General features: G+C 64.3%; 418 protein-coding genes, 2 tRNA genes, 3 pseudogenes and 1 riboswitch (2 of these 424 cut by a window edge). Of the genes and pseudogenes, 212 read left to right on the top strand and 211 right to left on the bottom strand.

All coding sequences use genetic code 11. The features are described 5' to 3' along the window. Positions 1-877, top strand: partial view of an SPFH domain-containing protein gene (locus EJ069_RS23710; RefSeq protein WP_126063372.1) — the 3' portion only. Its footprint begins 107 nt before the window's first position; only the last 877 of its 984 coding nucleotides appear in the window; its start codon lies beyond the left edge, outside the window; its stop codon occupies positions 875-877. Between the two features lie 10 nt (positions 878-887). Continuing rightward, positions 888-1,784, top strand: coding sequence for an NAD(+)/NADH kinase (locus EJ069_RS23705; RefSeq protein ID WP_126063371.1), 897 nt, complete (start codon positions 888-890; stop codon positions 1,782-1,784). A gap of 27 nt (positions 1,785-1,811) precedes the next feature. Here EJ069_RS23705 and EJ069_RS23700 read toward each other — a convergent pair whose 3' ends face one another. From EJ069_RS23700 to EJ069_RS23605, 18 genes are all read right to left on the bottom strand, one after another. Next, positions 1,812-2,360 (bottom strand): NADH-quinone oxidoreductase subunit B family protein, encoded by a 549-nt coding sequence (locus EJ069_RS23700; protein ID WP_126063370.1) that lies wholly within the window; start codon positions 2,358-2,360, stop codon positions 1,812-1,814. Between the two features lie 4 nt (positions 2,361-2,364). Then, the gene (locus EJ069_RS23695; protein ID WP_126064858.1) at positions 2,365-3,876 is read right to left on the bottom strand and encodes an NADH-quinone oxidoreductase subunit C; all 1,512 of its coding nucleotides are present in this window, start codon (positions 3,874-3,876) and stop codon (positions 2,365-2,367) included. A 19-nt stretch (positions 3,877-3,895) separates the two neighbouring features. Beyond that, positions 3,896-5,347 (bottom strand): hydrogenase 4 subunit F, encoded by a 1,452-nt coding sequence (locus tag EJ069_RS23690; protein WP_126063369.1) that lies wholly within the window; start codon positions 5,345-5,347, stop codon positions 3,896-3,898. Further along, positions 5,344-6,006, bottom strand: coding sequence for a hydrogenase-4 component E (locus EJ069_RS23685; protein WP_095819077.1), 663 nt, complete (start codon positions 6,004-6,006; stop codon positions 5,344-5,346). The genes EJ069_RS23690 and EJ069_RS23685 overlap by 4 nt, the downstream gene beginning before the upstream one ends. Continuing rightward, entirely contained in the window at positions 6,006-6,962 is a 957-nt protein-coding gene (locus tag EJ069_RS23680) for an NADH-quinone oxidoreductase subunit H (RefSeq protein ID WP_126063368.1), read from the bottom strand. Before EJ069_RS23680 ends, EJ069_RS23685 begins: the two co-directional genes overlap by 1 nt. Continuing rightward, positions 6,953-8,968: a hydrogenase 4 subunit B gene (gene hyfB, locus EJ069_RS23675; RefSeq protein ID WP_126063367.1), complete on the bottom strand. Its 2,016-nt coding sequence runs from the start codon at positions 8,966-8,968 to the stop codon at positions 6,953-6,955. The genes EJ069_RS23680 and hyfB overlap by 10 nt, the downstream gene beginning before the upstream one ends. Next, positions 8,965-9,276 carry a helix-turn-helix transcriptional regulator gene (locus EJ069_RS23670; RefSeq protein ID WP_126063366.1) on the bottom strand — a complete coding sequence of 104 codons (312 nt, stop codon included), beginning with the start codon at positions 9,274-9,276 and terminating at the stop codon, positions 8,965-8,967. The genes hyfB and EJ069_RS23670 overlap by 4 nt, the downstream gene beginning before the upstream one ends. Positions 9,277-9,479: 203 nt before the next feature. Then, the gene (locus tag EJ069_RS23665; RefSeq protein WP_245456259.1) at positions 9,480-10,139 is read right to left on the bottom strand and encodes a 4'-phosphopantetheinyl transferase superfamily protein; all 660 of its coding nucleotides are present in this window, start codon (positions 10,137-10,139) and stop codon (positions 9,480-9,482) included. Positions 10,140-10,143: 4 nt separating this feature from the next. Continuing rightward, complete coding sequence (locus tag EJ069_RS23660) at positions 10,144-10,614, bottom strand: GNAT family N-acetyltransferase (protein ID WP_126063365.1); 471 nt, start codon at positions 10,612-10,614, stop codon at positions 10,144-10,146. Further along, positions 10,611-14,681: a Pls/PosA family non-ribosomal peptide synthetase gene (locus EJ069_RS23655; RefSeq protein WP_245456257.1), complete on the bottom strand. Its 4,071-nt coding sequence runs from the start codon at positions 14,679-14,681 to the stop codon at positions 10,611-10,613. Before EJ069_RS23655 ends, EJ069_RS23660 begins: the two co-directional genes overlap by 4 nt. A 228-nt stretch (positions 14,682-14,909) precedes the next feature. Beyond that, positions 14,910-15,797, bottom strand: coding sequence for an RNA polymerase sigma factor (locus EJ069_RS23650; protein ID WP_126063363.1), 888 nt, complete (start codon positions 15,795-15,797; stop codon positions 14,910-14,912). 31 nt (positions 15,798-15,828) lie between these two features. Continuing rightward, positions 15,829-16,149 (bottom strand): hypothetical protein, encoded by a 321-nt coding sequence (locus EJ069_RS23645; protein WP_245456255.1) that lies wholly within the window; start codon positions 16,147-16,149, stop codon positions 15,829-15,831. A gap of 310 nt (positions 16,150-16,459) precedes the next feature. Next, positions 16,460-17,656: a caspase domain-containing protein gene (locus EJ069_RS23635; protein ID WP_126063362.1), complete on the bottom strand. Its 1,197-nt coding sequence runs from the start codon at positions 17,654-17,656 to the stop codon at positions 16,460-16,462. Positions 17,657-17,882: 226 nt separating this feature from the next. Further along, positions 17,883-19,538 carry an FAD-binding dehydrogenase gene (locus EJ069_RS23630; RefSeq protein ID WP_126063361.1) on the bottom strand — a complete coding sequence of 552 codons (1,656 nt, stop codon included), beginning with the start codon at positions 19,536-19,538 and terminating at the stop codon, positions 17,883-17,885. Between the two features lie 100 nt (positions 19,539-19,638). Next, on the bottom strand, positions 19,639-20,625 hold the full coding sequence (locus EJ069_RS23625) for a Gfo/Idh/MocA family oxidoreductase (RefSeq protein WP_126063360.1): 987 nt from the start codon (positions 20,623-20,625) through the stop codon (positions 19,639-19,641). A gap of 284 nt (positions 20,626-20,909) precedes the next feature. Continuing rightward, on the bottom strand, positions 20,910-21,485 hold the full coding sequence (locus EJ069_RS23620) for a YceI family protein (protein ID WP_126063359.1): 576 nt from the start codon (positions 21,483-21,485) through the stop codon (positions 20,910-20,912). A 67-nt stretch (positions 21,486-21,552) separates the two neighbouring features. Further along, positions 21,553-22,122, bottom strand: coding sequence for a cytochrome b (locus EJ069_RS23615; protein ID WP_126063358.1), 570 nt, complete (start codon positions 22,120-22,122; stop codon positions 21,553-21,555). Positions 22,123-22,427: 305 nt separating this feature from the next. Continuing rightward, a complete protein-coding gene (locus tag EJ069_RS23605; protein WP_126063357.1) occupies positions 22,428-23,318 on the bottom strand; it encodes a LysR family transcriptional regulator in 891 nt (296 codons plus the stop codon). Positions 23,319-23,414: 96 nt separating this feature from the next. On the opposite strand from EJ069_RS23605, the gene EJ069_RS23600 reads away from it, so the two are divergent. Further along, on the top strand, positions 23,415-24,410 hold the full coding sequence (locus tag EJ069_RS23600; RefSeq protein WP_126063356.1) for an aldo/keto reductase: 996 nt from the start codon (positions 23,415-23,417) through the stop codon (positions 24,408-24,410). A 232-nt stretch (positions 24,411-24,642) separates the two neighbouring features. Here EJ069_RS23600 and EJ069_RS23590 read toward each other — a convergent pair whose 3' ends face one another. From EJ069_RS23590 to infC, 8 genes are all read right to left on the bottom strand, one after another. Next, complete coding sequence (locus EJ069_RS23590) at positions 24,643-25,245, bottom strand: nucleotidyltransferase family protein (RefSeq protein ID WP_126063355.1); 603 nt, start codon at positions 25,243-25,245, stop codon at positions 24,643-24,645. A gap of 39 nt (positions 25,246-25,284) precedes the next feature. Continuing rightward, complete coding sequence (pheT, locus tag EJ069_RS23585; protein WP_126063354.1) at positions 25,285-27,693, bottom strand: phenylalanine--tRNA ligase subunit beta; 2,409 nt, start codon at positions 27,691-27,693, stop codon at positions 25,285-25,287. After that, the gene (locus EJ069_RS23580) at positions 27,690-28,127 is read right to left on the bottom strand and encodes a GFA family protein (protein ID WP_126063353.1); all 438 of its coding nucleotides are present in this window, start codon (positions 28,125-28,127) and stop codon (positions 27,690-27,692) included. Before EJ069_RS23580 ends, pheT begins: the two co-directional genes overlap by 4 nt. After that, positions 28,124-29,257 (bottom strand): phenylalanine--tRNA ligase subunit alpha, encoded by a 1,134-nt coding sequence (gene pheS / locus EJ069_RS23575; RefSeq protein ID WP_126063352.1) that lies wholly within the window; start codon positions 29,255-29,257, stop codon positions 28,124-28,126. The genes EJ069_RS23580 and pheS overlap by 4 nt, the downstream gene beginning before the upstream one ends. Positions 29,258-29,362: 105 nt before the next feature. Continuing rightward, positions 29,363-29,764, bottom strand: a complete 402-nt coding sequence (gene rplT, locus EJ069_RS23570; protein WP_040968947.1) for a 50S ribosomal protein L20 — start codon at positions 29,762-29,764, stop codon at positions 29,363-29,365. 37 nt (positions 29,765-29,801) lie between these two features. After that, the gene (gene rpmI, locus EJ069_RS23565; protein ID WP_027166935.1) at positions 29,802-30,005 is read right to left on the bottom strand and encodes a 50S ribosomal protein L35; all 204 of its coding nucleotides are present in this window, start codon (positions 30,003-30,005) and stop codon (positions 29,802-29,804) included. 182 nt (positions 30,006-30,187) lie between these two features. Next, entirely contained in the window at positions 30,188-30,835 is a 648-nt protein-coding gene (locus EJ069_RS23560) for an isoprenylcysteine carboxylmethyltransferase family protein (protein ID WP_126063351.1), read from the bottom strand. A 235-nt stretch (positions 30,836-31,070) separates the two neighbouring features. Next, positions 31,071-31,607, bottom strand: coding sequence for a translation initiation factor IF-3 (gene infC, locus EJ069_RS23555; protein ID WP_010912915.1), 537 nt, complete (start codon positions 31,605-31,607; stop codon positions 31,071-31,073). A 213-nt stretch (positions 31,608-31,820) separates the two neighbouring features. Here infC and EJ069_RS23550 point away from each other — a divergent pair, with 213 nt between their 5' ends. The 4 genes from EJ069_RS23550 (at position 31,821) to EJ069_RS23535 (ending at position 35,312) form a co-directional block, all read left to right on the top strand. Beyond that, positions 31,821-32,591 carry an alpha/beta hydrolase gene (locus tag EJ069_RS23550; protein WP_126063350.1) on the top strand — a complete coding sequence of 257 codons (771 nt, stop codon included), beginning with the start codon at positions 31,821-31,823 and terminating at the stop codon, positions 32,589-32,591. 2 nt (positions 32,592-32,593) lie between these two features. Next, positions 32,594-33,736, top strand: a complete 1,143-nt coding sequence (locus EJ069_RS23545; protein WP_126063349.1) for a benzoate/H(+) symporter BenE family transporter — start codon at positions 32,594-32,596, stop codon at positions 33,734-33,736. Positions 33,737-33,851: 115 nt separating this feature from the next. Continuing rightward, positions 33,852-34,331 (top strand): DUF2852 domain-containing protein, encoded by a 480-nt coding sequence (locus EJ069_RS23540; protein WP_126063348.1) that lies wholly within the window; start codon positions 33,852-33,854, stop codon positions 34,329-34,331. Between the two features lie 222 nt (positions 34,332-34,553). Continuing rightward, positions 34,554-35,312 carry a M48 family metallopeptidase gene (locus EJ069_RS23535; RefSeq protein WP_126063347.1) on the top strand — a complete coding sequence of 253 codons (759 nt, stop codon included), beginning with the start codon at positions 34,554-34,556 and terminating at the stop codon, positions 35,310-35,312. A 297-nt stretch (positions 35,313-35,609) separates the two neighbouring features. On the opposite strand, the gene EJ069_RS23530 is transcribed toward EJ069_RS23535, so the two are convergent. Continuing rightward, positions 35,610-35,825 carry a hypothetical protein gene (locus EJ069_RS23530; protein ID WP_126063346.1) on the bottom strand — a complete coding sequence of 72 codons (216 nt, stop codon included), beginning with the start codon at positions 35,823-35,825 and terminating at the stop codon, positions 35,610-35,612. Between the two features lie 110 nt (positions 35,826-35,935). Between EJ069_RS23530 and EJ069_RS23525 the strand changes: the two genes are divergently transcribed. The 6 genes from EJ069_RS23525 (at position 35,936) to EJ069_RS23500 (ending at position 41,702) form a co-directional block, all read left to right on the top strand. Beyond that, complete coding sequence (locus EJ069_RS23525) at positions 35,936-36,595, top strand: phosphoribosylanthranilate isomerase (protein ID WP_126064855.1); 660 nt, start codon at positions 35,936-35,938, stop codon at positions 36,593-36,595. An 86-nt stretch (positions 36,596-36,681) separates the two neighbouring features. Continuing rightward, entirely contained in the window at positions 36,682-37,902 is a 1,221-nt protein-coding gene (trpB, locus tag EJ069_RS23520; RefSeq protein WP_126063345.1) for a tryptophan synthase subunit beta, read from the top strand. A 2-nt stretch (positions 37,903-37,904) separates the two neighbouring features. Further along, on the top strand, positions 37,905-38,744 hold the full coding sequence (trpA, locus tag EJ069_RS23515) for a tryptophan synthase subunit alpha (RefSeq protein WP_126063344.1): 840 nt from the start codon (positions 37,905-37,907) through the stop codon (positions 38,742-38,744). Positions 38,745-38,839: 95 nt separating this feature from the next. Continuing rightward, a complete protein-coding gene (gene accD, locus EJ069_RS23510) occupies positions 38,840-39,766 on the top strand; it encodes an acetyl-CoA carboxylase, carboxyltransferase subunit beta (protein WP_126063343.1) in 927 nt (308 codons plus the stop codon). A 137-nt stretch (positions 39,767-39,903) separates the two neighbouring features. Beyond that, on the top strand, positions 39,904-41,229 hold the full coding sequence (locus EJ069_RS23505) for a folylpolyglutamate synthase/dihydrofolate synthase family protein (RefSeq protein ID WP_126063342.1): 1,326 nt from the start codon (positions 39,904-39,906) through the stop codon (positions 41,227-41,229). Positions 41,230-41,282: 53 nt separating this feature from the next. Then, complete coding sequence (locus EJ069_RS23500; protein ID WP_126063341.1) at positions 41,283-41,702, top strand: VOC family protein; 420 nt, start codon at positions 41,283-41,285, stop codon at positions 41,700-41,702. Between the two features lie 348 nt (positions 41,703-42,050). On the opposite strand, the gene EJ069_RS23495 is transcribed toward EJ069_RS23500, so the two are convergent. The 13 genes from EJ069_RS23495 to EJ069_RS23430 form a co-directional block, all read right to left on the bottom strand. Further along, positions 42,051-42,332: a cupin domain-containing protein gene (locus tag EJ069_RS23495; RefSeq protein WP_040987071.1), complete on the bottom strand. Its 282-nt coding sequence runs from the start codon at positions 42,330-42,332 to the stop codon at positions 42,051-42,053. 128 nt (positions 42,333-42,460) lie between these two features. Further along, positions 42,461-42,784 (bottom strand): thioredoxin, encoded by a 324-nt coding sequence (gene trxA, locus EJ069_RS23490; protein ID WP_042637583.1) that lies wholly within the window; start codon positions 42,782-42,784, stop codon positions 42,461-42,463. Positions 42,785-42,858: 74 nt separating this feature from the next. After that, positions 42,859-46,371: a double-strand break repair helicase AddA gene (gene addA, locus EJ069_RS23485; protein WP_126063340.1), complete on the bottom strand. Its 3,513-nt coding sequence runs from the start codon at positions 46,369-46,371 to the stop codon at positions 42,859-42,861. Next, positions 46,368-49,487, bottom strand: a complete 3,120-nt coding sequence (addB, locus tag EJ069_RS23480; protein WP_126063339.1) for a double-strand break repair protein AddB — start codon at positions 49,485-49,487, stop codon at positions 46,368-46,370. Before addB ends, addA begins: the two co-directional genes overlap by 4 nt. Continuing rightward, positions 49,484-50,206: a nucleotidyltransferase family protein gene (locus tag EJ069_RS23475; RefSeq protein WP_126063338.1), complete on the bottom strand. Its 723-nt coding sequence runs from the start codon at positions 50,204-50,206 to the stop codon at positions 49,484-49,486. Before EJ069_RS23475 ends, addB begins: the two co-directional genes overlap by 4 nt. After that, on the bottom strand, positions 50,203-51,714 hold the full coding sequence (gene tsaE, locus EJ069_RS23470; RefSeq protein ID WP_126063337.1) for a tRNA (adenosine(37)-N6)-threonylcarbamoyltransferase complex ATPase subunit type 1 TsaE: 1,512 nt from the start codon (positions 51,712-51,714) through the stop codon (positions 50,203-50,205). The genes EJ069_RS23475 and tsaE overlap by 4 nt, the downstream gene beginning before the upstream one ends. Positions 51,715-51,724: 10 nt before the next feature. Next, positions 51,725-54,304 carry a PAS domain-containing sensor histidine kinase gene (locus EJ069_RS23465; RefSeq protein ID WP_126063336.1) on the bottom strand — a complete coding sequence of 860 codons (2,580 nt, stop codon included), beginning with the start codon at positions 54,302-54,304 and terminating at the stop codon, positions 51,725-51,727. 190 nt (positions 54,305-54,494) lie between these two features. Next, positions 54,495-55,895, bottom strand: coding sequence for an adenosylhomocysteinase (gene ahcY, locus EJ069_RS23460; RefSeq protein WP_126063335.1), 1,401 nt, complete (start codon positions 55,893-55,895; stop codon positions 54,495-54,497). A 165-nt stretch (positions 55,896-56,060) separates the two neighbouring features. Next, entirely contained in the window at positions 56,061-56,357 is a 297-nt protein-coding gene (locus EJ069_RS23455) for an HPr family phosphocarrier protein (protein ID WP_095819113.1), read from the bottom strand. After that, complete coding sequence (locus EJ069_RS23450) at positions 56,354-56,755, bottom strand: PTS sugar transporter subunit IIA (protein WP_027166957.1); 402 nt, start codon at positions 56,753-56,755, stop codon at positions 56,354-56,356. Before EJ069_RS23450 ends, EJ069_RS23455 begins: the two co-directional genes overlap by 4 nt. Positions 56,756-56,919: 164 nt before the next feature. Then, a complete protein-coding gene (locus EJ069_RS23440) occupies positions 56,920-57,381 on the bottom strand; it encodes an HPr kinase/phosphorylase (RefSeq protein WP_126063333.1) in 462 nt (153 codons plus the stop codon). Positions 57,382-57,393: 12 nt separating this feature from the next. Beyond that, entirely contained in the window at positions 57,394-59,178 is a 1,785-nt protein-coding gene (locus tag EJ069_RS23435) for a sensor histidine kinase (protein ID WP_126063332.1), read from the bottom strand. 129 nt (positions 59,179-59,307) lie between these two features. Next, complete coding sequence (locus EJ069_RS23430) at positions 59,308-60,009, bottom strand: response regulator transcription factor (protein WP_126063331.1); 702 nt, start codon at positions 60,007-60,009, stop codon at positions 59,308-59,310. Positions 60,010-60,349: 340 nt separating this feature from the next. Here EJ069_RS23430 and EJ069_RS23425 point away from each other — a divergent pair, with 340 nt between their 5' ends. The 4 genes from EJ069_RS23425 to EJ069_RS23410 all read left to right on the top strand — a co-directional run bounded on the left by EJ069_RS23425 (position 60,350) and on the right by EJ069_RS23410 (position 64,568). Then, positions 60,350-61,960 carry a phosphoenolpyruvate carboxykinase gene (locus EJ069_RS23425; RefSeq protein WP_126063330.1) on the top strand — a complete coding sequence of 537 codons (1,611 nt, stop codon included), beginning with the start codon at positions 60,350-60,352 and terminating at the stop codon, positions 61,958-61,960. 183 nt (positions 61,961-62,143) lie between these two features. Further along, the gene (gene arfB / locus EJ069_RS23420; protein ID WP_126063329.1) at positions 62,144-62,581 is read left to right on the top strand and encodes an alternative ribosome rescue aminoacyl-tRNA hydrolase ArfB; all 438 of its coding nucleotides are present in this window, start codon (positions 62,144-62,146) and stop codon (positions 62,579-62,581) included. An 80-nt stretch (positions 62,582-62,661) separates the two neighbouring features. Continuing rightward, positions 62,662-63,279 (top strand): alpha-ketoglutarate-dependent dioxygenase AlkB, encoded by a 618-nt coding sequence (locus EJ069_RS23415; RefSeq protein ID WP_126063328.1) that lies wholly within the window; start codon positions 62,662-62,664, stop codon positions 63,277-63,279. A 113-nt stretch (positions 63,280-63,392) separates the two neighbouring features. Continuing rightward, complete coding sequence (locus tag EJ069_RS23410; RefSeq protein ID WP_245456253.1) at positions 63,393-64,568, top strand: glycosyltransferase family 87 protein; 1,176 nt, start codon at positions 63,393-63,395, stop codon at positions 64,566-64,568. A gap of 44 nt (positions 64,569-64,612) precedes the next feature. Here EJ069_RS23410 and EJ069_RS23405 read toward each other — a convergent pair whose 3' ends face one another. The 11 genes from EJ069_RS23405 to hisB all read right to left on the bottom strand — a co-directional run bounded on the left by EJ069_RS23405 (position 64,613) and on the right by hisB (position 71,690). Continuing rightward, the gene (locus tag EJ069_RS23405) at positions 64,613-65,062 is read right to left on the bottom strand and encodes a hypothetical protein (RefSeq protein ID WP_126063327.1); all 450 of its coding nucleotides are present in this window, start codon (positions 65,060-65,062) and stop codon (positions 64,613-64,615) included. Beyond that, the gene (locus EJ069_RS23400; RefSeq protein WP_126063326.1) at positions 65,059-65,820 is read right to left on the bottom strand and encodes a glycosyltransferase family 87 protein; all 762 of its coding nucleotides are present in this window, start codon (positions 65,818-65,820) and stop codon (positions 65,059-65,061) included. The genes EJ069_RS23405 and EJ069_RS23400 overlap by 4 nt, the downstream gene beginning before the upstream one ends. 84 nt (positions 65,821-65,904) lie before the next feature. Then, positions 65,905-66,864 carry a type I pantothenate kinase gene (coaA, locus tag EJ069_RS23395; protein ID WP_126063325.1) on the bottom strand — a complete coding sequence of 320 codons (960 nt, stop codon included), beginning with the start codon at positions 66,862-66,864 and terminating at the stop codon, positions 65,905-65,907. 35 nt (positions 66,865-66,899) lie between these two features. Beyond that, the gene (locus tag EJ069_RS23390) at positions 66,900-67,223 is read right to left on the bottom strand and encodes a phosphoribosyl-ATP diphosphatase (RefSeq protein ID WP_126063324.1); all 324 of its coding nucleotides are present in this window, start codon (positions 67,221-67,223) and stop codon (positions 66,900-66,902) included. Between the two features lie 71 nt (positions 67,224-67,294). Continuing rightward, entirely contained in the window at positions 67,295-68,089 is a 795-nt protein-coding gene (hisF, locus tag EJ069_RS23385; RefSeq protein ID WP_189475948.1) for an imidazole glycerol phosphate synthase subunit HisF, read from the bottom strand. Beyond that, complete coding sequence (locus EJ069_RS23380) at positions 68,086-68,925, bottom strand: arginase family protein (protein WP_126063322.1); 840 nt, start codon at positions 68,923-68,925, stop codon at positions 68,086-68,088. Before EJ069_RS23380 ends, hisF begins: the two co-directional genes overlap by 4 nt. Next, positions 68,925-69,668 carry a 1-(5-phosphoribosyl)-5-[(5-phosphoribosylamino)methylideneamino]imidazole-4-carboxamide isomerase gene (hisA, locus tag EJ069_RS23375; protein ID WP_126063321.1) on the bottom strand — a complete coding sequence of 248 codons (744 nt, stop codon included), beginning with the start codon at positions 69,666-69,668 and terminating at the stop codon, positions 68,925-68,927. The genes EJ069_RS23380 and hisA overlap by 1 nt, the downstream gene beginning before the upstream one ends. Before the next feature lie 3 nt (positions 69,669-69,671). Continuing rightward, the gene (locus EJ069_RS23370; protein WP_126063320.1) at positions 69,672-69,962 is read right to left on the bottom strand and encodes a DUF1330 domain-containing protein; all 291 of its coding nucleotides are present in this window, start codon (positions 69,960-69,962) and stop codon (positions 69,672-69,674) included. A gap of 2 nt (positions 69,963-69,964) precedes the next feature. Next, entirely contained in the window at positions 69,965-70,615 is a 651-nt protein-coding gene (gene hisH, locus EJ069_RS23365; protein WP_126063319.1) for an imidazole glycerol phosphate synthase subunit HisH, read from the bottom strand. 1 nt (position 70,616) lies between these two features. Next, a complete protein-coding gene (locus tag EJ069_RS23360) occupies positions 70,617-71,090 on the bottom strand; it encodes a DUF2628 domain-containing protein (RefSeq protein WP_126063318.1) in 474 nt (157 codons plus the stop codon). Between the two features lie 3 nt (positions 71,091-71,093). Continuing rightward, complete coding sequence (hisB, locus tag EJ069_RS23355; protein ID WP_126063317.1) at positions 71,094-71,690, bottom strand: imidazoleglycerol-phosphate dehydratase HisB; 597 nt, start codon at positions 71,688-71,690, stop codon at positions 71,094-71,096. Between the two features lie 214 nt (positions 71,691-71,904). Between hisB and hslV the strand changes: the two genes are divergently transcribed. From hslV to EJ069_RS23320, 7 genes are all read left to right on the top strand, one after another. After that, positions 71,905-72,456, top strand: coding sequence for an ATP-dependent protease subunit HslV (hslV, locus tag EJ069_RS23350; RefSeq protein WP_040986886.1), 552 nt, complete (start codon positions 71,905-71,907; stop codon positions 72,454-72,456). 23 nt (positions 72,457-72,479) lie between these two features. Next, positions 72,480-73,007: a GNAT family N-acetyltransferase gene (locus tag EJ069_RS23345; protein WP_126063316.1), complete on the top strand. Its 528-nt coding sequence runs from the start codon at positions 72,480-72,482 to the stop codon at positions 73,005-73,007. A 4-nt stretch (positions 73,008-73,011) separates the two neighbouring features. After that, entirely contained in the window at positions 73,012-73,608 is a 597-nt protein-coding gene (locus EJ069_RS23340) for a DUF2585 domain-containing protein (protein ID WP_126063315.1), read from the top strand. Between the two features lie 5 nt (positions 73,609-73,613). Next, complete coding sequence (hslU, locus tag EJ069_RS23335; protein ID WP_126063314.1) at positions 73,614-74,924, top strand: ATP-dependent protease ATPase subunit HslU; 1,311 nt, start codon at positions 73,614-73,616, stop codon at positions 74,922-74,924. Positions 74,925-75,058: 134 nt separating this feature from the next. Further along, a complete protein-coding gene (locus EJ069_RS23330) occupies positions 75,059-75,298 on the top strand; it encodes a hypothetical protein (RefSeq protein WP_126063313.1) in 240 nt (79 codons plus the stop codon). Next, complete coding sequence (locus EJ069_RS23325; protein ID WP_126063312.1) at positions 75,295-75,738, top strand: type II toxin-antitoxin system VapC family toxin; 444 nt, start codon at positions 75,295-75,297, stop codon at positions 75,736-75,738. Before EJ069_RS23330 ends, EJ069_RS23325 begins: the two co-directional genes overlap by 4 nt. Before the next feature lie 196 nt (positions 75,739-75,934). Beyond that, entirely contained in the window at positions 75,935-76,894 is a 960-nt protein-coding gene (locus tag EJ069_RS23320) for a DUF1402 family protein (RefSeq protein ID WP_126063311.1), read from the top strand. 7 nt (positions 76,895-76,901) lie between these two features. Here the strand turns inward: EJ069_RS23320 and EJ069_RS23315 are convergent, their stop codons facing one another. The 3 genes from EJ069_RS23315 to EJ069_RS23305 are packed head-to-tail and all read right to left on the bottom strand — an operon-like array spanning position 76,902 to position 79,577. Then, entirely contained in the window at positions 76,902-78,134 is a 1,233-nt protein-coding gene (locus tag EJ069_RS23315; RefSeq protein ID WP_126063310.1) for an FAD-dependent oxidoreductase, read from the bottom strand. Then, the gene (locus tag EJ069_RS23310; RefSeq protein WP_126063309.1) at positions 78,131-78,445 is read right to left on the bottom strand and encodes a MocE family 2Fe-2S type ferredoxin; all 315 of its coding nucleotides are present in this window, start codon (positions 78,443-78,445) and stop codon (positions 78,131-78,133) included. The genes EJ069_RS23315 and EJ069_RS23310 overlap by 4 nt, the downstream gene beginning before the upstream one ends. A gap of 37 nt (positions 78,446-78,482) precedes the next feature. After that, on the bottom strand, positions 78,483-79,577 hold the full coding sequence (locus EJ069_RS23305; RefSeq protein ID WP_126064853.1) for a fatty acid desaturase family protein: 1,095 nt from the start codon (positions 79,575-79,577) through the stop codon (positions 78,483-78,485). 198 nt (positions 79,578-79,775) lie between these two features. On the opposite strand from EJ069_RS23305, the gene EJ069_RS23300 reads away from it, so the two are divergent. The 8 genes from EJ069_RS23300 (at position 79,776) to EJ069_RS23265 (ending at position 87,594) form a co-directional block, all read left to right on the top strand. Beyond that, positions 79,776-80,807, top strand: a complete 1,032-nt coding sequence (locus EJ069_RS23300; RefSeq protein ID WP_126063308.1) for a LacI family DNA-binding transcriptional regulator — start codon at positions 79,776-79,778, stop codon at positions 80,805-80,807. Between the two features lie 354 nt (positions 80,808-81,161). Further along, a complete protein-coding gene (locus EJ069_RS23295) occupies positions 81,162-82,103 on the top strand; it encodes a sugar ABC transporter substrate-binding protein (RefSeq protein WP_126063307.1) in 942 nt (313 codons plus the stop codon). Positions 82,104-82,212: 109 nt separating this feature from the next. Beyond that, complete coding sequence (locus tag EJ069_RS23290; protein ID WP_126063306.1) at positions 82,213-83,289, top strand: ABC transporter permease; 1,077 nt, start codon at positions 82,213-82,215, stop codon at positions 83,287-83,289. A gap of 2 nt (positions 83,290-83,291) precedes the next feature. Then, positions 83,292-84,062 carry an ATP-binding cassette domain-containing protein gene (locus tag EJ069_RS23285; RefSeq protein ID WP_126063305.1) on the top strand — a complete coding sequence of 257 codons (771 nt, stop codon included), beginning with the start codon at positions 83,292-83,294 and terminating at the stop codon, positions 84,060-84,062. A 74-nt stretch (positions 84,063-84,136) separates the two neighbouring features. Next, positions 84,137-85,129 carry an inositol 2-dehydrogenase gene (iolG, locus tag EJ069_RS23280; protein WP_126063304.1) on the top strand — a complete coding sequence of 331 codons (993 nt, stop codon included), beginning with the start codon at positions 84,137-84,139 and terminating at the stop codon, positions 85,127-85,129. Between the two features lie 21 nt (positions 85,130-85,150). Beyond that, positions 85,151-85,945, top strand: coding sequence for an SDR family oxidoreductase (locus EJ069_RS23275; protein ID WP_126063303.1), 795 nt, complete (start codon positions 85,151-85,153; stop codon positions 85,943-85,945). A 92-nt stretch (positions 85,946-86,037) separates the two neighbouring features. Continuing rightward, positions 86,038-86,277, top strand: a complete 240-nt coding sequence (locus EJ069_RS23270) for a hypothetical protein (RefSeq protein WP_126063302.1) — start codon at positions 86,038-86,040, stop codon at positions 86,275-86,277. 225 nt (positions 86,278-86,502) lie between these two features. Then, entirely contained in the window at positions 86,503-87,594 is a 1,092-nt protein-coding gene (locus EJ069_RS23265) for a 3-deoxy-7-phosphoheptulonate synthase (protein WP_126063301.1), read from the top strand. 102 nt (positions 87,595-87,696) lie between these two features. On the opposite strand, the gene EJ069_RS23260 is transcribed toward EJ069_RS23265, so the two are convergent. Then, positions 87,697-88,332, bottom strand: a complete 636-nt coding sequence (locus EJ069_RS23260) for a LysE family translocator (RefSeq protein WP_126063300.1) — start codon at positions 88,330-88,332, stop codon at positions 87,697-87,699. A gap of 126 nt (positions 88,333-88,458) precedes the next feature. Here EJ069_RS23260 and EJ069_RS23255 point away from each other — a divergent pair, with 126 nt between their 5' ends. After that, on the top strand, positions 88,459-89,160 hold the full coding sequence (locus EJ069_RS23255) for a YafY family protein (RefSeq protein WP_126063299.1): 702 nt from the start codon (positions 88,459-88,461) through the stop codon (positions 89,158-89,160). A gap of 14 nt (positions 89,161-89,174) precedes the next feature. Here EJ069_RS23255 and EJ069_RS23250 read toward each other — a convergent pair whose 3' ends face one another. Both EJ069_RS23250 and EJ069_RS23245 read right to left on the bottom strand, forming a co-directional pair. Continuing rightward, positions 89,175-89,975, bottom strand: a complete 801-nt coding sequence (locus EJ069_RS23250) for a class I SAM-dependent methyltransferase (protein WP_126063298.1) — start codon at positions 89,973-89,975, stop codon at positions 89,175-89,177. A gap of 111 nt (positions 89,976-90,086) precedes the next feature. Then, positions 90,087-91,199 (bottom strand): LacI family DNA-binding transcriptional regulator, encoded by a 1,113-nt coding sequence (locus EJ069_RS23245; protein WP_189475945.1) that lies wholly within the window; start codon positions 91,197-91,199, stop codon positions 90,087-90,089. Between the two features lie 623 nt (positions 91,200-91,822). Here EJ069_RS23245 and EJ069_RS23240 point away from each other — a divergent pair. From EJ069_RS23240 to EJ069_RS23205, 8 genes are all read left to right on the top strand, one after another. Beyond that, positions 91,823-92,785: a sugar-binding protein gene (locus EJ069_RS23240; RefSeq protein WP_042637531.1), complete on the top strand. Its 963-nt coding sequence runs from the start codon at positions 91,823-91,825 to the stop codon at positions 92,783-92,785. Positions 92,786-92,891: 106 nt separating this feature from the next. After that, a complete protein-coding gene (locus tag EJ069_RS23235) occupies positions 92,892-94,457 on the top strand; it encodes a sugar ABC transporter ATP-binding protein (protein ID WP_126063297.1) in 1,566 nt (521 codons plus the stop codon). Then, complete coding sequence (locus EJ069_RS23230) at positions 94,454-95,449, top strand: ABC transporter permease (protein ID WP_095819149.1); 996 nt, start codon at positions 94,454-94,456, stop codon at positions 95,447-95,449. The genes EJ069_RS23235 and EJ069_RS23230 overlap by 4 nt, the downstream gene beginning before the upstream one ends. Positions 95,450-95,631: 182 nt before the next feature. After that, the gene (locus EJ069_RS23225; protein WP_210211307.1) at positions 95,632-96,474 is read left to right on the top strand and encodes a transporter substrate-binding domain-containing protein; all 843 of its coding nucleotides are present in this window, start codon (positions 95,632-95,634) and stop codon (positions 96,472-96,474) included. Positions 96,475-96,550: 76 nt separating this feature from the next. Continuing rightward, positions 96,551-97,297: an ABC transporter permease subunit gene (locus EJ069_RS23220; RefSeq protein WP_245456251.1), complete on the top strand. Its 747-nt coding sequence runs from the start codon at positions 96,551-96,553 to the stop codon at positions 97,295-97,297. Between the two features lie 7 nt (positions 97,298-97,304). Further along, positions 97,305-98,036, top strand: a complete 732-nt coding sequence (locus EJ069_RS23215) for an ABC transporter permease (protein ID WP_245456249.1) — start codon at positions 97,305-97,307, stop codon at positions 98,034-98,036. After that, the gene (locus EJ069_RS23210) at positions 98,036-98,851 is read left to right on the top strand and encodes an ATP-binding cassette domain-containing protein (RefSeq protein ID WP_126063295.1); all 816 of its coding nucleotides are present in this window, start codon (positions 98,036-98,038) and stop codon (positions 98,849-98,851) included. Before EJ069_RS23215 ends, EJ069_RS23210 begins: the two co-directional genes overlap by 1 nt. Before the next feature lie 373 nt (positions 98,852-99,224). After that, the gene (locus EJ069_RS23205) at positions 99,225-100,187 is read left to right on the top strand and encodes an IS110 family transposase (protein ID WP_126060767.1); all 963 of its coding nucleotides are present in this window, start codon (positions 99,225-99,227) and stop codon (positions 100,185-100,187) included. Between the two features lie 43 nt (positions 100,188-100,230). Here EJ069_RS23205 and phnN read toward each other — a convergent pair whose 3' ends face one another. The 9 genes from phnN to EJ069_RS23160 all read right to left on the bottom strand — a co-directional run bounded on the left by phnN (position 100,231) and on the right by EJ069_RS23160 (position 110,188). After that, a complete protein-coding gene (gene phnN / locus EJ069_RS23200; RefSeq protein ID WP_189475942.1) occupies positions 100,231-100,857 on the bottom strand; it encodes a phosphonate metabolism protein/1,5-bisphosphokinase (PRPP-forming) PhnN in 627 nt (208 codons plus the stop codon). Continuing rightward, entirely contained in the window at positions 100,854-101,993 is a 1,140-nt protein-coding gene (locus EJ069_RS23195; protein ID WP_126063294.1) for an alpha-D-ribose 1-methylphosphonate 5-triphosphate diphosphatase, read from the bottom strand. The genes phnN and EJ069_RS23195 overlap by 4 nt, the downstream gene beginning before the upstream one ends. Before the next feature lie 129 nt (positions 101,994-102,122). Next, on the bottom strand, positions 102,123-102,830 hold the full coding sequence (locus EJ069_RS23190) for a DUF1045 domain-containing protein (protein WP_126063293.1): 708 nt from the start codon (positions 102,828-102,830) through the stop codon (positions 102,123-102,125). A gap of 231 nt (positions 102,831-103,061) precedes the next feature. Further along, complete coding sequence (gene iolB / locus EJ069_RS23185) at positions 103,062-103,874, bottom strand: 5-deoxy-glucuronate isomerase (protein WP_126063292.1); 813 nt, start codon at positions 103,872-103,874, stop codon at positions 103,062-103,064. Positions 103,875-104,127: 253 nt separating this feature from the next. After that, positions 104,128-104,340, bottom strand: a complete 213-nt coding sequence (locus EJ069_RS23180) for a DUF3329 domain-containing protein (RefSeq protein WP_126063291.1) — start codon at positions 104,338-104,340, stop codon at positions 104,128-104,130. Positions 104,341-104,404: 64 nt separating this feature from the next. Beyond that, a complete protein-coding gene (gene iolE, locus EJ069_RS23175) occupies positions 104,405-105,319 on the bottom strand; it encodes a myo-inosose-2 dehydratase (RefSeq protein WP_126063290.1) in 915 nt (304 codons plus the stop codon). A gap of 37 nt (positions 105,320-105,356) precedes the next feature. Beyond that, positions 105,357-107,201 carry a 3D-(3,5/4)-trihydroxycyclohexane-1,2-dione acylhydrolase (decyclizing) gene (iolD, locus tag EJ069_RS23170; protein ID WP_126063289.1) on the bottom strand — a complete coding sequence of 615 codons (1,845 nt, stop codon included), beginning with the start codon at positions 107,199-107,201 and terminating at the stop codon, positions 105,357-105,359. 52 nt (positions 107,202-107,253) lie between these two features. Beyond that, the gene (gene iolC / locus EJ069_RS23165) at positions 107,254-109,188 is read right to left on the bottom strand and encodes a 5-dehydro-2-deoxygluconokinase (RefSeq protein WP_126063288.1); all 1,935 of its coding nucleotides are present in this window, start codon (positions 109,186-109,188) and stop codon (positions 107,254-107,256) included. A gap of 154 nt (positions 109,189-109,342) precedes the next feature. After that, positions 109,343-110,188, bottom strand: a complete 846-nt coding sequence (locus tag EJ069_RS23160; RefSeq protein ID WP_189475939.1) for a MurR/RpiR family transcriptional regulator — start codon at positions 110,186-110,188, stop codon at positions 109,343-109,345. A gap of 157 nt (positions 110,189-110,345) precedes the next feature. On the opposite strand from EJ069_RS23160, the gene EJ069_RS23155 reads away from it, so the two are divergent. Then, positions 110,346-111,455, top strand: a complete 1,110-nt coding sequence (locus EJ069_RS23155) for a Gfo/Idh/MocA family oxidoreductase (protein WP_126063286.1) — start codon at positions 110,346-110,348, stop codon at positions 111,453-111,455. Positions 111,456-111,523: 68 nt separating this feature from the next. Here the strand turns inward: EJ069_RS23155 and EJ069_RS23150 are convergent, their stop codons facing one another. The 7 genes from EJ069_RS23150 to iolE (EJ069_RS23120) are packed head-to-tail and all read right to left on the bottom strand — an operon-like array spanning position 111,524 to position 118,616. Then, positions 111,524-112,462, bottom strand: a complete 939-nt coding sequence (locus EJ069_RS23150) for a sugar phosphate isomerase/epimerase (protein WP_126063285.1) — start codon at positions 112,460-112,462, stop codon at positions 111,524-111,526. 34 nt (positions 112,463-112,496) lie between these two features. Then, on the bottom strand, positions 112,497-113,489 hold the full coding sequence (gene iolG, locus EJ069_RS23145) for an inositol 2-dehydrogenase (protein WP_126063284.1): 993 nt from the start codon (positions 113,487-113,489) through the stop codon (positions 112,497-112,499). A gap of 60 nt (positions 113,490-113,549) precedes the next feature. Beyond that, positions 113,550-114,368, bottom strand: coding sequence for a carbohydrate ABC transporter permease (locus EJ069_RS23140; protein WP_126063283.1), 819 nt, complete (start codon positions 114,366-114,368; stop codon positions 113,550-113,552). Further along, a complete protein-coding gene (locus EJ069_RS23135) occupies positions 114,365-115,258 on the bottom strand; it encodes a sugar ABC transporter permease (RefSeq protein WP_189341607.1) in 894 nt (297 codons plus the stop codon). Before EJ069_RS23135 ends, EJ069_RS23140 begins: the two co-directional genes overlap by 4 nt. A gap of 11 nt (positions 115,259-115,269) precedes the next feature. Next, a complete protein-coding gene (locus tag EJ069_RS23130) occupies positions 115,270-116,583 on the bottom strand; it encodes an extracellular solute-binding protein (RefSeq protein WP_126063282.1) in 1,314 nt (437 codons plus the stop codon). After that, complete coding sequence (locus EJ069_RS23125) at positions 116,580-117,677, bottom strand: ABC transporter ATP-binding protein (protein ID WP_126063281.1); 1,098 nt, start codon at positions 117,675-117,677, stop codon at positions 116,580-116,582. The genes EJ069_RS23130 and EJ069_RS23125 overlap by 4 nt, the downstream gene beginning before the upstream one ends. 27 nt (positions 117,678-117,704) lie before the next feature. Then, positions 117,705-118,616, bottom strand: coding sequence for a myo-inosose-2 dehydratase (gene iolE / locus EJ069_RS23120; RefSeq protein WP_126063280.1), 912 nt, complete (start codon positions 118,614-118,616; stop codon positions 117,705-117,707). Positions 118,617-119,252: 636 nt separating this feature from the next. Between iolE (EJ069_RS23120) and EJ069_RS23115 the strand changes: the two genes are divergently transcribed. Next, entirely contained in the window at positions 119,253-120,725 is a 1,473-nt protein-coding gene (locus EJ069_RS23115) for a PLP-dependent aminotransferase family protein (RefSeq protein WP_126063279.1), read from the top strand. 146 nt (positions 120,726-120,871) lie between these two features. On the opposite strand, the gene EJ069_RS23110 is transcribed toward EJ069_RS23115, so the two are convergent. Beyond that, a complete protein-coding gene (locus EJ069_RS23110) occupies positions 120,872-121,867 on the bottom strand; it encodes a glycosyltransferase family 2 protein (protein WP_126063278.1) in 996 nt (331 codons plus the stop codon). Between the two features lie 11 nt (positions 121,868-121,878). Next, a complete protein-coding gene (locus tag EJ069_RS23105; RefSeq protein ID WP_126063277.1) occupies positions 121,879-123,921 on the bottom strand; it encodes a hypothetical protein in 2,043 nt (680 codons plus the stop codon). A gap of 89 nt (positions 123,922-124,010) precedes the next feature. Between EJ069_RS23105 and EJ069_RS23100 the strand changes: the two genes are divergently transcribed. The 3 genes from EJ069_RS23100 (at position 124,011) to EJ069_RS23090 (ending at position 127,091) form a co-directional block, all read left to right on the top strand. Beyond that, the gene (locus EJ069_RS23100; RefSeq protein WP_126063276.1) at positions 124,011-124,712 is read left to right on the top strand and encodes a class I SAM-dependent methyltransferase; all 702 of its coding nucleotides are present in this window, start codon (positions 124,011-124,013) and stop codon (positions 124,710-124,712) included. Beyond that, the gene (locus tag EJ069_RS23095; RefSeq protein WP_126063275.1) at positions 124,712-125,107 is read left to right on the top strand and encodes a GtrA family protein; all 396 of its coding nucleotides are present in this window, start codon (positions 124,712-124,714) and stop codon (positions 125,105-125,107) included. The genes EJ069_RS23100 and EJ069_RS23095 overlap by 1 nt, the downstream gene beginning before the upstream one ends. 649 nt (positions 125,108-125,756) lie before the next feature. Next, complete coding sequence (locus tag EJ069_RS23090) at positions 125,757-127,091, top strand: site-specific integrase (protein WP_126063274.1); 1,335 nt, start codon at positions 125,757-125,759, stop codon at positions 127,089-127,091. A 10-nt stretch (positions 127,092-127,101) separates the two neighbouring features. Here the strand turns inward: EJ069_RS23090 and EJ069_RS23085 are convergent, their stop codons facing one another. The 3 genes from EJ069_RS23085 to EJ069_RS23075 form a co-directional block, all read right to left on the bottom strand. Further along, entirely contained in the window at positions 127,102-127,752 is a 651-nt protein-coding gene (locus tag EJ069_RS23085; protein ID WP_126063273.1) for a hypothetical protein, read from the bottom strand. A 159-nt stretch (positions 127,753-127,911) separates the two neighbouring features. Then, positions 127,912-129,576 (bottom strand): hypothetical protein, encoded by a 1,665-nt coding sequence (locus EJ069_RS23080; RefSeq protein ID WP_126063272.1) that lies wholly within the window; start codon positions 129,574-129,576, stop codon positions 127,912-127,914. Further along, positions 129,573-130,379, bottom strand: coding sequence for a UPF0489 family protein (locus EJ069_RS23075; protein WP_126063271.1), 807 nt, complete (start codon positions 130,377-130,379; stop codon positions 129,573-129,575). The genes EJ069_RS23080 and EJ069_RS23075 overlap by 4 nt, the downstream gene beginning before the upstream one ends. 135 nt (positions 130,380-130,514) lie before the next feature. Between EJ069_RS23075 and EJ069_RS23070 the strand changes: the two genes are divergently transcribed. Beyond that, entirely contained in the window at positions 130,515-131,594 is a 1,080-nt protein-coding gene (locus EJ069_RS23070; RefSeq protein WP_126063270.1) for an ATP-binding protein, read from the top strand. A 51-nt stretch (positions 131,595-131,645) separates the two neighbouring features. On the opposite strand, the gene EJ069_RS23065 is transcribed toward EJ069_RS23070, so the two are convergent. The 4 genes from EJ069_RS23065 to EJ069_RS23050 form a co-directional block, all read right to left on the bottom strand. Continuing rightward, positions 131,646-131,954 (bottom strand): hypothetical protein, encoded by a 309-nt coding sequence (locus EJ069_RS23065; RefSeq protein WP_126063269.1) that lies wholly within the window; start codon positions 131,952-131,954, stop codon positions 131,646-131,648. A gap of 88 nt (positions 131,955-132,042) precedes the next feature. Next, positions 132,043-132,312, bottom strand: a complete 270-nt coding sequence (locus EJ069_RS23060; RefSeq protein WP_126063268.1) for a hypothetical protein — start codon at positions 132,310-132,312, stop codon at positions 132,043-132,045. Between the two features lie 247 nt (positions 132,313-132,559). Continuing rightward, positions 132,560-132,808 carry a conjugal transfer protein TraD gene (locus tag EJ069_RS23055; RefSeq protein ID WP_126063267.1) on the bottom strand — a complete coding sequence of 83 codons (249 nt, stop codon included), beginning with the start codon at positions 132,806-132,808 and terminating at the stop codon, positions 132,560-132,562. A 1-nt stretch (position 132,809) separates the two neighbouring features. After that, positions 132,810-133,136 carry a conjugal transfer protein TraD gene (locus tag EJ069_RS23050; protein ID WP_126063266.1) on the bottom strand — a complete coding sequence of 109 codons (327 nt, stop codon included), beginning with the start codon at positions 133,134-133,136 and terminating at the stop codon, positions 132,810-132,812. 172 nt (positions 133,137-133,308) lie between these two features. Between EJ069_RS23050 and traA the strand changes: the two genes are divergently transcribed. Further along, complete coding sequence (gene traA, locus EJ069_RS23045; RefSeq protein WP_126063265.1) at positions 133,309-136,344, top strand: Ti-type conjugative transfer relaxase TraA; 3,036 nt, start codon at positions 133,309-133,311, stop codon at positions 136,342-136,344. A 128-nt stretch (positions 136,345-136,472) separates the two neighbouring features. Next, positions 136,473-136,673: an AlpA family transcriptional regulator gene (locus tag EJ069_RS23040; protein WP_126063264.1), complete on the top strand. Its 201-nt coding sequence runs from the start codon at positions 136,473-136,475 to the stop codon at positions 136,671-136,673. Here EJ069_RS23040 and EJ069_RS23035 read toward each other — a convergent pair. Beyond that, positions 136,667-136,894: a helix-turn-helix transcriptional regulator gene (locus EJ069_RS23035; protein ID WP_210211306.1), complete on the bottom strand. Its 228-nt coding sequence runs from the start codon at positions 136,892-136,894 to the stop codon at positions 136,667-136,669. The genes EJ069_RS23040 and EJ069_RS23035 overlap by 7 nt on opposite strands. A gap of 154 nt (positions 136,895-137,048) precedes the next feature. Between EJ069_RS23035 and EJ069_RS23030 the strand changes: the two genes are divergently transcribed. Then, on the top strand, positions 137,049-137,639 hold the full coding sequence (locus EJ069_RS23030) for a hypothetical protein (protein WP_126063263.1): 591 nt from the start codon (positions 137,049-137,051) through the stop codon (positions 137,637-137,639). Positions 137,640-137,715: 76 nt separating this feature from the next. On the opposite strand, the gene EJ069_RS33030 is transcribed toward EJ069_RS23030, so the two are convergent. The 7 genes from EJ069_RS33030 to EJ069_RS23000 all read right to left on the bottom strand — a co-directional run bounded on the left by EJ069_RS33030 (position 137,716) and on the right by EJ069_RS23000 (position 147,024). After that, positions 137,716-138,345 carry a hypothetical protein gene (locus EJ069_RS33030; protein WP_210211305.1) on the bottom strand — a complete coding sequence of 210 codons (630 nt, stop codon included), beginning with the start codon at positions 138,343-138,345 and terminating at the stop codon, positions 137,716-137,718. After that, entirely contained in the window at positions 138,288-140,840 is a 2,553-nt protein-coding gene (locus tag EJ069_RS23025; protein ID WP_210211304.1) for a hypothetical protein, read from the bottom strand. Before EJ069_RS23025 ends, EJ069_RS33030 begins: the two co-directional genes overlap by 58 nt. A gap of 92 nt (positions 140,841-140,932) precedes the next feature. Then, on the bottom strand, positions 140,933-143,011 hold the full coding sequence (locus EJ069_RS23020) for a nuclease-related domain-containing protein (protein ID WP_210211303.1): 2,079 nt from the start codon (positions 143,009-143,011) through the stop codon (positions 140,933-140,935). 53 nt (positions 143,012-143,064) lie between these two features. Then, positions 143,065-144,306: a hypothetical protein gene (locus EJ069_RS23015; protein WP_126063262.1), complete on the bottom strand. Its 1,242-nt coding sequence runs from the start codon at positions 144,304-144,306 to the stop codon at positions 143,065-143,067. Next, on the bottom strand, positions 144,290-145,405 hold the full coding sequence (locus tag EJ069_RS23010; protein WP_126063261.1) for a Fic family protein: 1,116 nt from the start codon (positions 145,403-145,405) through the stop codon (positions 144,290-144,292). The genes EJ069_RS23015 and EJ069_RS23010 overlap by 17 nt, the downstream gene beginning before the upstream one ends. Before the next feature lie 376 nt (positions 145,406-145,781). Then, a tRNA-Arg gene (locus EJ069_RS23005) sits at positions 145,782-145,858 on the bottom strand. Positions 145,859-146,082: 224 nt separating this feature from the next. Beyond that, complete coding sequence (locus EJ069_RS23000; protein WP_126063260.1) at positions 146,083-147,024, bottom strand: DUF1003 domain-containing protein; 942 nt, start codon at positions 147,022-147,024, stop codon at positions 146,083-146,085. 501 nt (positions 147,025-147,525) lie between these two features. Between EJ069_RS23000 and EJ069_RS22990 the strand changes: the two genes are divergently transcribed. Further along, positions 147,526-147,975 (top strand): universal stress protein, encoded by a 450-nt coding sequence (locus tag EJ069_RS22990; RefSeq protein ID WP_126063259.1) that lies wholly within the window; start codon positions 147,526-147,528, stop codon positions 147,973-147,975. Between the two features lie 525 nt (positions 147,976-148,500). On the opposite strand, the pseudogene EJ069_RS22985 reads toward EJ069_RS22990, so the two are convergent. Further along, positions 148,501-149,241 (bottom strand): annotated as a pseudogene (locus EJ069_RS22985) (D-alanyl-D-alanine carboxypeptidase family protein); the annotation flags it as partial. Between the two features lie 445 nt (positions 149,242-149,686). On the opposite strand from EJ069_RS22985, the gene EJ069_RS22980 reads away from it, so the two are divergent. The 4 genes from EJ069_RS22980 to EJ069_RS22965 all read left to right on the top strand — a co-directional run bounded on the left by EJ069_RS22980 (position 149,687) and on the right by EJ069_RS22965 (position 154,391). After that, the gene (locus EJ069_RS22980; protein WP_126063257.1) at positions 149,687-151,600 is read left to right on the top strand and encodes a methyl-accepting chemotaxis protein; all 1,914 of its coding nucleotides are present in this window, start codon (positions 149,687-149,689) and stop codon (positions 151,598-151,600) included. 232 nt (positions 151,601-151,832) lie between these two features. Continuing rightward, positions 151,833-152,939 carry a hypothetical protein gene (locus tag EJ069_RS22975; protein WP_126063256.1) on the top strand — a complete coding sequence of 369 codons (1,107 nt, stop codon included), beginning with the start codon at positions 151,833-151,835 and terminating at the stop codon, positions 152,937-152,939. Between the two features lie 322 nt (positions 152,940-153,261). Continuing rightward, positions 153,262-153,876 (top strand): nucleoside triphosphate hydrolase, encoded by a 615-nt coding sequence (locus EJ069_RS22970; RefSeq protein ID WP_126063255.1) that lies wholly within the window; start codon positions 153,262-153,264, stop codon positions 153,874-153,876. 212 nt (positions 153,877-154,088) lie between these two features. Beyond that, positions 154,089-154,391 carry a hypothetical protein gene (locus EJ069_RS22965; RefSeq protein WP_348639335.1) on the top strand — a complete coding sequence of 101 codons (303 nt, stop codon included), beginning with the start codon at positions 154,089-154,091 and terminating at the stop codon, positions 154,389-154,391. Between the two features lie 386 nt (positions 154,392-154,777). On the opposite strand, the gene EJ069_RS22960 is transcribed toward EJ069_RS22965, so the two are convergent. The 3 genes from EJ069_RS22960 to EJ069_RS22950 all read right to left on the bottom strand — a co-directional run bounded on the left by EJ069_RS22960 (position 154,778) and on the right by EJ069_RS22950 (position 157,102). Further along, entirely contained in the window at positions 154,778-155,482 is a 705-nt protein-coding gene (locus EJ069_RS22960; protein ID WP_126063253.1) for a glutathione S-transferase N-terminal domain-containing protein, read from the bottom strand. Positions 155,483-155,634: 152 nt separating this feature from the next. After that, positions 155,635-156,843, bottom strand: a complete 1,209-nt coding sequence (locus EJ069_RS22955; protein WP_126063252.1) for a beta-ketoacyl-[acyl-carrier-protein] synthase family protein — start codon at positions 156,841-156,843, stop codon at positions 155,635-155,637. Between the two features lie 4 nt (positions 156,844-156,847). Beyond that, on the bottom strand, positions 156,848-157,102 hold the full coding sequence (locus EJ069_RS22950; protein WP_126063251.1) for an acyl carrier protein: 255 nt from the start codon (positions 157,100-157,102) through the stop codon (positions 156,848-156,850). Positions 157,103-157,353: 251 nt separating this feature from the next. Between EJ069_RS22950 and EJ069_RS22945 the strand changes: the two genes are divergently transcribed. The 5 genes from EJ069_RS22945 to EJ069_RS22925 are packed head-to-tail and all read left to right on the top strand — an operon-like array spanning position 157,354 to position 159,714. After that, positions 157,354-158,175, top strand: a complete 822-nt coding sequence (locus EJ069_RS22945) for an urease accessory protein UreD (protein WP_245456698.1) — start codon at positions 157,354-157,356, stop codon at positions 158,173-158,175. Between the two features lie 21 nt (positions 158,176-158,196). Next, a complete protein-coding gene (locus tag EJ069_RS22940; RefSeq protein ID WP_126063250.1) occupies positions 158,197-158,499 on the top strand; it encodes an urease subunit gamma in 303 nt (100 codons plus the stop codon). Between the two features lie 27 nt (positions 158,500-158,526). Next, the gene (locus EJ069_RS22935) at positions 158,527-158,781 is read left to right on the top strand and encodes a DUF1272 domain-containing protein (protein ID WP_126063249.1); all 255 of its coding nucleotides are present in this window, start codon (positions 158,527-158,529) and stop codon (positions 158,779-158,781) included. 26 nt (positions 158,782-158,807) lie between these two features. Beyond that, positions 158,808-159,401 (top strand): HupE/UreJ family protein, encoded by a 594-nt coding sequence (locus EJ069_RS22930; protein WP_126063248.1) that lies wholly within the window; start codon positions 158,808-158,810, stop codon positions 159,399-159,401. Positions 159,402-159,408: 7 nt separating this feature from the next. Then, on the top strand, positions 159,409-159,714 hold the full coding sequence (locus EJ069_RS22925; RefSeq protein WP_126063247.1) for an urease subunit beta: 306 nt from the start codon (positions 159,409-159,411) through the stop codon (positions 159,712-159,714). 35 nt (positions 159,715-159,749) lie between these two features. On the opposite strand, the gene EJ069_RS22920 is transcribed toward EJ069_RS22925, so the two are convergent. Further along, positions 159,750-160,226 carry a hypothetical protein gene (locus tag EJ069_RS22920; RefSeq protein WP_126063246.1) on the bottom strand — a complete coding sequence of 159 codons (477 nt, stop codon included), beginning with the start codon at positions 160,224-160,226 and terminating at the stop codon, positions 159,750-159,752. Between the two features lie 201 nt (positions 160,227-160,427). Further along, positions 160,428-160,805 (bottom strand): hypothetical protein, encoded by a 378-nt coding sequence (locus tag EJ069_RS22915; RefSeq protein WP_126063245.1) that lies wholly within the window; start codon positions 160,803-160,805, stop codon positions 160,428-160,430. Positions 160,806-160,969: 164 nt separating this feature from the next. Between EJ069_RS22915 and ureC the strand changes: the two genes are divergently transcribed. From ureC to EJ069_RS22870, 9 genes are all read left to right on the top strand, one after another. Continuing rightward, positions 160,970-162,685 carry an urease subunit alpha gene (gene ureC / locus EJ069_RS22910; RefSeq protein WP_189476547.1) on the top strand — a complete coding sequence of 572 codons (1,716 nt, stop codon included), beginning with the start codon at positions 160,970-160,972 and terminating at the stop codon, positions 162,683-162,685. A 58-nt stretch (positions 162,686-162,743) separates the two neighbouring features. Beyond that, complete coding sequence (locus EJ069_RS22905) at positions 162,744-163,232, top strand: DUF29 domain-containing protein (protein WP_126063243.1); 489 nt, start codon at positions 162,744-162,746, stop codon at positions 163,230-163,232. A gap of 35 nt (positions 163,233-163,267) precedes the next feature. Continuing rightward, entirely contained in the window at positions 163,268-163,861 is a 594-nt protein-coding gene (locus EJ069_RS22900; RefSeq protein ID WP_126063242.1) for a hypothetical protein, read from the top strand. Positions 163,862-163,906: 45 nt separating this feature from the next. Further along, a complete protein-coding gene (locus EJ069_RS22895) occupies positions 163,907-164,512 on the top strand; it encodes a glutathione S-transferase family protein (RefSeq protein WP_126063241.1) in 606 nt (201 codons plus the stop codon). After that, a complete protein-coding gene (locus tag EJ069_RS22890; protein ID WP_126063240.1) occupies positions 164,509-165,087 on the top strand; it encodes an urease accessory protein UreE in 579 nt (192 codons plus the stop codon). Before EJ069_RS22895 ends, EJ069_RS22890 begins: the two co-directional genes overlap by 4 nt. Continuing rightward, complete coding sequence (locus tag EJ069_RS22885; RefSeq protein WP_245456696.1) at positions 165,008-165,751, top strand: urease accessory protein UreF; 744 nt, start codon at positions 165,008-165,010, stop codon at positions 165,749-165,751. Before EJ069_RS22890 ends, EJ069_RS22885 begins: the two co-directional genes overlap by 80 nt. Continuing rightward, entirely contained in the window at positions 165,748-166,188 is a 441-nt protein-coding gene (locus EJ069_RS22880; RefSeq protein WP_126063239.1) for a DUF3995 domain-containing protein, read from the top strand. The genes EJ069_RS22885 and EJ069_RS22880 overlap by 4 nt, the downstream gene beginning before the upstream one ends. Further along, positions 166,185-166,817, top strand: a complete 633-nt coding sequence (gene ureG / locus EJ069_RS22875; RefSeq protein WP_042637471.1) for an urease accessory protein UreG — start codon at positions 166,185-166,187, stop codon at positions 166,815-166,817. The genes EJ069_RS22880 and ureG overlap by 4 nt, the downstream gene beginning before the upstream one ends. A gap of 74 nt (positions 166,818-166,891) precedes the next feature. After that, on the top strand, positions 166,892-167,659 hold the full coding sequence (locus tag EJ069_RS22870; RefSeq protein ID WP_040986987.1) for a class II aldolase and adducin N-terminal domain-containing protein: 768 nt from the start codon (positions 166,892-166,894) through the stop codon (positions 167,657-167,659). A 78-nt stretch (positions 167,660-167,737) separates the two neighbouring features. On the opposite strand, the gene EJ069_RS22865 is transcribed toward EJ069_RS22870, so the two are convergent. Further along, on the bottom strand, positions 167,738-168,370 hold the full coding sequence (locus tag EJ069_RS22865) for an HAD family phosphatase (protein WP_126063238.1): 633 nt from the start codon (positions 168,368-168,370) through the stop codon (positions 167,738-167,740). Positions 168,371-168,577: 207 nt separating this feature from the next. On the opposite strand from EJ069_RS22865, the gene EJ069_RS22860 reads away from it, so the two are divergent. Then, entirely contained in the window at positions 168,578-169,534 is a 957-nt protein-coding gene (locus EJ069_RS22860) for a sugar-binding transcriptional regulator (RefSeq protein ID WP_126063237.1), read from the top strand. A 19-nt stretch (positions 169,535-169,553) separates the two neighbouring features. Here EJ069_RS22860 and EJ069_RS22855 read toward each other — a convergent pair whose 3' ends face one another. Beyond that, complete coding sequence (locus tag EJ069_RS22855) at positions 169,554-169,739, bottom strand: hypothetical protein (protein ID WP_040986994.1); 186 nt, start codon at positions 169,737-169,739, stop codon at positions 169,554-169,556. A gap of 100 nt (positions 169,740-169,839) precedes the next feature. Between EJ069_RS22855 and EJ069_RS22850 the strand changes: the two genes are divergently transcribed. From EJ069_RS22850 to EJ069_RS22810, 9 genes are all read left to right on the top strand, one after another. Continuing rightward, the gene (locus tag EJ069_RS22850) at positions 169,840-170,748 is read left to right on the top strand and encodes a LysR substrate-binding domain-containing protein (protein ID WP_126063236.1); all 909 of its coding nucleotides are present in this window, start codon (positions 169,840-169,842) and stop codon (positions 170,746-170,748) included. 172 nt (positions 170,749-170,920) lie between these two features. Continuing rightward, positions 170,921-172,231 (top strand): sugar ABC transporter substrate-binding protein, encoded by a 1,311-nt coding sequence (locus EJ069_RS22845; RefSeq protein WP_042637462.1) that lies wholly within the window; start codon positions 170,921-170,923, stop codon positions 172,229-172,231. Positions 172,232-172,375: 144 nt separating this feature from the next. Further along, positions 172,376-173,248, top strand: a complete 873-nt coding sequence (locus EJ069_RS22840; RefSeq protein WP_042637461.1) for a sugar ABC transporter permease — start codon at positions 172,376-172,378, stop codon at positions 173,246-173,248. A gap of 13 nt (positions 173,249-173,261) precedes the next feature. After that, the gene (locus EJ069_RS22835; protein WP_042637460.1) at positions 173,262-174,086 is read left to right on the top strand and encodes a carbohydrate ABC transporter permease; all 825 of its coding nucleotides are present in this window, start codon (positions 173,262-173,264) and stop codon (positions 174,084-174,086) included. 45 nt (positions 174,087-174,131) lie between these two features. Next, positions 174,132-175,136, top strand: coding sequence for an ABC transporter ATP-binding protein (locus EJ069_RS22830; protein WP_126063235.1), 1,005 nt, complete (start codon positions 174,132-174,134; stop codon positions 175,134-175,136). Positions 175,137-175,146: 10 nt separating this feature from the next. Next, positions 175,147-175,917: an L-iditol 2-dehydrogenase gene (locus EJ069_RS22825; protein ID WP_126063234.1), complete on the top strand. Its 771-nt coding sequence runs from the start codon at positions 175,147-175,149 to the stop codon at positions 175,915-175,917. Positions 175,918-176,084: 167 nt separating this feature from the next. Then, positions 176,085-177,563: a mannitol dehydrogenase family protein gene (locus tag EJ069_RS22820; RefSeq protein WP_126063233.1), complete on the top strand. Its 1,479-nt coding sequence runs from the start codon at positions 176,085-176,087 to the stop codon at positions 177,561-177,563. 121 nt (positions 177,564-177,684) lie between these two features. Then, positions 177,685-178,368 (top strand): HAD family hydrolase, encoded by a 684-nt coding sequence (locus tag EJ069_RS22815; RefSeq protein ID WP_126063232.1) that lies wholly within the window; start codon positions 177,685-177,687, stop codon positions 178,366-178,368. Beyond that, complete coding sequence (locus EJ069_RS22810) at positions 178,365-179,951, top strand: FGGY-family carbohydrate kinase (RefSeq protein ID WP_126063231.1); 1,587 nt, start codon at positions 178,365-178,367, stop codon at positions 179,949-179,951. The genes EJ069_RS22815 and EJ069_RS22810 overlap by 4 nt, the downstream gene beginning before the upstream one ends. On the opposite strand, the gene ugpC (EJ069_RS22805) is transcribed toward EJ069_RS22810, so the two are convergent. The 6 genes from ugpC (EJ069_RS22805) to EJ069_RS22780 all read right to left on the bottom strand — a co-directional run bounded on the left by ugpC (EJ069_RS22805) (position 179,948) and on the right by EJ069_RS22780 (position 186,326). Further along, the gene (gene ugpC / locus EJ069_RS22805; RefSeq protein ID WP_126063230.1) at positions 179,948-181,039 is read right to left on the bottom strand and encodes a sn-glycerol-3-phosphate ABC transporter ATP-binding protein UgpC; all 1,092 of its coding nucleotides are present in this window, start codon (positions 181,037-181,039) and stop codon (positions 179,948-179,950) included. The two genes, EJ069_RS22810 and ugpC (EJ069_RS22805), sit on opposite strands and share 4 nt — an antisense overlap. Before the next feature lie 3 nt (positions 181,040-181,042). After that, the gene (locus EJ069_RS22800; RefSeq protein WP_126063229.1) at positions 181,043-182,089 is read right to left on the bottom strand and encodes an NAD(P)-dependent alcohol dehydrogenase; all 1,047 of its coding nucleotides are present in this window, start codon (positions 182,087-182,089) and stop codon (positions 181,043-181,045) included. Positions 182,090-182,103: 14 nt separating this feature from the next. Next, positions 182,104-182,916: a carbohydrate ABC transporter permease gene (locus tag EJ069_RS22795; protein ID WP_126064844.1), complete on the bottom strand. Its 813-nt coding sequence runs from the start codon at positions 182,914-182,916 to the stop codon at positions 182,104-182,106. Between the two features lie 11 nt (positions 182,917-182,927). Beyond that, entirely contained in the window at positions 182,928-183,794 is an 867-nt protein-coding gene (locus EJ069_RS22790; protein ID WP_126063228.1) for a sugar ABC transporter permease, read from the bottom strand. Between the two features lie 101 nt (positions 183,795-183,895). Next, positions 183,896-185,170 (bottom strand): extracellular solute-binding protein, encoded by a 1,275-nt coding sequence (locus EJ069_RS22785; protein WP_126063227.1) that lies wholly within the window; start codon positions 185,168-185,170, stop codon positions 183,896-183,898. A 238-nt stretch (positions 185,171-185,408) separates the two neighbouring features. Then, positions 185,409-186,326: an AraC family transcriptional regulator gene (locus EJ069_RS22780; RefSeq protein ID WP_126063226.1), complete on the bottom strand. Its 918-nt coding sequence runs from the start codon at positions 186,324-186,326 to the stop codon at positions 185,409-185,411. Between the two features lie 246 nt (positions 186,327-186,572). Here EJ069_RS22780 and EJ069_RS22775 point away from each other — a divergent pair, with 246 nt between their 5' ends. Then, on the top strand, positions 186,573-187,976 hold the full coding sequence (locus tag EJ069_RS22775) for an MATE family efflux transporter (RefSeq protein ID WP_126063225.1): 1,404 nt from the start codon (positions 186,573-186,575) through the stop codon (positions 187,974-187,976). Positions 187,977-188,016: 40 nt separating this feature from the next. Here the strand turns inward: EJ069_RS22775 and EJ069_RS22770 are convergent, their stop codons facing one another. From EJ069_RS22770 to speB, 4 genes are all read right to left on the bottom strand, one after another. Further along, positions 188,017-188,661, bottom strand: a complete 645-nt coding sequence (locus EJ069_RS22770) for an amino acid ABC transporter permease (RefSeq protein WP_126063224.1) — start codon at positions 188,659-188,661, stop codon at positions 188,017-188,019. After that, positions 188,658-189,326 (bottom strand): amino acid ABC transporter permease, encoded by a 669-nt coding sequence (locus tag EJ069_RS22765; protein WP_126063223.1) that lies wholly within the window; start codon positions 189,324-189,326, stop codon positions 188,658-188,660. The genes EJ069_RS22770 and EJ069_RS22765 overlap by 4 nt, the downstream gene beginning before the upstream one ends. Positions 189,327-189,462: 136 nt before the next feature. Further along, positions 189,463-190,263 (bottom strand): transporter substrate-binding domain-containing protein, encoded by an 801-nt coding sequence (locus EJ069_RS22760; protein ID WP_126063222.1) that lies wholly within the window; start codon positions 190,261-190,263, stop codon positions 189,463-189,465. 155 nt (positions 190,264-190,418) lie between these two features. Continuing rightward, a complete protein-coding gene (gene speB / locus EJ069_RS22755) occupies positions 190,419-191,474 on the bottom strand; it encodes an agmatinase (protein ID WP_126063221.1) in 1,056 nt (351 codons plus the stop codon). Between the two features lie 216 nt (positions 191,475-191,690). Between speB and gcvA the strand changes: the two genes are divergently transcribed. The 8 genes from gcvA (at position 191,691) to EJ069_RS22715 (ending at position 200,867) form a co-directional block, all read left to right on the top strand. Beyond that, positions 191,691-192,674, top strand: a complete 984-nt coding sequence (gcvA, locus tag EJ069_RS22750; protein WP_126063220.1) for a transcriptional regulator GcvA — start codon at positions 191,691-191,693, stop codon at positions 192,672-192,674. A gap of 292 nt (positions 192,675-192,966) precedes the next feature. Then, positions 192,967-194,271 (top strand): nicotinate phosphoribosyltransferase, encoded by a 1,305-nt coding sequence (gene pncB, locus EJ069_RS22745; protein ID WP_126063219.1) that lies wholly within the window; start codon positions 192,967-192,969, stop codon positions 194,269-194,271. A gap of 195 nt (positions 194,272-194,466) precedes the next feature. Further along, positions 194,467-195,906 carry a hypothetical protein gene (locus EJ069_RS22740; RefSeq protein ID WP_126063218.1) on the top strand — a complete coding sequence of 480 codons (1,440 nt, stop codon included), beginning with the start codon at positions 194,467-194,469 and terminating at the stop codon, positions 195,904-195,906. A gap of 155 nt (positions 195,907-196,061) precedes the next feature. Then, positions 196,062-197,366, top strand: coding sequence for an ABC transporter substrate-binding protein (locus EJ069_RS22735; RefSeq protein ID WP_126063217.1), 1,305 nt, complete (start codon positions 196,062-196,064; stop codon positions 197,364-197,366). A 214-nt stretch (positions 197,367-197,580) separates the two neighbouring features. Then, positions 197,581-198,462, top strand: coding sequence for a branched-chain amino acid ABC transporter permease (locus EJ069_RS22730; RefSeq protein ID WP_126063216.1), 882 nt, complete (start codon positions 197,581-197,583; stop codon positions 198,460-198,462). Continuing rightward, a complete protein-coding gene (locus EJ069_RS22725) occupies positions 198,459-199,421 on the top strand; it encodes a branched-chain amino acid ABC transporter permease (protein WP_126063215.1) in 963 nt (320 codons plus the stop codon). The genes EJ069_RS22730 and EJ069_RS22725 overlap by 4 nt, the downstream gene beginning before the upstream one ends. Then, positions 199,418-200,146 carry an ABC transporter ATP-binding protein gene (locus EJ069_RS22720; RefSeq protein WP_126063214.1) on the top strand — a complete coding sequence of 243 codons (729 nt, stop codon included), beginning with the start codon at positions 199,418-199,420 and terminating at the stop codon, positions 200,144-200,146. Before EJ069_RS22725 ends, EJ069_RS22720 begins: the two co-directional genes overlap by 4 nt. Beyond that, positions 200,139-200,867, top strand: a complete 729-nt coding sequence (locus EJ069_RS22715; RefSeq protein ID WP_126063213.1) for an ABC transporter ATP-binding protein — start codon at positions 200,139-200,141, stop codon at positions 200,865-200,867. Before EJ069_RS22720 ends, EJ069_RS22715 begins: the two co-directional genes overlap by 8 nt. 218 nt (positions 200,868-201,085) lie before the next feature. Here the strand turns inward: EJ069_RS22715 and EJ069_RS22710 are convergent, their stop codons facing one another. Together EJ069_RS22710 and pncA are read right to left on the bottom strand one after the other, a co-directional pair. After that, positions 201,086-202,432, bottom strand: coding sequence for a sodium:proton antiporter (locus tag EJ069_RS22710; RefSeq protein ID WP_126063212.1), 1,347 nt, complete (start codon positions 202,430-202,432; stop codon positions 201,086-201,088). Between the two features lie 280 nt (positions 202,433-202,712). Further along, positions 202,713-203,327 (bottom strand): bifunctional nicotinamidase/pyrazinamidase, encoded by a 615-nt coding sequence (gene pncA, locus EJ069_RS22705; RefSeq protein WP_126063211.1) that lies wholly within the window; start codon positions 203,325-203,327, stop codon positions 202,713-202,715. Positions 203,328-203,627: 300 nt separating this feature from the next. Here pncA and EJ069_RS22700 point away from each other — a divergent pair, with 300 nt between their 5' ends. The 6 genes from EJ069_RS22700 to EJ069_RS22675 are packed head-to-tail and all read left to right on the top strand — an operon-like array spanning position 203,628 to position 210,737. Further along, a complete protein-coding gene (locus EJ069_RS22700) occupies positions 203,628-204,485 on the top strand; it encodes a xanthine dehydrogenase family protein subunit M (RefSeq protein ID WP_126063210.1) in 858 nt (285 codons plus the stop codon). Continuing rightward, positions 204,482-207,280, top strand: a complete 2,799-nt coding sequence (locus EJ069_RS22695; RefSeq protein WP_126063209.1) for a molybdopterin-dependent oxidoreductase — start codon at positions 204,482-204,484, stop codon at positions 207,278-207,280. The genes EJ069_RS22700 and EJ069_RS22695 overlap by 4 nt, the downstream gene beginning before the upstream one ends. Next, complete coding sequence (locus tag EJ069_RS22690; protein ID WP_126063208.1) at positions 207,277-208,818, top strand: 6-hydroxynicotinate reductase; 1,542 nt, start codon at positions 207,277-207,279, stop codon at positions 208,816-208,818. The genes EJ069_RS22695 and EJ069_RS22690 overlap by 4 nt, the downstream gene beginning before the upstream one ends. Next, on the top strand, positions 208,818-209,702 hold the full coding sequence (locus EJ069_RS22685) for a UPF0280 family protein (RefSeq protein WP_126063207.1): 885 nt from the start codon (positions 208,818-208,820) through the stop codon (positions 209,700-209,702). The genes EJ069_RS22690 and EJ069_RS22685 overlap by 1 nt, the downstream gene beginning before the upstream one ends. Next, positions 209,695-210,279 carry an amino acid synthesis family protein gene (locus EJ069_RS22680; RefSeq protein ID WP_126063206.1) on the top strand — a complete coding sequence of 195 codons (585 nt, stop codon included), beginning with the start codon at positions 209,695-209,697 and terminating at the stop codon, positions 210,277-210,279. The genes EJ069_RS22685 and EJ069_RS22680 overlap by 8 nt, the downstream gene beginning before the upstream one ends. Continuing rightward, positions 210,276-210,737: a MarR family transcriptional regulator gene (locus tag EJ069_RS22675; RefSeq protein ID WP_095820801.1), complete on the top strand. Its 462-nt coding sequence runs from the start codon at positions 210,276-210,278 to the stop codon at positions 210,735-210,737. The genes EJ069_RS22680 and EJ069_RS22675 overlap by 4 nt, the downstream gene beginning before the upstream one ends. Positions 210,738-210,990: 253 nt before the next feature. Here EJ069_RS22675 and EJ069_RS22670 read toward each other — a convergent pair whose 3' ends face one another. Then, the gene (locus EJ069_RS22670) at positions 210,991-212,679 is read right to left on the bottom strand and encodes a hydantoinase B/oxoprolinase family protein (protein ID WP_126063205.1); all 1,689 of its coding nucleotides are present in this window, start codon (positions 212,677-212,679) and stop codon (positions 210,991-210,993) included. 1 nt (position 212,680) lies between these two features. Continuing rightward, positions 212,681-214,753: a hydantoinase/oxoprolinase family protein gene (locus EJ069_RS22665; RefSeq protein ID WP_126063204.1), complete on the bottom strand. Its 2,073-nt coding sequence runs from the start codon at positions 214,751-214,753 to the stop codon at positions 212,681-212,683. A 220-nt stretch (positions 214,754-214,973) separates the two neighbouring features. On the opposite strand from EJ069_RS22665, the gene EJ069_RS22660 reads away from it, so the two are divergent. The 5 genes from EJ069_RS22660 (at position 214,974) to EJ069_RS22640 (ending at position 221,689) form a co-directional block, all read left to right on the top strand. Then, positions 214,974-215,801 (top strand): ferredoxin--NADP reductase, encoded by an 828-nt coding sequence (locus EJ069_RS22660; RefSeq protein WP_126063203.1) that lies wholly within the window; start codon positions 214,974-214,976, stop codon positions 215,799-215,801. Positions 215,802-216,130: 329 nt separating this feature from the next. Then, complete coding sequence (gene deoC / locus EJ069_RS22655; protein ID WP_126063202.1) at positions 216,131-217,177, top strand: deoxyribose-phosphate aldolase; 1,047 nt, start codon at positions 216,131-216,133, stop codon at positions 217,175-217,177. Positions 217,178-217,344: 167 nt separating this feature from the next. Further along, on the top strand, positions 217,345-219,720 hold the full coding sequence (locus EJ069_RS22650) for an aldehyde dehydrogenase family protein (protein WP_126063201.1): 2,376 nt from the start codon (positions 217,345-217,347) through the stop codon (positions 219,718-219,720). Between the two features lie 218 nt (positions 219,721-219,938). Further along, entirely contained in the window at positions 219,939-220,670 is a 732-nt protein-coding gene (locus EJ069_RS22645) for an SDR family oxidoreductase (RefSeq protein ID WP_126063200.1), read from the top strand. 173 nt (positions 220,671-220,843) lie between these two features. Further along, positions 220,844-221,689, top strand: a complete 846-nt coding sequence (locus EJ069_RS22640; RefSeq protein ID WP_126063199.1) for a fumarylacetoacetate hydrolase family protein — start codon at positions 220,844-220,846, stop codon at positions 221,687-221,689. Positions 221,690-221,894: 205 nt separating this feature from the next. Here EJ069_RS22640 and EJ069_RS22635 read toward each other — a convergent pair whose 3' ends face one another. From EJ069_RS22635 to EJ069_RS22610, 6 genes are all read right to left on the bottom strand, one after another. Beyond that, positions 221,895-222,893: an ABC transporter ATP-binding protein gene (locus EJ069_RS22635; RefSeq protein ID WP_126063198.1), complete on the bottom strand. Its 999-nt coding sequence runs from the start codon at positions 222,891-222,893 to the stop codon at positions 221,895-221,897. Between the two features lie 15 nt (positions 222,894-222,908). Continuing rightward, positions 222,909-223,970, bottom strand: a complete 1,062-nt coding sequence (locus EJ069_RS22630) for a Gfo/Idh/MocA family oxidoreductase (protein ID WP_126063197.1) — start codon at positions 223,968-223,970, stop codon at positions 222,909-222,911. Then, positions 223,967-224,806 carry a carbohydrate ABC transporter permease gene (locus EJ069_RS22625; RefSeq protein WP_126063196.1) on the bottom strand — a complete coding sequence of 280 codons (840 nt, stop codon included), beginning with the start codon at positions 224,804-224,806 and terminating at the stop codon, positions 223,967-223,969. Before EJ069_RS22625 ends, EJ069_RS22630 begins: the two co-directional genes overlap by 4 nt. Positions 224,807-224,814: 8 nt before the next feature. Then, positions 224,815-225,801 (bottom strand): sugar ABC transporter permease, encoded by a 987-nt coding sequence (locus EJ069_RS22620; RefSeq protein WP_126064843.1) that lies wholly within the window; start codon positions 225,799-225,801, stop codon positions 224,815-224,817. Positions 225,802-226,043: 242 nt separating this feature from the next. Next, positions 226,044-227,303, bottom strand: a complete 1,260-nt coding sequence (locus EJ069_RS22615) for an ABC transporter substrate-binding protein (RefSeq protein WP_126063195.1) — start codon at positions 227,301-227,303, stop codon at positions 226,044-226,046. A 53-nt stretch (positions 227,304-227,356) separates the two neighbouring features. Continuing rightward, a complete protein-coding gene (locus EJ069_RS22610) occupies positions 227,357-228,265 on the bottom strand; it encodes an N-acetylmuramic acid 6-phosphate etherase (protein WP_126063194.1) in 909 nt (302 codons plus the stop codon). A gap of 201 nt (positions 228,266-228,466) precedes the next feature. Here EJ069_RS22610 and EJ069_RS22605 point away from each other — a divergent pair, with 201 nt between their 5' ends. Genes EJ069_RS22605 through nagA form a run of 4 tightly spaced genes read left to right on the top strand, consistent with a single transcriptional unit; the run spans position 228,467 to position 232,309 of the window. Continuing rightward, positions 228,467-229,348: an N-acetylglucosamine kinase gene (locus EJ069_RS22605; protein ID WP_126063193.1), complete on the top strand. Its 882-nt coding sequence runs from the start codon at positions 228,467-228,469 to the stop codon at positions 229,346-229,348. Then, complete coding sequence (locus EJ069_RS22600) at positions 229,345-230,124, top strand: GntR family transcriptional regulator (RefSeq protein WP_126063192.1); 780 nt, start codon at positions 229,345-229,347, stop codon at positions 230,122-230,124. The genes EJ069_RS22605 and EJ069_RS22600 overlap by 4 nt, the downstream gene beginning before the upstream one ends. Next, positions 230,121-231,152 carry an SIS domain-containing protein gene (locus EJ069_RS22595; RefSeq protein ID WP_042637388.1) on the top strand — a complete coding sequence of 344 codons (1,032 nt, stop codon included), beginning with the start codon at positions 230,121-230,123 and terminating at the stop codon, positions 231,150-231,152. The genes EJ069_RS22600 and EJ069_RS22595 overlap by 4 nt, the downstream gene beginning before the upstream one ends. Further along, positions 231,149-232,309: an N-acetylglucosamine-6-phosphate deacetylase gene (gene nagA / locus EJ069_RS22590; RefSeq protein WP_126063191.1), complete on the top strand. Its 1,161-nt coding sequence runs from the start codon at positions 231,149-231,151 to the stop codon at positions 232,307-232,309. The genes EJ069_RS22595 and nagA overlap by 4 nt, the downstream gene beginning before the upstream one ends. 274 nt (positions 232,310-232,583) lie before the next feature. Here the strand turns inward: nagA and EJ069_RS22585 are convergent, their stop codons facing one another. The 12 genes from EJ069_RS22585 to EJ069_RS22525 form a co-directional block, all read right to left on the bottom strand. Further along, a complete protein-coding gene (locus EJ069_RS22585) occupies positions 232,584-234,107 on the bottom strand; it encodes a malonyl-CoA synthase (protein ID WP_126063190.1) in 1,524 nt (507 codons plus the stop codon). Between the two features lie 106 nt (positions 234,108-234,213). After that, a complete protein-coding gene (locus EJ069_RS22580; RefSeq protein ID WP_126063189.1) occupies positions 234,214-234,951 on the bottom strand; it encodes a GntR family transcriptional regulator in 738 nt (245 codons plus the stop codon). A 262-nt stretch (positions 234,952-235,213) separates the two neighbouring features. Then, complete coding sequence (gene rpe, locus EJ069_RS22575; protein ID WP_126063188.1) at positions 235,214-235,891, bottom strand: ribulose-phosphate 3-epimerase; 678 nt, start codon at positions 235,889-235,891, stop codon at positions 235,214-235,216. 189 nt (positions 235,892-236,080) lie between these two features. Beyond that, positions 236,081-239,944 (bottom strand): hypothetical protein, encoded by a 3,864-nt coding sequence (locus EJ069_RS22570; protein ID WP_126063187.1) that lies wholly within the window; start codon positions 239,942-239,944, stop codon positions 236,081-236,083. Continuing rightward, on the bottom strand, positions 239,941-241,929 hold the full coding sequence (locus tag EJ069_RS22565) for a hypothetical protein (protein WP_126063186.1): 1,989 nt from the start codon (positions 241,927-241,929) through the stop codon (positions 239,941-239,943). The genes EJ069_RS22570 and EJ069_RS22565 overlap by 4 nt, the downstream gene beginning before the upstream one ends. Positions 241,930-242,285: 356 nt before the next feature. Further along, the gene (locus tag EJ069_RS22560; RefSeq protein WP_126063185.1) at positions 242,286-243,227 is read right to left on the bottom strand and encodes an alpha/beta hydrolase; all 942 of its coding nucleotides are present in this window, start codon (positions 243,225-243,227) and stop codon (positions 242,286-242,288) included. Positions 243,228-243,442: 215 nt separating this feature from the next. Beyond that, positions 243,443-244,225 (bottom strand): carnitinyl-CoA dehydratase, encoded by a 783-nt coding sequence (locus EJ069_RS22550; protein WP_126063184.1) that lies wholly within the window; start codon positions 244,223-244,225, stop codon positions 243,443-243,445. After that, complete coding sequence (locus EJ069_RS22545; RefSeq protein ID WP_126064842.1) at positions 244,218-246,296, bottom strand: acetate--CoA ligase family protein; 2,079 nt, start codon at positions 246,294-246,296, stop codon at positions 244,218-244,220. Before EJ069_RS22545 ends, EJ069_RS22550 begins: the two co-directional genes overlap by 8 nt. A 64-nt stretch (positions 246,297-246,360) precedes the next feature. Further along, the gene (locus EJ069_RS22540) at positions 246,361-247,524 is read right to left on the bottom strand and encodes an acyl-CoA dehydrogenase (protein ID WP_126063183.1); all 1,164 of its coding nucleotides are present in this window, start codon (positions 247,522-247,524) and stop codon (positions 246,361-246,363) included. A 4-nt stretch (positions 247,525-247,528) separates the two neighbouring features. After that, positions 247,529-248,656: a carnitine 3-dehydrogenase gene (locus tag EJ069_RS22535; RefSeq protein ID WP_126063182.1), complete on the bottom strand. Its 1,128-nt coding sequence runs from the start codon at positions 248,654-248,656 to the stop codon at positions 247,529-247,531. 2 nt (positions 248,657-248,658) lie between these two features. Further along, a complete protein-coding gene (locus EJ069_RS22530; RefSeq protein ID WP_126063181.1) occupies positions 248,659-249,285 on the bottom strand; it encodes an HD domain-containing protein in 627 nt (208 codons plus the stop codon). A 15-nt stretch (positions 249,286-249,300) separates the two neighbouring features. Beyond that, positions 249,301-250,224, bottom strand: coding sequence for a 3-keto-5-aminohexanoate cleavage protein (locus EJ069_RS22525; RefSeq protein ID WP_042637376.1), 924 nt, complete (start codon positions 250,222-250,224; stop codon positions 249,301-249,303). Between the two features lie 124 nt (positions 250,225-250,348). Here EJ069_RS22525 and EJ069_RS22520 point away from each other — a divergent pair, with 124 nt between their 5' ends. After that, positions 250,349-251,329, top strand: coding sequence for a GlxA family transcriptional regulator (locus EJ069_RS22520; protein WP_126063180.1), 981 nt, complete (start codon positions 250,349-250,351; stop codon positions 251,327-251,329). 45 nt (positions 251,330-251,374) lie between these two features. Here the strand turns inward: EJ069_RS22520 and EJ069_RS22515 are convergent, their stop codons facing one another. Further along, a complete protein-coding gene (locus EJ069_RS22515; RefSeq protein ID WP_126063179.1) occupies positions 251,375-251,578 on the bottom strand; it encodes a hypothetical protein in 204 nt (67 codons plus the stop codon). A gap of 199 nt (positions 251,579-251,777) precedes the next feature. Next, the gene (gene xylA, locus EJ069_RS22510) at positions 251,778-253,103 is read right to left on the bottom strand and encodes a xylose isomerase (protein ID WP_126063178.1); all 1,326 of its coding nucleotides are present in this window, start codon (positions 253,101-253,103) and stop codon (positions 251,778-251,780) included. A gap of 113 nt (positions 253,104-253,216) precedes the next feature. Here xylA and EJ069_RS22505 point away from each other — a divergent pair, with 113 nt between their 5' ends. Beyond that, the gene (locus EJ069_RS22505; RefSeq protein ID WP_126063177.1) at positions 253,217-253,579 is read left to right on the top strand and encodes a nuclear transport factor 2 family protein; all 363 of its coding nucleotides are present in this window, start codon (positions 253,217-253,219) and stop codon (positions 253,577-253,579) included. A gap of 227 nt (positions 253,580-253,806) precedes the next feature. Here EJ069_RS22505 and xylB read toward each other — a convergent pair whose 3' ends face one another. Together xylB and EJ069_RS22495 are read right to left on the bottom strand one after the other, a co-directional pair. Next, positions 253,807-255,261, bottom strand: a complete 1,455-nt coding sequence (xylB, locus tag EJ069_RS22500) for a xylulokinase (protein ID WP_126063176.1) — start codon at positions 255,259-255,261, stop codon at positions 253,807-253,809. Between the two features lie 82 nt (positions 255,262-255,343). Next, entirely contained in the window at positions 255,344-256,666 is a 1,323-nt protein-coding gene (locus tag EJ069_RS22495; RefSeq protein WP_126063175.1) for a tetratricopeptide repeat protein, read from the bottom strand. Between the two features lie 323 nt (positions 256,667-256,989). Here EJ069_RS22495 and EJ069_RS22490 point away from each other — a divergent pair, with 323 nt between their 5' ends. Beyond that, entirely contained in the window at positions 256,990-259,680 is a 2,691-nt protein-coding gene (locus EJ069_RS22490; RefSeq protein WP_245456247.1) for an autotransporter outer membrane beta-barrel domain-containing protein, read from the top strand. 94 nt (positions 259,681-259,774) lie between these two features. On the opposite strand, the gene EJ069_RS22485 is transcribed toward EJ069_RS22490, so the two are convergent. Beyond that, a complete protein-coding gene (locus tag EJ069_RS22485; protein WP_126063173.1) occupies positions 259,775-260,398 on the bottom strand; it encodes a LysE family translocator in 624 nt (207 codons plus the stop codon). A 243-nt stretch (positions 260,399-260,641) separates the two neighbouring features. On the opposite strand from EJ069_RS22485, the gene EJ069_RS22480 reads away from it, so the two are divergent. The 6 genes from EJ069_RS22480 (at position 260,642) to EJ069_RS22455 (ending at position 266,670) form a co-directional block, all read left to right on the top strand. Beyond that, positions 260,642-261,403, top strand: coding sequence for a L,D-transpeptidase (locus EJ069_RS22480; protein WP_126063172.1), 762 nt, complete (start codon positions 260,642-260,644; stop codon positions 261,401-261,403). A gap of 113 nt (positions 261,404-261,516) precedes the next feature. After that, positions 261,517-262,683 carry a diphosphate--fructose-6-phosphate 1-phosphotransferase gene (locus tag EJ069_RS22475; protein ID WP_126063171.1) on the top strand — a complete coding sequence of 389 codons (1,167 nt, stop codon included), beginning with the start codon at positions 261,517-261,519 and terminating at the stop codon, positions 262,681-262,683. An 11-nt stretch (positions 262,684-262,694) separates the two neighbouring features. Then, positions 262,695-263,441: an MBL fold metallo-hydrolase gene (locus EJ069_RS22470; protein WP_126063170.1), complete on the top strand. Its 747-nt coding sequence runs from the start codon at positions 262,695-262,697 to the stop codon at positions 263,439-263,441. Positions 263,442-263,626: 185 nt separating this feature from the next. Continuing rightward, positions 263,627-265,168 (top strand): DegQ family serine endoprotease, encoded by a 1,542-nt coding sequence (locus EJ069_RS22465; RefSeq protein WP_126063169.1) that lies wholly within the window; start codon positions 263,627-263,629, stop codon positions 265,166-265,168. 119 nt (positions 265,169-265,287) lie between these two features. Next, positions 265,288-265,899, top strand: a complete 612-nt coding sequence (locus EJ069_RS22460) for a sulfite oxidase-like oxidoreductase (RefSeq protein WP_042637400.1) — start codon at positions 265,288-265,290, stop codon at positions 265,897-265,899. A 24-nt stretch (positions 265,900-265,923) separates the two neighbouring features. Continuing rightward, the gene (locus EJ069_RS22455) at positions 265,924-266,670 is read left to right on the top strand and encodes a ferredoxin reductase (RefSeq protein WP_126063168.1); all 747 of its coding nucleotides are present in this window, start codon (positions 265,924-265,926) and stop codon (positions 266,668-266,670) included. Between the two features lie 57 nt (positions 266,671-266,727). On the opposite strand, the gene EJ069_RS22450 is transcribed toward EJ069_RS22455, so the two are convergent. Both EJ069_RS22450 and EJ069_RS22445 read right to left on the bottom strand, forming a co-directional pair. Beyond that, complete coding sequence (locus EJ069_RS22450) at positions 266,728-267,828, bottom strand: hybrid-cluster NAD(P)-dependent oxidoreductase (protein WP_126063167.1); 1,101 nt, start codon at positions 267,826-267,828, stop codon at positions 266,728-266,730. A 20-nt stretch (positions 267,829-267,848) separates the two neighbouring features. After that, a complete protein-coding gene (locus EJ069_RS22445; RefSeq protein WP_126063166.1) occupies positions 267,849-269,096 on the bottom strand; it encodes an aromatic ring-hydroxylating dioxygenase subunit alpha in 1,248 nt (415 codons plus the stop codon). 108 nt (positions 269,097-269,204) lie between these two features. Next, positions 269,205-269,407, bottom strand: a riboswitch (cobalamin riboswitch). Between the two features lie 493 nt (positions 269,408-269,900). On the opposite strand from EJ069_RS22445, the gene EJ069_RS22440 reads away from it, so the two are divergent. Further along, on the top strand, positions 269,901-270,107 hold the full coding sequence (locus EJ069_RS22440) for a DUF680 domain-containing protein (RefSeq protein WP_126063165.1): 207 nt from the start codon (positions 269,901-269,903) through the stop codon (positions 270,105-270,107). A 69-nt stretch (positions 270,108-270,176) separates the two neighbouring features. Continuing rightward, entirely contained in the window at positions 270,177-270,410 is a 234-nt protein-coding gene (locus tag EJ069_RS22435; RefSeq protein WP_042637361.1) for a DUF680 domain-containing protein, read from the top strand. 75 nt (positions 270,411-270,485) lie between these two features. Here EJ069_RS22435 and ugpC (EJ069_RS22430) read toward each other — a convergent pair whose 3' ends face one another. The 5 genes from ugpC (EJ069_RS22430) to EJ069_RS22410 all read right to left on the bottom strand — a co-directional run bounded on the left by ugpC (EJ069_RS22430) (position 270,486) and on the right by EJ069_RS22410 (position 277,018). Further along, complete coding sequence (ugpC, locus tag EJ069_RS22430; protein ID WP_126063164.1) at positions 270,486-271,598, bottom strand: sn-glycerol-3-phosphate ABC transporter ATP-binding protein UgpC; 1,113 nt, start codon at positions 271,596-271,598, stop codon at positions 270,486-270,488. A 34-nt stretch (positions 271,599-271,632) separates the two neighbouring features. Next, positions 271,633-273,297: an alpha-glucosidase gene (locus EJ069_RS22425; protein WP_126063163.1), complete on the bottom strand. Its 1,665-nt coding sequence runs from the start codon at positions 273,295-273,297 to the stop codon at positions 271,633-271,635. A gap of 4 nt (positions 273,298-273,301) precedes the next feature. After that, the gene (locus EJ069_RS22420) at positions 273,302-274,456 is read right to left on the bottom strand and encodes a carbohydrate ABC transporter permease (protein WP_042637358.1); all 1,155 of its coding nucleotides are present in this window, start codon (positions 274,454-274,456) and stop codon (positions 273,302-273,304) included. 1 nt (position 274,457) lies between these two features. Beyond that, on the bottom strand, positions 274,458-275,471 hold the full coding sequence (locus tag EJ069_RS22415; RefSeq protein WP_126063162.1) for a sugar ABC transporter permease: 1,014 nt from the start codon (positions 275,469-275,471) through the stop codon (positions 274,458-274,460). 191 nt (positions 275,472-275,662) lie between these two features. Further along, the gene (locus EJ069_RS22410) at positions 275,663-277,018 is read right to left on the bottom strand and encodes an ABC transporter substrate-binding protein (RefSeq protein WP_126063161.1); all 1,356 of its coding nucleotides are present in this window, start codon (positions 277,016-277,018) and stop codon (positions 275,663-275,665) included. Positions 277,019-277,376: 358 nt separating this feature from the next. Between EJ069_RS22410 and EJ069_RS22405 the strand changes: the two genes are divergently transcribed. After that, positions 277,377-278,399, top strand: coding sequence for a substrate-binding domain-containing protein (locus EJ069_RS22405; protein ID WP_126063160.1), 1,023 nt, complete (start codon positions 277,377-277,379; stop codon positions 278,397-278,399). Between the two features lie 49 nt (positions 278,400-278,448). On the opposite strand, the gene EJ069_RS22400 is transcribed toward EJ069_RS22405, so the two are convergent. Beyond that, positions 278,449-278,988: a GNAT family protein gene (locus EJ069_RS22400; RefSeq protein ID WP_126063159.1), complete on the bottom strand. Its 540-nt coding sequence runs from the start codon at positions 278,986-278,988 to the stop codon at positions 278,449-278,451. 243 nt (positions 278,989-279,231) lie between these two features. On the opposite strand from EJ069_RS22400, the gene EJ069_RS22395 reads away from it, so the two are divergent. Then, complete coding sequence (locus EJ069_RS22395) at positions 279,232-280,578, top strand: FAD-binding oxidoreductase (protein ID WP_126063158.1); 1,347 nt, start codon at positions 279,232-279,234, stop codon at positions 280,576-280,578. A 42-nt stretch (positions 280,579-280,620) separates the two neighbouring features. Here EJ069_RS22395 and EJ069_RS22390 read toward each other — a convergent pair whose 3' ends face one another. The 13 genes from EJ069_RS22390 to puuE form a co-directional block, all read right to left on the bottom strand. Beyond that, positions 280,621-282,117 (bottom strand): S8 family serine peptidase, encoded by a 1,497-nt coding sequence (locus tag EJ069_RS22390; protein ID WP_245456244.1) that lies wholly within the window; start codon positions 282,115-282,117, stop codon positions 280,621-280,623. Further along, complete coding sequence (locus EJ069_RS22385) at positions 282,107-282,772, bottom strand: anti-sigma factor (RefSeq protein WP_126063157.1); 666 nt, start codon at positions 282,770-282,772, stop codon at positions 282,107-282,109. The genes EJ069_RS22390 and EJ069_RS22385 overlap by 11 nt, the downstream gene beginning before the upstream one ends. After that, the gene (locus EJ069_RS22380) at positions 282,769-283,335 is read right to left on the bottom strand and encodes a sigma-70 family RNA polymerase sigma factor (protein WP_126063156.1); all 567 of its coding nucleotides are present in this window, start codon (positions 283,333-283,335) and stop codon (positions 282,769-282,771) included. The genes EJ069_RS22385 and EJ069_RS22380 overlap by 4 nt, the downstream gene beginning before the upstream one ends. 279 nt (positions 283,336-283,614) lie before the next feature. Next, entirely contained in the window at positions 283,615-284,454 is an 840-nt protein-coding gene (locus EJ069_RS22375; RefSeq protein WP_126063155.1) for an alkaline phosphatase family protein, read from the bottom strand. A gap of 100 nt (positions 284,455-284,554) precedes the next feature. Next, the gene (locus tag EJ069_RS22370; protein ID WP_126063154.1) at positions 284,555-286,210 is read right to left on the bottom strand and encodes an ABC transporter ATP-binding protein; all 1,656 of its coding nucleotides are present in this window, start codon (positions 286,208-286,210) and stop codon (positions 284,555-284,557) included. Next, the gene (locus tag EJ069_RS22365) at positions 286,210-287,031 is read right to left on the bottom strand and encodes an ABC transporter permease (protein WP_042645242.1); all 822 of its coding nucleotides are present in this window, start codon (positions 287,029-287,031) and stop codon (positions 286,210-286,212) included. Before EJ069_RS22365 ends, EJ069_RS22370 begins: the two co-directional genes overlap by 1 nt. Before the next feature lie 75 nt (positions 287,032-287,106). Beyond that, positions 287,107-288,066, bottom strand: coding sequence for an ABC transporter permease (locus tag EJ069_RS22360; RefSeq protein ID WP_042645241.1), 960 nt, complete (start codon positions 288,064-288,066; stop codon positions 287,107-287,109). 97 nt (positions 288,067-288,163) lie between these two features. Further along, the gene (locus tag EJ069_RS22355) at positions 288,164-289,753 is read right to left on the bottom strand and encodes an ABC transporter substrate-binding protein (RefSeq protein ID WP_126063153.1); all 1,590 of its coding nucleotides are present in this window, start codon (positions 289,751-289,753) and stop codon (positions 288,164-288,166) included. Between the two features lie 147 nt (positions 289,754-289,900). Next, positions 289,901-291,886 carry a CocE/NonD family hydrolase gene (locus tag EJ069_RS22350; RefSeq protein ID WP_126063152.1) on the bottom strand — a complete coding sequence of 662 codons (1,986 nt, stop codon included), beginning with the start codon at positions 291,884-291,886 and terminating at the stop codon, positions 289,901-289,903. A 71-nt stretch (positions 291,887-291,957) separates the two neighbouring features. Beyond that, positions 291,958-292,551 (bottom strand): nucleoside deaminase, encoded by a 594-nt coding sequence (locus tag EJ069_RS22345; protein ID WP_126063151.1) that lies wholly within the window; start codon positions 292,549-292,551, stop codon positions 291,958-291,960. 9 nt (positions 292,552-292,560) lie between these two features. After that, positions 292,561-293,052: an ureidoglycolate lyase gene (locus tag EJ069_RS22340; protein ID WP_126063150.1), complete on the bottom strand. Its 492-nt coding sequence runs from the start codon at positions 293,050-293,052 to the stop codon at positions 292,561-292,563. Further along, on the bottom strand, positions 293,049-293,924 hold the full coding sequence (locus EJ069_RS22335; protein ID WP_126063149.1) for a bifunctional allantoicase/(S)-ureidoglycine aminohydrolase: 876 nt from the start codon (positions 293,922-293,924) through the stop codon (positions 293,049-293,051). Before EJ069_RS22335 ends, EJ069_RS22340 begins: the two co-directional genes overlap by 4 nt. 93 nt (positions 293,925-294,017) lie before the next feature. Further along, the gene (gene puuE, locus EJ069_RS22330; RefSeq protein ID WP_126063148.1) at positions 294,018-295,442 is read right to left on the bottom strand and encodes an allantoinase PuuE; all 1,425 of its coding nucleotides are present in this window, start codon (positions 295,440-295,442) and stop codon (positions 294,018-294,020) included. A 169-nt stretch (positions 295,443-295,611) separates the two neighbouring features. Between puuE and uraH the strand changes: the two genes are divergently transcribed. From uraH to EJ069_RS22305, 5 genes are all read left to right on the top strand, one after another. Beyond that, positions 295,612-295,986 carry a hydroxyisourate hydrolase gene (gene uraH, locus EJ069_RS22325; protein ID WP_126063147.1) on the top strand — a complete coding sequence of 125 codons (375 nt, stop codon included), beginning with the start codon at positions 295,612-295,614 and terminating at the stop codon, positions 295,984-295,986. Positions 295,987-295,989: 3 nt separating this feature from the next. Continuing rightward, complete coding sequence (gene xdhA / locus EJ069_RS22320; protein ID WP_126063146.1) at positions 295,990-297,471, top strand: xanthine dehydrogenase small subunit; 1,482 nt, start codon at positions 295,990-295,992, stop codon at positions 297,469-297,471. Continuing rightward, entirely contained in the window at positions 297,471-299,819 is a 2,349-nt protein-coding gene (gene xdhB / locus EJ069_RS22315; RefSeq protein ID WP_126063145.1) for a xanthine dehydrogenase molybdopterin binding subunit, read from the top strand. Before xdhA ends, xdhB begins: the two co-directional genes overlap by 1 nt. A gap of 62 nt (positions 299,820-299,881) precedes the next feature. Next, positions 299,882-300,964, top strand: coding sequence for a xanthine dehydrogenase accessory protein XdhC (gene xdhC / locus EJ069_RS22310; RefSeq protein WP_126063144.1), 1,083 nt, complete (start codon positions 299,882-299,884; stop codon positions 300,962-300,964). 471 nt (positions 300,965-301,435) lie between these two features. Next, positions 301,436-302,266, top strand: a complete 831-nt coding sequence (locus EJ069_RS22305; RefSeq protein ID WP_126063143.1) for a PhzF family phenazine biosynthesis protein — start codon at positions 301,436-301,438, stop codon at positions 302,264-302,266. 63 nt (positions 302,267-302,329) lie between these two features. Here EJ069_RS22305 and EJ069_RS22300 read toward each other — a convergent pair whose 3' ends face one another. Both EJ069_RS22300 and EJ069_RS22295 read right to left on the bottom strand, forming a co-directional pair. Next, positions 302,330-303,580, bottom strand: coding sequence for an LLM class flavin-dependent oxidoreductase (locus EJ069_RS22300; protein WP_126063142.1), 1,251 nt, complete (start codon positions 303,578-303,580; stop codon positions 302,330-302,332). Beyond that, the gene (locus EJ069_RS22295) at positions 303,577-304,539 is read right to left on the bottom strand and encodes an LLM class flavin-dependent oxidoreductase (RefSeq protein ID WP_126063141.1); all 963 of its coding nucleotides are present in this window, start codon (positions 304,537-304,539) and stop codon (positions 303,577-303,579) included. Before EJ069_RS22295 ends, EJ069_RS22300 begins: the two co-directional genes overlap by 4 nt. A 435-nt stretch (positions 304,540-304,974) precedes the next feature. On the opposite strand from EJ069_RS22295, the gene EJ069_RS22290 reads away from it, so the two are divergent. Further along, positions 304,975-305,901, top strand: coding sequence for a transposase (locus tag EJ069_RS22290; protein ID WP_126063140.1), 927 nt, complete (start codon positions 304,975-304,977; stop codon positions 305,899-305,901). A 175-nt stretch (positions 305,902-306,076) separates the two neighbouring features. Here EJ069_RS22290 and EJ069_RS22285 read toward each other — a convergent pair whose 3' ends face one another. Then, positions 306,077-306,997 (bottom strand): LysR family transcriptional regulator, encoded by a 921-nt coding sequence (locus EJ069_RS22285; RefSeq protein ID WP_126063139.1) that lies wholly within the window; start codon positions 306,995-306,997, stop codon positions 306,077-306,079. A 145-nt stretch (positions 306,998-307,142) separates the two neighbouring features. Between EJ069_RS22285 and EJ069_RS22280 the strand changes: the two genes are divergently transcribed. The 4 genes from EJ069_RS22280 to EJ069_RS22265 all read left to right on the top strand — a co-directional run bounded on the left by EJ069_RS22280 (position 307,143) and on the right by EJ069_RS22265 (position 311,664). Beyond that, positions 307,143-308,369 carry a urate hydroxylase PuuD gene (locus EJ069_RS22280; protein WP_126063138.1) on the top strand — a complete coding sequence of 409 codons (1,227 nt, stop codon included), beginning with the start codon at positions 307,143-307,145 and terminating at the stop codon, positions 308,367-308,369. Between the two features lie 2 nt (positions 308,370-308,371). Beyond that, positions 308,372-309,688 carry a guanine deaminase gene (gene guaD / locus EJ069_RS22275; RefSeq protein ID WP_126063137.1) on the top strand — a complete coding sequence of 439 codons (1,317 nt, stop codon included), beginning with the start codon at positions 308,372-308,374 and terminating at the stop codon, positions 309,686-309,688. Positions 309,689-309,904: 216 nt separating this feature from the next. Continuing rightward, a complete protein-coding gene (locus tag EJ069_RS22270) occupies positions 309,905-310,408 on the top strand; it encodes a heme-degrading domain-containing protein (RefSeq protein ID WP_126063136.1) in 504 nt (167 codons plus the stop codon). Further along, positions 310,405-311,664, top strand: a complete 1,260-nt coding sequence (locus tag EJ069_RS22265) for a glycerate kinase (protein WP_126063135.1) — start codon at positions 310,405-310,407, stop codon at positions 311,662-311,664. Before EJ069_RS22270 ends, EJ069_RS22265 begins: the two co-directional genes overlap by 4 nt. A 277-nt stretch (positions 311,665-311,941) precedes the next feature. Here the strand turns inward: EJ069_RS22265 and EJ069_RS22260 are convergent, their stop codons facing one another. From EJ069_RS22260 to EJ069_RS22230, 7 genes are all read right to left on the bottom strand, one after another. Continuing rightward, positions 311,942-313,408, bottom strand: a complete 1,467-nt coding sequence (locus EJ069_RS22260) for a UdgX family uracil-DNA binding protein (protein ID WP_126063134.1) — start codon at positions 313,406-313,408, stop codon at positions 311,942-311,944. 2 nt (positions 313,409-313,410) lie between these two features. Further along, entirely contained in the window at positions 313,411-314,646 is a 1,236-nt protein-coding gene (locus EJ069_RS22255; RefSeq protein WP_126063133.1) for a putative DNA modification/repair radical SAM protein, read from the bottom strand. An 88-nt stretch (positions 314,647-314,734) separates the two neighbouring features. Further along, positions 314,735-316,141, bottom strand: coding sequence for a glutamine synthetase family protein (locus EJ069_RS22250; protein ID WP_126063132.1), 1,407 nt, complete (start codon positions 316,139-316,141; stop codon positions 314,735-314,737). 11 nt (positions 316,142-316,152) lie between these two features. Next, positions 316,153-317,529 carry an aspartate aminotransferase family protein gene (locus tag EJ069_RS22245; RefSeq protein ID WP_126063131.1) on the bottom strand — a complete coding sequence of 459 codons (1,377 nt, stop codon included), beginning with the start codon at positions 317,527-317,529 and terminating at the stop codon, positions 316,153-316,155. A 102-nt stretch (positions 317,530-317,631) separates the two neighbouring features. Beyond that, positions 317,632-318,606, bottom strand: coding sequence for a WD40 repeat domain-containing protein (locus EJ069_RS22240; RefSeq protein WP_126063130.1), 975 nt, complete (start codon positions 318,604-318,606; stop codon positions 317,632-317,634). Positions 318,607-318,749: 143 nt separating this feature from the next. After that, positions 318,750-319,712 (bottom strand): IS110 family transposase, encoded by a 963-nt coding sequence (locus EJ069_RS22235; protein WP_126060767.1) that lies wholly within the window; start codon positions 319,710-319,712, stop codon positions 318,750-318,752. 349 nt (positions 319,713-320,061) lie between these two features. Continuing rightward, positions 320,062-321,117: a GTP-binding protein gene (locus tag EJ069_RS22230; RefSeq protein ID WP_126063129.1), complete on the bottom strand. Its 1,056-nt coding sequence runs from the start codon at positions 321,115-321,117 to the stop codon at positions 320,062-320,064. A gap of 386 nt (positions 321,118-321,503) precedes the next feature. Between EJ069_RS22230 and EJ069_RS22225 the strand changes: the two genes are divergently transcribed. Continuing rightward, positions 321,504-321,977: a MarR family transcriptional regulator gene (locus EJ069_RS22225; RefSeq protein ID WP_042645190.1), complete on the top strand. Its 474-nt coding sequence runs from the start codon at positions 321,504-321,506 to the stop codon at positions 321,975-321,977. A gap of 85 nt (positions 321,978-322,062) precedes the next feature. On the opposite strand, the gene EJ069_RS22220 is transcribed toward EJ069_RS22225, so the two are convergent. Further along, on the bottom strand, positions 322,063-322,935 hold the full coding sequence (locus tag EJ069_RS22220; RefSeq protein WP_126063128.1) for an AraC family transcriptional regulator: 873 nt from the start codon (positions 322,933-322,935) through the stop codon (positions 322,063-322,065). 45 nt (positions 322,936-322,980) lie between these two features. Between EJ069_RS22220 and EJ069_RS22215 the strand changes: the two genes are divergently transcribed. From EJ069_RS22215 to EJ069_RS22195, 5 genes are all read left to right on the top strand, one after another. Continuing rightward, the gene (locus tag EJ069_RS22215) at positions 322,981-323,388 is read left to right on the top strand and encodes a DUF2000 family protein (protein ID WP_126063127.1); all 408 of its coding nucleotides are present in this window, start codon (positions 322,981-322,983) and stop codon (positions 323,386-323,388) included. Between the two features lie 457 nt (positions 323,389-323,845). Next, complete coding sequence (locus tag EJ069_RS22210; RefSeq protein ID WP_189476542.1) at positions 323,846-324,730, top strand: DMT family transporter; 885 nt, start codon at positions 323,846-323,848, stop codon at positions 324,728-324,730. 79 nt (positions 324,731-324,809) lie between these two features. Next, entirely contained in the window at positions 324,810-325,832 is a 1,023-nt protein-coding gene (locus EJ069_RS22205) for a LacI family DNA-binding transcriptional regulator (RefSeq protein WP_042645188.1), read from the top strand. Next, the gene (locus tag EJ069_RS22200; protein WP_126063125.1) at positions 325,829-326,812 is read left to right on the top strand and encodes a 2-hydroxyacid dehydrogenase; all 984 of its coding nucleotides are present in this window, start codon (positions 325,829-325,831) and stop codon (positions 326,810-326,812) included. Before EJ069_RS22205 ends, EJ069_RS22200 begins: the two co-directional genes overlap by 4 nt. Before the next feature lie 153 nt (positions 326,813-326,965). Next, positions 326,966-327,358 carry a hypothetical protein gene (locus tag EJ069_RS22195; RefSeq protein ID WP_126063124.1) on the top strand — a complete coding sequence of 131 codons (393 nt, stop codon included), beginning with the start codon at positions 326,966-326,968 and terminating at the stop codon, positions 327,356-327,358. 247 nt (positions 327,359-327,605) lie between these two features. On the opposite strand, the gene EJ069_RS33365 is transcribed toward EJ069_RS22195, so the two are convergent. The 3 genes from EJ069_RS33365 to EJ069_RS22185 form a co-directional block, all read right to left on the bottom strand. After that, positions 327,606-328,157 (bottom strand): IS630 family transposase, encoded by a 552-nt coding sequence (locus EJ069_RS33365; RefSeq protein WP_245456694.1) that lies wholly within the window; start codon positions 328,155-328,157, stop codon positions 327,606-327,608. Beyond that, complete coding sequence (locus tag EJ069_RS33360) at positions 328,121-328,561, bottom strand: transposase (RefSeq protein ID WP_245456242.1); 441 nt, start codon at positions 328,559-328,561, stop codon at positions 328,121-328,123. Before EJ069_RS33360 ends, EJ069_RS33365 begins: the two co-directional genes overlap by 37 nt. A 177-nt stretch (positions 328,562-328,738) precedes the next feature. Then, complete coding sequence (locus tag EJ069_RS22185) at positions 328,739-329,512, bottom strand: gamma-glutamyl-gamma-aminobutyrate hydrolase family protein (RefSeq protein ID WP_126063123.1); 774 nt, start codon at positions 329,510-329,512, stop codon at positions 328,739-328,741. A gap of 264 nt (positions 329,513-329,776) precedes the next feature. On the opposite strand from EJ069_RS22185, the gene EJ069_RS22180 reads away from it, so the two are divergent. Further along, the gene (locus EJ069_RS22180) at positions 329,777-330,886 is read left to right on the top strand and encodes a TRAP transporter substrate-binding protein (protein ID WP_126063122.1); all 1,110 of its coding nucleotides are present in this window, start codon (positions 329,777-329,779) and stop codon (positions 330,884-330,886) included. A gap of 258 nt (positions 330,887-331,144) precedes the next feature. Here EJ069_RS22180 and EJ069_RS22175 read toward each other — a convergent pair whose 3' ends face one another. The 4 genes from EJ069_RS22175 to EJ069_RS22160 all read right to left on the bottom strand — a co-directional run bounded on the left by EJ069_RS22175 (position 331,145) and on the right by EJ069_RS22160 (position 335,866). Next, positions 331,145-332,167 (bottom strand): zinc-dependent alcohol dehydrogenase family protein, encoded by a 1,023-nt coding sequence (locus EJ069_RS22175; RefSeq protein WP_189475927.1) that lies wholly within the window; start codon positions 332,165-332,167, stop codon positions 331,145-331,147. 110 nt (positions 332,168-332,277) lie between these two features. Next, positions 332,278-334,068: a TRAP transporter large permease subunit gene (locus tag EJ069_RS22170; RefSeq protein WP_189475925.1), complete on the bottom strand. Its 1,791-nt coding sequence runs from the start codon at positions 334,066-334,068 to the stop codon at positions 332,278-332,280. Then, the gene (locus EJ069_RS22165; protein ID WP_126063120.1) at positions 334,065-334,670 is read right to left on the bottom strand and encodes a TRAP transporter small permease subunit; all 606 of its coding nucleotides are present in this window, start codon (positions 334,668-334,670) and stop codon (positions 334,065-334,067) included. The genes EJ069_RS22170 and EJ069_RS22165 overlap by 4 nt, the downstream gene beginning before the upstream one ends. Positions 334,671-334,960: 290 nt before the next feature. Further along, complete coding sequence (locus tag EJ069_RS22160; RefSeq protein ID WP_126064839.1) at positions 334,961-335,866, bottom strand: branched-chain amino acid ABC transporter permease; 906 nt, start codon at positions 335,864-335,866, stop codon at positions 334,961-334,963. A gap of 94 nt (positions 335,867-335,960) precedes the next feature. Between EJ069_RS22160 and EJ069_RS22155 the strand changes: the two genes are divergently transcribed. From EJ069_RS22155 to EJ069_RS22110, 10 genes and pseudogenes are all read left to right on the top strand, one after another. Then, positions 335,961-336,569, top strand: coding sequence for a CGNR zinc finger domain-containing protein (locus tag EJ069_RS22155; RefSeq protein ID WP_126063119.1), 609 nt, complete (start codon positions 335,961-335,963; stop codon positions 336,567-336,569). Further along, positions 336,562-337,092, top strand: a complete 531-nt coding sequence (locus EJ069_RS22150; RefSeq protein WP_042645179.1) for a hypothetical protein — start codon at positions 336,562-336,564, stop codon at positions 337,090-337,092. Before EJ069_RS22155 ends, EJ069_RS22150 begins: the two co-directional genes overlap by 8 nt. A gap of 189 nt (positions 337,093-337,281) precedes the next feature. Then, positions 337,282-340,767 (top strand): annotated as a pseudogene (locus tag EJ069_RS22145) (indolepyruvate ferredoxin oxidoreductase family protein); the annotation flags it as partial. A 149-nt stretch (positions 340,768-340,916) separates the two neighbouring features. Beyond that, on the top strand, positions 340,917-343,232 hold the full coding sequence (locus EJ069_RS22140; RefSeq protein WP_126063117.1) for an EAL domain-containing protein: 2,316 nt from the start codon (positions 340,917-340,919) through the stop codon (positions 343,230-343,232). A 335-nt stretch (positions 343,233-343,567) separates the two neighbouring features. Next, positions 343,568-344,329, top strand: a complete 762-nt coding sequence (locus tag EJ069_RS22135; RefSeq protein WP_126063116.1) for a hypothetical protein — start codon at positions 343,568-343,570, stop codon at positions 344,327-344,329. Between the two features lie 143 nt (positions 344,330-344,472). Further along, positions 344,473-344,622: a DUF3096 domain-containing protein gene (locus EJ069_RS22130; RefSeq protein WP_082056395.1), complete on the top strand. Its 150-nt coding sequence runs from the start codon at positions 344,473-344,475 to the stop codon at positions 344,620-344,622. Positions 344,623-344,773: 151 nt separating this feature from the next. Further along, a complete protein-coding gene (locus tag EJ069_RS22125; RefSeq protein ID WP_042645175.1) occupies positions 344,774-344,998 on the top strand; it encodes an aa3-type cytochrome c oxidase subunit IV in 225 nt (74 codons plus the stop codon). 85 nt (positions 344,999-345,083) lie between these two features. Next, positions 345,084-346,337, top strand: coding sequence for a Re/Si-specific NAD(P)(+) transhydrogenase subunit alpha (locus EJ069_RS22120; protein ID WP_126063115.1), 1,254 nt, complete (start codon positions 345,084-345,086; stop codon positions 346,335-346,337). Then, a complete protein-coding gene (locus EJ069_RS22115) occupies positions 346,337-346,759 on the top strand; it encodes a proton-translocating transhydrogenase family protein (RefSeq protein ID WP_112128301.1) in 423 nt (140 codons plus the stop codon). The genes EJ069_RS22120 and EJ069_RS22115 overlap by 1 nt, the downstream gene beginning before the upstream one ends. A gap of 1 nt (position 346,760) precedes the next feature. Then, complete coding sequence (locus EJ069_RS22110; protein WP_126063114.1) at positions 346,761-348,158, top strand: NAD(P)(+) transhydrogenase (Re/Si-specific) subunit beta; 1,398 nt, start codon at positions 346,761-346,763, stop codon at positions 348,156-348,158. A gap of 70 nt (positions 348,159-348,228) precedes the next feature. Here EJ069_RS22110 and gyrB read toward each other — a convergent pair whose 3' ends face one another. Together gyrB and EJ069_RS22100 are read right to left on the bottom strand one after the other, a co-directional pair. Continuing rightward, complete coding sequence (gene gyrB, locus EJ069_RS22105; protein WP_126063113.1) at positions 348,229-350,700, bottom strand: DNA topoisomerase (ATP-hydrolyzing) subunit B; 2,472 nt, start codon at positions 350,698-350,700, stop codon at positions 348,229-348,231. 251 nt (positions 350,701-350,951) lie between these two features. Next, positions 350,952-351,524 (bottom strand): NADPH-dependent FMN reductase, encoded by a 573-nt coding sequence (locus EJ069_RS22100; RefSeq protein ID WP_126063112.1) that lies wholly within the window; start codon positions 351,522-351,524, stop codon positions 350,952-350,954. A 180-nt stretch (positions 351,525-351,704) separates the two neighbouring features. On the opposite strand from EJ069_RS22100, the gene EJ069_RS22095 reads away from it, so the two are divergent. Further along, entirely contained in the window at positions 351,705-353,075 is a 1,371-nt protein-coding gene (locus tag EJ069_RS22095) for a cytochrome P450 (protein ID WP_126063111.1), read from the top strand. 68 nt (positions 353,076-353,143) lie between these two features. On the opposite strand, the gene EJ069_RS22090 is transcribed toward EJ069_RS22095, so the two are convergent. From EJ069_RS22090 to EJ069_RS22065, 6 genes are all read right to left on the bottom strand, one after another. Then, positions 353,144-354,127: a complex I NDUFA9 subunit family protein gene (locus EJ069_RS22090; RefSeq protein ID WP_126063110.1), complete on the bottom strand. Its 984-nt coding sequence runs from the start codon at positions 354,125-354,127 to the stop codon at positions 353,144-353,146. A gap of 374 nt (positions 354,128-354,501) precedes the next feature. Beyond that, complete coding sequence (locus EJ069_RS22085; RefSeq protein ID WP_126063109.1) at positions 354,502-355,503, bottom strand: Ldh family oxidoreductase; 1,002 nt, start codon at positions 355,501-355,503, stop codon at positions 354,502-354,504. Between the two features lie 113 nt (positions 355,504-355,616). Then, positions 355,617-356,426 (bottom strand): ABC transporter permease, encoded by an 810-nt coding sequence (locus EJ069_RS22080; RefSeq protein ID WP_126063108.1) that lies wholly within the window; start codon positions 356,424-356,426, stop codon positions 355,617-355,619. Then, the gene (locus EJ069_RS22075) at positions 356,426-357,091 is read right to left on the bottom strand and encodes an ABC transporter permease (protein WP_126064838.1); all 666 of its coding nucleotides are present in this window, start codon (positions 357,089-357,091) and stop codon (positions 356,426-356,428) included. The genes EJ069_RS22080 and EJ069_RS22075 overlap by 1 nt, the downstream gene beginning before the upstream one ends. A gap of 196 nt (positions 357,092-357,287) precedes the next feature. Next, entirely contained in the window at positions 357,288-358,085 is a 798-nt protein-coding gene (locus tag EJ069_RS22070; RefSeq protein WP_042645165.1) for a transporter substrate-binding domain-containing protein, read from the bottom strand. Positions 358,086-358,142: 57 nt separating this feature from the next. Next, the gene (locus EJ069_RS22065; protein WP_112128289.1) at positions 358,143-358,958 is read right to left on the bottom strand and encodes an ABC transporter ATP-binding protein; all 816 of its coding nucleotides are present in this window, start codon (positions 358,956-358,958) and stop codon (positions 358,143-358,145) included. A gap of 210 nt (positions 358,959-359,168) precedes the next feature. Between EJ069_RS22065 and EJ069_RS22060 the strand changes: the two genes are divergently transcribed. The 4 genes from EJ069_RS22060 to EJ069_RS22045 all read left to right on the top strand — a co-directional run bounded on the left by EJ069_RS22060 (position 359,169) and on the right by EJ069_RS22045 (position 363,231). Continuing rightward, positions 359,169-360,041 (top strand): dimethylarginine dimethylaminohydrolase family protein, encoded by an 873-nt coding sequence (locus EJ069_RS22060; RefSeq protein ID WP_126063107.1) that lies wholly within the window; start codon positions 359,169-359,171, stop codon positions 360,039-360,041. Further along, positions 360,011-360,688 (top strand): TetR family transcriptional regulator C-terminal domain-containing protein, encoded by a 678-nt coding sequence (locus EJ069_RS22055; RefSeq protein ID WP_126063106.1) that lies wholly within the window; start codon positions 360,011-360,013, stop codon positions 360,686-360,688. The genes EJ069_RS22060 and EJ069_RS22055 overlap by 31 nt, the downstream gene beginning before the upstream one ends. A gap of 54 nt (positions 360,689-360,742) precedes the next feature. Next, entirely contained in the window at positions 360,743-362,323 is a 1,581-nt protein-coding gene (locus tag EJ069_RS22050) for a 5-guanidino-2-oxopentanoate decarboxylase (protein ID WP_126063105.1), read from the top strand. Between the two features lie 200 nt (positions 362,324-362,523). Continuing rightward, on the top strand, positions 362,524-363,231 hold the full coding sequence (locus EJ069_RS22045) for an SDR family NAD(P)-dependent oxidoreductase (RefSeq protein WP_126063104.1): 708 nt from the start codon (positions 362,524-362,526) through the stop codon (positions 363,229-363,231). A gap of 135 nt (positions 363,232-363,366) precedes the next feature. Here the strand turns inward: EJ069_RS22045 and rpsA are convergent, their stop codons facing one another. From rpsA to aroA, 4 genes are all read right to left on the bottom strand, one after another. Continuing rightward, positions 363,367-365,064, bottom strand: coding sequence for a 30S ribosomal protein S1 (gene rpsA, locus EJ069_RS22040; protein WP_040988866.1), 1,698 nt, complete (start codon positions 365,062-365,064; stop codon positions 363,367-363,369). Positions 365,065-365,259: 195 nt separating this feature from the next. After that, on the bottom strand, positions 365,260-365,910 hold the full coding sequence (gene cmk / locus EJ069_RS22035) for a (d)CMP kinase (protein ID WP_126063103.1): 651 nt from the start codon (positions 365,908-365,910) through the stop codon (positions 365,260-365,262). Beyond that, positions 365,907-366,188 carry a hypothetical protein gene (locus EJ069_RS22030; RefSeq protein WP_126063102.1) on the bottom strand — a complete coding sequence of 94 codons (282 nt, stop codon included), beginning with the start codon at positions 366,186-366,188 and terminating at the stop codon, positions 365,907-365,909. Before EJ069_RS22030 ends, cmk begins: the two co-directional genes overlap by 4 nt. A 44-nt stretch (positions 366,189-366,232) precedes the next feature. Further along, complete coding sequence (aroA, locus tag EJ069_RS22025) at positions 366,233-367,591, bottom strand: 3-phosphoshikimate 1-carboxyvinyltransferase (RefSeq protein ID WP_126063101.1); 1,359 nt, start codon at positions 367,589-367,591, stop codon at positions 366,233-366,235. A 194-nt stretch (positions 367,592-367,785) separates the two neighbouring features. On the opposite strand from aroA, the gene EJ069_RS22020 reads away from it, so the two are divergent. Both EJ069_RS22020 and EJ069_RS22015 read left to right on the top strand, forming a co-directional pair. Next, entirely contained in the window at positions 367,786-368,181 is a 396-nt protein-coding gene (locus tag EJ069_RS22020) for a TIGR02300 family protein (RefSeq protein ID WP_042645159.1), read from the top strand. A 177-nt stretch (positions 368,182-368,358) separates the two neighbouring features. Beyond that, positions 368,359-368,434: transfer RNA gene (locus EJ069_RS22015), tRNA-Ala, on the top strand. 107 nt (positions 368,435-368,541) lie between these two features. Here EJ069_RS22015 and EJ069_RS22010 read toward each other — a convergent pair. Both EJ069_RS22010 and EJ069_RS22005 read right to left on the bottom strand, forming a co-directional pair. Next, a complete protein-coding gene (locus tag EJ069_RS22010) occupies positions 368,542-369,042 on the bottom strand; it encodes a DUF6496 domain-containing protein (protein ID WP_126063100.1) in 501 nt (166 codons plus the stop codon). A 62-nt stretch (positions 369,043-369,104) separates the two neighbouring features. Then, positions 369,105-369,563 carry a YbhB/YbcL family Raf kinase inhibitor-like protein gene (locus EJ069_RS22005; protein ID WP_126063099.1) on the bottom strand — a complete coding sequence of 153 codons (459 nt, stop codon included), beginning with the start codon at positions 369,561-369,563 and terminating at the stop codon, positions 369,105-369,107. Here EJ069_RS22005 and EJ069_RS22000 point away from each other — a divergent pair. The 3 genes from EJ069_RS22000 to EJ069_RS21995 all read left to right on the top strand — a co-directional run bounded on the left by EJ069_RS22000 (position 369,553) and on the right by EJ069_RS21995 (position 370,860). After that, the gene (locus EJ069_RS22000) at positions 369,553-369,819 is read left to right on the top strand and encodes a hypothetical protein (RefSeq protein ID WP_126063098.1); all 267 of its coding nucleotides are present in this window, start codon (positions 369,553-369,555) and stop codon (positions 369,817-369,819) included. The two genes, EJ069_RS22005 and EJ069_RS22000, sit on opposite strands and share 11 nt — an antisense overlap. 87 nt (positions 369,820-369,906) lie before the next feature. Next, the gene (locus EJ069_RS33795; RefSeq protein WP_281058740.1) at positions 369,907-370,032 is read left to right on the top strand and encodes a hypothetical protein; all 126 of its coding nucleotides are present in this window, start codon (positions 369,907-369,909) and stop codon (positions 370,030-370,032) included. Between the two features lie 471 nt (positions 370,033-370,503). Continuing rightward, complete coding sequence (locus tag EJ069_RS21995) at positions 370,504-370,860, top strand: hypothetical protein (protein WP_245456240.1); 357 nt, start codon at positions 370,504-370,506, stop codon at positions 370,858-370,860. Between the two features lie 13 nt (positions 370,861-370,873). Here EJ069_RS21995 and EJ069_RS21990 read toward each other — a convergent pair whose 3' ends face one another. Then, on the bottom strand, positions 370,874-371,986 hold the full coding sequence (locus tag EJ069_RS21990; protein WP_126063097.1) for a lactonase family protein: 1,113 nt from the start codon (positions 371,984-371,986) through the stop codon (positions 370,874-370,876). Positions 371,987-372,247: 261 nt separating this feature from the next. On the opposite strand from EJ069_RS21990, the gene EJ069_RS21985 reads away from it, so the two are divergent. From EJ069_RS21985 to EJ069_RS21950, 8 genes are read left to right on the top strand one after another with little or no spacing between them, the layout of a single operon-like run. Then, a complete protein-coding gene (locus EJ069_RS21985) occupies positions 372,248-372,799 on the top strand; it encodes a MaoC family dehydratase (RefSeq protein WP_126063096.1) in 552 nt (183 codons plus the stop codon). Positions 372,800-372,802: 3 nt separating this feature from the next. After that, positions 372,803-373,963: a CaiB/BaiF CoA-transferase family protein gene (locus EJ069_RS21980; protein WP_126063095.1), complete on the top strand. Its 1,161-nt coding sequence runs from the start codon at positions 372,803-372,805 to the stop codon at positions 373,961-373,963. A gap of 20 nt (positions 373,964-373,983) precedes the next feature. Then, complete coding sequence (locus EJ069_RS21975; RefSeq protein ID WP_189476540.1) at positions 373,984-375,111, top strand: extracellular solute-binding protein; 1,128 nt, start codon at positions 373,984-373,986, stop codon at positions 375,109-375,111. 25 nt (positions 375,112-375,136) lie between these two features. Continuing rightward, a complete protein-coding gene (locus EJ069_RS21970; RefSeq protein WP_126063093.1) occupies positions 375,137-376,321 on the top strand; it encodes a substrate-binding domain-containing protein in 1,185 nt (394 codons plus the stop codon). 55 nt (positions 376,322-376,376) lie between these two features. Then, positions 376,377-377,114, top strand: coding sequence for an ATP-binding cassette domain-containing protein (locus EJ069_RS21965; RefSeq protein ID WP_126063092.1), 738 nt, complete (start codon positions 376,377-376,379; stop codon positions 377,112-377,114). Next, on the top strand, positions 377,107-377,844 hold the full coding sequence (locus EJ069_RS21960; RefSeq protein ID WP_126063091.1) for an ATP-binding cassette domain-containing protein: 738 nt from the start codon (positions 377,107-377,109) through the stop codon (positions 377,842-377,844). Before EJ069_RS21965 ends, EJ069_RS21960 begins: the two co-directional genes overlap by 8 nt. After that, the gene (locus EJ069_RS21955) at positions 377,841-378,782 is read left to right on the top strand and encodes an ABC transporter permease (protein WP_126063090.1); all 942 of its coding nucleotides are present in this window, start codon (positions 377,841-377,843) and stop codon (positions 378,780-378,782) included. Before EJ069_RS21960 ends, EJ069_RS21955 begins: the two co-directional genes overlap by 4 nt. Before the next feature lie 5 nt (positions 378,783-378,787). Then, positions 378,788-379,753, top strand: coding sequence for an ABC transporter permease (locus EJ069_RS21950; RefSeq protein WP_189475922.1), 966 nt, complete (start codon positions 378,788-378,790; stop codon positions 379,751-379,753). A 356-nt stretch (positions 379,754-380,109) separates the two neighbouring features. Here the strand turns inward: EJ069_RS21950 and EJ069_RS21945 are convergent, their stop codons facing one another. Both EJ069_RS21945 and EJ069_RS21940 read right to left on the bottom strand, forming a co-directional pair. After that, a complete protein-coding gene (locus EJ069_RS21945) occupies positions 380,110-380,949 on the bottom strand; it encodes an amidohydrolase (protein WP_126063088.1) in 840 nt (279 codons plus the stop codon). Between the two features lie 64 nt (positions 380,950-381,013). After that, a complete protein-coding gene (locus EJ069_RS21940; RefSeq protein ID WP_082056393.1) occupies positions 381,014-381,802 on the bottom strand; it encodes an IclR family transcriptional regulator in 789 nt (262 codons plus the stop codon). Between the two features lie 167 nt (positions 381,803-381,969). On the opposite strand from EJ069_RS21940, the gene EJ069_RS21935 reads away from it, so the two are divergent. The 11 genes and pseudogenes from EJ069_RS21935 (at position 381,970) to EJ069_RS21885 (ending at position 392,039) form a co-directional block, all read left to right on the top strand. Continuing rightward, on the top strand, positions 381,970-383,286 hold the full coding sequence (locus EJ069_RS21935) for a sugar ABC transporter substrate-binding protein (protein ID WP_126063087.1): 1,317 nt from the start codon (positions 381,970-381,972) through the stop codon (positions 383,284-383,286). Positions 383,287-383,405: 119 nt separating this feature from the next. Further along, positions 383,406-384,302 (top strand): sugar ABC transporter permease, encoded by an 897-nt coding sequence (locus tag EJ069_RS21930; RefSeq protein ID WP_126063086.1) that lies wholly within the window; start codon positions 383,406-383,408, stop codon positions 384,300-384,302. Between the two features lie 2 nt (positions 384,303-384,304). Further along, positions 384,305-385,171 carry a carbohydrate ABC transporter permease gene (locus EJ069_RS21925; RefSeq protein ID WP_126063085.1) on the top strand — a complete coding sequence of 289 codons (867 nt, stop codon included), beginning with the start codon at positions 384,305-384,307 and terminating at the stop codon, positions 385,169-385,171. 5 nt (positions 385,172-385,176) lie between these two features. After that, a complete protein-coding gene (gene ugpC, locus EJ069_RS21920; RefSeq protein WP_126063084.1) occupies positions 385,177-386,274 on the top strand; it encodes a sn-glycerol-3-phosphate ABC transporter ATP-binding protein UgpC in 1,098 nt (365 codons plus the stop codon). A gap of 2 nt (positions 386,275-386,276) precedes the next feature. Further along, entirely contained in the window at positions 386,277-387,389 is a 1,113-nt protein-coding gene (locus tag EJ069_RS21915) for a mandelate racemase/muconate lactonizing enzyme family protein (protein WP_126063083.1), read from the top strand. Between the two features lie 10 nt (positions 387,390-387,399). After that, on the top strand, positions 387,400-387,729 hold the full coding sequence (locus EJ069_RS21910) for an L-rhamnose mutarotase (protein ID WP_126063082.1): 330 nt from the start codon (positions 387,400-387,402) through the stop codon (positions 387,727-387,729). After that, positions 387,722-388,795, top strand: a complete 1,074-nt coding sequence (locus tag EJ069_RS21905; RefSeq protein WP_126063081.1) for a Gfo/Idh/MocA family oxidoreductase — start codon at positions 387,722-387,724, stop codon at positions 388,793-388,795. Before EJ069_RS21910 ends, EJ069_RS21905 begins: the two co-directional genes overlap by 8 nt. Before the next feature lie 8 nt (positions 388,796-388,803). Beyond that, positions 388,804-389,250 carry a MaoC/PaaZ C-terminal domain-containing protein gene (locus EJ069_RS21900; RefSeq protein ID WP_126063080.1) on the top strand — a complete coding sequence of 149 codons (447 nt, stop codon included), beginning with the start codon at positions 388,804-388,806 and terminating at the stop codon, positions 389,248-389,250. 16 nt (positions 389,251-389,266) lie between these two features. After that, complete coding sequence (locus tag EJ069_RS21895; RefSeq protein WP_126063079.1) at positions 389,267-389,998, top strand: SDR family oxidoreductase; 732 nt, start codon at positions 389,267-389,269, stop codon at positions 389,996-389,998. A 38-nt stretch (positions 389,999-390,036) separates the two neighbouring features. Beyond that, a complete protein-coding gene (locus EJ069_RS21890) occupies positions 390,037-391,314 on the top strand; it encodes an L-fuconate dehydratase (protein ID WP_126063078.1) in 1,278 nt (425 codons plus the stop codon). 66 nt (positions 391,315-391,380) lie between these two features. Further along, positions 391,381-392,039, top strand: a pseudogene (locus EJ069_RS21885) (DUF2161 family putative PD-(D/E)XK-type phosphodiesterase). Between the two features lie 28 nt (positions 392,040-392,067). On the opposite strand, the gene dgoD reads toward EJ069_RS21885, so the two are convergent. Then, positions 392,068-393,216, bottom strand: a complete 1,149-nt coding sequence (gene dgoD, locus EJ069_RS21880; protein WP_126063077.1) for a galactonate dehydratase — start codon at positions 393,214-393,216, stop codon at positions 392,068-392,070. A gap of 7 nt (positions 393,217-393,223) precedes the next feature. After that, entirely contained in the window at positions 393,224-393,913 is a 690-nt protein-coding gene (locus EJ069_RS21875; protein WP_126064836.1) for a FadR/GntR family transcriptional regulator, read from the bottom strand. Between the two features lie 271 nt (positions 393,914-394,184). Here EJ069_RS21875 and EJ069_RS21870 point away from each other — a divergent pair, with 271 nt between their 5' ends. The 10 genes from EJ069_RS21870 to ugpC (EJ069_RS21825) all read left to right on the top strand — a co-directional run bounded on the left by EJ069_RS21870 (position 394,185) and on the right by ugpC (EJ069_RS21825) (position 405,013). Beyond that, a complete protein-coding gene (locus tag EJ069_RS21870; protein WP_126063076.1) occupies positions 394,185-395,177 on the top strand; it encodes an arabinose ABC transporter substrate-binding protein in 993 nt (330 codons plus the stop codon). 71 nt (positions 395,178-395,248) lie between these two features. Then, on the top strand, positions 395,249-396,760 hold the full coding sequence (gene araG, locus EJ069_RS21865) for an L-arabinose ABC transporter ATP-binding protein AraG (protein ID WP_126063075.1): 1,512 nt from the start codon (positions 395,249-395,251) through the stop codon (positions 396,758-396,760). Positions 396,761-396,769: 9 nt separating this feature from the next. Beyond that, on the top strand, positions 396,770-397,720 hold the full coding sequence (gene araH / locus EJ069_RS21860) for an L-arabinose ABC transporter permease AraH (protein WP_126063074.1): 951 nt from the start codon (positions 396,770-396,772) through the stop codon (positions 397,718-397,720). Further along, positions 397,717-398,481 (top strand): SDR family oxidoreductase, encoded by a 765-nt coding sequence (locus EJ069_RS21855; protein ID WP_126063073.1) that lies wholly within the window; start codon positions 397,717-397,719, stop codon positions 398,479-398,481. The genes araH and EJ069_RS21855 overlap by 4 nt, the downstream gene beginning before the upstream one ends. 177 nt (positions 398,482-398,658) lie before the next feature. After that, on the top strand, positions 398,659-399,390 hold the full coding sequence (locus tag EJ069_RS21850; RefSeq protein WP_126063072.1) for a FadR/GntR family transcriptional regulator: 732 nt from the start codon (positions 398,659-398,661) through the stop codon (positions 399,388-399,390). After that, a complete protein-coding gene (locus tag EJ069_RS21845; RefSeq protein WP_126063071.1) occupies positions 399,387-400,589 on the top strand; it encodes a PLP-dependent transferase in 1,203 nt (400 codons plus the stop codon). The genes EJ069_RS21850 and EJ069_RS21845 overlap by 4 nt, the downstream gene beginning before the upstream one ends. A gap of 27 nt (positions 400,590-400,616) precedes the next feature. Then, positions 400,617-401,894 carry a sugar ABC transporter substrate-binding protein gene (locus tag EJ069_RS21840; protein WP_126063070.1) on the top strand — a complete coding sequence of 426 codons (1,278 nt, stop codon included), beginning with the start codon at positions 400,617-400,619 and terminating at the stop codon, positions 401,892-401,894. Between the two features lie 276 nt (positions 401,895-402,170). Beyond that, on the top strand, positions 402,171-403,094 hold the full coding sequence (locus EJ069_RS21835) for a sugar ABC transporter permease (protein WP_126063069.1): 924 nt from the start codon (positions 402,171-402,173) through the stop codon (positions 403,092-403,094). Then, a complete protein-coding gene (locus EJ069_RS21830) occupies positions 403,094-403,942 on the top strand; it encodes a carbohydrate ABC transporter permease (RefSeq protein WP_126063068.1) in 849 nt (282 codons plus the stop codon). Before EJ069_RS21835 ends, EJ069_RS21830 begins: the two co-directional genes overlap by 1 nt. 3 nt (positions 403,943-403,945) lie before the next feature. Then, positions 403,946-405,013: a sn-glycerol-3-phosphate ABC transporter ATP-binding protein UgpC gene (gene ugpC / locus EJ069_RS21825; RefSeq protein WP_126063067.1), complete on the top strand. Its 1,068-nt coding sequence runs from the start codon at positions 403,946-403,948 to the stop codon at positions 405,011-405,013. On the opposite strand, the gene EJ069_RS21820 is transcribed toward ugpC (EJ069_RS21825), so the two are convergent. Genes EJ069_RS21820 through EJ069_RS21810 form a run of 3 tightly spaced genes read right to left on the bottom strand, consistent with a single transcriptional unit; the run spans position 405,014 to position 408,181 of the window. Beyond that, complete coding sequence (locus EJ069_RS21820) at positions 405,014-405,865, bottom strand: TIGR01459 family HAD-type hydrolase (protein ID WP_126063066.1); 852 nt, start codon at positions 405,863-405,865, stop codon at positions 405,014-405,016. After that, a complete protein-coding gene (locus tag EJ069_RS21815) occupies positions 405,862-407,136 on the bottom strand; it encodes an FGGY-family carbohydrate kinase (RefSeq protein ID WP_126063065.1) in 1,275 nt (424 codons plus the stop codon). The genes EJ069_RS21820 and EJ069_RS21815 overlap by 4 nt, the downstream gene beginning before the upstream one ends. A 4-nt stretch (positions 407,137-407,140) precedes the next feature. Then, the gene (locus EJ069_RS21810) at positions 407,141-408,181 is read right to left on the bottom strand and encodes a class II aldolase/adducin family protein (RefSeq protein ID WP_126063064.1); all 1,041 of its coding nucleotides are present in this window, start codon (positions 408,179-408,181) and stop codon (positions 407,141-407,143) included. A gap of 193 nt (positions 408,182-408,374) precedes the next feature. Between EJ069_RS21810 and EJ069_RS21805 the strand changes: the two genes are divergently transcribed. The 6 genes from EJ069_RS21805 to EJ069_RS21780 all read left to right on the top strand — a co-directional run bounded on the left by EJ069_RS21805 (position 408,375) and on the right by EJ069_RS21780 (position 415,067). Beyond that, on the top strand, positions 408,375-409,157 hold the full coding sequence (locus EJ069_RS21805) for a DeoR/GlpR family DNA-binding transcription regulator (protein WP_126063063.1): 783 nt from the start codon (positions 408,375-408,377) through the stop codon (positions 409,155-409,157). After that, positions 409,154-410,533: a carbohydrate kinase gene (locus EJ069_RS21800; protein ID WP_126063062.1), complete on the top strand. Its 1,380-nt coding sequence runs from the start codon at positions 409,154-409,156 to the stop codon at positions 410,531-410,533. The genes EJ069_RS21805 and EJ069_RS21800 overlap by 4 nt, the downstream gene beginning before the upstream one ends. Beyond that, on the top strand, positions 410,530-412,086 hold the full coding sequence (locus EJ069_RS21795) for a sugar ABC transporter ATP-binding protein (RefSeq protein WP_126063061.1): 1,557 nt from the start codon (positions 410,530-410,532) through the stop codon (positions 412,084-412,086). Before EJ069_RS21800 ends, EJ069_RS21795 begins: the two co-directional genes overlap by 4 nt. Then, positions 412,083-413,081: a ribose ABC transporter permease gene (locus EJ069_RS21790; RefSeq protein ID WP_126063060.1), complete on the top strand. Its 999-nt coding sequence runs from the start codon at positions 412,083-412,085 to the stop codon at positions 413,079-413,081. The genes EJ069_RS21795 and EJ069_RS21790 overlap by 4 nt, the downstream gene beginning before the upstream one ends. A gap of 83 nt (positions 413,082-413,164) precedes the next feature. Beyond that, entirely contained in the window at positions 413,165-414,103 is a 939-nt protein-coding gene (locus EJ069_RS21785; RefSeq protein ID WP_126063059.1) for an ABC transporter substrate-binding protein, read from the top strand. 70 nt (positions 414,104-414,173) lie between these two features. After that, a complete protein-coding gene (locus EJ069_RS21780; RefSeq protein ID WP_126063058.1) occupies positions 414,174-415,067 on the top strand; it encodes a sugar phosphate isomerase/epimerase in 894 nt (297 codons plus the stop codon). A gap of 4 nt (positions 415,068-415,071) precedes the next feature. Here the strand turns inward: EJ069_RS21780 and EJ069_RS21775 are convergent, their stop codons facing one another. Continuing rightward, positions 415,072-416,877: an ABC transporter ATP-binding protein gene (locus EJ069_RS21775; RefSeq protein ID WP_126063057.1), complete on the bottom strand. Its 1,806-nt coding sequence runs from the start codon at positions 416,875-416,877 to the stop codon at positions 415,072-415,074. Between the two features lie 190 nt (positions 416,878-417,067). Here EJ069_RS21775 and EJ069_RS21770 point away from each other — a divergent pair, with 190 nt between their 5' ends. The 8 genes from EJ069_RS21770 (at position 417,068) to EJ069_RS21735 (ending at position 425,482) form a co-directional block, all read left to right on the top strand. After that, positions 417,068-418,426 carry an LLM class flavin-dependent oxidoreductase gene (locus EJ069_RS21770; protein ID WP_126063056.1) on the top strand — a complete coding sequence of 453 codons (1,359 nt, stop codon included), beginning with the start codon at positions 417,068-417,070 and terminating at the stop codon, positions 418,424-418,426. Positions 418,427-418,437: 11 nt separating this feature from the next. Then, on the top strand, positions 418,438-419,211 hold the full coding sequence (locus EJ069_RS21765; protein ID WP_126063055.1) for a DUF427 domain-containing protein: 774 nt from the start codon (positions 418,438-418,440) through the stop codon (positions 419,209-419,211). 56 nt (positions 419,212-419,267) lie between these two features. Continuing rightward, on the top strand, positions 419,268-420,908 hold the full coding sequence (locus EJ069_RS21760) for an ABC transporter substrate-binding protein (RefSeq protein ID WP_126063054.1): 1,641 nt from the start codon (positions 419,268-419,270) through the stop codon (positions 420,906-420,908). A gap of 26 nt (positions 420,909-420,934) precedes the next feature. After that, positions 420,935-421,894 (top strand): ABC transporter permease, encoded by a 960-nt coding sequence (locus tag EJ069_RS21755; protein WP_126063053.1) that lies wholly within the window; start codon positions 420,935-420,937, stop codon positions 421,892-421,894. Next, a complete protein-coding gene (locus tag EJ069_RS21750; protein WP_126063052.1) occupies positions 421,891-422,778 on the top strand; it encodes an ABC transporter permease in 888 nt (295 codons plus the stop codon). Before EJ069_RS21755 ends, EJ069_RS21750 begins: the two co-directional genes overlap by 4 nt. 62 nt (positions 422,779-422,840) lie before the next feature. Beyond that, positions 422,841-423,326, top strand: a complete 486-nt coding sequence (locus EJ069_RS21745; RefSeq protein WP_126063051.1) for a hypothetical protein — start codon at positions 422,841-422,843, stop codon at positions 423,324-423,326. A 120-nt stretch (positions 423,327-423,446) separates the two neighbouring features. Continuing rightward, positions 423,447-424,886, top strand: a complete 1,440-nt coding sequence (locus tag EJ069_RS21740) for an aldehyde dehydrogenase family protein (RefSeq protein ID WP_126063050.1) — start codon at positions 423,447-423,449, stop codon at positions 424,884-424,886. A gap of 20 nt (positions 424,887-424,906) precedes the next feature. Continuing rightward, positions 424,907-425,482 carry a DUF1349 domain-containing protein gene (locus EJ069_RS21735; RefSeq protein ID WP_126063049.1) on the top strand — a complete coding sequence of 192 codons (576 nt, stop codon included), beginning with the start codon at positions 424,907-424,909 and terminating at the stop codon, positions 425,480-425,482. Positions 425,483-425,604: 122 nt separating this feature from the next. On the opposite strand, the gene EJ069_RS21730 is transcribed toward EJ069_RS21735, so the two are convergent. The 4 genes from EJ069_RS21730 to EJ069_RS21715 form a co-directional block, all read right to left on the bottom strand. Then, the gene (locus tag EJ069_RS21730; RefSeq protein WP_126063048.1) at positions 425,605-426,888 is read right to left on the bottom strand and encodes an O-antigen ligase; all 1,284 of its coding nucleotides are present in this window, start codon (positions 426,886-426,888) and stop codon (positions 425,605-425,607) included. 40 nt (positions 426,889-426,928) lie between these two features. After that, on the bottom strand, positions 426,929-428,020 hold the full coding sequence (locus EJ069_RS21725) for an acyltransferase (protein ID WP_126063047.1): 1,092 nt from the start codon (positions 428,018-428,020) through the stop codon (positions 426,929-426,931). Positions 428,021-428,139: 119 nt separating this feature from the next. Beyond that, positions 428,140-429,318, bottom strand: a complete 1,179-nt coding sequence (locus EJ069_RS21720; RefSeq protein ID WP_245456238.1) for a polysaccharide biosynthesis/export family protein — start codon at positions 429,316-429,318, stop codon at positions 428,140-428,142. A gap of 199 nt (positions 429,319-429,517) precedes the next feature. Continuing rightward, positions 429,518-430,195 carry a sugar transferase gene (locus EJ069_RS21715; protein WP_042645112.1) on the bottom strand — a complete coding sequence of 226 codons (678 nt, stop codon included), beginning with the start codon at positions 430,193-430,195 and terminating at the stop codon, positions 429,518-429,520. Positions 430,196-430,801: 606 nt separating this feature from the next. On the opposite strand from EJ069_RS21715, the gene EJ069_RS21710 reads away from it, so the two are divergent. Then, positions 430,802-431,074 (top strand): exopolysaccharide production repressor exox, encoded by a 273-nt coding sequence (locus EJ069_RS21710; RefSeq protein ID WP_126063046.1) that lies wholly within the window; start codon positions 430,802-430,804, stop codon positions 431,072-431,074. Here EJ069_RS21710 and EJ069_RS21705 read toward each other — a convergent pair. The 6 genes from EJ069_RS21705 to EJ069_RS21680 all read right to left on the bottom strand — a co-directional run bounded on the left by EJ069_RS21705 (position 431,048) and on the right by EJ069_RS21680 (position 436,946). Further along, a complete protein-coding gene (locus tag EJ069_RS21705; protein ID WP_126063045.1) occupies positions 431,048-432,940 on the bottom strand; it encodes an ABC transporter ATP-binding protein in 1,893 nt (630 codons plus the stop codon). The two genes, EJ069_RS21710 and EJ069_RS21705, sit on opposite strands and share 27 nt — an antisense overlap. 8 nt (positions 432,941-432,948) lie before the next feature. Continuing rightward, entirely contained in the window at positions 432,949-433,923 is a 975-nt protein-coding gene (locus EJ069_RS21700; RefSeq protein WP_126063044.1) for a serine kinase, read from the bottom strand. Then, entirely contained in the window at positions 433,920-435,833 is a 1,914-nt protein-coding gene (locus EJ069_RS21695; protein WP_126063043.1) for a lasso peptide isopeptide bond-forming cyclase, read from the bottom strand. The genes EJ069_RS21700 and EJ069_RS21695 overlap by 4 nt, the downstream gene beginning before the upstream one ends. Positions 435,834-435,836: 3 nt before the next feature. After that, positions 435,837-436,298 carry a lasso peptide biosynthesis B2 protein gene (locus tag EJ069_RS21690; protein WP_245456236.1) on the bottom strand — a complete coding sequence of 154 codons (462 nt, stop codon included), beginning with the start codon at positions 436,296-436,298 and terminating at the stop codon, positions 435,837-435,839. A gap of 42 nt (positions 436,299-436,340) precedes the next feature. After that, positions 436,341-436,640, bottom strand: a complete 300-nt coding sequence (locus tag EJ069_RS21685; RefSeq protein ID WP_126063041.1) for a PqqD family protein — start codon at positions 436,638-436,640, stop codon at positions 436,341-436,343. A 153-nt stretch (positions 436,641-436,793) separates the two neighbouring features. Next, positions 436,794-436,946 carry a lasso peptide gene (locus tag EJ069_RS21680; protein ID WP_126063040.1) on the bottom strand — a complete coding sequence of 51 codons (153 nt, stop codon included), beginning with the start codon at positions 436,944-436,946 and terminating at the stop codon, positions 436,794-436,796. Positions 436,947-437,444: 498 nt separating this feature from the next. Between EJ069_RS21680 and EJ069_RS21675 the strand changes: the two genes are divergently transcribed. The 8 genes from EJ069_RS21675 to EJ069_RS21640 all read left to right on the top strand — a co-directional run bounded on the left by EJ069_RS21675 (position 437,445) and on the right by EJ069_RS21640 (position 446,801). Then, the gene (locus EJ069_RS21675) at positions 437,445-438,647 is read left to right on the top strand and encodes a nucleotidyltransferase family protein (RefSeq protein WP_126063039.1); all 1,203 of its coding nucleotides are present in this window, start codon (positions 437,445-437,447) and stop codon (positions 438,645-438,647) included. Between the two features lie 4 nt (positions 438,648-438,651). Continuing rightward, positions 438,652-439,680 (top strand): glycosyltransferase family 2 protein, encoded by a 1,029-nt coding sequence (locus tag EJ069_RS21670; protein ID WP_126063038.1) that lies wholly within the window; start codon positions 438,652-438,654, stop codon positions 439,678-439,680. A 124-nt stretch (positions 439,681-439,804) separates the two neighbouring features. Further along, complete coding sequence (locus EJ069_RS21665) at positions 439,805-440,182, top strand: hypothetical protein (protein ID WP_126063037.1); 378 nt, start codon at positions 439,805-439,807, stop codon at positions 440,180-440,182. Between the two features lie 132 nt (positions 440,183-440,314). Further along, positions 440,315-441,187, top strand: a complete 873-nt coding sequence (locus EJ069_RS21660; protein ID WP_126063036.1) for a glycoside hydrolase family 16 protein — start codon at positions 440,315-440,317, stop codon at positions 441,185-441,187. A 183-nt stretch (positions 441,188-441,370) separates the two neighbouring features. Then, a complete protein-coding gene (locus EJ069_RS21655) occupies positions 441,371-442,702 on the top strand; it encodes a UDP-glucose/GDP-mannose dehydrogenase family protein (protein WP_126063035.1) in 1,332 nt (443 codons plus the stop codon). Positions 442,703-442,737: 35 nt separating this feature from the next. After that, positions 442,738-443,820 (top strand): glycosyltransferase, encoded by a 1,083-nt coding sequence (locus tag EJ069_RS21650; protein WP_126063034.1) that lies wholly within the window; start codon positions 442,738-442,740, stop codon positions 443,818-443,820. 348 nt (positions 443,821-444,168) lie between these two features. Next, on the top strand, positions 444,169-445,335 hold the full coding sequence (locus tag EJ069_RS21645; protein WP_126063033.1) for a glycosyltransferase: 1,167 nt from the start codon (positions 444,169-444,171) through the stop codon (positions 445,333-445,335). Continuing rightward, entirely contained in the window at positions 445,335-446,801 is a 1,467-nt protein-coding gene (locus tag EJ069_RS21640; protein WP_126063032.1) for a lipopolysaccharide biosynthesis protein, read from the top strand. Before EJ069_RS21645 ends, EJ069_RS21640 begins: the two co-directional genes overlap by 1 nt. Here EJ069_RS21640 and EJ069_RS21635 read toward each other — a convergent pair. Beyond that, on the bottom strand, positions 446,697-448,082 hold the full coding sequence (locus EJ069_RS21635; RefSeq protein WP_126063031.1) for a polysaccharide pyruvyl transferase family protein: 1,386 nt from the start codon (positions 448,080-448,082) through the stop codon (positions 446,697-446,699). The two genes, EJ069_RS21640 and EJ069_RS21635, sit on opposite strands and share 105 nt — an antisense overlap. A 270-nt stretch (positions 448,083-448,352) precedes the next feature. Between EJ069_RS21635 and EJ069_RS21630 the strand changes: the two genes are divergently transcribed. The 6 genes from EJ069_RS21630 to EJ069_RS21605 all read left to right on the top strand — a co-directional run bounded on the left by EJ069_RS21630 (position 448,353) and on the right by EJ069_RS21605 (position 455,921). After that, positions 448,353-449,519 (top strand): glycosyltransferase, encoded by a 1,167-nt coding sequence (locus tag EJ069_RS21630; protein WP_126063030.1) that lies wholly within the window; start codon positions 448,353-448,355, stop codon positions 449,517-449,519. A gap of 23 nt (positions 449,520-449,542) precedes the next feature. Continuing rightward, positions 449,543-450,532, top strand: coding sequence for a glycosyltransferase family 2 protein (locus tag EJ069_RS21625; RefSeq protein ID WP_126063029.1), 990 nt, complete (start codon positions 449,543-449,545; stop codon positions 450,530-450,532). After that, positions 450,532-451,470, top strand: a complete 939-nt coding sequence (locus EJ069_RS21620) for a glycosyltransferase family 2 protein (RefSeq protein ID WP_126063028.1) — start codon at positions 450,532-450,534, stop codon at positions 451,468-451,470. Before EJ069_RS21625 ends, EJ069_RS21620 begins: the two co-directional genes overlap by 1 nt. Next, a complete protein-coding gene (locus EJ069_RS21615; protein WP_126063027.1) occupies positions 451,460-452,446 on the top strand; it encodes a glycosyltransferase family 2 protein in 987 nt (328 codons plus the stop codon). Before EJ069_RS21620 ends, EJ069_RS21615 begins: the two co-directional genes overlap by 11 nt. Before the next feature lie 29 nt (positions 452,447-452,475). Further along, positions 452,476-453,372 carry a UTP--glucose-1-phosphate uridylyltransferase GalU gene (gene galU, locus EJ069_RS21610; protein ID WP_126063026.1) on the top strand — a complete coding sequence of 299 codons (897 nt, stop codon included), beginning with the start codon at positions 452,476-452,478 and terminating at the stop codon, positions 453,370-453,372. Positions 453,373-453,539: 167 nt separating this feature from the next. After that, positions 453,540-455,921: a polysaccharide biosynthesis tyrosine autokinase gene (locus EJ069_RS21605; RefSeq protein WP_126063025.1), complete on the top strand. Its 2,382-nt coding sequence runs from the start codon at positions 453,540-453,542 to the stop codon at positions 455,919-455,921. A 44-nt stretch (positions 455,922-455,965) separates the two neighbouring features. On the opposite strand, the gene EJ069_RS21600 is transcribed toward EJ069_RS21605, so the two are convergent. The 3 genes from EJ069_RS21600 to EJ069_RS21590 form a co-directional block, all read right to left on the bottom strand. Next, a complete protein-coding gene (locus EJ069_RS21600; protein ID WP_245456232.1) occupies positions 455,966-456,679 on the bottom strand; it encodes a metallophosphoesterase in 714 nt (237 codons plus the stop codon). Between the two features lie 98 nt (positions 456,680-456,777). Beyond that, a complete protein-coding gene (locus EJ069_RS21595) occupies positions 456,778-457,023 on the bottom strand; it encodes a hypothetical protein (RefSeq protein WP_126063023.1) in 246 nt (81 codons plus the stop codon). Between the two features lie 122 nt (positions 457,024-457,145). After that, a complete protein-coding gene (locus EJ069_RS21590) occupies positions 457,146-459,053 on the bottom strand; it encodes a propionyl-CoA synthetase (protein ID WP_126063022.1) in 1,908 nt (635 codons plus the stop codon). Between the two features lie 458 nt (positions 459,054-459,511). On the opposite strand from EJ069_RS21590, the gene EJ069_RS21585 reads away from it, so the two are divergent. Further along, on the top strand, positions 459,512-459,567 hold the 5' end (the start) of the coding sequence (locus tag EJ069_RS21585; RefSeq protein WP_126063021.1) for a PqqD family protein. 232 nt of this gene lie beyond the right edge of the window; 56 of the gene's 288 nt are visible here — the first part of the coding sequence; its start codon is at positions 459,512-459,514; its stop codon lies beyond the right edge, outside the window.

The following is a 459,567-nucleotide window of genomic DNA, read 5'->3' as shown; positions in this document are numbered from 1 at the left end:
GGTCTTCTGGTTCGTGCCCGAGACCGCCAGCATCGCCGAGCTGCCGATGGACGACCGCGAGATGACGCTCTTCGTCAAGGGCCGCAGCCAGGATTTCCAGACCGTCGCCGTGCAGGGCACGATCGGCTGGCATGTGGTCGATCCGGCGCGGCTCGCCGAACGCGTCGACTTCAGCATCGATCTCAGGACCGGCAAGCTGCGCGGCGAACCGATCGAGAAGATCCAGGCCCGCATTGCCGGCATCGCCAACCAGGCGGTGCAGCAATATCTCGGCCAAGCGCCGGTGCGCGCGCTGCTCGATGCCGGCCCGGCGCCGTTGCGCGAACGGCTGCAGGCGCTGGTCGCCGCCGATCCGGCGCTGACCGACATCGGCGTCGCCGCCGTCGCCGTGCGTCTCACCAACCTGACGCCGACCAGCGAACTCGAGCGGGCGCTGCAGACGCCGACCTTCGAGGCGCTGCAGCAGAAGGCCGACGAGGCGACCTTCCAGCGCCGGGCGCTTGCCGTGGAGAAGGAGCGTGCCATCGCCGAGAACGAGCTGGCGAACAAGACCGAGCTGGCGCGGCGCGAGAAGCTGCTGATCGCCGAGGAGGCCGAGAACGCCCGCAACCGCGCGACCGGCGCGGCCGAGGCGCAGCAGATCGAAGCCGGCGCCGAGGCCGAGCGCATCCGCGCCATCGAGGGCGCCAAGGCGGAAGCCGAACGGCAGCATATCGCCATCTACCGCGACCTGCCGCCCGCGATCCTGCTCGGCCTTGCCGCCCAGCAGCTCGCCGGCAAGCTGGACAAGATCGAGCATGTCAACGTCACGCCCGACCTGCTCGCCACCGTGCTCGGCGAGTTTCGCAAGGTCCCGGCGGTGATCGAAGGCCGGTAAGGAGCGAGCCATGGCCGCGAACCGTCCCCGCGCGGTCTTCGTGACGCGCGAGACCGACTACGAGCTGCTGATCACGCATCACGCGACGCGTGGCCAGGCTCGTTTCTTTCTCGAGACGCGCGGCCAGCGGCTGGAAGACGTCGAGGCCCGGCACGATCGCTTCCACGCGGTGCTCGGCACGGCGCGTGCCTCGGTGCCGGCCGACTGGCGCCAGACCCTGGTGAGTCGTGCCGACCTCAACCGCTTCCTGTTCGCGCCCGACGACGTCATTGTCGCCGTCGGGCAGGACGGGCTGGTCGCCAATGTCGCCAAATATCTCAACGGCCAGCCGGTGCTGGGCGTCAATCCGGCACCTGATCTCTATGACGGCGTGCTGGTGCGCATTGGCGCCGGCAGGCTGGCTAGGTTGCTTGTCGCCAGCGCCGCCGGCGATGTCGACATGGAGTCGCGCACCATGGTCCAGGCCGAGCTCGGCGAAGGCGAGACGCTGCTTGCGCTCAACGAGATTTTCGTCGGCCATCGCAGCCACCAGTCGGCCCGCTACCGGATCGAGGCGGAAGGCGAGGCGGAGGACCATTCCTCCAGCGGCCTCATCGTCGCCTCAGGCACCGGCGCGACCGGCTGGGCGCGATCGATCATGGAAGCGACGCATCTGGAGCTGTCGCTCGGCCGCGAGGAACATGCGGTCGGCTTCTGGGTGCGCGAGCCCTTTCCAAGCATCGCCACCGCCACGAAATTGCGGGCGGGAAAGGTCACCGAGAAACCGCTCTTCATCACCTCGCGCATGAACGAGGGCGGCGTGATCTTCGCCGACGGCATCGAGCAGGATTTCATCGCCTTCGACTGGGGCAGGCAGGTGCGGCTGTCGCCGGCATCAAGGGTGCTGCGGCTGGTGGTCGACCGGTAGGACCGAGTTGGCCGCAAACTGCGGCAGTCAGCCCTTGACGGCGCCGGTTTTCCCAGCTTTCCCGTTCGCGCCGTCGAGCAGGGCGATCAATCCCTTGAGGATCTCGATCGGCGGCGGCGGGCATCCGGGAATGTGCAGGTCGACCGGCACCACGTCCGACACGCCGCCGACGACGGCGTAGCTGCCGGCGAAGCAGCCGCCGTCCTTCGCGCAGTCGCCTAATGCAACCACCCATTTCGGGTTGGGCGTCGCCTCAAAGGTCCGCTTCAACGCCTCGCGCATGTTCTTGGTCACCGGACCGGTGACCATCAGCACGTCGGCATGTCGCGGCGAGGCGACGAAGCGGAAGCCGAAGCGCTCGATGTCGTAGAAGGCGTTGTTGAGCGCGTGCATCTCGAGCTCGCAGCCATTGCAGGAGCCGGCGTCGACCGCGCGGATCGAAAGGCTCCGACCGAGTTTCCTGCGCGCCATGCCGTCAAGCGCGCGCGCCAGCTCGTCGACGGCAGCATTGCTGACTTGCGGCGCGCGTTCCGTCAGGGGCGGGCGGATCAGGCTTTCGAAGAGCAGTTTTCGCATGGTTCTACAGGTCGTGGCCGGAATAAGAGCAGTTGAACGATTTGTTGCAGAGCGGGAAATCGGCGACGATGTTCCCCTCGATCGCAGCTTCCAAGAGCGGCCACTGGAACCATGACGGGTCGCGCAGGTGGCAGCGCTCGATCAGGCCGTCCTCGCCGATGCGCAGCCAGACCAGTATGTCGCCGCGAAAACCCTCGACCAGCGCCATGCCCTCGCGCGGCTCTTGCGGTGCAGCGATATCGACGCTGATTGGCCCGGCGGGCAGCCGCCCGAGAATCTGCACCACCAGCGACAGGCTTTGCTCGACCTCCCGCACGCGGATCCAGACGCGCGCGTTGACGTCGCCCTCCTGCAGCACCGGCACATCGAAGGCGAGCTCGTCATAGGGCGCGTAACCCGGCATGCGGCGCGCGTCGAAATCGCGGCCCGAGGCGCGCCCGACATAGCCGCCGGCGGCATATTGCCGGGCAAGCTCGCCCTTGAGCCGGCCGGTCGCCACGGTGCGGTCCTGCAGCGAGGCGGTGTTGTCGTAGAGCTCGACCAGATGCGGGAAGCGCCGCCTGATCTCCGCGACCAGCGACCGGATGGCGCCGATCCCCGCCTCGTTCAGGTCGCATGCCGTGCCGCCGGGCAGGATGCGGTCGCGCATCAGGCGATGGCCGAAGGCCGCGTCGGCGGCGCGCAGCACGCGTTCGCGCAACACGCCGCAATGCGCGTGCATGATCGCGAAGGCGGCGTCGTTGCAGATGGCGCCGATGTCGCCAAGGTGGTTGGCGAGGCGCTCCAGCTCGGCCATCAGCACCCGCAGCCACATCGCGCGCGCCGGCGGCGCGATGCCGAGCGCCGCCTCCACCGCGCGGGCGAAGGCCAGCGAATAGGCGACGGTGCTGTCGCCTGAAGTCCGGCCCGCGAGTTTCGCGGCACGATCGATCGATGCGCCCTGCATCAACCCTTCGATGCCCTTGTGCACATAGCCCAGCCGCTCCTCCAGCCGCACCACGGTTTCGCCGCCTGCCGTGAAGCGGAAATGCCCCGGCTCGATGATGCCGGCATGCACCGGCCCGACGGGAATCTGGTGGAGGCTCTCGCCCTCGGCCGCCAGGAACCGGTAGGACGACGCGGCCGCCGGCCGGCCGGGCCGCGCCGCCAGCGGGTGGCTGATGCCCCACTGGCCATGGTCGAGCCAGCGGCGGGTATCGGGCAGGCCTTGCGGCGCCAGCCCGAAAAGATCCGCCGCGGCGCGTTCCAGCCGGAGCGCCGGTGGATGGAGCTGGCCGACCGACGGATAACGGCCGCCACGGCAATCCAGGCTGATCACGCCGATGGTCTGCGTCTCGTCGAGCAGCGCCATGTGCACCTTGTCAGGTTCCCCCCACAGGCCGAGCAGGCTCCAGCGTCCGGCGCCGAGCTGCTCGACGGCGAGGTTCCAGGTCTTCGGTGCGACGACGGCGCGCCGCCAGGGCGCGTGATGTTCGACCTGGCGGTCGGCCTCGATGAGATCGGCGAGTGCGGGTATGTTTTTCCGGATCATGCGCCTACCCCAGGATACCGGCGACATGTTGGAACCACGCCACCAGCGGCGCCGGCAGATAGATGCCGGCGGCAAACACCAAAGCGAGGTGCGAATACATCGGCACGTAGGACGCCTCGACCGGCGCCATGCCGCCGCGCGGCTCGCCGAAGGCGACGCCGGTCAGCCGCAGCAGCAGCGCCCCGAAGGCGATGAGCAGCCCAAACACCAACGGGATCGCCAGCCACGGATGCCTGGCGAAGGCCGAGCTGACGACCAGGAATTCGCTCATGAAGATGCCGAGCGGCGGCAGGCCGGCGATGGCTACGACGCCGATCACCAGCGCCCAGCCAAGTCCGGGATGGCTTTCGGTCAGCCCCCTGATCTCGGAGATCTTCTGCGTGCCCTTGACCTGCGCGATATGGCCGACGGCGAAGAAGATCGCCGATTTGGTCAGGCTGTGCATGACCATGTGCAGCAGGCCGGCGAAATTGGCGAGCGGGCCACCCATGCCGAAGGCAAAGACGATAATGCCCATATGCTCGATCGAGGAATAGGCGAACAGGCGTTTGATGTCGCGGCGGCGGTAGAGCATGAAGGCCGCGAAGATCAGCGAGGTCAGTCCCATCGTGACCATTAGCGGTCCTGGGCCGATCGCCTGTGGGCTCGCCGCGAGCAACAGCTTGAAGCGCAGCACGGCATAGAGCGCGACGTTGAGCAGCAGGCCCGACAGCACCGCCGAGATCGGCGTCGGGCCCTCCGCATGGGCGTCGGGCAGCCAGGCATGCAAGGGGGCAAGGCCGACCTTGGTGCCGTAGCCGAGCAGCAGGAAGATGAAGGCGACGCTGAGCAGCGCGGGATCGAAATGCGCCGCCTTCTCGATCTGCACCGACCAGACCATGGCGTTGGTGCCTTCGCCGACGACCGGCTGAGCGGCCATGTAGACGAGGATCGTTCCGAACAGCGCGAGCGCGATGCCGACGCTGCCGAGGATGAAATATTTCCACGCCGCTTCCAGCGCCTCATGGGTGCGATAGATGCCGACCATCAGCACGGTGGTCAGCGTGGCGAGCTCCACCGCGACCCACATCAGGCCGATATTGTTCGACACGAAGGCCAGGTTCATGCCGAACATCATGATCTGGTACATCGCGTGGTAGAAGCGCAGGTTCGGCGCGGTCAGCCGGCCGGTTTCCAGCTCATGCGCGATGTAGGACGCGCTGAACACGCTGGTGGTGAAGCCGACGAATGTGTTGAGCACGATGAAGACGATGTTGAGGTCGTCGACCAGCAGATATTGTCCCGGCGCCGGCCGGTCCGTGACGAACAGCGACAGCGCCGCGAGCAAGGTGAGCAGGCTGGCAATGACATTGACGGTCGCCGTCATGCGGTAGTTCGGCATCGCCGCCAGGATGGCCGCGGCGCCCGCCGGGATGAAAAGGATCGCGGCCACGGCGTCGAAGGAAATCCCGCTCACCGGCGTTCTCCCCGGTAGTCGTCGAGCGCGCCGATATCGACCGAATCGAACCGTTCGCGGATGCGGAACAGGAAGACGCCGATGACGATGAAGGCGATCAGGATCGAGAAGGCGACGCTGATCTCGACGACCAGCGGCATGCCCTTGGCGCCGGTGGCGGCCAGCACCAAGCCGTTCTCCAGCGACATGAAGCCGACGACCTGGCTGACGGCGTTGCGCCTGGTCACCATCACCAGCAGCCCCAGCAGGATGATCGACAGCGCGAAGGCGAGATCCTCGCGGGCGAGCGGGTCGGCCTCGGGCGTCACCCTGAGCATCAGCACCATGGAGAGCGTCACCAGCCCGATGCCGGCAAGCATGGTCGGGCCGATGCCGACCGCGGTCTCGATGTCGCGGTGGATGCCGAGCCGCTGGATGATGCGATGCAGCCCGACCGGAATGACGATCGCCTTGAAGACCAGGGCGATTGCCGCCGTGATGTAGAGATGATGCGCGTCCTGAATATAGGCCTGCCAGGCCACCGAAAGCGCCAGCACGACGGCATGCAGCGCAAAGACGTTGATCAGCGCGAACAGCCGGTCCTGGTAGAGCATCATGAAGGAGATCAGCACCAGGCTGCCGGCGAGCAGATGGGCGATGTCGAAGGTGAGACCGTTCATCACAGGCTCCGCGAGACGAACAGCAACAGCGTGCCGAGCAGCGCCAGCATCAGCGCGGCGCCCAGGAAGTCCGGGACGCGGAAGACACGCATCTTGGCGACCGCCGTCTCGAACACGGCAAGCAGGATGGCAAGCACCGTGAGCTTGCAGAGATAGGTGACGGCGCCGATGGCCAGCGATTTCGGCCCGGTCCCCCCGCTGTCCAGCCCCCAGGGCAGGAAGACGCAGGCGATCAGCGACATGTAGAGCAGCAGCTTGAGGAAGGTGGCGAGCTCGATCATCGCCAGATGGCGGCCGGAATATTCCAGGATCATCGCCTCATGCACCATGGTGAGCTCCAGATGCGTGGCCGGATTGTCGACCGGTATGCGGGCATTCTCGGCGATCGCCACCATCACGAGCGCGATCAGCGACATGCCGAGCGACACCCGCAACCCGACTTGCGGAGAGCCCATGAAGGCGGCGACCGTCGAGAGCTGCGTGGCGCCGGCCAGCAGCGCCAGGCTGAACACGGTGAGCAGCATCGCCGGTTCGGCCAGCGACGCGATCATCACCTCGCGGCTGGCGCCGAGGCCGCCGAAGCTGGTGCCGACATCCATTCCCGCCAGCGCCTGGAAGAAGCGCGCGCTGCCGAGCAGCGCCACGATGACGATGAGGTCGGCGGTCCAGCTGAATTCGAGGCCGGTGGCGAAAGTCGGAACGAGCGCGGCCGCCACCCAGGTGGCGGCGAAGATCAGATAGGGCGTCACCCGGAACAGCCAGGACGCATTGTCCGCCAGCACGACCTCCTTGCGCATCAGCCTGACGAGGTCGCGATAGGGCTGGATCAGCGAAGGCCCCTGCCGCCTGACGAGCCTTGCCTTCACCTTGCGAACGAAGCCGATCAGCAGCGGCGCAAGCAAAAGCACGACCAGCATCTGCGCGCCCTGGACGGCCAGCTGCGAGATCATGGCCATAGCGCGAGCACCAGAAGCAGGATGACGAGGTAGAGGAAGACCAGCGTCAGGTAGCGGCGGATGGTCAGGAACTGCAGGTGGTTCAGCCGCTCGGTGGCGAAATCGATCGCGCCGGTGATCGGCTGGTAGAAGATCTCCCAGGCCACATCGTGCATCTCCACCTTGAGTCGCGCCGGTTCCAGCGCGCCCGGCGCCGGCATGTCCACCGTCTCGCGCGAGCGGAACGCGAAGCCTCCGAAGACGCGGCGGATGGGCTGCGCGAAGCTGACGGCCGTGTATTGCGCGGCCGGCACCGCGTCCGGGAAGCCGCATCCCCATGCGATGCCCCGGCGCAGCGCATGCGAGGCGAAGCGGTGGATGAAGAAGGCCGCGAGCGACGCCGAGATGGTGATGAAGACGAACACCAGCAGGCCGTTATAGGAGCTGCGGCTCTCGGCGATCGGCACGATCGACAGCCAGGGCTGCGCCATCTGAACCGGCATGCGCTCGCCGACGAGCGGAAGCGTCACCGTCGACAGGCTGTCGATGACGAAGCCTGGCAGGATGCCGGCGAGCAGGCACAAGGCCGCAAGCACGGCCATCGCCGCCAGCGACCACCGATCGACTTCGTGCGCGCGTTCCACCGCCGCCGACCGCGCCCGGCCAAGGAAGGTGATGCCGAATGCCTTGACGAAGCAGGCCGCGGCAAGTGCGGCCGACAGCGCCAGCATGCCGCCGACCGCGGGCACGATGACCTTCAGCCCCCATTGCGGCAGCTCGGGGCTGCGCAATATGGCCTGGAAGGCCAGCCATTCGGAGGCAAAGCCGTTGAAGGGCGGCAGCGCCGAGATCGAGACGCAGCCGATGAGGAAGACAAAGCTGGTCACCGGCAGGCGATGGATGAGGCCGCCCAGCTTCTCCATGTCGCGTTCGCCGGTTGCTGTCAGCACCGCGCCGGCGCCGAAGAACAGCAGGCTCTTGAAGAAGGAATGGTTCAGCACGTGGAAGAGCGCCGCGGTGAAGGCCAGCGCGGCCGCCGACGGCATGCCGTTCGCCTTGAAGGCCAGCGCAAGGCCGAGGCTGGCGAAGATGACGCCGATATTCTCGACGGTGGAGTAGGCGAGCAGCCGCTTCAGGTCCTTTTCCATCAGCGCGTGCAGGATGCCCAGCACCGCCGTCACGCCGCCGATGAGAAGCACCGCCACGCCGGACCACCATGCCGGCTCGCCAAGCAGGTCGAACACCACGCGGACGAAGCCATAGATGGCGACCTTCGTCATGATGCCGCTCATCAGCGCCGAGACGTGGCTGGGTGCCGCCGGATGGGCAAGCGGCAGCCAGGCATGCAGCGGCACGAGGCCGGCCTTGGAGCCGGCGCCGAGCAGCATGAGAACCAGCACCGCGCCGGCGGCGAACGAGCCGGGATGCGCCGTCCGCATCGCGTCGAACGCATAGGTTCCCGCCGGCCCGGCCAACAGGCCGAAGGCAAGCAGCAGCGCCATCGTGCCGAAGCTTGCCATCACCAGGTAGATGTAGCCGGCCCGCCGGTTGGCCTCGTCGCGGTGATGCGCCATGACCAGCGCCCAGGAGGCGAGCGACATGAATTCCCAGGACAACAGGAAGCTGAAGGCGTCGTTCGCCAGCACCACGAGGTTCATGCCGGCGAGGAAGGCGGGATAGAATGGCAGCACCCGATGCGGCTGGGATTCATGCCGGCCGTAGCCGAGGCCGTAGAGGCTGGTGATCGTGCCGCCCAAATTGACGACGACGAGAAAGAACGCCGACAGGCCGTCGAGGCGGAACCGGGCGCCGGTCCAGGGCAGGCCGAGCGGCAAGGTGGCGGAGGCTTCGCCGGGGTTGCCGGCGAGCTGGCCGGCAGCAGTCGCGAGCAGCACGGCTGAAATGACAAGCGTCGCGCCATAGACCAGTCGCGTCGCGGCGGCGAGCCGGCTGGCGGCCGCGGCCATTATGGCCGTTGCCAGAAACCCGGCAGGACCGCACAGCAGAAGGGCGACGGTCGAATTCACGGCTGGCTCCCGCCCGATTCGACCCGGCCGCCATCGGGTTCGGGCGCCTTGGCGGGATCGAAACCGCTCTTCAGACGCACCCCGCGCCCGCCGCCTGGGCTCGCCGCGCCTTCCCCGATCAGTTCGATGCCGGAGATCTCGAGCGCCGCGATCAGCTTCATCAGCGAATCGACATTGCCTCGGATGATCGAGCCGCTGGCTTCCATGCGCTGGATCGTCGGCACCGACAGGCCGGACAATTCGGCAAGCCGGCGTTGATCGATGCCGAGCAGCGATCTTGCGGCGCGCAATTGCGGTGCGGTTATCACCGAGGGCTCACTCGTTCACATCTGAGATATGAGGTATCGGTGCTATAGCCTATATTAAAATGTACCATAGTCAAGGATTGATGTTTAAAACATCTATGCTGATGGCGCGACAGTGTGGGCCGACGGCGCGGCAGCCCCTGGCCAGATACGGCACCCGATCTATGCAGCCGGAGTCAGAGTGTGCCGGGATACGGAAGGGCTTCTCAGCGCTCCACGGCTGCGTAAGCCAGCGCCAGGATGCATGGGGAGGTGACAAAACGGACGGCCAGGCGACGGCCCGGCGAAGTGACCGCCTCGCCTTTTTTGAAATCGATGGCGATGTCCTCGAAACCCAGCACGCGACCGTCGAGCGGGAACGATGCCTTGTAGGCGGCTTCCTTGACCGCGAACAGGATGCGGCCGCCTAGCTTCGGATCGAGATCGCCCAGGCGATCGTCCTGTGCGGCAACCATGGCCCTGAGGTCGTCGGGCAATGGCAAGGCGGGCTCGATGTCGACGCCGACGCTTCGCAGCGCGCCGGATCGCGCGACGACTGCCACGGCCATCGTGTCGTCATGCGCGATCGAGCCGACAATGCCGGCCGGCCAGATCGGGCTTCCCGATCGGCCGCGTAATATCGTGGGGTCCACGCATCCCAGACGCCGCAGCAATTCATGCGCGATGTGGCGGCCTGTCCCGGTAGCGGCGCGCGCGCCGGGTTCGCGCGTCGCCATGGAAGCACTTTCCGCAGGCAGGATATATTGTTCGTCGCCGGCGAGGATATGACGGCAACCGGCGCTCAGGCCGGGCGGCGCGAGGCCGGCCAATGCCTGCTTGACGGTGTGCTGGATGCTTGCCGAGATGCGTTGCGGCCGGGTGTCCAACGCTCTATCCGCCCAGTTCGAGCACGGCGATCATCTCGTCGTCTTCGTCCAGTCCTTGCTCGACGAAACCGAAGCCGGCGTATAGCCGGCGCGCCGCCTCGTTCTCCGGTTCATAGCAGATCGCAACGCGGCGGATGTGGCCGAGCTTCGCAATCTCTTCCAGCGCCTTGCCGACAGCGGCGCGGCCAAGGCCCCTGCCTTGCTCCCGGCGGTCGACCATGAAGCGATAGATGATCGCTTCGTCATCGTCCTTTGGCGCGCTGTACATGAGGAATCCGACCACGCGCCCGGCGCAGACCACGGCGCGGGCGATCGCCTCGTCATCCTGCTCGGCCTCCGCCAGCGATTCGGCGTTGGAGGCGACGTACTCCTGCTGCTCCGGCAACGGTTCGAGCGCCAGTATCGCCGCCCGGTTGCCCTTGCTGACAGGCTCCAGGGCAACCGGCCGGTCGATGGTGCCGGCGCGGCGCGTCACGCGGCGTGCCCGATTTCCATCGCGCGGGCGTCGATCGGCGTCACCACGCCATAGAGCTTCGCCGGGTTGCCGCGCCAGACCGTGTTCGGCTCCAGCACCTCGCCCTTCATGACGAAGCAGTCGACGTCGGCCACCGATCCCTCGCCCATCGTCACCGCGTAATGAACGAAAGCGGACGGCGCCAGCGTGCAGCCATTGCCGATGCGGATGTAGTCGGACTTGAACGCGCCTTCCTCCAGTGAGTGCGGCTGGATCACGCAGCCTTCGTTGAGCGTCACGTCGTCGCCGATCTCCACCAGCGACCGCTCCGTGATGATGCAGCCGCCGTCATAGAGGCGCAGCCCCACCTTCACGCCCAGCATGCGCAGGATCAGGGGCCGGAACGGGGTGCCGGTGAACAGGCCCATGATCGGTGAATCGGACAGCTTCCAGTGACGTTCGTGCCGCCAGAAAACCGGGTCGTAGATCGTCGCCATCCTGGGCTTCAGGCGGCGGAAGCCGAGGCTGGCGCGCTCGAGGAAGATATAGAACGGGATGCCGATCGCCGTGGTCAGCATCACCGCCACGAACAGTGCCGTCTGCCCCCACTCGGTATAGTAGTTGAGCGCGCGGTCCCAGATTGCGAGCGTCAGGAACAGGATCAGCCACTGCGCGGCCACGAACATCAGCGCGGTGATCAAATTGTGAAGGTTCTTCAGGGGCAGGCGGCGACTGCGTTCCTTGTCGGAGATCAATCCGAGAAGCTCCTTGTCGCGATTGACCATGCGCGGAATTTCGAAGGGTGGCGAGCCCAGGAGCCCGACATTCTCGCGCACGGGGCCGTCCACCGGCACGTGAACCTTGGTCCCGAGCAGGCAATTGTCGCCGACGCGGGAATCCGGTGAATAGATGATGTTGTTGCCGAAGAAGTTGCGTTCGCCAACCCGCGTATGCTCGAGCCGGAAGGAGTTGGCCGACTTCTGCATGTTGACCATGAACAGACCGTCCGACACCATCGTGTGCGAGCCGATCTCGCTCAGCTGCGGGTTTTCATGCCGCTGGTTGGTACCGAAATTCGATCCGGTCTGATCCACCTTGTTCAGCTTCCAGCCGATGGCGCGCAGATAATGGACGACGGCGGAACTGTCGCCGAACAGCACGTTCAGCAGCCGCACATTGCTGACCAGCTCCAGCATCGTTTGCAGCCAGTAATGGAAGCCGTAGAGCGAATAGTTTCGGCCGGGCTTCAGCACGAGGTTGAACAGCCGCGGCACGATGGCCGCCAGCAGCACCCCGCCGATGATGAAGCCCGCCACCGTGACCGTGGTGCCGATCGCCACGACGCCGATGGTTTCATCATAGTCGTCGCCGACATTTTCCCAGTAGCTGTGGAACAGAAGCGGGAACGGTGTGACGATGGCAAAAAGGATGAAGAGCTGGATCGCCTCGTAGATGACGCGGCGCACCCGCGACAACGGGACGTTGGGCACGTTGCAGTAATCCGCCTCGGTCGGGATCGCAGGCGAACCGTGCCAGTGCTCTCCGGCCGGAATGGTCTGTCCGCGATGCAGCGACGAAGCGTGGCCGAGCTGGGTGCCGTCGCCCATGCGCGTGTCGATGTCGAGCGTCGATCCGACGCCGACGAAGGCGTTGTTGCCGATATTGACCGGCCCGGTATGGATATAGCCCGCCTGCGCGCGGAACCCAAGGATCGTCGAGTCCTTGCGCAGGATCGAGTTGTCGCCAATGGCGATCAGATCGGTGCAGACCGGAACGGCCCTGCACTCGACGACGGTGCGGTTGCCGAGCCGCGCGCCGAGCAGGCGCAGATAGAGGCTATAGAGCGGACTGCCGCGGAACAGCACGACCGGAGCGCTGCGGACCAGAGTCTTGACGATCCAGAATCGATAGTAACGCCAACCCCAGATCGGAAAGGTCTCGGCCTTCCAGCGGCCGACCAGCAGCCATTTGGCGGCCACGGCGAAGCCGCTCAATCCAAAGAACACGCAGGCGGACAGAAGAACGCAACGCAGATAGAGAGACACCGGGTCGTCCAGGGCGTCATAGACCCAATTGAGGCCGTCATTGATCGTCCACAACGCCGCATAGCTGTAGACCGCGTAGAACAATAGCTGGCCGAGTCCCGTCGCCCAGATGGCAAGATTGGAGGCCCTGTGCGTCAGCATCGGCTCGCGCGCGGCAACCGCGGCCGTCTGGGGTTCCCGCAGATGCTCGGCAAGCTTCGCCACCGTCGGGTGGAGGTAGATGTCGCGCATCGAAGTCGTCGACCAGGCCTTGCGCGAGCGGATGCGCGCGCAGAACCGCGCCATCAACAGCGAGTTCGCGCCGAGGTCGTCGAAGAAGTGGTCTTCGATGGAGATGTCCTCGAATTTCAGCACGTCCGCCAGCGTCTCCACGAGGAACTTTTCGTCCTCGTTGCGCGGGTCGATCATCGCATGGCCGGCGGCGACACGCGCGCTCGTCGGCTTTGGCAACTTCCTCAGGTCGACCTTGTTGGAAACGGTCATCGGGATCGCGGGCAACTGCTCGAGATAGGCCGGAACCATGTAATCGGGCAGCCGTCGCTTCAGCTCCTGCACGAGAGCGGTGCGGTCCACACCGTCGCCGCCGCTTTTGGGAGCGAAATAGCCGACCAGCTCGGTGCGCTCGGGCTCGATCTCCCAGGTCGTGACCGCCGCCTGCGCGATGCCCGGCTGATCCAAAAGCACGGCCTCGATCTCGCCCAGCTCGATGCGATAGCCGCGGATCTTGACCTGCGTGTCGATGCGTCCGTGGTATTCGATCTCGCCCTTGTCGTTGATCCGGCCAAGGTCTCCCGTCCGATAGATGCGGCCGCCTGGGTTGTTCGGCAGGCCGATGAAATCATGGATGAACTTCTCATCGTTGAGTTCCGGCCGGTTGAGATAGCCGACCGCGACGCCCATGCCGCCGATGCAGATCTCGCCCAACGCGTCGCCGCTCAGCACCTGTGGCTTTTTCGGATCGAGGATGGCGATCGAATAGGTGGGCAGCGGCCTGCCGATCGTCACCGGTTCGTCCCGCGTCAGCAAGGCCATGGTGGCGGTGACGGTCGCCTCCGTTGGGCCGTAGGTGTTCAGGATCTGGCGGCCGGGCTTCGCCCACCGCACCACGAGCTTGTGAGAGCAGGCCTCGCCGCCGACAAGGATCGCGCGCAGGCTTGGCGCATCGCTCTCGATCGACGACAGCAGCGTCGGGCTGCAGGCCATGCAGGTGATGTTGTGCTCGCGCAGGAAACTGGCCAGCTCCTCGCCCACCAACGGCTGCTGGCCGGGCGCCGGCACGACGGTCGCGCCGGCGGCGAACGGCACCCAGATCTCCTCCGAGGAGAAATCGAAGGCAATGGTCATGCCTTGATAGACGCGGTCGCCCGGCTGGTAGCCGTAGGACGCCGCCGCGACGCGGATGAAATTGCAAAAACTCTGATGGGTGATGACCACGCCCTTGGGCTTGCCTGTGGTGCCCGACGTGTAGAGGATGTAGCAGGTCTGATCCTGGACGCCGTCCGGCAGGGGCGCCGTTTCCGGCTGGAGCGCGATTTCGGACTCCGCCAAATCGATCGAGATATGCGGAACGGGCAGGCGCGCCACGCGCGCGGCATAACCGGAAACGCTGATCACCATCGTGACGTTGGCGTCCTCGATGATCATCACCATGCGGTCTTCGGGAAACGCGGTGGCCAAGGGCACGAATGCCGCCCCGGCCTTCATCACGGCAAGCACCGCGATGTAGGTTTCGGCGGAGCGGTCGAGCAAAAGGCCGATCCTGTCGCCTGGCTTGACGCCGCGCTCGATCAACAGATGGGCGAACTGGTTGGCGCGGCTGTTCAGTTCGCGATACGACCAGGGCCGACCGCCGGAGACGACCGCCGGTGCGGCGTCGAAGCGGCCCGCCAGATCGGCGAAGAACCGGTCGAGCCGCTCATGCGGCTCGCCTTTCTGGATGAAATCGGGGCCGATCAGGATCTGCTCGCGCGGCGGCGCCGCGGTCGCTGCTTTGGCCTTGCGGGAATTCTGCTTGGCGGGCTTGGTGGCTTCGGTAAGAGACATCAGAGAACCTCGCGGGCTCCTGTCCGCCCGCATTACGTGATTGGTGAAATGACAAAAAAACTAACGTCGGGCGTCCAGGCCTTCTTTCGCGGACGGTGAAATGCCGTGGCGCGTATGGGGCCGGGGACTGGCCGACTTCGAGCAGGCCTATGCTGCTGCGCTGATGGCCGATCCGTGACAATCGCGCGACTTCACGATGATTTGATGAAGGGGCGCCTCACGCGACGATCAAACCGCGACGGGACGGACGTGGGCATTCTCGAGGCAGTAGGGTGCATGGCGGAAATCCCGGATGCGCACAACCTCTTCGCCGCGCCAATGGACCAGCACGAAGCCGCGCACGGCATCGTCCGCCTGCGGGTTGCGGATGAGGATCGCCGGCAGGTCATCGACGAAGCCGAGCGACAATGCCCAGTCGCCGAGGCGGTCGTAATTGCCGAAATAGGTCGAGGCTTCCTTCTTGCCGTTGAGGCTGGTGCGGTTGACGACGTCGACCTGGACGTCCTCGGCGATCAGCGCCCTGACCCCGTCGAAATCGCGCGCGTTGAAGAGCTCGATGTAGCGGCGCAGCCGGCGCTCTTCTTCCGGTTCGAGTTTCGGCATCGCGACATCGGCCGGCGCCGAAGCCAGCGCCTTCAACTCCGCCCGGCCGCGATGCAGCGCCGCCTTGGTGGCGGCAAGTGTCGCGCCCGTCACCTCGCAGGTCTCATGCAAGGTGAGGCCAAGCACGTCGACCAGGATCACGGCGCTGCGCTGCGCCAGCGTAAGCTGCATGAAGCTGCGCAGGCTTGCCGCCGCCGCGAGCCTCGCCTCGGCATTGGCCGAGAGATCCTCGATCGTCGTCATGTCGGCCTCGGTGACGCGGGAGCGCTCCCGCTGGCGGCGGCGCAGATGATCCTGCGCCGCATTGTGAGCGATGCGGAACAGCCACTGCTCGGGGCGTTCGACGAGAGCACCGCCATCATGGGCGGCGAGCGCCTTGACCACCGCCTCCTGCACGATGTCCTCGCCCTCGATGGCGGAGCCCGCCATGCGCGCGACATAGCGGTGCAGTTTCGGGCGCAGGCCGACGAGCATGGCTTCAAGTTCCGCGCGGCCGAGCCCTGCCAAGCTCATCGTCCTCTTTCTCGCCTCGCCAATGCCAAGGTCAGGCGGGCACGGCTTCGTCGGCCCCGGCCAGCATACGATAGTTGCCGACGATCTTCGCCGGCGACCTCACAAGCGGCGTCGAACGCCGGCCGGCATGATCGGCGCTGAATGCCTTGAACGCGTCGAGCTCGGTCAGCGCCGAGCTGTCTTTTTCAAAACCGACGATGTGCATGAATTCGCCGTTGTCGAGTTCGAGCACGAGATAGCGCACGGTTTGCGGTTTTGTTTCATCCAGCGCCTCGAACACCTTTGTCACCAGCGTCCGGTTCTCGACGATTCCGGCGTCCTTCACGCCGTAGCGGATGAGGTTGTAGTTCATGGTCGTCTCCTGTTTGACGTGTCTGCGTGAGGAAGACGTTTCGTACGGCCGAAAAGATTCTCAACGGCTCGCGAATCTTTTAATTTAGCCCGCAGCGAAGGCGAAGGCCGTCGAGATTGTCACCGAGCCGCAGGAAACGCCTTGGCAGCCGGGCGAACCGTCGCAGAATTTCTCGACAGCGAAGGCAATCGCATGGTGTTGGTCAGCCGGTGGGCGGGCGGCATGCCCGCGTCGTCGGATTTGGGTCAATCGACCACGCCCACCGCGACGCACCCGAATTCGCTACGCAAGGCAATCATCCGCGAGTTGCTTAGCCCCCAAGCTGCTGCAGCTTGCGACAGGCCCGCCTCCTGCCTTCTCGGCATTTCTCGCGACATTTCTCTTTGTTGCCATCCCGGCATCGTCCAACAGATTCCGGTTTAGCAGGTTCGGTCGTTTCCGCTGAACGATTGGCAGAAGGCTCATTAATAGGCAACGAGACTTGCGGCTTGCGACTGACTTTCTTCGGCAGGATTTTTTTGCGTAGCGGCGCAGGTGCTTGAAGCTTGGCGATTCGGCTCTTTGCAATTTCGATGAATGCACCATTCGGAAATGCCGCTAAATAAGCACGGTACATCGAGACATCGGATGTATCCTTGATCGATCTCCAAAATTCGAGCTCTGTCGCCGCGTTGATGTCTGGCTGATAGGGTTCTGCAGGAGACTGACCAGACGCAGCATCTGGGTTGAATGAGAACCCCGGCTCCACCAGGGACGAGTTGCTCCAGGGGACCTGCCTCCCGGAAGTCGCGTTCATGACGTCCAACCGGACGCGACGCATGAGAATTTCGATGTCAATCGAAGGAGTCTTTATGCGCTTCACAAGAGCATCTGCAAAAGGGCTATGATTGGCGGCTCCATCGAGCGCGACATTGCCGGGCTGTGTCGCAAAGCCGATAAAGACCCCCCTGCCAGCATCCAAGGCGCCTAGTCCCTTGCCGACTACAAGGCCGCGACTTTGACCCTGTCCACTCAATTGCTTGACGAAAGGGTTGTCCCGACAGGCATCAAGAAGGACGATGGCGGTATTTTCCTCGGCCGTCATGCCTGCAATAATATCTTGCAAGCGCTCAGCCTCTAAAGCCAAGTCGGCCGGACGTTGAAGGGCGGCATCAACTGGCAAGAGGTAGTTTTCTCCGTTCGCTTGGAGCCCATGGCCGGCGTAGTAAAAAAGGGAGACGTCACCTGGCTGCAAGTTTCGCCTGAATTTTCCGATGAGTTCCCTGAACGTTGATGCGTCAGCATCCAATCCGAGGGTGACCTCAAAGCCCGTCTCTTGCAAAACTCGGGAGATCGCATTCGCATCATTCACCCCGTTGGGGAGCGATGGCGCATAACGGTAGGAAGAGTTGCCGATGACAAGCGCATATCTGTGGCTGCGCTGGCCGATTTCGACCTCGGAGGATGCCGGTGTCGACAAGCTTGCCAGAAAAAGAAGGCACGCGCACAACAAGCAAATCTTGGACATTGCGACGGTCCCGAGTAACGGAGAATATTAGCATCTGTTAAAGCGCGTGGGTACCCATCGTATGAGACGCTCTTGCTTGGGAAAGTGTCCAAACTTGCCGGAGACCGCCCCGCGCGTCGTCACGCTTTTTCGGGCATCGACTTCAAAGAATATTCAATCGCCGGAATGATGCCGCAGCAGACAAGGTGGGCCAATTCACGAGCTTGCGACAACACCATTCGATCGTTCAGGCCACCGCACCCGCCGCCGCCCGTCCGGCGCTGCGCCCCGAAAAGATGCAGCCGCCGAGGAAGGTGCCCTCCAGCGCCGCATAGCCATGCAGGCCGCCGCCGCCGAAGCCGGCTACCTCGCCGACCGCGTAGAGCCCCGGAACCGGCTTTCCGGCGGCATCGAGCACGCGGCTGTCGAGATCGGTCTCAAGCCCGCCCAGCGTCTTGCGGGTGAGGATGTTGAGGCGCACCGCTATCAGCGGGCCGTTCGCCGGATCGAGCATCTTGTGCGGCCTGGCCGTGCGGATCAGCCTGTCGCCGAGATAGGTGCGCGCGCCGCGCAGCGCCGTGATCTGCGCATCCTTGGAGAACGGGTTGTCGAGCTGCCTGTCGCGGGCGCGGATCTCGCGCTCGACCTGGGCGACGTCCAGCAGCGGCTCGCCGCCGGCCAGCGCGTTCATGTGCGCCACCAGCTTCGAAAGATCGGCCTCGACGATGAAGTCTTCGCCTTTTTCCATGAAGGCTTTCACCGGGCCGGGAATGCCCGATGTTGCGCGGCCCAGCACTTGCCGCCAGCTTTTGCCGGTGAGATCCGGATTCTGCTCGGAGCCCGACAGCGCGAACTCCTTCTGGATGATCTTCCTGGTCAGGATGAACCAGGAATAGTCGAAGCCGGTGCTCATGATGTGGCTGAGCGTGGCCAGCGTGTCGAAGCCCGGATAGAGCGGCACCGGCAGCCTCTTGCCGCGCGCGTCGAGCCAGAGCGAGGAGGGGCCGGGCAGGATGCGGATCGCATGCTCGGTCCAGATCGGCGCCCAGTTCTTGATGCCCTCGACATAGTGCCACATGCGGTCGCGGTTGATGATCCTTCCGCCCGCGGCCTCGGTGATCGCCAGCATGCGCCCGTCGACATGGTCCGGCACGCCGGTGATCATGCGCTTGGGCGGCGCGCCCAGGCGCTCGGGCCAATTCCTGCGCACCAGCTCGTGATTGCCGCCGATGCCGCCGGAAGCGACGATCACCGCCTGCGCGCTGAACTCGAACGCGCCGGCCACGGCGCGCGAGCTCTTGTGCCCGCGCTCGACGCTGCTCGCCTCCAGCACGCCGCCGCGCACGCCGGTGACGGTATCGCCGGTGCGGACGATCTCGTTGACCCGGTGCCGGAACCTGAATTCGACGAGCCCACGCTTCTGCGCCTCGCGCACGCGCAGCACGAAAGGTTCGAGCACGCCGGGTCCGGTGCCCCAGGTGACGTGGAAGCGCGGCACCGAATTGCCGTGGCCGACGGCATTGCCGCCGCCGCGCTCGGCCCAGCCGACGACGGGGAAGAATTTCAAGCCGCGCTCGATCAGCCAGGAGCGCTTCTCGCCGGCGGCGAAGCCGACATAGGCCTCGGCCCACTTGCGCGGCCAGAAATCCTCCGGACGGTCGAAGGCGGCCGTGCCCATCCAGTCCTCGAGCGCGAGGTCGTGCGAATCGCGGATGCGCATGCGCCGCTGCTCCGGCGAGTCGACCAGGAACAGCCCGCCGAAGGACCAGTAGGCCTGGCCGCCCAGCGACTGCTCCGGCTCCTGGTCGACGATGATGATTTTCTTGCCGGCCTCCGCCAGCTCGGCCGCGGCGACGAGGCCGGCCAGCCCCGCGCCGACAATGATCACGTCCGCGTCAGCCATTTTTCCTCCCAGAATGAGCCGGCAAACTTATTCGAAGCCTACGCAATTCCAGGAAAGTGTGACGCGGTTTTCCGTTTGGAATTGAGTAAAGCAAAAATCGTCAGACCGGCTCCCAGCCGTCCTTTTCGCCGGCGCGGAAGATGGCGTCGATGACCTTCTGGTTGAGCACCGATTCCTCCAGCGTGAAGACGCGGTCCTTGCCGCCTTGCGCGGCGCGCACGAAGGCTTCGCATTCCAGCCGGTATTGCTGCGTGCCGGGGAAGCGGAATACCTGCGCCTCGGTGTGGTTCTGGTTGTGCAGCTCGATGCGGTGATGCTCGTAGAGCCCGGCGTTGAACGGGCCGAAGACCTCGATGAAGCCTTTCTCGCCGTGGAACACCATCACCTGGCGCGCCGCCATCTGCGTCGACAGGTAGAAGGACAATTCGAAGTCGCCGAAATCGGCGCGGATCGAGGAATAGATGTCGGTGCCGAAGGTCTTGTCGCGCTCGATCGTCGCCTGAACGCGGATCGGCTCCTTGCCGGTCGAGAACCGCGTCGACACCGTCGGATAGACGCCGATATCGGGCAGCGCGCCGCCGCCGAGATCGAGCTTGTTGCGCATGTTGTTGGGATCGACATTGTAGTAGGAGAAGGCGCCCTGCACGTGCCGCAGCCGGCCGATGGCGCCGCTGGCAATGAGATCGCGCACCTTGATCCATTGCGGATGGTAGGTGACCATGAACGCCTCGCAGACCAGCACCTTCTTTTGGTCGCGCAGCTTGATCAGCGGCGGGATGTCCTTGGCGTTGAGCGCCAGAGGCTTTTCCACCAGCACATGTTTTCCCGCTTCGATCGCCTTCGCCGTCCATTCGACATGCTGCGAGGTCGGCAGCGGGATGTAGACGCCGTCTACGTCCGGGGAGGCAAGCAGTTCCTCATAGGAGCCGAAGGCATTGCGGGCGCCGAAACGCTCGCCCAGCGACTTGGCCTTCGACAGGTCGCGGCTGGCGATCGCCGACAGGACGCCGTTCTCCGAATCCACGATTGCCGGCAAAAGCTGCTCGCGGCCGATCTTTGCCGTCGACAGAACACCCCATCGGAACATCACGCTTCTCCATCTCGGTTTACAGGCGACGAGGTTTGCCTGAAATCGACGGAAAAGCCAATGCAGGAGGGAGCGCACCTTCCTCGCCCCACGCAGTGGGGAGAGGTGGCCCGGCGAAGCCGGGACGGAGAGGGGCCTTCGTAGAGTGCCGGGCTTTGGAGTGGACTGACGACAGCACAATTCTGCGAAGGCTCTGCCGACGCGGAGGGCGCCCCCGCTCCGTCTCGGGCTTCGCCCGAGCCACCTCTCCCCCGCCTTCGCGGGGGCGAGGAAATGTGCCGCGCCTACCCCCTCTTCCCCGTCAGCGTCATGTCGAAGTCGACGACATTGGAATAGAGCGGCGTGCCGACATCCATGCCGTAGCGCGACCGCAGCACCTTGCCGGTGACGTGGAATTTGATGGTCCCGCCCTTCAATCCGCCGAGTTCGGCGGTGAATTTCTCCGGAAACGTCTTGCCGCGCGCCGTCAGCCGGCCAGTGACCAGCGCTGTCGTGTCGCCAGTGCGGGTCACGCTGGTCGAGCGGAACTGGATCTCGGGATTGTTGGCGGCGTCGAACACCGCGTCGGAGCGGAGGAAGGCGTCGATGCGGCCCTGCCCCGTGCCAACGCTTTCGGGATAGATGGTGAGGTCGACCTTGGAGCGGCCGACATCGCCATTGTCGATGCGGATCGTGCCCTTGAAGCGGCCGAAAGCGCCGTCGAAACCGCCGCCGCCGGCCTTGCCGATGGTGAAGCGGATCGAGGAGCCAGACGGGCTGATCGTGTAGCTGCCGGCCGCGTCGCTGAGCGCCACCGCCGCAACGGCAGGCACGGCAAGGCAAGCGGCAAAGGCCGCCAATGCGAGGATACGCGCGTTCATGGGTTTCTTCCTTCCGCAGACACGCATTTTCTGCGTTCTTGCCCCACCAACGAATGGTGGCACGGTTCTATTCCCTGCCTGACGAAGGTGTGATCATGCGCGTCAGCACCGAGTCGCGCAGCAGGAAATGGTGGCGCAGCGCCGCCGCGATGTGCAGCGCCACCAGCCCGATGCCGGCATAGGCGAGATACCAATGGACGGACGTCCAAAAGCTCTCCGCTGCGTCGGATTCGGCGAGTGGCAGGTTGGGCAACACGAAGAGGTTGAACGGCATGGTCGGGATCTCCAGCGTCGACACCGACACCAGGGCCCAGCCGGAAAGCGGCAGCGTGATCTGGAAGGCATAGAGCGCGAAATGCGCCAGCGGCGCGGACCTGCGCTCCAGCGTTCCGACCGAAGCCGGTAGCGCCGGCGCAGCATTGCCGAGCCGCCAGGCGATGCGCAGGATGATCAGGCCGAGCAGCAGGAAGCCGAAGGATTTGTGCAGCTGGATCAGCTCGAAGGACGCCCGCTGGCTTGTCGTTCGCACCATGACGTCGCCGAGCACGAACTGGCCGATGAAGATGATGCCGATCAGCCAGTGCAGGACGATCATCGCCCAGCCGTAGCGGGTAGGGGTGTTGGTGAGGGACTGCATGCGAGGCGAACGAAGCCAGCGCCGGCTTTCTTCCGAGAGGGGCGCCCCGATTTCGGGTGCCGGCGCTGCCCCTCATTGCCCTGCCGGCCATTTCTCCCCGTGAACGGGGAGAAAGTGGCTGGCCGCGACGCTGGCGTTCTTTTCCTGCAGCGTTGGCGATTGGCGAAACCGCCGGCCACTGCGCCCTTCTCCCCGTTCAACGGGGAGAAGATGCCGGCAGGCAGATGAGGGGCGGCGCCAGCGTTTGGCAGGACTTGCGATCAACGCTGAATTGATAGCCTGCTGTCGGCGCTTTCAACGACCGCTTACCCGCTCACCTTGAAGAAATCGACAAACGCCCGCAGCGCCGGGCGCATCTGCCGGCGGCTGGGATAATAGACGAAGAAACCCTCGAAGGACGGGCACCAGTCCTCCAGCACGCGGATCAGCCTGCCATCGGCGAGCGGCGCCCGCACATACGGCTCGAAGACGAAGGCGAGACCGGCGCCGTCGACCGCCGCCTGGGCGATCAGGTGGTCCTCGTCGAGGATCAGCGGCCCTTGCGCCGCGATCTCGATATCCTCGCCGTCCTTCTCGAATTCCCAGCGGTAGAGGATGCCGCTGGAGAAACGGAAGCGGATGCAGCGATGCTCCGCGAGCTCGCGCGGATGGCGCGGCTTCGGCATGGAAGCGAAATAGGAGGGCGCGCCGACCACCGCGCCCCGGATGTTCGGCCCGATGCGCACCGCGATCATGTCGCGCTGCAGGCTTTCGCCGAGCCGCACGCCGGCGTCGAAGCCGCCTTCGACCACATCGGTGAACCGGTCCTCGATGACGATCTCCAGTACGACATCGGGATAAGCCGCGGCAAAGGCGCCGAGCCTGGGCGTCAGCGTCAGGTGGGCGGCCGTGCGCGGCACGGTGAGCCGCAGATTGCCCGCCGGCCGGTCGCGCGCCTCGACCGCCGTCTCCAGCGCCAGGTCGATCTCGGACAGCGCCGGGCGCAACCGTTCGAGCAGCTGCGCGCCTTCCTCGGTCGGCGCGACGCTGCGCGTGCTGCGCGCCAAGAGCCGCACGCCGAGCCGCGCTTCCAGGCTCGACACCGCGTGACTGACCGCCGAGGGCGCGATGCCGAGCTCGCGCGCGGCGCCGCGAAAGCTGGCGCATTGGGCGACGGTGGCAAGCACGGCGAGCTGGGAGAGGTTGGTGCGGTTCATTGATCTATATTTTAGAACAAGTCGTGCAAAGGAGAGCCGATTATCGAACGGGCTGCAAGGCGTTATTTCCTGCCCATCGCAATAAGGAGATGCGCCATGCAAACCCGCAAACTCGGAACTGAACTCGAAGTCTTTCCCGTCGGCCTCGGCTGCATGGGCATGAGCTTCGGCTATGGCGGCCAGCCGGAGGCCGAGGCGATCGCCACGCTGCGCCGCGCCGTCGAGATCGGTGTGACCTTCTTCGACACGGCGGAAGTCTATGGCCCGTTCGAGAACGAAATCCTGCTCGGCAAGGCGCTGAAGCCGGTGCGCGACAGGGTCACCATCGCCACCAAATTCGGCTTCAAGATTTCCGAGCACGGCTCGGGCACCGACCGCATGATCGGCGTCGACAGCCGTCCCGAGCACGTCAAGGCAGTAGCGGAAGCGTCGCTGAAGCGGCTCGATACCGACGTCATCGACCTCTACTACCAGCACCGCGTCGATCCCAACGTGCCGATCGAGGACACGGTCGGCGCCATGGCCGAGCTGGTGCGCGAGGGCAAGGTGAGGGCGCTGGGCCTGTCGGAGGTGAGCGGCGCGACATTGCGCCGGGCACATGCCGTGCACCCGATCGCCGCGGTGCAGAGCGAATATTCGCTGTGGAGCCGCGATCCCGAGGACGAGGTCTTCCCCGTCTGCCGCGAGCTCGGCATCGGTTTTGTCCCTTACAGCCCGCTCGGCCGCGGCCTGCTCACCGGCACGATCGCCAAGCCGGACGCGCTCGGCGCCGGCGACTGGCGCCTCACCTTGCCGCGCTTCCAGGCCGATGCGATGGAAGCCAACAACGCCGTCATCGCGGTGTTGGAGAAGATGGCGGCCGAGAAGGGCGTGACACCGGCGCAGCTGGCGCTCGCCTGGGTGCTGCACCAGGGCGATTTCATCGTGCCGATCCCCGGTGCGAGGAAAATCCGCCACCTGGAGCAGAACACGGCGGCGGCCGGGATTGAGCTGAGCGCGGCGGAAGTGGCGGCGATCGGCGATGCATTGTCGCCGGACAAGGTGGTCGGTAAGCGCTATACGGAGGAACTGCTGGCGCTGGTGAATGGGTGAGCGAAGGGCGCTTTGGCACCCGTTGTTGAAAGGCCGGCGCAAGGCCCCCTCTCTGGCCTGCCGGCCATCTCCCCCTCAAGGGGGGAGATCAGAAGTCACACCGGCTTTCGCCAATCGCCAACGTTGCAAGGGGAGCGCCGGCGCTGAAGCTGCCAATCTCCCCCTTGAGGGGGAGATGCCCGGCAGGGCAGAGAGGGGGGCCTCGCGCCGACCTATTTTAGTCTGCACCCCCTTACCACGGCACCACCTCAATCTCCGGCCAGCACTCCCGGGCCCTTCTCCCCTTCGCCTCATGGGTCCGCTGATTGTCCAGCGCCCTGTTCGGCGTGATGCGAAACGAAAAAACATCATCCAGCCCGAACGGCGCCACCAATTCCAGCGCCCCGTCGCTGCCGTACCGCACCCCTAGCGCATGCGTCTTCGACGCAAAATAGCTCACCGACTCGCTCGAACTCACGTACCGCGGGCATTCCCGCCCAAACTTCACCGGATACCACAGATGCACCCTCGCCTGGTTGCGCACCTCGACCGGCAGCGGCAATCCGTCGAAATGCGTCGCCGCCCGGCGGATCACCACATCCTCGGCCTCGTAGGAAAGATCGGCATCGTCGAAATAGAACAGGTCGACGTCCTTGATGCCGTACCCCGGCGGCTTGCCGGTCAGATGATTCCACACGCTGTTGTAGAGCGCGCCGGAAACCACCAGCCAATCCGGCAGCGCAAGCGCCCGCACCCGCGCCAGCGTCTCGGCCAACAGCGGATCGGCCGCGACGATCGCAAGGAAAACCGCGCGTTGCGTTTCGAAGGGAAGGCCGGAATAGCGGAGGTCGTCCATCGCCCTTTGGAAGGCGATTCGCCACCTGCCGGCAATGCATTATGCTCTCAGCACGCCGCCCGTCTGCTTGTTGACGTTCTCGACGATGCGCTTGGCCAGCGCCTCGAAATCCTCGTCGGTGAGCGTCTTTTCGACCGGCTGGATCGACACCTCGATGGCGATCGACTTCTTGGCTTCGCCGAGCGATGCGCCCTCGAAGACGTCGAACACCGAAACGCCGGTGACCAGCTTCTTGTCGGCGGCAAGTGCCGCCCGCACCAGCGTTCCGGCCTCGACCGTCCGGTCGACGACGAAGGCGAAGTCGCGCTTCACCGCCTGGAAGGGCGACAGCTCCAGCTTCGGCTTGGTGCGCGTCGGCTTGGCCTTCGGTTCCGGCACGGCGTCGACGAAGATCTCGAAGCCGCAGATCGGGCCGGACGCGCCGAGCCCGTCCAGCGTCTTCGGATGGAACTCGCCGAAAGTGCCGAGCACCGTCTTCGGCCCGAGCTTGATCGTGCCGGAACGTCCCGGGTGATACCAGGTGGGGCCGCCGGGCTCGATCTGCAGCCGGTCGACCGGCGCGCCGCAGGCTTCCAGCGCCGCGATCGCGTCCGCCTTGGCGTCGAACACGCCGACCGGCCCGGCATTGCCGGCCCAACTGCGGCCCGAACCGTCGAGCTTGGCTGTGCCGCGCCTGACGCCGGCGGCAACGCGCCGCTGCTGTTCGGGCGCGTCGCCTTCATAGGTGCCGGAGACCTCGAACAGCGCCACGTCGCCGATGCCGCGGTCGGCATTGCGCTGCGCCGCGGAGATCAGTCCGGGCAGCAGCGAAGGCCGCATGTCGGACATGTCGGCGGCGATCGGGTTGGCGAGCTTCAGCGCCGTCTGACCGCCGCCGAACAGCTCGGCGTGCTTGGCCGGGATGAAAGACCACGTGACGGCCTCCATCATGCCGCGCACGGCGAGCGCGCGCTTGGCAGCGCGGGTGCGCACCTGAAGCGTGGTCAGGATCTTGCCGTTGACGGCGTCGTGCGAGGTCAGCGGCGTGGCCAAGATGTTGTCGACGCCATGGATGCGCATCACCTCTTCGACCAGGTCTGCCTTGCCGTCGATATCCGGCCGCCATGAGGGCACCGTCACTTTGAAGACGTCGCCCGAGCCCTGCGGCTCGAAGCCGAGACGGGCCAGGATTCCGAGGGTTTCTTCCCTCGGCACCTCGATGCCGGTCAGCCGCTTCACTTCCGAAAGCGGGAAGGACACGACCATCGGCTTGTGGCCTGCATAGCCGGCAACCTCGGTTTCGGAAGGCGTGCCGCCGCAGAAATCGAGCACCAGCCTGGTCGCGAGCTCGACGCCCGGCACCATGAATTCCGGGTCGACGCCGCGCTCGAAACGGTAGCGCGCATCGGTGATGATGCCGAGCGCGCGGCCAGTGCGGGCCGTGGTGATCGGATCCCAGAGCGCCGATTCGATCAGCACGTCGGTGGTGTTCTCGTCGCAGCCAGAATGCTCGCCGCCCATAATGCCGGCGATCGATTCCACGCCATTGTCGTCCGCGATCACGCACATTTCGGGCGTCAGCGTATATGCGCGGCCGTCCAGCGCCAGCACCGTCTCGCCGTCCCTGGCGCGGCGAACCACGAGATTGCCGGCGACCTTCTTCGCGTCGAAGACGTGCAGCGGCCGGCCGCGATCGAAGGTGACATAGTTGGTGATGTCGACCAGCGCGCTGATCGGTCGAAGCCCGATGGCGATCAGGCGCTGCTGCAGCCATTTCGGCGACGGGCCGTTCTTGACGCCCTTGACCAGCCTCAGCGCGAAGCCGGGGCAAAGCTCGGGCGCCTCGATCGTCACCTTGACCGGTGTCGCCCCCTTGCCGGGAATCGCTTCCACGGGTGCTGTCTTCAGCCGCCCGAGCCCGCTCGCCGCGAGGTCGCGGGCGATGCCGTAGACGCTGGTCGCATCCGGCCGGTTCGGCGTCAGATTGATCTCGATCACCGGATCGTCGAGATGCGCGTAGGCCGCGAAGCTGGTGCCGACCGGCGCGTCCTCAGGCAAATCGATGATGCCGCTGTGCTCGTCCGACAGTTCCAGCTCGCGCTCGGAGCACATCATGCCGTGGCTTTCGACGCCGCGGATCTTGCCGACCGAGAGCGTCACGTCGATGCCCGGGATGTAGGTGCCGGGCGCGGCGAAGGCGCCGATCATCCCCGAGCGGGCGTTGGGCGCCCCGCACACCACCTGCACCGGCGGCTTGCCGTCGCCTGTGTCGACGGTCAGCACCCGCAGCCGGTCGGCATCGGGATGCTGCACCGCCGTCAGCACCTTGGCGATGACGAAGGGTTTCAAGCCTGCCTTGTCGTCGACATGTTCGACTTCGAGGCCGATCGCCGTCAGCCGCTCGACGATCTCGGCAAGCGAGGCGTCGGTCTCGAGATGGTCCTTGAGCCAGGAGAGCGTGAATTTCATGGTTCTGTTCCGTTTTGTCCTTGCCCTTCTGGTCGGGGCACACTGGTCTTCAGATGCCTGGGCAGATCGTCCGGCATGTGCAGGAAGGGCAGTTGCTCGCGCACATAGGCATGCAGCGTCGGCTTGAAATAGGCCGGCATATCCATGGCGCCGAGCATGAAATAGATCCGGTTGTCGAGCCGCTTATCGACATAGGCAATCGGCGAGCCGCAGGTGCCGCAGAAGGAGCGCTCCACCAGGCCATTGCGATAGCTTTTCAGCGACTTGCCTTCGAGCGCAACCTGGTCGGCCATGAAGCCGACAAAGGCCGACACCGGCGCGCCCGTGGCGCGCCGGCAGTCGCCGCAATGGCAATAGCTGATGTGGTGCGGCTCAGCCGAGGCCTCGAACCGCACCCCGCCGCAACGGCAGCCGCCGGTGTGGGGTGCGGTCATGTACTCAGCCCCCCGAACAGCGTCGGCAGGTCGAGCGGCCGGAAGCCGTAATGCGACAGCCAGCGCACATCGGCATCGAAGAAGGCGCGCAGGTCCGGCATGCCGTATTTCAGCATGGCGATGCGGTCGATGCCCATGCCCCAGGCAAAGCCCTGATATTCGTCTGGATCGAGCCCGCCGTAACGCAGCACGTTGGGATGCACCATGCCGCAGCCCAGGATCTCCATCCAGTCGGAGCCTTCGCCGAAGCGCACTTCGCCCGGACGCGAGCGGTCGCACTGGATATCGACCTCGAGGCTGGGCTCGGTGAACGGGAAGAAGGACGGGCGGAAGCGCATCTTGACCGACGGCACTTCGAAGAAAGCCTTGCAGAACTCCTCCAGCACCCACTTCATGTTGGCGATGTTGGCGGTCTTGTCGATCACCAGCCCTTCGACCTGGTGGAACATCGGCGAATGCGTCGCGTCGGAATCCTGCCGGTAGGTCTTGCCGGGAATGACGATGCGGATCGGCGGCTTCTGCCGCTCCATGGTGCGGATCTGCACGGGCGAGGTGTGCGTGCGCAACAGCTTGCGCTCGCCCTTCTCGTCCGGCTGGAAGAAGAACGTGTCATGCATCTCGCGCGCCGGATGTCCTTCCGGGAAGTTGAGCGCGGTGAAATTGTAATGGTCGGTCTCGATATCCGGACCCTCGGCGATCGAGAAGCCGAGATCGCCGAAGATCGCCGCGATCTCGTCGATCACCTGGCTGATCGGATGGATGCGGCCGCGCTCGGCCGGCGACTGGCGCACAGGGAGCGTGACGTCGACCTTCTCCGCGGCGAGCCGCGCGGCGATCGCCACGTCCTTCAGCTCCGCCTTGCGCTGGGTGAGCGCCTCGGTGACGCGGTTCTTGAGGCCGTTGATCGCCGGGCCCTTCACCTGCCGTTCCTCGGCGCTCATGGCGCCGAGCGTCTTCAGCATCTCGGAGACCGAGCCCTTCTTGCCCAGCGCCGAGACGCGCACCGCCTCGATCGCGGCCTCGTCCGAGGCCGCCGCGATCTCGGCGAGCAGCGAAGCTTCCAGGGCTTCAAGATTTCCAGCAGTGGCGTTCACGGCGAAACTCTCTTCGTTCGGGCGGACAGCACCCATGTGGTGCGCCACCATCTGGTTTGATCAGGCAAAAGAAAAACCCGCGCCAGCCGTGCCAGCGCGGGTTCCCCAAATCAGTACTAGAAATGCTTGGGAAGCGCTGGCTTAGGCGACAGCGCTCTCAAAAGCATTCGGCGTGGTGTTCTTCAGATATTCGAGCGCGACCTTGGCCTTGGCCACGAGTGCTGCGAAAGCCTGCGGCTCGTGGATGGCCATGTCCGAAAGGACCTTGCGGTCGATCTCGATGCCGGCCTTGTTGAGGCCGTCGATGAAACGGCCATAGGTCAGGCCGTGCTCATGCACCGCCGCGTTGATGCGCTGGATCCACAGCGCGCGGAACGAGCGCTTGCGGTTCTTGCGGTCGCGGTAGGCATACTGCAGCGACTTCTCCACCGCCTGCTTGGCGATGCGGATGGTGTTCTTGCGGCGGCCGTAGAAACCCTTGGCGGCTTTCAGGACCTTCTTGTGCTTGGCGTGGGCGGTGACGCCTCTCTTTACGCGTGCCATGTCATGATCTCCTTAATACGTTGTCCAAGCCGAGGGATTAGAGGCCGTTCGGCAGAAAATTCTTGATGACCTTCTTGCCGTCCGGTTCAGCCAGAACCATCGTGCCGCGGGCATCGCGAATGAACTTGTTGGAACGCTTGATCATGCCGTGGCGCTTGCCGGCGGCAGCCGACAGCACCTTGCCGGTGGCAGTAATCTTGAACCGCTTCTTGGCGGCCGATTTGGTCTTCATCTTGGGCATTTTGCTACTCCGTATTGGTGGCGCACCATCGCGCTTCTTGTCCGCTTCGGGCCGACCAAAGCCCGAAAAGCAAATGAAACCGCCACGGCATGCCCTGCCGGGCGGTTTTCTTGGAACGGCAGTCCTATAGATCAAAGACGGCCTGTGTGCAACACCTGCAGCGATGCAACGCGCTGTCTTGATCAGGGCAGACGGAAGAGCACCGGCAATACCCCCGACTGCTGCGCGCCGTCGATCAGCTCGAAGGCCGGCAGCGCCACCAGGAACACCAGGCCATCGAGCAGCGTGTTCAACAAAAGGCGCGGCTTGAAGCTGCCGGTGTCGCCTTCCTGGTAGAGCGACAGGTTCGGGAAGAAGCGCGGCACCTTCGCCAGATAGGCCGCGTAGGGGGCGCCGAGCACCCCCTTCAGATACCGCTCCTCGCGCAGGATGACGATCTGGAACGCGCCGGCGCACAGCAGCGCAAAGAGAATGATGCCTGAAAATGAGCCGATCTGCGCGCCGACGCCGGCGGCCGCCACGGTCGAGAACAGATAGAGCGGGTTGCGGGTGATCGAATACGGCCCGCCGGTGACCACTTCGGAGGATTTGCGCCCGCCGATATAGAGCGTCGACCACAATCGCCCGACTATGCCGAGAAAGATCAAGAGCACGCCGAACATCTCGATCGACTCATGCATCCAGGTGTCGGGCGGGAAGGTCGACTGGCCAAACAGCAGCGCGCAGAACAGCACCACCACCAGCACCGCGATCACGATCCGGCGCATGTGCTGGTAGCCGCCCAACCCTTCGTTCCGGTTGTCGGCAGGCACCTTCACTTCATCGACCATGACCCATCCGATCGTCGCGTTTGCTCGCGATCGGGAAAATCCGATCGTCGATTGACTCGCGATCGAGGAATTCGATCATCGAGTAGCCATCGATCGGATTGAAAACAGGCGCCCCGCCGATCGTCGGGACGCCGTGCCCGGCAATTCGGGCGGATTTTAGAGCGGGTGCAACGCTGCCCGGCAACTCGCGAAAGCGTGATGGACGCGACGCTTTAGCGGCCGCGCCATCCGAAGGTCAGCGCGGCGCCAGAACCATCATCATCTGGCGGCCTTCGAGCTTCGGCTCCGCCTCGACCTTGGCGATCGTCGCCACTTCCTCGCGCACCTTGTTCAGAAGCTGCATGCCGAGCTCCATATGCGCCATCTCGCGGCCGCGGAAGCGCAGCGTCAGCTTGACCTTGTCGCCTTCCTCGAAGAAGCGCCGCACGGCCTTCATCTTGGTCTCATAGTCATGGCTGTCGATGTTCGGGCGCATCTTGATCTCCTTGATCTCGATGACCTTCTGGTTCTTGCGCGCCTCGGCCGCCTTCTTCTGGTTGGCGTATTTCAGCTTGCCGAGATCGAGGATCTTGACGACGGGGGGCACAGCATTGGGCGATATCTCGACGAGATCGAGCCCGGCCTCCTCGGCCAGCAGCAGTGCGTCGTTGATGGAAACATCGCCTCGGTTCTGGCCTTCGGCGTCGATAAGCTGGACCCGGGGAACCCGGATGTCTCGGTTGGAGCGCGGCCCGTCCTTGGTGGGTGCCGCTGCTTTGAAAGGTCTGCGAATGGTCGTGGTCTCCTCGGCCGTTTCGTTCAGGGTTCAGTAAATTCGAATTGCTGGACGCGCCTATGTGGGGAGCGCGGGGCGTGAGTCAATAGCACAGGCTGGTTGGAAAATCACCTGTCCGCTTGCCTTTACCTGCACCAAGCAAAGAAATGCCGCGAGCACTTTTCGTTGAACCACCGCCTGTGTCAAAAGACCGGCGGAAAGGACAAGCCCATGGCCGCCAGCGCTCCGGTTTTCATCGATGTCGACGGATCGAGCATCGCCGTCAGGCAGGCGCCTGGCGCGGCGCCCGGCGTGGTGTGGCTCGGCGGCTACAAGTCCGACATGCTGGGCACGAAGGCGGAGACGCTTGCCGCCTGGGCCGCTCGCGAGGGCCGCGCCTATCTGCGCCACGACTATTCCGGCCATGGCGAGTCTGGCGGCGAATTCGCCGACGGCACGATCTCCAGATGGCTGGCCGAGAGCCTCGCCGTCTTCCGGCGTTTCAGCAAAGGCAAGCAGGTCCTGGTCGGCTCCTCGATGGGGGCGTGGATCGCGCTGCGCATGGTGCAGGAATTGCGCCGGGCGGGCGACGACCGCGTGGCCGGTCTCGTGCTGCTTGCGCCGGCGCCTGACTTCACGATCGAGTTGATCGAACCGGTGCTGACCAAGGCGCAGAAGCGCGATCTTTCGAAAAAGGGATTTTTTGCCGAGCCGTCCGACTATTCGGACGAGCCTTATATCTACACCCGAGCGCTGATCGAGGACGGCCGCGCCAACCGGGTCATGATCGGACCGATCGACACGCACTGTCCGGTGCACATATTGCAGGGCCTGGCCGATCCGGACGTGCCGTCCAGCCATGCCCTGAAGCTCGCATCGATGCTGCCCGCCGACGATGTGACGCTGTCGCTGATCCCCGACGGCGATCATCGCCTGTCCCGTCCCGAGGATCTCGACATGCTGCAGCGCGCCGTCGCCGACATGGTCAGGCGGGCCGCCTGACCATGCGCATCTCCATCCCGATATCCGCCTTCGTCGCCGCGATCGTCGGCTTTGGCGGCACGCTGGCCCTCGTCATCGCCGCCGCCAAGGCGGTCGGTGCCACACAGATCGAGACCGCAAGCGGCGTGACGGCGATCTGCCTTGCCATGACGATCGAGTGCCTGTGGCTGTCCTGGCGCACGAAGATGCCGGTCATCACCGCCTGGTCGACGCCGGGTCTCGCGCTGATCGCGGCCTCCAGCGGTTTCACGATGCCGCAGGCCGTCGGCGCCTTCATGGTCACCGGTGTCCTTCTGGTCGCCACCGGCCTGTTCAAGCCGCTGACCCGGCTGATCGCGCAGATCCCGGCCTCGGTCGCGTCCGGCATGCTGGCCGGCATCCTGGTCAGCTTCGCCGTCAATGCGGTGAAGGCCATTCCCGCCGATCCCTGGCTGATCCTGCCGCTGATTGCCGCCTTCTTCGTCATCCGCCTGTTCAATCCGGCGGTTTCCGTGCTGGTGGTGCTGGTCGGCGGCGGCCTTGCCGCTTTCCTCACCGGCCGCGTCGGCAGCCTGCCGGTGCCGGAACTGTCGACATTGACGTTCATTGCGCCGCAATTCACTGCATCGGCGATCATCGGCCTTGCCCTGCCGCTCTATCTCGTCACCATGGCCTCGCAGAACCTTTCCGGCCTGGCGGTGCTGCGCGCCGCCGGCTACCACCCCGAACCCGGCCCGCTGATTGGCGTAACCGGCCTGTTCTCGCTGCTCTCGGCGCCGTTCGGCGCCGCGACCACCAATCTCGCGGCGATCTCGGCCGCAATCTGCACCGGCCCCGATGTCCATCCCGATCCGGCCGAGCGGTGGAAGACCGGGCCGTTCTATGCGCTCGCCTATCTCATCTTCGCCATCTTCGGCGCCTCGCTGGTGGCGATCTTCGCCGTCCTGCCGCAAAGCCTGATCGTGCTGGTCGCGGGGCTTGCCTTGACGGCGCCCCTAGCCAACGCGCTGTCGATAGCCCTTCATGACGCTGGCGACCGCATGCCGGCCACCGTCACCTTCGCCGTGACGGCGTCGGGGCTCACGCTTTTCGGCGTCGGCGCCGCTTTTTGGGGCCTTGTCGCCGGCATGGCAGTGCTTTTCCTGGAAAAACTCAAAAAGCGATAATCATTTCATGCGCTTCGCCGGTTTTGGCCGGATTTGTCTTGAATAGCCTATTTCGCCTTCCCATTTCGATTCCACGCAGCCGGTTTGGCTGTCTCCAACGGAAGGATTGGGAGAAATGAATACGAGTGCATTGATCCGTCCGGCCTGGACGCCGGCCACCATCGCGCTGATGGTCATCGGCTTCATGGTGTTCTGGCCGCTCGGCTTCGCCATGCTCGCCTACATCATCTGGGGCGACCGGCTGGAAGGCTTCAAGCGCGACGTCAACCGCGCGACCGACGGCATTTTCGCCGGCTGCCGCCGCGGCTCCGACAAGGCGGCCCGCTGGGGTCACGGCTCGGCCCGCACCGGCAACGTCGCCTTCGATGACTGGCGCGAGAAGGAACTGGAGCGCCTGGCCGAGGAGCGCCGCAAGCTGGACGAGATGCTGACCGAGTTCGATGACTACGCCCGCGAGCTGCGCCGCGCCAAGGACCAGGAAGAGTTCGACCGCTTCATGGCCAACCGCAACAAGCATACCGCGCCGACCACCACCGACTCGGCCGACAAGCCCGCTTCCAAGCGCGGCAAGGGCACGAACCTGCTCGACGACTGAGATCCTGCGCATGACCCCGAAAATCGACGCCGATTTTCGGAAAAGGTCATGCGCAAACTTAAAGTGCTGCAGCGTCCTTTGCGCGTCCAAGGGACGCGCGGCGCTGCAGGGACAGGTCTCGGCTTAATATGCGGCGTCGCGTCTAGCGGCGCCGTTTCTTTTTTGTTCTCTTTGTAGCTTCCCTCCACTGGCCGTTTTTTTCGAATCGCGTATCGTCCAGCCATGACCCTCGGCTTCTTTCGCAATCTGACCAAGCCAAAGCCCACGCCTGTCGTGGAGCGCGAACATTGCGTCGCCGGACGCACGCTCCCGCTGAAAATCGTCGAAAGCGCCAGGGCCAGGCGGCTCACTTTGCGCATCGATTCCGGCGGCCAGGGCCTGCGCGTCACCGTGCCGCCCGGCCTGCGCCGGGGAGAGGTGGAGAAATTCCTCGACCGCCACCAGGACTGGCTGGAGCAGCGCCTGGCCAAGGTGCCGACCCGCCCGCAAGTGCGCCCCGGCATAAAGATCCCGATCCGCGGCGTGCCGCACCGCATCGTGCATGAGCCTTCGAAGCGCGGCACCGTCACCGTCTCGCGCGACGACCGCGGCCAGCTTCTGGTCGTCCATGGCGAGCGCATCCATCTGCCGCGCCGTGTCGCCGACTACCTCAAGCGCGAGGCCAAGAAGGAGATCGAAAGGCTGGTGGTCAAGCACACCGAGGCGATCGGCAAGCGCGCCAAGGCCATAAGGTACAAGGATACCTCCAGCCGCTGGGGGTCATGCACCTCGGAGGGCAACCTCTCCTTCTCCTGGCGCATCATGATGGCGCCGCCGGCGGTGATAAACTATTTGGTGGCGCACGAGGTGGCGCATCTGAAGGAGATGAACCACGGCCCGAAATTCTGGAAGCTGTGCGAGAAGCTCTGCCCGGATACCGACCGCTGCAAGGACTGGCTGAAGCGCAACGGCGGCGCGCTGCAGGCGATTGTGTTTGAGTAGCTACAGCGGGGCAATGGTGCGAAGGCCGTCGGCACTGCTAGCCGAGCCATCTCAACTTCGTCATCCACGGGCGGAGCAAGGAGCGAAGCGACGCGCGCAGACCTGAGGATCCATGCCGTGACGTGCGAGCGCCGCAGCGGTGCAAGCGATGCTATGTCGTTGAACGAAAAAGAGAACATTCTCCGCCGGTGCACCTTTCGGCTGATGTAACGGCATGGATCCTAGGGTCTGCGCGCCGCTCCGCGTCGCTCCGCCCTAGGATGACGACCGCGTAGTTGCCTCGCCTCACGCACCCCCTCAATCATCATTCGCCGCGTTCAGCTCCTCGGGCCGCAGCCCTTCCTCGATATGCGGCCACGGCAGGAAATCCCGGTCGAAGGCGTCGCTGCTGAAATACTCCAGCGCCCGGTGCGCCTCGGCGCCGTTGACGGCGGCCTTGTCGATCAGATGCGCGATCACCTCGCGTGCCTGCGCGATCTTTTGTCGGAGTTCGGCGACGGTCCGGTCGGCCATGATTATCCTGCTCTCGCCTGTGGTCCCTATATGAAGGTAGCGTTTTCCGCCGTGGTGGCAACAGCATGCTTTTTCTCGACTCTCGCGGCTTTTCGTGCCAAGCCCGCGCCATGACGCTCGACATCAAGATCTGCGGATTGAAGACCGACGCCGCGATGGCCGCCGCCCTTGCCGGCGGCGCCAGCCATGTCGGCTTTATCTTCTTCCCCAAAAGCCCGCGCTATGTCGAGCCCGCCGAGGCCGGGCGCCTGCGCGAAGCGGCGCGCGGCAAGGCCTTGGCAGTTGCCGTCACGGTCGACGCCGATGATGCCTTCCTGGACGAGATCGTCGCCAAGATGCAGCCGGATATGCTGCAACTGCACGGTTCGGAAACGCCTGAGCGCGTGGCCGAGATCAAGGCGCGTTACGGCCTGCCGGTCATGAAGGTGTTTTCCGTCAGCGAGACAGCCGACCTCGAGCGTATAAAGCCGTTCGTCGGGATTGCCGATCGTTTCATGTTCGACGCCAAGCCGCCCAAGGGATCGCAGCTTCCGGGCGGCAATGGCGTCGCCTTCGATTGGCGCATCCTTGCCGGCCTTGACGCCGGGCTCGATTACATGCTTTCCGGTGGGCTCAACGCCGCCAATATCGGCGATGCCCTGAGACTGGCCAACCCTCCCGGAATAGACGTCTCGTCCGGTGTGGAAAGCGCTCCGGGCGTCAAGGATCCGGCACTGATCGAGCAGTTTTTCCGGGCCGTCAGGGCCGCGCGCGACGACCGCGCCGCCTGAGCAGGCTCAAACCCGAGCATGTCCCGGAAAAGTGGAATCCGGTTTTCCGACAAGGACATGCTCACCAAGTCAAGGAGAGATCGGCGATGAACAAGCCGGCTATGCCCAATTCCTTCCGCACCGGACCCGACGAGCAGGGCATGTTCGGCATTTTCGGCGGCCGTTTCGTTGCCGAAACGCTGATGCCGCTCATCCTCGATCTCGAAGAGCAGTGGAACCACGCCAAGAATGATCCGGAGTTCAAGGCCGAGCTGCAGAACCTGTCGACCCACTATGCCGGGCGGCCCTCAAAACTCTATTTCGCCGAAGGGCTTACGAAGCATCTCGGCGGCGCCAAGGTCTATTTCAAGCGCGAGGATTTGAACCACACCGGCTCGCACAAGATCAACAATTGCCTAGGCCAGATCCTGCTTGCCAAGCGCATGGGCAAGAAGCGCATCATCGCCGAGACTGGCGCCGGCCAGCACGGCGTCGCCTCGGCAACCGTCGCGGCGCGCTTCGGCTATCCTTGCGTCGTCTACATGGGCGCCACTGACGTCGCCCGCCAGAGCCCCAACGTCTTTCGCATGAAGTTGCTGGGCGCCGAGGTGCGGCCCGTCACTGCCGGCCACGGCACGCTGAAGGACGCCATGAACGAAGCCCTGCGCGACTGGGTCACCAATGTCGAGGATACCTATTACCTGATCGGCACCGCCGCCGGCCCGCATCCCTATCCGGAGATGGTGCGCGACTTCCAGTCGGTGATCGGCTCGGAGGCGCGCGCGCAGATCCTGGAGCAGGAAGGCCGGCTGCCGGATGTCATCATCGCTGCCGTCGGCGGCGGCTCCAACGCCATCGGCCTTTTCCATCCCTTCCTTGACGACAAGGAAGTCCGCATCATCGGTATCGAGGCCGGTGGGCGCGGCCTCGACGGCGTCGAGCATTGCGCTTCGATGAATGCCGGCAGGCCCGGCGTGCTGCACGGCAACCGCACCTATCTGCTGCAGAATTCCGACGGCCAGATCCTCGACGGCCATTCGATCTCGGCCGGTCTCGACTATCCGGGTGTCGGTCCCGAGCACTCCTGGCTGCGCGATTCCGGCCGCGTCCAGTATGAGCCGATCCTCGACGACGAGGCGCTGGAGGCCTTCCAGCTCACCACCCGGGTCGAAGGCATCATCCCGGCGCTGGAATCGGCGCACGCCATCGCCCATGCGATGAAGATCGTGCCCAAGATGGACAAGGACCAGCTCGTCATCGTCAATCTGTCCGGCCGCGGCGACAAGGACGTGCATACGGTGGCGAAGATGCTGGGCATGGAGATCTGACAATGACCACCCGCATCGACCGCCGCATGGCGAAGCTCAAATCCGAAGGCCGTCCGGCTCTGGTCACCTACATCATGGGCGGCGACCCCGACTACGAGACCTCGCTGTCGATCATGAAGGTGCTGCCTGCCTCGGGCTCCGACGTCATCGAGCTCGGCATGCCCTTCTCCGATCCGATGGCCGACGGTCCGGCCATCCAGGCGGCGGGTCTTCGGGCGCTGAAGGGCGGCCAGACCCTGGCCAGGACGCTGAAGATGGCATCCGAGTTCCGCGCCGGCGACGACGAGACGCCGATCGTGCTGATGGGCTATTACAATCCGATCTATATCTACGGCGTCGAGCGCTTCCTCGCCGACGCCAAGGCCAGCGGCATCGACGGCCTGATCGTCGTCGACCTGCCGCCGGAGATGGATGAGGAGCTCTGCATTCCGGCGCTGAAGGCCGGCGTCAACTTCATCCGGCTGGCGACGCCGACCACCGACGACAAGCGCCTGCCCAAGGTGCTCGAAAACACCTCCGGCTTTGTCTATTACGTCTCGATGACCGGCATCACCGGCTCGGCGCTGGCCGACACCGCCAAGGTCTCGACGGCGGTAACCCGCATCAAGGGCCACACCGCGCTGCCGGTCTGCGTCGGCTTCGGCGTCAAGACCGCCGAGCAGGCGCGGGTCATCGGCGCCTCGGCCGACGGCGTCGTGGTCGGCACGGCGATCGTCAACGCGATCGCCAATGTGCTGGGGCCGAAGGGCGAGAAGACAGCCGATCCGGCCGAAGCCGTCGCCACGCTGGTCAGCGGACTCGCCCAGGGTGTCCGTTCGGCCCGCCTTGCTGCCGCCGAATAGCCTGACTATTCCTCTACAAGCAGTTCCGGACGGAAAATCGCCACAGACTTTTCCTGGAATTGCGTGAAGTCCTTTCCAGGACGGGAGCCGAAGCCATGAACTGGATCACCAATTACGTCCGCCCGAAGATCAATTCGATGCTCGGCCGGCGCACCGACATGCCGGAAAACCTCTGGATCAAGGATCCCGAGACCGGCGAGATGATCTTCCACAAAGACCTCGAGTCCAACCAGTTCGTCATCCCGGCCTCCGGGCACCACATGAAGATCTCGGCCAAGGAGCGGCTGAAATACTTCTTGGACGACGGCAAATACGAGGTGCTGGAAAATCCCAAGGTCGTCCAGGACCCGCTGAAGTTCCGCGACGAGAAGCGCTACACCGATCGCCTGAAGGAGGCCAAGGCCAAGACCAGCCTCGAGGATGCGATCCTCAACGGCGCCGGCACCATCGACGGGCTGCCGGTCATCGTCACCGTGCAGGATTTCGCCTTCATGGGCGGCTCGCTCGGCATGGCTGCCGGCGAAGCCATCGTGCACGCCTTCGAGGTCGCGCTGCAGCGCAGGCGGCCGCTGATCCTGTTCGCCGCTTCCGGCGGCGCCCGCATGCAGGAAGGCATCCTCTCGCTGATGCAATTGCCGCGCACCACGGTCGGCGTCGACCGGCTGAAGGAAGCCGGCCTGCCCTATATCGTCGTTTTGACCAACCCCACCACCGGCGGCGTCACCGCCTCCTACGCCATGCTGGGCGACGTCCATATCGCCGAGCCGGGCGCGCTGATCGGATTTGCCGGTCCGCGCGTCATCGAGCAGACCATCCGCGAAAAGCTGCCCGACGGTTTCCAGCGCGCCGAATATCTGATGGAGCACGGCATGGTCGACATGGTCGTCTCCCGGCTGGAGATGCGCCAGACCATTTCCCGGCTCTTGAAGATGCTGCTCAAAGTGCCGCCGGCCGACAAGCCGCTGGAGCCGGAGATCCTGCCGCCGGCGGTGGTCGGCGCCGAGTCACGGCCACAAGCCTGACACGATATCGGCCTGGCGCGACATCGTTCGCCGCGAACCGCGATTTGCGCCGAGCGTTGTCTGCTGTAGCCTCTTATTTGCATATGACCGTTCCGAGACCGATTCCCGGTCTCCGGGTCAGGCGTTAGGATTCCGCCATGACAACGCTCTCCGCCGAACGCGAAATCGAACATCTGATGACACTGCATCCGAAAGGCTTCGACCTTTCGCTGGACCGCGTCACCCGGCTTCTCGAACGCCTCGGCAATCCGCAGGACCGGCTGCCGCCGGTCATCCACATCGCCGGCACCAACGGCAAGGGTTCCTGCGCCGCCTTCTCGCGCGCGCTGCTGGAGGCGGCCGGGCATCTCGTCCACGTCCATACCTCGCCGCATCTGGTGAACTGGCACGAACGCTACCGGCTGGCGGCCGAAGGCGGCGGCAAGCTCGTCGATGACGATGTTTTCGCCGAGGCCATCGCGCGCGTCGCCGAGGCCAATCAGGGCCAGAAGATCACCGTTTTCGAGATACTCACGGCCGTCACCTTCGTCCTGTTCTCGGAGCATCCGGCCGAGGCCGCGATCATCGAGGTGGGCCTTGGCGGCCGCTTCGACGCCACCAACGTCATCAAGCGGCCCGCGGTTTCGGTGATCATGCCGATCTCGATGGACCACGAAGCCTATCTTGGCGACCGCGTCGAGCTGATCGCCGCCGAGAAGGCGGGCATCATGAAGCGCGGCTGCCCGGTGGTGATCGGCGCCCAGGAAAGCGAGACGGCGCTTCAGGTGCTGATTGAGACGGCCGAGCGGCTGGATTGCCCGACCTTTGTCTACGGCCAGGATTTCCTCGCTTTCGAGGAAAACGGCCGCATGGTCTACCAGGACGAGGACGGGCTGATGGACCTGCCCTTGCCGCGCCTGCCTGGGCGGCACCAGTACGCGAATGCCGCCGCCGCGATCGCCGCTGTAAAGGCGGCCGGCTTCGAGATCGGCCATCGCGCCGCCGAGCGGGCGATGACCCATGTCGCCTGGCCGGCACGCATGCAGAAGCTGACGCAGGGCAAGCTGGTGGACCTTGCGCCGAAAGGGGCCGACATCTGGCTGGACGGCGGCCACAATCCCGGCGCCGGCATCGTCATCGCCGAGGCCCTGGCCGAGCAGGAGGAAAAGAATCCGAGGCCGCTGGTGCTGATTTCCGGCATGATCAACACCAAGGACCAGACCGGCTATTTCAGCGCCTTCAAGGGCCTCGCCCGCCATGTCTACACCGTGCCGGTGAGCAACAGCGATGCCGGCGTCCCGAATGACGAGCTGGCATTGCGTGCGGAAGAGGCCGGCCTGTCGGCCGAGCCGGTCAGTTCCGTCGCCAGCGCGCTGATGCTGCTGCGCGACTCCTGGGACGGCCCGGCGCCGCGGATTCTCATCGGCGGCTCGCTCTATTTCGCTGGCGCCGTGCTGGCCGAAAACGGCACGCCGCTGACCTGAGGCCAGGTCGAGACAGCGCTGCGGATTTCGGCGGGGGCCGAAAGGAACCGGCCATGATCAAAGTCAGGCAGCTCGCCCATGTCTGCATCTTCGCGCACGACCTGGAGGCGACGCGCTCCTTCTATCGCGATGTGCTCGGCATGGACACAAGGTTCAATTTCCTGCGCGACGGCAGGATATTCGGCTTCTATCTCGATTGCGGCGGCCGCAGTCATGTCGAGGTCTTCGAAAAGAACGAGGCCAGCTACAGCGACCGCAACCAGATCAACCATTTCTGCCTTGAAGTGGAAGATATCGACGCTGCGATCGCCCATATCCGGTCGAAAGGCGTCGCGGTGACCCCGAAAAAGCTCGCCTGCGACGACACTTACCAGGCCTGGATCAGCGATCCCAACGGCGTGAGGATCGAGCTGTTTGAATACACCACAAAAAGCGCCCAATTCGCCGGCGGCGATCGCGTCGCCGACTGGTGACTAGTTCGGCTGATTGACTGGTCCGAAATTCGGCTAGACAAAGGGATTTGAAAGGTCGCCGTTGGTCTTGGTGCAAGATTTATTTGCGTGAAATCAGCGCAAACGCCGGGGATTGGTTGAAGCCGCCCCAACCTCGTCATTCTATGGCGGAGCAAGGAGCGAAGCGACGCGGCGCAGACCATAGAATCCATGCCGTGACTTGGAAGCGTTGCCGCGGTGCAGAATTCTGCTCCGTTGCACGCCTTGGCGAAGGTAACGGAATGGATTCCAGGGTCTTCGCGACGCCGCTTCGCGGCTGCTCCGCCCTGGAATGACGATCGCGATGGGTGTTTCGGCTAGCCAGATCGGTTACTTCAGCTCGATCTCGATAAAAGCGTATTCGCCGTCATTGGCGTTGATGACGTCGTGCTCGACGCCCTCGCGACGGAAATAGGGCGCCCCCTTCTTCATTTCGGCGAAGGATTCTCCGTCCTTGGTCACCAGCTTCACCTTGCCGTCCATCAGCGGCACGACGACATAGTCGTGACCATGGCGGTGCCAGCCGGTGTTGGCGCCCGGCGCGAAGCGGTACTCGGTGACGATCACCCGCTCATTGTCGACATGGACTGTGGCCTTGGCTGTTCCGGTCATGGCATTCTCCTTTTCCTGTAGAAGAGGAGATGGCGGGCGCGAACGTCAGGGCCAGGGCGCCATGAGCGATGGCGCCAAAGAAAAGCCCGGCGCGATGGCCGGGCTTGTTCCTTGGGTATCCGAATGGCTTAGGCGAGAGCGCCGTTGATCCAGTGCGACAGCGCGGTCTTCGGCGCCGCACCCACCTTCATGTCGGCCACTTCGCCGCCCTTGAAGATCATCAGCGTCGGGATCGAGCGCACGCCAAACTGCGCGGCAAGCTCCGGATTCTCATCGATGTTGAGCTTGGCGATTTTCACCTTAGAGCCGAGCTCCTTGGCGATCTCTTCCAGCGACGGGCCGATCATCTTGCACGGGCCGCACCACTCTGCCCAGAAATCCACCACGACCGGCTCCTTGGCGTTGAGCACATCGGCCTGGAAATTGCCATTGTCGACCTTGACGGTGGCCATGCTGAAATCCTTTCGAAAACTCGGGTTGCCCCAAATGTGGTGGTTGCGGCGGCGATGTTCAAGCAGTTCTTGTGTCACGCTCCCGTGAGTCGGGCAAGGGCATCGTCCATGGCCCTGGCCGGCAGCTCGATCAGCCGCGGTGCCTCGGTGAACAGCAGCGCCGCCGTCACCGCGCGTCCCGGATAGAGCGGCTCAAGCAGCGCGCGATAGAGCGCAAGCTGCAACACATAGGCGGGCGGCACTTCGGCAAGGTCTTTGGGGGCCGGCCGGTTGGTCTTGTAGTCGACGATCGACACGTTTTGCGGGGTAACAGCCACCCGATCGATCTTGCCGGAGATGGAACGCAGCCTGCCCTTCACCTCCAGGCTGCCCATGATCGCGACCTCCGCGCGGGACGACGGCGAGAACAACGCGCCGAAGCGGTCGTCGGACAGGATGGAGAGCACCGCATCCATCGCCCTGTCGCGCTCACCATCTGGCCAATCTGCGCCGGTGCGCGCCAGGTAGCGCTCGGCCGAACCGTGCCTTTCCGTCTCGGCGATGCCGGGCAGCATCTGCAGCAATTTGTGCAAGGCAAGGCCGCGCACGACCGCGAAGCCGGGCTCGGCGGCAGCGTCGAGCACCGGCGAGCGCGTATCGGGAATAGCGTCGTTTGCTTCCTCGATCAGCGCCGAGGCGCCGGAGGGCGAAAGCGGACGCGGCAGCTCCTCATAGGGCGGCAACGGCTGGAAAAGGGTGTCCGGCAGCGGCGCAAGATGCTCGATTGGATGCTCGGCTACGCCCTCCGCCAGCGCCACCGGCGGTAGTTTCGTCATATGGAAGCGATGCACCGCCACATCGGCCGTCGCCGGATGACGCCGCTCGGAACTCTCTGGCGCGCCCAGCAGCGCGCGGCTGACGATCGAATGCCAGGTGCCGGGGCTGGGCTGCCGCTTGCCGTGATAGCCACAGACGATCAGCCGGTCCTCGGCGCGCGTCATGCCGACATAGAGCAGCCGCCGGTATTCGTCGTCCGCCAGCTCGCGCGCCCGCACCGAGGCCGCCTTCGAGACGCCATTGGCGACATCGCTGGCCGAGCGCCACAGATAGCCCTTGCCTTTCCATTGCCCGCCTGAGCTCTCGAACGGCATCAGCCTGGGCAGATGCTGGTCGCTGAACGGCGCGGAGCCGCCATCGACGAGGAAGACCACCGGCGCTTCCAGGCCCTTGGCGGCATGCACGGTCATGACGCGGACCTCGTCGCGCGTCTGGTCCATCTCGCGCTTGATCTCCGGGCCGGCATTCTCCAGCGTCGATAGGAAGGATTCCAGCCCCGGCAGTCCGGTCCGTTCCTCGGCCATGCAGAAGCTCAGGAATTCGTCGAGGATGTCGCCGGCTTCGGGTCCAAGCCGCGCCGTCATCTTGCGGCGCAGCCCGTCGCGCGCCAGCGCCGCGGCGTAGAATTCGAAGACCGGCTTGAACGCCACCTCGGTTGCCCAGCCATCGAGCCGGCTAACAACAGCGGCGAGGGAAACATCCTCGGCCGCGTGATGCCTGAGCGAGGCAATCAGCGACTGGCCCTTCGGCCTTTGGCCGGCAAGCGTCAATAACGTCTCCTCGGAGACCTCGAAGATGGGGCTGCGCAGCACCGCGGCCAGGGAAAGATCGTCTTCCGGCTGAATCAGGAAATGTCCGAGCGCGATCAGGTCCTGCACCGCGATATGGCCGGGCAGGCTGAGCCGATCTGCGCCGGCGACCGGGATCTGCCGGTTCTTCAGGCTGCGCGACAGCGCATGGACGAAGCGGTCGCGCTTGCGCACCAGCACCAGGATGTCGCCGGCGGTCAGCTTCCGGCCCTTGCCTTCGATCACCTCGCCTTGCTTGAGCCAGGTCTGGATGGTCGTGGCGACATGCTCAGCGACGCGCACCGCGGGGGCGCTGGCATGGTTGACCGGTAGCGTCCAATCGCCCGGCTCCTCGACCATTTCGGCGCCGACCGAAGGCCACACCTCGACATAGCCGGGCGCGTCATTGCGGATCGCCTTGTGGCTGAGCGGATCGGGATCGTGGCTGATGCCGCGCCGCACGCCGGGTTCCGCGAAGACGCGGTCGACGGCGGCCAGCACATCGTCGCTCGACCGGAACGACCAGGTGAGCTTGAGATTGGCGAAGGCGGCTTCGGCGTCGCGCACGCGCCCGGCAAACAGCTGCCGGCTTTCAGCAAAGGAATCCGGCACTGCCCCTTGGAAGGAGTAGATCGACTGCTTCTCGTCACCGACGGCAAACACCGTGCGCCTGACTGCCTCGCGCTGGCCGAGCCCGGCAAAGAACTCTTCCGTCAGCTTCTTCACCACCTCCCATTGGTCCGGGCTGGTGTCCTGCGCCTCGTCGAGCAGGATATGATCGATGCCCTGGTCGAGCTTGAACTGCACCCATGGTCCGGCATCGGGCCGTGACAGCAGGCTCACAGTGCGGGTGATGAGGTCGTTGAAGTCGAGGAAGCCGCGTCCGCGCTTCAGCTGTTCGTAGCGCGCGATCAGCCAGCCCGCGACGGTGAGCGCCGCCGCCGTGCCTTCCAGCATGCGGAACAGCGCCAGCCGGTCCGACACGTCGAGGATAGCCTTGACCGTCGCAAGGTAGCGGTCGGGCAAATCCGGCAGCCGGTCGACCAGCGCCTTCTTGAAGATCTTGGCCGGCTCATAGGGGTCGCCGTCGGCCTTGAGGAAGGCCTTTGCCAACAGCCGCAGCCGGCGGATCGGGTCGGCTTCGGCGAAGGCGCCCCTGGCATAAGGGATGACATTGTTCAGCACCTGCCGCGCGTCTGCGGCTTCGGCGGCCTGCGCGAATTCGGCGAACTGGCGGAGGTCGAAGCCAGGCAGCGGCCATAGCGAAGCGGCGATGCCCTCGGCCGTCTGTCCCGGCCTGAAGCCGAATTCGGCGAAGAGCGGCCGGAAATCCCGATCCCTGCCGAGCTTGGCGATGAAATCGCGCAACTCGTCGCGCTTGCCGACGATCTCGGCAAGCAGGGAATCGAGACCGAACTCGCCGCCGCGCTCCAGCACGGTGGCGAAGGCTTCCGCCAGGCCTTCGTCGCCGGCGCCAGCGCCCGAGATCATGTCGCGGCGGGCATCGGCGAACAGCGAGGCCTCCATCTGCGGATCGAGCATCTCGAAATGCGCCGGGATGTTGGCTTCGAGCGGGAACTGGTGCAGCACGGATTCGCAGAAGGCGTGGATGGTCTGGATCTTCAGCCCGCCCGGCGTCTCCAGCGCCTCGGCGAACAGCCGGCGCGCGCGCCGCATCATGTCGCGGTCGGCGCTGCGGCCGTCCAGCGCCGCGATCCTGACCGCCAGCTCCGCATCGGGCAGCGCTGTCCATTCGGACAGGGTCGAGAACACGCGGTTCGACATGTTGGCGGCGGCAGCCCGCGTGTAGGTCAGGCACAGGATCTTCGACGGATCAGTGCCGTTGAGCAGGAGCCTAATCACGCGCTGCGCCAGGACATGCGTCTTGCCGGAGCCGGCATTGGCCGACACCCAGGCGGAATAGGCAGGATCCGAGGCGCGCGCCTGGCTGGCGGCCGTATCGGAGGGGATCGGATATTTCATCCTTCCGCCTCGTCTTCGCTGGCGCCGCCCGCCGACCATTCCAGCACACGCGCCAGATGATCGTAATCGCCGTCCGCCTCGCCCTCGCGGAAGGGAAGGGCGCGCGACAGATAGCCGGTGGTCGGGTCGGCATAATGGAACAGCAGCCGCTCTAGCCGCGCCCAGGCTTCCTCGGAAAGGTCGTTGGCGGTGCGGGGCTTGCGGTTGTATTCGAGGATCGATTCCTCGAACACCTCGCCATTCGGCTTCAGCCGCACGAAGGCAAGCTGCGAGGGCTCGCGGATGCCGAGTTCCCTGAACGCGCCGCGCCTGAGCAGCGCGCCTTCCAGCGCAAGCTGCGGCGACAAAAGCGTGTGCGCCTGCGCTTTCGAGGGCGAGGAGCCGGTCTTGTAGTCGAGTATGTCGGCCATGCCGCCGGCCAGCAGGTCAACGCGGTCGGCATAGCCCGACAGCGTCACGCCGGTGCGGCCGACCACAGTCTTCTCGGCGCGTTCCTCGGCATAGCGTCTCGCGACGGCATCGGCGCGGGTGTGCTCCCACTCGATGATGTTCTCGGCGAGCTTTTCGAAACGCGGCCACCAGACAGCCTCGATGTCCGGCGGAAGCTTTGCCTCGGCAAAACAGAGGCGGCCGGCTTCGATGAGGCTCGAGAGCGCATTCGGCGCCCTTGGATCCTCCACCCGCCGCGAGAACAGATGCAGGACCTCGTGAAACAAAGTGCCGCGTTCGGCGGCGCCCGGATCGCGGATCAACGGCTCGAGCGGCGAGAGCCCGAGGATGCGCCGCGCATAGACCGCGTAGGGGTCGCGTCGCAGCGTCTCGATCTCGGTGACCGAGAAATGCTGCGGCCGCATGCTGAGCGGCGGCCTGGGCTGCGGGCGGGCGGCGAAATCCTTCTTCTCGCCGGCATCGATCGAGCGCGCCCAGCCAAGCAGCGCGTCACCCCGCCCGCGAAGCGCCGCCGCCGGCCCCTTGCCGATGAAGGTCAGGATGCGCTGCAGCCAGCGCGACGGCACCGCCGGCGCGTCGCCCGAGCGCGCCGACCGTGTCAGCACGACCTCTTTCGTGCCCATCGCCATCTGGAAATCATGCGCGGCAAGGCCGATGCGCCGCTCCGGCGGCTCGAGGTTGATGCCGGTCTTCATCAGCCGCGACATGAAGCGGTCGCTCTCGGGCTTGCGCGGCCAGACCCCTTCATTGAGCCCGCCGATGACCAGCGTGTCGACATTCTGCAATCGCGCTTCCAGCGCACCCCAGATGGCGATGCTGCGGTCGGTGCCTTGCGCCGGCTTCACCGTCTCCGGCGCGATCAGCGCTTCCATCACGTCGGGCCATTCCGAAGCGGCGAAAGTGAAGGGCGACGACGCAGCCACCAGCCCGCGCAACAGCTCGGCGAGCTTTTCGCCGGCATCGCCGGCATAGAGTTCCGCCAGGCTGCCATCGGCGGCGCGGCCGAGATCCTCCAGCGCGACGACGTTTGCGCTCGTCAGCGTCGCGATGTCGGCGTCCTTCTCGTCACGCATAGCGGTGAGCGGCGAGAGCGCCTTGGTAAGGCGGCTAAGCATGCCGTGCGCCTGCTCGATGCCGCGCACGGTCAGCCGCGAAAACCAGAAAGGCTGCCTTGTGTCGCCGCTCAGCTCCGCGAGCCGCGTCTCGAAAAGCGCGCCGAGCGATGCGACATCGGGCCGGCCCGTGCCTCCCCGTAAGGCGACCAGCTCGACCAGCTCGGCCGCCTTGCGCACGGCCTGGCGTTCGAGGCCGAGCCCGAGCAGCGGATGCTTGAGCAAGGAGAGCAGGCTTACCGGGTCGCCGGGCCGGAAGGCGGCGCTCAGCGCGAGCCTGAGCAGGCTGGCGGCCGGCGTGTTGATGAGCGGCGCGCCGCCGGAATCGTCGGCGACGACGCCGAAACGCAGAAGCTCGGCCGAGACCCGCCGCGCCAGCGCCCGGTCGCCGGTGACGAGCGCCGCGCGTTTGCCCGGAGTCTCCACCGCCCGCCTCAAGGCGATGGCGATTGCCGCCGCCTCGTCGCGTTCGTTCGCTGCTTCCACCAGCGTCACGCCCGCAAGCGCCTGTCCGATGTCATATGACGTGAAGCGCGGTCGTGTCTCGGTCCAGTATTCGGTGGTTTCGGCCGGCCGCAGCGCCTCGCCGACAAGGGCCGCGCGCAGCGCCAGCGGCGGCGGCGCGGCGACGACATCCTCGACATCGCGGCGCGGGATGCCGATGCCGCCGATCAGCTTGGCGAGGCCGTATTGCGGGTGGCCGAGCGTTGCCGGACGCGCGCCGGGCGCCGTGATCGCCGCGAAGGATGCGTCATCCAGCTCGCGGTCGAGCCCGGGCAGCACGACGGCGCCATTGGGCAGCCCGGCGATCACGCCAAGCAGTTCCGCCGTGGCGGGAATCGAGCCAGTCGAACCGGCGGCGATCACCGGACCGGAAGGCGGATTGCTCTTCAGCCGCGCCGCCTCCAGCCGGATCAGCGCGCTGCGATGCGCGGCCGGATTGGAGCGGTTGCGCTCCTTCAGCAGTTCCGGCCAGTTGTCGGTGACGATGCCGAGGAAATCGAGCGTCACCTGCCACCAGCCGGCGAGATTGCCGGTGACCAGCGTCGCGAGCTTCGCCCAATCCGTGCCTTCGGTCTCGATCTCGTCCATCAGCCGGGCAAGGTCGCGCGCCAGCCAGATGGCGTCGGCGGCCGAGGTCGGCACGACGAATTCCTCGTTGAACCGCTCTCTGACATGCGCCGGCAGGCTTTCCTTCCAGGCGCGCACCAGCGGCGCCAGCAAAAGCAGCCGTTCCTGCGCAGCGATTGGCGGCGCGAGGTCTATCGCCGGCGCCGCCTCGGCGTCGAAGGCTGCCTCATCCTCGTCGAACTCGCCGAGCGGCCGCACCGTCGGCAGGATGGCCGAGCGTTGACCGAGCATGTCGACGAAGGCGCCGCGCAGCGCCCGCGCCGCGCGCCGGGTCGGCACGTAGATGGTAGCGTCGGCCAGCGCCAGCGGCTCGCCGTCGAAGCGGAAGCCGGGAATCAAGCGCCCGTCGAGCAACGCCTCCGCCAGCGTCGGCAGGAACGGCGCTCCGGGCGGGATGGAAAGGACGCGGCGCGCGCCGCTCATATTGCTTTCGCGAGGGCGCCGGCCACAGCCGCTTCAGCGGCAGGTATCGCGTCGGGCGTGCCGACGGTGATCCAGCGCCCGTTCATCTTCATGCCGAACAGGCGCCCGGCGGCGATCGCCTTGTCGAAATAGACGTTGAGCGAATGCGAGCCGGTCGGCGGTTGCCTGAAGATACGCGGATGGATGATGGCGGCGCCGGCATAGATCAGGCCCGCGGGATCACCCTTCGAGCGCGTGAGCGCGCCATCCGGAGCAACCAGGAAATCGGTGCCGACGCAATGCCCGGTCGCTGAGTCGAGATCGGTAAGCATCAGCAGAATATCCATTCTGGCGGCGTCCCATGCAAGGGCGAGACGCTCGAGGCTGGGCTTGCCGCTGTCGATCCAGAAGGTATCGGCGTTGATGATGTAGAAGGGCTCGCTGCCCAAGAGCGGCAGCGCCTTGACGATGCCGCCCGCCGATTCCAGCAGCGCCTCGCGCTCGTCGGAGATGACGATCTTCGGCGCGCTGCGTCCGGCGACATGGGCGACGATCTGCTCAGGCAGATAGTGCACGTTGACGACCGCCTTGGCGATGCCGGCGGCCTCCAGGCTGTCCAGCCCCCAGTCGAGCAAGGTCTTGCCGGCGATCTTCACCAGCGGCTTCGGCATCGTGTCGGTGATCGGTCGCATGCGCTTGCCGAGCCCGGCCGCCAGCACCATCGCGGTCGTCGGTTTCATGGGACCCGTTCCTCGAGCAGGCCGTGCGCCATGTAGAATTCCTTCAGGCCGGCCAGCGCCGGATGCGCCAGTGCCCGCCTCAGATAGTCGCGGATGCGCGGCAGGTGCTTCAGATAGTAGGGCTTGCCGTCGCGCTTTTCGAGCCGAACGAAGATGCCGAGGATTTTCGAATTGCGTTGCGCCGCCATGATCGCGTAGGCCTCGGCGAAGCCGGCCTCATCGAAGGCGCCCGCGGCATGCCGCGCCGCGACATAGGCCGCCACCGTCCGCCGCTCGATCTCGGGCGAGACGGTGACGCGTGCGTCCATGGCCAGGGAGGCGACGTCATAGGCGGCGGGGCCGATCAGCGCGTCCTGGACGTCGACGATGCCGAGCCGGTCGAGGGCCGATCGCTCTGCGCGCCAGATGATGTTGGGCGAATGGAAATCGCGCAGCATCAGCGTGTATTCGCTGCCGGCGAGGCGGTCGAGCACCGCGTTCCATTCCTTGTGATAGCCTGCCCGCAACACGCCGTTTGCCGGCCCGCCGGTGATCCAAGGCACATACCAGTCGACCAGGAGATCGGCCTCGATCAGCATGGCGTCGCGATCGAAGGGCGGCACGTCGTGGACCACGCCGGGCGCTGCTTCCATGCGCGGGGGCCAGGCCTTGCCATGCATCATGGCAAGCAACTCGGCCGCCGCCTCGTAACGCTCTGCGATAGGCTGGCCGTCGCCGCTCAAGAAGCCTTCGGAGCCGAGATGCTCGAGGAGCAGAAAACCCTGGTCGAGGTCCTGGGCATGGATCACCGGCACGCTGACCCCGTTCGCCAGCAGCGCCTTGTCGATGGCGACGAAGGCGGCGACGGATTGAGCCGTGTGAGCGATCACCGCATAGGACTTGCCCTCGCGCACGGGCGGCCCGAGCACGAGGCGCGGTGAGTTCATCAGCACGCGCGGCGCCTGGGCGGGCAGTGAGACGATCTCGTAGGAGCGGGCGGAGGCGTCGCCGACAAAATGGCGGCGGCTGGCTTCGCCCCATCCGGCCGAGACCAGGAAATCGCGCATGGCCAGTGATCGCACCAGGCGATCATAGGCCGGTCCCTGTCCCGACAACCGCGCCAAGCGGCCCTCGCCATGATCGGCGAGATCGACCCACAGCGTATTTACAGGCAAGCGGTCTGCAGCCCGTTCCGGCCATTCGATCAGCGCCGTGCCTTGGCTGAGAGCATCGTCGAGCCCAAGTTCGTCGAGCTCGTCCGGTGAGGAAAGCCGATAGAGGTCGAAATGGTGGACGGGGACGCGCGTCTCGTAGCTCTGTACCAGCGTGAAGGTCGGGCTGGGCACCTCGAGGCTGGCATCGTCGGCCAGCGCTCGGATCAGCGCGCGGGCCAGCGTCGACTTGCCGGCGCCGAGATCGCCTTTGAGCGCGATCGCGTCGCCGGCGCGCAATGCCATGGCGAGATCCTCGCCAAGCCTTGCCGTTGCCGCCTCGTCGGCGAGAAAACGCTCCAGCACCATCCCTGTCATATAGGCCGCGCTACTCGGCCGCGTCGCGGATGCCGGCCGGCGTATCCGGGATTCCGGACGGCTTGTCCGGGAAGGTGCAGATCACCGTGGTGCCCCTGTCCTGGCCGGTCTCGATGCGCACGGTTCCGCCATGCAGCTCGACGAAGCTCTTGACGATCGAGAGTCCGAGCCCCGCGCCGCGCCGCCGCCCGCCATTGGCGCGCGGCTCGAAGCGGCGGAAGACCGACTCCAGCACGTCCGGCGGCATGCCGGGGCCGTCATCATGCACCGAGAACTCGACGCCGTCGGCCAGCCGCCGGCAGGTAAGCCGGATCGTGCTTGCCTCCGGCGCATAGTTCGCCGCGTTGCTGAGCAAATTGTAGAGGATCTGGCGGATGCGGGTCTCGTCGCCATGGAAGCTCGCCGGCGCCTCCGTCGAGTCGATCGCGAGCTTGATCCGGTGCTCGTCCAGCCGGTCGGCGACCAGTTCGGCCGCCGCGGCGATCGTCCGGTCGATGTTCATCTCGGAAATGTCGAGCTGCATGATGCCGGCGTCTACGGTGGCCAAGTCGAGAATGTCGTTGACGATGGTGAGCAGCACCGATGACGACGAGCCGACATACTCGACATATTCGCGCTGCTTCGGCGTCAACGGCCCGGTGGCGGGCAGCGACAGCAACTCGGTGAAGCCGATGATGTTGGTCAGCGGCGAGCGCAGCTCATAGGACACGTGCTGCACGAATTCGTTCTTCAGCTGGTCGGATTTCTCCAGCGCTTCATTCCTGTCCTTCAGCGCCCGCTCGACATTGACGGTGTCGGTGACGTCGACGAAGGTGATCATCACCTGGCCGTTGGGCAGGTGGATCACCGCGTAGCTCAGCACGTTGCCGTTGATCAGCTCGATCTGGCCGCGCCGGTCGCGGCGCTCATCGTCGAAGCCGGTGACGGCGGCGACGAAGCCGCCCCACGGGCTGTTCGCGGCGTGCTGGTCGCAGAGGTCGCGGATCGCCGAGACATGGACGTTGGGCTTGACCGCTTCCGCCGTCAGCCCCCAAAGCGCGACGAAGGCCGGATTGGACAGGCGCAGCCGCCCGTCCGGACCGAAGACGACCACGCCTTCGGCGAGGTTGTCCAGCGTCTCGCCCTGCACCCGCACGGCGGTCTGGTAGCGGCTTTCGAGATCCATCTTCTCGGTCAGGTTCTCGAACACCCAGGTGACGCCGCCCTTCGGCTGCGGGTTCGCCACCACGCGGATCGTCTTGCCGTCCGGCAGGTGCCACCAATGCTCCTGCGATTCGACGGCGCGGTAGGCGCTGAGCAGGTTCTCCTTCCAGCGCCGCCATTCCGGCTGCTCGGCGATCCTGCCTTCCGAGCGCAGCCGGTCGAGCAGCAGCGTGTTGGAGGGCGCGCTGAGCAGGAAGCCCGAATCCAGGCCCCACAGCTTCTGGAAGGCCTGGTTGAAGAAGCGCAGCTTTTCCTCTGTGTCGAAGATCGCCACCGCGGTGTTCAACTGGTCGAGCGTGTCGGCATGGCTGCGCACGGTCCGCTCATATTCGGCGCGGATGGTCTCCGCCGCGCTTGTGTCGCAGGCAAGCCCCGCCGAGCCATCGGCGCCGGCGAAGTCGGTGACCGCGAACATGCGGCGGTCGCCATCGATCACGGTGGAAAGCGTCTGTTCGAAGACCGGCCGCGTCTTGTGCTGCTCGGCGATCTGCTCGCGCGCCTGGCCGCCAAGGAATTCCCTGGCGTCGCGCACGGCCGCGCCCGGGCTTTCTGCCTCCACCGCCTCGGCATAGGCGCGGTTGACCCATTGCAATCGGCCGTCCGCTGACCGCAGCCATGCCGGCATCTTCAACGCGTCGAGCAGGCCGATCATGGTGTCGTGGTCGGCGCTGAGCCGCTGGTTCTCGATCTTCAGCCTGGCCTGGTTGCGCAGCGTCTCCGACAGCGAGACGAAGCGCACCAAGACATGAGCCGCGCTCTTGCGGCCATGCACTTCCAGCGGCACGCCGGCCTGCGTTTCGATAACCAGATCGAAGGCCTTTGCCTGCTCGCGCAGCGCGGCGACCGCGTGTTCCAGCGCCGCCGCCGAGCGCGGCATCAGCCAGCGGCCGAAAGCGAGGAAGGCGGACCTGTCGTCGGGCGCGCCGCTTTCCAACGGCAGGCTGCCGATGAGTTCGGGTTTCTTGTTGTCCGTGGCCCAGACGATCAGCCGCTGGTCGCGCAGGTTGAGCAGCGCCTCGGAACGCTGCAGCGCCGCGTTGACGTCCGCGATGCGGGCCCTGAGCTGGGCATTCTGCGCGGCGGTGCGCCCGCGTTCGCGGATCAGGAAGATGGCCGAGACAAGCGCCGCGCCCATCACACCGACGAACATGGCGAGCTGCATGACCTCGACGGTGCTGACCGGCGCCGCGGCCTTTCCCGGAAGGCTTGTGTCGGCGCGCGCGGCAAAGGCGAGCAGCGGGCTGGCAAGCGCCGAGGTGGCAAGAAGCAAGGCCTGCCGCGCACCGGCGAGAAAACCGCCGCCGGTCACGGCGGGGCCGGCTTCGTTCGAATCCTCATGGCCGCCGGAAACGGCCTTTCCCGCGCTTGGCGGGTAATCCCCCGGCATGTCTTGGTCCTCTTCGCCGCTTGAATGCAAGACCGCCCTGAATGCGTCCCCGGCCCAACATGTCCCCGGACCGCGAATCACAACAATAACGCCTGCCGGAATCGGCGTGAAGAATCATTGGCGCAAAAAATGAAGCCGGGCGGAAAGTCAACCACCCGGCTTCAATATCTGGTAGCTAATTTCGCTTTGGTTAATAGCGGTAGTGTTCCGGCTTATACGGGCCCTGCGGCGTCACGCCGATATAGGCGGCCTGCTCGCCGGAGAGCTCGGTCAGTTTGGCGCCGAGCTTGTCGAGATGCAGCCGCGCCACCTTCTCGTCGAGATGCTTGGGCAGCACATAGACCTGGTTCTGGTACTGGCCGTGCTTGGTGAACAGCTCGATCTGGGCCAGCACCTGGTTGGTGAACGAGGCCGACATGACGAAGCTCGGATGTCCGGTGGCGTTGCCGAGGTTGAGCAGGCGTCCCTCGGAGAGAAGGATCATCCGCTTGCCGTCCGGGAAGGTGATCAGGTCGACCTGCGGCTTGACGTTGGTCCATTTCAGGTTGCGCAGCGACGCCACCTGGATCTCGTTGTCGAAGTGGCCAATGTTGCCGACGATCACCATGTCCTTCATCGCCCGCATGTGGTCGAGCGTGACGACATCCTTGTTGCCGGTGGTGGTGATGACGATGTCGGCGGTCGGGGCCGCGTCTTCCAGCGTCACCACCTCGAAGCCGTCCATCGCCGCCTGCAGCGCGCAGATCGGGTCGACCTCGGTGACCTTGACGCGGGCGCCGGCGCCGCGCAGCGAGGCCGACGAGCCCTTGCCGACGTCGCCATAGCCGCACACCACCGCGACCTTGCCGGCCATCATCGTGTCGGTGCCGCGGCGGATGCCGTCGACCAGCGATTCCTTGCAGCCATATTTGTTGTCGAACTTCGACTTGGTGACGGAATCGTTGACGTTGATCGCCGGGAAGGGCAGCAGGCCCTTCTTCTGCAGCTGGTAGAGGCGGTTGACGCCGGTGGTGGTCTCCTCGGTGACGCCGCGGATCGCTTCGCGCTGCTTCGTGAAAAAGCCCGGCGAAGCCTTCAGGCGCTTCTTGATCTGCGCGAACAGGATCTCTTCCTCCTCGCTGCCGGGATTGGACAACACGTCCTCGCCGGCCTCTGCACGCGCGCCGAGCAGGATGTACATGGTGGCGTCGCCGCCATCGTCCAGGATCATGTTGGAGGTGCCGCCATCGGTCCACTGGAAGATGCGGTCGGTGTAATCCCAATAGTCCTGGAGCGACTCGCCCTTGATGGCGAACACCGGGATGCCGGCTTCGGCGATCGCCGCGGCCGCATGGTCCTGCGTCGAGAAGATGTTGCACGATGCCCAGCGGATGTCGGCGCCCAGCGCCTTCAGCGTCTCGATCAGCACCGCCGTCTGGATCGTCATGTGCAGCGAGCCGGTGATGCGCGCGCCCTTCAGCGGCTTCTTGGCGCCGAACTCTTCGCGGCAGGCCATCAGGCCCGGCATTTCGGTTTCGGCGATCTCGATCTCCTTGCGGCCCCAGCCGGCAAGCGAGATGTCGGCGACCACATAGTCCTTGCTACCCGTCATGGCAGTGCTCCGGTGTGATTTTTTCTCAATGCGCGCCGGCGCCGGGAGGCGCGTGGAAGGGCGCGGTTGCCGGCCTGACTAGCAGATCGGCCGTCATACGACAATGGGACATAAAGAAATCTTTATGCGCGCATGTCTTCGAGGCGCGAAATGTGAGGCCGGGGACTAGATTTCCTCGCCGAAACGCGAGGCGACCAGCTGCTCCAGCGCGTCCATGGCCGGCACGGCTTCCGGGCCGCTGGCGATCACGCGGATCGAATAGCCCGGGCTCGCCGCCAGCATCATCAGGCCCATGATCGAGGTGCCGCCGACCTTCACGCCATCCTTCTCGACATGGATGGTGGCATTGAATCCGCTGGCAACCTGGACGAATTTCGCCGAAGCGCGCGCATGCAGGCCGCGCTGATTGATGATCGGGAACTCCCGCACAACCTCATCCGTCTGCGGCGCCGATGCGTTCATTTGCTGCTCAGGAGCTGGCTGGCGACATTGATGTATTTGCGGCCCGCCGCCTGCGCTTCGTCGAGCGCGGCGGCCATGTTGTCGCCCTTGCGGATCGAGGAGAGCTTGATCAGCATCGGCAGGTTCATGCCGGCGATGACCTCGGTGCGGCCGGATTCCATCACCGAGATGGCGAGGTTGGAGGGCGTGCCGCCGAACATGTCGGTGAGCACGATGACGCCGGCGCCAGTGTCGACGCGCGCCACCGCATCGACGATGTCGGCCCGGCGCTGCTCCATGTCGTCGTCGGCGCCGATCGCCACGGTTTCGAAATTGTCTTGCGGCCCGACGACATGTTCTACGGCATGCCGGAACTCGGTTGCGAGTTGACCGTGCGTCACGAGCACGAGTCCGATCATTCTCTGGTGGCTCCCGTCATCGCCGCTTCACAGGCGTATATTATGTTCGCCAGCCATTCCAGGCGGCGGGAGCGCTATCTTGTCGACGCACGGCCGGTTGACAAGCCCAAAATTGCGGCGGCTTGGGCCATTTTGACGCATCGCAGCAAAAAACCTCGGCCGGATCATGAAAAAGGCTGGATCGCCAGCCGCGCCATCAGCATGGGCAGCGCGGCGGTGACATTTTGCCGGGTGATGTCGATGCGGGGCAGCCGGCAACCCTCGATCGTCTCGGTGGCTTCGTCCTGCAGCCGCGCCATGGCGGCCGGCTCGACAAGCCGAACGACAAGGTCGATCACGGCGGCCGGCTCGAAGGCCAGTGGCCGCGGCCCGATGCCGTGCACCTCGCAGAGGCCCGCGATGCTTGCCGGCGCGCGGCACACCAGCCGCCCGCCATGCGCGGCGGCGAACAGCTGGTCATCGCCGACCAGCCGGGAAAACATGCCGCGGGTGCGGCAATGATCGAGGAGCGCCAGCGCCAGCGTCGTCTTGCCGGCGCCGGACGGCCCGGTGATCAGCACGCCGCGCTCGCCGATCAGGAGGGCCGTCCCGTGGATGTTCAGGGGCTTCGCGGCGGTGTCCGGCATGTTCGGCTAGCGTCAGCCTTCCGCCGGCAGCGTCACCACGAAACGCGCGCCCTTGACCTCGCCGGGCTTGGTGCCGGGGATGTTTTCGGCCGTCAGCGTGCCGCCATGCGCCTCGACGATCTGGCGGCTGATCGACAGCCCGAGGCCGGAGTTCTGGCCAAACGCCTCGCCGGCCGGCCGGTCGGTGTAGAAGCGCTCGAAGATGCGGTCGATGTTCTCGGCCCGGATACCCGGGCCGTTGTCGTCGACGGTGATGATGTTGAACTTTCCAGCGCGCGCCAATGAGATCGCGATGTGGCCGTGCTCGTCGGGCACGAAGGAGCGCGCGTTCTCGATCAGGTTGGTGATGACCTGACCGATCCTCAGATCATGGCCGACGACGAAATAGCCCTTGGCGCCGGCCGGCAGCTTGGCCACCTTGAGCTCGATCTCGACGGCCTTCTTGTTGCGCGTGGTCTCGCGCGAGACCGCGACCAGATCGGTGATGAACTTCTTCAGGTCCACGGTTCCGGCGTCCTCCCGCGCCAGCTCCGCGTCGAGACGGGAGGCGTCGGAGATGTCGGTGATCAGCCGGTCGAGCCGCTTCACGTCGTGCTGGATGATCTCCATCAGCCGCGCGCGAGACGTGTCGTTCTTCGCCAAGGGCAGCGTCTCGACGGCGCTGCGCAGCGATGTCAGCGGGTTCTTCAATTCGTGCGAGACGTCGGCGGCGAAGCTTTCGATCGCCTCGATGCGCGCGTAAAGCGCATTGGTCATGTCGCGCACGGCGATGGACAAATTGCCGATCTCGTCCTGCCGGTCGGAAAAGTCCGGTATTTCCTCGCGGTTCTTGACGCCGCGCCGCACCCTGACGGCGGCGGCGGAAAGCCGCCGCAGCGGATTGGCGATGGTGGACGCCAGAAGCATCGAGAGGATCGCGGTGACCAGCGCCGCGACGCCGAAGACGCGCAGGATCGCCTTGCGCTCGGCCGCGACGATCTTGTCGATGTCGCCGCCCTCGGTGGACAGCATCAGCACACCCAGCACGGCGCGAAAACGCTGGATCGGCACCGCGACGGAGACGATCTGCTCGCCCTGCTCGCTCACCCGCACGATGGTCGAAGGGCTGCCGGTCAGCGCCTTGACCACCTCTGGGAAGGCCGCGCCATTGCCGCCGGGCTGCTCGTGATAGACGGGCAGGTCCTTGTTGCGGAAGAAGTCGAAGATGAACTTCTCGACCCGCTCCACGAGGCCGGGCTGTTCGTCGTCGACGGGCGGCAGGTCGTAGCGCAGGATCTGGCCGCGCGAATAGAGATGCCGTGAATCGAGCAGGAGGTTCGCGTCGCGGTCATAGATGCGGGCGCGGGTGCGCGTCGGCGAGATCAGCCGTCTCAGCACCGGCGCAACGCGTTCGGGATTGATCGGGAAGTCAAGATTGTCGAGCTGGTCCGATCCGGGCCCCAGGCTCTCGCCGGCCTGCAGCTCGAGCAGTTTTTCCGGGTCGATGCTGATCGAATCGGTTTCCACCGTCGCCGAGGCGGCGATCGCGCCGGCGATGATTTCGCCCTGCGTCATCAGGCTCTCGACGCGGGCGTCGATCAGGCCGTCGCGAAAGGTGTTGAGGTAGAGGATGCCGGTCACCAGCACGGCAAGGCCGGCCAGGTTGAGGAACAGAATGCGCCGCGTCAGGCTGGAGAAGATGTGATGGCCGAGAAACCGGCGCATCGGCACCGTGATTCTCGACACGAAGGCGGGCACGATCCGCGGCGGACGCCTTGCCGCGCCCGCCCGTCTGCCTCGCTCTACTTCCACTGCCATCGAATAGCAGGCCCTGTTTGGTGAATAGTGAATGGTAAATGGTGAAAGGAAAAATGGGCGCCTAACATGAGGCGAGGTCCATAAAGGACCCGCGGACCATCCGCCATTCACTATTCACCATTCACGACCTCAAGCTTCGCGGAACCGGTACCCGACTCCGTAAAGGGTTTCGATCATCTCGAAGTCGTCGTCGACGGCCTTGAACTTCTTGCGCAGCCGCTTGATGTGGCTGTCGATGGTGCGGTCGTCGACATAGACCTGCTCATCATAGGCCGAATCCATCAGCGCATCACGGCTTTTCACCACACCGGGGCGCTGCGCCAGCGAATGCAGGATGAGGAACTCGGTCACCGTCAGCGTCACCGGCTCGCCTTTCCAGGTGCAGGTGTGGCGTTCCTGGTCCATCACCAGCTGGCCGCGTTCCAGCGAGCGGGCCTGCTGGGTAGGCGCCTTGGCCGCCGCCTCGCGGGCGCTAGTCCGGCGCAGCACCGCCCGCACGCGCTCGACCAGGAGCCGCTGCGAGAAGGGTTTGCGGATGAAGTCGTCGGCACCCATCTTGAGGCCGAACAATTCGTCGATCTCGTCGTCCTTCGACGTCAGGAAGATCACCGGCAGGTCCGATTTCTGCCGCATGCGGCGCAACAGCTCCATGCCGTCCATGCGCGGCATCTTGATGTCGAGGATGGCGAGGTTCGGCGGCCGCGCCGCCAGGCCTTCCAGCGCCGACGCGCCGTCGGTGTAGGTTTCGACCCGGTAGCCCTCGGATTCGAGCGCGATCGACACCGAGGTCAGGATGTTGCGGTCGTCGTCGACAAGCGCGATTGTTGCCATTTCAAGCGGCTCCCTCATGAGCTGTCCCTTCTGTCGTCGAGAAGGGGCTTTTGCAGGACAAATTGGGTACAAAATGTGGCACGGGCCCTGTCCGAAGTCACGGGCGGCCTGCCGCTACACACCATCGCACCCATAACGGGATTGGACGATTGAAGTCTGCCAATCCTTTGGGCAACTTCCGCGACTTTTTGCACATATAAACGATTTAAACAACTTTCAAATTTTTTAAATCGATTAATGATTTGATATCATTCGGCTTTTCTGGTTCTGAACCTGACAGCCCCGGTGCGGGCTCCGGGAAATCCCCGTCACATGCGGCCAAATCCAGAGAGGAAATTTGATGTCGGAAGCCGGCAAACGCAACCCCGACTGCGCTATTGACGCGATCGGCCTGAAGACCACGGGCATGGTGCGCTACAATCTCGGCGCGGCCGAACTCTACGAGGAAGCGATCCGGCGCAGCGAGGCGAGGCTGACCGCGCAAGGCGCGCTGGTCGCCGAGACCGGTCAGCACACCGGGCGTTCGCCGAAGGACAAATTCGTCGTGCGCGACGAGGCGACCGAGCCGCATGTCTGGTGGGACAACAACAAGGCGATCTCGCCCGCCCAGTTCGAGACGCTGCTTTCCGATTTCCGCGCCCACGCCGCGGACAAGGATCTCTATGTCCAGGACCTGGTCGGCGGCGCCGACGCCGACCTCAAGCTGCCGACCCGGGTCATCACCGAATTTGCCTGGCACTCGCTTTTCATCCGCAACCTCTTGATCCGCCCGCAAGCCGCCGAGCTCGAGCGCTTCCTCCCCGACATGACGATCATCGATCTGCCGTCTTTCCGCGCCGATCCGGCGCGTCACGGCACCCGCACCGAAACCGTGATCGCGGTCGACCTGATCCGCAAGATCGTGCTGATCGGCGGCACGTCCTATGCCGGCGAGATGAAGAAGTCGGTATTCACCATGCTGAACTACCTGCTGCCGCAAAAGAGCGTGATGCCCATGCACTGTTCCGCCAATGAGGGCCCGGCCGGCGACGCGGCGGTGTTCTTCGGCCTGTCCGGCACCGGCAAGACGACGCTGTCGGCGGATCCGTCGCGCACGCTGATCGGCGACGACGAGCATGGCTGGGGCCCGCACGGCGTCTTCAATTTCGAGGGCGGCTGCTACGCCAAGACGATCCGGCTGTCGGCCGAGGCCGAGCCGGAGATCTTCGCCACCACGCAGCGCTTCGGTACGGTGTTGGAGAATGTCGTGCTCGATGCCGGCCGCGTGCCGGATTTCAACGACGGCAGCCTCACCGAGAACACGCGCTGCGCCTATCCGCTGGACTTCATCCCCAACGCCTCGAAGACCGGCCGCGCCGGCCATCCGAAGAACATCATCATGCTGACCGCCGACGCTTTCGGCGTGATGCCGCCGATCGCCAAATTGACCCCGGCGCAGGCGATGTACCACTTCCTGTCCGGCTACACCGCCAAGGTCGCCGGCACGGAAAAGGGCGTCACCGAGCCGGAGGCGACCTTCTCGACCTGCTTCGGCGCGCCCTTCATGCCGCGCCATCCCTCGGAATACGGCAATCTGCTGCGCGAGCTGATCGCCGAGCACAAGGTCGATTGCTGGCTGGTCAACACCGGCTGGACCGGCGGCGCCTACGGCATCGGCCGCCGCATGCCGATCAAGGTGACGCGCGCTCTTCTGGGCGCCGCGCTCGATGGTTCGCTGAAGTCGGCCGAGTTCCGCACCGACGCCAATTTCGGTTTCGAAGTGCCGGTGGCGGTTCCGGGCGTCGACGGCGCCATTCTCGACCCGCGCTCGACCTGGGCGGACAAGGCCGGCTACGACCGCCAGGCGGCGAAGCTGGTCAACATGTTCGCGACCAATTTCGAGAAGTTCGAGCGTCACGTCGACGCCGCCATCCTGGGCGCAGCGCCGCGCCTGCAGGAGGCGGCGGAATAATCGCTGCCTCGAGCGTCCTCACCTCCAGGGCCCGGCCAGCGCTATTCCAGGAAAGTGCGAAACGGTTTTCCGACCGGAATTGCGCCAACACAGAGAGCCAGCGTGGATTCGCCGTTTCCGTGAAACGGTGAAGCCCCTGCGCCGGGCCTTTTCTTTTTGCGGCCGTCGCGTCATGAGTGCTCCATGGCGAGCGACGACGACATCATCATATCAGGCGAAGCGGTCATCCATGCGGGCGACCTGCATGAGGACTTCATCCGCTCGTCCGGCCCGGGCGGCCAGAACGTCAACAAGGTGGCCACCGCCGTGCAGTTGCGCTTCGACGCGGCGAACGCTTCGGGCCTTAGCGAGCGGGTCCGCGCCCGCGCGATCAAGCTTGCTGGCCAGCGCGCCACCAAGGACGGCGTCATCGTCATCGAGGCCGGCCGGTTCCGCACCCAGGAGCAGAACCGCGCCGATGCGCGGGCGCGCCTGACCGCGCTGGTCGCCAAGGCGGCCGAGCCGCCGCCGCCGCCGCGCAAGAAGACCAGGCCGTCCAAAGGCGCCGTGGAGCGCCGCCTCAAGAGCAAGGCAGGCCGGTCGACGGTGAAGAAGCTGCGCGGTCGCGTCGACAGCGACTGAGAACAGCATGCCGGAAGCCGTTTTCGGGTCGCGGAACTGTTCCTTCGGTGGCATGCTCTCGGGCCAATTGATGGTGATCCATGCTCGTTCTGCCCAAGGGCGTCCGCCACATGCCGGGCTACATCGCGCGCCACGCCCAGGAAGCGCTGGTCGAGGAAATAAGGCGCGTGGTGCAGGCCGCACCCCTCTACGTTCCGGCCATGCCGCGCACCGGCAAGGAGATGAGCGTGCGTATGACCAATTGCGGCGCGCTTGGCTGGGTCACCGACAAGGAGCGCGGCTATCGCTACCAGCCGACGCATCCTGTGACCGGCGAGCCTTGGCCGCCGATCCCCGACGCGCTGCTGCAATTGTGGCGCGAAGTCTCGGCCTACCCGCATCCGCCCGAGGCCTGTCTTGTCAACTTCTATGCGGCGGACGCCAGGATGGGTCTGCACCAGGACCGCGACGAGCAGGATTTTGACGCGCCCGTTGTGTCGGTCTCGCTGGGCGACGACTGCCTGTTCCGCATCGGTCAGAACACGCGCGAAGCGGGCACCAAATCGTTCCGGCTCAAGAGCGGCGACGTCGTCGTGCTGGGCGGCGAAGGCCGCCTCTCCTTCCACGGCGTCGACCGCATATATCCGGCGACGTCGGCCCTATTGAAGAATGGCGGCCGCATCAATCTGACGCTGCGGCGGGTGACGGTGCCTGGCTGACGATCCCTGGTGCTCATGCAACGCGATCTTAAGGACATCTGGGCTACAAGCGCGGGCGCGAAACCGAGGTCGTCATGGAACCGGACTGGATCAGGACCAGAAGCCTCCTAGACGTGGCCATCGTCACGGTGGTGTCGATCATCGGGCTTTGGATGGCCGAGTTTTACCTGAGCAGCCTATGGACCCTGAACAGCAAAGGATTTTCCGAGCTGTCGCACAGGCTGCCCTACTGGGATTTCACCAATCTCTGGGCAGGTTCCCGTATGGCGATGGATGGCCACGTCGCCCTGCTTTTCGACGCGGACGGCTACCGCGCGGCGCTGCGCGGCATGTTCTCGCCCAACCTTCCAAATCAGGAATGGAGCTATCCGCCGAATATCCTGCTGCTTGGCGTCCCACTCGCGACCCTGCCGATCCTGCCCGCTTACCTGATCTGGACGGTGGGCACCGTTCTGTGTCTGTGGCTGGCAATCCGGCCGCTGAGACTCGGCGCTGCCCTGGAACTCGCGATTGTCTTGAGTCCGGCCGTCATCTGGAACTCTGTTTTCGGGCAGAACGGCGCGTTGACCGCCGCCTTGTTGATTGGGGGCCTCGCCGCGGCGCCGAAGCGCCCGTTGCTGGCCGGGGTCCTGTTCGGCCTGCTCACGATAAAGCCGCATCTCGGCATTCTCGTACCTTTCTGCCTGCTTGCCAGCGGCAACTGGCGCGCCATTCTCGCGGCCGTCTGCACCAGCGTCGTGATTGCCGTCGCCACCGGCCTGTTCTTCGGCTTCGATGTCTGGCACCTGTTCCTGACCGAAACCCGTCCCTTGATGACGGCGATCATGGAAGCGCCTTACCCGCAGCCCTATCAGTACAACGCGATAACGGTGTTCTTCACGGCGAGGGCGGTTGGCTTCGGGCTGGGGCCCGCCTACGCCGTTCAGGCGGTCGCCACCGTGGCTTCCATCGCTGCTGCGGCATGGCTTTGGCGTCCGGGGCGCCTGGTTTCGCACCAGGAACGCGTGGCGCTCACCGCTGTCCTTGCGATTCTTGCCACGCCTTATGGTTACACCTACGACACGATTGGCGTGGCCGTGGCGGTCGCAATTCTTGCCACGATGGTCTCCAGGCCGCCTCGACTGATACTGGCGATCTGCTGGCTCTGGCCGTTCGTCGCGCATTTGTTCACACACGGCGGATATTGCCTCGGTGTCCTGATCCCGCTGTTCATTGCCGGCTGGATGCTGCTTTCGGTATGGACGAGAGGCAGGAAGGCGCAATTTTCCGGAGAGCCCTCGCTCGCGTAAGCGTTCGTGCCGGGTTTCCGCGCGGAATTGGGCACCGGCAAAACCTATGGCGTTGCGTCCGTCTTGGCGTTCACGCGCCACCGAGAGAAGTCAGGCGTAAAGCCGGCGTCGTGCAATGCCACGAAAAAGAGCGCGAACAGAACAATCGTGGCGAGCAGAATCTTCAGCAACCCGAACAGGATCATGGCAAGAGGAAGCAGCATCGCCAAGGTCAAGATGATGATCCGCCCCTTGCCCTCCAGCCGCGGCGGATATTTCAAAGCCATCAACCCGAGCGCGCCGGCGAGCAGGCCGAGATCGTAGGCCAGCGCATAAGGGGTGATGATGAATGTGGCGATCAGCAGAAGAATCTCGCGGTCGCGCGTGCCATTGACTCGGAAGAAGGCCGCAATCACGACCAGCGCCACGGGCGCGGCCACTGAGAGATGCATCACCAGCGCCAGATCCGGATCGAAATCCCAGTTGCGGAACGCACCATAGACGGAGGGCATCATTGCCAGGAACAGACCCCTGAGCAACTGCATGACCGCGTTCTGGTACGGCACGACGTGCTGGATGTAGCCGCCCAGGAATCGACCCCGAAGACCGCGGCCGAGGCTGCCGCCAAAAGCAGCGTGGAGATAGTGGCGCTGGCAATCACGGTCCATCGCCGCTCAGCCACAAGGAGGAAGGGAAACAGCAGGCCGAGCTGCGGTTTGATCGTCAGCAGGCCGAGCAGCATGCCGGCAATGATGGGCCGTTTTTCGCGCATTGCCAGCGCGCCGAGGGCCAGTGCCGCGCAGAGATAGCCGTTCTGCACCGCCCAGAAGTTGACAACCATGAAGGGCATCGCGGCCACCCAAGCCACGAGGCTCCGTTCGCCGATGAACGCACGATAGGCGAAAAGGAAAGCGATACCCGTCGTCGCCAGAAAAAGCAGCAGCGCGGTTTTGTAGCCAAACAACCCGAATGGCCAGACCAGGAAAAGGAAATGTGGCGGATAGCTCCAATTGTGCCAGGGATATTCGCCGCCGAAAACCTCCTGCAGATGGTGAAAATAGATATTCCAAGGACCGAACAGGTCCTGCACTCCGCCGGAGAGCAACAGCCTGGACGCCATCCAATAGTTGGCGAAATCCTTGTCGGCGAGGTTCGGATCGAGGCCTGGCGCCAGTAGGGCGCCGAGGGTCGAGCCGGCCAGGACCGCCGCAGCCAGGCATGCGGCCGCGAAGACGAACAGATATGGCTTTGGCAGTGCCAGCAGCCCTTGCATGAAACTTGCCCGTTGCTGCTCGGTTTCTTGCAGGATTCCCTTAAGAAACCCAAAAACCGGCCGCCGGGAGCCCTGCGCAGGGCCTCAAAGCTTCCTCAGCGCCACTTCCTCGATCAAATGGTTGGCGCCCTTGCGCAGGATGAGGTCGGCTCGCGCCCTGGTCGGCAGGATGTTCTCGCGCAGGTTCTTCAGGTTGATGTTGGCCCACAGCCCCTCGGCGATGGCGCGCGCGGCGTCCTCGGAAAGCTGCGAATAGCGGTGGAAGAAGGAGTCCGGATTGCGGAAGGCGGTCTCGCGCAGCCGCATGAAGCGCTGGATGTACCATTGGTGGATCAGCTTCTCGTCGGCATCGATATAGATGGCGAAATCGAAGAAGTCGGAGAGGAACGGCACGATCTTGCCGTCCTTCGGCAGCTTGCCCGGCTGCAGCACGTTGATGCCTTCGAAGATCAGGATGTCGGGACGGTCGATGGTGACGAACTCGCCGGGGATGACGTCATAGGTCAGGTGCGAGTAGACCGGCGCGCGGACGCTGCCTTGCGCCGATTTGATGCCGGACAGGAATCTCAGCAGCGCGCCGACATCGTAGCTCTCGGGAAATCCCTTGCGCTCCATGAGGTTCTCGCGGCGCAGGATCTCGTTGGGCAGCAGGAAGCCGTCGGTGGTGATGAGATCGACCTTGGGACTCGATGGCCAGCGCGCCAGAAGCTCCTTCAGCACGCGCGCCGTGGTCGACTTGCCGACCGCGACCGAACCGGCGATGCCGATGATGAAAGGCGTCTTGACGATGTCCTGCGCCTTGAAGAAGGCCTGGCGCTGCCTGAACAGCAGCTGGCTCGCCTCGACATGGGCCGAGAGCAGGCGGGAAAGCGACAGGTAGATGCGCTTGACCTCTTCGAGGTCGACCGGGTCGTTGAGCGAGCGCAGGCGGGCGATCTCGTCCTCGGTCAGCGTCAGCGGCGTGTCGGCGCGGAACTGCGACCATTGCTCGGCGGAGAAGAAACGATAAGGGGAATACTTCTCGGTCGGAGTCAGCTGGTCCATCGGGTTTCCTGCCCTCCTCGCCGTCGCCCCGGGCGTCAAACCCGGGGGCGGGACGCCTTTTCGGCAACCCCCGAGCGGCCGGTGCGGCCCTCGAGCTCCTTGAGCACGTCGTCCAACGGAACGCCCGCGATGCCGAGCACGACCAGCCAATGATACAGAAGATCCGCGCTTTCCGAAACGAGGGCCTGCTTGTCGCCGCGTATGGCGGCGATCACGGCTTCCACAGCCTCCTCGCCGAGCTTCTGCGCCGCCTTCTCCATGCCCTTGGCGAACAGTTTCGCCGTCCATGAGTCCGGGTCGCCGGAATGGGCGCGCTGATGGATGATCGTTTCCAGCTCGGCGAGCGAAAATTGAGCCATGTCGGTCATCTATCTGCTTGTTTAAGCATGATCTTTTCCGAAACCGGTCCCCAACCTTGCGGGATCATGCTTTAAGCCCGATGGGCGGCCGAGTCCAGCCGCATCGGCAGGCCGGCCTTGGCCATGTATGCCTTGGCCTCGGCGATCGAGTAGGTGCCGAAATGGAAGATCGAGGCGGCAAGCACGGCGCCGGCATGGCCGTCGCGTATGCCTTCGACCAGGTGATCGAGCGTTCCGACGCCGCCTGAAGCGATGACCGGCGCGCGCACCGCGTCGGCGACGGCGCGGGTCAGCGCAATGTCGTAGCCGGCCTTCGTGCCGTCGCGGTCCATCGAGGTCAGCAGGATCTCGCCGGCGCCGCGATCGACCATGCGTGCGGCGAAGTCGACCGCGTCGATGCCCGTCTTCTCGCGCCCGCCATGGGTGAAGATCTCCCAGCGGTCGGCTTCGCCGGCAGCCGACACCTTCTTGGCGTCGATGGCCACGACGATGCACTGGTTGCCGAACTTGTCGGCGGCTTCCGTGACGAAATCCGGGTTCATCACCGCCGCCGTGTTGATCGACACCTTATCGGCGCCGGCCAGAAGCAGCTTGCGGATGTCGGCCACCTGGCGCACGCCGCCGCCGACGGTGAGCGGCATGAAGCATTGCTCGGCGGTCCGGGCGACCACGTCGAAGATGGTCTCGCGATTGTCCGACGAGGCGGTGATGTCGAGGAAGCAAAGCTCATCGGCGCCCGCGGCATCATAAGTCTTGGCGGCTTCGACCGGATCGCCGGCGTCGATGAGGTCGACGAAATTGACGCCCTTGACCACGCGGCCGTTCTTGACGTCTAGGCAGGGGATGACGCGGGCTTTCAGCATCACTTGCTTTCCAGGGTGGACAGCAGGTCGACCACCAGCTCGCCGACCAGCGGCGGCACGTCGCCCTTGGGGTCGAAGGCCGGATCATATGCGGAAATGGTGAGCCCCGCGATGGTGAGTGGGCCGGCGAGGCCGCACATCGCCATGCGCACCTGCTCCGGCGCCGGGCCGCCGGGCGTGGTGTAGCGGTTGGCCTGCAGCTTCTCGGGGTCATGCACATCGAGGTCGACATGCATGTGCACCCGCTTGGCGCCGTCGGCTTTCAGCCTTTGCGCCGCGCTCTTCCAGTCGGGGCATTCGGTCCGGATGATCGGCAGCTTTTCCAGCAGTTCCTTTTCGGCGGCGTCGAGGTCGCGCGCGTTGACCAGGACGCTGCGCGACGGATCGACCGGCTTGAAGCCGGGGATCTGCGCCGCCATCGACCGCCAGCAGAGGCCGAGCACGGTGGCCAGCGCCATGCCGTCGAGGAAGCCCGTTGTGGTGGTCTCCGGCGTGTTGAGGTCGCCATGCTGGTCGGCCCAGATGATGGCGTCGGCGCCTGCGCCCGCCACGGCGCCGGCGGCGGTCAGGCAGTTGCCGGCCAGCACGATCGGAAACCGCTTCTTGTCCAGCGCCATGCGGACCTCGCCCGAAACGGCGTTGCAGACGGCAAAGCCGGTGCCGATCTCGCGCTCTTCTTCGTCCTCGACCACCTTGCCGATGTCGTTCACCTCGACCTCGTGGCCGGCGAGCTTCAGCGCCTCGGCCAGCCCGCCCGAGATGAGCGCGTCCGGGCCCTGGCCGCAGCCACCGTGGAAATGGCCGCTGTCATAGGATGCCAGGATGATCGAGATGTTCACTATTCTGCCTCCGCCCGTTCGCCGCGCAGGATCGCCAGCGCCTCGGCCGGGTCGATACGTCCGTCATATAGGGCGCGGCCGGAGATCGCGCCTTCGAGTTTTTGCGCGTCGGGCATGGTCATGCGCACGATGTCGGCAATCGAGGCGAGGCCGCCGGATGCGATCACGGGAATGGAAACCGCTTCCGCGAGGTCGATGGTCGAATCCCAGTTGATGCCGGTCAGCACGCCGTCGCGGTCGATGTCGGTGTAGATGATGGCGGCAACGCCGGCGCCCTCGAATTTCCTGGCGAGCTCAATGACGCCGAGCTCGGAGGCTTCGGCCCAACCCTCCACGGCCACCTTGCCGCCCTTGGCATCGATGCCGACCGCGATCTTTCCCGGAAAAGCCTTGCAGGCTTGCTTGACCAGCTCCGGCTCGCGCACCGCCACGGTGCCGAGGATTACGCGCGTCAGGCCGCGGTCCAGCCAGTCTTCGATCTGCGGCAAGGTGCGGATGCCGCCGCCGAGCTGCACCGGGTTCTTCGTCGCCCTGAGGATAGCCCCGACCGCGGCGCTGTTGACGCTCTGGCCCTTGAAGGCGCCGTTGAGGTCGACGACATGCAGCCACTCGAAGCCCTGGTCCTCGAAGGCCCGTGCCTGTGCGGCGGGGTCGTCATTGTAGATCGTGGCGGTGGCCATGTCGCCGTGTTTCAGGCGCACGCATTTGCCGTCCTTGAGGTCGATGGCTGGAAACAGGATCATGGGTCAGGCGCCCTCGACGATGACGAAATGACCGGTCGAAGCGGCGAGCCGGAATTTCGAGGCGTGCTGATATTCAGGCGAATGATAGCATTCGATTGCCTTGTCGTAGGACTCGAACTCCACCAGCACGTGACGGTTGCCGGTCGGTCCTTCCGGGCTCTCGTAGCGGCCCGCGCGGACCGCGAATTTCGCCCCGTATTTCGCGAAGGCGACGGCATTCGCCTCGATATACTGCTTGTAGACGTCCGCATCGCGGACATCGATCATCGCCATCCAATAGCCCTTCCTGCTCATTTTCAGGGCCTCCATTTCAGGAAATTGGTGATCAGCGCCAGGCCCAACGCCTGGCTCTTCTCGGGATGGAACTGCGTGCCGGCGAGGTTGTCGCGGGCGACCGCGGCCGTCACCGGGCCGCCATAGTCGGCAACCGCCAGCACCTCGTCCGGATTCTTCGCTTCCAGGTGATAGGAATGCACGAAATAGGCGTGCAGCCCCCTCGGGCCGGTCTCGATGCCGGAAAACAGCGGGTGCTCGCGCGTAAGCTCGATCGTGTTCCAGCCGATCTGCGGGATCTTCAGTGCCGGATCGGAGGGCTTGATCTCCTTGACGTCGCCGGCGATCCAGCCGAGGCCCTTGGTGATCGTCTTTTCCAACCCGCGTTGCGACATCAACTGCATGCCGACACAGATGCCGAGGAACGGCCGCCCTTTACGAAGCGCCACTTCCTCCACCGCCTCCCAGATGCCTGGCACCGCGTGCAGGCCGGCGGCGCAGTCGGCAAAGGCGCCGACGCCCGGCAGCACGACGCGGTCGGCGGAACGCACCCGCTCGGCGTCGGCCGTCAGCTCGATCGTCGCGGCGATGCCTCCCTCGCGCGCCGCGCGCTCGAAGGCCTTGGTGGCCGAGCGCAGATTGCCCGAGCCGTAGTCGATGATGGCTACCCGCATGTCAGGGCCTTCCGGGCGTATGGGTCAGGCCGAGCGCCATGCCGGTTTGCGGCGGGCGCGCCAGCGATGCGTCCGGTACGATGCGCGGCAGGGCTGCCTGCTCCTCGCACTTCTCGCCGGCGTCCAGCGCATGACGTGTCTCGGCATCGGCGAGATTGCCGGCCTCGATCACGCCCCATTCGCGCCAGCCGCGCCGGCGCAGCGAAGCGATGCGTAAATTCTTTCCTTCGAAGCCGATGTAAAGCGAGACCAGCAGCGACAGCATCGATCCGGCCCATTCGAGCCCCAGCTTCTCACCGGTCGCCGACAGGATCGCCATGACGATGAAGGTCAGCACGGCCGCCATCCAGAGCCGGTTCCAGGCCAGCCAAAGCGGCGAGAACAGGAAGCCGAGCCATGTGAAGCCGTCGCGCACGAAACGGATGTCCTCGGCGTTGTTGCCGGCCGGCGACTCCATCACGACATAGACCGCCATAGCCTATCCTTTCAGGGATCCCTTGGTGGACGGCACCGCGTCGGGCTGGCGCGGATCGGGCTCGAGCGCTGCGCGCAGCACACGCGCCACCGCCTTGAAGCAGGTTTCGGCGATGTGATGGTTGTTGGCGCCGTAGTAATTGGTCACATGCAGGGTGATGCCGGCATTCTGCGCCATGGCCTGGAAGAACTCGCGCACCAGCTCGGTGTCGAAGGTGCCGATCTTCGGCGACGAGAAGGCGACGTTCCAGACTAGGAAGGGCCGGCCGGAGACATCGATCGCCGCGCGGGTCAGCGTCTCGTCCATCGCAAGGTCGATCGAGGCGTAGCGCATGATGCCGCGCCGCTCGCCCAAAGCCTTGCTCAGCGCCTGGCCAATGGCGATGCCGGTGTCCTCGACCGTGTGGTGGTCGTCGATATGCAGGTCGCCCTTGGCCTTGATCGTCATGTCGATCAGCGAATGGCGCGACAGCTGGTCGAGCATATGGTCGAAGAAGCCGACGCCGGTCGAAATGTCGGCCTTGCCCTTGCCGTCGACATGGACCGAGACCGAAATCTCGGTTTCCTTGGTCTTGCGGCTGACTTCGGCCGAACGCGTCATCGTCGTGTCCTTATTGCCCTGGTCGGGGCCCTCGGGCTTGAAAACGAAAGCCTTCTATCAGCATGATCCGGCGATTGCCAGTTGCCATTCCGGCCACTATCGGCCTTCGCCGCGGCCGGTTTGCAATCATTGGCCTTATGCATACATATGGCCGATCCAACTCACTCGTACCGCGCCAATCGCCTTCAAGGGATAGCGCGAATCGGAGCTCAAAATGTCGAATGAACTCACCATGCACGCAACGACCATCATCAGCGTGCGCAAGGGCAACAAGGTGGTGATCGCCGGCGACGGCCAGGTCAGCCTTGGCCAGACCATCATGAAGGGCAACGCCCGCAAGGTGCGCCGCATCGGCAAGGGCGGCAGCGTCATTGCCGGCTTCGCCGGCGCCACTGCCGACGCCTTCACCCTCTTGGAGCGGCTCGAAGCCAAGCTCGAGCAATATCCCGATCAGCTGACGCGCGCCTGCGTCGAGCTCGCCAAGGACTGGCGCACCGACCGTTACCTGCGCCGCCTGGAAGCCATGATGCTGGTCGCCGACAAGTCGGTCTCGCTGGCGCTGACCGGGAATGGCGACGTGCTGGAACCCGAGCATGGCGTGATGGCCATCGGCTCCGGCGGCAATTACGCCCTGGCCGCGGCCCGCGCGCTGATCGACACAGACAAGGACGCCGAGGAGATCGCCCGCAAGGCCATGCAGATCGCGTCCGACATCTGCGTCTACACCAACAACAATTTCGTGGTCGAAACGCTCGATGCCGCCTGAGGCCCATGATCGGGGAGAGGATCATGGCCAACCAGCAGCATAGCTACGATTTTCGGCCGGTCACCGAGAAGGATCTGCCGCTGATCGCCAGGTGGCTGCGCGAGCCGCATGTCGCTGAATGGTGGGACGATCCGGACAAGGAGATCGCCGAGATCCGCGAGCATATGGATTCGGTCTCGGTCGAGCCGCTGATCGTCGAATTGGACGGCAGGCCGATCGCCTATCTGCAGAGCTATGACCCGCATCTGGAGGACGGCCATCCCTATGCCGACCAGCCCTTCGGCACGCTGGGCGTCGATCTGTCGATCGGCCCGCCGGAGCTGGTTGGTGTCGGCCATGGCTCGGCAATCCTGAGCCAGTTCGTCGAGGAGCTGTTCGAGGAAGGCGCGCCGCGCGTCATCATCGATCCGCATCCCGACAATGGCCGCGCCATCCGCGCCTATGAGAAGGCAGGCTTCAGGCCTATCGGCCAAAGGCATTCGCAATATGGGGACGTCGTGCTGATGGCCGTCGATGCGGACGAAGACGACGATGAAAATCTGGGGGACTGACCGAATGACTGCGCCTGAGGACAAGACGCTTTCCGCCTATGAGGACAGCTGGCGCATGGGCCTGCTGCTCGTGCTCGCCTTGATCGTGTTCCAGGCGGGCACCTTGTACGGCATGGGCCATCCGCCGATCTGCACCTGCGGCTACGTGAAACTCTGGCACGGCGTGGTCAACAGCTCGGAGAATTCCCAGCACATTGCCGACTGGTACACCTTCTCGCATGTGATCCACGGCTTCCTGTTTTATGCGCTGGCCTGGGCGCTGTTCCCGCGCTCGCCGGTGGGGTTGAGGCTCGCCTTCGCCGTGCTCATCGAAGGCGGCTGGGAAATCCTGGAGAACAGCCCCTTCATCATCGAGCGCTACCGCGCCGGCACCGTCTCGCTGAACTATTACGGCGATTCGATCATCAACTCGGTGTCCGACACGCTGTTCATGGTGCTGGGATTTGTGATGGCGCGAAAGCTACCTATATGGGTGATCGTGGCCCTGGCGCTCATCTTCGAGCTCGGCACGGGCTACATCATCCGGGACAATCTGACGCTCAACGTGATCATGCTGCTGCATCCGTTCGAGTCCATCAGGCAGTGGCAAAGTGGAATTTGAGTAATATGAGCACCTTTTCTCCCCGCGAAATCGTTTCGGAACTCGATCGCTTCATCATCGGCCAGAAGGACGCCAAGCGCGCCGTGGCCATCGCCTTGCGCAACCGCTGGCGCCGCCAGCAGCTGGAAGGCCAGATGCGCGAAGAGGTGATGCCGAAGAACATCCTGATGATCGGCCCGACCGGCGTCGGCAAGACCGAGATCTCGCGCCGCCTGGCGCGACTCGCCGGCGCGCCCTTCGTGAAGGTCGAGGCGACCAAGTTCACCGAGGTCGGCTATGTCGGCCGCGATGTCGAGCAGATCGTGCGCGACCTCGTCGAGGTCGCCATCGGCCTGACCCGCGAGAAGATGCGCGAGGACGTCGCCGCCCGCGCCCAGATCAATGCCGAGGAGCGCGTGCTGGAAGCCCTCGTCGGCAAGACGGCGAGCCCGGCCACGCGCGATAGCTTCCGCAAGAAGCTGCGCGACGGCGAGCTCGACGACAAGGAGATCGAGATCGAGGTGGCCGACACCGGCAATGGCGGCATGCCAGGCTTCGAGATCCCCGGCATGCCCGGCGCCAATGTCGGCGTGCTCAACATCAACGACATGCTGTCGAAGGCGATGGGCGGCCGCAGGACCAAGACCCGCAAGACCACGGTCCGCGATTCCTATGCGCTGCTCGTCAACGACGAATCCGACAAGCTGCTCGACCAGGACGAGGTCGTGCGCCGCGCGCTGGAATCGGCCGAGAATGACGGCATCGTCTTCCTCGACGAGATCGACAAGATCGCGGCCAGGAGCGACATTTCGGGCGGTCCGTCGCGCGAGGGCGTGCAGCGCGACCTGCTGCCGCTGGTCGAAGGCACCACGGTCGCGACCAAATACGGGCCGATCAAGACCGACCACATCCTGTTCATCGCGTCCGGCGCCTTCCACGTGTCCAAGCCGTCCGACCTGCTGCCCGAGCTGCAGGGCCGCCTGCCGATCCGCGTCGAGCTGCGCGCGCTGGAGAAGGCGGATTTCGTCCGCATCCTGACCGAGACCGAGGCGAGCCTCATCAAGCAGTATATCGCGCTGATGAAGACCGAGGGCGTCGAGCTGACCTTCACCGACGACGCCATCGATTCGCTGGCCGGCATCGCGGTCGATCTCAACGCCAGCGTCGAGAACATCGGCGCCCGGCGCCTGCAGACGGTGATGGAGCGCGTGCTGGACGAGATCTCCTACGACGCGCCGGATCGCAACGGCACGGCGGTCGCCATCGACGCCGCCTATGTCGAGAAGCATGTCGGCGACCTGTCGCGCAATACTGACCTGTCGCGCTTCATCCTGTAGGCTCCGCCGCCGGCGGCAGCTATCCTTCCTCTCGCTCGTTGCGCGCACGGACGGATATCTGCCGCGTCCAGCGCGCGTCTTGATTGGATACTGGCCCAATGCTATCATTGGGCTCAATGAGAGCACCAAGGCGCATGGCCGGAAATCTGCACGTCCGCAATCTGGATGACGACTTGATCGCCAAGCTGAAGATGCGTGCCGCCCGGCATGGGCGCTCGGCTGAGGCCGAGCACCGTGAAATCCTTAGGCAGGCGCTGGAAAATGAGAGTGAGCCGTCGTTCGATGAACTGGCGGCCCGGCTGCGGCTGCTCACCGCGCAGCGAAAGCAAACACCCTCCGAAGTGCTGCTGCGCCAAGGACGTGACGAACGGTGACGGAAACGCTCGTCGTCGACGCCAGCATCGCGGTCAAATGGGTGGTCGAGGAGGAGGGTACGTCTCTGGCGCTTGGCTTGCGGCATGGTCGACGCTTCGCGGCGCCGGAACTGCTCATCGTTGAGTGCGCCAACATTCTCTGGAAGAAGGTCCAGCGCGGCGAGGTCAATCGCGAAGAGGCGAAGATGGCCGCAAGCTTGCTGGAGCGCAGCGATATCGAATTGTTCGGCATGCGGGGATTGCTCGCCAAAGCGACCGAACTGGCGACGGATATCGGTCATCCGGCCTATGACTGCATGTATGTCTGCCTTGCGATGAGCCGAAGCTGTCGCTTTGTGACCGCGGACGAACGCCTTGTCCGAGTGCTGCACCAGAAGGCTCCCCGTGAAATCGCGAACCTCTGCGTGACCTTGGAGCAGCTCTCAGCCGGTTCGAATTAATGCCGTTGATCGATACCCGCCGGTTCTTGTCAGCCGGCAACGCAACGACGGCTCATCTCTTGGCGACGGTCCTTTACCTCAAACCTGCAGTGTGGCCAGATGGTACCATCTGGCACCTTTTGATCCGGTTGACCGCGCCTTCCCTCGACTCTGTCGTGCGCTTTTCCTAGTTTGCCGCGAATTCAAAGGCGGCGGCATGAAGAAATATATCCTGCTTTTTCTGGGCATCGCTTTGGCGGCGGCGGTGACGATCGCCGATGCCGCGACCATGGTGCCTCCGGGCAATCGCAACGCCGTGCAGCCGGACATTCCGGGCGCGTCCAGCCGGCGCACCCAGGCAACCAACACCACCTTCCAGGCCAAGTACCGGAAAGTCTACGCCTTGCTGCAGAACGATGCCGAGCTGCGCGGCAAGATCAGGAAGGTGGCGGCAGCCTACGGCATCGATCCGATGCATATCGTCGGCGCCATCGTTGGCGAGCACACCTACAATGTCGACGCCTATGACCGCCTGCAGACCTATTACGTCAAGGCGATGTCCTATCTGTCGAGCAAGCTGACTTTTGCCTATGAGGGCGAGGATGTCAGCGATTTCGTCCAGCGGCCGGAATTCAAGAAATGCGCCGGCATGGACGACAGCTACGATCTGTGGGAATGCCGCGAGCAGGTGTGGAACCATGCCTTTCGCGGCAAGACCGTCGGCGGCACGAGCTTCCCCAACGACCGCTTCGGCGCCACCTTCTTCCAGCCCTATTACGCCGGCCAGACCTTCGGTCTCGGCCAGCTCAATCCACTGACCGCGCTGCAGATGAGCGATCTCGTGCACAAGGTCTCCGGCCTGCCGAAGCTTGATGTCGAGGATCCCAATGCGGTCTACAAGACCATCATGGACCCGGACCTGACGCTGCCTTACGTCGCCGCGACCATCCGGAAGTCGATCGACGCCTATCGCGGCATCGCAGGCTTCGACATCTCTCACAATCCGGGGCTTACCGCCACGCTCTACAATGTCGGCAACCCCGAGCAGCGGGCTTATGCGCTGAAGGCCGAGAACGACAGACGCCGCGCCGCCGGCGAACCGGAAAAGCTGCCCGAGGAGAACTATTACGGCTGGCTGGTCAACGACAAGCTGGACGAGCTGAAGGCGCTTTTTTAACCAGACCTCAAGCCGCCAGCAGCGATTTCAGCTTGACCGCTTGCGAGCCGAGCGCTTCCGGCGCCGGCCTCGCCCGCTTGGCGATCAGCATTTCGGCCAGCCGGATATCGCGCGCCACCGCATTGCCGGGGCCGATGCCGCTGGCGGCGACCAGCCTGCCGTCCTCGGCCAGATGGAACAGGATGAAGGCGCCGTCGTCGAGGTCGCGCCGCACGATGCTCTTGCCCTCGTCCGAAAGCCCGGCGATCTGCAAGGTCAGCCCGTACTGATCCGACCAGAACCAAGGCACGGCGGCATGGGCCTCGTCGGCGCCCAGCATGTTCTTTGCTGCCAGCGCGCCCTGTTCCTGGGCGTTGCGCCAGGCTTCCAGCCGCAGGCGCCGGCCGCCATAGATGGCCAGCGGAAACGAGCAGCAATCGCCGGCGGCGAAGATATCCGGGTCGGCGGTGCGCAAATGCTCGTCGACGGCGATGCCGTTGTCGATTGTAAGTCCTGCTTCGGCGGCAAGCGCCGTCACCGGCACGGCGCCGATGCCGATCACCGCGAGATCGGCGACGATCCTCTGTCCGCCGGCCGTGATGCCGACTTCCTTGCCTTCATCGGCAATCGCCGCAATCCCCTGGCCGGTGCGGATCGCAACGCCCTCGGCCTCATGCGCCTTGTGGATGATTTCCGCGATCTCGGCCGGCACGCCGCGCATCAGGATGCGCGGCTGCGCCTCGATGACGGTGACTGTGGCGCCGAGCTTGCGCGCCGAGGCGGCAAGCTCCAGCCCGATGAAGCCGCCGCCGATGATGGCGACACGCTTTCCGGCGTTGAGATGGGCGCGGATGGCAAGCGCATCGTTGAAGGTCCTGAGATAGACGCAACGGCCCCCGAGCCCCGGCATCGGCAGCTTGCGCGGTACGGAGCCGGTCGCCAGCAGCAGCTTGTCGTAGGCAAGCGAAGAGCCGTCCGACAGCTGCACGGTGTGCGCGGCACGATCGATCGCGACGGCCCGGACGGAATGGATGTGGCGGATCGAGCGTTCGGCGAACAATTCGTCGCTGGCGATCGCCTTGATGGCGGGAGCCTCGCCGGTCATCGCATCCTTCGACAGCGGCGGCCGCTCATAGGGCAGATGCGGCTCGTCGCCGACCAATGTCACCGGCCCGTCATAGCCGAGATCGCGGAGCGCAAGCGCCGCGCGCCCGCCGCACTCGCCCGCACCGATGATCACCATCCCCGCCATAGCCGTCATCCGACCTGGATCAGGACCTTTCCGGCGTCGACCTTGACCGGATAAGTCCTGAGGTTGACGCAGACCGGCGCGCCGCGCGCGTCGCCGGTCTTGTAGTTGAAGCGGCCATTGTGCTTGGGGCATTCGATGATGTCGTCCATCACCAGCCCGTCCGCCAAATGTACCTTTTCATGCGTGCACAGGCCGTCGGTGGCGAAATATTCGTCGTCCGGGCTGCGGTAGATGGCGAAGGTGCGTCCGGCATGGTCGAACCGCATCACGTCCTCTTCATCGATATCTCCGGCCGCGCAGGCCTCGACCCAGTCGCTCATCTCGTCCTCGTGAAATTCCTGGTCAGCCTTCGGCAGCTCACTCAGCCGCGGCCGCCACCGGATTGTCGTTGTGCAGTTCTTCCCGGTAGGGCTTCGCCGTCGGCGGCAGCGCGCGCTTGAGGAAATAATCCTCGTTGCGCAGCTGGCGCAGGAAGGCCGGGATCATCTCGCGATAGCCGGCCAGGATCGAAGGCGTCGGCGCCGGCAAATCGTGCTTGATCAATTCATGCAGCTTCGGCAGCGCGTGATAGGGCACCATCGGGAACATGTGGTGTTCCACATGGTAGTTCATGTTCCAGTAGATGAACCGGCTGATCGGATTCATCAGCACCGTCCGGCTGTTCAGGCGGTGATCGATGACATTTTCGGCGAGTCCGCCATGCTGCAGCAGGCCGGTCATCACGTGATGCCAGGCGCCATAGAGGCGGGGCAGGCCGACGAGCATCAGCGGCAGCCATGAATGCAGATAAAACGCCAGCGCGATGGTCGCGATGTAGATGACGAGCCAGATGCGGGCGACGCGGATCGCCTTCGGCTGCTCCGGCTCGGGAATGAAGGTCTTTTCCGCGGCGCTGATGACGCCGGCTGCATTGCGCACCATGTCGACCATTGCGTGCCAGGCGTCGAGAATACCGAAGAAGTTCAGCACCACGCGCAACAGGTCCGGCGGCCGCATCACGGCAATCTCCGGGTCGCGGCCGACGATGATGGTGTCGGTGTGATGGCGCGTATGGCTCCAGCGCCAGGTCACCGGATTGCGCATGATCATGAAGCAGGCGAGCTGGTAGACGGCGTCGTTCATCCACTGCGTGCGGAAGGCCGTGCCGTGGCCGCATTCGTGCCAACGGGAATCGGTCGAGGAGCCGTAAAGCGTGCCGTAGACGAAGAAGAACGGCACGCACCACCAGCTGCCCCAGAACCAGATGCCGCCCGCGGCGCTGACGACGAAAGCGGCCAGCCAGATGATGGTGTCGCGGATCGCTGGCTGGTCGGAGCGCTGCATCAGCTCCTTCATCTGCTTGCGCGGAATCTCGGTGTGGTACCACTCGGCCGCCGCGAGACCGTTCTCGACCGCGAGCCTGGCGTCTCGCCCGGTCAGGCTGTAGTCGCGCGGCGACGCCGAAGACGTGATTGCCGTCATTGGGGTTCCTCCGCCAGCCCTTGGCGAACCGCCCGACCGTGCAGGGCTCGCGCCATCGCTGCCTTTCTACTTCAGCATAGCCGCAAGGTCTGATAGTCTCAACATCACAAAGATAGTTTCTATCATTTCCTATCAGAATGAGCTATGGGTGAGCCGGGTACCCGGAGTGGGACAAGCGAGGAAGCATTCATGGCAAAGCGCCCGACCATCACCGATCTCGCGCGCGTCTCCGGCGTCAGCGTCGCCACCGTCGACCGGGTGCTGAACAGCCGCCTGCCGGTGCGCGAGGAAACGGCACGCCGGGTCTATGACGCCGCCACCGAGATCGGCTATCACGCCGCCGGGCTGATCAAGCAGCGCATGCGCCAGGAATTGCCGGAATATCGGCTCGGCTTCCTGCTGCTCAGGGGCAATGACGTCTTCTATGGCGATTTCGCCCAGGAGCTCGAGCTGGCGGTCGCGCAGTCGCAGCGTTTTCGCGGCGTTGCAACCATCGATTTCGCCGCTTCGCTGGCGCCCGATGAGATCGCCGCCCAGATGCGTGGGCTGGCGGCGAAATCGCGAGCCATCGCCGTCGTCGGCCCGGACCACCCGAACCTGACGGCGGTCGTGGAGACGCTGAAGGCGAGGGGGCAGCCGGTCTTCTCGCTGCTGTCCGACTTCGCCGCCGGCATCCGCGAGGGCTATGTCGGTCTCGACAACCGCAAGGTCGGGCGCAGCGCTGCCTGGATGATCGCCAAGGGCGCCAGCAAGCCCGGCAAGGTGGCGCTGTTCGTCGGCAGTCATCGCTTCCACGGCCATGAATTGCGCGAGATCGGCTTCCGCTCCTTCTTCCGCGAGCACGCGCCGGACTTCACCGTGATGGAGACGCTGGTCAACCTAGAGGCCAATGACGTGACGCATGACGCCATGCTCGACCTCCTGGCCCGCCATCCCGATCTCGCCGGCTGCTATGTCGCCGGCGGCGGCATGGAGGGCGCGGTCTCGGCGCTGCGGAGGGCGCGCCCGACCGAGATGCCGGTCGTGATCTGCAACGAGATCAATGCCGTCTCGCGCGCGGCGCTCGCCGACAACATCCTCACCATGGTGATCTCGACGCCGCTCGCCGCGCTTTGCAGGGAACTCGTCGGACTGATGGCCCATGCCATCGAAAGCGGCGCCGCCAATGCACCTGGGCAGACCTTCCTGCCATTCGACATCTATCTGCCGGAAAATATCTAGGCGCCGATCGCGATATAGCCAATGTGAAAGAATCCATCAGTCTGATGGATTCTTTCATCGCGGTTCACCCGGGCTCGGGCGCCAATTTCGGTGAATTTGGTCCTCGCACCGCCCACGGTGATCGAAAAACCGGCCGCCCCGGTCGGAATCGCCCTTGACGTTTTCAAAACGAAATGGAATAAATATTTCACCAAATGGGCCTTTTGGTTCTTTCGTTCCGGGAACGGATGTTCGAACGAAGGAAGAGGCGTTCCAGTCGAATTGGCGACGCCGCATGGCCGCAGGGAGAGATTCCCCGGGCAAACCGGGGATTCCGGTTCAATAGGTGCAGCCGGACACCAAGTGGAGGAGAAAATGAAGAAACTTCTTTTGGGCGTCGCGCTTTCGGCGCTGATGTGTTCATCCGCCTTAGCCGCCAAGATCGGCGTTTCGATGGCTCTTTTCGACGACAACTTCCTCACCGTGCTGCGCAACGGCATGATCGCGCAGGCCAAGGGCATGGATGGCGTCGAGCTGCAGGTCGAGGACGCGCAGAACGACGTCGCCAAGCAGCTCGACCAAATCAAGAACTTCGCCGCCTCGGGCGTCGACGCCATCATCGTCAACCCGGTCGACACCTCGGCCACGCAGGCGATGTCGGATGCGGCCGCCGCCGCCAAGATCCCGCTGGTCTATGTCAACCGCGAGCCGGTCAATGTCGACAAGCTTCCCGACAACCAGGCCTTCGTCGCTTCGAACGAAGCTGATTCCGGCACGCTCGAGACCAAGGAGGTCTGCCGCCTGTTCAAGGAAGCCGGCAAGAAGGAAGCCAATGTCTATGTGATCATGGGCGAGCTTTCCAACCAGGCCGCGGTGCAGCGCACCAAGGACATCGACGAGGTCATCGCCACGCCGGACTGCAACTTTATCAAGATCATCGACAAGCAGACCTCCAACTGGAAGCGTGACGAGGCGCAGAACCTGATGACCAACTGGCTGTCGTCCGGCAAGGCCTTCGACGGCGTCATCGCCAACAACGACGAAAGCGCCATCGGCGCCATCCAGGCGATGAAGGCCGCCAATATCGACATGAAGTCGGTCGTCGTCGGCGGCGTCGACGCCACCCAGGACGCGCTGGTGGCGATGCAGGCCGGCGATCTCGACGCGACGGTCTTCCAGGACGCCGCCGGCCAGGGCGCCGGGGCGCTCGACGCCGCGCTGAAGCTCGCCAAGGGCGAGAAGGTGGACAAGAAGGTCTACATCCCGTTCCAGCTCGTGACGCCGGCGAACATCGACAAGTTCTTGAAGAAGAACTGAGGCGCCCTCGATACGGGGCGGCGCGTCCAATCGAAACAAGCGCGCCGCTCCGCCTTTCCTCCCACCGCGCGGGAGGCTGGACAAGTGCGCCCCGACGGAGGAAGAAGACGTGTCACAGACATCGCACGGCATTGGCGGGCTGAGCTATGACGCCAAGAAGCGCCCGTGGCCTGCCGAGTTCAACGTGTTCCTGGCGCTGGTTATCCTCGTCGCCGCCTTCGAGCTGGTCGGCCGCGTCTTCCTTGGCGACAGCTTCTTGTTCAACACCCGCGAGAACGTCTCCGGGCTCTTCAACGAGCAGCGCCTGCAGATCATCATCCTGCAGGTGTCGATCGTCGGCATCATCGCCATCGGCGTCACCCAGGTCATCATCTGCGGCGGCATCGACCTGTCCTCAGGCTCGATTGTCGGCGCCACCGCCATGATCGCCATGAGCTTCGCCCAGGTCGCGACCGTCAATGGCAATCCCAATCCCAAGGCCATGTTCATCGCCTATGGCTGGACCGACCTGCCGGTCATCGTGCCGCTGCTGGTCGCGATCGGCTGCGGCCTGATCGCCGGCCTGATCAACGGCCTCTTGATCGCCTACACCCGCATCCCGCCCTTCATCGCCACGCTGGGCATGATGGTCACCGCCCGCGGCATCGCCAAATGGTGGTCGAAGGGCCAGCCGATCTCCTTCCCGACCGACAGCTTCGCGGCCATCGGCAAGGGGCTGATGCCGGTCGTCATCTTCATCTCGCTGGCGATCCTGTTCCAGCTCATCCTGACCTACACGAAATACGGCAAGCACTGCTACGCCATCGGCTCCAACGAAGACGCCGCGCGCATGTCGGGCATCAAGATCGCCAACCACAAGGTGCTGGTCTACGCGATCGCCGGCATTCTCGCCTCGATCGCCGCGGTGGTGCTGTCGTCCAAGAACCTCACCGCCCAGGCCGGCATGGGCGTCATGTACGAGCTCGACGCCATCGCCATGGCGGTCATCGGCGGCGTTTCGCTGTCGGGCGGCCGCGGGTCGATCATCGGCACCGTGATCGGCTCGCTTATCTTCGGCGTCATCATTTCCGGCTTCACCTTCCTGCGCCTCGACGCCTACTATCAGGAGATGGTCAAGGGCGTGATCATCGTCGGCGCCGTCGTTCTCGATCAATGGCGCCAGCGCCGCCGCGCGATAGGAGCTTGACCATGTCCGATATCGTTCTGAAGACCGACAACCTGACCAAGCATTATGGCGGCGTGCACGCGCTGCAGGAGGCGAATTTCGAGCTGCGCAAGGGCGAGCATGTCGCCATCATGGGCGACAACGGCGCCGGCAAATCGACCTTCGTGCGCCAGATCACCGGCGTCGAGCAGCGCACCGACGGCAAGATCTGGTTCGACGGCAAGGAGGTGAACTTCGCCGGTCCGATCGAGGCGCGCGAGGCAGGCATCGAGACTGTGTTCCAGAACCTCGCTTTGGCCGACGATCTCGATGTGCCGTCGAACCTGTTCCTCGGCCGCGAGAAGGTGCTGTTCAACCTCGGGCCGTTCTCCATCCTCGACCGCAAGGCGATGCGCAAGGCAACTGAGGCAGCACTTGTCCGCACGGCGGTGAAGATCCCGAACCTCTCCAGCACCATCCGCCACATGTCGGGCGGCCAGCGCCAGTGCGTGGCGATCGCCAGGACCGCGACCTTCGCCTCCAAGCTGATCATCATGGACGAGCCGACCGCGGCGCTCGGCGTGCAGGAGACCGCGCAGGTCGAAAACATCATCCGCACGCTGAAGGAGAACGGCGAGCCGTTGATCCTGGTCAGCCACAACATGCGCCAGGTGTTCGACCTGGTCGACCGCATCGTCGTCTTCCGCCGTGGCCGCATCGTCGCCAATTTGCGCAAGCAGGACACTGACGGCAACGACATCGTCGCCTATATCACCGGCGCCAAGACCGGCCAGGCGGAACTGCAGGCCGCCTGACGGGGTCGCGACGAACCAATCATCCGCGCCGCAAGGCGCGGCTATGCCTACAACCCCACCCCGAAGGAAATTCCATGACACTCCGCTTCGCTCTCCTCGGCGCCGGCCGCATCGGCAAGGTGCATGCCCGCGCCGTCGCTTCCAACCCGCAGGCGAAACTCGTCGCCGTGGCCGATGCCTTCGAGAAAGCGGCGACGGAGCTGGCCTCCGCCTATGGCGCCGAAGTGCGCAGCATCGATGCCATCGAAAAGGCCAAGGACATCGACGCCGTCATCATCTGCACGCCGACCGACACCCATGCCGACCTGATTGAGCGCTTCGCCAAGGCCGGCAAGGCGATCTTCTGCGAGAAGCCGATCGACCTCTCCGTCGAGCGCGTCGAAAAATGCCTGGCGGTGGTCGAGAAGACCGGCGCCACGCTGATGGTCGGCTTCAACCGCCGCTTCGACCCGCATTTCGCCGCCGTGCGCAAGGCGATCGACGACGGCGCCATCGGCACGGTCGAGATGGTCACCATCACGTCCCGCGATCCGGGCGCTCCGCCGCTCGATTACATCGCCCGCTCCGGCGGCATTTTCCGCGACATGACCATCCACGATTTCGACATGGCGCGCTTCCTGCTCGGCGAGGAGCCGGTTGCCGTCAGCGCCCACGCCTCGGTGCTGGTCGACAAGAAGATCGGCGAAGCGGGCGATTTCGATTCGGTCAGCGTCATCCTCGAAACCGCGTCCGGCAGGCAGGCCGTCATTTCCAACTCACGCCGCGCCACCTATGGCTATGACCAGCGCATCGAGGTGCACGGCTCGAAAGGCATGGTCGCGGCCGAGAACCAGCGGCCGGTCTCGATCGAGCTTGCCAACGACAAGGGCTACACCCGCCCGCCGCTGCACGACTTCTTCATGACCCGCTACATCGACGCCTATGCCAATGAGATCGCCTCCTTCATCGCCGCGGCGACTGCCGGCAAGAAGGCGGCGCCGAGCGGCAAGGACGGACTGATCGCGCTGAAGCTGGCCGACGCGGCTTTGGAGTCGGCGAAAACGGGCAAGACCGTCCGCGTCGACTGACTGTTTTACAGGAGCACAGCGATGAGCGGTTTGGCCGGTCGCAATTCAGAAACACGCGCCATCGTCACCGGCGGCGCGCAGGGCATCGGCTTCGCCGTCGCGGAAGCGCTTGCAGACGAGGGCTGCCGCGCGCTCGCGCTGATCGGCCGCTCGCAGGAAAAGGGCGACAAGGCGGTGGCAGTGCTGAAGAAAAACGGCGTCGACGCCATCTTCATCAGCGCCGATGTCGCCAAGGTCGCCGACTGCAAGCGCGCCGTCGCGACGGCGCTTGAGCATTTCGGAACCTTGAACGCGCTGGTCAACGCCGCCGCTACGTCCGCGCGGGGGTCGTTGGTGGAGACCACCGAGGAACTCTTCGACCAAATCTTCGACACCAATGTGCGCGGTCCCTTCTTCCTGATGCAGGGCCTTGTCGCGCATCTGCTGGAGCGCAAATCGCCCGGCTCGATCGTCAACGTGCTGTCGATGTCGGCGCATGCCGGCCAGTCCTTCCTCACGCCCTATTCGACCAGCAAAGGTGCGCTGATGACGCTGACCAAGAATGTCGCGAGCGCCTACCGGAAGAACCGCATCCGCTGCAACGCCGTGCTGCCGGGCTGGATGGACACCGAGGGCGAAGCGGTCGTGCAGAAGAAGTGGCACGGAGCGTCGGATGACTGGCTGAAGAAGGCCGAGGCCGCGCAGCCGATGGGCCAGCTGGTGAAGCCCGCGCAGCTCGCCCGGTTGATCACCTATATGCTGAGCCCCCAGGCCGGCGTCATGACCGGCTCGCTTGTCGACTACGACCAGAACATTGCCGGCGTGATTGGCGAATAAAGGCTGGCGCTCGGAGCGGACCTCATGATGCTCTGAGCCCATTCTTTGCTATAATAGAGGTGCGGCAACGCCTAAGCCAGGAAGAGCGTCCAATGCATCCATACTGGATCACGATAGACGGCCATCTTGGCATTGGCGTCACCGCGCGGTCCGAAGCCGAAGCGCTTCAGCTTTTCGCGCTAGCCTTCCCGTCCAGAGAGGTCGTCAGAATCGAGATCATTAAGGACATGAACGATCTCGATCAAAGTCACGTCGTGCCCAATCTGGGCGGGGCTAACTGGCTTCGGCGCGGCATCTGGTTTCCCCAAGGCTATGAGCACATTGCAGACTGAGCCGATACGTGGCGGCATGGGACACGTGACAAACACTCTCGCATCGACTATATGAGCCGCATGATCCACCTGACCGCCTCGTTTTGGTACTTTAGCTACGGTAGCTCGCTGGCGGCGGGAGGATTGCGCTCGATCTGAAAAACTCCAGATCAAATCCGACAAGCCGCCAGACCTGGCGGCTTTTTTGTTTCAGCCGGCAGGTCTCCTAACAAGGAGCAGAAAGCCGTGTTGACCACCACAGACGACCTTCGGGTCACCGAAATCAGAGCCTTGAGCACGCCGGACGAGGTGATGCGCGAGATACCGCGCTCGCTCACCGCGACGCGCACCGTTGCCGCCTCGCGCAACGCCATTCATTCGATCCTGACCGGGGCCGACGATCGACTGCTTGTCATCGTCGGCCCTTGCTCCATCCACGATCCGGTCGCGGCCGTTGACTATGCCAGCCGTCTGGCGGCGCTGCGCGAGACCCTGGCCGACCGGCTCGAGATCGTCATGCGCGTCTATTTCGAGAAGCCGCGCACCACGGTCGGCTGGAAGGGTCTCATCAACGATCCCGACCTCGGCGGCAGCTTCAACATCGAGAAGGGCTTGCGCATGGCGCGCAATGTGCTGTCGGCCGTCAACAATCTCGGTCTGCCGGCGGCGACCGAGTTCCTCGACATGACCATCCCGCAGTATATAGCCGACCTCGTCGCCTGGGGCGCCATCGGCGCGCGCACGACCGAAAGCCAGATCCATCGCGAGCTGGCGTCCGGCCTGTCCTGCCCGGTCGGCTTCAAGAACGGCACCGACGGCAATCTCAGGATCGCCGGCGAAGCGGTGAAGTCGGCAGCCCAGCCGCATCATTTCATGGCGGTGACCAAGGGCGGCCGCAGCGCCATCGCGGCGACCACCGGCAATGAGGATTGCCATGTCATCCTGCGCGGCGGCATTCAGCCGAACTACGATGCCGCAAGCGTCGATGCCGCCGCCGCCGAGCTCGGCCGCATCGGCGTCGCGCCGCGGCTGATGATCGATGTCAGCCACGCCAACAGCGCCAAGAAGCCGGAGAACCAGCCGAAGGTGGCGCATGACGTTGCCGGTCAGGTCGCAGCCGGCGACGAGCGCATCATCGGCGTCATGATCGAGAGCAATCTCGTCGCCGGCCGCCAGGACGTCGTGCCCGGCAAGCCGCTTACCTACGGCCAGAGCATCACCGACGGCTGCATCGACTGGGCGACCACCGAGACCGTGCTGCACGGCCTTGCCGGCGCCGTCGAATGGCGCCGGTCCGTGAAGCGCGAGTTGCTCGCCAGCCGCCAGGGCGCGGCGTGACGCTCTCTCCTTCCCCCCTTGTGGGGGAAGGTGGATCGGCGCGAAGCGCCGAGACGGATGAGGGGTGTTGGAAGGACCGCGGCGTGAATTCTGTCTCAGGATTTACGCCGCCCTCAACCCTTCCCAGGCGGTGAAGACCGAAACGGCAAACAGCAGCAGCCCTGCCGCGCGGCCTGCCAATATGGTCGCCTGCGGATTGTCGACCAGCAGCCCCCGGCTGCGGCCCGCTGTAACGGCGAGCCCGCCATAGATCGCCGCCTGTGTGGCGACCGTCAGCAATCCCATGATCGTCGCCTGCATCCAGATCGGACCGTAAGCCGGCTTCAGGAATTGCGGATAGACGGCAAGGATGAAGAGATAGGCCTTCGGATTGATCAGACAGGTGACCAGGCCCTGGCGGAACGCCTTCCAGGCCGAGCGACTGCCGGCTGGCCCGTCATCGCCGACGGTGATCGAGCTGCGCATCAGCGAAATGCCGATATAGGCCATATAGGCGGCGCCGACGATAAGCAGCGGCGTGAACAGCACCGGCACGAAATGCATGAGCAGGCCGACCCCGATCGCCCCGTTCAGCGTGTGCACCGCGCCGCCGAGCATGATGCCTGCGGTCGCGGCCAAGCCACGGTTGCTGCCGCCGGTCAGCGCATTGGCCAGCACGAACAGCATGTCCATGCCCGGAACGGCGATGATGCCGAACAAAAGCACGAAGAACAACCAGAGGTTTTCGGCATAGCTCATGTCAGTTGTCCGTCGCTTCGGTCGCAGGGACGAAAAGGAATCTGTTGATTTTCAACCGGGTAAGCCGCCCTATAGGTCACTCCAACTGACGGGGATGTGTCAGTTGCGTTTCGGTCGGGTGGAAAAATGCGCAAGGCTTCGCGCCTGTTCGAGATCATCCAGATCCTGCGTCTGGCCAGAAAACCGGTGACCGCAGCTGCGATGGCCGGACAACTGGAGGTGACGGTGCGCTCGGTCTATCGCGACATCGCCGCCCTGCAGGCGATGCGCGTGCCGATCGAGGGCGGACGCGGCATCGGCTACATATTGCGCCCCGGCTTCGACCTGCCGCCGCTGATGTTTTCCATTGAGGAGATGGAAGCGATAGTGCTGTCGCTGGCGCTGCTCGAACGCACCGGCGACGCCGAGCTGAAGCAGGCTGCAAAACGCGTCGGCGCCAAGATCGCCGGCGCCGTGCCGCCGCCCTTGCGACAAACCCTCGACGCCAACGCCCTTCACGCCTGGGGTTTTGCCGCCCCTTCTGCTTCCGCCGTCGACCTCGCTCTGGTTCGCCGCGCCATCCGCGACGAGGAGAAGCTCAGCCTCTCCTACCGCGACGAGGCGGGACGGGCGAGCGAGCGCATCATCCGTCCGGTCGCGCTGATCTATTATGCCGAGACCGCCAACATCGTCGCCTGGTGCGAATTGCGCCAGGCCATCCGCAATTTCCGCAGCGACCGCATCGAGGATTGCCGGCCAACGAACCTGTGGTTCAAGGGCGAGGGCGACCGGCTGCGGCAGGTCTGGGTCGACGGCTGGGAGATCAATGCCGCGGCCGCCGGCAAATGACGCGCGCCTTGGCTTCAGGGCACGATGCCGCGACAGGCCCAGGCTACATTGGCGAAGGATCGCGGGCCGTCGGGCCGACCGGCCTGATACGCATCGCGCACGGCGGCCGCGACACGCTCTCGCTCGGTCGTATCCAGTGTGGTGATGTATTTGCCGAGCGGGCCTTCTCCGGCGCCGATCGGCGCCCAGAGGTCGTCGAAATCCGCGTAGTCCATGCGGATCATCAGCTCGGCCTCGGTGATATCGGCCAGGCCTTGCTCGACGAAGGTCCGCTTCATCTCGCCCGGCTGCATCATCGGCTGGAAGCAGTAGCGGCTGCGCATCTGTCGTCCGCTTTCGCTGAGCGCGGCAATCGTGTCGATCATCATGCGCATGCCGGTCATGCCGCCGTAATGGTCCCAGACCACCGCCGCGACCACGCCGCCTGGTCGCACCACGCGGCGCATCTCGGCCACCGCCTTGCCGGCCTCGGGCACGAAATGCAGCACCAGCAGCGCCAGCGCGCGGTCGAACGCATCATCCCCGAAAGGCAGCGCCGTGGCATCGGCCTGGCTGATCGTGACGCGCGGATCGGAGTTCTTCTCCTTCGCCGCTTGGACGAACACCGGCGAAAAGTCGATGGCCTGGATTTCCACGAGATCGGCCGATTTCGCCAGCTCGAAAGTCAGGCTCCCGGTGCCGCAGCCGACATCGAGGATTGTCTCGCCGGCGGCCAGACCGGCGAAGTCGATGAATTTGGGCGCGAGCCTTTGGCTCCAGCGCCCCATGAGTTGCTCGTAACCGGATGCAGCATGGACGGTGAAGGTGGACGTCATCGGAGCCTCCCATTTATGAGCTTAAGCTAAACGACGGCACAATTGCTGCATAGGTGCCGGGCGATCTGCAACATCGGCAGCAAGGTAGCCGACCGAGTCGGCGGTTATGGGTTATGTAGGTAATTTCACGCCCGCCACGCTCTCCCGTTCCACCAGCGGGCACTCCAGCTTGGTGATTGGATAGCGGCCGCGGCCGGGCGTCGGCGGGGTTTCGAGCTGCTCGATCGCCCATTGGCCCATCGCCAGATGCGGCAGGATCGAGGTGGTCAGCGGCGGGAAGAGGTGGCGGGCGATCTCCTCGTCGTCATAGCCGACCACCGAAATGTCCTGCGGGATGTGCAGGCCGGCCTCCTTCAGCGCCTCGTAGCAGCCGATCGCCGTGCGGTCGTTCTGGCAGAAGATCGCGGTCGGCCGCTCCTTGAGTCCAAGCAGCTTGACCGTCGCGGCGTAGCCGGCGCTAGCCGACCAGTCGCCCTCGACCACCAGCTCGGGATCGAAGGGAATGTCGGCGGTGGCCAAAGCGCGGCGGTAGCCCTTGAGCCGGTCCTGCGCGGCCTGCATCCACGGCTCGCCGGTGATGGTGGCGATACGGCGATGGCCATGGGCGATCAGGTGCCTGGTCGCGCTCTGGCCGCCGGCGATCTCGGAGGGAACCACGGCCGGGAAGGCATAGTCGGCGGTGTAGCAGTTGAGCAGGATCACCGGGATGTCGAGGCTGTAGAGGAAATCCGGCGCCGTGATCTCGCGCGTGAAGATGGTCATGTAGATCAGCGCCGAGATGCCGCGCCGCGTCAGCGCTGAAATCGCGCGCGGCTCCATCACCGCGTCACCCATGGTCTGCGCCACCAAGAGCACGTTGCCAGCGTTCCACGAGGCCTGCCGCGCGCCCTCGATGGCGACCACCGCCTCGGGGCTGGTGGCGAGCTGGTCGACCGCGAAGCCGATGACGCCGTCCAGGCCCTCGAACGGCGTCACCGGCGGCCGGAGCGCCGAGAAGACCGGCGGCGAATAGCCCAGCGCCCGCGCCGCCTCGATCACCCGGTCGCGCGTCTGTTGCGACAGCCTGATGCCCGGCGAATTGTTGAGCACGAACGAGACCGTCGCCTGCGAGCAGCCGGCGGCGCGCGCAATGTCTGTCATGGTCACGCGCCCCTTCGGCTTGGCCGCCGGCTTGCGGCGCCTGGAAGCCCCGGGAGGATCGCGCAGGTCGGTCGGTTCGCTCATGGTCGTTTCCCAAACCCAGCCGGCTCTAAATCAAAGGAGGCGGCAACGGCAAGATGGTCGAGGCCGTTGCGTTTATCGATACGCGCCAACTAATACATATTAGCAGGCATCACACGCAAATCGCCAGCTACGCCGCTTCACGACGGAATCGGTCAGACAAGGTCAGCAATGCTGACAATTCGGTCATTTTCCGCGCGGCTGCAGACTTTGCAGCGCTCGCCCTCCTCACTCCCGGCACGCCTTCGACCAGCGTCTCCTCCGCGTCGAAAACGCGCCTCGCGGCTTCATAACTAATAGTCTTTACTAATAGCGGCAAGCGTTCTACTGTCAACTCGCCGTGGCTGTCCGGGCATCCGTTCGGCGCGGCAGGTGCGAGGGACGCTTGCTCGAAATCCGGCTTTTATCGCCGGTCTGGGCCTGCATCCGTTCTCACGAAATGTCGGACAAATCGGACTATTTACGAACGCCACATGAGTGTCTAGTGTCTCGACCGCGGCCCGATCGGCACCGTTCTTAAGTCGGCGGACCTTCGCGCCAGGCCCTTGAGGAGGAGGGTTGTCCGGACCGCGGCCGAGACATCGGCGACGAGTTCCACAGTCAGGTTCTACAAGGGAGGTTGAACTATGAAATCCATGATCCGTAACGCATCTGTCGCCGCAGCGGCCCTGCTCATCGGGCTTGCGGCCACGGCGGTTACCCGCGCGGACGACAAGCCGACGCTGGCCTTCGTCGTCAACGGTGCGTCAGACTTCTGGAAGGCGGCGGAAGCCGGCGTGAAGAAGGCGCAGGGCGAATTGCCCGACTACAATCTCGAGTTGAAGTATCCGGAACAGTCCTCGGTCGCCATCCAGCAGCGGCTGATGGATGACCTGGTGACGGCTGGCGTCAAGGGCATCATGGTCTCGGCCGTCGATCCCAAGACCTCGACCGACGGGCTGAACAAGATCGCCTCGGAAACCGCGCTGTTCACCACCGACTCCGATGCGCCGCAGACCAAGCGCGTCGCCTATATCGGCTCGTCCAACGTCGACGCCGGCAAGCAGGCGGCCGAGATCGCCAAGAAGGCAATGCCGGACGGCGGCAAGTGCCTCGGCTTCGTCGGCCTGCTCGGCGCCGACAACGCCAAGGAGCGTATCCAGGGCATGAAGGACGGGCTCGCCGGCAGCAAGATCGAGCTGGTCGACGTGCGCGGCGACGATATCGACCAGGCGCGCGCCAAGAAGAATGTCGAGGACGCGCTGGTCGCCAGCCCCGACATCACCTGCATGGTCGGCTTCTATTCCTACAACACGCCGCGCATCTATGAAGCGCTGCGTGATGCCGGCAAGCTCGGCCAGATCACCGTCGTCGGCTTCGATGATGATCCGATCACGCTGGGCGGCGTCAAGGAAGGCACCGTTGCCGCCACCGTGGTGCAGCAGCCCTTCGAGTGGGCCTATCAGGGTATGAAGCTGATGGCCGCCTATCTCAAGGGCGACAAGTCGGGCATCCCGGCCAACGGCTTGATCATCATCCCGACCAAGATCATCGGCAAGGACGATGTCGATGCCTACGCCGCCAACCTCAAGGCGATGCAGGGCAAGTAAGCCCGGCACAGTTGCGCCGGCTCAAGGGGTTCCTTGAGCCGGCGTTCGTATTGACGGACCCGCCAAGGCCGGTCAGTCTGTGGCCCACCGGCTGCTGTCAGGCGCGATGACCTCTACCGACACCACTCACCCAGACACCGCTCTGTTCCTGTGCCTCGAGGCCGTGCGCAAGACCTATCCGGGCGTTGTCGCCCTGGACAGGTTCTCGATGGAGGTCCGGCCCGGCGAGGTCATCGGCCTTGTCGGCGAGAACGGCGCCGGCAAGTCGACGCTGATGAAGATCCTAGGCGGCGTGACGCGGCCGGACAGCGGCACCATCACCGTCGACGGCGTCGCCCATGACGGGCTGACCGTCGAGCAGAGCATCGGCTCCGGCATCGCCTTCGTGCACCAGGAATTGAACCTCTTCGAAAACCTCGACGTCGCCGCCAACATCTTCTTCGGCCGCGAGCCGCTGCGCGCCGGACCGTTGAGACTGGTCGACCGCGCCAGGCTGCGCGAGATGGTGGCGCCGCTTCTGAAGCGTGTCGGCGCCAATTTTTCTGCGGACGCGCCGGTGGCGTCGCTGTCGCTCGCTCAGCAGCAGATGGTCGAGATCGCCAAGGCGCTGTCGATCAGGGCCCGCCTTGTGATCCTCGACGAGCCGACCTCCAGCCTGCCGATGGCGGAAACCGAAAAGCTGCTAGACGTCATCAAGGGGCTGAAGGCGCAAGGCATCAGCGTCATCTTCATCTCGCACCGGCTGCACGAGATCGAGCGCGTTGCCGACCGCGTCGTGGTGTTGCGCGACGGCACGCTGGCCGGCACGCTGGCGAAGGACCGGATCAACCACGACGAGATGGTCAGGCTGATGATCGGCCGCATGCTGAAGGAGCGCGAGAAGGCGGGCGAAGCCACGCGCGCGCCGGGCAGCGCCGCGCTGTCTGCCGAGGCGATCCGCACCAGCACCTATCCGGACAGGCCGGTCAGCATCGAGCTGAGGCGCGCGGAGATCCTCGGCCTCGCGGGCCTGGTCGGCTCCGGCCGCACCGAGCTCGCCCGCGTGCTGTTCGGCATCGACGAGCGGCTGGGCGGCAGCGTCACGCTCGACGGCAAGCCTCTCAATGTCGGCTCGGCCGCCGACGCAGTGGCGAACGGCATCTTCCTGGTGCCGGAAGACCGCAAGCTCACCGGCATATTGCTCGATCTCTCGATCGCGCAGAACATTACGCTGCCCAACCTGCCGGCGCATGCCAGGCGTTCGCTGGTTTCGACCGGCGCCGAGCTTGCGACGGCCGAAAAGCAGAAGAAGAACCTCGGCATCAAGGCGCCGTCGGTCCTGACCCGAACCGGCACGCTGTCGGGCGGCAACCAGCAGAAGGTGGTTCTCGCCAAATGGCTGGCGATGAATCCCAAGGTGATGATCCTGGACGAGCCGACGCGCGGCATCGACATCGGCGCCAAGGCCGAGATCTACGGCCTGATGCGGGCGCTGGCCGATGCCGGCGTTGCCGTGCTGATGATCTCCAGCGACATGGAGGAGGTCATCGGCGTGTCGGACCGCATCGCGGTCATGCATGAGGGGCAGATTTCCGGCATCCTCGACAGGCAAGATTTCAGCCAGGAGAACGTGCTCTTGCTGGCGGTCGGCAAGAAGCCGAAACTGCTGCAAGCGGCGGGAGGAGTTGTATGAGCAAGAAAGATCTCGGCCTGCTGATCCTGATCCTGGTGGTCGGCGCGGTGGTGACGGCCATCAATCCGCGCTTCCTGTCGGCGATCAACCTTGCCAACACCTCCAACCTCGTCGCGCTGTTCGGCATCCTGTCGATCGGCCAGGCCTTCGTCATCATCACCGGCGGCATCGAATTGTCGGTCGGCTCGCTGATCGCGCTGCTCGGCACCCTGTTCATCGACTTCATCGCTGTGCGCGAGCTGGACTGGCCGCTGGCCTTCGTGGTGATCATCGTGCTCGGCGCCGTCATCGGCTTCGTGCATGGCTGGCTGATCACAAGGCTGAAACTGCAGCCTTTCGTGGTGACGCTGTGCGGCCTCCTGATTTATCGCGGCGTGGCGCGTTTCTACACCGCCGACGGCACGGCGGGCTTTGCCTTCGGGCAGAATTTCCCGACGCTCGAATTCCTGACCGCGGGCCGCTCCTACGGCCTGCCGAACTCCTTCATCGCGCTGATCGTCATTGCCATCGTCATGTGGGTGGTGCTGCACCGCTCGGTGTTCGGCCGCTATCTCTACGCCATCGGCAAAAACGAGGAGGCGGCGAAATATTCCGGCATCCGCACCGGCCGGATCATCATCGCGGCCTATGTCATCTGCGGCGTGCTGACGGCGCTGTCGGCGATCTATTTCGCCATGTACACGCGCTCGATCTCACCGGCGAGCCACGGCCAGTTCTATGAGCTCTACGCCATCGCGGCCGCCGTGCTCGGCGGCTTCTCGCTGCGTGGCGGCGAGGGCTCGCTGGTCGGCGTAATCCTCGGCACGGTGCTGCTGCAGGAGCTGCAGAACCTCGTCAATCTGCTCGGCATCCCCTCGTCGCTCAATTTCGCGGTGATGGGCGGCGTCATCCTGATCGGCGTGCTGGTCGACCAGCAATGGGGCGTCTTCCGCGCCCGGCGCCGCATGATCGAGGCAACGCGCCAGAACGTTGCGGGCGCGCCGGCGGAGTAGTCCCGCTCTTCGGATAACGGCCTGATTGGATCGATGCTCGCGGCTGAGCCGCCGGGCGCGTCCGGATTCACGGGCGAATTGCAACAACCCGTGAACCGGAAAACAGCCCTTGTCGGCGAATCGGGGCTGGGTTAAGCAATTGGCATCTGAGGGTTCCAAGAACAAAAATGGGAGAAACTACCGTGACATCATCACGTTGGATCGCGCTCGCGGCGCTGGCGTTGACCTGCTCGACCCCGGCACTGGCCAAGGACTGGAAGACCGTCTCTGTCGCCATGGAGGGCTCCTACGCCCCCTGGAACCAGACCGACGCCAGCGGCAAGATCGTCGGCTTCGAGGTGGACATCCTCAACGACGTCTGCGCCCGCGCCAAGCTCGAATGCAATATCGTGGCGCAGGATTGGGACGGCGTCATTCCCGGCCTTACCGCGGGCAAGTTCGACATCGTCATGGACGGCATGTCGATCACCGAGGAGCGCATGAAGACGATCGACTTCTCGATCCCCTACGCCTCCTCGCCGGTGGCTTTCCTGGCCGACAAGAACGGTCCGCTGGCCAACCTGTCCAACAAAGGCAAGATGATCGACCTCTCGAAGGACGACGCCGAATCCAAGGCGGCACTCGACACGCTGCGCAAGGAGCTCGCCGGCAAGAATGTCGGCCTGCAGGTCTCGACCACCGAGGCGACCTTCGCCGACAAGTATCTCAAGGACGTCGCCAACGTCCATGAATACAAGACCACCGACGAGCACGACCTCGACCTGATGGCGGGCCGCATCGACGTGGCCTTCGCCGATACCACCTACTTCCTCGGCACGCTGGCCAAGCCCGACGCCAAGGACCTGGAATTCGTCGGGCCGCAATTCAAGGGAGGCCCGATCCTCGGGCCGGGCATCGGCGCCGCCTTCCGCAAGACCGACAAGGACCTGCAGGACATCTACAACAAGGCGCTGAAGGCCGCGCTTGACGACGGTTCGGTGTCGAAATACAGCCTGCAGTGGTTCAAGATCGACATTACCAAGTGATGTCGCAACGGGAGCAGCCAAGGCTGCTCCCGTTTTTCATTGAGACAAGCAACCGTCGCCGGGAAGGAAGGCGTAGGTGGAGTTTCTCAACGATCTGCAGGCGCAGTTTTCGACGGCCTATGAGCTGCTGGCCGCCGGTTGGGGCGTGCAGCTTCTCTGGGGCATCGCCTGGACGCTCGCCGTCACCGTCGTCTCGATGCTGATCGGGGCCGTGCTGGGCTCGCTGGTGGCTGCGGCCAAGCTCTCGCATCGCGGAGGATTGAGGTTCATCGGCGAGAGCTACACCACCGTCTTCCGCGGCGAACCGGAACTTCTGATCATCTATCTGTTCTACTACGGCGGCACGCAGGTCCTGACCGGGGTGGCTCGCTCGACCGGATCGATCGGCTCGACCGACATCCTGAACATGCCGAGCTTCCTCGGCGGCGTGCTTGCGGTCGGAATCATTTCCGGCGCCTACCAGGCCGAGGTTTTTCGCGGGTCGTTCCTGGCGATCCACCGCGGCGAACTGGAGGCGGCCCGCGCCTACGGCATGTCGGCTTGGCTGCGGTTTCGCCTCGTGATCGTACCCCAGGTGCTGCGCCTCGCCGTGCCGGGGCTGGGCAATGTCTGGCAATTGACCATCAAGGATTCGGCGCTTATCTCGGTCACCGGCGTTGCGGAGCTGATGCTCACCGCGAACAAGGCCGCGCGTTCGACGCATCATTCGCTGCTTTTCTACACGGTCGCAGGCATCCTTTATTTGGTGATGACCTCGGTCTCGACACCGATCTTCGAAAAGGCCGAGCGTTACACCTCGCGCAGTTTCACGCGGCCGAAGTGAGGTGGCGGTGGATTTCGATTTCTACCTTTCCACCATGTGGAGCGTGCTCAAGGCGCTGCCGCTGACGCTCGAGATCTGGTTCTTCGGCATCGCCTTCGGGCTCGTCATCGCCACCGGCCTGACCTGGCTGCGGGCTTCCGGCTACAAATTGGGCGAATATTTCACCCGCGCCTATGTCTTCATCTTCCGCGGCTCGCCGCTCCTGGTGCAGCTCTATCTGATCTATTTCGGTCTCTCCCAGTTCGACTTCGTCCGCCACAGCCCGATCCTGTGGCCGATCCTGCGCGATCCGATGTATTGCACGATCGTCGCCATGGCTTTGAACACGGCCGCCTATGAGAGCGAGATTTTCCGCGGCGCACTGCGGGCGGTGCCGGTCGGACAGATCGAGGCGGCCAAGGCGTTCGGCATGTCGGCCTTCACCCGTTTCCGCCTCGTCACGCTGCCGATCGCGCTGCGGCTCGCTCTGCCGGCCTATTCGACCGAAATCATCCTGATGACCAAGGCGACTGCGCTCGCCTCGGTGGTCACGATCATGGAGATGATGGGAACGGCGCAGAAGATCCAGCACGACACATTCCGGCCGATCGAGGTGCTGACCTGCGCCGGCGTGATCTACCTGCTTCTCAACCTGTCGATCGCCCGGCTGTTCGCCTGGGTCGAATACCGGCTTTCCCCGCATCTGCGGCCGCCGCCCGAGCAGAGCCAGCAAATCAGACCCGTACCGGAGGTGTTGTGATGTCGGCAAATGTCGCCGCTGCCGCGCAAGCGGCATCGTCCCCGGACGACAAGGCAGCCATCAGCGTCAAGGACCTGCGCAAGTGCTTTGGCGATCACGAGGTGCTCAAGGGCATTTCGCTCGAAGCGCACAAGGGAGATGTCATCTCGATCCTCGGCTCGTCAGGGTCCGGCAAGAGCACGATGCTGCGCTGTATCAATCTGCTGGAGACGCCTGATTCCGGCGAAGTGCGGGTCGACGGCGAGCTCATCAAGATGAAGCAAAGCCGCGACGGCCGTCAGATGCCGGCCGACATCCGCCAGGTGGAACGCATCCGCGCCAACCTCGCCATGGTTTTCCAGAGCTTCAATCTCTGGTCGCACATGACGGTGCTCGAAAACCTCGTCGCAGCGCCGACGCATGTGTTGAAGCGGCCGCGCGCGGAATGCCTTGAGCAGGCCGAGGCTTTGCTGAAGCGCGTCGGCATATGGGAGCGCCGCAACTACTATCCGCCGCACATGTCGGGCGGCCAGCAGCAGCGCGCGGCAATTGCCCGCGCCCTGGCGATGAACCCCAAGGTGATGCTGTTCGACGAGCCGACATCCGCGCTCGATCCGGAACTGGTCGGCGAGGTGCTGCGCGTCATGCGCTCGCTTGCCGAGGAAGGGCGCACCATGCTGGTCGTCACCCACGAAATGAGCTTCGCCCGCGACGTGTCCAGCAAGGTCATGTTCCTGCACAAGGGCGAGGTGGATACGGTCGGCGAACCGAAGGAAATGTTCGCCAGGCCGCCGACGCCTCAATTCAAGCAGTTCATCGCCAACTTCAACAAGTAGGCGCCTCTCCTTCTCCCCTTGTGGGAGAAGGTGGATCGGCGCGAAGAGCCGAGACGGATGAGGGGTGTTCCAGCTTGGCAATGGCGTTCGCCTGGCAGCACCGTTGTGCCCAACCGCCAGCGCTTCATTCCTTCCAGCACCCCTCATCCGGCCGCTTCGCGGCCACCTTGCATAAGCGATGTTGTATGAAGTGGTCGTCCCGTAAGGGACGCCAACGGCCGGGTGGCCACCCGGCCGTTGGCGCCGATCGTCGGATCGCCAGCCACCCGAACCCGTGGGGTTAAGGAGAAGCAAGATCGCGATCGGCTCTTCATCGTGGCCCGGATGGTTGCTGGAACAACCTGGTTCGTATGCAAGGCAGGGAACGACGAAGATGAATGAGACTAGCACAAGAACCGCCGGAATCGACACCAGCAAGAAGTCGCTTGATGTCGCAACCTATCCGACGAGCGACAGGTTGCGCGTAGCCAATGCCAGAGACGGACATCAAGAGTTGGTTGCTTGGCTGAGCGCGCGTAAGATCAAACGCATCGGCATCGAAGCCTCCGGGGGTTACGAACGAGCCGTCGTGGAATATTTGCGCGAGCAGGGCTTCGAGGTCGCTCTCCTGCAGCCGCGTCAAGTGCATGCCTTTGCCATCTACAAGCTGCGTCGTGCCAAGAACGATCGTATCGACGCCGCCCTCATCGCCGAGTGCGCTGCCAATCTCGGCGACCTGCATGAACCGCCAGACACCAGGCTGGCCGCGTTCGCTGAGCATCTGCTCTTCATCGAGCAACTGGAGTACGATATCGCTCACCTCAAGACGCGGCGCGAGCACTTCACCACCAAGCGGATTCTCAACCAACTCAAGCGTGACGTTCAGCGTCTGCAGCGGCGCCGCGAGGCCGAACTGCTGCTCCTGCAGGTCGTCGTGTGCAAACACGATGATCTCGCTCGGCGGCTCGAGCTGATCGCCAGCGTTGATGGCATCGGCATACGCACCGCGCTCACCCTCGTCATCCTCTTGCCCGAACTCGGCAAGGTCAGTCGTGAGCAAATCTCTGCCTTGGTTGGCGTCGCTCCTTACGACGACGACTCGGGCGAACGTACCGGCGAGCGCCATATCGCCGGCGGTCGCAGTCGTGTCCGCCGAGCGCTCTTCAATGCTGCATTGCCCGCTTCCCAGCGCTGGAACACCGCCCTGGTCGCTCTCTACGGCCGCCTTACGAACAACGGCAAGGCCCACAGGAAAGCCATCATCGCCTGTGTCAGAAAGCTCCTCATCTTCGCCAACGCCGTCGTCGAACGCGGCACTCCGTGGAGCAAAGCTCCACCCGCAAACCACGCCGCCTAAGCTAATGGTTGCGCTTCTCCCACAAAGGGAGAAGGGAAGGCGCTTAGATCATGTCCGACAGGTCCGAAAACGCCATCGCCTTGCGCAGCACTTCGGCAAAGCGTTCGCCGGCGATGTCCTTGTCGCCGCTGTTGTCGATCGAGGTGACGTCCGGCCCGGTCAGCTTGACGCTGGTGCTGCGCGCCAGGCGGGCAAGCACCTCGCCGCGCGATTCGCGGCCGCGCGCCGCCAGCCGCTCGGCGAGGATCTCCGGCGTGGCGGTGATCTCGACCACGGCCAGGTTGGCGTAGCGTTCGCGCAGCGCCGGGATGACCGCGCGGGAGACATTCGCCACGGCGACGTGGCCGTTCGCCACGGCCCAGTCGACATCGGCCGGCAGGCCGTAGCGCAGGCCGTGCGCGTCCCAGCACAGCGAAAAGGCGCCGTCAGCCTCGGCTTCGGCGAAGGCGGCATCGGCCAGCGTGTCGTGGTCCTCGCTTGCGGTGTCGCTCGGCCTTGTGATGACGCGGCGCACGAATTCCAGCCGCGTCTCGCCGGCAAAACGCTGCTTGGCGTAGCCGATCACCGTATCCTTGCCGGCGCCGCTCGGGCCGACCACCGCGACGAAAACGCCGTTGCGGATCGGCAGGCTATCGGCCAGCTCTCGCTCGATGAGGGCCGAGACCATCATGCGACCCGGCGGCCCTGGCGCCACACAGTGCGCACGACCGGCACATGGTCGTCGACGCGCACGCGCACCAGGTCGGCCCGGCGGCCCGGCTCGAGGACGCCGCGATCGGAGAGGCCGACCGCTTCGGCCGGGTTCTTCGACACCATCGCCACCGCCTGCGGCAGCGAAATCCCTTCAACGACATCGCCGAGGAAGAAGGCCGACTGGATCAGGCTGAAAGGAATGTAGTCCGACGACAGGATGTCGAGCAGGCCGTCGGCGGCAAGCGTGCGCGCCGAGACATTGCCGGAATGCGAGGCGCCGCGCATGACGTTCGGCGCGCCCATCAGCACGCCGAGGCCAGCCGCCTTCGAGGCCCTGGCCGCTTCTTCCGTCGTCGGGAACTCGGCGACGCGCACGCCCTGCTCGATCGCCTCGTCGACATGGCCGGCGGTCGCATCGTCATGGCTGGCCAGCACGATGCCGCGCTCGCGGCAGGCGGCCGAGATGAAAACCCGGTTCGGGCCGGAATTGCTGGCCGATTCCGCCATCCGCTTCTCGCAGAATTTCTGGAAGTCGCGGTCGGTCAGCTTCAGCTTGCGCTGGTAGTAATAGGCATAGGTCTCGAGATTGACGAACTGGCGCTGTCCGGGCGCGTGGTCCATCAGCGAGGCGAGCTTCACCCTATCGTCGGTCTCGAAATTGGCGAAAGCCTCGAGGCAGTCCGGCGCCGAGACCTCGCAGCGCAAATGGATGAAATGGTCGGCCCTGAGCCGATCCTGGCGCACGCTGTCCTCGATCGCGTCGGCCAGCTTGCGCACGTCGTCGGATTTCAGGTCGGCGTCCTCGTCCATGCCGACGCGCAAGGCGTCGAGCACGGTGGTGATGCCGGCGGTCGCCACCTGGGCATCATGGGCAAGCACGGCGGCGATCGGGTTCCAGCGCACTTTCGGGCGCGGCGCGTAATGACCTTCGAGGTGATCGGTGTGAAGCTCGACAAGGCCCGGGATGATGAAGTCGCCGCCCATATCCTCGCCGGTGCGGGCAGCGCCCGGCTCGACGGCGGCGATCATGTCGTCGCGCAACAGAAGCGAGCCCTCGACGATCTCGTCGGGCAGCACGATGCGGGCATTGGTGAGAACGGTTTCGGCGGTCATCTCAGGCGGTCCTATCTCGAGCGGTCGGCAATCAAATCAGAGCAATTCCAGGAAAAGTGCTTTGCGGTTTTCCGTCCGGAATTGCGTTAAAACTAAAGATAGGGCGGTTCAGCGTTCCGCTGATCCGCCCTAGGCTGTCTTACGGGCCGGGCCACGGCCAAGCGCATGGTGCGAAAGCACCATGAACGGGGCGCCGGGCTCGCTTTCGACGAACAAGGTCAGCGCATCGACCGGCACCGGCTGGCGCAGCGCGTCGGCGAACAGGCCGTCGATCGCCGCGCGAAGACGCGGGCTCTCCTCGGGCCCGACACGCCCCGACAGCGTCATATGGAAGCGGAATGTGTCGAAGACGTAAGGATAGCCCCATTGGCAGAGGTTGCGGAACTCATCCGGCTTCAGCGCATCGGGGCTGCGGCGCTCGATCTCGGCTTCGGTGAGCGGCGCGCGGAAACTGTCGAAGGCGCGCACCACCTCGCCGGCGAAGTCGTTGAGCGGCGCGAACCGCGTTTCCGGCACCAGCGCGAAGAAGCCGTCGATCTGCCCGACGACCAGGCGCGGGATGACGACGGGCGGCGTCGCCTCGGCGAAAGCGTCGAGCGCGGCGCGCAGCGAAGCTTCCGTCTCGTTCGGCGCCAGCCGGAATGGCGCCTTCAGCGTCGCATGGAACCCGTAACGCCGGGCCGATGCCGTGTGGAAGGCGACTTCCGCCGCCGACAGATCGCCGACCGCCTCCACCGGCCGCGTCGCCGCCCCGAACGGGTCGCGGCCCAGCCAGTTGGCGGCAATGCGCGCCAGCTTCTCGTCCTGTCCCGGTGTGTAGTAGATGGCGTATCGCATCGGCGTTCCTCGTCAAGCGCGTCGCGCCCGAAGGATCATGCGACGCACTTCAAGTCATTGTCTTGGCAAGTCGTGGGTCCAAAACGCCAAGGCGTTTGCGGCGACATGCACCGGAACCGCTGCCATAGGTGATTTCCATGACGGATTGACGAAGCTTTCATGGGTTTTCGAAGGCAAGTCCAGCCGCAAGCTCGTTAGCCGACGATTTTTCCCGGCTGGACCAATGCGCGGTCAGGCCTTCATCAGCCATTCGTGCTCGGCCGCGTTGTGGAATTTCCACGTCCGCTTCGGTCCGGCCATGACGTTGAGGTAATAGAGGTCGTAGCCGTGGCAGGCCGCGCAGGGGTGATAGCCCTTCGGCACCAGCACGACATCGCCGTCCTCGATCGCTATCGCCTCGTCCAGCTCGCGCACGCCGTTGCGGTCGGCGTCGGTGTAGACGCGCTGGAAGGCAAAGCCCTGCGGCGGGTTGAGGCGGTGGTAATAGGTCTCCTCGAGATAGGATTCGGCCGGCAGATTGTCCTGGTCGTGCTTGTGCGGCGGGTAGCTGGAGGTGTGGCCGCCGGGCGTGATCACCTCGACCACCAGCAGCGAATCCGCCGGCTTGCCCTCGGGCAGGATGTTGGTGACATAGCGCGTGTTGGTGCCCTTGCCGCGCACCTCCTGGCCAAGATCGTCCGGCCCGATGACCCGCACCGGCAGGCCGCCGCCGAGGCCCGGCGCCGAGCAGACGGCGAGCTCCAACTCGGTGTCGGCGGTCACCGACCATTCAGTGCCTTGCGGCACATAGACCGACCAGGGCTTGCCCTCGAAGGGCGACATGCGCTCGCCGAGCAGGCCAAGATCCTTGCCGCCAGCGGTCGCCTTGCCCTTGCCGGTGACGAAGACCAGGCAGACCTCACGGTCGCCCGTCGTGCCGCCCGCCGCCTCGCCCGCCTTCAGCCGATGCAGGTCGAACCCGACATAGGTCCAGCCGGCGCTTTGCGGCGTGACGTGTGCGACATGGCCGTGGCCCCTGTCGGCCTTGACGAGCAGTTTCGACATCTTTGTCTCTCCTATCCCTATTCGCTCTAGCGGGCTGGCGACCCAGAGATTTCACCAGCTGAGGAATCCGGCGCAAACCTTCGCGATTGGCCGTGGCCTCCGAACTTCGTCATCCTAGGGCGAAGCAGGAGCGAAGCTCCGTCGCGGAGACCCTAGGATGACGAAGCGAGGTGCGTTTCGACTAGTCGCCAACGCATGAGGTCCGCCAGGCACGCAGTATCCGATCCGTAGAACCTTCTGAGCCATGGATCAGTCATTCCTTCGGTTCGGGGTCGGCCTTGTTCTCCTCAGCCGGCTTATACAGATAGAAAAACTGCCACACCGCGTAGCCGGCGAAGCCGAGCGCGATGACGCCCCAGAACGGCGTGCCGGAGGCGAACTCGATCGCCGACCAGATCAGGCAAACCGCGACGACCGCGATGCGCCGCCACAGCGGCCGGAAGAAGGGGTGTTCATAGTCTTTCATCGCGCCAATCCAGGATTTGTCCAAAGCGCAACGGATAAACCGCGCGCCCCGACTAATCCACCGTTCAGGCCGGAAACCCTTGCGTCTCCACCGTATAGCCGGCGGCCGTCATCACCCGCATCAGCTCCTTGTGGCCGACCTGGGCCATCTTGAGAGGCGGGTTCTTCTTCGGATCCTGTTCGGCTTCCACGACGAACCAGCCTTCATAGCCATGATCGGCGAAGCGCTGGACGATGGCGCCGAAATCGAGCGAGCCGTCGCCCGGCACGGTGAAGGCGCCGAGCGCCACGGCATCGAGGAAGGACTGTTTGGAGCGGTCGAGCCCTTCGATCACACCCATGCGCACATCCTTCACATGGACATGGTTGATGCGCTTGTGGTGGTTGTCGATGGCGCGCAGCACATCGCCGCCGGCAAAGGCGAGATGGCCGGCGTCGAGCAAAAGCGGGATGCCTTCGCCGGAGTTGCGCATGAAGGCATCGAGCTCCGGCTCGGTCTCGACCACAGCGGCCATGTGATGGTGGTAGGAAAGCGGCATGCCCTGCTCCGCGCACCATTCGCCGAATTCGGTGACGCGCCGGCCATAGGCCTTCATCTCGTCGTCCGAAAGTTTCGGCTTGGTGGCCAAAGGCTTGGAGCGGTCGCCCTGGATCGAGCGGCCGACCTCGCCATAGACGATGCAGGGCGCGTCGACCGCCTTGAACAGGTCGATCATCGGCTGGATACGGTCCTTGTTCTTCGCCAGGTCCTCGTTGACCAGCGTGCCGGAGAACCAGCCGCCGCAAAGCGTGACGTCGGCTGCTTTGAGGATCGGCAGCATCACCGAGGGATCATCGGGAAAGCGGCGGCCCTTTTCCATGCCGGTGAAACCGGCCGAACGCGACTGGCGCAGACACTCCTCCAGCGCTACGTCGTCGCTCAGCTCCACGAGATCGTCGTTCCACCACGCGATGGGGGACATGCCCAGTTTGGCTTTCAAGTCGTCACTCCAAATGTCGGTTCGTTGCGCGGCCGGATCAGCCTTGGCGGCTGCCCACGGCTTCCTCGTATTTCTTGCGCGCGGCGTTGACCTGCGGCCGCGACGAAACTTCCGGCACGGCGACGTCCCACCAGTGGCCGCCGGCTTCGGTCGAGATCAGCGGATCGGTGTCTATGACCAGAACGGTCGTCCTGTCGTTCTTCTTCGCCTTGGCCAGCGCCGTTTCCAGCTCGGCGATCGACGCCACCTTCTCGGCGATGGCACCCATGCTTGCCGCATGCGCGGCGAAGTCGACGTCGGGCAGCACCTCGTGGCGCGCGTCCTTCAAGAGATTGTTGAAGTTGGCGCCGCCGGTCGCCATCTGCAGCCGGTTGATGCAGCCATAGCCGCGATTGTCGAGCAGCACGATGGTGAGCTTCAGGCCAAGCATCACCGAGGTGGCGATCTCGGAATTCATCATCAGATAGGAGCCGTCGCCGACCATGACGACGACCTCCTGGTCGGGCTTGGCCATCTTGGCGCCGAGCCCGCCGGCGATCTCATAGCCCATAGTAGAGAAGCCGTATTCGCCATGATACGAGCCGGGGGCGCCGGCCTGCCAGAGTTTGTGCAGTTCTCCCGGCAGGCCGCCGGACGCATTCAGCAGCGTCACGCCCGAGCCCATGGCGCGCTGCACGGCGCCGATCACCTGCGCATCGGAAGGGTAGGCGGCGTTGGTCGAAGCCGTCACCTTGGCGGCGGCGGCCTGCCACTCCGTCTTGCCCCTCAGCGCATTGTCGGTCCAGGCGTTAGGGGCCTTCCAGCCCTTCAGCGCCGCGGCAAGCTCGGCGAGCCCCTCGGCCGCGTCGGCGACCAGCGGCAGGGCCCAGTGCTTGCCGGCGTCGAAGACCTGGGTGTTGAGCCCAATGATGGTGCGGCCGGCATTCTTGAACAGTGCCCAGGAACCGGTGGTGAAATCCTGCAGCCTGGTGCCGACGGCGAGCACGACGTCGGCCTCTTCCGCCAGCCGGTTGGCGGCCGACGTGCCGGTGACGCCGACCGCCGCCATGTTGAGCGGATGATCGTCAGGCAGCGAGGATTTGCCGCCCTGCGTCTCGCAGACCGGGATGCCCGCGCCCTGCACCAGCTTGGCGAGCTCGTCCGAGGCCTGCGAATAGAGCACCCCGCCGCCGGCGATGACCAGCGGCTTCTTCGCCCCTTTCAGCGCCGCGACGGCGGCGGCAAGCTCGTTGCGGTCCGGGCGCAACCGGCGCGGCGCCCAGACGCGCTCGGCGAACAGGCTTTCCGGATAATCATAGGCCTCGGCCTGCACGTCCTGGCAGAGCGACAGCGTGACGGGGCCGCATTCGGCCGGATCGGTCAGCACCTGCATGGCTCGGTTCAGCGCCGGGATGATCTGCTCCGGTCGAGTGATGCGGTCGAAATAGCGCGAGACGGGCCGGAAGCAGTCGTTGACGCTGGCCGTGCCGTCGGAGAAATCCTCCGCCTGTTGCAGCACAGGGTCGGGCAGACGGTTGGCGAAGACATCGCCGGGCAAAAACAGGACGGGCAACCGGTTCACATGCGCCAGCGCCGCCGCCGTCACCATGTTCAGCGCGCCAGGGCCGATCGAAGAGGTCGCGGCCATGAAGCGGCGGCGGAAATTCGCCTTGCCATAGGCGATCGCCGCATGCGCCATCGCCTGCTCGTTATGGGCGCGGAAGGTCGGCAGTTCGTCGCGGACCTGGTAGAGCGCCTCGCCGATGCCGGCGACATTGCCATGGCCGAAGATTGCCCACACGCCGCCGAAGATCGGCACCGTCTTGCCGTCGATCTCGGTCATTTGCCGGCTGAGAAAGCGGGTCAGTGCCTGCGCCATCGTCAGGCGAACGGTCTTCGTCATTGTCATTTCCTCCGGCTTTCGTTGACGCCGTTTTCTTATGCTGCCCGTGTTCTTATGCTGCTTTTCGGCCGCGCGCGGCAAGCCACGCTTCGGTCAACTGTTCGAAGCGCGACGCCATGTCGGCGATGGCCTCGTCATCCGAGATCTTGCCGGCCAGCCATTGTTCGGCGGCATTGATGAAGATGGTGCGGCCGACGGCGAAACCCTTGACGATTGGCGCGTTGGCGGTGGCGGCGAAGGCCGCGACCAGTTCGTTCTGCGGCGCTTCCAGCCCCAGCAGAACGACGCCGCGGCACCATGGGTCGTTCCTGACGATCACCTGTTCGATCTTCGCCCAGGCGCCTGCGGAAGCTTGCGGCTCGAGCTTCCACCAGTCGGGCTTGATGCCCAGCGCATAGAGTTCCTCCAGCGCGCGCGGAATGGTGGTGTCGTCGAGCTTGCCATGCTTGCCGGCGATGATTTCGACCAGCAGTTCGCGGCCGACTTTCCGCGCCGCCTCGAACAAAGCGCGCAGCTTCTGCTGCTGCTCGACTTTGAGCGTCTCGGGATCGTCCGGGTGATAGAAGCACAGGCATTTGATGCAATGGTCGACCGGCCATTCGGTGAGCTGCGAGCCGATATCCTGCGAAAATTCGAAGCGCAGCGGCCGCGATCCCGGCAACTCGACCGGACGACCGAGCCAGGCGAAAGGATGGCGGGCGAATTCGAACATGGCGTCGCGGCCGTATTTCTCGTCGATCAGCATGCCGTAGCCGTCGCGGCCGGCGGCGACTTTTGCCGCCGCCTTGACGGTCAGGACCTTGAAGTCGGGGATGCGCGAAACGTCGGCGCCGACCCTTGCCGCGACATCTTCCAACTGAACGCGATGGTCGCAGGCCAGAGCCATCAGCGAGGGAATGTCGCGCCTTCGCGTCGTCGCCCAATGGATATGGTTGATCGCCTCGTCCTTGCGCAGCGCCAGGTGCTTGCTGCCGTTCTTCAGGAAGAACTGCAGCTCTTCGAAGGTCGGATATTCCGGCGCGCAGAGCAGGCGCGACACCGCAAAGGCGCCGCAGGCATTGGCCCAGGTGGCGGCGGTGGCGAAGCTTTCGCCGCCGAGCCAGCCGCGCAGGAAGCCGGACATGAAGGCGTCGCCGGCGCCCAGCACATTGTAGATCTCGATCGGGAAACCCTTGCCGACGATGCCGTCCTCGAGATCGTCGCTGATCGGCCCGTCATAGACGATGCAGCCCTTGGCGCCGCGCTTCAGCACGATGGTGGCCGAGGACAGCGCACGGATCGTCTTCAGCGCGCTCAGGCAATCGTCGGCTCCGGAAGCGATCATGATCTCCTCCTCGGTGCCGACGATGAGGTCGCAATCGGGCAGCACCGTCTTCAGCTGCGCCGAGACGCGGTCGGATTTGACATAACGCTCGAAACCCTCGGCATGGCCGGCAAGCCCCCAGAGGTTCGGACGATAATCGATGTCGAAGACAACCTTGCCGCCTCGGGCCTTCATCAGCCGGATCACCTTGCGCTGCGCGGCATCGGAATTCGGCCGCGAGAAATGCGTGCCGGTGACGACCACCGAGCGCGCCGAGGCGATGAAGGCCTCGTCGATATCCTCTTCGGCCAGCGCCATGTCGGCGCAGTCGGAGCGGTAGAAGATCATCGGCGAGACGCCTTCGCTCTCGACCGAGAGCAGCACCAGCGCCGTCAGCCGCTCCTTGTCGGTCTTCAGGCCATCGACGGAGACGCCCTCGCGCCGGAGCTGCTCGCGGATGAAGCGGCCCATCTGCTCGTCGCCGACGCGCGTCAGCAGCGCCGAGCGCAGGCCGAGCCTTGCCGTGCCGACGGAAATGTTGGCCGGGCAGCCCCCCACCGACTTGGCGAAGGAGGTGATGTCCTCCAGCCGCGAGCCGATCTGCTGGCCATAGAGATCGACCGAGGCGCGGCCGATGGTGATGACGTCGAGCGGCGGGTATTTCCCTTCCACGGCTTCGCCCATTCGAACCTCCCATCGGCCTTGTTATGCAGAGCAGCGTCGTTTTGGACAGCACGCGCCGGCGACGGCGCGATGTCGCCAATATGAAATATTAATTCCAATCCGTAGTCAATATGGAATGAGTGTTCCCGAGCCGAAAAGCGCGCCTCCGCGAGGCTCAGCCCTTGCGCCGGCGCCCGGTTTCGCGGCGCTTTTCGCCGACGGCGACTGTCAGCGCCATCGCTAAAGCCATCGTCGCCGAGATCGAGCGGAAACCGCCGAAATCGGCCTCGGCGACCTCGAACCAGACCTTGGCGAATTGCGCCAGCGGCGAGAAGGACGAGTCGGTGATGGCCACGATCGGCACGCCCTGTTCCGCGATCGCGCGCGTCTCCTCGATGGTCGCCGGCGCGTAAGGCGAAAAGCTGATGGCAATGACGGCGTCGCGCGGTGTGGCGAAGCCGATCATCTCGGCGTTCAGCCCGGCGGCCGATTCCACCAGCTGGTTGCGGATCTTCAACTTGCCCAATGCATAGGCGATGTAGGACGCGACCGGATAGGAGCGGCGCTTGGCCAGCACGTAGATCGTCTCGGCCTTCGCCAGGAGCGCGATCGCCTCCTCGAAATGCGCATCGTTAAGCGAACGCGAAATGTCGCTGAGCGAGGTGCTGGCGGCGGCGACGAAGCCGTCGAAGATCGCCCGGTGACCAGCGCCTTCCTCGGCCTTGGCGCGCAGTGCCGCCAGCCTTTCGTCATAGGAGGAATTGCGTTCGCGCAGGCGCTCGCGGAAAACCTGCTGCAGGCTGGTGAAGCCGTCGAAGCCGAGCTGCTGGGCAAAACGGATCAGCGTCGAGGGCTGGACTCCGGCCGAGGCGGCGATGCTCGCCGCCGTGCCGAAGGCGATGTCGTCGGGATTGTCGAGCGCATAGGCGGCGATCTGCGCGATGCGCTTGGGCAGGCTCGCGCGCCTGTCCAGGATCGTCGCGCGCAGCGTTTCGAAATCGCGAGGCACCCGTTCGTCCATCGTCGCTCCGTCCGCGCCCATAATGGTTGTCCCTCTCCTGCCTCATCATAGCGAGTTCGCGCAAGAACACCATAAAAAATGATTTGTATGTTCCATTTATTATCGAAATGGACTAATTCATCCATATCAATATTCCCAAGTCTCGGAGACAATCGACATGGTCGGAGTGGGCCTCATCGGCACGGGCTTCATGGGCAAGTGCCACGCCATCGCCTGGAACGCGGTGGGCACCGTCTTTCCCGATGTCGACAAGCCGAAACTGGTGCATCTGGGCGAGGTGAATGACGAGTTGGCCCAGCGCAAGGCCGGCGAGTTCGGCTTCGCCAAGGGCTCCGGCGACTGGCGCGCTGTGGTCAACGATCCAGAGGTGGATGTCGTCTCGCTGACCACGCCGAACCAGTTCCATCCCGAGATGGCGATCGCCATTCTCGAAGCCGGCAAGCATCTGTGGTGCGAGAAGCCGATGGCGCCGAGTTTCGCCGAGGCCGAGACCATGGCGGCCGCGGCCAGGAAATCCGGCAAGGTCGCCGGACTCGGCTACAACTACATCCAGAACCCCGCCATCCGCCATATCGGCGCGCTGCTCGAGGAAAAGATCATCGGCGATGTCAACCTCGTGCGCATCGAGATGGACGAGGACTTCATGGCCGACCCGGAAGCGCTGTTCTTCTGGAAGCACGAGGCGGCGTCCGGTTACGGCGCGCTCGACGATTTCGCCGTCCATCCGCTGTCGCTGATCAAGGTGCTGTTCGGCCGCGTTTCGCGCGTCATGTGCGACATGGCCAAACCCTATGCCGACCGCAAGACGGCGTCCGGAGAACGCCGCGCGGTCGAGACCTACGACATCGCCAGCGTCTTGCTGCATCTCGAGAACGGCGTCGCCGGCACGCTGCTTGTCAACCGCTCGGCCTGGGGCCGCAAAGGCCGCATCGCCATCCAGATCTTCGGCTCGAAGGGCTCGATCCTCTACGACCAGGAGCGGATGAACGAATTCCAGCTCTATCTCACCGCCGACCGGCCGACCGAGCAGGGCTATCGCACCATCCTGGTCGCGCCGCACCACAAGCCCTATGATTCCTTCCTGCCCGCGCCGGGCCACGGCCTCGGCTTCAACGACCTCAAGATGATCGAATGCCGCGAGCTTTTGATGCGCATCGCCGGCAAGCCGGCCCGCATCATCGACTTCGACGAGGGGCTGGAGATCGAGCGCACCGTGCATGCCATGGCGCGCTCCTTCCAGGAGCAGCGCTGGGTCGATGTGAGGTGATCGAGCCGAGCGCCGGGACCGGTTTGGCGGCCCACGGCGACCGGCCAATGCGATAATGGATCTGAGCATCAGGCCAGGTTAATGGCGACGTTACGCAGCAGCGCCACGGATTTGCGCATGCCCTCCATCGGCGACAGCATCATGTCCTCGTGCTCGATCGACAGCACGTCGTCGTAGCCGGCCTGCTTCAGCGCGGTGCAGAACTGCCGCCACCAAGTCTCGCCGTGGCCGTAGCCCAGCGTGATGTAGTTCCAGGCCCTTTCGGAAAAAAGCGTTGGCGGTCGCGCATCGAGCACGCCGTCGATGCCGGCCGGCACCGGCTCGACGCGCGTATCCTTGGCGTGGACATAGTAGATCGCCGAGCCAAGCTTGCGCACGGCGGCAATCGGATCGGCGCCCATCCACATCGGATGGCTCGGATCGTAGTTCGCGCCGACCGTTTCGCCGACGGCATCGCGCAGCCGGAACAGCGTCTGGACATTGTAGACGGCCTGATGACCATGCAGCTCCAGGCAAAGCTTCCTGATACCCAGGTTATTCGCAAACCCGACGAGATCGCGCCAATAGGGAATGATGCAGTCGTCCCATTGGTAGCGCTGGATGTCGGCGCATTCGGGCGGCCAGTCGGTGATGATCCAGTTGGGGTTGGCGTCGCCCGGCCCGCCGGGCAGCCCTGACATCATCACCACGCGGTCGATGCCCATCAGGCTCGCCAACCGGATCGTGTCCTCGGTCACCTGGCGGTGCTGCTTGCCTTGCGGTCCCGGATGCAGCGGGTTGCCCGAGCAGTTGAGCGCCGCGATCGTCAGCCCGTGGTCGCGGACCTTGGCGACGAATTCGGCGCGGGTGGCGGCACTGTCCAGCATCGCCGCCAGGTCGATATGCGGCGCCGACGACCAGTTGCCGCAGGCGAACTCTAGAGTCTCCAGCCCGAGTTCGGCCGAGGCGCGCAGCATCTCGTCGAAGGACAGGTTGCCCAGGCTGTCGGTGATCATGCCGATCTTCATTATTGTCGCTTCCCGTTGACTTCAGACCATGCGCTCAGAGCTTTACCGGCTCGAACCGGCCGGACCGCGCCGACGCAAGCGCCGCCTCGCAGAGGATCATGGCCTTGCGGCCGTCACTCGCCGTGACCGCCGGGCTGCTGCCGGTTTCGACGCAGCTGATGAAGTGATCGATCTCGGCGGCGTAGGATTCCGCGTAGCGTTCGACGAAGAAGTAATAGGGCTTGTCGCGCGATATGCCCTTGCCGCCATACATCTCCACCGAGGTAGGCAGCCGGTTGCCGGCCTGCAGCATGCCGTCGGCGCCATGCACCTCGATGCGCTGGTCATAGCCATAGGCGGCCCTGACGCTGTTGTTGATGTGGCATTGCCGGCCGGATGCCGTTCGCAGGATGAACATCGCGGTGTCGTAGTCGCCGAGCTTCCTGTATTGCGGCGCCACCAGCGAGGAGCCGGTCGCGAACAGTTCCACCGGTTCCTCGCCGAGCATGTTCCGCGCCATGTCGAAATCGTGGATGGTCATCTCGCGAAAGACGCCGCCGCCTCCGGCCAGCGCTTCCTCGGTTTCGGGTTCGGGATCGCGGCTGGTGATGATGACCTGCTCGACAGCGCCGATCTCGCCGCCGTCCAGCCGCTCCTTCAGCGCCCGGAAGCTCGGATCGAAGCGACGGTTGAACCCGATCTGGAAAGGCACGCCGGCCTTCGCGACCGCGGCCAGGCACTCGTCGGTGCGCTTGAGGTCGAGATCGATCGGCTTCTCGCAGAAGATCGCCTTACCCTTTGCCGCCGCTGCCATGGCGAGGTCGGCGTGGGTGCGCGTCGCGGAGGCGATGAACACCATCTTCACCGCCGGATCGTTCATCACGGTCTCGGTGTCGGCGATCTCGGCGCTGGTCGCGGCCGCGACCTTGGCGGCGGCCTCCCGGTTGGGATCGACGATATAGCGCAGCCGCACCTTCGGGTGACGCGCGAGATTGCCGGCATGCACCTTTCCGATCAGCCCAACTCCGAACAGACAAACATCCATCATTGCGTTCAACTTTCCTGTGCAGCCGTCCGCGACGGCGAGTTCAACATGCCCCGCCGGCGGTCACTTCACGGCGCCCATGGTCAGGCCGCGAACCAGGTGGCGCTGCACCAGCAGCGCGAAGAAGACGATCGGCAGCGCGCCGATGACGCCGGCCGCCGACATCGAGGCCCAGTCGGTATCGATGCGCCCGATGAGCGTGGCGGTGCCGCGCGGCATGGTCATGGCGCGTGGCGTCGCCGTCAGCGCCAGCGCGAAGAGGAATTCGTTGAAGGTCACCAGCACGGCGAAGATGGCGGTGGCCGCCAACCCAGGCGCTGCCAGCGGCAGCGTGATACGGCGGAAGGCGCCGAAGCGTGAATCGCCGTCGACCATCGCCGCCTCCTCAAGGTCGACCGGGATTTCGCGGAAGAAGCTCTCCATCATCCAGACGCAGAAGGTGACGTTGAAAGCTGTGTAGGTGGCGATCAGGCCGAGCCAGCTGTCGAGCAGCCCGAGGCTCAGCATCAAGAGGTAGACCGGGATCAGGATCACCACCGGCGGGATGATGCGCAGCGTGAGCAGGAACAGGCCGACCTTGCGCTCCGCGGCGAAGGGCAGACGGAATCTCGCGATCGCGTAGGCGCCCATCGCGCCGAAGACCAGCGCTATCGCGACCGAGAAGAAGGTGACCACCAGCGAGTTCGTCAGATAGGAGCCGAACTGCTTTTCGGTGAACAGCCTGACGTAATTGTCGAGCGTCGGCACATGCGGATAGAGCGTGCCTTCCTGGGTGATCTCGCGATTGGACTTGAGCGAGGTGGACACCAGCCAGTAGATCGGCAGCAGCACGACTGCCAGCACGAAGATGGTGGTGAGGATGCGCGCCAGACGGGTGCTCATGACGCGTCGATCCTGCGCAGCAGCCTGATGGCGCTGAAGGCGAGCGCGAGCACGACGAGGCCGATCGTCACGAACAGCGCCGCCGCATATCCGGTCTGCTGGAACTTGAACGCGGTATCGTAGCCATAGATCGAGATCAGCCTCGTCGCTTCGCCCGGCCCGCCTCGGGTCAAGACGAAAACCTGGTCGAACGTGCCGAAGGCGTCGATGGTGCGCAGCACGATGGCGATCGCAAGCACCGGGCGCATCATCGGGAAGGTGAGATCGGCGAAGACGCGCCAGGATCCGGCGCCGTCGACGCGCGCCGCCTCGAACGGCTCGTGCGGCAGCGACTGCAGGCCGGCGAGCAGGATCAGGAACATCAGCGGCGTCCACTCCCACACATCGAGCACGACAAGGCCGATGAAGGCATTGAGCGGGTTGCCGAGGATCTGGACGCCGCCGCCGCCCATGGCCTCCGAGAGCGCCGTCAGCATGCCGGCATCGCTGGCGTAGATCAGCCTGAACAGGATGGCGACGACGACCGGCGTGATCACCATGGGGATGATCAGCACCGTCCTGAGCAGCCTTATGCCGCGGAATTCGTGCAGGCAGAACAAGGCCAGCGCGAAGCCCAGCACCGCCTCGATCGACACCGAAAGCGCCACGAACTTGACCGTGACCCACAGCGAATTCAGGAACTGCGCGTCGCTCCAAAGCTGCACATAGTTGTGAAAGCCGACATCTGCGACAGGCGAACCGTAGCGGTAAGCCCTGGTGCTGGCGCGCAGCCCATCCCAAAGCGGATAGACCAGCACGCCGAGCACGACCATCAGGCCGGGCGCCAGCATGAGATAGGGGAGGGCGAGGTCGAGCCCCGCCCCCTGCAGGCGATATTTGCGTGCCTGCATGCCGGTTTGCATCAGTAGTACCCGGCCGTGGTCAGGTAGTCCTTGACCTGCTTGGCCGCCGTATCCAAAGCGGCGCCGCCGCCGGAGCCGGCCTGCAAGGCCTTGTTGAGCTCGATGCCGAGCAGTTCCTCGACCTTCGCCCAGTCGGGCGTGCGCGGCCTGGGCAGCGCGCCGGCGTCGAGCTGCTGGAGCGCGACCGGTATAAGCCGGTTGCCGGGCTTGGCGATGCCGAAGGCGCTGCGCTTGACGGGGATAGAGCCCGCTTCCGAGAGCTTGGCCTGGGTTTCGGCGCTGACATACCACTTCAGGAACTCGATGGAGTTCGCCTTGTTGGGAGCCGATTTCGGCACGCCGGCGATGAAGATGCCCATCTGGGCGATCGCCTTTTCCTGTTTTGGCACGACGCCGAAATCGAGCTTGCCGGCCACCTTCGTCTGGGCGGGGTCGTCAGCCTTCAGCGCATTGCCCGAGTATTGGATGATCGCGCCGGCGTCCCCGCCGAGGATCGCCGCGCCCTCCTGGTCGGAATCGAACTCGACCACGCCACTCGCCGTGTTCTGCTTCATCGTGCCGACGAAGAAATCGGCCGAAGCCTTGCCTTCGGCCGAATTGAAGATCGGGTTCCACTTGTCGTCGAAGAAGGAACCGCCGAAAGACAGGAAGACTGGATACCAGCTGGTGACGATCGGGTTGCCGGAAACGCCGCGGAAGACGACCGGGTATTTGATCTTGCCGGCCGCGACGCCTTCCTTGCCCTTGGCGATCACCTCGTCCCAGGTCTTCGGCGCGCCGCCGGTGAAGACGTCGTTGCGGTAGGTCAGCGTCTGCAGGTCGCCGACGAAGGGCACGCAGATCAGCGTCGGCTTGGCGTTCTCGAAGCCCTTGACGCGCGGCCCCTTCTGCGGCGGCCAGTAGCCCATGTCGATCATCGAGCCGATCCAGTCCTTGTCCGACCCATCGATGCCGCCGGCGCCAAGGTCCTCGAGCACGTTGGCGGCGCCGAACTGCGGCACCCACGGGTCGTCGAGCAGATAGAGGTCGTACTGGCCGGCGCCGCTCTGGGCGTCGGCGAACCACTTCTCGAGCGTCACGCCGTATTCGTCCTCTAGGAACTGGATGTCGAAGCCCTGTTCCTTGGCCAGCGGGATGATCTTTTCCTTGAACGGCGTCAGGCCGCCGTCGGCAAAGGCGCCGATGATCACCTTCTTGCCGGCCGCCTTGGCCGGCATCGGCAGCCCGAGCGTGGTCAGCGCGGTGGTCGCCAGGGCCAGGCCAAGCCCGCCCTTGATGACGGAACGGCGAGTAAGTCTGCTGGAATGCATCATGTCACTCTCCCATTGTTGTTGACCCTGTGGACGGCTGTCAGGCCGGCCGAATTGAAGAAACAGGCGTTCGCCGGGTCGAAGGCGACGCCGATGCTTTCACCCACCGCACCCCTGAATTCGCGGCCGGCCCGGACCGAGACGTTGCCGCCTTCCAAACGGACATTGACCAACGTCTCGTTGCCCATCGGTTCGACGACGTAGATTTCGCCGGGCAGCGCGTCAGGCGTGTCGATGGCGGTGGCGCTGCAATCCTCCGGCCGCAGCCCGATTTCGGCGATTGAGGCGGCGCGGCAGGCGGCAAGCCGCGCGGCTTCCAGCGGGACGACCTTGCCGGCCACGATGACGCCTCGCTCGGAAAGCGCTGCCGGCAGAATGTTCATCGGCGGGTTGCCGACGAAGGTGGCGACGAAACGGTTCGCCGGGCGGTCGTATATCTCGATGGGCGGCGCCATCTGCTGCAGCTCGCCGCCATGCATGACGGCGACGAAGTCGGCCATCGTCAGGGCCTCGACCTGGTCGTGGGTGACGTAGATGGTGGTGGCGCTGAGGCGCTGGCAGAGCCGCTTGATCTCGCCGCGCATGGTGAGCCGCAGCCGCGCGTCGAGATTGGAGAGCGGCTCGTCCATCAGGAACGCCGCCGGGTCGCGCACGATGGCGCGAGCCAGCGCGACGCGCTGTCGCTGTCCGCCCGAGAGCTGGCGCGGACGGCGGTCGAGCAGGTGGCCGATCTCGAGGATGGCGGCGACCTCGCCGATCTTGGCCTTTCGCCCGGTATCAGGCGTGCCGCGTATCCACAGCGGATAGCCGATGTTCTCGGCGACCGTCATCTGCGGATAGAGCGCGTAGCTCTGGAACACCATGGCGATGTCGCGGTCGCGCGGCTGCAGCCGCGTGACGTCGCGCTCGCCGATGAACACCTTGCCCGCGCTCGGCATGTCGAGCCCGGCCAGGATGCGCAGCGCCGTCGTCTTGCCGCAGCCCGACGGACCAAGCAAAGCGAGGAATTTGTTATCGGGCACGGCAAGGTCGAGCGACCGCAGCACGTTGAGCGCGCCGAAGCTCTTGACCACCTTCTGGTAGAGAACCGAACTCATCTCCCTCCCCGGCGCCCCATGCTTTCTTCAGCCCTTGCGCTCGTGGACATAGAAGCCCGCGCCTTCGGCCAGCTTCTTCAAATTGCGATACCCCATCGTGGCATAGGTCAAGGGGTGCGCCTTGGCCGGGTCCTGCTCGGCCTCCACCACCAGCCAGCCGGAATAGCCCTGGTCGGCGAGGATCTTGAGCAGCGTCGGATAATCGATCGCGCCGTCGCCAGGCACGGTGAAGATGCCTTCCATCACCGCGCCCATGAAGCTCATGTCGGCCTCGCGCGCCTTCTTCAGCATCGTCGGGCGCACGTCCTTGCAATGAACATGCACGACGCGCTCCACATGCCGGCGCAGCAATTGCTCCGGGTCGCCGCCCGAAAAGGCGCAGTGCCCGGTGTCGTAGAGCAGGGCGACCGCCTCGCCGGTGCTGTGCATCAGCCTGTCGATCTCCTGGTCGGTCTCGACGATCGTGCCCATGTGATGGTGGAAGGCCATGCCGACGCCGAAATCGGAGAACCGCTCGGCGAGCCTGGTGATCTTTTCGCCATAGGCCTTCCATTCCCCGTCCATCAGCGTCGGCCGCTGCGAGATCGGATCGTGGATCGCGCCATGCCGGCCGCGCGAGGTGTCGGCATAGACGACATGCCGGGCCCCGAGATCGCGCAGCAGCGCCAGGTGCGGCCGGATCGCCTCGAATTCCTCGTCGACCTCCTTCTCGCAGATGCGCCCGTCATACCAGCCGGAGACCAGCGCCAGCCCGTAATGGTCGAGGATGGGCCGAAGCGCGCGGCTGTCGCGCGGGAACTTGCCGCCAAGCTCGGTGCCGGCATAGCCCGCTTCCGCGGTCTCGCTGAGGCAGGTCTCGAGCGGCGTGTCGCCGCCCAGTTCCGGCACGTCGTCATTGGTCCAGGTGATCGGGTTTATGCCAAGTCGAACTGTCGTCATTGCTCGCTTTCCGCCCCGCGGCCGGGCTGGCTGCGGGGTGTTCATTTTCGGGAGGGAAATGGCTTCATGCCTGCGGCGGGCGATGCATCGCCCTGCCTTGCCTGTCCGGCCGGCAGCCTCCCAGTTGCCTTGCCCGGACTTGTGTTGCCCGTCTTGCGTCGACGTCTTACCCCAACGTCACAGGGCGAAGTCTACGCCGCTCTGTCTCCATCGCGAGGGCCAGTTTTCTGGAAAATGAAGGAACCAGTTTGTGCCGGGAGGTGGATGTGACAGGATGGCGGGATGGGAAATCTACCAATCATCGAGCGCCGGCGCGAGGCCCCCCTCTCTGCCCTGCCGGGCATCTCCCCCTCAGGGGGGGAGATCGGATGTCACGCCGGCTTTCGCCAATCACCAACGTTGCAAAGAGAAGCGAGGCGCTCGAACTGCCAATCTCCCCCCTTGAGGGGGTTGAGGAGCGATCCGCGCAGCGGACGGGAAGCCAATTGCTTGGCTTTCCGAGCGACGAAAGCCCTGAGCGGCAGCGAAGGGCCGGGCAGTCCGGCAGGACAGAGAGGGGGGCGAAGGAACTCGACGTCGAAAGTAAGCCGTGTCTCGGCACGCCGTTGCCATTGCTCCTGTGGCGAGGCGTAACCCATGCGCCCCCACCCCAAACCCCAACCCTTCCCCCTCGACACGCTCACCGTGAACCGCGCCGGCCCCGAGCACCTGTCGCGCCAGCTCTATCACGGCCTCGTCGCCATCATCCGCAGCCGCGCGCTGCCGCCCGGCTCCGAGCTTCCCTCCACCCGCGCTCTGGCCGCCGAGCTCGGCCTTGGCCGCAACACCATCGTCGCCGCCTACGACCAGCTCGTCACCGAAGGCTATCTCGCCAACCGCCAGGGCGCGCGGCCCGTGATCGTCGACCTGCCCGAAGGCCCGCGCGAGTCGCCGCGCGAGGAGCCGCCCGCGCCGCTGCGCCAACCCTCGCTGCGCGGCCAGCTTCTGCTCAGCCAGCCCTATCATCACGGCAGGCCGGGGCATGTCGCTTTCCACCCCGGCATGCCGGACGCGGGAAGCTTCCCCTTCGGCGTCTGGGGCCGGCTGGTGGCGCGCCGCGCCAGCCATGGCGGCGAGACGCTGTTCGGCACCTATGACGTCACCGGCCACCCGGCGCTCAAGGAGGCGATCGCCGGCTACCTGTTCTCGGCGCGCGGCGTGCGCTGCCGTCCGGAGCAGATCGTCGTCACCACCGGCGCGCAGGCCGCCTTCGATCTTCTGGCACGCCTGCTGCTCGATCCCGGCGACACGGTCTGGATGGAGGAGCCCGGCTACTACGGCGCCAAGGCCGCCTTCACCGTGGCCGGCGCAAAAATCCTGCCCATCCCGGTCGACCACGAGCGCGGCTGGCATCTCGACCCGCCGGACTTCTCGCCCCGCCTCATCTATGTGACGCCGGCCTGCCAGCATCCGCTCGGCATCACCATGCGCATGGAAGAGCGGCTGCGCCTGCTCGACGTCGCCGAGACCGCCAATTCATGGCTGATCGAGGACGATTTCGACGGCGAATACCGCTTTCAGGGCCGCCCCGTGCCGGCGATCCAGAGCATGGACCGCTCCGGCCGCGTCATCTATGTCGGCACCTTCGCCAAGCTGCTGTTCCCGGCGCTGCGCCTGGGCTTCATGGTGCTGCCGCCGGAGCTCGCCGGCCGCATCGTCAACGCGCTCTCCACCACCGGCCAGTTCGCGCCGCTGCTGCTGCAGGCCGCGCTCGCCGATTTCATCACCGAAGGCCATATGAGCCGGCACCTGAAGCGCATGCGCCGCATCTACGCCCAACGCCGCCAGCTCTTCCGCGACATCGTCACCGAACGCCTGCGCGACGAGATCACGCTCTCCCCCGCCGAAGCCGGCATCCAGGTGGTGGGTTATCTGAGGGAAGGCATCGACGACATCAAGGTCAGCCAGGCCGCGGCCAAGCGGGCGATCAACGTCTCGCCGCTGTCGAAATATTTCCAGAACACGGCGCCGACGCAAGGGCTGGTGCTGGGCTACGCGGCGTGCGACGCGGCGCAGATGAGGGATGGAGTGGAGAGGTTGGCGGTGGCGATAAGGGACGTGCTGGGGTGAGGCTTGGTAAGATCGGGTCGCTGTCATGGAGCCGGAAGCCCAGGCCGCCAACAATGCGGCTCGCGTCGCTGCCCAGCCCGTGAAAGCGATTGAGGATGCGCTGCGGACGCATGGTTTGATCAACTAGGACGTGTTTGGCAGCAATTCTAAACGGGGTGATGCTGAATAGCAGTGCTACGATGGGCAGATGAATGGTCTGAAAAAGTCGTTTCTCTAACGACATATTGCGGTGTGTTATTGAGCCGAATGTAAATGCGGCCGATGTACTCTCCAAGAATCCCCAGGAAGAACATCTGCAACCCGCCCATCATGAGAATGGTGGCGATAGTCGATGCCCAGCCCGGCTGCATCTCGGGGTGCCTCAAGCGGTCGACCACGATGATCGCCAATAGGACGAGGCTTGTGGCGGCCATGGCGAAACCAAAAACCGTGGCGATCCGAAGCGGATACACCGACGATCCGGTGGCCATCTTCAGCCAAAGGGAAACCGACCGTTTCAGATTGTAATTGCCTTGGCCAGCGAAGCGATCTTGGTGGTCAATATCAATTGTGGTGATCGAATTCGTAACTTTGAAGATCAGCCCGTCCACATAGGCGTATGGGCCGTCATAGGCGAGAATGGCGTCTGCCGCTCCGCGGCTCAATGCCTTGAAAGAGGAAAGGTAGAGTCCACGAGGCTTGTTCAGAACCCAGCCTGCAACGATGTCATTGAAACGGCTGCCCAGCTTTTTCCATGTCGCGTGTTTGCGTTCTTTGTATCGGGTGTAGCAAACGTCGAAGCCCTTCTCGATCATCTCCGCCAACCGCAGGATGGCGGTCGGCGGATGCTGCAGATCGTCATCCATGATCACCACGATCTTACCGCGCGCGTATTTGAGGCCTGCCATCGTGGCGTTGTGCTGGCCGAAGTTGCGTCGCAAGGAAACGCCCCGTATCCAGGCATGCTCGTTGGCTTGCCGTTCGATCAACTCCCAGCTTTCGTCTGGGCTGCAATCGTTCACCAGCACCAACTCGAAATGGCCATCGTAGGTGCTGCCAGCAAGCGCTGCATGCACTTGGGAGACAAGTTCATGGAGGACATCCGCGCTGCGGTATACTGGGACGACGACCGACAGGGAAATCATATCGCTTTTCTGCTTCATGGCGAATTCCCTCAGAATTCAAATGTCGCGACGGCGTGGTCACAGTTCGGTTGAGACCTGTCGCTGACGCTGAGAGAAAGAGTTCCATCTTCCATAGGCAAGTCTATCCTTTTGTCGTCACCAGGTAGAACCTCTCCGCTCCAGATGTTCCTCCCATTGAATGTGACGTGCGCTTCTACGCCATCCGCGGTCGGGCATTGTTGCAGGAGCTTGTTCGAGATGGAGAGCGCCAAGCGCTTCGGGTGTTGACTGATGTCGGATCTAAACGGAACCGAGACGGAGGTCGGCAAGTTGGTTCCTGGATGGATGAGGAAGGCGTTCTGCCCCATCACGATGACCTGCCCCCATTGGTCGCCGAGTGTTTCGTCTCGCGCTGCAAGCGGAAGCAACATGGAAGACCTGAAGATCTTCCCCCAGCCTGGATAGTGCCGGTCGAGCTCGGTGACGAGTTCATTGGCCTCCTCAAGAGTGACCGGCCGGACGCGCCTGAAAAGATAAGCTTCTATGCCGTCGCTAAGGGCATAGCTTGTGCCCACCCTCTCGTAGGCTCGCCCAAATCCGCGCCCTTGGAGCAGCCATTGGCCCGGGACAGTTATGTTGGCTTGTGTTCCAGGCGCCATTTGCTCCTGAGGTGGCGCCACTGCGACCACATATGCAGCCCGTAGCGCATTGAAGTTGAAGAGGTCGACCTTCGCAATGTGGGGAGCGTAAATGACCCTGCCCTGGAGTGGGTGGTCGAGTGCGACCATGAGGGAGTCGGAGATCTTGCTGCTGGATGCGTAGACGAAAAACTTGCTGCCATCCTTGGTCAAATGGTCCAGATCAGCGACCAAGCGCTGATATTCCGCGTAGTTGTCGAGGTGAAGTGGGCTCGTGTCGGCACGAGGAATGAAAGCATGAGCAGGGAAGTCCAAGGAGCGGGACGCCGGGCTGATGGCGACAAGGAGAATTGCCGAGGAGATAGCTGCGAAAGGGAGAAGTCGAACGCGGGCAGCGAGAAATTGAAGATAGCTTGCGCACCACGCTGCACCGACAAGGAAAATCGGCAACAGCCAAAAGGCGATCGGGAGAAAATGATGTAGGCCAAGGTATTGCGTTCTGATGAAGAAGAAGAACGTGCCAACTGCGGCAAGGAGACAGAAACCGCCCTCAAAATTTTTGTGCGAAACGACCACAATAGCACCGATCACGATGAGCGCTATCATCCAAGGACTCAACCGTTCGGCAAGCATCTCAAGGTGACGAGGAAAGGGGACTTGGTACGCGCTATATAGATCGGCATACGAGGTGGTGAACGCCCGTACGACAAGCCCATGTTGCAATGCGAACGCTAAACCGCAGAGGACGATGCCGGCGATTGCCAAACCGCCGCAAAGATTGGCGATCGCTCGGGTCCCGGCTCTCTCATAGAGGGCCTTGGCGGTCCCCACGAGGAAGGCGGCCAAGAAAAAGATGACTATGCTATAGGCGTACCATCGCCGGAATAAAAACGGCAGCCAGATCATCAGGCCGAGCAGAAGTCCGTTACGGACAGGCCGATGTCTCAGGTATTCGGACTTGAACAGCAGCAATGTCGCGAGACCGAGGAAAACGAGACCGACAATGTCGAGCATTCCCCGAAGGGTTGGCGCCCAAAATGGCACGAACGTCAGAGCCATCACGAAAATTGAAGTCAGCTCTGCAACGGGATTTTTCGCCAGCCTGTGGAAGATTGCCGTCGCAATCACCGCCGTCGGAAGCAGATACATGAGCGCAACGGCGCTCACATACGCTATGCGGCCTGGCCCAAACAGAACATAAAAAGGAAAAAGCGGCAGCACTCCAGCCGGATTGTAGTCTTGAGATTCGATACCGTCGAAAATCCGCTTGAGCGCAGGCCACGGATCGGCTGCAAGATATTGCCCATAGTCCTGGAAGGTGCGCCAATAGGCGCCATAGTCCCAGGTGTAGGCGGGCTGTTCCCGGTAAACGTATGCTGCAATGATGGCCAGCGTAGCCAATGCGGCAAGCGAAAATGTTAGCATCCAGCGACTGGCGAAGCGTGCGTCTATCATTAGAGACCTATAATAAAACAGAGTGCGCTTGCCGCTGGGTCGACGCTGATGATAGTTGGGGTTTGTGCTTCTAGCGGAGAAGTTGCAGTTTGAGCAAGCGTGCGACTGGAAATGAATTTGACGCCTATCGCCACTCCTATTCGGAGGCAGTGAACGAAGCTATTTCGTTCTCCGGATTGGATGTGGATTTCTTCACGCGCGCCAAAGCAGCACGGCTGCTCGACCTGCTAGAGAGCACACTCGGGCCTACCAGCAACCTTTCCATTCTCGACGTAGGCTGTGGAGTTGGAAACTATCACCCAATACTCCGTGGGAAGGTTGGCAAGCTAACCGGTGTCGACCCATCACCCGAGTGCATCGATGAAGCGAGACAGAAAAACCCTGGTGTGTTGTATCGCGTCTCCTCGGGGGCACAACTGCCGTTTGATGCCGGAGAGTTCGATGCGGTGTTTGCGATCTGCGTCATGCATCATGTGCCGCCTGCAGACTGGGCGAAATTCTCATCGGAAATGGCTCGCGTCACCCGACCTGACGGCGCGGTACTGATCTTCGAACACAATCCCTACAACCCTCTGACTCGAAGGATAGTGTCGACGTGTCCCTTCGATGAGAACGCAGTTCTACTGTCGAAAAGGCAGGTCGTTCACTATCTCAGAGGCGCCGGATTGAGCAGGGTCGAGGGCCGCTATATTCTCACCGTGCCCGCGATTGACGGTGTTCTCAGGCGCATAGACGATGCCTTCGGCCGAATTCCCCTCGGCGCCCAGTATCATGTGCTTGGTCGTCGCTGATGGTCTCTGGTGATCGCCTAAGGCAGTTCATCACCTTCTGTGCCGTGGGTCTGTTCAACACAGGCGCGTACTTCGCGATCGCCAACGGCCTGCATTTACTTATAGGCCTCACGGAAACGATCTCCGCCTACGCGACTTATCTGGTTTTAGTGCCGGTTTCCTTTCTCGGGCACCGAAAGCTGACATTCGCCTCAAAGGGCGCGGTGTGGGGCGAATGGGCAAGGTTCAGCATCGTCCAAGCATTGAACCTACTGCTGATCTGGGTCACCACAAATTTGTCGCGCGAAGGATATTTCGCTGGGTGGCAAACCTTCGCGGTCATCAGTATCGCAATCCCTGCACTGAATTTTGTGGCTTTTCAGGCTTGGGTGTTTGCCAGGAAGCTCGCCGTCTAAAAAGCTGCTCCTGGATATCGTCAGGATCGCCACCCTAAATTCCTTGATGTCGGGTGATATCTAAGCGCGATGGAACAGTGGGTTTTGCGCGTCGCTCATAGCTCCCGTATCGATATCAGCGGCCGATTGACGAAGTTTTCGAGAGTTCAAAGCGTTCTGTGACGATTATGACAAGTTCTCGTCCAAGATCCAGAGCGAGTTTAGCGACGACAGCGGCGTTCAGAGACGTGGGGCGATTGGCAAAGCGAAATGGATTGAACGGCTTTGGGGGTTCTTGGTGGCCTGATCTCAGGCATCATCGTGGCGCTGGCAGCGTTGGGAGTGGCTTTCGCCTCCAACCTAAATTCAGCCTGAGTATGTCCAGTGTGGGAAATCAGTGTGGGACATCGGCGCCGCGCGCTTCTAAATAGTTGATTCCACTGGCGCACCCGACAAGATTCGAACTTGTGACCTCTGCCTTCGGAGGCCGATTTAGTCAGTCTTTTCAATATCTTCCGTTTATACGATATTGTTCGCTAAGCTACTACGACGACTGACTTTTTGTCCACCCGAAAACCGAAGCCAGTATCCTACCGCAAGCCGGAGTTTCCGTCCGGGTGCTTCCGTGGTGCTTCCGCGGAATCACTTCGACAGAGCCCTGAGGTGTGCGATGGCTAAGCTGAACAAACGAACCGTGGATCAAGCGGGACCGGAAAAGTCGGACTACTTCCTTTGGGATGACGAGTTGCCTGGCTTCGGGCTGCGCGTGTTTTCGTCCGGTAAGCGCAGCTATCTCGTTCAGTATCGAGCTAAAGGTCGGACCCGTCGATTTACGATCGGTCCCCATGGGGTCTGGGCTCCAGAAGCGGCACGAAAGGAGGCGCGCATATTGATCGGTCGGATCGCGCAAGGCGACAATCCTGCCGAGATGAAACTTCTCGACGCCCAAACGATCACGGTCAGCGAACTGTGCACCCGGTATTTGGCTGATTGTGAAGCTGGACTGGTGCCAGGCAAAGGTGGTCGCCCTAAGAAGCCATCGACGATGGAAATCGACCGTAGCCGCATCAAACGTCACATCCGCCCGCTCCTTGGAAATCGAAGAGTGACCGAGATCACCTCCGCAGACATTGCCAAATTTCTGCGCGACGTTGCCAACGGGAAGACCCGAGCCGACATCAAAACGAAGAAGCGTGGGCGAGCGATCGTTCGCGGAGGCATTGGTACTGGCTCACGCGGCGTAGGTCTCCTCGGCGGCATCTTCACGTATGCCATCCGGGAAGGGATCATCGAAAAGAACCCGGTTCACGGCTTTCGTAAACCAAAAGATCGCGTTCGAGACCGTCGTCTGAGCGATCGTGAGTATCGGGCGCTGGGCAAGATTCTCGCGGGCGCCGCTTTCGACCCGCAGTTTTCAACGGCTACCAAAATGGCGCGGACCCTCGCTTTGACGGGATGTCGACGAGGCGAGATCATCAATCTGAGAGTGGGTGAGATCGATCTTGAGCGCAGTTGCATCAGGCTTGAAGACTCCAAGGAAGGCGCATCTACCCGGGCCATCGGCTTACCTGTGGTCGAGTTGCTCCAACCACTATTGTCCAACGATGAGGCTAATTTCGTGTTTCCAGGCACGGAGGAAGGGAAGCCATTAGTCGGCTTCCCAAAACTATGGGAAAAGCTCGTCAAAGACACACCGCTTGAAAGCGTTACGCCCCACGTGCTTCGTCATAGCTTCGCGAGCGTGGCGAACGATCTCGGTTTTACCGAGTCGACGATAGCAGCCTTGGTTGGACATTCTCGCGGAACGATTACGAGCCGCTACATTCACACGGTGGACACCGCACTCGTAATGGCAGGTGACACAATCGCTAGCTACATTCAGGCGTTGCTTGATGGCGTGAAGTTCGAGCATGCAAATTATGCGCTAGATCACGGCGCTCGTAAGGATGCCATGCGGAAATTTTTGACGGCGCATACGGCTCCTCGAGACAATCAGGAGCCGTGAGGTGCGGCAATCAGTGATCTTTTAGGCCGTGCTCGCTCAGGAGTTTTCCATACAGGTTCAGGTCGTACATCGTCCCGCCGCTGTCTTCCTCCATCATAAGGCCGCCATCAATTCCCACGTCAACAAGCAGCCCTGCCGAAAAGAGCGCTGAAGCGACATCCTTGTCCTTTTGTACGCCCTCTTTGAAATCAAGCAAGAACCTCAAGTCTTCCGAAAACGCCCTGTCAACGATCTTGGCCAGGCGTATCGCCTTATCCAAAGAGAGCTTGCCGTTGGCAGCCGCCGACATGACTCGGGCTATGATTTCAGGTTTCTTCATATCGTCAGCGCGATCTAAAAGCAGCAGCACAGTCTCGCCGAATTCAGCCTTTTTCCCCTTTTTTTCCAAGTTCGCGATAAACGCCCGACGGTCCTCTAAAGGCGTTTTCTCAAAGGTACTCAGGAAAGTCGCCACCTTTTTCTGAAACAGCCAATCCCTGTAGGCGAGCCCTGCCCGCGCGAACCCGGTAAGAGCGCCAAAAAAAGGAATTCCATCCAACGCGCCGGATGAGATGGCTGCGTCCAATCCGATGTCGGCGGCAGTGGCGGCCGCATCGACAAGCTTTTCGCTGGCGACAGAATCCGCGAACGCAACGGGTAGGTTTTTCGGTTCGTCTTCCATATGCACCCCTTGGACACTGTGAGGGCTATATAGGGGTTCACTGTTCGGGAACGAAATAGGAGGATTTCCTATCTCGCATTTCGACACCGGATCGTAGTTCATCTCGCAGCAGTTTTCCCATGGATGACGGACGCGCGGCTATGGCGCGGACCGAGTCTCTCATCCGCCCCTCCGCGATTCCGGGAATGCAGCCTCAACCGCGGCGACATAGTCTTTGACCGATCCGCGTAAAACATGGTCAGCCATTACCAGGAAGGTCTTGAGGCGCTGCCCATATCGAGCCGCCGGACCCCTATTACCCCCGGTGACGATCATTTGGATCAAAAGAGCTCGCATGCGTCCTTCAAGCCCCTCATGTGAGAGGGACGCAATGTCGTGGAGGATGCCGTCATGAAGATAGCCTGCAAAGGTGTCGCCGATGCGGTCGGAAAGCGCGACGGTCACCATGGCATTGCCGAGAGCGACGGCAGCATCGACCGGGATGACGCCTGTCGAGAACTCATTCATCACCGGAATCACGGCATGCTGCGATGTGCTATCGAGATGCCGGATATTGCGCACCCAATTGCCCATGACGTCAAACGCTTCGTACAGCAGGCGGGCATTACGGGTTGGAAATTCAGCCATCGTGTCGATGTTGTGGCCGGTCGTATCGTAGACTTCTTCCAGTTCGGTAACGAAGAGTGGCAGGTAAAATAGCCACATATGATAGGGAACACCCTGGCGCATAGCCTCATTGACCATGATATCGAAATACCGAATTCCGACAAAAGTAATGTCGCGCCATTGTTCATCTTCGAAATCATTGGCACGGCCGTTGAGATGGGCGACATAGCCACTGGTCGCTCCTGCACGTATGGTATTGATGACGGCATCGCCTACGGGTTTCCAGGCCCCTAGGTTGTGAGCCACTTGGGCATCGCCGAAGAGAAACCGGAGTAGGACATTCTCCCCGGGGATCGCATAGCCACCTTTGTCCGCAAGGTTTTGGTTCTGCTCGATTTCCTGGTAGAGCCTGCTGCCACTGTCGGTAATCAAGTCACGCAGGGCCTTGTCCGAGAAATCGAAACGCGGTTGCAGCTTGATTGCCATGAGGTCCGGGAGTGCATCCGGCCGCATTGTGACTAGGAACTTCCTAAACTCCTCCGAACGTAACAGCATACGCACAAGGGTCTCGGCGCTGGCTTGGGCTTTTCTACCGGCCGGGACAAAGTGCCTCGCCCATCGAATTCGCCACCGGAAAGTCTCGTAGGCCCGTTTGCCATAGCCCGCCCTCTGCTGTTTCTGCTCGTCCTCCTCAGACATAGCCGGCTTGAACGTTCGGATTTGCTGACGGCGCAGCCAGTTGGTATTGGCCAACCAGTCGTACACCCTCTGTCGTAGCCGCTGCCGCTCGGCAACGGCCTGTATGAGACCGAGATGCGGCCGTATGAAATCCAGCAGTTCCGCAAAGCGACGTTCATAGAGCAGGGTCTGCATGATCTTGCCGACGGCCACCATTGAGCGCGGCCCAGGCTTCAGCAGAACGTTGAGACCCCAGGCAAGAATCATCCACACGAACACGACTAGGAAGGCGGCTTCGGGCGGCGTAAAGCTGCCATCTTTGGGGAAAATCAGCCAAGTGCAGGCTTCAGCGCTTGCTAGTCGGCAAGGCTGACTCAGCAGGGGGAAAAACTCGAAGTAGAAAACAAGCGAGAGTGCCAGAAGCGCCAGCGGAATTTGCACCGCCAGATGCAACTGCGCGCGTAGTCGCGTTACCGGCGATACGATTGTGTAGAATGCAATGAAAAGCGCGAGAAAACTCAGGAAGCCGTCCAGTGTCACCGGGCCTCTCCTTTGCCGCTCGGGAGGAGGCCCGAGCCTGGGAAACTTTGGGCATCATCGTCGCCGAAGTCGACGTACTCTCTAAAGATCGGGATCAAGGCGTCGGCCTCAGCTGGGGTGTAGCCGGGCGATTGACAAAGGATCACATACTCGAACCACTCTGCGGCTCGATAAGCTTCAACCGGGATCTTCTGAAACGGGATAGGTGGCTCAAGGGTGTGTGGCAGTGCAAGCAGTTCTTCCCTTGAACAGACGTCCCGAACACGCGGCACATATCGCAACTCCATAATGCCGCATGCCGGATCGAAGTCTCGGAAAAAGAAGGGCATCAGGTCGTCACCGCTATGTGCGTGATGCACATATGTCAGCATCCGAAGCCACCTGCAGGCCAATGCGTATGAGAGATAGTTCGCCGCCGAAATGCGCTCCATGCCATGATGCGGGATAGCTGCGGCGCGTTCTTTCGGAGTCAGGGCAAGCAGCCTCCCTCCAATGTCTTTCCACGAAAGGTCCCCGACCCCGGTTCCCAGATCAGAATGAGCGTCGATATGGGTGAGGGTTAGCGGCACGGCACCGTTTTGAGAGAGCACGTTTAGAATGGGGAATGCTTCGTCATGATGGACGACAAACCGCCCCTTGGGCCGGCGAGACGATAGGCCACGCTTCAGTCCGCACTGGTCTTCGAGAAAGCGCCGAAGTTGCTCTCCGGTCCAAGGGCGCGTCGTTGACGGTGCCCGGGGGCGTCTGTCGAGTGAACAGACGTCGTCAAGGAATATGTCGAGGTCGATATCGGCGATTTTCAAGAATTATTCCGTCTGTCGAGCGGTGTTGGGAACACTGTTATGTAAAGGCATATTTCTCAAGCGTGCGTTGATCTAAATACCCGGCGATGAAATGTTGCCCACAGCATTTGATCGGAAAAGTCGAGAGGACAAAAAATGAAAAAACAACCAGCCGCGCCGACACACGACAGCATCCGATCTGGCCTTGTCGTCGAGGGGCAACACTATGAATTCAAGGCACGCCTGAACCTCGACGAGCAACGTGGGAAGTCAAACTTCATCGATGACGTGGTCGCGTTTCTAAATGCAGGGCCTGGATATCTTATCGTTGGGGTACATGAAAAGAAGGGCGCGTTCGAACGCTTCGAAGCGATGGATGGCGATCGCGATGCTATGCAACGCCGCATCACGTCGATCCTTCAGGACAACATCGATCCCAAGCCGTTGGGCGTTCGTGCCGAATTCCTCGAATTGGACACGGGAGGTTTCATTCTTTGTCTTGATCTGCCCGACCATCGGTTAAGACCCTATCAGAACAAAATCACGGGCGGCTTTTATCTGCGCACCGGCGCCCAAAATACGCCGATCCCCCGCGATCAACTCCACGCCCTGTTTACGCCACTAGAGAAGCTAGAGGCCGATACCGTGCAACTGATGGAACGTGAGAACGCAGCCGTCGAAGCGCGCGACATCATGCAGAACAATGGCGCTACCCTGCATATAGCGATCGTGCCGCAGGAGCATTACGAACGGGGGCGGACGTCTTTTGATCCAGGCCGAACTGTTCTGAAAGTGATGCGTCACTATCATGGCGAAAGCCGTGGCGTTTTTAGAGGTTGCGATAATGGCGATGAGGTTCGGGACGCAACTTTCCAGGAGGGCCGTTCGGTATCGCGCTTCTTTATCGGCGATGATTGGCTCGTCCACTCCTATGTTGCCCATCCGTTTTCTGTTCGGGACGGGGAGGGACGGCTGACCATTAACGAGTTTCACGCGGAGTTCGCCCGGCATTTGCGAGACATTCAACTCATCCTAGATGACTCGGGCATTCGAGGGCCGTTCGGAGTTTTGTTTGTCGTGAAGAATCTGCGGCGTAACTCAAAACTTGAATGGGCTTTTCCTAACGCCGGGTTTGCGAGCCTCGGACGGCCGATGCGCGTGGAGCGCATAGACGAGCAAAGGCTCATCGATCGCTTTTATGACAAGGTCAGAGGCGTTTCGGTTTATGGTCGCTGATGGTCGAATCTGAAGTTTCGGGCATCCGCGCGACAATCGACAGCTGCGGCTTTAGTGGGTTCTGGCTGCGGCCAGAGCTCTGCGTAGGTTCATGATGCTGTTCGAAGCGAGCAGCAGCGACGCCGTCCCAAGTGTTTCAAGAAACACCGCTGATATATTGTCACCATTCACGCGCAACGCGTGTCCGACATGTGTCAGCCGCATATCCAACTCGTTGAATCCAGCGAGGTCGTCGTGGTGGTGTGCGCCGCCACACTTGTTGGCCACATAACGGATCGTGGCGTTGCGTGATACGGTGAGGCCAACAAGGCCCAAGCAAGGCTGTAGCAGGAACTTCGACAGTTTGATGTCTGCGAACACGTGCGTGCTAGGGGACCTGGCAACCTGACTTTCAAATTGCGGACGGTGCCCACTGTTGGGTCCTGGCTCCCGGTAGGTGTAGTGCGGGCTATGCAGCTCCCAGATGATAGCCGCCACACGCAAAGAGCACCGCCTCCTCAATTGGAATTCCCTCTAAGACCGGTGCGGGTATCTCGATGGTGTGCCCGAGCAGATGAGCGGTTTGACTGAGCGCGCCGTCGAATAAAAATCGCAGAGAGAGGCTGGCGCGAACCGATTCTGCAACGGCTGGCTTCGCAACACTAAGGAGTTGCTCGAGTGTATCGAGGTGGACGCGGACAACCTCAGTGCGCTGTATGAGTACCCCGGAATTCTGCATTGGCGTCCTCCTGCCGGAAAATGCCGACCTAAGCCTAACGGATAGGACGGTCCGAGTTGTCTATATTTGGTTGGTTTTCCGATACACGACGGCTCTAGCGGCAGCTTCAGGAAAATGCCGACCGATTCGCCACCTTGTGCAGATGCTCCAATCAAGGCATTCGTCATCTCGCAGCATCGGCCCTAGCGCGACGCGGGCGGGCTACGCTGTTCGGGGCTTCGCCCCGCCCGCCAACCCGCCAACCTCGCTACGTCCACTCGCCCTTTTGCCCATGATCCCGCTCCGCATCGAAAGCCTGCTTGCCCTTCGCGGCCCATAGATCCCGCACGTGCTCGCCTTCATGGCTCTGCAGCTTGGCGGCGACCCAAAGCAGAGCGCCGTAGATGGTGGCGCGATCGTCATTGGTCAGCTCGATGATGCCTGCCTTGACTGTGAGGCCGCCGAGTTCAATCAGATGTCGGGTGCGCTTGCGGCGTTCGACCTGCCACGTGCGCATGTCATTGCGAGCCAGAGCCGCCTGCCGGCGATTGAGGGCCACCTTGTTGCGATGGAGCGCTACGCCGGTTGCTTTGAGACGCCGGAGGAGTTCGTCTGGACCCGCTTTCGAAAAACATTGCCCCACGCTTGGCCCACGCCTCACGCTTTGCAGCGTCCTTCGTGTCGGCGATTGCTACGAGTGCCCCGGCGAGTTCGTCGATGCTGAGTTGATCGGCCCCGGTGGCGATCACCAGTTCGCCAAGCTGCTGCACCTTTCGCGTTTTGAGTTCTCGCGCCTTGTCTTCCAGCGCTTTCAGTTCCGTGTCGTAGTCGCGTGGTTTGCGCATGGCTGTCTCCATCGGCTGTCGATTGGAGAATGATAGGGGAGCGCCTTCCGGAAGGCTTTAGGGTTGCCGAGACAGCCCGGGACGGCCTGGTCGCTCCCGAGATTTTTTCGAGGGAGGGCGCGCTTATACGTCGTGCCGACGTGCGCTTTGACGTGCAAATGATCTGGTCGCGATGGCGATCTATCACCTTCATGTCAAAGTCATTGGCCGCAAGGCAGGAAGCAGCGCTGTTGCATCTGCTGCCTACCGCTCAGCCTCGCGGCTGCGCGATGAGCGCATCGAACGCACGCATGACTTCTCGGCCAAGCGCGGTGTGGTCCATTCCGAGGTGATGCTGCCGGACAATGCACCCGAAGCCTGGAGCGACCGGGAACGGCTTTGGAACGACGTCGAAGCCTTCGAGATGCGCAAGGACGCGCAGCTTGCCCGCGAGGTGGAGTTTGCCCTGCCGCGTGAACTAAGCCAGGCGCAAGGCATCGAGCTGGCGCACGACTTCGTTCAGTCCGAGTTCGTCAGTCGGGGCATGGTCGCCGATCTCAATGTGCATTGGGACAGGGCGGAGGATGGCAGTCTCAAACCGCATGCCCATGTCATGCTCGCCATGCGGTCCGTGGATGAGAATGGCTTTGCCGCAAAGGTTCGAGACTGGAACCGCACGGAGTTGGTCGAGCGCTGGCGCGAGCGGTGGGCGGAGCTTGCCAATGAACGCCTGGCCGAACTCGACATCGACGCCCGCATCGATCATCGCAGTCTGGAAGCGCAGGGCATTGGGTTGGAGCCGCAAACCCAGATTGGTGCACCGGCTCAACGCATTGAGGACAGCGGCCTTGCTGCTGGCGACATCGAAGCTGATCGCGCCGAACTGCACCGCGAGATCGCGCGCAACAATGGTGCGCGCATCATTGCCGATCCATCCCTGGCGCTCGATGCCATCACGCATCAGCAATCGACCTTTACCCGAAAGGACATTGCGAAGCTTGCGCATCGCCACAGCGATGGAGTGGAGCAGTTCAACGAGGTGGTGGCAGCCATCAGCAACGCGCCTGATCTGGTCGAACTCGGCAAGGACGGACGCGGTGAAGATCGTTTCACCACGAGGCAATTGATCGAGACCGAACAGCGCCTGCATCGCGCGGCGGAACGAATGGCTGGGGAGAGTCAGCATGCGGTGCGTGACGCACATCGCATGGCAGCTTTGGCGGCTGCCGAACAACGCGGGCTTGTCCTCTCACCCGAGCAGGTAGATGCGGTGGATCACATCACCGATGGCCGCAGTCTTGGTGTAATCATCGGTTTTGCCGGCACCGGTAAGAGCGCCATGCTGGGTGTCGCCCGCCAGGCCTGGGCAGCAGCAGGCTACGAGGTTCGAGGCGCGGCACTTTCTGGCATCGCAGCCGAAAATCTCGAAGGCGGATCTGGTATCCCGTCTCGGACTATCGCCAGCATGGAACATAGCTGGGGACAGGGTCGCGATCTGCTCACCGCGCGTGATGTCCTGGTGATCGACGAGGCGGGCATGGTCGGCACGCGCCAGTTGGAGCGCGTGCTCTCCCGTGCCGCGGATGCTGGCGCGAAGGTCGTGTTGGTCGGCGATCCGCAGCAGTTGCAGGCGATCGAGGCAGGTGCAGCATTCCGTTCGATTCACGAGCGTCACGGCGGCGTCGAGATCGGCCAGGTGCGCCGGCAGCGCCAGGACTGGCAGCGTGAGGCCACGCGCGATCTTGCAACCGGCAGGATCGGCGCTGCAATCGACGCCTATGACGCGCAGGGCATGGTGCACCAGGCTGCGTCGCGCGATGAGGCACGCAGCGATCTTGTCGAGCGCTGGGATCGGGACAGGCATGCAGAGCCTGAAGCGAGCCGTATCATTCTCACCCACACAAACGATGAAGTGCGCGCGCTGAACAAGGCAGCGCGCGAGCGTATGCGCGCTGCTGGAGATCTCGGCGAAGAAGTTCGGGTGGATGTCGAACGCGGTGCAAGACACTTCGCAAACGGCGATCGCGTCATGTTCCTGCGCAACGAGCGGTCGCTCGGTGTCAAGAACGGCACGCTCGGCGTGATCGAAGAGGTCAGCATCCAGAGCATGACGGTTCAAACCGACGACGGCAGGTCTGTGCGGTTCGACCTGAAAGACTACGCACACATCGACCACGGCTATGCCGCGACCATCCATAAGGCCCAGGGCATGACAGTCGACCGCACCCATGTGCTGGCGACGCCAGGGATGGATGCCCATGGCAGCTACGTTGCCCTGTCGCGGCATCGCGACAGGATGGAGCTGCACTACGGCAGCGACGATTTCGGGACACGCGACCGGCTCGTCCGAACGCTGTCGCGCGACCGCGCCAAGGACATGGCGTCGGACTACGACCATGTCGACCCGGCGCAGAGCTATGCGGCGCGGCGCGGCATCACCTTCCGCGAGCGTGTGGTCGAGATCGTCCGCCGGATTGTTCCGGAAAAGCTTCGCGACAGGATCGGCGGGCTGCTCGACGGGTTGCGCTCGCCGGCAGACGTCGAGCCCGATCAGGACCGTAGGACACAGCCGGGAAGCGAAGACGGTCGAGCGCAAAACGGCGACGCCGGCGCCTCGCCTGGAAGAGAAGCGTCCGCCAGGCGTGCGCAGCGCGAAACGGATTTGCCGGTGGACGCGGAGGCGGCGTTGCGCAGCGCTCGCACGAAGGCGCTTGTGCGCCACGCGCGTGCTCTCGACGCTATTATCGGCAGCCGAAATGCGGATGGGCAGGGAACGCCTGAACAGATGCGCGAATTGAGAGACGCGCGCAACGCTTTCGAGAAGGTTCGGCCGCATGGCTGGCGCGATGCCGAAGCGGCCTACGTCAAGAACCCCGAGCTGGTGCGCGAAGCCGGAGCCGGTCGCGTCAACCGCATCGTGCGCGCGCTCCAGCTTGAAACCGAAATCCGCACCGATCCGAGCCGCCGGGCCGATCGTTTCGTGGAAGACTGGCAAAAGCTGAGGAGGACAAGCCAGCGCCAATACGAGGCCGGCGATATGTCCGGCTACAGGTCAACACGCTCGGCCATGTCCGACATGGCCAAGGGCCTCGAGCGCGATCCGCAACTCGAATCGCTACTCGCCAATCATAAGAAGGCGCTTGGCATCGAGGTCGAATCCGGCCGGCGCCTGGGCGCGGAACTCGCGTTCAGCAACGGCATTGGCATCGGGCGTGGCATGGGCATCTGACCCTCCGATTTGCCGCCGTTTCCACGCCCCAGGTCGATGAGATGCCAAATCCGATTGCACGCCAGCCTTGGGTTGTCCTGTCTGGTTCCAGCAGATGCCAAATGTCCTCAGCGAAAGGCGAGGCAGCCATGCCTGAACCGGATCGTATCATTCGCCTTAGGACAGTCCTGGCGCGGACCGGTCTGTCCCGCTCAACCCTCTATCGCAAGATTGCCGAAGGCACGTTTCCGGCTCAGATCAAGATCAGCGTAAACGGGGCCGGCTGGCGGGAATCAGAAGTGAATCAGTGGATCGAAAATCCCGTCGCATGGCGAACAGGATATCAGTGATTGCGCGATAAACGCACGCCCGGGCCGCCGCCATTTTCTGGAATGAATTCAATACCGGCTGCTTCAAATGTGCTCCGAAGTGCTGCGACCGTGCTGCCCTTTAGTTGTTCTCCCCGCTCAAACCGGGCGACCGTGTCAGGTGAAACTCCAGCATTCCGGGCCAAGTCTCTCGTACCCCAGCCGAGGGCAACCCTCGCCATTTTGCACTGGATGATGTTCATTTCGTAACATCGATACGATTTACGTTGATCTGCATCGTCACTTGAGATATCGTAACCCTGATACGATTATGGGAGTCGCTTACTGCGGCTGCTGACGGTGTTACGACCACCTTCAGCAGCCTTGCCACGCCCCAAGCTGTTAGGAGCTCGGATCATGACTGATTCCGACAATAGCACGACTTTGCCTTCCGTCACGACCAGCCGCCGCGATCATCAGACCGCAAATGCGCCCGGACATTTTGATGATACAGACCCAGCAATTTTGCTGCTGCGAGGCTGGTCGCGGGCACAGCACGTTTCGCATGTCCTCTGCCGACTTCAACAACGCCTAGAGAGGCGCGTTCTCAACGCTGCGTCCCCGGACGCGATGGATAAGAAGGTCGGCTATTCGATCGCCTGCCAAGCGGAGGTCGAGGCCACGACTGCTGCCTTGAAGCTTCAGGACAAACTCCCACACATACAGGCGCGGTCACTTCTTGGCATCGTCGCCAAGCTCGAAATCATCGCTGGTGCAGATCGCGACATCGACGATCCAACAGACTTTCCCTGGCCGCATATTTCTTCTGTCCTTGACGACTTGAAGAAAATCGCCGGGAGCCTGCCGCTTGAACGGCCTGAGCGATCTGTCGTTCAGGCGGACTGCAGGCAGTATCAAGCGAGAGCGGCCTACCTAATCGGTCTGGAAAACCAGGCCACTAACCTTCATCTGGGATCCCCCGTGCACCCCTCCCGCATTGGCAGTTGAACAGCCATCAAGCCGGACGCACCATTCAACCGGATCGCCGATTGGCCACTTGGAGACATTCCTGTCACGGTCAGAGTCAAGTTTTTCTTGGGGAGTCGTTGTTGTCCATCAGCGCCGTCAAACTCTTCTTGCTTGGAATAGAAAGTGCAGGAAAGCGTTCTCGAAAACGCCTTGCCAAGGCCCCGACGCCATCCGTTCGCTCGATGGCATGATGGACGAGCAGGGCTGCAACTTGGCGGGCGTTCGCCTTGGCGCCAGGCTCGCGGTTGTTTTCCCGACCCCTTAGTGCGTTAGCCCAGCCTACTTCAGCTTTAGTGGTATCAATATGGCTAAGCACCCGCTGAAACGAAGCTGGAGAGACCTCCCATAGAACCCGTATGAAAGGTAACGCGTCATCGAAAAATGTTGGGCTAGGTTGAGATAGCGAATTGGCAAATGCGAATTCGTGAGGTTTTAGCAAGGTGTCGATCAATTCGGGGTGCGACTGGGCGAAATTCGCGAGAATGACACAAGCAAAATCCCAGTGAGAATGTCCATAGCTGGTTAGGCCTATGGTGCGCTCGGATTGCACGTGCCTATATGCAACCTCCGGTGCCATCGCAGCTAATTTAGGCGATAGATTTATTATGCGGGCCTCATTTTGTACAATTAGCGAAACGATTTTAGGTCGCGCAGAATCTTGTCCATAAGCGATGCCAAGCAACATTTCAGCATCATGGATTGACGTTTCCCAATCATCACCGATCGTCGTGTTGATCTGCCCCCAATCAATCTTATTAACGACCGCAGCAAACTTCTTGGGGTCACCTTGCGCACGAAGCTTAAGAGGCCTGCGGCTGACTGGAAATTGCGTTTTGGTGTGGCGGAGATTTTTGCCGCGAGGTTGTCCGTGGACCAACGCGCGCAAAGTTGACGTCCGACAGTTCGCATCCGCGCTGTCGCAGCTAGCTTTCCGACATAAATGCCAAGGGGATCGAAAAGCCGCAGCGAATGCCAAACTATCTCGTCGAGTTCATGAAAGGATCCAACCGGATTGTCGGAAATACGATGCGCAATCGCAGGGATCAGAGCTTCGATGAGATCGAGTCCGAATTCGGTGTCAAGGTAGGTAAAATGGCGGCAGAAATCTGCCGCCGCCGAAATATAAATTTCCGCTGGCCAAGTTCCAACCAGGCGTAGGCAGCTCGAACGATCGATGGTTTTTAGATATTTTTCTCTCCAGGCGTTGTGCTGGGTAGCGCCCATCGTTGAGATCATCTCGGCGAGCTCACTAGCATAGCCATGTGAGGCCTGATTTATTGTGTTCGCTAGGTGAGCCGGATCGACTTGTTCGACAATCTCGCCTGCCAAAGCAGGATCGGTATTTTGCACATGGTTCATGAGCCGACCGAGAGCGTAGCCTGTGCCCTCCGCTGCGTCATTAAGCCATCCCACAACGATCGAACGATGCTCACTTATCAGTGCCATATCGTCTTCCACGAAACGGCCTATGCTGTCGAGCAACCAACAGGACGCCCGAATAGTCGCGGCTTCCGACGCAGACCAGATTCGTACCAGCAACGGATCAAGCGAACCCCGTTTGATAAGATGTGTCCATCGGCCAAATTCGCCAGTACGGCAAAGTTCGTCGAGCAGCACGTTAACGCCAATAAGAGGCATTGTCGCATCGGCAAGAACAGCTTGAAGCATTGCACCGATCGTATGGCGACCCGTTGTGTCTTGCCCTTCGAGAATACGGCCCAGTAGAACAGCTGCTAGACGCTGATGTGGGCAGCGTAAATCATCAGAATTAACCAATAGCCGCTGCGTAACGAGCCATTCGAGGGCGGCATTCACATCAGCAGTAATCCCAACAGACTTAAGGAGGGTGGTAAGTTCGTCCTGACTGCAGCGTGCGTCGCGTGTGGCTAGCTGCCGTATCGCTGCTGCAGCCAGTACGAGGTCTGAGCCAGCCGCTCGCGCCGAACCGGCGATTGCCTCAGCCCGCCGCCAACCACCGCCCAGAATAAAGCAGAATTGCCAAGGGAACTCTGCTTCCTCCGCCTGCGCCAAGCGATCTTCTAGGCGTTCGTCGCCAGGACCATCACCAATTCGATCGTCCGCGCTTCGGACGGCACGGAAAGTCCGGTCGCGCTCCTTTCGTAGCCCAGTGGCAATCACATTGACCGCTCGCCTACTGTCGAGCTGGATCGTCCCCGGTACCATCGTCTTTTGGTCTGTGATTGTGTGGGTGCTTAGAACCCATCTAGTTGAGGTGGTTGCCTGTTCCGCCCGGAGCAATAAGCCAGGCTGTGTCAAGTGTGCGTCGTCGACCAAATGTAAAATCGGTTGCGCATCCTCGATCAGTGGTAGGATCGGAACGTCGGGATTTGCCAGTCGAACTACCCGCCAGCCGTGCAAATGCGCCATCTTCGCAGTTTGCAAAGCGCAGATCGACTTTCCTGCCCCAGCAACTCCCGCCAACCTTGCCGACCCTGCACGTTGGAGGTCGTGAAAAAGTGTTGCCGCTTCAGGCAAGACAGGGCATGCCTCGACGTCGGCTGGGCCAAGCGGCCGCCCCATAAGAGCAGGGCCGAGATCACGCGGGGTGTCAAATGTCACATCCAGCCACAGCTGATCCTGTTCTCTCACTGTCCGAGCTTTCGCGGCCGTAAGAGCAGCCTTCTTAAAATCTGCCAATTCTCCGGCACTCGGAAACTCGCGTAGTGCAGCTAGCACGTCAGCCAGATTGCCGGCGTGTTCCGGATAAAATTCCTGAACTACCAGCCGATTCTCAGACAGGAGGGCCAGGATCGTTTCCCAGCCGATGACGGCAACAGGAAACTTCCCACTGCGGACCCTATCTTCGCAAATCTTCCGAGCGTGCTCTTGCAATGGGGCGTCATTAGGTGCCGTCGTTGCAAACGTCCAATGCGCTAGGGTAGGCTCAAAGCCTTCGGCTTTCGTTAGCTCAATATCGAATTCGTCGATCGTCGCCTTAACGTTATAGGCAATACTCTTGCCCTTGCATTGAACTCCGTGGAAGCTTCCAGGAGACTGAGATGGCGTACCATAGACATCAACACCATTCTGCGGCTGACCCGTTCGGCCGTTCTTCTGCGCAAACGAATCTTTCCATATGGCAGCAAACAGCGCTCGAGTTAGGTCTTCAAACTTATCCCAAGACTTTGGTGGGGCGATCTGCTTATCCAGGAAATCCATGGCTCAGCGTAAGGCGCGCCGATTCAAAACGGAAAGGAAATTGTCATTCAATCCCCAAGATGAGTGTCAATTCATGACAATCCCGGCCCATCCTAACGTCTAGGCGGAACGGCACGTCGCTGCCATTTGGTCTTGAATAGTTCGTCTACCTTGCGGGAGTTTTCAGCTAGATCAGCATCCTCATACCACTTCTCCACCAGCGGGAGCGCCGCATCGACAGGCGCTGATGTGCTGATGTCGTCCACGATGACGTACCATCGATCGCGCTTCGAATCGTACTTGTGTTTTTGCCCGATTGCCTCAGCGGCCAACCATATTTTGTCGTTCAGATTCCGGCAAACCAAATAGGTAACGCCACCCGTTTCTGTTAAGATAGAGAACGATTTCATCTCCTTGCCCGCCGCAACTTCTTCTCGGATTGCCAGCACGGTCTTAGATAAGTCCGTCAGAGAGCCATAGGAAAAATCATAGAGGTCGATGACTACCGATGCCAGTTCGGGAGGTGCCGTCTTCAGGCTCTTGAACAATTCGGAGATAACCGGAATGTCCAACCGCTCAAGGATGCTAACTGGGCGAACCGTCTTCACCCCGACATCCTGCGGCATCATAAAATCCTCGACGATTTCGGCAAAATCCTTCTCAAGATGCATGAAGTCATATTCAGGATCCATCGCCAGTTTGTATTTCAAATGATAGCCGAGAAAATTGTATTCACTATCCGAATGCATCTTATCAAAAACGTCCGAGCGGCACTTAAGGTAGTAAAGAAACTCGATGGGCGTTGGCAGCATGCGCGCCACACAATCGAGAACGCCTAGGTCCCAAATGACAGGCGCGATCCTGTCGCTTCTCTTCAGCATGATGTTTGAGAGAAACGTCGCAGCAGGAAAAGCGTCGCTCAGCATGACGGCAGGGAACACCCGCACCGTTGGCGGGAACGTCAGTGCCTTGCCGTCTTTCGTTTTGCATTCCGCTCCGGCCTGGACTAGCTCGGCAAACTCGTAGGCTTGGCGGTATGGGGCTTGAATGGCGCCTTCGAAATCCTTGTTTAATGCCTCTTCATCACCCGCTCTTGCCGTTAACGTCACACGCTTGGATTTCGCCTGCACGACGATCACGAACTCGCCGTAAACTATGAGCGCGTCGGCTTCGCCGGCTGTCTTCTTTTTGCTTGGCTGGATCGTGACGTTCTCATACACATTCGCCGCGCCGAATACCGATCGAAAGAGGTCAGCAGCTGCTTTCTCCAGAAAGGCACCTCGATGCTTGGCTGCTATGTCGACATATGTCTTGTCGGCTATCATCCAATAGATCGGGCTCTCGTAGACGCTCTCAGCCAGCCTGTATGCGTTTGGTGCATAGAGATGCTCCCCAATATCGATCAGCGGCGCAAGATTGGCTTGATTCACAACAAACGCAGACGTGAAGTTGGCATTTGCGTTTGTGGCAGGGGTTGCGAACTTGGCGATGAAGGCCTTCGCCTTGCTGGCACCGAATTTCTTGATCAACTCGGCTTTGGCGATCAAGAGGCTGTCCGTTAAATCTGCCTTGGTCGGAACAGTTCCATCCTCCTTCGTCGCGTTGATCGCTGACATCTGCCGCGATGTATGCTCCATGATGAACCGAGCAATTTCGACCATTGGACGCGCTGAGAGCCCAGCATTGCGGATCAGCCATTCAAAATCATCGCGATATCGGTCTCGGGCAAAACGCTCTAGCTGATGGAGAAAGAAGCTGTCAGCACCGTAATAAATGGCTTCCCGAGCCGCGGCGCCCAGAGCCCTTTCGATCTTTCCAGGATCACTGAAATCCGGCATCGAATCCAATGTGAGCCGGTCGTGGAATTCCCTGAGAAGTCTGTCAGCTTTGTCTGCAAAATCGCTGTCAGGATTGACGATGGAGTAAGTGCAATCCGACGCGGACTGAACCATTAGCCCGAGCAAGAGCATGAACTCATTGCTGTTTAGCTTGGTGGTAGACCAGCGCTTTTCTGGATCGTCGGCAACCTTACCTTCTCGCAAATCAATAGCAACGATCCAATCGCGATACATGATGGCGGAAATATCATGCAATGTCCCGGGGCTCTGCGCGAGAACACGCAAGTCGTCGAATATATTTTCGAGAGAACGCGCCTTTGGTCGCCCTGGGTTTTCCAATTCAATGTTTGTCATGTCGCGCCAATTCTTATGTGGGCTAGAGCTATTGGGCCAAAGAATCGACTCGCTCACCACTTAACATCGAGGTCGTCGTCGTAGAGCATACTTGGCAACATACCCATCATCACGTGGTCGGGCAGGATGCGAGTAGCTCGCTTCTTATGGACTTCGAACCCGGGGTATGCATCCCCAATGACCTGCTTGAAGAACGTCTGCGTGCGAGGCTTCAGGCATTCCGTAATTTCCCACAGAAATGCGTGGACGGCTTCGTAATCGGACACGATCTCTTCGGGTCGATGAATCGCTTCGAGATGCTCGAAGAACCTTTCGAAATGGTTTCCTGGCATATTGAAGAGCGGGCGTCTGCCGTCGAAATAGACCACCTCGATCTGCTCGCGGATAGGATCGACATTACCGTGCAATGCGAAATTTCTCTTATCGATGACTCGCATGAAATGCGCATAGGCATTGGTGCTTTTGTCGATATCGCGTGCAAAGCCATCGCAATGCTGGCTGAGCAGCGCGAGGCGGTCGGGAATCTTGGCCCGGATGAAGGCCTGATAGGCCTCAGGGGCATTCCTGATTTCATCGCGGGTGAACATGAGGATCACCATATTGATGAAGGCCTCGGCCATAACCGGCATCAGAAGGTGAAGCTTTAGACAGTTCCCGAAGAGGTCGTTCGCACGTGTGGATACTCCTTGCATGGCTTTTTCTAAAGTTTTCAGCCGCGATTTGGCACCTGGCGATCTTTTTGGAAAAGCCGTCTTTGCCGGGGCATCGATAATAGCTGCGTGCAAGTCGGCGCACAGGCCCGCGATACTGACAAACTTGTTCTGGAAGACGACGAATTTTTCTAGGCTCTGTAGTACGGCAGATTTCTGCGGACCGATCCTCGCATAGTCCGTTCTAATACCGACAATCAGGTCCCGCCACTGCTGGTGCGTGAGCGCCTCGCCGACCATGATATGAATCTCGCGCGACATGCCCAAGATATACACGTCGGTCTCGCCGGCCTTGAGGCTGTAGTCCCAGTGTATCCAGTTATCGCTGTCATCCTTGCGCAGGAAGTTTTGAAAACCGTTCGGTTCGCCAAAGCGAGCTTTCAGATAACAGTAGATGTCCACCGGCCTAAGCCGTGACCTGACCGCGAGAATGGCGCCGCCTTTCTTCTTCTTAGGTTTCCTGTCGCGCGTAACCCATTCCACCACTTCCTGCCGGGTAGCTGCCCGCCATTCACTGATGTTGAGGCAAGCAGGCTCTTTGACAGCCTGCCTCTTCTTTCGATGGGATTTACGCACGATCGTCACAAATATTCAGCGTGTAACGTGTGTGTCGGAGTTCACCAGTTCTTGTCAGCGCACTCTTGGCAACCAGATCCTGCAGGTCCCTCGTCGCCGTAGCGCGTGACGCCTGGGTGATGGCGATGTAATTCTCGGCGCTAAGACCGCCCTTGAAGCCGTCGATACCTTCGCGGAACATTCGAGCGATGACTTTTTCCTGGCGCTCGTTGAACTGATCCCGATGGCGCTCGTAGAATTTGGCCTTGGCGACGGAGAATTCGACACGAGCAAGCGTTACGCGCTGCGCTTCGAGGATCGTGTCGGCGAAATATAGCAGCCAGTCGGTAATCGCGTTGCTCTTGTTGCTGGCTTCCAGCCGGTCGTAATAAGCCTTGCGATGACGTTCGATCGTATAGGCCAGCGCGATGAGACTCGGCTCGCCCAGATTTTGCGCCAGCGCCTTTTCGCAAAGCGCGCGTCCTATGCGGCCGTTGCCGTCTTCGAACGGATGGATGCTCTCAAAATAGAGGTGTGCGATACCGGCGCGCGTCAGCGCAGGGATCGGAGTCTTGCCCTTGGGGGCAGTATCGTTGAACCAGATGGCAAAGGCGTCCATTTCCGCCTTCACGCGCGACGAGGGTGGCGCCTCGAAATGCACTTTGGGCTTGTCCAGCCGGCTAGAGACGATCTGCATGGCATCGGCATGCTGGCGATAGTTGCCGATCGTCTCGATGCGCCGCTCGCCGGACATCACCATTTTGTGCCAGGCATAGAGCGCGCGATGCGAGAGCGGGTTGGCAAAATGCAGATACACGTCGGCCATCATTTCAGCGATGCCCCGCTCGGCGGGCGGGATGCGCCCATTCTCGCCTCCGAGCCCAAGCTGCTGCCGCAAGGACGATTGCAGGCTCTCGCGGTTGAGGTACTCCCCTTCGATGGCGGATGTCTTCAAGGCCTCTTCGCTGATTAGATCGATGCGGATCTGGTCGCGGTCATCGCGGCCGACATGGCGAAACACGCCCAAGAACTCGCCCGATCGCAATAGGAACTCGCTTTCCAGCGGGTCCAATGCCATCTTGTCGTAGGTAAAATGCGGCCAGTCGGCCTGCTCCCAATTCCATGCCATGAGCTATAGAGCGCCTTTCTATAACTCATGATAGCGGAAACGGTGAGCTATAGCAATCTTATCTATGCCTCAGCTGGCACCCATTAGATGGTCTCCGGCCGCCTCCAGAAATTCGACATATCGACCGTGAAGGAAACCATAATCGCATGAGTACAGTTGGGCCACCGAGATACACCATGGCCAAACGCTTGAGCCCCAAGCTGAACCGGCCGCAACCACCGGTAAGTTGGCGGGGAACGGGCAATACTCGACAGTGATCGGTCTTAGGGTGCCCGAACACACGTCCGATTGCTTCCGTGGCGCTTCCGCGACGAGTTTCAGCCCTCTTCTCGCGGAAAAGAGGCCTTGCTAACCACCTGTTTTCACAGTATAAAAGTGGCGCACCCGGCAGGATTCGAACCTGCGACCTCTGCCTTCGGAGGGCAGCGCTCTATCCAGCTGAGCTACGGGTGCTTCCCGGGTAACCGGAAAACGAACCGGCCGGTGAGCCGGCCAGCCACGGCTTCTTAGCGGAAGCCGCAGCACGCTTCAACGGGCAATTGGCGATTGTGCGAGGCATGGTGGGGTGATTGTCTGACCGATACGCCGTCGGATAGGGCGCTCCCCTCTCCGTCTCGGCTTCGCCGAGCCACCTCTCCCCATCGCCTAGCCCACTTCGTGGGGCGAGGAACTGCACCTCACCCCTCCGCCCCCACCTTCGCCGTCTTGCGCCTTACCGCCCGTGTCGCGCGCTTCACCTTCTTCGCGGCGGTCAGCTCGTGCATGGCATCGAGCTGCATCTGCTGCATCTCGGCCAGGCGCTGCCATTGGCGCGAGATGAGGTAGTCGAGCTTTTCGTGCAGGTGCCGCACTTCCAGCTCGGCCTTCAGGTTCACCCGGTAGTCGTTGAAGGAGCGCAGCCGGTCTTTGGCTTCCTGGCGCTTCTGGCTCATCATGATCACCGGCGCCTGGATGGCGGCGATGCAGGAGAGCAGCAGATTGAGCAGGATGAACGGATAGGGGTCGAAGGCGCTGGTCGTGCCGGCGATCAGGTTGATGCCGATCCACAGCAAAAGCACCGCCGCGAAGGAGATCAGAAACCACCAGCTGCCGCCGAACTCGGCCATGGTGTCGGAGACGCGGTCGGGGAAGGAGCGGTGCTCCTCATATTCCTCTTCCGAGTTCTCCGAGATCGTGTCCTGCTTGGCGATCGATTCCACCACCTGGCGGTCGAGCTCGGAGAATTCGCCGTGCTCCTGCTGCAGCAATTCCTCCATGTAGCGCATGCGGTAGCGGCCGAGCTCCTCGCGGCTGATGCGGGCGCCGCGCGGCAGGTCGGGATGGTCGGAGCGGATGCGGTCGGCGAGGCTGGGCCTCAGATCGTCGATGCGCACCAGGTCGCGCTTGCGGAATTTCCGCCCCGATATCGCCGAGGGTTTTTTCTTGGGCTTGATCCGGGCGGTGCCCGGAACATGCGGTTCGGCTTGCGGCTCGGAATCCGGCACCTCCGGCGCTTCGAGGATCTCGTCGGCGGCTGCCTGCGCATCCTCCGGCACGGTTTCCGCCTCGAGATATTCGCCGGCGACGTCGTTCTCGTTGTCAGCCTGGATTTGCGCGGATGCCTTCGGGTCGCCTGCCATGGTCGGTGCTCCTGTTTCGAGGCTTTGCGGCTACGATACGCCAAGCCGGCGCGGCATATCCATGGTGAGTGTGAAGAGTGTGTGACGGAACAAGTTCTTGTGATGGGGGCGGGCGTTGCGTTCTTCGCAGTCCTTCCCGCCGCGATCGCATAGGTTGGCGCAGCCCCCGCTCCGTCTCGGCGCTGCGCGCCGAGCCACCTCTCCCCCGCTTTGCGGGGGCGAGGAAACGCTAACCGTAGATGGCGCGCCGCTCGCAAGCTTGGGTTCCTCGCCCCGCGGAGCGGGGAGAGGTGGCTCGGCGAAGCCGAGACGGAGAGGGGAGCACCGCCCGCGAATTCTCACCCCCCCTGGCGCAATCGTCTCCGCCGCCTGGCCTTGATGCATATCAAACTGGCCCCTGTGGCGGGCCTGATAGGCTGACTATATCGAAACCAGGCCTGAGCGTTCAGGCTCCCGCCACCTGGGCGCGCGCGGCGCCCCGAGAAATGAGGGATCGCCACCATGTACAAGAAAATCCTCATCGCCACCGACGGCTCCGAACTCGCCCAGAAGGGCGTCGCCCACGGGCTGGAGCTGGCCAAAGGGCTTGGCGCCAGCGTCGCCTTCGTCACGGTCTCCGAGCCTTTCCCGGCGCTGGCCTGGGGCGGCGCCATGGCCGGCTATGTCGCCGCCGACGAGCTGGTCAATTACGAGGAGCGCGCGCGCAAATACGCGCGCGAGCTGCTCGACAAGTGCAAGGCCGAGGCGGATGCGAAGGGCGTCGGCTCGAAGACCGTGCATATCGAGAACCGCACCCCCGCCGAGGCGATCCTCGAAGTCGCCGCCAGCGAGGGCAGCGACATCATCGTCATGGCCTCGCACGGCCGCCGCGGGCTGGGCCGCCTGGTGCTGGGCAGCCAGACGGCGGAAGTGGTGTCGCTGACGACGATCCCGGTGCTGGTGGTTCGGTAGGGTCTACGTATAGGGGCGCGCCACTTTCGTTTCGTCATTCCAGGGCGGAGCGACGCAAAGCGTCGCGCAGACCCTGGAATCCATGCCGTTACGCCGGCCGAGGAATGCACCGGCGCAGAAAGAGGCTGCCTACGCTGATGCTTGGATGCCAGGGTCTGCGCCGCTGCATCGCTCACAGGTCACGGCATGGATTCCAGGGTCTGCGCGCGTCGCTTCGCTCCTTGCTCCGCCCTGGAATGACGAAGCAATGGCTTCGCCGACCTTCAGGCGTCCTTGTGGAAGAGCGTCAGGTGCTCCTCGTGATCCGCCGCCCTACTGCGTCGGCAGCAGCGGCGCGCCGGGCGACGCCAGATCCGGCGACGGAAAGTCGGACGCCGACGAACCCGGCACCGCCGACGCGGGCGTCGCCTGCTGCGGCGGCAACCCTGGCAACGCCGAGTCCGCCGGTGGAAGCAGCGGCGGCGAGGCCGGCTGCTGGCCGGAATACATCAGCCTGGGCTGGCTCGCGTCGGCGATCGCCGGTCCGAGGCTCCGCTGGATCAGCGCCTCGACATGGTCGTTGCGCTGGCGCGCGCTGTCGGCGCCCATCACCACCACGATCAGATGCCGCCCGTCGGCATTGTAGGAGGTGACGATGTTGTAGCCGGAAGCCCTTATGTAGCCGGTCTTGATGCCGTCGACGCCGCGCACGCGGCCCAGCATGTCGTTGTGGCCGCGCACCAGCCTGCCGCGGAACATGAAGTCGCTTTCGGAGAAATAGTGGAAATGCTGCGGGAAGCGCTTTTCCAGCGCCATGCCGAGCACCGCCATGTCGCGCGCCGTGGTCACCTGGCCGTCGTCGGGCAGGCCGCAGGCGTTGCGGAAATTGGTGCCGCTCATGCCGAGCGAGCGCGCCTTGGCGGTCATCATGGCGGCGAACTGGTCCTCCGAGCCGCCGCCCAGATATTCGCCCACCGCCACCGCCACGTCGTTAGCCGACTTCACCACCATGGCGCGGATGGCGGAATCGACGTCGATCGTCTCGCCGCGCCTAAAACGCAGTTTTGTCGGCGGCTGCGAGGCGGCGTGGTCGGAAACCGGGATCCGCGTTTCCTTGGTCACCCGGCCGCTCTCCAGCGCCTCGAACAGCATGTAGAGCGTCATCATCTTGGTCAGCGACGCCGGATAGCGCTGCGACCTCGAATTGACCTCGAACAGCGTCTTGCCGGTCGAGGCGTCGACCACGATCGCCGCATATTTCTGCGGCTGCGCCGGGACAGTGAGCACGCTTTCAGGGGGCGCCGCCGTCGTGCAGCCCGCGACCAGCGCGAGCAGTGCCAACAGGGCGATAAGTTTCTGAAGGAGAGGGAAGGTAGGGGGCAAGACTTGTTCTAAAGCTGTTGCTGAGATGCGGCGAAGCTAACGTAACGCATGTGCCGCGTCCAACTGGTTAACGAGGGAGACAAGGCATTTGCCAGGTTTCGGAAGGTGGAGGAAGGGTTCTTGTCCTTCGACGTTGGCGCCGCCCCCTCATCCGGCCGCTTCGCGGCCACTTCTCCCCGTGGGGGAGAAGAGGCTGCGCCGACGCCGACAGTCTCCTCTCCCCGCCGGGGAGAGGTCAGCCGAGCGAAGCGGAGGCTGGGTGAGGGGCAGTCCATGCCCGGCTCGCCCCGCTTTGCCATCCGCCCCAGCTTTCCGCTAATATGTCGCGGCTTGGATTTGGGGGATCGGCATGTCGGAAATCGCCACGGGTACGACCTCGTTGCTCAGGGCGTCGCTCAGCCGCACCGGCAAATGGGCGGCGAGCTTTGCTTTCATCAGCGGCGCGGTCGGCGATGTGCTCAATCCGCTCGGGCCCTTTGCCGCCTACATTGCCCTGGTCGCCGCCGTCGCGGCCATCATCATCGCCGTCGCCATGGTGCTGCGGCTGGTGCTGGCCGCCAAGGCGATGCCGGCGCTGATCTTCGCCACCAGTGCGGCGGCGATCGCCGGCGGCGTCTACGGCATCCAGCAGGAAACGAATTCGCAGAACGGCGTGATCGCCAACCTTGTGCCTGCCGTCGCCGAGCTGCAGCAATCGCTGGGCATCGTCTCGCAGAAGGTGGCGAAGATCGAGCAGACGGTCACCGAGACGCAGAAAACGGTCGAGGAGGTCAAGAAATCGACCGACACGGTCGCCAAGACCACCGAGCAGATCGCTTCCACCCAGCAACAGCAGACCGCGCAGGGTGCCGAGACGCAGAAGACCGTGGAGGCGGTCAAACAGACCACGGATACGGTGGCGCAGAAGACCGAGCAGATCGCTTCCACCCAGCAACAGCAGACCGCGCAGGGCGCCGAGACGCAGAAGACTGTCGAGGCGGTCAAGCAGACGACCGACACCTTGGCCGCCGGCCAGCAACAGCAGCAGGCGCAGGCAGAAAAGCTGCAGGCGACGACCGAGCAGATCGCCGCTTCGATCGACACCATCGCCAAGGGTTTTGCCCAGCTTGCGGCGCAGGGCGGCGCGATCGCCGATCCGAAGCGTCCGGACGAGTTCTACCACAACGCCCGCGTTTACGAACTCGCCGGCGACATGCTCAACGCCCGCCGCTCCTATCTCGCCTTTGCCGGCTTCGACGTCGACGCGATCGATCCCTACACGCGCTTTGCCACGCTGCTTCGGGTCCAGGACGGCAAGGCCGGCGCCCGTGAAGTGTTCGGCACGCTGGCGGAAAAGGCCAAGGCGCCGTCGATCAAGCTCGTGCATCTGTTGCAGTTCGACGACGCGCAGCGGCTCGACAAGCTCAACGCCTTCATCGCGGCCAACCCCGATTACGCGCCGGCTTACTTTCTCCTGGCGCAGGAATTTTCCGAGGATCGCCTCGGCAGCCAGACGCTGGCCGACAAGCGCAGCGAGGCGCAGGCGCTGAGCAAATTCGTCTCCTACGAGCAGGATGGCGGCCTGCTCAAATATTTCGTCGACCAGACACAACTGGCCGACTGGCTGGACCGCAGCCGCAGCCGGCTGACGGCGTTGGGCGACGTGCTCGACCCGTCGCGCTTCGTGCCGACGCTGACGCCGATGCGCTCCAATGCCGGCTGGTCGATGACGATCTCGCTGCCCGAGCCGGCGACGGCGATCTCCTGGCGCCTCGGCGACACCGGCCCGTTCACCGACACTGGCCTGATGGCGATGAACGACCAGCGCACGGGCAAGCCGATGCCCAATCCGAGCTTCGAGTTGCCGGACAGCACCGCCGCCACCACCATCGCGATAAAATATCTCGACATCCGCGGCCGCGAGACCGGCCCGTTCGACATCCGCTTCGATCCCGACGGCGCGCTGCAGCAGGAGAACAAGCAGATCCTCGACCAGTTCTGGACCTCGTGGATCGCTTTCGATTCCGGCGGCAATCGCGGCCTGGTCTATTTCACCCAGATGCTCTCCTACCGCTGCGCCATCAAGGCGGTGCATTACAGCCTCAACGGCACGGCGCTTGACAAGGAGATCAAGATGCCGCCCTGCGACGCCAAGGACCCCTACGCCATTCCCTCCGACTACCAGCCCTATTTCAAGGTCAAGGACGACGTGAAATCGATGGCGGTGCAGGTCACCTATACGGATGGCACGAAGTCGCCGGTGCGGGAGTATAAAAGGCAGTAGGGCTCCACCCTCCCCCCTGTGGGAGGGTCGATCCGCGCAGCGGATCGGGGTGGGGGTCGAAAAGACTCTTTTTTCAGACCCCTCCCCGTCGACCGGTCTCCGCTTTGCTCCGACCGCTCGCCGACCCTCCCCACAAGGGGAGGAACTGATGCAAAATGCCGATCGCGCTGCTTGCACAGGAGGCATTCGACGGGCTTTGCTCCCCGCGAGAAAAGATTCGCGGGAGGCATTCATGAACACGGTCACGATCGGCGCAAAGGGCATCTCCGTCTCGCTCGATCTCGCCGTCGGCCATATCGCTGCCATGGAGGTCGAGGCCGACGGCCGCGTTCTGAAACCGCTGCATCGCGCGCCCTGGATCGGCGCACCGCGCGAGACATTGCCCGCGAACCTTCCGGAAGGCACGGTGCGCCTGTCGGGCGATTTCCTCTGCGCGCCCTTCTCCGCCAGCGACGTCGAGGCGGCACCTCTGCATGGCTGGCCGGCCAACAGCGAATGGGACGTCGTCGAGAACGCCGCCATTGCCGGCGGCTGGCGGGCCGTGTTCCGGCTGCGCCGCAAGGTGATGGGCGCCGCCGTCGACAAGGTTTTTACCCTGCGCGACGGCCATCCTTTCCTTTACCAGGAGCACGTCTTCTCCGGCGGCTCCGGCGCCATCTCCGCCGCCCATCATCCGATGACGGTGATGCAAGGCGGCGGCCGGCTCGCCTTCTCGCCCAAGCGCGTCGCGGTCACGCCCCCAACGCCGCTGGAGCCCGACCCGGCGCGCGGCCGCTTCATGCTGGCCTATCCTGCCCGCGCCGCCGACCTCACGCAGTTTCCGCTCGCCGCCGGCGGCACCACCGACCTCACCGACTACCGCATGGATGACAGGCGCGAGGATTTCATCACCCTGGTCGAGGCGGATCATGGCGGCCCGGGCTGGACGGCGATCGCGCGGCGCGCCGAGCAGGACCTGGTTCTGGTGCTGAAGAACCCGGCCGAACTGCCCGTCACCATGCTCTGGTTCTCGAACGGCGGCCGCGACTACGCGCCCTGGAGCGGCCGCCATCTCGGCGTGCTCGGCATCGAGGACGGCCGCAGCGCGATGGGCCATGCCGCCTCGCTCGGCGACAATTGGCTGAAGCATGAAGGCGTGGCCACGGCCTTCGCGCTGGCCGAGGGGCGGTCGGTGTCGTTTCGCCATGTCATCGGCGCGGTTCCGTTCGCCGAGGCCGATGCGCCTGCCGAGATCGAGGCGGTGACCGATCGTTTGCGCGTCCTTGCCCCGAACGGCGCGGTGAAGGAGGCGCCGTTCGACGGCGACTTCCTGCGCATCGGGCGCTCGCTTCCGGCGTGAGCTCTGAAATTCATCATTCCAGGGCGAAGCAAGGAGCGAAGCGACGCGCGCAGACCCTGGAATCCATGCCGTGACCTTGGCCGAAGGACACAAGCGGAGCAGAATTCTGCACCGTTGTAACGCCTCAACGTCACGGCATGGATCCTCGGGTCTGCGCGCGTCGCTTCGCTCCTTGCTCCGCCCGTGGATGACGATGAGATGGGCGTCTCGGCTAATCTCGAAGGTGGGTAAGCGATCGAAACTTCGGCATCAGCGATCCCAGTTTGAAATTTCCACCGACACCCGCCAAAATGCCGGCCGCAACCTTACCGAAGAGGCGCCGATGTCCGAGATCGCCCATATCACAGCCGCCATCTTCAAGCGCGCCGGCAAGGCCAAGCGCTTCGTCGTCGCCATTGCCGGTCCGCCGGGCTCCGGCAAGTCGACGCTGTCGGCGAACCTCCATGAGCTCTTGCCTGAGGGCACATCCGAGGTCGTGCCGATGGACGGCTTCCACTATGACGACATCATCCTCAACCGCCGCGGCCTGCGTCCGCGCAAGGGCGCGCCGGAAACCTTCGACTTCGCCGGCTTCGAGACGTTGCTGAAGCGCATCCGCTCAGGCGAACCCGACATCGCCATTCCGGTCTTCGACCGCAGCATCGAACTGTCGCGCGCGGCGGCCGAGATCGTTTCCGCCGACACCAAGTTCATCCTGGTCGAGGGCAACTACCTGCTGCTCGACGAGGAGCCGTGGTCGCGGCTGGCGCCTCTGTTCGATTTCACCATTTTCGTCGACGTGCCGCGCAATGAGCTGGAGCGCCGGCTGTTGGAGCGCTGGCGCGAGCATGGCAAGTCGGATGACGACGCCCGCGCCTGGATCGCCTCCAACGACATGCCCAATATTGAGCGCGTGCTGGCGCGGCGCCGGCCGGCCGACATGGTCATCGGTCAATGACGGGTCTTTGATCAATGACGCTTGGTGATTGGTTAACCTGCTCAATTTTCGATATTTTCGGACGGGAACTTTAAGGTTTTCACGCCGTTATCAGCCTATCCCGAATTGTCCGGCGCCGGAGCAATCCCAGGAAGCGCACAACCGCTTTCCGTCCGGAATTGCGAAAAGAAGCGAGCAGGAACTGTCAGATGGCAACCAACAGCAGAAAGCCCGTGGCCAAAAAAACCAAGGCCACCCAATCCAGGACGACGCAGGCCAAGGCGGGCGCCGGCCCGGCGATCGCCGAGCGGTCGAAGGACGCCAAGCCGGCTTTCGGCAAGGCGGCCCCGAAGAAAGTAACGCCAGCCGTGGCCCACAAGGTCGGGCCCAAGGCGCATAGGCCGCACAAGTCGGCAACGAAGACGTCGGGCCCGATCCGCACCGTTGCAAGCGTTGCGACCGGCGCGGTGGTAGCGACGGCAAGGCTGGCTGCGTCCGTGCTTGGCCGTGGTGGTGGAAAGGCCAAGGCGAAATAGTCCCTTTTTACGCGATTCCGGACGGCGAAGTCGCCGAGCGGGACCTTCGCGGTTGGCCGTCAAGACAGCTCGGTCGTCATTCCAGGGCGGAGCAAGGAGCGAAGCGACGCGCGCAGACCCTGGAATCCATGCCGTAACGCTAAAGCGTTGCTGCGGTTACAGAATTCTGCACCGTTGCACTCTACGGCAGCGGGCACGGCATGGATACTCGGGTCAAGCCTGAGTATGCCGACGTCATGGGGTTTCAGCTAATCTCCAACGTGGGCGCTAGCCGCGCCCGCTTAGCCCACCGCTACCTTCAGCCAAAGCGCCGAGCGTCGAAACCAGCCCGGCATGGGCGCGCCCGCAGGACTTTTTTGTGCCGCAAGCGTTTACCGGAACCGTCTTCAGCCTTTCGCTGGAATGGCGAGGCCCCTTTTCACCGCCGGCCGCGCCAGGCCGCGCTCCAGCCATTCTGCGACGGTCGGGAAATCATCGAAACCGACCAGCTCGCGCGCTTCGTAGAAGCCGATCAGGTTGCGCACCCAGCCCAGCATCGACACATCGGCGATCGTGTAGTCGTCATCCATGATCCACTTGCGGCCCTTCAGCCGCGTTTCAAGCACGCCGATCAGCCGCCGCGATTCGTCGCGGTAGCGTTCGAGCGGCCGCTTGTCGGCGATCTCGCGCCCGGCGAATTTGTGGAAGAAGCCGACCTGCCCGAAGATCGGGCCGATCGCCGCCATCTGGAAGAACACCCACTGGATCGTCTCGTAGCGCCGTGCCGGATCGGCGGGAATGAGCTTGCCGGTCTTGTCGGCCAAATAGAGCAGGATGGCGCCGGACTCGAACAGGCCGATCGGCTTGCCGCCCGGGCCGTCCGGGTCGATGATGGCCGGTATCTTGCCGTTCGGGTTCAGCGACAGGAACTCCGGCGTCCAGCTCTCGTTCTTGCCGATATCGACATAATGCGGCTCATAGGGCAGGCCGATCTCCTCCAGCGCGATCGAGACCTTCACGCCATTGGGCGTCGTGGCCGAATAGAGCTGCAGGCGCTCGGGATGCTTGGCCGGCCAGCGCTTGGCGATCGGAAAGGCGGACAGGTCGGTCATCGGAAACTCCGGATAGGGCTGGCGCCGGGCGGCGCTCACAATGGGTGGCAAAGAATACGGCGGGGTGAGGAAGAATTAGGTCCCCGGCCGGCCGGGATCAATACACACCAGCCACCGGCGGCCGATGCACATACAGTCAACCGGGATTGTGATCAGACCGCCTTGAAGGCCAGCACCGCATTGGTGCCGCCAAAGGCGAAACTGTTGCTGAGCGCGGCGCGTATCTTGCGCTCGCGCGCCGTGTTGGGCGTCACGTCGAGGTCGCATTCCGGGTCGGGCTCGCGATAATTGGCGGTCGGCGGCACGATGCCGTCGCGGATCGCCATCACGCAGGCGATCATCTCCAGTCCGCCGGAAGCGCCGAGGCAATGCGCATGCATCGACTTGGTCGAGGACACTGAGAGCGACGGGGCGTGGTTGCCGAAGACGCGCTTGATCGCGGCGGTCTCGATCTGGTCATTGGCCTTGGTGCCGGTGCCATGAGCGTTGAGGTAGTCGACGTCTTCCGGATTGAGCCCGGCATCGGCCAGGCAGAAGCGCATCGCCGCTTCCGGTCCCTCGACGGTCGGCGCGACGATGTCGGAGGCATCTGCGGAAAGCCCGACGCCGGCGATCTCCGCCAGGATGGTGGCGCCGCGCGCCATTGCGTGATCGTAGCTTTCGAGCACCGCCATGCCGGCGCCTTCGCCAAGCACAAGCCCCGCGCGGTCGGCCGAGAATGGCCGGCACGTGTCGGGCGAAAGCACCCTGAGCGCCTCCCAGCCCTTGAGCACGCCCCATACCAGCGGCGCTTCGGTGCCGCCGGCAATCATCACGTCGGCGCGGCCGAGCCTGATCTGGTCGACCGCCGTGGAAATTGCATGGTTGGCCGACGAGCAGGCCGAGGTGGCGCCGAAGACAGGGCCGCGCAGTCCGAGCGCCATGCTCACCTGGCCGGCGGCCGCGCCCGGCATCACTTTCGGCACGGTGAAGATGGCAGCGCGATTGCGCCCTTCGAGCAGGATCGCGCGGTAATTCTCTTCGATGGTCTCGAAGCCCGCGACGCCGATGCCGACGATTGCGCCCATCCGGTAGGTGTTGTCGGCATGTGCCGTCAATCCGGACTGCCGCATGGCCTCGCGCGCGGCGATCACCGCCAGCAGGCTGAAACGGTCCATCGACACGACCTGCTTGCGGTCGATGCCATGTTCGGGCAGGTCCTTGATTTCGCAGCCGGTCTTGACCTTGAGGTCATGCAGCGACGGATTGTCGATCGGGCCGATGGCCGAGCGGCCGGCGCGCATGGCGTCCCACATCGCCGGCGCATCGTTGCCGAGCCCGCAAATCCCGCCAATACCGGTGATGACGACGCGTTTTTGCATGCAGTCAGGCTTTTTTCGCGATCAGTTCGCGAACCGCCTCGACCATGTCGCCGACGTTCTTCAGGTTGCTCCAGGCATCGACCGTGTTCATCTCGATCTCGATGCCGTACTTCTCCTCGAGATCGAAGATGATCTCGGTCAATTCCAGCGAATGGATGCCGAGCGTTCCGAGATCGGTGCTGGTGGTGATTTCCTCACCGCCGGTGTCGGCATGCGCTTTGATCTTTTCGATGATCTCGGTCGTCAGCTGGTCAGCCATTCGGTTCCTTCCCTGTCGTTTCCCGACGCCAACTGATCAGCGCCCTTTTTTGGTCCCCGGATCCAACAACGCCGTTGCCCTTACCTCGCCAGACACCGCGCGACCGCTCCAGGGTGGCTTCCCTCTATAGAAACCAAAACGATGTCAAGCAACAAGCGATATATCGACAAAGCCGCCGGAGTGCTTAACCTGGAAACGTGGACACGATCGACAACGCCCTGACACCCGCCTTGCCTTTGGCCGGCGCTCCTTTGCCTGCCGCGCAACGTGTTGCCGGGCGAGCCAGGCTTTTCTGCGGCAAGAGCGATGGCCGGACGCGCCTGCAGCGGCTCTACCAGGACGGGTCGGCCAAGATCCGCCTGCCGGCGGTGCAGGGCGATCCGCTCGAGGCGGTGCTCATCAACACGGCCGGCGGAATGACCGGCGGCGACCGCCTCGGCTGGACGATCGAGGTCGGCGCCGGCGCCTCCGCCTCCATCACCACCCAGGCCTGCGAGAAGGTCTATCGCGCCGCCGCCGACAGGGCCGAGACAAATGTCGGCCTGCGGGTTGGTCCGGGCGGGCGCCTCGCCTGGCTGCCGCAGGAAACTATCGTTTTCGACCGCGCCGCCTTCGCCCGCACGCTGGATGTCGATCTCGCGGAGGATGCCGAGGCGCTGGTGCTCGAAGCCACGCTGTTCGGCCGGCTGGCGATGGGCGAGCGGACGGTTCGAGGCAGCTTCCACGACCGCTGGCGGGTCCGCCAGGGCGGCACGCTGGTCCATGCGGAGGATTTCCGGATCGGTCCGGATATCGCGGCAACGTTGCGGCGGCCGGCGGCGACCGGCGGCGCGCTTGCCATCGCGACGCTGCTGCTCGTTTCGCCGCAAGCGGAAAGCCTGCTCGAGGCGGCCCGCGCCATTATCGGCGACTCTGCCGCCGGCGGCGGCGTCAGCTTCTGGAGCGTCGGCCGATCTGGCAAGCTTCTTGCGAGGCTCACCGCCGGCGACGGCTACCAGCTCCGCAAGCGGTTGGTTCCGCTCGTCGAACTGCTCAACGGACGGGCGGGCCTGCCTAAATTGTGGTCACTCTGATCTGAAATACCGGGACATTGCATGAATCTTACGCCGCGTGAAAAAGACAAGCTGCTGATCGCCATGGCGGCGATGGTGGCGCGCAAGCGCCTGGAGCGTGGCGTCAAGCTCAACCATCCCGAAGCCATCGCCCTGATCACCGACTTCGTCGTCGAAGGCGCCCGCGACGGCCGTCCCGTCGCGGAACTCATGGAGGCCGGCGCCCATGTCGTCACCCGCGCCCAGGTCATGGACGGCATCGCCGAGATGATCTACGACGTCCAGGTCGAGGCGACGTTTCCCGACGGCACCAAGCTGGTGACCGTGCACGAGCCGATCAGGTAAGGGCCGATCCGGTGAGGAGGAAGACCGATGCTGGAGCTTAGGCCAAATTGCGAATGCTGCGACAAGGATCTGCCGCCGGAGGCGACGGATGCGCTGATCTGCACCTTCGAATGCACCTTCTGCGCCGACTGCGTGGACAATGTGCTGGGCGGCGTCTGCCCCAATTGCGGCGGCAATTTCGCGCCGCGGCCAATCCGGCCGGCAGGCAAGCTGACGAAATATCCGCCATCGACCAGGCGCGTGCTCAAGGCCGAAGGCTGCGGCCCGCGCAAGGCCGCTTAACCAAGTCAATTGGAAAGGGCAGAAAGATGATCCCCGCCTCGACGAAACGAACCGCACTTGCCGCGATCCTTTTCCTGGCGGCGGCGATGCCCGCTTACGCCCATGTCGGCGCAGGCTCCACCTCTTCCTTCGCCGCCGGCTTCGCGCATCCGCTGTCCGGCCTCGACCACATGACGGCCATGGTCGCCGTCGGCCTGTGGGCGGCGATGAAGGGCGGCAAGGCGCTCTGGGGCTGGCCGCTTGCCTTCCTCGGCGTGATGCTGGTCGGCGGCGCGCTCGGCATGCTGCATGTGCCGGTGCCTTTCGTCGAGCCGGGCATCCTCGCTTCCGTCGTGGCGCTCGGCCTGCTGGTGGCGCTGGCGATCGACCTGCCGGTCTCGGCCGGGGTCGCCATCATCGGCCTGTTCGCTCTCTTCCACGGTCACGCCCATGGCGCCGAGGTGCCGGAAAACGCTGCCGGCCTCGAATATATGGCTAGCTTTGCCGCCGCCACCGCGCTGCTCCACGGTGTCGGCATGGCGGCCGGCCTTCGGCTTGGGTGGCGCTTCCGCGGCCTGGCGCGCGCCGCCGGCGCCGCTTGCGCGGCGATCGGCGTCGGCCTTTCCTTCGGCATGGTGTGAGGGCGCGATGATCCCCGGTGAAGTTATCGGCGCCAAAGGCGAGATCGACCTCAACAAGGGCCGGCCGACCGTCACCCTCAAGGTCGCCAACAGCGGCGACCGGCCGATCCAGGTCGGCAGCCATTATCATTTCTTCGAGACCAATGAGGGCCTGAAATTCGACCGCGAGCGCGCGCGCGGCATGCGGCTGGACATTGCCGCCGGCACCGCCATGCGCTTCGAGCCGGGCCAGGAACGCGACGTCACGCTGGTGGCACTGGGGGGAAAACGCGAGGTCTATGGCTTCCAGCAGAAGGTGATGGGCAAGCTGTGAGGTCCGCCGCCGCGCTCAAATCACTTCGGAGGCCATCACTTCGGGGGCTTGGCGGCCGCGTAGATGACGACCTGCCCCGGATTGTCGAACTCCACGGCGAGCACGTCCTCGGCCTGCACGCGCCGGGAATCGATCGCGTTGAAGAGCAGGGCGTTCGCCTCGATCTCCTGGCGCAGCTCGGCGACATCGTCCTGATGCTGCTTCATTTTGTTCTCGATGGCCGGCGGCGGCCCGCCTTCGCTGCGCGCCGCATCGGTCAGGAACACGATATCGACCCTGTCGAGCTTGGTGGTCTTGCGCACCGTGCCGATATTGTCGCGGGTCTGGTCGATGGCGGTGATGACTTTTCCGGCCTCCGTCCTGGAGAGCGCCTCTTCCTGGCGGACATCGGAATCGACAATCCCGGCGGCAGGCTTGTCGCTGCCCAACGGCTGCGCAGCGGCCGCCGCGACCGCGAAAAGCGAGGCGGCAACCACGGGACTCCATCTTGCAAAACGCCGGCCATTCGCCATCGCTCGCTCCTGACTGACCTCGTGGCGGGGCGAAAACAGCGAAACGGTCCGGCCTGGCCGCAGGTTCCCTTCGAAGGCCTGACGGCGGCCCGCGAGGCGGCCCGCATTCCCTTCAAAATATGGTTGGCGGACCACAAGGCGGCCCGCATTCTTTTCAAAATATGGGCGGCGGACCGCAAGACGGTCCGCCGGGGCGCGCGATCAGCTCGCTTTCTTGGTGATCAGCGTCAGCGCCCCATTGGGCTGCATGCTGGCGGCAATCACCTGCGCCGAGCTCATGCCCTTGGCTTCGAGCGCGGATTTCACCTTGGGCGTCGCGTCGATCGACTTGCGCAAGGTCTGCAGGCCGGCGTCGCCGCGCTGCGCCACGATCTGGTTGACCTGCGTCTGCGCGTCCTTGGGCAGTTCGGTGATGTCGACGACGTTGACGCTCTGGATCGCCGGTGCTGCGGACTGGGCTTTCGGCGCGGCGGGGGCGGTCCGTGCCGGGCTGGGTTGTTGCGTCGGCTGCTGCTGGGCGCCGGCACTGCCCGCCATCATCAAGGTGGCGGCTGCGGCGACAAGTATCGCGTTGCGCATGGATATTCCTTCCATCGGATTGGGAGTGATTCCGCCCGCCTCAACGGCCCGATGGGAACGCTGAAATGGGCGCTCAAAGTGTCGGCGAGCGGGTCATTGCGTGACCATTGGGTGGCGACAATGTGTGCCCCGCGCACAAACAATTGGAATTTCGGGAGCAATTGCTGATGGCCAGGATAAGCCGCGCCTCCTATGCGCAGATGTATGGACCGACGGTCGGCGATAAGGTGCGGCTTGCCGACACCGAGCTGTTCGTCCAGGTCGAGAAGGACCTCACCGTCTACGGCGAGGAAGTGAAATTCGGCGGCGGCAAGGTCATCCGCGACGGCATGGGCCAGAGCCAGGTGACGCGGGCCGAGGGCGCCGTCGACACCGTCATCACCAATGCGCTGGTCGTCGATGCGCTTGCCGGCATCGTCAAGGCCGATATCGGCCTGAAGGATGGCCGTATCGCCGCGATCGGCAAGGCCGGTAATCCGGATACGCAGGATGGCGTCACCATCATCATTGGTCCGGGCACCGAAATCATCGCCGGCGAGGGCAAGATCCTCACCGCCGGCGGCTTCGACGCGCATATCCATTTCATCTGCCCGCAGCAGATCGAGGAAGCGCTGATGAGCGGCATAACCACCATGCTCGGCGGCGGCACCGGCCCGGCGCATGGCACCTTGGCCACCACCTGCACACCCGGCCCCTGGCATATGGCGCGCATGATCCAGTCCTTCGACGCCTTCCCGATGAATATCGGCCTGTCGGGCAAGGGCAATGCGTCAAAGCCGGCGGCGCTGGAAGAGATGGTGCTGGCCGGCGCCTGCTCGCTGAAGCTGCATGAGGATTGGGGCACGACGCCGGCCGCCATCGATTGCTGCCTGTCGGTCGCCGACGCCTACGACGTGCAGGTGATGATCCACACCGACACGCTGAACGAATCGGGCTTTGTCGAGAACACGGTGGCGGCCATCAAGGGCCGCACTATCCATGCCTTCCACACCGAGGGCGCAGGCGGCGGCCATGCCCCGGATATCATCAAGGTCTGCGGCCTGCCCAACGTCATCCCGTCCTCGACCAATCCGACCAGGCCCTACACGGTCAACACGCTGGCCGAGCATCTCGACATGCTGATGGTCTGCCACCATCTGTCGCCGTCGATTCCCGAGGACATCGCCTTCGCCGAGAGCCGCATCCGCAAGGAGACGATCGCGGCGGAGGACATCCTGCACGACATAGGCGCCTTTTCGATCATCTCCTCCGACAGCCAGGCCATGGGCCGCGTCGGCGAGGTGGCGATCCGCTGCTGGCAGACCGCCGACAAGATGAAGCGCCAGCGTGGCGCGCTGCCCGACGAAACCGGCGACAACGACAATTTCCGCGTCCGCCGCTACATCGCCAAATACACGATCAACCCGGCCATCGCGCACGGCCTGTCGAAGGAGATCGGTTCGATAACCGTCGGCAAACGCGCCGATCTCGTGCTGTGGAATCCGGCCTTCTTCGGCGTCAAGCCGGAGATGGTGCTGGTCGGCGGCTCGATCGCCGCTGCCCCCATGGGAGATCCGAACGCCTCGATCCCGACGCCGCAGCCGATGCACTACCGGCCGATGTTCGGCGCCTATGGCAAGGCGCTGACCAACTCCTCGGTGACCTTCGTCTCGAAGGCGGCGCTCGACGCCGGCCTGCGGGACAAGCTCGGCGTCGACAAGGCGATGGTCGCGGTCGAGAACACACGCGGCGGCATCGGCAAGCACTCGATGGTGCTCAACGACGCCACGCCGCATGTCGAGGTCGATCCGGAAACCTACGAGGTGCGCGCCGACGGCGAGCTCTTGACCTGTGAGCCGACCACCGTGCTGCCGATGGCGCAGCGGTATTTTCTGTTTTGACGGGCGACGTGCGGGCGCGTTCTTTGCGATTTTCGCAAATTGAGGGCATGATGCGCCTATGAACAGGATTGATCGCCTCCGGGCGTTGACGCCCTACGAAGCGGATTTTGTCCAGTGGTGTGCCGAGCAAGGCTCGCTGCTGCGCGAGGGACGTCTTTCCGAGCTTGACCGCGAGAATTTGGCCGAGGAGATCGAGAGCTTGGGAAGGAGGGACAAGCGGGAGATCCGTAGCAGGATGGAAGTGTTGATCACACACCTCCTGAAGTGGGAATTCCAACCAGGCCACAGGTGCCATAGCTGGCAGGCGTCGATCTCCGAGCAGCGCACCTGGATCGACGGTATCATCAAGGACAGCCCGAGCCTTCGCCGATATCCCGCGCAAATCTTCGAGGAGGCGTATAAGGGAGCTTTGCCTGTTGCTGTCAGAGAGACAGGAATGAAGAAGGCATATTTTCCCAGCGAACCTCCCTTTACATCCAAGCAGGCGCTCGACGGTCGATTTTGGCCAGGTGGGCCGCTTTCGATGGACGACTTCCTGCGAGACTGACCACTGCTTCTTTCCGCATTCCTTGTTTAAGGCCAATGCCCACCGAAATCGCCTCCCAGCACGATATCTTCCCGCATATCCGCATCGTCATGGGCATGGTGATCGGCCTCGGCGTCACCCGGCTGCTTTCGGGAACCGCCCGCATCGTCCAGCATCCCGGCCAGTACCGGCTCTATGCGGTGCATCTCGCCTGGGTCGCCTCGGTGCTGTTGATGCTGGTGCATTTCTGGTGGTGGGAGTTCGGCCTCTACGCCATCGAGAACTGGACCTTCGGCAAGTACCTTTTCATCATCTTCTACGCCATCACGTTGTTCCTGCTCTGCGCTCTGCTGTTTCCGGATTCGATGCTCGATTACACCAGCTACGAGGACTATTTCTATTCGCGCCGCGCCTGGTTCTTCGGGTTGCTTGGCGCGACCTATCTGCTCGACGTCATCGACACGCTGCTCAAGGGTCCAGAGCATTTCGCCCGCTTCGGCAACGAATATCTGTTCCGCACGCCGGTCTTCGTGGCGCTCTGCATCGTTGCGATCCTGGTGCGCGACAAACGCTTCCACATCGCCTTCGTCGCGGCCGCGCTGATCTATCAGATATCGTTCATCCTGCGGCTGTTCGACACCATCGTCTGAGCGCTCGCGATGCGGTAGGGTTCTTGGAAAGGCAAGGGTTCAACCATGTACAAGGCTGTCGGATCGCGCGGCTCCCGCGTCAGCCGGGTGCTCTGGATGCTCGAGGAACTCGGACAGCCCTATGAGTTCGTCGAGGTGAAGCTGCGCTCGCCGGAAGCCTACGCGCTCAACCCTTCAGGCAAGGTGCCGATCCTGCTCGACGACGACCTGAAAATCACGGATTCGGCCGCGATCTGCGTCTATCTGGCCGACAAGCATGCCGACAAAGGCATGGGCGCCAATCCGGGCGTTGCCGGGCGCGCCGAGATGGATTCATGGATGCATTTCGCCCAGAGTGAGTTGGAAGCGCCGCTCTGGAACAAGCTGCGCCACCGCTTCCTGCTGCCGAAGGATGTTCGGGTCGATGTCGGCCCGGCCGCGGCCTATGATTTCGCATCCGAAATAAAGGCGCTGGATCGCCGGCTTGGCGACAAGCCCTATGCCTTGGGCGATCGCTTCTCGGCCGTTGACGTCTTGCTCGGCGATATGGGCGGCTGGGCGCGTGCCGGCCGCTTCCCGATCGAATCCGACCGGGTGAATGCCTATTTCGACCGTGTCCTCGGGCGCCCTGCTCGTGCCCGCGCCCAAGCTAATGGCGGAGCCATGAAATGAAGCTCAACATCACCACCGATTTCACCAAGTTTCCACGCGCCGTGTCAGTGCTCTTGGCAGGCGAGACCGGATTGACGACGCCCTACGACAAGGCCGTGCTGCCGCATGACGAGCGGCATCTGCGCCGCCGCGCCATCGAGACCGTGGCCGGCGACAAGGTGCTGGTCGACCTGTCCGAGCCGGTGGCACTGAACAATGGCGACCGGCTGGTGCTGGAAGACGGCCGCCAGCTCGAGATCGTCGCGGCGCCCGAGGAAGTCTACGACATCCGCGCCCGCGACGCCGTTCATCTCACCGAGCTCGCCTGGCACATCGGCAACCGCCACCTCTCGGCGGCGATCGAGGCGGACCGCATCCTCATCCTGCGCGACCATGTCATCAAGGCGATGCTCGAAGGCCTCGGCGCCACGGTGAACGAGGTTTCGCAGCCGTTCAGTCCGGTGCGTGGCGCCTATTCCGGGCATGGCCACGATCATGGCCATTCGCATGATCGTCATGACCACGACCACCATGGCCACGATCATCACGATCATGACCATCACCACCATCACGGCCACCACCATCATCATGACTGAGCAGCTTTCCAGCGTCGCGCTGCTGCGGCTGATGGCCTGGCTGTCGCCGGCCTTTCCGGTCGGCGGCTTCTCCTACAGCCACGGGCTCGAGCGCGCCGCGCATGACGGGCTGATCGCAAATCGCGACGATCTCGCCGGCTGGCTCGAGACTCTGGTCGAGATCGGCTCGGGCTGGAACGACGCCGTGCTGTTCGCCGAAGCCTGGCGCCGCGCGCGCGATGATGGCGAACTCAACGAAGTCGCCGCGCTGGCCGAGGCGCTTGCCGGATCGCGGGAGCGTCATATGGAGACAATGCTCCAAGGCGCGGCCTTCCTCAAAGCAGCGTCCGCCTGGTCGTCTCCGGTGCTTCAACGACTGCCGGCCGATTGCCCCTATTGCGTTGCGGTCGGCGCCGTTGCCGGCAGCGGTGGCGTCGATCTTTCGCCGGCGCTGTCCGCCTTCCTGCAGGCTTTCTTCTCTAACCTCGCGCAGGCGGCGATCAGGCTCGGCGTCGTTGGCCAGATCGACGCGGTCGCATTGTTAGCCGGCTTTGAAGCCTTGGCTATGACCACGGCTGCCCGCGCAGCAGCGTCTACGCTCGATGGTCTCGGCGGCGCGGCCTTCATGTCCGACATAGCGGCGATGCGGCACGAAACGCAATATTCCAGGCTGTTCCGCTCATGACCGTGCTTGCCGTCATCCTCTCCTTCGTGCTGCTCTTGATCACCACGCTGCATGTCTATTGGGGCATAGGCGGCATCTGGCCCGGAACCGACCAGGCGTCATGCGCCCGCGCCGTCGTCGGCTTCCGCGACATCGATGAGATGCCGTCGTCCTTCGCGAGTTTCGCTGTCGCCGCGTGCCTCGCGCTCGCGACGCTCTGGCCGCTGGCGCTTGCCGGTGTCTTTGCGACGCCCTTTCCACGGGAAGGCCTGGCGGCCACCGCATTGATGATCGGCCTCGTCTTCCTCGGTCGCGGCATCGTCGGCTTCACACCCTGGTGGCGCAGGCTGGCGCCGGAGCAACCTTTCGCGCGGCTCGACCAAAGTCTCTATTCGCCGCTCTGCCTGTTGATCGGGCTGGGCTTTGTCATTCTCTCTACCTCGGAGTTCCCGGCATGACGTCGAAAAACGGTCCTCTTCGCATTGGCATTGGTGGCCCCGTCGGCTCGGGCAAGACGACGCTCACCGAAAAGCTCTGCAAGGCGTTGCGCGACGACTTTTCAATCGCCGTCGTCACCAACGACATCTACACCAAGGAGGACGCGATGATGCTCGCGCGGCTGCAAGCATTGCCCGAAGAGCGCATCGTCGGCGTCGAGACCGGCGGCTGTCCGCACACGGCCATCCGCGAGGACGCCTCGATCAACCTGCGGGCGATCGCCGAACTGAACAAGAAATTCCCCGACCTCGATATCATCTTCATCGAATCCGGTGGCGACAATCTCGCCGCCACCTTCTCGCCCGACCTTGCCGATCTGACGCTTTATGTCATCTCGGTCTGCCAGGGCGAGGAGATCCCGAGGAAGGGCGGCCCGGCCATCACCCGCTCGGATTTCCTCATCATCAACAAGAGCGATCTGGCGCCCTATGTGAACGTCAACCTCGATGTCATGGAGAGCGATGCCGGCCGCATGCGTGGCAAAAGGCCCTTCGGCTTCACCGACCTGTCGCGCGGCAAGGGGTTGCAGGACGTGATCGACTTCATCGTCGAGCAGGGCGGGTTGCAGTCGGCGCGCCCGGCGGCTTGATCTGCTGAGCCACCGATTATCGGTTGCTGGCAGCGGCGTCGCACGGCATTCTCGCCCAAACAGGAGGATTTTCGATGAGCCTTGCCCGTCTGCACAAGGAACCGCTAAGCAACCTGCCCTATTACGAGGAGCGGGTCGACCTTGCTGCCGCCTTCCGCTGGACCGCGCGGCTCAACATGCATGAGGCGGTGGCCAATCACTTCTCGCTGTCCGTCAATGAGGACGGCACGAAGTTCCTGATGAACCCGAACCAGGTGCATTTCTCGCGCATCAAGGCGAGCGACCTGCTCCTGATCGACGCCAACGATCCCGACACGCTCTCCGGCCCCAACGCGCCGGACCCGACCGCCTGGGGCCTGCATGGCGCCATCCATCGCAACGTCCCGCATGCGCGCTGCGCCATGCATGTCCATTCGATCCACGCCACGGTGCTTGCCTCGCTCGCCGATTCGACGCTGCCGCCGGTCGACCAGAACTCGGCCATGTTCTTCAACCGCCATGTCGTCGACGCCAATTATGGCGGACTGGCCTTCGAGGAGGAGGGCGAGCGCTGCTCGCAGCTTCTCACCGACCCCAAGGTCAAGGTGATGGTCATGGGCAATCATGGCGTGATGGTCATCGGCGACACCGTCGCCGACACCTTCAATCGCATGTTCTACTTCGAGCGCGCCGCCGAGACCTACATCAAGGCGCTGTGGACCGGCCGGCCGCTGCGCACGCTCTCCGACGAGATCGCCGAGAAGACCGCGCGCGAGATGGACGACTACCCCGGCCAGGCCGAGCGCCATCTGGCCGAGCTGAAAGCGATCCTCGACGAGGAAGAGCCGGTTTATAGGAATTGAGCGGCCTTTCCTTCTCCCCGTTTTACGGGGAGAAGGTGGTCCGAAGGACCGGATGAGGGGCAGCACCGACCTTCGGGGTTAAAGCCCCAACTGCGCCCGCAATTCCTCGGCGCTGTTGATCACAATCGCCCCGGCCGGACCCTCCATCGGCGCTTCCGGCCAGAAGAGCGTCTTCATGCCGGCCGCCAGTCCGGCCATGGCGCCCGTCAGGCTGTCGTCGACGGCGAAAGCATCCGCCGGGTCGACGCCAGCGAGATAGGCGGCGCGCAGGAAGGGCTCGGGCAGCGGCTTGCCGTCGATCACGTCGTTGCGGCTGACCGTCATCATGCCCGGATAGGTGAGGCCGACGGCGCGCAGATTGGCATCGACGATCAGCCGGTCGGAATTGGACACCACCGCCTGCTCGACGCCGAGCGCGCGCAATTCGTTGAAAACCTGGATCGCGCCGGGGCGTGGCTTCAGCGTTTCCGCCAGCGGCAAATAGTGATCGTATTTGCGCACGATCCAGTCGTCGAAGGGCAGCGATAGGCCGAATTCGTCGCGCAGCATCTCGTAGACCGGCCATGCGGCGATGCCCAGCACGCGCTCGTGCAGGTCGTGCGGCGGGGCGATGCCGACGCTGCGCAGCGCCGCCACAAGCGCTGCCTCATGCAACGGCTCGCTGTCGACCAGCGTTCCGTCCATATCCCAGAAAACGGCTTTCGGCGTCATGCGCGGCTCCTTCGCCGATCCCCTTAATCGGTTTCCCGCCGGAGATAAACCGTCCTGCCGGCAAATGGTTCGGGGCGTGACGGCGGATCTTCGGGAGACCTGTGGAGCATCCAAGCAATTGCTCTTTCGATAGACAATTGCGCGCCGGCGTATTCGCTGTAAGCTATGGCGCCCGTTTCAGCGTTCTTGCGGGCGGGGAGGCAGGACGTGAGTTTGCGACAGGAAACCGGCAGCACTAGGTTGGACGATGCCGCGCGCGCCGGCTGGCTTTATTATGTTGCCGGCAACACGCAGGATCAGATCGCCGCCAAGCTCGGCATTTCCAGGCAGACGGCGCAGCGGCTGGTATCGCTGGCCATGTCGGAGGGCCTGATCAAGGTGCGGGTCGATCACCCGATCGCCAACTGCCTCGACCTTGCCGCCCGGCTGAAATCGCGTTTCGCGCTCGATCTTGTCGAGGTGGTGCCGAGCGATCCGGCGTCGAACTCGACGACGATCGGCATCGCCGAGGCGGCCGCGGCCGAGATCGAGCGCCGGCTGCGCTCGGAAGCCCCCATCGTCATGGCGATCGGCACCGGGCGCACGCTGAAAGCGGCTATCGAGCAGCTGCCGCCGATGGACTGCCCGCAGCACAAGGTCGTGTCCTTGACCGGCAACATCTCGCCCGACGGCTCGGCCGCCTTCTACAACGTCATCTTCACCATGGCCGACCGCGTCAAGGCGCGGTCCTTCCCGATGCCGCTGCCGGTCATCGCCTCCTCGCCAGAAGAGCGCGAGATGCTGCTCAACCAGCCGATGATCCAGCCGACGCTGGCGCTGGCCGCGGAAGCCGACGTCACCTTCGTCGGCATCGGCGATCTCGGACCCAAGGCGCCGCTCTATGAAGACGGCTTCATCTCGGAGACCGAGTTGAAGGCGCTGCAGAAGGCCGGCGGCATTGCCGAGATCGTCGGCTGGGTGTTCGATCGCGAAGGCCGCATGATCGAGGGCATCACCAACGACCGCGTGTCGTCCGCCGCGCTGCCGTCGCGGGAAAAGTCGCTGGTCATCGCCTTGGCTATGGGCGAGCGCAAGCTGCCGGGCATCCTCGCCGCCGTCAATCGCCGGCTGGTCAACGGCCTCATCACCGACGAGCGGACGGCCGAAGCCTTGCTTGCCGGCTGATGGCCATAAAAGAAGCCGGCTATTGCGAGGGTCCGCGCGGATCATTGCCGTCGAGAAAACCCATGTCGCGCTGCAGATGCTCGGATAGTTCCCGGACATCGATATAGCCGCGCCTGCGGCCCGAAAACCTTGCAAATTCCCGTACCAGCGTGAAAAACCAGCCGCGTGCGGGAGTGGAAACGAGTTTTTCCTGTACCGTGACCATGATCGTCAGCCTTGAACTGGATTGATCGTTGATCCCAAATATCGGTCTGGCTGGTTCGTGCTTCCAATTAAACCTCGATCATGACCCATAAGGAGGCCTTATGCCCGATCTGACCCCTCCGCAGCTTGCGCCGCTGCCGCCGCTGCAGGCGATCCGGGTGTTCGAAGCGGTGGCAAGGCACCTGTCCTTCACCAAGGCGGCGCAGGAATTGGGCATGACCCAGGCGGCCGCGAGCTACCAGATCAAGCTGCTGGAGGAACGCATCGGCGCGCCGCTGTTCCTGCGCCGGCCGAAGCAGATCGAGTTGACCGGACCCGGCCAGCGCCTGGCGCCCGCCGTCAGCGAAGCCTTTTCCATTCTGGGTCAGGCCTATGCCGCGGCGCGCGGCGGCGCCGACGGGCTGCTTTGCGTCACCACCGTGCTGACCTTCGCCTCGAACTGGCTGGCCCAGCATCTGGGCTCATTCCAGATTGCCCATCCGGCCCTGGCCGTGCGGCTCGACACGTCGAGCCGCCTGACCGATTTCGCGCGCGAGGATGTCGACCTCGCCATCCGTTCCGGCGGCGGCAAATGGCCGGGCCTGGAGGCGCACAAGCTGCTCGACGCCGACTTCACGCCGATGCTGAGCCCCAAGCTCGCGGCGAGCATAGGCGGCGTCAAGGAGCCGGCGGACCTTTTGCGCTTGCCCATCCTCGACCCTGGCGACGTCTGGTGGACGCAATGGTTCGAGGCCGCCGGCGTGACCGGCCATGATCTCGCCAAGCGGCCGGGTTCCAGCATGGGCGCGCAGGCCTATGAGGCGAACGCGGCAATGGCCGGCCATGGCGTGGCGATCCTGACCAGGGCGCTGTTCAAGAACGAGCTCGCCGACGGTCGTCTGATCCAGCCTTTCGATCTCGTCGGCGATGACGGACACGCCTACTGGCTGGTCTATCCGACGGCGCGCCGCAACGTGCCGAAGATCCGCGCCTTCCGCGACTGGATCCTCGCTGAGATCGCCTGCGCGTAAGCCGGCTGCCTTCAGCTTTCGTCTCCATGCACCGGCCACGTCGCCGGACAGGGTCATGTGGCGTCATTTCTGCTGCGCTGCAGCATCGATTCCGCCTTGACATAAATCACTCCAAGTGAGTAATTGCTCAAAGCCAAGGCAAATGCTCATCTTGGTTTATGGGAGGAATTTGATGAAACTTCGCACGCTCACCCTGGGCCTGTTGTCGGCCAGCGCCCTCGCTTTCGCCGCGCATGCCGAATCCATCACCATCGCCACCGTCAACAATGGCGACATGGTCCGCATGCAGAAGCTGACGGACGACTTCACCAAGGCCAACCCCGACATCCAGCTCAACTGGGTCACGCTTGAAGAGAATGTGCTGCGCGAGCGCGTGACCACTGACATCGCAACCAAGGGCGGCCAGTACGACGTCATGACCATCGGCACCTACGAGGTTCCGATCTGGGCCAAGCAGAGCTGGCTGCTGCCGCTCGACAAGCTCGGCGACGACTATGACGTCAAGGACATCATCCCGGCCATCGCCGGCGGCCTGTCGGTCGACGGCAAGCTCTATGCCGCGCCCTTCTATGGCGAAAGCTCCTTCGTTATGTACCGCAAGGACCTGATGGAGAAGGCGGGTCTGAAGATGCCCGACGCGCCGACCTGGGAATTCATCAAGCAGGCCGCCGACAAGATGACCGACCGCGCCAATGGCGTGAACGGTGTCTGCCTGCGCGGCAAGGCCGGCTGGGGCGAGAACATGGCCTTCCTGACCGCCATGTCGAACTCCTTCGGCGCCCGCTGGTTCGACGAGAACTGGAAGCCGCAGTTCGATCAGCCCGAGTGGAAGAACACGCTGCAGTTCTATGTCGACCTGATGAAGGCCGACGGTCCGGAAGGCGCTTCGTCAAACGGCTTCAACGAGAACCTGGCGCTGTTCCAGCAGGGCAAGTGCGGCATGTGGATCGACGCCACCGTCGCGGCGTCCTTCGTCTCCGATCCGAAGGCCTCGCAGGTCGCCGACAAGGTCGGCTATGCGCTGGCGCCCGATAATGGTCTCGGCAAGCGCGGCAACTGGCTGTGGGCCTGGTCGCTGGCAATCCCCGCCGGCACCCAGAAGGCCGATGCCGCCGAGAAGTTCGTCTCCTGGGCAACCAGCAAGCACTATGCCGAGCTGGTCGCCTCGAAGGAAGGCTGGGCCAATGTTCCGCCTGGAACGCGCTCCTCGCTCTACGCCAATCCGGAGTACCAGAAGGCGGCGCCTTTCGCGAAGATGACGCTGGACTCCATCAACGCCGCCGATCCGACGCACCCGACCGTCAAGCCGGTGCCCTATGTCGGCGTGCAGTTCGTCGCCATTCCTGAATTCCAGGGTCTCGGCACCACCGTCGGCCAGCTCTTCTCGGCCGCCCTTGCTGGCCAGTCGAGCGTCGACGACGCCCTCAAGCAGGCCCAGGACGCAGCCACCGCGGCGATGACCGAAGGCGGCTACATCAAGTAAGGCTCCTCCCGGTGCCGAACGCCGGTCGCCCATCATGACCGGCAAGGGGCCGCCCGAAACCCAGTTCGGGCGGCCACCCTTCAAAACCGGGAAGATTCTGGGCGCAACTCTGAAAATCCGGCTGATTTTGGGAGGGTGACCGTCATGGCTACTCAGCAAACCCGTTCGCTTGCCCGCTTCATGATGGCGCCATCGGTGATCCTGCTGTTCGTCTGGATGATCGTGCCGCTGCTGTTCACGCTCTGGTTCTCGTTTCAGCAATACAATCCGCTGAACCCGATGCGTGACGGCTTCGTCGGCTTCTCCAACTACGCGCTGTTCTACTCCAACCCGGCCTTCCTCTATTCGATCCTCAACACGCTCACCATCGTCGTCAGCGTGCTGGTCATCACGGTGGTCGGCGGTATCCTTCTGGCGATGCTGCTCGACCAGCCGATCTGGGGCCAGGGCATCGTGCGCATCCTGGTCATCTCGCCGTTCTTCGTCATGCCGCCGGTCGCGGCACTTGTCTGGAAGAACATGATCATGCACCCGCAATACGGCGTCTTCGCTGATATCGCGCGCTTCTTCGGTGCCCAGCCGATCGACTGGTTCGGCCAGCATCCGCTGACCGCCGTCATCCTGATCGTCGCCTGGCAGTGGCTGCCCTTCGCCACGCTGATCCTGCTCACCTCTTTGCAGTCGCTCGACGGCGAGCAGAAGGAGGCGGCCGAGATGGACGGCGCCGGCTTCCTCAGCCGCTTCTGGTATCTGACGCTGCCGCACATGTCGCGCGCCATCACCGTCGTCATCCTGATCCAGACGATCTTCCTGCTCTCCATCTACGCCGAGATCCTGGTCACCACCAATGGCGGCCCGGGCTACGCCTCCACCAACCTGCCCTTCCTCGTCTACCAGAAGGCGCTCCTGGAGTTCAAAATCGGCCAGGCATCCGCCGGTGGCGTGATCGCCGTCATTCTCGCCAACATCGTTGCCTTCTTCGCCATGCGCGCCGTCGGCAAGAATCTGGACAAGTGAGGGAGGACCTGACATGGCCCGCGCAGTCACCACCCAGCACAAGACCATCGCCACGGCCGCGGCGTGGGTCGTCGCCCTGCTGATCTTCTTTCCGATCCTTTATACGATCATCACCTCATTCAAGTCGGAGCAGGAGGCGATCCAGGGCTTCAACCTGATCCCGTCCGGTACCTTCGAGAGCTATTCGGAGGTTCAGCAGCAGAGCGGCTACTTCAAGTTCTTCTTCAATTCGGTGCTGCTCTCGGTCGGCTCGACCATCCTCGCGCTCATCGTCGCCATCCCGGCGGCCTGGTCGATGGCGTTCTCGCCGACCAAGCGCACCAAGGACATCCTGATGTGGATGCTGTCCACCAAGATGATGCCGGCCGTCGCGGTGCTGTTCCCGATCTACCTGATCTTCCGCGACTCAGGGCTTCTCGACAGCCGCATCGGCCTCACCGTCATGCTGATGCTGATCAACCTGCCGATCGTGGTCTGGATGCTCTACACCTATTTCCGCGAGATTCCGGGCGAGATCCTGGAGGCGGCGCGCATGGACGGCGCCTCGCTGTGGAACGAGATCATCTATGTGCTGACGCCGATGGCCGTTCCCGGCATCGCCTCGACCATGCTCTTGAACATCATCCTCGCCTGGAACGAGGCGTTCTGGACCATCCGGCTCACCACCACCAACGCCGCGCCGCTGACGGCCTTCATCAGCTCCTTCTCCAGTCCTCAAGGGTTGTTCTGGGCAAAGCTCTCGGCGGCCTCGACATTGGCGATCGCGCCGATCCTGATCATGGGCTGGTTCAGCCAGAAGCAGCTGGTGCGCGGCCTGACCTTTGGCGCCGTGAAGTAGAACGCCCAAGCGGCGGACGACCAAGACCATCCCCGGGAGGAAACCATGGGAAACATCACGCTCAAGAACGTCTCCAAGTCCTTCGGGTCGACGACGATCATTCCGAACATCGACCTCAACATCGAGGACGGCGAGTTCGTGGTGTTCGTCGGCCCCTCGGGTTGCGGCAAGTCCACGCTGCTCAGGCTGATCGCCGGGCTGGAGGACACCAGTGGCGGCACGATCTCGATCGATGGCCGCGACGTCACCCGTGAGGCGCCGGCCAAGCGCAAGCTCGCCATGGTGTTCCAGTCCTACGCGCTCTATCCGCATATGACGGTCGCCAAGAACATCGCCTTCCCGCTGAAGATGGCCGGCGAGGACCAGGCGACGATCGACAAGAAGGTGAAGGACGCCGCGCGAGTCTTGAACCTCACCAATTATCTCGAGCGCCGCCCGGGTCAGCTCTCCGGCGGCCAGCGCCAGCGCGTCGCCATCGGCCGCGCCATCGTGCGCCAGCCCTCGGCCTTCCTGTTCGACGAGCCGCTGTCCAACCTCGACGCCGCGCTTCGCGGCACCATGCGGCTGGAGATCAGCGAGCTGCATCAGCAGCTGAAGACAACGATGATCTACGTCACCCACGACCAGGTCGAGGCCATGACCATGGCCGACAAGATCGTCGTGCTCAACGCCGGCAACATCGAGCAGGTCGGCTCGCCGATGGAGCTCTACAAGACGCCGAAGAACCTCTTCGTCGCCGGCTTCATCGGCTCGCCCAAGATGAACATGATCGAAGGCGCGCCGGCGGAGAAATACGGCGCCAAGACCATCGGCATCCGGCCCGAACATCTCAACATCTCGACCTCGTCCGGCGACTGGAAGGCGACGGTCGGCGTCGCCGAGCATCTCGGCTCCGACACCTTCCTGCATGTCCAGGCGGACGGCATCGGCACCATCAACGTCCGCGCCGACGGCGAGGTCGCGGTCAAGCATGGCGACACCGTCTACCTGACCCCCGACAAGACCAAGCTTCACCGCTTCGGCGCCGACGGCAAGGCGCTGGCCGCGTGAGGACGGGACAGTGAGGCTGAAAGGCAAATCGGCGCTGATCACCGGATCGGCGCGCGGCATCGGCAGGGCCTTCGCCGAAGCCTATGCGCGCGAAGGCGCGACGGTGGCGATTGCCGATATCGACCTCGACGCGGCGCAAGCGACGGCGAAAGCGATCGGCTCCGCCGCTTACGCGATCCGGCTCGACGTCACCGACCAGTCCTCGATCGAGGCGGCGGTGAAGGCGGTCGAGGCGAAGACCGGCGGGCTGGACGTGCTGATCAACAATGCCGCGATCTTCGACCTGGCGCCGATCGTCGAGATCACCAGGGCGAGCTACGACAAGCTGTTCGCGGTCAATGTCGCCGGTACGCTGTTCATGCTGCAGGCCGCCGCCCGCTCGATGATCGCGCGTGGCAAGGGCGGCAGGATCATCAACATGGCAAGCCAGGCAGGCCGGCGCGGCGAGCCGCTGGTCGCGGTCTATTGCGCCACCAAGGCCGCCGTCATCTCGATCACCCAATCGGCAGGGCTCGACCTAATCAAGCACCGCATCAACGTCAACGGCATCGCGCCAGGCGTCGTCGACAGCGACATGTGGGACCAGGTCGACGCGCTGTTCGCCAAATATGAGAACCGGCCGAAGGGCGAGAAGAAGCGCCTGGTCGGCGAATGCGTGCCTTACGGCCGCATGGGCAAGCCCGAGGACCTCGCCGGCATGGCCGTGTTCCTCGCCAGCGACGAGGCCGACTACATCGTCGCCCAGACCTACAATGTCGACGGCGGCCAATGGATGAGCTGATGGGATGAGTTGAGGGGGAAGGCGCTTCTCTCTTTTCCTCCGGAGAAGGCGTCGCGGGGCAGGTGAGGGGCAGCATGCTGGAATACCGGCTGTTGCCCCTCATCCTCGCTCCTCCCGAAGGAGGCATAAACCAGTCGGGCTGCAGATCGGCCAAAGGGCAAAATGAGATGACCGTGAAACTCTCCTCCTCGAACCTCGCCAGTCTGCCGGCCAAGGTCGCCGGTCCGAAATACGACCGCTCGGCCCTGAAGGCCGGCATCGTCCATTTCGGCGTCGGCAATTTCCACCGCTCGCACCAGGCGGTCTATCTCGACGACCTGTTCGCCACCGGCGAGGGCCATGACTGGGCGCTGATCGGCGCCGGCGTGTTCGAGGGCGAGAAGATCGGCCGCTCCAAGCTGCAGGAACAGGACTGGCTGACCACCGTCGTCGAGCAGGACCAGGGCCATATGAGCGCCCGCGTCACCGGCGCCATGATCGATTTCCTGACGCCTGGCGATGCGGCAGCGATTATCGAGCGGCTTGCCGATCCGGCGATCAAGGTCGTCTCGCTGACCATCACCGAAGGCGGCTATTTCATTGACCCGGCCTCCGGCAAGTTCAACCCGGCCCATCCCGACATCGTTGCGGACGCTCAAGCAGGCGCCGTGCCGAAAACCGTGTTCGGCATCATCCTTGCCGGCCTGCTGCGCCGGCGCGCCGACGGCATCGTGCCCTTCACCGTCATGTCCTGCGACAACATCCCCCATAACGGCCATGTCACCTCGGACGGCGTCATCGGCCTTGCCCGGCTGATCGACGAGGACCTGGCGACATGGGTGGAGGACAAGGTCGCCTTTCCGAACGGCATGGTCGATCGCATCACGCCGGCCACGACCGACCGCGAGCGCCGGATCCTCGCCGACGATTTCGGCCTGGAGGACAATTGGCCGGTGTTCTGCGAGCCGTTCAAGCAATGGGTGCTAGAGGACCATTTCACCGCCGGCCGTCCGGCGCTGGAGAAAGTCGGCGTGCAGTTCGTCAAGGATGTCTCGCCCTACGAGCTGATGAAGATTCGCATCCTCAATGGCGGCCACGCGACAATAGCCTATCCGGCCGGCCTGATGGACATCCATTTCGTTCACGAAGGCATGCAGGAGCCGCTGGTGCGCGCCTTCCTGTCCAAGCTCGAGCATGACGAGATCATCCCGACCGTGCCGCCGGTGCCCGACACCGATCTGGAGGACTATTACCAGCTCATCGAGCGCCGTTTCTCCAATCCCAAGATCGGCGACACCATTCGCCGGCTATGCCTCGACGGTTCCAACCGCCAGCCGAAATTCATCATCCCGACCATCGCCGACCGGCTGAAGGCGGGCGAAGGTGTCGCCGGCCTCGCGCTGGAATCGGCCTTGTGGTGCCGTTACTGCTTCGGCACCACCGACAGCGGAGCCGTCATCGAGCCCAACGACCCGAGCTGGGACCGCATGCAGGCCACCGCCAAGGCGGCGAAGGACGACCCCAAGACCTGGCTGGCGATGGAGGACATCTATGGCGATGTCGGCCGCTCGCCCGTCTTCGCCGAGGCCTTCGCCCATGCCCTGAAGGTGCTGTGGGCGAACGGCGCGCGCGAAACCCTGGCGCGCTATCTCGCCGGCAAGCTCTAGAGCGTGATCCCGAAAAGTGGGAACCGGTTTTCGGAAAAGATCACGCTCCAACAAAGAATTGGATCAGGGTGACGATTTCAACGAGACGTTATCCTGATCTAAACCAGCGGAAGCCTGCCCGATGACGCCTGAGCTGGTCATCTTCGACTGTGACGGCGTGCTGGTCGACAGCGAGGCGCTTTCGGTGTCGGCGCTGCTCGGCATGATCGAGCTCGCCGGCGGCACGGTGAGCGAGGACGCCGCCTACGAGCATTTCCTGGGCAAGAGCATGAAAAGCGTGCGCGAGATCCTCGGACAAGAGTTCGGGCTGGAGATCAGCGACCAGCATCTCACCGCCATGCGCGTCGACCTGATGCGCAAGTTCCGCGAGGAATTGAAGCCGATCCCGGGCATCAAGGAGGTGCTGCCGAAGCTCGGCCTGCCTTGCTGCGTCGCCTCGTCCGGCACGCTGGAACGCATCCGCTACGCGCTCGACGTCACCGGCCTGCTGCCGCTGCTGGAGCCGCATATCTTCAGCGCCACCATGGTCAAGCGCGGCAAGCCGGCGCCCGACCTTTTCCTCCACGCCGCTGCCTCCATGCGGGCGCATCCACGCAATTGCCTGGTCGTCGAGGACAGTCCGGCAGGTGTTGCCGCGGCGCGCGCGGCGGGCATGCGCGTCCTTGCCTTCACCGGCGGCTCGCATGCCGGAAATCCCGGCTTGAAAGCCCGGCTTGCGTCGACCGAACCGGACTCTATATTCGCTGACATGCTGCAATTGCCCGATCTGATTGCAGGCCTGGGAGCGAGAGTAAAAGCATCTTGACGAAGAGTTTCGTTTGCGCGGTCGATGTCGGCACCGGGAGCGCTCGCGCGGGCATTCTCGACGCGCGCGGCAACCTGCTTGCCCGTGCCGATCATCCGATCGCCATGCACCAGCCCAAGCCCGATCATGCCGAGCACGATTCGGAGGACATCTGGTCGGCGGTGTGCAAATCGGTGCGGGCTGCCCTCGAAAAGTCTGGCGTTGCCGCCGGCGATATCGCCGGCATCTCCTTCGACGCCACCTGCTCGCTGGTCGCGCGCGACAGGCAAGGCGGCCAGATCAGCGTCTCGGTCACCGGCGAGAAGCGCTGGGACACAGTCGTCTGGCTCGATCACCGCGCCATCGCCGAGGCCGATGAATGCACGGAAAGCGGCCATGCCGTGCTCGATTATATCGGTGGCGTGATGTCGCCGGAGATGGCGACGCCGAAGCTGATGTGGCTGAAGCGCCATCTGCCGAAGACATGGAATGAAGCCGGCTATCTGTTCGACCTCGCCGATTTCCTGACCTGGAAGGCATCAGGCTCGCTCGCCCGCTCGCAATGCACGTTGACGGCCAAATGGACCTATCTCGCGCATGAGGAAGAAAGCTGGCGGCGCGATTTCTTCGAGCTCGTCGGTCTCGGCGATCTGTTCGAGCACGGCAATCTGCCCGAAAAGGCGAGCCCGGTCGGCTCCGATATCGGTCCGCTGACGGCCAAGGCCGCCGCCGAGCTCGGCCTGACTGACCAGTGCCGGGTCGGCGCCGGCGTCATCGATGCCTATGCCGGCGCGCTGGGTGTCCTGGGCGGCTTTGCCGGCGACGAGAAGAACATCAGCCGGCACCTGGCGCTGATCGCCGGCACATCGTCCTGCGTCATGGCGATGTCGCATGACCCGCAGCCTTTCGCTGGCGTCTGGGGCCCCTATTTCGGCGCGGCCTTGCCGACGCTGTGGCTGTCGGAAGGCGGCCAATCGGCCACCGGCGCCCTGCTCGACCACATCATCCGCTGGCATGGCGCGGGCGGCGAGCCGGACGCTGCCATGCACATGAAGATCGCCAGGCGCGTCGCCGAATTGCGCGCCGAGGAGGGCGATGCGCTGGCGGCCAGGCTACATGTGCTGCCGGACTTCCACGGCAACCGTTCGCCGCTCGCCGACCCGCACGCCGTCGGCGTCATCAGCGGCCTGACGCTCGATTCTTCCTTCGACAGCCTGTGCAAGCTCTATTGGCGCACAGCCGTCGGCATCGCGCTCGGCGTGCGCCATGTGCTTGAGGCGCTGAACGAGAACGGCTATCTGATCGACACGCTGCATGTCACCGGCGGTCACACCAAGAACCCGCTCTTGATGGAGCTCTACGCCGACGCCACTGGCTGCACCGTGGTCGAGCCGCTGGCCGACGAGGCGGTGCTGCTCGGCACCGGCATGGTGGCGGCGACCGCCGCCGGGCTCTACCCCGACCTCAACGCGGCTTGCGTCGCCATGCAGCAGGGCGGCAAGACGCGCGCGCCCAACAAGGAAGCCGGCGCCCGCTTCGACCGCGACTACCGCATCTTCCTCGAAATGCACCGCCAGCGGCAGATGCTCGACGCGATCAGCTAAACCTGTTTGCTGCGCAGCGACTTGCCGGTCTCCGCGTCGAACAGATGGATGCTTTCTTCATCGAAGCTGTAGCGAACCGGCGCGCGCAACTCCGGGCATTCGCGGGCCGGCACCAGCGCGCTGATCTCTTTGCCGCCCGAGCCGAACGTCACCAGCGCGTCATTGCCATGGAATTCGAGGAGGTCGGCGGTGCCTTGCAGGATGTTGCCTGCGCCTCCGTTTGCCGTCTTGAGATCCGGAGGCCGAATGCCGAGCACGACCCGATCGCCGTGCCGCAGGTCGAAAGCGCTGCCTTCAAGCGAGAGCACCGTCCCCGCGCCGGTCAGCGTCCAGCCATCGCCCTTGCGGCCGACCGTCGCCTCGATGAAATTCATGTTCGGCGTGCCGATGAAGCCGGCCACGAACTGATTGTCGGGGCGGCGATAGATCTCCGCCGGCGAGCCGATCTGCTCGATCACGCCGTCCTTCAGAAGCACGATGCGGTCGGCAAGCGTCATCGCCTCGAGTTGGTCGTGCGTGACATAGACGGTGGTGGTCTTCAGCGACTGGTGCAATCTCGCGATCTCGACCCGCATATGGTTGCGCAGCTTGGCGTCGAGATTGGAGAGCGGCTCGTCGAACAGGAACACTTTCGGCGTCTTGATCATGGCGCGCGCGATCGCCACGCGCTGCTGCTGGCCGCCGGAAAGCTCGGTCGGCTTTCGGCCGAGATAGGGCTCCAGCCCAAGCGTCTTCGAGACCGCCTCGACCCGCTTCTTGATCTCGGCCGCCGGCACCTTCTGGCGCTTCAGCCCGAAGGCGATGTTGTCGAAGATCGTCATATGCGGATAGAGCGCATAATTCTGGAAGACCATGGCGATGCCGCGGTCGCCCGGCTCGAGATCGTTGACCACCTTGCCGCCGATCGACACCTCGCCGCCGCTGATGTCTTCCAGCCCCGCCAGCATCCTGAGAAGCGTGGACTTGCCGCAGCCGGAAGGCCCCAGGAACACGACGAACTCATGCTCCTCGATCGCGAGGTTGAGATCGCGGATGACGGTCGTGGCGCCATAGGCCTTGTCGACATGGGAGCAAACGATGGCGGACATGCCTTATCCCTTCTCGCCGGTCAGCAGGATCTGCAGCTTGACGTCCTGCGGCCTGCCTTGCGCGGCGCGCTCGAACGCCTTGATGCTTTCGGAGAAATCATAGGTGCCGGTGATCAGCGGCTTGAGGTCGACCTTGCCGGAGGCGATCAACTGCAAGGCGCGGTCGAAGATGTTGGCATAGCGGAACACGGTCTCGATGCGCACTTCCCTGGAGATCGCCGCCGGCACGTTGAGCTCGACCGTCTCCACCGGCAGCCCGACCAGCACCACCGCGCCGCCCGGCCGCACGATGTCGAACAGGTTGGCGAAGGCCTTCGGGCTGCCGCTCGCCTCGAACACGATATCGGCGCCCCAATTGTCGGTCGCGCTCCGCACCGCGTCGACCAGCGACTGCTCGCCGACATTGACCGGCACGATGCCCGGATACTGGCCGGCGATCTCCAGCTTCGGCGCGGAGAAGTCCGAGATCAGCACCTTGGAACAGCCGCCCGCCAGCGCGGCGAGCGCGATCATGATGCCGATCGGGCCGCAGCCGACGACGACGGCGACGTCGCCCGGCACGATGCGGGCGCGCGCCGCCGCCTGCATGCCGATGGCGAAGGGTTCCACCATCGCGCCCTCGGCGAAGGAGACATTGTCCGGCAGTTTGTAGGTAAAGGCCGCCGGATGGACGGCGTAGGGCGCCAGCACCCCGTGCACCGGCGGCGTCGCCCAGAAGCGGACGTTCGGGTCGACATTGTAGATGCCGAGCTTCGTCGCGCGCGATGAAAGATTCGGCACGCCCGGCTCCATGCAGACGCGGTCGCCGACCTTCAGGCTCGTGACATTGGCGCCGACCTCGACGATCGTTCCCGAGGCCTCGTGGCCGAGCACCATGGGCTGGCGCACGATGTAGCTGCCGATGGCGCCATGCGTGTAATAATGCACGTCGCTGCCGCAGACGCCGACCGTGTGGATGGCGATCCGAACATCGTCCGGTCCGACGTCTTGCGGCAGCGCGATCTCGCGCAGCGACAGTTCGCCTTTTTTCTCAAGCACCAGTGCCCGCATCGGGTATCCTCACTTCAACTTTTCTTTTGCCGGAAAACGGAATTCAGGAAGCCGCTGAGCACGCCCAGGAAGAGCAGCGGCGGCAGCGACAGAAGCACCACCGAGGCATTGAGGATGCCCCAGGGCACGTTCATGCCTTGCTGGGAGAGCTCCGAAGCCACGATCGGCAGCGTCTTGGCGTTGGAGCTCGACAGCATCAGCGCGATCAGGAACTCGTTCCAGACCAGCACGAAGCTGAAGGCGATGGCGCCGATCAGCGAGCGCGCCGCGACCGGAAGCGCGATCCGCCAGAACACCGAATAGGCGCCGTAGCCGTCGACGAAGGCCGCCTCCTCGATCTCCTTCGGCACGCCCTGGAAAGCGGGGATGGCGAGCCACATGATGACGGAGATGGTGAGCAGCGAGTAGGTGACGATCAGCGCGGGAAGCGTGTCGTAGAGGCCGACCTGCAGCCAGGTCACCATCAGCGGGATGGCGACGGCCACCGGCGGCAGGAAGCGCAGCGAAAGCACGAAGAACTGGATGTCGCCGGCGAAGCGGTTGGGATAGCGCGCCACCGCATAGGCCGCCGGCAGTCCGAGCACGATGCCGATCAGCACCGCCGCGCCGCAGGCGACCGCGGAGTTGTAGAGCCCGGTCAGCACGCTGTCACGGCCAAGGATATAGCTGATATTGGCGAGCGTCGGCGTGAAGACCACCTTCGGCACGCGCGTGATGATGTCGACATTGTTCTTCAGCGCATTGAGCGCCGTCCAGAGAAGCGGGAACACGGCGAGGAACCCGGCCAGCGCCAGGATGGTTTTCGCGATCAGGCGGCCTGGTCTCATCCGATACTGCTTCATGCCTGCACCCGCTTCCACAGCATGGTGAAGGTGATGACGGTCGCGATCATCATCAGCACCGCCATGGCCGAAGCGTAGGAGACCTTGCCGGACTCGATGAAGCCCTGCGAGAACGCATACATGTCGAGCGTTTCGGTCGCCACGCCCGGTCCGCCGCGCGTCATCACATAGATCAGGTCGAAGGAGCGCAGCGATTCGATCATCTTGACGAACATCAGGCTGATCAGCGGCGCCTTTAGCATTGGTAGCGTCACATAGGCATGGATCTGCCAGCGCTTGGCGTGGTCGAGCCTGGCCGCCTCGATCGGCTGCGGCGGCAAGGTTTCGAGCAGCTTCAGCACGATGACGGCGAAGAACAGCCCCCATTGCCACACGTCCACCGAAGCGACGGCGAAGAGCGCTGAGCCGGGCTTGGACAGCGGATCGAAGATCAACCCGCCGGTGATCAGTCGGTAGGGATAGGTGGCGATGCCGTAGAGCGGGTGATAGGCGAACTTCCAGACGAAGGCGGCCGAGACGCGCGGCAAAAGCACCGGGATGATGAACAGCAGGCAGTAGAAATTGCGCAGCTGTGGCGAGGCGACCTCGAACATCAGCACGCCGAGCCCGATCGCCACCACCATGGTCGCGACGACGGTGACGATCTCCCATTTCACCGACACCCAGACGGCGTTGAGGAAACGGCGGTCGCTGAAGAGATCGGCGAAGTTCGAGAACCACACCCAGGAATAGCCCGGCGCGCTCAGCTCGCGATTCTGCAGCGCGATCACGATGGCGTAGAGCGTCGGCACCATCGACAGCACCAGCAGGATAGCGAGGGTGGGAACCAGAAATGTGACCGGCAGGGAAGAGCGTCGGCGCATTGCCTATCCTCGGGAGGTAACGTGGTCGCTGATATGAAACCCGCGGCGCGGATCCCGGCATTCCTTCGAATGCCGCGAACCGCGCGCCGCGGGCGGGAGGATTACTTCTTCTTCACCAGGTCGTTGGCATAGGCCTCGAGCTCGTTGAGGCCGCCCTTGATGTCGGTGCGCGTGCCGGTGACCAGTTCTTCCAGGATGATGCCCCAGCGGTCGCCGAGATCCGGCCAGCGCGGATCCTGCCAGAAGTTCACCGCCGTCACCTTGCCGGTTTCGGCCAGCGCCTGGCCGAGATCGGCGCCGTAGATGTCGGCGAACTCCTTGCTGGAAAGCACGCTGGTGCGGTTCAACTCGCCGAACTGATGCGCATCGAGCCGGCGCTTCTCGTTCTCCTTCGACGTCGCCCAGGCGATGAACAGCCCGGCGCATTTCTTCGCCGCGTCGTCCGCATTGGCCTTGGTGCCGATGGCGAGCCCATGGCCGTAGCCGCCGCCGGGCAGCGGCGAGGGCGGCGGCAGGAAGCCGACCTTGCCGACCACCTGCGAGGTCTTCGGGTCGACCGCCATGCCCGACAGCGGCGTCGATTCGACGAGGATGGCGACCTGGCCGGAGAGGAATGCGCCGGTCGATTCATCCCAGCTGCCGGTCTGCGTGCCGGGCGCCGAGTCCTTGAACAGCTTCAGATAGGTCTCCGTCGCCTTCACGGCCGCGTCCGAATTGAAAGCCGGCTTGTCGCCGTCGAACCACTTGCCGCCATAGGCCTTGAAGAACGGCATCCAGCGCCAGACATTGGCGCCCGAGCCGCGCGCGCCGCGCAGCGCGATGCCGTAAATGCCCTTGTCGGCATTGGTCAGCTTAGGGACGTCGGCGATCAGTTCGTCCAGCGTCTTCGGCGGCTGGATGCCGGCGGCCTCCAGCACGTCCTTGCGGTAGACCATCAAGTCGCCGCCGCCGGTCAGCGGCGCGAACCAGACCTTGCCGTCATAGGTGGCGACCTTCTGGCGGCCCGGATCGAAATCGGCATAGTCGTAGTCAGCCGGGTAATAATCGGTCAGCGGCGCGATCCAGCCTGAAGAGGCGAACAGCGCCACATTGGCCTCGTCGACATAGTAGACGTTGTAATTGCCGACGGTGGAAGCATCGGCGCGCGACTTGGCGCGGCGGTCGTTCTCGTTGAGATAGTCGATCTGGAACGAAGCGCCGGAGAGTTTCTTGAACTCGTCCTTCGAGTCCTCCAGAAGCGTCAGCCCGTCGCGCGGCTGCGCCAGCACCTTGACCGGGGCCGAGCAGACCGGCGCCTGGGCAAGTGCTGCGGTTGACACGGAAGCGGTAAGCACGAACGCTGCGCCGAGGCTGGCAGCGAGCCGATATGATTTCATTGATTTTCTCCTCCAGGAACAGTCGCGAAGCGGCAGATCCTTGGCCAAGCGACCCTGACCGTCGCCCGTCTGACCTGCCACCCGTCGCCAAAATGAGCAGTTGGAAGAGGCGAGACTAGAAGCCCCCTTGCAGCAGACCTGTACTTTTATGCATTGTGCAGCGCAAAAAACGGCGCAGGCAGAGTCTGCCCGTCACACGAGTATCAGTGCAATCGGAAGTGGGCGGATATCGGCTGTGTCACACCCTTAGCGTCAGCCGCTGCCGCGACAGCTTGCGGTAGGATGACGGCGTCATCTTGTGCTTGCGCAGGAAGGCGCGGTTGAAGTTCGAGATGTTCATATAGCCGACCTGGAAACAGATGTCGGTGATCGGGATCTCGGTATCGGCGAGCAGCTTGCAGGCCTGCCAGAGCCTCAGCTTGGCGACATGGTCGCTGAAGGAGTTGCCGGTGTTCTTCTGGAAGAAGCGGGAAAAACTGCTTTCGCTCATGCCGGCCAAGGCGGCCACGTCCGGCAGCTTCAGATCCTCGGCGAAATGCTGAAACAGATACGTGAGCGATCGCTGGATGATGTCGAGCGACTCCGCATCGAGAAGCGGGGAGAAATCCGGCGACGACAACAGTGCGTATTCGTCGGTGGTGGCCAGAAGGCCGAGCAGCTCGAGGAACATGCGGAACCTTGCCAGCCCGTGCACCTCGCCCATTCTTTCCATAAGCTCGGCGCCGTCGAGCGCCGTCTGGCCGTGGAAGACCATGCCGCGCAGCGAGCGTTCCAGGAACGGCTCCAGCTCGCGCAGCTCCGGCAGCAGCCCCGAGGAGCCACGCAGCCGTTCGGCATCGAATTGCAGCACGATATCGCGGCCCTCGATCAGCTCGCCCGGCTGCACCGCCGTCACCCAGTCATGCGGCAGCCCGCCGCCGACGATGGTCAGATAGCCCGGCCCGAACTCGCCGATATGGTCGCCGACGAGCACCACGCCCGACGATTTCCGCAGAAGATGGATCTCGTATTCCGGATGGAAATTCCAGACATTGCGCTCCCACGGATAATCGTCCAGCCGCCACAGGAAACTCTCGCTCGCCTCCGTGACGATGTGCTCGAAGGCGGGCGCCGTGCGCGGAATCGCGGCCGTGTTCTTTCTGCGCCTGAACGGCATCCATTCCTCCCGGCATGGCGCGCCGGCTGCGCATGCCCGGGGGCATCCGTAGCAGCCTGCGGCCGGCAAATGAAGGAGGCGGGGGGGAATCGCAGCTCCGCCTGGATCAATCGCTAAGCCGGCCTCCTCCCTTGCCAACATGTCGCGTTTCGTTCACAAGGCGACGCAAATGGCGCCATTTTGCGCCATTGTGTACGGCTTCCGGCCCTTTTTTGCCGACGCGCCGTGTTCTGAAAGAGCGGAACAATGTCTGCGATCGAAACCGGCGCCCTCGCGCCGGAAAACCTTTGGCGTCAGGAAATCGGGGCGACGGTAGCGCTCGCCTGGCCGATGGTGCTGACCAATCTCGGCCAGACCGCGATGACCGCGACCGACGTCATGATGATGGGCCGGCTCGGGCCGGACACGCTTGCCGCCGGCGCGCTCGGCTCCAACCTCTATTTCATGCCGCTGATCTTCGGCTTGGGCCTGATGCTGGCCACTTCGCCGATGATGGCGACCGAGCTCGGCCGCCGCCGCCATTCGGTGCGCGACCTGCGCCGCACCGTGCGCCAGGGCCTGTGGCTGGCGATCCTGATCTCTCTCCCGATCTGGATATTTCTTTCGCATGGCGAAGAGGTGCTTCTGGCCATGGGCCAGAAGCCGGAGCTCGCGCATCAGGCCGGCATCTATCTGCACTGGCTGCAATGGGCGGTGCTGCCCTTCTATGGCTATATCGTGCTGCGCTCCTTCATCTCGGCGCTGGAGCGGCCGGGCTGGGCGCTGATCATCGTCTTCGTCGCGGTCGCCTGCAACGCCTTCTTCAACTGGGTGTTCATGTTCGGCAATCTCGGCGTCAAGTCGATGGGCATCGCCGGCTCCGGTCTCGCCACCACTCTGTCCAGCACGCTGATGTTCATCGGCCTGGCGGCGGTGGTGATGCTCGAGAAGAAATTCCGCCGCTACCGGCTGTTCGGCCGCTTTTGGCGCTCCGACTGGCCGCGCTTCCGCGGCCTGCTCAGGCTAGGCCTGCCGATCGCCGGCATCCTTGCCTTCGAGGTGACGATCTTCAATGCGGCAGCGCTGCTGATGGGCCTGATCGATGCGGACTCGCTCGCAGCCCACGCCATCGCCATCCAGATCGCCTCGATCTCCTTCATGGTGCCGCTCGGCCTCAACCAGGCGGCCACGGTCCGGGTCGGCCTTGCGCATGGCGCCGGCAATCCGGAAGGCGTGTCGCGCGCCGGCTGGACCGCCTTCGTCATCGGCGTCTCCTTCATGGCGCTGATGGGCCTGGTGATGATTCTGTGGCCGCACGCGCTGATCGGCGCCTTCATCGACCTCGGCGATCCGGCCAATGCCAGGGTGATCACGCTTGCCGTGTCGTTCCTGGTGTTCGCCGCGCTGTTCCAGATCTTCGACGGCGCCCAGGCGGTTGCCGCCGGCATGCTGCGCGGGTTGCACGACACCAAGGTGCCGATGATCTATGCCGCGATCGGCTATTGGGGCGTCGGTCTGCCGCTCGGCGTGCTGCTCGCATTCCATTTCGGCCTGAACGGCGTCGGCATCTGGATCGGCCTGGCCTCCGGGCTGGCCGTGGTCGCGGCGCTGCTGCTCGCGCGCTGGCTCAGGCGCGACCGCATCGCGCCGGCGCTCGCCTTCGGGCATTGATCGACAAGGCTGCCGGTCCGCTCGGCAGCCTTTCGCCGGTTCAACGAACCGCCGCCCGCTCCAGCCGCCGCGCATATTGCGTCAGCGGGAAGCACATGACGAAGAAGATCAACGCCACCAGCCCGTAGACCTTGAACGGCTCGAAAGTCGCGTTGTTGATGGCGTTGGAGGTTCTGACCAGTTCCTCGAAGCCGATGATCGAGGTCAGCGCCGTCGATTTGATCAACTGCACCAGGAAGCCGACTGTGGGGGCGCGGGTGATCGCGAAGGCCTGCGGCAGGATGATCAGCCGCAGTTCCTGCAGATAGTGCAGGCCGAGGCTGGCGCCGGCGTCCCACTGGCCGCGCGGCAGGGCGTCGACGCCGCCGCGCCAGATTTCGGCGAGATAGGCGCTGGCGAAGAAGGTAAGGCCGAGCACCGCCGCCGTCCACGGCTCGATGCGCAGCCCCAGCATCGGCAGGCCGAAGAACATCAGGAAGAGCTGCATCAAAAGCGGCGTGCCCTGGAACAGCGCGATGTAACCCGAAGCGATCCGCTTCACCCATTTATTCCGGGCGATGCGGAAGAACAGCACCACCAGCCCGACCAGCGCGCCGCCGATGAAGGCCGCGAGCGACAAAAGCACCGTCCAGCGCGCGGCGAGCAGAAGGTTGCGCACGATGTCCCAGAAGGTGAACTCGATCATGACACGCCGGCTCCGAGCGCTCGGCGGCCGCCGCTGACCAGCAGCCGGCGCAGCCCCATCGACAGGCCGAGATAGACCATCGTCACGACGAAATAGGTCTCGAAGGCGCGAAAGGTGCGGGCCTGCAGCATGTCGGCCTCGTAGGTCAGCTCGCGCACCGCGATCTGCGAGACAACGGCCGATTCCAGCATCATGATGACGATCTGGCTGGTCAGCGCCGGGTAGATCACTTTCAGCGCCTGCGGCAGCACGATCTTGATGAACACCTGGCGGGGCCTCAGGCCAAGCGCCAGCGCGGCTTCGGTCTGGCCGCGCGGCACGGCGTCGAGCCCCGCCCCGACGATTTCGATCGTGTAGGCCGCCATGTTGAGCGTCATCGCCAGCATCGCCGCCAGGATTGGATCCAGCCTTATGCCAAGGCTGGGCAGCCCGAAGAAGATGAAGAACAGCTGCACCAGGAATGGCGTGTTGCGCATCACCTCGACATAGACGCCGATCGCCGCCCGAAGCGGCTTCGGGCCGTTTCTTTTTCCGGCGGCGCCGAGGATGCTGAGGAAGGTGCCGGCGAACGTCGTGACGGCGATCAGAAGCAGCGTCATCGCCGCGCCGCGCGCGATCACGCCCGCCGCACCCGCAAGCCAGCCGAAGTCGAGGCTGTAGCCCATGGCGATTGACCTTGTTGGAAGCGCCTGACCCAAGAGCAATTCCAGGAAAAGTGTGAAGCGGTTTTCCGTCCGGAATTGCGAGAAAACAAAGAGGGAGAGCGGGTTCGGCCCCCGTACGGAGCCGAACCGATCGGCATCAATCCTTGAGGTTGTCTGGATTGAGCGGCGTCTTCAGCCAAGCCTTGGAGCTTTCGTCCAGCTTGCCGTCGGCGAGCATCTTGGCGACCGCGTCGTTCACCGCCTTCTTCAGCCGGTCCTCATTCTTGTTGAGGCCGATATGCGAAGGCGAGGTGAGCAGCTGGAATTTCTGCTCTGGCTGCAGCACATCCTGCTTGGCCAGCACCTGCGCGCCGACATCGTTGCCGACCACCATCAGCTGCGTCTGGCCCGAGATGAAGGCCTGGATGACGGAATTGTAGTTGTCGAAGCGGCGGATATCGGCGGACGACGGCGCCGCTTCGGTCAGCGACGTATCCTCCAGCGTGCCGCGGTTGACCGCGATCGACTTGTCGGCGAGGTCTTCCTTGCCTTTGACCGCGAGCGCTTTCGGGCCGATTACGGCGATATAGTAGGGCGCGTAGGCGGCGGCGAAATCGATGACCTGCTCGCGTTCCTTGGAATAGCCGACGCTCATCAATATATCGACGCGCTTGTCGGTGAGATACGGGATGCGGTTCTGGCCGGTGACGCTGACCAGGTTGAGCTTCACCTTGAGCGAATCGGCGATCGCCTGCGCGACGTCGATGTCATAGCCCTTGATGCTCATATCGGCGCTGGCCGAGGAGAAGGGCGGGAAGTCCGAGAAGATGCCGACATTGATGGCGCCGGCCTTGACGATGTCGTCGACGGCGTCGGCTTTCGCCTGAGTAGCGAGGCCGGCAGTGCCGAGCATCATCGCTGCTGTGATTATGGATTTCAGTGCGTTGCGAAGAGTCATTGTTGTTCCCCTGCTGGAAGCTTGTTTGTTGCGTCCGGCCGCCGGCTCCAGCGCGGCGGCCGTATTGGCTAAGCAATTCCAGGAAAGTGTGACGCGGTTTAGGCTTGGCGACTTCGCCATAGCTTCCGTCCGGAATTGCGTGAAATTAAGAAATCTCAGCCTTTCTTGATCGCCGGGCTGAACACCATGAGGCTGAGAATCTCGAAAAGCACCTGCGCGCCGACATGGGCGGTGTTGGTGGTGGAGTCGTATTGCGGCGCCACCTCGACGACGTCGCCGCCGACGATGTTGAGGCCCTTCAGGCCGCGCAGCAGTTCGAGCACCTCGCGCGTCGTCAGCCCGCCGACTTCCGGCGTGCCGGTGCCCGGCGCGAAGGCCGGATCGATGCTGTCGACATCGAAGGAGATGTAGGTCGGCCCCTCGCCGACAATCTTGCGCGCCTTTTCGATGATCGCCGGGATGCCGAGGCCGGTCACCTCCTCGGCATGCACGACCGTCATGCCGGACTCGTAGGTGAACTCCCACAGATATTCGGCCGAGCCGCGGATGCCGATCTGGATGGTTCGCGACGGATCGAGCACGCCGTCCAGCACCGCGTTGCGGAAAGGGCCGCCATGGTGGAACTTGGTCATGTCGAACAGCCCGCTGGTGTCGCAATGGGCGTCGATATGGATCATGCCGACGGGCGACTTCTTGCCGACCGCCTTCAGGATCGGATGGCTGATCGAATGGTCGCCGCCGACCGAGAGTGGCAGCACGCCCGCATCGACGATCTGGTTGGTGCGCTTTTCGATGTCCTCGTGGCTGATCTCCAGCCGGTAGCGACTGCGGAACGGCGTGTCGCCGATGTCGGCGACGCGAAGCTCATGCGTCGGCGCGCATTCCAGCACATGATTGTAGGGCCCGATGCGTTCGATGGCGCGCAGCGCGCGCGGCCCGAAGCGCGAGCCGGGCCGGTTGGTGACGCCGAGATCCATCGGCACGCCGATCATCGCCACCTGCAGGTCGCCGAAGTCCGGGTTCTCGGCGGCGATCTCGCGATAGGGCGCGGCGAGGAAGGTCGGGATGCCGGAATAGGGGGCGAGGCGGGTGCCCGACTTGTTGAAGATCTTGTCGGCAACCTTGCGGAATTTCGGGTCGAACATCTCGCCGCCATGGCTCTCGCCATATTTGCGGCGCAACGCTTCGAGCTTGCCGCGATCGTAACCCATATCCGGTCCTCCTGTGCTTGCCGCCCGCACGGACGATTTGCCAAGCCGGCCACAAATCCAGCCCCTTGTCCGGCTGGATCGTTGCTCGCTGTCCTCGCGGATTCCACGTCTCTTGAAGCTGTTCCGGGCAAAAGTGTCGGGCAGCGGCATTGAAAAATCAATTGATATTGTTAGGGTCTTGGTTGTGAGAAAATCTCACAAAGCAGGAACCCTTCCATGGCCAAGCGCCTGCCGCCGCTGAACCCGCTGCGCGCCTTCGAGGCCACGGCGCGGCACGCCTCGCTGACCAAGGCGGCGGGTGAGCTCAATGTCACGCATGGCGCCGTCAGCCACCAGATCAAGGCGCTCGAGCAGTCGCTCGGCGTGAAACTCTTCGAGCGCACCGGCCAACGCGTGAAGCTGACGCCGCATGGCGCCGAATTCCTGCCGGCGGTCTCGGCCGCCTTTGAGGGCATCGCCGCCGCCACGCAACGCATGACGCGGCCGGCGAGCGCCGGCACGCTGTCGGTCTCCTGCGTGCCGGCGCTGCTCTTGTTGTGGATGACGCCACGACTCGGCTCCTTCACGGCGCAATATCCCGACATCCAGCTGACGCTGATCCCGTCCAACGATCCCAAGGACATCCGCGCCGCGGACATTGACATCTGCGTGCATTATGGCGACGGCGGCTGGAGCGACTGCTGGATACGCAAATGGTCCGGGCTGGAGCTGTTTCCCGTGGTTAGTCCGACACTGATCAACAACCGGCCGATCCGCAGCGTCCGAGACCTCGCCGATCATGTGTTCCTACATGGCGACGACGGCCGCGAATGGCACACCTGGCTGGCGGCCGCCGACGCGCTCGACCTCGAGCGCGGCCGCCGCCATCGTCTGGGCGATGCGCGCATGGCGACGGAGGCCGCCGTGCACGGCCATGGCGTGGCGCTCGGCGATTCCGTCACCGCGCGCGCCTTGCTCGCCAGGGGCATGCTCGTCGCGCCTTTCACGCTCTCGGTGCCGGCGGTCGACGATTTCTACGTCGTCTGCCGCAACGAGATGCGCTCGGCGCCGATCGTCCAGTTGTTCATCGACTGGCTATTCGCGGAGAAGGAGCAGGACGAGGGCCGCGCCGATGCCCCCGTGGCCGGCCGCGTGCCGAGCCGCAGGAAACGTCCCGCGCTGAAGGTTATCGGCGCCAAAGCAATTCCAGGAAAAGTGTGAAGCGGTTTTCCGTCTGGAATTGCGTCAAAACAAAAAAACTGGAGCATTTCGCCGTTTCCGTGAAACGGTGAAAATGCGCCAGGGCGCTGTCCTGACGGCTGGACTTGCATGGCTGCTTTTTGTCGGGCCAGCTTGCAAAGCGGGGAGCGCGTTCGAAAATACAATGCTAAGAGGCAGTTGGCTGAGGCATTCCAGGAAAACCGCGCGACGGTCTTCCATCCGGAGTTGCTCGAACAAGGACTTGAAGCGTGGCGCCCGCGTTTGAGTGCGTCGTGCTTCGGGGTGAGGAAGCATGGCAAAGACTGATATAGCGCGGCGCGTCTACAACCACACCTGGAAGCTGGACCCGATCGTCCGCAGCCTGCTGGACACCGATTTCTACAAGCTTCTGATGCTGCAGATGATCTGGGGCATGTATCCCAAGGTCGACGCCACCTTCACCTTGATCAATCGCACAACCTCGGTGCGCTTGGCCGACGAGATCGACGAAGGAGAATTGCGCGAGCAACTCGACCATGCCCGCACGCTTCGCTTTTCGAAAAAGGAGATGATCTGGCTGGGCGGCAACACTTTTTACGGCCGCAAGCAGATCTTCGAACCGGAATTCCTGGCATGGCTCGAGGATTTCCGCTTGCCCGCCTACGAGCTGTCCAGGCGCGACGGCCAGTACGTGCTCTCCTTCCCCGGCCCCTGGATGTACACCACGCTCTGGGAAATCCCGGCTTTGGCCATCATCAACGAGCTGCGCTCGCGAGCTGCGATGCGTTCCTTCGGCCCCTTCGCGCTCGATGTGCTCTATGCTCGCGCCAAGGCCAAGATGTGGGCCAAGACCGAGCGGCTGAAGGCGCTGCCCGGCATCCGCATTTCCGACTTCGGCACAAGACGCCGTCACTCTTTCCTCTGGCAGCGCTGGTGCGTCGAGGCGCTGAAGGAAGGCATCGGCGATGCCTTCACCGGCACCTCCAACGTGCTTCTGGCCATGGACAACGACCTCGAGGCTTTGGGCACCAACGCCCATGAACTGCCGATGGTGTTTGGGGCTCTTGCCAATTCCGAGGAGGAGTTGCGGCAGTCGCCCTACAAGGTGCTGCAGGACTGGCAGCGCTATTATGGCGGCAATCTCCTGATCGTGCTGCCCGATGCCTTCGGCACGGACTCCTTCCTGCGCGACGCGCCGGACTGGGTCGCCGACTGGACCGGCTTCCGCCCCGACAGCGCGCCGCCGATCGAGGGCGGCGAGAAGATCATCGACTGGTGGCGCAAGAGGGGCAAGGACCCCAAGCAGAAGCTGCTGATCTTCTCCGACGGCCTCGAGGTCGAGACCATTGAGGAGACCTACAGGCACTTCCGCGGCAAGGTGCGCATGTCCTTCGGCTGGGGCACCAACCTCACCAACGATTTCGAAGGCTGCGCGCCGACGGAGACCGACAGCCTCGACGCCATCTCGCTGGTCTGCAAGGTGACGGAAGCCAATGGGCGGCCGGCGGTGAAGCTGTCGGACAACCCGGCCAAGGCGACCGGGGATGAGAAGGAGATCAAGCGCTATCTCAGGATCTTTGGCGAGAAGGGAAGGGTGGAGCATCTGGTGAAGGTGTGAGGGCGGCTCCCTGTGGCATCGTCGAGCGGTCCTGCGAGGCTGGATAGGTCGAGTTCCTTCGCCCCCCTCTCTGTCCTGCCGGACATCTCCCCCTCAAGGGGGGAGATTAAGCTTGTGTCTCCGCTTTCGCCAACCTTCGACGTTGCGAAGGAAGAACCGGCGCTGAAACTGCTAATCTCCCCCCTTGAGGGGGAGATGTCCGGCAGGACAGAGAGGGGGGCCGTAGAACGCCGTCGCCGCAGGTTAGCCTTCTCTCTCGCTTTCCTCGCTGCCCTCCCCACCCCCGCCTTCGCCCACGCCTCCGATCGCGGTCACGTCCTGCTTCTCCCGACCGGCTACTACATCGCCGGCGGCGCGTTGGCCGTGGCCATCAGCTTCCTCGTCCTGGCGCTGCTGCCGCCCGCCGCCCTCGACCGCATCTGGCGCCGGCGCCTGACCATGTTCACCTTCGGCGATGCTCCGCGCACCCTCTTCAGCTTGATTTCATTTGCCGGCTTCATACTTCTCGTCGCTGCCGGCTTTCTCGGCAGCCGCGACCCGCTCTCCAACCCGCTGCCGCTGGTGATCTGGACGCTGCTGTGGGCAGGCTTCACCCTGCTGCAGGGCGTGCTCGGCGATCTCTGGGCATGGCTCAACCCGTGGTACGGGCCGTGGCGTGTCGCCTCTGGCGTCTTCGGCTTTCCTGCGGACGATGCAAAACGATCGCGCCTGCCCAACTGGCTCGGCTACTGGCCGGCATTCGTGCTGTTCTTAGCCTTCGCCTGGTTCGAGCTGATCGATCCCGCCCCCGACGATCCGGCCCGCCTCGCCTTTGCCGCCGGCCTCTACTGGCTGGCGAGCTTCATCGCCATGCTCACCTTCGGCTGCGACGCCTGGAGCAAGCGCGGCGAGTTCCTGACCGTTTTTTTCTCGATGGTCGCCCGCTTCGCGCTTGTCGAGCGCCATGACAGCCGCCTCTCCCTTTGTTGGCCGGGCGCCAAATTGCTGGCGGCCGAACCCTTGCCACTAAGTGGCACGGCTTTCCTCCTGCTGGCGCTGTCGTCGGTGTCCTTCGACGGCCTGTCGAAAACCTTCTTCTGGCTCGGCCTGTTCGGTGTCAATCCGCTGGAATATCCCGGCCGCACCGCGCTGATCGGCATCGGCAGTTTTGGCGTGGTGCTCACCTTCGCCTTGCTGGCGGCGGTGTTCGCCCTGGCCGTCTTTCTCGGCCAGCGCCTCGCCGGCGACGAACATTCTTTCGGCGAGGCGGCCGGCCTGCTGGTCTGGTCGATCGTGCCGATCGCGCTTGCCTATCACATCGCGCATTACCTCGCGGTGCTGCTGGTCGACGGCCAGTACGCGCTGGTCGCGCTCTCTGATCCTTTCGCGCTCGGCTGGAATCTCTTCGGCACCGCCGACAGGATGGTCGAGGCGGGCATTGTCGCCGGCGCTGACTCGGCCTGGTGGCTCTGGAATCTGCAGGCCGGCGTCATCATCGCCGGCCATGTGCTGGCGGTGCTCGTCGCGCATGGTCTTGCCTGGCGGCTCCACCAGAAATCGTCGCGCGCAGCGCTCAGTCAATTGCCACTCACCTTGCTGATGATCGCCTACACGATCTTCGGCCTTTGGTTGCTTGCCACGCCGACCGCCGGATGACACAAAGCATGCCAACGATGCCGTCGGGTAAAGCTCGCTTGCCAGGCCAAAGCTTTGGTGATTTAGTTTGTACACATGCAATTTTTCCATCCTTCGGAACGGGATGGATTAGCCGCCTTATCGCTGGTCAAGACTGAAAAAACAGGGGAACGGACATGGCTGACAAGAACGGATTTTTCGACCTCTCCAGGACAACGCTGTCGCGCCGCACTGCGCTGAAAGGCATCGCCGCCGGCGCCGGTCTTGCGCTGGCGCCCGGCTTCGTCCGCTACAGCCAGGCGCAGAGCTCGGCGCCGATCAAGATCGGTTTCCAGTCGCACCGCACCGGCATCGGGGCCGCCTATGGCCGCTGGTACGAGAAGACAAGTGCTGCCGCCGTCAAGGCGATCAACGACGCCGGCGGCATCAGCGGCCGCAAGGTCGAGCTGGTGATCGAGGATGACGGCACCGATCCGGCGCGCGGCGCCGAGGTGGTCAACAAATTCGCCAAGCAGCACAAGACCGACATCGTCTTCGGCACCTTGTTCTCGCATGTCGTGATCGGCTCGGCGCCCGCCGCCGGCGAGAACAAGATCCCCTATTTCGTGGTCAGCGAAGGCCATCACGTCGCCTCGACCAAACTCAACCGCTACGTCTTCCAGCCAGGCATCACCGACGTGAAGAGCCAGATCCAGTCCATGGCGCCGTGGATCGCGGCGAACGCCGGCAAGAAGGTGACGCAGATCTTCCCCGACTTCGCCTTCGGCTACGATCATCGCGACTACCTGCCGCCGGCGCTGAAGGCGCAAGGCGCCGACGTCATCGCGCAGATCGCGATCCCGCCGACGGAATCGTCCTTTACCAAATACTTCCCGCAGATCCCGGCCGAGACCGAGGTGATTTACCACGTCATGGTCGGCCCTGCGGTGCTCACCTTCGTCAAGGAGCTCGGCGAGTTCTACGGTTCGCAGAGGCCGCAGCTTTTCGGCTTCATGGATTCGCTCGAGGCTGTCGACATCAACAGCCCCGGCCTCGAATTCCTCGACGGCAGCCATTTCTGGGAAGGCTCGCCGCGCTACGCGCAGCCCGATGATTCCGCCGCGCAGAAAGCCTACCGCGCCGCCGTCGGCATCGACGACAATGGCGCCGCGGTCGGCGATCCCAAGGACATCTCCACCGCCTCGCACATGTTCGGCTGCTGGGAAACGCTCTACGTCGTCAAGAAGGCGATGGAAGATGCCGGCTACAAGGGACCGGAGGACCGCGCCAAGCTGGTCGAGGCGACCGAGGCGCTGAAGGAATTCGCCGAGGGACCGGAACATCCGCAGGGCCCGAAGACCTTCAACGGCAAGATCCACCAGTGTTTCGGCATCCAGAACATCTCCAAGGTCGAAGGCGGCAAGCTCAAGGTCGTGCACAAGACCAAGATCGAGGACGGCCTCTACGAGCCGGAAGGGGATTACACGACGCAGGCGCTGTAGGTTCATTCCACCCAGCGTGAGCGCCCAGGCCCCCCTCTCTGTCCTACCGGACATCTCCCCCTCAAGGGGGGAGATCAGCTGTTATTTCCGCTTTCGCCAATCGCCCAGGCCGGCAGGTGGGTGCCTTCGCAGGAACTGCCAATCTCCCCCCTTGAGGGGGAGATGCCCGGCAGGGCAGAGAGGGGGGTCTCGCGCCTCCGTCGGCAAATAATCCATGCATTTCGGACCCCACCTCCTCCTCGCCGCCCTTGAAGGCCTGGTCACCTCCGCCGTGCTGGCGCTGACGGCGCTCGGCCTGTCGCTGGTGTTCGGCGTCATGCGCATCGTCAACGTCGCGCATGGCGAGTTCTTCATGCTGGGCGCGGTGCTCGCCTGGGCGGTCTCGACGGCGATTTCCGGCCATCCCGCGGTAGGTTTCGTCACAGCACTCGTGATCGCGCCCTTGCTCGTCGGGCTGGTCGCATTTCTCGCCGAATGGCTGGTGCTGCGGCGGCTGAACTACAACCCCGAAAGCACCATCGTCGCCACCATCGGCATGCTCTACATCATCCAGCAGCTGGCGCTCACCTTCTACGGTCCAGAGGCACGCCCGGTTGAGCCGCCCTTCAGTTACCGCATCCTTCTGCCGTGGTTCGGCTATTCCGGCTACAAGCTGTCTGTGGTCGTCGCTTCGGCCATTTTGCTCGTCATCACCTGGCTGGTGCTGACCCGCACGAAGATCGGTCTGATCATGCGCGCCACGCAATATGATCGCGAGACAGCGCAGGCCTTCGGCATTCCGGTCGAGCGCGTCTATGCCGGCGTCTTCGCCGTAGGCGCCATGCTGGCGGCGATCGCCGCGGTGCTGATCGTGCCGATCAGCCAGGCGCATTATCTGATGGGGCAGGACCCGCTGCTTTTGTCCTTCATCGTCGTCATCATCGGTGGCCTGGGATCGCTGCGCGGCACCGTCGTCGCCGCCATCCTGATCGGCCTCTCCGACGGCATCATCTCGATGTTCTTCTCGCCGACGCTCGCCAAGATCATCGCCACGCTGGTGGTCGCCATGGTGCTGGTGTTCCGGCCGCAAGGCCTGTTCGGAACCGCGCCGCGATGAGGGATGCTTCGCCGGCAAAGACGTATGCCCTGCATATCGGCGTCATCGCGCTTCTGTTCGCGCTGAACTTCGTCCTGCCGGATTACCATCAGGGTCTGTTTGCCCGCATCATGGCACTGGCGGTCTTTGCCATGGGCTACAATCTGCTCTTCGGCTATGTCGGCCTGCTCAGCCTCGGCCACGCCATGTTCTTCTCGGCCGGCCTCTATGGCGCGGGCTTGACCGTCTACCACCTCGGCTGGGGCGTGTCGGAAGGCTTCCTTGCCGGCGTCGCTTGCGGCGCGCTGCTCGCCCTGGTCATCGGCCTGCTGGCGCTGCGCACTTCAGGCGTGGCCTTCATGATCGTCACCATGATGTTCGCCCAGGTCTTCTATCTGACGATCCTCTATTTCGCCCCCTGGACCGGCGGCGACCAGGGACTGGTCATCCAGCAGGCATCCCGGGTGGTCGCAATCGGCGGCGCATCCCTCGACCTGACCGACCCGACCGTGCGCTACATGGGCGCGCTGGCGCTGTTCTCGGTCGTGCTTCTCATCACGCTCGCCCTTGTCCGCTCCCGCTTCGGCCGCGTGCTGGTCGCCATCCGGGAGAACGAAGAACGCACGAAGATGCTTGGCTATGACACGGTTGCCAACAAGCTCATCGCTGTCGTCGCCTCCGGCGCCATCTGCGCGGCGTCGGGCGCCGCCTATGCGCTGCTGTTCGGCTATGTCGGATCGAATTTCGCGTCGATCCAGTACTCGATCCTGCCGCTGCTCTGGGTGCTGCTCGGCGGCGCCGCGACCGCGCTCGGACCGCTTATCGGCACCCTGTTCATGTATTATGTCACCGACATCACCAGCGGCTTCACGTCCGCCTATCTGCTGATCGTCGGCGTCGCGCTCATCCTGCTCGTCCTGTTTGCCCCGAAGGGCATCATGGGCAGCATCCGCGAGCGCTGGCTGGGGTGGCTGCCATGATGCCGTTGCTCACCACCAAGGGCCTTTCGCGCCAGTTCGGCGGCCTGCGCGCCGTCGACGGCGTCGACTTCGCGCTGATGCCGGGCGAGATCCGCGCCGTCATCGGCCCGAACGGCGCCGGCAAGACGACTTTCGTCAGCCTGCTCTCGGGCCGCATCCGGCCATCGTCGGGTGCCGTTGTCTTCGACGGCGTCGACATCACCGCTATGCCGGCCTACCAACGGGTCAGGCTCGGCGTCGCCTACACGTTCCAGATCACCAGCGTCTTCGCCAACCTCACGGTCTTCGACAATGTCGCCCTGCCGGTGCAGCGCACGCTGACCGACGGTCGCACGAAGGGACAAGTCAGGACCGGCGTCATGGCGGCGCTCGAGCGCACCGGACTTGCCGACCGCGCCGGCACGCTGGCCGCGCATCTTTCCTACGGCCATCAGCGTCTGCTCGAAGTGGCGATGGGCCTGGCGCTGAAGCCGCGCCTGCTGATCCTCGATGAGCCCACACAGGGCCTGGCCGACAGCGAGATCGACAATTTCATCACGCTGGTCCGCGGGATCGCGACGGACTCGACGGTGCTTCTGATCGAGCACAACATGCCGGTCGTCATGGGACTCGCCGACCGCATCACCGTCTTCAATTCGGGCAAGATCCTCGCAGAGGGCACGCCGGGCGAGATCCGCGCCAATGCCGAGGTGCAGGACGCCTATCTCGGAGCGACCCATGGCTGACTCCGTTGGAACCAGTGGCGGATTGCTCACCATTGCCGGCCTCGATTGCTTCTATGGCGAGGTGCAGGTGCTCTACGGCCTCGACCTTGTGCTCAACAAGGGCGAGGTGCTGTGCCTGTTCGGCCGCAACGGCGCCGGCAAGACGACGACATTGAAGGCCATCATGGGGCTGGTCCCGCCGGCCGCCGGCTCGATCAAGCTGGACGGCAAGGAACTGACCGGACTAGCCGCGCATGACGTGCCCAAGGCAGGCGTCGCCTATGTGCCGCAGGGCAGGCGCCTGTTCGCCGAGATGAGCGTTGCGGAAAACATCGAGATCGGCTTGATGGCGCGCGGCAAGGGCAGAGAGACGCGCGAGAACGTCCTCGATCTCTTCCCGCTGCTACGCGAGCGGCTGAAGCAGCGATCCGGTACGCTCTCCGGTGGCGAGCAGCAGTTGCTGGCCATGGCCCGCGCGCTCTGCCTCGAACCGCAGGTGCTGTTGCTGGACGAGCCGACCGAGGGCCTGATGCCGTCGATGATCGCCCGGATCCGCGAGACAGTGGCCAAGCTGCGCGAGCTCGGCGTCTCCACCATCCTGGTCGAGCAGCGCGTCGACGCCGTGCTCTCGGTCGCCGACCGCGTTTGCTTCATCGAGAACGGCCGCAACCGCGAGACGGTGGACGTCGAAGCGCTGCGGGCGGATCCCTCGGCGGTGCGAAGATATGTTGGGGTGGGCTGAGGTCCTGAAATTGCCGCAGCCTCGAAATTGGCGGGCGTGGCGACAATCAGGTTGTTCCTCGCCCCACGTAAGTGGGGAGAGGTGGCTCGGCGAAGCCGAGACGGAGAGGGGAGCGCCCTACGAAAGCCCCCGCTCCGGCCGCTTCGCGGCCACCTCTCCCCCGCTTTGCGGGGGCGAGGAACCCAGGACAATGAAGGACAGCGCCAGTGTCCTTCGCTTCAGAAAAACAAAAACCCGGCAATCAAAAAGGTCGGAATCAGCACAAGGCCGGACCACATCATATAGCCGAAGAAACCCGGCATCTTGAAGCCGCGATGCCTGGCGATGGCGAAGACCATGAAGTTGGGCGCGTTGCCGATATAGGTGTTGGCGCCCATGAACACGGCGCCGGCCGAGATCGCCGCAAGCGTCGAGGCGGCCTCCGTCATCAGGTGCCGCGCATCGCCTCCGGCGAGCTCGAAGAACACCAGATAGGTCGGTGCGTTGTCGAGGAAGGAAGACAGCGCCCCGGTCAGCCAGAAATAGGCCAGATCGTTGGGCTGGCCGTCAGCGGAGGTGACAAGCGACACCAGCGGCGCCAGCGCGCCGTCATGGCCGGCCCGCAGGATGGCGATGACCGGCACGATGCAGATGAAGATGCCGGCAAACAATTTCGCCACCTCGGCGATCGGCCCCCAGGTGAAGCCGTTGGCCTCTCGGTGGCTCTTGTACGAGACCTTCAGCGACAGGAAGGCCAGCACCAGGATGACGGCGTCGCGCACCAGGTTCTGCAACTCGAGGCCGACGCCGAAAATCGGGATGCTGGCGCCCGGCTTCCAGCTCGCCGAAAGCAGGATCGCGCCGATCACGCCGGCGAGCAGCGGCAGGTTGGCGAGCCCGCGCAGGCGCACCTTTGTATCAGGCGTCGGGTCCTTGATCTTCGGCATGCCGGCCTCGCGGCGATGCAGGACCAGATCGATCGCCAGGAACACCGCCAGCACCAGCCCGCCGACAAAAAGCGTGTCCGGCAGGATGTGCACTGTCGTCCAAAAGAAATCCACGCCGCGCAGGAAGCCGACGAACAGCGGCGGGTCGCCGAGCGGCGTCAGCGAGCCGCCGATGTTGGAGACCAGGAAGATGAAGAAAATCACCACATGGGCGTTGAACGGCCGGTTGTCGTTGGCGCGCAGCATCGGCCGGATCAGGATCATCGAGGCGCCGGTCGTGCCGATGACCGAGGCAAGCAGCGCGCCGATGAGCAGCAGGCCGGCATTGGTGAGCGGCGTGCCATGGATGTTGCCGGCAAGCAGGATGCCGCCCGAGATGGTGTAGAGCGCGAACAACAGGATGATGAAGGACAGATATTCGGTGAGCAGCGTGTGCAGCACGGCCTCGCCTGCCGTCGGAATGCCGAAAGCGACGGCCAGCGGGACCACTGCCAGCGCCGCCCAGCCGGCGGCGATCTTGCCGTAATGATGTTCCCACAGGTGATGAAAGAGCAGCGGTCCGGTCGCGATCGACAGCAGCAGGCCGGCAAAGGGCAGTCCCCACCACAGCGACATCGCTGCGCCGGGCAGTTCGTGCATTTCGGCGGCGTAAGCCTGTGCTGGGAATAGTAGCAACACGGCAAGTGAAGCGAATGAGAAAAACCCCTTCGTCCGGCCGCCGCGCGCCTTCCCCTTCTCCCCTTGTGGGAGAAGGTGGATCGGCGCGTAGCGCCGAGACGGATGAGGGGTGTTCCAGCGGAGTGAGGCGCCGACGTTCCCTGGAGCACCCCTCATCCGTCGCCTTCGGCGACACCTTCTCCCATAAGGGGAGAAGGGGGAGCCCGCAATCCGGGTGAGGGGGGCCTTCCCCACGGTCCGGTCAATCCGCCGAGTGGTCTTCGAGCGTCACGCCGGCTTCGCGCATGCGCTTCAGCATCGCCTCGACCGAGCCGTTGAGGTCGATGCCGCGGCAGGCGTCGAGCCGGACCGTCGTCTTGAAACCCTGCTTCACCGCGTCGAGTGCGGAAAAGGCAACGCAGAAATCGGTAGCGAGCCCGACCAGCGTGATCGTGTCGATGCCGCGCTCCTTCAGGTAGCCGCCAAGGCCGGTTGGCGTCGCGTGGTCGTTCTCGAAGAACGCCGAATAGGAGTCGATCGCTGTGCGGAACCCCTTGCGGATCACCAGCTCGGCCTTGGTCCAGGCAAGCCCGGAATGGAAATCGGAACCGAGGCTGCCCTGGATGCAATGGTCCGGCCACAAGGTCTGCGGCCCATAGGGCATGTCTATGGTTTCGAAGGGCTGTTTGCCCGGATGGCTGGAGGCGAAGCTCGAATGACCGGCCGGGTGCCAGTCCTGCGTCAGGATCACGTGGTCGGTCCGCCGGATCAGGTCGTTGACCAAAGGCACGATCTCGTCGCCGCCGGCCACCGCCAGCGCGCCGCCTGGACAAAAATCGTTCTGCAGGTCGATGACGATCAGCGCTTCGTCGGCCATGCGGCTTCCTCTCGTTTGGGCCCCTTCGTATCGGGTTGAGGCTCCAGTCCAAAGCCGCTGACGCGACCGGACACGGAACCTTGACCAGATGGGCGGCGGCGTCAACCTCCGGCACCATAACAATCGCGTTCAGGTCTTTGCCGCGCCAACTCCGGCTTTGACAATTCCGACCGGCCTGATATCATTTGCATACGAATGAATTTGACCGGTCTGAATACCGGCGGAAAGTCCCAGGGCAAGGCGCTTTGGGCGGGCCAATCGGGGACGGCTCGTTTCTGGGAAGGTTCTGGAAGGCAGAGCGTGATCCGTTACGCGAAACCCACCACGGTCGACGAGGCGCTCGCTTTGCTTGGCGAGGACCGCTGGCGGATACTCGCCGGCGGCACGGATTTCTATCCGGCGCAGGGCGCAAAACCCTTCCGCGACAACATCCTCGACATCAACGGTCTCGCCGAACTGCGCGGCATCGAAGAGACCGACGAATACTGGCGGATCGGCGCCCGAACGACGTGGACCGACATCGTGCGCCTGCCGCTCCCGCCCGCCTTCGACGCGCTGAAATCGGCCGCGCGCGAAGTCGGCTCGGTCCAGATCCAAAACGTCGCCTCGATTGCCGGCAATCTCTGCAACGCCTCGCCCGCCGCCGACGGCGTGCCGGCGCTGCTTGCGCTCGACGCCGATGTCGAATTGCGCACGGCGAACGCCACCCGTCATCTGCCGCTCGACGCGTTCATCCTCGGCAATCGCCGCACGGCGCTGCAGCCGGGCGAGATGGTCACCGCCATCCGCGTGCCGAAGCGTTCCGCGGTCGGCACCTCGGCCTTCGTCAAGCTCGGCGCCCGTCGCTATCTCGTCATCTCGATCGCCATGGCGGCGGCGCGGCTTGTGGTCGAGAATGGCGTCGTCGCCGAAGCGGCGATCGCGGTCGGTTCCTGCTCTGCGGTCGCCCGCCGCCTCGCCGGCGTCGAGGCGGTCCTGCGCGGGCGTCCGATCGACGAGGCGCTTCCCGATGCGGTGCTGTCGGCGCCATTCGATGAATTGTCGCCGATCGCCGATGTGCGCGGCAGCGCCGAGTATCGGGAGCAAGCGGCGCGGGAGATCGTCGCCCGTGCCGTGCGGTCTGCAATTGGCCTCGACCAGGGCAAGGTGGCCGCATGAGCATGGTCCGACACGGCATGGCCCAGTCCGGCATGGCCCAGTCCGGCATCGAGCGCGCCGACATTGCTTTCGAGGTCAACGGCGCCGCCGTCCGGGTTTCCGTGCCGCCGGTGCGGCGCCTGTCGCAGGTTTTGCGCGACGAGTTGCGGCTGACCGGCACCAAGGTCGGCTGCGACGCCGGCGATTGCGGCGCCTGCACGGTGCTGGTCGATGGCGATCCGGTCTGCGCCTGCCTTGTACCGGCGGCGTCCGTCACTGGCGCTTCCGTGACCACTGTCGAAGGTCTTGCCAATGGCAGGCTTTCGGCGCTGCAGGCCTCCTTCCTCGAACATGGCGCCGCGCAATGCGGCATCTGCACGCCCGGCCTGCTGGTCGCGGCCACCGCGCTTTTGGAGCGCAACCCGACACCCAGCGAGGCAGAGACGCAGGATGCGCTGGGCGGCGTGCTCTGCCGCTGCACCGGCTACCGGAAGATCGTCGCTGCGGTGATGCAAGCCTCGCGGCACATGAACGGCATAGACCTTCGCCTGCCGGACGTGGGCCGCGCGGTCGGCGCTTCGCCGATCCGGCTCGATGGCGTGCCGAAGGTCACCGGCGACGAGAAGTTCGGCGGCGATTCCTTCCCGGCCGACGCGCTGTCTGTGCTGGTAGTCCGCTCGCAGCATTATCATGCCGGCTTCAGCTTCGGCGATCTCGATTCCTGGGTCAAAGCGCATCCCGGCATCGCCGGTGTTTTCACCGCCGCAGATATTCCCGGCAGGAACTGCTTCGGCGTTATCGGTCCCTTTGCCGACCAGCCGGCGCTGGCCGAAGGCTTTGTCCGCCTGCGCGGCGAGGCTGTGGCGCTGGTGGCGGGCGAGCGTGAGGCGATCCTCGATCTCGACCTGACGGATTTTCCGATCGCCTGGACCGAGCTGCCGCATGTGCTGCAGCCGCGTGAGGCGAAGGCCGAAGGTGCTGCGCGGATCCACAGCCACCGACCTGCGAACCTGCTCACCTCCGGCTATGTCGAACGCGGCGATCCGGAACGAGCGCTCGCCGGCGCGACGGTCACGGCATCCGGCGCCATCGAAACCTCTTTCGTCGAGCACGCCTATATCGAGCCGGAAGCCGGCTACGCTTACATGGATGGCGATACGCTGGTCGTCGTTGCCTGCACGCAAGCGCCCTATATGGACCGCGACGACACCGCCAAGGTGCTTGGGCTTGCCGTCGACAAGGTCCGCATCGTGCCGACCGCGACCGGCGGCGGCTTCGGCTCGAAGCTTGATGTCTCGCTGCAGCCGCTGATCGGCCTTGTCGCGATGAAGACGGGTCGGCCGGCGGCGCTTGCCTACACCCGCAATGAATCGATGATGTCGACCACCAAGCGCCATCCTGCCGAGATGAAGGCGACCATCGGCGCTGATGCCGAGGGCCGCATCACCGGCATGGTCTTCGAGGGCGATTTCAACACCGGCGCTTATGCCAGCTGGGGGCCGACCGTCGCGAACCGCGTTCCGGTGCATGCCTCCGGCCCCTATGCCACGCCGAACTATCGCGCCACCGGCTACGCCATCCACACCAACGGCCCGATCGCCGGCGCGTTCCGAGGCTTCGGTGTGCCGCAGGCCACCATCATGCAGGAAACGCTCTATGACGAGCTCGCCGGCAAGCTCGGTATGGACCGTCTGGATTTTCGGCTGAAGAACTGCCTGCGCGACGGCTGCGAGACGGTCACCGGCCAGCGCCTGGAATCCGGCGTCGGCATCGGCGAATGCCTGGAGCAGCTTCAGCCGCATTGGGCGCGTGCGCTGGCGGAGGCAGAAGCCTTCAACGCCACCAACACTACGAGCAAGTGCGGCGTCGGCGTTGCCTCCTGCTGGTATGGCTGCGGTAACACCTCGCTGCCCAATCCCTCGACCATCAAGGTCGGCATCTCGGCCTCCGGCGAGGTGATCCTGCATCAGGGCGCGGTCGATATCGGCCAGGGCTCCAACACCGTTATCACCCAGATCTGCGCCGACGCGCTCGGGCTGCCGCTGGACAAGTTCAAGCTGAAGAGCGCCGACACCGCCATCACGCCCGACGCCGGCAAAACATCCGCCTCGCGCCAGACTTTTGTAACGGGCAAGGCGGCGGAGAAAGCGGGCCGCGCCTTGCGCGAAAAAATCCTGCGCTTCGCCAACGTCTCGGAACAGGCGACGATTGCGCTCGACGGCGCGAACCTTTCCATCCGCGAAGGCGATGCCGCGCGGTGCATCGATCTGTCCGAGTTGAAGGTCGATGCCGACGGCATGGTGTTCGTCGCCCAAGAAACCTACGACCCCCCGACGCTGCCGCTGGACGCCAAGGGCCAGGGCAAGCCTTACGCGGTCTATGGCTATGGCGCGCAGATTGCCGAGCTCGAAGTCGATCTGAAGCTCGGCACCGTAAAGCTGATCAAGATCACCGCCGCGCATGATGTCGGCAAGGCGATCAATCCAGTGCTGGTCGAAGGCCAGATCGAGGGCGGCATCGCGCAGGGCATCGGCATGGCGCTGATGGAGGAATACATCCCCGGCCGCACCGAGAATTTGCACGACTACCTCATCCCGACGATCGGCGACGTGCCGCCGGTCGAGCACATATTGGTCGAGGTTCCGGATCCGGAAGGACCCTTCGGCGCCAAGGGCCTGGGCGAGCATGTGCTGATCCCCACCGCGCCGGCGATCCTCAACGCCATCCGCCACGCCACCGGCGTCCTGGTCACCAAGGTGCCGGCGACGCCGAGCCGCATCCTGGCGGCGATCCGCGAGAAGGAGGCGCGCCGATGAGCGAGCTTGCCGAACGTTTCGAAACTCACGATCCCGGCGAGAAGCAGGTGGCGGAGAAGATCCGCTGCGATGCCTGCCCGGTCATGTGCTACATCGCCGACGGTCGCACCGGCGCCTGCGATCGCTACGGCAATGTCGGCGGCCGCATCGTGCGCATGGATCCGCTGACCATCCTCGACCATGCCGCCGAGACGGGCGGCGCGGTCGTGCCTTTCGTTGCCGAGGGCGAGGCCTGGAACGGCGAGCTGGTCAACACCGGAAGGCGCTTCGTCACCGCGATCGGCGCCGGAACCACCTATCCGGACTACAAGCCGGCGCCCTTCATCGTCAGCCAGGAGGTCGAGGGCGTCGATCTCGTCACCGTCGTCACCGAAGGGATATTCTCCTACTGCGGCGTCAAGGTGAAGATCGATACCGACCGCCATATCGGCGACGAGACGGCAATCGTGCGCTCGCAAGGCGAGGCGATCGGCCATGTCACCACAGGCGAATACGGCTCGCAGATGCTGTCGCTAGGCGGCGTCCATCATTTGACCGGCGGCTCCAAGCAGGAAGGCCGCGCCACTTGCGACGCGCTGCTCAACCTCTGCAACCGCAAGCCGGTCGAGCTCACCATCGACGGCGGCGCCACGGTGATCGTCGAAGCCGGCAAACCGCCGGTCATCGACGGCAAGATCGAGCACCGCATGCGCGTCGGCTGCGGCTCGGCCACCATCGGCATGTTCGCCACGCAATGGCGCGGGCTGGTCGACGAGGTGGTGGTGGTCGACGACCACATCACCGGCGTAGTCTCGGAGCATCAGGCCGGCAAGGTGCTGGGCTGGGAAGACACCGGCATAAAGATCATCGGCCGCCGTTCGACGCCCGGCCGCTATTTCAAGGTTTCGGAACCCGGCCTCGGCTGGGGCGGCACGACGATTTCCGACCCGCTGTCGATCCTCGGCGACTGGAACGCCAAGAAGGGCGCGCGTCCCGGCCTGTCACTGCTGATGGTGTCGACCACCGGCGAGCAGTTCGCATACTATGAGCTCGACGAGCAGTTGAAGCCGGTCCAAAAACCGTTTCCGGAGCGGCTGCAGAAGTCCGTCGGCCTGATCGAGGACAATTGCGAGCCGGCGCTCTGCACCGTTCTCTTCATCGGCGGCGCCGGCGGCTCGCTGCGCGCCGGCGTCACCGAAAACCCGGTCAACCTCACCCGCTCGGTACAAGGCCTGAAGACCTATGTCACGGTGGGCGGCGCGCCGGTCTATGTCTGGCCGGGCGGCGGCATCACGCTGATGGTCGACGTCACCCGCGTTCCGGAAGGCGCCTTTGGCTATGTGCCGACGCCGGCGCTGGTCGCGCCGATCGAGTTCACCATGCGCCGCGACGATTATGTCCGGCTGGGCGGCTATGAGAATGAGATACGCAGCGTCGAGGATATCCTCGCCAAGGGCGGCGAGTATCTCAACCCGCGCCGCGGCACCGGCGCGCCGGTCAACAACCCCTGGCCGCCGCTGGCGCAGCTGCGGCGCGCGGCGGCGAACGGTGCCGGCTGATGAACGGCCCGCAGGCGCATTGGCTTGCCGACGGCCGGCGGCTCCATCTCAACCATGGGCCGATCGACCTCATCGTCGAGGCCTTCGGCTCTGACGACGAGCGCCGCGCCGCCTACGAGCAGGCGGTCTCGCGCTTCCAGACGATCCTGATCGAGCTGGTCGAGGAGCTGCCCGAGTTGCGCCTGCCAGCCTTCTTCCTGGCGCCGCGCGATTTCGCCGGCCCGACGGCGCGCCGCATGGAAGCAGCCGTCATGCCATTGGCGGAATGCTTCATCACGCCGATGGCCGCCGTTGCCGGTTCGGTAGCCGACGAAATTCTTGCCGCGATGCTCGCCGGCCGGCGGCTTGACCGCGCTTATGTCAACAATGGCGGCGATTGCGCCATCTATCTCGGCAGGGATCAGTCGATGACGGTGGCGATTGCCGGCACCGGCAATGGCATGGCCGATCGCGTCGGCATCCGCGCCGAGGATGGTGTGCGCGGTGTTGCCACCAGCGGCTGGCGCGGCCGCTCGTTTTCGTTCGGCATCGCCGATGCCGTCACCGTTCTCGCGCCGACCGGCGCCGAGGCCGATGCGGCGGCGACGCTGATTGCCAACGCCGTCGACCTGCCCGGTCACCCTGCCATCGCGCGCGTTCCGGCGCGCGACCTGGCGCCCGACAGCGATCTCGGAGAGCAACTGGTGACGCAGAGCGTCGGCGCGCTTTCACCGGGCGACATTGCCCGGGCGCTGGACAAGGGCCTCGCCGTCGCCGAAGATTTTCGCCGGCGCGGCCTGGTCGCGGCCTCGGCGCTGTTTCTGGCGGGTGAGGCCCGCATCAGCGGCGCGATAGCGCTCGCCGCGCCCAACAAGCATGCACAGGAGGAATTTGCCGATGCCTGAGTTTCCGATCCGCAAGGTCGCGGTGCTGACCGAGGAGATTTTCCACGACGGCGGCCCCGTGGCGAAAGAGCCCCGCCTTCGTGCGGCGGCTCTCGCAGTGGTCAAGAACCCTTTCGCCGGCCGTTATGTGGAAGAGCTGCAGGGCGCGATGGAAGACTTGAAGCCGCTGGGCCTCCTGCTTTCCGACAGGCTGATTGCCGCGCTCGGCGGCGACGTGAAGAAGATCGACGGCTACGGCAAGGGCGCCATCGTCGGCACCGCCGGAGAGCTGGAACACGGCGCGCTTTGGCACGTGCCTGGCGGCTACGCCATGCGCGAGCGGCTCGGCGACGCCAAGGCCATCGTGCCGTCGGCCAAGAAGGTCGGCGCCTTCGGCTCGAGGCTCGACGTGCCGCTTGGCCACATCAACGCGGCCTATGTGCGCAGCCATTTCGACGCCATGGAGGTCGGCATCAGCGACGGCCCGCGTCCCGACGAGATCCTGTTCTGCCTCGCCATGACCTGCGGCCCGCGTGTCCACAATCGCATGGGCGGGCTGGCGGCCGAGGACATCAAGGCATGGGATGGCCTCAGATGAGCGGCGAGGACAATCTGCTGCGGCTGGTCGAGGCCGAGGACGGCGACGAGAACAACTACCATTTGCAGGACCAGGTCGGCTTCATCCTGCGCAAGGCGCATCAGCGCCATGTCTCGATCTTCGCCTCGCATATCGGCGACCTGACACCGCCGCAATTCGCCGCTCTGGCCAAGCTCTACGACATCGGCGAGACCTCGCAGAACCAGTTGGGAACGCTGATCGCCATGGACGCGGCCACTGTGAAAGGCGTCATCGACCGGCTGAAAGCGCGGGGTCTCGTCGAGGTATCCAAGCATGAAGTCGACAAAAGGCGCCTGCTGGTCAATTTGACGCCGGAAGGCCGCGAGGCGATCGAACGGCTGATTCCGCTCGCCCGCACCATCACAGAGGAAACGCTGGCGCCGCTGACGGCCAAAGAGGCGGCGACGTTTTTGCGGCTGCTGGCGAAGCTGGCGTAGCCCTCCAACTTCGTCATTCCAGGGCGGAGCAGGAGCGAAGCTCCGTCGCGAAGACCCTGGAATCCATGCCGTTACCTCAGCCGAAGAAGCAGCGGAGCAGAATTCTGCACCGTGGGCGGCGCCTCTTCGCAACGGCATGGATTCTATGGTCTGCGCGCGTCGCTTCGCTCCTTGCTACGCCATAGAATGACGACGCGATGCACGTTGCGGCCAATATCGAAAGCCGGCGCAAGCATGATCGCCAGCGCGCCGCCTACAAATCCACGCCGAACATCTCCCTGGCCTGCTCGGCCGTATAGTAGCCCAGCCTGACATCCTCGGCGACCAACCGCGCGTCCCGCTCGCGCGGATCGCCATAGCCGCCGCCGCCCGGCGTGCCGACGCGCACGCGGTCGCCGGCCTTGAGCGCTATGTCCTGTTCTTTGGAAAGATGCGGCGGCACATGCGCTTCGCCGCCCCGGAACACAGTCACGCTGTTCGGCGCGCCGTCCTTGCCGCCGAGCGCGCCCTGCGGCCCGAAGCGGCCGTGATCCATGACGAAGGACGCGCGTGCCTCGCCGCGCAGGATCTCGACCTCGTAGGCGAGCCCAAAGCCGCCGCGATGTTTGCCGGCGCCGCCCGAGCCTTCGCGCAGCGCATAGTGCCGGTAAAGCACCGGAAAAGCCTGCTCCATGATCTCGACCGGCGGCGACTTCGAGATGCCGATGGTCGAGCAGCCATTGCTCAAGCCGTCATGGCCGGCATTGCCGCCATAGCCGCCGCCGGAGATCTGGTACATGACATAGTCACGGCCACGCGCCGGATCGTTGCCGCCGAGCGCGAAATTGCCGCTGGAGCCGGCGGGCGCCGCCGTCACCTTCTCAGGCAATGCCTGGACCATCGCGGCGAAGACGGCTTCCGCGATGCGCTGCGAGACCTCCGCCGCGCAGCCCGACACGGGCCGAGGATATTTGGCGTCGAGGAACGTGCCCTCCGGCCGCTTGACGTTCAGCGGTTCGAAGGCGCCGGCGCTGATCGGCACCTCCGGGAAAATATGGCGCATGGCGAGATAGACCGACGACAAGGTGGTAGCCAGCACGCTGTTCATCGGCCCGGCGCAGGGTTTCGACGAGCCAACGAAATCGAAGGTCAGCGTATCGCCTTTCTTCTCGACGGCGAGATTGATGGTCAGCGGCTCGTTCACCACCCCGTCGGAATCGACAAAAGCCTGTGAGCGATAGATACCGTCGGGGATGACGGCGATCGAGGCGCGCATCTGCTCGGCGGCGCGGCGCTGCAGTTCCGCAATCGCCTCGACGACGGTTTCGTCACCGTAACGATCGAGGATTTCGTTGAGCCTGTCCTGGCCGATCAGCAGCGCCGCGGCCTGCGCCCGGATGTCGCCGATCCGCTGGTCGGCAACGCGGATGTTCGAGCAGATGATGGCGTAGATCTCCGGATCGAGCACGCCCTTCTTGAACAGCTTCACCGGCGGCAGCCGCAGGCCCTCCTGCTCGACCGCGGTGGCAGAAGCGGAAAAGCCGCCCGGAACGGAACCGCCGATGTCCGGCCAGTGGCCGGTGTTGGACAGCCAGCAAAAGATCTTGCCGCTCCGATAGACAGGCATGACGAAGCGCACATCCATCAGATGCGTGCCGCCGAGATAAGGGTCGTTGACGATGTAGATGTCGCCCGGCTCCGGCGCCAGGCAGCGTCCGTCGGCGATCATCTCGATCACCGTTCTTGTCGAATATTGCATCACGCCGACGAACACCGGCAGGCCCTGGCTGCCTTGCGCGATCAGCGAGCCGTCGACCGCCGAATAGATGCCGTCCGAGCGGTCATTGGCTTCGGCGATGACTGGCGAGAAGGCGGCGCGGGAGAAGGTCAGGTCCATCTCGTCGCAGACCTGCTGCAGAGCCGCCTGCAGCACCGAAAGCGTGATCGTGTCGAGCTTTGCCATCTCAAGCCTCGCCGATGTCGATGATGATGTTGCCGTCCGCGTCCGAGCGCGCCTGGTCGCCGGGTTCGAGCACCGTGGTGGCGTCCATCTGTTCCAGGATCGCCGGTCCTTCGATCACGGCGTCGAGCGGCAGCTTTTCGCGGGCATAGACCGGCGTGTCGTGCCAGGTGCCGTGATACCAGACCGGGCGGATCTCGCGCCGCGCCTCCTCGAGCGTCGCCGCGCGGCCCGCGGGGTCGATCAGCCGCGACAAATCGATCTGCGGCCGCACGCCGGTAACCGAGGTGTTGAGGTTGACGAGATTGGCGCGGATTTCCGGCAGCTCGACCTTGAAGCGGGCGAAATAGGCTTTCTCGAACAATTGCTGCAGCGTTTCTCGTGAAACCGAGGACGACGGCAGCGGCACATTGATGATATGCGTCTGGCCGACGAACTGCATGTCGGCGGAATGCGTGACGCGGATCGCGTCTGGCTTCACCGCTTCCTTGGCGATCAGCGCCTCGCCTTCGTTACGGTGCCGTTCCAACACCTCACGAAGTGCAGCCTCGTCGAGCAGCTTCACCGGCTGGTTGATCGTGTTGACGAAGTCGTGCCGCAGATCCGCGACGACGCAGCCGAGCGCATTGGTGATGCCGGGGCGCGCGGGCACCAGCACGCGCGGCAGGCCGAGCTCCCGGGCAAGCGCCGTCGCATGCAGCGGCCCGGCGCCGCCAAAGGCGAACAGCGCGAAATCGCGCGGGTCGTGACCGCGCGAGACCGACACCATGCGGATCGCGCCGGCCATCTTCATGTTGCCGAGCCGCAGAACGGCGCCCGCGGCTTCTACGCCGGAGAGCCCGGTGCGCTTGCCGATCTTGGCCTCGAAAATGCCGGTGACGCGCTCGACGGTGACCGGGTTGTCGACCGCGAGCAGCTTCTTCGGCGCCAGGCGGCCGAGCACCAGATTGGCGTCGGTGATGGTCGGCTCCTCGCCGCCGCGCCCGTAGCAGATCGGGCCGGGATTGGCGCCGGCGCTTTCCGGGCCGATCTGGATCAGCCCGGCCGCGTCGACGCGCGCGATCGAGCCGCCGCCGGCGCCGACGGTATGCACCGCCACCATCGGCACATGGATCGGCATCGCATATTCGATCTCGATCTCGTTGGAGACAGCCGGCTCGGCATTGCGGATCAGCGCCACGTCGGTCGAGGTGCCGCCCATGTCGTAGGTGACGAGATTGCCGAAGCCGCCGCGCTTGCCCGTGTAGGCGGCGGCGATGACGCCGGAAGCCGGGCCGGACATCACGGTCTTGGCCGATTCCAGCGTGACGAAACGCGCCGAGATCATGCCGCCATTGCCGTTCATGATCAGGAAGTCGCGGGCATAGCCCTTTGCCGCCAGCTCCTTGCGCAGCCGTTCGACATAACGCTCTAGGATCGGCTGCACCGAGGCGTTGACGGCGGCCGTCACGCCGCGCTCGAACTCGCGCGCTTCCGAAAGCAGCGCATGCCCGGTGGTGATGTGGCCGTTCGGCCAAAGCTCCGCCGCGATTTCGGCGGCGCGCCGCTCATGCGTCGGGTTGGCATAGGAGTGCAGGAAGTGGATGACGAGGGATTCGCAGCCGGCGTCGAGCAGCTTCTTCACCGCATCGCGCATCTCGGCTTCGTCGAGTTGAATACGCACCGCGCCCGAAGCCTCGACCCGTTCCGACACTTCGAGCCGAAGGTCGCGGGGAATGACGGGGACAAAAGTGCCGGTCATGCCATAGGCTTGCGGCCTGGTGCGGCGGCCAAGCTCGATCACGTCGCGAAAGCCGCGCGTGGTGATCATGCCGGTCCGCGCCAGCCGGCGTTCCAGCACGGCGTTGGTCGTGGTCGTCGTGCCGTGCACGATCAGGTCGATGCCGTCGATCGGAAAGCCCGTCGCGCCAAGCGCGGCGACCACGCCGAAGGCCTGGTTTTCGACGGTCGTCGGCGTCTTGGCGATATGGACCCTGCCGCCTGCTTTGCCGTCGATCAAAAGCAGGTCGGTGAAGGTTCCGCCGACGTCGATCCCTGCTACGACGCTTCCCGCGGACGCCGAAAATTTCTCAATCATTGCCGAAACCCGAAATAGCAGGACTACGGATATGCCTTGGTTTGGAAAGGCATTTTACGTCGCCATCTTGACCTCAAGATCATTTGTATACTAATAAGTTTCCGACACAAGAGCTTACCGCTTGGCAATGTGCAGCGGGCACGTCGGGACCTGATCGTTCGGACGCGCAGGAGAAAGTTTGGCGCCCAGTGCGTTTGTCTGGGCCGGAAAGTTGGGTTTGATGAACACGACATCCGCGTTGAACACCGCCGGCGCAAGGCCGCTGCAGTTCCCGATTCCGGCCAATGTCTATGCCGAGACCGTGGTGTCGGTGAAGCATTACACCGACCGGCTGTTCTCGTTCCGCATCACCCGCCCGCAGTCGCTGCGCTTCCGCTCCGGCGAGTTCGTCATGATCGGCCTGCCCAATGCCGAGAAGCCGATCTTCCGCGCCTACTCGGTCGCCAGCCCCGCCTGGGACGACGAGCTGGAATTCTTCTCGATCAAGGTCCCGGACGGCCCGCTTACCTCCGAGCTGCAGAAGATCCAGGTCGGCGACACCGTCATCATGCGCCAGAAGGCGACCGGCACGCTGGTGCTCGACGCGCTGACGCCCGCCAAGCGCGTGTTCATGATCTCGACCGGCACCGGCATTGCGCCTTTCGCCAGCCTGCTGCGCGATCCCGACACCTATGAGAAGTTCGACCAGGTGATCCTCACCCACACCTGCCGCGACATTGCCGAGCTGACTTATGGCCAGGAACTGGTGGCGGCGCTCGAAAGCGATCCTCTGATCGGCGAGCTGACCGCCGGCCGCGTCACGCTCTACAATTCGACGACGCGCGAGGAATCGGCGCGCATGGGCCGCATCACCGCGCTGATCGGCTCCGGAAAATTCTATTCCGATCTCGGCATCGACAAGCTCAACCCCCAGACCGACCGCATCATGATCTGCGGCTCGATGCACATGCTGAAGGACGTCAAGGAACTCGCCGAGAGCCTCGGCTTCCAGGAAGGTTCCTTGAGCCACCCGGCCAGCTTCGTCGTCGAGCGCGCCTTCGTCGGCTAAGGCATCGCGGCGGCTACAGAAATCTGCGCCATCGCGCTCTGCGGCTGAGGTCACGGAATGGATACTCGGGTCAAGCCCGAGTATCACGAAGGGATGGGCGTTTCGGCCAATCTCCAACGCCGGGAGCGTTCACTCGGCGTCTTGCTTTGACCATACGGTCAAAAATCTACTGCCTCGGCTGCCTTTTTCCGCTATGAGCCTTTGAAAGACTCGTGAAGCATCGCTTCACGGGCTATCTTTGTGCGTGTCGCCCAAAAGTGTTGAGCGGTTTTGGGAAAACGACACGCACCAGGAAAAGCGGCGTAAGCAGCTGAATGAAAGGGCAGGAGATGAGCACGATCCGCGAAGCAGGCGCTGGCGCGTCCAAGGTGATGCCGCTGCCGGCGCGCGCCGCCGCCAACACGCCGCTGCCGCTGGAACACGGCATTGCCCGCAACCCCGGCATGAAGCTCGATCTCGGCTTTCTGGAATCGGTGCGCAGCGTCAACCGTTCGGCGCTGGAGCGTCGCGTCGCGACGCTGACCAAGCGGCGCTCGATCAAGGCCGACAACCAGGCCGCCTGGCTGCTGCGGGCCATCGCCTGCATGGACCTCACCACGCTGAATTCCAATGACACGGACGAGCGCGTGCGCCGGCTCTGCGCCAAGGCGATCAATCCGCTGCGCCGCGACATCGTCGAGGGTCTCGGCATCTCGGGCGAAACCATCCGTCCGGCGGCGGTCTGCGTCTATCATCCCTTTGTCGCCACCGCGGTCGATGCCCTGCGCGGCACAGGCATTCACGTCGCCGCGGTTTCCACCGCCTTCCCGCACGGGCTTGCGCCGCTGTCGACCCGCCTGCAGGAGATCGAGGCCTCGGTGAAGGACGGCGCCGACGAGATCGACGTCGTCATTCCGCGCGGCCTGGTCTACGGCGCCAAATGGCGCGAGCTGTTCAACGAGATCGTCGCCATGCGCGCAGCCTGCGGCGAAGCGCATCTGAAAGTCATCCTCGGCACCGGCGATCTCGCCACTTTGCGCAATGTCATGCTTGCCTCCATGGTCGCGATGATGGCGGGCGCCGATTTCATCAAGACCTCCACCGGTAAGGAGAGCGTCAACGCCACGCTCCCCGTCGGCCTCACCATGGTGCGCGCCATCCGCGCCTATTTCGAGGAGACCGGCTATCTCATCGGCTTCAAGCCGGCCGGCGGCATTTCCACCGCCAAGGTCGCGCTCGACTGGCTGGTGCTGATGAAGGAGGAGCTCGGCCGGCCGTGGCTGGAGCCGGACCTGTTCCGCTTCGGCGCGTCGAGCCTGCTCACCGACATCGAACGCCAGCTCGAGCATCATTTGACCGGCCATTACTCGGCCAACCATCGCCACGCGATGGCGTAGGCTCCCACCCTCCCCCTTGTGGGGAGGGTCGCCGCGCAGCGGCGGGGTGGGGGTCGTAAAACCAAAATAGCCTATCCAATGAACCGAACCATCAACCGTTTACCCCCACCCCGATCGGCTTTGCCGATCGACCCTCCCCACAAGGGGGAGGGTAAAGGAGGCGCCCCATGAACATCCTCGAACGCTATCACGCCATGGAATACGGTCCGGCGCCGGAAGCCCGCAACGAGGCGGATGCCTGGCTCGCCGGACGCGATTTCTCCAAGGCGCTGTTCATCGACGGCGCCTGGAAAGCGGCGGCCAGCGGCAGGACGTTTGAGACCAGCGAGCCATCCTCCGGCAAGCTGCTGGGCAAAGTTGCGGATGCCGGCGCCGCCGACATCGATGTCGCGGTCCAGGCAGCCGCCAAGGCGCTGCCCAAATGGAGCGCCAGTTCGGGCTACGCCCGCGCAAAAGTCCTCTACGCCATCGGCCGCGCCATGCAGCGTCACCAGCGCCTGTTCGCCGTTCTGGAATCGATCGACAATGGCAAGCCGATCCGCGAAAGCCGCGACATCGACGTGCCGCTGGCAATCCGCCATTTCATCCATCATGCCGGCTGGGCGCAGACGCTCGAGAAGGATTTTCCCGACCACAAGCCGGTCGGCGTCGTCGGCCAGGTCATCCCGTGGAATTTCCCGCTGCTGATGCTGGCCTGGAAGATCGCGCCGGCGCTGGCTGCCGGATGCACGGTGGTGTTGAAGCCCGCCGAATTCACGCCGCTCACCGCTATCCTGTTCGCAGAGATCTGCGAGCGTGCCGGCGTGCCGAAGGGCGTCGTCAACATCGTCCAGGGCGGACCTGAGGCGGGCGCGGCCATCGTCAATCATCCCGGCGTGCAGAAGATCGCCTTCACAGGCTCGTCCGAAGTCGGCAAGATCATCCGCAAGGCGACTGCCGGGTCGGGCAAGAAACTGTCGCTGGAGCTCGGCGGCAAGTCGGCCTTCATCGTCTTCGAGGATGCCGATCTCGACAGCGCCGTTGAAGGCCTGGTCGACGGCATCTGGTTCAATCAGGGCCAGGTCTGCTGCGCCGGCTCGCGCCTCCTTGTGCAGGAGGGCATCGCCGAGGCCTTCATCGCCAAGGTCAAGGTCAGGATGAGCCGGCTGCGCGTCGGCAGCCCGCTCGACAAGAACACCGATATCGGCCCGCTGGTCGACCGCACCCAGCTCGACCGCGTCAAGGGCTTGATCGCCGAGGGCGCGAAACAGGGCGCCGTCTGCTGGCAGCCGGACGCCGCTTTGCCGTCCTCCGGCTACTATCATCTCCCGACGCTGGCGACCTCTGTTTCGCCGGCTAACATTCTCGCGCAGGAAGAGGTGTTCGGCCCGGTGCTGGCGACCATGACCTTCCGCAACACCGAGGAAGCGATCGAGCTTGCCAACAACACGCGCTACGGCCTTGCCGCTTCCGTGTGGAGCGAGAACGTCAATCTGGCCCTGCATGTCGCGCCGCAGTTGAAGGCCGGCGTGGTGTGGGTCAACGGCACCAACATGTTCGACGCCGCCTGCGGCTTCGGCGGCTATCGCGAAAGCGGCTTCGGCCGTGAAGGTGGCCGCGAAGGCATGTTCGAATATCTGGCGGCAAAGCTTCCCATTGGCCCGGCCATCAAGCCGTCGGCCCCCGGGTCCGCCCAGCCGGTCGAACAGGCCGACGGCACGGCCATCGACCGCACCGCAAAGCTGTTCATCGGCGGCAAGCAGGTGCGGCCGGACGGCAACTATTCCCTGGCCGTCGCCACCGCCAAGGGTAAGCTTGCCGGCGAAGTCGGTCTCGGCAACCGCAAGGATATCCGCGATGCCGTGGCTGCAGCCCGCGCCTGCAAGGCATGGCCGGATGCGACCGCCTATAACCGCAGCCAAGTGCTCTACTATTTCGCCGAGAACCTTTCGGGCCGCGCCGACGAGTTCGCCGCGCGCCTTGTTCAGCTGACCGGCGTTACAGCCAAGGCTGCGCGCGCGGAGGTCGAGCAGTCGATCGAGCGGCTGTTCCTCTATGCCGGCCTCGCCGACAAGTTCGAGGGCCGCGTCCATCAGCCGCCGGCCCGCGTCGTGACGCTTGCGCTGCATGAGCCGGTCGGCGTCGTCGGCATCGTCGCGCCGGACAACCAGCCGCTGCTCAACTTCATCTCGCTGGTCGCCCCGGCGCTCGCCATGGGCAACACGGTGGTCGCGGTTCCGTCGGAGCGGCATCCGCTTTTGGCCACCGACCTCTACCAGGTGATCGAATATTCCGACTTGCCTGCCGGCGCCATCAACATCGTCACCGGCCGCAGCGCCGAGCTCGCCGGTGTGCTGGCCAAGCATGACGATGTCGACGGGCTCTGGCTGTTCGCCGATGCCGACACCTGCGCCAAGGCGGAGGCCGATTCCATCGGCAACCTCAAGCGCGTCTGGACCGGCAATGGCCGCATGCTCGATTGGACGTCGAGCGAGGCGGCCGGCGAGCCCTTCCTGCGCCGCGCCATCGAGGTCAAGAACGTCTGGGTGCCCTACGGCGACTGAGGCGTCCCGCCGAGGCGCGCCGGGCCACGGAGCCAGTTCAGCCGCTGTCGCGAAGGTGATCGCCTTCGGGCTTGACGCTCGTCCGCGTGTTCTTTAACGAGAAAAAACATCTTTATCTGTGAAGCAGAGGCTGACCGCACGACGCCGGCTGTCTGGTACACGACGCCGGGCCGGCCATCGATTAGAGGCGGACGCTCCAGGCAGGCGAGGAGAAGAACATGGCGGATCTGGCGGGCAAGGTTGTTGTGGTCACTGCCGCGGCGCAAGGCATCGGACGGGCAAGCGCGCTGGCCTTCGCCAAGGCAGGCGCGAGCGTTCACGCCACCGATATCAACGAGCCGTTGCTGGCGGAGTTGGGCAAAACCCCCGGCATTACGACGCGAAAACTCGATGTGCTGAACGACGCGGCCGTCGCTTCTGCCTTCGCCGAGATCGGCCGGGTCGATGTGCTGTTCAATTGCGCCGGCTTCGTCCATGGCGGCTCCATTCTGGAGATGAAGGACGAGGATCTCGACTTCGCGCTCAACCTCAATGTCCGTTCGATGATCCGCACCATCCGCGCGGTGCTGCCAGGCATGCTGGAGCGCGGCGACGGCTCGATCATCAACATGGCCTCGCTGGCAAGCTCGCAGAAGGGCGTGCCGAACCGCTTCGTCTACGGCCTGACCAAGGCGGCCGTGGTCGGCCTGACCAAAGCGGTCGCCGCTGATTATGTCGCCAAGGGCATTCGCTGCAACGCCATCTGCCCGGGCACGGTCGAAAGCCCGTCGTTGCAGGACCGCATGCATGCGCAGGGCGACTATGAGGCAGCGCGAGCGGCCTTCATCGCCCGCCAGCCCATGGGCAGGCTCGGCACGCCTGAGGAGATCGCCGATCTCGCCGTTTATCTGGCCGGCGCCACCTACACGTCGGGTCAGGCCTACAACATCGACGGCGGCTGGTCGATCTGACGAAAGGCTGGGATGTCGGCGAGGCGGTCGGATCGAAACGTCTGAAAATCTCGACGATTTGGTCGGCATCGCAGCGGGCTCGCTTGCCGCCGGTATGGTCGGCGACTACGGTCCGCTGGCTTTGACGGGAATTTGTGAAAACGGCCGCTGGCCGCAAGGTGGAGAAGGTTGAGATGAAGTTGTTGCGCTATGGCGAAGCTGGCAGCGAGAAGCCCGGCCTGCTCGATGCGGATGGGAACATCCGCGACCTTTCCGCATATGTCGCTGATATCGCCGGCACGGCGCTTCATCCGGCCTCGCTGGAGATGCTCTCCAAGCTCGATCCCAAGACGCTGCCGGTGGTCTCCGGCAAGCCGCGCCTGGGCGCCTGCGTCGCCGGCACGGGCAAGTTCATTTGCATCGGCCTCAACTATTCCGATCACGCCGCCGAGACTGGCGCCACGGTGCCGCCGGAGCCGATCATCTTCATGAAGGCAAGCTCGGCGATCGTCGGGCCGGATGACGACGTGCTGATCCCGCGCGGGTCGGAAAAGACCGACTGGGAAGTCGAGCTCGCCGTCATCATCGGCAAGACGGCGAAATATGTCTCGGAGGATGACGCGCTGGATTGTGTCGCCGGCTACGCCGTCGCGCACGATGTGTCGGAGCGCGCCTTCCAGGCCGAGCGCCAGGGCCAGTGGACCAAGGGCAAATCCTGCGACACCTTCGGCCCGACCGGCCCGTGGCTGGTCACCAAGGACGAGGTCGCCGATCCGCAGAATCTCAAGATGTGGCTGACCGTCAATGGCAAGACCATGCAGAACGGCTCGACCAAGACCATGGTCTATGGCGTGAAGTATCTGGTGTCATACCTCAGCCAGTTCATGTCGCTGCATCCCGGCGACATCATCTCCACCGGCACTCCGCCCGGCGTCGGGCTGGGCATGAAGCCGCCGGTGTTCCTGAAGGCCGGCGACGTGGTGGAGCTCGGCATCGAAGGGCTCGGCCAGCAGAAGCAGACTTTTAAGGCGGACGAGTAAGCGCAGACTTACCTTCTCCCCTTGTGGGAGAAGGTGGATCGGCGCGCAGCGCCGAGACGGATGAGGGGTGCTCCAGCGGAGTGCGACCTTGAAGATTGAAGGAAACGGTGCGCTTACTTCTGCCGCGTCGCGATCCTTCCAACACCCCTCATCCGGCCGCTTCGCGGCCACCTTCTCCCACAAGGGGAGAAGGGAGCGCTGGCGCTTACCTCAGCACCTTCCCATCCGCCCCGAACCGGTACGTCTTCGCCGCATCCGGCGTCGCGTAGAGCACTGAACCCGGCTCGGCATTGTAGACGCCGAAGATGCGCACCGTGATCAGCCCGGCCTTCTCGCAGTCGAGATAGAGGTTGGTGTCGGCGCCGAGATGCTCGGCATGCACCACCGTGCCCCTCCAGGCGCCCGAATTGGCGTCGACCGTCAGATGCTCCGGCCGCACGCCGATGGTCTTCGCCGTTTCGCCCAGCCGCGCCCCGTCGATGAAGTTCATCTTCGGCGAGCCGATGAAACCGGCGACGAATTCGTTGGCCGGGGCATTGTAGAGCTCCATCGGGCTGCCGATCTGCTCGATGCGGCCGGCGTTGAGTACGACGATCTTGTCGGCCAGCGTCATCGCCTCGACCTGGTCGTGGGTGACATAGATCATTGTCGCCTTCAGCCGCCGGTGCAGCTGCGCGATCTCAAGCCTTGTGTTGACACGCAACGCCGCGTCGAGATTCGACAGCGGCTCGTCGAACAGAAACAGTTTCGGCTCGCGCACCACGGCGCGGCCGATGGCGACGCGTTGGCGCTGGCCGCCGGACAGCTCCGCCGGCCGGCGCTCGAGATAGGGCTCGAGCGACAGCATGGCGGAAGCGATCTTGATGCGGCGCTCGATCTCGGCGGCCGGCGTGCCGGCCTGCTTCAAGCCCAGCGCCATGTTGTTCTTCACCGTCAGATGCGGGTAGAGCGCGTAGGTCTGGAACACCATGGCAATGCCGCGTTTGGCCGGCGGCGTGACCGAGACATCGGCGCTGTCGATCAGCACGCGGCCGGAGGTCGAATCCTCCAGCCCGGCGATGACGCGCAGCAGCGTCGACTTCCCGCAGCCGGACGGGCCGACGAAGACGACGAACTCGCCGTCCGTCACCTCGAGGTCGATGCCCTTCAGCACCTCGACCGGCCCGAAAGCCTTCTTCACATTCTCGATCTTCAGCGAGCCCACGGCTTCGTTCCTGTTCTAGAGTTTGACGGCGTTGCCGCTGCGCACGCTCTCGTCGGCGGCGAGGCAGACGGCGAGCGACTTCACGGCATCGTCCATGTGGCGGGTGAGGTCGATATTTTCGCGGATGGCCTTGAGCAGGAAGGCCTGCTCCAGGTCGCAGAGCTCCTGGTGTCCCGGCTCGCCTTCCATCGACAGCAGCTGGTCTTCCTTGGCGAAGCTGCCGTCGGGTCCGGTCGCGGCGCTATGCAGCCGGATGGTCGAGGTCTTGGTGTGGGTGTCGATGTCGTCGGACTTCACGCCCTCCTTCATGACGATCGACACGCAGCCCTTGGGCGACATCACGTCCTTCACGAAGAAGGCGGTCTCGGAGATCATCGGCCCCCAGCCGGCTTCGTACCAGCCGACGGAACCATCCTCGAACAGCACCTGCAGGTGGCCGTAATTGTACATCGACGGCGCCACCTCGTCGCTGAGCCGCACCCCCATGCCGCGCACCTCGACGGGCTTCGCGTCGGTGATCTGCAGCATGACGTCGAGATAATGCACGCCGCAGTCGACGATCGGCGAGGTCGTCCGCATCAGCTGCTTGTGCGTCTCCCAGGTGTGGCCGGAAGACTGCTGATTGAGGTTCATGCGAAAGACATACGGGCCGCCGAGCTTGCGCGCCTCGGCGATCAGCCGGATCCAGGACGGATGGTGGCGCAATATATAGCCGATCACCAGCTTCCTGCCGTTGGCCTTGGCGGCATCGACGACGCGTTGCGCGTCGGCTACCGTCGTTGCCAACGGCTTTTCGACGAAGACATGGCAACCCGCCTCGAACGCCCGCACCGCATAGTCGGCATGGCTGTCGGAATAGGTGGCGATCGCAGCCACATCCGGCTTCTCGTCGCGCAGCGCATCCTCGAAGGAGCGGCGGATGTCGTACCGCTCAAGCCCGTTGGACAGCGGCACGTCGGAACGGTTGATCAGCGCCGCGATCTCGAAGCCTGGATTGGTGTGATAGGCCAGCGCATGGCTGCGGCCCATATTGCCGAGGCCGGCGACGACGACGCGAAGGGGTCTTTCTTCACTCACTTGACGGCTCCCGATGTGATGCCGCGGATCAGCTGCCGCGAGAAGATGACATAGAGGATCAGCACCGGCAGGATCGCCAGCGACAGCGCCGCCAGGATCGCGTTCCAGTTGGTGACGAACTGGCCGAGGAAGAGCTGCGCGCCGAGCGTCACCGTCTTGGTCTCTTCCGACGGCGCCAGGATCAGGGGGAACCACAGATCGTTCCAGATCGGGATCATGGTGAAGACGGCGACCGTTGCCATCGCCGGGCGCACCAGCGGCAGCACCAGCCTGAAGAAGATCGTGTATTCCGAAAGCCCGTCGATGCGGCCCGCGTTCTTCAGGTCGTTGGACACCTGCTTCATGAATTCCGACAGGATGAAGATCGCCAGCGGCAGGCCTTGCGCGGTATAGACCAGGACCAGCGCCGTCAGCGTGTTGACCAGGCCCGTCGCCACCATCAGCTGCAGGATGGCGACCGTGCCGAGGCGGATCGGGATCATGATGCCGAGCGCCAGGTAAAGCCCCATGAGAGTGTTGCCGCGGAAGCGGTATTCCGACAGCGCGAAAGCGGCCATCGCGCCGAACAGCAAGACGAAGAACAGCGAGGCGACGGTGACGACGAGGCTGTTCTGGAAATAGTGGAAGAAATCGCCCTGGCCGAACACGGTGGTGTAGCCGATCAGGTCGAAGGTCTTCGGTGTCGGCGGCGTTAGTGGCGCGCCGAAGATGCCCGCGCGCGACTTGAACGAATTCATCACCACCAGGATCACCGGGAACAGCGCAATCGCCGTGTAAGTGATGAGGATCGCATGCGCGCCGAGGGTGCGGGGCAAGGAGCGGGTTGCTGTGCTCATGGCGCGCCTCAGAACTGGTAGCGACGCAGGCGCGTCTGCACGAGGAACAGGTAGACGCAGACGCCGGCGAGGATGATGAGGAACATGATCGTGGCGATCGCCGCGCCCATGTTGGGATCGCCGACCTGCAGCTGGAAGCCGAAGAAGGCGCGGTAGAGGAAGGTGCCGAGGATGTCGGTCGAAAAGTTTGGCCCGGCCAACGCGCCTTGCGCCGTGTAGATCAGGTCGAAGGCGTTGAAATTACCGACGAAGGTCAGGATCGAGATGATGCCGATCGAGGGCAGGATCAGCGGCAGCTTGATCTTCCAGAACTGCGCCAGGCCGGTGACGCCGTCGCATTCGGCGGCCTCGATAACCTCGTCGGGGATCGACAGCAGTGCCGCATAGATCAGCATCATCGGAATGCCGACGAACTGCCAGACTGAGATTAAGCTAAGGGTAGTTAGCGCGTATTCCTCCTTGCCGAGAAGCGGCGGGATCCGGATTGGTGCGCAATATGAAAGGTCGAATATGCCAATGTGAACGGCAATCCAGGCGGGAATGTCGCACTTGAAGACCGCGATAAGGCTTGGGATTACATTCCATAGCGGCGCCAGGATCAGCTTCCAGGCGAAGCCGACGATGACGAAGGACAGGATCGTCGGCACAAAGATCGCCGTGCGGTAGAAGGCGGTGAAGCGCAGTTTCGGGCTGGAAAGCAGCGCCGCCAAAAGGATGCCGATCGGGTTCTGCACCAGCATGTGGATGATGAAGAACCAGACATTGTTCCTCAGCGCATTCCAGAAATTCACCGACCAGTTCGGGTCCCCGAACAGCGTGCGGAAATTGCCGAGGCCGACGAACACCTGGGACTGCTCGATGTTGCGGAACAAGGAGAGCTGCAGCGTGCCGAACAAAGGCAGGATCATGAAGGCGGTGTAGACCAGCACCGCCGGCGCCAGGAAGACGCCGACATGCCAGCGGATCGGTCTTTTCGCTCGCGTTTCTTCGGCCATGGTTTCGGTGTCCATGAGTTCGGTTCCCCGCCGTCTCTGGGTTCCAGTTCGGTTGATGCTAGCTGATGCCTCGATGCACGGCCTGGCTGTCCCCTCCGGGGTTAGACAAGGCCAGCGACAGATCGGCTCCGTCTTCCCCGCGAGATCGAGGGTAAGACCGGGAGGCTGCGCCGACAATCGCTATCTGGATCTGTTCGATGCCGGCCGGGCGCGCGCCCGGCCGGCATCGCCATCGATCGACTTTACTTCGCCGGCTTGTACCAGCTGTCGAGGCCGTCCTGCAGCTTCTTGGCCGCGGCTTCCGGGGTGTCGGTGCCGTTGATCACATTGGCCGATTCAACCCAGGTTTCGTTCTCGAGGTTCGGCGTGCCGCGCGACAGGATCTGGTAGGTCGAGCGGATCGTCGACTTGCACTTGCCGCGCCAGGAGACGAATTCCTGCGCCAGCGGGTCTTCCATCTTCACCGGCGTCGAGTTCAGGCTGAAGAAGCCCGGCAGCGCGTTGGCATAGATGGTGGCGAAGTCCGGCGAAGCGACCCATGACAGGAACTTCTTGGCTTCTTCCGGATGCTTCGACGCCGCGTTCAGGCCCATGCCGATATCGGTATGGTCGGAGATGTAGCAGGTGTCGCCGGCCTTCTGCACCGGCGGCGGGAAGGCGCCCATCTTGAACTGCGCCTGCGTGTTGAACAGGCCGATCTCCCACGAGCCGGCCGGGTAGATTGCGGCGCGGCCGAGCGTGAACAGGTTCTGGCTGTCGGGATAGGTCTGTGCCTCGAAGCCGTCGCCGAGATACGGCTTCCACTTGGCCAGTTCCTTGTAGGGCTCGACCCAGTCGGCATCGGTCAGCTTCTGCTCGCCCTTGATCAGGGCAGCGCGGCCTTCCTCCCCCTTCCAGTAGTTCGGGCCGATATTCTGGTAACCCATGGTCGCGGCTTCCCAGAGGTCCTTGGTGCCCATCGCCATCGGAATGTAGGTGCCGTCGGCCTTGATCTTGTCGAGTACGGCGTAGAACTCTTCGTTGGTGGTCGGCACCTTGAGGCCGAGCTTGTCGAAGGCGTCCTTGTTGTAGATGAAGCCGTGGATGACCGAGGCCATCGGCACGCAGAAGCTCGACTTGCCGTCATCGGTCTGCCAGGCGGCCTTGGCGACGGGCGAGAAGTTCTCCATGCCGGGCAGCGAGGAGATGTCGGCAAGGTTGCCCTTCTTGAACAGCTCGAGCGACTTGTCGAAGGGGCGGCAGGTGATGAGGTCGCCGGCCGAGCCGGCGGCGAGCTTGGCGCCGAGCGCTGCGTCATACTCGGTCGGAGCCGAAGGCGCGAACACCACCTTGATGCCGGGGTTCTTGGCTTCGAAGGCCGGGATCAGCTTGTCCTTCCAGATGGTCAGGTCGTCGCCGCGCCAGCTTTCGATGTTGAGCGTCACGTCCTCGGCCAGGGCCATCCCGGTGGTGCCGAGAATGCTTGTGCCGAGCAGAAGGGCCGTCAGTAGTTTGGTCTTCATCTTCAGTCTCCCTGTTGACCTTTTTCAGGTTCGGTTTTGATGAGAACAGAGGCTCAGCGCCCCTTGCTCCCCTCGATCTCGGAAAGCGCCGGCCGAAGCTTTTGGCCGGTTCCTTCCAGTATCTTCTCGGCCGCATCGGCGTTTGCCGCGCCCGCGGCGAGCAGAATGGCGGTCTTGACCACGCCGCCGCTCTCCTCGAGCAGGCGGGTGGCGTCGTCGCGGCTCTTGCCGCTGATGGCGGCGACCATGCGCACGGCGCGGTCGCGCAGCTTGATGTTGTCGGCGGTCAGGTTGACCATATAGCCGTCATGGACATGGCCGAGATGGATGGCGGTGAGCGTCGAAAGCATGTTGAGCGCGATCTTTTGCGCAGTGCCGGCGCCCATGCGCGTCGAGCCGGCGATCAGCTCCGGCGGCGTTTCGAGCAGGATGGCGACATCGGCCTGCTTGAACAGCGCGGCGCCCCGGTTGTTGGCGAGGGCGACGGTTGCCGCGCCGCGGCTGCGCGCGTCCTGCAGTGCCTGGACCGCATAGGGGGTCGAGCCGCTGGCGGAAATGGCGATCAGGCAGTCGCCCTTGCCGATGGCGGCCGCGGCAACGGCCGCCGACGCTTCCTCGGTGTCGTCTTCGGGGCCGCCGGCCAGCGTGCGAAAGGCATTGTCGCCGCCGGCGATCAGGATGGCGATGCGGTCGCGGGCGATGCCGAAGGTGCCGGGCAATTCCAGCGCGTCGGCAACCGCCATCAGGCCGGAACTGCCGGCCGCCGCATAGGCGAGCCTGCCGCCGCTCTTCAACTGCTTCGCGATGAGTTCGGCGGCGGCAGCGATCGCCGGAATGGCGCCGTGCACGGCTTTGGCGGCCTCGATCTGGGCGTTGGCCAGGAACGCCAGAATGGCTTCCGGGGCCTGGACATCCAGCCCCTCGGCATTCTGGTGAAGCGCTTCCGTGCGCGTCTCGGCCATCCATTTTCCTCCGACCTGGTCGAACAATACCAAAAAAATACCACTTGTCCACACGCATTAACGAATTTCAGGACGCGCAGCGCGCTTGCCGGGGAATTGACGTGGGTTTTCAATAAGATACCGCTTAATCTTTTTTGAACTGAAATTAACTCTTGGCTATTGGTATTTTATTGGTATTATCCGGCCCCGAGGAGAAATCGCGTGAAATTCGTGCTTGGCATCGATGGCGGCGGCACCAGCTGCAGGGCGGCCCTTGCGACCGTCGACGGCGCCGTCGTCGGCCGCGCCAGGAGCGGCGCCGCCAACATCCGCACCGACCTCACCGGCGCGCGCGCCAACATCGTCGAAGCGGCCAGGCAGGCTTTCCTCGCGGCTGGCGCGGACCCGGATTTGATTCCGCAAACACCGGCCATTCTCGGCCTTGCCGGCGCCAATGTCGGCACCTACCGGCAGCAGCTCGAAGCAATCCTGCCGTTCAGCCGAAGCCGCGTCGAAACCGACGCCGAGATTGCGCTCGAGGGCGCGGTCGGCTCCGGTGACGGCGCTATGGCCATCCTGGGCACCGGCACCGCCTATATGGCGCGCAAGGGCGGAAAATCGCGCGCCATCGGCGGCTGGGGGTTCCAGGTCGGCGACCAGGGCAGCGGCGCCCGCATCGGCCGCGACCTGCTGGAGCAGACGCTGCTTGCCTATGACGGCATCCGTCCGGGCTCGCCCTTGACCGACGCAATGCTTGCCGTCTTCCGCAACAATCCGGAAGACGTGGTCGAATTCACCACCAACGCCAAGCCCGGCGATTTCGGCGGCTTCGCGCCGAAGGTTTTCGAGCATGCCGAAAAGGGCGATCTTGTCGCCAATTTCATCCTCGCCAAGGCGGTGGCCGATGTCGAGGCTTCGCTCGGCGCGCTCGATCTCGCCGACGACGCGCCGCTCTGCCTGCTCGGCGGCCTGGCGCCGCTTTACGCGCCGCGCCTGTCGGAGCGCTACCAGGCGCTGCTCAAAGCCCCGCTCGACGATGCGCTCGGCGGCGCCGTGCAGATGGCCGTGCGCCTGTTCGCAGGTGGCTCGGAGGTGCCGCGATGAGCGCCGCCGACCAGATCTTCGCGATGCTGAAAGAATCCTCGCAGAGCGGCGCGCCGCTCTATCTGCAGCTGAGAAAGAGCATCGAGGAAGCGGTCAATCGTGGCCTGATCGGTCCGGGCGACGCGTTGCCGTCCGAGCGCGACATCGCCACCAAGGCGGATATCTCGCGCGTCACCGTGCGCAAGGCGGTGCAGGACCTGGTCAAGGGCGGCATCCTCGTCCAGCGCCACGGCTCGGGCACTTTCGTCGCGCCGCGCATGGAGCGCGTCGAGCAATCCCTGTCGCGGCTCACTTCCTTCACCGAGGACATGGCGCGCCGCGGCATGAGCGTGCGCTCGGTTTGGCTCGACCGCGGCCTCTATGCGCCGTCGCCGGACGAGATGATGGTGCTCGGACTGTCCTCGACCGAGCTGGTGGCGCGCGTCGCGCGTCTGCGCATCGCCAACGACACGCCGCTGGCGATCGAGCGCGCGGCGCTCTCGGCCAGCGTCCTGCCCGATCCCGAAGCGATCGGTTCCTCGCTCTACGCCGCGCTTGGCATAACCGGCAATCGCCCGGTGCGCGCCGTGCAGCGCATCTCGGCCACCAATCTCGGCGATGCCGACGCGCGCCTCCTGGAAGTACCGCCGGCGGTTGCGGGCTTGCAGATCGAGCGCATTTCCTATCTGGCGAGCGGCAAGGTGATCGAGTTCACCCGCTCGGTCTACAGGGGCGACGCCTATGATTTCGTCGCGGAACTCCGGCTGACCGGGCCGGGAGAGGAGATCCGGCCATGAGCGCCACCACCACCCATATGCGGCGCGAGATCGACGAGATCCCGGAAGCCGCCGCCCGCCTTCTGGACGGCTCGGCTTCGGCTTTGGCCGAGGCAGGGCGCGGCCTGCGCGAGCGTGACCCGCAATTTGTCGTCACCGTGGCGCGCGGCTCGTCCGATCATGCCGCGACCTTCATGAAATACGCCGTCGAGCTGACAGCCGGCCTTGCGGTCGCCTCCGTCGGGCCGTCGATCGCCTCCATATACGGCGCAAAGCTCAGGCTGCGCGGCTCCGCCTGCCTGGCGGTCTCGCAGTCGGGCAAGAGCCCGGACATTGTCGCCATGGCCGAAACGGCAAGGGCCGGCGGCGCGCTCACCGTCGCCATCACCAACACCGCCGACTCGCCGCTCGCGCGGGCTTCCGACTATGCCATCGATATCCTCGCCGGGCCGGAGCGCTCCGTCGCGGCCACCAAGACCTTCGTCAATTCGGCCGTCGCCGGCCTCGCGCTGATGGCGCACGCCACCGACGACCAGGCGCTGCTCAAGGCGCTCGCCGGCCTGCCGGCCCATTTCGAGAAGGCGATCGCCTGCGATTGGATGGCGCTCGCCGGCGCCTTGGAGGATCCGCAGTCGCTCTTCATCCTCGGCCGTGGCCCATCCTTCGCCATCGCCAGCGAGGCGGCGCTGAAATTCAAGGAAACCTGCGCCATGCATGCCGAGGCCTACAGCGCGGCGGAAGTCATGCATGGGCCGCTGGCACTGGTCGGGCCGGGTTTCCCGGTTCTGGCGCTTGCCGCGCGAGACGCCTCCGAACCCTCGGTCGCCGAGGCGGCCGATGGCCTGACGGCCAAGGGCGCCGCCGCCTTCATCACCTCCGACAAGGCCAAGGCCGCGAGGCTTCTTCCCCATGTCGCCACCGGCCATCCGCTGACCGATCCGCTGCCGTTGATCGTGTCCTTCTATGGCTTCGTCGAGGCCTTCGCGCGCCATCGCGGCCTCGATCCGGATACGCCGCGCAATTTGCGCAAGGTGACGGAAACCGTATGAGCAACCGTTTCGCACTCACCGGCGCTCGCATCTTCGATGGCGCCGACTGGCATGACAACGCCGCCCTTGTCGTCAAGGGCGATTTCGTCGAGGCCATTCTGCCCGCCGGCGCCATTCCGTCCGGCGTTCCGGCGGTCGAGACCGGTGGCGGCCTGCTGGTGCCCGGCTTCGTCGACATCCAGGTCAATGGCGGCGGCGGCGTCATGCTCAACGACCATCCCGACGTCGCCTCGATCGAGACCATCTGCCGGGCGCACGCGCCTTTCGGCACCACGGCGCTGCTGGTGACGCTGATCACCGACACGCCGGCGATCACCGCCGCCGCCATCGCTGCGGGCGGCGAGGCGGCCCGGGAAAAGGTGCCGGGTTTCCTCGGCCTGCATCTGGAAGGTCCGCATCTTTCCCTGGCCCGCAAGGGCGCGCATGATCCGGCGCTGATCCGGCCGATGACCGATGCCGACCAGGCCGCGCTGATCGCCGCGCGCCAGGATCTGCCGGTGCTGCTCACCACGATCGCGCCGGAATCGGTCGAGCCGGCTCGTGTCACCGCGCTGGCCAAGGCCGGCGTTATTGTGAGCCTCGGCCATACCGACACAAATTACGCGTCGGCCAGCGCCTACGCCGAAGCCGGCGCCACGGTGGTCACGCATCTGTTCAATGCCATGAGCCAGATCGGCAACCGCGAGCCAGGCCTGGCCGGCGCGGCGATCGACACCGGCGGCCTATACGCCGGCATCATCGCCGACGGTATCCATGTCCATCCGGCAACGATGATCCTTGCGCTGCGCGGCAAGCAGGGTCCGGGCAAGATCGTGCTGGTCACCGACGCCATGGCGACGATCGGCACCGACATGACGTCGTTCACCCTCAACGGCCGCACCATCTACCGCAAGGACGGCAGCCTGAGGCTCGTCGACGGCACGCTGGCCGGCGCCGACCTCGACATGATCTCCGCCATCCGCTTCGTCCATCGCGTCATCGGGCTCGATCTCGATGAGGCCTTGCGCATGGCCTCGCTTTATCCCGCCGAGGCAATCGGCCAGGCGCATAGGCTCGGGCGATTCGCCAACGGGACAGCTGCCGACATTGTTGGGCTGTCCGAGAACCTGGACGTGACGAATGTCTGGATCGGCGGCGAGAAGGTGTTTGGAGCGTAGGCCTTTCGATCCCATCGTCAATTGGGAAACCAACGCAAGCGTTCGCGATTGGCCGGCGCCTTCGCGCGTCGTCATCCTCGGGCTTGACCCGAGGATCCATGCCGTGACCTGTGATGTAGAGTGCAACGGTGCAGAATTCTGCAATGTTAGCAGCGCGGTAGCGTCACGGCATGGATCCTAGGGTCTGCGCGCGTCGCTTCGCTCCTTGCTCCGCCCTAGGATGACGACCCGATGGCCGTCTCGGCTAATCTCCGAGGTTCGCCGCTCATAATTGTTAGCCATCTTTGCCGGCATAGATATCCTTATACGCCTCGCGCAGCACGTTCTTCTGCACCTTGCCCATCGTGTTGCGCGGCAGCTCTTCGACGAACACCACCTGCTTCGGGTGCTTGTATTTCGCCAGCCGGCCGGCAATGGCGCCGGCAATGTCGGCGGCGCTGATCGTCGATCCCGGCTTGCGCACCACGACCGCCGTGACGCCTTCGCCGAAATCTGGATGCGCGACGCCGATCACCGCGCTTTCGGCCACGCCGTCGAGCGCGTCGATCTCGCTCTCGATCTCCTTCGGATAGACATTGTAGCCGCCCGAGATGATCAGGTCCTTGCCGCGCCCGACGATGTGGACATAACCGTCGGCATCGATCAGCCCGAGGTCGCCGGTGATGAAGAAGCCATCGTCCCGGAACTCGGCTTTTGTCTTATCCGGCATGCGCCAATAGCCGGCAAAGACGTTCGGTCCCTTGACCTCGATCATGCCGATCTCGCCCTGGGCGAGCGGCCTGCCGTCCTCGGGATCGGTGACGCGCAATGAAACGCCGGGCAAAGGGAAACCGACCGTGCCGGCGCGCCGCTCGCCGTCATAGGGGTTAGATGTGTTCATGTTGGTCTCGGTCATGCCGTAGCGTTCGAGGATCGCGTGGCCGGTCCGCTCACGCCAGGCCTTGTGCGTCTCGGCGAGCAGCGGCGCCGAGCCGGAGATGAAGACCCGGATCGTCTTCGTCGCCTCGCGCGTCAGGCCCTCCTGCTGCAACAGCCGCACGTAGAAGGTCGGAACGCCCATCAAGGTCGTCGCGCGCGGCATCAGTGACAGGATGCGCGCCGGATCGAATTTCTGCTCGAACAACATTGTCGCGCCGGCCATTAGGACGACGTTGGTGGCGACGAACAGGCCGTGCGTGTGGAAGATCGGCAGCGCGTGGATCAGCACGTCGCCGGCGCCGAAGCGCCACTGCTCGACCAGCACGCGGGCGTTGGACGCAAGATTCTCGTGGCTGAGCATCGCGCCCTTGGAGCGGCCGGTCGTGCCGGAGGTGTAGAGGATGGCGGCAAGATCGTCCGGCCCGCGCGCGACATCGCTGAACTCCGTCGCCTGCCGTGAAGCCTGGCTGGCCAGCGTTCCCTGACCGTCGCGGCCGAGCGTGAGCACCGTGGCGCCGATCGACGCGGCAAGCGGCTCGACGCCGGCAAGACGGTCCGGATCGCACACGATCAGCCTCGGCTCGGCGTCGCGGAAGAAATAGTCGAGCTCGGGCAGGGTGTAGGCTATGTTGAGCGGAAGGAAGACCGCGCCGGCGCGCAGACAGGCGAGATAGAGCAGCGCAGCCTCCGGGCTCTTCTCGACCTGGACGGCGACGCGGTCGCCCGGCTCGACGCCGGCTTGCGCCAGCGCATGCGCCAGTTGCGCCGACTTTGCCAGCATGTCGCCATAGCTGATCGAGCGGCCGTCATCCGTCTCCATCAGCAGCCGGTCTGGAGCCGGCATCCGGGAACGGAACGCGTCGAAAAGATGATTGGTCATGCAGGGTTCCTCAGGAGCGGACGCCGAATGGCACATGCGTCGCGCTCGCCTGAGCGAATAGCAGATTTGGACGCCGGAGCAAAAAGACCGTGGCGGTTTTCCGTCGCTATCTGCGGCGCGCCTTGGCGACGCCAGCCCTCGGATCATAGCCCTGGGCGAAGCGTTCCATGCACATCGCGGCAGTGAGGCGGTAGTGGTTGAAAAGCGCCTCGACCGCGCCGTCGGCGTCGCCATCCAGCGCGCGCTCGGCGATGATGCGGTGCTCGCCGAGATCGTCGCGGCCCATGCCCGGCCCGTTTTGCGAGATCAGCCGGTAGCGCGAGGCCTGGTCGGAAAGCTGTTCGCAGAAGCCGATCAGCCAGTGCGAGCGGCAAGCCGCGATCAGCGCCCGATGAAAGGCGCGGTGCAGCTTCTCCCATTCCGGATCGTTGGTCGAGGGATCCTCCGGCAGGCGACGCTCGGCGCGGGCCAGGCGGTGGAGGGCCAGCACCAGCTGTTCTTCCCATTCGGCCGTACGGTGCGCAATGGATTCGCGCAGCGCCCGTTCCTCCAGCCAGCAGCGCGTCCGCGTCAATTCCTCCAGTTCCGCGGCGCTGACCGGCATGAGGAAGAAGCCGCGCTGGTCATGCCGCCCAAGCAGGCCTTCGGCGGCAAGGCGGTTGAGGGCCTCGCGCACCGGTGAGGCGCCCGCGCCGTAGCGCGAAACGACCCACTCGACACGCAGCTTGCTCTCGGCCTCCAGCGCGCCGCGCAAAAGATCATCGCGGAGCTGTTGGTACACTGAACTGGCCAGCGTGCTCTTGACGCCCTTGCCGTCGCCCGGATCGGCAGTTCCGTGTGTCAAATGAACTCCTATTGCTTGCCCAGTTTTGTCAGGGCCCCTCGGTCAAGCAATTTCCCGTACATGTATCATACAGCCGGGCAAGGGGGGCTCAAGCGATAGATGATGATATTCGACTTTAAGACAAGGCGGCTGGTCTATTGAATGTGCGAAGTAGAATCTCGACAAAGAAACCGCTGTTCCTGCATGGCGCCATATATACTGAACAGTCGTTCAATGAGCGCCTTGTCTCTGCAACTTCCGCGAGAGGCTGGCCGGTTGTATATTAACTGGCAGCCTTGTCGGCAGCGGTGCGAATTGCTTCGATGTTTGCCCTATAGGCTTCGACGCTGCCGCCCTTGAAGACGGCGGCGCCAGCCACCAGCACATTGGCGCCGGCCGCGGTCACCAGCGGCGCCGTCTGGGCCGAGACGCCGCCATCGATCTCGATATGGATCGGCCGGTTGCCGATCAGCGCCTTCACCCGCCTCACCTTGTCGACGATCGCCGGGATGAAGGCCTGCCCGCCGAACCCCGGATTGACGGTCATGATCAGGATCAGGTCGAGCCGGTCGAGCACATATTCGATCGCCGTCTCCGGCGTCGCCGGGTTCAGCGAAACGCCGGCTTTCTTGCCGAGGCTCCTGATGGTCTGCAGCGAGCGGTCGAGATGCGGCCCGGCTTCGGCATGCACCGTCATGCCGTCGCAGCCGGCCTCGGCGAAAGCCGCCAGGTAAGGATCGGCCGGCGCGATCATCAGATGACAGTCGAAAAAGGCCTTGGTGCGGTTGCGGATCGCCTTGATCACCGGCGGGCCGAAGGTGATGTTGGGCACGAAATGGCCGTCCATCACGTCGAGATGAATCCAGTCGGCGCCGGCCGCAGCGACGGCCTCGACTTCATCGCCCAGCTTCGAAAAATCCGATGCCAGCACCGAAGGCGCGATCAGGGTCTTCTTGCTCATGGCGCAAACTCTCCTGGCAGTGCTGCGCGCGTCAGTCGCGCCTGTCAGGGCGACTGCCTAGACCATGATCCGGCCAAGGGGAAGCACGTTTTCCAAAGGCGGGTTTGCCCGCCTGCCGTGAGCCCTTCTTCGATGTGGAAAAGAAAACCCGCCGGATCGCTCCGGCGGGTCTGGTCTCCAGCCGCAGGATTACGGCTTGAAGTTCTGGTTGTTGGCGCCGCTCGGGTCCTGAATGATCCGCCGCGGCTGGCGTTGCGGCACCAGCTGCTGCAGCACGTTCGGGTTGAGCAGGATGCCGGGGTTGATCTCGATACCCGGCCGCCTGCGGATCGGCGTGCAATCAGGGAACCGTCCGGTGGTGCCGACCGGGCAGCGCCGCCGGGTGAAGACTGGCTGGCACTGGCCGTCAATGAACTCCGCACCCGGCGCGCATTCCACCTGCGCCTTGCGGCACGCGCCGTCGCGGATTTCGGTCCCGCGCGGGCAGACGCAGTCGCCCCGCTTGTTGTGGACCTGGCCGCGGATGGTGCACTGCTCCTGGATCGGCTTCGGCCGCTGGCAGGCCTTGCCCCGCACCTCCAGGCCGTCCGGGCAGGCGCAGTTGCCGTTGGCGTCACGCAGCTGGCCGCGGATCGGGCACTGCTTCGACCCGATCGGCCGGCAGGCGCCGTCACGCACCTCTGTGCCGCTCGGGCAGACGCAATCGCCATCGGCGTTGCGGGACTGGCCGCGGATGCGGCACTGGGCAGGCGGCTGCCGGTCAGGTACGCAAGCCTTGGCGGCGCGGTCGAGATGCGTCCCGTCCGGGCAGGCGCAGCCGTTCGATGTCGGCACTGCGCCACGGATCGCGCATTTCGGCGGGACGACCTGGCAAACGCCGTTCACCAGCTCGCCGCGGCGGCACACGCAGTTGCCGTCCTGGTCGCGGTACTGGCCGGGACGCAGCGTGCACTGCGGCTCTTCCGGTATGTCGCTCCGCACGCATTTGCCGTTCTCCAGATCGGTCCCGCGCGGGCAGACGCAGCGTCCGTCCGCCGTCCGGACCTGCCCCTGCAGCAGGACGCAGCGCGGCGGTGGCGGCAGCGGCAGGAGCTTGGTGCCTCCACCGGACGTGCCCCCGCTGCCCGAACATTGGCCATTGCGGAAGGTGGTGCCCTCCGGGCAGACGCAACGGCCGGCCGAGTTCATCACCAGTCCATACAAGCACTGGTTCTTCACCTCGTGCCGGATGGTGAAGGGATGGCACGCATAAGCCTTGCCGCGATCGCCCTGCACGTTGGTCAAGTCGCGCGACAGCACGTCGCCGCCGCCTTGCACCGGCGTGTTCGGAGGAAGCACGCCGACGCAGTTCTGTCCGCTGACCGAACCCTGCAGAGCGGCGAGACGCCCATCCTCAGGAAGGATCACGGTGACGTGGTGGCTGTGGCTTTCGCCGGCGCCCAGCGTCAGATTGGCAATGCAGGATAGAGGCAGCGTCGTCGGTTCCGGCGAGCATCCAAAAGGCGGATCGATCGAGGTGATCTGAACGCCTTCCAGCCGGCCGAGACCCTCCACGCCGATCGCATCGCCGATGCGGACCGGACCGGAGAAGGGGTGGGGCCCGTCATTCGTGATGGTGATCTCGAACGAGCAGAGTTCTCCCGGCTGGCACTCGGCATCGCCGGTCTTCTCCACACGGATGGTGGAAGCGCCGCCGCCCTTCGCGCAGGCCTGGCCGATCGGGTAGACGATGTCGTCACCCGGCGCCGGCCCGAAGTTGCCGCGCGCGCAGTTCTCGAACGCGCCATTGCCGCTCACCGTCACGTCGAAGTGCCGGCTGGTTCCGGGCGTCATCACGGCGCCGGGGATCTGGCACGACAGCGTGTTTGCAGGCACGGGGCCGCAGGTCCATTCCGCGCCGTCAGGGGTGACGGTCTGGATCTGGACAGGCGCTCCGCCCGACACCAGCGTGGCGGCGTCGTTCACCCGCACCGGACCTGTCGGCGCCGCGGTGCCGGCATTGCTGACGGTGATGCGGCAGGAAACAGCCGCGGCACCGGCCAGCGAACCGCCGCAGGTCTTGGTGATGCGCAGGCCGGGCTGGCCGCCATTCGGGTGGCGGATGCGCTCGGTCGCGCAGGCCTTGTTGTTGGCGAGGTCGACCTCGCCGGGAATGCCTTTCACCTCGGCGCAGTTCTCCACCGTGTCCGGCCGGTAGTTTGCCGGCATCACCGCCTTGACAACGATCGGTGTCGAGGCGCCCGGAGGCAGCGCGATGCCGGCATTGTCGCAGCGGAACTGTCCAGGCCCGTTCGGTCCGCAAGCCCATGGCGGGCTCGGCCCGAAGATCGACGAGGTCGGCGCGCCGCTCGGATAGGTGTCGATCACCGTCAGCGGCCCGCTATAGGTGCCGGTGCCGTTGTTGATGATGTCGATCACGAAAGTGCAGACGCCGTCGGGCGTGCAGACCGGGGTGCGGGCGCGCTTCTTCAGGATCAGGTCGACCTTCTTCTCGACCGGCGGGTTGCACTGCGGATCGCGATCGCCACGGCGGCAGATCGGGATCGAGGCGCAGCCGCGGTCGTTCTGCTGGCTGCCGAACAGCGGCTTGCCGCTCGCCTGGTAGTCATAGGCGGCGCAGTTGCGCAACGCGCCGCCCTGCCAGCCGCCCGCCGGCTTGAAGCCGAGCTTGAGGTTGACCGAGGCGCCGGGGTTGAGCGTCGTTGCCGGATAGGTGCAGGTCATCGGCGTCGTGCCGGGCACGCAGACCCAGGGCGCATTCGGCCCGGAGGTCAGCACCGAGCCTGCCGGCAACGTCACCTCGTCGAGCACGATCTTGCCGTTATAGGGCGCGTCGCCGACATTGGTGACGGTGATGGTGAAGTCGCAGCCGCCGGCCATCGTGCAGCGCGGCACGTCGGCATGCTTCTCGACCTTGAGGTCCGGCTCCTTGTCCTTCGGCGGGCATCTCAGATCACGCGGGATGACGATGTCGATGACCTGCGTGCAGCAGAGCCCCCAACCCTCCTTCGGCCCGGCATAGGTGTCGATGCCGGTAACGATGAGGTGGATGGCCTCGCCGGGCGAGGCGCCGATGATCTTCCAGTTCAGCACGCCGCCGCCGACCGGCACCTTCTGCATGTCGGGAACGATGGTGATGCCGGTCGTGGTCGTCGACACCTGCACCCATTTACCGCCCATCTCGGGTCCGACCGGCATATGGTAGATGAAGGCGCCGCCGCCGGGCACGCAGTCGACCGTGCCGTGCTCGACCTTGAAGCATTCCTTGCTGGGAGGCGGAGGCGGCGGGTTGCATTTGGTCAGGTCGATCCTGATCGAGGTTTTCACCCCGGTGAGGAAATCGCCGTCGTCGGGCTTGTCCGGATCCTGCGAGGGGATGGTCGTTGCCGGTCCACCCCGCAGCGAGACCTTGATCTCTCCCTGGTTGTCGACAGTCGCCGGCGCGGGAAAGGCCGCGTGGTCTATCTTGGCGGTGATCCGGAAGGTGATGATGCGTTCGTTGGCGGCGCCGACGCCATCGAGGTTGGCAGCGCTGATGCGGAAGTTGGAAACGCCCGCCGTGTCGTTCGGACCGGTCGACGCGCTGATTGAGGCGGCCGGCAGCGGTCCCCCGGAGGCGCTGGTGCCGTCGCCGGCGACATCGACGCTGACGATCTGCAGGCCGTGCGGCAGCTGGTCCCTGAAATCGAGCCTTGTCGCTTTGAGCAAGGCCGCCACGCTTGGCCGGTCGAAGTCCTGCGGGTCGCCATGGATGCCGAAGCTCAGGACATATTCGACCCTATCGCAGCTTCTCTGGCCGCCCTTCTTGGTGAAGAAGGGCACGATACGCGCGAGTTCCGCGTTGATGCCGCGTGCCGGATTGGCGGCCTGGCTGGTCGCGGCCGGAGCCTGGTCCTGGGCGAGCGCCGGCAGAGCCGGCGTCATGGCGACGGCGATACCGGCCGCCATAAGCCAGCGCGCGCCGCGCCTGGCATATGACAGGGGTTTCATGATCGTCTCCATGACGGTTTTCGTTTCGCGCGGAGCGAGGCGGGAATGGGCGAGATCGCTCATCTTTCCCTCCTCGGCGCTTCGCAGTCGACGGTCGGCGTTCTGAGCGGCAGCGTCATCTTGCAGCAAGGGTAGTAGCCACCCTTGTTTTGGTCGGACTTGCGGTAGAAGCAGAGCCCGACATTGACGGTATCGCCCGGATCATGGCCGGTGATGTCGACCGTGTAGGGCTTGCCCGGGACATGCGACATGGGGGTCGTCACCCCGACGCCGGGCGTCCTGGACTGCACCTTGATCGAATCGCCGCCGAAGCCGGCATGGTCATGGAGAGTGAGTTCGGCCCGCAGCCCGCGCGGCGTGCAGTAGTAATGCACGTCCTCGACATCGACGCAGGGCGGCAGGTTGCCGGGCGGCGGGAAGTCGGGCGGATAGAACGGAGGCAGATAGCCGCCGGGGATTTCCTCGTAATAGCCGGCGCGACCCTCGCAGGGGCGCCAGACCCTGACGTCGCCGACATGGCCTTGCACGTCCGGGTCCTCGAAATAGCCGTCGAAGTCGACGAACCATGAGCCGAAGGGCGGCACGTTGGCCGGCTTGACCAGCGGGCTCGGCGTCAACTGCACGCCATGCACGGCAAGCGGTCCCCCGGCGGCGAGCCGCTCGGCAAGCTCGGGATTGTCGCGCAATTTGTCGCCGGTGTTGACGACGGTGTCGGTGCAGACGGACGTGTCGAGATTGCCCTCGGCGTCGTAACGGTATTGCAGGTCGACGCCGCCGGCCGACTGGCGGTTGCCCTGCGGGAAGCCGACCGCATATTCCTCCGGAACCTCGACCCAGGCCGATTCCGTCGTCGGATCATCCGGATCCTCGCGCCAATAGCGGATCAGCTCGCCTTTGCCGGAGGAGGCGAAACGGCTGTAATCGTAGCGGTTTTCTACAAGGCCGCGCTGGGCGAGATACATGAAGCCCTTGTTGTCGAAGGCGATGTCGGTGACGGCATAGTCCTGGTTAGCCTTGACCGTCAGCTCCCAGCGCGGATCGCCGGCAAAGCTTCCGTCGCCCGCAATGCCGACCGACCAGATTTCGGCTTTCTCGCCAACGGAATAGTAGAGCCGGCCGCCATGATAGGAAACGGCCCAGACCCGGCGCGCATCCTGCGTGTAACCCCAGGTCGCGGGGTCTTCGGCGTCGAAGGCCGTGCCCTGGATGTCCATCACGACGCCGTCATCGGCGACCGGGGCAAGCCCATGCGCCGGTCGCCCGGCGACGCCATGGTCGAAGCTGTCGATCAGATTGCCCTCGATATCGATGCGGTGAATGAGCCCCGTGTCGAGATCCGAAGCGAAGAACTCGCGATGGGTCGGATCGAAGGCGAGGTTGCCGATGCCGGGGCCGCTGTTGGTGTCGATGTCGGCGAATTTCGATACCGCGCCGGTGATGCCGTCGATCTTCCAGATCGTGCCCGGGCCGCCGCCATTTTCGGTGCCGAACTGGCCATCCATGAAGACCGCACCCGCGGCGCCGCGGCGCTGCCGTTCCGGCCTGCCGTCATCGTCGGCGTCCGGCGTGACGATCTCGACGCCGTGCAGCGATGTCGCGGCCGCATAGAGGTTGGGAACGCCCGACGGCACGCCGTCGCGCACGCCATCGTCATAGGTGAGGCCGAACACCTCGCCGATCTGCCCAGCCGTCACCTCGAAGGGCGGCGGCGTGAAGACAAGCTGACCCGAAGCCGGGCCGCCGAGATGCGAAACGTCGAAAATACGCAAGGATGCGCGAGACGTGTCGATGAAGGTCTCGTCGACCGGGTCGACGCCGGGCGGCAGACCCCCCTTTTCGGAATCGGGAGGGTCGAAATCGGGAATGATTGTGCCCGGAAAACCGGTGACAGCCATCGATCCGGGATAGATTATCTCCTGCGCCTTCGCCACGCCGCCGATCCACAAGCCGGCGGACAGCGCCAAAGCGAGAATTCCGCTGCCTGTCGCGATTGCGCGGCGCAAACGGCCGCCACGGGAACGCAGGAACGAGCCGCGAACGCCAGACATTGAACTCCCCCCGAAGCCGCTGGGAGAAGCGTCCGCCCCTACCGCGCCAACCGGGGCAAGGCGCGGCGTTGCGGCACGTTCTTCCCCGATCGAATTGTCTGTTTTCCTCCTTGTGACGATACGCCGGCTGCTGGGCAGGGTCAACGGAATCAGCCGGAAGCCCAGCGCGTCGACCCCATCCCGAAGGCGGTGATCGCGCCGGACTCCCGCTGTTCCCGGAGACCGCGAAGTCTCTGGGTTTCTTGTCATGGCGGCTTTCCTTTCCGGGCCGCATCATCGCGGCGCCTGGCCGTCAGTCGCCGGCCGGCGGGGAAAGGTTCATGTCAGGATAGCGGAGCGGAAAGCGCTCTCGGATGTCACCAGATCCAGTCGCCGCGCCCGAGCGCCGAAACGGCCTCGACGATGCGGGTGAAGCTGGTCCGCGCCCGGCCCACCATGTGCCGGGCCCTGAGGTATCCGTGCACAAGGCCGGGCTCCTCGAACCAGGTGGCGCGTCCGCCGGCCGCGATGACGCGGTCGCGATAGGCTTCGCCGTCGGACGACAGCGGATCGCATTGCGCGGTGATCAACACGGTCGGCGGCAGGTTGGTGAAATCGGCGTCGGCGAGCGGGTAGAGCGTGATGTCGCCGGTCATGTCGACGCCGCCGGTGCGGACATGCCTGTAGAAGTCGAGGTCGCGCACGGTCAGCATCGGCGCCTCGGCATGCGTAACGTAAGAGCCCTTCGAGTGGTCGCCGCCGAGGCCGGGATAGATCAGCACCTGGCCGGCCGGCTTCTTGGCATGGCCGCGCGTCGCATGCGCAACCGCCGCGCAGAGATTGCCGCCGGCGCTGTCGCCGCAGAGCAGGACCGGGCAGTCATAGGTCTTGGCGGCCCATTCGAAGGCATCCATGGCGTCGTCGAAGGCCGCCGGGTGCAGATGCTCCGGCGCCAGCCGGTAGTCGAGCGAGACCACCTCGAAGCCGGTGCGGGCGCAAAGCTCTGCGCAGACATCGTCATGGCTGTCCAGCCCGCCAAGGATGAAGCCGCCGCCATGGATATAGAGCACCATCGCGGCTCCGTTCGGAACGGCGTTGCGGTAGATGCGGATCGAGATGCTGTTGGTTGGTGCGGCAACGGCAAGCGTCTCCGCCGTCACGCCTTGCGGATAGCCGGCAAAGAACTCCCGGCACATCCGGTCGTAGATCGCGCGCTGCTCTTCGATCGTGTAGTCGATCGTATCAGGCGGATAATAGGAGTTGGTCTTCTCGATGAAGGCCCACGTTTCCGCGTCGATGAGGGTTCTGTAGTCGGTCATGATTGATGACCAACTTCAGATGATGGCGCCCAGGCCCCCTCTCTGTCCTGCCGGACATCTCCCCCTCAAGGGGGGAGATCAGATGTCGCGAAGGCTTTCGCCAATCTCCTGCGTCGCAAGAGGAGCGCTGAGCCCGAAACTGCCAATCTCCCCCCTTGAGGGGGAGATGCCCGGCAGGGCAGAGAGGGGGGCCTGGCTCCGTCATCTCCGTAGAGTCACTTCCCCTTCCAAACCGGATCGCGCTTCTCGGCGAACGCCCGGAAGCCTTCCATATTGTCTTCCGACCCGTAGAGGATATCGACGGTCGGCAGCTGCCTCCTCGTCACCTTGTTCATGGCGTCCTGGAAGGTCAGCGCCTCGGCCACTCGCGCGGTTTCCTTGATCGAGGCAAACACCAGCGGCGGGCCGCTGGCGAGCAGCCGCGCAATCTCCCAGACGCGCTCCTCGAGCTTGTCCTTGGGCAGGACCTCGTTGACCAGGCCCCAGCGATGCGCCTCGGCGACATCCATCCAGCGGCCGGTGAACAAAAGGTCCATGGCGATGTGGTAGGGAATGCGCTTCGGCAGCTTGATGGTCGCGGCGTCGGCCAGCGTGCCGGCGCGGATCTCGGGCAGCGCGAAGGAGGAATGGTCCGAGGCGTAGATGAGGTCGCAGGACAGCGCCAGTTCGAAACCGCCGCCCACCGCCATGCCGTTGACGCAGGCGATCACCGGCTTGTTGAGGTCGCGCAGTTCCTGCAGCCCGGCGAAGCCGCCGACGCCATAGTCGCCGTCCACCGCATCGCCGGCGGCGGCCGCCTTCAGGTCCCAGCCGGCGCTGAAGAACTTGTCGCCGGCCGTCTTGACGATGGCCACCCGCAGCTCCGGATCGTCGCGGAACGCCTTGAAGGTCTCGCCCATCAGCCGTGACGTCTTGAGGTCGATGGCGTTGGCCTTCGGCCGGTCGAGCGTGACTTCGAGGATCGTGCCTTCGCGGCGGGTGGTGATGACGTCAGCCATTCTTCTTTTCTCCAAGCACCAAGAGGGCGTCCGCGATCCAGGCGCCCTTGCCTTCGGCGCAGACGATCAGCGGGTTGATGTCGAGTTCCTCGATCTCGCCTTCGTTCTTCTGCACGAAGTCGGCAATGCCGGCGATGGCGTCGATGGCGGCGTTGACGTCGGCTTTCGGCCGGCCGCGATAGCCCTCGAGGAGCGGATAGAGCCTCAGCCCACGCAATGCCGCCTCGATATCGTCGCGCGTCGCCGGCAGCATCAGCGTCACGCTGTCGCGCAAAAGCTCCACCAGCACGCCGCCGGTGCCCAGCGTCATCACCACGCCGAACATCGGGTCGCGGGTGAAGCCGACGATCAGCTCGGCGACGCCGTCGCGCACCATGCGCTCGGCATAGAGCCCGGTGCCGAGCGGCAGCAAATCATGCGCGGCGGCGCTGACGGATTCGGCATCCTTGAGATTCAGCCTGACGGCGCCGACTTCCGATTTGTGCGTCACGCCGAGTGCCTTGAGAGCGACCGGGAAACCCAGCGTCATGGAGGAGATCACCGCCTCGACCGCATTGGAGGCGCGCTCGCCCTTCGGCACCGGCAGTCCGGCCTTGATCAGCTTTTCCTTGGCTTCGGCCTCGTCCGGCGTCACATGCGCGCCGTCGGACAGGCCAGCGGCCGTGGTGTCGACCGGCTGCGCCTGCGGCTCGCGCCAGGCCCAGCCGATGAAAGCGGCAGCCTGGGCGGCATCCATGGCTTCGGAAATGCCGAACAACGGCACCATGCCCCGCGCCATCAGGCCTGCAGTGTATTCCTCCGGCAGGTTCTCCGGCAGCGAGGAGACGATCGCGCCCTGCGCCTTGTTGGTCTTCAGCGCCGCTTCGAAGGCGCGCAGCGTCGCCCACCAGTCGACGTCCGAGCAGCGGTCCGGGCGCGGGAAGTCGAGCACCAGCATGTTCAAGTCGAAACCGCCCGACACCATCGCGGTGAAGGTCGCGGTCATCGCCGGCTCGTTGTTCCAGATGAAAGTGTGGTAGTCGAGCGGATTGGCGACCGCCACCAGCGGGCCGAGCGTCGATTTGACATGCGCGCGGTGTTCGGCCGTCAGGGCCGGGAAATGCACCCAGCGCCCCTCGGCGCTGTCCGCCATCACCGAAGCCTCGCCGCCGGAGCAGCTCATCGATGACAGCTTGTAGCCGGGCAGCGGACCGGTGATGTGCAAAAGCTTCAGCGCCTCGATGAAGGCCGGAATGGAATCGACGCGCGCGATGCCCAGACGCTTCAGGAAAGCGCCGGAGGCGGCGTCGGAGCCGGCGAGCGAGGCGGTGTGCGACACGGTCGCCTGCCTTGCCTGTTCGGAGCGGCCGACCTTCATGGCGATGATCGGCTTCTTCAATTCGCGCGCCCGCGCCGCCAGCCTCTCGAAGCCGGCGACCGAATCGAAGGCCTCGATATGCAGGCCGAGCGCGGTGACGCGCTCGTCCTCGATGAGGCCGAGCGCCATTTCCGAAAGGCCGGTCTGCGCCTGGTTGCCGGCCGTCATCAGAAAGGCGATCGGCAGGCCGCGCTTCTGCATCGTCATGTTGATGGCGATGTTGGACGACTGGGTGATGATGGCCACGCCCTTCCCGCCTTCGGCCAGGCGGATGCCGCCATGCTGGTCGGGCCACAGCAGCGCGCCGTCGGCATAGTTGATCAGGCCGTAGCAGTTCGGCCCGATGATCGGCATCTGGCCGGCGGCGGCGACGAGCTCGGCCTGCAGCCGTTCGCCATCCTCGTCATAGGCCTCTGTCTCCAGGAAGCCGGCGGCAAAGCAGACGGCGCCGCCGGCGCCGCGCTCGGCCAGTGCCTTGATCACCTCGATGGTGAGATGCCGGTTGACGCCGACAAAGGCGGCGTCCGGCGCGCCAGGCAGGTCGGCGACGGAGCGGTAGGCCTTGCGGCCGGCGACCTCGTCCTTGGTCGGATGCACCGGCCAGATTTCGCCGGCAAAGCCCATCTTGATCGACTGCGCCACGACGGCGGCGGCCTGCGCCCCGCCGAACACGGCGATCGATTTCGGGCGCAGGAGACGTTCGAGTTTATGCATGGTCATCTTTTCGTTTGAGCGCGATCTTCGCGAAAGCCGGATCCCGGCTTTGGCGCATCATGCTCTAAGCTCCGAACGGACGCAGCAGCGCCCGCGAAATTATATGTCGCTGAATCTCCGACGTGCCTTCCCAGATGCGCTCGACGCGCGCATCGCGCCAGATGCGCTCCAGCGGCAGGTCGTCCATGAGCCCCATGCCGCCATGGATCTGGATGGCTTCGTCGGCGACGAAAGCGAGCATCTCGGTGGCCTTGAGCTTGGCCATCGCCATGTCCTGGTCGGTGACGGTGCCCTGATCGTACTTCCAGCCGGCTTCGAACACCATCAGGTCGGCGGCCTTCAGCTCCGTCGCCATGTCGGCGAGCTTGAAGGAGACGCCCTGGAACTTGCCGATCTGCTGGCCGAACTGCTGGCGCTGCGCGGCATATTCGATGGCATGCGAAAGCGCCCGCTCGGCGCGGCCGAGACAGGTGGCGCCGACCTGCAGGCGCGTGGCGCCGAGCCAGGAGTTGGCGACGTCGAAGCCCTTGTGCACTTCGCCGAGCACCTGGGAAGCCGGCAGCCGGCAGTCGTCGAATTCCAGGATCGAGTTGGTATAGCCGCGATGCGAGACATTGCGGTAGCCGTCGCGCACCGTGAAACCCTTGGTGCCCTTGTCGACGAAGAAGGCGGTGATCTTCTTGCGCTTGCCGCGCGGGGTCTCTTCCTCGCCGGAGGCCATGAAACAAATCGCGAAATCGGCAATGTCGGCGTGGCTGATAAAATGCTTGGTGCCGTTGAGCACCCAGTCCGAGCCGTCCTGCACGGCGGTCGCCTTCATGCCGCGCAGGTCGGAGCCGGCGCCGGGTTCGGTCATCGCCAGGCAGTCCCACTTCTCGCCGCGGATGCAGGGGAAGAGGTATTTTTCGCGCTGTTCCGGCGTGCCGGCAAGCAGGATGTTGGAGGGACGCGCCACGCAGGTCCAGTGCAGGGCGTAGTTGGCGCGGCCGAGTTCCTTCTCGTAGAGCAGCCAGCTCACCGTATCGAGCCCGGCGCCGCCGACATCGGCGGGCATGTTGGCGGCATAGAGGCCGGCCTCGATCGCCTTCGCCTTCAATTCGTCGATCAGCTCGCGGCGCAGCACGCCGGTGCGCTCCACCTCGCGCTCATGCGGGTAAAGCTCGTTCTCGACGAAGGCGCGCGTCGTCTCGACGATGAGCTTCTGTTCTTCCGAAAGTCCGAACTGCATCGCCTCAGCCCTTCTTCTTGCCGCTCTTCTTCTTCGGCTTCTCGACCTTCACCGCCTTGGCCGGCTTCGCGGCCTTCTTCGCCGGCTTGGCCGCTTCGGCCTTGGCCGTGACCTTGGCGGAAGCCTTCTTCGCCGCAAGCTTGGCGAGCTGCCTGGTATAGTCCTTGTGCAGCGCGCCGGCGCCCCAGCCCTTACCCTTGTTCTGCTTCGACAGCGCGTCCATGATCGCGACCAGATTGTCGTCGCGGATCTTCTCCAGCTCGCGGATCGACAGGCCGTGCGCCTGCTCGTCCGACTGGGTGGCGATCAGGTCGACCAGCTCGTCATTGAATTCCGGCACGTCCATCAGCTTGGTCCAGGGCCATTTCAGGCAGGGGCCGAACTGCGCCATGAAGTGGCGCATGCCGGCCTCGCCGCCGGCGACGCGGTAGACCTGGAACATGCCCATCTGCGCCCAGCGCAGGCCGAAGGAATAGCGCATGATGTCGTCGAGTTCCTCGACGGTGCAGATGCCGTCCTTGACCAGCCACAGCGCCTCGCGCCATGCGGCTTCGAGCAGGCGGTCGCCGACAAACGCCTCGATCTCCTTGCGCACCACCACCGGCTTCATGCCGATCGAGGCGTAGAGCTCCTTGGCGACCTCGATCGCCTCGGGGAAGGTCTGCTCGCCGCCGACGATCTCGACCAGCGGCAGGAGATAGACCGGGTTGAACGGATGGCCGACCACCAGCCGCTCCGGATGCTTCTTCATCGCCACCTGCATGTCGGTCGGCTTGATGCCGGAGGTCGACGAGCCGACGATGGCATTGGCCGGCGCATGCGCGTCGATCTCGGCCAGCACCTTGTGCTTGAGGTCGAGGCGCTCGGGCACGCTCTCCTGGATGAAATCGGCGTCGGCCACCGCTTCGGCGATGGTTTTGGCGAAGGTGAGCTTGCCTTCCTTGGGCAGGCCGTCGGGCAGCATCTGCTTGTAGGCGCGGCGCGCGCCCTTCATCACCTCGCCGACCTTGCGCGACGCTTCCGGATCCGGATCGAAGATCGACACGTCGATGCCGTTCAAGAGCAGCCGCGCCACCCAGCCGGCGCCGATGACGCCGCCGCCGATGGCGGCCGCCTTGTTGATGATGCTCATAGTCAGGCTCCGGTTCTTGTCTTGGCTGTATCGGGGTCGGTAAGGGCCACACGCTCGCCGGCGCGGATCACCGCCGGGTCGTAGGCCTTGCGGGCAAACACTTCGAGCACGAAGGGTCGGAAGAACTCGATCGGCAGCGTCTCATAGTCGGGGTCGAAGCTCGACTGGTCCCAGCGCTCGCAGAACTGGTCGCAGTCGTCGAAATAGGCATGGCCGGCGAAGCGGTCGCGGGCATGGCGATTGCCGCCCAGATGATGCGCGTAATAGAGGCGCTGGAAATCGCCGTGCTTTTCCACCACCCAGGTGCATTGCTCGCGCACGAAGGGTTTTAGGATCGCAGCCGCGTATTCGTCGTGGTTGTAGGGCGCGTAGATGTCGCCGATGTCATGCAGCAGCGCCGAGACGATCCAGTCGGTGTCGGCGCCATCCTGCCAGGCGCGTGTCGCCGCCTGCAGCGAATGGCCGAGCCGGGTGATCTTGTAGCCGGAAAGTCCCTCATCCAGCTGCACCAGCGCATCGAGCAGCCGGTCGCCGGTCTTGGCGGCATAATCGATCTCATGGGCGGTCAGGAATTCGTAGTCTTCCTTGTCGCCATCCTTCATCGCGGTGAATTTGACGGTATCAGCCATCACCAACGCCCCGCTTTACGCCGCGGCCGCGATCGGCGCCCGCTTGGTCAGATTGAGCTTCTTGCGCACTTCCTCTGGCCCGAGGATACGGGCGCCGAGATTGGTGACGATGCTGGCCGCGCGCTCGACCAGCTGCGCGTTGGTCGCCAGAACGCCCTTGTCGAGCCAGAGATTGTCCTCCAGGCCGACGCGGACATTGCCGCCGGCAAGCACCGCCGCTGCGGCATAGGCCATCTGGTTGCGGCCGATCGAGAAGGCCGACCAATTCCAGGTCGAGGGCACATTGTTGACCATCGCCATGAAGGTGTTGAGGTCGTCCGGCGCGCCCCATGGCACGCCCATGCAAAGCTGCACCAGCGCATCCGGGTTGAGCACCTTTTCCTCGACCAGCTGCTTGGCGAACCAAAGATGCCCGGTGTCGAAGGCCTCGATCTCCGGCTTGACGCCCAGCGCCGTCATCATGCCGCCCATGGCGCGCAGCATGCCGGGCGTGTTGGTCATGACATAGTCGGCCTCGGCGAAGTTCATCGTGCCGCAATCCAGCGTGCAGATCTCCGGCAGGCATTGGCGCACATGTTCCATGCGATTGGTGGCGCCGCCCATGTCGGTTCCCTTCTCGTTGAGCGGCAACGGCGCTTCCGGCGAGCCGAACACCATGTCGCCGCCCATGCCGGCGGTGAGGTTCAGCACCACATCGACATTTGCTTCGCGGATGCGCTCGGTCACTTCGCGGTAGAGATGCACGTCGCGCCTCGGCTTGCCGGTCTCGGGATCGCGCACATGGCAGTGCACGATCGCGGCGCCCGCCTTGGCCGCGTCGATCGCCGATTCGGCGATCTGCTTGGGCGAGCGCGGCACATGCGGGCTGCGGTCCTGCGTGCCGCCGGAGCCGGTCACGGCACACGTAATGAAGACCTCACGGTTCATCGCAAGCGGCATCGTCTATCCTCCCAGGGTCGATCGGCCATGCGTGCCGCCAAAGCGGAAGCCTGTTGGGCTGTGCACGGGATGGATACAGAATGACCGACTTGCCGGAAACTGTTTTGCGTTTTACGAAGCTCTCATGATCAAAAGCGAAAAGCCGTCCATCTTTCGGTCTGAGCGCGAGACGCTCAAGGTGACGTTCCTTGTGTTCTCCGGCTCGTCGATCATGTGCGTCGCTTCGGCCGTCGACCCGCTGCGCGCGGCAAACCGCATCTCGGGCGAGACGCTGTTCGATTTCAAGCTGGTTTCGGTCACCGGCGAGGCGCCCGTCACAACTTGCGGCCTCCCCGTGGCCGTCAGCGGCCGCTTCGATGCCGCCGAGCCGACCGATATGCTGGTCGTCGTCGCCGGTTTCGGCACGCAGAACTACGCCACCTCGGCGCTGCTTGCGGGCCTGCGCCGCGCGGCACGCGCCGCGCGCGCCTGCGGCGGCGTCGAGGCCGGCACCTGGCTGGTGGCGCGCGCCGGGCTGCTCGAAGGCCGCAGCGCCACCACCCATTGGGAGGACATGGAGGATTTCTCCGCCGCATTCCCGGGCGTCGACGTGCGGCCGGACCGCTATGTCATCGACGGGCCGGTGTTCACTTCCGGCGGCGCCTCGCCGACCTTCGATCTGATGCTGCATCTGGTCCGCACAAGACTCGGCATGGCCGCTGCGCTCGATGTCGCGAGCGTCTTCATCTACGATCAGGCGCGTGCCGCGACCGACGCGCAGCCGCTGGTCTCGCTCGGCCGGCTCGACGGTTACGACCCCAGGCTTGCCCAGGCGATCCGGCTGATGGAAGCGCATGTCGACCAGCCGCTCACCATCGACGCCGTGGCCAAGCGCGCCGGCGTCACGGCAAGGACGCTGGAAAGCATCTTCCGTAAATCGATCGGCGAGACGCCCGGCGCCTATTATCTGAGGCTGCGCCTCGGCGCCGCCCGCCGCCTGGTGGTCGACACGCGCATTGCCATGGCCGACATTGCCGGGCGTACCGGCTTCTCGTCCGCCGCGGCATTTTCCAGGGCATTTTCAAGAGCTTTCGGCGAGGCGCCGGTACGGCTTCGCCGAGGGTAGGGCTAAGGCGGCGGCTTGCCGCTCGCTCAAGCAGCGGTCTGCCGCTCAGGCGGCGCTCTTGCGCTCGCCGGCGCTGTCCATCTGCGAGCGCATCTGCTGCGCCAGACGGATTTCAAAGCGGTTGCTGACGGCGCGATCCCATTCGGTCTTCACGTCGTCGGTCCGCCGCGGCAATGCCATCAGCCGATCGATGATCGATCCGGTCTCGCCGGACGAGAGCAGGGCGTCGATTTCGCGTTCGTGCTGCATATCGGTTCGCCTCCTTCTTCTTCACCCGCCACAGGAGCCACGTTTATACGAGATCCGTGACGGCTGTTTGAAGGCAAGAACGAGGTGATTGAGGGGCAGCGCGGGGCAAAGTTTTGTCGCGTGATTCCGCCCTCGCGAACGCAATTTTCAGGCCTGCCCCGCGTCCCGATCGCTCGGGCGCGAGGCAGCGTGCCGTTCTTTAGACATACCTGTTGACGATGTTCTCGAGCAGCTCCTGCCGGCCGGAGCGCGGCTGCGGCTCGATCTTCTTCTTCACCACGCGCTCGGCGATTTCCTCCAGCGTGCGCTTGCCCGAAAGCATCGCCTTGCCTTCGGCGGTGTTCCAGCCGGCATAGCGTTCGGCGAGCGGGCCGGACAGCGCCTTGTCCTCGATCATCTTCGCCGCCGCCTTCAGGCCGCGCGCGCAGGCATCCATGCCGCCGATATGGCCGATCAGCAGGTCGTCCGGGTCGAGCGACTGGCGCCGGAGCTTGGCGTCGAAATTGGTGCCGCCGGTCTTGAAGCCGCCGCCTAGCAGCACCTGGTAATAGGCCAAGGCCATTTCCGGCACATTGTTGGGGAACTGGTCGGTGTCCCAGCCCGATTGGTAGTCGTTGCGGTTCATGTCGATCGAACCGAAAACGCCCAGCGCGTTGGCCAGAGCTAGTTCGTGCTCGAAGGAATGGCCGGCGAGGATCGCGTGGCCCTGCTCGATGTTGAGCTTGACCTCCTTCTCCAGCCCGAAGCGCTTGAGGAAGCCGTAGACGGTCGCGACGTCGTAGTCGTACTGGTGTTTTGTGGGCTCCTGCGGCTTCGGCTCGATCAGGATCGTGCCCTTGAAACCAATCTTATGCTTGTAATCGACAACGAGGTTGAGGAAGCGGCCGGCCTGCTCCTGCTCGCGGGCAAGGTCGGTGTTGAGCAAGGTCTCATAGCCCTCGCGTCCGCCCCACAGCACGTAGTTCTCGCCCTTCAGCTTCTTCGTCACGTCGATGCATTTCTTCACCGTCGCCGCCGCATAGGCGAACACATCCGGATCGGGGTTGGTGGCCGCGCCCGACATGAAGCGGCGGTGCGAGAACAGGTTCGCCGTGCCCCAGAGCAGCTTGACGCCGGTCTTCTTCATCTTGTCGGCGAAATAGTCGGTGATCTCGTCGAGGCGCGCCGCGCTCTCGGAGAAATCCTTGCCCTCCGGGCGCACATCGGCGTCGTGGAAGCAGAAATAGGGCGCGCCGAGCAGCGAGAACATCTCGAAGGCAACGTCGGCCTTGAGCCTGGCCAACTCCATCGTGTCGATGCCGCCCGGCTTGGCGAACCAGGGCCGGTCGAAGGTCTGGCCGCCGAACGGGTCGCCGCCCGGCCAGGCAAAGGAATGCCAGTAGGCGACGGCGAAGCGCAGATGGTCTTCCAGCCGCTTGCCGGCCACCACCTCGTCCGGGTTGTAGAAACGATAGGCCAGCGGATTGGTTGAATCCGGTCCCTCATATTTGATCTTCTTGATGTCGCCGAAAAATCCGCTGCTCATGGTTTCCTTCCTCTCCGGGGTGCATCCGCCCGATTACCTCAGGCGTAATTGGTTTCGCTTCTGTGGGGCGCCAAAAAGGTCATGTCGAAACGATCCAACGAAGGAGCATGACCATGACCGACCTCAACACGATCGCCCGCAACTACATCGCCGCCTGGAACGAGAGCGATGCGGCCCGCCGCAAGGCGCTGCTCGAAGCTGCCTTCACCAGCGACGTCAGCTATCGCGACCCGGTCATGCAGGGCGACGGCCATGATGGCGTCGCGGCCCTCATCGAGGGCGTCCAGCAGCGCTTCGCCGGCTTCCGCTTTTCGCTGAAGGGAGAGCCCGACGGTTTCGCCGACCGCATCCGCTTCTCGTGGAATCTTGGGCCTGAAGGGACGGAGTCCGTGATCGAGGGCACTGATATCTGCGTCATCGAGAATGGGCGGTTGAAGAGCGTCACCGGGTTTTTGGACAAAGTGCCGGCGCAATAAGGCTAGCTGGGGAGGTGGGGTGCGAGGCCCCCCTCTCTGGCCTGCCGGCCATCTCCCCCTCAGGGGGGGAGATCGGCTGTCGCTTCGGCTTTCGCCAATCTCCAGCGTTGCAGGAGGGAGCGGGGCATTCCAACTGCCAATCTCCCCCCTTGAGGGGGAGATGCCCGGCAGGGCAGAGAGGGGGGCCTCGCGCCTGCTCATGCGACTACGAGGTGCCTCGCTTCCACTCACGCAGTTACAGCCCTTATCGCCGGATAAAGCGCGCGATACCTCTGATAGGCATCGGCATAAGCCCCGCCAAGCCCCGCATCCGGCTCAACCGTCGCGTCCGTCGCCGGCGCCGTGCATACCGCCAGCGGATCGGCGCCTGTCGCGGCGATCAACCCCAGCCTTGCCGCGCCAAACGCAGCGCCGAAATCGCCGTCGGCCGGGATGTCGACCGGCACCTGCAGCGCGGTGGCGATCGCCTTCAGCCAGTAGCGCGAGCGTGAGCCGCCGCCGATCGCGGTGACCCGGCTCAATGTCGTGCCGGCCGTCTTCAGCGCTTCGAGGCTGTCGCGGAAGGCGAAGGCGACGCCTTCCAGCACCGCCTGCGTCAGCACGGCCCGGCTCGATTGATGCGCAAGCCCCGTGAACGAGCCGCGAATGGCGGAATCATTATGCGGCGTCCGCTCGCCGGAGAGGTAAGGCAGGAAGGTGACTCCGGTCGGCGCCTTGAGCGTGTCGCCAAGCTCGCCGGTCAGGTCGCCGGCGCTCTTGCCGGTGATTTCCGAAAGCCAGTTGAGCGAATCGGTGGCCGACAGGATCACGCCCATCTGATGCCAGGTGTTGGGCAGCGCGTGGCAGAAGGTGTGCACCGCGCTTTCCGGATTGGGCAGGTAGGAGGCGTTGGCTGCAAACAGCACGCCCGATGTGCCGAGCGACACGAAGGCGTGGCCCGCGCCGACCGTGCCCATGCCGCAGGCCGAGGCCGCATTGTCGCCGGCGCCGCCGGCAATCGGGATGCCCGCCGCGATGCCCCATTTCGAGGCGAGCTCGGCGCGCAAGGCGCCGGCCTTGGCCGTGCCCTCGACCAGCGACGGCATCTGTTTTTCGTCGAGCGATGTCGCCGCCAGCAACTCGGGCGCCCAGCGACGCTCGCCGACATCGAGCCATGAGGTGCCGGCCGAATCCGACATTTCCGAGATGTGTTCGCCGGTCAGCCAGAGCCGCAGATAATCCTTGGGCAAAAGCACCTTCGCCACCTTGGCAAAGATCGCCGGCTCGTTGTTCTTCACCCAGGCAAGCTTCGGCGCGGTGAAGCCCGGAAAGACGATATTGCCGGTGAGCTTGCGGAAGCGCGGATCGGCATCGAGCGCCGCCGCCTCGACATGGCTGCGCGTGTCGTTCCACAGGATGCAGGGGCGCAGCACCTTGTCCGATTGATCGAGCAGGGTGGCGCCATGCATCTGGCCGGAAAGGCCGATTCCCTTGACCGCCGCCAGCTCTATCGGATGCGAAGCCTTGAGTTCGGCAATCGCCGTCTCGCTGGCCTCGATCCAATGCGCCGGATCCTGCTCCGACCAGCCGGGATGCGGCCGCGAGACGTCGAGCGAGCCATGGCCGGCGCCTATGACTTTCTGGCCGTCGTCGATCAGCAGCGCCTTGACGCCCGAAGTGCCCAGGTCGAGGCCGAGATACATGATTTCCTCCCACTGCCATTAATTTTTTCGGATCTCGAAAAAATCTGGCTTGGCCAGTTTTTAGGGCAAGATCCGCTTCGGGTCAATTCTCAGACAAATCGGATGCCCGCCGAAGGAACAACGCCGACAGCGGACTGTCGGGCCGCGCGAGCTGACGCTCGGCGGCCAGCGCCCGTGCCAGCGCCTGATCGCCGGCGCGCAACGCGGCCTCGATCAGCGTCAGGTCGATCACGTCGCGTTGCGCGTGACTGCCGCCGAAACGATGCGCGATCGATCGGATCGGCCGGATCAGGCGCACGGCCTCATCGTAGCGGCCCTCGCCGAAGGCCTTGATCGCAAGCGTCAGCGGATGGCCGACATCGCGCGTGAAGGCGGCGTTGTCGTCACTTCCGCGCATCGCCTCACGCTGCGCTTCGAGCAGCGTCTTCGCCGGCGCCTCCAGCCCGGCGCCGACAAAGGCCATCATCGCATGCGCGTCGTTGAAGGCATAATTGCCGCCGCCGGCCTTGTGCCAGTTGTCGGCCAGAGCCGCCCAGCGCTCGCCGACATCGACGCCGCCGAGGCGCAGCCGCCACAGGATTGCCGAGGCATCGACCATGTTGAGCGCCATCGTCGATGCCTCGCCATAGATAGGGCCGTCATAGAGCGCCAGCACCTCGGCGACCTCGCCGAGGTCGTAGTGGAACAGCGCCAGATGCCACCAATTGTGCACCTTGAGGAAGCTTTCCCTGGTCCAGGCGTCGGGATTGGCGCGCATCCAGGCAATGCCGTCTTTTTGCCGGCTCTGCATCTCCATGACATGGGCGACGGCGTGCTGCGCCCAGCCGTCGCGCGGCTCGAGCTCGACAGCCGTGCGGCCAAGCCTTTCGGCGCGGGCATAATCGCCCATCTCCTCGAGCCCGAAGGCCTGCATGCCGAGAACCGCATGATAGCCGGGCATGTCGCTTCGCCAGGCTGGCAGGGCGCGGCCGATGCGGTCGCGCAGCATGCGGGCATTGCCGGTGAAGAAATCAATCTGATGCCCGGTCAACAGCGCCACGAGATCGAGCGGATGGTCGATGGCGACATCCTCGAGGATGCGGGAGGCTTCATGCCAGCGCCCCCAGGCAAGATGGCCGAGGGCCGCGACATGCGCCCGCTCGCGAGCCGTGGCGGCGAGCGGCAAGGCCGCCTCGTGGCATGCTCTGGCCACGATCGTTGCCTCGCGCTCGGTGGCAAGGCCGAAGAGGTAGCCCTTGAACACATGCGCCATGACGAAGCCGGGATCCTCGGCGATCGCGCGATCGGCGGAGCCGACCGGATCGCCGATGAAACATTGCAGCTCATGCACGGCGCGGGCGTAGGATGAAAACCCGGCTTCGGTCGCGCCGGAGTAAGTCAGGCCGAATGCGTCCTTCAGCGCCATTCTGTGTCCTTCAGCGATCGCGAATTTGCTGTCTGGAGCCCGATCCTAAAGCATCGGCGAGGAGCGTGCCAACGGCCACCTGGATCAAGCAATACTCTGGTCTATTCGCCTGGGATCGCAGTTCATCAACCATCGGGCGCAGAATAGGCTTTGAAAATTGAGATGAATTATGTCTTCATTGCGGCAAGGGTGGGGCGGCTTAAATCGCGAATTGCGAGGACGCGATGCGGCGCTTTGGAAATTCTCTCCCGAGATTGTTCTCGGAAGGAAAAGTCATATCAGAAAATGCTGATATACTGATAAAAAGCCCAGTACATCCTTGGATGCTTGGCCTTCTGGCATCGACAGCACTTACATTGCTGCCGGGCTCCCAGGCTTTTGCCGCCTGTGTGCTGAGCCCGCCGGCCGGCAATACAGCCTATGTCTGCGACAGCGGCGACTCCGGCGGCAGCCTCACCGACACCAGCGGCGACAACACGCTGACCTTCCCTTCCGGCGGCACCGGCCAGATCAGCGGCAATGTCAGCTTCGGCGCCGGCACGGATCGCATCGACATGCAATCCGGCACCATCACCGGCACGGTCGACCAGGGCGACGGCACCGACTTCTTCACCATTGGCGCCGGCACTGTTGCCGGCAACGTCCAGCAAGGCGCGGGTATCGACGATTTCAACATGAGCGGTGGCCAGATCGGCTCGCTCAACCAGGGCGATGGGCTCGACACCTTCACCATGAGCGGCGGACGCATCGTCGATTTCTTCGACGATGGCGACCATGCTGTGATGACCGGCGGCCGCATCGGCCGCGTCAACATGAAGCTCGACCAGAACTACTTCAACATGTCGGGCGGCGTCATCGACCGCAACCTCGTCACCGGCTTCGACAAGGACACAATCATCCTTTCCGGCGGCACGATCGGCGGCAACATCAGCGTCAGCGGCGGCAACGACAGCGTCACCATCGCCGGCGGCACGGTCGGCGGCGGCGTGCTGATGAGCTTCGGCTCCGACAGTTTCGTCTGGGACGGAGGCGGCATCATCTATGGCAGCGTCGATCTCGGCGCCGACAATGATACCGCCAAGCTCAGCAATCTCACCAAGGCCAATCTCGGCGGCGCCGACGCCTTGAATGGCGGCCTCGGCACCGACACGCTCACCTTCGACAACGTCAAGCTCGACGGCATCGCCAGGGTGCAGAACTGGGAGACGATCAACGCCACCAACGACACCCAGCTGACCCTCGACGGCAACCTCGTGCTGGGCGACTCCGGCACGGGCACCGGCACGCTCAACGTCGACCAGGCGAGCACGCTTTATGGAGGCGGCTTCAACGCCTCGATGCAGGCCTTCACGTCCGGCCAGTTGGCCAACGTGTTCAATGCCGGCCGCATCGACCTGACCAACGGCAATACGGGCGCCACCGACCGGCTGACGATCAACGGCAACTATACCGGGCTCGGCGGCCTGCTGCTGATCCAGACCGAGCTTGGCGACGATTCCTCCGCCTCCGACCGGCTTGTGCTGTCCGGCGGCACGGCCTCCGGCTCGACCGGCATCGCGGTGGTCAATGTCGGCGGCGCCGGCGCCGAGACCACGGCGGACGGCATCATGGTCGTGCAGGCCGTCAACGGCGCCACGTCGAGCGCCAACGCCTTCGCGCTTGACGCGCCGGTCGCGGCCGGCGCCTTCGAATATTATCTGTTCAAAGGCGGCGTCAGCGCCGGCAGCGCGGAGAACTGGTACCTGCGCTCGGCGCTGATCACGCCGACATCGCCGGCTGCCGCGCCTGGAGCGCTGGAGCCGGCGTCGCAGCCGGAGCCCGTGGCGCCGGAAACCGAACCGCCGCCGCCGCCGTCCGAACTGCCGCCGGTGCCGGTGCCGACCGACGGCGATGCCAACAATCCGCCGGTCGACCCGACGCCGCCGGTTCAGGCGAGTGATCCTGAGCCAGAGGCGCCGCCGGCTCCGCCCGAGGCGCCACCGGCCGACCCGCCGCCGCCCCCGCCGCCGGTGCCGACCGCCGTGCCCGATCTGCCGACGCCGGCAGCGGGCCAGGAAATCCTGCTCTACCGCATCGAGGTGCCGGTCTATTCGGCCGCGCCGCCGGTCGCGCAGCATCTGACGATGGCGACGCTCGGCACTTTCCATGAACGCCGCGGCGAGCAGAGCCTGTTGTCGTCAGACACCGATCTGCAGCCGGTCTGGGGCCGTATCTTCGGCCAGGACGCCAAGCTAGGCTGGTCGGGAACGGTCTCGCCCTCCTTCGACGGCACTTTGTTCGGGCTTCAGGCCGGCCTCGACCTTATCGGCCGTGAAACCGCCTCCGGCTCCGTCGACCGCGCCGGCCTGTTCCTTGCCTATGGCAGCATGAACGGCGACCTGCGCGGCCAGGCGCTGGGTCAGGATGGTCTTGCGGTCGGCAGCCTCGACGTCAGCGGCACCAGCGTCGGCGGCTACTGGACCCGTATCGGCAAGTCCGGCTGGTATCTGGACGGCGTGCTGATGGCGACCTTCTTCGGCGGCTCGGCCTCATCCTCGCGCGACATCGGCATCGATGTCGGCGGAACCGGTGTCACCGCTTCGCTCGAAGGCGGCTATCCGGTCGCGCTCGGGCAAGGCTGGACCCTGGAGCCGCAGGCGCAACTGGTCTGGCAGCATCTGTCGCTCGACGACGCCAGGGACAGGTTCTCCTCGGTATCGTTCGATTCCGACGATGACGTCACCGGCAGGATCGGATTGAGGCTGCAGGGCGAGACGGTCCTCGATGGGATGCCGCTGCAGCCCTATCTCAAGGCCAATCTCTGGCACGATTTCGGCGGCACCGACCGCGTCGACTTCGAGGGCACCGGCATCTCGACCCAGAGCCGGTCCACCTCCTTCGAGTTCGGCGGCGGCGTGGTCGCAAAGGTGAGCGACAAGGTCAGCGTCTTCGCCACCGGCGACTACACCACCAATCTCGGCGGCGACAAGCGCCGCGTGCTGGAAGGCAATCTGGGCGTGAGTGTTAAATGGTGATGGCTTCCTTCTCCCCGTTCCACGGGGAGAAGGTGGCGGCAGCCGGATGAGGGGCAGCGCCGACGCTACTCGTTCTTGGCTTCGAGAACCGGCCTCAATTCCCCGACCGCATCGCCACCGTGGCGATGCCGGCGCCGACCAGCAGCGTGCCGCCGGTGCGGTTGAAGATGCGGATGGCCCTCGGGTTGCGCACGATGGCGCGCGCCCTCGATGCGACCAGTGCGTAGCCGAAGGCATTGGCGAAGGCCAAGGTCAGGAAGGTCGTCTCGAAGATCAGCGTCTGCGTCCAGAAGTCGGCGTGCCGGTCGAGGAACTGCGGCAGGAAGGCGACGAAGAAGGTGATGCTCTTCGGGTTCAGCGCCGTCACCAGCCAGGCATGCGCCATCATCCTTGCCGCCGAAACCGCGTCGGTGCGCGGCTCGGCCTTCAGCGCGCCGCCGGCGCGGAACAGTTTTATGCCGAGATAGATGAGGTAGCCGGCGCCGATCACCTTCAAGATGGTGAACACGGTGGCCGAGGCCGCGAGCAGCGCGCCGATGCCCAGCATCGACAGCGTCATCGCGGTGAAGTCGCCCAGCGCGACGCCCACCGCCATCGGCAGCGCGGTGCGCCAGCCCTGGCCCAGCGCATAAGAGACGACCAAAAGGATCGTCGGGCCCGGGATGACGAGAAGGATGGAAGAGGCGGCGGCGAAGGCAGCCCAGTTTTCGAAGGACATTTCCCTGCTCCTTGAGCGCAAAGAAAAGGATAAATCCTGGGGTCGTCGGGAATGTAAAGGGGCCGCCGGAAAAATCTTCAGCGAAAATCTTCAACGCCTCGACCGGTAGCCCCATCAGCCGGCGCAACGATCCGTTAGGGTTAAGCCGGACCAGCGGCCTTTCACCCTTTTTCAACCATGAGTGCCGAAAATGCCGTCATCCGGCCGGACCGTGCTTCCCGCCGGCAGCGTAGGGTTTGGTGTATGCGCGAGTTGCCGCAAAGTCTGCCTTCCAAGGGCGCAATCGATACCGAAATTCAGCTTTCCCGCCGCGCCTTGCTTTCGGGCGCCGGCGCCATGGCGATGCTGGGCCTTGCCGGCTGCAGCACCACCGACACGCTCGACCTGCCGCAGATGCAGCTCGACAACACCGTCACCGGTTCCGTGCCGCCCATGCGCCCGGCGATCAGTGTCGACAAGAACATCACCGGCCCCGACGTAATGTACGCCTCGCTCACCGATGGCGGTTTCGAGGTGCCGGCCGTGCCGTGGCAGAAGGTCAAGCCGCAGTTCCGCCGCCAGATCGTCGTCGACAAGACCGGCGAGGCGCCCGGCACCATCGTCGTGCACCTGCAGGAACGCATGCTCTATCTGGTCCAGCCGGGCGGCGACGCCATCCGCTATGGCGTCGGTATCGGCAAGGATGGTTTCCGCTGGTCGGGCCGCGCCAACATCCAGTACGGCCGCGAATGGCCGGTCTGGACGCCGCCGCCGGAGATGATCCAGCGCAAGCCGGAACTGGTGAAATGGCAGGGCGGCCAGCCCGGCGGCCTCACCAATCCGCTGGGCGCCCGGGCGCTCTACATCTACCAGAACGGCAAGGACACCGGCTACCGCATCCACGGCTCGCCCGAATGGTGGAGCATCGGCCAGGCGATGTCGTCGGGCTGCGTGCGCCTCATCAACCAGGACATTATCGACCTCTACAGCCGCGTTTCCAAGAAGAACCCGGTCGTCGTGGTCTGATCTTTTCGAGGCGGCCATTCGGCCGCCTCCCCACGATACCGTTTCTTCCGTTGCGCGATGCCGCAAGACAGGCGAAGGTGCCCTGAAAACCTTCGCTTCGGGAGAGAACGAGCATGGCTGGAACCTTCGTTATCGCGCAGGGCGGCGGCCCCACTGCCGTCATCAACCAGACGGTCGTCGGCGCCACGCTGGAAATCCGCAAGCGTCATCCCGGCGCCAGGGTGCTGGGCTCGATCCATGGTGTGCGCGGCATCCGCGACGGCAACTATGTCGATCTCTCCGCCGTACCCGAGGATCGGCTGCGGCTGATCGCCGGCACGCCGAGCGCCGCCCTTGGCTCGACCCGCGATAAGCCGGACGCCGCTTATTGCGAGGTCATCCTCAACGGCCTGAAGAAGGTCGGCGCCGACGCCTTCATCTATATCGGCGGCAACGACACTTCGGGCACGCAGCAGATCCTGACCGACGCCGCCGGCGGCTCGATCGCCTTCGTCCATGCGCCCAAGACCATCGACAACGACCTCGAGGAGAACGACCACACGCCGGGCTTCATCTCGGCGGCCGAGTTCGTCGCCGGCGCCTTTCTCTCCGTCGACCTTGATTTCCGCGCGCTGCCCGGCATCTATGTCGGCATCGTCATGGGCCGGCATGCGGGCTTCCTCACCGCCGCCGCGGCCGCCTGGCAGCTCGATCCCGACAGCGGCCCGCACCTGGTCTATGTGCCGGAGCGCGCCTTCTCGGCGAAGCGCTTCATCGATGAGGTGCGCGAGAAGCTGGATCGTCACAAGCGCTGCATCGTCGCCGTCTCGGAAGGCGTCAGCACCGCCGACGGCAAGGCGCTGGTCGAAAGCCTGGTGCCGCCGGAGAAGCTTGAGCGCGACCAGCACGGCAACGTCAAGCTGTCGGGCAGCGACCTGCCGGCGGCGCTGGAACGGGCCTTGGCCGAAGGCCTGCCCGGCAAGCGCGCACGCGTCGATGCTTTAGGCTACATGCCGCGCGGCTATGTCGGCGCCATCAGCGCCGTCGACGCCCAGGAGGCCTTCGACGCCGGCGCTTTCGCCGTCGCCGTCGCAGGGGAAGGCGGCGGTTCGGTGGCGATCCAATATGACGGGTCGAAGACCGTGCTGAAAAAGGTGCCGCTGAAGGCGGTGGCCGGCAAGACGCGCCATATGCCCGACGATTTCATGCAGCCGGACGCCAACCAGCTTTCGGAAGCCGGCATGGCCTATCTGAAGCGTCTCGTGCCGGAAAAGTACAAGGTCGGGAAGCCGTTCGTCTGATGGGCGGTCCGATGCCCGAGCTTGAGGTCGGCGACTGGTTCGGCAAGGCGACAGTCGATGCCGGCACGACGATGCTGACCGAGCCCTTCGTGCATGATTTCGTGCGCGCCAACATCTGGCATTTGAAGGGCCGCGACGCCGACCTCCTGGTAGACACCGGCATGGGCATCCGTCCGCTGGCGCCTGAGATCGACACGCCGCCCGGCAAGCCGCTCATCGTCGTCGCAACCCACATCCATCTCGACCATGTCGGCTCGCTGCACGAATTTCCTCTCAGGATGGGACCGAAGGTCAGCGCGGCGCAGTTCCCCAGCATGGACGCTGCCGTCACCTACGCTTACATGTTCCACAACCTCGACGGCGCCGTGTCGAAGCTGCCGGCGCCGGACTGGAAGGCGGCCGATTATCGCATTCCTTCCGCGCCGCTGACTCGCGCGCTCGACGAAGGCGATGTCGTCGATCTCGGCGACCGGAAATTCCGTGTGCTGCATCTGCCCGGGCATTCGCCGGACTCTATCGCGCTCTTCGACGAGGCCGACGGCCTATTCTTTGCCGGCGACGCCATCTATGACGGCATGCTGATCGACGATCTGCCGGATTCCGACCGCACGGCCTATTGTCGCACCATGCAGCGCCTGCTCGACCTTCCGATCGGCATCGGCCATGGCGGCCACGGCCCGAGTTTCGACCGCGCCAGAATGCACGAAATCGCTTCCTCTTATCTGCGCAGGCGGGAGCGGTTCGTAAGCGGCCTCTGAATTAAATCTTTGTAAGGTCACCCAAAGGCCCTGATTCGGGCCATTCCGCGTCCTAAATCTTGATGGTCGATCCGGCCGGCTGCCATGTGCGGCGAGGCAGGCATTCCCGGTCGCCGACACGTCGACGGGCGCTCCTCCAGAGCGCCTGCGGCGCTGGATCAACCTCTCGCCCGGACAGAACGACCATGTCACCATCAAGCATTCTTCGCAGACATCGCGTCGCCGCCCTGCTGGGCGCCGCGCTGATCATTTCTCCCGTCGTCGTCTCCTTTGCCCAGAACAATGCAGGCCTCAGCACAGTGGCCGCCACGACCCAGACCCCGGTCGCCGGCATCACGGCCCCGAACGGCTCTTTCGCCCCGGTCATCGCCGTTACCAAGCCGGCGGTCGTCACCATCACCTCGATCATGAAGGCGCAGCCACAGGTGGGTGATGACGGTTCGCCCCTCGGCGGCAATGTGCCGTTCGACCAGTTCTTCCAGCAGTTCTTCGGCGACCAGGGCATGCCGATGCCGCGCACGCCGCCGCAGCAGGGGCAGCGCGCCGAGGCGCTCGGCTCCGGCTTCATCGTTGGCGCCGACGGCACCATCGTCACCAACAATCACGTTATCGATGGCGCGAGCTCCATCAAGGTGACGCTCGACGACGGCACCGAGCTTCCTGCCAAGCTCGTCGGCCATGACGCCAAGAACGATCTCGCTGTGCTTAAGATCAAGGCCGACAAGCCGCTGCCAACCGTCAAATGGGGCGATTCCAGCAAGCTGATGACCGGCGACCAGGTGCTGGCGATCGGCAATCCGTTCGGCATCGGCACCACCGTCACCGCCGGGATCGTCTCGGCGCGCGGCCGCGACCTGCACAGCGGGCCGTTCGACGATTTCATCCAGATCGACGCGCCGATCAACCACGGCAATTCCGGCGGTCCGCTGGTCGACGTCAACGGCAATGTCATCGGGATCAACACCGCCATCTATTCGCCCAATGGCGGCAGCGTCGGCGTCGGTTTTGCCATCCCGTCGGACCAGGCTGAGAAGGTCGTCGCCAAGCTGATGAAGGGCGGCGACATCGAATACGGCTATCTCGGCGTGCAGATCCAGCCGGTCACGCCGGATGTCGCCAGCGCCATCGGCCTCGACCATCCGGGCGGCGCCCTGGTTTCCCAGGTCACCGACGGGTCGCCCGCGGCCAAGGCCGGCATTGAAACCGGCGATGTCATCACCGGCTTCGGCGGCCAGGAGATCAAGGATCCCAAGGATCTGTCGCGCGCCGTCGCCGACGTGTCGCCCGGCGCCAAGGAGACCGTCAACATCTGGCGCAAGGGCAAGGCGATGCAGATCTCCGCCGATGTCAGCCGCAACGCCGAAGATCAGAAGACGGCGTCGAACGGCAATGAAGGCCGCAGCCCGTCGGCCGAACAGGGCTTGCGCGTTCCCTCGCTCGGCCTCGGCCTGACCGACCTCACGCCCGATATCCGCGACCAGCTCAACCTTGCCGGCAACCAGCGCGGCGCGGTGGTCGAGCGGGTCAATCCGGACAAGGCGGCTTCGGCCGCCGGCATCCAGCCGGGCGACGTCATCGTCGGCGTCGACCAGACGCCGGTGAAGACGGCCAGGCAGGCCAATCAGGCGATCGCCGAGGCCGGCAAGTCCGGCAAGAAGTCGGTTCTCCTGCTGATCGATCGCGGCGACGCGCAGATCTTCGTCGCCGTGCCTTTCGCCGCCGGCTGAGAAAATCCTCTACGGAGCCTGCCTTGCTGGCGGGCTCCACTCTCAAGATTTCTGTTGCCCCGGAAGGCGTCTTCGAGAACACTCCCCGCATCGTTCCACCGGTGCAGGAAGGCGTCTCCATGGTCACGCGCGGGTTCTTTTCCGGAAGGCGTCCACCTTCCGACACCGACGCGCGCATTCCGCCCGGTCAGTACCTGGAGCAGGGTTTTCCCGTGCTCTCGGCCGGGCCGACGCCGCGCGTGCGCACCGAGGACTGGTCCTTCACGCTCAAGCAGGGGCCGAAGCCGATCAAGAAATGGAACTGGGCCGAGTTCAACGCGCTGCCGCAGAGCAAGATGACGCGCGACATCCATTGCGTGACGGCCTGGACCAAATTCAACACGCCCTGGCAGGGCGTCATGATCGACGACATCCTCGCCGACGCCGGCATCGAGCCGCCGACCGCCTACACGCTGGCGCTGTCCTTTGACGGCTATTCCACCAATGTTCCGACCAAGGACCTCGTTACCGGCAAGGCGATGGTGGCGCTGCTCTATGAAGGCAAGCCGATCACGCCGGATCATGGCGGGCCGGCGCGGCTCTTGGTGCCGCATCTCTATTTCTGGAAATCGGCCAAATGGGTGAACGGGCTGCAGTTCACCGAGCGCGACGAACCAGGCTTCTGGGAGCTTCGTGGCTATCACATGTATGGCGACCCCTGGCGCGAGCAGCGCTATTCCAGCGACCCGTGAGGGGCGATTCGTGAGCAGCAATCGATGACCGCCGAGCCGTCGCCGCAATCGCCCTGGCAGGCAGCCACGATCACCCGCATCGAAAAGCGCACGCCGCGCGTCACCAGCTTCTGGTTCCAGCCGTCGCGGCCTTTCGCTCACCTTGCCGGACAGCATGTCGACATCAGGCTGACGGCGCCGGACGGCTATCAGGCGCGCCGCTCCTATTCCATCGCCTCGGCGCCGGAAGCAAGCGGCGGCGTCGAGCTGGCGATCGAGCGGCTCGACGACGGCGAGGTCTCGCCCTTCTTCCACGACGTGGCCGCCGTCGGCGACGAGATCGAGCTGCGCGGACCGCTGGGCGGCCATTTCATCTGGGAGGAGAGCGACGGCGGGCCGATCCTTCTGGTCGGCGGCGGCTCCGGCGTCGTGCCGCTGATGGCGATGGTGCGCCATCGCACGCAGCGCAACAAGGCGGTGCCCGTCGCGCTGGTGTTCTCGGCGCGGGTCTGGGACGAGGTGATTTTCCGCGACGAACTGATCGGCCTCGACGACCGCCGCGACGGATTCGATCTCGTTTTGACGCTGACCCGCGAGCCGGCGAGGCGGCCCTCCGATTATTCCCGGCGCATCGACGCCCGCATGATGGCGCAGTCCCTCGAGCGCCTGCCCAAGGCGCCGAAGCTCGCCTATGTCTGCGGCTCGAATGCGTTCGTGTCAGCCGCCGCCGACGCCTTGATCGGCGCCGGCGTTCCGGCGGAGATCATCCGCACCGAGCGCTACGGGGTTTAGAAGCGTGATCCCGACGAGGATGATCCCGCAACGGTCCTCGCCTCGACCGACAAGCCTTCAGGCCTCGATGTCCAGCGCCGACAACGGCCTCGAACAGCAGGCCAGGATATAGCCGTCATCGATCTCGTGATCGAGAATGCCGCCATTGTGGCTCATCGAGACCTCGCCCGAGACCTTCTTCACCTTGCAGGTCCCGCAGAGACCGAACTCGCAGGCCGCCGGGATCCTGACGCCCGAAGCGCGCGCCGTCTGCAGCACGGTCTGTCCGGCGACGCATTCCGCATCGACGTCTGAAAGCGAAAAGCGGACCGGCGTCACCGCCTCGGCGAGCGGCTTGGCGTCGTCGCCGGCCGGCATCGCGAACGGCGCCGGGACTTCTTCCACGGCCGGCGCGGCGAAGCTCTCCTGATGGTAGCGGCTCATGTCGAAGCCGGCTGCCTCCAGCATCTGCCGCACGGCGCGCATGAAGGGGTCCGGCCCGCAGCAGAAGATCTCCCGCTCGCGGAAGTCGGGTGCCAGAAGCGGCAGCCGGATCGCGTCGATGCGGCCCATATGGCCGAACCAGCCCTCGCGGCTCGACCGCTCCTCGATCATGAAGCCGAGCGACAGGCCGGGCATGCGGCTGCCGAGCAGTTCGAGCTCCTTGCGGAAGATGATCTCTTCCGGCCGCCGCGCGCAATTGACGAAGCCGACATCGGTCCAGGGCGCGCAGTCGTTCAGCCAGCGCAGCATCGACATCATCGGCGTGACGCCGGATCCGGCCGAAATGAACAGATATTTGGCCGCCGGATGGCTGTGCAGCGAGAAATCGCCGGCCGGCCCGTAGGCCTTCACATGGACGCCGGGCTTCAGATTGTCGAACATCCAGCGCGTGCCGACGCTGTCGGCTTGCGCTTTCACCGTCACCGCGATCGAGAACGGCCGCGACGGCGAGGACGACAGCGTGTAGGTCCGCATCAGCGGCCCGTCGGCGGTCGGCAATTCCAGCGTCACGAACTGCCCGGGTTTGTAGCGGAACCAGGTCTGATTGTCGGAGCGGAAGGTGAACGTCTTCACCTGCGGCGCCTCGTCGCTGACGCCGATCACTTCCAGCACCTGCAGCCTGTCGTTCCAGGGCGCCATCTCGTCGAGATGGCGATAGAGGCCGAGATCCGTCATCGCGTTCATCTCCTTAGCCTTCAGGCGACGCTGCGCAACGCCGGGCGACCGCCTTCGGCAAGGCGCGGACCGATGAAGGAGGCGTACCACTCGACGAACTGGATGACGCCGCCCTCATGCAACTCGGAATAGGGACCGGGCTCGTAAGCCGGCGACAGGATGCCGAGCGCATTTTCCTCCACGATGCGGCGGTCCTGATCGTTGGTCTCGGTCCAGACATGGGTGAGTTCTGCCAGATCGTAGTCGACGCCTTCCACCGCGTCCTTGTGGACCAGCCATTTCGTCGTCACCGCGGTCTCGGTGGCGCTGATCGGCAGCACACGGAAGGTGACGGCGTGATCGATGAGGATGTGGTTCCACGTGGTCGGGTAATGGTAGTGCATCAACGTGCCGATACGGTCGGCGGCGACGCTGGCGGACAGGTTTTTCGTCACGGCGCGCTTGCCGCTCATCGTGTAGCTGACGGCGTCGCGCAGCAGCGGCGCGCGCGTCGCGCGGTATTGCCCGGCCGGGTCGATCCGGAACCGGCTCGGCAGACCCGCCGCCTCGCATTTCGCCCAGTGCGCAAGCATTTCCGGATCGCTGTCGGCGCCTTGCACACCGGTGACCGTCGGCGCTTCCGGGAAGGTCTTGCACAGTTCCGGATGGTTGCCGGCGCAATGATAGCACTCGCGGTTGTTTTCCCAGACGAGCTTCCAGTTGCCCTTTTCGACGATCGTCGATTCGAACGCGACCTTCGCCTCGCTCAGCCGGTGCGGCAGGAGATAGGGTTCGATCATGGCGCGCATCGGCGCGAAGTCGGCCGGCTCTTTTGCCAGGCAAATGAAGATGTAGCCGCCGACGCTCTCGCAGGCGACCGGCTTCAGGCCGAACTGGCTCTTGTCGAATCCTTCCGCCATCTGGCGCGCGAACAGCAGCCGCCCGTCGAGCTCGTAAGTCCACTGATGGTAGGGACAGACCAGCTTGGCGGCGGTGCCCTTGTCGGTGTTGCACACGCGGCTGCCGCGATGCCGGCAGGAGTTGTGGAAAGCGTTGATGCTTCCCTTCTGGTCGCGGACCAGCACCACTGGATAGTCGCCGATCTGGACGGTGATGTAGCTGCCTGGTTTCGGCAGCTCGCAATCATGGCCGATGAACAACCAGTCACGATACCACATCAGCTCCATGTCGAGCTTGAAATAGTCGGGATCGGTATAGAAGGGCTGCTCAAGCGAGTAGCCCGGCTTGCGGCTCTGCAGGAGCCTCAGCATGTCGTTGCGCGCATCCATGTCCTGTCCTCGCATCAAGGACTGAACTGGTGGTGATGGAGAAGAACGACCGCCACCGGCAGGGCCGGGCACGCGCCGTCCGCCTCTTGACCGCCCACCGCGATCAGTCGAGTTCAAACTGTCTCTGGCTGGTTTCCGGGCTTTGGAGTTGCCCTCGCGGGCGGTCGCAACACCTTCCCAGGCCCATGGCCCAGTGGTCTCCCGTTGCGACCTCACTCCACCACCGTTGCGGGGGCAGCGCCGGATTTCGACCGGCTTCCCAATTCTCCGCCTCGTCGCGACGAAGCGGCACCTGAGATGGCCTGATCTAACCACGACAGCCGGTTTCCCGTCGGCATGAAAACGACATCGCATCCATGCGGCGCGACAATGGGCGGCATATTGACGGTGCTGAGTCTCGTCCTTGCGCCATGCCCTCCGGCTTCCAGAACGCTCCCCGGGACGAGCTTCAGGAGGGCTCCGATGGTTAACAGTATCAAAAAGTGACTATTAGCAGATTCTAAAATCGAACCGAACGGTTCGTTTCTGTTGACGGTGCGTACAGGACGCTGTGAACGTTGGCGCTCCGACACACTTGGTGAGCCAACCGCCGAACTCACATAAGTCATTGATTAGATTCGATAAAAATATAGTCATAGGCATGCTTATGAAAACTTCAAGATGCGGATTCATAGTCCAGACGAAAAAACATCGTGATTGGAATCCGGCGATCGGCTCACCCAAATCAGCGCTGTCCGAACGACGCGATTTCATTCCCAAGACACGCCGCTAGACGGACTGAATAAAAATACTGGAGTAGCAAAAATGAAAAAGATTGTTCTCACTGCCGCAGCCCTTCTGGCAATTTCCGGCAGCGCCTTTGCCGGTAGCGACAATTACAACGCGCAGGCTGCCAACCCGCCGGCCGCCACGGTCGACTCTTCTTACACAGCCTCGGTCCGCAAGTCCGAACCGGCTGAACAGAAGCCTGTCGCCACGGGCGCCGACCGCAACCTTTTCGGTAACAACTAACAGCCGACTTCGAACGGCGACGGGTTTGCCCGTCGCCTCGGTCGGATCAGGAAATTCAGGAGTACTGAGATGAAAAATATCATTCTTGCCACCGCGGCTCTCATGGCCGTTTCCTCGGCTGCTTTTGCGGGCAGCGACAATTACGGCAACAGCGGCGTCAACCAGCCGGCTCCCGCCGTGGATACGACCCGCACCTCGTCGATCGGCACCGACTCGCCTGTCTACAAGCTGCTGAACTCGTCCCGCGACGCGCAGAAGTCGGCTCCGCAGGGCGCTGACCGCGACCACTTCGGCAATCGTTAACAGCCGACCGTGATTTGAAAACAGGAGCGGCGGGCCGAGGCCCGCCGCTTTTTCTTTGCCGCAGCGGCTCTGCGCTCAAGCCGCCTTTGCTTCTTCGCGATGCAGCGTGAAGGAATGGCCGTCGGCGTCGAAAATATGCAGATCGCCGGCGCTTGCGTTGAGCCGCAGTGTCTCACCGCGCTTGACCTCGACATTGCCGGGCAGCTTGGCGACCAGCGGCAGGTCTGCGCGGCCGATATCGATATAGACGAGCTGAACCTCGCCGAGTTGCTCGATATAGTCGACCTTGCCCTCGAAGAGGTAATCGGAACCGGTGGCGATCGCGAGATCCTCCGGCCGCACGCCGAAGCTGACCGCCGCGCCATTCGCCGAGGCAGGCGTCGCGATCGGCACCGTCGCCTTGCGGTCGCCGACATGGCTGACCACGGTCGGATTGCCGGCCTTCTCGATCTTTGCCGGCAATATGTTCATCGCCGGCGAGCCGATGAACTGGGCGACGAACAGATTGCCCGGACGCTTGTAGAGTTCCATCGGCGTGCCGACCTGCTCGACCCGGCCGTCCTTCAGCACCACGATGCGGTCCGCCAGCGTCATCGCCTCGACCTGGTCGTGCGTCACATAGATCATGGTGGTGTTCGGCATCGATTCCTTGAGCTTGGCGATCTCGATGCGGGTGGCGACGCGCAATGCGGCGTCGAGGTTCGACAGCGGCTCGTCGAACAGGAACACTTTTGGGTTGCGCACGATGGCGCGGCCGATGGCGACGCGCTGGCGCTGGCCGCCCGACATCGCCTTGGGCAGGCGGTCGAGATATTTGGTGAGCTGCAGGATTTCCGCCGCCTGCCGCACCCGCTTGTCGATCTCGGCCTTGCTTTCCTTGCCGATCTTCATCGAGAAGGCCATGTTGTCGTAGACGGTCATGTGCGGATAGAGCGCATAGGACTGGAACACCATGGCGATGCCCCGCTTCGACGGCGGCACGTCGTTCACCACCTCGCCGTCGATCTTCAGTTCGCCCCCGGTGATCTCCTCGAGCCCCGCGATCGACCGCAGCAAGGTGGACTTGCCGCATCCCGACGGTCCGACGAAGACGATGAACTCGCCGGATTTGATGTCGAGGTCGATGCCGTGGAGGATGTTAAGGTTGCCGTATGATTTCTTCACCTGGTTCAGCGTGACATCGGCCATGTTTGTCCTCTCCCGTTGATCTTTGTCTGCAAGTTCAGTCGATGCGCCCGAACCACGCGCCGTATCCGCCGAGGCGGACAGGCCCGCTGCCACTCTGTCCCGAAAAGCCATGTCCGGGCAAGGTCTGCAGCGCGCCTTGGCCGAGATCGACCTCGGCGGGCTTGCTGCCGAGGTTGAAGGCGCAGACGATCCGCTCATTGCCCTCGCGGCGCGTGAAGGCCACGGTGTCGCCGTAGCTTTCGATGAATTCGATATCGCCCTTGCCCAGCGCCGGATGCTGGCGCCGGAAGGCGAGGAAGCGGCGGTAATGCTCGAGCAGCGAGCTTGCGTCGCCCTGCTGCACGTTGACGGCCTGCGACAGGTGCCTGCCTGGCACCGGCAGCCAGGGCTTGGCGGTCGAGAACCCGCCATTCTTGGCCGCGGCCTCCCACACCATCGGCGTGCGGCAGCCGTCGCGGCCCTTGAACTCCGGCCAGAAGCGGATGCCGTAGGGGTCCTGCAGGTCCTCGAACTTCAGCTCCGCTTCGCCAAGGCCGAGTTCTTCGCCCTGGTAGATGCAGACCGAGCCGCGCAGCGACATCAGAAGCGCCGAGATCACCTTCAGATAGGCGGTCGGGTCCGTCTCGTTGGCGGCCCAGCGCGAGGCGACCCGCATCACGTCATGGTTGGAGAAGGCCCAGCACGACCAGCCGTCGCTGGCGACCCGGCCGAAGGCCTCCAGCACCGCGCGCACTTTCGCCGCGCTGATCTTCTCCGGCGCCAGAAAGTCGAAGGAATAGCACATATGCACGCGCTTGCCGTCGGCGGTGTAGGCGGCGACCACTTCCAGGCCGCGCTGGGAGTCACCGACCTCGCCGACGGCGGCCTGTGCCGGATATTCGTCGAGAAGCGCGCGGAAGCGCTCGAGGAAGCCGAGATTCTCCGGCCGGCTCTTGTCGTAGATATGGTCCTGGTAGTTGTAAGGGTTGACCGCGGGCGCGGTCTGGTCGTTGCGCTGTTCCGGCGGCAGCGGGGGGTTGTCCTCCAGCCCCTGGCTGTGGAAATAGAAGTTGATCGTGTCCAGCCGAAAGCCGTCGACCCCGCGTTCCAGCCAGAAGCGGGTGATGTCGAGCAGCGCGTTCTGGACTTCTCCATTGTGGAAGTTGAGATCGGGCTGCTCGGCCAGGAAATTGTGCATGTAATATTGCTGGCGGCTGGTGTCCCACTGCCAGGCCGAACCGCCGAAGATCGACAGCCAGTTGTTGGGCGGCGTGCCGTCCGGCTTGGCGTCCGCCCACACATACCAGTCGGCCTTCGGGTTGCTGCGGCTGGAGCGGCTTTCCTTGAACCACGGGTGGATGTCGGCGGTGTGCGACAAGACCTCGTCGATCATCACCTTGAGGCCCAGCCGATGGGCTTCCGCCACCAGCGCGTCGAAATCGGCGAGCGTGCCGAACATAGGGTCGACGTCGCAGTAATCCGAGACGTCATAGCCGAAATCCTTCATCGGCGATTTGAAGAAGGGCGAGATCCAGATGGCGTCGACGCCGAGCGAGGCGATATAAGGCAGGCGCTGAACGATGCCTTTCAGGTCGCCGATGCCGTCACCGTTGGAGTCCTGGTAGGAGCGCGGATAGATCTGGTAGATCACCGCGCCCCGCCACCAGTCGCGGTCGATCGCAGGGTCTGGTCTCGAAGTCGCCTTCAAAGCCGATTGCATGTCTTCAACCTCCTTTCACCGAGCCGGCAAGCAGCCCGCGGACGAAATAGCGCTGCAGCGAGAAGAACACGATCAGCGGCACGATGATGGTGATGAATGCCGATGTCGTCAGGATTTCCCAATTGCCGCCGCGTGAGCCGAGCAGCGCGTTGAGCTTGGCCGTCAGCACGATCTGATCGGGCGCCGTGCCGAGGAAAACCATCGCCACCAGCAGATCGTTCCATACCCATAGGAACTGGAAGATGGCGAAGGAGGCAAGCACCGGGAACGACAGCGGCAGCACGATCTTGACGAAGATCTCGAAATCGCTGGCGCCGTCGATGCGCGCCGATTCCATGATCTCGCGCGGCAGGCCGGCGATGTAGCTCCTCAGCAGATAGATGGCGAAAGGCAGGCCGAAGCCGGTATGCGCCAGCCAGATGCCGAGATAGGTCTTCGACGGCACGCCGAAGAAGGTGCCGACGCCGTTATAGAGCTTGAGCAGCGGGATGAGCGACATCTGCAGCGGCACGACCAGCAGGCCGATGATGACGGCGATCAGCAGCGCCCGGCCGGGAAAGCGCATCCAGGCGAGCGCATAGGCCGCGAAGGCCGCGATCAGGATGGGGATGATCGTTGCCGGAATGGTCACCGTCAGCGAGTTCATGAACGAGCGACCGATGCCTTCGGAAAAAAGCACCGCATCGTAGTTCTCGGTGGTGAATTTCGGCGGCGCCGAGGAGGCGTAATAAACGCGCTGGCCGCGATCGCCTTCGAATGCCTTCGGCGAGGCGAGCACGAAGCTGCCATCCGCGTTCACCTGCAAGGTGACGCCGTCGCCAAGATCAGCCGCCGTGCCGGCCTTGTATTGCGTCGGCGCCGCCGCCTTGACGCCAAAGGCGCTGATGTCGCGCTTGGCGCCGTCGCCGAAGACGTTGCCTTCGATGACATATTTGCCGTCCTTCTGCGTCTGCGCCGAGGCGGCCGGCAGCCGCCCGGCCTCGGTCTGGCTGGAACTGGCGAAGGAATTCCACCAGCCCGATGCGATGATCTGGTCCTTGTCGCGCAGCGACGAGACGAGAATGCCGAGCGTAGGGATGGTCCAGATAACGACGAAGACCAGCACGGCGATATGAACGCCGAAGCGGCTGACGAAGGACTTTCCGGTGGACGCGGCCATCTCAATGCCCTCCCGTCTCTTTGTTGGCCTGCCGGATGTTCCAGACCATGATCGGAATGACCGCGATCATGATGATGATGGCGATGGTCGCGCCGCGGCCGAAATCGCCGCCGCCGCGGAACATCCAATCGAACATCAAATTGGCCAGCACCTGGCTGTTCCATTGGCCGTTGGTCATGGTCAGCACGATGTCGAACACTTTCAGCACCAGGATAGTGATGGTGGTCCACACCACAGCGATGGTGCCCCAGATCTGCGGCACCATGATTTTCCAGAAGATCTGGAACGGGTTGGCGCCGTCGATGACCGCAGCCTCGAGCGTCTCTTCCGGAATGCCGCGCAGCGCCGACGAAAGGATGACCATCGCAAAACCTGTCTGGATCCAGATCAGGATCACCATGAGGAAGAAATTGTTCCAGAACGGCAGCGATATCCACACCTGTGGCTGGCCGCCGAAATACTGGATGATGGCGTTGAGCAGGCCGATCTGCACCTGGCCCTCGCCGCGGTACTCGTAGATGAACTTCCAGATCACGCTGGCGCCGACGAAGGAGATGGCCAGCGGCAGGAAGATCAGGCTCTTGGCGATCGTGCCCCACCAGATCTTGTCGGTGAGCACGGCGATGATCAGCCCTAGAAAGGTGCAGGCCGCCGGCACCACCGCCAGCCACAGGATGTTGTTGAGGATCGAGTTGCGGAAATCATGGTCGCCGAACGCCCATTCGTAATTGGCGAGGCCGACGAAATTTTGGCCGCCGCGATCGAGGAAGGAGAGCCGCAGCGTCTCGATGACCGGATAGATCAGATAGATGGTGAGGATGATCATCGCCGGGCCGACGAACAGCCAGGGCCGCACCAGGCCCTGCCGGCGCAGATTGTCGACGGCTGCCGTGCCTGAGACGCCGCGCGACGGGAAAACGAGATCGAGCAGTTTGTTGGCGCCCCAGAAATAGGCGACACAGCCGCCGACGCCGATGATGATGACGAATATGGCCGAGAAAATCTGAGCCGCCATGGGTCCCTCTCCCTGCGCATGACCGGCCAGCCGGGGCTGGCGGTCGGATGCACCGACTTTCGGTTATTCGGAACGATCGAAACGCGAAGGCTTCCGGCGTGGACCGCCGGTCGGATCCGGGCCGTAGCCCGGATCCTGGTGGAGGATGAGGAAAATATCAGGCCGCGCGCGGCGGCCCATTTGCCGGATGGCTACTTGATGGCATCCCAGCTTTTCTGGATGTCGGCGGCGACGTCCTGCGCGGACTTGCCGCCGACCAGGTCGATCATGCCGGTCCAGAACGAGCCCGCGCCGACCTTGCCGGGCATCAGGTCGGAGCCGTCGAACCGCACCGTGGTGGCCCCGACCAGGATCTCGCCCTGCTTCTTCAGCGCGTCGCTGCCATAGGCGTCCTTGTTGGCCGCCTTGAACGGGGTGACGAAGCTCTTCTGCGCCATCCACAATTCATGCGCGAGCGGCATCTGAAGGAACTTGATGAACTCGCGCGAGGCCTTGGAGTCCTTGGTGATCATCACCAGCGTTCCGGCCACTTCCAGCGGCGTGCCCAGTTCCGGCTTGGAGGCGTAGGGCGGATAGGGGAAGAAGTCCGCATCCTGGCCGAGCTTCACGTTCTCCGGGAAGAAGGAAGGAATGAACGACGCCTGATGGTGCATGTAGCATTTGGGCGGCACGGTGAAGAGGCCCTTCGGACTGTCGCGGAAGTCCGTCGCCGCGACCGCCTTGGCGCCGCCGTCCACCATCTTGTCGTCGGTGGCGATCTTGCCGAAGATGTCGATGGCGTTGACCACGGCGGGGTCGGTGAACGGGATCTCGTTCTTCGTCCACTTGTCGTAGACTTCCGGCGGCTGCGTGCGCAGCATGATGTCCTCGACCCAGTCGGTCGCCGGCCAGCCCGTGGCGCCGCCCGAACCCAGCCCGATGCACCATGGCTTGCCCCCGTCGGCGACGATCTTCTTTTCGAGATCGGCGAGCTCTTCCTGGGTTTTCGGCACCTTGTAGCCGGCCTCGTCGAAATTATCCGGCGAGTACCAGACCAGACCCTTCACGTCGATCTTGTAGGGGAACGCGTAGAAGCCGGGCTTGCCGTCCTTGCCCGTATAGGTGCCGAGCTTGGCCCAGGAGTCGCCGGCGGCATAATTTTCCTTGATCCAGGCGGCGACGTCGTCGCCCAGCGGGGTCAGCACGCCCTTGGAAGCAAGGTCCTGGATCAGGCCGGGCTGCGGCAGCACGGCGATGTTGGGCGGGCTGCCGGCCTGGGTGTCGATGACGATCTGCTGCTCATAATTCTCGGACGAGGAATATTTCACCTCGGCGCCAGTGGCTTCCTGGAAATAGTCGAGAACCGAACGCACAAGCGTTTCGTCCTCGCCGCGCCACGGCCCGAAGATCGTCAGCGTCTCGCCCTTGAGGTCGACCTTCTTGAGATCGTCGTAATTCGCCCAGTGAAATTTCGAATCTTCGCCCGGCTTGAACTTCAGTTCGGCATGTGCCGGCAGGCCAAGGGTGAGCGCAGCGAACGCGGCACCCAAGAGAAGCATTTTCTTCATCGCAGTCCTCCCAGTGTTGAGACAGTTCGGACGAAACCTCCATTTCGTCCGCCGACGCCCACGGAACTGTGACTCAGCGAGAAGGCAACCGCAACCTTTCGAAGAGTGTTCCAAAGCGCTTTGGCTGACTTGATCTCGCCATTGAATCGCCGTGAAGTCAAGAGGCTCATGTTGCTAATCGATTTAAAAAGAGTCGAATACTTTAGGAAAGTGCAGCGCAGCAAGCTTTTTTGGCGCTGCAGCAGCAATTTTGGCTTCAAACACGGTCGATGCGCCTCTAAGCTCACTTCGTCTGGCAATTGCGCCAGCCATCACGGATCGAACAGAATTGAAAGCGCTTTGAGGCTGGAGGCCTACGATGAACCTCAAGCAACTGTCGCACATGCTGTCGCTTTCGCAGACCACGGTCAGCCGGGCGCTGAACGGCTACCCCGAGGTCAGCGAGGAAACCCGGCGCCGGGTGATGGACGCCGCCAAGCGCCATGGCTACCGGCCGAACCCCAGCGCGCGCCGCCTCGCCACCGGCAAGTCCGGCATGATCGGCTATGTGCTGCCGACGGGCGCCGCCGTCGACATCGATCCGCATTTCGTCGAGTTCCTCTCCGGCCTCGGCGACTATGCCCGGTCGCACGAGCTCGACCTCGTGCTGTCGCCAGCCGATGCCGACGATGAGGAGACCACCTACCGCCGCATCGTCGCCAACCGGCAGGTCGACGCCGTCTACATCTCCTCGCCGCGTCCGGCTGACCGGCGGCTGGCCTTGGTCAATACGCTGGGCATACCCTTCATCGCCCATGGCCGCAGCGAAGGTCTGGATTTCGATTATCCCTATCTCGACATCGACAATGAGGGCGCCTTCCACGAGGCGGCGCGGCTGCTGCTCCAACTCGGCCACAAGCGCCTGGCGCTGATCAACGGCAATGAGCGCGAGACCTTCGCCATCCACCGCGAGCGCGGCATGCGCCGGGCGCTTGCCGCGAGCGGCCTGATGCTCAGCGAGCGCCATATCCGCTCCGTGACCATGACCGAGGAAAACGGCTATCGCGCCGCCCGCCGCCTGCTCGAGGAAGCCGAGCCGCCGACGGCGATCGTCTGCTCCAGCCTGATCATGGCGCTCGGCGTCGTGCGCGCCGTGCGCGATCTTGGCCTGACCATACCGGGCGACCTGTCGCTGATCGCCCATGACGACGTCTTCCCCTGGCTGCGGCCTGAAAATTTCCCGGTGCCGCTGTCGACGACGCGCTCCTCGATCCGTCTCGCCGGCGCCCGCGTTGCCGAGCGCCTGGCCGCGCGGATATCAGGACTGGAAGAGGGGGCCCGCGGCGAGGTCTGGCCGGTCGATCTGGTGGTGCGTGGGTCGGTCGCTGGCGCGCCGGTGTGAATCGAGTCCAGCTGCTGAGAAGCGATTGAAGTCGACGTCAAGAGATACTTCAGGGCGGGCCAAATTCTCTGTCCAGCAGCCCCATGATGATGTCATCCTGCCAGCTTCCGCTGACCAACGCGGCTTCGCGCTCGCGTCCCTCTTCCACAAATCCACATTTGCGATAGCAGGCGATCGCGCGGGAGTTGCTCGACAACACGCGCAGGGACACGCGGTGCAGACCGCGACCGAACGCGTAGCCGAGGACGAGCCTGATCGCTTCGGCACCATACCCCTTGCCGAGATATGCCGGATCGTCGATCCCGATGGCCAAGGCCGCTCTCTTATCGTGGCAGTCCATGCCGTGAAGGCGCACATGGCCGACAAAACTGCCCGCGTCGATCACCCATGCATGGTCCTGTTGCTCGATGAAGCGAATGGCTGCCTCGGCATCGGCTCGGGTAAAGCTTGCATTTGGGTCGAATGTCCCACCGTAGGCTTCGACGATTTCTCGATGCCGTCCAAGTGAAAGCCGCGTTTCCACGTCCACGGGCATTGGCCTGCGAAGGATGAGGCGAGCGGCCCGAAGTTCGGGAAGATCGGCTTTCATTTTGCAAGAACTAGGATGTTCGCGCCTATTTGTCGAATGACCCAAGCCCGGCGTGCCGGGGAGGGCGAGGTCTGGCCGGTCGATCAGGTGGCGGAGGGTCAGTTGCAGAAGCGCCGGGGTCCGGTCAGATACGGCAGGCGCGCCGACGTCGTGGGACAACGGTCCGCCTTCGCCTGCTCCTGATCTTGGACGGCGACAAGCGGTAAGCCTGGACCGTCAACCGATCTTTCCGGGTACGCCAATTTGCCCACATTCCCGTTCACCGAAGCGGATCCAATCCAGTACCCTGGTCCTCCGCCGAAGACTTCGGAGGTGGTGATTGTCGGTGGCGGCATCATCGGCGTAACGACGGCGCTTTTCTTGGCGGCCCGTAACATTCCGGTGACGCTGTTGGAAAAAGGCCGCGTCGCGGCGGAACAGTCGTCGCGAAATTGGGGCTGGATCAGAAAGCAGGGACGGGACGCGGACGAATTGCCGATCGTCATCGAGGCCATCCGCCTGTGGCGGCAGCTGGCCGAGGAAAGCGGCGAGGACATCGGGCTCACCCAGACTGGCGTGACCTATCTGGCCAACACCGACAAGGACATGGCTGGCTTCGAAGCGTTCATGAAGATCGCCGCGGCCCATGACCTCGACACGCGTCTCCTGGATGCGGACGAAACCGCAAAACTCATCACCGGCATGTCGCGCAGGTTCAAAGGTGCGATGACGACGCCCTCCGATATGCGCGCGGAACCATGGCTGGCGGTGCCTGCGCTCGCCAGGCTTGCCGCGCGAAAAGGCGCCAGGATCGTGGAGAATTGCGCGGCGCGAACCCTCGACGTCGCGGCCGGCAAAATCAAGGGCGTGTGGACCGAGGGGGGATATATCGAGGCCTCCACCGTATTGGTCGCGGGCGGCGCCTGGTCGTCCCTGTTCCTGGCGCGGCACGGCGTGTCCATCCCCCAGCTCAGCGTCCGCGTCACCGTGGCCGCGACGGAGCCCTTGCCCGAAATCTATGCGGGCGCGGCCGCTGACGACCACATCGCCTTCAGGCGCAGGCAGGATGGCGGATACACGCTCGCTGGCGGCGGCAGCCACTTGCTCTACCTGGGCCCCGACGCGTTCCGGCATGCCACCAAATATATTCCCGCCCTCAGGAACGATCCGTTCGGGGCGCGCTATTTCCCGTTCGCGCCGTCAGGCTACCCGGACGGCTGGTCGACGCCGCGCGATTGGGCGCCGGATGAAGAGAGTCCCTTCGAGAGAATGCGGGTGCTCAACCCGGCCCCCGAACCGGCCCGGCTGCGCGCGATCGAACGCAATTTCAAACAGCTTTTTCCCCAGCTCGAAAAAGCGCGTTTGAAGGTCGGGTGGGGCGGCATGATCGACGCCATGCCCGACGTCGTCCCCGTTGTGGATCGGGTCCAAGCGATCGGCGGTCTTTTCGTCGCGACGGGAATGAGCGGCCACGGCTTCGGCATCGGCCCTGGAATGGGCCGCGTCGTCTCAGACATGATCCAGGGAAACGACACCGGCCACGACCTCATCCGCTTCCGGCTGCCGCGCTTCTATGATCGCAGCCCTGTCCGATTAGGCCCGGCTCTCTGAATTGGTCGCGAGCAGTCGGTTACAGTCGACCGACTGCACGGATTACTCCTTCGCCGCTCCGGCCGCCTTCGTGTCGATCAACCCATAGCCGAAATCATTGTCCCGCCCCTTGGGCCCGAGATCCTTCGCCGTTGCCGCCAGCGCCTTCTCGATGTCGTCGGCCGAGCGTTCCGGCGCGGCGTGGATCAGGTTGGCGATGGCGCCGGACACGATGGCGGCAGCGAAGGATGTGCCGGTCACCACGTCCGAGCCCGCGCCGCTCGGCGCCACCATCTCGACGCCCGGCGCCGAGATGAAGACATAGGCGCCGCGATTGGCCTGCGGCATCAGCCCGTCCTTGGCGTCGGTCGCGGTCACGGCAATCACGCCGTCGAAAGCGGCCGGGTAGCCATAGGGTGCCTTCGGCCCGTTGTTGCCGGCGGCCGCCACCAGCACCATGCCCTCGGCGCGTGCATTGCGGCAGGCGGTGCCGAGCAGGTCGTTCTTCGGGCCGACGAAGCTCATATTGATGATGCGCACATTCTGCTCGGCCGCCCAGTCGAGCGCCGACAGGATGACGTCCATGGTCGACTTGCCGCCTTCGAAGGCGCGCGCGTGATAGATTTTCGCGCCCGGCGCCATGCCTTCCAGCGGACCGACGCCGGCAATCAGCCCGTCGACGGAGGTGCCGTGGTCGCGCTTCTCGATCGGCACATTGGGCATGGCGTCATATTGGTCGGCAACGACGCCGGCGAGCGCCGGGTTGGTGTCGTCGATACCGGTGTCGATGACGGCGATGCGCACATTCTCGCCGCTCGCCTGTTTCGAATCGAGCGCGATGCGGTCGAAGGCATAGTTCACGATGCCGGCCGCCTGTTGCAGCGTGTAAATGTGGTTGGGCTCGCGTCGCTGCGTGCGGCCGTCGGCGGCAAGCTGCGCTAGCACCACGCCGACGGGCCGCCCGTCGGTGATGCCGAAACGCACTAAGGTGGTGCCGAGCAGCCGCGACTGGCGCTGCGAGCGCACCTGCAGGCCGAAGGAACTGGCGATCTGCTGCACCACACCGGCATCGCCGTCGACCGTCACCAGCACCTCGTCGGGCACGAATTCGCCGGCGATCGCGCGCGGCGGCTCCGCCAAGTTGAGGCCTTGCGGCACCGTGACCGGGCCGCTCGGCGCCGGTGCGGGTGGCGGCGTGTTGCCGGAACCGTTCGATGACGATGTGCCGTTGGGGGGCGCTGGCATCTGCGGGGCAGCGCCCGCCGGTGGGTTCGGAAAGAGATCGACGATCAGCGCCGGCAGGAACACCGCGCCGCCCGCAGTGCCTGGCGTTCCTTCGCCATTCTTGGCTCCGCCGTCCTTGTCGCAGTCGCCGCCTGCCGTTGTCGTGCGGTTCAGGCAGTCCACCTGCTTCTGCGTCAGGTTCGGATCGTTGGTCTGCGCAAACGCAGGCGCGGCGACAAACGCCGCCGCCGCAAGGAGCGCCGCACGAAGAATGATCCTTGGTCGCGACGCAATTCGGGACGGGCGCACATTTCCTGGAATTGCGTTAGCCGCCATCGGCCGGTTTCCTTCCCTGGATCACAGTATCCGCGAAAGGCTGAGCGGCAACAAGGCCGACGAGCCTGTCGTAATCGGCCGCCGTGCTGGCTGGGATCGTCAGGTGGAATACGCCGTCGGCGGTCGGGCCGCCGGCGATCTTCAGTCCGTTCTGGCCGAGGAAGGCGGCGATATCGGCCATCTTGGCATCCGGCTTGAACTTGACCAGGGCGAAAGGCAGCTTCGCCAGATCGTCCTCGGCGCCGGCCACCTCGAAGTCGTTGCCCTTGCCGCCCGGCCGTTCGAAGGACTGCACGATGACCAGCGCCAGCAGCGCAGCGGCCGCCGCCCAGGCGACGCCGACCGGTATCGCCGTCACCCGGCCGAAGACTTTCGCCAGCCAGGATTGGCCGGGCGCGCGCACGGGGCCGGCCTCGGCGTCGAGCGCCCTGGTAAAACGGCTGAGTGCATCGGCTGGCGGGCGGATCGCCTCGTTGGCGGCGGCGGTGCCGGAGAATTCGGCTTCCGCTTCGCCAAGTGCGGCCATCGCCGCCGGATCGGTGGCCAGCCATTCCTCGACGGCCTCCAGTTCGGCGCCTTCCAGCGAGCCGTTCAGATAGAACGGCAGAAGCGTCTCCATCTCGTCGCGGCGCGACATCTTTTCAGCGGCGCTCATGGCCACCCCCTGTCGTAACCGGCGGCCTTGAGGGCTTCGCCAAGTTTCTTGCGGGCGTAGAACATTCTGGTCTTGACGGTCGCGACCGGAATGCCGAGCACCTCGCCGATCTCGGTCACCGACTGGCCATGGTAATAGGCAAGGTCGATCACCGTGCGATGTTCCTCGGCCAAGGCATCGATGAAACGGCGCAAGGCGGCGGCCTTGTCTTCTTTCATGGTGACGACTTCCGGCGTGTCGGCGCTGTCGGGGACCTGCGCCGCGTCATCGTCGTCGATCCAGTCTTCCTTCTTCTTGCGCAGCGAAGACAGCGCCTTGAAGCGGGCGATGCCGAGCAGCCAGGTCGAGACTTCAGAGCGGCCCTCGAAGCCGGGCGCCTGCTTCCACAGCTCCAGAAAAACCTCGTTTGCGATATCGTCGGCCATCATTTCCGATCCCGTCTGGCGCGCCACGAAGCGGTAGATCCGCGCGTGGTGACGCATGAACAGGAGCCGAACGGCGGCCCGGTCGCCCTTCGCGACCCGGTCTACAAGCGCGCGATCGGTTTCCGTCGCCGCATTCATGGCCGGTCGAGCCGCCTGGCTCCTCGAAGCTCTGTCGCTGATCGGTCCAAAAAGGTTCACCCTCCGCCGAGGAATTTGCGGAGGCTAACCGAAGAAACGGAGCGTTGCCAGTAGAAGCGCTTTTCCTTCCCCCCTTGTGGGGGAAGGTGGCCGCGAAGCGGCCGGATTAGGGGTGCTCCAGGGAAAGCCAACGTCTCACTCCGCTGGAACACCCCTCATCCGTCTCGGCGCTGCGCGCCGATCCACCTTCTCCCGCAAGGGGAGAAGGGAAGGCCGTGCTTATCCCAGAAACACCTTCGCCCTCATCGTCGCCGGTATCTCAACGCCAAGCCGGCTCAGCACTGTCGGCGCGAGCTGCAGCTGGTCGAGCAGCGTATCGGCCTCGGGGCCTTTCGCGGGCCCGAAATAATAGAGCGCGAAATCCTGCATCTCGTCGTCATGGCCGCCATGGTGGCCGCGGTCGGTCTGGCCGTGGTCGGCCGTCACGATCACTTCATAGCCGGCTTCGCGCCATTGCGGCAGGAAGGCGGCGAGCATGCCGTCCACGGCGTAGCAGGCATGGTCCATCTCGATGCAGTCATGGCCGAAGCGATGTCCCATCGAATCCAGCGTGCAGGTGTGCAGGATGCCGTAGTCGATGCCGTGGCGCTTCGCCAGCATGGTCAGCGTCGCGAACAGGTCGACGTCGCTCGGCGTCATCTGGTTCTTGAGATTGTAGCCGGTCATGGTGTGGAAGCGGCCATGCGTGATCGGTCCGCCTGGGTCGTCGAACTCCATGTCCTCGACAAGGTCGAACGGATACGAGCGGAAGAATTCCGACCAATAGGAATGGGTCACCGCTCCTGTCTTGCCGCCGGCCTTGCTGACCTCCGAGAAGATGTCGGGCTGCGTGACGCGAAAGCGGTTCTCGTTGGAAAGGATGCCATGCACCTGCGGCGTGACCCCGGTGTGGATCGAGGCGTAGCAGCAGGCCGAGGTCGAGGGCAGCACCGAGCGCATCTTCCACACCTGCGCCTCGCCCGACTGCACCCAGCCCTCGAGATTGCCCATCAGCCGGCGCCAGTTCCGGTAGGGCACCCCGTCGAGGATGATGAGCAGCAGTTTGGATTTGAGCGCCACGATAGCTCCATACGGACTGGCTGTTGAGGTAGAGGCGCCGTGCGACCATCGGGCAGCACGGCGCTTCAAAACTATCAGATTGGCGACGACAGGGCCGGGCCTAATTTCCGGCGCTCTCCATGCGCCGGCCCTTGATCGCCTTCTCCAGCCAGCCGATCTCCATCTCCGGCACGGAGGAGAGCAGCAGGTCCGTATAGGCATCGAAAGGCGGCGTCAGCACCTTGCTCTTGGAGCCGTAACGCACCACCTCGCCGCGATACATGACTGCGATCGAATCGGCGATCGACTTCACCGTCGCCAGGTCATGGGTGATGAAGAGATACGCGACCTTTTCGTGCTGCTGCAGGTTGAGCAGCAGTTTCAGAATGCCGTTGGCGACCAGCGGGTCGAGCGCCGATGTCACCTCGTCGCAGATGATCAGCTTCGGCTTGGCGGCGAGCGAGCGCGCGATGCAGACACGCTGCTTCTGGCCGCCGGAAAGCTCGGCCGGATAGCGGTCGACGAAACCCTTGCCCATCTCGATCTCGTCGAGCAGCTCGGCGACGCGCTTGTCGCGCTCGCGCCCCTTCATGCCGAAATAGAACTCCAGCGGCCGGCCGATGATGGTGCCCACCGTCTGGCGCGGGTTCATCGCCACGTCGGCCATCTGGTAGATCATCTGCAGCTGCCGCAGGTCCTCCTTCGGCCGGTCGGCCAGCCTGTTGGCCAGCGGCCTGCCGTCGAAGGTGACGGTGCCCTCCTCGGGCGGCAGAAGGCCGGTGATGGCGCGCGCCAGCGTCGACTTGCCGGAACCGCTCTCGCCGACCACCGCCAGCGTCTGTCCCGGATAAATGTCGACCGAGACGTTCTTCAGCACCTTGACATGGCCGCCGCCATAGGCAGCGGTGACATTCTTCACCGACAGGAAGGGCGTTGTGCCGGGCGGCTGTTCCTTGTGCTCGATCTCATGCACCGAGACCAGCGCGTTGGTGTATTCCTGGCGGGGCTCCTTGATGATCTGCCGCGTGCCGCCCCACTCCACCAGCCGGCCATGGCGCAGCACCATGATCTCGTCCGACACCTGGGCGACGACGGCAAGGTCATGCGTGATGTAGAGAGCCGCCACATGCGTGTCGCGGATGGCGTCCTTGATCGCCGCCAGCACGTCGATCTGCGTCGTCACGTCGAGCGCCGTGGTCGGCTCGTCGAAGACGATGAGGTCCGGCTCCGAGCAGAGCGCCATCGCCGTCATCACGCGCTGCAGCTGGCCGCCGGAGACCTGGTGCGGGTAGCGCTCGCCGATCGTTTCAGGATTGGGCAGGCTGAGTTTCTTGAACAGGGCGACGGCGCGCTTCTCGGCCTCGGCGCGCGTCGCGGTGCCGTGCAGGAGGGCCGCCTCGACCACCTGATCGATCAGCTTGTGCGCCGGGTTGAAGGCGGCCGCCGCCGATTGCGCGACATAGCAGACCTCGCGTCCGCGCAGCGCCCGCACGCCTTTGGGGCCGGCTTTCAGGATGTCGCGGCCATTGAGGATCACCTCGCCGCCGGTGATGCGCACGCCGCCGCGGCCATAGGCCATGGAAGACAGGCCGATGGTCGATTTGCCGGCCCCGGATTCGCCGATCAGGCCGAGCACCTTGCCCTTTTCCAAGGTCAGCGAGACGTCGTGGACCAGCGTAATCGTCTTCGGCGCTTCGCCCGGCGGGTAGACGGTCGCCTCGATGCGCAGATTGCGGATATCGAGGAGCTTGCCTGAATTTGCCTTGGTGTCGGCCATCAGCCGCGCCCTCCCTTCAGGCTCGTCGTGCGGTTGAGCACCCAGTCGGCGACGAGGTTGACCGAGATCGCCAGCACTGCGATCGCGGCCGCCGGGATCAGCGCCGCCGGAATGCCGAAGACGATGCCGTCCTTGTTCTCCTTGACCATGCCGCCCCAGTCCGAATCCGGCGGCTGCACGCCGAGGCCGAGGAAGGACAGCGCCGACAGGAAGAGCACCGCGAAGATGAAGCGCACGCCGAGCTCCGCCACCAGCGGCGACAGCGCATTGGGCAGGATCTCGCGGAAGATGATCCAGGCCTTGCCTTCGCCGCGCAGCTTCGCCGCCTCGACGAAATCCATGACGTTGATGTCGACGGCGACGGCGCGCGACAGGCGGTAGACGCGGGTGGAATCGAGGATGCCCATGACCAGGATCAGCGTCAGCGTGTTGGTCGGCAGCACCGACAGCACGACGAGGCCGAAGATCAGTGTCGGGATCGACATCAGAAGGTCGACGAAGCGCGACAGCAGCGTGTCGAACCAGCCGCCGAAGACCGCCGCCGTGAAGCCGAGGATCGAGCCCAGCGAGAAGGACAGCGCCGTCGCCGCTACAGCGATCTCCATGGTGATGCGCGCGCCATAGATCATGCGCGAGATGAGGTCGCGGCCGAGATTGTCGGTGCCCAGCCAATGCGCCGCCGACATCGGCTCCCACACGTCGCCGACGATCTCGCCATTACCGTGCGGCGCGACCCAGGGCGCGAAGATGGCGCAGAACGCAAAGAAGCCGGTCAGGATCAGTCCGATCCAGGCGGTGAACGGAATTTGTCGTAGCGCCATTCGCTTCAGTTCCCCCTCTGGTCGTCCTGCATCCGGCCCGTCATTTCGGATGCTCTCGTCACTTCGGATGCCCAATCATTTCGGATGTCTAAGCCGCGGATTGGCCACGATGGCGGCGATATCCGCGACGATGTTGAGCGTGATGTAGACCGCGGCGAAGATCAGGCCGACCGCCTGCACCACCGGCACGTCGCGCTTGGCGACATGGTCGACCAGATACTGTCCCATGCCCGGATAGACGAAGATCACCTCCACCACGACGACGCCGACGATGAGATAGGCGAGATTGAGCATGACGACGTTGACGACCGGCGCGATCGCGTTCGGGAAAGCATGCTTGCGGATGATGTCGAAGGGTTTCAGCCCCTTGAGCTCGGCCGTCTCGATATAGGCCGACTGCATAACATTGAGGATCGCCGCGCGCGTCATGCGCATCATATGGGCGAGCACCACCAGGGTCAGCGCCGTGGCCGGCAGCACCACGGCCTGCAGCCTTTCGAGGAACGGCGTGGAGTCGTCGACCGTCGAGATGCTCGGGAATATCTGCCAGTGCACCGCAAACACGAAGATCAGCACATAGCCGATGAAGAATTCTGGGAACGATGTCGAGGCCAGGGCCAGGCCAGAGATCAGCTTGTCGACGAAGCCGTTGCGGTAGCGCACCGCAATCAGCCCAAGGATGACCGCCAGCGGCACCGCGACGATCGCCGCGCAGGCGGCCAGGAAAAGCGTGTTCTTCAGCCGGGTGCCGATCGAGCTCGCAATATCGAGCCCGCTCGACTGCGCCGTGCCGAAATCGCCATGCAGGATGCCCCACAGCCAGTGCACGTAGCGCAGCCAGGCCGGGTCGTTGAGCCCGAGCTGTTCGCGCAGGTTCGCCAGCGCCTCCGGCGTTGCCGACTGGCCGAGGATCGCCTGGGCGACGTCGCCCGGCAGGATCTGCGTGCCGGCGAAGATCAGCACCGAAACGGCGAACAGAAGAACCAGGCCCAGCAAGATACGCTGAGCGACCAATCTCAGGATCGGAGACGACATCGGCTACCTGCAATGGTGAAGAAGGGACGGTGCCCGCCTTTCAGGCAGGCCATGAAAGCCGGAAGGGCCGGCTCGCGCCGGCCCTTCCTATCCTTCGTCAAGCCTGCAGCCAGCACTCGATCAGCGCGTGGCCGTTGCTGAGTTCCTGCGCCGGGTTGTCGACCCAGCCTTCGACGCCCTTGCCGGTCGCGTCGACGAACTGGTTGAAGAACGGCACGATCAGGCCGCCTTCGTCGCGCATGATCTCGCCCATGTCGCGGTAGATCTTCTTGCGCTTGGCTTCGTCGAGCTCGCCGCGCGCCGCAAGCACCATCTTGTCGAAATCCGGCCGCTTGAAGCGCGTGTCGTTCCAGTCGGCGGTCGAGAGATAGGCGGTCGAATACATCTGGTCTTGGGTCGGACGCCCGCCCCAGTAGGAGAGCGAGAAGGGCTGCTTGTTCCAGACTTCCGTCCAGTAGCCGTCGCCCGGCTCGCGCTTGATCTCGATCTTGATGCCGGCCTTGGCGCAGCTCTGCTGGTAAAGCTGGGCAGCGTCAACGGCGCCGGGGAAGGCGACATCGGAGGTGCGCAGCAGGATCGAGCCGCTATGGCCGGACTTCTTGTAGAGCGCGGCAGCTTTTTCCGGATCGAACTTGCGCTGCTCGAAATCGTCTGCGAACAGCGGATAGGCCTTGTTGACCGGCATGTCGTTGCCGACCTCGCCGTAGCCGCGCAGGATCTTGGTCAGCATCTCCTCGCGGTCCATGGCAAGCTTCAGCGCCATGCGAAGGTCGTTGTTGTCGAAGGGCGCGGTGTCGCAGAACATGTTGAACGGATAGAAGCCGCGGCCCGAGGCGGCGCGGATGGTGACGCCGGGCAGCCGCTTGACCAGGTCGACGATCTTCGGTTCGACGCGGTTGATCATGTTGACCTGGCCGCCCTGCAGCGCCGCCATGCGGGCCGTCGGGTCGTTGACGACGATGATCTCGACCTGGTCGGCATGGCCGTATCTGTCGGCCTGCCAGTAATTGGCGAAGCGTTCGCCGCCATGCTTCACGCCAGGCTGGTTGACGGTGACCTTGTACGGGCCGGTGCCGATGCCGGCATCCGGCTTATCGTTGCCGCCATTCGGCTGGATGATCAGGTGATAGTCCGCCATCAAATAGGGGAGGTCGGCGTTCGGGTCCTTCAACGTGACCACGACATTGCCGCCATCGGCCTTGATGGTGTCGATGCTCTTCAGGACACCCAGCGCGCCCGACTTGGATTTTTCGTCGCTGTGGCGCTTCAGCGTCGCCACCACGTCGTCGGGCGTCACTTCCTTGCCGTTGTGGAACTGGACGCCCTTGCGGATCTTCATCGTCCAGGTCTTGGCGTCCTTGGAGCTGCCGATCTCCTCGGCGATGAGATATTCGACGCCGCCGCCCGGCGCGAGCTCGACCAGCGTTTCGCCCCAGCACTTGCCGAAGGCGAACGGAACCTGGCTGAGGAAAGTCGCCGGATCGAGGCTGTTGGTGGATTCACCGCCCTGCAGGCCGGCCTTCAGCGTGCCGCCCTTGACCGGGCCGGCAGCGCGCACGGCGCTGGAGAGCAGCGAGTTGGCGAAAGTGGCTGTGACGCCGAGCGCGGCGGCGCGACCGAGAAAGTCGCGACGGCTAAGTTTCCCGGCCGCGACTCGCCGGCTGAGATAGTCGAGTTCGTTGGACATTATGGTTCCTCACTCTGGGTATGCGACCTTATGGTCGTTTCTTGCTGTTGGAGGAGATAATGACCGTAAGGGAAAGCGGCAGGCAAGGCCGAATGCGACATGCGGTGGCGTAAATCGCATGTCGCGTTTGGACCAATCTGCCTCGCCTCAAACCAGGGAGCGGGGAATCGTCTGCTCGAAATCGCGTGCGAAGACCAGCTTTTCGCCCTCATAGGCTTCGATTCTGGCGCTGACGATGAAGCTCTCTGCGTCCGATCGCATGTCGGCGAAGGTTTCGGTCCGCACCGACCATTCATCGCGCGACAATGTCTGGGTCCAATGCGTGGCTCCGGTGGCCGACAACGGATCGTCGGGATGGATCGCCCATGTCTCGCGCACGATGCTGCCATTGACCAGCCCGTGGTCAAGGTCGCGCACCTCGCCGAAATCGTCGGTGATGGAAAGCGTGACCAGGCCGGTCTTCTCGTCGCGGTCGACATGGCGTTCGGAACTCGCCGGCCGGACCGTCTCGGTAGCCCAGGGCGTCGCGCCTTCCGGCTCGGGAAACGAAACCTCATTGCCTTTCGCCAGCGGACGCAGCGGCAGCTTCAGCGTCGCCTGCGCCAGATCGAGCCGCACCGGCTCCGGCGAGGGCCAGATCATCGGCCAGTAGGCGGTCGAAACGGCGACGCGCAATTTGTGGCCGGCCGGCACGCGGTAGGCGCATTGGTCGAGCACGACGCGCGCTGAAACCGTCTCGCCGGGAACCAGGGCCTGCGGGAACTCATGCGAGTCCCGGTGGGTCAGATTGAGCACGCCATAGGAGATCAGCTCCGAGGCTCCGTCCGGGTGCACGTCGCAGAGGCGCACGGCGATGTTGGCCTGCGGCCGATCGGAGGCAATTCGGACCGCGAGCTCCGGCGCGCCGACGATGTCGATCGCCTCACCGAGCTCGGGCTGGTCGAAGCAGACCGACAGCGCGTCGTCGGGGCGTTGGTCGCCGGGCAGTTCCGGCCCAAAAGTGAAGGGAAAATACTCGCCGCCGGCAAGGCCGCAGGTCTGCGGCGAAGTGACGATCGAGGGCTTGGCGCCTGCCGAAATGAGCTCGATCGCTTCAATCTTGATGTTTGAGGACGGCCATTCCTGCTCCGCGATCCAGCGGCCCGGCCGCTCGGGATGCCAGCGCGCCGGCCGCACGCTGTCCATGACATAGGCGCGGTAGGCCGGATCGGCCTCGACGCCGGTTTCCGCGCCCTTCAACCAGCGGTCCCACCAGCGCAGCGCTTCCTGCAGGAAGCCGATTGCCGGATTGGGCCCGGCGTAGTGCGGGTATTTGTGGATCCACGGGCCGACGATGCCCTTGACCGGCGACTGGATGCCGGTGACGAGATTGGAGATGGTGTTGCGGTAGCCGTCATGCCAGCCGCCGATCGACAGCACGGCGGCTTTGACCGCTGAAAAATCCTCGCAGATCGAGCCGCGCTTCCAATAGGCGTCGCGGTGCTGGTGGCCGAGCCAGAGCGGCAAAAGGAAGGGCTGGTTCTCCAGCCGGCTCAGCCACAAATCGCGCCAGCGGTTGCCGCCGGCGATCGCCGGATCCGGCGGCCGGGACGAATAGGACAGCATCGTCGAGGCCCAGCCGAAATTTTCCAAGAGCAGGCAGCCGCCCTTGTAATGGATGTCGTCGGCATAGCGGTCGACGGTCGAGCACAGGCTGATCACCGCCTTCAGCGCCGGCGGCTGTTTCGCCGCCACCTGCAGGCAGTTGAAGCCGCCCCAGGAGATGCCCATCATGCCGACATTGCCGTTGCACCAGGGCTGCGCCGCCGCCCAGGCGATGACGTCGCAGGCGTCCTGCAGTTCCTGCTCGGAATATTCATCGTCCATCAGCCCTTCGGAATCGCCATTGCCGCGCATGTCGACGCGGATCGAGGCATAACCGTGCCCGGCGAAATAGGGATGGGTGAGCTGGTCGCGAAAAATGGTGCCGTCGCGCTTGCGGTAGGGCAGATGCTCGAGGATCGCCGGCACGGGATTGTCGGCCGCATCCTCGGGCATCCAGATGCGCGCCGACAGCCGGCAGCCATCCGGCATGACGATGCCCATATCGGGAAATTCAACGACTTTGCGGGGGAATTCTGTGACGGTTTTCATGGCAGGGCACATGATGAAGGCCGCGCCGCTCCGTCGTGGGCCAGCCGGCGAAATCGGCTGGTCAATCCGCGTCAGTTCAAGGGAATGTCGTTCTCCGCCTTGCTTGCCTGGTAGGCGTCGGACAGCTCGTCATAGCGCTCCGAAATCCTGCCGATCCTTGCCTCCAGCCGCTTGCGCTCGGCTTCGGGCAGGGCGCGCACCAGCCGACGGATCGAGAAGCTTTTCCAATAAGCGTTCTCGGCGTTGTAGGCGCCGGGGTCCAGGGTGAAGACCTCTTTCAGGATTTTGAGATCGTGCGGAATGGCGAAGCTGTCGCGCGAATCTTCATGGCTGAAGAGATAGTAGAAATTGTCGAAGCCGGTCCAGGTGATCGCTGACAGGCAGAGCGAGCAAGGTTCGTGCGTGGCGACGAACAGCGCATCCCTGGTGTCGACGCGCTCTGCCTTTGGCATCTCGTAGAAGCGCTTCAGGCAATGCACCTCGCCATGCCAGAGCGGGTTTTCCATCTCGTTGTTGGTCTCGGCCAGCACCAGCGAGCGGTCGTCCTTCCGCAGAATCGCGGCGCCGAACAGTTTGTTGCCATGGGCGACCCCCTCAGCGGTCTTCGGCACGATGTCGTGCTCGATCACGTCGAGCAGGCGGTCGATCAGCGAAATGTCGGTCATGGAAAGCTTTCAGGGAAGGTGGATCTCGTAGGGATGCGAGAAATAGAATTCTTCGAGATTGGAGCCGTCGCCGGCGCGGTCGACGATCAGGAAATCTTGTTCCTGGCCAATCGGCGTCAGCACCCCGTGCCAGAGATTGCGGCGGTAGTTGATGCCCTGTCCGGGTCCGGCAAGGAAGGCGTGCGGCTCACCGGGCCCGACCTTGGTGTCATGGCAGACGACAACCAGAAAGGGCCGCGGCGACAGCGGGATGAAGGCCTGGCTGCCGAGCGGATGGCGTTCGACCATGGTGAGCTTCAGCGGCATCTCGTAGGGCGTCCCGCGCACCATCGAGATCAGCACCCGCGCGTTCGGGCCGACCGCTTCCGCCGTGGCCAGGTCGTGATAGCGCATCGCCTTGCCGCCATTGATCGGGTAGCGGTTGTCGCCGCCCATGTCGATGACGTCGCCGAACGGCGCGAAGGTCTCGCGGGTCAGCGGCTGGGCGACGATGCGGCTCACCGCGCCTTGCCTCCAAGATAGCCGCCCCCAAGGTAACCGCCAAGCTTGGCGTGTCGGTTGACGTCCTTGTAGAGCAGATAGCGGAAATTGCCGGGCCCGCCGGCATAGCAGGCCTGCGGGCAGAAGGCGCGCAGCCACATGAAGTCGCCGGCCTCGACCTCGACCCAGTCCTGGTTGAGCCGGTAGACCGCTTTGCCCTCCAGCACATAGAGCCCATGCTCCATGACATGGGTTTCGGCGAACGGGATGACCGCGCCGGGCTTCAGCGTCACGATGGTGACATGCATGTCGTGGCGCATGTCGGCCGGATCGACGAAGCGGGTCGTGGCCCAGCGCCCTTCCGTGCCCGGCATCGGGCTCGGCGCGACGTTCTGGTCGCTCGAGAAGAAGGCTTCCGGCACGTCCAGGCCGTCGACCGCCTCATAGGCCTTGCGGATCCAGTGGAAGCGGGCGGCGGCGCCGCTCTCGTTTTGCACCGTCCAGCCACTCGCCGGCGGCAGGAAGGCAAAGCCGCCGGGGGCAAGCAGGTGTTTTTTGCCGGCAAGCGAAACGGTGATCTCGCCTTCGGCGACGAACAGCACGCCCTCGGCGGCGGCGTCGAGTTCCGGCCGCTCGCTGCCGCCGCCCGGCAGGACCTCGACGATGTACTGCGAGAAAGTCTCGGCGAAGCCCGAAAGCGGCCTTGCGATGATCCAGGCCCTGGTCTTGTCCCAGAACGGCAGAGGGCTGGTGACGATGTCCTGCATCACGCCTTTGGGAATGACCGCATAGGCCTCGGTGAAGACGGCGCGGCCGGTCAAAAGCTCGTTCTGACCGGGATGGCCGCCCTGCGGCGCGTAATAGGTTCGCTCGGCAGTCTTGATCATATCCATGGGGTCCTGACCCTCAGAGCAATTCCAGTGTGAAGGGGCTGGGTTCGGCGACTTCGCCGCAGCCTTCCGTCCGGAATTGCGTAAAAACAAACATCAGAGCGGGAGCATGTCTTTCAGGCGAAGCAACGCGATGCGTTCGACCTGTTTGCAGGCGGTTTCCAACTCGGTGCCGCGGCTGTTGCCGATCCGCGCCTCGAACTCCGCCAGGATTTCGTCCTTGGTCTTGCCCTTGACCGCGATGATGAAGGGAAAGCCGAAGGTGGTGACATAGGCGGCGTTGAGTTTCGAGAACAGCTCGCGCTCCTTGTCGGTCAGCGCGTCGAGCCCGGCGGAGGCTTGCTCCCTGGCCGATTCCGGCGTCAGCCGCTTGGCGGCCGCCAGCTTGCCGGCAAGGTCCGGATGGGCGTTGAGCACCGAAAGCCGCTCGGCTTCGCTCGCCGCGCGGAAGACCCGGCAGAGCGCGTTGTGCAGACCGCCCGCGCTGTCATGCGCGGGCCCAAGCTCCAGTTCGTAGGCGCGCTCGGCAATCCAGGGCGAATGCTCGAACACGCCGCCAAAGGCGTGCACGAATTCCTCGAACTCCATCCTGGACGGCCGCAGCGCCGGCGCCTGGTAGGGATGCGTCTCGCGCCAGTGCTTGGCGATGTCGATGCGCCGGGTCAGCCAGACCTTGTCATGCGACTTCACATAGTCGACGAAGCGCTTCAGCGCCGCCACCCGACCGGGGCGGCCGACCAACCGGCAGTGCAGGCCGATATTCATCATGCGCGGGCGGCCCGCCTTGCCCTCGGCATAGAGCGTGTCGAAACTATCCTTCAGATAGGCGAAGAACTGGTCGCCGGAGTTGAAGCCTTGCGGCGTCGCGAAGCGCATGTCGTTGGCGTCGAGCGTGTAGGGGATGATGAGCTGAGGCGTCTCCAGCCCGTCGCGGTCGAACCAGTAAGGCAGCTCGTCGTCATAGGTGTCGGAGACATAGTCGAAGCCGCCTTCCTCTGCGACGAGCCGCACCGTGTTCACCGAGGTGCGGCCGGTATACCAGCCCGTCGGCCGCGCGCCCGTCACCTCGTAATGCAGCCTAATGGCCTCATTGAGGTCGCGCTTCTCATCCTCGGCCGCATGGTCGCGATAGTCGATCCATTTCAGGCCGTGCGAGGCGATTTCCCAGCCGGCCTCCTGCATGGCGACGACCTGATCGGGCGAGCGTGCGAGCGCGGTGGCGACGCCGTAGCAGGTCACCGGCACCTGCGCTTCGGTGAACAGCCGGTAGAGCCGCCAGAAGCCGGCGCGGGCGCCGTATTCATAGATCGACTCCATGTTCCAGTGGCGCTGGCCGACCCACGGCGCTGCGCCGACGATCTCGGACAGGAAGGCTTCCGAGGCCTTGTCGCCGTGCAGCACGCAGTTCTCGCCGCCTTCCTCGTAGTTGACGACGAACTGCACCGCGACATGCGCGCCGCCAGGCCATTTCGGGTCCGGCGGATTGGCCCCGTAACCGCGCATGTCCCTATCGTAACGCATTGTCGCTCCTGCCCGATGGTTGCGATGAAGATATCGAAAGGAGTGCGCATGCATTCCCCCGAAAATTTTTGAAAGTGCTTTTTGCCGCACTCCGCTCGACCAGGGCTTATGCATCGCCTTTAATTGGCGCACAATTGATCTGAGATTGTACCGAGACGGGAGGCCGCCAGTGGCAGAAACGTCGAAAGCCGATGGCGGGCGCCTGACCACCCATGTGCTGGACACAGCGACCGGACGGCCGGCAAAGGGCCTGTCGATCGAGCTTTTCCGCATCGAGGGCCAGAGCCGCACCCTTCTCAAGACCGTCACCACCAATGACGATGGTCGCTGCGACGGGCCGCTGCTCGCCGGCGCCGAGTTCCGCACCGGCGAATATGAGCTGGTCTTCGCCGCCGGCGACTATCTGCGTGGCCAAGGCATCAGCTTGCCTGAGCCTGCTTTCCTCGACATCGTGCCGATCCGCTTCGGCATGGCGGAAGAGCGGCACTATCACGTCCCGCTCTTGATTTCGCCCTATGGCTACTCGACCTATCGGGGGAGCTGAGACATGGCCGATACCAAGATCCGCAACGAGATACGGTTCATCCTGAATGGCGGCGACGTGGCCCTGAAGGACATCGCGCCCGATGCGACGCTGCTCGACTGGCTGCGGCTCAACCGCTCGCTGCGCGGCACCAAGGAAGGCTGCGCCGAGGGCGACTGCGGCGCCTGCACGGTGCTGGTCGGCAAGCTTGCCGGCGACGGCCTGGTCTATGAAAGCGTCAATGCCTGCATCCGCTTCATGGGCTCGCTCGACTGCACCCATGTCGTCACCGTCGAGCATCTGCGCGGCGAGCCTGGTAAGTTGCACCCCGTGCAGCAGGCGATGGTCGATTTCCACGGCTCGCAATGCGGCTTCTGCACGCCGGGCTTCGTCATGTCGCTCTACGGGCTCTGGATGAAAACGCCCGATCCCTCCAACGCCGCGATCGAAAAGGCGCTGCAGGGCAATCTTTGCCGCTGCACCGGCTATGAGGCGATCATGCGCGCCGCGCATGCCATTTCGAGCTATGGCAAGGCGGCCAAGGATCCGCTGGCGGTGGAGCGCAAGGACATCACCACGCGTCTGAAGGAATTGCGCGATGGCGCCAGGGTCGAGATCGGGTCGGGCAAGGCGCGGTTGATCGTGCCGGCCGGCGTCGACGACTTCGCCGCCGTGCTCGAGAAGGTGCCGGGCGCCACCATCGTCGCCGGCTCGACCGATGTCGGCCTCTGGGTCACCAAGCATATGCGCGACATCTCGCCGGCGATCTTCATCGGCGGTCTCGACGGCCTGCGCGCCATCTCGGAGAAGGACGGCGTCATCACCATCGGCGCGGGCGTAACCTACACCGAAGCCTTCGAGACGCTGTCGAAGCGCATCCCGGCCTTGGGACCGCTGGTCGACCGCATCGGCGGTGAGCAGGTGCGCAACATGGGCACGATCGGCGGCAACATCGCCAACGGCTCGCCGATCGGCGACACGCCGCCGTCCCTGATCGCGCTCGGCGCGCAGCTTACGCTGCGCAAGGGCAAGAAGCGCCGCACGATCCCGCTCGAAACCTTCTTCATCGCCTATGGCAAGCAGGACCGGCAGCCCGGCGAGTTCGTCGAAGCAGTGCATGTTCCGGTGCCGGAGAACGGCGAGAAATTTGCCGTCTACAAGGTCACCAAGCGTCGTGACGAGGACATCACCGCGACGCTCGGGGCTTTTTACCTGACGTTGGCCGAGGACGGCACGGTGGCCGATATCCGCATCGCCTATGGCGGCATGGCGGCGACGCCGAAGCGCGCCACGGCGGTTGAGAAGGCATTGATCGGCAAGGTCTGGAGCGAAGCGACCGTGGAGGCGGCTATGGCCGAATACGCCAGTGACTTCACGCCGCTCACCGACATGCGGGCAAGCGCCGAATATCGGGCGCTGGCGGCGAAGAACCTTCTGCTGCGCTTTTATGTCGAGACGACCGGCACCAAGGCGCCGCTACAGGTTTCGCGCAGCGAGGCGGCCTGATGACCAAGCATGTCCCCAACCTGAAGGCGCAGAAGATCTCGGGCGGCGTCGCCAGCGACCAGCGGCACGATTCCGCGCACAAGCATGTCAGCGGCACGGCGGTCTATATCGACGACATGCCGGAGCCGGCCGGCACGCTGCATGGCTGCCTTGGCCTGTCGACCGCGACGCATGCGACGATCACGAAGATGGACCTCTCCGCCGTGCGCGCCGCGCCTGGCGTCGTCGATGTGCTGACGGCGAAGGACGTGCCGGGCGAGAACGACATTTCGCCCACCGGCCGTCATGACGAGCCGGTGCTCGCCGATGGCAAGGTAGAGTTCTACGGCCAGCCGATCTTCTGCGTCATCGCCGAAACACGCGAGCAGGCCCGCCGCGCCACCAGGCTGGTCAAGGTCGAGTACGAGCAGCTGCCCTTCGTCACCGACATCGGCGCGCTCGACCCGCGCAAGGACAAGCTTGTCACGCCGCCGCTCACATTGAGGCGCGGCGACGCGGCGGCGGCGATCGAGACAGCGCCCCGCAGGCTCAAGGGCAAGATGCGTCTCGGCGGCCAGGAACATTTCTATCTCGAAGGTCATATCGCCATGGCCGTGCCCGGCGAGGACCACGACGTCACCATCTATTCCTCGACCCAGCATCCGAGCGAAGTCCAGCATATGGTGAGCCATGCGCTGGGCATCCCGAGCAACGCCATCACGGTGGAAATCCGCCGCATGGGCGGCGGCTTCGGCGGCAAGGAAACGCAGGGCAATCAGTTCGCAGCACTTGCGGCAATTGCCGCCAAGCGCCACCATCGCGCGGTCAAGATCCGGCCCGACCGCGACGACGACATGACCGCGACCGGCAAGCGGCATGATTTCCTGATCGACTACGAGGTCGGCTTCGACGACGAAGGCAACATCCTCGGCGTCGACTTCATGTTCGCCGCGCGCTGCGGCTTCTCCTCGGACCTCTCCGGCCCGGTCACCGACCGCGCGCTGTTCCACTGCGACAACACCTATTTCTGGCCGGCGGTGCACGCTCAGTCGGCGCCGCTTTATACCAATACGGTCTCCAACACCGCGTTTCGCGGCTTCGGCGGCCCACAAGGCATGATCGGCGCCGAGCGCGTCATCGACGAGGTGGCCTTTGCTCTCGGCAAGGACCCGCTCGAGATCCGCAAGAAGAATTTCTATGGAACCAGCGACCGTAACGTCACGCCCTACCACCAGACGGTCGAGGACAATGTCATCCAGCGCATTATCGCCGAGCTGGAGGCGAGCTCGAACTATGCGCGGCGCCGGCGCGAGATCAGCGCCTTCAATGCCAACAGCCGCTTCATCAAGCGCGGGCTGGCGCTGACGCCGGTCAAGTTCGGCATCTCCTTCACCGCCACGCATTACAACCAGGCCGGCGCGCTGGTGCATGTCTATACCGACGGTTCGGTGCATCTGAACCATGGCGGCACCGAGATGGGGCAGGGCCTCTACCTCAAGGTGGCGCAGGTGGTGGCCGAGGAGTTCCAGATCGACGTCGATCAGGTGAAGATCACCGCGACGACCACCGGCAAGGTGCCGAACACCTCGGCGACCGCCGCCTCGTCCGGTTCCGACCTCAACGGCATGGCGGCGCAGAATGCCGCCCGCCAGATCAAGGACCGGCTGGCCAACTTCGCCTCGGAAAAATACCAGGTACCGCGCGACCAGGTGCTGTTCCTGCCCAACCGCGTCCGCATCGGCAATCAGGAGATACCCTTCGGCGATCTGGTCAGGCAGGCCTATATGGCCCGCATCCAGCTGTCGGCGGCCGGCTTCTACAAGACGCCGAAGATCCACTGGAACCGCGACAAGGGCGAAGGTCGCCCGTTCTACTACTTCGCTTATGGTGCGTCCTGCTCGGAGGTCTCGGTCGACACGCTGACCGGCGAATATGTGGTCGAACGCACCGATATCCTGCATGAGACCGGCCGCTCGCTGAACCGAGCCATCGACCTCGGCCAGGTCGAGGGCGGCTTCATCCAGGGCATGGGCTGGCTGACCACCGAGGAATTGTGGTGGGACGACAAAGGCCGCCTGCGCACCCATGCGCCGTCGACCTACAAGATCCCGCTCGCCTCCGACAGGCCGAAGATCTTCAACGTCACGCTGGCTGACTGGTCCGAGGCGAACGAGCCGACCGTGCATCGCTCCAAGGCCGTTGGCGAGCCGCCTTTCCCGCTCGGCATGTCGGTCCTGCACGCGCTTTCCGACGCGGTCGCGAGCGTCGCGGATCACAGGATCTGTCCGCGCCTCGACGCGCCGGCGACACCGGAGCGTGTCCTGATGGCGATCGAGAGGCTGAAGCGGGAGGCCACGCAGACGGCCTGAATACGCCTAAACGTGCAAATCGAGGCGCAAAACGCTATATTTCCAGGATGGAAATGCAGACGATGAACTCGAAAGTGCAAGATATGAAGGCGTTCCTTGGCCAAACCGGCCGGGTCGCTCTCGTCGAGGTCGCGGCCACGAAAGGCTCGACCCCGCGCGAGGCCGGCGCCTTCATGCTTGTCTCGGCATCGGCCATTTTCGGCACCATTGGCGGCGGCCAGCTCGAATATATGGCGATCGACAAGGCGCGGCAGATGCTCTCCCCCCGTGAGGGGGGTGAGAAGCGTTCGGCCGAAGGCCGAGAAAAAGCCAATGATTTGGCTTTTTCAGCGACGAACGCCCGGAGCCATAGCGAAGGGCCAGCCGCGAAGCGGCCAGAGGGGGTCGCCTCAGAAGGCACCGCCAAGGCGTCGAGCACTGCCGCGGCGACCCCACCGGGCGGCTTCGCCGCCACCCTCCCCTCAAGGGGGAGGGAAACCCGCATCGAGGTCGATGAAGTTTGCGCCACGCTCGACGTCCCGCTCGGGCCGGAGATCGGCCAATGCTGCGGCGGCCGCGTCGAGGTGCTGATCCGCCTCGTCGACGGGGTGCTGGAGCAGCAACTGATCGCCAACGCTCAATCGGAAGAGGCGCATCTGCCGCATGTCTATCTCTTCGGCGGCGGCCATGTCGGCCAGGCGCTGGCCGCGTCGCTGGCGCTGCTGCCGATCCACGTCGTCGTCATCGAGACCCGGTCCGAAGCGCTGGAAGGCATGCCGGAAACGGCGGAAACGCGGTTGACGCCGATGCCCGAAGCCATGGTGCGCGAGGCACCGGCCGGCTCGGCCTTCGCCATCCTGACCCACGATCACGCCCTGGATTTCCTGATCGTCGCCGAGGCGCTGAAGCGCGACGACACCGCCTATGTCGGCATGATCGGTTCGAAGACCAAGAAAGCCACCTTCAGGAGCTGGTTCCTGAAGTCGGCCGAGGGCAGCGAAGCCGAGTTCGACCGCCTTGTATCGCCGATCGGCGGCAGTGCCGTGAAGGACAAGCGCCCACCGGTGATTGCCGCGCTCGCCGCCGCCGAGATCATGACGGCGCTGGTATCGCACCGCGCCCAGCCGGCTAACTCGGATACGCCTGAAAAGACGATGGCCGGCTAAGTCAGCCGGCCATGTGGGCGGGCAAGCTTGGGTCCCTCGCCCCCACAAGTGGGCTACGGCATGCTCACATTTCCAAGAGGCTGGTCTTTGGCGATAACGCACACGGCAGCTGGCCCGCGCAGTGTCCAATGCAGCGCTGGTCGACCCCCACTCCGTCTCGGCTTCGCCGAGCCACCTCTCCCCCGATCGACGGGGTAGAGGAAAGGCTCCAAGCCCTCTTGCCGTCAGCTCTCGTCCAGCAGCGCTCCCTTCCTTTCCCTCCGGAGGGGGGAAAGGTGGCCGCTGCGAAGCAGCGACGGATTGGGGGAACCACGTGGCAATCAAGCCGAGGCCTGATCAGTCACGCTAGTCACAGCGCCCGACCCCGATTGCAGATGTGACTGGCGCTCACCGCTGCTCAGCGTTTTCTTCATTTCTCAAAGCGGCCCGAAACGTGTTTGTTGCGCCGCACAGACAACGGGGCCAGGAAACATGGACGTTTTGCGCATATCAGCCTTTTCGGACGGCAACACCGGGGGCAATCCGGCCGGCGTGGTGATCGGCGAGGCCTTGCCGGACGCGGCCGACATGCAGCGCGTCGCCGCCGAGGTCGGCTTCTCGGAAACCGCCTTCGCGGCGCCTGAAGGCGAAAGCTGGCGCGTGCGCTACTTTTCGCCGGAATCGGAAGTGCCGTTCTGCGGCCATGCCACCATTGCGCTCGGCGCGGCGCTGGTCAGGAAGTTTGGCAACGGGGTCTTCGCGCTGATCCTCAATCAGGCGAACATCACCGTCGAAGGTTTTTGCGACGGCGCCAACGTCGCTGCTGCCCTGCAATCGCCGCCGACGCGCAGCGGGCCGGTTTCGTCGGAACTGGCAGGCGAAGCGCTCGCCTTGTTCGGCTATGAGCCGGGCGATCTCGATCCGACCATTCCACCGGCGCTCATCCATGGCGGCGCCGATCATCTCGTGCTGGCGCTGAAGTCGCGCGGGGCGCTGGCCGCGATGGCTTATGACTTGAAGCAGGGCCAGTCCTTCATGCGGCGCGAAGGCCTGGTCACGATCCTGCTCGCCTATGCCGAGACGCCTCGCCTCTTCCACACGCGCAATCCCTTCGCTTCCGGTGGCGTCTATGAGGACCCGGCGACGGGGGCGGCGACCGCGGGCTTTGCCGGCTATCTGCGCGATCTCGGCTGGCCGCATGGCGGCGCCATCGACATCGTCCAGGGCGAGGATATGGGCATGCGCTCGCGCCTCCATGCCGATATTCCGCCGGCGCCTGGCAGCTCGATCCGGGTGTCTGGAACAGCGCGGCTAATGGACTGAGCTGAAGCAATTCCAGGAAAAGTGCGCCGCGGTTTTCCGTCCGGCATTGCGAAACCAAGAATCTTAGATCGGCCGTTTCAGGCCGAGATGGTCGCGCAGCGTGCGGCCTTCATAGTCCTTGCGGAACAGGCCGCGCCGCTGCAATTCCGGCACGACCAGCGTCGCGAAGGCGTCGAGCTCGCCCGGGAACCAGGACGGCATCACGTTGAATCCGTCGGCGGCGCCGCCTTCGAAGCGGGCTTGCAATTCGTCGGCGATCTCTCCGGCCGTGCCGACGATCCGCCAATGGCCACGCGCGCCGGCAAAGTATCGCGCCAGCTCGCGGATCGAGAGACCGTCGCGGCGCGCCTGCTCGATGACCAGCGCCTGCCGGCTCTTCATGCCTTCGCTCTCCGGCAGCTCGGGCAGCGGCCCGTCGATCGGGTAGCGCCCCAGATCGGAGATGCTGAGATAGCTGGAAAGCAGTGCCACGCCGACATCGTCGGGGATCAACTGCTGCAGTGCATCGTATTTCGCCTGCGCCTCGGCTTTCGTGGCGGCCACGATCGGCGCCACGCCGGGCATGATCTTCACATCGTCCGGCTGGCGGCCATAGGCGGCGAGCCGCCCTTTGAGATCGTCATAGAAGGCCTTGGCCTCCTCGAAAGTCTGCGCGGCCGAGAACACGACATCGGCGGTGCGCGCGGCCAGATCCTTGCCGTCGTCAGAGGCTCCGGCTTGCACCATCACCGGCGCGCCCTGCGGCGAGGGCGGTATGTCGAGCGGATCGCGCACCGAGAAGCTTTCGCCGTCATGGCCGGCAGGCTTGCGGTGCCAGAGCCCGGTGATCACCCTGGCGAACTCGCGCGCCCGCGCATACCGGTCGGCATGCGGCCGCAGCCCCGTCGCGCCGAAATTCGCCGCTTCGATCGGGCTTGCCGACGTGACGAGATTCCAGCCGGCCCTGCCGCCGCTCAGATTGTCGAGCGAGGCGAACATACGCGCCAGCCCATAGGGTTCGTTGTAGCTGGTCGATGCCGTCGAAACGAGGCCGACGCGCTCGGTCTGCGCAGCCAGCGCCGAAAGCAGGCTGATCGGCTCGAAGCCGATCGAGCGCGAGGTCTGGCTGGCAATGTTGACATTGGCCTCGCGCAGGCCGGCGGCATCCTCGCAGAACACCATGTCGAACTTCGCCGCTTCAGCCGTGCGGGCAAGTTGTATGTAGTGGTCGATGTCGATCCCGGCGGTGACATGCGCGTCCGGATGGCGCCAGGCGGCGATGTGGTGTCCGGTCGCCCACAAGAACAGGCCGAGCTTCATCTGGCGCGCGCTCATTTTGCGCCCCCAGTACCGAGGCCAAGACGGGCGCGCAACGTCGCGCCCTGCTGGCCCCGGCCGGCGAGGCCGTCGCTTTGGAGCTCCGGCAAGACACGATCGGTAAAATTCTGAAGCGCCGCGACCTCAGCCGGCAAAACAAAATTGAAGCCGTCACAGCCGCTGGAACCCAACAAGGCTCGAAGCCTGTCGACAAGCGGCTCGGATTCAATGGCGACCGTCAGAAGCACCTTCACGCCTTCCGGTTTGCGGCCGGCGGCAAGCGCCTGGCGTCTCAAGTCTGCGGTCGCAGCATTGGCGGCCTCGGCCGACTGTTCCGCGATCAGAATGACGTCGGCGCCACGGCTCGCGAAATCGCGATCGGTTTCGTTCAGACCGGACATGACCAGCACTGGCGTGTCCTGCGGCGAACGCGCGACATTGAGTGGTCCGCGCACCGCGAAGAACTCGCCCTTGTGGTCGAGCACATGCATCTTGTCAGCATCGTGGAACCGGCCGCCCGCCTTGTCGAACAGCAAGGCATCCGCGTCCCAGCCCTGCCATAATCCCTGGACGACGCCGATATATTCTTCCGCGCGACGGCGGAAATCGTCATCGGAGAACCCTTCCGGCCGGCTGAAGTTTGCCGCCCCACGCGGGTTCTGTTTCAGCGTCGCGTTCCAGCCGATACGGCCATGGCTGATGATGTCGAGCGAAGCAAAACGGCGCGCCAGATTGTAGGGCTGGTGCGCCAACGTCGAGGCGCTGGCGACGAGCCCGATCTTCTCCGTCACTGTGGCCAGCGCGGCCAGCAGCGTGGTCGCTTCGAACGGGCTGCCCGAGGGCTCATCGGCGGAGTCGGAAATGATGACCATGTCAACGCCCGCCGCTTCCGCCTGGCGGACGAACGCGCTGATCTGGCCGAGGTCCAGGATGTCGTGTCCGTTGGCGGCGATGTCGAGCGAAATGGCGAGATGCATAGTGCGGCCCTTCGGCTGCCCTGAAATCGGGCAGGCGTCTGGCCACCAACCTAGGCCCCTCTTCGCGCATGGCAACGGGATCGAGTGGGCCACCAGCCTGTCACTTGCCGGCCAGCCTTCTTCTGCGTCGAGGCAGAGGCCTTGGCCCGAATGTCATGTTGGCGGCCACTTGTTTCGGCGATTAGCCCCTGAACGCCCCTCGCGGTCGTCATTCTATGGCGGAGCGAGGAGCGAAGCGACGCGGCGCAGACCATAGAATCCTGTGTGTTGGTTCTGGTGTATGGTTCGAAGTGGGAAGGAGACCGAGTGGATCCTGGTCGTCCTTTCGGACAGGCCGTGGCATGGCCCGGTCCCTTCCCACCGGTGAACCATCAACCTGAACAGTTGCACGGGGCTGTTACAAGCAGACCTCGCACCACAGGAAGAGGCGTGGACATGATAGCCCAGAACTATGTCGGCTGCGACATCTCCAAGCAGTGGCTCGACTTTTTTGATGAGACAAGCGGCCGTCTTCGGCGCATCGACAACCAGGCCGATGCGATCGCGGCTTATGTGGCGGGTCTTGATCCCAGTCGGGACTTCGTCGTCATGGAGGCGACAGGCGTGCATGACCGGCTGCTGCGTCATGCGCTGGCCAAGGCCGGCGTGCCGTTCTCGCGGCACAACCCGGCACACACCCACCACTATTCGAAGTCGACGCGCCGGCGCGCCAAGACCGATCCTCTCGATGCCAGGATGCTGAGCGACTATGGCCGTCGCTATAACCCTGAAGCCGAGCCGGCGCCGCGCGAAGAAGTCGAGCGGCTTCAATCGCTTGCCGGCCACCGCGACCACCTGGTCGAGATGCGGGCAGCGCTGAAGAAGCACCTCGCCGAGGCCTTCGATGAGATCGTCATTGCCGATCTGGAAGAGACGATCTCCTTCCTTGACACGCGCATCAAGGCGTTCGAGAGCCAGATTGCCGAAGTCATTCGTCAAAACCAGGACACCGCTCGCGACCATGCGCTGATGGTCTCCGTGCCCGGTGTCTCCAAGGTCGGCGCGCTCTCGCTGCTGGCGCTCCTGCCCGAGCTCGGCCAGCGCTCACCCAAGGCGATCGCCGCGCTCGCCGGCCTTGCCCCGTTCGACAACAAGAGCGGCAAGCTCAACCGCAGGAGCCACATCCAGGGCGGCCGATCACGCGTGCGCCGTGCCCTCTATATGGCTGCCCTCACCGCCGTCAGAACCTGTGAACGCTTCAAGACCTTCTACACCGCACTTGCCGCCCGCTCAGGCTCCAAGAAACTGGCCATCATCGCCGTCGCAAGGAAGCTCTTGGTCGTCCTCAACGCCATCATGCGCGACAAAACCGCCTTCGCATGAACACAGTTGCCATTCCGTGACGTCGAAGCGCCGCCCGACGATGCAGAATTCTGCTCCGCTGCGCCATACGTCGAAGGTCACGGAATGAATCCTCGGGTCTGCGCTCCGCTTCGCGTCGCTCCGCCCGTGGATGACGAAGTTCGCGGGCTTCCGCCAACCGCTAGACAAGCCACCGCTACTTCCCCGCCAAAATATCCTTGATCAGCCGCTGGCAGCGCTCGGCCATGAAATCGAGCAGCAGCCGCACCTTCGGGTCCTGCAGCTTCTTGTGCGGATAGACGGCGGCAAACTGCACCGGCGTCGGCGGCGTCTGCGGCAGGATCACCTTCAGCCGGCGGTCGCGGATGAAGGGCTCGACCTCGAAACGCGGCTTGTTGATGATGCCGCGCCCCGAAAGCGCCCAGCCGGTCAGCACGTCGCCATCGTCTGTGTCGTAAGGGCCGTGCACCTCGAACTTCTGCTGGCCGCTCGGCGTCTGCAGCGTCCAGACATATTCGCGCGCGCCGGCATAGCGCAGCATCAGGCAGTCGTGCTTCCTGCCGACCAGTTCCTGCGGCTCGGCGGGCTCGCCGCGCGCTTCCAGATATTTCGGCGCCGCCACCAGCACGCGCTCGCATTCCATGATGCCGCGCATCCTGAGGCTCGAATCCTCGATGATGCCGAGGCGGAAGGCGACGTCGATGCCTTCCTTCATGATGTCGACATTGTGGTCGGAGAGCCTGAGCCGCACCTCGATATCTGGATATTTGTCGTGGAAATCCGGGATACCGGAAGCGATCAGCCGCCGTCCGAGGCCGAGCGGCGCCGTCACCCTGATCGTCCCGCGCGGCTGGCCGGACAGCGCTGCGACCGCGGCTTCCGCCTCGGTGATGGCGTCCAGCACCTGCTTGGCGCCGGTGTAGAACACCGTGCCGTGCTCGGTCGGCATCAACTGCCTTGTCGTGCGGTTGAACAGCCGGACGCCGAGGTGCTTTTCCAGCTCCTTGATGCGGTTGGAGGCGACGGCGGGAGAAATGCGCATGTCGCGCCCAGCCGCCGAAAGATTGCCGAGCTCGACGACGCGGACGAAGACGGCGATGTTGTCGAGATAGGCCATGCGTGGCTCTCAAACGGCTATGAGGGGTAAGCCTAGTATTTTCCATTTTTTTTTGAAAGTCATCGCGCACCTCGCCTCTTTTCGTTTGCGCTGCACACCGTAAAGTCGCTCTCATCGGCAGGGACGATTTCCCAGGGGCGACACAATGATGGATTTCGCGATTTTCTGGGACTGGCTGAGCTTCGCCGTCCGCTGGCTGCATGTCATCACCGGCATCGCCTGGATCGGCTCATCCTTCTATTTCGTCGCCCTCGATCTCGGGCTGCGCCAGCGTCCCGGCCTGCCCGCCGGCGCCTTCGGCGAGGAATGGCAGGTGCATGGCGGCGGCTTCTACCACATCCAGAAATACCTGGTGGCGCCGGCCGAGATGCCGGAACACCTCACCTGGTTCAAATGGGAGTCCTACGCCACCTGGCTGTCGGGCTTCGCCATGCTCTGCGTGGTCTACTATGCCGGCGCCGATCTCTTCCTGATCGATCCCAACGTGCTCAACATCTCGGCGCCGGTCGGCATTCTTCTGTCGCTGGCCACCATCGGCGTCGGCTGGATCCTCTACGACCTGCTCTGCCGCTCGCCGCTCGGCAAAAGCGATACCGGGCTGATGCTGGTGCTTTACTGCGTGCTGGTCTTCATCGCCTGGGGGCTCACCCATCTCTTCACCGGCCGCGCCGCCTTCCTGCACCTCGGCGCCATCACCGCCACGATCATGTCGGCCAACGTCTTCATGGTCATCATCCCGAACCAGAAGATCGTCGTCGCCGATCTGATCGCCGGCCGCAAGCCGGACCCGAAATACGGCAAGATCGCCAAGCAACGCTCGCTGCACAACAACTACCTGACCTTGCCGGTCCTGTTCCTGATGCTGTCGAACCACTACCCGCTGGCCTTCGGCACGCAGTTCAACTGGGTCATCGCTTCGCTGGTCTTCATCATCGGCGTGCTGATCCGGCACTATTTCAACACGGTCCATGCGCGCAAAGGCAACCCCACCTGGACATGGCTGGGTGCTGCCGTGCTGTTCATGATCATCATCTGGCTGTCGACCGTGCCGAAGGTGCTGACCGGCGAGCCGAAGACCTCGGCCGCCTCCGCCGCCTCTCAGGTCTATATCGCCTCGGCCCATTTCCCGGCCGTGCGCGACACCGTGCTTGGCCGCTGCTCCATGTGCCATACGGAAGAGCCGGTCTATGAAGGCATCTACCATGCGCCGAAGGGCGTGCTGCTCGACACCGACGAGCGCATCGCCGAGCATGCGCGCGAGATCTACATCCAGGCCGGCCGGGCGCATGCCATGCCGCCCGCCAACGTCACCCAGATCACCGACCAGGAACGGGCCCTTCTGGTCGCCTGGTTCGAAGGCGCCGGAAAGTAAGCATGACAGCGAAAATTCTGCGCGGCCGCACGCTCTCCTTCCTGCGCTGGCCCGAAACGATCGACGACCATTCCGCCTGGCGCTACGAGGAGGATGGCGCCCTGCTGATTGACAATGGCAGAATCGTCGCCGCCGGCGCCTATGCGGATGTCTCGAAGAAGGCGGATGCAGGCGTCGGGACGATCGACCATCGTCCGCATCTGATCCTGCCGGGCTTCCTCGACGCCCACGTGCATGTGCCGCAGATGCAGATCATCGCCTCCTACGGCGCCGAGTTGCTCGACTGGCTGAACAAATACACCTTTCCAGAGGAGTCGAAATTCCAGAACGCCCAGCATGGCCGCCGCATCGCGCGGCTGTTCCTCGACGAGATGCTGCGGCACGGCACGACCACGGTCGCCGCCTACTGCTCCGTGCACAAATCTTCCGCCGAAGCCTTCTTCGCCGAGTCGCATGAGCGCAACATGCTCAACATCGCCGGCAAGGTGATGATGGACCGGAACGCGCCGGATGGCGTGCTCGACACGCCGCAAACTGGTTACGACGACAGCAAGGCGCTGATTGCCGAATGGCACGGCAAGGGCCGCCAGCTCTATGCCATCACGCCGCGCTTCGCCATTACGTCTACGCCCGAGCAGATGGAGATGGCCGGCGCGCTCTGCCGCGAGCATCCCGACCTGCACATGCAGACGCATCTGTCGGAGAACCACGCCGAGATCGCCTTCACCCAGGAGCTTTACCCCTGGTCGCACGACTACACCGACGTCTATGAGCATTACGGCCTGCTCGGCAAAAAGAGCCTGTTCGGCCACTGCATCCATTTGTCGGAGCGCGAGGCGGATGCGCTGTCGCACTCGGGCTCGGTCGCGGTATTCTGCCCGACCTCCAATCTTTTCCTCGGATCCGGCCTGTTCGACTACCAGCGCTATCGTCGGCGCGAGAAGCCGCTTCGGATTGCGGCCGCCACCGATGTCGGCGGCGGCACCAATTATTCGATGCTGCGCACCATGGACGAGGGCTACAAGGTGATCGCACTGAACGGCGAGAAGCTGAACCCGTTCCAGTCCTTCTGGCAATTGACGCGCGGCAACGCCGAGGCGCTGTCGGTGGCCGACAAGGTCGGCACGCTGGAGGAAGGCACCGACGCCGACCTCGTCGTGCTCGATGCCCATGCCACGCCGGGCATGCGGCTCAGGATGGAGACGGTCGAGACGCTGGCGGAGGAACTCTTCCTGCTGCAGACGCTGGGCGACGATCGAGTTGTGCGCGAGGTCTATCTGGCGGGCCGTCCGGCGAAGAGCGCGATTGTCGCAGGGTGATCCCCTCACCCGGATTGCCGACCGAATTGCGAAGCGCAATTCGGGGCAATCCGACCTCTCCCCGAGGGGAGAGGAGTGAGCCGGCGCTGGCGCCAGTCTCTTCTCCCCTCGGGAGAAGGTGGCCGCGAAGCGGCCGGATGAGCGGGCGTCCGCGATGGGTGCTTGACCACACGGAGCTTGTCGTACAAACGACGGTGGGATTTCGGAGAAAGAGACATGGCCACCGCCGACGACATCGCTCTGATCAAGAAACAGGAAGCCACGCTGGTCTTCCCGGCCTTCGACGAGGCCGTCGCCTTCAAGATCGGTTCCGGCATCAGGGATCGGGCGCTGAAGGAAGACCTGCCGATCATCGTCGACATCAGGACCTTCGACCGGCCGCTCTTCTATGCCGCGATGCCGGGCTCCAACGCCTCCAATCCGGACTGGGCGCGGCGCAAGATCAACGTCGTGAAGCGGTATCTCAGAAGCACCTATCGCCTTGTGCTGGAGCAGCAGCGGCCCGACCGCACGTTCAAGGTCGGCGAAGCGCTCGACATCGCCGATTATGTGCTGGCCGGCGGCGGCTTTCCGGTCACCATGAAGGGCGCCGGCGTCATCGGGGTCATCGCCGTTTCGGGCCTGCCGGAGCGCGAGGACCACGGCGTCGTGGTCGATGCGATCTGCGCGCATCTCGGCGTCGATGCGAGCAAGCTCAGATTGCCGCCGGAAGACAAATGACCGATCCAAAAACCTTCCTCACCTCGATCTTCAACGCCGCCGTCGCCGCCGCCGACCCGGAAAAGACGATCCGCAATCATTTGCCGGCGAAGGCCAAGGGCCGCACCATCGTCATCGGCGCGGGAAAAGGCTCGGCGCAGATGGCGGCGGCCTTCGAGAAGGTCTGGGACGGTCCGGTCGACGGCCTGGTCGTCACGCGCTACGGCTATGGCGCCAGATGCGAGCGCATCGAGATCATCGAGGCGGCGCATCCGGTGCCGGACGCCGCCGGCCTCGAAGCCTCGCGCCGGCTGCTGGAGAAGATGCGGGGCCTGACTTCGGACGACCTGGTGGTGGCGCTGATCTCCGGCGGCGGCTCGGCCCTGCTGCCGTCTCCCGCTCCCGGCCTGACGCTTGCTGACGAGATTGCCGTCAACGAGGCGCTGCTTGCCTCCGGCGCGCCGATCGCGGCGATGAACACCATCCGCAAGCATGTCTCGACCATCAAGGGCGGACGCCTGGCCGCAGCCGCGCATCCGGCGCGGGTCGTGTCGCTGGTCGTCTCCGACATCCCCGGCGACAATCCGGCGCTGGTTGCCTCTGGACCGACGGTTCCCGATACCGGCAGCCGTCAGGATGCTCTGGCCTCTATCGCCGCTTATGGCATGAAGCTTCCGGCCTCGGTCATGGCGCATATCAATTCGCCCGACGCCGATGCCCCGCGTCCCGACGATCCGCGCTTTGCCGGCAATGAAGTGCATCTGACCGCCTCGGCTGGGGTCTCGCTGGAAGCTGCCGCCGCCGAGGCCAAGCGGCAAGGCATTGTGGCCGTCATCCTGTCGGATGCGATCGAGGGCGAGGCCCGCGAGGTCGGCGGCGTCCACGCCGCGATCGCCCGCGAGGTAGCCACCCGCAACCGGCCTTTCGCCAAGCCCGTGCTGATCCTGTCCGGCGGCGAGACGACCGTGACGCTGCGGGCCAAGGGCAAAGGCGGCCGCAACTCGGAATTCCTCCTCGCTTTCGCCATCGGCATCGATGGCGTCGATGGCATTCATGCCATTGCTGCCGACACCGACGGCATAGATGGTTCGGAGAACAATGCCGGCGCCTTTGCTGACGGCTCGACCGTGGCGCGCATGCGTGCGGCAGGCGTCGATGCCAAGGCAATGCTCGCCGGCAACAACGCCTGGACGGCCTTCAATGCAGTCGGCGACCTTTTCGTGCCGGGGCCGACCGGCACGAATGTGAATGATCTGAGGGCGATCCTGGTTAGGTAGCGCGGAACTCCACAGAGGTCGTCATTCTAGGGCGGAGCAAGGAGCGAAGCGACGCGCGCAGACCCTAGAATCCATTCCGTGACCTTGGCCGAAAAGTGCAGCGGAGCAGAATTCTGGACCGTTGCGGCGCGTTCAAGTCATGGCATGATCCTCGGGTCTGCGCTGCGTCGCTTCGCTCCTTGCTCCGCCCGTGGATGACGAAGTGATGAGGTTTCGGCTAATCTCAAAGGTCCCCGACCGTGCGACAGTATCCGCGTGCGAACTCCCCCTAAATCGATCAAGCGTCCATCAGCTGCTTGACCTTCCGCATATCCTGCAAAAACCGCTCCCGCTCGGCCTCTTTGTCCTCCTGCTCCCGGATGCGCAGGATGAAGGAGGGGTGGATGGTGAGGAACACGCGCAAGCCGTCCTCGCGCTCGACCACGTCGCCGCGCATCTTGGTGATCGGCACCGCCTTGCCGAGCAGCGATTGCGCCGCCGTCGCGCCGAGCGCCACAACGAGGTTGGGCTTGACCAGGTCAAGCTCCTTGTCCAGCCACCAGCGGCAGGCCTGGATCTCACCGGCATTGGGCTTCGAGTGGATGCGCCTTTTGCCGCGCGGCTCGAATTTGAAGTGTTTCACCGCATTGGTCACATAGACCTTGCGGCGATCGATCGCGGCGTCGTCCAGGATGCTGTCGAAAACCTTGCCCGCCGGCCCGACGAACGGCTTGCCGGCCAGATCCTCCTGGTCGCCGGGCTGCTCGCCGACGAAGATCACGTCGGCATTTTGTGGCCCTTGGCCAAAGACGGTCTGCGTCGCGTCGCGCCACAACGGGCAGCGGCGGCAGCCTTTCGCCTCCTCGCGCAGCTCCGGAATATCGTCGGCCTCAGGCGCCGCCACATCGGACGGCTCGGGCGTGGGCCAGTGCTTGGCCTTCACCTTGGCATGATGCGGTGCTGGGCTGGTTGGCATCCGGGCGATCATGTCTGACGCGGCTTTGTCCGCTCCTGCTATCAAATCTGGAATGAGCGAGGCCTCGGGAAGGTTCCGCCAATATTTCTTCGGCATCTCCTTCTGCATCGCCTTCACCTTGAGGCGGGCCGGGTTGAAGATGTTCTCGAAATAGGTCCGCCACAACGCCTCGGCATCGTCTTCCGCCGGCGTGTCGCGCTTGGCCGCACCCGGCCCCATCGCCAGCCTCTCGCCGTCCCAGTCGGCCGAGGCATGCGCGGTCAGGATCGTCCAGCGCATGCCAGTGAAACGACGCACGAAGAAATCGGCATTGCGCTCGACGATGTAATGGTCGGGCTCGAACCACGCGACATAGCGCTCGTCCGCGCCTTCGCCGATCTTCCGGAAACGCACGAAGGCGCGCATCTTGTGGATGTCGCGGTGCACGGCCTTCTCCATCGCCTCCAGCCGCCGGATGTCGGGATCGGTCGCGATCGAAAGCAGCTTCGGCTCCGAACGCAACCGCCAGAGCAGCCGGTAGAGAAAGCCGAAGCGCTCGGGGTCGCAATGGCAGATCACCGTCTCGGCGCGCTCGATGAAGTCGCGCGGTACGACCAGTCGCGCATCGGCTTGCGCGGCCGGCAATTCGCTGGCGCCATCTTCGCGATCCGGCTCGACCTGCCACGCGACATCTTCCGGCGGAATGTCGTTCGTCGCCAGCCGCCGCGCCGCGTCGCGCCAGCCGGCGAAATCGGTCTGGCTTTCGAGCCGGACGAGATGTGATGCGAGGTCGAGTTGAGTTTTGGCCATGGTCAGAACAGCGAAAGCTGCTCGCAGGAGCGGGTGATCGCCTGGCGCAAGCCGGCCTTGTCGGTCAGCGCGCCCGGCGACCAGCCTTCCGCGACGATGAAGGGCCGCACCTTGGCGACCGAATGGCAGAGCCGGCCGATATCCTCGAGCCGCAGCCGGCGATGGCGGCGTGTCTCGATGATCCGGTCGATGACCTTGGTGCCGAGCCCGGGAACGCGCAGCAGCGCCTCTCGCTCGGCGCGGTTGACGTCGACCGGGAATCGGCCCCGATTGCGCAGCGCCCAGGCGAGCTTGGGATCGATGGCAAGGTCGAGCATCCCGTCATTGCTGCCGGCCAGGATTTCCGGCTGCGAGAAACCGTAGAAACGCATCAGCCAGTCCGCTTGGTAGAGCCGGTGCTCGCGCATCAGCAGCGGCTTCTGCAAGGGCAGCGATGACGAGGAATCCGGGATCGGGCTGAACGCGGAGTAGTAGACGCGGCGCAGGTGATAGCTGCCATAGAGCCGGGCGCTGGCGCGCAATATGCCGTCGTCGGAGGTCTTGTCGGCGCCGACGATCATCTGCGTCGACTGGCCACCCGGCGCGAAACGCTCGCGCCTGCGGCTCTGCAAAGTGGGTTCGGCCTTCTCCTCGATCTTGCGGCGCAGCTTGGCCATCGAAAGCCGGATCGTCTCTGGCTTCTTTTCCGGCGCCAGTTTCTTGACGCCCTCGTCGGTCGGCAGCTCGACATTGATCGACAGGCGGTCGGCATAAAGCCCTGCCTTCTCGATCAGTTCGGCAGACGCTTCGGGGATGGTCTTGAGGTGTATGTAGCCGCCGAACTTTTCCTCGATCCTGAGTCTGCGCGCCACCTCGACCATCTCCCCCATCGTCTCGTCCGGCGAGCGAATGACGCCAGAGGACAGGAACAGCCCCTCGATGTAGTTGCGGCGATAGAAATCCATGGTGAGCTTCACCACCTCCTCGACGCTGAAGCGGGCGCGCGGCACATTCGAGGACGAGCGGTTGATGCAATAGCTGCAGTCGTAGATGCAGAAATTGGTGAGCAGGATTTTCAGGAGCGAGATGCAGCGCCCGTCCGGCGCGTAGGAATGGCAGATGCCGGACCCTTCGGTCGAGCCGATGCCGCCCGATCTCAGCGAGTCGCGTTTTGCCGACCCGGACGACGCGCAGGAAGCGTCGTATTTGGCGGCGTCGGACAGGATCGCCAGTTTCTCGCGGACGGAAAGCACAGCCATTCGTTCACGATATGTTCCAGAAATGCAATTGGCTATAACTTTTGATTGTCCGCGCCAAAACGTGATCGCCGCGCGCGTGTCGGCCCGCCTACACCTCGTGCAGATAAAGGTGATAGTCCAATTCGCTGACCGTGCGCGCGACGCGCAGATATTCGGCCTGCTTGATCGCCACGAAGGTCCGGTGCAGGTCTGGGCCCAGAGCCGATTTCAGGAAATCGGAGCCCCTGGCCGCCTCGATCGCGGCGCGCCAGTCGGCCGGCATGGTCGATCTCTCGCTCGCCTGCTCGTAACCGTTCCCGGTGGTCTCTGGCCCCGGATCCAGCCCTTCGTCGAGCCCTTTGACGATGCCGGCCAGCACCGTCGCCGCCACCAGATAGGGGTTGGCGTCGACGCCCGACGGCCTGTGCTCGATGCGGCGGTTCCTGGCGTCGCCCGCCGGCACGCGCAGCGCCACCGAGCGGTTGTTGACGCCCCATGTCGGCGCCACCGGCGCATAGGATTGCGAGACGAAGCGCCGCCATGAATTGGCGTGCGGCGCAAACACCAGCATCGATTCCGCCATGGTGTGGATCAGGCCGCCAAGTGCGTTGAGCAGCTTCGGTGACCATTTCTCGCCGGTGGCCTCGGTGAAGACGTTGCGGCCGGCATCGTCCTGCAGCGAGACGTGGAAATGCATGCCCGAACCCGCATAGGCCTCGATGGGCTTGGCCATGAAGCAGGCGGTGACGCCGTGCCGCCGCGCCTGCGCCCTGACAAGCCGCTTCAGCATGACGAGATCGTCGGCTGCTCGCATCACATCCTTGCGGTAGTTGAGCGTCAGCTCGTACTGGCCGGGCGCGTATTCGGAAATGACCGTCTCGGCCGGAATGCCTTGCGCCTTGGCCGCGGCGTAGATGTCGGAAAACAGTGGCTCCATGCCATGCAGATGGTCGACGGAATAGACTTCCGTCTTCGCCGAACGGCGGCCGTCGAGCACCGCGCGGGCAGGCTGCACCTTGCCGTCCGCGTCGCGCTCGTTGGACAGCAGGAAAAACTCCAGCTCGAAAGCGCCGGCCGGATGCAGGCCGCGCGCGGCGAGCAATTCGACCTGCCTTGCCAGCACCAGGCGCGGGTCGGAGGTCATCGGTTGGCCGTCGAGATGGTACATCGACATCAGCACCTGGCCGCGGGCCGGGCTGGTGCCGTAGAGCGGCACCAGCGTCCCCGGGATGGGCCATGCCCTGAGGTCGCCGTCGCCGGTGTCCCACACCAGTCCGGTCTCGTGCACATCCTCGCCGGTGATGTCGAGGCCGAGGATCGAGATCGGCAGGTGCCTTCCATTCTCGAAAATGCCCAACAGCTCATGCCGGCGCACGATCTTGCCGCGACCGATGCCGTTGGCGTCGGTGAGCACGATGTCGAACGCCTCGATCTCGGGATGCGCGTCGAGAAAGGCCTTCGCCTCGGCGGGCGTCGAGCCGGAAGGCGATGTTGTTACGGCGTTCGGATTGTCCATGGCCGCTTTTCTCACGCCGTAAGCCGGGCCGCAACCGCGGCGAAGGCGGCTATCAACCGGCTCACCTGCGCGGAAGTTGTCACCGGCGAGATCAGCATCATGTTGTGGAACGGGGCGATCAGCACGCCGCGATTGACCAGCGCGACATGGATGGCGGCTTCGAGCTCCGGCGCATGCGCCTTCTCGGCCTCGCCGCCATTGTGAAGCGGTCCCGGCGCGCAGATGAATTCGACGCGCGCGCCGACCCGCGCGACATGCCAGGGCAGCTTGTTTCGCTGGATGACGGCGGTCAGCCCCGCATCGAGCCGGCGCGCCAGCCGGTCCATATGCGCATAGGCCTCCTCCGTCATGACCTCTTCCAGCGTCGCGCGCATCGCCGCGAATTGCAGCGGGTTGGCCGACAGCGTCGTGCCCATGCCGGAATAACCGGGCTCCTTGGTACGGTTATAGGCGCCGTAGCGCGTAGCGACCTCCTCGCTCATCCCCCAGATGCTCGCCGGCACGCCGCCGGCCACCGGCTTGCCGAGCACGAACAGGTCCGGCTCCAGCCCGTACTTGCGCGTATAGCCGCCCGGGCCGGTGGAGATCGTGTGCGTCTCGTCGATCAAAAGCAGCGTGCCGGCCGCGCGGGTCAGCCGCCGCAGCGCGTCATGGAAGCCGGCATCCGGCAGCACCATGCAGGAATTGGTCAGCACCGGCTCGGTGATGACGCAGGCGACGTCGCGGTCAGCAAGCGCGGCCTCCAAGGCAGGGACGTCGTTGAATTCGACGATCTTGGTCGCCCGCGTCAGGTCGCGGAACTCGCCGGCCAACCCCGGCCGGTTCACCGGCTTGCCTTCGATCAGCCGCACCATCGTCTCATCGACCGAGCCGTGATAGCAGCCGTTGAAGACCAGGATCTTCTCGCGCCCGGTCACGGCGCGGGCGACGCGCAGCGCGAAGCGGTTGGCGTCGGTGGCGGTGGTGGCGATCTGCCAGTAGGGCAGGCCGAAGCGCTGCTGGAGGAGCGGGCCGATCGCCAGCGCGTCCTCGCTGGGCAGCATGTAGGTTAGGCCCCGGGCTGCCTGCCGGCGGATCGCGCGGGCGACCGCCGGCGGCGAATGGCCGAGCATCGAGCCGGTGTCGCCAAGGCAGAAATCGTCGAGCCTGTTGCCGTCGATATCGGTGATGGTGGCACCCTTGGCGCCGTCGACCAGGATCGGGAACGGCGTCGGCCAGTCGGTCATCCAGTGCATCGGCACGCCGCCGAGGAAGCCGGCAATGCCGTTGCCGAGCTTCGCCTCGGATTTCGGCCGCGCCTTGCGGAAGGCGGCCGCCTCCGCCTCGCGCATCTCGGCGATGCGGGCGATTTCGATGCCGCCGATGGAAGTCCGGTCGATTGAATGCATGAGTCCCCCTCGGGCAGTAGGGCAGTAGGGCAGTAGGGCAGTAGGGGTTGGCCCTCAAGCGCTGGTTCCCCTACTCCCATATTGCCCTACTGCCTTACTCCCTTATCCTGTGATATCGATCACGCCGCAATCGCCGGCAGCACTTCCGAAGACGATGCGGCGCTCTTCCTTGTCCCACATCATCGCCGTGATGGCGCCCTTGCCGGGGCGGCGCAGCAGCACCTCCTTGGCGTCGGCGAAGCGCGCCGCGATCACCATGCCGTCCTCATAGCCGATGGCCACGACGTCCTGGCTCGGATGGCAGGCGACGCAGGTCACCATCGTGTTGCCGCGCGTGCCGAGTTCCAGCGGCGCCTTGCCCATCGGCCCGTCCTTGGCTTGAAACGGCCAGACGATCGCCGCCGGCGCGCCGGAGCTCGCCAGCCATTTGCCCTTGACGCTCCACGACAGGCTCTTCACCTTGCCGGGATAGCCTGACATGCGCATGTGCTTGCCGTCGGCGAGCTTCCAGCCATGCAGCGCGTTTTCCTGCATGGTGGTGATGAGGAAGGCGCCGTCCGGTGAAAAGGTGATGCCGGTATGGGCGCCGGCCCATTCGAGCTCCACCGGCTTGCCCTCAGCCGCTGGAAAATGCAGCGTCGCGCCGTTGTAACGGGCGACGGCAAAACGCATGCCCTTGGGCGAGAAGGCTAGTCCTTCCACCGAGCGCGGGTGGGTGAATTCCTTGATCTTGCCGTCGGCGAAACGCACGAAAGCGGTCTTGCCGGAAGCATAGGCGATCGCTCCCTGCGGACCTGCGGCGACGCTGGTGATCCATTTTTTTCCAGCGCTTGCGAGTTCGCTCACCTCGCCGCCGGCCTTCACGGCAAACACCTTGCCATCCTCGCCGCCGGTGATCAGCCGGTCGTTGGCCGCATCATGAAAGGCGGCAAGCAGGCCGTCATTGGCCTGCACCGTCTTCTGCCCATTGTCCAACCGATGGATCGCGCCGTCGGCCAGCGCAAAATGCGGCACGTCGTTGAGGAAGACGGCGGCGACGCAATGGCCTTCAAGATCAAGCGGGGCGACTGTGGGCATAGGGGCGGTCCAATCGAGATTGCTGCCATTCCCATAAGGGGTCGAGCCGCAGGTCTCAACCCATGCTTGGAATCGCTATAAGGAGGGGGCGCCGGCGTTGAGGTTCTCCCTTCTCCCCCTGTGGGAGAAGCGCAACCATTAGCTTAGGCGGCGTGGTTTGCGGGTGGAGCTTTGCTCCACGGAGTGCCGCGTTCGACGACGGCGTTGGCGAAGATGAGGAGCTTTCTGACACAGGCGATGATGGCTTTCCTGTGGGCCTTGCCGTTGTTCGTAAGGCGGCCGTAGAGAGCGACCAGGGCGGTGTTCCAGCGCTGGGAAGCGGGCAATGCAGCATTGAAGAGCGCTCGGCGGACACGACTGCGACCGCCGGCGATATGGCGCTCGCCGGTACGTTCGCCCGAGTCGTCGTCGTAAGGAGCGACGCCAACCAAGGCAGAGATTTGCTCACGACTGACCTTGCCGAGTTCGGGCAAGAGGATGACGAGGGTGAGCGCGGTGCGTATGCCGATGCCATCAACGCTGGCGATCAGCTCGAGCCGCCGAGCGAGATCATCGTGTTTGCACACGACGACCTGCAGGAGCAGCAGTTCGGCCTCGCGGCGCCGCTGCAGACGCTGAACGTCACGCTTGAGTTGGTTGAGAATCCGCTTGGTGGTGAAGTGCTCGCGCCGCGTCTTGAGGTGAGCGATATCGTACTCCAGTTGCTCGATGAAGAGCAGATGCTCAGCGAACGCGGCCAGCCTGGTGTCTGGCGGTTCATGCAGGTCGCCGAGATTGGCAGCGCACTCGGCGATGAGGGCGGCGTCGATACGATCGTTCTTGGCACGACGCAGCTTGTAGATGGCAAAGGCATGCACTTGACGCGGCTGCAGGAGAGCGACCTCGAAGCCCTGCTCGCGCAAATATTCCACGACGGCTCGTTCGTAACCCCCGGAGGCTTCGATGCCGATGCGTTTGATCTTACGCGCGCTCAGCCAAGCAACCAACTCTTGATGTCCGTCTCTGGCATTGGCTACGCGCAACCTGTCGCTCGTCGGATAGGTTGCGACATCAAGCGACTTCTTGCTGGTGTCGATTCCGGCGGTTCTTGTGCTAGTCTCATTCATCTTCGTCGTTCCCTGCCTTGCATACGAACCAGGTTGTTCCAGCAACCATCCGGGCCACGATGAAGAGCCGATCGCGATCTTGCTTCTCCTTAACCCCACGGGTTCGGGTGGCTGGCGATCCGACGATCGGCGCCAACGGCCGGGTGGCCACCCGGCCGTTGGCGTCCCTTACGGGACGACCACTTCATACAACATCGCTTATGCAAGGTGGCCTCGCGAAGCGAGGTCGGATGAGGGGTGCTCCAGGGAAAGCCGACGTCTCACTCCGCTGGAACACCCCTCATCCGTCTCGGCGCTGCGCGCCGATCCACCTTCTCCCGCAAGGGGAGAAGGAGAGGTCGGCGAAAAATCAAGCCGCCTGGCAGGCTTCAAAACTCTTCCTGAGCCGCTCGGCGTCGAGATCGCGGCCGATGAAGACCAGCCGGCTCTCGTGCTTTTCGCCGTCCTTCCAGGCGCGCTGGTGGTCGCCCTCGAGGATCATGTGTACGCCCTGCAGCACATAGCGGTCCTCGTCGCCCTTGAGCGCGATGATGCCTTTCAGCCGCAGGATGTTCGGCCCTTCCATCTGGGTCACCTTCTCGATCCAGGGGAAGAATTTCTTGGGGTCCATCTCGCCGCCGCGCAGCGACACCGACTTCACCGTCACGTCATGGATGTCGGAAGCATGGTGGTGATGGTGATCGTGGCCGTCATGATGATGGTGGTCGTGGTCGCAGTCCGGGCCGCATTCATGGTCGTGATCGTGGTCATGCGCCTCGAGGAAGTGCGGATCGTTCTCCAGCGCGCGCGACAGGTCGAAGGCGCCGCGGTCGAGCACTTCGTCGAGCGCCACGCCGGACCTCTGCGTACGATGGATCTTTGCCGCCGGGTTGATGGCGCGGATCGTTGCTTCGACCTTTTCCAGCTCTTCCGGCGTGACGAGATCGGTCTTGTTCAGCACCACCACGTCGGCGAAGGCGATCTGGTCCTCGGCTTCCTTGGAATCCTTCAAGCGCAGCGGCAGGTGCTTGGCGTCGACCAGCGCCACCACCGCGTCGAGCTTGGTCTTGGTGCGCACGTCGTCATCCATGAAGAAGGTCTGCGCCACCGGCACCGGGTCGGCAAGGCCGGTGGTCTCGACGACGATGGCATCGAAGCGGCCGGGCCGTTTCATCAGGCCCTCGACGACCCGGATCAGGTCGCCGCGCACGGTGCAGCACACGCAGCCATTGTTCATCTCGTAGATTTCCTCGTCGGATTCCACGATCAGGTCGTTGTCGATGCCGATCTCGCCGAACTCGTTGACGATGACGGCGTAGCGCTTGCCGTGGTTCTCCGACAGGATGCGGTTGAGCAGCGTCGTCTTGCCCGCGCCGAGATAGCCGGTGAGAACGGTTACGGGGATTTGCGTCTGTGCATCGCTCATGGCTTGCCTCGAAGTCTTGGTCTCGAAAAATCTGGATTGTCGGCCTCATATAGGATGGGCGTCGCGCTTTTGCACGCGTCAAACCGATGGGCCAGGCGGACCCTCCTACGGGGATGGCGGCGAGGAGGGATTTGGTGGCGGTCGAGGCCGACCAAACGGGGAGCCGCGTGCGCTCCCAATGGCCGTTCCCCGTTGCCGCTGTGAATCTCCGCTCCTCAAAAGTCGTTTGTCATCTAACTGAAATAAACATCTGGCATCACCTGCGCGGGCACCGCAATGCTTGCCGGCAAAGCGTTCCGCAAGCTGGTTTCTTAGAGATCGTCATTTGCCAATCGTCGGACAGCCTCTATGCTGGCCGCGCCGGTTGGGCCGAAGAGGGAATGGCCATGGCCAAGGCGGACAAGACAGCGACAATGAGCCGGCTGCATTCGGCGGCGAGGCTGGCGCGCACGGCGCTGGCGGCGCGGCTTCTGGCGCATGGCTTTTACGCCGGCCAGGACCAGATCATGCTGGCGCTCGACCGCGAGGACGGCCAGACCCCCGGCAACCTCGCCGGCAAGCTCGGCGTGCGGCCGCCGACCATCACCAAGACCATCAACCGGCTGCAGGCCCAGGGTTTCCTCGAAAAGCGCGCCTCCAACGCCGATGCCCGCCAGGCCCATATCTTTCTCACCGAGTCCGGCCGCGAAACAATTCGCGCCATCGAAAAATCGGTCAAGAAGACCGAGAAACAGGCGCTGAGGGGCCTCGACAAGAAGGACCAGAAGGCGCTGTTCAAGCTGCTCGCCCGCATCGAGGCGAATTTGTCGAACGAAGATCTGGTCCTGATCGACGACGACGCGGAGATGGATGAGGCGTGAAAGCGCGACGCGCAGCGTCGTCGCTCCACGCACCCACGTTAGAGTTGTGCTATAAGCGCGATGCGCAGCATCGTCGCCCTTGCGGCTAGGCCGTCGCACCCGATCCCTTCACCAGCGCCGCCCAACGCCCCGGCGTCATGCCGAACGCCTTCTTGAAATGCCGGTTGAAATGGCTTTGGTCACTGAAGCCGGCGCCGGCGGCGATCTCCGCCAGCGCTTCTCCCTCGGCTATCATGCGCCGCGCTCTTTGCAGCCGGCGCATCAATAGGAAGCGATGCGGGCTGGTCGAATAGGTGGCGCGAAAATGGCGTGACAGCGCATAGCGGTCGAGGCCGGTAACGGCCTCCAACTCGTCGGAACGCACCGCACGCTCGGCATTCTCCGCAAGATAGTCTCGGGCAAGTGCCGCCGCGCGCCACGCGGTCTTGCCTGTTGATTTTGCCGGCTTTCCGGCGTGGCGTCTCAGCTGTTGCGCCAGCTGCGCGACGAAATCCGCCACGAACAGGTCATCGAGCTCTTCGTCCAACGGCGTTAGCGCCGACAAAAGCGTGTCCCGCAAGTGAGGATCGTCGACCACGGCGTTGCGTACGAAAGGCAGCGCCTCGCCGTCAAGGCTGTCGAGCAGCAGAGATGGCTCCAGATAGAGGATCCGGTAGCGCAGTCCGTCTTCCGTGCCGGCGCCGCCGTCATGCAATTCGTCCGGATGCAGCACGATCGCCTGGCCGGGCAGGCTGTGTTGCAGCGCGCCACGATAATGAAAGCGCTGCACGCCGTGCAATGTCACGCCGATGGCATAGGTGTCGTGCCGGTGCGGCTCGAAGGCATTGCCGTGGAAACGCGCCTCGATGCGTTCGAGGCCCAGCCCGCCCGGCGCCGAAACGATGCGATCGCCATTGGCCGCGTCCGCGCACGAACGTTCAAGACCTTGCTTCGCTTCCGCGCCTAGAGCCTGCGCCATCGCCCTGTTCCGCCCGTCACAGGCCATCCCGGAATCTCAATCTTGGTGTTCGATACGAAAATTGCAATTGTTCTCAGAGAGGATCTGCCGGTCTGGCAGAAACTCAACGTCACCGCCTTTCTGACCAGCGGCATCGCCGCACAGTTTCCCGAGATCATCGGCGAGCCTTATCGCGACCGTGCCGGCAACCTTTATAACCCGATGTCGATCCAGCCGGTCATCGTCCTTTCGGCCGATGCGGCGACGCTGGGCACGATCCACCGCCGGTCATTGGAGCGCGGCGTGACGACATCCGCCTATGTCGAGGAGATGTTTTCGACCGGCCACGATGCAGCCAACCGCGCCGTCTTCGCCGAATTCGCGCCGGACGATGCCAAGGTCGTCGGCATCGCCCTGCGCGGCGAGAAGAAGCTCGTCGACAAGATCACCAAGGGCGCCCGCATGCATGCCTGAGTCTTTGCTGTACCCATGCTGGCGGGTCGCCCTAAGGAACAAGGCGAGCGTTCCAAATTTGCCACAGGCCTCCCAGCTTCGTCATCCTTGGGCGTAGCGACGCGCAGCGGAGCGAAGACCCAGGGATCCATGCCGTGACGTAGATCGAATGGTGCAGCGGTGCAGAATTCTGCACAGCTGGCGGAGCGTCAATGTAACGGCATGGATCCTCGGGTCTGCGCCGCGTCGCTTCGCTCCTTGCTCCGCCCGTGGATGACGACGGCGAGCGCGGTCAGGCCAATCGCCAACGGACGGTGCGCTCTAAGCCTGTCCAAAGCGCTTGTTGGGCCAGTCGCTTTTGGCTTGCCGGCCAGCGGCGATTGCCGCAGAAGGGGACGTCTATCCTCCCTTCGGCACGACCTTGAGCATTCCCAAAAACAACGACGACAGCGCAACGCCGCCCGCGGCGATGCTTTTGATGCTTTGCGTCTATGTCTGCTTCACCTTTCTCGACACCTCCAGCAAATATCTGGTGCTGGCCGGCGTCTCGGCGCTGATCGTCGCCTGGGCCCGCTTCACCGTCCATGTCTTGCTCGTCGGCGTCTTCCTGCGCGGCTGGCGCGAGCCGGCGCGCTTTCGCGCCAATAACCTGCCCGCGCATATATCGCGCGGCTGCATGCTTTTCGGCTCGACCATGTTCAACATCCTGGCGCTGAAGACGCTGCAGCTGGCCGAGACGACGTCGATCTATTTCTTCGGCCCGATGGTCATCACCGCCCTTGCCGGCCCGCTGCTCGGCGAATGGGCCGGCTGGCGGCGCTGGCTGGCGATCCTCACCGGCTTTGTCGGTGTCCTGATCATCACCCGGCCCGGCGTGGGCGTGTTCGGCATCGGCCATCTCTTCGCGCTGGGCTCGATGCTGTCGAACAGCTTCTATGTTATCATGACGCGGCGCATGTCTGCGACCGAAACATCCGAGAGCTTGATATTGTTCTCGGCGCTGGCGCCTTCGGTGCTGCTGGCTCCGATGCTTGCCTTTGCGCCCGCGCTGCCGCATGGCGGCTTTCAATGGTTCGTCGTCCTGATGCTGGGTGTCTTCGGCGCCGGCGGCCACTATCTGCTGGTCCGGGCCTATCGCCTGGCGACCACGACGCAACTGGCGCCTTTCCCTTATTCGCAGATGGTGTGGATAATCATCTCAGGCTGGCTGATCTTCCACCAGTTCCCGGACCGCTGGACCTTATTGGGTGCTGCCATCATCGTTGCCAGCGGCCTCTACATCATCCATCGCGAGCATCGGCTGCGCGTGCGCAATTCCGCCTCCCTCGACACCGAAGCCGAGGCGCTGGCGAAAAAACTTTGATTTGCTCCGAGTCCGGTGGCATAAGGCCGTTTAAAAAATTTAAAGACGTAGATCCGAAGACCCTGGGGAGCGAAGGGCACTGGCACAGAAGATCAAGCTTTCGACGATCGCGGATGCGCTCGGCGTCTCCACGGCAACGGTATCGCTGGCGCTGCGCGACAGCCCGCTGGTGGCTGGAGCCACGCGGGAGCGCATCAAGGAGCACGCGCGGGCCATCGGCTATATCTACAATCGTCGCGCCGCCTCGCTGCGCACCTCGCGCTCCGGCATCGTCGGCGTCGTCGTGCACGACATCATGAACCCGTTCTTCGCCGAGATCCTGCGTTCGATCGAAAGCGAGCTCGACCGCAGCCGCCAGACCTTCATCCTGTCCAATCACTACGACCAGCTCGAAAAGCAGCGCACCTTCATCGACACGCTGCTGCAGCTCGGCGCCGACGGCGTCATCATGTCGCCGGCCATCGGCACGCCGGCCGAGGACATCATCATGGCCGAGGAAAACGGCCTGCCGGCGGTGCTGATCGCGCGCAGCGTCGCCGGCGCCGACGTGCCGGTATTCCGCGGCGACGATGCCTATGGCACCGCGCTTGCCACCAATCATCTGATCTCGCTCGGCCATAAGCGCATCGCCATGGTCGGCGGCACCGACCAGACCTCGACCGGCCGCGACCGTTACCAGGGCTATCTCAACGCGATGGAGGCGGCCGGCCTGGAGGTGAAGCCGTCCTGGCGCATTCCCGGCCCCCGCACCAAGCAAGCCGGCTTCGAAGCCGCGGGGCAGTTTCTGGCGTTGAAGGACAAGCCGACCGCCGCCTGCTGCTGGAACGATCTGGTCGCCATCGGGTTGATGAACGGCATCGCGCGGGCCGGCCTCGTGCCGGGCGTCGATATCTCGGTCACCGGCTATGACGATCTCGAGGAGGCGGCAATCGCAACGCCGGCCCTGACCACGGTCTGGAACGGCCAGCGCGAGGTCGGCCGCCGCGCCGCGAGCGCCTTGCTCGACAAATTGAACGGGCAGGCGGTGCGGCCATCGCAGGAACTGATCAAGCCGGAACTGCATGTGCGGCAGTCGACCGGCAAGCCGGTGGAGCGTGCATGACCATTGCAGAAGGAAAATTGCCGGTCGCCATCCTGGTGCCGGGCGATTTCAACGATCATGCCATCAGCCGCATAGACAAGGCGTTCATTCTTGTTCGCATCGAACGTGCCGACCCTTCGCTGGTCACGGAAGAGATGCGCGCCACGGTGCGCGGCATCGCCTCCTACGCGGGCATCAACGCGGCGATGATCGACGCGCTGCCCAACCTTGAGATTATCTCCAGTTTCGGCGTCGGCTATGATTCGGTCGATGCCAATCACGCGGCCAAGCGTGGCGTCATGGTCACCAACACGCCCGACGTCCTGACCGAGGAGGTTGCCGACACCGCCATCGGCCTGTTGATCAACACCGTGCGCGAGCTCTACGCTGCCGAGAAGTGGCTGCGCGACGGCGACTGGGTGAAGAAGGGCAATTATCCCCTGAGCCGGCTTACCTTGCGCGGCCGCAGCGTCGGCATTTTCGGCATGGGCCGCATCGGCCGCGCCGTCGCCCGCCGCATCGAAGCCTTCGGCCTGCCGATCGCCTACCACAATCGCCGCAAGGTCGAAGGCGTGGCTTACGACTATCATGCCACTTTGAAAGGCCTTGCCGAGGCCGTCGACACGCTGATCTGCATTGCTCCGGGGGGCGCCTCCACGGAGAAGGCGATCAATGCCGAAATCTTGTCGGCGCTGGGTTCGAACGGCGTCTTCGTCAATATCGGCCGCGGCTCGGCGGTGGACGAGACCGCGCTGGCCGCCGCCCTGAAGAACGGTACCATCGCCGCCGCGGGGCTCGACGTCTTTGCCGACGAACCGAACGTGCCGCGCGCCCTGCTCGACGCTGCTAATGCCTCGCTTCTGCCGCATGTCGGCTCGGCGTCCGTCCACACCCGCCGCGCCATGGCCGACCTCTGCGTCGACAATCTCGTCGCCTGGTTCACCGAGCGCCGGCCGCTCACGCCCGTGCCGGAGACGATCAACGTCAAGGCGCGCGCCTGACAGGCAGGCTTGCCGCATTTGTTAACGCCTGCTTAACCCTTTGGAAACATTCTGCATATGTGGTTATGCATATCGCCTCGGGTTTGCGGATGGCGGCAATATGCAGGAACCAGAGGCAAGAAGCGCGGCGCGCGTGCGGTGCGGAGAGACAGGGTGAAGCTGTTAGCCGGTTTGGTCGCGTCGGTTGCGTTGTTCGGGGGCGTGCAGTTCCTTGATGGCGGCGATAGCGAAAGCGCGGCCGTCGAGCCCGCCGCGTCAAGCACCTACAGATTGACCGCCAATGGCGACGAAGCTGCCTGCGCCGTGCAGCGGGGCGCCGCCGTCTCGGACGGCCTGTCGCGACTCAAGATCGCCCCGGATTGCCGCCAGCTGATGCCCGGCATCGAGCGGGCAAAATTCTGGCGCGAGCAGGCGGATGGTTCAGTTGCCTTCAGTGAGAACGGCATCGATCCGATCGTCACTTTCGGCGTTGCCGATGGCGACGGCTACGAATCCTACGCGCTGTCCGCGCCGCTTCTGGCTTTGAACAACGACGGCGGCAACTAGTACCTTTAAAGGTCACCGTTTGTCCTGGTGCAGGGTTTTCCACGCATGTCCGTGAAATCAGCGCAAACGCCGGGGATTGCTTGAAGCCACCCCAACCTCGTCATTCTATGGCGGAGCAAGGAGCGAAGCGACGCGGCGCAGACCATAGAATCCATGCCGTGACTTGGAAGCGCCGCCACGGTGCAGGATTTTGCTCGGTTGCGCGCCCTGGCGAAGGTAACGGCATGGATTCTAAAGCGCGTCGCGTTTAATTGGCCTCATATCCGGCAGCTTTGAAGAAGTTTCTGCACTGTAGCGGGTCGAACAGGTCGCATATGTCCTTGAGCGCGTTGCATAAGGCGTCGAAGGATCGCGCGGCCTTCTTTCTGAGCAGCGCCTTGAGTTTCGAGAAGGCCATTTCGATTGGGTTGAGGTCCGGCGAGTAGGCCGGCAGCGGCAGCAGCCAGGCACCGCGCTGGCGCACCAGCTCGGCCGCCCGCTCGCTCTTGTGGAAGGCGACATTGTCGAGGATGACGACGTCGCCCGGTTTGAGTTCGGGTGCAAGCTGGGTTTCGACATAGAGTTCAAAACGCGCCTTGTTCATCGGCGCATCGATGATCCAAGGCGCGATCATGGCATGGCATCTCAAGCCGGCGATGAAGGTCTGCGTCTTCCAGCCGCCGAACGGCGCGGATGTTCGATAACGTTGGCTCTTGGGCGCCCAGCCGGTTCGCTTGGTCAGCCGTGTGTTGGTCGAGGTCTCGTCAATGAAGACGAGGCGCGTCAAGGCCTTGTCGAAGAACGGTTTGCGCCGCCCGATCCAATGCTCGCGCGCCTGCCGGATGTCGGGACGCTGGTGCTCGCTCGCCCGGAGTGTCTTTTTTTGTGACTGAGGCCCAGCCGGTGAAGCAGACGGGCCACGTTCGACCGGTGCACCGTGATGCCGCGCCCGTCCAGCTCCACGCACAGTTCATCGAGCGTCAGATCGCCATTCTCGGCCATCCGCTGGCGCACGAAGTCGGCATGAGCGGCCAGCTTGCCGCCGCCAGGGCCGTGGCCTTGCCGGCGCGGCTCAAGCGTACCTCTCTCGGCGCGCAGCTTCATCAGATCGTTCACGAACTTCGGCGAAACCCTAAAATGACGCGACACCTCACGGTTGCTGTTGCCCTCATCCACAAACGCCGCAACACGCTTACGCAACGCCATCGGTAACGGCTTGCCCATCACGGTTCTCCCTTCCACCGCAATGAATCATCAAACCGTCACTCTGGGAATCCCGAATCCTTTAAAGGGCGACGCGCTTTAGGGTCTACGCGGTACGCTTCGCTTCCCGCTCCGCCCTAGAATGACGATTGCGATGAGCGGTTTTCCGTCCGGAATTGCGTCAAAAACCAGAGATAGTTATTCCGCCGCGGCGCGCACGCCCGCCTTTGCCGCCGCGTGCAGCCGCACGGCATCTCCGAAGGCCTTGAAGATCTTGGCGGAATTGCTGTCCGACTTCACCCAGTATTCAGGGTGCCATTGCACGCCGACCGCGAAGGCGCGGGCGTCCTTGACGGAAACCGCTTCGATCGTGCCGTCGGTGGCCAAAGCCTCGATTTGCAGTTTCGAGCCGAGCCGGTCGATCCCCTGCCGATGCAGGGAGTTGACCTTGATGTCGCCGGCGCCGAACACCCCGGCAAGGCAGCTGCCCGGCTTGATCGAAACCGTCTGATGGATGGCGAAGCGCTCGTCCTGATTGTCGCTCACCGGCGCGCGATGGTCGAGCGAGCCTTCGCGCTCCTGGATTTCGGTGCCCAGCGTGCCGCCCAGCGCCACGTTCAGCTCCTGGATGCCGCGACAGATCGCAAGCACCGGCACGCCGCGCTCGAGCGCCTTGCGGATCAGCGGCAGCGTCGTGGCATCGCGCGCCTGATCGTAGGGACCGTTGGCCTCGCTCGGGTCGCCGTCATAAAGCGAGGGATGCACATTGGATTTCGAACCCGTCAGCATGACGCCGTCGACTGCCGACAGCATTTCGTCGAGGTCGAGCCGGTCGCCGAAGGACGGCACCAGCAGCGGGAACACGCCGGCGCCGGCCACCGCCGCTTCCAGATATTGCTGGGGCGCGGCGTGCCAGGTGTAATTGTCGAACTGGCGGACGTCGGTTGAGACGGCGACGAGCGGTTGCTGCATTTTGAGTTTGGTTTCCATCAGGCCAAGGAATTGTTCTGCCTATAAAATAAGCGATCCGTCGCGGCTTTTCCATGGCAAGTTTGGCCGCCTCGCATGGACCAGGGAAGTGAGCGTTAGACTATAGTTGCAGATGGCGGCCGAATGGCCGCTAGCTGGGTCGCGGCGCTGGACTCGACTTCTTGCCCGTGTATGGTTCTCGACAACCGATCCGGGCACCGAACAAGTCCCGGCATCGGTCAGCTGATCCGCAAGGGAGGAAACTTAATGGATCGTCGTTCATTCATCCGCAAGGCCGGTGCGTCCGGCGTGGGCGCCGCGGCAGCGGCCGCGACGCTCGCCGCGCCGGCCATCGCCCAGTCCAATCCGAAAGTGACCTGGCGGCTTGCGTCGTCCTTCCCCAAGTCGCTCGACACGATCTATGGCGGCGCCGAGGTCTTCTCCAAGATGCTGTCGGAAGCGACCGATGGCAATTTCCAGGTCCAGGTCTTCGCCTCGGGCGAACTGGTGCCCGGTCTGCAGGCGGCGGACGCCACCGCAGCCGGCACGGTCGAAGCCTGTCATACGGTGGCATACTATTACTGGGGCAAGGATCCCACCTGGGCATTGGGTGCGGCCGTGCCGTTCTCGCTCAATGCGCGCGGCATGAATGCCTGGCACTACCATGGCGGCGGCATCGACCTGTTCAACGAGTTCCTGGCCACGCAGGGCCTTTTCGGCCTGCCGGGCGGCAACACCGGCGTGCAGATGGGCGGCTGGTTCCGCAAGCAGATCAACACGGTCGCCGACCTGTCCGGCCTGAAGATGCGCATCGGCGGTTTTGCCGGCAAGGTCGTGCAGAAGCTCGGAGTCGTGCCGCAGCAGATCGCCGGCGGCGACATCTACCCGGCGCTGGAAAAGGGCACGATCGATGCGGCCGAATGGGTCGGCCCCTATGACGACGAGAAGCTCGGCTTCTACAAGGTCGCGCCCTATTACTACTATCCCGGCTGGTGGGAAGGCGGCCCGACCGTGCACCTGCTCTTCAACAAGGCCAAATACGAAGAGCTGTCGCCGGCCTACAAGTCGCTGGTGCACACCGCCGCCCAGGCGGCGGACGCCAACATGCTGCAGAAATACGACTTCCTCAATCCGGCGGCGGTGAAGCGGCTGGTGGCCGGCGGCGCCAAGCTGGCGCCTTTCAGCCAGGAAATCCTGGCGGCCTGCTTCGAAAAGGCCAACGAAGTCTATGCCGAAATGGAAGCCAACAACGCGCCGTTCAAGAAGATCTGGGAATCGATCAAGGGCTTCCGCAAGGAGCACTATCTCTGGGCCCAGGTCGCCGAATACAATTACGACACCTTCATGATGGTGCAGCAGCGCAACGGCAAGCTGTAGGAGGCGATTAGCCCCTTCTCCCCGTCGCTATACGGGGAGAAGGTGCCCGAAGGGCGGATGAGGGGCAGCGCCGGCTTCCGCAATTAATTCGCCCTGGATCAAATTGGCAGAGTCGAAGCCTAGGCTTTGCCTTACCTATCCGGCGCTTGCGCCGCCCCTCACCTGCCTGCCGGCATCCTCTCCCCGTATAGTGACGGGGAGAGGGGCTGTCATCGAGGGTTTCGCCAATCGCCGACATTGCAAGATTGAACTTCTACCTCAGCCCGGCACCACCAGCACCTTGACCTCGCCCGGCGCCGGCGGATTGGCGATGACGTCGGGCGCATCCTCCAGGCTGACCTGCCTTGAGATCAGCCGGTCGATCTCGATCGCGCCCGAGGCAATCAACTGCGCCGCCCTTGCATGCGTGAACGGGTTGAGGAAGGAGCCGAGCACCTTCAACTCGCGAAACAAGAGATCGAACGGCTCAATCTCCACCTTCATGCCTTGCGGCACCACGCCGACGATCACGACCGTGCCGCCGGCCTTGGCAATCCGCATCGACTGTTCGACCGTGTCGCGCACGCCGGCGCATTCCAGCACCACGTCGACGCCGCCGGGCGTCAAACCATTCGGCCCGGCGATGGCTGCGACCGGATCGGCGTCGCTTGGATCGACCGTTGCCGTCGCGCCGAGCACCTCGGCAAGCGCGCGGCGCGAGGCCTGCCTGGTCGACAGGATGATGGTCGCAGCACCGGCGAGCTTCGCCAGTTGCACGACGAGCAGGCCGATGACGCCGCCGCCGAGCACCACGACCGACGCGCCCGGCCGGATCGCTGCCAGGTCGACGCCGTGCAGGCAGCAGGCCAGCGGCTCGCAGAAGGCGCCATGCGCTGGCTTGAGATCCGCGGGGAGCCGGAAGGCCTCCTTGTGCGGCATCAGCACATAGTCGGCAAAGCCGCCGTCGCGATGGATGCCGATGGCGCTGAGATTGCTGCAGAGATTGACGCGGCCGGCATGGCAGTGGGCGCAGCGCCCGCAGGCGATGTTGGGATCGCCGGTGACGCGGTCGCCCACGGCAATGCCGGACACTGCCGCGCCGACGGCTTCCACGATGCCGGAGAATTCATGGCCGAGCGTCACCGGCGGCGTGCAGGGGAACTCGCCGTGGAAAAGGTGCCGGTCGGTGCCGCAGACGCCGCAGGCCTCGATGCGCACGAGAACATCCTCGGGTCCGGGAACGGGCTTGGGAATCTCGCGCAACCCGATCTTGCCCACCGCTTCCAACCGCACGGCTCTCATGGTCCACCTCAGAGCAATTTCAGGAAAAGTGTGAAGCGGTTTTCCGTCCGAAATTGCGTCAAAACAAAGAGATAGGACATTTCGGCGTTTCTGTGAAACGGTGAAATGTCCTAGTTGAATTTGGGCGGCTGCGAGAGGTCGGGCGCCGGTGCCGCCGGCTTGGCCGGCGCGTCGCCGAAGCTGGGCGGCTGCGACAGGTCGGGCGTGCCTGGCGCCGCCGGCGCGCCGCCATTCGCGGGCGCCGCGCCGTTATTGGCGGGCGGCGTGCCGAGCGGCGACAGCGAAGGCATGTCGGGCAGCTTCAGGTCTATCGTGCTGGGCTCCACCGCCACTCCCTTGTAGCGCATGACCATCTGCGGGAAGGCGATGGTGAGCCCGATCATGATCACCTGAATGCAGACGAACGGCACGGCGCCCCAATAGATCTGCCCGGTAGAGACCGGCGCGATCTGCTTGCCGGTGATCCTGTCCAGGTAAGGCACGCGGGCCGCGACCGAGCGCAGGTAGAACAGCGCGAAGCCGAATGGCGGATGCATGAAGCTGGTCTGCATGTTGACGCCGAGCAGCACGCCGAACCAGATCAGGTCGATGCCGAGCTTGTCGGCGGCGGGCGCCAGCAGCGGCACGATGATGAAGGCGAGCTCGAAAAAATCGAGGAAGAAGGCAAGCACGAAGACCAGGATGTTGACGCCGATCAGGAAGCCCGTCTCGCCGCCGGGCAGCGAGGTCAACAGATGCTCGACCCAGATGTGGCCGTTGACGCCATAGAAGGTCAGCGAGAAGACGCGCGCGCCGATCAGGATGAACAGCACGAAGGAGGAAAGCCTGGTCGTCGAGGCGAGCGCCTGTTTGACGACGTCGAGCGTCAGCCGCCCCTTGGCCGCCGCCATGATCAATGCTCCGACCGAGCCCATGGCGCCGCCCTCGGTCGGCGTGGCGATGCCGAGGAAGATCGTGCCCAGCACCAGGAAGATCAGCGCCAGCGGCGGGATCAGCACGATAACCACCTGCTGCGCCAGCTTGGACATCATGTTGATGCGCAGCCGCTGGTCGACGATGGCGGCGACATAGATGACGATGACGCCGACGGCGAAGCCGAGGATGTCGGCATTGTCGCCCTGTGTCGGTGCAAGATAGCGATAGGCGCCGTAGGAGATCGCGCCGGCAATCAGCAGCGCCACGATCAGCGACAGTACGCCGTGGCCGAGCGTGCGGGCCTCGAGCGGCAGCGCCGGCATCGAGTTCGGCCGGACGATCGACATGATCAGGATGTAGAGCATGTAGATGCCGGTCAGCACGATACCCGGGATCAAGGCGCCGGCATACATGTCGCCGACCGAGCGCCCGAGCTGGTCGGCGAGCACGATCAGCACCAGCGAGGGCGGGATGATCTGGGCAAGCGTGCCGGAGGCCGCGATGACGCCCGCCGCCAGCCGCCGGTCATAGCCGTAGCGCAACATGATCGGCAGCGAGATCAGCCCCATGGCGATGACCGAGGCCGCCACCACGCCGGTCGTTGCGGCCAACAGCGCGCCGACGAAGATGACCGCATAGGCAAGGCCGCCGCGGATCGGCCCGAACAGCTGGCCGATCGTGTCGAGGAGGTCTTCGGCCATCCCTGAGCGTTCGAGCACGATGCCCATGAAGGTGAAGAACGGTATCGCCAGCAGCGTGTCGTTGGACATCACCCTGGTGCCGTAGAAATTGTCCGGCAGCGCATGCAGCAGCGGCCAGGCGAGGTTGATCGACCCGCCGGAATAGGGCGAGACCAGCACGCCGATGAAGAAGAACAGCAGGCCGTTGGCGGCGAGCGAGAAGGCGACGGGGTAGCCGATCAAAAGGAAGATGATCAGGGAGGCGAACATGATCGGCGCCATGTTCTGCGCGATGAACTCGATCATGGGCGGACCTCGCCGGCAATGGCTTTGGCTTCCTCGGCCAAGGCCTCCGCCTCGAGCCTGGCCTGCTCATGCGCCGATATGAAGGGATTGGGATCGTCCATGTCGCCGCGCATAATGGCGATCTTCTTGATGATCTCGGAAACGCTTTGCAGGGCCAGCAGGAAGAAGCCGACGAGCAGGATGGCCTTGGCCGGCCAGACGATCAGGCCGCCGGCGTTGGTCGACATCTCGCCGCTGTGGAAGGACAGCGACACATAAGGCACGAAATAGACCACCATCAGCACGACGAAAGGCATCAGGAAGAACAGGTGGCCGAGCAGGTCGATCCAGTGCTGCACGCGCCGCGAGAACATGCCGTAGACGATGTCGATGCGGATATGGTCGTTCTGCTTCAGCGTGTAGGCCGCGGCCAGCATGAAGGCGGCGCCGAACAGATACCATTGCAGTTCGAGCCAGGCATTGGAGGAGGTGTCGAACACCTTGCGGATGACGGCATTGCCGGCGCTCACGAGGATCGCGAGCAGGATCAGCCAGGAGATCCAGCGGCCGATGAACTCGTTGATGCGGTCGATCGTCCTGGATAGAGCGAGAAGCCCTGCCATGCATATCCTCCCTGACAATGCGGCGCGCCCGATTCCCCCTCCGGTGTCGCGTCGCCTGGCCCAACGGTATGCAGTGCGTGGTCCGGCAGGTCAACATGGCAAAGCCGCGCCGAACAGATCGATAAGCCGCGCAGAGGCGGAATGCCGCCGCCTGACGATGCGTCATTCAACCAAAGTCTGGGATGCTTAAAGCATGTCTCCTGAAAGTGGGAACCGGTTTCGGGATAAAGACATGCGTAAAACCAAAAATCTAAAGCTCATGGAGCGAATCTGAAAGATCGCGACGCGCTTTAGGCGATCTTGGCCTGGTCGCGCCCGGCGCCGATCAGCACCAGCATGGCGACGAGGAAGAGATAGATCCAGGCGTCGCGCCATTCGAGCGGGAAGTAGCCGGCCCAGAGCGATTCAGCCATGCCGAAGGCCGCGGCGCCAAGGGCCGCCCGAAGCGGCGACAGGTAGCCGCCGACCGCCGTCACGAACAGGATCTTCAGGCCGTAGACCAGCCCGGTGCCGAAGGAGACATTGCCGTAGTAGAGGCCGGCAAGCACCCCGGCCAGGGCCGCGCAGAAACCGCCGAACAGCACGGCGCGGCGGAACACCGCGCGCACATCGACCCCGCACATAGCCGCTGCCTTCGGATCGTCGGAGACGGCACGCCAGGCGCGGCCGAAGCGCGAATGCGAAAACAGCCAGGCCGCCAGCGCCACCAGCGCGACGACCCCCGCGCAGTCGAGCAGCTGGATGACGGTGAGCGTGACCTTGAACTCTTCACCTTCGGCGAAAATGACGGGATCGGCGAGCATCGGCGGCAGCCACAGATCATGCGTGTCGGCGGCGATGCGGCTCGCCTCCGACAGGAAGATCAAGATGCCGAGCGTCGTCACCACGATGGCGTTGGGCGAGCGGTCGGCGAGCCTCTCGAACACGCTGCGCGACAGGACGTGGCTGATCAGCGCGGCGTAGAGCAGGGCCGCGGCCACGCCGAGCGCCACCGCGGCGGCGAGCGTCAGCCACAGCGCCTGATAGCCGAAGGCGGCGGTCAGGATCATCGTCTGGCCGCAAAAGGCGAACAGCGCGCCATAGGCTAGGTTGGTGCGGTGCAGGATGCCGTTGGTCAGCGCATAGCCGAAGGCGAGCAGCGCGTAGAGCGCGCCTGAATGCAGCCCGTTCAGCACCTGCTGGAAGAAATAGAGCATGCGGCGTCCTTGGGGCCGCATGACGCGACCCTGCATGGAGCGTTACATTCGGAATCTAACTTGTCAAATGCGTTTTATCGGTTAGATTTCCCTTATGACGGTTTCCTGGACCCCGCACCGCTTCACCGGCGGCATTCTTGCGCTCGATACGGCGAACACCGTGGTGCTGCGCAACGATCCGCAAAAGTCCTTCGACCGTTTCGACGACCCGGCCGAGATCGCCCGCTTCGCCGAGGCGGCCAGCGGCTTCCGCGCCGCCGAGCTCGGCGGCCGGCGGCTGCGGGCGCCGGAGCCGGGCGAGATCAAATCGACCGTCATCTCGATCCGCGAAGCGACCGATCGTCTGTTTCGCCATGCCGTGTCGAATGGCGCGGTGGCGACCAACCACCTGCCGGATTTCCTCACGGCCTGCGCCAGCGGGCTGTCCGGCAGCGCGACCGAGATCGGAACGCCTGGCCAGCCTTTCGGCGACCCGCGAACGCCGATCGCCTTCGAGGCGGCTTTGGCCGTCTCGGCGCTGTCGCTGCTGCGCGACGAGACGGTGGCGAGGCTGAGGATCTGTCCCAATTGCAGCTGGCTGTTCGTCGACCGCAGCCGCAACGCCAGCCGCTTGTGGTGCGACATGGCTGTCTGCGGCAACCGCCAGAAGGCAAACCGCTATTACCGCCGCCGCACGGCGGCGAGGGAGGTTCCGAATGCTTAGAAAACTGTCGCGTTCGGCTTTGATCGGCGCCGCTCTGGTCGCCGCTGTCGCGCTCGGCGCCTGCCGCGACACCGGCAAGGATCAACTCTTCGCCATCTCGGGAAAACTGTTCGAGTTCAACTACCGGCTGGCCATCGCCACCTATGTCATCACACTGAAGCCGCTGCGGCCGATGGTCGACGGTCAGGTCGCGGTGGTGAGCTTCCAGAATCCCGCCGGCGGCGACCCTCTCATCGTCAACCAGAAGATCTGGCCGAAGCTGCCGCACATCACGCTCACCAGCCCGCCGCTCACCTGCGTGGTCAAAGATAAACCCTATTCCGTCTCGATCCGCATCGAGGATGCGAGCGGCACGCTGCTGCAGAGCATCGATACCACGATGACCTCGTCCGAGGACCAGACGATGCTGCCGGACCGGCCGCTGGTGATCGGGCCGAAATACGAGCTCAACCCGGACCTTGCCGGCCATCCCGACGGCAAGCTGCCCGATGCCCAGAAGCCGGATTGCTCCAAAGCGACCTGAGCCGCGAAATTTTTGTTCCTCACAAAGCGGTTAATTTAGCATGATCTTGCATGCGCCGCCGGCCACTCGCCAGACCGTTTGTTGCGTGTTATCTGGCCTCTGTGATTTTGTTTGACCTCACCGCCTAGGGACGAAAGACTGCGACGTCCCACTCCGACGTTGGCTGCCTGATTTGAGGCGCCTCCGCAGAGGAAATACCTGATGACGCTGCACGACGTCGCGCTCGACGACAAGTTCGACCTTGGCAAGGAGCGCATCTTCCTATCCGGCGCGCAGGCCGTCGTGCGCATGCTTCTGATGCAGCGCGAGCGCGACCGTCGCGCCGGCCTCAACACCGCGGGCTTCGTTTCCGGCTATCGCGGCTCGCCGCTAGGCGGCCTCGACATGCAGCTGTGGCGGGCGAAGAAGCAGCTTGCGCAAGCCGACATCGTCTTCCAGCCGGGCCTCAACGAGGAACTCGCCGCCACCGCCTGCTGGGGCTCGCAGCAGACCGAATTACTGGGCGAGGGCACGCATGATGGCGTTTTTTCGATCTGGTACGGCAAGGGCCCGGGGGTCGACCGGTCCGGCGACGTCTTCCGCCACGCCAATCTTGCCGGCTCTTCCAAGCATGGCGGCGTGCTTGCCCTGATGGGCGACGACCACATGGCCGAATCCTCGACCAACGCGCATGCCACGGAATTCCTCTTTGTCGACACCATGGTGCCGATCCTCAATCCGGCCGGCGTCCAGGAGATCATCGACTACGGCCTCTACGGCTTTGCCATGTCGCGCTTCGCCGGCACCTGGGCGGCGATCAAATGCGTCAAGGACAATATCGAATCGACGGCCTCGGTCGACGCCTCGATCGAGCGTCTGGGTATCGTCATTCCCGAATTCGACATGCCGCCGGGCGGCTTGAACATCCGCCACGAGATCGACATGCTCGGCCAGGAAGAGCGGCTGCACGAGTACAAGCGCGCCGCCGCCTCGGCCTTTATCCAGGCCAATGGGCTGAACCGCATCGTCTATTCCGGGGGCCGCAATCCCAAGCTCGGCGTCATCACTATCGGCAAGAGCTATCTCGACGTCCGCCAGGCGCTGGAGGATATCGGCATCGACGAAGCGGCCGCCAACCGCATCGGCATCCGCCTGTTCAAGGTCGGCTGTCCGTGGCCGTTGGATTTCCAGCACATCGCCGACTTCGCCCGCGGCCTCGACACCATCGTCGTCGTCGAGGAGAAGCGCTCGCTGATCGAGGTGCAGCTGCGCGAGAACCTCTACGGCACCGCCACCCAGCCGGTGATCGTCGGCAAGAAGGACGAGCGCGGCGACTGGCTGTTTCCGGCCAAGGGCGCGCTGGATCCGAACGAAATAGCGATTGCGCTCGGCGAGCGGATCCTGCGCACCATTGGCCCGTCCGAGGAGATCGCGGCGCGGGTGGCGAAGCTGCGCCAGTTCCAGGCGATGCTCGCCGACACGCTCGATATCGGCTCGCGCACGCCCTTCTTCTGCTCGGGCTGCCCGCATAATTCCTCGACCAAGGTGCCGGACGGCTCTCTCGCCGCCGCCGGTATCGGCTGCCACTTCATGGCGCTGTGGATGGACCGGAACACCGTGGGCTTCACCGCCATGGGAGGCGAGGGCGCGCAATGGGTCGGACAGGCGCCGTTCTCCAAGCGCGACCACATCTTCCAGAATCTCGGCGACGGCACCTACAACCACTCCGGCGTGCTGGCGATCCGCTTCGCGCTGTCCTCCGACGCCAACATCACCTACAAGATCCTCTACAACGATGCCGTCGCCATGACCGGCGGCCAGCCGCATGAGGGCGGCCTGACCGTCGACATGATCGCCAGGCAAGTGCGCGCCGAGGGCGTCGAGCGCATCGCCGTCGTCACCGACGAGCCTGGCAAATATGCCGGCAAGGCCGATTTCCCGGCCGGCATAACCATCCACCACCGCGACGATCTCGATCTCGTCCAGCGAGAATTGCGCGAGGTGAAAGGCGTTTCGGTGCTGCTCTACGATCAGACCTGCGCCGCGGAAAAGCGCCGCCGGCGCAAGCGCGGCACCTTCCCCGATCCGGACAAACGCGTCTTCATCAACGAGCTCGTCTGCGAAGGTTGCGGCGATTGCGGCGTGCAGTCCAACTGCGTCTCGATCCAGCCGGTCGAGACCGAATTCGGCCGCAAGCGCCGCATCGACCAGTCGAGCTGCAACAAGGATTTTTCCTGCCTCAACGGTTTCTGCCCGTCTTTCGTCACCGTGCATGGCGGCAAGATCAGGAAGGCCGAAGGCATTGCCGGCAGGGCCGATCCGCTGGACGGCGTGCCAGCGCCGGCCGAATTCCGCATGGGCAACCAGGGCTGGGCGGCGATCATCGACGGCGTCGGCGGCACCGGCGTCGTCACCGTCGGCGCGGTGCTCGGCATGGCCGCGCATCTGGAAGGCAAGGGTTGCGGCATGATCGACATGGCGGGCCTCGCCCAGAAGGGCGGCTCGGTCTTCACCCATGTCCGCATCGCCCCGACGCCTGAGGACATTCACGCCATTCGCGTTTCGGCCGGCAAGGCCGACCTCGTGCTCGGCTGCGATCTCGTCGTCTCCGGCGCCAAGAAGGTGCTGGGCGCGGTGCGCGAGGGCCACACGATCTTCCTCGCCAACACCGCCGAGATCATGCCCGGCGAATTCACCCGTTCGGCGGACTTCTCGCTGCCGGTAGAGCGGCTGAAGAAGGCGATCCGGGCGGCTGCCGGCGACGACAAGGCGCATTTCTTCGACGCCACCCGTACCGCGACCGCTTTGTTCGGCAATTCGCTCGGCGCCAACATGTTCATGCTTGGCTTCGCCTTCCAGCATGGCGGCCTGCCGCTTTCGGCTGAAGCCGTTGAAAAGGCGATAGAATTGAACGGCGAAGCGGTGGCGATGAATATCGCCGCTTTCCGCTGGGGCCGCCGCGCCGCGCATCAGCCCGATTTCGTGCGTGGCCTTGTCGCCCAGACCGGCAAGCCTGCGTCCAAACCGGCCGAGACGCTGGATGATGTCATCGCCCGCCGCGTCGCCTTCCTCACCGCCTACCAGAACGCCGCTTACGCTAGGCGCTACGCCGACCGCGTGGCGGCGTTGCGCGCCGCCGAGGCGAAGGCGATTCCAGGCTCGACGGTGGTGACTGAAGCGGCGGCGAAAAACCTCTTCAAGCTGATGGCGATCAAGGACGAGTATGAGGTGGCGCGTCTTTATACCGACGGCACTTTCGCCGCCGACCTCGCCAAGCAGTTCCAGAGCTACGAGAGGCTTGAATTCCATCTCGCGCCGCCGATCCTCGGCCGCCGCGGCAATGACGGCAAGCCCAGGAAATCGAGCTTCGGCCCGTGGATGATGAAGGGCTTTCGGCTCCTGGCGGCGATGAAGGGCCTGCGCGGCACCGCCTTCGACCTCTTCGGCTACACGGCCGAGCGGCGCATGGAGCGGCAATTGCTGAGCGAGTATGAGGCCGATCTCGACCTCATCGCCGGCGCGCTGGCGCCGGGCAGGGTGGAGGCCGCGACGGCCCTGGCCTCCGTGCCGGCATTGATCCGCGGCTACGGCCATGTCCGACAGGCCAGCGCCGCGAAGGCGGCGGGCGAGCGCTCGCGCTTGATCGAGCGCCTGGCCCAGGCTCCGGCGGAGCCGACGCTTCGCGCCGCCGAGTGACCGCGCCGGCGCATTGACGGCGCGCCAGAACTCCCGGATTCCCTGGTCTGTCCCGCCTGCTGCAACCCTCCGCAACCGGGGTTGAACGCCGTTCTAAGCCTTTCTTAAGGCGGGTGTGGCATGACAAGGCGTAGCGTTGGGCCAGCGGCATGGGTAGAACAAAGACCGAGAACATCCCGGCGGATGTCTATATCCAGTTCGTGCGGGCATTGTTCGACAACGCCGGCATGGTTGCGATCGGCGGCGTATGCTACTGGATTCTCGGGTTCATGGTCTACCTGCGTACGCAGGATCTGCTTTATCTGACGTTGGCTTTCGTCATGCTATCGGCCAGCCTCTGGCGGTACTTCAGCATCCGAGGCTTCCATAGAGCGGGCGGCACCATAGCAAGTGTCGCAGAGGCAGAAGCGATAGAGCGCAATTACATTCTCAAAGGTAGCGCGCAGGGCCTCGCATTGGGGTCATTCTGCTTCGTGTCGATCTACCTGCGTCCTGATCAATTTGCTGAACTGGCGTCGGTGTCGTTGTCGTTGACGACCCTGGTAACGGTTGTCGGACGAAGCTACGGCTCCATGCGCATGGTCCAGATTTTTTCCTTGACCCTCGTCGGGCCCGCGGCTCTTGCGCTCATCCTGCGCATGGATATGGCTTCTGTCGTCCTCGGCTTGATGATCTTCCCGTTGACGTTCGTCACCATCAACAGCGCCGACCATGTCCGCAACGTGCTCTTCTCCGCCGTCATCGGCCACAAGCAGGCCGGGAACCTGACGCGCCGGTTCGATCGCGCGCTCAACACCATGTCGCACGGCCTGGTCATGCTAGGCCCGGACGGGCGCGTCGCGGTGGCCAATGCCGAAGCCGCCCGCCTGATGTCGCTGAGATCGGGCGACGCCTTGCTTGGACGCTCGATCCACGGCCTTTTGATGCGCGGCGTCGCCGGCGGCATGCTGGCGCCGAAAGACTGCCGCTACATCGAGGCGCAGCTGACGCGCGCCCTGCGAGAAGGCCGCGACCGCAAGGTGCTCGTTTCGCTGGCCAATGGTCAGCATTACGAATTCTCCGCCCGCGAAGGCAGCCAGGAACTCGGCGTCATCACCTTCGAGGACGTGACGGTGCGCGTCGAGGCGGAGGAAAAGATACGCTTCATGGCGCGCTACGACAATCTGACGGGCCTGCCGAACCGCGCTTATTTTCACGAGCTGGTCCGTGAGGCCATGGCCTCCGGCGAGCAGGATCGGCTCTGCGGCCTCGCGGTGCTCGATCTCGACGACTTCAAGAGCGTCAACGACACGCTCGGCCATCCGGTCGGCGACGGGCTGATCTACGCCGTGGCCGAGCGTCTCGCGGCGATTGCCGGACCGGGCATCACGGTCAGCCGCTTCGGCGGCGACGAGTTCATGATCTTCTTCGACCGCGTCGAGGACGAAAGCCACCTCGGCACCCTGCTCGACCGGATCTTCGCGGACCTGCAGGGCGAGGTGGACGTCGCCGGCCACGGCTTGCGCATCCAGGCCAGCGGCGGCGCGGTGCTGTCCAAGGTCAAGGACACCGAGGTTGATGCAATGATCGTCAAGGCCGACCTTGCCCTCTACAAGGCCAAGGAACTTGGCAAGAACAGCTGGCGGCTGTTCGAGGCGGCCATGGATGCCGCCTTCCGCAATCGCCAGCTGATGAAGGCCGACCTGCGCAATGCCGTGCAGGCCAAGGATTTGCGCGTGGTCTATCAGCCGATCGTCTCCGTCAGCACCATGCGCATCGCCAGTTGCGAGGCGCTCTGCCGCTGGGACCATCCCGACCTCGGCCCAATCTCGCCCGGCGTCTTCATTCCCTTGGCGGAAGAGATGGGCATCGTTTCCGACATCAGCACCTTCGTGCTGGAGGCAGCCTGCGCCGAATGTGCCAAATGGCCGGCGCAGACAAGCGTGTCGGTCAACCTGTCGGCCAAGGATTTCCGCAGCCGCGACATCGTCCAGAAGGTCAGGGACGCCTTGGCAAAGTCGGGCCTTGCGGCGCACCGGCTCGAAATCGAGGTCACCGAGACCGCCTTGCTCGATGACAAATCGCTGACGCGCGAATCGATCGAGGACTTGAAGGCGCTTGGCGTGCGCATCGCGCTTGACGATTTCGGCACCGGCTACTCCAGTCTGAGCTATCTCCACAAGCTGCCGCTCGATAAGATCAAGATCGACCGCTCTTTCCTGGTCGATATGAACCAGAACCGGCAGTCGCTCGATCTGCTGAAGGGCATCGTCAGCCTGTCGCGGACATTGGGCCTTTCGGTCACCATCGAAGGGGTCGAGACCTTCGAGCAGCTGAAGACGCTGGTTCATCTGGTCAAGCCGGACTTCGTGCAAGGCTTTCTGTTCGGCGCCGCGCTCAGCGCGTCGGGCATCGAGACGATGTCGAGCGTCACATGGCCATTTGTCGCGGACCTGCATATCGCCGGCAAACGAACGGCCAGCTGACCGGATTTCCCGGGCAAAGCGCAAAACGGCTTCCACTTCGCAGAATTACGACCCGTATTGAGAGCCCACCAAATATATTGGCCGCTACAGGACAAGTGTAGGCTGGGCATGCCTCGGCGCTTTCGAAGCTCTGAATTCGAAATGATTTCATCAGTTACAACCGGTCGGTATTAGACGGTCGATCGCGTCGGGATTTGCTTTTTTCGCGCATGATCAGCGCAACTGGGGCCAGGCATTAAGGTTAACAAGAGGTAAATCAGCAGTATCGAATTTTCAGCTTGTGTCTCATTTCAACTCGAATAGCCTTAGTCGCAGGCGGAATTCGAGGACGGACAATGGATGCTGCGAGGAAGAGTGCGTCGGCCGACGCCAGCGCGAGGATGGACTCCGCGCTCAACCGGTCGATGATGGAACTGCTGGATCATGTCGAATATCGCCTCATCACGGGGGGTGAAGATCAGGAGGCGATCTATCGGCTCCGCTACAATTCCTATCGGCGCTCAGGTATGTGTGGTCCGATCGCGAGTGGGATGTTCGAGGATCGCTGGGATAATCTACCCAACGCCTATCGGTTCGGTGTCTATTGCTATGATCAATTGGTCAGCACACTGCGTTTCCATTATATTACCAGTGCGCAGCCGTACTCGCCTTCGGTCGATGCCTATCCCGAAGTCTTGCTTCCACGGCTCGCCCGCGGCGAAACCTTCATTGACGGAACCCGCTTCGCAGCCGACCCCGACAGCGCGCCGGCGCCGGGGGTGCTGCCTTTCCTGACGCTCAGGATCGCCATGGTCGCGTCCTGCTACTTCGGTCAGGACTCGGTGCTGACGCCGGTCAAGATGGAGCATTCCTCTTTTTACGTTCGTTACTTTCAGGCCGTGCAGAGGACGGAGGCTAAAGCATTTCCGGGCGTTCTTCCCCCGCTCGCACTGTTCGAAATTCCGGCCGGCGAAAACATGCGCCTGACACTCAAACGATTGCCGTTCTTCAATTCGACGCCGATGGAGCAGCGTCTGATGTTCGGCAATCCGGCCATTAACCGGCTGACGCCCCTCTCGATCGTGCCGACGGCGAAATACTATCGCGCCGCTGCCTGAACGCGGGCCATGAACCTTTTGCCGGCTGCGGCGTTAGCAAGCAATTCCAGGAAAGTGTGAGCGGTTTTCCGGCCGGAATTGCATCGCGACAAGCTTCGCAGCCGTCTGACGGGCGACCGCCTGTCAAATGAGAGGATTGCGACGTGACCATTCATTCAATCGCGCTGACGCCGCTGATCTCGCTGATCGCCGGCGTGCTGATCCTGGTGATGCCGCGGCTCCTCAACTACATCGTCGCGCTTTACCTGATCGTCGTCGGCCTGCTCGGCCTTTTTCCCCAACTCGCCGGCTGAAGTCCCCCCTTGCCGTGCGGGGGCGAGGGCGCGCCGTTCAATTTCAACTTTCATTTGAGGCTGTTGTCGCAGGCTGTGCGGCAATAGCGCCATTGCTCTTGGTTCGGCTTTTCGCTATGTGCCTCAAAGGCTTTTTCGAAGGGGTACTTCCATGGCTGATCACACGCCCGCCGGTCCGGTCGAGCTTGGCGCACAGATGGACTATGCCGAGCACGACCGCACCTACAAGGCCTTCCTCGGCCTCGCCAAATACGGCTCGCTGGTCTGCGCCGCCATCCTCATTGCCATGGCTTTCGGCTTCTTCGTCGGCGGCTTCTTCTCGGGTCTCATCGTGTTCATCCTGATCACGGCCATCGGCACTCTCATTCTGCGGTAGACTTCCCAAGCCCATCGCCCTCGACGTCGCCGGACGTCCGGCCGACGCCTTGCGTAATCAAGGTTCCAGCCGAAAGGATCGTCCGGTGGGACAAATAGTGTTCATCCCTCGTGAGCTTGACCCGAACGAGCCGCGCGTCGCGGCCTCGCCGGAAACGGTCAAACGTCTGGCTGGTCTCGGCTTCGACGTGATCGTCGAGAAGGGCGCCGGTCTCGGCTCCCGCATCCCCGACCAGGATTTTGCTGCGGTGGGTGCCGTGATCGGCAAGGCGTCGGACGCGGGCCGGGCCGACGTGGTGCTGAAAGTGCGCCGGCCGACCGATGCCGAGCTGAAGGGCTACAAGCCGGGCGCCGCCGTCATCGCCATCATGGACCCCTATGGCAACGATGCCGCGGTGGCCGCCATGGCCAAGGCCGGCATCACCGCCTTTTCCATGGAATTCATGCCGCGCATCACCCGCGCGCAGGTGATGGACGTGCTGTCCTCGCAGGCCAACCTTGCCGGCTACCAGGCGGTGATCGACGCCGCGGCCGAATATGACCGCGCATTGCCGATGATGATGACCGCGGCTGGCACCGTGCCGGCGGCGAAAACCTTCATCATGGGCGTCGGCGTAGCCGGCCTGCAGGCGATCGCCACGGCGCGCCGCCTCGGCGCCGTGGTCACCGCCACCGATGTTCGTCCGGCGGTGAAGGAGCAGGTGCAGTCGCTCGGCGCGAAGTTCCTGGCGGTCGAGGACGAAGAGTTCAAGGCGGCCGAGACCGCCGGCGGCTACGCCAAGGAAATGTCGAAGGAATACCAGGCCAAGCAGGCGGCGCTGACTGCCGAGCACATCGCCAAGCAGGACATCGTCATCACCACCGCGCTGATCCCTGGACGGCCGGCGCCGAAGCTGGTCTCGGCCGCCATGGTCGCCTCGATGAAGCCGGGCTCGGTGATCGTCGATCTCGCGGTCGAGCGCGGCGGCAATGTCGAGGGCGCGGTTCCAGGCAAGGTCGTGACGACCGAGAACGGCGTCAAGATCGTCGGCCACCTCAACGTGCCGGGCCGTGTCGCAGCGTCCGCCTCGCTGCTTTACGCCAAGAACCTTTACGCCTTCCTCGAGACGATGGTCGACAAGACGACCAAGACGCTCGCCATCAAGCGCGACGACGAACTGGTCAAGGCGACGATGCTGACCGACGGCGGTCGGGTCGTGCATCCTGCCTTCGCCAAGGCGGCGGAGGAGCCGCGCACCGAGCCGGCGGCCATTCCGGCGACGACCATGGTTGCCGAAGCCGCCGACGCGAAGCCGGCGGCGAAGAAAAAGGCCGCAGCCAAGCCTAAGGGGACCGCGTGATGGACGCCTTGCAGAAAGCCCTCGACCAACTCGACCAGGCGACCGCCGCCGTGCGGCTGGCGGTGCAGGATCTTGCCAACGCGCCTGCAGGCGCCGAGGCCGCCGGCAACGCCGCGCATGCGCTCTCGGGCGGCGCGATCGATCCCTTCGTCTTCCGCTTCGCCATCTTCGTGCTGGCGATCTTCGTCGGCTATTATGTCGTCTGGTCGGTGACGCCGGCGCTGCACACGCCGCTGATGGCCGTCACCAACGCCATCTCTTCCGTCATCGTCGTCGGCGCGCTGCTTGCCGTCGGCATCGCCGCTTCCGGCCTCGCCGCAGGCTTCGGCTTCGTCGCCCTGGTGCTGGTCTCGGTCAACATCTTCGGCGGCTTCCTGGTCACCCAGCGCATGCTCGCCATGTACAAGAAGAAGGAAAAGTGACGTGACCGTCAATCTCGCTTCCTTCCTCTATCTTGTCTCCGGCATCCTGTTCATCCTAGCGCTGCGCGGGCTCTCGCATCCGACCACCAGCCGCCAGGGCAATCTCTACGGCATGATCGGCATGGGCATTGCCATCGCCACCACGCTGGCGCTGGCGACCCCCTCTGCCGGCCGCTTCGGCCTGATCGTGCTTGGTCTCGCCATCGGCGGCGGCATCGGCGCCGTCACCGCGCGCCGTATCGCCATGACCTCGATGCCGCAGCTGGTCGCCGCCTTCCACTCGCTCGTCGGCTTCGCCGCCGTCATGGTGGCCGCTGCCGCGATCTACGCGCCGGAAAGCTTCGGCATCGGCACGGCGGGCGACATCCACGCCCAGGCGCTGGTCGAGATGAGCCTCGGTGTGGCCATCGGCGCCATCACCTTCACCGGCTCGGTCATCGCCTTCCTCAAGCTCGACGGCCGCATGTCAGGCAAGCCGATCATGATCGGCGGCCGCCACCTCATCAACATCGTCCTCGGCGTCGCCCTGGTGGTGCTGATCGTGCTTCTGGTCACCACCGAGTCCAAGCTCGTCTTCTGGCTGATCGTCGCCGCCTCGCTGGTGCTCGGCGTGCTGCTCATCATCCCGATCGGCGGCGCCGACATGCCGGTCGTGGTGTCGATGCTGAATTCCTATTCGGGCTGGGCGGCGGCAGCGCTTGGCTTCACGCTCGGCAACCTTGCGCTGATCATCACCGGCGCGCTGGTCGGCTCGTCCGGCGCGATCCTGTCCTACATCATGTGCAAGGGCATGAACCGCTCCTTCATCTCGGTCATCCTCGGCGGCTTCGGCGGCGAGACGGCGGCAGCAAGCGACGACGGCATCGAGCGCACCGTCAAGCAGGGTTCGGCCGACGACGCCGCCTATCTGATGATGAACGCGCAGAAGGTCATCATCGTGCCGGGCTACGGCATGGCGGTCGCGCAGGCGCAGCACGCGCTGCGCGAAATGGCCGACAAGCTCAAGGCCAACGGCGTCGAGGTGAAATACGCCATCCATCCGGTTGCCGGCCGCATGCCCGGCCACATGAACGTCCTTTTGGCGGAGGCGAACGTCCCTTACGATGAAGTGTTCGAGCTCGAGGACATCAACTCGGAATTCGCGCAGGCCGACGTCGCCTATGTCATCGGCGCCAACGATGTCACCAACCCGTCCGCGCGGGATGACAAGAGCAGCCCGATCTACGGCATGCCGATCCTCGACGTCGACAAAGCCCGCACCTGCCTCTTCGTCAAGCGCTCGCTCGGCTCAGGCTATGCCGGCATCGACAACACGCTGTTCTACAAGGACGGCACCATGATGCTGCTCGGCGACGCCAAGAAGATGACCGAGGAAATCGTCAAGGCGATGGATCATTGAGCTTGATTGCAGGCTTCAAAAGAAAGGCCCGGCAAATGCCGGGCCTCTCTTTTTGAGTATGTAGGTGCGCTCAGATATCCAGATTGGCCACCGACAGCGCGTTGTCCTGGATGAACTCGCGCCGCGGCTCCACCTCGTCGCCCATCAGCCGCGAGAACAGCGAGTCCGCGTCGGTCGCATCGTTGACCTTGACCTGCAGCAGCGAGCGCACATTCGGGTCCAGCGTGGTTTCCCAGAGCTGCTCCGCATTCATCTCGCCAAGGCCCTTGTAGCGCTGCATGGTGAGGCCTTTGCGGCCGGAAGCGAACACCGCGTTGAGCAGCGCCAGTGGTCCCGAAACAAGCTCCGAGGTCTCCTTGCGGCGCAGCGTCGGCTGCTCGCCATAGACCTCCGAAAGCCGCGGCGCGTAGCGGTCGAGCTGGCGCGCATCGGCCGAAGCGATCAGCCCGGCATCGAGCTGCACCACATCCTTCACGCCGCGCACCGTGCGTTCGAAGACATAGCCGCCGGAGCCGTCATTGGAGGTCGACAGCCGGCCGGTCCAGCCGCGCTCGGTCTCCTCCGCGATCATGTCCAGCCGCTGCGCGACGCGCTCGGCCATGGCGTTGGCGCGGCCGAGATCGGCAAGCACGTCGACATTGAGCGCGCCGGCGATCGCCGCCTGCTCGACGACGCTGCGGTTGTAGCGCGTGTGCAGGCCGTTGATCAGCTGCCGCACCGCCAGGGCGTCGTCGACGGAGCTGCGCAGATCCTGCCCGGTCCGCACCTCGCCGGAGGCGAGCACCAGCGAGGCCTCATCCAGCCCGGAGCCGATCAGATATTCCTCATAGGCGCTCTCGTCCTTTAGATATTGCGAGCTCTTGCCCCGCGTCACTTTGTAGAGCGGCGGCTGGGCGATGTAGAGATGGCCGCGCTCGATCAGCTCCGGCATCTGCCGGAAGAAGAAGGTGAGCAGCAGCGTGCGGATGTGGGCGCCGTCGACGTCGGCGTCGGTCATCAGGATGATCTTGTGATAGCGCAGCTTGTCGGCGTTGAACTCGTCCTTGCCGATCGAGGTGCCGAGCGCGGTGATCAGCGTGCCGATCATGTCGGAGGAGAGCATGCGGTCGAAGCGCGCCCGCTCGACATTTAGGATCTTGCCGCGCAGCGGCAGGATCGCCTGGTTCTGCCGCGAGCGCCCGCCCTTGGCCGAGCCGCCGGCGGAGTCACCCTCGACGATGAAGATTTCCGACTTCGCCGGGTCGCGCTCCTGGCAATCGGCGAGCTTGCCGGGCAGCGAGGTGACGCCGAGCGTGCTCTTGCGCGTGATGTCGCGCGCCTTGCGCGCGGCTTCGCGCGCCGCGGCCGCCTGGATCACCTTCTCGACCACGACCCTGCCTTCGCTCGGATGCTCTTCCAGCCAGGTGCCAAGCGCCTCGTTGACCAGGCTCTCCACCACCGGGCGAACCTCGGAGGAGACCAGCTTGTCCTTGGTCTGCGAGGAGAATTTCGGGTCCGGTACCTTGACCGACAGAACAGCGGTCAAGCCTTCGCGGCAGTCGTCGCCGGTCAGCGAGACCTTTTCCTTCTTGGTCTGGCCGGAAGACTCGCCATAGCCGGTGATCTGCCTGGTCAGCGCCGCGCGGAAGCCGGCCAGATGCGTGCCGCCGTCGCGCTGCGGGATGTTGTTGGTGAAGGCCAGCACATTCTCGTGGTAGCTGTCGTTCCACCACATCGCGACTTCGACGGTGATGCCGTCGCGCTCGGCGCGGATGGCGATCGGCGCCTCGATCAGCGGCTTCTTCACCCGGTCGAGATATTTGACGAACTCTTCCAGCCCGCCGTCATAGTGTAGCTCATGGCGCACGAGGTCGGCATGGCGTGCATCGGTCAGCACGATGCGCACGCCGGAATTGAGGAAGGCGAGCTCGCGCAGCCGGTGCTCCAGCGTGTTGTAGTCGAACTCGACCATGGTGAAGGTCTCGGCCGACGGGAAGAAGGTGATCTCGCTGCCGCTGCGGCCTTCATAAGTGCCGGGCTGCTTGTCCTGCACGTAGCTGCCGGTCACCTTCAGCGGCGCGTCGGCATTGCCATGCGTGAAGCTCATCTCGAAGATTTCGCCGTTGCGGCGGATCTTGAGCTTGAGCCAGGCGGAAAGCGCGTTGACCACCGAGACGCCGACGCCATGCAGGCCGCCGGACACTTTATAGGAGTTCTGGTCGAATTTGCCGCCGGCATGCAGCTGCGTCATGATCACTTCGGCCGCCGAAACACCCTCCGAGGGGTGGATATCGGTCGGAATGCCGCGGCCATTGTCGATGACGGTGACGGAACCGTCGGGGTTGAGCGTCACCGAAACGAGGTCGGCGTGGCCGGCCAACGCCTCGTCGATGGCGTTGTCCACCACCTCATAGACCATGTGATGCAGGCCCGAGCCGTCGTCGGTGTCGCCGATATACATGCCCGGACGCTTGCGCACCGCGTCCAACCCCTTCAAAACCTTGATGGAATCGGCGCCGTACTCGGCTTGCGCGCCAATGGCGCTTTCGGTCTGATCGCTCATGAAAACCTGTCTGATTGATGTCGCTGGTCCGGCGCGGAAAAATGGCCGCGAATCGCGCCGTTTTGATGTCCTAGATATAGGCGCAAATGGCGGATTTTCCAAGGTTTGCGGGCATTTTGCCGGCTTGGCGCCAAGGTGTTTCCACGCCCGCGCTGATACGGTCCCGGCGTTCAGCCGAAAAGGGTCAATGAAACGCAAAAGGCCGCGCCTCAGCGCAGCCTGATGATTGCCTTCCTGGGAAGCTTTCGGGCCTATTCGGCCGGACGCAGCGTCTTCAGCGCCCCGCTCCAGCGGAACAGCTCGTCCAGCATCGTCTTCGCGCCGCCCTGCACCTGCTCGCTCGGATGATAGGCGCGCTTCTCATCGAGAAGGCTCGCATAGGCCGGAAGCGCCACCCCCTCCGGGATCGGCATGACGCCGACCGAGGTGAGCAGCGGCTTCAGCGATTGCGCGGCGCGCAATCCGCCGGACACGCCACCATAGCTGAAGATCGCCGCCGGCTTGTAACGCCATTCATGCAGCAGATAGTCGATGGCGTTCACGATCGCTGGCGCCACGAAGTAGTTATACTCCGGCGCCACGAACACGAAGGCGTCGGCGGCATCGATCGCCTTCGACCACGCCTTGGTGTGGTCGTTCTCATATTTGCGCAGGCGCGGATGGTGCGGCTCGTCGAGCATCGGCAGGTTGAAGGCAGCGATGTCCGTCAGCACCGGCTCGAACTTGCCGTGCTCGCGCGCGAATCCTTCCAGCCATTCGCCGAAGATTGGACCGGCGCGTCCCGGCCGCGTGCTGCCGATGATGATGTTCAGACGATGCTTCACGGGAGGCTCCTTGCTTGACGGTATCCAATGGTGACTAACGCAGGCTGCCGCTGGCAACAAGCAGGTATTGGCTGATGCCGGTCACATTCCGGCGATGTGGCCGATCGTGTGCTGCCGTCCGGTCACATGGACGCCGGCCTTGCCGGGCACTACATTCGGCGATGACAGCGGAGCATCTTCATGGACACCAAGCCCGCCCCTTTCGTACCGCCGGCGCCCAAGCCGCGCACCGAGCCGCCCTCGACGCTGGAGATGATGCGCATCGTCTACCGCAACCCGCTCGAATTGTGGGGCGAGCACACCTACAACGAACCCTGGGTTTCGGCGAGTGGCGTCGGCGGACACCTGATCGTCGCCAACGATCCCGGCCTCATCCGCCACGTGCTGATCGACAACGCCAAAAACTACAAGATGGCGACGGTGCGCCAGCTGATCCTGCGGCCGATCCTGCGCGACGGGCTGCTGACCGCCGAGGGCGAGGTCTGGAAGCGTTCGCGCAAGGCGATGGCGCCGGTTTTCACGCCGCGCCACATCTTCGGTTTCGCCGACCCGATGCTGAAGCGCACGCTGGAATTCGTCACCCGCTATGAAGCGGGCGGCATGACCGATGTCGCGCATGACATGACCCTGCTCACCTATGACATCCTGGCCGAGACGCTGTTTTCCGGCGAGATCGCCGGCGAGGCGGGCAGCTTCGCCAAGGAGATCGACCGCCTGTTCGAGACCATGGGCCGCGTCGATCCGCTCGACCTGCTGCGCGCTCCGGAATGGCTGCCGCGCCTTACCCGCATCCGCGGCCGCAAGACCATGGCCTATTTCCGCAACATCGTCGCCGGCACGGTGAAGATGCGCGAAGAACGGATGAAGCGCGATCCGGGCGGCGTGCCGCAGGATTTCCTCACCTTGCTGCTGCGCGCCGAAGGGCCGGACGGGCTGACCCGTGCCGAAGTCGAGGACAACATCATCACCTTCATCGGCGCCGGCCACGAGACGACGGCGCGGGCGCTGGGCTGGACGATCTATTGCCTGGCCGAGGCGCCCTGGGAACGGGACAAGGTCGAGCAGGAGATCGACGCCGTGCTGGCGCGCGAGCCCGATCCAACCAAGTGGCTGGACGCCATGCCGCTCACCCGCGCGGCCTTCGAGGAGGCGCTCAGGCTCTATCCGCCGGCGCCTTCGATCAACCGCGAGCCGATCGAGCCGGAGACCTGGAACGGCCTCTATATTCCGAAATACGCCGCCGTGCTGGTGATGCCCTGGGTCGTGCACCGCCACAGAAAACTCTGGGACAGGCCGAACGCCTTCATGCCGGAGCGCTTTCATCCGGAAAACCGCGACAGGATCGACCGCTTTCAGTACCTGCCCTTCGGCGCCGGCCCGCGCGTGTGCATAGGCGCCAGTTTCGCCATGCAGGAGGCGATCATCGCTTTAGCGATCCTGTTGTCGCGCTTCCGCTTCGATGCGACGCCCGAGACCCGGCCATGGCCGGTGCAGAAGCTGACCACGCAGCCGCAGGGCGGCCTGCCAATGCAGGTCTCGCGCCGGGGCTGATCAGAGCAATTCCAGGAAAAGTGTGAAGCGGTTTTCCGTCCGTAATTGCGTTAAACAAAGAGACCGGGTTACCGGTCGGCGATCGGCCGGCGCTGCTGGAACTGGCCGGCGGCGCGGAAGCGCCAGAGATAGCTGGGCAGGATGGTGGCGATCGCCTGCGGCTGGATGCCCAGCCCCGCAAGCGTCCTGGCGGCCTTGATGGCGTCGTCGGAGACGACATTGTGCTCGCGCAGCTGCAGCACCTGGTCCTTGGTCAGGAGCGGATTGGGCAGCAGCTGGAGGATCGATGCCTGGATGTTGGCCACCCAGAACGGCACCGGCACCAGGAGGCGGCGGCGTTCGATGACCGTCAGCAGCTCTTCCATGCATTCCTTGAAGGTCAGCACCTGCGGGCCGCCGAGCTCATAGACCTGGCCGCCCTTGACCTCGCCGTCGACCGAGCGCGCCACCGCTTCGGCGACGTCGCCGACATAGACCGGCTGGAACTTGTTCTGTCCGCCGCCGATCAGCGGCAGCACCGGAGAGTAGCGCGCCATGTTGGCGAAGCGGTTGAAGAACGAGTCCTCCGGCCCGAAATTGATCGACGGGCGGAGGATGACGGCGTCCGCAATCGTATCGAACACCGCCTTTTCGCCGAGCGCCTTGGTGTGGGCGTAGCTGGACGGGGAATTCGGGTCGGCTCCGAGCGCGGAGATGTGGGTGAGGCCGGCGCCGACCGAGCGTGCGGCCTCGGCGACGGCGCGCGCGCCGAAATCGTGCACGGCGCCGAACTTCTGGCGCCCGGTCTCATGCAGGATGGCGACGAGGTTGACGACATGGTCGGCGCCCTGCACCGCGCGGTCGACCGACCAGCGCACGCGCACATTGGCCTGCACCGGCTGGATCTGGCCGACATTGCCGAGCGGCTGCACATGGCCGGCAAGGTCGGGCCGCCGGCAGGCGACACGGATGCGGTAGCCGCGCTTGGCCAGCGCCCGCACGACATGGCGACCGACGAAGCCCGAGCCGCCGAAGACGACGACGAGCTTGGGGGTCTGCAGGATTTCGGTCATGACTGGCTCCGCGCGAATGCTTGGCTGAAGCCGTTTCTTAATCCGTTTCTCGCCAAAGGCAAAGAGCGACCGGAGGTCGCCATTGCCTTGTTTTTGGACTTGCCCGGAACGCCCCTCCTGCAGGGTTTGAAGAAGACAGAAAACCCCGCCGAAGCGGGGTTTTCCGGGCAGTTCCGCGCCGAAACAGGGTCCAACGAGGCAGCCTGACCTGAGACGGTATCAAGGTGGCGTGAAGCAAGCACGCCCGCCCCCGCCCTGAACGCCCGGTGCGGCGCCGCCAACCGCGAGCCGGACGAAGTCAACCAGGGCGGCTCGCGGCATGGGGTGCCGCGAATGTGTCGCGTCAGGTCGGGAAAAGGTTCAACAGCCGGGAATCAGGCCGAGTAACGCTCGGCGAATTCCGAAATGCGCTGCACGACCGACCTGGACGTGGCGATGCCACGCGCCTTTGCCTTCTCCGCGGCTTCGGCGCGCGAGCGTCCGGGAATATGCACGCCATATCGCCGCCGCAGCCGGTCGAGCTGGTCCTTCATGCGCTGCTCGAAATCCGGATCGAGCAGCTTGGGCTCTATTGCGAGAACGAAAAGGCCGGTGCCGGGGCTGTCCGGTCCGCCGGTGAACCAGGGCGCGTCGAGCGACCAGTTGGCGCCGGAAATGCCGGCGGCCAGCACCTCGACCATCAAGGCGATGTTGGCGCCGCGCTGGCCGCCGAAGGCGAGCATCGCGCCCTTCATCGCTGCCGCCGGGTCGGTGGTCGGGTTGCCGCTGGCATCCAGCGCCCAGCCTTCGGGGATCTTCTTGCCGTCCTCGGCCGCCTTACGGATGTTGACGAAGGCGGTGGCGCTCGACGACTGGTCGATGACCAGCGGCGGCCCGTCGGCGGCGGGCGAGGCGAAGGACATCGGGTTGGTGCAATAGACCGGCTTGACCGAGCCCGAGCCGGCCAGCACGGCCGGCCCGTTGGTGGCGGCGAAGGAAACCAGTCCCTGCTCGGCCAGCCGCCCGGTGAAATAGCCGAGCGCGCCGCATGTATAGGCGTTCTTCTGCGAGAAGATCGACACGCCGAACAGCTTTGCCGCCTTGACCAGGTCGTCGATCGTGCGGTCGAAGCCGGTATGGGCAAGCCCGCCGCGCGCGTCGGAAAGATAGACGGCGAGCGCCGGCCTTGTGATCACCGGATCGGCATTGCCGTCGATGCGGCCGGCCTCGAGCGCCTCCAGATAGTCGATGAAATGCGACAGCCCGACCGTCGACAGGCCTTCTGCCTCCGCGGCGATGATCGAGGCGGTCAGCGACTGCGCCGCCTCCTCGTTGGCGCCGGCGCCGAGCGCCGCCATCCGGCATAGGCCTGTTGCCTGGTCGAGGGTGAGTTGCATGGTGGCGCCTTGGTGAAGGGGTGAATGGTGAGTAGTCAGTAGTGAGTAGTCAGTGTGATTGGAAGCGGAGCGCGCGGCCATTCACCATTCACTACTCACTATTCGCTACTCACTTATCCGATCTTCACCGGAATCCTCGCCTCGATCCGGCTGAACACGAAGACCAGGATGCCGGTGATCGTCATATAGATCAGCGCCAGAAGCAGCAAAGGCTCGTAGGTCAGGTAGGTGTCCTGCCGCACCTTGGAGGAGACGGCGAAGATGTCGATGACGCTGATCGTCGCCACCAGCGGTGTCGACTTCAGCTGCAGCACCGTTTCGCCGGTCAAGGTCGGCAGCGCCCGGTAGAAGGCCTGGGGCAGCCAGATGCGGCGGAAGATCTTCCAGCGGCTCATACCGAACGCGCGGGCGGCTTCCAGCTGTCCGCGCGGCACGCCGGCAAAGGCGCCGCGCATCACCTCGCCCTCATAGCCGGCGAAGGAGAAGGTCAGCGCCACCACGGCATAGGGCCAGGCCTGCCTGAGATACGGCCAGAGCCAGGATTCGCGGATCCACGGATATTGCGGGAAGATCGAGCCGAGGCCGTAATAGAGCAGCCAGAGCTGCAGGAGCAGCGGCGTTCCCCGGATGATGGTGCAGAAGACCTTGGCCGGTGCCGAGAACCAGATCGGTCCGCCGGCCTGGGCGAGCCCGAGCGGCACCGCAAGCGCGAAGCCCAGCGCGCAGGTGACGGCCAGAATCCACAGCGCCCGCCAGATGCCCATCAGGCCCATTTCCCAATATTGCGGCAGCCAGTCCCAGCGCATGAAGAAAGCCGCGCAGAGCACCAGCGCCAAGGCGATCAGGATAAGCACGATGCGATGCGGCTTGAGCCAGATCGAGGCGCGCGCCGCCATGTTGATCGCGGTGGCTTCGGCCGACATCAGCGCGCCTCCTTGACGGAGGGCATGCCGCGCCGCGACCAGGCCTCGACGCGGCCGATGATCAGGTTGGAGAAGAGTGTCACCGCCAGGTAAAGCACGCCGGCGGCGACGTAGAAGAGCAGATAGGCCTTGGTGACGCCGGCTGCCTGGCGCGTCGCCAGCGTCAGCTCGAAGAAGCCGACCACGGCGAGCAGCGCCGTGTCCTTGGTGGCGATCAGCCACAGATTGGCGAGGCCGGGAATGGCGAAGGGCAGCATGGCCGGCAGCGTGATGCGTCGCAGCATCAGGCCGGGCGGCATGCCGTAGGCGCGGGCGGCCTCGATCTGGCCTTGCGGGATGGCGAGGATGGCGCCGCGGATGACTTCCGTCGAATAGGCGCCCTGGACGAAACCCAGGACGAAAATACCGGCCGCCAGCCCGCTGATGTCGACACGGCTGTAGCCCATTGCCGCCAGCATCTGGTTGATGAGGTCGGTGCCGGCGTAATAGAGCAGCAGGATCAGCACCAGTTCCGGCACCGCGCGGACAACCGTAGTGTAGACGGCCAGAAGGTCGCGTGTCACCGGCCCGCCATAGAGCTTGCCGAAGGCGCCGGCGGTGCCGATCAGCAGGCCGAGGCAGGTGGCGCCGATGGCGATCTCGAGCGAATGCAGCAGCCCGACCAGCAGCGTGCCGCCCCAGCCGGGCGCCACCGGTGACAGGAGTTCGATGATGCCGGCCGCCGAGGCCGGAAGAAAGGCGTCGATCAGCTTCGCCCCCGGTATTGCTGGCAAGCCGCTGACGTCGAGGCCGGCGGCAAGCGTGCGTGGCAAGGATCGGGCATGGCGCGAACGCCATGCCCTCACTCAGTTGCGAGAGGGTTCAGTTCGACTGCGTGGCGCCGCCATAGATGTCGAAGTCGAAATATTTCTTCGAGATCTCGTCATATTTGCCGTTGGCGCGGATCGCCTTGATGCCGGCGTTGAACTTTTCCTTGAGCGCGGTGTCTTCCTTGCGGATGCCGGCGCCGACGCCAGGTCCGAGCACCTCGTCGTCCGGGGCCACCATGCCCTTCAGATCGCAGCAGGCCTTGCCCTGGTCGGATTTCAGGAATTCGCCAAGCGCGATCGAGTCGGCCTGCACCGCGTCGATGCGGCCGGCGGCCAGATCGTTGTTAGCTTCATCCTGCGTCTGGTATTCCTTGATCTCCTGCGCGCCGGTGAAGTGCTTCTTCGCGTAGACGGCATGCACCGTGGACACCTGGACGCCGATCACCTTGCCCTTGAGATCGTCGGGCGTGGCGCCGAACTTCTGGTCCTTCGGCCCGATGATGGCGGTCGGGGTGTTGTAGTACTTGTCCGAGAAGTCGATCGTCTTCTCGCGCTCGGCGGTGATCGACATCGAGGAGACGATGGCGTCGATCTTCTTGGTGGTCAGCGCCGGGATGATACCGTCCCAGGCAACCGGCGTGATCACGCAGTCGAGCTTCTCTTCGGCGCAGACCGCGTCGACGAAATCGATCTCCCAGCCCACCCATTTGCCGCTGGCGTCGGGCGAGGTGAAAGGCGGGTAGGGCTCGGCGGCGACGCCGATCTTGACCTGCTCGGCCTTGGCCACGCCGCCCATCGCCGCGACGCCGAGAAGCAGCGCTGCCGCGAATGTCTTGAGAACAGTCTTCATGTCAGGACTCCCAGTTTGTTGTTGTTCCCGGTTTTTCGCTCCGCTTGATGCCGGCCCCTAGCCGACATTGCGGAGGAATTGTTTGAGCCTTTCGGATTTGGGCGCGCCGAACAGCTGTTCGGGCGGACCCTCTTCCTCGACCAGCCCGTTGTAGAGATAGACGACATGCGTCGCGACCTCGCGGGCGAACTTCATTTCATGCGTCACCAGCACCATGGTGCGCCCCTCGCGCGCCAGGTCGCCGATCACTTTCAGCACCTCGCCGACCAGTTCCGGATCGAGCGCCGACGTCGGCTCGTCGAACAGCATGACGCGCGGATTGATCGCCAGCGCCCGGGCGATAGCGGCGCGCTGCTGCTGGCCGCCGGACAGGAAGGCCGGATAGACATCGCGCTTCTCCGCCAGCCCGACGCGGGCGAGCAGCTTCTCCGCCTGGGCGATCGCCTCATCGCGCTTGACGCCGAGCACATGCACCGGAACCTCGATGACGTTCTCGATCAGCGTCATGTGGCTCCACAGGTTGAAATTCTGGAACACCATGCCGAGCCTCGAGCGGATCCGCTCGATTTGCCGGCGGTCGGCCGGAACGGTATGGCCGTGGCTGTCGGCCTTGAGCTTGATCTCCTCGCCATTGACCCGGATGATGCCGCTGGTCGGGTTTTCAAGACAGTTGATGCAGCGCAACAGCGTCGACTTGCCGGAGCCGGAGCCGCCGATGATGGCGACCACCTCGCCGTCGCGCGCCGACAGCGAAACGCCCTTCAGCACATGCAGCTGGCCGAATTTCTTGTGCAGATTCTCGACATGGATGGCTTCGGCGGCGGCGCTTTGCGCCTTGCCGGATTGGACTGGGGCGGCATCCGCCACGCTCACCGGGCGACCTCTCTATGGTCGAAGGCAGGTCGTCGAACGTCCATCCGGCTAATCAACATACGCTGTACTGCCCACTCCAGACCTCAGCATGGACCCGACAGCGCGAGCCCGTCAATCCCGCTCATTACGGCACTTGCGGCGTTGTTGTGCAAGTGTATAAATAGCCTTTCATGAAATTTTTTCGCTTTTTTTCATCCTAGAAGGGCATCGATGAGCGCTTTCGGATCACAGTCCATGGCGGCGCCGTTGCGGCGCGTGCTGATGCGTTCGGCGGCCAACGCCATGCGCAGCGCCGACAGGGCCGCCTGGCACTATGGCCCGGGTTTCGACCCGGCGAAAGCGGCAATGCAGCACGCGGTCCTTGCCGAACTGGTGGCGGCTTCGGGTGCCGAGATCGAGTGGATCGAGGACAAGGCCGACGGTCTCGCGGATTCGGTGTTCACGCATGACCCGTCGCTGATGACCGATCGCGGCGCGCTGATCCTGTCCATGGGCAAACCGTTGCGTGCCAAAGAGCCTTCGCTGCATGAGGAAACCTATAGAAGGCTGGGCATTCCGATCCTCGGTCGCGTCGAGGCGCCCGGCCAGGTCGAGGGTGGCGACTGTGTATGGGTGGATGCCCGCACGCTGGCGATCGGACGCGGCGTGCGCACCAACCAGGAAGGCATCCAGCAGGTCGCCAACCTGCTGACGCCGCTCGGCATTTCAGTCTACGGCTTCGACCTGCCGCTGTGGCAGGGCGAAGAGGCGTGCCTGCATCTGATGTCGGTGATCAGCCCGCTGGCCGACGACCTCGCGCTGGTCTATTCGCCGCTTCTGCCGGCCCCGTTCTACCAGATGCTGAAGGCGCGCGGCATCCGCCTGGTCGAAGGCGATGCGCAGGAGTTCGCCGCGTCCAACGGCCTCAGCCTGAACGTGCTGCCGACCAGCCCGTTGAAGGTCATTGCCGTGGCCGGCTTTCCCAAGACCAAAGCCGCGATGGAAGCCGCTGGCTGCACGGTCGACATCTTCGAGGCGGATGCGCTCTGCATCGCCTGCGAAGGTGGACCGACATGCCTGACGCGGCCGATCCTGCGCCAATGAATGCGCCGTCCCGCCGCAAGTTCCGCCGCGAGGGCGAGGAGCGGCGGCGGCAGGATTTGATCGACGCGACCCTGGACAGCGTTGCCGAACATGGCCTTGAGGGCGCCACCGTGCGCACCATCGCCTTGCGCGCCGGCGTCACCGCCGGGCTGATCCGCCACTATTTCCCCGGCAAGGAAGATCTGCTGCGGGAAGCCTATGCGGCATTGATGGGCCGCATGACCGAGCAGGCGAAAGCGGCATTGCTCATGGAAGACGCCTCGCCGCGCCGGCGCCTTGCCGCCTTCGTCACCGCCAATCTCAATGCGCCGATCATCGACCAGCGGGTGTTTTCGCTCTGGGCGACCTTCATCGGCCGCGCCGGCGCCGATCCGACGCTCGCCCGCGCCCACCGGGAGGGCTATCTCGGCTTTCGCAACGAGGTGGAAGCGGTCGTGGCCGAAGTGCTCGCCGCCGAACGGCGCAAGCCGGACGCAAGCGAACTGCGCCACCATGCCATCGCCATCAACGCGATCATCGACGGACTCTGGATCGAAGGCTGCCTGGCCGGCGAGATGTTCTCGCCTGGCGAATTGGCGGCGATCGGCATCAAAGCCATAGAGGCCGAGCTCGGCCTCGCGCCGGAAAAGCAATTCCAGGAAAAGTGAGAATCGGTTTTCCGTCCGGAATTGCGCAAGAAAGAAGAGACAGGGAGGAAATTGATGACCACCATCGGCGAAGCGCTGATCACCTTGCTCGAAGCGCATGGCGTCGACACCGTCTTCGGCATTCCAGGCGTGCATACGGTCGAGCTCTATCGCGGCCTGGCGCGTTCGAAGATCCGCCATGTCACGCCGCGTCACGAGCAGGGCGCCGGCTTCATGGCGGACGGCTATGCGCGCGCCGGCGGCCGGCCGGGCGTCGCCTTCGTCATCACCGGACCGGGGCTGACAAACACCATCACCCCCATGGGCCAGGCGCGTGCCGATTCCGTGCCGATGCTGGTTATCTCCGGCGTCAACGCCACCGATACGCTGGGCAAGGGTCTAGGCTACCTGCATGAGTTGCCGGACCAGCGCGGCATGATGGAAAAGGTCGCGCTGTCTTCCGAGCGCATCACCGAGGCCGGGCAATTGCCGGGCGCGCTTGCCCGCGCCTTCGCGCTGTTCTCGTCGGCTCGGCCAGGGCCGGTGCATATCGAGATTCCCACCGACGTCATGGTGAAACCCGCCGACGGCATCGCGGCGGCGCTGAGCAACGCCGCACCGCCGGCGCCGGACGCGGCGGCGGTCGCCGAGGCGGCGACGTTGATCAAGGCCGCCAGCCGCCCGCTGATCCTCGCTGGCGGCGGCGCCAGGAGAGCCGACGCGGCGTTGCGGCGCTTCGCCGAGACGCTCGGCGCTCCGGTCGTCGAGACCGCCAATGCGCGCGGCCTGCTGCATGGCCATTCGCTTTGCGTGCCGGCCAGCCCCAGCCTCAAGGCCGTGCGCGCGCTGGTGGCGGAGGCCGATCTGGTGATCGCCGCCGGCACCGAATTCGGCCCGACCGATTATGACGGCTATGGCGATGGCGGCTTCGTGCTGCCGAACAATCTGATCCGCATCGATATCGGCGCCGACCAGATCGCGCGCCGGCCGGTGACGGTCGGCATTCAGGCGGATTGCGCCGAAGGGATCGAGGCTTTGCTCGCGGCAATCGGGCCGGCTCATCCTGCGGCCAACGACGGCGAAACCCGCGCCGCCGCCGCGCGGAAGGCAGCGCTGGCCGAGTTGCGGCCCGAATACCTGGCGCAGGCGCGCGCGGTGGAGATGATCCGTGATGCGCTGCCAGGGGCCATCATCGTCGGCGATTCGACCCAGCCGATCTATGCCGCCAACCTCTATTACGACCATGATCGCCCCGGCGGCTGGTTCAACGCCGCGACCGGCTTCGGCGCGCTGGGCTATGGTCCGCCGGCGGCGATCGGCGCAGCGCTTGCCGTTCCGCAAGCGCCCGTGGTGTGCCTCACCGGCGATGGCGGCTTCCAGTTCACCTTGCCGGAGATCGGTGCCGCGCTCGACGCCGAAACGCCGGTGATCTTCGTCGTCTGGAACAATCGCGGCTATCGCGAGATCGAGACCTCGATGCTCGATGTCGGCGTCGAGCCGGTCGGCGTCTCGCCGGCGCCGCCGGATTTCTGCAAGCTCGCCGAGGCCTATAGCATCGCGGCCGAGCGGTTGGCCGGAACCGTTGATCTGGCCGGGGCGCTGAAGCGGGCGCGGGCGGCCGGCAAGCCGCGCGTCATCGAAATCACCGTCGACTGAAAGGCTGGTGCGGCCGTCGCCCGGACGGTGCCGGCGGGTCGGCAATTATCGTCACCGGCCACGACCACCACACATGCAAAGACGCTGCGCCAGCCATGTCGATATTTCAATTGAGTGACAGCGCGAAAGGCGCGACGTTCCAGTCTGGGGCGGCATAACCCGAGATATAATCATAAAAAAATGACAGGAGCGCTCAAAGTATGACGGAAACGCTTAACGGCAGGCATGTCGTGATCACGGGCGGCACTGGGGCGCTCGGCGGCGCGGTTGTCGGCAGATTGCTGGAGCAAGGCGCGATCTGCCACGTGCCCAATGCCCACGCGGCGGCCCCGCCGCATTTTCCTTACGCAGCCCACGCCAGCGTGCATCTGGCGCACAATGTCGACCTGTCGGATTCGGCCAAGGTCGAAGCCTTCTACCATCAGGTGCCCGCGCTCTGGGCCTCGATCCACCTTGCCGGCGGCTTCACCATGGCGCCGGTCGAAAAGATCGAGTCGGCCTCCTTCGCCGAAATGATGGATACCAACGCCCGCACGACCTTCCTGTGCAGCCGCGCCGCGGTGCGCTCGATGCTGGCGTCCGACACGGCCGGTCGCATCGTCAACGTCACCGCGCGCGCCGGCCTGGAACCGCGCAAAGGTTCGGGCATGGTCGCTTATACTGCGAGCAAGGCCGCGGTCGCTGCAATGACGGTGGCGATGGCCGAGGAGTTGAAGCACAAGGGCATCCTGGTCAATGCCGTGGCCCCCTCTACGCTCGACACGCAGGCAAACCGCGAAGCCATGCCAGACGCCGATTTCGCCAAATGGGTCAGCCTTGAAGCAGCTGCGGAAGCGATCGCTTACCTTGCCTCGCCCGCAAACCAGGCCATGAGCGGCACGCTGGTCCCGCTCTACGGCAGGGCCTGAGCTCTATCTCTTTTTTAACGCAATTCCGGACGGAGAGCCGCTGACACTTTTCCTGGAATTGCTCTGATATCCCGACAAAAGAAAACCCCGCCGGATTGCTCCGGCGGGGTTTTGTTATTCGCGAAGCGGAAGGGCTTAGTTGCCCTGCTTCTTCAGCGCCGCGCCCAGGATGTCGCCCAGCGAGGCGCCGGAGTCGGTCGAGCCGTACTGGGCGACCGCTTCCTTTTCCTCGGCGATTTCCAGCGCCTTGATCGAGACCTGCAGCTTGCGGGTCTTCTTGTCGAAGGCGATGACGCGGGCGTCGACCTTCTGGCCGACGGTGAAGCGCTCGGGGCGCTGCTCGTCGCGGTCGCGCGAAAGGTCTGAGCGCTTGATGAAGGTCTCGATGCCGCTGTCGACCAGCCGCACGTCCAGACCGCCATCCTTCACGCCGATGACCTCGCAGGTGACGACGGCGTTCTTGCGCAGCTCGCCGCTATTGGCCGCTTCGCCGACGGTGTCGCGGGCCAGCTGCTTGATGCCGAGCGAGATGCGTTCCTTCTCGATGTCGACGTCGAGCACCTGCGCCTTGACCATATCGCCGCGATTGTACTCTTCGATGACCTGCTCGCCCGGACGGGTCCAGTCGAGGTCGGACAGGTGCACCATGCCGTCCACATCGCCTTCCAGGCCGATGAACAGGCCAAACTCGGTCTTGTTCTTGACCTCGCCCTCGACCTGGCTGCCGACCGGATGGTTGCGCGCGAAGGCTTCCCACGGATTCTCAAGCGTCTGCTTGAGACCAAGCGAGATGCGGCGCTTGGCCGGATCGACCTCCAGCACCACCACGTCGACTTCCTGCGTCGTCGACAGGATCTTGCCGGGGTGCACGTTCTTCTTCGTCCACGACATTTCCGAAACGTGGATGAGGCCCTCGATGCCCGGCTCCAGCTCGACGAACGCGCCGTAGTCGGTGATGTTGGTGACAGTGCCCTTGATCTTCTTGCCGATCGGGAACTTGGTGCCGATATCCGACCACGGATCCGACTCGAGCTGCTTCATGCCGAGCGAGATGCGGTGGGTTTCCTGATTGATGCGGATGATCTGCACCTTGACCGTCTGGCCGATGTTGAGGATCTCGGTCGGATGGTTGACGCGGCGCCATGCCATGTCAGTGACATGCAGCAGGCCGTCGATGCCGCCGAGGTCGACGAACGCACCGTAGTCGGTGATGTTCTTGACCACGCCTTCGACCACCTGGCCTTCCTCGAGGTTCTGCACGATTTCCGAACGCTGTTCGGCGCGGCTCTCCTCGAGCACGGTGCGGCGCGACACCACGATGTTGCCGCGGCGGCGATCCATCTTGAGGATCTCGAAGGGCTGCGGGTTGTGCATCAGCGGGGTGACGTCGCGGATCGGGCGGATATCGACCTGGCTGCGCGGCAGGAACGCCACGGCGCCGTCGAGGTCGACGGTGAAGCCGCCCTTGACCTGGTTGAAGATGACGCCTTCGACGCGCTCACCCTTGGTGAACTTCTCCTCGAGGCGCACCCAGCTCTCCTCGCGGCGAGCCTTCTCGCGCGACAGCATGGCTTCGCCAAGCGCGTTCTCGATGCGCTCGACATAGACCTCGACGGTGTCGCCGACCTTGAGGGAGGAGTCCTTGCCCTTGGCGCCGAATTCCTTCAGCGGCACGCGGCCTTCGACCTTGAGGCCGACATCGATGATGGCCATGTCCTTTTCGATCGCGGTGATCGTGCCCCGGACAACCTGGCCCTCGCCGGAATGGCCGGCGGTGAATGATTCTTCGAGCATGCTCGCGAAATCGTCGCGAGACGGATTAGCTACTGACATTGTTTCTCCTGGAATGCTCCGCGCGCTGGTGGAGCGGGCGCCGTGGGTTAGCGTTGCGTGAGCCTGCCGGCGTTCCGGGCTGAAGAGCCCTTGGCCGCTATCTAAGCGGCAAGTCCGGCGCATGAAGAATGCTGGCAGGCTGGTTCGTGCCCGATATGGGTATTTTCGCAGCTCAAGGCAACCGAAAAAGCCCCATCAGGCCTTGTTTCTCTTGGCAAGGGCCTCGTCAATGATCGCCATTGCCGCCAGAAACGCGGCTTCTATAGCCATTTCGCTGGTATCAAGCAAGTGCGCGTCCGCCGCCGGCTTCAACGGCGAGTCGGCTCTGCCCATGTCGCGCTCGTCGCGGCGCTCGATGTCGGCGAGGATGGTGGCGAAATCGGCGCTGCCGCCCATGCTTTCGATCTCGGCCAGCCGACGCTTCGCCCGCACCTCTGCGCTTGCCGTGACATAGAGCTTGATGTCGGCATCCGGGCACACCACCGTGCCGATGTCGCGGCCGTCGAGCACCGCGCCCGGCGGCGCCTTGGCGAAGGCGCGCTGCTTCTCGACCAGGATGCGCCGCACCGCGGGGATGACCGCGACCTTGGAGGCCGCTTCGCCCACCGCATGCGCCGAAAGCACTGTACGGTCGAGGTTCGAGAGGTCCACCTGCCGCGCCGCGGTTTCCGCCGCAGAGACATTGTCGAGCGGCAGGCCAAGCTCGAGCAGCTTGTGCGCGACAGCGCGATAGGTGAGGCCGGTGTCGAGCAGGTTCAGCCGGTAGTGGTCGGCGAGCCGGCGGGCCAGCGTGCCCTTGCCGGCACCGGCGGGGCCGTCGATGGCGATGGTGACGGTGTGGGTCATCTGACTTGCCTGAACTGACGCGTCGCCAGCACCACCAAAGCCGCCAAGATCGATAGTGGCAACGCAATGAAAGGTATGACGCCCAATGTCATAAAGGCGAAGGCCCCAGTACCTCTGAAGAGTTCTCCCAGGAGGTTCCACCCGTTGTCTTCCAGGAACTCACCAGCAGGGACAAACGTGTAGATGGTCAGAAATTGCAGGGCCAAAAGCCAGAAAAGGGTGGCAAAGACACCGAAACGTTTTTCGAAGGCGAAGCGTTCGATCAGATACGGAACCAACGCAGCTCCTAGGCAGCCCACGATAGCTGGCCAGTCCCGTAGCATCACCCGATCTCCGCGCCCAGCCCCTTCATCAGCCCCATGAATTCCGGAAAGCTCGTCGCGATCATGTTCGCATCGTCGATGGTCACCGGCTTCTCGGTGGCCAGCCCCATGATCAGGAAGCTCATCGCGATGCGATGGTCGAGATGCGTCTTCACCGCCGTGTCCGGTCCATTGGGGTGAGCGCCCAGTCCCTTGCCGCCCGGTCTGCCGCGCACGGCGAGCGAGGCCTCGCCCTCGGTGCAGTCGACACCGTTGAGCTTGAGCCCGCTGGCGACCGCCGCCAGCCGGTCCGATTCCTTGACGCGCAATTCCTCCAGGCCCTGCATCAGCGTCTCGCCTTCGGCGAAGCTGGCCGCGACGGCCAGCACCGGATATTCGTCGATCATCGACGGTGCGCGCTCTGGTGGCACCACGACGCCCTTCAATTCCGAATAGCGCACCCGCAAATCCGCCACGTCCTCGCCGCCGGCGTTGCGCGGGTTGAGGATATCGATCCGGCCGCCCATTTCCTGCAACGTGAGAAGCAGGCCGGTGCGCGTCGGGTTCATCAGCACATTCTCGATGACAATGTCCGAGCCCGGCACGATGAGCGCCGCAACCAACGGGAAGCCGGCCGAGGACGGGTCGCCCGGCACGGCGATGGTCTGCCCGGTGAGCTTGCCCTGACCCTCTATGAAGATGTGGCGCACGCCGCGCTCGTCGGTCTCCACGGTCAGGTTCGCGCCAAAACCCTTCAGCATCTTTTCGGTGTGATCGCGCGTCATCACCGGCTCGATCACCGTGGTGATGCCGGGCGTGTTCAGGCCGGCAAGCAGCACCGCCGACTTCACCTGGGCCGAGGCCATCGGCACGCGATAGGTGATCGGCGCGGCATGTTTCGGGCCGCGCAGCGTGATCGGCATGCGGTCGCCGGGCGCCGTCTTCAGCACCTGCACGCCCATCTGGCGCAGCGGGTCGAGCACGCGGCCCATCGGCCGGCCCGACAGCGAGGCGTCGCCGATGAAGGTGGTCTCCATGTCATAGGTGCCGACGAGGCCCATGGTGAGCCGCGAGCCGGTGCCGGCATTGCCGAAATCGAGCGGGCCTTCCGGCTGCAGCAGCGCGCCGTTGCCGGTGCCGCGGATCACCCACTCGGCGCCGTTCTTCTCGATATGCGCGCCCATCGCCTTCATGGCGGCGCCGGTGCGCATCACGTCCTCGCCTTCGAGCAGGCCGGTGATGCGCGTCTCGCCCGAGGCAAGGCCGCCGAACATGAAGGAGCGGTGCGAGATCGACTTGTCGCCCGGCACGCGCGCGGTGCCTGCAAGGGCAGGGGATTTGCGGGCCGTGGCTGGTTTAGCGGCGGCGGAATGAGACATTTTGTCTTCCAAATGAAAGGCCGGCTCGCCGGCCCGGTTCGTCATGATGCGGCGGTCTCGTATCACGGCGCGCGGCAATGGTCATCCCCTTGGCGCAAGCCTTTGAAAAGCGGGTTTCGGGCACATGTCTTTTGGCTTTGACAGCACGGAAAACTGCGGTTAAGGGGACCATTCTTTTTTTGACGAGGCCTGACGTGGCAAAAGCTGAACTTGGCACCAAGCGTGTCGACCCCGAAACGGGTCGGAAATTCTACGATCTGAACAAGGACCCGATCGTCTCGCCCTATACCGGCAAGAGCTATCCGCGCTCCTATTTCGACGAAGGCAAGATTTCCGCCGTCGAGGAAGATGAGGAAGTCGCCGACAAGGAACTGGACGGCGACGAGGAGGAAGGCGCCGAAGTCGTCTCGCTCGAGGAAGCCGATGACGAGGCCAAGGGCGGCGGCGACGATCTTCCCGATCTCGGCGATGACGAGGACGATGTCGATCTCGGCGATGATGACGAGGACACCTTCCTGGCCGACGAAGAGGAAGAGGACGACGACGTCTCCGACATGATCGGCGTCGGCGATGACGAGGACGAGGTCTGACTTTAGACCTCGGCGCGATTGTTTGCCGGCGATTTTCGCCTGTGACGAAAAAGCGGTCTTTCGAGGCTTGATCTTGACCGAAGGCGGCGCTAGAAGCCGCCAGCACTAAACGACGGCGCGGTTCCCAACCGCGCCGGATCTCTTCGCCGGAAACGGCGCCGGGTGACTGCCGGGAGTGGGGCCATAGCTCAGTTGGGAGAGCGCTTGAATGGCATTCAAGAGGTCGTCGGTTCGATTCCGATTGGCTCCACCAAACAGTCCTTCCTGAGCAGATTTCTGGCGGCAGAAATCGTGACCGCTGCACGCGCTTGGCCGCGGCGCCCGAGCCCGTAGGGGTGGCCTGGACGCAATGTGGCGAGACTAACCGCGCTCGGCGCGGGTTCTGGCTGCCTTGCGCGCAGCCGCTGACCGTCCGGCGGCGCCTTTGGTCTGCGCGGCTTTCCTGGCCGCAGCCGACCGCTCCGCGGCCGTGCGGCCGGATGCGGCGCTCTTGGCCTGCCGCGACAGAGCCTTGTGGGAGGCGGTGCTTTTCGGCTCGCCCTCGAGCACCTTCGACACCGCCTTCGAGACCTTCGGCTGGCGCTTCGGCCTGCGTTCGCCCTGGCCTGCCTCGTAGGCATATTTGGCGCTCTTGCGCGTGGTCTCCTTCACGTCGCCTTTTTTGGGCGGCGGCAGGTCGACGCCCGCGCGGCGCGCTTCCGAAAGGCCGATGGCGATCGCCTGCTTGGTGGAGCGGGCGCCGTGCTTGCCTTGGCGGACTTTGTCGATTTCCGCGTGAACGAATTCACCGGCCTGCGTGCTTGCCGATTTGCCTTCGCGCTTGTCCTTGCGCGCCTTTTCGATGGTTTTCTTGTCCGGCATCGTTTTTCTCCTTGTTCGAACGGAGCACGATCGAACGCCGACAGGCCGCTTCGGATCGCGCGTCAGCGGCTTTCATAGGTGCCGACAAGCTCGGCGGTGGCGATCATGTGCGGTCCCGCATGGGCCAGAAGGTCGGCGATTGCCGTTTCTCCGCTGGATTCCAGCGTCTCCAGGTCGAGTGCTGAAAGGCGGAAGTGATAGTGATGGACGCCATGCCCTTTTGGCGGCTGGGGACCGTCATAATGGGCGTTGCCGAAGTCGTTCACGCCTTGGCGGAAACTCTCCGGCCCGGCAGTGCCTTCCGGCAGGCTGTCCCGCCCGGCGGGGATGTCGTAGACAGCCCAATGGCGAAACATGCCGCGCGGCGCGTCGGGATCCTCGACGACAAGCAGGAAGCTTCTGGTCCCGGCGGGCGCGTTCTTCCATTGCAAGGGGGGAGACAAGTTGCCTCCGTTGCGGACATAGGGCTCGGGAATAGTCTGCTCGGTTTCAAAGGCTGGACTCTCAAGCGTGAAAGCCATGCTGGAACTCCCTGCTCTTATCGCGTTCTTCTCGAAGGAAATCGACAAACGATCTCTGCTCGGATCGGTGGAGCGCAATCGTTGCTGGTTTCTTGGGAACGCGGCGTACGGGCGGGAGTTCCAGCATCACGCCCCGCTGACGGCGCTCGATGAATGCTCGCAGGTGGAGCTATCGCCTCTGGAAAACCAGCCCGGACGGAAGCGACGCAGGCCGTATCCGGCAAAAGAGTTGGCAGGTCGGCATAAGAGCCGTTGACGCGGAACCGCAGGTCTCGAAGATTTTGCCGGCCACATTTTCGGTATATTGAATCGGGAAGGTGTCGGCGCAACAGGTAACAACGTCATGCGCGTTCTGGTCCGGATTGCGGTTATCGTCGCGATATTGTTGGCGTTGCTGTATCTGGGATTGTGGTATTCGACTGGCGAACAGGGCTTTCTGCTGCTCCCCGGCGGCGCGCCGTCTCAATAGATGGAGTGTCCGTCTCGCGGGCCTGTTCGCTTGAAATGGTCCTGACGTTTGAACTGGCCCTGACATTTGAACTGGCTTTGACATTTAAACTGGCTTTGACGTTCCTGCGATGAATTCTCCGCTGGGCCAAGGCGTCCCTGCGATGACCTGCTCGCCCGATTGTTTGGCCCGGGTACAAAGGAAAGTGCCCGAGGAAACCCCTATGCCGGCGGCGGCAACTAGGCTAAGTGGCTTCCTGTCAGAGGGATGCCTATGAGAATTCCGGTTTTGGGTGGGAAACTGGCACAGGGACGGGTTCGATCCGGATTGCTTGCGCGATCAAGCAGTCTCTTGCCGATGCTGGGGGTTGTGGCCGCGCTTGCCGCTTGCCAGTCGACTCCAGACACACAGCCCGTTGATGGTTCGCAACCTGTTGCTGACCCGCAACCCGCTCCGGCCGCTGCGCCCGCTCCGGCCTTGCCGAATTCGGCGGTGCTGGATCAGACGGTCGCGGTCGTTCCGCCCGCCAAGGGCGTTCCGGCGAGATATGCCGCCTTCTCCGGCATATGGGCGGGGCAGCTGAACGGCATGTATGATGGCAAGCTGGCCGTTCTGACTGTGTCCTCGGGCGGACAGGTGACGGTCAGCTACGCATGGGGCGATCTGGCCGACAACAAGCCGGGCGTCGCCGACGGCTCCGGCAGGATCGTCGGCAGTACCTTGAAGCTCGGGCGCCTGCCCAACGGTGCCGACATCACCGCCACAATGCCGTCGCCGGGAACGCTCAACGTCACCTACGCGCTCGCCGGCCAGACTTACACCGGCTCGTTCGCGCGAGTCGGCCAGTAAGCAACGCCAACCGCTAGGATCGAGACGTGTCACGCGTGATCCGCACGCACATCGGCGTTCCGATCTCGATGGCATGCCCGGTGTCGGTGAGCCGGCCGCTCGCCTCGTCGCGGGCGAAGATCGAGATGCGGTCAGCGTTCTGGTTGGCTGAGAACAGATGCCTGCCGGATGGCGTCAGCGCCAGGTTGCGCGGCGTCGCGCCGCCGCATGGCGTAAAGTCCACCGTTTGGAGTTTTCCGGTCTGCTGGTCGGCGGCGAAGATAGCGACGCTGTCATGTCCGCGGTTGGAGCCGTAGAGGAAGCGCCCGTCGGGCGAGATCTGGATGTCGGCGCAATGATTGTGCGCGCGAGCCTCTCCGGGAACCGCCGGCTTGGTGTCGATCAGTTCGAGTTTGCCGGAAGACGGCTCAAGCGCCAACGACACGACCGTCGAGTCCAGCTCGTTCATGACGAAGACGAAGCGGCCGTTCGGATGCAGCGCGACATGGCGCGGCCCGGCGCCGGGCGCGAGCGCCGACGACGCGAGCTTCACCAGCGCGCCGTCTGGCTCGATCCGGTAAGAGACCAATTGGTCGATGCCGAGATCGGCGACGATGGCGATGCCGCCCTGGATGGTCTCGGTGACGCTGTGCGCGTGCGAGCGCTCCTGCCGCTCTGCATTGGGGCCGGTGCCGGAATGCGCGACGCTCGCCAGCGGCGCCGTCAGGCCGCCATCGGCCGTAAAGCCGAACACGGCGACCGCCTTGTCGGGGCCGCCGCTGCCCATGCCGTAATTCGCGACCAGAAGCTTGCTCCCGTCGCGGGTGATCGTGTTGTGGGCGGTGATGCTGCCGAGCGATGGCTGCTTGTTGATATAGGCGAGCGAGTTGGTGGCGCGGTCGAAGCGATAGGCCGTGACCGTTCCCTCGCGCCAGGCGAAGACTTCCGAATTGGCATAAATCAGCGTCCCGTCCGGCGTCACCGACAGGAAGGTCGGATTGTCGACCTCATTGGTCTCGGCAAGTTTTTGAACGGCAAGCGTTGCCTCGTCGAAGGCGTAGACGCCGAGGCCGACGCCGCGCGCACCCTGGAAATAGGGCGCCTCGCGGTTGAGGCTGCCGACAAAGACAAGACAGGCGCTTTGCATCGATCTTCCTCCCTAAGCAGGTTCCGCAAAAGTGTCTTACGGTTTTGCGAAGAGAACCTGCGAAACAACAATGCCGGCGGCTCCTCCGCCTGTGCCGGCTTTGCAAAAATTTCGCCGATCGTCGCTTGCAAGGCAATCCCATATGTGAAAATATTATTCACAAAAGAAAATTGACGGGAGGAAAGCGATCATGCGTCTCGCCATCCGGCATCGTGCCCGGAACCGCCTTGCAGGCCGCGCCGAAAGCTCCCGGAGCGCGGCATGAGCGCGTTCTCGCCGACCGTCGGCGTCGCCTCGACGCATCCGGCCGACATGCCTGAGGCGCATGCGGACATCCCCGTCTGGAATTCGGAAAACTGGTTCTACGAGGACTGGCAGCCCGGCCACAAAATCCGCTCGCTCCGACGCACCATCGCCGAGGGCGAAAGCCATATGTTCAATGCGCTGGTGCTGGATATCCACCCTTACGTGCAGGACCAGATGTTCGCCGAGCGGGAAGGCATTTTCGGCAAGCGCCTGGTGGCCGGCGCCTTCGTCTTTTCCGCCGGACTCGGCCTCGTCGCCACCAACTGCGTCAATGCATTTTCCTATGGCTATGACAAGCTCCGCTTCATCAAGCCGGTCTTTATCGGCGACACCATCTATTCGATCCGCACCAACCTCGACAAAAAGCCGCGCTATCAAGACATGGGCCTGATCCGCGCCAGCTATGAAGTCTTCAAGGGTGAAGGAGAGCTCGTGCTCTACTGCGAGCATCTGCAGACGGTGAAATACAAGAATCCGGCCGATTTCGTCGGCAAGACCGAGAAGTGAACCGTGGCCGCTGACGCTGAACTTCCGCTGACCGGCCTCGTGGTCGTCGACATGAGCCAGTTCCTGTCGGGGCCTTATTGTTCGCTGCGCCTGCTCGACCTCGGCGCGCGCGTCATCAAGATCGAGCGGCCGGATGGCGGGGATCTCTCGCGCCGGCTCTATCTCAGCGACACCGAGATCGGCGGCGATTCCACCATCTTCCACGCCATCAACCGCGGCAAGGAGAGCCTGGCCATCGACCTCAAGAACGAGGCCGATCTCGCCGCGCTGCGCGGCCTGATCGCCAAGGCCGACGTGCTGATCCAGAATTTTCGGCCAGGCGTCATCGAGCGGCTCGGCCTCGATTACGAGCATGTCAGCACGATCAACCCGCGGCTCGTCTACGCCTCGATCAGCGGCTATGGCGTGGACGGCCCCTGGGTGAAGCGCCCGGGGCAGGATCTGCTGGCACAGGCGCGCTCCGGCGTGATGTGGCTGAACGGCGACGAGGAGCAGGGGCCGGTGCCGTTCGGGCTGGCGATCGCCGACATGCTGGCGGGCGCGGCCTGCGCGCAAGGCATCCTTGCCAAACTGGTGCGGCGCGGCGTCAGCGGGGAGGGCGGCCATGTCGAGACCAGCCTGCTCGAGGCGCTGGTCGATTTCCAGTTCGAGGTGCTGACCACGCATCTCAATGACGGCCGCCGCCTGCCGAAGCGCTCGTCCTTTCGCAGCGCCCATGCCTATCTCTCGGCGCCTTACGGCGTCTATCCGGCCAAGGACGGTTACCTGGCGATCGCCATGACGCCGATCCGGAAGATTGCCGATCTGCTCGACTTGCCCGAGCTCGACCCGTTCCGCGACAAGCCCGCGAGCTGGTTCACCGCCCGCGACGAGATCAAGGCCATCATCGCCAGGCGCATCGCCGAAAAAACCACCGACGAGTGGCTGGCCATTCTCGAGCCCGCCGACATTTGGTGCGCCAAGGTGCTGACCTGGCCGGAGCTGATGGAAAACGACGGCTTCAAGGCGCTCGACATGCTGCAGACCGTGACGCGGGAGGACAATGTCTCGATCCTCACCACGCGTTCGCCGCTGCGCGTCGACGGCGCCCGCGCCAAGGTGGATCGGGCCGCTCCGCGCATCGGCGAGCACAGCGAGAAGATCCGCGCGGAGTTCGGCCTGTGAGCGGTGTTTTTCTGAAAGGCATGACCTGGAGCCATCCGCGCGGCTACGACCCGATGGTGGCTTGCTCGGCGCTGTGGCAGGAAAAGACCGGCGTCTCAATCGAATGGGAGAAGCGCTCGCTGCAGGATTTCGAGTCCTTTCCGGTGGAAGAGCTCGCCCGCGCCTATGATCTGATCGTCATCGACCATCCGCATGTCGGTCAGATCACCGCCGAGAAATGCCTGGCGCCGCTCGATGTGGCCGGACGCGAGGCGGAACGTGCAGCGCTCGCCGAGGGAAGTGTCGGCAAATCCTACCCGAGCTACAACTGGCTGGGCCGGCAATGGGCTTTCCCGATCGATGCCGCCACCCAGGTGCAGGCCTGGCGGCCGGATTTGATCGAGGCAGCACCCGTGATCTGGACCGAAGTGCTGGCGCTTGCCGAGCAGGGCCGCGTTCTCTTGCCGCTCAGGCCGCCGCATTCGCTGATGTGCTTCTACACTTTGGCCGCCGAACTCGGCCGGCCCTGCACGATCGACGGCTCGCTTGACCTCGTCGATGGCGAAACCGGCGAAACTGCCTTTGAGATGCTGAGCGAGATCGCGGCGCTTGTCGATCCCGCATGCCTGACGATGGACCCGATCGCGGTTTTCGAGAAAATGGCCGAGCCCAGCTCGCGCATCGCCTGCGCGCCGCTGATCTATGGCTATGTTTCCTATGCGGCGGCGGGTTTTCGGCCGCATCGCATCGCCTTTGCCGACATGCCGGTCGTCGGCGGCAACGGCCCGGTCGGCTCCGCGCTCGGCGGCACCGGTATTGCCGTCTCGGCCTTTTCCGCCACGCGCGAGGCGGCGATCGACTTCGCCTACTGGATCGCCAGCGGCGACGTGCAGCGCGGGCCTTATGCCGCCGCCGGCGGCCAGCCAGGTCACGCCGCGGCCTGGGAGGATGACGCCGTCAACGCCACGACCGGCAATTTCTATCGCAACACGCGCGCGACGCTCGAAGGCGCCTGGGTGCGTCCGCGCCATGATGGCTACATGGCGTTCCAGCCGCAGGCCTCCGACCGCATCAATGAAGGCCTTGCCGGCAGGCAGGACGCCCGCCGCGTCGTCGCCGACATCAATCGCCTGTTCCGGGAGAGTTTCGCGCCGGCCGCCGCCGGCTAGTTTCACTGCACCAAGGGAGGAAAAAATGACCAGCCTGATACGCGGCCTGCTCGCCGCAACCGCCTTAGTCTCGATCCCGTTCGCCGCCCATGCCGCCGACGTGAAGTCGGTGATCGACGGCCTGCCCGCCGACCTCAAGGCGCAATATGACGGCGCGCCGCAGAAAGTGCTGCCCTCGGCCTGGGATAATTTCACGTCGCCGGCGAAGCCCTGGAAGTGGTGCCATTCGGAGAGCTACCAGGGCAATCCGTGGCGCGTCTCGGTCACCAAGGAGCTGAAGCGGCTGGTCGACGGCCTCATCGCCGCCGGCACGGTGTCGAGCTTCGAGGTCTCGGATTCGAACAACGACCCAAGCCAGCAGATCAACCAGATTCGCGCTTTCATCGACAAGAAATGCTCGATCATCACCTCGATCCCGGGCTCGGCGACGGCGCTCGACGACGCCGTGGATGCCGCGGCCAAGGCGGGCATTCCGTTCATCACGGCGGCGGGTTCGATCACCAGCCCCAACGCCCTCAATGTCGATTCCAACTATGCCCGCTGGGGCTACGACATGATGACGGCGATCGGCAAGGCGAAGCCCGACGCCAGCGTGCTGGTGGTCGAAGGCATCGCCGGTCATCCGATCGTGGTCCAGGAGAAGCAGGGCGCCGACAAGGCGCTGTCCGAGAACAAGGGGCTCAAGGTCGCGCGCACCGTCAACGGCAACTGGACGGCCAACGTCACCAAGACGGTGGTGCTGCAGGCGATTGCCACCAATCCGGCGCCGATCGACGCGGTGTGGACGACCGGCAGCGAAAGCCGCGTCGTCGCCGAAGCTTTTGCAGAAGCCGGCCGGCCGGCGCCGCTGATCACCGGCTCGATCACCGGCGATGCGCTCGGCTACTGGAGAGCCAATCCCGACAAGTACCGCTTCGAGGGCCATGCGGTGCTGCCGGGCTGGACGGCGCAGACTTTGTTCCGTGTCGGCGAGCGCATGCTCGACGGCCAGAAGCCGAAGCTCAACACGCTGCTGATCCCGATCCCGCCGGTGCACGCCGCCGAGCTCGACAAATGGTACAAGGACTGCATGACGCCGGATGCCGTGTCGGTCTTCCCGGTGCCGCCGACCGACCCGATGCCCGAAAATGTGCTCGACGCCTATTTCGCCAATCCGGCGCCGACCAAGGGCTGGGATTATTCCAAGGTGCCGGACGCCTGCGCCAAGTGATGTCACGCGAAGCCGACACCCACTGAGGGTCGGCTTCTCCATTTCGGAAAGAAAAATGCTCGAAGTCCAAGGCGTCTCCAAACGCTATGGCGAAACCGTCGCGCTGGCCGGGGCATCGATCGCCTTCCGTCCCGGCACGATCCATACGATCCTGGGCGAGAACGGCTCGGGCAAGAGCACGCTGGTGAAGCTGCTGTCCGGCATCGTGCAGCCGGATGGCGGCGCGATCCTGCTCGACGGCAAAGCGTTTTCCGGCACGCAGCCCGCCGCCTTCCAGGCCGCGGGCTTTGCCACCGTGTTCCAAGAGGTGCTGGTCGGGCCTGAACGTTCGGTTACCGACAACATCCTTCTCGGCCTCGACGGCCTGTGGCGACGAGGCGTGCCGCGCGGCGAGCGTCGAGCCCGGGCGCAGGCCGCGCTTGCCCGCTTCGCGGTGACTCCGATCGATCTCGACCGGCCATGCGGCGAGCTGCCGCTTGCCGCGCGACAACTCGTCGTGCTCGCCCGGGCGGTCATCCGCAACCCGCGTGTCCTGATCCTCGACGAGGTGACGGCGGCGCTCGATTTCGCCGACCGCGAGTCGGTCTTCGCGCTGATGCGCGCCATGGCCGGGGCGGGCACGCTGATCCTGTTCATCACGCACCGCATGGACGAGGTGATGGCTTTGTCCGACCGCATATCCATCCTGCGCGCCGGCCGTGTCGTGAAGACCGAGGAGCGCGGCGTATCCACTCCGGCCGAGCTTCTGGCGGCGATGGCGCCGCAAACGGCAGCGGAGCTGGCGCATGGCTGAGACAACGGCGCTTCACGTGCGGGGGCTGGTCATCGCGCCCGGTGTCGATCCGATCAGCCAGACCATCGCGCCGGGCGAGATCGTCGGCCTTGCTGGGCTCGACGGTCACGGCCAGGAACGTTTCTTGCGCGCGCTGGCTGGGCTCGAGCGTCCGATCGCGGGCGAGATCGCCGTCGACGGCAAGGCTGGCTCGATCACCAGCTTTCGCAAGGCCGTCGCCGGCGGCATTGCCTATCTGCCGCGCGATCGCCGCTCGACCGGCATTTTCCCGACCCAGTCGGTGCTCGACAATTTCGCCATTTCGACCGTGTCGAACGACCGCCGCTTCGGCCTCTTGAGCTTCGCGGCGCGTCTCCGTCGCTACGAGACGTACAGGCAAAGGCTTGGCATCGTGGCGTCGCGTCCCGATGCGGCCATAACCACGCTGTCCGGCGGCAACCAGCAGAAGGTGCTTCTCGCCCGCGCCCTTGCGCTGGAGCCGAACTTCCTTCTGCTCAACGACCCAACGCGTGGTGTCGACGTGGCGACGCGGCACGTGCTCTACGACGTCTTCCGCGGCCTTGCCGCCGAGGGCATGGCCTTGGTGATCCTGTCCAGCGAGATCGAAGAGATACTGCTGCTCTGCCACCGCGTGCTGGTGTTCCGCGAGCAGCGCGTCTCTGCCGAGTTCTCAGGTACGGAGATGACCACAGACGCGGTGATCGCTGCCATGTTCGGACGCGCCGCATGAGCCCGGTCCTTCGCAAGCTGCGCGGCGTCGGCTTTGCGGTGGTGATGCTCGTCGTCCTGCTGGTCCTCAACGTCGCGCTCAATCCGGCGCGCTTTCAGCCTTCGTCCTGGGGCACGCTGCTCGGGCTGGCCGCTCCCCTGATCGGCGCGGCCGTCGCCTCGGCGCCGGTCATCCTGGCGGGACGCGGCGGCATCGACATCTCCGTCGGCCCGCTGATGGGCTTCGTCAACGCCCTGGTCATCCAGGTCCTGTTCCTCAACCTCGGCATCTCTTCGCCATGGATCGTCGTTCCGGCAGCGCTGTTGGTCGGGGCGACAGTTGGCGCCGCGAACGGCGTGCTTGCGACGATCGTTCGCATCCAGCCGATCGTGGCGACGCTCGGCACCTATCTGATCCTCACCGGCGTCACGCTCACCATCCTGCCGGCGCCGATCGGTCCGGCGCCGGACTGGCTGAAGGCCATGGCGGGACCGCTCTCGATCGTGCCGTTGGCGCTGATCGCCCTGTGCTGGCTGGTCATCCGTCGCACGCCCTATTACGACCTGCTGATGGCCGTTGGTAGCGACGACCGCGCCGCCTATACCGCCGGCGTGCCGGTGACCAGGGTGCGCCTCATCGCCTATGTCCTGACCGGGCTCTTTGCCGCCGCCGCCGGGCTGATGCTCACCTCGCTGATCGGCTCGGCCGACCCCAACATCGGCCCGACCTACACGCTGATCGCGATTGCCGCGGTGGCGCTCGGCGGCGTCAGCCTTGCCGGCGGGCGCGGCGGGCTCGGCGGCGCCGCGATCGGCGCCATCGATATCTTCCTGCTGCAGAGCCTGCTCACCACTTTCAACGTTTCAACCTATGTGCTGCAGATCGCCTATGGCCTGATCCTCGTTATCGCCGTGGTGCTGACGGCGGTGCAGGAACGGCTGTCGAGGCGGAAAGGCTGATCGGGATGACAAGCAACTGGTTCCAGTCCACCAACACCCGCATCGTCGGCGCCTTCGCGATGGCGCTGCTGCTGCAGTTCGTCGGCTCGCTGCTCATTCCCGGCTATTCGGCGCCCTTCGCCATCCGCGCGCTGCTGGTCATCGCCTCGCTGCTGGCGGTCGCTTCGATCGGCCAGACGCTGGTCGTCATCCTGGGCGGCATCGATCTTTCCATCCCCTTCGTCATCGGCTTCGCCAATGTCGTGGCGGCGCAGCTTTACGGCCAGGGCTGGAACTTCGCCCTGGTCTGCGGTCTCGTCGGTGTTCTTGCGATAGCGATCGGCGTGCTGAACGGGCTGATCTCGCGCGGGCTCAACATTCATCCGCTCATCGTCACGCTAGGCATCGGCATGGTTGTCCAGGGCGCAGTGCTGTTGTGGACCGGCGGCTTCCCCTCCGGCTCGGCACCGGAAGCCGTGTCCAGCTTCGTCTCGATCGGCGGCTCGGTCGGGCCCTTGCCTGTGCCCTTGCTGGTGCCTTGCCTCGTGGCGCTGACGGCGCTGATCGTGCTGGTGCTCGCCCGTACGGCCTATGGGCGCCGGCTCTATGCGGTCGGCAGCAACCCGGAGGCCGCGCCCCTGGCGCTGATCGACCCGCTGCGCATGTGGATCGTCACCTATGCCGCGAGCGCCTTCTTTGCGGCTGTCGCCGGCGTGCTTTTGCTCGGCTTCACCGGCTCAGCCTATGGCGACGTCGGCCAACCCTATCTGTTCCAGACGATCGTCGCAGTCGTGGTCGGCGGCGCAGCACTTGTCGGCGGCCGCGGCAGCTATCTCGGCACCATTGCCGGCGTCCTGGTGCTGACTGAAATCAACACGCTGCTGATCGGCCTCGGCTTCCGCCCATCGACGGTGCAGGCCGCGCTTGGCCTGGTCATCCTGCTTCTGGTCTCGTTCTACGGCCGCGAGCGCCACGTGCGGACGACGATCTAGGTGCAGCTGCTAATAGCACTGCACAGGGATTTTGGCCGGTTGGAGATTGGCCGAAACGCCCATCGCGATCGTCATTCCAGGGCGGAGCAGGAGCGAAGCTCCGTCGCGAAGACCCTGGAATCCATGCCGTTACCTTCGCCAAGGCATGCAACGGAGCAAAATTCTGCACCGTGGCGGCGCGTCAAAGTCACGGAATGGATTCTATGGTCTGCGCCGCGTCGCTTCGCTCCTTGCTCCGCCATAGAATGACGAGGTTGGAGCGGCTTCAACCAATCCCCGGCGTTTGCGCTGATTTCACGCAAATGAACGGAAATAGTGCGGTTCGCCGTTTCCGGGAAACGGCGAACCGCACTAGCCTAGCCAAGCCGCCACAGCCGGCGCGCATTGCCCGAAAGCAGGCGCGTCCGCTCCGACTCGCTCGCGCCGGCCAGCAGCGCGTGTGTGGCGGCGATCCAGGTGGTCAGCCCGCCGCCCAGCGTGCAGACCGGCCAGTCGCTGCCCCAGATCACCCGGTCCCAGCCGAACGAGCCTATCGTGTGCTCGACATAGGGCCGGAGCGTATCGACCGTCCAGGTCGCCGGATCGGCATAGGCGACGACGCCGGAGATCTTGGCCGTGACGTTGGGGCGCCTGGCGATCGCTTCCATATGCTCGCGCCACGGGTGTTCCGCATTGCCCTTGATGTCGGGCACGCCGCAATGGTCGAGGACGAACTGGACGTCGGGCGCGAGATCGGCAAGTGCCACCGCCTTCGGGATCTGATGCGGCAGCACCACAAGGTCGAAGGTCAGGCCCGTGCCGGCCAGCCGCTTGATGTTCTGTCGAAACAGCGCCCCTTCCGAGACATTGTCGGGCACGACATGCAGCACGCGGCGGAAACCCTTGATGAACGGGTCTGCCTTGACCGTCTCCAGATAGGCTTCGAAACCGGCCTCCTCGGGCCGGCAGGAGGCGATCGCTCCGCGAAGCAGGCTCCCGGCCCGGCCTGCGACCGACTTCACGTAATCGGTCTCGGCGGCGATGTCGGCGGGGTCGACATCGACCTCCATATGCAGCACGCCCTCGATGCCGGAACGCAACGCATCGGTGGCGTATTCCTCATAGGAGAAATCGCGGTTCAGCGCCGGCACGCCGGTCAGCCACGGGTAGCGCAGCGCGGCCTGGTCGATGAGGTGCAGATGCGTGTCGATGATCATGGCGGCGTCTCCTCCCGTAGTGCGAACAATATCCCGCCAAAAAATCCATTATTCAAATAAGAAATTACGACGATTGTGGCACATCCGAACCCGCAAGCTGCGACAGCCTAGCGGCGGCGTCCTGCAAATGCCGGATCGTCAGCGTGATGTCCGGCGCCGTAGGGGCGTTGACGAGGGTGATATAGGGGATGGTCAGCGCCGCGATGGCTCTGCCGTCGGGTCCGAGCACCGGCGTCGAGAGATTGTAGACGCCGGCGGTCTGCAGCGATGCCATCATCTCGTAGCCGCGGTCGCGCACCTGGTCGAGGCGGGCGAAGAACTCGGGTGTCAAATTGAGTTGTTCGGTGCTCTGCAGATGCTCGGCGATCATCATCTTGCGCTCTTCCGGCGAGCGGAAGGCAAGCAGCACATGGCCGGAGCCGGTGTCGAACAGGCTGATATGCGAGCCGACCCGGATCGAGATGCCCCAGTAGCGCGGCGCTTCCTGCTGGGCGATAACCACGGCGGCGCCGCGGTCGAACACCACCAATTGGTTGGCCTGCCATGAGGTTTCGGCCAAATCGCGCATGATCGGCGTCGCGTAGGAAACCAGCCGCCGCACCGGCGCGTGCAATTGCGCCAGCCCGAAAAGCTTGAGCGTCAACGAATAGCGATCGCCGTCGATCTTGGTGACATAGCCGCGCCGCACCAGGCGGTCGAGCATGCGGTAGAACTCGTTCGGGCTGCGGTCGAGCCGCTTGGCGATCTCCGCCTGGGTCAGGCCGCCGTCCACGCTCGCCAGCAGCTCGAGGATGTCCAGCCCCTTGTCCAGCGCCGGCGCGCGGTAGCGGTCCCCGTCTTCTTCGTCGGCCACCTGCCCCTCCAGTGAATTTCGATCTGCATATATGCATGAAGTTCGTTCCGCTGAAAGCACATTCGTCTTGACCCGGCAATGAAAATGCTATTTGCATATGAATGAAGCTTCAGCGATCGGCTGCGCATCCGGCCGGCCGTCGCCGCGAGCTCGTGGGAGGAGAGAACATGACGAGACTGCTTCTAGGCGTTTCCGCCGGCCTGGCCGGCTTGCTGCTGAGCGGCACGGCGTTTTCAGCCGATCTGCCCGGTAAGTTTCCGGGCGTGACGATCGACGCGAAGCTGATTGGCGGCCAGCAATATGAGAAGCTCTACGAGCGCATTCCCGAATGGGAGAAGCTGACCGGCGCCAAGGTCAACATCCTGTCGAAGAAGAACCACTTCGACCTCGACAAGGAGATCAAGTCGGACATTGCCTCCAACTCGATCACCTGGTGCGTCGGCTCCAACCACACCTCGTTCGCGCCGCAATATCCGGGCATCTACACCGATCTCGCCAAGCTGCTGCCGAAGGAAGAGATCGACGCCTTCGTGCCGGCCAACATCGCCGCTGGCACGCTGGACGGCAAGCTGGTGATGCTGCCGCGCGCCCAGTTCGACGTCTCGGCGCTCTACTATCAGAAGAGCCTCTACCAGGACGAAGCCAAGAAGAAGGCCTACAAGGACAAATACGGCGAGGAGCTTGCTCCGCCGGACACGTTCGACGAGATGGCGCAGCAGGCCGAATTCTTCGCCAGCCCGCCTGACTTCTACGGCACGCAATATGCCGGCAAGGAAGAGGCGATCAACGGCCGCTTCTACGAGATGGTGGTCGCCGATGGCGGCGAATATCTCGACAAGGACGGCAAGCCGGCGTTCAACTCCGAGGCCGGCGTCAAGGCGCTCGACTGGTTCGTCAACCTCTACAAGGCCAAGGCGGTTCCGGCCGGCACCACCAACTATCTGTGGGACGATCTCGGACAGGGTTTTGCTTCGGGCACCGTGGCGATCAACCTCGACTGGCCGGGCTGGGCCGGTTTCTTCAATGACCCCAAATCGTCCAAGGTCGCCGGCAATGTCGGTGTCAAGGTCCAGCCCAAGGGCTCGTCCGGCAAGCGTTCCGGCTGGTCCGGCGCGCATGGCTTCTCGGTGACCGAGAACTGCGCCAACAAGGAAGCCGCCGCTTCGCTGGTCTGGTGGCTGACCAATGAGGACAGCCAGAAGCTGGAAGCCGCGGCCGGCCCGCTGCCCACCCGAACCAAGGTTTGGGAATGGGATCTCGAGCAGGCGAAGTCCGATCCGTACAAGACCGAAGTGCTGCAGGCTTTCCAGGAAGCCGCCAAGAACGCTTTCGCGGTGCCGCAGACGCCGGAATGGATCGAGATATCCAACGCCGTCTATCCCGAGCTGCAGGCCGCCATCCTCGGCGACAAGACGTCGAAGCAGGCGCTCGACGACGCTGCCGCCAAGGCAACGCAAATCCTCCAGGACGCGGGCAAGCTCTAGGCAGCCGCATCTCGCAGCCGCCTCCCCGCAAACCGGGGAGGCGGCCGCGTAGCCTCGCAAAATGGCCATCCTCGGTTTCGGCCGGGGCTGGATCACATCACCTCGCTGACAGGATCCCGATGAAGGGCTTGAAGCCATCCGCGCCGATTCTTCTGCTGCTGCCGGCTTTCGTCGTGCTGGCGGCCGTTGTGCTCGTGCCGCTGCTTTTGTCGCTCTATTCCAGCTTCACGCCCTTCCGCCTGACTCGGCCCGAGACCTTCTTCGTGCTGATCGGCTTCAGGAACTATGTCTCGATCCTGAGCAATCCGGACTTCTGGTGGGCCTTCGGCCGCACCGTTCTGTTGCTCACCATCGCGCTCAACCTCGAAATGCTGCTCGGCCTCGGCCTGGCCATGCTGGTCGAGAAGGCGACGCGCGGCCAGCGCATCCTGCGCACGCTGATGATGTTCCCGATGATGTTCTCGCCGATCCTGGTCGGCTTCCAGTTCAAATTCATGTTCAACGACAATATCGGCCTGGTGAACAACGCGCTGCAGTCGCTGGGCATCACCCGGGACGCCATTCCGTGGCTGATCGAAAGCCACCTCGCCTTCACCGCCATCACCATTGCGGAAGTCTGGTCATCGACCTCGATCTTCGCCATCCTGATCCTGGCCGGTCTGCTCGCCATGCCCAAGGAACCGATCGAGGCGGCCCGCGTCGACGGCTGCACGCCCTGGCAGACCTTCCGCTATGTGACCTGGCCCTTCGTCATGCCCTTCGCCTATATCGCCATGACGATCCGCTCGCTCGATGTCGCGCGCGCCTATGACATCGTCAAGATCATGACCGATGGCGGCCCGGCCGGTCGCACCGAGCTGTTGTGGACGCTGGTCGGGCGCACCGCCTACAGCGACGCGCGCATGGGGCTGGCCAACGCCATGGCCTATTTCTCGATCCTGCTGTCGATCGCCTTCACCGTCTATTTCTACAACAAGCTCGCCGCGGCGCGCGCGCAGATCGGCGCGGAGTGGTGACGATGGACGAGAACGCCTCCGCCCGCCTGATCCGCCGCGCGCTGACCGTCGCGCATCGCGTCGGCCTCTTCCTAGCCATGCTGCTGATCTGCCTGCCGGGCATCTGGATCGTGCTGTCGTCGCTCAGGCCCACGGTCGAGATCATGGCCAAGCCGCCGGTCTGGATCCCGCAAGAGCTGTCCTTCGATGCCTATGTCGCGATGTTCAGCGGCATCGGCAAAGGCGGCATTCCGGTGCTCGACTATTTCCGCAACTCGCTGATCATCTCGGTCACCTCGACGGTGATCGCGGTCGCCATCGGCATGGCCGGCGGCTACGCCTTCGCGCGCTATCGCTTCCGCGGCAAGTCGGGCATGTTCCTCGGCCTGATGCTGACCCGTACCGTGCCCGGCATCGCCATGTCGCTGCCGCTCTTCTTCGTCTATGCGCGGCTCGGCATCATCGACACGCATTTCGGCATGATCCTCGCTTATGTGGCGCTGAACATCCCCTTCACCATCTGGCTGATCGACGGTTTTTTCCGCCAGGTGCCGAAGGACCTCGCCGAAGCAGCCCAGATCGACGGCTGCACGCGCTGGCAGGCCTTCTGGCAGGTCGAATTCCCGCTGGCGCGTCCCGGCATCGCCTCGGCCGCCATCTTCGCTTTCCTCACCTGCTGGAATGAATTCGCGCTGGCCTCGCAGCTGACCCGTTCCGTCAACTCCAAGACGCTGCCCGTCGGGCTGCTCGACTACACGGCCGAGTTCACCATCGACTGGCGCGGCATGTGCGCGCTGGCCGTGGTGATGATCATCCCGGCGCTGACCCTCACCTACATCGTCCAGAAACACCTCGTCGGCGGCCTCACCTCCGGCGCGGTGAAAGGTTGAACTTCATGGCAACGGTTTCGCTGAAAAAGCTCACCAAGCGTTACTGCAACATGGAGATCGTGCATGGCATCGATCTCGACATCGCCGACCGCGAGTTCATCGCGCTGGTCGGCCCGTCGGGCTGTGGCAAATCGACGACCTTGCGCATGATCGCAGGCCTCGAGGACATCAGCGGCGGCAACATCGACATCGGCGGCCGCGTGGTCAACGACTTGCCGCCGCGCTCGCGCAACATCTCGATGGTCTTCCAGTCCTACGCACTCTACCCGCATATGACGGTGCGCGAGAATCTCGGCTTCTCGCTGAAGATCGCGGGCGCCGCCAAGGACGACATGGACCGCCGTGTGGCGGAAGCCTCCACCATCCTCGGCCTGGACGAACTGCTTGACCGTAGGCCTTCGCAGCTCTCCGGCGGTCAGCGCCAGCGCGTCGCCATGGGCCGCGCCATCGTGCGCGATCCGGATGTCTTCCTGTTCGATGAGCCGCTCTCCAACCTCGACGCCAAGCTGCGCACGCAGATGCGCACCGAGATCAAGAAGCTGCATGCCAAGGTGAAGTCGACGGTGATTTACGTCACCCATGACCAGGTCGAGGCGATGACGCTTGCCGACCGCATCGTCATCATGCGCTCCGGCCATATCGAGCAAGTCGGCACGCCGGACGAGGTGTTCAGCCGTCCCGCCACCCGTTTCGTCGCCGGCTTCATCGGCTCGCCGCCGATGAATTTGCACGAGGCGACCGTCAGCGACGGGCGGCTGGTCTTCAGCGGCGGCGACAGCCTGCCGCTGCCCGGACAGTTCAAATCGAAGACAGCGGCCGGCGACAAGGTAGTGTTCGGCATCCGCCCGGACGATTTCTATCCCACCGGCCACGGCCTGAGCTCGGGCGGCGAAACCGAAGTCCACCGCGTGGATCTGCCGGTCAGCATCACCGAGCCGCTCGGCAACGAAACACTCGTCTTCGCCGAGTTCAACGGCGCCGACTGGGTCTCGCGCATGCTCAATCCCAAGCCGCTGAAAGCCGGCGACAGGATCGGCATGAGCTTCGACCTGAGCCGCGCGCATCTGTTTTCCGCCGAAACCGGCAAGTCGCTTAGGAGCTGAGCATGGCGAAAATCGAGAAGATCGAACTGCGTATGGTCGACCTCGTGCCGAAGGTGAAGCGCACGGACGCCATCCAGAGTTTCGTCAGCCAGGAGACGCCGATCGTCACCATCACCGATTCCGACGGCGCGACCGGCACCGGCTACAGCTACACGATCGGCACCGGCGGCTCGTCGGTGATGCGGCTTCTGGCCGACCATCTCGCGCCGCGCCTGATCGGCCGCGACGCCGACCAGATCGAGGCGATCTGGCACGATCTCGAATTCACCACCCACGCCACCACCATCGGCGCCATCACCGCGATCGCGCTTGCCGCCATCGACACCGCCCTTTGGGATCTGCGCGCGAGAAAACAGAACCTGCCGCTCTGGAAGCTCGCCGGCGGCGCCAAGGACCGCTGCCCGCTCTACACCACGGAAGGCGGCTGGCTGCATATCGAGACGCAGACTTTGGTCGACGACGCGCTGGAAGCGAAGGCCAAGGGTTTTACCGGCTCGAAGGTCAAGATCGGCAAGCCGCATGGCTCGGAGGATTTTTCGCGGCTGTCGGCGGTGCGCAAGGCGGTCGGCGACGGCTACGAGATCATGACCGACTGCAACCAGGGTTTTTCCGTCGATGAGGCGATCCGCCGCGCCGAGCGGCTGCGTGACCTCGATCTCGCCTGGATCGAGGAGCCGCTGCCGGCCGACGACATAGACGGCCATGTGCGGCTGTCGAATTCGACGGCGACGCCGATCGCCGTCGGCGAGTCGCTCTATTCGATCAGGCATTTCCGCGAGTACATGCAGAAAGGCGGCGCCAATATCATTCAGGTCGATATCGGCCGCATCGGCGGCATCACGCCCTGGCTGAAAGTCGCCCATGCCGCGGAGGCATTCGACATGCCGGTGTGCCCGCATTTCCTGATGGAATTGCATGTCAGTCTGGTCTGCGCCATCCAGAACGGCAAATATGTCGAGTATATTCCGCAGCTCGATGAGTTGACGGGCGCCAAGATGCGCATCGAGGATGGCCATGCGCTGGCGCCCAGCGAGCCGGGCATCGGCATCGACTGGGACTGGGACGCGGTCAAGGCAAGAAGCATCGGCGAATTCACCACGGCGATCGTGAAGTAGGGAGGCAGATATGCAGCGCATGGGCATGGTGCTCGGATTGAAACCCGAGAAGGTCGAGGAATATGTCCGCCTTCACGCCGCCGTCTGGCCGGACGTGCTGACCATGATCTCGGACTGCAACATCAAGAACTATTCGATCTACCTGAAGCGGCCGGAGAACCTGCTTTTCTCCTATTTCGAATATCACGGCACAGACTACGCCGCCGACATGGCCAAGATGGCGGCCGACCCGAAGACGCAGGAATGGTGGTCGGTATGCATGCCCTGCCAGGAGCCGCTCGAAACCCGAAAGGAAGGCGAGTGGTGGGCGTCGATGGACGAGGTCTTCCATCATGACTGAGGCCTTCGATCCGGCATCGCTGTCGCAGTCCTGGCCGAAGCCGTCGAAGCCGCGCCCGATCGTCACCTTCGGCGCCGGCTCGATCGTCGGCGATGCGCATTTTCCCGCATACCGCAAGGGCGGGTTTCCAGTTGCCGGTCTTTACGATCCGGACCAGGCGAAGGCGCAGAAACTCGCCGAGACATGGGGCGTGACGGCGTTCCGTTCGGTCGAGGAGGCCGCGGCGGTGAAAGACGCGGTCTTCGACCTCGCCACGCCGCCCGGCCGGCACGCCGAGGTGCTGAAGGCTCTGCCGGACGGCGCCGTGGCGCTGATCCAGAAGCCGATGGGCAACTATCTCGGCGAGGCGACCGAGATCCTCGAAATCTGCCGCGCCAAGCAGCTGAAGGCCGCCGTCAACTTCCAGCTGCGCTTCGCGCCGATGATGCTGGCGCTGAAGGACGCGATCGCCAAGGGTTGGCTGGGCGAGGTCGTCGATTTCGACGCGCTCCTGGCGCTCGACACGCCGTGGCAGCTCTGGGAATTCCTGCTCAAGGCGCCGCGCGTCGAGATCGCCATGCATTCGATCCACTATCTCGACCTGATCCGCCAGCTTCTCGGCAATCCGCAGGGCGTGCACGCCAAGACGCTCGGCCATCCCAACCACAAGGTCGCGCAGACCCGCACCAGCGCCATCCTCGATTATGGCGACACGGTGCGCTGCGGGCTGTCGATCAACCACGACCACAAATTCGGCCGCCGCTACCAGGCCTGCGAGTTCCGCATCTGCGGCACCGAGGGTGCGGCCTATGTCAAGCTCGGCCTCAATCTCGACTATCCGCGCGGCGAGCCGGATATTCTGGAAATCCATCCCAAGGGTGGGTCGGAGTGGGTCACCGTCCCGCTTGCCGGCGAATGGTTCCCCGATGCCTTTGTCGCCCGCATGGCCAATGTCCAGCGCTTCGCGTCCGGCGAGGACGCCGAGCTTGTCAGCTCCGTCGAGGATGCCTGGCACACCATGGCGCTGGTCGAGGCAGCCTATAGATCGAGCGCCGCGCCGGCGACGCCGCTGGCCGCGAAGCCGTAAGGCCAGACATGGAACAGACCACCTATTTCGAGGATTACGAGATCGGCTCGTCGCGCGTTACCAGCGGCCGCACCATCACCGAGACCGACTTCGTCGTGCATGCCGGCCACACTGGCGATTTCTTCCCGCATCACATGGACGCCGAGTTCATGAAGACGACGCCTTTCGGCCAGCGCATCGCGCATGGCACGCTGGTCTTCTCGGTCGGCGTCGGCCTGACGGCGAGCGTCATCAACCCGGTCGCCTTCTCCTACGGCTACGACCGGCTGCGCTTCATCAAGCCGGTCTTCATCGGCGACACGATCCGCACGCGCACCACCATCGCGGCCAAGGAAGACGACCCGAAACGGCCAAACGCCGGACGCGTCATCGAACGCGTCGAGGTTTTGAACCAGCGCGACGAGGTCGTGCTGGCCGCGGACCACATCTACATCGTCGAGCGACGGCCCGGCTGAAGGACGGAGATAAAGAATGACTGACATCACAGGCAAGGTCGTGGTCGTCACGGCGGCCGCGCAAGGCATCGGGCGGGCAAGCGCGCTGGCATTTGCCAAGGCCGGCGCCATCGTCCATGCCACCGACATCAACGAGACGGCCCTGGCCGAGCTCGCCAAGACGCCCGGCATTGCGACGCGCAAGCTCGATGTGCTGAACGACGAGGCGGTGAAAGCCGCCTTTGCCGAGATCGGCCACGTCGACGTGCTGTTCAACTGCGCCGGCTTCGTCCATGCCGGCTCGATCCTGGAGATGAAGGACGAGGACCTCGACTTCGCCTTCAACCTCAATGTGCGCGCCATGATCCGCACGATCCGCGCCGTGCTGCCCGGCATGCTGGAGCGCGGCGACGGCTCGATCATCAACATGGCCTCGGTCGCCGGCGCCCCGAAGGGCGTGCCGAACCGTTTTGCCTATGGCGTGACCAAGGCGGCCGTCATCGGTCTCACCAAGTCGATCGCGGCCGACTATGTCGCCAAGGGCATACGCTGCAACGCCATCTGCCCGGGCACGGTCGAAAGCCCCTCGCTTCAGGGCCGCATGCAGGCGCAGGGCGACTATGAAGCGGCGCGCGCGGCCTTCATCGCCCGCCAGCCGATGGGCAGGATCGGCACGCCGGAAGAGATCGCCGACCTAGCCGTCTATCTCGCCGGCGCCACTTATACGACGGGACAGGCCTACAACATCGACGGCGGCTGGTCGATCTGAGGCCGTTACGGCGGTCCAATGACGAGCACGAGGCAGCAATGACGAAAATCACGGACCTCAGAACCTTCGACCTGCGCTTCCCGACGTCGCAAAGCCTCGATGGCTCCGACGCGATGAACCCGGATCCTGACTACTCGGCCGCCTATGTCATCCTCGACACCGATGTCCCGTCGCTGAAGGGCCATGGCCTCACCTTCACCATCGGCCGCGGCAACGAGATCTGCTGCGCGGCGATCGAGGCGCTGCGCCATCTCGTCGTCGGGCTCGATCTTGACTGGGTGAAAGAGGACCCCGGCCGTTTCTGGCATCACGTGACCGGCGACAGCCAGTTGCGCTGGATCGGGCCGGACAAGGGCGCCATGCATCTCGCAGTCGGCGCGGTGGTCAACGCGGTGTGGGATCTCTGGGCCAAGGAAGCCGGCAAGCCGGTCTGGCGGCTCGTCGCCGAGATGAGCCCGGAAGAAATCCTGCGCATCGTCGACTTCCGCTATCTCACCGACGCCATCACGCCCGCTGAAGCACTGGCAATCCTGAGGAAGGCCGAGGCCGGCAAGGCTGAGCGCATCGCCACGCTCGAGCGCGAGGGCTATGCCTGCTACACCACCTCGGCCGGCTGGCTCGGCTATCCCGACGACAAGCTCAGGCGTCTCTGCCAGGAAGCGGTCGACGATGGCTTCAACCACATCAAGCTGAAGGTCGGCCGCGACCGCGCCGACGACATCCGCCGCTTGCGGATCGCCCGCGAAGTCATCGGCCCGGACCGCTATCTGATGATCGACGCCAACCAGGTCTGGGAGGTCGACCAGGCGATCGATTGGCTGAAGGACCTTGCCTTCGCCAAGCCCTTCTTCATCGAGGAGCCGACCAGTCCCGACGATGTCGCTGGCCACGCCAAGATCCGCAAGGCTGTCGCGCCGATCAAGGTCGCGACCGGCGAGATGTGCCAAAACCGCATCATGTTCAAGCAGTTCATCGCCGGCGGCGCGATCGATGTGGTGCAGATCGATTCCTGCCGCATGGGCGGGCTGAACGAAGTGCTGGCGGTGCTGCTGATCGCCGCCAAGTTCGGCCTGCCGGTCTGGCCGCATGCCGGCGGCGTCGGCTTGTGCGAATATGTCCAGCATCTGTCGATGATCGACTATGTCGCCGTGTCAGGCAGCAAGGACGGGCGCGTCATCGAATATGTCGATCATTTGCACGAGCATTTCATCGAGCCCTGCGTGATCCGCGATGCCGCCTATATGCCGCCCCAGTCGCCCGGCTTCTCGATCGAGATGAAGGCGAAGTCGATCGAGGATTACCTGCACCGCGCCTGACATCGGTGCCCGTGATCGCGATGGTGCCGCTGGGCCGACCAGCCGCGAATCGGCTATGCCTGTGGCATGCAGGAAACCTCCCTCTACGAGCCGGTGAAGCGGTTTCTCGAGAGCATGGATTTCGCCGTCAAGGGCGAGGTCGGCGGCTGCGACGTGGTCGGCGTGCGCGCCGGCGAGCCGCCGGTCGTCGTCATCTGCGAGCTCAAGCTGCAATTCAACCTCGAGCTCGTCCTGCAAGCCGTCGACCGCGCGGCGGCCTGTGACGAGGTGTGGCTCGCCGCCTTGATGTCGGCGCGCGGCAAGGGCCGGGAGCACGACCGACGCTTTCGCGCGCTTTGCCGCCGCCTCGGCTTCGGCCTGCTGGGCGTCGGGAAGAAGGGCGAGGTGGAGCTGCTGCTCAGTCCCGCCGCCTGCCGCCGCGACGCGACCCGCGCCGGCGCTCGCGCTTGGTCGAGGAACATCACCGCCGCAAGGGCGATCCGTCCGTCGGCGGCAGCACGCGCAAGAAGCCGATCATGACCGCCTACCGGCAGGAGGCGCTGGCCTGCGCCGCCGCGATGGCCGACGGCCCGAAACGGCCGCGCGACCTGAAGACGCTTTCGCCGCGCGCCGCGAGCATCCTGCAGCACAATTACTATGGCTGGTTCGCCCGCGCCGAGCGCGGCATCTACGCGCTGACGGAAGCCGGCCCCGCGGCGATCGCACCCGCGGCAGTGGCCCTATAAACCATCGCGTGGCGAAAAACTCGCCGGCTTACCATTCGGCAAACGAACCGTCCTTGTGGCGCCAGACCGGGTTGCGCCAGCGATGCCCTTCCCTGGCACGCTCCTTCACATGATCCTCGTCGATCTCGACGCCCAAACCGGGTCCGTCGGGGATCGCGACATAACCATCTTCGTAGCGGAACACGTCCTTGTTGGCGGCATAGTCGAGCAGGTCGTTGCCGGCATTGTAGTGGATGCCAAGGCTCTGCTCCTGGATGAAGCAATTGTAGCTCACGGCGTCGAGCTGCAGGCAGGCGGCCAGCGCGATGGGCCCCAGCGGACAATGCGGCGCCACCGCCACGTCATAGGCTTCCGCCATCGCCGCGATCTTGCGGCATTCGGTGATGCCGCCGGCATGGGAGAGATCCGGCTGAATGATGTCGACGACAGCCTCCTCGAACACCGGCTTGAAGTCCCAGCGGCTGTAGAGCCGCTCGCCGAGCGCGATCGGCGTCGAGCCGAGCGCGGCGATCTCCTTCAGCGCCTCGCGGTTTTCGCTCAGCACCGGTTCCTCGATGAACATCAGCCGGTACGGCTCCAGTTCCTTGACCAGGATGCGCGCCATCGGCCGGTGCACGCGGCCGTGGAAATCGACCGCGATGCCGATATTGGGGCCGACGGCCTCGCGCACCATGGCGACGCGTTCGACCGCGGCGTCGATCCTGTCGTGGCTGTCGACGATCTGCAGTTCCTCGGTGCCGTTCATCTTGAGCGCCTGGAAGCCGCGCGCCACCACGTCCCTGGCGCCGGCGGCGACTTCCGCCGGCCGGTCGCCGCCGATCCAGGAATAGACCTTGATCGTCTCGCGCAGCTTGCCGCCGAGCAGCTCGTGCACCGGGACACCGAGCGCCTTGCCCTTGATGTCCCACAGCGCCTGGTCGATGCCGGCGATGGCGCTCATCAGGATCGGCCCGCCGCGATAAAAGCCGCCGCGATGCATGACGGTCCAATGATCCTCGATCAGACGCGGGTCCTTGCCGATCAGATAGTCGGCCAGTTCCTTGACCGCCGCTTCGACCGTTAGCGCCTTGCCTTCGACCACAGGCTCGCCCCAGCCGCTGATGCCGGCATCGGTCTCCACCTTGAGGAACAGCCAGCGCGGCGGAACGATATAGGTGGTCAGAGCGGTGATCTTCATGCCGGTCTCAGTTGTTCTTCAGTTTCTTGGCGCTGACGAGGTCGCGTGCGGCGAGATCGAGTATCTTGTTGGCCGCATTGCGCGCGGCGACGGCGTCGCGCATGCGCAGCGCCTCGACGACCTCGCCATGCGCCGCCGCCGCTTCCTTGCGCCTGACCGGCGAGATCGTTGCGGTGGCTTCCAGCGAAAACAGCAGCGCGGTGTCGATCAGCTTGCCGATCTGGCGAAAGATCGGGTTGTGGCTGGCGCCATAGACGATCTGGTGGAAGACGATGTCCGAGCGCGAGAATTGCGTCAGATCCTCGCCGGCGCCGGCCATGCCTTGCCAGGCCGCTTCGAGGTCGGCGATCTCCTGCAGCGTCGCGCGTGTCGCCGCGAGTTCCGCGACCAGCGGCTCGATGGCGCGGCGGGTCTCGAGGATCGCGTCGAACAGCTTATCATCCAGCGCATGCGGCGCATGCCAGGCCAGCACCTGCGGATCGATGATGTTCCAGTTGTCCTGGTCGCAGACCACCGTGCCGATGCGCGGCCGGGACAGCACCAGGCCTTTGGCCGCCAGCACTTTCAGGGCTTCACGGATCACGGTGCGGCTGACGCCATATTCGATGCCGAGATCGTTCTCGGTCGGCAGCGACGATCCCGCCGGATAGCGGCCGGAGAAGATGTCGGCGGCGATCGCCTTGGTCACGTCGGGCATGACGCGCGGGCGACGCGCCGTCTCGCGCTCTTGTTTGTCCTCGTCAGCCTTCTTCGGTGTTTCGTTCACCTCAGCCCCTCCTCCAAGGCAGCGAACCCTTCGGTTTACGCGCAATTGGTCCGGCCTTAGCGGATGCGAGTGATTTGCGCCAGCGACTACTTGTCGGACTATCTATCTCATTTATCATACCAGATCAATTGACGGGTATGATAAAATTGACTACACACGATCAATCCGGGCTGAGCGCCCGGCCGTTTGCTGGGAGGTAATCATGCGACTTTTGAAAACCGCGCTCGTCGCGAGTGCTCTTGCCGTCTTGTCGGTCACCACGATCGCGTCGGCCTACGCTCAGGACACCAAGATCGGCTTCATCGTCAAACAGCCCGAGGAACCCTGGTTCCAGGACGAATGGAAGTTCGCCGACCAGGCTGCCAAGGAGAAGGGTTTCACCCTCGTCAAGATCGGCGCCGAGGACGGCGAGAAGCTGATGTCGGCGATCGACAATCTGGGAGCTCAAGGAGCGCAGGGTTTCGTCGTCTGCACGCCGGACGTCAAGCTCGGCCCGGGTATCGTCGCCAAGGCCGCCGCCAACAATCTCAAGCTGATGACGGTGGACGACCGCCTCGTCGGCGCCGACGGCAAGCCGCTGGAAGACGTGCCGCATATGGGCATCTCCGCCACCAAGATCGGCGAGGCGGTTGGCCAGGCCATCGTCGACGAGATGAAGGCGCGCGGCTGGAAGATGGACGAGGTCGGCGCGATTCGCGTTTCCTACGACCAACTGCCGACCGCCGTGGACCGCGTCGAGGGCGCGATCTCAGTGCTGAAGGCAGCCGGCTTCAAGGCGGAAAACATCTTCGACGCGCCGCAGGCCAAGACCGATACCGAAGCCGCGCTCAACGCCGCGACGGTTGTGCTAAACGCCCATGCCGACATCAAGAAGTGGATCGCCTTCGGCCTCAATGACGAGGCGGTTCTGGGCGCCGTGCGCGCGTCCGAAAGCGTCGGCATTCCGGCCGACGGCATGATCGGCGTCGGCATCGGCGGCGCGGAATCGGCGATCAACGAGTTCAAGAAGCCCGCCGCCACCGGTTTCGTCGGCACGGTGATCATCTCGCCCAAGCGCCACGGCTACGAGACGGCGCTCGACATGTATGACTGGATCGCCAACAACAAGGAGCCGGCTAAGCTGACGCTGACTGCCGGCGCGCTGGCCAAGCGCGACGACTACCAGAAGGTGCGCAAGGACCTCGGCATCGAATAGTCCTCCCTGTACAAACGGGCGGGGGCTTGATGCCGCCGCCCGTTTGGCATGCTCAAGAAGGATCGAGGCCCGTGTCCTTTCTCGAATTCTCCAACATCACCAAGACCTATCCTGGCGTCAGAGCCTTGTCGGATGTGTCGTTCGGCGTGGAAAAGGGCGCCGTGCACGGGCTGATGGGCGAGAACGGCGCCGGCAAATCGACCCTTATCAAGATCCTGTCCGGCGACCAGCATGCCGATGCCGGGGAGGTACGCATCGACGGTAAGGTCCAGGCCTATGCTTCGACCAGAAACGCCTTCGACAATGGCGTGATCGTCATCCACCAGGAACTGCAGCTGGTGCCCGAGCTGACCGTCGCCGAGAATCTCAGCCTCGGCCGGTTTCCGGCGAGCGGAGGCGTGATCGCCCGCCGCCGCATGCTCGACGATGTCGGCACCAAGCTGAAATCGGCCGGCATCGACATCGACATGCGCCGCAAGGTCAAGACACTGTCGATCGGCGAACGCCAGATGATCGAGATCGCCAAGGCGGTGATGCTTGACGCCCGCGTGATTGCGCTCGACGAGCCGACCTCGTCGCTGTCCTCGCGCGAAAGCGAGATCCTGTTTAAGCTGATCGACCGGCTGCGCGGCGAGGGCAAGGTCATCATCTATGTCTCGCACCGCCTCGACGAAGTGTTCCGGCTCTGCGACAGCTTGACGGTGCTGCGCGACGGCAAGCTCGCCGCGCATCACGCTTCGCTCAAAAATGTGACGCGCGACCAGGTCGTGGCCGAGATGGTCGGCCGCGAGATCTCCGACATCTGGGGTTTTCGCCCGCGCAAGGCCGGCGAGGTTCGCCTCAAGGTCGATGGCTTGAGCGGCGCCCGGCTGCGCACGCCGGCAAGCTTCGAAGCCCGCACCGGCGAGATCGTCGGTTTCTTCGGCCTGATCGGCGCAGGACGCTCGGAACTTATGCGGCTGGTCTTCGGCGCCGACCCGCGCTCGGGCGGCACGATCACGGTCGACGGCAAGACAATTGCCGCTGCCAGCCCGCATGATGCAATCCGGGGCGGCATCGTGCTCTGCTCGGAAGACCGCAAGCATGACGGCATCATCCAGGGCCGCTCGATCGAGGAGAACATCAACATCTCGTCCAGGCGCCATAACACGCGCTTCGGCGTGCTGAGCCGCGCCAGCGAGATCGAGACCGCCGAAACCTTCATCAAGAAGCTCAAGGTGCGCACGCCGACGCGCAAGCAGGACATCGTCAACCTCTCCGGCGGCAACCAGCAGAAGGTCATCCTCGGCCGCTGGCTGTCCGAGCAGGACATACGCGTTTTGATCGTCGACGAGCCGACGCGCGGCATCGATGTCGGCGCCAAGTCGGAAATCTACGAGCTGCTCTACCAGCTCGCCGAGGACGGCATGGCGATCATCGTCGTCTCCTCCGAGCTGCCGGAGGTGATGGGCATCTGCGATCGCATCCTGGTGATGTGCGGCGGGCGCATCAGCGCCGAGCTCGCGCGCGGCCAGTTCGCCGAAAGGGCGATCCTGGCGGCCGCGCTCCCCGACAAGAAAACCCCCGACGCGATCGCATCCTGAGGATTTGTAATGACCGATCGATTGAAGAAGATCCTGCTCGGCGAACAAGGCCTCGTCGTCATCTTCATCGTCGCTTTCGCGCTGGTGTCGCTGCTCGTGCCGAACTTCCTCACCGACCGCAACATGCTGGGCCTGCTGCAGTCCGTGGTCACCGTCGGCATCGTCGCCTGCACGATGATGTTCTGTCTCGCGGCGCGCGACTTCGACCTGTCGGTCGGCTCCATCGTCGCCTTTGCCGGCATGGTCGCGGTGATGGCCTCGAACGCAACCGGCTCGATCCTGCTCGGCCTGCTCGCAGCGATCGCCTGCGGCGCCGTCGTCGGCTGGATCAACGGCGTCGTTATCGCTAAGTTCCGCATCAACGCCCTGATCACCACTCTGGCCACCATGCAGATCGTGCGCGGCTTCGCCCTGATCTCGTCGGATGGCCGCGCCGTCGGCATCAACAGCCCGGATTTCTACCAGCTTGCCCTGTCGAAACTGCTCGGCATCCCGACGCCGATCTGGGTGCTGGCAGTGCTCTTCGCCATTTTCGGCTTCGTGCTCAACAGCACGGTCTTCGGCAAGAACACGCTGGCCATCGGCGGCAATCCGGAAGCCTCGCGCCTTGCCGGCGTCGATGTCGATCGGACGCGCATCTGGATCTTCACGCTGCAGGGCGTGGTCTGCGGCATCGCCGGCATCCTGCTTGCCTCGCGCATCACCTCCGGCCAGCCCAACGCCGCGGTGGGCCTGGAGCTTTCGGTCATCTCGGCCTGCGTGCTCGGCGGCGTCTCGCTGGCCGGCGGCAGGGCGACGATGTCGGGCGTCATCGTCGGCGTGCTGATCATGGGCATCGCCGAGAACGCCATGAACCTGCTCAACATCCCGGCCTTCTACCAATATATCGTCAGGGGCGTGATCCTGCTCCTGGCCGTGCTGCTCGACAATCTGCGCTCCTCCGCATTGGGGCGGCGCTGATGGGACGGCTCTCCGGAAAACGCATCTTCCTCACCGGCGCCGCGCAAGGCATCGGCTATGCCATCGCCGAGGCCTGCCTGCGCGAGAAGGCCGAGCTGTTCCTGGTCGACCGCGACGCGGAGCTGCTTGCCGAAAGCGCCGGCCGTCTGGGCAAGGTCGCGCATGTCGCTGCCGACATCGCCGACGCCAAGGCAATCGAGGCCGCAATGGCAGCGGCGACGAAGGCCATCGGTCCGGTCAACGCCGTCATCAACAATGCCGGAGTCAATGTCTTCTCGACGCCGCTCGAGGCCACCGAGCACGACTGGACGCGCAATCTCGACGTCAATGTGAAGGGCGCTTGGCACTGCGCCAAGTCGGCGCTGCCGGGGATGATCGGGCAGGGTGGCGGTGTGATCCTCAACATCGCCTCCACCCACGCCTTCACCATCATTCCGCACACCTTTCCCTATCCCGTCGCCAAGCATGCGCTGCTCGGCCTGACCAAATCGCTGGCGATCGAATATGCCGGCAACAATATTCGCGTGAACGCGCTGGCGCCCGGTTATGTCGCCACGCAGAAGGTCATCGACTACTGGAACAGTTTTGACGATCCGGAGGCCGCGCGCGCCAAGACGCTGGCGCTGCATCCAGGCGGGCGCATCGCGATGCCCGAAGAAATCGCCATGGCGACGGTTTTCCTCGTCTCCGACGAATGCCCCTTCATCAACGCCGCCTGCCTCGTCGCGGATGGCGGCCTGAGCGTGCTTCACCACCCCTGACACAAGCCATAGATCGGAGGATAAAATGGCAAATGATGTCTTCGCAAAATCCCTGTCGGCAGGCCGGCAAGCACTTGCGCTCGGTGCAAGCGGCTCTCGCTCATTTCGACCGTTGACTCGCCTTCCGGTCTGTGCAGAAATTGGTTGGACCATTGAACCACTTTAGGCGCAGCCTGCTTGACCGATCTTTTGCCCCCGATCCAGACGACGGCCCGCGATGACGCGGTGCTGAAAGCGTTGGCGGGGTTCGTGCGGCAGGAGGCTCTTGGCCCGGGTGAAAAACTGCCGACCGAGCGCATCCTCGCCGAACGCCTCAAGGTGAGCCGCAACACGGTACGCGAGGCGCTGACGCGCTGGGAAGGGCTGGGCCTCGTCGAACGGCGGCAGGGCTCGGGCACCTATCTCAAGGCCGCCGTCTCGCCCGACATGCTGCACATGCCGCTGACGCTCGCCGGCGGCAATGATTTCGCCGGCCTGATGGCGACGCTGGAGATCCGCCGCGCGCTGGAGGCGGAGGCGGCCGCCCTTTGCGCCATTCGTGCCGGCAAGGCCGAACTCGCCGAGATCGAGCGCAAGCTCGACCTCATGGAGGAGGCCTTCCAGACCCGCGCCGGCATGTCCTCGGACGAGGACTGGGAGTTCCACCAGGCGGTCTTCCGTGCCTCCGGCAATCCGCTGTTCGAGCAGATCATCGCCGCCATGTACGAGATGTTCCACCGCTTCTGGGAACATCCACTCGGCGTGCGCGATTTCGGCCATGCCAGCTTTCCCTATCACCGGACCATTTTCGAGCGCATCGCCGCGCGCGACCCCGAAGGCGCCCGCGCCGAGGCGCTGAAGCTCATCGCCACCGTCGAGGACGATCTGAAGCGCGGCGCCGCCAACCTCAAACTTTCGGACCGCAGATGAACGAGCAGCCCAACACTTTCGACCCGGCCTCCCTGGCCAGCGACTATCTCGGCGAGGCGGCGACGCTGCTTGCGCATGACGATCCGTTCCCCGGCGGCGCCGTGGTTCCGCCGATCTACCAGACCTCGCTCTTCACCTTCGCCAGTTACGCAGACATGGCCGATACCTTTGCAGGCCGGAGGAAACAGCCGATCTATTCGCGCGGCGACAACCCGACGGTGATGGAGTTCGAGGCGCGCGTGGCGGCGCTCGAAGGCGCCGAAGCCGCGCGCGGTTTCTCCAGCGGCATGGCGGCCATCAGCGCCACCGTGCTCGCCTTCGTCGGCGCCGGCGAGCGCATGGTCGCCGTGCGCAACTGCTATGGCGACGCCTACCGGCTGTTCGAGCGCCTGTTTCCGCGCCTCCATATCAAGGTCGACTATGTCGACGGCTCGGATCCCGACGCGGTTGCGGCCGCGCTTCCCGGCGCCAAGCTGCTCTATCTGGAAAGCCCGACCTCGATGATGTTCGAGCTGCAGGATCTCGAGCATCTGACGCGGCTGGCGAAGGAGCAGGGCATTGTCACAACGATAGACAATTCCTGGGCGACGCCCGTCTTCCAGAAGCCGATCTCTCATGGCGTCGACCTCGTGCTGCATTCGGCCTCGAAATATCTGAGCGGCCACAGCGACACGGTGGCCGGCGTGGTGGCGGGCTCGGCCGCCCACATTAAGCACATCAACGAGCAGACCTATTCGCAGCTTGGCGGCAAGCTGTCGCCCTTCGAAGGCTGGCTCTTGCTGCGCGGGCTGCGCACGCTGCCGCTGCGCCTGCCGCACCACATGAAGAGCGGGCTCACCCTTGCCGAGCGGCTGAAGGCGCATGGCAAGGTCGAGCGGGTCAACCATCCGGCCTATTCCAACCATCCCGGCAAGAAGACATTAGCCGGCTATGCCGGGCTGTTCTCCTTCGAGGTCACGGAGGATGTCGACATCCCGGCCTACGTCGATGCGCTGAAGCTCTTCCGCATCGGCGTCAGCTGGGGCGGTCATGAAAGCCTGGTCGTGCCGGCAAAGGCCTCGCTCGAGCAGACGCCGGGCATCAATTCGATGGCGCGCTTCGGCGTCAGCCCCCGAACCATCCGCTTCAATGTCGGATTGGAAAATGTCGAGGATCTCTGGGCTGACATCACCCAGGCCTTCGACAAGTCAAAAAAATAACGAGTGTTCAAAATGGGAGTCCTGAACATGAAAAGACTGACCTTCATGCTTGCCGCCGTCGCCGGCCTGGCGATTTCCGCCAGCGGCGCGCTGGCCGACACCACCATCAAGCTGGTCGAGGTCATCACCAGCCCGCCGCGCACCGAATTCCTGAAGAAGCAGATCGCCGAGTTCGAGAGCGCCAATCCGGGGATCAAGGTGGAGGTGGTCTCGCTGCCCTGGGGCCAGGCCTTCGAAAAATTCCTCACCATGGTGCAGGCCGGTGACACGCCCGACGTTGTCGAGATGCCGGAACGCTGGATGGGGCTCTACGCCAATAACGGCCAGCTCGAGGATCTTGGCCCCTACATGGCCAAATGGCCCGACGCCAAGACGCTCGGCGACCGCGCCAAGCAGTTCGGCTCGACCGTCAACAACACCCAGTTCATGATCCCCTACGGCTATTATGTGAACGCGCTGTTCTGGAACAAGAAGCTGTTCAAGGAAGCCGGCCTCGATCGGCCGCCGGCAACGCTGGACGAGTTCGTCGACTTCTCCAAGAAGATCTCCGCCATTCCCGGCAAATATGGCTACTGCCTGCGCGGCGGCCCTGGCGCCTTCAACGGCATGCACATGTTCATGAACATCGCCGACGGCAAGGGCGGCTATTTCACCGACGACGGCGTCTCGACCATCAACGATGAAGGTTCGGTGAAAGGCCTGCAGATGCTGGCCGACATGTACAAGAACGGCCTGGCACCGAAGGATGCCGTGAGCTGGGGCTTCAACGAGACGGTCACCGGTTTCTATTCCGGCACCTGCGCCATGCTCAACCAGGATCCCGACGCGCTGCTCGGCATCGCCGACAAGATGAGCGCCGACGACTTCGCGGTGGCGCCGTTGCCGGTCGGCCCGAGCGGCAAATCCTACCCGACGCTGGGTTATGCCGGTTGGGCGATGTTCGCCAACTCCCAGCACAAGGACGAGGCCTGGAAGCTGATGGCGACGCTTTTGTCGCCGAAGGACAATCTGGAATGGGCCAAGGAAGTCGGCGTCGTGCCGATCCACAATGGCGCCGACCAGGACGCCCACTTCAAGACCGAGCAGTTCAAGGGCTGGTTCACCGAACTCAGCGATAGCTCCAAATATGAAATGGTGACCCCGCCGACGCATCTGGAAAACCTCGGCAACTTCGTCGACCAGGTGGCGATCAAGAACTTCCAGGAAGTGCTGCTCGGCCAGAAGCCGGCCAAGCAGGTAGCGGATGAATGGGCCGCGTTCCTGACCAAGGAGCAACAGGACTGGCTGGCCAAGAACAAGAAGTGACGCTGTCTTCGCCTTCTCCCCGTTCAACGGGGAGAAGGTGGCCCGATAGGGCCGGATGAGGGGCAGCGCCAGCATTTCTAGGTTCGCGCCTCTTTTCCTTCTCCCCGTTCTACGGGGAGAAGGTGTCACGAAGTGACGGATGAGGGGCAGCGCTGAGTTCTGAAAAGCTGGCGCCGCCCCTCATCTGCCTGCCGGCATCTTCTCCCCGTAGAACGGGGAGAAGGGCGCTGTCGCATACGCCAGCATCCACCTATCACCCCGTAGAGCCAAAAACGCATGACCTACGCAGTGTCCGAAATCCGATCCGCCGCCCGGCCGCGCAACAGGCGGCTGAGCAAGGCTGCGATCGAGCCATGGCTCTATCTTTCGCCTTCTATTGTCCTGCTGGTCCTGGTGCTGTTGGTGCCGTTGATCATCGGCATCAGCTATTCCTTCCGCAAATTCTCGGCCTTCAAGTCGCAATATGTCGGCCTTGCCCAGTACCAGGCGATGCTCTCCGACCAGGTGCTCGGCCAGGCGCTGATCAACACGCTGTGGTGGACCGTCGCCAGCCTGTTCTTCCAGTTCTTCCTTGGGCTGGGCCTGGCGCTGCTGCTCGACAAGCCCTTCTACGGCCGCAAGGTCGTGCAAGCTGTCGTCTTCCTGCCCTGGGCGGTGCCGTCTTTTCTCTCGGGCCTCACCTGGGCGTGGCTGTTCAACCCGATCATCGGGCCGCTGCCGCACTGGCTGTTCGCGCTCGGCCTCAAGGCCGAGCCGACCAACGTGCTCTCCGACCCCGCCACCGCCATGTGGGGGCCGATCGTCGCCAACATCTGGTTCGGCATCCCCTTCTTTGCCATCACGCTGCTCGCCGCGCTGAAGTCGATCCCGTCCGAACTGCATGAGGCCGCGGCCATCGACGGTGCCTCGCCCTGGCAGCGCTTCACCAAGGTGACGCTGCCCTTCCTGGCGCCCACCATCGTCATCACTGTCATGCTGCGCACCATCTGGATCGCCACCTTCGCCGATTTGATCTTCGTCATGACCGAGGGCGGGCCGGCGGGCTCCACCAGCACGGTGCCGGTCTACATCTACGTCAGCGCCTTCAAGTCGCTGGACAAGGGCTATGCCTCGGCCGTCGCGGTGCTGCTCCTTGTGCTGCTCATCGCCTACGCCATCGGCCTGATCGCCATCCGCCGCACGCTGGTGAGGCACGTCTGATGATCGCCGGTCGCTCCACCTCCTCGCGCATCTTCGGCGGCATCGGCCTCTACGCGGCCATCGCGGCTTACGTGATCTTCGCGCTGTTCCCCATCTTCTGGACGCTGAAGATCTCGGTGACGCCCGAGCGCCTGCTCTATTCCGAAGGCATCACCTTCTGGCCGTCTGAGACCACGCTCAAGAACTTCGCCACCGTGCTCGAGGCCTCCGACTTCCCGCGCTATTTCCTGAACAGCGTCATCGTCTCGGTGTCGACGGCGGCGTTCGTCACGGTGATCGCCACGCTGGCCGGCTACGCCATGTCGCGCTTCACCTTCCGCGGCAAGGCGACTTTGGCGATCCTGTTGCTGCTCACCCAGACCTTCCCGCTGGTCATGGTCATCCCGCCGATCTACCGCATCATGGGCGATCTCGGACTCACCAACAGCCTGATCGGCCTGATCATCATCTACACGGCCTTCAACACGGCCTTCGCCACCTTCTTGATGCAGTCCTTCTTCGACGGCATCCCGAAGGACCTCGAGGAAGCGGCGATGATCGACGGCTGCACCCGCGCCCAGGCGATGCGCCGGGTGATCGTGCCGCTGACCTTGCCCGGCATGGGCGCCACGCTCGGCTTCGTCTTCACCGCCGCCTGGAGCGAATTGCTGTTCGCGCTGATGCTGATCTCCAGCGACGAGCAGAAGACCTTCGCCGTCGGTCTGCTCACCTTCATCGGCAAGTTCGCCGTCGACTGGGGGCAGATGATGGCGGCCTCCATCCTGGCGCTGATCCCGGTCTGCGTCTTCTTCGCCTTCCTGCAACGCTATCTCGTCACCGGCCTCACCGCCGGCGCGGTCAAAGGATAAAAGATGGCATCCGTAACGCTGCAACATGTCGAGAAGGATTACGGCTCGCTGCGCATCCTGCACGGCGTCGACCTCGAGATCGCCGATGGCGAGTTCGTCGTGCTGGTCGGCCCGTCCGGCTGCGGCAAGTCCACGCTTTTGCGCATGATCGCCGGCCTCGAGGAGGTCACCGGCGGCGAGATCCATATCGGCGAGCGGCTGGTCAACGATGTCGCGCCCAAGGACCGCGACATCGCCATGGTGTTCCAGTCCTACGCGCTCTACCCGCATATGGACGTCTCCTCCAACATGGGCTTCAGCCTGATGCTGAAGAAGGCCGAGAAGACGACGATCGACAGCCGCGTCGGCGCCGCCGCCAAGCGGCTCGGCCTCGACGCCTATCTCGGCCGCCTGCCGCGCCAATTGTCCGGCGGCCAGCGCCAGCGCGTCGCCATGGGTCGCGCCATCGTGCGCGACCCGAAAGTCTTCCTGTTCGACGAACCGCTGTCGAACCTCGACGCCAAGCTGCGCGTCCACATGCGCGCCGAGATCAAGGCGCTGCACCAGCAGCTCAAGACCACGTCCGTCTATGTCACGCACGACCAGGTCGAGGCGATGACCATGGCCGACCGCATCGTCGTCATGCATGACGGTTATGTCCAGCAGGTTGGCCGCCCGCTCGAGCTTTACGACCGGCCGGCCAACACCTTCGTCGCCGGCTTCATCGGCTCGCCCGGCATGAATTTCTTGCCGGCTAAGGTTGCCAAGGGCGGCAAGGTCGATGCCGTGCTCGCCGACGGCCAGAAGCTTCGGCTGCCGGATGGTCTGCCGCTTAAGGACGGCGACGCTCTCACCATCGGTCTGCGGCCGGAGCACATCAAGCTGGTCGACGATGGTGCGCTCAAAGCCGAGGTCGAAGTAGTCGAGCCGCTCGGCCTGTCGACACAGTTCTATGTCAGGCTGGCCAACCAGCAGATCTGCGTGTTCGTCATGGGCCGCAGCGATGTCAGGCCCGGCGACACGATTCGGCTGGCCGCCGATCCCGCGGCGCTGCATCTCTTCGACCCGGCGAGCGGCAGCAGGATCGAATAGTCAGCGCCACCGGAACGCGTCCAGCATGTAATCCGGATGCGCGTCCAACTCGTCGAAAAGTCCGGCAAGGTCGCCGCTGTCGGCCAATATCCCGGATAGAACCAGCGCGGTCGCCACGCCGGCGGCTTGTCCGCCGGCGATATCGTGCTCGACACTGTCGCCGACACAGACCACGTCGCCGCGCGCTGGATTTCCTGCCAGCGCCAGCGCCGCTTCGTAGATCGCCGGGAAGGGCTTGCCGATACGGGTGACGCTGCCGCCGAGACGTTCGTAAAGGTCGGCGATTTCGCCGGCGCCGAAGCGCGGTCCGACCGCGGTCAGCATGATCCGATCCGGGTTGGTGCAGAAGCACGGCACCTGCCGCGCCGCTGCCGGGCCGAGAAGCCCGCAGTAGTGATCGAGGTCGTAGCGGTCGCCTTCGCTGGCCGCGATCAGCACCAGTTCGGCGTCGTCGCCGCGCTCGGTCAAAACAAGCGGCAGGCCCTCGATCGCCGAGCGGTCGCTGTCGCGGCTGATCAGCAGGCATCTTGTGCCGGCCGGAAGCGTGCCTTCGCGCGCCATGTCCGTGAAAATGCGCCAGGCCACCTCGCCGGATGAGACGAAATGGTCCCAGCTTCCCGCCTCGAAACCAAGCTTAAGCAGCCGCCTCTCATTGGGCTCCGCCCGCTTGCCGGAGTTCGAGATCAGCGCCACCGTTTTGCCGGCCCGCTTTAGCGCCGACAGGGCTTCGACCGCGCCAGGGTAAGGCCGCTGCCCGTCATGCAGCACGCCGAACTGGTCGAGCAGGAACACGTCGTAGCGCTCCGCGAGCGCTGCGATCCCGTCGAGATGCTCGGCATGTTTCTCGATCACAGCAGCCCCGCTTCGCTTGCGCCCTTGAGCGCCAGCCGTGCCGTGCCCGCGGCTGCCTCGTCGGACAGAGCGGCCCGGAATTCGACGCCGAGCTTTCGTTGCCGGATCGCGGTCCAGGCGGCATTGGCGGCGCCGCCGCCGACGCTGCGCACCGATGTCAGCCGGGGTGCGCCGAGTTCGGCAAGCCTCCGGTAGCCGAGCGCCTCGACGGCCGCGATCCCTTCCAGCATCGCCTTCAGATAGTCGGCGTCGGATCGCGGCCGGGGCAGGAGCCGCGGCTGCAGCGCCGGATCGGCAATGGGAAAGCGCTCGCCGGGCGAGCCGAGCGGATAATAATCGAGGCCGGTCTCCGTCGCGGGATCGATCGCCGCGCTGAGCTCGATGATGCGGGCAAGCGAAAAATGCTGCGCGAGCACCTTGCCACCGGTGTTCGATGCGCCGCCCGCCAGCCAGGCGTCGCCGAGCCGGTGGCTATAGATGCCATAGCGCGGTGCAAAGATCGGCCGGTCGGACAGGATCTTGATGGTCAGCGACGATCCGAGCGCGGTCACGCCGTCGCCGGCGGCCACCGCGCCCGTTGCCAGGAACGAGGCACAGCCATCCGTGGTGCCGGCAACGACGGCGACGTCGCGCGGCAGGCCAAACAGGCCGGCGGCGGCTGCCGTAAGCCTGCCGGTTACGCTGCCCGGCCTGACAACGGCAGGCAGAAGCTCCATGCGCATGCCGGTCGCCGCGATCCATCCCGGCCAGCGGCGCGCCTCGGCGTCGTAGCCGGTCTTCAGGCCGTTGTTCTCGTCGCTGACGTCGAAGCGGCCGGACAATTGTCCGGCGATCCAGTCGGCCTGGTGCAGCACGGCATGGATGTCTGGCAGGCGCTGGAACCAGAGCGTCTTGGCGAGACCGGATGTCGCCCCATGCGCGGCGCTTGCTTCCGGCGCCGCGCCGCCGATCGCGGCGAGGATGGCCGCATCGGGAACCTTGTCGTTGTACATCAGCGGCTCGGCCAGCGGCCGGCCGGCGCTGTCGATCGGCAGCAAGGTGCCGGACGTGCCGTCCACGGCGATTGTCCGCACCGCTCCGCGGTCGATTTGTGAGAAGAGTTCCCGTAGCGTCGCCTCGACCGCGGCCCACCAGACGGCAGGATCGCGGCCGTTCGCGCCGAAGCGATCGAGCGGCGCGGCGGCGCTCGCGGCGATGGAGAAGTCCGGACGCATCGCAACGGCACGCGACCCGGACGTGCCGATGTCGATGCCTACTGCGAGCGGCACCATTCACCTAACCCGCGGCGTTGAGTTTCTGGCGATACTGCTCGGCATCCCAGTTGACCAGCTCGTCATTCTCGGCGGCGGTGAGATAGTTCAATCGCGCCGTGATGTCGATGCGCGCGGTCACGTCGGCGAGGCAGCGCTGCATGGCGTCAGCGCCGGAGCTGGCGTCGCCGCGCATCAGCACGCCGGCGCCGGGAAAGAGCACCGCGACGGGATTCGTGCTCAGCCGAGCGGCGACGTCGGCGACCTGCTCGCCGGACCTTGCCACGACGGAGCCCCGGCCAAGAAAGATGACGTGGTCCGGATAGAGGCTGCCGGCTTCTGCGATGCGGCAGCTGTCCGGGTCGAGCGCCACCGCATGCGCCTCGACATCCGCCGGCAATCGGTAGCCGCTGGCGCCGGCAAGCGCCGTCAGCGCCGCGATATCCGGGGCTGCTGTCTGTCGCGCCGGGCGGGCCAGGAGCGATCTTACCCGATGCAGCAGACGCTCCGCCTCGGCCACCGTCTCCGCCGCGACGACCAGGCCGTGATTGCCGAGGATCAGGACGTCGACCCCCGGCCGGAGGCGTTCGGCAATGCCCTGGGCAAGCGGCAGGCCCGGCCGGCGATAGGGGACATACGCCCACGCAATCCCCTGAAGACGCCGCCCGGCCTCGGCCTCGCAATCGGCCTGGACGGCAAGTGAGATCGTCTCGACGCAGTGGACATGCAGCACGACCCGTTGCGGCATCAGCGCATGCACGGTGGTCTCGATCGATGGCCGCAGGCCGCGCGGATTGAGGGCATCGATGGCGAAGGCCTGCGGCTTGTCGGCGCTCGGATCGCGTCGTTCCACCGCCTCGATGAGCGGACCCATCGCCACCGGCACCATGATGTCGTCGGTCAGCGCGTCCTTCAGCCATGTGCCGGAGGCCTTGATCCACAGTGTGTCGCCTGCCTTCAGCGATGTGTTGCCGCCGGCTGCCTGGGTCAGGTGCGGATCGGCGCCGATGGCGGCCGAAAGCGCCCGCAAGGCAGCCAGCTCCTGCGCATCAACTGTGGTCGCCATGGCGATCTTCCTCCAACGGCTCGGTCGGTCTCGCACGATCTCCCGTCACGGGAGAGTGATGGGTGATGATATCGCAGATGCGAGCGATCTACGTCAACTGTGATCTACTATCATCAAAACTGGCTTGCAATCCGCCTGATGTTGAGTAAGTTGCACCAATTGCCGTGCAAATGGCATTGTCGGGAGGAAAAAATTGAGCGACTCCGGCCGCCAGCGTCAGATCGTCGAGCTATTGCGGGACCGGCCGTTCGCCTCGGTGCGCGAGCTGCAGGAGCGGCTCGGCGTCTCGGCGGCGACGGTCAGGCGCGACATCGACAAGATCGACGAGGCTGGCGAGGCCAGGAAGGTCTATGGCGGCATCTCGGCGCTCGACGGCGCCTCGCAAGCCGGCATCGCCTATGCCAGGCCCTATGACGAGAACCGAGATCTGGCGGTCGATGCCAAACGGCAGATTGCCGCTGTCGCCGCCACCATGGTGCGCGACGGCGATGCGGTCATCGTCCATGGCGGCTCGACCTGCTTCCATCTCGGCGTCAAGCTCGCCGACCGCAACATCCGCCTCTTCACCAATTCCATGCCGCTCGCCGCCTATCTCAGCGACCACGGCCACTGCAGCCTGACCATCGCCGGCGGCGATCTGCACCGCGAGCCCGGCATCATCCATTCGCTCACCCAGGCCACGCCCTTCTATGCCTCGAAGTTCTTTCTCGGCGCGCAGGGGCTGGGCCATGAGGGCGTGCTGGAATCGCATCCGCTGCTGGTGCGCTCGATCGTCGACCTCAGTCTCTGCGCCGACCAGATCGTGGTGCTGGCCGACAGCCGCAAGCTGTCGATCCATGCCCGCAACGTCGCGCTGCCGCTGTCGCGCATCGGCACGTTGGTGACCGATGACGGCCTTTCCGACGCCGACGCGCGCATGCTGGAAGATGCCGGCGTCACCGTGCGTATCGCCTCGCCTTCGGGAGCCGTCCAGTGAAGATGGCGGTGCTCGATTTCGGCAAGACCAACTCGAAGCTGTTCGTCTTCGGGCAGGACGGGCGCATCGTCGACGAACGGCGCACGAAACCTGACTGGATACGTAAGGGCAGCCTCAGTGTGCTTGACGAAGCGGCCCTGCATGACTGGGCGCTGGACGCCGTCGACGAAGCCGCCGATGCCCACGGCATCGAAGGTCTGATGGTATCCGGCCATGGCTGCACCTTCGCGCTGGTCGACGATACGGCGCAGACGCATCCGATCCTCGACTATGAGCAGGAGCCGCCGGCCGATATCGCCGCGCGGATCGATCGCCGCATTCCCGATTTCGCCGAGACCTTCTCGCCGCGCCTGCCGCTCGGCTTCAACTATGGCCGCCACATGCTGTGGCTGAAGGAAGTGGAGCCCGGCGCCTTCTCGGCGGCGAAGGCGATCCTCGGCTATCCGCAATATTGGAGCTGGCGCTTCGGCGGGCGCGCCGTTTCGGAGGTCTCCTATCTCGGCTGCCACTCGCATCTGTGGGCGCCGCGCAAGCGCGACTTCTCCTCGCTGGTCGACGCCGAGGGCTGGCGTGGTCAAATGCCCGCCTTCGCGCGCGCCGGCGCCGTGACCGGCGAGCGGCGCTTTGGCCGGGCCGGCAAGCCGGTCGCTATTCACAACGGCGTCCATGACAGCAACGCCGCGCTTCACGCCTATCGGCGGCAGGATCTCGGACCAGTCACTGTGGTGTCGACGGGCACCTGGGTGATCGTGCTCAACCCGGACTGCCCGCTCGAGGCGCTCGACCGCGAACGCGACATGCTGGTCAATGTCGATGTCGATGGCCGCCCGGTGCCGACCATTCGCTTCATGGGCGGGCGTGAATTCGCCGTGATCAGCGGCGATTGGCAGGGCGTGATCGCGCCCGCCTCAATACAGCGGGCGATCGAGGCCGGCACTATGGCCGTGCCGAGCTTTGCCCCGGGCGGACCGCTGTCGGGCCGGACGGGCGAAATCGTCGGACCGGTTTCCGATGCCGAGGAGCGCGCAGCCGTGGCATTGCTCTATGTGGCATTGATGATCGATCTGTCGCTCGATCTGATCCGTTCAAGCAACACCGTCATCGTCGATGGCGGGCTGAATACCGGCGGTCTGCTCGCCGCCCTGCTGGCCGCGTTACGGCCGGGCCAGCCCTTCAGGCAGGGCGCCACGCTGGAAGGCAGCGCCACGGGCGCCGCGGCGCTTGCCTTCGAGAGCGTTGGCCGCGAGTTCGCCGCCGAGACTCCGGAGCCGGTACGCGCCGCGGACTTCAAGGGTCTGGACCGCTACCGCGACGACTGGCGCGGCCTCATTGCCGGACGCCACATAGCCCGCGCGGCGGCAGGAGCTGCGCAATGAGCGCCGCCGCCCATGTCGAGGCACCGCAAAGGCCGGTGCTGGAGATGCGCCACATCTCCAAGACCTTCGGTCCCGTCCGCGCCCTGCAGGACGTATCGCTCACCGTCAATGCCGGTGAGCTGCATGCGCTGATGGGCGAGAACGGCGCCGGCAAATCGACGCTGATGAAGGTGCTGTCCGGCGCCTATCGGCCGGATGCCGGCGGCGAGATCCTGATCGGCGGCACGCCGGTCGCCACCGGCGATCCGATCAAGGCCCGCGCCCAGGGCATCGCCGTCATCTACCAGGAGCTGTCGCTGGCGCCGAACCTGACGGTGGCGCAGAACATCTTCCTCGGCAACGAGCCGCGCAGGTTCGGCATCGTCGATCGCGACCAGTGCAATCGCCGCGCCAGGGAAATCGTCGAGCGCCTCGGCGTTTCCTTTTCGGCGCGCGCCCTGGTCTCCAGCCTGTCGCTCGGCGAGCGCCAGCTGGTCGAGATCGCCCGCGCGCTGTCGACCAGCGCCCGCATCATCGTCATGGACGAGCCGACCACCTCGCTGACCTCGCGCGAAACCGACCGCCTGTTCGAGGTGATCGCGACGCTGAAGGCGCAGGGCATCGCCATCATCTACATCAGCCATCGCATGGAAGAGGTCTATCAGCTCGCCGATCGGGTCAGCGTATTGCGCGACAGCGGCTATGTCGGCACCCTCGAGCGCGCCGACCTCAACGCCTCGCGCCTGGTCTCGATGATGGTCGGCCGCGATCTCTCGGCCTTCTACAAGAAGGATCACCGGCCGCCGGACAGCCAGCGCCGTGTGGCGCTGTCGGTGCGCGGCATGTCGGACGGCGGATTGCTGAAGGACTGCTCGTTCGATCTTCACCACGGCGAAGTCCTGGCGCTGGCGGGGCTGGTCGGTTCCGGCCGCACCGAGCTCGCCCGGCTGATCTTCGGCGCCGACCGCCGCAGTGCGGGCGAGTTGGAACTCGACGGCAAGCCGATTGCCATTGCTTCGCCGCGCGAGGCGCTGGAGGCCGGCATTGCCTACCTCACCGAGGACCGCAAGGAGCTCGGCCTGTTCCTCGACATGTCGATTGCGGACAACATCAATATGGGCGTGCTTGCGAAGGACGCGCGCGCCGGCGGTTTTCGCGATTTCACCGCCGCCGACAGGCGCGCGGCAAAGGCTATTGCGGACCTCTCGATCCGCACGCGCTCGGCGCAGGCCAATGCCGGCTCGCTGTCGGGCGGCAACCAGCAGAAGGTGCTGCTTGCCCGCCTGCTGGAGACCGAGCCCAAGGTCGTCATCCTCGACGAGCCGACGCGCGGCGTCGACGTCGGCGCCAAGTCGGAGATCTACCGGCTGATCGACAGCCTCGCCGGCAGGGGCATCGCCATCCTGATGATCTCCAGCGAGCTGCCCGAAGTGATCGGCGTGGCCGACCGCGTGCTGGTGATGCGCGACGGCGCCATCGCCGGCGAGGTGACGGCGTCGGAGGGCAGGCCGCTGCGTCAGGAAGAGATCATGGAACTTGCGACGGGAGCGGCCCAGGAAGGACCGACAAGATGACCGACAGCTCAACAGTGGCGAAAGCGGCGGATCAGGCAGTGGTCAGGAGCCGGCGGCTGCGCACGGCCTTCGCCGCGCTCGGCATGCTGCCGGTTCTGGTGCTGCTTGCCGTCGGCTTCCAGTTCATCAACCCGCGCTTCCTTACCGGCACCAACCTGCTCATCGTCAGCCAGCAGTCGTCGATCAATATCGTGCTCGCCGCCGGCATGACTTTCGTCATCCTCACCGGCGGCATCGACCTCTCCGTCGGCTCGATCCTCGCCGCCTCGGCGATGGTCGCGGTGCTGGTGTCGCTGGTGCCGGACTGGGGCATGCTCGGCATTCCGGCCGCCATCCTGCTCGGCCTCGGCTTCGGCGTCATCAACGGGCTGCTTGTCGCCTATATCAAGCTGCCGCCCTTCATCGTGACGCTGGGCTCGCTCACCGCCGTGCGCGGCGTCGCCCGCCTGCTCGGCGAGGACACGACGGTGTTCAATTCCGACCTGCCTTTCGACTTCATCGGCAATGGTTCGCTGTTCGGCATTCCGTGGCTCGTCATCATCGCGCTGACGGTGGTGGTGCTGTCCTGGCTGGTGCTCAAGCGCACCGTGCTCGGCACCTGGATCTATGCCGTGGGCGGCAATGCCGAGGCGGCGCGCCTCACCGGCATCAAGGTGCCGCTGGTGCTGCTCTTCGTCTATGGCGTGTCGGGCCTGCTCGCTGGTCTGGGCGGCGTCATGTCGGCCGCCAGGCTCTACGCCGCCAATGGCCTGCAGCTCGGCCAGTCCTACGAGCTCGATGCCATCGCCGCCGTCATTCTCGGCGGCACCAGCTTCGTTGGCGGCGTCGGCTCGATCTGGGGCACGCTGATCGGCGGGCTGATCATCGCCGTGCTTTCCAACGGGCTCATTTTGGCCGGTGTCTCGGACATCTGGCAGTACATCATCAAGGGTTTGGTCATCATCGTGGCGGTCGCCCTCGACCGTTACCGGCTCCAGGCCGGAGCAAGAACGTGATTGACCTTGGTCGCCGGCCAAGATGAGCCGGATTGTGTGTAACGCACCGTGAGAGGCGCGGAGCAATCGGAGGAAGCAACTAAATGAAGACCATCGCCAAACTTCTCTGCGGCGCGGCTCTCGCGGCCCTCGCCATCGCGCCGGCATCGGCCAAGGACCTCAACAAGGTCGGCATCTCGGTCGGCCTGCTCGGCAACCCCTTCTTCGTCGCCACCATCAAGGGCATCGAGGACGCGGCCAAAAAGATCAATCCGAAGGTCGAGGTAACGTCCGTCTCGGCAGACTACGACCTCAACAAGCAGGTCTCGCAGATCGATTCCTTCATCGCCGCCGGCGTCGACGTCATCATGCTCAACGCCGTCGACGCCAAGGCGATCGCGCCCGCGGTCAAGAAGGCGCAGGCGGCCGGCATCGTCGTCGCCGCCTTCGACGTTTCGGCGCCGGGCGCCGACGTCACCGTGATGACCAACAACGTCAAGGCCGGCGAGGAAGCCTGCCAGTATCTGGTCGACCACACCGGCGGCAAAGGCAACTACGTCATTCTCAACGGCCCGGCCTCGTCGTCGATCCTGGAGCGGGTCAAGGGCTGCAAGAACGTGCTTGCGCAGCATGCCGACATCAAGGTCCTGTCCGACGACCAGAACGCCGAAGGCTCGCGCGACGGCGGCCTGAAAGTGTTCCAGTCGCTGCTCACCCGCTTCGACAAGATCGACGCGGTGTTCGCCATCAACGATCCGACGGCGATCGGCGCGCAGCTCGCCGCCAAGCAGCTCAATCGCTCGGAATTCATCATCACCGCGGTCGACGGCGCCCCCGACATCGAGAAGGAGTTCGCCTCCGGCACCTCGATGATCAAGGCTTCCGCCTCGCAGGATCCCTATGTCATGGCCGGCCAGTCGCTGACGATGGCGGCGGATGTGCTTGCCGGCAAGAAGCCGGCCGAGCCGACCGTGCTGCTCGATCCGAAGCTGATCACCGCCGAGAACCTGAAGGACTACAAGGGCTGGACGGCGGCCCGCTAAAAAGCCTGCTCCCAAGGCTGGCGCGGCCGGATCGGTCCGGCCGCGCCTCATTCATCGGACGGAGATGATCATGTCGCGCATTGGAATCCATTCTTTCGTCTGGTCTGCGAGCTCGGCGCAGGCGGATCTCGAACGCACGCTCGCCAACACCAAGGAAGCCGGCTTCGACCTGATCGAGTTCTCCTATCTCGATCCGGCCGATGTCGATATCGGCAGGCTCGCCAAGAGCATCGCCGATCTCGGCCTTGGCGTTGCGATCAGCATCGGCCTGCCGGCCGATGGCGATATCTCCAGCCCCGACAAGGCGGTCGCCGCGCGCGGCGTCGAGATCCTGAACCGCACTGTCGCCCTCACGCGCGACCTCGGCGGTCAAAAGGTCGGCGGCATCCTCTCGACTAGTCACGGTTTGCAGACCGAAGCACCGACGCGCGACCAGTGGAACCGCAGCGCCGGGACACTTGCCAAGGTTGCCGAGACCGCCAAGGCTGCCGGGGTCACGCTCAATCTCGAAATCGTCAACCGCTTCGAGAGCAACCTGCTCAACACCGCCGCGCAAGGACTGGCCTTCATCGAGGACACCGGCTCCGACAACATCTTCCTGCATCTCGACACTTTCCATATGAACATCGAGGAGGCCGATGTCGGGCTGGCCATCCGCCACGCCGCGAAGAAGATCGGCTATGTCCATATCGGCGAGAGCCATCGCGGCTTCCTCGGCACCGGCAGCATCGACTTCGCCGCGATCTTCGATGCGCTGACGGCGATCGGCTACAGCGACGACCTCAGCTTCGAGTCCTTCTCCTCGGAGATCGTCGACGAGAACCTGTCGCGGAAGACGGCGATCTGGCGCAATCTGTGGACCGACAATATGGAGCTCGCCCGCCATGCGCGCCGCTTCATCGCGGTCGGCCTGGAGACGGCGCGGCGCAAGGCCGATCTCGTCTCGGCTTCGCAGCGGCCCTGAAGCTTCAGGACAATTCGCCGCGCCGCCAGCAGGCGATCAGATGGCCGTCGCCCGCATCGGTGGCGGGCGGTTCCGCTTTCAGGCAACCGGGCTGCGCCAACGGACAGCGGCCGGCGAATGAGCATCCGCTCTTGGACGTGATCTCGGCCGCGATCTCCGCCTGCGCGGAAGCTGCGGGCGCCTCGTCTGAAGACGCCGCCAAAAGCAGCTTCGTGTAGGGGTGGTTGGGCCCGCCAAATACCTGTTCGGATGTGCCGGTCTCGACCAGCCGACCGCGATAGAGCACGCCGATCCTGTCGGCCATGTAACGCACCACCCTGAGATCGTGGCTGATGAACAGGTACGTCGTGTTCCTGTCGCGCTGCAGATCGTTGAGCAGGTTGAGCACCGTCGCCTGCACCGAGACGTCGAGCGCCGAGGTCGGCTCGTCAAGCACCACCACCTTCGGCGCGCCGGCGAAGGCGCGCGCGATCGCCGCCCTCTGCCGCTGGCCGCCGGAAAGCGAGCGTGGCTTCTGTTCGGCGGTCGTGTCGGTCAGCCGGACGGAGCGGAGAAGCTCGGCAACGCGGTTCTTCGCATCGGTCCGGCCAAGGCCGGCAAGCCGCCGCAGCGGCCGGCTGATGATCCGCCCGATCCGGTGGCGCGGATTGAGCGTGCGGTCCGGCGACTGGAAGACCATCTGCACGTCGCGCCGTTCGCCCGGCGCCCGCCTTTCGGCGCGCGGTGCCACCGTCCTGCCGAACAGCTCGACCGAACCTTGGCTCGGCGTCTGCAGCCCGGTCACGATCCTGGCCAGCGTCGATTTGCCGGAGCCGGATTCGCCGATCAAGCCAAAGGTCTCGCCCTGCCCGATGCTGAGGTCGACATTGTGAAGCACCGCCTGGTCGCCGAAGGAATGACAGATGTTCTTGCAGGCGATGGCGATCTGCCTGTCTCTTGGAGCGGCAGGAGCGGGGATCGCCCCGGTACGGCCACGAGCGCTCGTGCCGATTTCAGCCAGCCGCCCGTCACGCTTGGTGAAATTGAGCGCCGGGATCGAGGCGATCAGCGCCTTGGTATAGGCATGGGCCGGGTTCTCGAAGACATCCGTGGCGCCGCCGCTCTCGACCACCGCGCCCGACTGCATCACCGCGACGCGGTCGCAGGAACGGCGAATCAGGTTGATGTCGTGGCTGATGAGAAGAATGCTGGTTTTGTGGTCGCGGCGCAAATCGTCGAGGATGGCGATGACTTCCGACTGCACGCTGGCGTCGAGCGCCGTGGTCGGCTCGTCCAGCACCAGCAGCGTCGGGTCGAGCGCGATGGCGATGGCGATATTGACGCGCTGCTGCATGCCGCCGGAGAGCTCATGCGGATAGAGATCGAGCACCCGCTCCGGATTGGCGACGCGCACACGCCGGAGCAACTCGGCCGAGCGCCAGCGCGCTTCCTCGTGGCGCACCGGGCGATGGCGCATGATCGTCTCGCCGATCTGCCTCCCGATCGTCATGGCCGGACTGAGCGCGGCGCCCGGATGTTGGTAGACAGCCGCGATGCGATCGCCGCGCAGGCCGCGCAGCTCCTCGCCGGAGAGGCCGCGGATTTCCCGTCCCTGGAACTCGATCGCCGAGGCCGCCAGGCGCGCATTACCGGGCAGGTAGCGCAGGATCGCCATGGCCACCGAGCTCTTGCCCGAGCCAGACTCGCCGACCAGTCCCAACGCTTCGCCTTGGCCTATCGAGAGCGACACGCCGTCGACGGCGGATTGCCATCCTCTTTTCCCGCCATAGGCGATGGAAAGTTTTTCCACATTCAGCACCGAAGGGGACATCAAGACCTCGAAATCGCTTTCTGCCGGTGCCCTAATCGAGGGCAATCGCTTCCGCTTGCATAGTATATTATCTCTATAAAATTACTCGAATAAAGCCCAAGCGCAATCTAGCCTTTTGTAAATCGGAGATCGCGGGCCGCCGGACAAAACGGCGCCCGCCTCTCTCCCAGCGATTTGCAAGGAGGCCGGCATGGCGCGAAATCAGTTGATCCTGAGCGCATTCTTCTTCAACCCGCAGGGCGACCATCGCATGTCGTGGCGCCATCCGCGCGCGCCCGGCCGGGAAGTGCTTGGCTTCGATTATTACCGCGAGCTGGTCCAGGCCGCCGAACGCGCCAGGATCGACACCATCTTCGTCGCCGACCATGTGTCCATCTGGGATTCGGTCAAGAGCGGCGTCGCGCATTACGCCAATGCCCGCCTCGAGCCGCTGACGCTTCTGTCGGCACTGGCCGGCGTGACGAAACATATCGGCCTTATCACCACCGCTTCGAGCTCCTACAGCGAACCCTATAATGTCGCGCGCCTGTTCGCCTCGCTCGACCATATCAGTGGCGGCAGGGCGTCGTGGAACGTCGTCACCTCGGCCATGGACGAGGAGGCGCGCAATTTCGGCCGCGACGGCAATATCGAGCACGCCTTCCGCTATCAGCGCGCCGCCGAATTCCTCGATATCGTCAAGGGGCTGTGGGACAGCTGGGAGGACGAAGCCCTGCTGTTCGACAAGGAGACCGGCTACTTCGCCGATCCGGACAAAGTCCATGTGCTCGACCATCGCGGCGCGCATTTCAAGGTGCGCGGGCCGCTCAACGTCTCGCGGCCGCCGCAGGGCCACCCGCTGATCGTCCAGGCCGGTTCGTCGGAAGACGGCAAGAATTTCGCCACCGCCCATGCCGACGCCCATTTCGCCATCTACAGCACCAGGGAAGACGGCATCCGGTATCGCGAGGACATCAACGAGCGCCTCGCCCGTCATGGCCGGCGGCCGGAGAGCTTCAAGATCCTGCCCGGCATATTGCCGATCGTCGCCGCTTCCGAGGCCGAGGCCCGCGACAGGCAGGATTATCTCCAGACGCTGCTGCCGGACCGCGTCGGCATCGATCTCCTGTCGAGCTGGAGCGGCATCGATCTCTCGGCCTATCCGCCGGACGGCCCTCTGCCGCAGCTTCCCGACGAAAGCACCTTCAACGGCGGCCGCACCTCGCTCAACCGCGTCAAGCAGTGGGCGACGCAGAACCTGACGCTGCGCGAGATCGCGCGAAAACTCGCCAACAGCGGTTCGGTGCCGACCGTCGCCGGCACGCCGAAGCAGATCGCCGACCAGCTGCAGGACTGGTTCGAGGTAGGTGCCGCCGACGGCTTCAACCTGATGTTCCCGCTGCTGCCGGAAGACTGGATCAACTTCGCCGAACAGGTCGTGCCGGAGCTGCAGCGCCGCGGCGTCTTCCCGACCGAATACGCGCCCGGAACGCTGCGCGACCGCTTCGGCCTCGCCCGCCCTGCCAACCGCTTCGCCGAGCAGCGCGCCAACCAGCGCGCCGTGTCCTGAGGAGAGCCGTCATGACCGCCGCACCGAGATTGCAGCCGCGCGAGGCGACCGCGCCGCAACTGATCAACGTCCTGCACAGCCCCAAGCGCATCCGCGTCAAGTTCGGCGGCCGCGTCATCGCCGACAGCCGCAACGTGCTGGTGCTGCGCTCCAACCATTTCCTGCCGATCTACTTCTTCCCGCTGGCGGCCGTTGACCAGTCGGTGCTGAAGCCGTCGAAACAGGGCCAGCAGCATCCGATCGGCGGCGAGACGAAATACTGGGACATCGAAGCCGGCGACAGGCGCGCCGCCGATGCCGCCTGGTCGTTCACGGCGCCGCCGGATGAGAACCTCGCGCCGCTCGCCGGCCGCGTCGCCTTCACCTGGAACCTCGTGGACCAGTGGTTCGAGGAGGACGAAGAGGTCTTCGTCCATGCCCGCGATCCCTATGCGCGCATCGACGTGCTGCAGAGCTCCAGCCATGTCGAGATCTGGTTCGACGGCGAGCCGATCGCCGACAGCCGCCGTCCCGTGCTGCTCTTCGAAACGCACCTGCCGACGCGCTTCTACCTGCCGCCGGAGGATGTCCGGCTCGACCGGTTGAGGGCCTCGTTGACGAGGACCCGATGTCCCTACAAGGGCATCGCGTCCTACTGGTCGGGCGTGCTCAAGGACGGTTCGCTGCGCGAGGACATCGCCTGGGCTTACCGCGATCCGATCGCCGAGATGCCGAAGATCAAGGGCCTGATCGCCTTCTATCCGCAAGCAGTCGACCGCATCCATCTCGACGGCCAGCCGGTCTGATCCGGCCCCGTCTTCTCCGCTTCATTTCAGAAACCACGATTTTCACAGAGGCAAAAATGACCAAACGCAACGAAATCGACGCCCTTCGCAATCTCTCCGGCGACATCTGGAACGTCGCCGTCGACGAATACGCCAAGGGCTATCTCAAGCGTCGCGACCTGTTGAAATACGCCGCGCTCATCGGCCTGACCGGCTTTGCGGCTTCGCAAGGCCTCGGTTTCTCCCGGGCCCGCGCAGCTGCCCCCGGCGGCACTGTTCGCGTCGGGCTCGGCCAGCCGACCAAGGCGATCGATCCGGTCACGGTCACCGATCCGGCCAGCATCGGCGTGCTCAGCCAAGTCGGCGAATATCTCATCCTCGACGATCCCAAAGACGGGCTGCAGCCGAAGCTCGCTTTGTCCTGGGAAGCCGACGAGACGGCCAAGCGCTGGACTTTCAAGCTGCGGCCCGGCGTGAAATTCCATGACGGCCGCACCGTCACCGCCAAGGACGTGGTGGCGAGCTTCGAGCGTCTGGTCGATCCGAACAGCGGCTCCTCGGCGCTCTCCGCCTACAAGGGCATCCTCTCCAAGGGCGGCGCCAAGATCGTCGACGACGAGACGGTCGCCTTCGATCTCGACCAGTCGAACTCGAATTTCCCCTTCTATGTCTCCTCCGACGTCTACAACGCCGTGATCCTGCCGGCCGACTATGCCGGCGACTTCGAGAAGAATTTCAACGGCACCGGTCCGTTCAAGCTCGAATCCTTCCGTCCCAAGCAGGGCGCCAGCTTCGTGCGCAATCCCGATTACTGGGGCGACAAGGCGCTGCCCGACCGGGTCGAGATCAAATTCTTCGACGACGAGCAGGCGCAGGTCGTGGCGCTGCAGGCCGGCCAGCTCGACGTCATCCCGAGCACCACGCGCCTGGAACTCGCGATCGAGGGCAATGCCAATTTCAAGCTGCTCAGCGTCCAGGCGAGCTCGCACGACGCCGTGCATCTGAGGACCGACCAGGCGCCGTTCACCGACAAGCGCATCCGCCGGGCCCTGGCTCTCACCCTCGACCGCGAGGCCATCGTCAAGGGCCTGCTCAAGGGTCGCGCCATCGTCGGCAACGACACCCCGTTCGCGCCGATCTTCCCCTCGGCCGATCCGTCGGTGCCGCAGCGCAAGCAGGACATCGCCGAGGCCAAGCGTCTGCTCGCCGAGGCCGGCGTGCCCAACGGCTTCGAGGTGACGCTGACCACCGAACGCGCCTACGACATTCCCGACTACGCCGTGATCATCCAGAACTTCGCCAAGAAGGCTGGCATCGACATCAAGCTCAATGTCCTGCCGCAGGATGCCTATTATGGATCGGCGACCTTCGGCAGCTCGCCATGGCTCGATTCCAATCTCGGCATTACCGATTTCGGCCATCGCGGCACGCCCGACATCTTTCTCAACGCGACGCTGAAGAGCGACGGCGCGTGGAACGCGGCGCATTTCAAGAATGCGGACTATGACGCGTTGCTGGTGGAATACGGCAAGGCCCGCGACCTGCAGACGCAGCGCATCGCGGCCGGCAAGATCCAGACCCTGCTGCTCGACGAGACGCCGGAGATCATCAGCTACTTCTCGCAATACAGCCGCATCTCCAGCGCTAAAGTGGAAGGCGTGCGCTTCACCGCGATCTCGCATCTTCTGCTCGACCGCGTTTCCTTTGTCCAGGCATGACGACCAAACCGGAGGGCCGGAGCCGGATGCTGACCGGCCGCACCTTGTCGGCGCGCGCGGCTTCGCTGCTCCTCACCTTGTGGCTGGTCAGCGCGCTGGTCTTCCTCGCCGGGCAGGTCCTGCCCGGCGATGTCGCGCGCGTCATGCTCGGTCCCTTCGCCGATGCGCAGGCCGTCGCGGCGCTGAACAGACAGCTCGGCGCCGACCAGCCCGTCCTTGTCCAATATTGGCGCTGGTTCAGCGCGGCGCTTGGCGGCGACTTCGGCACATCGCTGTCCATGCGCGCGCCGGTCGCACCCTTCGTGCTGGCAAGCCTCGGCCGCTCGGCGGCCCTTGCCGGCATCATCCTTTTGTTTCTTGTGCCGCTGGGCGTCGGCGCGGGCATCGTCGCGGGCTTGAACCAGGGTCGGCTCGCCGATCGGCTGATCGTGCTCGCCGGCATCTCCTTCGGCATCGTCCCGGATTTCGTCTCCGGCCTGCTCCTGCTCCTGGTCTTCGGCCTGTGGCTGGACTGGCTGCCGATCACCGGTGCCGCGCCCGATGGCGTAGGCTTCTGGACGAGCGGTTACTATCTGATCCTGCCGGCGCTGCCGCTGGTGCTCAACCTCGCCGGCTATCTGGCGCGCATGACGCGGGCCGGCGTCATCGAGGCGCTGGCCGCCGACTATACGCGCACCGCCATCCTGAAAGGGCTTGATCGCCGGCAGGTCATTGTCCGCCACGTGCTGCCCAACGCGCTGACGCCGACCATCGCGGTGCTGGCGACGCAGAGCGGCTACATGCTCGGCGGGCTGGTGGTGATCGAGGCGCTGTTCGGCATCCAGGGCCTCGGCAATCTTGTGCTCAATGCCGCCAAGTCGCGCGATTTCCCGATGCTGGAAGCAGGCGTGCTGGTCATGGCGACGATCTTTGTCCTGTCGGCCGCGGCCGGGGATCTCGTCCAGGCGCTGCTCGACCCGCGGCAGCGGCGGCGGGCGTCGTTATGATGGATCTCCTGGAGTTCCCGGCGCCGTCGCACGCGCCCGATGTCCTGCGGGTCGCCGGCAGGCTGGGCCGCGCCGTTCGCGGCCTTCCCGTCTCCGTCATCATCGGATCGCTGATCCTCGCCTTCTGGATCGCCTGCGCCCTGTTCGGCGACCGGCTGGTTCCCTACGACCCCTATGCCGAGGATTTCCTCGCCACGCTGACGCCGCCGGACGCCGCGCACTGGTTCGGCACCGATCATCTCGGTCGCGACGTGCTGTCCCGCATCATCGTCGGATCGCGCGACATCCTGCTGGTCGCGCCGCTCGCGACGTTGGGCGGCGTTACCGCTGGCACCATCATCGGCCTGGTGCTTGGCTATTTCGATGGGCTGGTCGACGCGGTCGGCGCCAGGCTGCTCGACACGCTGATGGCCTTCCCCTTCATCGTATTGGTCACCATGACGCTGGTTGCGCTCGGGCCCTCGAACCTGACCGTCATCCTGGTGATCGCCATCGCCTATGCGCCGCTGGTGGCCAGGACCGTGCGCGCCGCGGTGCGCGAGCAAAAGGGGCGCGAATATGTCAGCGCGGCCCGCCTCGGCGGCGAGAATGCCTTGGCCATCATGGTGCTCGAGATCCTGCCAAACATCAGGGAGACGATCCTGATCGAGCTCGTCACCAGGCTCGGCTACGCTTTCTTCTCGATCGCCACGCTGAGCTTTCTCGGCCTCGGCATCCAGCCGCCCTCGGCCGACTGGGGCCTGGCGGTCGCCGAAGGTTACGGCTTCCTCACCGGCGGCAAATGGTGGGTCGTCGTCTTCAACTCAGCCGCGATCGTCTCGCTGGTCATGGCGACCAACCTCATCGCTCAAGGTATCGGCGCCTTCGAGAATAGCGAACGGTGATTTGACCTTCTGAGGCTCGCGCTCTGCTAGACTCCCGTTGATTCGTCTCGACAGGGAACGGCATGAGCAAGGCCCTCGGCACATTCGCACTGCTAACGGTTCTGAGCGCATTGCTGATGGCGCTCTCTTTGGCGGTTGCCAGGCACGGCTATCCCTACGGCGCGTTTGGCGTGAAGCGGCTCGACGGCATCGCCGACGCCGGCTCCTTCCTGGCCATCGCCGCCGTCTATTTCTTCGGCGCCATGCTGATGATGGTCCTGCCGATCCGGGCCGCCGGCATCGTGCTGACCCATGCCGCCGACGCGATCTTCTGGGCGACGATCATGCTGTTCGCGACCATTGTCGGCGCGCTGATCGCCAGATGGGCCTTCGGCCAGCACGAGGTGCTTTGGGCGCTCTTCAACTGGCGCTTCCTGTTCGTCGCGGCTATCGTGGCGGCACACCTCACCATGAACGAGCTTCGCCGCAACGTCCTGCTCAGAAGCCTGTTCTTCGTCGTGTTCGGCGCGGTCACGCTCGCCTGCCTGTCCTGGTCGTTCTCGACCTGACGCGAACCGGCTCTAGGTTTAAGATCGCGGGTAGACCTCCTCCCGGACAATGACTATATCATTTGTCTGACAATTGACCCGGCCAGAGGCCGTCGCGACCAAAACCCAAGGAAAAACAAGATGACCCTGCACCGCAAGAACCTGATCGACGGCGAGTGGCTCGGCGAGGCCGGCTCGCGCAACATCAACCCCTCGAACACCAACGACGTCGTCGGCGAATACGCTTCGGCCGGCCCGGAGGAGGCAAAGCAGGCCATTGCCGCCGCCAAGGCCGCGTTTCCGGCCTGGTCGCGCTCGGGTCCGCTGGCCCGCCACGCGGTGCTGAAGAAGACCTCCGACGAGATCATGGCGCGCAAGGACGAGATCGGCCGCTCGCTCGCGCGTGAAGAAGGCAAGACGCTGGCCGAGGGTGTCGGCGAGACGATCCGCGCCGCGCAGATATTCGACTTCTTCGCCGGCGAGACGCTGCGCCTGTCGGGCGAGATGGTGCCGAGCGTGCGGCCGGGCGTCGGCGTCGAGATGACCCGCGAGGGTGTCGGCGTCGTCGGCATCATCACGCCGTGGAATTTCCCCATCGCCATTCCCGCCTGGAAGATCGCGCCGGCGCTCGCCTACGGCAACACGATCGTCTTCAAGCCGGCTGAGCTGGTTCCCGAAAGCGCCTGGACCATCGTCGACATCCTGCACCGCGCCGGCCTGCCCAAGGGCGTGCTCAACCTCGTCATGGGCAAGGGCTCGGTGGTCGGCCAGGCGATGCTCGACAGCCCCGACGTCAACGCCATCTCCTTCACCGGCTCGGTCGGCACCGGCAAGCGCGTCGCCGCGGCAAGTGTGGAGCATATGCGCAAGTTCCAGCTCGAGATGGGCGGCAAGAACCCGCTGGTCGTGCTCGACGATGCCGACCTCGCGGTCGCCGTCGACTGCGCCGTCAACGGCGCCTATTTCTCGACTGGACAGCGCTGCACGGCATCCTCGCGCCTGATCGTCACCGACGGCATCCACGACCGTTTCGTCGACGCCGTGAAGGAACGCCTGGACAAGCTGGTCATCGGCGATGCGCTCGACGCCAAGACCCAGATCGGCCCGGTCGTCGACCAGACCCAGCTCAAGCAGGACGAGGATTACATCGCCATCGGCCGGCAGGAAGGCGCCGAGCTTGCCTTCGGCGGAGATCGTCTGGAGCGCGGCACGCCGGGCTTCTACCTGCAGCCGGCGCTGTTTGTTGGCTCCAACAATGCCATGCGCATCTCGCGCGAAGAGATCTTTGGCCCGGTCGCCAACGTCATCCGCGTCAAGGATTATGACGAAGCGCTCAGCGTCGCCAACGACACGCCGTTCGGCCTCACCTCGGGCATCTGCACCACCAGCCTCAAGCATGCCACGCATTTCAAGCGCAATTCCGAAGCCGGCATGGTCATGGTCAACCTGCCGACGGCGGGCGTCGACTTCCACGTGCCGTTCGGCGGCCGCAAGGGCTCGAGCTACGGTCCGCGCGAGCAGGGCCGCTACGCCATGGAGTTCTACACCACGGTGAAGACCGCCTATACGTTCGCCGGCTGATCCAAACCGGGAGGGGATCGATGAGCGTGGCCGACATGACATGGCTCAACCCGCCGCCGCACCACGCGGTCGGCGACGGCACGCTCACCGTCCGCACCGGCAAGGATACGGATTTCTGGCGCGAGACTTTTTACGGCTTCTGGCGCGACAACGGCCATTTCCTCTACCGTCCCGTCGAGGGTGACTTCAGTGCCGAGGTCACCGTCAAGGGCGACTACAAGGTGCTCTACGATCAGGCGGGGCTGATGCTGCGCCTGAGCGAAACGCATTGGATCAAGGCCGGCATCGAATACACCGACGGCCTGGCCTATTTCTCGGTCGTCGTCACCAACGACACCTCCGACTGGTCGCTTGTCGCCATCGCCGCCGGCAAGGACGGGGTCAGGATCCGCCTGACCCGCCACGCCGAGGCGATCCGCATCCAGTATCTGGATGCCGCCGACGGCCATTGGAAGCCGGTGCGGCTGGCCTATTTCCCGGTCTCGAAGTCGGTCGATGTCGGCATGATGTGCTGCTCGCCGCAGCGCGAGGGTTTTGAGGTGACGTTTTCCGATTTTACCATCGCGCCGGCGATTTCGCGGGACCTGCACGACTGACATCGGGAGCGGTTGTGGACAAACCCACCCTTCTCTTTGCGCACGCTGACGAAGCTGTTGAGGTCGAAACTGTTGTCTCCGGCGCAGCGGTTTCCGCCCGGAACTGCGCTTGGCTATTCTGATCAGACCGGCGCCGGGACGCGGCCATTGGCAGGCCTCTCGTCCTCGGCCGGAACGGCCACCCTGCGGCGCCGGAAAGCCGGCAACGGGGTCAGCCTGAACAGGCCGTAATAGACGATGAAGGACGCCGTGAAGTAGGGGCCGAGCATCTCGACCTCGAAGAAGGAGCGGATCAGCATCAGTCCGATCGCGCCGGCAAGCACCACCGAATCGGCGCTCCAGTCGCCGAACACCACTTTCGACACATGGCCATAGAAAGCGCGCAGGATGACCAGCGCCAGCAGGGTGGCGCCGATGAAGCCGATTTCCACCAGCGTCTCGACATAGGTGTTGTGGAAGTGGAAACCCGTGCGGGTCGAGATATAGAATTCCGCCCACAGCCGCTCCGGATCGGCAAAGCCCTGTACCCAGTAGGCGGCATAGCCATAGCCGAGCAGCGGATGCTGCTGCGCCGCCTCCCAGCCCTGCTCCCACAGATAGGTGCGGCCGGTGAGCGTCGAATCCTTGCCGAAGATGCCGAGCACGACATCCAGCAGGCCCAGGTTGAGCGCTGCCACGACAGCCGTCACCAGCGCACCGGCGCCGACAACGAACAGCACGCGGCGATAGCGCAGCGACAGCACCTTGCTCATGGTGAGCAGCGACACGACGCCGATCACGGCCGGCAACGAGGCCACGGACGTCGCCGAATGGGCGATTGCCAGCATGTAGACCGACAAAAGCATGATTGGCGCGGTCCAGGCGAAGCCCAGCCAATTGCGCCGATAGAAGACCAGGAACGCAAGGCAAAAGAAGATGCCGAGCGAGGCGAAGAAGCCGACCTGGTTCTTGGAACCGAAGGCACCGACGAAATTGACGGTGCCGTCCATGATGTCGAGCGCATAAGCGCCGACTTTCATTGAATAGAGCAGGACGACGAAGATACCGATCAGCGAGCCCGCCAGCAGCGTGCGCACGCTGATGGTGCGCGCCGCGACATAGGCGCAGACGATGTGCGAGGTATATTGCACCGCCGCGCGCGCGCTGATGCCCGCCGCCTGGGACCAGAACACCGAGAGGCAGACATAGAGCGCAAGCGTGATCGGCAGCCACGCCGCGGAAAGCCTCCAGGTGAAGCGCCGGTAGTCCACGAACAGCAGCGGCAGCCAGACGGCATAGTAGGCGAGGATCAGGATCTGGCCGAAATTGGGCGAATAGGCGAAGGCGATCACGGAAACCGCGACCGCGAAGGCGCCGTAGGTCTCGTTGCGATCGGGATCGATCAGAATGGATTTCGGAATCTTCATGCCGGATTTTGTCCGTTGAGCCCTTCTTGAGTGAGCCGCGCTAAGCCACGGCTCGCGCGCGCTGCATCTGCCGCTGCAGGAAGCGCCGCACCGGCTCGTCATAAACGCGCGTGGCGATGTCCGCGATCACGACGACCGAGACCGCCATGACGATACCGAACCAGGGATGGTGCGCGAAAGGATCGATGGAGAAGGCCTTGCCGGCTCCGGCGATGATCATCAGCATCGGCGTGTGGATGATGTAGATCGGGTAGGAAATCCGCCCGAGCCAGCCATAGAAGCCTGACAGAAGCGGTGCGGTCGGCGCCACCGCGCCGGTCGCCACCATGATTGGGAAGACGATGACGATTGCCGCAAGATCGTAGACAACGCGCGCGCCGCCGGCCGGTGCGATGGCGAAGACGGCAAGGGTGAGCAGGATCGCGCCTTCGACCCACAAGCCGCGCCGCAGGAAGCCGAGACTGCCCTGCCAGCGCGCCATGGAGCGGCAAAGCAGCACCCCGAGGAAGAACGAGAAGGTGACGCGCGGCAGCCCGCTGACGATGGTCTTGCCGGTCATGCCGAAATCCAGCGTGCCGGCGAAAACAGAGGCAGCGACGAGCAGGACCAGGCTAACGACGACGATCCCCGTCAGCATCCGCCGTGACAAAAGGACGAACACCGCGACATAGGCGATGTTGACGATCAGCTCGAAGAACAGCGACCACGAAGCGGGGTTGAGCGGGAAGATCGTGTGATAAGCGTCGCTGACCAGCGGGATGAAGAACATGCCTGTCGTCAGCTGCAGGCCGACCTCGGACAGCGGCATGTACTCGGCCGGCATCAGCCTGTTCTTGACCAGCAGATAGAAGAAGCCGAGCAGCGTGCCGGCGAGATAAAGCGGATAAAGCCGGATCAGGCGGATCGCCACGAACGAGCCGAAGCCCATGCCGTTCTCGATCGTGCGGTCATAGGCATGCGCTATGACGAAGCCGCTCAGCAGAAAGAAAAGGTCGACCGCGAGATAGCTCGACGGCAGCACCTTGCCATCGGCCAGGAACGGCGAGAAGTGATAGAGCATGACGCTGATCGCCGCCACGCCGCGGATGGCGTCGAGATTCAGATACACGTGACGCGGGGCTGCGGGCTGCATGTTATGCCTTCAAGCGGTCCAAACAAGATCGCCCGCCCCCGCCGTGACGCGGACGAGCCTGACGTGTCCCTCCCGCCTCCGTTCCTCGGTTCGCTGCGTGCAAGCCGTGGCCGGCGACGCTACTGGCTGGTCGTCGGCGCCAGCTTCACCTTGATCACGTCGCCCGGCAGCACAGGCGTGTCTTCCTTGGCCTCGATCTCGCTCGTCTTGCCGTCGGCGACCCGCACCAGCGAATAGAGCAGGGGCGGTTCTTGACTGCCGGTGAGAGCGGCAGTCGTTGCTGGATCCGACGCCTGAGCGATCAGGCCCTTCTGCATGCCGACCCTCAAGGCCGCCTCGTTGAGGTTCGTCTCCGTTTGCTGCCGATCGGCAGTGAGGCTCGAACCCAGCGTGTTACGGGCATCGATCGCGTCCTGCTCTGCCTTGCTGATCGACTGCTTGGCGGTGAGGATAGCCGTCTCGTAGTCCAGGATCTTGCCTTGCAGGTCGGCGACCGTCTGCTGCGAGGAAAGCAATCTCGCATTGGCAATCAGGCCTTTCTGCGCCAGCGGACCGATGCTGTTTGCCTGCTGCTCCGCCAGATCGACCTGCTTCTGCTGGTTGGCGATCTTCTTTTGCAGCGATTCGATTTCCGACTGCAGAACACCCTTCAACTGGTCGAGCGCATCGAGCTTCAGCTTCAGCGACTTCTGGTCGGAAACCAGGATCGCCGTTTCGTCGGCGACGATGGTCGGCAATCTCGGATCGCCCTGGATTTCCTGAGGCACCTCGAAAGTCGTTTTCCCCGCCAGGTCGGCGTCGATACGGGCTCGCCTGACCATCAGCCGTAAGCGCTGGTCGTCATAGATGTCATAGCTGCCCTTGGCGGTGATCAGATCCTTTTCGATCTGCGGGCCGTTGTCGGCATTGCGCCGAATGCCGCCGGCGATGCTGATTGCCTTGAGCACCGTCAGATCGGGCACGAAGGGAAACTGGCCGGGATTCTGGACTTCGCCCGAAATGTAGAACGGCCGGAACTGCGCCATCTCGACCGAGGCTTCCGGCTTGTCGGGCAGCGCCAGCTTACGCTGCAGCGCGAGCCCGATCGCCGAGGCGATCTCGGCCGTCGTCTTGCCGGCGGCCTGAATGTCGCCGACGAACGGCACCGAGAGCGTCCCGCCCGGACCGACCGAATATTCGCCATTGACGGCCGACCAGTCGCGGAACGTGCCGTCGACCGTCTGCCATTCGGCGACGCGGATGTTGAGCTTGTCCTGCGGGCCGAGCTGATAGTCGCCGGCGGCGGCGAATTGCGGCATGGCCAGTGACGCCGCAAGCAAGAAGCCCGCGACGCGGGCTGGTGTCCGAGATATGAGACTGCAGGCGAAAGACAGTCCGAAGAGGTCTTTTGTCAAATGAACGTTTCCGATCCGCTTTGGCCCCATCCGCCCGAATGAGATCACTGCCGGATGCCTGCCCCGGTTACCGCGGGGCAGGCCTGTTGGTCGATAGTTCCGGTCAATAGCTGCCGCGCGACATCCACACGGCAGGAACTGTCTTGAAGATGATGCGAATGTCCTCGAACAATGACCAGTTCTCGACATAATGGCGATCGAAGGCGACCCTCGTGTCATAGGATACGTCGTTGCGGCCGCTCACCTGCCACAGCCCGGTGAGACCCGGACGTGACTTCAGGTAATAGACGGCGGCGCTGCCATAGATTTCCAGCTCGTCGCGCACGACCGGGCGCGGGCCGACAAGGCTCATATCACCCTGCAGGATGTTGAGGATCTGCGGCAGCTCGTCGAGGCTGAGCTTGCGAAGCACCGCGCCGACGCGGGTGACGCGCGGATCGTTCTTCAGCTTGCGCGTCGCGATCCATTCGGCGTTGGCCTCCGGATTGGCCGCCAGATAGGCGGCAAGCACGCGCTCGCCGTCCGGCACCATGGTGCGGAATTTGAGGCAGGAGAAAATCCTGCCGCCACGGCCGATTCGCTTGTGGCCGTAGAAGATCGGACCGTTGTCCGAAAGCTTGACCAGCAAGGCGACCATCAGGAAAAGCGGGCTGAGCAGAACCAGCCCTGACAGGGAACCGACGATATCGAAGCTGCGTTTGAGCAGACCGCCGATGGGGGGTGGAAAATCAACGCCGACCTGCGCAAAACCCGCATTAGCCGACTTGGCGACATCCCTCATGCAGAAGCTCCATACGTTGAACGGATGGTTTACGGCAAGATATCAAAAAAATGCTGCAGCGCAACACACAATTTCCCATCGCGCTGAAATGTTCACGTCATGAATTGACTAAATAATAAACCTTCCGTGCCCAAATTTTCACCTTTGTGGCGCGTTTATGACAAGCTGATAGAAATCCATGAAAATGTAGTCCGCCTTTCGGGCCTTTTTTGGACAGTTCGTTCTTTGCTGCAGACGAAACGCGGTTGCATGACGCCAAAAGCACTCGCAACGGTAAGTTATTCAGATAAAATACTATTCAAAGTCGCGGGTTTTACTGAAGCGAAAGGGGCGGCATTGAATAGCCGCTCAAGCCGCAGTGTGCGACGCAGCATGGCAGAGTCGATCTCGTAAAATCGTTGGAAACCATACCTGCCGGGCCTTGCTCCGATCAGCCTGCCTTAATAGAGTCGCAAATTGTTCCTGTCATAGTCTGCATGGGTAAGGAAGGCCGGAAGCAACCGGCCGGATGGGCAGCCAGAAAGAGTTCTTTGGCGCAACGGGGAGTTACGCGGGTGGGTAAGTCGCAGCTTCTGCATGCTCGTCTCGGTTGAGAGGCCGGCGAACATGTCTCTGCCAAAATTCTTTATAGGCATGATGTTCGCGCTGGCGATCGTCATCGGCTGGTCTTATTTCGACGGCGCGTCGGCGGGCACCATCCTCTTGCGTGCCATCGTTTGCGCCGTGATCATCCAGGCAGGCTATTTCCTTCTGGTCTTCGCCATGATCGGCAGGGCAACGCCGACTTCGACCGACAAGATCCGCGAAGCCGACCGCGGCGTAATCCTGAACAAGGTCGCCGACGGCGAAAAGCTAAGCGCCAGACGCAGCCTCCACTGACCGTCCGGTCTGAGGGTCCTGCGCGATCTCGACCGATGGCGTGGTCTCCTGCCCTGGCTGCTCGCCGGACAGCATCCTGGCCAGCCGGCTGCCGGCTTTTGCCTTCAGCCGCCGATATTGTCCGACCTCGACGATGCGCCCGTTCTCGATGGCCACGACCCAGTCGGCGAAGGCGATCATCGACGGCCGGTGCGCGATGGTCAAAATCGTCATCCGGCCGCGCAAAGCCTCGATCGATTGCGCGATCAGCGACTGGTTCTGCCAGTCGAGCGCGCTCGTCGCCTCGTCGAGGATGAGCAGCGATGGCTTGCGCAGCAGCGCCCGCGCCAAGGCGATGCGCTGCCGCTCGCCGCCGGAAAGCCGGACGCCGCGGTCGCCCACCACCGTCTCCAGCCGCGATGCCAGCTGTTCCACGAAATCGGCCGCATGGGCGTTGCGCAGGGCCGCCCATAGCTCCTCGTCGTTGGCCCCAGGCGCGGCAAGACGAAGATTGGCGGCGATCGTGTCATGCAGCAGGAACACATCCTGCGGTACATAGGCGACCTGATCGCGCCACGCCCTGCGATTTTGCGCGGTGATCTCCACGCCGTCGGCCAGGATCCGGCCGCTGGTGGGTTCGAGCAGGCCGAGCAGCATGTCGGCGATCGTGCTCTTGCCGGAACCGGAAGGGCCGATCAGCGCCGTCACCTTGCCGGCGGGCAGGCCGAAGGTGATATCGCTGACCACCGGTCTTGCGTCACCCTCGCCATAGGCGAACGATACCTCGCGGATGTTGAGGCCGGTCTCGAGCGACAGTCTCGCGCCTCGTTCGGCCATGCCTTGGGTCGGCTCGGGCTCGGCGTCGAAGCGGGCCTGAAGGGCTTGCATCGAAGCGTAGGCCGGCAGGTTGATCAGCACCTGCTGGGTTTGAAGCTGCATGTCCATGAAGCGCGGCGCCACCCGCATGAAGACCAGGAGCAGCACGACGATCTCGGCAAGCGAAAGGTGGAAGCGGACCAGCGCGATGTAGATGAAGAGGCTGAGTCCGATCACGCTCGCCATCTGGAACAGGGCGGTGCCGAGCGAAGAGTTGCGCACGAAGGCGATGTTGTCGGCCTTCATCCTGTCCAGCGTCGCGCCGAGCTCGACGAAATAGCTCGCCTCGACATTGAGGCTCTTGGCGACCTTGATGCCGCCGAGAAACTCGGAGACCGTGCGATACTGGTCCTGGCGGTTGCCGGTCAGCGCGCGGCCATAGGCGCTGGCGCGTGCCCGGAACGGCTGCAGCGCAACCAGCAGCACCAGGCCGATGAGGATGGCGAAGGACGTCATCACCGGCGAGATGAACAGCGAGACCACGAGATAGCCGGTGAGAAGCAATGTCGCCTGGGTGAGCATCAGCAGCGAGAAGGCGGCTACCTGCACGCGGTCGACATCGCCGTTCAGCGCGTGGTCGAGATCGGAGCTGCGGATGCGGGTGAAAACACCCCAGCGCGCCCGGCCGATGCTTTCGAACAGGTTCATGCGCACGCGGTTGACGAAATCGTAGAGCAGCCGCGCCATGTAGACCGACTTGAAGCGGTTGAAAATCGCCTGCAGCGCCACCAGCGCGACAAGCAGGCACAGCACCGTCGCCAGCGACAGCGTTCCGCCGGGCACCAGCCAATGCAAGGCTTCCGGCACTCGAACTGCGTAATCCTGTTCGGCCCTGCCTATCAGGCGCAGCAGCGGGACGAGCAGCAGGATCGAGATGCCTTCGGTGAGGCTGCCCAGGATCAGGAAGGTCAGCGCCGTCGCGGTGCGTCGCCCGCCGACATGCGCCATCATGCCGCCGAAGCCGGCAACGTCGCGGAAAAACGACAGGCGAAACTTCGAGGACCAGCCCATGTCCCGCCTCACCTTGTCCCGGACGCCAGGTCGGCTTCGATCGCGGCGACCGCTTCGTCGATCCGGTCGAGTCCGGCCGGCACTTCCAGTCGGCTGACGCCGACCCGTCCGGCGACCTGTGCGCATTGGCTGAGATGCATCGAGGCGGAATCGCCCGGCAGCGCCTGCCGGCCGAACCGCGTGATATAGGAGAATTTGATGACCGCGGGCAACGCTGCGACCCCGGACAGCGGGGAGATAGCCGCCCGCACGCCCCGCTCGAGCACATAGATGCGCGACACCGGCACCGCTTCGGCCGCAAATCCGTCACGCAGCCGATGCTGCGCCTTGTCGATCTGCGGATGCACCTGCGGGCGCACCTCCGCCTGCTCGAGGCGAATGGCGCCGGCCGCGTCCGCCGCAAGCTTGAGCTGCGGGAAGCCGGGCAGGATCATCGGCCGGTCCGGGTCGGACAAATCCAGCGCCACGACATCGTCGGTGAGCAGTCGATGGCCGGCGCGGATCATCGCGCCTGCCGTGGTCGATTTGCCGGCGCCCTTGTCGCCCATGAAGATCACGCTTTTGCCGTCGACTTCAATGGCGCTGGCATGCAGGACGAGCAGCCCGCGCTGATGCAAGGCGAGCGCCATCACCGGCCCGAGCAGCGGAAAGGCGAGCAGCGGATCGTCGACCCCTGGCGCCGGATCGACATCGATGCGGTTGGCGCCGCTGATCAAGAACGTGCCAACCGCCTGCCAGGAAAGATACTGGCGCGTCGGCTCGAACCGGAAGGCGGTGGCGTCCCGGGATGCCCGGCCGGGAAGATCGACTCGCCCCACCGCGATCTCCAGGTCCGGCGTCGCCGGGCGCGTCGGCTCCAGCTCCGGCAAGGCCACTTCGGAGCCTATCACCAGCCCGTAGGCCCTGTAGAAACGGCGGACACGTCCGCTCGCCGCCGCCGTTTGCGGCTCGGGCCGCGCAAGGGGAGCGATCGGAAGGTTCATGCGGGGTTTCCCTCAACTTGCCGCAGCCACAGCGACAGCGAAACCGCGCGCCAGACATGCTGGACGTCCGGCAGGGTCGCCTGCTCGGGCCGGCTCAGCATCCGGTCATAGACCGCGGCCACTGCAGGCAGGTTCACATAGGGCGCGATCCGCTCGCTGTCCGATACAAGCAGCCTGTCCAGAAGCTCGCGGTGATTGCCGAGCATGCCATTGACCAGATTGGCGGTGAAATCGATCTTGTCGCGCCGCCATTGCACCGCCGGCGGCAGAACGCCTTGCATCGCCCGGCGCAGCACATGGCGGCCAAAACCGTCCTTGAGCTTTTCCTCGCCGGGCAGCGCCAGGCAGAATTCGACGAGTGGCTTGTCCCAGAACGGATAACGCGGCTCAACGCCGAAATTGGCGGCGGCCTTGTCGAGTACTTCGAAAGCGTGCGGCACCAGCCCGGTCGACAGAAGCCAGCGATGCGTCAGCGCTTCGCTGGCGCTGACGGCGGCGGGCATGTAGCCGCTGCGATGAAAGCGCTCGGCAAGATCGGTGCGCCCGGCAAGATCCGGATTGACCAGACCCGCCCAGGCGGCGCGTGGCGCCTGCGCCGGCCCGCGCCGCACCTTGCGGACAAGGCGTTTGGCCGCCGCCCTCATCCTGGCGATCCGCCAGGCCGGCCCATAGATGGTCAGGAACTTGAAATAGAGGGGAAGCATGCCCTCGCCATAGGTGTTGGCTGCGCTGCGCAACTCGCGCCACAGCTCCAGCCACCTTCCGGCATTGGCGAGCTCGTGAAGGTGTCCGTGGCCTTGCGAGACGACCTCGTCGCCGCCATGCCCGTCGAGCAGCACCTTGACGCCCTTTGCGCCCGCCGTCCGGTAAAGGTCGCGCGTCAAGGACAGGCCTGGCGCCAGGAACGTGCCTTCCTGCTCCTCCAGGATGCGCTCGAACTCGGCGAAGGGCGCGTAGTTGCCGACGGCAATCAGCGTGGCGTCGAGCGGATTGCCGTCGAGCACCGCATCGATGAACGGCTTCTCGTCCATGGACGAGCCCTCGTCGAACACCAGCGAGAAGGTCTTGAGCTTCGGGTTGCCTGTCGCCGCTGCCCTGAGGCTTGCAAGGCATGTGATCGAGGATGAATCGAGGCCGCCGCTCAGCATGGCGCCGACAGCCGACGTGCCACGCATCCGGTTCTCCACCGATTGCGCGAAGAGATGCCTGAATTCTTCGGCCGCGTCAGCGCGCGGCGGCCGCTGTGACGGCTCGATCTGCCAGTAGCGCCGCAGCACAATTCCGTGGCCCGCCACCATCATGCTGTGCCGCGCCGGCAAGCGGAAGATTTCGGCGTAGGGCGTGGCCTGCGGATCGTCCGGCAGGCCGGCGAGAAAACCGGAAATCTGGTGCTCACTGAGGCGCCTGCCGACGCCGTCCAGCGCCAGGATCGGCCCGATCTCCGAGGCGAAAGCAAAGCGCCTTGCGGTCGAATGATAGTAGAAGGGTTTGACGCCGAAATGGTCGCGCGCGCAAAACAGGGCCTGACGATCGCGGTCCCATATCGCGAAGGCGAAGTCGCCTTGCAGGTAGGTCGGACAGGCCTCGCCCCATTTCAGGTAAGCGCGCATGATGAGCATCGCGTCGGCAATCCACCGGTCGCGCAGGCCCAGCCGCGCCAGAAGCTCGTCGCGATTGTCCAGCCGGCAATCGGCGGTGATGGCGAACTTGCCGCCGGCCATCGCCAGCGGACCGGGCCCGTCCTCGCCGGTCGTGTCGAGCCAGGCGTGGCCGAGCGCCACGCTGTCCTCCGTCCGCCATGAGCTGCCGTCGCGGGCACGATGGCGCATGCGCGAAAGCATCTGCTGGATGTCGCTGGCCGCGGCGGGCCTGCCGTTGTCGATATGCAGGATGCCGGCCACGCCGCTCATCGGTCACGACCCATGGTCGACAAGGTGGGTAAATCCGTTGATCGAGCCGCCGAGCACGATGTGGTTGCCGCTCATCAACCAGGCATGCGCCCTCAGTTCGCTGCCCGTCCCCCTTTCGATGCCGATGCTGATCTTCGAGGCGTTGCCCTGGCGGGCAAGCAGATATTGCCCGGCCAGCGCCTGGGTGAGGCAGCTGGCGCCCGGCACCAGCCGCGCGGCGGCGGCAACGCCCCAGGCGACGCGCCGCAGGTCGGCGATGCCGGCGTCGCGCCTCGCATCAAGCCGCGTGATCAGGCCGCGGACGCGGTTGTAGGAGGAAAGCGTCAGCGCGAGCCGCACCACGCTCACCACCGCCAGGCAGCGCGCCAGAAACAGCATCTCCTGGCCGCTCAGCGAGCAGATACTAAAGCGCGCCGCGATCCTTCGGATTCGCTCCATGCGCTTCAGGTCCTTGATTTCACGCATGTCTTTATCCCGAAACCGGTCCCCGCTTTCGGGAGACATGCTTTAGACCAGTTCCTCACTGTGGAGCCTCGCAAGCCCTGCTTCGGTCAGCCCCCTCAGCAAGCTTTCGACATCGGCCTTGCAGCGCTCGGCATCGACATTGTAGCGCGCAAGCACGGCGCCGCGGATATCGAGCACCGATCGCGGCTCCTGGATCTGCTCCCAGATGAAGGCGCCGACGCTGTTCAGGCTGTAATAGACATTGGATTTGAGGTGGAGCAGCGCCAATCCGGCGCCGAATTCACAAGCCACCGCCTCGCCTGTCGCGACCACGCGGTCATGGTCCGAAGGGTTCCAGTGCATGCTAAAACCTCGTTGCTGGCCCGCCGCGCCCTTGGACCTTGGCCAGGGATCGGTTGCCTGCGATCCTCTGCCGTAAGCCGGGGGACAAAAGCCCCCCGGCTCGCCTATTGGTAATATCCGGAGCCCCACTTAGACTCCAAGGTGCCTGCAAGCTTACGAGAAAGTCAGCTCGCCGACCGGCGTGTGTGCGGGAAAGCTCACGTCGAGCGCCGTCGAACCAGCACCACCCTGCGTGATGGTTTCAATCGAACCATGAACCGTCAAGCTGGGGGTTTCGTACTCATGCTTCTCAACATTCTGTTCCATTTTACTCTCCAATTAAGGACTGGAAGCGGCCGCAGAATGCCGCCAGCATATGGCTATGCTGCAATGCGATTGCTGCATGGCAACATTCATGAGTCAAGCGTGATTTACCAAGCATTAATCAATTCTTGGTTGCGCTTGCCTTTCTTGATGATCAAGCCATGAGCATTGTCATCGTAATCCTCAACCACTCAGGAATTCAACTGCGCGTTCTCGTCGATTAAGTAAGTGATTGATTTATTTATTATATTTTTTTGACGATAAATACGTCCTGCGGATGTGAAGAAATTGCTGCAAAAACCATGGTTTTTCGGCTTGCAGCATCGTCACGGAGGCTTGTCTTCAAAAGTGATTGAATGTGTGCGATTTTAAACGCTTAGGTTGTGAATTTGAAGTGGCTTTGGCCGCCTCTCGGACGGTCGTTTTAATTTTCCCGGTGTTTTTCTTCGCAAGTGCGGTATAGATCGCTCGGGCGGCGTTTTGCGGAGAGCGACATCGGGCATGGCGATGCAGGATGGCTCCTATGAAAGGCTGCGTGCCGCCGGCTGTGCCGATGAAGTCGCCTATGTGCAGGCCTGCCTGAGGCTGTTTTTCGCACCCGGCGTCGACGCCGCCGACGGCCAGGCGGATATGCCCGCGCCGACAATCTCGGCGGCTCATGTCGCCGATATCGCAAGGCTGAACAAGGTCGGCGTGTTCATGCTCAAGGCGCTCGCGCGTGCTCCTGCCGGCGCGGCGCCTCCCGGTTTGCCCGGCTGGCTCGACGGCTATCGGCGGCGCACCATGTCGATGAACGCCGCCTGCATCGGCGATTCGGTGGCCATCGACCGCGTGCTTCGCGACAGGCGGGTCGATTTCGTCTTCCTCAAGGGACCGCTCCAGCAGCACAGGCTCTATGGCGAGCATTTCATGAAGCCTTCCGGCGATGTCGACATACTGGTTTCGCCGGCGAGCTTCGCCGAGGCGCGCGCGGCGTTGCGGACCATCGGCTACGAGGTTGCCGGCAAGTCGCGCTCGGTCTGGTGGGTGCGCTTCCTCGGCGAGCAGCACATGGTCCGCGAGGATGGCGCGAGAGCGTCGACGGTCGACCTCCATCACCGGCTGCAGCAGCCGGGTTCGCCGAGCCCGCGCGACATAGACGGCTTCCTGCGCCGCAAGAGTGAAGTCGAAGTGGCCGGCGCGGTCGTGCCGATCATGTCGGCGGCCGACACCTTGCTTTTGTCGTCGATCAGCGTCGCCAAGGCCTTTTTCAACCGCGAGCCTTGCGCCGGCTATGTCTGCGATGTCCGGGCCAGCGCCAGCCGGCTGAGTGAGGCCGAGCAGCAGACGGTGCTCGATCACGCCGCCGAGCAGGGCCTTGCCGATACGCTGCTTCTGGGGCTGCGCGCCGCCGACGTGCTGCTGGGCGCCAGCGGCACGCTGCTATCGGATCGCGCCGCCCGCATCCTGGCGCGTATCGGCAATGCCGACCTCTTCCACATGGTGATCGCGCCGTGGCTTGCCTCGCTGCGCTGGCCGCAGCGTCGCCATGTGCTTTGGGAACTGTGCGGCCACGAGCCCGTCCGTTACCTGGCCGAGGCTGGCTGGGCTGCCTCCGCCGACCTCAGCCGGCGCATCTTCGAGCGGCCGGCCGCTGTCGCGCCGGGGCCGGGCGGCACGATCAAGATCGCGGGCGGGACAGCCACTCATGCAAGCGAAAGGTGAACCCATGCCCCTGACGACGCCTGTGACGAGCCCGGCGGTTTGCGTCATCATTGCCGCGCGCAACGCGGCCCGGACGATTCCCGTCGCCATCGCCTCGGCGCTCCGCGAGACGGAAGTCGCCGAAGTCGTTGTGGTCGACGACGCTTCCACCGACAATACCCGCGATGTCGCCTTGGCCGCCGACGACGGCAGCGGCCGGCTTGCCGTCATCCGCCTCGACGTCAATCGCGGTCCTTCCTCCGCGCGCAACGTCGCCATCCAGGCCTCCAGATCGCCCTTCATCAGCATCCTCGACGCCGACGATTTCTTCCTCGAAGGCCGCTTTCGCCGGCTTTTCGCCGCCTCCGACTGGGATTTCGCCGCCGACAACATCATGCTGATCCGCGACGACGCCGCGCCCGACCTCGCCAGGGTCGCCGCGCCGCCTTTCGCCGCCGATCCGGAATTCCTCGATTTCGAGCGCTTCATCGACGGCAACATCTCGCGGCGCCGCGTCCTGCGCGGCGAGCTCGGCTTCCTCAAGCCGGTGATCAGCCGGGCTTTCCTCGAACGGCACGGGCTGACTTACGATGAAAACCTGCGTCTTGGCGAAGACTACGAGCTCTATGCGCGCGCCGTCGCCAGCGGGGCGCGGTTCAAGATCATCAAGTCCTGCGGCTATGGCGCGATCGTGCGCGCCGATTCGCTGAGCGGCCGCCACAAGACGCAGGATCTGAAGCGCCTTGCCGATGCCGATCTGGCGTTGCTTCAGATCGACAATCTTCCCGAACGCTCGAAGGCGGCATTGCGGCGCCACGAGCGTCATGTCCGCGACAAATACCGGCTGCGCAACTTCCTCGACGTGAAAGCCGAGCGCGGCTTGGCGTCGGCCGCGGCTTACGCCTTCGCCAGCCAGTCGAATTTGATCCCGATCGTTCGCGGCGTCGCCACCGACAAGCTCGACGCGCTGTTCCGCCGCACCGGCATTGCTCCAAGGCAGCAAGTGCCGCCGATGCGCTTCCTGATGGCGGCAAGCAGCGCCGCAAACGAGTGATTCCGTATCGTCCCGGAAGCCGCCGGCCCTCAAAAAATCCGCATTCGCAAAACTATGATGTTGCCTAGTCGCTGCGGGGGTGGCAGTCTATGCTGCAATGCAGCAATTTCGAAAGGCCGGCAAGATGGCTTCGATTTTTGGCTTCAGATCCCGGGATCCGGCTCGCGACCGGCAGACCGATCTCCAGCGTTTCGACCGGCTTGCGAAGCTGTTCGATCAGATCGCGGCCGAGATCGAGACGGAGAAAACGGGACTGGAGAATCGCTACAGGTCGACGGCGGCCAACGCGGCCTTTCTGGTCGAGGCGATGGAGAATGGTTCGGCATCGGCCAGCAAGGGATCGGATGTCAGCGTGATGACCAACTCGATCCTGAACTGCGAGCGGCGCATTGCGGAGCTCGCTCGCCAGAAAGGCCTGGTGAAGGAACTGCGCCGTTCGCTCGACGCGATTGTCGAGGATGGCGCCGGTCGGTCTGCTTCGCAGTCCGCGGCAAGAGGCTGACGGCGCCCGCAAGCGCCGTCATCGGTACGAGACACTAGAGGAGTTCAAAAGGGCGCAGGATCAGAGGCGGCTCGCTCGCTCGAGCCAAGAATGACTTTGGGTTGGGGCGGAACAACACAAGGTGAGTTTGTTATGAATGCAGATCCCAAGAACCCCTCCACCGTGGCGGCTTGCGAGATGTCGCATGCGCCGGGGAGTGGATTAGCCAGCCTGCGGCTCGGCGCGGCCGGCCTCCTGGTTGCAGTCGCGGCGACCCTGCATCCCGCGCATGCGCAAGGGACCCAACCAGAGCTGAAAAGCGCGCCGTCCTTCGTCGACAATTTCTCCAATTTCAATCAGTCCCGCTGGTTCGTCTCGGACGGCTGGACCAATGGCGCCCATCAGAACTGCACCTGGTCGAAGGATCTCGTGCGGCTTTCCGATGGCGTGCTGTCGCTGAGCTTCGAAAAGCGCAAGCTGAAGGACCGCGAGTTCGCCTGCGCCGAGATCCAGACCAAGCAGCGCTACGGCTACGGCGTCTATGAGGCGCGGATGAAGACCGGCGCCGGCTCCGGCCTCAACGCGGCCTTCTTCTCCTATATCGGCCCGCAGGACAAACAGCCCTGGGACGAGATCGACTTCGAGGTCCTCACCAAGGACCCCTCGAAAGTGCAGGTCAACAGCTACATCCAGGGCAAGCCGAAGAACGCCAAGCTGGTCGACGTCGCGGGCGGCGCCGACAAGGGCTTCAACGATTACGGCTTCGTCTGGGAGAAGGACAGGCTGCGCTGGTACGTCAACGGCAAGCTCGTCCATGAGGTGACCAACCCGGACGAGCTGCCTACCCACTCGCAGAAAATCTTCTTCAGCCTCTGGGGCAGCGACAAGCTGACCAACTGGATGGGCGCCTTCGTCGATCCCGGCAGCAAGGTCACCATGCAAGTCAAGCGCGTCGCTTTCACCGCTTTGGGCCAGCCATGCCAGTTTCCGGAATCGCTGGCATGCAGCATAAGTAACAGCAACTGAGCATGATCCCCGAAAGTGAGACCCGGTTTCGGGACAAGATCATCCGAAAATAACCAATCATGATCCCCAATAATCGGAACCGGTTTTTGGGGATCATGCCGAACCAGCCGGGCCGTTGGGCCTGGGGACATCTGAACCAGCCGGGCCACTTTGTGGCCCGGCCTTTGACAGGAATAGAACCAAATGAATTTGACGGTGTTTGGGATTGGCTATGTCGGTCTCGTCCAGGCCGCTGTGCTGGCCGAGGTCGGCCACGAGGTGGTGTGCGTCGATGTTGACGAGAAGAAGGTGGAGCGCCTTAACCAGGGCCTGATCCCGATTTTCGAACCGGGCCTCGAAAGCCTCGTCAAGGAAAACCACGCGGCCGGCCGCATCCGCTTCACCACGGATGCGGCAGCGGCGGTCAGGCATGGCCAGATCCAGATGATCGCGGTCGGCACGCCGCCCGGTGAGGACGGCTCGGCCGATCTGAAATATGTGCTGGCCGTCGCCGAGACCATCGGCCGTGAGATGGACAGCGCCAAGATTGTCGTCGGCAAGTCGACCGTGCCGGTCGGCACTTGCGAAAAGGTGAAGGCCAGGATCGCCGAAACGCTGAAGAAGCGCGGCCGCGAGGACCTCGCCTTCGACGTCGCCTCGAACCCCGAATTCCTCAAGGAAGGCTCGGCGGTCGCTGATTGCATGAAGCCGGACCGCATCATCGTCGGCACGTCCAGCGAGGATACCGAGATGGTGATGCGCGAGCTCTACGCGCCGTTCAACCGCAACCACGAGAAGATGATCGTGATGGACGTGCGCAGCGCCGAATTCACCAAATACGCCGCCAACTGCATGCTGGCGACCAAGATCAGCTTCATGAACGAGATGGCCAATCTCGCCGAACAACTTGGGGCCGACATCGAGGAGGTCCGCAAGGGCATCGGCTCGGATCCGCGCATCGGCTACCACTTCATCTATCCCGGCCTCGGCTATGGCGGCTCGTGCTTCCCGAAGGACGTGCGCGCGCTGATCAAGACCGCCGAGGGCATCAAGTTCGACGCCAAGCTGCTGCGCGCCGTCGAGGAGCGCAACAATGCGCAAAAGTCGGTGCTGTTCGACAAGGTCAACCACTATTTCAAGGGCGCGCTCAGGGGCAAGACGTTCGCCGTCTGGGGGCTGGCCTTCAAGCCCAACACCGACGACATGCGCGAGGCGCCGTCGCGCACGCTGATGGAAGCGCTGTGGGCGGCCGGCGCCAAGGTGCAGGCCTATGATCCCGAGGCGATGCAGGAGTGCCAGGCCATCTACGGCCTGCGCGAGGATCTGCTGCTCTGCGGCACCAAGGAGGCGGCGCTGCGCGGCGCCGACGCGCTTTTGATCTGCACCGAATGGAAGAGCTTCCGAGCGCCGTCCTTCGACGCGCTCAAGGATTCGCTGACCACGCCGGTCATCTTCGATGGCCGCAACCTCTACGATCCCAAGGTGATCGCGCGCTACGGCATCGAGTATTTCTCGATCGGCAGGATGGCGGCATGACGATGCCCGCTCGGGCACAGCAAGGAGCCTAGGCTATGAAAGTTCTGTTTGCGGGCGGCAGCGGCTACACGCCGCAATTTAGCGGTGGCGTTCAGTCGAGCACGCATCATCTGGTCGAGCAGTTGCGCGAGCATGGCCACGAGGCCTCGGTGCTTGCCGCTTTGTTCGGCGACGGCTTTTTCGGCTTCAAGGCGCGCGCCAAGATGAAGCTGCTCCGCCAGCGCGCCGTCATCGATACGTTCCCAGGCTATCCCGTCGTACGGGCATGGTTCCCGTGGGAGGCGGCGGGCTTCGCGACCAAGCGATTGCGGCCCGACGTCGCGGTCGTCCAGTGTCACAAATCCGTGCCGATCGGCAAGGAATTGCAGGCCCTCGGCGTGCCGCTGGTCGTTTACCTGCGCAACGTCGAGTTCGACGAACTGGCCGGCGACCCGCGCGAATTGCAGTCCGCGCTCTACATCGCCAATTCGGAATTTACCGCCCGTGCCTACAAGGAGAAGTTCGGTATTGAATCCACGGTGATTCCACCCACGATCAATCCTGCCTTCTACAGCACGCCGACAACCGGCGAGTTCGTGACGATGATCAATCCTTACAACGAGAAGGGTTTCGAACTGGCCGTCCAAATTGCCCGCGAATGCGCGGAAATCCCGTTCCTGTTCGTTGAGAGCTGGATGCTCGACGACGATCACCGGGCCGAGATCGAGCGGACGCTTGCTTCGCTCGGCAACGCCGTCCTCGAGAGCCGCACCAGCGACATGAAGACGGTCTACGGCCGCACGAAGATCCTGCTTGCTCCCAGCAAATGGGAAGAAGCCTGGGGCAGGGTCGCGTCCGAGGCGCATTGCAGCGGCATTCCCGTTGTCGGATCCCGGCGCGGCGGTCTCCCGGAAGCGATCGGCAACGGCGGCGTGATACTGGATTACGATGCTCCGCTCGCCGACTGGGTGGCTGCTATACGGCGGCTATGGACCGACAAGGCCGATTACGACAGGATGTCCGCGGCGGCTCGCCAGTTTGCGGAGCGGCCGCAGATGAACCCCGACAACCAGTTCGCGACGTTCATGGACGTCCTGAATCGTGCTGTCGAAGGACAGCCCCTTCGCAAGGCTTCCTGAGCGGGACTTCCGCGACACGAGGCGAAACCGGCACTTCGCAACGGTTTATGTTGCGATGCAACAATTCGTGCCGGCGGGCGCGGGACGAAAAGTCAAATGCGCTGCATCAAAATGTTGCAGTGCAGCAATTCCTATATTACCATCCCCATCGGGTGGGCCAACAGCGGTCGAATGAATGCTGCATGTCGTGTGCCTCAAGTACGATTCCCATCCAGTTGCCCCTGTCGTGCGACTTTTCCTGACGGCTGAAGACGCCGCGCCGAAGTCCGCGGGCAAGGCCGGTTGCCTTGTTCAGGCCTGGTTGTGGGCGGGCTGCCCGATGAATCCCGGCGCGGGCGCGGGCCGAGAATGAGGATATGCTTCGTCGTCGACAAGTTCCCCTCCCTGTCGGAGACCTTTGTCCTTGACCAGATAGCAGGCTGCCTTGAGCGCGGCATGGAAGTCGGGGTCGTCTGCAACGAGACGACGTTCGGCAAGGACGCCAATGTCGACGATCGGCGCTGGAAGAGTCTGCCCGGAAAAGTCGTGTGCTGGTGGGGCTGGCTCGGCCGTTATCGACCCTTGCTGAGGAAATGGTCAGGCAAGTCTTGGGACAAGCTCTCGACCGCTATCGACCTCCTGTACGCGCGCAAATTGCACAAGGCCGATGTCATCGTCGCGCATTTCGGCACGAACGGCTTGCGGGTGGCGCGTGTCATCAAGCGTGGGCGGATTTCCGCGCCGCTGGTGACTGTCTTCCACGGCAACGACGTCGGCGGCCCGATGCATGACAACACGCTGGCGCGCTACAGGACGGTGTTCCAGAACGGCGTCCTCCAGATGCCGGTGAATGCCTTCTTTCGCGATGCCCTTATCGAGGTCGGCGCCCCGCCGGAAGAGGTCGTCGTGCACCATATGGGCGTTCGACCCGGCGAGATAGAATACCGATGGCGATCCTGGAAGAATGAAACGCTGTCGTTCATTTCGGTCTGTCGTCTGACCGAAAAAAAAGGCGTTGAATATGCGCTTCGCGCGCTGGCCAGGCTGCCGCGTGACGACTGGAACTATTCGGTGATCGGCGCCGGCGAATTGCTGGAGCAATTGAAACGATTGGCCGCCGAGCTCGGCATCGCCGGGCGCGTCGATTTCCTCGGCCCCAGGCCGCATGCGGAGGTCAAGCAGCGCTTGCGGGACGCGCATGTCTTCGTGCTGCCCAGCGTAAGCGCCCACAACGGCGACCTTGAAGGCATCCCGGTCGCCCTGATGGAGGCGATGGCTGCCGGGTTGACGGTGGTCAGCACCTACCATTCAGGGATACCCGAACTGATCGAGGACGGGAAAACCGGCTTCCTCGCGCCGGAACGGGACGTTGCGGCGTTGGCCGCCAAACTCGTCTGGGTCGCCGATAACCCGGTCCTGTGCGAGCCGATCGCGATCGCCGCGCGGCGCAAGATAGAAACAGACTTCAATGCCGACGTTCTGAACCAGCGGTTCGCACGGATCGCAACTGAACTGGCTGGAACGAGAGCACACTGATGAACGCTAACCCGCCCCTGCCGCAGTTCGGACGCGTCGCCCTGCGCGGCGGGCTGGTCACTGCCGGTGCCCAGGGTTTCAAGATGGTGATCCAGTTCCTCTCGGTCATCATCCTTGCCCGGCTGCTGCTGCCGGAAGATTTCGGCCTTGTGGCGTCGGTCGGGCCGATCGTCGCCTTTGTCGGGCTTCTGCAAAATCTCGGGCTGCAGCAGGCTCTTGTCCAGCGCAAGGACATCAGCGACAGGCAGCTCAATCAGGTGTTCTGGATCAGCGCGCTGGTCGGATTGGGCAGCGCGGTGGTAGTGGCGGCATTGGCCCCGGCCATTGCCGGCTTCTACGGCGATCAGCGCATGTTAGGCATCACGGTCGCCTCCGCGCTGCCGTTGCTTCTCGGCAGCATCGCAGCCGTCCCGCTCGCCTTGATGAACCGTCACCTGCAGTTCGGCCAGCTGGCCTTCAACGATGTCATAACGGCGGCCGCCGGTCTTGTTGCCGCCGCCATCGCGGCCTGGGCGGGAATGGGATACTGGTCGTTGGTGCTGGGGCCGGCCGTGGCGGCGGTCGTTGCCCTCGGCGCCGCATGGCTGGTGGTGCGCTGGACGCCGTCGCGTCCGGACTTCAGGGTCGAGAGCGAGATCCTGTCGTTCGGCGCCAATCTGACCGGCTTCAATCTCGTCAATTTCTTTTCACGCAATCTCGACAACATCCTGATCGGAAAATATTCCGGAGCGATCGAGCTTGGCTACTATGACCGGGCCTACAAACTTCTCCTGTTTCCGCTGCAAAACATCACCCAGCCGCTGACCCGCGTGATGGTGCCGTTGCTCAGCCGCATCCACGAGGACAAGGTGCGGTTTCGCGATCTGTACGTGCGTACCAACTGGATGCTGGCGGCCGTGACCATGCCCGGCATCGCGGCGCTGACACTGACTTCCGAGCAGGTGGTCGCGCTTCTCTTCGGGCCGCGCTGGACCGCCGTAGCGCCAATCTTCGCGTGGCTGGGCATCGCCAGCCTGATGCAATCCGTATCGAGCACCACCGGCTGGATATTCATCTGCCAGGGCAAGACAAAGGCCATGTTCCAGTGGGGCGCCTACTCGTCGCTCACCACCGTGGCCGCTTTTGTCGTCGGCCTGCATTGGGGCGCCGTCGGCGTCGCGGCCGCCTACGCGATCAGCGGCTACATTCTGCGGGTGCCGGTGCTCGCGGTCATGATCCACCGCGTCGGGCCGGTGACGGCAGGGGACTTCCTGATCATGCAGGGCCTTTTCATTTTATCGTCCCTGCTTGCCTGGCTTGCCTATCTCGGCCTGCCAGCGTCCCTTACCGGCCAGTCGGACCTTCTCGCCGTCGTCCTGGCTTTATGCCTCGACTATGGGCTTGCCTTCGTCCTTATGTCGATCTTCCCCCAGTCGCGCAGGATACTGCTCACCACGCTTGCCAACATCGCGCGCAATTTGCGCTGATGCCTTGGCCATGAGAGGCTTCAGCAACTCCGCGGCAGACATCGCCGAAGCATGTTCCTCGAGCACGGCTTGGAGGATGGTGCGGCGGTAGTCTTCAAGCTTGCCGACGAACCGGCCGAGCTTTTCGGCCGCCTCTGGCGGGGTGACAGTGTCGATATCGAGCAGCAGATCGGCAACACCGATCCTCTTGGCGACTTCCTTGGTCTTGAACTCATAGGCGATCGGAAGCACAGGCGTTCCCACGCAGAGCGACATGATCATCATGTGCATGCGGGTCGCGACGACGAAGTCGTAACCCTTGACCAGAGCCATCAGTTGCTCGGGGGTGTGGAATGAAGCGTCCACGCTGACATTCCTCGCAATTTCTGGATCGAGCTCGGCGACGATCTTGCGTGCTGTCTTGGAATCGTCATGGGCATATTCCGGAACGCCCTGGCAGGTGGAGACAAAGGTCACCTGCTTGCCATGGTCCCGGACAAGGATGGTCGCGATCTCACGTACCGAATCGATATAGCGGCGCATCCCGTCTTGGCCGTCATTGACGTAGTTCCAGTGGCGGACGGAAATGGCGACGCGGCCCGTCTGCGCAGGCGGCTGAGCCGAGGCGAGCCGCTTCCCGATGCCGTCCGTGTCGGCAAGGGCAAACACGGCATCTGCCACCACGTGACATTTGCCCGGCTCCTTGACCATGTCCGCTATGTGATGGCGGGAGCGCTCGTCGCGCAGCAGGATGAGCGGACTGCGATCGAAAATCGGGCTCAGTTCGTGTCGATTGTAAGGTTTGTTGAACGGACCGAGGGACTGCGTGAAGAATACGGGATCCTTGCCGATGGCCGCATCCAGGCGGAACTGGTTCAGTCGCCGTTCAAGGTTGTAGTTCTCGACCAGATAGGTGCCGCCAGTCGTGACCACGAGGTCGGCGTTCTGATAGATATCGAGGCCGCGGCGGTCGCTCTCCTTGAAAAAAGCGCGGCCGACAAGGCTGTCAGATCCGAAATTCCGCAGCACCTTGTGGACCAGCCGGTTGTAGTGCGGCTTGAGCCGATCTTTCACACCGCTTCCCGAAGGGTAGCGGAAGAGGGTTTCCGACAGGAGCTTGTGAAATTCCAGGTCGGGGTAATCCTTCGTTGGATAGAGTCTCGCGGCGACCTCGGGCTGGCTGTCGAAGACGAAAAAGCGCAAGCCGTCGCCGGCGACAGTCCTCAGAATGTGGCGAATGGCCAGCAGGATCGCTGCGTCTCCCGTGTTCAGGCAGACCGTGTTCTCGACGATGATCTTCATCGCATCTCCTCATCTTGGGCAGGTTTCCGAAAAAGGCGGCCCCCTTGTCGCCCAAATGCCGGTATGTCGATCCGCAGTGCCTGTGGGCTCTCCGCCACCCTTCCGACGACCGACCGGTCGCCAACTGTTGCCGAGGACAGCTTAAGCTCAGGGCTTTTGCAGTGCAACAAAAAGCGCGATGCGCTTTGCTACGCCGCACCAAAATTGTTGCGATGCAGCAAAAGCTGTACTAGCATCCCCGATGGGTGGGCCGAACATCGGTCGAGTTTCATGCTGCATGTCTTGTACCTTGTGCATGACGTATCCGACCCGGCAGTGCGCCGGAGGGTCCAGATGCTCAAGGCAGGCGGCGCCAGGGTCACCCTGGCGGGCTTCCGCCGCACCACCAGTCCGGTCGCCGAGATCGAAGGTATCAGGCCTGTCGACCTCGGCGCGACACGCGACGGCCGATTCGCGCAGCGCCTCGGGGCGGTCGCCAAGGCGGCCATGTCGATCGGTGCGAAACTGGGCGCCATGCCCAGGCCCGATCTCATCATCGCGCGCAATCTCGAAATGCTGGCGCTTGCCCGCCGCGCCAATGCCGCCCTCGGGGCGAACGTGCCCATCGTCTATGAATGCCTCGATATCCATCGCCTGGTGCTGCGCGACGATTTTGTCGGCAGGACATTGCGCGGCGCCGAGCGTCATCTAGCCCGCGACGTCAAGCTTCTGGTGACCAGTTCGCCGGCCTTCATCGCCAATTATTTCAAGCCCTTCGGGCAGATCGGCGCGCCTGTCGAGCTGATCGAGAACAAATATTTCGAGGCGGCCTCCGTTGTCGCCGCGCATTCTTTCGAGGACGACGGCCCGGCGACGCCGCCCTGGCGGATCGGCTGGTTCGGCGCGCTGCGCTGCCGCCGCTCGCTGGAACTGCTGGCCGACTTCACCCGCCGGCAGGCGGGGCGTTTCGAGGTCGTGCTCAGAGGCCGTCCGGCGCTGTCCGAATTTCCGGATTTTCATGGTTTCGTCGAGGCCGAGCCCTGGCTTTCGTTCGGTGGCCCTTACCGCAATCCGGAGGACATGGCGGCCATCTACGGGGAGGTGCACTTCTCCTGGGCGATCGATTTCTTCGAAGCCGGCCAGAATTCCGAATGGCTGCTTCCCAACCGCCTCTACGAAGGCTGCCGCTTCGCCGCCGTGCCGATCTCGATGGCCGGCACCGAGACCGGCCGGTTCCTCAAAGGGCAGGACATCGGCGTGCTTCTGTCCGAGGCGACGCCCGAAGGTCTCGCGGCGATGCTCGGCCGAATGGATCAGGACAGATACCGCGCCCTGAAGTCGCGCGTGTTGGCCCGCAATCCACGGACCTGGAGCTACGACCGCAGCGACTGCGCGGCGTTCGTCGAAAAGCTGCGCGGCCTCACCGCCATGCCTTCGGCTTTCGCGGCGGCGGCATGATGGCAAAGGACGCGCAAAGACCGATGACGCAGGCAAATCCATCGATCCTGATTGTCATTCCCTGCCTCAACGAGGCTGCCCATATCGGCGGCCTGCTCGACCGGTTGCGGCCTGCGGCGGCACGGCTCGGCGGCCGCATCGTCGTCGCGGACGGCGGCAGCAGCGACGGCACGCAGGCCATCGTCGAAAAGATCGTGGCGAAGGATCCCCGGGTCATCCTGCTCGCCAATCCGAAGCGCCTGCAAAGCGCCGCCATCAATCTGGCGGTGGCGACCCTCGGCGAAGGCGCCGACTATCTCATCCGCATCGACGCGCATGGCGGCTATCCGGACGACTACTGCGACCGGCTGGTCGAGGACGCTTTGGCCACGGGCGCCGATTCGGTCGTCGTTTCGATGCTGACCGCCGGCACCGGGGCCGTGCAGAAGGCCGTCGCGGCGGCGCAGAATTCCAAGCTTGGCACCGGCGGCTCGAAGCACCGGCACATGTCCGAGGGCGAATGGGTCGACCACGGACACCACGCGCTGATGCGCATCGCCGCTTTCAGCCATGCCGGCGGCTATGACGAGAGCTTCAGCCACAACGAGGACGCCGAGCTCGACTACCGTCTGCGCCAGGCCGGCTACCGCATCTGGATGAGCGGCAGGACGCATATGGTCTACTATCCGCGCTCGTCGCTGAAGAGCCTCTATCTCCAATATCTTGGCTATGGCCGTGGCCGCGCCAGGAATGTGCTCAAGCACCGCATGGTGCCGAAGGTCCGGCAGATGGTCCCGCTGCTGGTGGCGCCCGTGGTGCTGTTGGCCCTGTTCTCCGTCGTCCACTGTCTGGCGGCGGTGCCATTCCTTTTGTGGGCGGCGGTATGCCTCGGCTACGGCCTGGTGACGGCGGTGCGCCAGCGCAACGCCAGCATCGCGCTGGCCGGCGTCTCGGCCATGGTCATGCATTTCGGCTGGTCCGTCGGCTTCTGGCAGCAGCTTTTGATGCCGCGCTCGCAGCGCGAGGTGGCGTGATGGCCGGCCGCTCGATCGACATCTGCATCTGCACTTTCCGCCGGCCTGAGCTGGCCGACACGCTGCGCTCCGTCGCCGCCCTGGAGAAGCCTGAAGGTTTGGAGATTGGCATCGTCGTTGCCGATAATGACGATGAACCAGGCGCCCAAAAGCTGGTGAAGGCGCTGGCCGAGGAATTGAAGTTGCCGGTCCGCTATCGCCACGCGCCGGCGCGCAACATATCGATTGCCCGCAATGCCTGCCTCGACGCCAGCGTGTCGGACTTCGTCGCCTTCATCGACGATGACGAGACGGCGTCGCCCGGTTGGCTGGTCGAGTTGATGGCGACGGCCGATGCCACCGGCGCCGCGGCGGTGCTTGGGCCGGTGCGGGCGCATTATCGCCAGGACGCGCCGGACTGGATGCAGAAGGGTGACTTCCATTCCACCTTGCCGGTCTGGGTGCGCGGCGAGATCCGCACCGGTTACACCTGCAACGTCCTGCTCCGAACGACCGACGCGAGCCTGCGCGGCCGGCGCTTCAGCCTGGCGCGCGGCCAGACCGGCGGCGAGGATACCGAGTTCTTCGATGCCATGGTCAAGGCCGGCGGCCGCATCGCCTTTGCGCCGCAAGCCTTCGTCGACGAGGTCGTGCCGCGCGCCAGGGCCGCGTTCGATTGGCTGCGCCGTCGCCGCTTCCGCTTCGGCCAGACGCATGGCCATTTGATCGGCCACGGCGCCGGCGGCATCCGCCGCGCCGGCCAGGTCGGGCTGGCTTCGGCCAAGGCCGCCTTCTGCTTCGGCATGGCTGTTTTGACCGCGATCAGCCCGGTGCGACGGAACCGCAGCGTGCTGCGCGGCATTATGCACGTTGGTGTCGTCTCCGGTTTGGTCGGCGTCCGTGAAATCCGCCAGTACGGCCTCACTTCGCCAGAACAAGGGAACAAGCGTGCAGCCTGACGTCAGCTTCGTCATCGCCGCCTACAATGCGGAGGCCACCCTCGACCGCGCCATCGCCGGCGCGATCGCGCAACTCGGCGTGACCGTCGAGGTCATCGTCGTTGACGACCAGTCGCGCGACGGCACGCTGGATGTGGCGCGCGCCTATCCCGAAGACATCGTCAAGGTGGTGGCGTTGCCGCAGAATCGCGGCCCAGGTGGCGCCAGGAATGCCGGCCTCGATTTAGCGCGCGGCCGCTGGGTGGCGGTGCTGGATTCCGACGACGCCGTTCTTCCTGGCCGTATGGCGGCGATGATCGCGCGGGCGGAAGCGGCCGGCGCCCAAATCGCGGTCGACAATGTCCAGGTCGTGCGCGAGGACGGTACGCCCGACGACACCATGTTCCCGGCCGACTATCTCGAGGGCTTAAGCGAGATCTCGCTGGCCGATTATATCGAGGGCAATCTGGTTTTCGAATCGCGCTTCAATCTCGGCTATCTCAAGCCGGTCTTCCAGCGCCGCTTCCTCGACGACAACAAGCTGCGCTACGACGAGAAGCTGCGCATCGGCGAGGACTACATTCTGCTTGCAAGCGCGTTGGCCAGCGGTGGCCGTTGCGCTGTCGAGCCGACCGTCGGTTATGTCTACCATATCCGCACCGGCTCGATCTCACGGGTGCTCGAATTGCACCACGTCGAGGCAATGACGCTAGCCGACGCCGCCTTCGCTACGGCATATCCCATGGACAGCACCGCGAAGGCGGCCTTCGCCCGGCGCGGCCGCAGCCTGCGCAAGGCGGCGTCGTTCCTGTCCCTGGTCCAGCACATTAAGGCGCGCGCGCCGCTCAAGGCAATCGGGGCGGCGCTCAGGGATCCGGCCGCGATCGGGCATTTGTCGATGCCGATCGCGGTCCGGCTCAGAAGGGTTGCGGCGCAGGTTCGCCGTGGGGGCGGGGAGATGAAGCATGCGGGCGATTTGATAGCCGGCGATAGGTAGAAATCTTTTTCTCTCAGAAGGAAGACCAGATGCAGAAAGTCAGGAAGGCAGTCATCCCGGTGGCGGGGCTCGGAACGCGGTTCCTGCCGGCAACCAAGTCCATGCCGAAGGAAATGCTTCCCGTCGTCGACAAGCCCGTCGTGCAATATGCCGTCGACGAGGCGTTCGAAGCCGGCATCGAGCACATCGTCTTCGTCACCGGCCGCAACAAGGCGGTTATCGAGGACTATTTCGACCTGCATCCTGAACTGATCGGCACGCTGGAACAGACCGGCAAGAAGGCGCAGCTCGAATCGCTGGAGAGCCTGCTGCCAGTGGCCGGCGCCACCTCCTTCATCCGCCAGCAGTCGCCGCAGGGCCTCGGCCATGCCGTCTGGTGCGCTCGCGACGTGATCGGCAACGAGCCCTTCGCGCTGCTGCTTCCCGACATGGTGTCCTTCGGCGCGCGCGGCTGCCTCGCCGAGACCGTCGATCTTTATCAGCGGACCGGCGGCAACGTCATCGCCGTCGAGCGCTGCGATCCCGCCGAAACCAGCAAATACGGCATTGTCGGCCGCGGCGACGAGGTCGGCTCCGGCTTCCAGGTCACTGAGATGGTCGAAAAGCCGGCGCCCGCCAAGGCGCCGTCGAATTTCTACATCAATGGCCGCTACGTGCTGCAGCCGGAGATCTTCGCGCTGCTCGGCAATCAGCAGCGCGGCGCCGGCAACGAGATCCAGCTCACCGACGCCATGGTGCGCCTCGCCCAGAGCCAGCCCTTCTATGCCCAGCCTTTCGATGGCCGCATGTTCGACTGCGGCTCCAAGGAAGGCTTCATCGAAGCCACCATCGCCTTCGCCCTGGCTCGCGACGACATGAAAGGCCCTGTCTTCGAAATGCTGCAGCAATTCGTCCGGTCGCATGAGCGCCGGGAAGTAGCCGCATAATGCCCATCTTTCGGGTGCATATGCGGTTTCGCGATGGCGCGACAGCCACTCAGGCGCCCGGGCCTTCAGGCCTGGCGCATCCTGGCAGCAACGTTGCGCGGTCTTTTCTGGTCACGACGCGGATCTACCAAGGCCGATAGCGCCTGCAACCTGGAATTGGACCGAACATGAATTATGCCAACTTCCCTCTCGACAAGAGGACGCCCTTGCCCAGTGCCGATCAGGAAAAGGGTGAAGAGTTCATCGATGTCGAGCGTCTGCTCGGCATGGCCGCCCGTCAGGCCAAGGTGGTGGCGATCTGCGCCGCCATCGGTCTGGTCCTGGGCGTGGTCTATCTGCAGACCACGCCCAAGCAGTATACGTCCGTGGCGAGCGTCCTGATCGACGAGGGCATGAACAAGGTCATGGACGACATCTCGGCCGCCAGCGCCACGCGGCAGACCGACGCGACGATCCTCAGCCAGATCGAGATCCTCAATTCGGCGCGGCTGGCGTCGGAGGTGGTCGACAAGTTGAAGCTCGACCAGAACCAGGACTTCATGAGCCCGCCTCAATCGGCTCTGGCCAAGGGCATTGGGTTCCTGCGCGGCATCGTCGCCTATTTCCGCGGCAATGCCACCGATCAACTCCCCGGCATCCAGAATGTCGATGCCGCCACGCGCGAAGCCATGATCAAGACCGCGACTCACGACTACGCGGTTCTTATGCTGCAGACAGGATTATCGGCCGATCGCGTCAGCCGCTCCAATGTCATCAGCATCAGCTACCAGGCGACAAATCCTGCACTCGCCACGGCCATCACCAAGGCCTATGCGGACGCCTATCTCGCCGACCAGCTCAACGCCAGCTTCGACGCCACCGAGCGCGCGGCCGTGTGGCTGCAGGGCCGGCTGACCGAGTTGCGCGAAAGCTCGCAGGCCGCTTCGCTGGCGGTCGAGAAGTTCAGGGCCGAGCACGGCCTTTCCGCCAACAGCGACGGCCAGTTGCTGAGCGACAAGCAACTCGCCGACCTTAACGCCCAGCTCATCGTCGCGCAGGCCGATACGGCTCGCACCAGCGCCCGCTACCAGCAGTACAAGGCGATCGTCGACAGCGGCTCGGAAAGCGCCTTCAACGATTCGGCCATAGCGGCTGACCAGCCGAGCAGCTCGGTCATCATCGGGCTCAAGACCCGCTATCTGGCCATTGCCAAGCGCCTGCAGGACGTCGAGACCAATTTCGGCAAGGATCACCCGCAGGCGGTCGCGCTGGCCAAGGAAAAAGCCGATGTCTCGGCGCAGATCTTCGGGCAGCTGAAGCAGATCACCGAAAGCTACCGCAACGACTTCGAAGTGGCGCAGGCGCGCGAGACCGCGCTTCGGGACAAGATTTCCACAGCCGCCGGCAAGAGCTCGATCGACAATCAGTCGCAGGTGAAGCTGAAGGAACTCGACCAGCAGGCGCAGGCGCTGACCACGCTCTACCAGACCTTCCTCAGCCGCTATGAGGAAGCTTCACAGCAGCAGTCCTTCCCGGTCGGCAAGGTCCGCATCATTTCCGACGCGACGATGCCGCTGGCGGCCTCGGGCCCTCGCACCATGCGTGTGCTGGCTCTGTCGCTGGTGCTCGGCCTGATGCTCGGCGCCGGTTTCGGCGGCCTCAACGAGTTCAACGAGCGCTTCTTCAGGACGGGCGAGGATATTCGTGATCGCGCCGGCCTGAAATTCCTCGGCTATCTGCCGACGATCGGCGGCGGCAGGGCCAAGGATTCCAAGGCCGACGACCTGCCGGTCGACGGCAAGGTGGCCAGCCTCTCCTCGGCCGAGAGGCGCGCGCGCATGCGCGTCAGCATCGATGCTCCGGCTTCGATGTTCGCCGAGACGCTGCGCAACGCCAAGATCGCCTTCGACGTCGTGATGGAGGACCGCGGCAGCCGGGTCATCGGCGTCATTTCGGTGCTGCCGGGCGAGGGCAAATCGACGGTGGCCGCGAACCTAGCCGGCCTGCTTGCCGCAAATGGCGCCAAGACCTTGCTCGTCGACGGCGACCTGCGCAATCCTGGCTTGAGCCGCAGCCTTGGCATGGAGGCCGAGCAGGGCCTGATGGAAGCGGTGGTCAATGGCCAGACCTGGCAGTCGGTCGGCAAGGTCGACCGCCAGACCAAGCTTGCGATCATTCCAGCCGTGCTCCGTGGCCAGTTCTCGCACACCAGCGAGCTGCTGGGCTCCGCCGGTATGCGGCGCTTCATCGAGAACGCCAAGGAGACGTTCGAGTACATCATCGTCGACCTGCCGCCGCTCGGACCTGTGGTCGACGCCAAAGCCTTCGCGCCGCTGGTCGACGGCTTCGTGCTGGTCACCGAATGGGGCCGCACGCCGCGCAACATGGTGCGCTCGATGCTGGAATCGGAGCCTTATATTGCCAACAAGGTGATTGGGGCGGTGCTCAACAAGGTCGATTTGAAGAAGCTGGCCAAATACGGCGCGCTCGGCGGCTCGGAACGGTTCTTCGACCGCTACTCGAGCTACTATCTGGAGAAGTCGGAAGCGCGCGCCAAGCAGGCTGCCTGACGTGGAACAGGATCAGGGCGGTTCAGCCCGAAACGGCGAATTGCCTAATCCCGTGAGGACAGCAGCCGGCCGTATTTGCCGACGATCCTGAGCGCGGTCAGCCGCCCGGTCTGGAAGGCGCCGGTGTCGATGTCGAGCCGGCGTCCGTCGAGCTTTGGGACGTCGACGATGGTGTGCCCGTGCACCACCCAGCGGTCGAGCCGGTGCGCCGCCTCGAAGAACTCCTCACGGATGTTGAGGAGGTCGCCCTCGTCCTGTGCCTCCAGCGAGATGCCAGGCCGGATGCCGGCATGCACGAAGACGAATTGGTCGGAGCAGACCATCGCCGGCAGCGTGCGCAGGAAGTCGACATGGCTGGCGGGAATAGCCTCGCGTATGCGCGCATCCGCCTGGGCGCTCGAACCGTAGAGGCTAATCAGCCGGTCGGGGTCGACGCCGTAGGAGAACAGGGTCTCGCGGCCGCCATAGCCGAGCCAGGTTTCACGTGAGAGATGACCGTCCAGATAGAGGAGCAGCGCGACTTCATGGTTTCCCACGAGGCAGACGCGCTGAAAACCCCTTGGCGGCGGCGCCATCAGATGGTCGATCACGCGCCGCGAATGCGGCCCGCGATCGACATAGTCGCCCAGCATGATGATCATCTTGCGGCCGCGGAACCGCTGTGCGTCGAGCTCGATTTTCTGTTCCAGCGCGCGCAACTCGTCATGACAGCCATGCACGTCGCCGATCGCATAGACGATCGTGTCGCGCATATCCATCACAAGGCGCTCGCGCGGCGCGGGTCGAGGACGTTTCGATCGTTGGAACAGGCTCACGGATTGAGGCTCGGATATCTGCACTGATTTGCGCCTCGATATCATGCCGAAAGCAAACAATTCCACACCGGCGGTCCAGGCAGCCAGACGAGCGGCTTCCCGCTTCCACGAAACGGTAGCCCCCTCTCGGCAGGCTTCAACGGATGACGGAACAGGGTGGGACCGAGCGGCGGCAGGGTGCGCGGCTCGCCGTCGGCCTCTACCGGCCGGTTCACGGCGATCATGGGGACGCCGGCCAGGAAGCGCGGAATGTCGACGCCGCCGAATGTCGTCTCTTGTTGAGCCATGCCGTGCCTTCGGTATGGCCCCCCACGCAAACTTTAAAGTCTGATGCTGCATCGCACAACAAGCGATTGCAGCGCGGGGGAAACTGGCTAATACATTATTAACGCGGCCGTCTGCCGGGCTGCTACACTCCGATGCCGCGGCCCTTCAGCGCCGCCGTGATCTCGTCGAGGATCGCGGGATCGTCGATGGTCGCCGGCATCGCCCATTCCTCCTTGTCGGCGATCTTCTGCATCGTGCCGCGCAGGATCTTGCCGGAACGGGTCTTGGGCAGCCGCTTGATCGTCACCACGGTCTTGAAGGCGGCAACCGGGCCGATCCGCTCGCGCACCAGCCCCACGACCTCGCTTTCGATCGCGCCGCTGTCGCGCGCCACACCGGCATTGAGCACGACGAAACCCAGCGGCACCTGGCCCTTCATGGCATCGGCGATGCCGATGACGGCGCATTCGGCGACGTCGGGATGCGCGGCCAGTACTTCTTCCATGGCGCCGGTCGAGAGACGGTGGCCGGCGACATTGATGATGTCGTCGGTGCGGGCCATCACATAGAGATAGCCGTCCTCGTCCATCATGCCGGCGTCAGCCGTCTTGTAGTAGCCGGGGAACTCCTCGAGATAGGCCTGGCGGAAGCGGCCGTCGGCATTCCACAGCGTCGGCAGGCAGCCGGCGGGCAGCGGCAGCTTGACCACGACATTGCCGAGTGTGCCGCGCGGCACCTCGTGGCCGGCATCGTCGAGGATGCGGATGTCATAGCCCGGCATCGGCACGCCGGGCGAGCCGTATTTCACCGGCAACAGCCCGAGACCCGCCGGATTGATCGTCATCGGCGAGCCGGTCTCTGTCTGCCACCAATGGTCGACCACCGGCCGATCGAGCTTCTGCTCGGCCCATTTGATGGTCTCGGGGTCGGCGCGCTCGCCGGCAAGGAACAAAGTGCGGAATTTCGACAGGTCGTATTTCGGCACGAACTCGCCCTTGGGGTCCTGCCCCTTGATGGCGCGGAACGCGGTCGGCGCGGTGAACAGCGCCACGACGCCATGCTGCGAGATCACCCGCCAATAGGTGCCGGCGTCCGGCGTGCCGATCGGCTTGCCCTCAAACAGCACGCTGGTGCAGCCATGCAGAAGCGGCCCGTAGACGATGTAGGAATGGCCGACCACCCAGCCGACGTCGGAAGCCGCCCAGAACACTTCGCCCGGCTTGACGCCGAACTCGTTGTCCATGGTCCATTTCAGCGCGACCATATGGCCGCCATTGTCGCGCACGATGCCCTTCGGCTGGCCGGTCGTGCCGGAGGTGTAGATGATGTAGAGCGGATCGGTGGCCAGCACCGGCACGCAGTCGACATTGGCGCCGGCGGCGCGCTCGCGGGCGACCGCATCGGCATAGTCGATATCGTAATTGTCCTTCATCTCGCAGCGCAGTTGCTCGCGCTGCAGGATGAGGCAGGCGTCGGGCTTGTGCTTCGACATCTCGATCGCCTTGTCGAGCAGCGGCTTGTAGGCGACGATGCGACCGGGCTCCAGGCCGCAGGAAGCGCTGACGATCAGCTTAGGCTTGGCGTCGTCGATACGGGTGGCGAGCTCATGCGAGGCGAAGCCTCCGAACACCACCGAATGCACGGCACCTAGCCTCGCGCAGGCCAGCATCGCAATCGCCGCTTCCGCCACCATCGGCATGTAGATGATGACGCGGTCGCCCTTGCCGACGCCGCGATGCCGCATCACGGAGGCCAGCGCCACCACCTCGCGCTTAAGTTCGGTATAGGTGAATTTCCGGATCGTGCCGGTGATCGCGCTGTCATGGATCAGCGCCAGCTGGTCGGCGCGGCCGCCGGCGACATGGCGGTCGATCGCATTGTAGCAGGTGTTGCAGGAAGCGCCGACGAACCAGCGGCCATAGACGCCTTGCGCCGGATCGAAGATCTTCTCGGCCGGCTTGTACCAGTCGATCGCCTTCGCCGCTTCGGCCCAGAACCCTACGGGGTCGCGTTTCCAGCCCTCATAGACTTCGTGATAGCGTGAGGCCATCGACATTCCCTCCCAGGACATTTTTTTGCCGTCTGGGAATAGCCTAAGTCGCTTTCATAGGCCATGTCTTCCTGACTTTCGTCGATATCGCCCGGCAAGCTCCCCTGTCCGGCGCCGCCATGGCGTCGCCGCTCTTGCTGGCCGTGATATAAGCCGGCTTAAAGCGGCAGCGCCGCCAGCATCAGCCCGACGCCGCCGGCGATCAGGATCGCCGCCGCAAGCGCCTTGCGATGGCGTTCGAACGCCGTCGGAGCCCGTTCCCAATTGTAACGCATATAGATCACTCCCCCAAAGCCGGGCGGACTCATAGCTTACGCAAGGGCAGGAAGGCAAGACCTCGCTAATATTCGCCCCACGGCGGGCCGCCCGGCACGGCCGGTCGTTCCCTCCGCCGCCCATGGCGATGGACAGCCTCGCGGTGCCGCGCTATTTGCTCCCGGGCGAAGGGGAGTGGGCGCATGGCCGAGATTGGTTCCAAAACGGTGCTTCGGATGGCGGACGATGCGTCCGTGCA

The organism is Mesorhizobium sp. M2A.F.Ca.ET.043.05.1.1 (assembly GCF_003952445.1).
Taxonomy (GTDB): domain Bacteria; phylum Pseudomonadota; class Alphaproteobacteria; order Rhizobiales; family Rhizobiaceae; genus Mesorhizobium.
The sequence above is the reverse complement of the archived record's forward strand: the minus strand, read 5'-3'. Positions and strand labels throughout refer to the sequence as shown.

Coding starts and splice junctions, on each gene's coding strand:
- EJ069_RS21770 (WP_126063056.1), top strand. CDS start 417,068: ATGGCGCGAAATCAGTTGATCCTGAGCGCATTCTTCTTCAACCCGCAG.
- EJ069_RS23405 (WP_126063327.1), bottom strand. CDS start 65,062: ATGATGCCCTCCGTCTATGGTGCGTTCCGCAACTGGGATTTCGATCCG.
- EJ069_RS22570 (WP_126063187.1), bottom strand. CDS start 239,944: ATGAGCGATCTCGCCCATTCCCGCCTCGCTCCGCGCGAAACGAAAACC.
- EJ069_RS23530 (WP_126063346.1), bottom strand. CDS start 35,825: ATGGCCGACCGGACCGTCGCCGAACTCCGACAAAAGATCGCGCAGGCA.
- xylB (WP_126063176.1), bottom strand. CDS start 255,261: ATGTATCTCGGCCTCGACCTGGGCACTTCGGGCGTCAAGGCGCTGCTG.
- EJ069_RS22485 (WP_126063173.1), bottom strand. CDS start 260,398: ATGTCCTTCGAAAACTGGGCTGCCTTCGCCGCCGCCTCTTCCATCCTT.
- EJ069_RS22890 (WP_126063240.1), top strand. CDS start 164,509: ATGAAGCTCAACATCACCACCGATTTCACCAAGTTTCCACGCGCCGTG.
- phnN (WP_189475942.1), bottom strand. CDS start 100,857: ATGATGGTCTCGGCCCTCATCGAGCGAGAGCTGGCCGATAGCCTGCCG.
- EJ069_RS23130 (WP_126063282.1), bottom strand. CDS start 116,583: ATGATGCATTCCAGCAGACTTACTCGCCGTTCCGTCATCAAGGGCGGG.
- EJ069_RS22960 (WP_126063253.1), bottom strand. CDS start 155,482: ATGACCGACCTGTCCGCCTTTCCGATCGCCAAGCGCTGGCCGGCCAAG.
- EJ069_RS22610 (WP_126063194.1), bottom strand. CDS start 228,265: ATGGCCGAGACGCGCACGGAAGCGCTTCACCAGAATGCCGAGGGGCTG.
- iolC (WP_126063288.1), bottom strand. CDS start 109,188: ATGGGCGAAGCCGTGGAAGGGAAATACCCGCCGCTCGACGTCATCACC.
- EJ069_RS22660 (WP_126063203.1), top strand. CDS start 214,974: ATGAACACGACATCCGCGTTGAACACCGCCGGCGCAAGGCCGCTGCAG.
- EJ069_RS21685 (WP_126063041.1), bottom strand. CDS start 436,640: ATGCACTGGAACCCTTCGGACCATGACCGCGTGGTCGCGACAGGCGAG.
- EJ069_RS22505 (WP_126063177.1), top strand. CDS start 253,217: ATGACCGACCTCAACACGATCGCCCGCAACTACATCGCCGCCTGGAAC.
- dgoD (WP_126063077.1), bottom strand. CDS start 393,216: ATGAAGATCACCGCTCTGACCACCTATATCGTTCCGCCGCGCTGGCTG.
- EJ069_RS23115 (WP_126063279.1), top strand. CDS start 119,253: ATGCGCCCCCACCCCAAACCCCAACCCTTCCCCCTCGACACGCTCACC.
- EJ069_RS23010 (WP_126063261.1), bottom strand. CDS start 145,405: ATGGCATGGAATTGGGAGCAGGCCGACTGGCCGCATTTTACCTACGAC.
- EJ069_RS21675 (WP_126063039.1), top strand. CDS start 437,445: ATGGCGATGCAGGATGGCTCCTATGAAAGGCTGCGTGCCGCCGGCTGT.
- EJ069_RS23330 (WP_126063313.1), top strand. CDS start 75,059: ATGGCCGGAAATCTGCACGTCCGCAATCTGGATGACGACTTGATCGCC.
- EJ069_RS22455 (WP_126063168.1), top strand. CDS start 265,924: ATGACCGCCGAGCCGTCGCCGCAATCGCCCTGGCAGGCAGCCACGATC.
- EJ069_RS22425 (WP_126063163.1), bottom strand. CDS start 273,297: ATGCAATCGGCTTTGAAGGCGACTTCGAGACCAGACCCTGCGATCGAC.
- EJ069_RS22950 (WP_126063251.1), bottom strand. CDS start 157,102: ATGGCTGACCAGCTGACGACCGAGATCATCGAAAAGATCAAAGCGCAT.
- EJ069_RS21990 (WP_126063097.1), bottom strand. CDS start 371,986: ATGCAAAGCGCCTGTCTTGTCTTTGTCGGCAGCCTCAACCGCGAGGCG.
- EJ069_RS22925 (WP_126063247.1), top strand. CDS start 159,409: ATGATCCCCGGTGAAGTTATCGGCGCCAAAGGCGAGATCGACCTCAAC.
- EJ069_RS21915 (WP_126063083.1), top strand. CDS start 386,277: ATGGCGAAAATCGAGAAGATCGAACTGCGTATGGTCGACCTCGTGCCG.
- EJ069_RS22140 (WP_126063117.1), top strand. CDS start 340,917: ATGGGTAGAACAAAGACCGAGAACATCCCGGCGGATGTCTATATCCAG.
- EJ069_RS22685 (WP_126063207.1), top strand. CDS start 208,818: ATGAACGGCCCGCAGGCGCATTGGCTTGCCGACGGCCGGCGGCTCCAT.
- EJ069_RS22765 (WP_126063223.1), bottom strand. CDS start 189,326: ATGGGCTACAGCCTCGACTTCGGCTGGCTTGCGGGTGCGGCGGGCGTG.
- EJ069_RS22525 (WP_042637376.1), bottom strand. CDS start 250,224: ATGCCGCTTGCGATGAACCGTGAGGTCTTCATTACGTGTGCCGTGACC.
- EJ069_RS23235 (WP_126063297.1), top strand. CDS start 92,892: ATGACCTCTACCGACACCACTCACCCAGACACCGCTCTGTTCCTGTGC.
- EJ069_RS23315 (WP_126063310.1), bottom strand. CDS start 78,134: ATGACGGCTATGGCGGGGATGGTGATCATCGGTGCGGGCGAGTGCGGC.
- EJ069_RS22090 (WP_126063110.1), bottom strand. CDS start 354,127: ATGACCGAAATCCTGCAGACCCCCAAGCTCGTCGTCGTCTTCGGCGGC.
- EJ069_RS22085 (WP_126063109.1), bottom strand. CDS start 355,503: ATGCAACTCACCCTCGACCAGGCAACAGGCCTATGCCGGATGGCGGCG.
- EJ069_RS22725 (WP_126063215.1), top strand. CDS start 198,459: ATGAGGGATGCTTCGCCGGCAAAGACGTATGCCCTGCATATCGGCGTC.
- EJ069_RS21930 (WP_126063086.1), top strand. CDS start 383,406: ATGAAGGGCTTGAAGCCATCCGCGCCGATTCTTCTGCTGCTGCCGGCT.
- EJ069_RS22540 (WP_126063183.1), bottom strand. CDS start 247,524: ATGCAGTTCGGACTTTCGGAAGAACAGAAGCTCATCGTCGAGACGACG.
- EJ069_RS21735 (WP_126063049.1), top strand. CDS start 424,907: ATGAGCGTGGCCGACATGACATGGCTCAACCCGCCGCCGCACCACGCG.
- EJ069_RS23000 (WP_126063260.1), bottom strand. CDS start 147,024: ATGGCAGGCGACCCGAAGGCATCCGCGCAAATCCAGGCTGACAACGAG.
- EJ069_RS23230 (WP_095819149.1), top strand. CDS start 94,454: ATGAGCAAGAAAGATCTCGGCCTGCTGATCCTGATCCTGGTGGTCGGC.
- EJ069_RS21960 (WP_126063091.1), top strand. CDS start 377,107: ATGGCTGAGACAACGGCGCTTCACGTGCGGGGGCTGGTCATCGCGCCC.
- EJ069_RS22780 (WP_126063226.1), bottom strand. CDS start 186,326: ATGCCGTTCAGGCGCAGAAAGAACACGGCCGCGATTCCGCGCACGGCG.
- EJ069_RS22815 (WP_126063232.1), top strand. CDS start 177,685: ATGACGCCTGAGCTGGTCATCTTCGACTGTGACGGCGTGCTGGTCGAC.
- EJ069_RS23210 (WP_126063295.1), top strand. CDS start 98,036: ATGTCGGCAAATGTCGCCGCTGCCGCGCAAGCGGCATCGTCCCCGGAC.
- EJ069_RS22335 (WP_126063149.1), bottom strand. CDS start 293,924: ATGGATATGATCAAGACTGCCGAGCGAACCTATTACGCGCCGCAGGGC.
- EJ069_RS22260 (WP_126063134.1), bottom strand. CDS start 313,408: ATGGCCAAAACTCAACTCGACCTCGCATCACATCTCGTCCGGCTCGAA.
- EJ069_RS23580 (WP_126063353.1), bottom strand. CDS start 28,127: ATGACCGCACCCCACACCGGCGGCTGCCGTTGCGGCGGGGTGCGGTTC.
- xdhC (WP_126063144.1), top strand. CDS start 299,882: ATGAACTCGAAAGTGCAAGATATGAAGGCGTTCCTTGGCCAAACCGGC.
- EJ069_RS21870 (WP_126063076.1), top strand. CDS start 394,185: ATGCGACTTTTGAAAACCGCGCTCGTCGCGAGTGCTCTTGCCGTCTTG.
- EJ069_RS21935 (WP_126063087.1), top strand. CDS start 381,970: ATGACGAGACTGCTTCTAGGCGTTTCCGCCGGCCTGGCCGGCTTGCTG.
- EJ069_RS23650 (WP_126063363.1), bottom strand. CDS start 15,797: ATGAGCTTGGCAGGGCTCGGCCGCGCGGAACTTGAAGCCATGCTCGTC.
- EJ069_RS22640 (WP_126063199.1), top strand. CDS start 220,844: ATGAAGTTGTTGCGCTATGGCGAAGCTGGCAGCGAGAAGCCCGGCCTG.
- EJ069_RS22405 (WP_126063160.1), top strand. CDS start 277,377: ATGAACCTCAAGCAACTGTCGCACATGCTGTCGCTTTCGCAGACCACG.
- EJ069_RS22290 (WP_126063140.1), top strand. CDS start 304,975: ATGATAGCCCAGAACTATGTCGGCTGCGACATCTCCAAGCAGTGGCTC.
- rpmI (WP_027166935.1), bottom strand. CDS start 30,005: ATGCCCAAGATGAAGACCAAATCGGCCGCCAAGAAGCGGTTCAAGATT.
- trpB (WP_126063345.1), top strand. CDS start 36,682: ATGAACAAGCCGGCTATGCCCAATTCCTTCCGCACCGGACCCGACGAG.
- EJ069_RS23155 (WP_126063286.1), top strand. CDS start 110,346: ATGGTCGGAGTGGGCCTCATCGGCACGGGCTTCATGGGCAAGTGCCAC.
- aroA (WP_126063101.1), bottom strand. CDS start 367,591: ATGTCTCATTCCGCCGCCGCTAAACCAGCCACGGCCCGCAAATCCCCT.
- EJ069_RS23465 (WP_126063336.1), bottom strand. CDS start 54,304: ATGCCGGGGGATTACCCGCCAAGCGCGGGAAAGGCCGTTTCCGGCGGC.
- EJ069_RS21655 (WP_126063035.1), top strand. CDS start 441,371: ATGAATTTGACGGTGTTTGGGATTGGCTATGTCGGTCTCGTCCAGGCC.
- nagA (WP_126063191.1), top strand. CDS start 231,149: ATGAGCAACCGTTTCGCACTCACCGGCGCTCGCATCTTCGATGGCGCC.
- EJ069_RS23150 (WP_126063285.1), bottom strand. CDS start 112,462: ATGAAGATCGGCATGATCACCGACAGCCTGGGCAACCTGTCCTTCGAC.
- arfB (WP_126063329.1), top strand. CDS start 62,144: ATGGCGAGCGACGACGACATCATCATATCAGGCGAAGCGGTCATCCAT.
- EJ069_RS23295 (WP_126063307.1), top strand. CDS start 81,162: ATGAAGAAACTTCTTTTGGGCGTCGCGCTTTCGGCGCTGATGTGTTCA.
- EJ069_RS23635 (WP_126063362.1), bottom strand. CDS start 17,656: ATGTCCAAGATTTGCTTGTTGTGCGCGTGCCTTCTTTTTCTGGCAAGC.
- EJ069_RS23545 (WP_126063349.1), top strand. CDS start 32,594: ATGCGCATCTCCATCCCGATATCCGCCTTCGTCGCCGCGATCGTCGGC.
- ugpC (WP_126063230.1), bottom strand. CDS start 181,039: ATGTCCGCCATCGTTTGCTCCCATGTCGACAAGGCCTATGGCGCCACG.
- EJ069_RS22055 (WP_126063106.1), top strand. CDS start 360,011: ATGCCTGACGCGGCCGATCCTGCGCCAATGAATGCGCCGTCCCGCCGC.
- araH (WP_126063074.1), top strand. CDS start 396,770: ATGACCGATCGATTGAAGAAGATCCTGCTCGGCGAACAAGGCCTCGTC.
- EJ069_RS21985 (WP_126063096.1), top strand. CDS start 372,248: ATGAGCGCGTTCTCGCCGACCGTCGGCGTCGCCTCGACGCATCCGGCC.
- EJ069_RS23600 (WP_126063356.1), top strand. CDS start 23,415: ATGCAAACCCGCAAACTCGGAACTGAACTCGAAGTCTTTCCCGTCGGC.
- deoC (WP_126063202.1), top strand. CDS start 216,131: ATGAGCACGATCCGCGAAGCAGGCGCTGGCGCGTCCAAGGTGATGCCG.
- EJ069_RS22160 (WP_126064839.1), bottom strand. CDS start 335,866: ATGCTCTATTTCTTCCAGCAGGTGCTGAACGGGCTGCATTCAGGCGCG.
- EJ069_RS22410 (WP_126063161.1), bottom strand. CDS start 277,018: ATGAAGAAAATGCTTCTCTTGGGTGCCGCGTTCGCTGCGCTCACCCTT.
- EJ069_RS22530 (WP_126063181.1), bottom strand. CDS start 249,285: ATGGCTGATACCGTCAAATTCACCGCGATGAAGGATGGCGACAAGGAA.
- EJ069_RS22885 (WP_245456696.1), top strand. CDS start 165,008: ATGACCACGACCACCATGGCCACGATCATCACGATCATGACCATCACC.
- pheT (WP_126063354.1), bottom strand. CDS start 27,693: ATGAAATTCACGCTCTCCTGGCTCAAGGACCATCTCGAGACCGACGCC.
- pncB (WP_126063219.1), top strand. CDS start 192,967: ATGGCAAAGACTGATATAGCGCGGCGCGTCTACAACCACACCTGGAAG.
- EJ069_RS22480 (WP_126063172.1), top strand. CDS start 260,642: ATGCGCGAGTTGCCGCAAAGTCTGCCTTCCAAGGGCGCAATCGATACC.
- EJ069_RS23090 (WP_126063274.1), top strand. CDS start 125,757: ATGGCTAAGCTGAACAAACGAACCGTGGATCAAGCGGGACCGGAAAAG.
- EJ069_RS22460 (WP_042637400.1), top strand. CDS start 265,288: ATGGTCACGCGCGGGTTCTTTTCCGGAAGGCGTCCACCTTCCGACACC.
- EJ069_RS22245 (WP_126063131.1), bottom strand. CDS start 317,529: ATGCATTCAATCGACCGGACTTCCATCGGCGGCATCGAAATCGCCCGC.
- EJ069_RS22115 (WP_112128301.1), top strand. CDS start 346,337: ATGGACGCCTTGCAGAAAGCCCTCGACCAACTCGACCAGGCGACCGCC.
- EJ069_RS22005 (WP_126063099.1), bottom strand. CDS start 369,563: ATGGCTTTCACGCTTGAGAGTCCAGCCTTTGAAACCGAGCAGACTATT.
- EJ069_RS23040 (WP_126063264.1), top strand. CDS start 136,473: ATGCCTGAACCGGATCGTATCATTCGCCTTAGGACAGTCCTGGCGCGG.
- EJ069_RS22010 (WP_126063100.1), bottom strand. CDS start 369,042: ATGCCGGACAAGAAAACCATCGAAAAGGCGCGCAAGGACAAGCGCGAA.
- EJ069_RS21795 (WP_126063061.1), top strand. CDS start 410,530: ATGAGCGCCGCCGCCCATGTCGAGGCACCGCAAAGGCCGGTGCTGGAG.
- coaA (WP_126063325.1), bottom strand. CDS start 66,864: ATGGACCAGCTGACTCCGACCGAGAAGTATTCCCCTTATCGTTTCTTC.
- EJ069_RS22740 (WP_126063218.1), top strand. CDS start 194,467: ATGTCCGGCAGGACAGAGAGGGGGGCCGTAGAACGCCGTCGCCGCAGG.
- EJ069_RS22990 (WP_126063259.1), top strand. CDS start 147,526: ATGTACAAGAAAATCCTCATCGCCACCGACGGCTCCGAACTCGCCCAG.
- rpsA (WP_040988866.1), bottom strand. CDS start 365,064: ATGTCAGTAGCTAATCCGTCTCGCGACGATTTCGCGAGCATGCTCGAA.
- EJ069_RS22435 (WP_042637361.1), top strand. CDS start 270,177: ATGAAAAATATCATTCTTGCCACCGCGGCTCTCATGGCCGTTTCCTCG.
- EJ069_RS21970 (WP_126063093.1), top strand. CDS start 375,137: ATGACCAGCCTGATACGCGGCCTGCTCGCCGCAACCGCCTTAGTCTCG.
- EJ069_RS21925 (WP_126063085.1), top strand. CDS start 384,305: ATGGACGAGAACGCCTCCGCCCGCCTGATCCGCCGCGCGCTGACCGTC.
- addA (WP_126063340.1), bottom strand. CDS start 46,371: ATGAAATATCCGATCCCCTCCGATACGGCCGCCAGCCAGGCGCGCGCC.
- pheS (WP_126063352.1), bottom strand. CDS start 29,257: ATGGGTGCTGTCCGCCCGAACGAAGAGAGTTTCGCCGTGAACGCCACT.
- EJ069_RS23370 (WP_126063320.1), bottom strand. CDS start 69,962: ATGAGCAGGAAGGGCTATTGGATGGCGATGATCGATGTCCGCGATGCG.
- EJ069_RS22800 (WP_126063229.1), bottom strand. CDS start 182,089: ATGCGGGCACTGGTGCTTGAGAAAAAAGGCGAACTGTCGCTGCGCGAG.
- EJ069_RS22565 (WP_126063186.1), bottom strand. CDS start 241,929: ATGTCTGGCGTTCGCGGCTCGTTCCTGCGTTCCCGTGGCGGCCGTTTG.
- EJ069_RS21730 (WP_126063048.1), bottom strand. CDS start 426,888: ATGAAGATTCCGAAATCCATTCTGATCGATCCCGATCGCAACGAGACC.
- EJ069_RS23105 (WP_126063277.1), bottom strand. CDS start 123,921: ATGATAGACGCACGCTTCGCCAGTCGCTGGATGCTAACATTTTCGCTT.
- EJ069_RS22235 (WP_126060767.1), bottom strand. CDS start 319,712: ATGAATGAGACTAGCACAAGAACCGCCGGAATCGACACCAGCAAGAAG.
- EJ069_RS23560 (WP_126063351.1), bottom strand. CDS start 30,835: ATGGTCGATGAAGTGAAGGTGCCTGCCGACAACCGGAACGAAGGGTTG.
- cmk (WP_126063103.1), bottom strand. CDS start 365,910: ATGACCCACACCGTCACCATCGCCATCGACGGCCCCGCCGGTGCCGGC.
- EJ069_RS22895 (WP_126063241.1), top strand. CDS start 163,907: ATGTACAAGGCTGTCGGATCGCGCGGCTCCCGCGTCAGCCGGGTGCTC.
- EJ069_RS22900 (WP_126063242.1), top strand. CDS start 163,268: ATGCCCACCGAAATCGCCTCCCAGCACGATATCTTCCCGCATATCCGC.
- EJ069_RS23055 (WP_126063267.1), bottom strand. CDS start 132,808: ATGCGCACGTGGCAGGTCGAACGCCGCAAGCGCACCCGACATCTGATT.
- EJ069_RS23535 (WP_126063347.1), top strand. CDS start 34,554: ATGACCCTCGGCTTCTTTCGCAATCTGACCAAGCCAAAGCCCACGCCT.
- EJ069_RS22560 (WP_126063185.1), bottom strand. CDS start 243,227: ATGACCGACTACAGAACCCTCATCGACGCGGAAACGTGGGCCTTCATC.
- EJ069_RS21595 (WP_126063023.1), bottom strand. CDS start 457,023: ATGGCTCAACAAGAGACGACATTCGGCGGCGTCGACATTCCGCGCTTC.
- EJ069_RS22970 (WP_126063255.1), top strand. CDS start 153,262: ATGTCCGAGATCGCCCATATCACAGCCGCCATCTTCAAGCGCGCCGGC.
- EJ069_RS21705 (WP_126063045.1), bottom strand. CDS start 432,940: ATGGGCTGGTCCTCGAAGTTTCGCCTGTCGTTTTTCCGCGACGTTGCC.
- EJ069_RS22385 (WP_126063157.1), bottom strand. CDS start 282,772: ATGAGCGCCGCTGAAAAGATGTCGCGCCGCGACGAGATGGAGACGCTT.
- EJ069_RS23680 (WP_126063368.1), bottom strand. CDS start 6,962: ATGGCCATGATCTCGCAGCTGGCCGTCCAGGGCGCGCAGATGCTGGTC.
- EJ069_RS22785 (WP_126063227.1), bottom strand. CDS start 185,170: ATGAAATCATATCGGCTCGCTGCCAGCCTCGGCGCAGCGTTCGTGCTT.
- EJ069_RS23050 (WP_126063266.1), bottom strand. CDS start 133,136: ATGCGCAAACCACGCGACTACGACACGGAACTGAAAGCGCTGGAAGAC.
- EJ069_RS23505 (WP_126063342.1), top strand. CDS start 39,904: ATGACAACGCTCTCCGCCGAACGCGAAATCGAACATCTGATGACACTG.
- EJ069_RS21650 (WP_126063034.1), top strand. CDS start 442,738: ATGAAAGTTCTGTTTGCGGGCGGCAGCGGCTACACGCCGCAATTTAGC.
- EJ069_RS23205 (WP_126060767.1), top strand. CDS start 99,225: ATGAATGAGACTAGCACAAGAACCGCCGGAATCGACACCAGCAAGAAG.
- ahcY (WP_126063335.1), bottom strand. CDS start 55,895: ATGACGGGTAGCAAGGACTATGTGGTCGCCGACATCTCGCTTGCCGGC.
- EJ069_RS22060 (WP_126063107.1), top strand. CDS start 359,169: ATGAGCGCTTTCGGATCACAGTCCATGGCGGCGCCGTTGCGGCGCGTG.
- EJ069_RS21740 (WP_126063050.1), top strand. CDS start 423,447: ATGACCCTGCACCGCAAGAACCTGATCGACGGCGAGTGGCTCGGCGAG.
- EJ069_RS23655 (WP_245456257.1), bottom strand. CDS start 14,681: ATGTCTCTTACCGAAGCCACCAAGCCCGCCAAGCAGAATTCCCGCAAG.
- EJ069_RS21785 (WP_126063059.1), top strand. CDS start 413,165: ATGAAGACCATCGCCAAACTTCTCTGCGGCGCGGCTCTCGCGGCCCTC.
- EJ069_RS22680 (WP_126063206.1), top strand. CDS start 209,695: ATGCCTGAGTTTCCGATCCGCAAGGTCGCGGTGCTGACCGAGGAGATT.
- EJ069_RS22490 (WP_245456247.1), top strand. CDS start 256,990: ATGCTTGGCCTTCTGGCATCGACAGCACTTACATTGCTGCCGGGCTCC.
- EJ069_RS22415 (WP_126063162.1), bottom strand. CDS start 275,471: ATGGCGGCTCAGATTTTCTCGGCCATATTCGTCATCATCATCGGCGTC.
- ugpC (WP_126063164.1), bottom strand. CDS start 271,598: ATGGCCGATGTCACGCTGAACCAGGTGAAGAAATCATACGGCAACCTT.
- EJ069_RS22125 (WP_042645175.1), top strand. CDS start 344,774: ATGGCTGATCACACGCCCGCCGGTCCGGTCGAGCTTGGCGCACAGATG.
- EJ069_RS22730 (WP_126063216.1), top strand. CDS start 197,581: ATGCATTTCGGACCCCACCTCCTCCTCGCCGCCCTTGAAGGCCTGGTC.
- EJ069_RS21845 (WP_126063071.1), top strand. CDS start 399,387: ATGAACGAGCAGCCCAACACTTTCGACCCGGCCTCCCTGGCCAGCGAC.
- EJ069_RS21895 (WP_126063079.1), top strand. CDS start 389,267: ATGACTGACATCACAGGCAAGGTCGTGGTCGTCACGGCGGCCGCGCAA.
- EJ069_RS21830 (WP_126063068.1), top strand. CDS start 403,094: ATGATCGCCGGTCGCTCCACCTCCTCGCGCATCTTCGGCGGCATCGGC.
- EJ069_RS22350 (WP_126063152.1), bottom strand. CDS start 291,886: ATGAAAACCGTCACAGAATTCCCCCGCAAAGTCGTTGAATTTCCCGAT.
- EJ069_RS22380 (WP_126063156.1), bottom strand. CDS start 283,335: ATGAATGCGGCGACGGAAACCGATCGCGCGCTTGTAGACCGGGTCGCG.
- EJ069_RS22495 (WP_126063175.1), bottom strand. CDS start 256,666: ATGGCGCTGAAGGACGCATTCGGCCTGACTTACTCCGGCGCGACCGAA.
- EJ069_RS21700 (WP_126063044.1), bottom strand. CDS start 433,923: ATGAACCTTCCGATCGCTCCCCTTGCGCGGCCCGAGCCGCAAACGGCG.
- xylA (WP_126063178.1), bottom strand. CDS start 253,103: ATGAGCAGCGGATTTTTCGGCGACATCAAGAAGATCAAATATGAGGGA.
- EJ069_RS23020 (WP_210211303.1), bottom strand. CDS start 143,011: ATGACAAACATTGAATTGGAAAACCCAGGGCGACCAAAGGCGCGTTCT.
- EJ069_RS23360 (WP_126063318.1), bottom strand. CDS start 71,090: ATGGCGGTCTATGTCGTGATGGAGTCGCCGGCCGGCAACAACGCCGAG.
- EJ069_RS22670 (WP_126063205.1), bottom strand. CDS start 212,679: ATGGCAAAGCTCGACACGATCACGCTTTCGGTGCTGCAGGCGGCTCTG.
- EJ069_RS23110 (WP_126063278.1), bottom strand. CDS start 121,867: ATGAAGCAGAAAAGCGATATGATTTCCCTGTCGGTCGTCGTCCCAGTA.
- EJ069_RS21690 (WP_245456236.1), bottom strand. CDS start 436,298: ATGCGTGAAATCAAGGACCTGAAGCGCATGGAGCGAATCCGAAGGATC.
- EJ069_RS23620 (WP_126063359.1), bottom strand. CDS start 21,485: ATGAACGCGCGTATCCTCGCATTGGCGGCCTTTGCCGCTTGCCTTGCC.
- EJ069_RS22545 (WP_126064842.1), bottom strand. CDS start 246,296: ATGCATAAACTCGAACGTCTCCTGCGCCCGAAATCGATCGCCGTGTTC.
- EJ069_RS23700 (WP_126063370.1), bottom strand. CDS start 2,360: ATGCGAAAACTGCTCTTCGAAAGCCTGATCCGCCCGCCCCTGACGGAA.
- EJ069_RS22955 (WP_126063252.1), bottom strand. CDS start 156,843: ATGCAAAAACGCGTCGTCATCACCGGTATTGGCGGGATTTGCGGGCTC.
- EJ069_RS23415 (WP_126063328.1), top strand. CDS start 62,662: ATGCTCGTTCTGCCCAAGGGCGTCCGCCACATGCCGGGCTACATCGCG.
- EJ069_RS21815 (WP_126063065.1), bottom strand. CDS start 407,136: ATGGTGCCGCTCGCAGTAGGCATCGACATCGGCACGTCCGGGTCGCGT.
- EJ069_RS22935 (WP_126063249.1), top strand. CDS start 158,527: ATGCTGGAGCTTAGGCCAAATTGCGAATGCTGCGACAAGGATCTGCCG.
- EJ069_RS22045 (WP_126063104.1), top strand. CDS start 362,524: ATGACGGAAACGCTTAACGGCAGGCATGTCGTGATCACGGGCGGCACT.
- EJ069_RS22365 (WP_042645242.1), bottom strand. CDS start 287,031: ATGGCGCTACGACAAATTCCGTTCACCGCCTGGATCGGACTGATCCTG.
- EJ069_RS22550 (WP_126063184.1), bottom strand. CDS start 244,225: ATGGCTGACGTCATCACCACCCGCCGCGAAGGCACGATCCTCGAAGTC.
- EJ069_RS21790 (WP_126063060.1), top strand. CDS start 412,083: ATGACCGACAGCTCAACAGTGGCGAAAGCGGCGGATCAGGCAGTGGTC.
- EJ069_RS21950 (WP_189475922.1), top strand. CDS start 378,788: ATGACAAGCAACTGGTTCCAGTCCACCAACACCCGCATCGTCGGCGCC.
- EJ069_RS22445 (WP_126063166.1), bottom strand. CDS start 269,096: ATGGATGCGCGCAACGACATGCTGAGGCTCCTGCAGAGCCGCAAGCCG.
- EJ069_RS23450 (WP_027166957.1), bottom strand. CDS start 56,755: ATGATCGGACTCGTGCTCGTGACGCACGGTCAACTCGCAACCGAGTTC.
- EJ069_RS22760 (WP_126063222.1), bottom strand. CDS start 190,263: ATGACTCTTCGCAACGCACTGAAATCCATAATCACAGCAGCGATGATG.
- EJ069_RS22535 (WP_126063182.1), bottom strand. CDS start 248,656: ATGAGCATCATCAACAAGGCGGCCGCCATCGGCGGCGGCGTCATCGGC.
- EJ069_RS22850 (WP_126063236.1), top strand. CDS start 169,840: ATGCCCGATCTGACCCCTCCGCAGCTTGCGCCGCTGCCGCCGCTGCAG.
- EJ069_RS22300 (WP_126063142.1), bottom strand. CDS start 303,580: ATGAGCGCGCGCCAGATGAAGCTCGGCCTGTTCTTGTGGGCGACCGGA.
- EJ069_RS22080 (WP_126063108.1), bottom strand. CDS start 356,426: ATGTCGGCCGAAGCCACCGCGATCAACATGGCGGCGCGCGCCTCGATC.
- EJ069_RS23255 (WP_126063299.1), top strand. CDS start 88,459: ATGCGCAAGGCTTCGCGCCTGTTCGAGATCATCCAGATCCTGCGTCTG.
- EJ069_RS23475 (WP_126063338.1), bottom strand. CDS start 50,206: ATGAAACCGACGACCGCGATGGTGCTGGCGGCCGGGCTCGGCAAGCGC.
- EJ069_RS23240 (WP_042637531.1), top strand. CDS start 91,823: ATGAAATCCATGATCCGTAACGCATCTGTCGCCGCAGCGGCCCTGCTC.
- EJ069_RS21695 (WP_126063043.1), bottom strand. CDS start 435,833: ATGAGCGGCGTGGCCGGCATCCTGCATATCGACAACGGCAGGCCCGCC.
- EJ069_RS22225 (WP_042645190.1), top strand. CDS start 321,504: ATGGCCAAGGCGGACAAGACAGCGACAATGAGCCGGCTGCATTCGGCG.
- EJ069_RS23245 (WP_189475945.1), bottom strand. CDS start 91,199: ATGAGCGAACCGACCGACCTGCGCGATCCTCCCGGGGCTTCCAGGCGC.
- EJ069_RS23540 (WP_126063348.1), top strand. CDS start 33,852: ATGAATACGAGTGCATTGATCCGTCCGGCCTGGACGCCGGCCACCATC.
- EJ069_RS22440 (WP_126063165.1), top strand. CDS start 269,901: ATGAAAAAGATTGTTCTCACTGCCGCAGCCCTTCTGGCAATTTCCGGC.
- EJ069_RS21645 (WP_126063033.1), top strand. CDS start 444,169: ATGAGGATATGCTTCGTCGTCGACAAGTTCCCCTCCCTGTCGGAGACC.
- EJ069_RS21810 (WP_126063064.1), bottom strand. CDS start 408,181: ATGGCGACCACAGTTGATGCGCAGGAGCTGGCTGCCTTGCGGGCGCTT.
- EJ069_RS23180 (WP_126063291.1), bottom strand. CDS start 104,340: ATGAAAGACTATGAACACCCCTTCTTCCGGCCGCTGTGGCGGCGCATC.
- EJ069_RS21965 (WP_126063092.1), top strand. CDS start 376,377: ATGCTCGAAGTCCAAGGCGTCTCCAAACGCTATGGCGAAACCGTCGCG.
- EJ069_RS22465 (WP_126063169.1), top strand. CDS start 263,627: ATGTCACCATCAAGCATTCTTCGCAGACATCGCGTCGCCGCCCTGCTG.
- EJ069_RS21835 (WP_126063069.1), top strand. CDS start 402,171: ATGACCTACGCAGTGTCCGAAATCCGATCCGCCGCCCGGCCGCGCAAC.
- EJ069_RS22095 (WP_126063111.1), top strand. CDS start 351,705: ATGGACACCAAGCCCGCCCCTTTCGTACCGCCGGCGCCCAAGCCGCGC.
- EJ069_RS22170 (WP_189475925.1), bottom strand. CDS start 334,068: ATGATCGAGTTCATCGCGCAGAACATGGCGCCGATCATGTTCGCCTCC.
- EJ069_RS21945 (WP_126063088.1), bottom strand. CDS start 380,949: ATGATCATCGACACGCATCTGCACCTCATCGACCAGGCCGCGCTGCGC.
- xdhB (WP_126063145.1), top strand. CDS start 297,471: ATGACCAAGCATGTCCCCAACCTGAAGGCGCAGAAGATCTCGGGCGGC.
- EJ069_RS22180 (WP_126063122.1), top strand. CDS start 329,777: ATGGATCGTCGTTCATTCATCCGCAAGGCCGGTGCGTCCGGCGTGGGC.
- EJ069_RS22070 (WP_042645165.1), bottom strand. CDS start 358,085: ATGAAGACTGTTCTCAAGACATTCGCGGCAGCGCTGCTTCTCGGCGTC.
- EJ069_RS22840 (WP_042637461.1), top strand. CDS start 172,376: ATGGCTACTCAGCAAACCCGTTCGCTTGCCCGCTTCATGATGGCGCCA.
- EJ069_RS23300 (WP_126063308.1), top strand. CDS start 79,776: ATGGCAAAGCGCCCGACCATCACCGATCTCGCGCGCGTCTCCGGCGTC.
- EJ069_RS22210 (WP_189476542.1), top strand. CDS start 323,846: ATGCTTTGCGTCTATGTCTGCTTCACCTTTCTCGACACCTCCAGCAAA.
- EJ069_RS23140 (WP_126063283.1), bottom strand. CDS start 114,368: ATGAGCACCCGTCTGGCGCGCATCCTCACCACCATCTTCGTGCTGGCA.
- EJ069_RS22715 (WP_126063213.1), top strand. CDS start 200,139: ATGGCTGACTCCGTTGGAACCAGTGGCGGATTGCTCACCATTGCCGGC.
- EJ069_RS22420 (WP_042637358.1), bottom strand. CDS start 274,456: ATGGCCGCGTCCACCGGAAAGTCCTTCGTCAGCCGCTTCGGCGTTCAT.
- EJ069_RS21905 (WP_126063081.1), top strand. CDS start 387,722: ATGACTGAGGCCTTCGATCCGGCATCGCTGTCGCAGTCCTGGCCGAAG.
- EJ069_RS23260 (WP_126063300.1), bottom strand. CDS start 88,332: ATGAGCTATGCCGAAAACCTCTGGTTGTTCTTCGTGCTTTTGTTCGGC.
- EJ069_RS33360 (WP_245456242.1), bottom strand. CDS start 328,561: ATGGGCAAGCCGTTACCGATGGCGTTGCGTAAGCGTGTTGCGGCGTTT.
- hisA (WP_126063321.1), bottom strand. CDS start 69,668: ATGATCCTGTTTCCAGCCATCGACCTCAAGGACGGCAAATGCGTGCGC.
- hslV (WP_040986886.1), top strand. CDS start 71,905: ATGTCGAATGAACTCACCATGCACGCAACGACCATCATCAGCGTGCGC.
- EJ069_RS23035 (WP_210211306.1), bottom strand. CDS start 136,894: ATGAACATCATCCAGTGCAAAATGGCGAGGGTTGCCCTCGGCTGGGGT.
- EJ069_RS22845 (WP_042637462.1), top strand. CDS start 170,921: ATGAAACTTCGCACGCTCACCCTGGGCCTGTTGTCGGCCAGCGCCCTC.
- EJ069_RS22280 (WP_126063138.1), top strand. CDS start 307,143: ATGATGGATTTCGCGATTTTCTGGGACTGGCTGAGCTTCGCCGTCCGC.
- EJ069_RS21745 (WP_126063051.1), top strand. CDS start 422,841: ATGAGCAAGGCCCTCGGCACATTCGCACTGCTAACGGTTCTGAGCGCA.
- EJ069_RS22675 (WP_095820801.1), top strand. CDS start 210,276: ATGAGCGGCGAGGACAATCTGCTGCGGCTGGTCGAGGCCGAGGACGGC.
- tsaE (WP_126063337.1), bottom strand. CDS start 51,714: ATGACAGGGATGGTGCTGGAGCGTTTTCTCGCCGACGAGGCGGCAACG.
- EJ069_RS21875 (WP_126064836.1), bottom strand. CDS start 393,913: ATGCCCGACGTGACCAAGGCGATCGCCGCCGACATCTTCTCCGGCCGC.
- EJ069_RS23310 (WP_126063309.1), bottom strand. CDS start 78,445: ATGAGCGACTGGGTCGAGGCCTGCGCGGCCGGAGATATCGATGAAGAG.
- EJ069_RS23095 (WP_126063275.1), top strand. CDS start 124,712: ATGGTCTCTGGTGATCGCCTAAGGCAGTTCATCACCTTCTGTGCCGTG.
- EJ069_RS22865 (WP_126063238.1), bottom strand. CDS start 168,370: ATGACGCCGAAAGCCGTTTTCTGGGATATGGACGGAACGCTGGTCGAC.
- gcvA (WP_126063220.1), top strand. CDS start 191,691: ATGGCCAAGCGCCTGCCGCCGCTGAACCCGCTGCGCGCCTTCGAGGCC.
- EJ069_RS21670 (WP_126063038.1), top strand. CDS start 438,652: ATGCCCCTGACGACGCCTGTGACGAGCCCGGCGGTTTGCGTCATCATT.
- EJ069_RS22795 (WP_126064844.1), bottom strand. CDS start 182,916: ATGAGACCAGGCCGCCTGATCGCGAAAACCATCCTGGCGCTGGCCGGG.
- EJ069_RS22975 (WP_126063256.1), top strand. CDS start 151,833: ATGAACACGGTCACGATCGGCGCAAAGGGCATCTCCGTCTCGCTCGAT.
- EJ069_RS21720 (WP_245456238.1), bottom strand. CDS start 429,318: ATGCCGCAATTCGCCGCCGCCGGCGACTATCAGCTCGGCCCGCAGGAC.
- EJ069_RS22695 (WP_126063209.1), top strand. CDS start 204,482: ATGAGCATGGTCCGACACGGCATGGCCCAGTCCGGCATGGCCCAGTCC.
- EJ069_RS23630 (WP_126063361.1), bottom strand. CDS start 19,538: ATGGCTGACGCGGACGTGATCATTGTCGGCGCGGGGCTGGCCGGCCTC.
- EJ069_RS23085 (WP_126063273.1), bottom strand. CDS start 127,752: ATGGAAGACGAACCGAAAAACCTACCCGTTGCGTTCGCGGATTCTGTC.
- EJ069_RS23455 (WP_095819113.1), bottom strand. CDS start 56,357: ATGAACGCATCGGCGCCGCAGACGGATGAGGTTGTGCGGGAGTTCCCG.
- EJ069_RS22360 (WP_042645241.1), bottom strand. CDS start 288,066: ATGTCGTCTCCGATCCTGAGATTGGTCGCTCAGCGTATCTTGCTGGGC.
- EJ069_RS23425 (WP_126063330.1), top strand. CDS start 60,350: ATGTCGGAAGCCGGCAAACGCAACCCCGACTGCGCTATTGACGCGATC.
- EJ069_RS21715 (WP_042645112.1), bottom strand. CDS start 430,195: ATGAGGGATGTCGCCAAGTCGGCTAATGCGGGTTTTGCGCAGGTCGGC.
- EJ069_RS22515 (WP_126063179.1), bottom strand. CDS start 251,578: ATGCAGCACGAACGCGAAATCGACGCCCTGCTCTCGTCCGGCGAGACC.
- EJ069_RS23060 (WP_126063268.1), bottom strand. CDS start 132,312: ATGCAGAATTCCGGGGTACTCATACAGCGCACTGAGGTTGTCCGCGTC.
- EJ069_RS23435 (WP_126063332.1), bottom strand. CDS start 59,178: ATGGCAGTGGAAGTAGAGCGAGGCAGACGGGCGGGCGCGGCAAGGCGT.
- EJ069_RS22645 (WP_126063200.1), top strand. CDS start 219,939: ATGGCGGATCTGGCGGGCAAGGTTGTTGTGGTCACTGCCGCGGCGCAA.
- EJ069_RS22250 (WP_126063132.1), bottom strand. CDS start 316,141: ATGGACAATCCGAACGCCGTAACAACATCGCCTTCCGGCTCGACGCCC.
- EJ069_RS22450 (WP_126063167.1), bottom strand. CDS start 267,828: ATGACGGATCTCGGCCTCTATCGCCATCTCGACGAGATGGCGCCCTGG.
- EJ069_RS21590 (WP_126063022.1), bottom strand. CDS start 459,053: ATGGCCTCACGCTATCACGAAGTCTATGAGGGCTGGAAACGCGACCCC.
- EJ069_RS22305 (WP_126063143.1), top strand. CDS start 301,436: ATGGACGTTTTGCGCATATCAGCCTTTTCGGACGGCAACACCGGGGGC.
- EJ069_RS22050 (WP_126063105.1), top strand. CDS start 360,743: ATGACCACCATCGGCGAAGCGCTGATCACCTTGCTCGAAGCGCATGGC.
- EJ069_RS23390 (WP_126063324.1), bottom strand. CDS start 67,223: ATGGCTCAATTTTCGCTCGCCGAGCTGGAAACGATCATCCATCAGCGC.
- EJ069_RS21620 (WP_126063028.1), top strand. CDS start 450,532: ATGGCCGGCCGCTCGATCGACATCTGCATCTGCACTTTCCGCCGGCCT.
- EJ069_RS22620 (WP_126064843.1), bottom strand. CDS start 225,801: ATGGCCGAAGAAACGCGAGCGAAAAGACCGATCCGCTGGCATGTCGGC.
- hisB (WP_126063317.1), bottom strand. CDS start 71,690: ATGACGCGTTCGGCCGAAGTCAGCCGCAAGACCAAGGAAACCGAGATT.
- EJ069_RS22915 (WP_126063245.1), bottom strand. CDS start 160,805: ATGCGCAACGCGATACTTGTCGCCGCAGCCGCCACCTTGATGATGGCG.
- puuE (WP_126063148.1), bottom strand. CDS start 295,442: ATGCGTTACGATAGGGACATGCGCGGTTACGGGGCCAATCCGCCGGAC.
- EJ069_RS22600 (WP_126063192.1), top strand. CDS start 229,345: ATGAGCGCCGCCGACCAGATCTTCGCGATGCTGAAAGAATCCTCGCAG.
- EJ069_RS23135 (WP_189341607.1), bottom strand. CDS start 115,258: ATGCAGGCACGCAAATATCGCCTGCAGGGGGCGGGGCTCGACCTCGCC.
- EJ069_RS23195 (WP_126063294.1), bottom strand. CDS start 101,993: ATGACCGCCGAAACCGTTCTCACCAATGCCCGCATCGTGCTGCCCGAC.
- EJ069_RS21665 (WP_126063037.1), top strand. CDS start 439,805: ATGGCTTCGATTTTTGGCTTCAGATCCCGGGATCCGGCTCGCGACCGG.
- EJ069_RS22735 (WP_126063217.1), top strand. CDS start 196,062: ATGGCTGACAAGAACGGATTTTTCGACCTCTCCAGGACAACGCTGTCG.
- EJ069_RS23030 (WP_126063263.1), top strand. CDS start 137,049: ATGACTGATTCCGACAATAGCACGACTTTGCCTTCCGTCACGACCAGC.
- EJ069_RS23440 (WP_126063333.1), bottom strand. CDS start 57,381: ATGCCGGACACCGCCGCGAAGCCCCTGAACATCCACGGGACGGCCCTC.
- EJ069_RS23125 (WP_126063281.1), bottom strand. CDS start 117,677: ATGAGTTCGGTTCTCTACCAGAAGGTGGTCAAGAGCTTCGGCGCGCTC.
- EJ069_RS21625 (WP_126063029.1), top strand. CDS start 449,543: ATGACGCAGGCAAATCCATCGATCCTGATTGTCATTCCCTGCCTCAAC.
- EJ069_RS21840 (WP_126063070.1), top strand. CDS start 400,617: ATGAAAAGACTGACCTTCATGCTTGCCGCCGTCGCCGGCCTGGCGATT.
- trpA (WP_126063344.1), top strand. CDS start 37,905: ATGACCACCCGCATCGACCGCCGCATGGCGAAGCTCAAATCCGAAGGC.
- EJ069_RS23685 (WP_095819077.1), bottom strand. CDS start 6,006: ATGAACGGTCTCACCTTCGACATCGCCCATCTGCTCGCCGGCAGCCTG.
- EJ069_RS22220 (WP_126063128.1), bottom strand. CDS start 322,935: ATGGCGCAGGCTCTAGGCGCGGAAGCGAAGCAAGGTCTTGAACGTTCG.
- accD (WP_126063343.1), top strand. CDS start 38,840: ATGAACTGGATCACCAATTACGTCCGCCCGAAGATCAATTCGATGCTC.
- iolG (WP_126063304.1), top strand. CDS start 84,137: ATGACACTCCGCTTCGCTCTCCTCGGCGCCGGCCGCATCGGCAAGGTG.
- galU (WP_126063026.1), top strand. CDS start 452,476: ATGCAGAAAGTCAGGAAGGCAGTCATCCCGGTGGCGGGGCTCGGAACG.
- EJ069_RS23525 (WP_126064855.1), top strand. CDS start 35,936: ATGACGCTCGACATCAAGATCTGCGGATTGAAGACCGACGCCGCGATG.
- EJ069_RS21640 (WP_126063032.1), top strand. CDS start 445,335: ATGAACGCTAACCCGCCCCTGCCGCAGTTCGGACGCGTCGCCCTGCGC.
- EJ069_RS21710 (WP_126063046.1), top strand. CDS start 430,802: ATGTCTCTGCCAAAATTCTTTATAGGCATGATGTTCGCGCTGGCGATC.
- EJ069_RS22175 (WP_189475927.1), bottom strand. CDS start 332,167: ATGAGAGCCGTGCGGTTGGAAGCGGTGGGCAAGATCGGGTTGCGCGAG.
- EJ069_RS22150 (WP_042645179.1), top strand. CDS start 336,562: ATGCTTAGAAAACTGTCGCGTTCGGCTTTGATCGGCGCCGCTCTGGTC.
- EJ069_RS21750 (WP_126063052.1), top strand. CDS start 421,891: ATGATGGATCTCCTGGAGTTCCCGGCGCCGTCGCACGCGCCCGATGTC.
- EJ069_RS22880 (WP_126063239.1), top strand. CDS start 165,748: ATGACCGTGCTTGCCGTCATCCTCTCCTTCGTGCTGCTCTTGATCACC.
- EJ069_RS22770 (WP_126063224.1), bottom strand. CDS start 188,661: ATGATCGAGTTCACCTTCTGGGACATCGTGCGCAACCTTCTGCTCGCC.
- EJ069_RS22475 (WP_126063171.1), top strand. CDS start 261,517: ATGGCTGGAACCTTCGTTATCGCGCAGGGCGGCGGCCCCACTGCCGTC.
- EJ069_RS22855 (WP_040986994.1), bottom strand. CDS start 169,739: ATGGTCACGGTACAGGAAAAACTCGTTTCCACTCCCGCACGCGGCTGG.
- EJ069_RS23270 (WP_126063302.1), top strand. CDS start 86,038: ATGCATCCATACTGGATCACGATAGACGGCCATCTTGGCATTGGCGTC.
- hslU (WP_126063314.1), top strand. CDS start 73,614: ATGAGCACCTTTTCTCCCCGCGAAATCGTTTCGGAACTCGATCGCTTC.
- EJ069_RS22295 (WP_126063141.1), bottom strand. CDS start 304,539: ATGCATCTCGCCATTTCGCTCGACATCGCCGCCAACGGACACGACATC.
- EJ069_RS21775 (WP_126063057.1), bottom strand. CDS start 416,877: ATGTCCCCTTCGGTGCTGAATGTGGAAAAACTTTCCATCGCCTATGGC.
- EJ069_RS22200 (WP_126063125.1), top strand. CDS start 325,829: ATGACCATTGCAGAAGGAAAATTGCCGGTCGCCATCCTGGTGCCGGGC.
- EJ069_RS21635 (WP_126063031.1), bottom strand. CDS start 448,082: ATGAAGATCATCGTCGAGAACACGGTCTGCCTGAACACGGGAGACGCA.
- EJ069_RS23430 (WP_126063331.1), bottom strand. CDS start 60,009: ATGGCAACAATCGCGCTTGTCGACGACGACCGCAACATCCTGACCTCG.
- EJ069_RS23605 (WP_126063357.1), bottom strand. CDS start 23,318: ATGAACCGCACCAACCTCTCCCAGCTCGCCGTGCTTGCCACCGTCGCC.
- EJ069_RS22185 (WP_126063123.1), bottom strand. CDS start 329,512: ATGCAGCAACCGCTCGTCGCCGTCTCAACCGACGTCCGCCAGTTCGAC.
- xdhA (WP_126063146.1), top strand. CDS start 295,990: ATGGCCGATACCAAGATCCGCAACGAGATACGGTTCATCCTGAATGGC.
- EJ069_RS23160 (WP_189475939.1), bottom strand. CDS start 110,188: ATGGACGAACGGGTGCCTCGCGATTTCGAAACGCTGCGCGCGACGATC.
- EJ069_RS21600 (WP_245456232.1), bottom strand. CDS start 456,679: ATGGATATGCGCGACACGATCGTCTATGCGATCGGCGACGTGCATGGC.
- EJ069_RS22820 (WP_126063233.1), top strand. CDS start 176,085: ATGACCGTGAAACTCTCCTCCTCGAACCTCGCCAGTCTGCCGGCCAAG.
- EJ069_RS22155 (WP_126063119.1), top strand. CDS start 335,961: ATGACGGTTTCCTGGACCCCGCACCGCTTCACCGGCGGCATTCTTGCG.
- EJ069_RS23250 (WP_126063298.1), bottom strand. CDS start 89,975: ATGACGTCCACCTTCACCGTCCATGCTGCATCCGGTTACGAGCAACTC.
- EJ069_RS22790 (WP_126063228.1), bottom strand. CDS start 183,794: ATGCGCCGACGCTCTTCCCTGCCGGTCACATTTCTGGTTCCCACCCTC.
- EJ069_RS21755 (WP_126063053.1), top strand. CDS start 420,935: ATGCTGACCGGCCGCACCTTGTCGGCGCGCGCGGCTTCGCTGCTCCTC.
- EJ069_RS22920 (WP_126063246.1), bottom strand. CDS start 160,226: ATGGCGAATGGCCGGCGTTTTGCAAGATGGAGTCCCGTGGTTGCCGCC.
- EJ069_RS22835 (WP_042637460.1), top strand. CDS start 173,262: ATGGCCCGCGCAGTCACCACCCAGCACAAGACCATCGCCACGGCCGCG.
- EJ069_RS22285 (WP_126063139.1), bottom strand. CDS start 306,997: ATGGCCTATCTCGACAACATCGCCGTCTTCGTCCGCGTCGTCGAGCTC.
- speB (WP_126063221.1), bottom strand. CDS start 191,474: ATGGGTTACGATCGCGGCAAGCTCGAAGCGTTGCGCCGCAAATATGGC.
- EJ069_RS23645 (WP_245456255.1), bottom strand. CDS start 16,149: ATGAACTACAACCTCATCCGCTACGGCGTGAAGGACGCCGGAATCGTC.
- EJ069_RS22400 (WP_126063159.1), bottom strand. CDS start 278,988: ATGAAAGCCGATCTTCCCGAACTTCGGGCCGCTCGCCTCATCCTTCGC.
- hisH (WP_126063319.1), bottom strand. CDS start 70,615: ATGCGGGTAGCCATCATCGACTACGGCTCGGGCAATCTGCGCTCGGCC.
- EJ069_RS22355 (WP_126063153.1), bottom strand. CDS start 289,753: ATGTCCAACGAACTCGACTATCTCAGCCGGCGAGTCGCGGCCGGGAAA.
- EJ069_RS21765 (WP_126063055.1), top strand. CDS start 418,438: ATGACCGCCGCACCGAGATTGCAGCCGCGCGAGGCGACCGCGCCGCAA.
- EJ069_RS22585 (WP_126063190.1), bottom strand. CDS start 234,107: ATGACCAATCATCTTTTCGACGCGTTCCGTTCCCGGATGCCGGCTCCA.
- traA (WP_126063265.1), top strand. CDS start 133,309: ATGGCGATCTATCACCTTCATGTCAAAGTCATTGGCCGCAAGGCAGGA.
- rplT (WP_040968947.1), bottom strand. CDS start 29,764: ATGGCACGCGTAAAGAGAGGCGTCACCGCCCACGCCAAGCACAAGAAG.
- EJ069_RS21955 (WP_126063090.1), top strand. CDS start 377,841: ATGAGCCCGGTCCTTCGCAAGCTGCGCGGCGTCGGCTTTGCGGTGGTG.
- EJ069_RS33030 (WP_210211305.1), bottom strand. CDS start 138,345: ATGTTGCTTGGCATCGCTTATGGACAAGATTCTGCGCGACCTAAAATC.
- trxA (WP_042637583.1), bottom strand. CDS start 42,784: ATGGCCACCGTCAAGGTCGACAATGGCAATTTCCAGGCCGATGTGCTC.
- EJ069_RS33795 (WP_281058740.1), top strand. CDS start 369,907: ATGCGCGTTCTGGTCCGGATTGCGGTTATCGTCGCGATATTGTTGGCG.
- EJ069_RS22470 (WP_126063170.1), top strand. CDS start 262,695: ATGCCCGAGCTTGAGGTCGGCGACTGGTTCGGCAAGGCGACAGTCGAT.
- EJ069_RS22230 (WP_126063129.1), bottom strand. CDS start 321,117: ATGAGCGATGCACAGACGCAAATCCCCGTAACCGTTCTCACCGGCTAT.
- EJ069_RS22615 (WP_126063195.1), bottom strand. CDS start 227,303: ATGAAGACCAAACTACTGACGGCCCTTCTGCTCGGCACAAGCATTCTC.
- iolD (WP_126063289.1), bottom strand. CDS start 107,201: ATGACGAAGACCGTTCGCCTGACGATGGCGCAGGCACTGACCCGCTTT.
- EJ069_RS22390 (WP_245456244.1), bottom strand. CDS start 282,117: ATGGCGGCTAACGCAATTCCAGGAAATGTGCGCCCGTCCCGAATTGCG.
- EJ069_RS22665 (WP_126063204.1), bottom strand. CDS start 214,753: ATGATTGAGAAATTTTCGGCGTCCGCGGGAAGCGTCGTAGCAGGGATC.
- ugpC (WP_126063084.1), top strand. CDS start 385,177: ATGGCAACGGTTTCGCTGAAAAAGCTCACCAAGCGTTACTGCAACATG.
- EJ069_RS21660 (WP_126063036.1), top strand. CDS start 440,315: ATGAATGCAGATCCCAAGAACCCCTCCACCGTGGCGGCTTGCGAGATG.
- EJ069_RS21890 (WP_126063078.1), top strand. CDS start 390,037: ATGACGAAAATCACGGACCTCAGAACCTTCGACCTGCGCTTCCCGACG.
- EJ069_RS22830 (WP_126063235.1), top strand. CDS start 174,132: ATGGGAAACATCACGCTCAAGAACGTCTCCAAGTCCTTCGGGTCGACG.
- EJ069_RS22870 (WP_040986987.1), top strand. CDS start 166,892: ATGAGCCTTGCCCGTCTGCACAAGGAACCGCTAAGCAACCTGCCCTAT.
- EJ069_RS22650 (WP_126063201.1), top strand. CDS start 217,345: ATGAACATCCTCGAACGCTATCACGCCATGGAATACGGTCCGGCGCCG.
- EJ069_RS21900 (WP_126063080.1), top strand. CDS start 388,804: ATGGAACAGACCACCTATTTCGAGGATTACGAGATCGGCTCGTCGCGC.
- EJ069_RS21910 (WP_126063082.1), top strand. CDS start 387,400: ATGCAGCGCATGGGCATGGTGCTCGGATTGAAACCCGAGAAGGTCGAG.
- EJ069_RS23345 (WP_126063316.1), top strand. CDS start 72,480: ATGGCCAACCAGCAGCATAGCTACGATTTTCGGCCGGTCACCGAGAAG.
- EJ069_RS22265 (WP_126063135.1), top strand. CDS start 310,405: ATGACCGATCCAAAAACCTTCCTCACCTCGATCTTCAACGCCGCCGTC.
- EJ069_RS21760 (WP_126063054.1), top strand. CDS start 419,268: ATGACCAAACGCAACGAAATCGACGCCCTTCGCAATCTCTCCGGCGAC.
- EJ069_RS22980 (WP_126063257.1), top strand. CDS start 149,687: ATGTCGGAAATCGCCACGGGTACGACCTCGTTGCTCAGGGCGTCGCTC.
- EJ069_RS21975 (WP_189476540.1), top strand. CDS start 373,984: ATGACCTGGAGCCATCCGCGCGGCTACGACCCGATGGTGGCTTGCTCG.
- EJ069_RS22720 (WP_126063214.1), top strand. CDS start 199,418: ATGATGCCGTTGCTCACCACCAAGGGCCTTTCGCGCCAGTTCGGCGGC.
- EJ069_RS22165 (WP_126063120.1), bottom strand. CDS start 334,670: ATGGCAGGGCTTCTCGCTCTATCCAGGACGATCGACCGCATCAACGAG.
- EJ069_RS22690 (WP_126063208.1), top strand. CDS start 207,277: ATGAGCGAGCTTGCCGAACGTTTCGAAACTCACGATCCCGGCGAGAAG.
- EJ069_RS22345 (WP_126063151.1), bottom strand. CDS start 292,551: ATGACCGACATTTCGCTGATCGACCGCCTGCTCGACGTGATCGAGCAC.
- EJ069_RS23500 (WP_126063341.1), top strand. CDS start 41,283: ATGATCAAAGTCAGGCAGCTCGCCCATGTCTGCATCTTCGCGCACGAC.
- EJ069_RS22625 (WP_126063196.1), bottom strand. CDS start 224,806: ATGAGCACAGCAACCCGCTCCTTGCCCCGCACCCTCGGCGCGCATGCG.
- EJ069_RS21680 (WP_126063040.1), bottom strand. CDS start 436,946: ATGGAACAGAATGTTGAGAAGCATGAGTACGAAACCCCCAGCTTGACG.
- EJ069_RS23070 (WP_126063270.1), top strand. CDS start 130,515: ATGAAAAAACAACCAGCCGCGCCGACACACGACAGCATCCGATCTGGC.
- EJ069_RS23590 (WP_126063355.1), bottom strand. CDS start 25,245: ATGGACGACCTCCGCTATTCCGGCCTTCCCTTCGAAACGCAACGCGCG.
- ugpC (WP_126063067.1), top strand. CDS start 403,946: ATGGCATCCGTAACGCTGCAACATGTCGAGAAGGATTACGGCTCGCTG.
- EJ069_RS21605 (WP_126063025.1), top strand. CDS start 453,540: ATGAATTATGCCAACTTCCCTCTCGACAAGAGGACGCCCTTGCCCAGT.
- EJ069_RS22595 (WP_042637388.1), top strand. CDS start 230,121: ATGAGCGCCACCACCACCCATATGCGGCGCGAGATCGACGAGATCCCG.
- EJ069_RS23285 (WP_126063305.1), top strand. CDS start 83,292: ATGTCCGATATCGTTCTGAAGACCGACAACCTGACCAAGCATTATGGC.
- iolE (WP_126063280.1), bottom strand. CDS start 118,616: ATGACGACAGTTCGACTTGGCATAAACCCGATCACCTGGACCAATGAC.
- EJ069_RS23275 (WP_126063303.1), top strand. CDS start 85,151: ATGAGCGGTTTGGCCGGTCGCAATTCAGAAACACGCGCCATCGTCACC.
- pncA (WP_126063211.1), bottom strand. CDS start 203,327: ATGGCCGACGAAGCGCTGATCGTCATCGACCTGCAGAACGATTTTTGT.
- addB (WP_126063339.1), bottom strand. CDS start 49,487: ATGAGCGGCGCGCGCCGCGTCCTTTCCATCCCGCCCGGAGCGCCGTTC.
- EJ069_RS22370 (WP_126063154.1), bottom strand. CDS start 286,210: ATGGCCGACACCAAGGCAAATTCAGGCAAGCTCCTCGATATCCGCAAT.
- EJ069_RS21630 (WP_126063030.1), top strand. CDS start 448,353: ATGCTGCATGTCTTGTACCTTGTGCATGACGTATCCGACCCGGCAGTG.
- EJ069_RS23025 (WP_210211304.1), bottom strand. CDS start 140,840: ATGGATTTCCTGGATAAGCAGATCGCCCCACCAAAGTCTTGGGATAAG.
- EJ069_RS21780 (WP_126063058.1), top strand. CDS start 414,174: ATGTCGCGCATTGGAATCCATTCTTTCGTCTGGTCTGCGAGCTCGGCG.
- EJ069_RS23495 (WP_040987071.1), bottom strand. CDS start 42,332: ATGACCGGAACAGCCAAGGCCACAGTCCATGTCGACAATGAGCGGGTG.
- EJ069_RS22255 (WP_126063133.1), bottom strand. CDS start 314,646: ATGGCTGTGCTTTCCGTCCGCGAGAAACTGGCGATCCTGTCCGACGCC.
- rpe (WP_126063188.1), bottom strand. CDS start 235,891: ATGAGCAAGAAGACCCTGATCGCGCCTTCGGTGCTGGCATCGGATTTT.
- EJ069_RS23705 (WP_126063371.1), top strand. CDS start 888: ATGGCCGCGAACCGTCCCCGCGCGGTCTTCGTGACGCGCGAGACCGAC.
- EJ069_RS23340 (WP_126063315.1), top strand. CDS start 73,012: ATGACTGCGCCTGAGGACAAGACGCTTTCCGCCTATGAGGACAGCTGG.
- EJ069_RS22135 (WP_126063116.1), top strand. CDS start 343,568: ATGGATGCTGCGAGGAAGAGTGCGTCGGCCGACGCCAGCGCGAGGATG.
- EJ069_RS22520 (WP_126063180.1), top strand. CDS start 250,349: ATGATCAAAAGCGAAAAGCCGTCCATCTTTCGGTCTGAGCGCGAGACG.
- guaD (WP_126063137.1), top strand. CDS start 308,372: ATGACAGCGAAAATTCTGCGCGGCCGCACGCTCTCCTTCCTGCGCTGG.
- EJ069_RS22270 (WP_126063136.1), top strand. CDS start 309,905: ATGGCCACCGCCGACGACATCGCTCTGATCAAGAAACAGGAAGCCACG.
- EJ069_RS22240 (WP_126063130.1), bottom strand. CDS start 318,606: ATGCCCACAGTCGCCCCGCTTGATCTTGAAGGCCATTGCGTCGCCGCC.
- ureG (WP_042637471.1), top strand. CDS start 166,185: ATGACGTCGAAAAACGGTCCTCTTCGCATTGGCATTGGTGGCCCCGTC.
- EJ069_RS23625 (WP_126063360.1), bottom strand. CDS start 20,625: ATGTTCCGATGGGGTGTTCTGTCGACGGCAAAGATCGGCCGCGAGCAG.
- EJ069_RS23190 (WP_126063293.1), bottom strand. CDS start 102,830: ATGCGATACGCCATCTACTACACACCGGGACAGGACGAGAAGCTGGCG.
- EJ069_RS22775 (WP_126063225.1), top strand. CDS start 186,573: ATGTCTGCGATCGAAACCGGCGCCCTCGCGCCGGAAAACCTTTGGCGT.
- EJ069_RS23320 (WP_126063311.1), top strand. CDS start 75,935: ATGAAGAAATATATCCTGCTTTTTCTGGGCATCGCTTTGGCGGCGGCG.
- EJ069_RS22710 (WP_126063212.1), bottom strand. CDS start 202,432: ATGCACGAACTGCCCGGCGCAGCGATGTCGCTGTGGTGGGGACTGCCC.
- EJ069_RS23550 (WP_126063350.1), top strand. CDS start 31,821: ATGGCCGCCAGCGCTCCGGTTTTCATCGATGTCGACGGATCGAGCATC.
- iolB (WP_126063292.1), bottom strand. CDS start 103,874: ATGTCGAAACTGCTCGTCAAGGCCGACAGGGGCCACGGCCATGTCGCA.
- iolG (WP_126063284.1), bottom strand. CDS start 113,489: ATGATGGATGTTTGTCTGTTCGGAGTTGGGCTGATCGGAAAGGTGCAT.
- EJ069_RS22905 (WP_126063243.1), top strand. CDS start 162,744: ATGAACAGGATTGATCGCCTCCGGGCGTTGACGCCCTACGAAGCGGAT.
- EJ069_RS22930 (WP_126063248.1), top strand. CDS start 158,808: ATGATCCCCGCCTCGACGAAACGAACCGCACTTGCCGCGATCCTTTTC.
- gyrB (WP_126063113.1), bottom strand. CDS start 350,700: ATGAGCGATCAGACCGAAAGCGCCATTGGCGCGCAAGCCGAGTACGGC.
- EJ069_RS23400 (WP_126063326.1), bottom strand. CDS start 65,820: ATGCAAGGGCTGCTGGCACTGCCAAAGCCATATCTGTTCGTCTTCGCG.
- EJ069_RS23615 (WP_126063358.1), bottom strand. CDS start 22,122: ATGCAGTCCCTCACCAACACCCCTACCCGCTACGGCTGGGCGATGATC.
- EJ069_RS22940 (WP_126063250.1), top strand. CDS start 158,197: ATGAATCTTACGCCGCGTGAAAAAGACAAGCTGCTGATCGCCATGGCG.
- EJ069_RS21725 (WP_126063047.1), bottom strand. CDS start 428,020: ATGCAGCCCGCAGCCCCGCGTCACGTGTATCTGAATCTCGACGCCATC.